The 458683-nt window shown below is 71.3% G+C and carries 412 protein-coding genes, 10 tRNA genes and 15 pseudogenes (2 of these 437 only partly in view); 183 read left to right on the plus strand and 254 right to left on the minus strand.

What is annotated here, in order from left to right; genetic code table 11:
- The 3 genes and pseudogenes from ACLGIH_RS15235 to ACLGIH_RS15245 form a co-directional block, all read right to left on the minus strand.
- Positions 1-305 (minus strand): annotated as a pseudogene (locus ACLGIH_RS15235) (alpha/beta fold hydrolase) (it extends 713 nt beyond the left edge of the window).
- A 910-nt stretch (positions 306-1215) separates the two neighbouring features.
- Positions 1216-1683: a RidA family protein gene (locus ACLGIH_RS15240; protein WP_416525789.1), complete on the minus strand. Its 468-nt coding sequence runs from the start codon at positions 1681-1683 to the stop codon at positions 1216-1218.
- Positions 1680-1841: a Sp36 family protein gene (locus tag ACLGIH_RS15245; RefSeq protein WP_003975360.1), complete on the minus strand. Its 162-nt coding sequence runs from the start codon at positions 1839-1841 to the stop codon at positions 1680-1682. Before ACLGIH_RS15245 ends, ACLGIH_RS15240 begins: the two co-directional genes overlap by 4 nt.
- A 72-nt stretch (positions 1842-1913) precedes the next feature.
- Here ACLGIH_RS15245 and bagA point away from each other — a divergent pair, with 72 nt between their 5' ends.
- A complete protein-coding gene (gene bagA, locus ACLGIH_RS15250) occupies positions 1914-2891 on the plus strand; it encodes an ATPase BagA (protein WP_416525790.1) in 978 nt (325 codons plus the stop codon).
- Positions 2888-4336, plus strand: coding sequence for an ATPase BagB (bagB, locus tag ACLGIH_RS15255; protein ID WP_416525791.1), 1449 nt, complete (start codon positions 2888-2890; stop codon positions 4334-4336). Before bagA ends, bagB begins: the two co-directional genes overlap by 4 nt.
- 297 nt (positions 4337-4633) lie before the next feature.
- Here bagB and wblA read toward each other — a convergent pair whose 3' ends face one another.
- A complete protein-coding gene (wblA, locus tag ACLGIH_RS15260; protein WP_189289392.1) occupies positions 4634-4972 on the minus strand; it encodes a transcriptional regulator WblA in 339 nt (112 codons plus the stop codon).
- A 459-nt stretch (positions 4973-5431) separates the two neighbouring features.
- Here wblA and ACLGIH_RS15265 point away from each other — a divergent pair, with 459 nt between their 5' ends.
- Entirely contained in the window at positions 5432-7756 is a 2325-nt protein-coding gene (locus ACLGIH_RS15265) for a transglycosylase domain-containing protein (protein ID WP_416525792.1), read from the plus strand.
- Between the two features lie 205 nt (positions 7757-7961).
- Here the strand turns inward: ACLGIH_RS15265 and ACLGIH_RS15270 are convergent, their stop codons facing one another.
- Positions 7962-8426 carry a GatB/YqeY domain-containing protein gene (locus tag ACLGIH_RS15270; RefSeq protein WP_416525793.1) on the minus strand — a complete coding sequence of 155 codons (465 nt, stop codon included), beginning with the start codon at positions 8424-8426 and terminating at the stop codon, positions 7962-7964.
- Positions 8427-8626: 200 nt separating this feature from the next.
- Between ACLGIH_RS15270 and ACLGIH_RS15275 the strand changes: the two genes are divergently transcribed.
- The 3 genes and pseudogenes from ACLGIH_RS15275 (at position 8627) to ACLGIH_RS15285 (ending at position 10617) form a co-directional block, all read left to right on the plus strand.
- Positions 8627-9553 (plus strand): metallophosphoesterase, encoded by a 927-nt coding sequence (locus tag ACLGIH_RS15275; RefSeq protein WP_416525794.1) that lies wholly within the window; start codon positions 8627-8629, stop codon positions 9551-9553.
- Between the two features lie 170 nt (positions 9554-9723).
- Positions 9724-10510 (plus strand): annotated as a pseudogene (locus ACLGIH_RS15280) (Pr6Pr family membrane protein).
- Positions 10511-10543: 33 nt separating this feature from the next.
- Positions 10544-10617 (plus strand) — tRNA-Pro (locus ACLGIH_RS15285).
- Between the two features lie 195 nt (positions 10618-10812).
- Here ACLGIH_RS15285 and ACLGIH_RS15290 read toward each other — a convergent pair.
- Together ACLGIH_RS15290 and ACLGIH_RS15295 are read right to left on the minus strand one after the other, a co-directional pair.
- Positions 10813-11088 (minus strand): hypothetical protein, encoded by a 276-nt coding sequence (locus ACLGIH_RS15290; protein WP_416529572.1) that lies wholly within the window; start codon positions 11086-11088, stop codon positions 10813-10815.
- 345 nt (positions 11089-11433) lie between these two features.
- Positions 11434-11679 (minus strand): annotated as a pseudogene (locus ACLGIH_RS15295) (helix-turn-helix domain-containing protein); the annotation flags it as partial.
- 1046 nt (positions 11680-12725) lie between these two features.
- Between ACLGIH_RS15295 and ACLGIH_RS15300 the strand changes: the two are divergent.
- From ACLGIH_RS15300 to ACLGIH_RS15310, 3 genes are read left to right on the plus strand one after another with little or no spacing between them, the layout of a single operon-like run.
- Positions 12726-13172 carry a hypothetical protein gene (locus ACLGIH_RS15300; RefSeq protein WP_416525795.1) on the plus strand — a complete coding sequence of 149 codons (447 nt, stop codon included), beginning with the start codon at positions 12726-12728 and terminating at the stop codon, positions 13170-13172.
- A gap of 16 nt (positions 13173-13188) precedes the next feature.
- Positions 13189-15717, plus strand: coding sequence for a hypothetical protein (locus ACLGIH_RS15305; protein ID WP_416525796.1), 2529 nt, complete (start codon positions 13189-13191; stop codon positions 15715-15717).
- A gap of 29 nt (positions 15718-15746) precedes the next feature.
- Complete coding sequence (locus tag ACLGIH_RS15310) at positions 15747-16493, plus strand: hypothetical protein (protein WP_416525797.1); 747 nt, start codon at positions 15747-15749, stop codon at positions 16491-16493.
- A 186-nt stretch (positions 16494-16679) separates the two neighbouring features.
- Here the strand turns inward: ACLGIH_RS15310 and ACLGIH_RS15315 are convergent, their stop codons facing one another.
- Entirely contained in the window at positions 16680-18194 is a 1515-nt protein-coding gene (locus ACLGIH_RS15315) for a LacI family DNA-binding transcriptional regulator (RefSeq protein WP_416525798.1), read from the minus strand.
- A 42-nt stretch (positions 18195-18236) separates the two neighbouring features.
- Complete coding sequence (locus ACLGIH_RS15320; protein ID WP_416525799.1) at positions 18237-18611, minus strand: helix-turn-helix domain-containing protein; 375 nt, start codon at positions 18609-18611, stop codon at positions 18237-18239.
- 839 nt (positions 18612-19450) lie between these two features.
- Here ACLGIH_RS15320 and ACLGIH_RS15325 point away from each other — a divergent pair.
- The 6 genes from ACLGIH_RS15325 to ACLGIH_RS15350 all read left to right on the plus strand — a co-directional run bounded on the left by ACLGIH_RS15325 (position 19451) and on the right by ACLGIH_RS15350 (position 25401).
- On the plus strand, positions 19451-20380 hold the full coding sequence (locus ACLGIH_RS15325; protein ID WP_416525800.1) for a hypothetical protein: 930 nt from the start codon (positions 19451-19453) through the stop codon (positions 20378-20380).
- Positions 20377-21075: an ATP-binding protein gene (locus ACLGIH_RS15330; protein ID WP_416529391.1), complete on the plus strand. Its 699-nt coding sequence runs from the start codon at positions 20377-20379 to the stop codon at positions 21073-21075. Before ACLGIH_RS15325 ends, ACLGIH_RS15330 begins: the two co-directional genes overlap by 4 nt.
- Positions 21076-21390: 315 nt before the next feature.
- Complete coding sequence (locus ACLGIH_RS15335) at positions 21391-22509, plus strand: hypothetical protein (protein WP_416525801.1); 1119 nt, start codon at positions 21391-21393, stop codon at positions 22507-22509.
- Positions 22510-22895: 386 nt separating this feature from the next.
- The gene (locus ACLGIH_RS15340) at positions 22896-23183 is read left to right on the plus strand and encodes a mobilization protein (protein ID WP_416525802.1); all 288 of its coding nucleotides are present in this window, start codon (positions 22896-22898) and stop codon (positions 23181-23183) included.
- Complete coding sequence (locus tag ACLGIH_RS15345) at positions 23180-24916, plus strand: relaxase/mobilization nuclease domain-containing protein (protein WP_416525803.1); 1737 nt, start codon at positions 23180-23182, stop codon at positions 24914-24916. Before ACLGIH_RS15340 ends, ACLGIH_RS15345 begins: the two co-directional genes overlap by 4 nt.
- Before the next feature lie 104 nt (positions 24917-25020).
- Entirely contained in the window at positions 25021-25401 is a 381-nt protein-coding gene (locus ACLGIH_RS15350) for a hypothetical protein (RefSeq protein ID WP_416525804.1), read from the plus strand.
- A gap of 221 nt (positions 25402-25622) precedes the next feature.
- Here ACLGIH_RS15350 and ACLGIH_RS15355 read toward each other — a convergent pair whose 3' ends face one another.
- From ACLGIH_RS15355 to ACLGIH_RS15370, 4 genes are all read right to left on the minus strand, one after another.
- A complete protein-coding gene (locus tag ACLGIH_RS15355) occupies positions 25623-26906 on the minus strand; it encodes an IS701 family transposase (protein WP_473246754.1) in 1284 nt (427 codons plus the stop codon).
- Positions 26907-27189: 283 nt separating this feature from the next.
- Entirely contained in the window at positions 27190-27705 is a 516-nt protein-coding gene (locus ACLGIH_RS15360) for a hypothetical protein (RefSeq protein WP_416525805.1), read from the minus strand.
- Between the two features lie 76 nt (positions 27706-27781).
- Positions 27782-28606, minus strand: coding sequence for an SPDY domain-containing protein (locus ACLGIH_RS15365; protein WP_416525806.1), 825 nt, complete (start codon positions 28604-28606; stop codon positions 27782-27784).
- 168 nt (positions 28607-28774) lie between these two features.
- Positions 28775-29128, minus strand: coding sequence for an SPDY domain-containing protein (locus ACLGIH_RS15370; protein ID WP_416525807.1), 354 nt, complete (start codon positions 29126-29128; stop codon positions 28775-28777).
- A 190-nt stretch (positions 29129-29318) separates the two neighbouring features.
- On the opposite strand from ACLGIH_RS15370, the pseudogene ACLGIH_RS15375 reads away from it, so the two are divergent.
- Positions 29319-30017: pseudogene (locus ACLGIH_RS15375) on the plus strand (nucleotidyltransferase domain-containing protein); the annotation flags it as partial.
- 229 nt (positions 30018-30246) lie between these two features.
- On the opposite strand, the pseudogene ACLGIH_RS15380 reads toward ACLGIH_RS15375, so the two are convergent.
- Positions 30247-30648, minus strand: a pseudogene (locus ACLGIH_RS15380) (NUDIX hydrolase); the annotation flags it as partial.
- A 125-nt stretch (positions 30649-30773) separates the two neighbouring features.
- On the minus strand, positions 30774-31211 hold the full coding sequence (locus ACLGIH_RS15385) for an ATP-binding protein (protein WP_416525808.1): 438 nt from the start codon (positions 31209-31211) through the stop codon (positions 30774-30776).
- A gap of 324 nt (positions 31212-31535) precedes the next feature.
- On the opposite strand from ACLGIH_RS15385, the gene ACLGIH_RS15390 reads away from it, so the two are divergent.
- Entirely contained in the window at positions 31536-32159 is a 624-nt protein-coding gene (locus ACLGIH_RS15390; protein ID WP_416525809.1) for a nucleotidyltransferase domain-containing protein, read from the plus strand.
- On the opposite strand, the gene ACLGIH_RS15395 is transcribed toward ACLGIH_RS15390, so the two are convergent.
- From ACLGIH_RS15395 to ACLGIH_RS15405, 3 genes are read right to left on the minus strand one after another with little or no spacing between them, the layout of a single operon-like run.
- Entirely contained in the window at positions 32146-32604 is a 459-nt protein-coding gene (locus ACLGIH_RS15395) for a PPC domain-containing DNA-binding protein (protein ID WP_416525810.1), read from the minus strand. The genes ACLGIH_RS15390 and ACLGIH_RS15395 overlap by 14 nt on opposite strands.
- Positions 32605-32631: 27 nt before the next feature.
- Positions 32632-33633 carry an asparaginase gene (locus ACLGIH_RS15400; protein WP_416525811.1) on the minus strand — a complete coding sequence of 334 codons (1002 nt, stop codon included), beginning with the start codon at positions 33631-33633 and terminating at the stop codon, positions 32632-32634.
- A gap of 58 nt (positions 33634-33691) precedes the next feature.
- On the minus strand, positions 33692-35104 hold the full coding sequence (locus ACLGIH_RS15405; protein ID WP_416525812.1) for a helix-turn-helix domain-containing protein: 1413 nt from the start codon (positions 35102-35104) through the stop codon (positions 33692-33694).
- A gap of 306 nt (positions 35105-35410) precedes the next feature.
- On the opposite strand from ACLGIH_RS15405, the gene ACLGIH_RS15410 reads away from it, so the two are divergent.
- From ACLGIH_RS15410 to ACLGIH_RS15465, 12 genes are all read left to right on the plus strand, one after another.
- Positions 35411-36172, plus strand: a complete 762-nt coding sequence (locus tag ACLGIH_RS15410) for a hypothetical protein (RefSeq protein ID WP_416525813.1) — start codon at positions 35411-35413, stop codon at positions 36170-36172.
- Complete coding sequence (locus ACLGIH_RS15415) at positions 36169-36855, plus strand: dTMP kinase (protein ID WP_416525814.1); 687 nt, start codon at positions 36169-36171, stop codon at positions 36853-36855. The genes ACLGIH_RS15410 and ACLGIH_RS15415 overlap by 4 nt, the downstream gene beginning before the upstream one ends.
- Positions 36848-37717 (plus strand): isocitrate lyase/phosphoenolpyruvate mutase family protein, encoded by an 870-nt coding sequence (locus ACLGIH_RS15420; RefSeq protein WP_416525815.1) that lies wholly within the window; start codon positions 36848-36850, stop codon positions 37715-37717. The genes ACLGIH_RS15415 and ACLGIH_RS15420 overlap by 8 nt, the downstream gene beginning before the upstream one ends.
- Positions 37708-38178 carry an NUDIX domain-containing protein gene (locus ACLGIH_RS15425; RefSeq protein ID WP_416525816.1) on the plus strand — a complete coding sequence of 157 codons (471 nt, stop codon included), beginning with the start codon at positions 37708-37710 and terminating at the stop codon, positions 38176-38178. Before ACLGIH_RS15420 ends, ACLGIH_RS15425 begins: the two co-directional genes overlap by 10 nt.
- Before the next feature lie 5 nt (positions 38179-38183).
- A complete protein-coding gene (locus ACLGIH_RS15430; protein ID WP_416525817.1) occupies positions 38184-38849 on the plus strand; it encodes a TylF/MycF/NovP-related O-methyltransferase in 666 nt (221 codons plus the stop codon).
- Entirely contained in the window at positions 38846-39769 is a 924-nt protein-coding gene (locus ACLGIH_RS15435) for an NAD(P)-dependent oxidoreductase (RefSeq protein ID WP_416525818.1), read from the plus strand. Before ACLGIH_RS15430 ends, ACLGIH_RS15435 begins: the two co-directional genes overlap by 4 nt.
- Positions 39766-40632, plus strand: coding sequence for a hypothetical protein (locus ACLGIH_RS15440; RefSeq protein WP_416525819.1), 867 nt, complete (start codon positions 39766-39768; stop codon positions 40630-40632). Before ACLGIH_RS15435 ends, ACLGIH_RS15440 begins: the two co-directional genes overlap by 4 nt.
- 30 nt (positions 40633-40662) lie before the next feature.
- Positions 40663-42522, plus strand: a complete 1860-nt coding sequence (locus ACLGIH_RS15445; protein WP_416525820.1) for a radical SAM protein — start codon at positions 40663-40665, stop codon at positions 42520-42522.
- The gene (locus tag ACLGIH_RS15450) at positions 42519-43238 is read left to right on the plus strand and encodes a 2OG-Fe(II) oxygenase (RefSeq protein ID WP_416525821.1); all 720 of its coding nucleotides are present in this window, start codon (positions 42519-42521) and stop codon (positions 43236-43238) included. The genes ACLGIH_RS15445 and ACLGIH_RS15450 overlap by 4 nt, the downstream gene beginning before the upstream one ends.
- Before the next feature lie 90 nt (positions 43239-43328).
- Positions 43329-43490 (plus strand): hypothetical protein, encoded by a 162-nt coding sequence (locus tag ACLGIH_RS15455; RefSeq protein WP_159054018.1) that lies wholly within the window; start codon positions 43329-43331, stop codon positions 43488-43490.
- 56 nt (positions 43491-43546) lie between these two features.
- A complete protein-coding gene (locus ACLGIH_RS15460; RefSeq protein WP_416525822.1) occupies positions 43547-44449 on the plus strand; it encodes an aKG-HExxH-type peptide beta-hydroxylase in 903 nt (300 codons plus the stop codon).
- Positions 44450-44606: 157 nt separating this feature from the next.
- Positions 44607-46286 (plus strand): PE-PGRS family protein, encoded by a 1680-nt coding sequence (locus tag ACLGIH_RS15465; RefSeq protein WP_416525823.1) that lies wholly within the window; start codon positions 44607-44609, stop codon positions 46284-46286.
- Here ACLGIH_RS15465 and ACLGIH_RS15470 read toward each other — a convergent pair.
- Positions 46216-47058 (minus strand): PE-PGRS family protein, encoded by an 843-nt coding sequence (locus ACLGIH_RS15470; protein ID WP_416525824.1) that lies wholly within the window; start codon positions 47056-47058, stop codon positions 46216-46218. The two genes, ACLGIH_RS15465 and ACLGIH_RS15470, sit on opposite strands and share 71 nt — an antisense overlap.
- A gap of 555 nt (positions 47059-47613) precedes the next feature.
- Between ACLGIH_RS15470 and ACLGIH_RS15475 the strand changes: the two genes are divergently transcribed.
- Positions 47614-48888, plus strand: coding sequence for a DNA cytosine methyltransferase (locus ACLGIH_RS15475; protein ID WP_416525825.1), 1275 nt, complete (start codon positions 47614-47616; stop codon positions 48886-48888).
- A gap of 20 nt (positions 48889-48908) precedes the next feature.
- Here the strand turns inward: ACLGIH_RS15475 and ACLGIH_RS15480 are convergent, their stop codons facing one another.
- The gene (locus ACLGIH_RS15480) at positions 48909-49412 is read right to left on the minus strand and encodes a very short patch repair endonuclease (RefSeq protein ID WP_416525826.1); all 504 of its coding nucleotides are present in this window, start codon (positions 49410-49412) and stop codon (positions 48909-48911) included.
- The gene (locus ACLGIH_RS15485) at positions 49409-50362 is read right to left on the minus strand and encodes a NaeI family type II restriction endonuclease (protein WP_416525827.1); all 954 of its coding nucleotides are present in this window, start codon (positions 50360-50362) and stop codon (positions 49409-49411) included. Before ACLGIH_RS15485 ends, ACLGIH_RS15480 begins: the two co-directional genes overlap by 4 nt.
- A 70-nt stretch (positions 50363-50432) precedes the next feature.
- On the opposite strand from ACLGIH_RS15485, the gene ACLGIH_RS15490 reads away from it, so the two are divergent.
- Positions 50433-50621: a hypothetical protein gene (locus tag ACLGIH_RS15490; protein ID WP_123188664.1), complete on the plus strand. Its 189-nt coding sequence runs from the start codon at positions 50433-50435 to the stop codon at positions 50619-50621.
- Positions 50622-50639: 18 nt separating this feature from the next.
- Here ACLGIH_RS15490 and ACLGIH_RS15495 read toward each other — a convergent pair whose 3' ends face one another.
- From ACLGIH_RS15495 to ACLGIH_RS15505, 3 genes are read right to left on the minus strand one after another with little or no spacing between them, the layout of a single operon-like run.
- Positions 50640-52460, minus strand: a complete 1821-nt coding sequence (locus ACLGIH_RS15495) for a DEAD/DEAH box helicase (RefSeq protein WP_416525828.1) — start codon at positions 52458-52460, stop codon at positions 50640-50642.
- On the minus strand, positions 52461-53876 hold the full coding sequence (locus tag ACLGIH_RS15500) for a transcriptional regulator (protein ID WP_333932185.1): 1416 nt from the start codon (positions 53874-53876) through the stop codon (positions 52461-52463).
- 58 nt (positions 53877-53934) lie between these two features.
- Positions 53935-54612: a hypothetical protein gene (locus ACLGIH_RS15505; protein WP_416525829.1), complete on the minus strand. Its 678-nt coding sequence runs from the start codon at positions 54610-54612 to the stop codon at positions 53935-53937.
- Positions 54613-54935: 323 nt separating this feature from the next.
- On the opposite strand from ACLGIH_RS15505, the gene ACLGIH_RS15510 reads away from it, so the two are divergent.
- From ACLGIH_RS15510 to ACLGIH_RS15525, 4 genes are all read left to right on the plus strand, one after another.
- Entirely contained in the window at positions 54936-55595 is a 660-nt protein-coding gene (locus ACLGIH_RS15510; protein WP_416525830.1) for a helix-turn-helix domain-containing protein, read from the plus strand.
- 208 nt (positions 55596-55803) lie between these two features.
- Positions 55804-56034 (plus strand): hypothetical protein, encoded by a 231-nt coding sequence (locus ACLGIH_RS15515; protein WP_416525831.1) that lies wholly within the window; start codon positions 55804-55806, stop codon positions 56032-56034.
- A 649-nt stretch (positions 56035-56683) separates the two neighbouring features.
- Positions 56684-56902, plus strand: coding sequence for a hypothetical protein (locus ACLGIH_RS15520; RefSeq protein ID WP_416525832.1), 219 nt, complete (start codon positions 56684-56686; stop codon positions 56900-56902).
- 111 nt (positions 56903-57013) lie between these two features.
- A complete protein-coding gene (locus tag ACLGIH_RS15525; protein ID WP_416525833.1) occupies positions 57014-57583 on the plus strand; it encodes a DinB family protein in 570 nt (189 codons plus the stop codon).
- A gap of 258 nt (positions 57584-57841) precedes the next feature.
- Here ACLGIH_RS15525 and ACLGIH_RS15530 read toward each other — a convergent pair whose 3' ends face one another.
- From ACLGIH_RS15530 to ACLGIH_RS15545, 4 genes and pseudogenes are all read right to left on the minus strand, one after another.
- Complete coding sequence (locus tag ACLGIH_RS15530) at positions 57842-59356, minus strand: SPFH domain-containing protein (protein WP_416525834.1); 1515 nt, start codon at positions 59354-59356, stop codon at positions 57842-57844.
- A 48-nt stretch (positions 59357-59404) separates the two neighbouring features.
- Entirely contained in the window at positions 59405-59914 is a 510-nt protein-coding gene (locus tag ACLGIH_RS15535) for a hypothetical protein (RefSeq protein ID WP_416525835.1), read from the minus strand.
- 128 nt (positions 59915-60042) lie between these two features.
- The gene (locus tag ACLGIH_RS15540) at positions 60043-60786 is read right to left on the minus strand and encodes a TIGR03943 family putative permease subunit (protein WP_416525836.1); all 744 of its coding nucleotides are present in this window, start codon (positions 60784-60786) and stop codon (positions 60043-60045) included.
- A pseudogene (locus tag ACLGIH_RS15545) lies at positions 60783-61766 on the minus strand (permease). Before ACLGIH_RS15545 ends, ACLGIH_RS15540 begins: the two are co-directional and overlap by 4 nt.
- A 181-nt stretch (positions 61767-61947) precedes the next feature.
- Here ACLGIH_RS15545 and ACLGIH_RS15550 point away from each other — a divergent pair.
- Positions 61948-63903 carry an NAD-binding protein gene (locus tag ACLGIH_RS15550; protein WP_416525837.1) on the plus strand — a complete coding sequence of 652 codons (1956 nt, stop codon included), beginning with the start codon at positions 61948-61950 and terminating at the stop codon, positions 63901-63903.
- A gap of 756 nt (positions 63904-64659) precedes the next feature.
- Here the strand turns inward: ACLGIH_RS15550 and ACLGIH_RS15555 are convergent.
- Complete coding sequence (locus ACLGIH_RS15555; RefSeq protein ID WP_416525838.1) at positions 64660-66435, minus strand: S9 family peptidase; 1776 nt, start codon at positions 66433-66435, stop codon at positions 64660-64662.
- Positions 66436-66881: 446 nt separating this feature from the next.
- On the opposite strand from ACLGIH_RS15555, the gene ACLGIH_RS15560 reads away from it, so the two are divergent.
- On the plus strand, positions 66882-67718 hold the full coding sequence (locus ACLGIH_RS15560; RefSeq protein WP_416529392.1) for an SURF1 family protein: 837 nt from the start codon (positions 66882-66884) through the stop codon (positions 67716-67718).
- Between the two features lie 54 nt (positions 67719-67772).
- Here the strand turns inward: ACLGIH_RS15560 and ACLGIH_RS15565 are convergent, their stop codons facing one another.
- From ACLGIH_RS15565 to ACLGIH_RS15600, 8 genes are all read right to left on the minus strand, one after another.
- Positions 67773-69002 carry a hypothetical protein gene (locus ACLGIH_RS15565; RefSeq protein WP_416525839.1) on the minus strand — a complete coding sequence of 410 codons (1230 nt, stop codon included), beginning with the start codon at positions 69000-69002 and terminating at the stop codon, positions 67773-67775.
- Positions 68999-69592, minus strand: coding sequence for a SigE family RNA polymerase sigma factor (locus ACLGIH_RS15570; protein ID WP_416525840.1), 594 nt, complete (start codon positions 69590-69592; stop codon positions 68999-69001). Before ACLGIH_RS15570 ends, ACLGIH_RS15565 begins: the two co-directional genes overlap by 4 nt.
- A gap of 595 nt (positions 69593-70187) precedes the next feature.
- On the minus strand, positions 70188-71276 hold the full coding sequence (locus ACLGIH_RS15575) for an aspartate-semialdehyde dehydrogenase (RefSeq protein WP_416525841.1): 1089 nt from the start codon (positions 71274-71276) through the stop codon (positions 70188-70190).
- A complete protein-coding gene (locus tag ACLGIH_RS15580) occupies positions 71276-72553 on the minus strand; it encodes an aspartate kinase (protein WP_416525842.1) in 1278 nt (425 codons plus the stop codon). Before ACLGIH_RS15580 ends, ACLGIH_RS15575 begins: the two co-directional genes overlap by 1 nt.
- A gap of 199 nt (positions 72554-72752) precedes the next feature.
- Positions 72753-73199, minus strand: a complete 447-nt coding sequence (locus ACLGIH_RS15585) for a hypothetical protein (protein WP_416525843.1) — start codon at positions 73197-73199, stop codon at positions 72753-72755.
- 398 nt (positions 73200-73597) lie between these two features.
- Entirely contained in the window at positions 73598-74257 is a 660-nt protein-coding gene (locus tag ACLGIH_RS15590; RefSeq protein ID WP_416525844.1) for a DUF5063 domain-containing protein, read from the minus strand.
- Positions 74250-74849, minus strand: a complete 600-nt coding sequence (gene recR / locus ACLGIH_RS15595) for a recombination mediator RecR (protein WP_416525845.1) — start codon at positions 74847-74849, stop codon at positions 74250-74252. The genes ACLGIH_RS15590 and recR overlap by 8 nt, the downstream gene beginning before the upstream one ends.
- A gap of 59 nt (positions 74850-74908) precedes the next feature.
- On the minus strand, positions 74909-75253 hold the full coding sequence (locus tag ACLGIH_RS15600) for a YbaB/EbfC family nucleoid-associated protein (protein WP_416525846.1): 345 nt from the start codon (positions 75251-75253) through the stop codon (positions 74909-74911).
- Between the two features lie 333 nt (positions 75254-75586).
- Here ACLGIH_RS15600 and ACLGIH_RS15605 point away from each other — a divergent pair, with 333 nt between their 5' ends.
- Positions 75587-76381 (plus strand): SLATT domain-containing protein, encoded by a 795-nt coding sequence (locus ACLGIH_RS15605; RefSeq protein WP_416525847.1) that lies wholly within the window; start codon positions 75587-75589, stop codon positions 76379-76381.
- Positions 76382-76548: 167 nt separating this feature from the next.
- Here the strand turns inward: ACLGIH_RS15605 and ACLGIH_RS15610 are convergent, their stop codons facing one another.
- From ACLGIH_RS15610 to ACLGIH_RS15630, 5 genes are all read right to left on the minus strand, one after another.
- Positions 76549-78090 carry a substrate-binding domain-containing protein gene (locus ACLGIH_RS15610; RefSeq protein ID WP_416525848.1) on the minus strand — a complete coding sequence of 514 codons (1542 nt, stop codon included), beginning with the start codon at positions 78088-78090 and terminating at the stop codon, positions 76549-76551.
- Between the two features lie 173 nt (positions 78091-78263).
- Positions 78264-80306, minus strand: a complete 2043-nt coding sequence (locus ACLGIH_RS15615; RefSeq protein WP_416525849.1) for a protein kinase domain-containing protein — start codon at positions 80304-80306, stop codon at positions 78264-78266.
- Positions 80307-80402: 96 nt separating this feature from the next.
- Positions 80403-80981, minus strand: a complete 579-nt coding sequence (locus ACLGIH_RS15620; protein ID WP_416525850.1) for a TetR/AcrR family transcriptional regulator — start codon at positions 80979-80981, stop codon at positions 80403-80405.
- Between the two features lie 70 nt (positions 80982-81051).
- Positions 81052-81534 carry a MarR family winged helix-turn-helix transcriptional regulator gene (locus ACLGIH_RS15625; protein WP_416525851.1) on the minus strand — a complete coding sequence of 161 codons (483 nt, stop codon included), beginning with the start codon at positions 81532-81534 and terminating at the stop codon, positions 81052-81054.
- On the minus strand, positions 81531-82163 hold the full coding sequence (locus tag ACLGIH_RS15630; protein ID WP_416525852.1) for a type 1 glutamine amidotransferase family protein: 633 nt from the start codon (positions 82161-82163) through the stop codon (positions 81531-81533). The genes ACLGIH_RS15625 and ACLGIH_RS15630 overlap by 4 nt, the downstream gene beginning before the upstream one ends.
- Positions 82164-82352: 189 nt before the next feature.
- Between ACLGIH_RS15630 and ACLGIH_RS15635 the strand changes: the two genes are divergently transcribed.
- The 3 genes from ACLGIH_RS15635 (at position 82353) to ACLGIH_RS15645 (ending at position 85338) form a co-directional block, all read left to right on the plus strand.
- Positions 82353-83717 (plus strand): aspartate aminotransferase family protein, encoded by a 1365-nt coding sequence (locus ACLGIH_RS15635; RefSeq protein ID WP_416525853.1) that lies wholly within the window; start codon positions 82353-82355, stop codon positions 83715-83717.
- 144 nt (positions 83718-83861) lie between these two features.
- Positions 83862-84554, plus strand: coding sequence for a GntR family transcriptional regulator (locus tag ACLGIH_RS15640; protein WP_416525854.1), 693 nt, complete (start codon positions 83862-83864; stop codon positions 84552-84554).
- Positions 84555-84687: 133 nt separating this feature from the next.
- The gene (locus ACLGIH_RS15645; protein WP_416525855.1) at positions 84688-85338 is read left to right on the plus strand and encodes a hypothetical protein; all 651 of its coding nucleotides are present in this window, start codon (positions 84688-84690) and stop codon (positions 85336-85338) included.
- Between the two features lie 73 nt (positions 85339-85411).
- Here the strand turns inward: ACLGIH_RS15645 and ACLGIH_RS15650 are convergent.
- From ACLGIH_RS15650 to ACLGIH_RS15665, 4 genes and pseudogenes are all read right to left on the minus strand, one after another.
- A pseudogene (locus tag ACLGIH_RS15650) lies at positions 85412-85615 on the minus strand (hypothetical protein); the annotation flags it as partial.
- A gap of 368 nt (positions 85616-85983) precedes the next feature.
- A complete protein-coding gene (locus ACLGIH_RS15655) occupies positions 85984-86184 on the minus strand; it encodes a hypothetical protein (protein WP_416525856.1) in 201 nt (66 codons plus the stop codon).
- A gap of 147 nt (positions 86185-86331) precedes the next feature.
- Positions 86332-86826, minus strand: coding sequence for a DUF3515 family protein (locus ACLGIH_RS15660; RefSeq protein ID WP_416525857.1), 495 nt, complete (start codon positions 86824-86826; stop codon positions 86332-86334).
- A 51-nt stretch (positions 86827-86877) separates the two neighbouring features.
- Positions 86878-88161 carry an adenylosuccinate synthase gene (locus ACLGIH_RS15665; protein ID WP_416525858.1) on the minus strand — a complete coding sequence of 428 codons (1284 nt, stop codon included), beginning with the start codon at positions 88159-88161 and terminating at the stop codon, positions 86878-86880.
- Between the two features lie 185 nt (positions 88162-88346).
- Here ACLGIH_RS15665 and ACLGIH_RS15670 point away from each other — a divergent pair, with 185 nt between their 5' ends.
- Positions 88347-89450, plus strand: a complete 1104-nt coding sequence (locus ACLGIH_RS15670) for a diacylglycerol kinase (RefSeq protein ID WP_416525859.1) — start codon at positions 88347-88349, stop codon at positions 89448-89450.
- A gap of 64 nt (positions 89451-89514) precedes the next feature.
- Here the strand turns inward: ACLGIH_RS15670 and ACLGIH_RS15675 are convergent, their stop codons facing one another.
- Together ACLGIH_RS15675 and ACLGIH_RS15680 are read right to left on the minus strand one after the other, a co-directional pair.
- Positions 89515-89694: a hypothetical protein gene (locus ACLGIH_RS15675; protein ID WP_416525860.1), complete on the minus strand. Its 180-nt coding sequence runs from the start codon at positions 89692-89694 to the stop codon at positions 89515-89517.
- Between the two features lie 23 nt (positions 89695-89717).
- Positions 89718-90215, minus strand: a complete 498-nt coding sequence (locus tag ACLGIH_RS15680; protein WP_416525861.1) for a GbsR/MarR family transcriptional regulator — start codon at positions 90213-90215, stop codon at positions 89718-89720.
- Positions 90216-90319: 104 nt separating this feature from the next.
- Between ACLGIH_RS15680 and ACLGIH_RS15685 the strand changes: the two genes are divergently transcribed.
- Together ACLGIH_RS15685 and ACLGIH_RS15690 are read left to right on the plus strand one after the other, a co-directional pair.
- Complete coding sequence (locus tag ACLGIH_RS15685) at positions 90320-91264, plus strand: ABC transporter ATP-binding protein (protein WP_416525862.1); 945 nt, start codon at positions 90320-90322, stop codon at positions 91262-91264.
- Positions 91261-92919, plus strand: a complete 1659-nt coding sequence (locus tag ACLGIH_RS15690; protein ID WP_416525863.1) for an ABC transporter permease — start codon at positions 91261-91263, stop codon at positions 92917-92919. Before ACLGIH_RS15685 ends, ACLGIH_RS15690 begins: the two co-directional genes overlap by 4 nt.
- A gap of 7 nt (positions 92920-92926) precedes the next feature.
- Here the strand turns inward: ACLGIH_RS15690 and ACLGIH_RS15695 are convergent, their stop codons facing one another.
- From ACLGIH_RS15695 to ACLGIH_RS15710, 4 genes are read right to left on the minus strand one after another with little or no spacing between them, the layout of a single operon-like run.
- On the minus strand, positions 92927-94132 hold the full coding sequence (locus ACLGIH_RS15695) for a cytochrome P450 (protein ID WP_416525864.1): 1206 nt from the start codon (positions 94130-94132) through the stop codon (positions 92927-92929).
- Positions 94133-94141: 9 nt separating this feature from the next.
- The gene (locus tag ACLGIH_RS15700) at positions 94142-94354 is read right to left on the minus strand and encodes a DUF397 domain-containing protein (protein ID WP_416525865.1); all 213 of its coding nucleotides are present in this window, start codon (positions 94352-94354) and stop codon (positions 94142-94144) included.
- 12 nt (positions 94355-94366) lie between these two features.
- Complete coding sequence (locus ACLGIH_RS15705; protein ID WP_416525866.1) at positions 94367-94582, minus strand: DUF397 domain-containing protein; 216 nt, start codon at positions 94580-94582, stop codon at positions 94367-94369.
- Positions 94582-95400 carry a helix-turn-helix domain-containing protein gene (locus ACLGIH_RS15710; RefSeq protein WP_416525867.1) on the minus strand — a complete coding sequence of 273 codons (819 nt, stop codon included), beginning with the start codon at positions 95398-95400 and terminating at the stop codon, positions 94582-94584. Before ACLGIH_RS15710 ends, ACLGIH_RS15705 begins: the two co-directional genes overlap by 1 nt.
- A gap of 258 nt (positions 95401-95658) precedes the next feature.
- Here ACLGIH_RS15710 and ACLGIH_RS15715 point away from each other — a divergent pair, with 258 nt between their 5' ends.
- Positions 95659-96090, plus strand: coding sequence for an ATP-binding protein (locus ACLGIH_RS15715; RefSeq protein WP_416525868.1), 432 nt, complete (start codon positions 95659-95661; stop codon positions 96088-96090).
- Here the strand turns inward: ACLGIH_RS15715 and ACLGIH_RS15720 are convergent.
- From ACLGIH_RS15720 to ACLGIH_RS15810, 19 genes are all read right to left on the minus strand, one after another.
- Positions 96060-96725, minus strand: a complete 666-nt coding sequence (locus ACLGIH_RS15720) for a response regulator (RefSeq protein WP_416525869.1) — start codon at positions 96723-96725, stop codon at positions 96060-96062. The genes ACLGIH_RS15715 and ACLGIH_RS15720 overlap by 31 nt on opposite strands.
- Entirely contained in the window at positions 96722-98074 is a 1353-nt protein-coding gene (locus ACLGIH_RS15725; protein WP_416525870.1) for a sensor histidine kinase, read from the minus strand. Before ACLGIH_RS15725 ends, ACLGIH_RS15720 begins: the two co-directional genes overlap by 4 nt.
- 121 nt (positions 98075-98195) lie before the next feature.
- Positions 98196-98879 carry a response regulator gene (locus tag ACLGIH_RS15730; RefSeq protein ID WP_416525871.1) on the minus strand — a complete coding sequence of 228 codons (684 nt, stop codon included), beginning with the start codon at positions 98877-98879 and terminating at the stop codon, positions 98196-98198.
- Positions 98876-100231, minus strand: coding sequence for a sensor histidine kinase (locus ACLGIH_RS15735; protein ID WP_416525872.1), 1356 nt, complete (start codon positions 100229-100231; stop codon positions 98876-98878). Before ACLGIH_RS15735 ends, ACLGIH_RS15730 begins: the two co-directional genes overlap by 4 nt.
- Positions 100228-101394, minus strand: a complete 1167-nt coding sequence (locus tag ACLGIH_RS15740) for an acyltransferase family protein (RefSeq protein WP_416525873.1) — start codon at positions 101392-101394, stop codon at positions 100228-100230. Before ACLGIH_RS15740 ends, ACLGIH_RS15735 begins: the two co-directional genes overlap by 4 nt.
- A gap of 46 nt (positions 101395-101440) precedes the next feature.
- The gene (locus ACLGIH_RS15745; RefSeq protein WP_416525874.1) at positions 101441-102430 is read right to left on the minus strand and encodes an alpha/beta hydrolase; all 990 of its coding nucleotides are present in this window, start codon (positions 102428-102430) and stop codon (positions 101441-101443) included.
- Positions 102431-102665: 235 nt separating this feature from the next.
- Entirely contained in the window at positions 102666-103571 is a 906-nt protein-coding gene (locus ACLGIH_RS15750; protein WP_416525875.1) for an alpha/beta hydrolase, read from the minus strand.
- Between the two features lie 382 nt (positions 103572-103953).
- Positions 103954-105174: a kynureninase gene (gene kynU / locus ACLGIH_RS15755; RefSeq protein ID WP_416525876.1), complete on the minus strand. Its 1221-nt coding sequence runs from the start codon at positions 105172-105174 to the stop codon at positions 103954-103956.
- Positions 105167-106054 carry a tryptophan 2,3-dioxygenase gene (locus tag ACLGIH_RS15760; protein WP_416525877.1) on the minus strand — a complete coding sequence of 296 codons (888 nt, stop codon included), beginning with the start codon at positions 106052-106054 and terminating at the stop codon, positions 105167-105169. Before ACLGIH_RS15760 ends, kynU begins: the two co-directional genes overlap by 8 nt.
- Positions 106055-106125: 71 nt before the next feature.
- Complete coding sequence (locus ACLGIH_RS15765) at positions 106126-106539, minus strand: DUF3151 domain-containing protein (protein ID WP_416525878.1); 414 nt, start codon at positions 106537-106539, stop codon at positions 106126-106128.
- A 170-nt stretch (positions 106540-106709) separates the two neighbouring features.
- Positions 106710-107741: a class II fructose-bisphosphate aldolase gene (gene fbaA, locus ACLGIH_RS15770; RefSeq protein ID WP_416525879.1), complete on the minus strand. Its 1032-nt coding sequence runs from the start codon at positions 107739-107741 to the stop codon at positions 106710-106712.
- Positions 107742-107887: 146 nt separating this feature from the next.
- A complete protein-coding gene (gene pyrE, locus ACLGIH_RS15775) occupies positions 107888-108436 on the minus strand; it encodes an orotate phosphoribosyltransferase (RefSeq protein ID WP_416525880.1) in 549 nt (182 codons plus the stop codon).
- A 10-nt stretch (positions 108437-108446) separates the two neighbouring features.
- The gene (locus ACLGIH_RS15780) at positions 108447-109235 is read right to left on the minus strand and encodes an aldose epimerase family protein (RefSeq protein WP_416525881.1); all 789 of its coding nucleotides are present in this window, start codon (positions 109233-109235) and stop codon (positions 108447-108449) included.
- Between the two features lie 58 nt (positions 109236-109293).
- Complete coding sequence (locus ACLGIH_RS15785; RefSeq protein ID WP_416525882.1) at positions 109294-110295, minus strand: SRPBCC domain-containing protein; 1002 nt, start codon at positions 110293-110295, stop codon at positions 109294-109296.
- A gap of 176 nt (positions 110296-110471) precedes the next feature.
- Positions 110472-111227, minus strand: a complete 756-nt coding sequence (locus tag ACLGIH_RS15790; RefSeq protein ID WP_416525883.1) for a response regulator — start codon at positions 111225-111227, stop codon at positions 110472-110474.
- A complete protein-coding gene (locus tag ACLGIH_RS15795; protein WP_416525884.1) occupies positions 111224-112387 on the minus strand; it encodes a sensor histidine kinase in 1164 nt (387 codons plus the stop codon). The genes ACLGIH_RS15790 and ACLGIH_RS15795 overlap by 4 nt, the downstream gene beginning before the upstream one ends.
- Positions 112388-112713: 326 nt before the next feature.
- Entirely contained in the window at positions 112714-114312 is a 1599-nt protein-coding gene (locus ACLGIH_RS15800) for a polyamine aminopropyltransferase (protein WP_416529393.1), read from the minus strand.
- 823 nt (positions 114313-115135) lie between these two features.
- Positions 115136-115684: a DUF2617 family protein gene (locus ACLGIH_RS15805; protein WP_416525885.1), complete on the minus strand. Its 549-nt coding sequence runs from the start codon at positions 115682-115684 to the stop codon at positions 115136-115138.
- 411 nt (positions 115685-116095) lie between these two features.
- Positions 116096-116422: a hypothetical protein gene (locus tag ACLGIH_RS15810; RefSeq protein ID WP_416525886.1), complete on the minus strand. Its 327-nt coding sequence runs from the start codon at positions 116420-116422 to the stop codon at positions 116096-116098.
- 136 nt (positions 116423-116558) lie between these two features.
- Here ACLGIH_RS15810 and ACLGIH_RS15815 point away from each other — a divergent pair, with 136 nt between their 5' ends.
- A complete protein-coding gene (locus ACLGIH_RS15815) occupies positions 116559-117764 on the plus strand; it encodes a pyridoxal phosphate-dependent aminotransferase (RefSeq protein ID WP_416525887.1) in 1206 nt (401 codons plus the stop codon).
- Between the two features lie 77 nt (positions 117765-117841).
- On the opposite strand, the gene ACLGIH_RS15820 is transcribed toward ACLGIH_RS15815, so the two are convergent.
- The 3 genes from ACLGIH_RS15820 to ACLGIH_RS15830 form a co-directional block, all read right to left on the minus strand.
- Positions 117842-119023 (minus strand): methyltransferase domain-containing protein, encoded by a 1182-nt coding sequence (locus ACLGIH_RS15820; RefSeq protein WP_416525888.1) that lies wholly within the window; start codon positions 119021-119023, stop codon positions 117842-117844.
- 2 nt (positions 119024-119025) lie between these two features.
- Complete coding sequence (locus ACLGIH_RS15825) at positions 119026-119163, minus strand: hypothetical protein (RefSeq protein WP_189985180.1); 138 nt, start codon at positions 119161-119163, stop codon at positions 119026-119028.
- A 224-nt stretch (positions 119164-119387) separates the two neighbouring features.
- On the minus strand, positions 119388-119594 hold the full coding sequence (locus ACLGIH_RS15830; RefSeq protein ID WP_416525889.1) for a hypothetical protein: 207 nt from the start codon (positions 119592-119594) through the stop codon (positions 119388-119390).
- A gap of 280 nt (positions 119595-119874) precedes the next feature.
- Here ACLGIH_RS15830 and ACLGIH_RS15835 point away from each other — a divergent pair, with 280 nt between their 5' ends.
- Positions 119875-121086: a helix-turn-helix transcriptional regulator gene (locus tag ACLGIH_RS15835; RefSeq protein ID WP_416525890.1), complete on the plus strand. Its 1212-nt coding sequence runs from the start codon at positions 119875-119877 to the stop codon at positions 121084-121086.
- A 781-nt stretch (positions 121087-121867) separates the two neighbouring features.
- Here the strand turns inward: ACLGIH_RS15835 and ACLGIH_RS15840 are convergent.
- The 4 genes from ACLGIH_RS15840 to ACLGIH_RS15855 form a co-directional block, all read right to left on the minus strand.
- A complete protein-coding gene (locus ACLGIH_RS15840) occupies positions 121868-122119 on the minus strand; it encodes a hypothetical protein (RefSeq protein WP_416525891.1) in 252 nt (83 codons plus the stop codon).
- Positions 122120-122530: 411 nt separating this feature from the next.
- Positions 122531-123064: a YbjN domain-containing protein gene (locus ACLGIH_RS15845; protein ID WP_416525892.1), complete on the minus strand. Its 534-nt coding sequence runs from the start codon at positions 123062-123064 to the stop codon at positions 122531-122533.
- A 453-nt stretch (positions 123065-123517) separates the two neighbouring features.
- Positions 123518-126130 (minus strand): ATP-dependent chaperone ClpB, encoded by a 2613-nt coding sequence (clpB, locus tag ACLGIH_RS15850; protein ID WP_416525893.1) that lies wholly within the window; start codon positions 126128-126130, stop codon positions 123518-123520.
- A gap of 262 nt (positions 126131-126392) precedes the next feature.
- Positions 126393-126728, minus strand: coding sequence for a hypothetical protein (locus tag ACLGIH_RS15855; RefSeq protein WP_416525894.1), 336 nt, complete (start codon positions 126726-126728; stop codon positions 126393-126395).
- A gap of 325 nt (positions 126729-127053) precedes the next feature.
- On the opposite strand from ACLGIH_RS15855, the gene ACLGIH_RS15860 reads away from it, so the two are divergent.
- Both ACLGIH_RS15860 and ACLGIH_RS15865 read left to right on the plus strand, forming a co-directional pair.
- Complete coding sequence (locus tag ACLGIH_RS15860; protein ID WP_416525895.1) at positions 127054-128064, plus strand: helix-turn-helix transcriptional regulator; 1011 nt, start codon at positions 127054-127056, stop codon at positions 128062-128064.
- Positions 128061-129038, plus strand: a complete 978-nt coding sequence (locus ACLGIH_RS15865) for a helix-turn-helix transcriptional regulator (RefSeq protein WP_416525896.1) — start codon at positions 128061-128063, stop codon at positions 129036-129038. The genes ACLGIH_RS15860 and ACLGIH_RS15865 overlap by 4 nt, the downstream gene beginning before the upstream one ends.
- Here ACLGIH_RS15865 and ACLGIH_RS15870 read toward each other — a convergent pair.
- The 8 genes and pseudogenes from ACLGIH_RS15870 to ACLGIH_RS15905 all read right to left on the minus strand — a co-directional run bounded on the left by ACLGIH_RS15870 (position 129001) and on the right by ACLGIH_RS15905 (position 137888).
- Entirely contained in the window at positions 129001-130041 is a 1041-nt protein-coding gene (locus ACLGIH_RS15870) for a helix-turn-helix transcriptional regulator (protein ID WP_416525897.1), read from the minus strand. The genes ACLGIH_RS15865 and ACLGIH_RS15870 overlap by 38 nt on opposite strands.
- Before the next feature lie 141 nt (positions 130042-130182).
- Entirely contained in the window at positions 130183-131292 is a 1110-nt protein-coding gene (locus ACLGIH_RS15875) for a sugar ABC transporter substrate-binding protein (RefSeq protein ID WP_416525898.1), read from the minus strand.
- Positions 131293-131485: 193 nt separating this feature from the next.
- A pseudogene (gene lxmJ, locus ACLGIH_RS15880) lies at positions 131486-131932 on the minus strand (F420-dependent peptide dehydroalanine reductase LxmJ); the annotation flags it as partial.
- 296 nt (positions 131933-132228) lie between these two features.
- The gene (locus ACLGIH_RS15885; protein ID WP_416525899.1) at positions 132229-132678 is read right to left on the minus strand and encodes a heat shock protein transcriptional repressor HspR; all 450 of its coding nucleotides are present in this window, start codon (positions 132676-132678) and stop codon (positions 132229-132231) included.
- Between the two features lie 5 nt (positions 132679-132683).
- Positions 132684-133874: a molecular chaperone DnaJ gene (gene dnaJ, locus ACLGIH_RS15890; protein WP_416525900.1), complete on the minus strand. Its 1191-nt coding sequence runs from the start codon at positions 133872-133874 to the stop codon at positions 132684-132686.
- Between the two features lie 33 nt (positions 133875-133907).
- Positions 133908-134582, minus strand: a complete 675-nt coding sequence (gene grpE, locus ACLGIH_RS15895) for a nucleotide exchange factor GrpE (protein ID WP_416525901.1) — start codon at positions 134580-134582, stop codon at positions 133908-133910.
- Entirely contained in the window at positions 134579-136429 is a 1851-nt protein-coding gene (gene dnaK, locus ACLGIH_RS15900) for a molecular chaperone DnaK (RefSeq protein WP_416525902.1), read from the minus strand. Before dnaK ends, grpE begins: the two co-directional genes overlap by 4 nt.
- 94 nt (positions 136430-136523) lie before the next feature.
- Entirely contained in the window at positions 136524-137888 is a 1365-nt protein-coding gene (locus ACLGIH_RS15905; RefSeq protein ID WP_416525903.1) for an MraY family glycosyltransferase, read from the minus strand.
- 243 nt (positions 137889-138131) lie between these two features.
- Between ACLGIH_RS15905 and ACLGIH_RS15910 the strand changes: the two genes are divergently transcribed.
- A complete protein-coding gene (locus ACLGIH_RS15910) occupies positions 138132-140414 on the plus strand; it encodes a (Fe-S)-binding protein (RefSeq protein WP_416525904.1) in 2283 nt (760 codons plus the stop codon).
- Between the two features lie 132 nt (positions 140415-140546).
- Here ACLGIH_RS15910 and ACLGIH_RS15915 read toward each other — a convergent pair whose 3' ends face one another.
- Positions 140547-140900 (minus strand): DUF4333 domain-containing protein, encoded by a 354-nt coding sequence (locus ACLGIH_RS15915; protein ID WP_416525905.1) that lies wholly within the window; start codon positions 140898-140900, stop codon positions 140547-140549.
- Between the two features lie 109 nt (positions 140901-141009).
- The gene (locus ACLGIH_RS15920; RefSeq protein ID WP_416529573.1) at positions 141010-141165 is read right to left on the minus strand and encodes a hypothetical protein; all 156 of its coding nucleotides are present in this window, start codon (positions 141163-141165) and stop codon (positions 141010-141012) included.
- Positions 141166-141374: 209 nt separating this feature from the next.
- On the opposite strand from ACLGIH_RS15920, the pseudogene ACLGIH_RS15925 reads away from it, so the two are divergent.
- Both ACLGIH_RS15925 and ACLGIH_RS15930 read left to right on the plus strand, forming a co-directional pair.
- Positions 141375-142575: pseudogene (locus tag ACLGIH_RS15925) on the plus strand (IS110 family RNA-guided transposase).
- Positions 142576-143438: 863 nt separating this feature from the next.
- Positions 143439-144455 (plus strand): Yip1 family protein, encoded by a 1017-nt coding sequence (locus ACLGIH_RS15930; protein ID WP_416525906.1) that lies wholly within the window; start codon positions 143439-143441, stop codon positions 144453-144455.
- 85 nt (positions 144456-144540) lie between these two features.
- Here ACLGIH_RS15930 and ACLGIH_RS15935 read toward each other — a convergent pair whose 3' ends face one another.
- Both ACLGIH_RS15935 and dcd read right to left on the minus strand, forming a co-directional pair.
- Positions 144541-145038, minus strand: coding sequence for a phosphoribosyltransferase (locus ACLGIH_RS15935; protein WP_416525907.1), 498 nt, complete (start codon positions 145036-145038; stop codon positions 144541-144543).
- Between the two features lie 14 nt (positions 145039-145052).
- Positions 145053-145628: a dCTP deaminase gene (gene dcd / locus ACLGIH_RS15940; protein WP_416525908.1), complete on the minus strand. Its 576-nt coding sequence runs from the start codon at positions 145626-145628 to the stop codon at positions 145053-145055.
- A 516-nt stretch (positions 145629-146144) separates the two neighbouring features.
- Here dcd and ACLGIH_RS15945 point away from each other — a divergent pair.
- Positions 146145-146218 (plus strand) — tRNA-Gly (locus ACLGIH_RS15945).
- A gap of 94 nt (positions 146219-146312) precedes the next feature.
- Here ACLGIH_RS15945 and ACLGIH_RS15950 read toward each other — a convergent pair.
- From ACLGIH_RS15950 to ACLGIH_RS15960, 3 genes and pseudogenes are all read right to left on the minus strand, one after another.
- Positions 146313-146750: pseudogene (locus tag ACLGIH_RS15950) on the minus strand (tyrosine-type recombinase/integrase); the annotation flags it as partial.
- Positions 146747-146857: pseudogene (locus ACLGIH_RS15955) on the minus strand (GntR family transcriptional regulator); the annotation flags it as partial. The pseudogenes ACLGIH_RS15955 and ACLGIH_RS15950, both read right to left, overlap by 4 nt.
- 86 nt (positions 146858-146943) lie before the next feature.
- Positions 146944-147384 (minus strand): ATP-binding protein, encoded by a 441-nt coding sequence (locus ACLGIH_RS15960; RefSeq protein WP_384153213.1) that lies wholly within the window; start codon positions 147382-147384, stop codon positions 146944-146946.
- A gap of 237 nt (positions 147385-147621) precedes the next feature.
- Here ACLGIH_RS15960 and ACLGIH_RS35060 point away from each other — a divergent pair.
- A protein-coding gene (locus ACLGIH_RS35060; protein WP_473246757.1) for an IS630 family transposase occupies positions 147622-148706 on the plus strand; the annotation gives its coding sequence in 2 pieces (ribosomal slippage) (positions 147622-148147 and positions 148147-148706; 1086 coding nt in all).
- Positions 148707-148809: 103 nt separating this feature from the next.
- Here ACLGIH_RS35060 and ACLGIH_RS15975 read toward each other — a convergent pair.
- On the minus strand, positions 148810-149550 hold the full coding sequence (locus ACLGIH_RS15975) for a GntR family transcriptional regulator (RefSeq protein WP_221757132.1): 741 nt from the start codon (positions 149548-149550) through the stop codon (positions 148810-148812).
- 143 nt (positions 149551-149693) lie between these two features.
- Here ACLGIH_RS15975 and ACLGIH_RS15980 point away from each other — a divergent pair, with 143 nt between their 5' ends.
- From ACLGIH_RS15980 to ACLGIH_RS15990, 3 genes are all read left to right on the plus strand, one after another.
- Positions 149694-150791 carry a DUF1152 domain-containing protein gene (locus tag ACLGIH_RS15980; protein ID WP_416525910.1) on the plus strand — a complete coding sequence of 366 codons (1098 nt, stop codon included), beginning with the start codon at positions 149694-149696 and terminating at the stop codon, positions 150789-150791.
- Positions 150792-150965: 174 nt separating this feature from the next.
- The gene (locus tag ACLGIH_RS15985) at positions 150966-151382 is read left to right on the plus strand and encodes an SANT/Myb-like DNA-binding domain-containing protein (protein ID WP_416525911.1); all 417 of its coding nucleotides are present in this window, start codon (positions 150966-150968) and stop codon (positions 151380-151382) included.
- A 612-nt stretch (positions 151383-151994) separates the two neighbouring features.
- Entirely contained in the window at positions 151995-153644 is a 1650-nt protein-coding gene (locus ACLGIH_RS15990; protein WP_416525912.1) for a hypothetical protein, read from the plus strand.
- Positions 153645-154017: 373 nt separating this feature from the next.
- Here ACLGIH_RS15990 and ACLGIH_RS15995 read toward each other — a convergent pair whose 3' ends face one another.
- Entirely contained in the window at positions 154018-155145 is a 1128-nt protein-coding gene (locus tag ACLGIH_RS15995; protein ID WP_416525913.1) for an endonuclease NucS domain-containing protein, read from the minus strand.
- 495 nt (positions 155146-155640) lie between these two features.
- The gene (locus tag ACLGIH_RS16000; RefSeq protein ID WP_416525914.1) at positions 155641-155985 is read right to left on the minus strand and encodes a hypothetical protein; all 345 of its coding nucleotides are present in this window, start codon (positions 155983-155985) and stop codon (positions 155641-155643) included.
- 209 nt (positions 155986-156194) lie between these two features.
- Here ACLGIH_RS16000 and ACLGIH_RS16005 point away from each other — a divergent pair, with 209 nt between their 5' ends.
- Positions 156195-156479 (plus strand): hypothetical protein, encoded by a 285-nt coding sequence (locus ACLGIH_RS16005; RefSeq protein ID WP_416525915.1) that lies wholly within the window; start codon positions 156195-156197, stop codon positions 156477-156479.
- Positions 156480-156628: 149 nt separating this feature from the next.
- On the opposite strand, the gene ACLGIH_RS16010 is transcribed toward ACLGIH_RS16005, so the two are convergent.
- The 10 genes from ACLGIH_RS16010 to ACLGIH_RS16055 all read right to left on the minus strand — a co-directional run bounded on the left by ACLGIH_RS16010 (position 156629) and on the right by ACLGIH_RS16055 (position 166952).
- Positions 156629-157246 carry a histidine phosphatase family protein gene (locus ACLGIH_RS16010; protein WP_416525916.1) on the minus strand — a complete coding sequence of 206 codons (618 nt, stop codon included), beginning with the start codon at positions 157244-157246 and terminating at the stop codon, positions 156629-156631.
- Between the two features lie 5 nt (positions 157247-157251).
- Complete coding sequence (locus tag ACLGIH_RS16015; protein ID WP_416525917.1) at positions 157252-157731, minus strand: SRPBCC family protein; 480 nt, start codon at positions 157729-157731, stop codon at positions 157252-157254.
- Between the two features lie 167 nt (positions 157732-157898).
- Positions 157899-159713, minus strand: a complete 1815-nt coding sequence (locus ACLGIH_RS16020; protein ID WP_416525918.1) for a carbamoyltransferase family protein — start codon at positions 159711-159713, stop codon at positions 157899-157901.
- Positions 159714-159735: 22 nt separating this feature from the next.
- The gene (locus tag ACLGIH_RS16025) at positions 159736-160782 is read right to left on the minus strand and encodes an NAD(P)/FAD-dependent oxidoreductase (RefSeq protein WP_416525919.1); all 1047 of its coding nucleotides are present in this window, start codon (positions 160780-160782) and stop codon (positions 159736-159738) included.
- Positions 160783-160871: 89 nt separating this feature from the next.
- Positions 160872-161831, minus strand: coding sequence for a cucumopine synthase-related protein (locus tag ACLGIH_RS16030; protein ID WP_416525920.1), 960 nt, complete (start codon positions 161829-161831; stop codon positions 160872-160874).
- Between the two features lie 447 nt (positions 161832-162278).
- Positions 162279-162653, minus strand: a complete 375-nt coding sequence (locus ACLGIH_RS16035) for a hypothetical protein (RefSeq protein WP_416525921.1) — start codon at positions 162651-162653, stop codon at positions 162279-162281.
- 1115 nt (positions 162654-163768) lie between these two features.
- Complete coding sequence (locus ACLGIH_RS16040; protein WP_416525922.1) at positions 163769-164458, minus strand: potassium channel family protein; 690 nt, start codon at positions 164456-164458, stop codon at positions 163769-163771.
- Complete coding sequence (locus ACLGIH_RS16045) at positions 164451-165752, minus strand: TrkH family potassium uptake protein (RefSeq protein WP_416529395.1); 1302 nt, start codon at positions 165750-165752, stop codon at positions 164451-164453. Before ACLGIH_RS16045 ends, ACLGIH_RS16040 begins: the two co-directional genes overlap by 8 nt.
- Positions 165753-165946: 194 nt before the next feature.
- Positions 165947-166276: a hypothetical protein gene (locus ACLGIH_RS16050; protein WP_416525923.1), complete on the minus strand. Its 330-nt coding sequence runs from the start codon at positions 166274-166276 to the stop codon at positions 165947-165949.
- Positions 166254-166952, minus strand: a complete 699-nt coding sequence (locus ACLGIH_RS16055; protein WP_416525924.1) for a hypothetical protein — start codon at positions 166950-166952, stop codon at positions 166254-166256. Before ACLGIH_RS16055 ends, ACLGIH_RS16050 begins: the two co-directional genes overlap by 23 nt.
- A gap of 219 nt (positions 166953-167171) precedes the next feature.
- On the opposite strand from ACLGIH_RS16055, the gene ACLGIH_RS16060 reads away from it, so the two are divergent.
- From ACLGIH_RS16060 to ACLGIH_RS16095, 8 genes are all read left to right on the plus strand, one after another.
- Positions 167172-168917 (plus strand): SpoIIE family protein phosphatase, encoded by a 1746-nt coding sequence (locus ACLGIH_RS16060; RefSeq protein WP_416525925.1) that lies wholly within the window; start codon positions 167172-167174, stop codon positions 168915-168917.
- A 141-nt stretch (positions 168918-169058) separates the two neighbouring features.
- Complete coding sequence (locus ACLGIH_RS16065) at positions 169059-169256, plus strand: hypothetical protein (protein ID WP_416525926.1); 198 nt, start codon at positions 169059-169061, stop codon at positions 169254-169256.
- Positions 169257-169401: 145 nt separating this feature from the next.
- Complete coding sequence (locus tag ACLGIH_RS16070; RefSeq protein ID WP_416525927.1) at positions 169402-169800, plus strand: DUF5994 family protein; 399 nt, start codon at positions 169402-169404, stop codon at positions 169798-169800.
- A gap of 333 nt (positions 169801-170133) precedes the next feature.
- Positions 170134-170337 (plus strand): cold-shock protein, encoded by a 204-nt coding sequence (locus ACLGIH_RS16075; RefSeq protein ID WP_391680009.1) that lies wholly within the window; start codon positions 170134-170136, stop codon positions 170335-170337.
- Positions 170338-170588: 251 nt separating this feature from the next.
- A complete protein-coding gene (locus ACLGIH_RS16080) occupies positions 170589-172049 on the plus strand; it encodes a DEAD/DEAH box helicase (protein WP_416525928.1) in 1461 nt (486 codons plus the stop codon).
- A gap of 140 nt (positions 172050-172189) precedes the next feature.
- A complete protein-coding gene (locus ACLGIH_RS16085; RefSeq protein WP_416525929.1) occupies positions 172190-172678 on the plus strand; it encodes an Asp23/Gls24 family envelope stress response protein in 489 nt (162 codons plus the stop codon).
- Between the two features lie 551 nt (positions 172679-173229).
- Positions 173230-173505: a DUF4352 domain-containing protein gene (locus tag ACLGIH_RS16090; protein WP_416525930.1), complete on the plus strand. Its 276-nt coding sequence runs from the start codon at positions 173230-173232 to the stop codon at positions 173503-173505.
- Positions 173502-173642 carry a hypothetical protein gene (locus ACLGIH_RS16095; RefSeq protein WP_416525931.1) on the plus strand — a complete coding sequence of 47 codons (141 nt, stop codon included), beginning with the start codon at positions 173502-173504 and terminating at the stop codon, positions 173640-173642. The genes ACLGIH_RS16090 and ACLGIH_RS16095 overlap by 4 nt, the downstream gene beginning before the upstream one ends.
- A gap of 49 nt (positions 173643-173691) precedes the next feature.
- On the opposite strand, the gene ACLGIH_RS16100 is transcribed toward ACLGIH_RS16095, so the two are convergent.
- The gene (locus ACLGIH_RS16100) at positions 173692-174714 is read right to left on the minus strand and encodes a hemolysin family protein (protein ID WP_416525932.1); all 1023 of its coding nucleotides are present in this window, start codon (positions 174712-174714) and stop codon (positions 173692-173694) included.
- Positions 174711-176051 (minus strand): hemolysin family protein, encoded by a 1341-nt coding sequence (locus tag ACLGIH_RS16105; protein ID WP_416525933.1) that lies wholly within the window; start codon positions 176049-176051, stop codon positions 174711-174713. Before ACLGIH_RS16105 ends, ACLGIH_RS16100 begins: the two co-directional genes overlap by 4 nt.
- 283 nt (positions 176052-176334) lie before the next feature.
- Here ACLGIH_RS16105 and ACLGIH_RS16110 point away from each other — a divergent pair, with 283 nt between their 5' ends.
- Positions 176335-176544, plus strand: a complete 210-nt coding sequence (locus tag ACLGIH_RS16110; RefSeq protein WP_416525934.1) for a twin-arginine translocase TatA/TatE family subunit — start codon at positions 176335-176337, stop codon at positions 176542-176544.
- Between the two features lie 19 nt (positions 176545-176563).
- Here the strand turns inward: ACLGIH_RS16110 and ACLGIH_RS16115 are convergent, their stop codons facing one another.
- Together ACLGIH_RS16115 and ACLGIH_RS16120 are read right to left on the minus strand one after the other, a co-directional pair.
- Positions 176564-178204, minus strand: a complete 1641-nt coding sequence (locus ACLGIH_RS16115) for a penicillin-binding transpeptidase domain-containing protein (protein ID WP_416525935.1) — start codon at positions 178202-178204, stop codon at positions 176564-176566.
- Positions 178205-178243: 39 nt separating this feature from the next.
- Positions 178244-179251, minus strand: a complete 1008-nt coding sequence (locus tag ACLGIH_RS16120) for a CE1 family esterase (RefSeq protein WP_416525936.1) — start codon at positions 179249-179251, stop codon at positions 178244-178246.
- 115 nt (positions 179252-179366) lie between these two features.
- Here ACLGIH_RS16120 and ACLGIH_RS16125 point away from each other — a divergent pair, with 115 nt between their 5' ends.
- Both ACLGIH_RS16125 and ACLGIH_RS16130 read left to right on the plus strand, forming a co-directional pair.
- Entirely contained in the window at positions 179367-180305 is a 939-nt protein-coding gene (locus ACLGIH_RS16125; RefSeq protein WP_416525937.1) for a LysR family transcriptional regulator, read from the plus strand.
- Positions 180302-181177: a serine hydrolase gene (locus ACLGIH_RS16130; protein ID WP_416525938.1), complete on the plus strand. Its 876-nt coding sequence runs from the start codon at positions 180302-180304 to the stop codon at positions 181175-181177. The genes ACLGIH_RS16125 and ACLGIH_RS16130 overlap by 4 nt, the downstream gene beginning before the upstream one ends.
- Before the next feature lie 23 nt (positions 181178-181200).
- Here ACLGIH_RS16130 and ACLGIH_RS16135 read toward each other — a convergent pair whose 3' ends face one another.
- Positions 181201-182814: a right-handed parallel beta-helix repeat-containing protein gene (locus ACLGIH_RS16135; RefSeq protein ID WP_416525939.1), complete on the minus strand. Its 1614-nt coding sequence runs from the start codon at positions 182812-182814 to the stop codon at positions 181201-181203.
- A 173-nt stretch (positions 182815-182987) separates the two neighbouring features.
- Between ACLGIH_RS16135 and ACLGIH_RS16140 the strand changes: the two genes are divergently transcribed.
- The 3 genes and pseudogenes from ACLGIH_RS16140 (at position 182988) to ACLGIH_RS16150 (ending at position 184508) form a co-directional block, all read left to right on the plus strand.
- Positions 182988-183362 (plus strand): DUF6479 family protein, encoded by a 375-nt coding sequence (locus tag ACLGIH_RS16140; protein ID WP_416525940.1) that lies wholly within the window; start codon positions 182988-182990, stop codon positions 183360-183362.
- Positions 183363-183408: 46 nt separating this feature from the next.
- A pseudogene (locus tag ACLGIH_RS16145) lies at positions 183409-183963 on the plus strand (HAD domain-containing protein).
- A gap of 38 nt (positions 183964-184001) precedes the next feature.
- The gene (locus tag ACLGIH_RS16150; RefSeq protein ID WP_416525941.1) at positions 184002-184508 is read left to right on the plus strand and encodes an FxLYD domain-containing protein; all 507 of its coding nucleotides are present in this window, start codon (positions 184002-184004) and stop codon (positions 184506-184508) included.
- Positions 184509-184533: 25 nt separating this feature from the next.
- Here the strand turns inward: ACLGIH_RS16150 and ACLGIH_RS16155 are convergent, their stop codons facing one another.
- From ACLGIH_RS16155 to thrS, 3 genes are all read right to left on the minus strand, one after another.
- The gene (locus ACLGIH_RS16155) at positions 184534-186204 is read right to left on the minus strand and encodes a glycoside hydrolase family 13 protein (RefSeq protein WP_416525942.1); all 1671 of its coding nucleotides are present in this window, start codon (positions 186202-186204) and stop codon (positions 184534-184536) included.
- Between the two features lie 73 nt (positions 186205-186277).
- Positions 186278-187246: a nucleoside hydrolase gene (locus ACLGIH_RS16160; protein ID WP_416525943.1), complete on the minus strand. Its 969-nt coding sequence runs from the start codon at positions 187244-187246 to the stop codon at positions 186278-186280.
- 43 nt (positions 187247-187289) lie between these two features.
- Positions 187290-188510: a threonine--tRNA ligase gene (gene thrS, locus ACLGIH_RS16165; RefSeq protein WP_416525944.1), complete on the minus strand. Its 1221-nt coding sequence runs from the start codon at positions 188508-188510 to the stop codon at positions 187290-187292.
- A gap of 454 nt (positions 188511-188964) precedes the next feature.
- On the opposite strand from thrS, the gene ACLGIH_RS16170 reads away from it, so the two are divergent.
- The gene (locus ACLGIH_RS16170; RefSeq protein ID WP_416525945.1) at positions 188965-189753 is read left to right on the plus strand and encodes a hypothetical protein; all 789 of its coding nucleotides are present in this window, start codon (positions 188965-188967) and stop codon (positions 189751-189753) included.
- A 109-nt stretch (positions 189754-189862) separates the two neighbouring features.
- Here the strand turns inward: ACLGIH_RS16170 and ACLGIH_RS16175 are convergent, their stop codons facing one another.
- Positions 189863-190843 carry a GAF and ANTAR domain-containing protein gene (locus tag ACLGIH_RS16175; protein ID WP_416525946.1) on the minus strand — a complete coding sequence of 327 codons (981 nt, stop codon included), beginning with the start codon at positions 190841-190843 and terminating at the stop codon, positions 189863-189865.
- A gap of 229 nt (positions 190844-191072) precedes the next feature.
- On the minus strand, positions 191073-192422 hold the full coding sequence (locus ACLGIH_RS16180) for a tetratricopeptide repeat protein (RefSeq protein ID WP_416525947.1): 1350 nt from the start codon (positions 192420-192422) through the stop codon (positions 191073-191075).
- 97 nt (positions 192423-192519) lie between these two features.
- Between ACLGIH_RS16180 and ACLGIH_RS16185 the strand changes: the two genes are divergently transcribed.
- The gene (locus tag ACLGIH_RS16185; RefSeq protein ID WP_416525948.1) at positions 192520-192714 is read left to right on the plus strand and encodes a hypothetical protein; all 195 of its coding nucleotides are present in this window, start codon (positions 192520-192522) and stop codon (positions 192712-192714) included.
- Between the two features lie 15 nt (positions 192715-192729).
- On the opposite strand, the gene ACLGIH_RS16190 is transcribed toward ACLGIH_RS16185, so the two are convergent.
- The 5 genes from ACLGIH_RS16190 to ACLGIH_RS16210 all read right to left on the minus strand — a co-directional run bounded on the left by ACLGIH_RS16190 (position 192730) and on the right by ACLGIH_RS16210 (position 199785).
- Positions 192730-194142, minus strand: coding sequence for an extracellular solute-binding protein (locus ACLGIH_RS16190; RefSeq protein WP_416525949.1), 1413 nt, complete (start codon positions 194140-194142; stop codon positions 192730-192732).
- Positions 194142-196793 carry a caspase family protein gene (locus ACLGIH_RS16195; RefSeq protein WP_416525950.1) on the minus strand — a complete coding sequence of 884 codons (2652 nt, stop codon included), beginning with the start codon at positions 196791-196793 and terminating at the stop codon, positions 194142-194144. The genes ACLGIH_RS16190 and ACLGIH_RS16195 overlap by 1 nt, the downstream gene beginning before the upstream one ends.
- Positions 196794-196798: 5 nt before the next feature.
- On the minus strand, positions 196799-197164 hold the full coding sequence (locus ACLGIH_RS16200; RefSeq protein WP_416525951.1) for a hypothetical protein: 366 nt from the start codon (positions 197162-197164) through the stop codon (positions 196799-196801).
- Positions 197165-197252: 88 nt separating this feature from the next.
- Positions 197253-198347: a hypothetical protein gene (locus ACLGIH_RS16205; protein WP_416525952.1), complete on the minus strand. Its 1095-nt coding sequence runs from the start codon at positions 198345-198347 to the stop codon at positions 197253-197255.
- Positions 198348-198627: 280 nt separating this feature from the next.
- Entirely contained in the window at positions 198628-199785 is a 1158-nt protein-coding gene (locus ACLGIH_RS16210; RefSeq protein WP_416525953.1) for a PP2C family protein-serine/threonine phosphatase, read from the minus strand.
- 172 nt (positions 199786-199957) lie between these two features.
- Between ACLGIH_RS16210 and ACLGIH_RS16215 the strand changes: the two genes are divergently transcribed.
- The gene (locus tag ACLGIH_RS16215) at positions 199958-200419 is read left to right on the plus strand and encodes a hypothetical protein (RefSeq protein ID WP_416525954.1); all 462 of its coding nucleotides are present in this window, start codon (positions 199958-199960) and stop codon (positions 200417-200419) included.
- Positions 200420-200557: 138 nt separating this feature from the next.
- On the opposite strand, the gene ACLGIH_RS16220 is transcribed toward ACLGIH_RS16215, so the two are convergent.
- Positions 200558-200956 (minus strand): SH3 domain-containing protein, encoded by a 399-nt coding sequence (locus ACLGIH_RS16220; RefSeq protein ID WP_416525955.1) that lies wholly within the window; start codon positions 200954-200956, stop codon positions 200558-200560.
- Between the two features lie 341 nt (positions 200957-201297).
- Between ACLGIH_RS16220 and ACLGIH_RS16225 the strand changes: the two genes are divergently transcribed.
- Together ACLGIH_RS16225 and ACLGIH_RS16230 are read left to right on the plus strand one after the other, a co-directional pair.
- Entirely contained in the window at positions 201298-202206 is a 909-nt protein-coding gene (locus ACLGIH_RS16225) for a hypothetical protein (protein ID WP_416525956.1), read from the plus strand.
- A 133-nt stretch (positions 202207-202339) separates the two neighbouring features.
- The gene (locus ACLGIH_RS16230) at positions 202340-203350 is read left to right on the plus strand and encodes an endonuclease/exonuclease/phosphatase family protein (protein WP_416525957.1); all 1011 of its coding nucleotides are present in this window, start codon (positions 202340-202342) and stop codon (positions 203348-203350) included.
- Between the two features lie 34 nt (positions 203351-203384).
- Here the strand turns inward: ACLGIH_RS16230 and ACLGIH_RS16235 are convergent, their stop codons facing one another.
- Positions 203385-205469: a PhoX family protein gene (locus ACLGIH_RS16235; RefSeq protein ID WP_416525958.1), complete on the minus strand. Its 2085-nt coding sequence runs from the start codon at positions 205467-205469 to the stop codon at positions 203385-203387.
- Positions 205470-205747: 278 nt separating this feature from the next.
- Between ACLGIH_RS16235 and ACLGIH_RS16240 the strand changes: the two genes are divergently transcribed.
- The 4 genes from ACLGIH_RS16240 (at position 205748) to ACLGIH_RS16255 (ending at position 210964) form a co-directional block, all read left to right on the plus strand.
- Positions 205748-207325: a VWA domain-containing protein gene (locus ACLGIH_RS16240; RefSeq protein ID WP_416525959.1), complete on the plus strand. Its 1578-nt coding sequence runs from the start codon at positions 205748-205750 to the stop codon at positions 207323-207325.
- A gap of 89 nt (positions 207326-207414) precedes the next feature.
- A complete protein-coding gene (metG, locus tag ACLGIH_RS16245) occupies positions 207415-209031 on the plus strand; it encodes a methionine--tRNA ligase (RefSeq protein ID WP_416525960.1) in 1617 nt (538 codons plus the stop codon).
- Between the two features lie 116 nt (positions 209032-209147).
- Positions 209148-209513: a PH domain-containing protein gene (locus ACLGIH_RS16250; protein WP_053134196.1), complete on the plus strand. Its 366-nt coding sequence runs from the start codon at positions 209148-209150 to the stop codon at positions 209511-209513.
- A gap of 29 nt (positions 209514-209542) precedes the next feature.
- Positions 209543-210964 carry an FG-GAP repeat protein gene (locus ACLGIH_RS16255; RefSeq protein ID WP_416525961.1) on the plus strand — a complete coding sequence of 474 codons (1422 nt, stop codon included), beginning with the start codon at positions 209543-209545 and terminating at the stop codon, positions 210962-210964.
- Positions 210965-211030: 66 nt separating this feature from the next.
- On the opposite strand, the gene aspS is transcribed toward ACLGIH_RS16255, so the two are convergent.
- Positions 211031-212794, minus strand: a complete 1764-nt coding sequence (gene aspS / locus ACLGIH_RS16260) for an aspartate--tRNA ligase (RefSeq protein WP_416525962.1) — start codon at positions 212792-212794, stop codon at positions 211031-211033.
- Positions 212795-212997: 203 nt separating this feature from the next.
- Here aspS and ACLGIH_RS16265 point away from each other — a divergent pair, with 203 nt between their 5' ends.
- Entirely contained in the window at positions 212998-215142 is a 2145-nt protein-coding gene (locus tag ACLGIH_RS16265; protein ID WP_416525963.1) for a SpoIIE family protein phosphatase, read from the plus strand.
- On the opposite strand, the gene ACLGIH_RS16270 is transcribed toward ACLGIH_RS16265, so the two are convergent.
- The 3 genes from ACLGIH_RS16270 to ACLGIH_RS16280 form a co-directional block, all read right to left on the minus strand.
- Positions 215097-216158, minus strand: a complete 1062-nt coding sequence (locus tag ACLGIH_RS16270; RefSeq protein WP_416525964.1) for an AI-2E family transporter — start codon at positions 216156-216158, stop codon at positions 215097-215099. The two genes, ACLGIH_RS16265 and ACLGIH_RS16270, sit on opposite strands and share 46 nt — an antisense overlap.
- A 190-nt stretch (positions 216159-216348) precedes the next feature.
- Positions 216349-217326, minus strand: coding sequence for a pirin family protein (locus tag ACLGIH_RS16275; protein ID WP_416525965.1), 978 nt, complete (start codon positions 217324-217326; stop codon positions 216349-216351).
- A gap of 113 nt (positions 217327-217439) precedes the next feature.
- Positions 217440-217910, minus strand: coding sequence for an SseB family protein (locus ACLGIH_RS16280; RefSeq protein ID WP_416525966.1), 471 nt, complete (start codon positions 217908-217910; stop codon positions 217440-217442).
- Between the two features lie 154 nt (positions 217911-218064).
- Here ACLGIH_RS16280 and ACLGIH_RS16285 point away from each other — a divergent pair, with 154 nt between their 5' ends.
- The 6 genes from ACLGIH_RS16285 (at position 218065) to ACLGIH_RS16310 (ending at position 225725) form a co-directional block, all read left to right on the plus strand.
- Entirely contained in the window at positions 218065-219891 is a 1827-nt protein-coding gene (locus tag ACLGIH_RS16285; RefSeq protein WP_416525967.1) for an acyl-CoA dehydrogenase, read from the plus strand.
- A 395-nt stretch (positions 219892-220286) separates the two neighbouring features.
- The gene (locus tag ACLGIH_RS16290; protein ID WP_416525968.1) at positions 220287-221960 is read left to right on the plus strand and encodes a LuxR C-terminal-related transcriptional regulator; all 1674 of its coding nucleotides are present in this window, start codon (positions 220287-220289) and stop codon (positions 221958-221960) included.
- A gap of 104 nt (positions 221961-222064) precedes the next feature.
- A complete protein-coding gene (locus ACLGIH_RS16295; protein ID WP_416525969.1) occupies positions 222065-222625 on the plus strand; it encodes a pyridoxamine 5'-phosphate oxidase family protein in 561 nt (186 codons plus the stop codon).
- Complete coding sequence (locus tag ACLGIH_RS16300) at positions 222622-224007, plus strand: FAD-binding oxidoreductase (RefSeq protein ID WP_416525970.1); 1386 nt, start codon at positions 222622-222624, stop codon at positions 224005-224007. The genes ACLGIH_RS16295 and ACLGIH_RS16300 overlap by 4 nt, the downstream gene beginning before the upstream one ends.
- Positions 224008-224056: 49 nt before the next feature.
- The gene (locus tag ACLGIH_RS16305) at positions 224057-225355 is read left to right on the plus strand and encodes a M18 family aminopeptidase (protein WP_416525971.1); all 1299 of its coding nucleotides are present in this window, start codon (positions 224057-224059) and stop codon (positions 225353-225355) included.
- 112 nt (positions 225356-225467) lie between these two features.
- Entirely contained in the window at positions 225468-225725 is a 258-nt protein-coding gene (locus ACLGIH_RS16310; protein WP_416525972.1) for a DUF6458 family protein, read from the plus strand.
- A gap of 83 nt (positions 225726-225808) precedes the next feature.
- Here ACLGIH_RS16310 and ACLGIH_RS16315 read toward each other — a convergent pair whose 3' ends face one another.
- Positions 225809-226201 (minus strand): cupin domain-containing protein, encoded by a 393-nt coding sequence (locus ACLGIH_RS16315; protein WP_416525973.1) that lies wholly within the window; start codon positions 226199-226201, stop codon positions 225809-225811.
- 52 nt (positions 226202-226253) lie between these two features.
- On the opposite strand from ACLGIH_RS16315, the gene ACLGIH_RS16320 reads away from it, so the two are divergent.
- Together ACLGIH_RS16320 and ACLGIH_RS16325 are read left to right on the plus strand one after the other, a co-directional pair.
- A complete protein-coding gene (locus ACLGIH_RS16320; protein WP_416525974.1) occupies positions 226254-227267 on the plus strand; it encodes a GlxA family transcriptional regulator in 1014 nt (337 codons plus the stop codon).
- Positions 227264-227761, plus strand: coding sequence for an LURP-one-related/scramblase family protein (locus ACLGIH_RS16325; RefSeq protein ID WP_416525975.1), 498 nt, complete (start codon positions 227264-227266; stop codon positions 227759-227761). The genes ACLGIH_RS16320 and ACLGIH_RS16325 overlap by 4 nt, the downstream gene beginning before the upstream one ends.
- A gap of 7 nt (positions 227762-227768) precedes the next feature.
- Here the strand turns inward: ACLGIH_RS16325 and ACLGIH_RS16330 are convergent, their stop codons facing one another.
- Positions 227769-228242 (minus strand): DUF2867 domain-containing protein, encoded by a 474-nt coding sequence (locus ACLGIH_RS16330; protein WP_416525976.1) that lies wholly within the window; start codon positions 228240-228242, stop codon positions 227769-227771.
- Between the two features lie 90 nt (positions 228243-228332).
- Positions 228333-229148 (minus strand): carbon-nitrogen family hydrolase, encoded by an 816-nt coding sequence (locus tag ACLGIH_RS16335; RefSeq protein ID WP_416525977.1) that lies wholly within the window; start codon positions 229146-229148, stop codon positions 228333-228335.
- 196 nt (positions 229149-229344) lie between these two features.
- Between ACLGIH_RS16335 and ACLGIH_RS16340 the strand changes: the two genes are divergently transcribed.
- Positions 229345-230169 (plus strand): maleylpyruvate isomerase family mycothiol-dependent enzyme, encoded by an 825-nt coding sequence (locus ACLGIH_RS16340; RefSeq protein WP_416525978.1) that lies wholly within the window; start codon positions 229345-229347, stop codon positions 230167-230169.
- 166 nt (positions 230170-230335) lie between these two features.
- On the opposite strand, the gene ACLGIH_RS16345 is transcribed toward ACLGIH_RS16340, so the two are convergent.
- Both ACLGIH_RS16345 and ACLGIH_RS16350 read right to left on the minus strand, forming a co-directional pair.
- Positions 230336-231634: an MFS transporter gene (locus ACLGIH_RS16345; protein ID WP_416525979.1), complete on the minus strand. Its 1299-nt coding sequence runs from the start codon at positions 231632-231634 to the stop codon at positions 230336-230338.
- Complete coding sequence (locus ACLGIH_RS16350; protein WP_416525980.1) at positions 231631-232281, minus strand: GntR family transcriptional regulator; 651 nt, start codon at positions 232279-232281, stop codon at positions 231631-231633. Before ACLGIH_RS16350 ends, ACLGIH_RS16345 begins: the two co-directional genes overlap by 4 nt.
- A 185-nt stretch (positions 232282-232466) precedes the next feature.
- On the opposite strand from ACLGIH_RS16350, the gene ACLGIH_RS16355 reads away from it, so the two are divergent.
- Positions 232467-233420 (plus strand): D-alanyl-D-alanine carboxypeptidase family protein, encoded by a 954-nt coding sequence (locus ACLGIH_RS16355; protein ID WP_416525981.1) that lies wholly within the window; start codon positions 232467-232469, stop codon positions 233418-233420.
- 90 nt (positions 233421-233510) lie between these two features.
- Here the strand turns inward: ACLGIH_RS16355 and ACLGIH_RS16360 are convergent, their stop codons facing one another.
- The 3 genes from ACLGIH_RS16360 to pdhA (ACLGIH_RS16370) are packed head-to-tail and all read right to left on the minus strand — an operon-like array spanning position 233511 to position 237185.
- Complete coding sequence (locus ACLGIH_RS16360) at positions 233511-234998, minus strand: dihydrolipoamide acetyltransferase family protein (RefSeq protein WP_416525982.1); 1488 nt, start codon at positions 234996-234998, stop codon at positions 233511-233513.
- A gap of 10 nt (positions 234999-235008) precedes the next feature.
- The gene (locus tag ACLGIH_RS16365; protein ID WP_416525983.1) at positions 235009-235989 is read right to left on the minus strand and encodes an alpha-ketoacid dehydrogenase subunit beta; all 981 of its coding nucleotides are present in this window, start codon (positions 235987-235989) and stop codon (positions 235009-235011) included.
- A 2-nt stretch (positions 235990-235991) separates the two neighbouring features.
- A complete protein-coding gene (gene pdhA / locus ACLGIH_RS16370; RefSeq protein ID WP_416525984.1) occupies positions 235992-237185 on the minus strand; it encodes a pyruvate dehydrogenase (acetyl-transferring) E1 component subunit alpha in 1194 nt (397 codons plus the stop codon).
- 356 nt (positions 237186-237541) lie between these two features.
- On the opposite strand from pdhA (ACLGIH_RS16370), the gene ACLGIH_RS16375 reads away from it, so the two are divergent.
- Together ACLGIH_RS16375 and ACLGIH_RS16380 are read left to right on the plus strand one after the other, a co-directional pair.
- Entirely contained in the window at positions 237542-238201 is a 660-nt protein-coding gene (locus ACLGIH_RS16375; protein ID WP_416525985.1) for a response regulator, read from the plus strand.
- 104 nt (positions 238202-238305) lie between these two features.
- Entirely contained in the window at positions 238306-238752 is a 447-nt protein-coding gene (locus tag ACLGIH_RS16380) for a pyridoxamine 5'-phosphate oxidase family protein (RefSeq protein WP_416525986.1), read from the plus strand.
- An 81-nt stretch (positions 238753-238833) separates the two neighbouring features.
- Here ACLGIH_RS16380 and ACLGIH_RS16385 read toward each other — a convergent pair whose 3' ends face one another.
- Positions 238834-240462 carry a protein kinase domain-containing protein gene (locus ACLGIH_RS16385; protein ID WP_416525987.1) on the minus strand — a complete coding sequence of 543 codons (1629 nt, stop codon included), beginning with the start codon at positions 240460-240462 and terminating at the stop codon, positions 238834-238836.
- A 358-nt stretch (positions 240463-240820) separates the two neighbouring features.
- Here ACLGIH_RS16385 and ACLGIH_RS16390 point away from each other — a divergent pair, with 358 nt between their 5' ends.
- A complete protein-coding gene (locus tag ACLGIH_RS16390; protein ID WP_416525988.1) occupies positions 240821-242461 on the plus strand; it encodes a Stk1 family PASTA domain-containing Ser/Thr kinase in 1641 nt (546 codons plus the stop codon).
- A gap of 88 nt (positions 242462-242549) precedes the next feature.
- On the opposite strand, the gene ACLGIH_RS16395 is transcribed toward ACLGIH_RS16390, so the two are convergent.
- On the minus strand, positions 242550-243092 hold the full coding sequence (locus ACLGIH_RS16395) for a bacterial proteasome activator family protein (protein WP_416525989.1): 543 nt from the start codon (positions 243090-243092) through the stop codon (positions 242550-242552).
- 670 nt (positions 243093-243762) lie between these two features.
- On the opposite strand from ACLGIH_RS16395, the gene ACLGIH_RS16400 reads away from it, so the two are divergent.
- Positions 243763-244251 (plus strand): hypothetical protein, encoded by a 489-nt coding sequence (locus ACLGIH_RS16400; RefSeq protein ID WP_416525990.1) that lies wholly within the window; start codon positions 243763-243765, stop codon positions 244249-244251.
- A gap of 55 nt (positions 244252-244306) precedes the next feature.
- On the opposite strand, the gene ACLGIH_RS16405 is transcribed toward ACLGIH_RS16400, so the two are convergent.
- Complete coding sequence (locus ACLGIH_RS16405; RefSeq protein WP_416525991.1) at positions 244307-245287, minus strand: NAD(P)H-quinone oxidoreductase; 981 nt, start codon at positions 245285-245287, stop codon at positions 244307-244309.
- A 317-nt stretch (positions 245288-245604) separates the two neighbouring features.
- On the opposite strand from ACLGIH_RS16405, the gene ACLGIH_RS16410 reads away from it, so the two are divergent.
- Positions 245605-246615, plus strand: coding sequence for an ATP-binding cassette domain-containing protein (locus ACLGIH_RS16410; protein WP_416525992.1), 1011 nt, complete (start codon positions 245605-245607; stop codon positions 246613-246615).
- Entirely contained in the window at positions 246612-247460 is an 849-nt protein-coding gene (locus tag ACLGIH_RS16415; protein WP_416525993.1) for an ABC transporter permease, read from the plus strand. Before ACLGIH_RS16410 ends, ACLGIH_RS16415 begins: the two co-directional genes overlap by 4 nt.
- A gap of 71 nt (positions 247461-247531) precedes the next feature.
- Here the strand turns inward: ACLGIH_RS16415 and ACLGIH_RS16420 are convergent, their stop codons facing one another.
- From ACLGIH_RS16420 to pdhA (ACLGIH_RS16445), 6 genes are read right to left on the minus strand one after another with little or no spacing between them, the layout of a single operon-like run.
- Positions 247532-248629, minus strand: a complete 1098-nt coding sequence (locus ACLGIH_RS16420) for a potassium channel family protein (protein WP_416525994.1) — start codon at positions 248627-248629, stop codon at positions 247532-247534.
- Complete coding sequence (locus ACLGIH_RS16425) at positions 248626-250032, minus strand: molybdopterin molybdotransferase MoeA (protein ID WP_416525995.1); 1407 nt, start codon at positions 250030-250032, stop codon at positions 248626-248628. The genes ACLGIH_RS16420 and ACLGIH_RS16425 overlap by 4 nt, the downstream gene beginning before the upstream one ends.
- Complete coding sequence (locus tag ACLGIH_RS16430) at positions 250029-251045, minus strand: NTP transferase domain-containing protein (protein ID WP_416525996.1); 1017 nt, start codon at positions 251043-251045, stop codon at positions 250029-250031. The genes ACLGIH_RS16425 and ACLGIH_RS16430 overlap by 4 nt, the downstream gene beginning before the upstream one ends.
- A gap of 54 nt (positions 251046-251099) precedes the next feature.
- Positions 251100-252662, minus strand: a complete 1563-nt coding sequence (locus ACLGIH_RS16435) for a dihydrolipoamide acetyltransferase family protein (protein ID WP_416525997.1) — start codon at positions 252660-252662, stop codon at positions 251100-251102.
- Positions 252662-253666: an alpha-ketoacid dehydrogenase subunit beta gene (locus ACLGIH_RS16440; protein ID WP_416525998.1), complete on the minus strand. Its 1005-nt coding sequence runs from the start codon at positions 253664-253666 to the stop codon at positions 252662-252664. Before ACLGIH_RS16440 ends, ACLGIH_RS16435 begins: the two co-directional genes overlap by 1 nt.
- Complete coding sequence (gene pdhA, locus ACLGIH_RS16445; protein ID WP_416525999.1) at positions 253663-254805, minus strand: pyruvate dehydrogenase (acetyl-transferring) E1 component subunit alpha; 1143 nt, start codon at positions 254803-254805, stop codon at positions 253663-253665. The genes ACLGIH_RS16440 and pdhA (ACLGIH_RS16445) overlap by 4 nt, the downstream gene beginning before the upstream one ends.
- Positions 254806-254982: 177 nt before the next feature.
- Here pdhA (ACLGIH_RS16445) and ACLGIH_RS16450 point away from each other — a divergent pair, with 177 nt between their 5' ends.
- Positions 254983-255495 (plus strand): Lrp/AsnC family transcriptional regulator, encoded by a 513-nt coding sequence (locus tag ACLGIH_RS16450; RefSeq protein ID WP_416526000.1) that lies wholly within the window; start codon positions 254983-254985, stop codon positions 255493-255495.
- Positions 255496-255550: 55 nt separating this feature from the next.
- Here ACLGIH_RS16450 and ACLGIH_RS16455 read toward each other — a convergent pair whose 3' ends face one another.
- The gene (locus tag ACLGIH_RS16455) at positions 255551-256141 is read right to left on the minus strand and encodes a TetR/AcrR family transcriptional regulator (RefSeq protein ID WP_416526001.1); all 591 of its coding nucleotides are present in this window, start codon (positions 256139-256141) and stop codon (positions 255551-255553) included.
- Positions 256138-257664 carry a 3-hydroxyacyl-CoA dehydrogenase gene (locus ACLGIH_RS16460; protein WP_416526002.1) on the minus strand — a complete coding sequence of 509 codons (1527 nt, stop codon included), beginning with the start codon at positions 257662-257664 and terminating at the stop codon, positions 256138-256140. The genes ACLGIH_RS16455 and ACLGIH_RS16460 overlap by 4 nt, the downstream gene beginning before the upstream one ends.
- A 173-nt stretch (positions 257665-257837) precedes the next feature.
- On the opposite strand from ACLGIH_RS16460, the gene paaN reads away from it, so the two are divergent.
- Positions 257838-259529 carry a phenylacetic acid degradation protein PaaN gene (gene paaN, locus ACLGIH_RS16465; RefSeq protein WP_416526003.1) on the plus strand — a complete coding sequence of 564 codons (1692 nt, stop codon included), beginning with the start codon at positions 257838-257840 and terminating at the stop codon, positions 259527-259529.
- Positions 259530-259563: 34 nt separating this feature from the next.
- Here paaN and ACLGIH_RS16470 read toward each other — a convergent pair whose 3' ends face one another.
- Genes ACLGIH_RS16470 through ACLGIH_RS16480 form a run of 3 tightly spaced genes read right to left on the minus strand, consistent with a single transcriptional unit; the run spans position 259564 to position 262276 of the window.
- Entirely contained in the window at positions 259564-260319 is a 756-nt protein-coding gene (locus ACLGIH_RS16470) for a TrmH family RNA methyltransferase (RefSeq protein ID WP_416526004.1), read from the minus strand.
- A complete protein-coding gene (locus ACLGIH_RS16475; RefSeq protein WP_416526005.1) occupies positions 260316-261536 on the minus strand; it encodes an HTTM domain-containing protein in 1221 nt (406 codons plus the stop codon). Before ACLGIH_RS16475 ends, ACLGIH_RS16470 begins: the two co-directional genes overlap by 4 nt.
- A complete protein-coding gene (locus ACLGIH_RS16480) occupies positions 261533-262276 on the minus strand; it encodes a DUF5819 family protein (RefSeq protein WP_416526006.1) in 744 nt (247 codons plus the stop codon). The genes ACLGIH_RS16475 and ACLGIH_RS16480 overlap by 4 nt, the downstream gene beginning before the upstream one ends.
- Before the next feature lie 322 nt (positions 262277-262598).
- Here ACLGIH_RS16480 and paaA point away from each other — a divergent pair, with 322 nt between their 5' ends.
- Genes paaA through ACLGIH_RS16505 form a run of 5 tightly spaced genes read left to right on the plus strand, consistent with a single transcriptional unit; the run spans position 262599 to position 266335 of the window.
- Positions 262599-263663: a 1,2-phenylacetyl-CoA epoxidase subunit PaaA gene (gene paaA / locus ACLGIH_RS16485; protein WP_416526007.1), complete on the plus strand. Its 1065-nt coding sequence runs from the start codon at positions 262599-262601 to the stop codon at positions 263661-263663.
- Positions 263660-263947, plus strand: a complete 288-nt coding sequence (gene paaB, locus ACLGIH_RS16490) for a 1,2-phenylacetyl-CoA epoxidase subunit PaaB (protein WP_416526008.1) — start codon at positions 263660-263662, stop codon at positions 263945-263947. Before paaA ends, paaB begins: the two co-directional genes overlap by 4 nt.
- The gene (paaC, locus tag ACLGIH_RS16495) at positions 263944-264678 is read left to right on the plus strand and encodes a 1,2-phenylacetyl-CoA epoxidase subunit PaaC (RefSeq protein WP_416526009.1); all 735 of its coding nucleotides are present in this window, start codon (positions 263944-263946) and stop codon (positions 264676-264678) included. The genes paaB and paaC overlap by 4 nt, the downstream gene beginning before the upstream one ends.
- Positions 264672-265277: a 1,2-phenylacetyl-CoA epoxidase subunit PaaD gene (gene paaD / locus ACLGIH_RS16500; protein ID WP_416526010.1), complete on the plus strand. Its 606-nt coding sequence runs from the start codon at positions 264672-264674 to the stop codon at positions 265275-265277. The genes paaC and paaD overlap by 7 nt, the downstream gene beginning before the upstream one ends.
- Positions 265277-266335, plus strand: coding sequence for a 2Fe-2S iron-sulfur cluster-binding protein (locus ACLGIH_RS16505; protein ID WP_416526011.1), 1059 nt, complete (start codon positions 265277-265279; stop codon positions 266333-266335). The genes paaD and ACLGIH_RS16505 overlap by 1 nt, the downstream gene beginning before the upstream one ends.
- Before the next feature lie 447 nt (positions 266336-266782).
- On the opposite strand, the gene ACLGIH_RS16510 is transcribed toward ACLGIH_RS16505, so the two are convergent.
- From ACLGIH_RS16510 to ACLGIH_RS16520, 3 genes are all read right to left on the minus strand, one after another.
- The gene (locus tag ACLGIH_RS16510) at positions 266783-267112 is read right to left on the minus strand and encodes a rhodanese-like domain-containing protein (protein WP_416529396.1); all 330 of its coding nucleotides are present in this window, start codon (positions 267110-267112) and stop codon (positions 266783-266785) included.
- A 185-nt stretch (positions 267113-267297) separates the two neighbouring features.
- On the minus strand, positions 267298-268137 hold the full coding sequence (locus ACLGIH_RS16515; RefSeq protein ID WP_416526012.1) for a hypothetical protein: 840 nt from the start codon (positions 268135-268137) through the stop codon (positions 267298-267300).
- Positions 268138-268298: 161 nt separating this feature from the next.
- Entirely contained in the window at positions 268299-269762 is a 1464-nt protein-coding gene (locus tag ACLGIH_RS16520) for a DUF2252 domain-containing protein (RefSeq protein WP_416526013.1), read from the minus strand.
- Positions 269763-270064: 302 nt separating this feature from the next.
- On the opposite strand from ACLGIH_RS16520, the gene ACLGIH_RS16525 reads away from it, so the two are divergent.
- On the plus strand, positions 270065-270985 hold the full coding sequence (locus tag ACLGIH_RS16525; RefSeq protein WP_416526014.1) for a dioxygenase family protein: 921 nt from the start codon (positions 270065-270067) through the stop codon (positions 270983-270985).
- 123 nt (positions 270986-271108) lie between these two features.
- Here the strand turns inward: ACLGIH_RS16525 and ACLGIH_RS16530 are convergent.
- Positions 271109-271195, minus strand: a tRNA-Leu gene (locus tag ACLGIH_RS16530).
- Between the two features lie 675 nt (positions 271196-271870).
- Here ACLGIH_RS16530 and ACLGIH_RS16535 point away from each other — a divergent pair.
- The 6 genes from ACLGIH_RS16535 (at position 271871) to pknB (ending at position 280089) form a co-directional block, all read left to right on the plus strand.
- On the plus strand, positions 271871-272740 hold the full coding sequence (locus ACLGIH_RS16535) for an FhaA domain-containing protein (protein ID WP_416526015.1): 870 nt from the start codon (positions 271871-271873) through the stop codon (positions 272738-272740).
- Between the two features lie 10 nt (positions 272741-272750).
- Entirely contained in the window at positions 272751-273263 is a 513-nt protein-coding gene (locus tag ACLGIH_RS16540) for an FHA domain-containing protein FhaB/FipA (RefSeq protein ID WP_416526016.1), read from the plus strand.
- Between the two features lie 145 nt (positions 273264-273408).
- Positions 273409-274956: a Stp1/IreP family PP2C-type Ser/Thr phosphatase gene (locus tag ACLGIH_RS16545; protein ID WP_416529397.1), complete on the plus strand. Its 1548-nt coding sequence runs from the start codon at positions 273409-273411 to the stop codon at positions 274954-274956.
- Between the two features lie 27 nt (positions 274957-274983).
- Positions 274984-276420, plus strand: a complete 1437-nt coding sequence (locus ACLGIH_RS16550; RefSeq protein WP_416526017.1) for an FtsW/RodA/SpoVE family cell cycle protein — start codon at positions 274984-274986, stop codon at positions 276418-276420.
- Positions 276417-277889, plus strand: coding sequence for a peptidoglycan D,D-transpeptidase FtsI family protein (locus ACLGIH_RS16555; RefSeq protein WP_416526018.1), 1473 nt, complete (start codon positions 276417-276419; stop codon positions 277887-277889). Before ACLGIH_RS16550 ends, ACLGIH_RS16555 begins: the two co-directional genes overlap by 4 nt.
- A 190-nt stretch (positions 277890-278079) precedes the next feature.
- A complete protein-coding gene (gene pknB / locus ACLGIH_RS16560) occupies positions 278080-280089 on the plus strand; it encodes a Stk1 family PASTA domain-containing Ser/Thr kinase (protein ID WP_416526019.1) in 2010 nt (669 codons plus the stop codon).
- 57 nt (positions 280090-280146) lie between these two features.
- Here the strand turns inward: pknB and ACLGIH_RS16565 are convergent, their stop codons facing one another.
- The 7 genes from ACLGIH_RS16565 to ACLGIH_RS16595 all read right to left on the minus strand — a co-directional run bounded on the left by ACLGIH_RS16565 (position 280147) and on the right by ACLGIH_RS16595 (position 284539).
- Entirely contained in the window at positions 280147-280449 is a 303-nt protein-coding gene (locus ACLGIH_RS16565) for a hypothetical protein (protein WP_416526020.1), read from the minus strand.
- A gap of 21 nt (positions 280450-280470) precedes the next feature.
- The gene (locus ACLGIH_RS16570; protein WP_416526021.1) at positions 280471-280626 is read right to left on the minus strand and encodes a hypothetical protein; all 156 of its coding nucleotides are present in this window, start codon (positions 280624-280626) and stop codon (positions 280471-280473) included.
- 50 nt (positions 280627-280676) lie between these two features.
- Complete coding sequence (locus tag ACLGIH_RS16575; RefSeq protein ID WP_416526022.1) at positions 280677-281453, minus strand: class E sortase; 777 nt, start codon at positions 281451-281453, stop codon at positions 280677-280679.
- A gap of 13 nt (positions 281454-281466) precedes the next feature.
- The gene (locus ACLGIH_RS16580; RefSeq protein WP_416526023.1) at positions 281467-282654 is read right to left on the minus strand and encodes a class E sortase; all 1188 of its coding nucleotides are present in this window, start codon (positions 282652-282654) and stop codon (positions 281467-281469) included.
- Complete coding sequence (locus ACLGIH_RS16585) at positions 282651-283289, minus strand: aminodeoxychorismate/anthranilate synthase component II (protein WP_416526024.1); 639 nt, start codon at positions 283287-283289, stop codon at positions 282651-282653. The genes ACLGIH_RS16580 and ACLGIH_RS16585 overlap by 4 nt, the downstream gene beginning before the upstream one ends.
- Positions 283286-283447, minus strand: a complete 162-nt coding sequence (locus tag ACLGIH_RS16590; protein ID WP_416526025.1) for a hypothetical protein — start codon at positions 283445-283447, stop codon at positions 283286-283288. Before ACLGIH_RS16590 ends, ACLGIH_RS16585 begins: the two co-directional genes overlap by 4 nt.
- Before the next feature lie 312 nt (positions 283448-283759).
- Positions 283760-284539 (minus strand): DUF881 domain-containing protein, encoded by a 780-nt coding sequence (locus ACLGIH_RS16595; protein WP_416526026.1) that lies wholly within the window; start codon positions 284537-284539, stop codon positions 283760-283762.
- 140 nt (positions 284540-284679) lie between these two features.
- Here ACLGIH_RS16595 and crgA point away from each other — a divergent pair, with 140 nt between their 5' ends.
- On the plus strand, positions 284680-284934 hold the full coding sequence (crgA, locus tag ACLGIH_RS16600; RefSeq protein ID WP_416526027.1) for a cell division protein CrgA: 255 nt from the start codon (positions 284680-284682) through the stop codon (positions 284932-284934).
- Between the two features lie 245 nt (positions 284935-285179).
- On the opposite strand, the gene ACLGIH_RS16605 is transcribed toward crgA, so the two are convergent.
- The gene (locus ACLGIH_RS16605; RefSeq protein ID WP_416526028.1) at positions 285180-286067 is read right to left on the minus strand and encodes a rhomboid family intramembrane serine protease; all 888 of its coding nucleotides are present in this window, start codon (positions 286065-286067) and stop codon (positions 285180-285182) included.
- Between the two features lie 120 nt (positions 286068-286187).
- On the minus strand, positions 286188-286721 hold the full coding sequence (locus ACLGIH_RS16610) for a peptidylprolyl isomerase (protein WP_416526029.1): 534 nt from the start codon (positions 286719-286721) through the stop codon (positions 286188-286190).
- Positions 286722-287061: 340 nt separating this feature from the next.
- Here ACLGIH_RS16610 and ACLGIH_RS16615 point away from each other — a divergent pair, with 340 nt between their 5' ends.
- The gene (locus ACLGIH_RS16615) at positions 287062-287763 is read left to right on the plus strand and encodes a DUF5324 family protein (protein ID WP_416526030.1); all 702 of its coding nucleotides are present in this window, start codon (positions 287062-287064) and stop codon (positions 287761-287763) included.
- A 141-nt stretch (positions 287764-287904) separates the two neighbouring features.
- Here ACLGIH_RS16615 and ACLGIH_RS16620 read toward each other — a convergent pair whose 3' ends face one another.
- Entirely contained in the window at positions 287905-288681 is a 777-nt protein-coding gene (locus ACLGIH_RS16620; protein WP_416526031.1) for an isoprenyl transferase, read from the minus strand.
- Between the two features lie 375 nt (positions 288682-289056).
- A tRNA-Ala gene (locus ACLGIH_RS16625) sits at positions 289057-289129 on the minus strand.
- Between the two features lie 193 nt (positions 289130-289322).
- Here ACLGIH_RS16625 and ACLGIH_RS16630 point away from each other — a divergent pair.
- Both ACLGIH_RS16630 and ACLGIH_RS16635 read left to right on the plus strand, forming a co-directional pair.
- Positions 289323-289871, plus strand: coding sequence for a helix-turn-helix domain-containing protein (locus ACLGIH_RS16630; RefSeq protein WP_416526032.1), 549 nt, complete (start codon positions 289323-289325; stop codon positions 289869-289871).
- Positions 289872-290012: 141 nt separating this feature from the next.
- Positions 290013-291380, plus strand: a complete 1368-nt coding sequence (locus ACLGIH_RS16635; protein ID WP_416526033.1) for a serine/threonine-protein kinase — start codon at positions 290013-290015, stop codon at positions 291378-291380.
- Here ACLGIH_RS16635 and ACLGIH_RS16640 read toward each other — a convergent pair.
- Positions 291344-292648, minus strand: coding sequence for a hypothetical protein (locus ACLGIH_RS16640; RefSeq protein WP_416526034.1), 1305 nt, complete (start codon positions 292646-292648; stop codon positions 291344-291346). The two genes, ACLGIH_RS16635 and ACLGIH_RS16640, sit on opposite strands and share 37 nt — an antisense overlap.
- A gap of 129 nt (positions 292649-292777) precedes the next feature.
- Entirely contained in the window at positions 292778-292906 is a 129-nt protein-coding gene (locus ACLGIH_RS16645) for a DLW-39 family protein (RefSeq protein ID WP_003999697.1), read from the minus strand.
- Positions 292907-293232: 326 nt separating this feature from the next.
- Here ACLGIH_RS16645 and ACLGIH_RS16650 point away from each other — a divergent pair, with 326 nt between their 5' ends.
- Positions 293233-293622, plus strand: a complete 390-nt coding sequence (locus ACLGIH_RS16650; RefSeq protein WP_416526035.1) for a DUF6344 domain-containing protein — start codon at positions 293233-293235, stop codon at positions 293620-293622.
- 350 nt (positions 293623-293972) lie between these two features.
- Here ACLGIH_RS16650 and ACLGIH_RS16655 read toward each other — a convergent pair.
- The 9 genes from ACLGIH_RS16655 to dnaA all read right to left on the minus strand — a co-directional run bounded on the left by ACLGIH_RS16655 (position 293973) and on the right by dnaA (position 306752).
- Positions 293973-294049, minus strand: a tRNA-Ile gene (locus ACLGIH_RS16655).
- An 85-nt stretch (positions 294050-294134) separates the two neighbouring features.
- Complete coding sequence (locus ACLGIH_RS16660) at positions 294135-294899, minus strand: DUF3566 domain-containing protein (protein WP_416526036.1); 765 nt, start codon at positions 294897-294899, stop codon at positions 294135-294137.
- A gap of 18 nt (positions 294900-294917) precedes the next feature.
- The gene (gene gyrA / locus ACLGIH_RS16665; protein ID WP_416526037.1) at positions 294918-297515 is read right to left on the minus strand and encodes a DNA gyrase subunit A; all 2598 of its coding nucleotides are present in this window, start codon (positions 297513-297515) and stop codon (positions 294918-294920) included.
- A gap of 42 nt (positions 297516-297557) precedes the next feature.
- On the minus strand, positions 297558-299615 hold the full coding sequence (gene gyrB / locus ACLGIH_RS16670) for a DNA topoisomerase (ATP-hydrolyzing) subunit B (protein WP_416526038.1): 2058 nt from the start codon (positions 299613-299615) through the stop codon (positions 297558-297560).
- A 400-nt stretch (positions 299616-300015) separates the two neighbouring features.
- Positions 300016-300543, minus strand: coding sequence for a DciA family protein (locus ACLGIH_RS16675; protein ID WP_416526039.1), 528 nt, complete (start codon positions 300541-300543; stop codon positions 300016-300018).
- Complete coding sequence (recF, locus tag ACLGIH_RS16680; protein ID WP_416526040.1) at positions 300540-301661, minus strand: DNA replication/repair protein RecF; 1122 nt, start codon at positions 301659-301661, stop codon at positions 300540-300542. The genes ACLGIH_RS16675 and recF overlap by 4 nt, the downstream gene beginning before the upstream one ends.
- A gap of 35 nt (positions 301662-301696) precedes the next feature.
- Positions 301697-302572, minus strand: coding sequence for a phosphogluconate dehydrogenase (NAD(+)-dependent, decarboxylating) (gene gnd / locus ACLGIH_RS16685; RefSeq protein ID WP_416526041.1), 876 nt, complete (start codon positions 302570-302572; stop codon positions 301697-301699).
- A 208-nt stretch (positions 302573-302780) separates the two neighbouring features.
- Entirely contained in the window at positions 302781-303911 is a 1131-nt protein-coding gene (gene dnaN, locus ACLGIH_RS16690) for a DNA polymerase III subunit beta (RefSeq protein ID WP_416526042.1), read from the minus strand.
- 870 nt (positions 303912-304781) lie between these two features.
- Positions 304782-306752 carry a chromosomal replication initiator protein DnaA gene (gene dnaA, locus ACLGIH_RS16695; RefSeq protein WP_416526043.1) on the minus strand — a complete coding sequence of 657 codons (1971 nt, stop codon included), beginning with the start codon at positions 306750-306752 and terminating at the stop codon, positions 304782-304784.
- Between the two features lie 378 nt (positions 306753-307130).
- Between dnaA and rpmH the strand changes: the two genes are divergently transcribed.
- The 9 genes from rpmH to ACLGIH_RS16740 all read left to right on the plus strand — a co-directional run bounded on the left by rpmH (position 307131) and on the right by ACLGIH_RS16740 (position 314161).
- Positions 307131-307268, plus strand: coding sequence for a 50S ribosomal protein L34 (rpmH, locus tag ACLGIH_RS16700; RefSeq protein WP_003956500.1), 138 nt, complete (start codon positions 307131-307133; stop codon positions 307266-307268).
- A 21-nt stretch (positions 307269-307289) separates the two neighbouring features.
- Positions 307290-307661: a ribonuclease P protein component gene (gene rnpA, locus ACLGIH_RS16705; protein WP_416526044.1), complete on the plus strand. Its 372-nt coding sequence runs from the start codon at positions 307290-307292 to the stop codon at positions 307659-307661.
- On the plus strand, positions 307658-308032 hold the full coding sequence (yidD, locus tag ACLGIH_RS16710; protein WP_416526045.1) for a membrane protein insertion efficiency factor YidD: 375 nt from the start codon (positions 307658-307660) through the stop codon (positions 308030-308032). Before rnpA ends, yidD begins: the two co-directional genes overlap by 4 nt.
- 3 nt (positions 308033-308035) lie before the next feature.
- Positions 308036-309349: a membrane protein insertase YidC gene (yidC, locus tag ACLGIH_RS16715; RefSeq protein ID WP_416526046.1), complete on the plus strand. Its 1314-nt coding sequence runs from the start codon at positions 308036-308038 to the stop codon at positions 309347-309349.
- 15 nt (positions 309350-309364) lie between these two features.
- On the plus strand, positions 309365-309877 hold the full coding sequence (locus tag ACLGIH_RS16720) for a Jag family protein (protein ID WP_416526047.1): 513 nt from the start codon (positions 309365-309367) through the stop codon (positions 309875-309877).
- A gap of 127 nt (positions 309878-310004) precedes the next feature.
- Entirely contained in the window at positions 310005-310724 is a 720-nt protein-coding gene (gene rsmG, locus ACLGIH_RS16725) for a 16S rRNA (guanine(527)-N(7))-methyltransferase RsmG (protein ID WP_416526048.1), read from the plus strand.
- Positions 310725-311070: 346 nt separating this feature from the next.
- The gene (locus tag ACLGIH_RS16730; RefSeq protein WP_416529398.1) at positions 311071-312144 is read left to right on the plus strand and encodes a ParA family protein; all 1074 of its coding nucleotides are present in this window, start codon (positions 311071-311073) and stop codon (positions 312142-312144) included.
- Complete coding sequence (locus tag ACLGIH_RS16735; RefSeq protein WP_416526049.1) at positions 312141-313241, plus strand: ParB/RepB/Spo0J family partition protein; 1101 nt, start codon at positions 312141-312143, stop codon at positions 313239-313241. The genes ACLGIH_RS16730 and ACLGIH_RS16735 overlap by 4 nt, the downstream gene beginning before the upstream one ends.
- A gap of 302 nt (positions 313242-313543) precedes the next feature.
- Entirely contained in the window at positions 313544-314161 is a 618-nt protein-coding gene (locus tag ACLGIH_RS16740; protein WP_416526050.1) for a GNAT family N-acetyltransferase, read from the plus strand.
- Positions 314162-314252: 91 nt separating this feature from the next.
- On the opposite strand, the gene trxA is transcribed toward ACLGIH_RS16740, so the two are convergent.
- From trxA to ACLGIH_RS16775, 7 genes are all read right to left on the minus strand, one after another.
- The gene (gene trxA, locus ACLGIH_RS16745; RefSeq protein ID WP_416526051.1) at positions 314253-314585 is read right to left on the minus strand and encodes a thioredoxin; all 333 of its coding nucleotides are present in this window, start codon (positions 314583-314585) and stop codon (positions 314253-314255) included.
- A gap of 41 nt (positions 314586-314626) precedes the next feature.
- Entirely contained in the window at positions 314627-315595 is a 969-nt protein-coding gene (trxB, locus tag ACLGIH_RS16750) for a thioredoxin-disulfide reductase (protein ID WP_416526052.1), read from the minus strand.
- 129 nt (positions 315596-315724) lie between these two features.
- On the minus strand, positions 315725-316684 hold the full coding sequence (locus ACLGIH_RS16755; RefSeq protein ID WP_416529399.1) for an anti-sigma factor family protein: 960 nt from the start codon (positions 316682-316684) through the stop codon (positions 315725-315727).
- Positions 316685-316701: 17 nt separating this feature from the next.
- Complete coding sequence (gene sigM / locus ACLGIH_RS16760) at positions 316702-317454, minus strand: RNA polymerase sigma factor SigM (protein WP_416526053.1); 753 nt, start codon at positions 317452-317454, stop codon at positions 316702-316704.
- 31 nt (positions 317455-317485) lie between these two features.
- Positions 317486-319204: a protein kinase family protein gene (locus ACLGIH_RS16765; protein WP_416526054.1), complete on the minus strand. Its 1719-nt coding sequence runs from the start codon at positions 319202-319204 to the stop codon at positions 317486-317488.
- 137 nt (positions 319205-319341) lie between these two features.
- Positions 319342-321696 carry a murein biosynthesis integral membrane protein MurJ gene (gene murJ / locus ACLGIH_RS16770; protein WP_416526055.1) on the minus strand — a complete coding sequence of 785 codons (2355 nt, stop codon included), beginning with the start codon at positions 321694-321696 and terminating at the stop codon, positions 319342-319344.
- Between the two features lie 44 nt (positions 321697-321740).
- Positions 321741-324128, minus strand: coding sequence for a DUF6049 family protein (locus ACLGIH_RS16775; RefSeq protein ID WP_416526056.1), 2388 nt, complete (start codon positions 324126-324128; stop codon positions 321741-321743).
- Between the two features lie 226 nt (positions 324129-324354).
- On the opposite strand from ACLGIH_RS16775, the gene ACLGIH_RS16780 reads away from it, so the two are divergent.
- The gene (locus tag ACLGIH_RS16780) at positions 324355-325800 is read left to right on the plus strand and encodes a CCA tRNA nucleotidyltransferase (RefSeq protein WP_416526057.1); all 1446 of its coding nucleotides are present in this window, start codon (positions 324355-324357) and stop codon (positions 325798-325800) included.
- A gap of 111 nt (positions 325801-325911) precedes the next feature.
- Here the strand turns inward: ACLGIH_RS16780 and ACLGIH_RS16785 are convergent, their stop codons facing one another.
- From ACLGIH_RS16785 to ACLGIH_RS16800, 4 genes are all read right to left on the minus strand, one after another.
- Positions 325912-326430: an LppU/SCO3897 family protein gene (locus ACLGIH_RS16785; protein WP_416526058.1), complete on the minus strand. Its 519-nt coding sequence runs from the start codon at positions 326428-326430 to the stop codon at positions 325912-325914.
- A 126-nt stretch (positions 326431-326556) separates the two neighbouring features.
- The gene (locus ACLGIH_RS16790; protein WP_416526059.1) at positions 326557-327819 is read right to left on the minus strand and encodes an MFS transporter; all 1263 of its coding nucleotides are present in this window, start codon (positions 327817-327819) and stop codon (positions 326557-326559) included.
- Between the two features lie 78 nt (positions 327820-327897).
- The gene (locus ACLGIH_RS16795) at positions 327898-328980 is read right to left on the minus strand and encodes an inositol-3-phosphate synthase (RefSeq protein ID WP_416526060.1); all 1083 of its coding nucleotides are present in this window, start codon (positions 328978-328980) and stop codon (positions 327898-327900) included.
- 44 nt (positions 328981-329024) lie between these two features.
- Positions 329025-329702 (minus strand): PadR family transcriptional regulator, encoded by a 678-nt coding sequence (locus ACLGIH_RS16800; RefSeq protein ID WP_416526061.1) that lies wholly within the window; start codon positions 329700-329702, stop codon positions 329025-329027.
- Positions 329703-330407: 705 nt separating this feature from the next.
- Between ACLGIH_RS16800 and ACLGIH_RS16805 the strand changes: the two genes are divergently transcribed.
- Both ACLGIH_RS16805 and ACLGIH_RS16810 read left to right on the plus strand, forming a co-directional pair.
- Positions 330408-332795 carry a transglycosylase domain-containing protein gene (locus ACLGIH_RS16805; protein ID WP_416526062.1) on the plus strand — a complete coding sequence of 796 codons (2388 nt, stop codon included), beginning with the start codon at positions 330408-330410 and terminating at the stop codon, positions 332793-332795.
- 121 nt (positions 332796-332916) lie between these two features.
- Positions 332917-334425, plus strand: coding sequence for a glycosyltransferase family 87 protein (locus ACLGIH_RS16810; protein ID WP_416526063.1), 1509 nt, complete (start codon positions 332917-332919; stop codon positions 334423-334425).
- Between the two features lie 36 nt (positions 334426-334461).
- Here the strand turns inward: ACLGIH_RS16810 and ACLGIH_RS16815 are convergent, their stop codons facing one another.
- From ACLGIH_RS16815 to ACLGIH_RS16825, 3 genes are all read right to left on the minus strand, one after another.
- A complete protein-coding gene (locus tag ACLGIH_RS16815; protein ID WP_416526064.1) occupies positions 334462-335493 on the minus strand; it encodes an alanine racemase in 1032 nt (343 codons plus the stop codon).
- Positions 335494-335570: 77 nt separating this feature from the next.
- Positions 335571-336692, minus strand: coding sequence for a peptidoglycan bridge formation glycyltransferase FemX (femX, locus tag ACLGIH_RS16820; protein ID WP_416526065.1), 1122 nt, complete (start codon positions 336690-336692; stop codon positions 335571-335573).
- Positions 336693-336873: 181 nt separating this feature from the next.
- The gene (locus tag ACLGIH_RS16825) at positions 336874-337188 is read right to left on the minus strand and encodes a hypothetical protein (protein ID WP_416526066.1); all 315 of its coding nucleotides are present in this window, start codon (positions 337186-337188) and stop codon (positions 336874-336876) included.
- A gap of 313 nt (positions 337189-337501) precedes the next feature.
- Here ACLGIH_RS16825 and rpsF point away from each other — a divergent pair, with 313 nt between their 5' ends.
- The 4 genes from rpsF to rplI all read left to right on the plus strand — a co-directional run bounded on the left by rpsF (position 337502) and on the right by rplI (position 339194).
- Positions 337502-337792 (plus strand): 30S ribosomal protein S6, encoded by a 291-nt coding sequence (gene rpsF / locus ACLGIH_RS16830; RefSeq protein WP_416526067.1) that lies wholly within the window; start codon positions 337502-337504, stop codon positions 337790-337792.
- Positions 337793-337869: 77 nt separating this feature from the next.
- On the plus strand, positions 337870-338448 hold the full coding sequence (locus ACLGIH_RS16835; RefSeq protein WP_416526068.1) for a single-stranded DNA-binding protein: 579 nt from the start codon (positions 337870-337872) through the stop codon (positions 338446-338448).
- 44 nt (positions 338449-338492) lie between these two features.
- Complete coding sequence (gene rpsR, locus ACLGIH_RS16840; protein WP_003949403.1) at positions 338493-338729, plus strand: 30S ribosomal protein S18; 237 nt, start codon at positions 338493-338495, stop codon at positions 338727-338729.
- Between the two features lie 18 nt (positions 338730-338747).
- Positions 338748-339194, plus strand: a complete 447-nt coding sequence (gene rplI / locus ACLGIH_RS16845; protein ID WP_416526069.1) for a 50S ribosomal protein L9 — start codon at positions 338748-338750, stop codon at positions 339192-339194.
- Between the two features lie 115 nt (positions 339195-339309).
- Here rplI and ACLGIH_RS16850 read toward each other — a convergent pair whose 3' ends face one another.
- Complete coding sequence (locus tag ACLGIH_RS16850; protein ID WP_416526070.1) at positions 339310-340647, minus strand: MATE family efflux transporter; 1338 nt, start codon at positions 340645-340647, stop codon at positions 339310-339312.
- Between the two features lie 459 nt (positions 340648-341106).
- Between ACLGIH_RS16850 and dnaB the strand changes: the two genes are divergently transcribed.
- The 4 genes and pseudogenes from dnaB (at position 341107) to ACLGIH_RS16870 (ending at position 345233) form a co-directional block, all read left to right on the plus strand.
- The gene (gene dnaB / locus ACLGIH_RS16855; RefSeq protein ID WP_416526071.1) at positions 341107-342585 is read left to right on the plus strand and encodes a replicative DNA helicase; all 1479 of its coding nucleotides are present in this window, start codon (positions 341107-341109) and stop codon (positions 342583-342585) included.
- A gap of 324 nt (positions 342586-342909) precedes the next feature.
- Positions 342910-343101 (plus strand): annotated as a pseudogene (locus ACLGIH_RS16860) (alpha/beta hydrolase); the annotation flags it as partial.
- Between the two features lie 211 nt (positions 343102-343312).
- A complete protein-coding gene (locus ACLGIH_RS16865) occupies positions 343313-343747 on the plus strand; it encodes a VOC family protein (protein ID WP_416526072.1) in 435 nt (144 codons plus the stop codon).
- 100 nt (positions 343748-343847) lie between these two features.
- Positions 343848-345233 (plus strand): serine hydrolase domain-containing protein, encoded by a 1386-nt coding sequence (locus tag ACLGIH_RS16870; protein ID WP_416526073.1) that lies wholly within the window; start codon positions 343848-343850, stop codon positions 345231-345233.
- A 53-nt stretch (positions 345234-345286) separates the two neighbouring features.
- Here ACLGIH_RS16870 and ACLGIH_RS16875 read toward each other — a convergent pair whose 3' ends face one another.
- Complete coding sequence (locus ACLGIH_RS16875; protein WP_416526074.1) at positions 345287-345739, minus strand: GNAT family N-acetyltransferase; 453 nt, start codon at positions 345737-345739, stop codon at positions 345287-345289.
- A gap of 60 nt (positions 345740-345799) precedes the next feature.
- Positions 345800-346264, minus strand: coding sequence for a MarR family winged helix-turn-helix transcriptional regulator (locus ACLGIH_RS16880; protein ID WP_416526075.1), 465 nt, complete (start codon positions 346262-346264; stop codon positions 345800-345802).
- A gap of 138 nt (positions 346265-346402) precedes the next feature.
- Here ACLGIH_RS16880 and ACLGIH_RS16885 point away from each other — a divergent pair, with 138 nt between their 5' ends.
- Positions 346403-347611: an MFS transporter gene (locus ACLGIH_RS16885; RefSeq protein WP_416526076.1), complete on the plus strand. Its 1209-nt coding sequence runs from the start codon at positions 346403-346405 to the stop codon at positions 347609-347611.
- 96 nt (positions 347612-347707) lie between these two features.
- On the opposite strand, the gene ACLGIH_RS16890 is transcribed toward ACLGIH_RS16885, so the two are convergent.
- The 6 genes from ACLGIH_RS16890 to ACLGIH_RS16915 form a co-directional block, all read right to left on the minus strand.
- Positions 347708-348574 carry a GNAT family N-acetyltransferase gene (locus tag ACLGIH_RS16890; RefSeq protein ID WP_416526077.1) on the minus strand — a complete coding sequence of 289 codons (867 nt, stop codon included), beginning with the start codon at positions 348572-348574 and terminating at the stop codon, positions 347708-347710.
- A gap of 169 nt (positions 348575-348743) precedes the next feature.
- Complete coding sequence (locus tag ACLGIH_RS16895; protein ID WP_416526078.1) at positions 348744-349226, minus strand: NUDIX domain-containing protein; 483 nt, start codon at positions 349224-349226, stop codon at positions 348744-348746.
- A 41-nt stretch (positions 349227-349267) separates the two neighbouring features.
- A complete protein-coding gene (locus tag ACLGIH_RS16900) occupies positions 349268-350173 on the minus strand; it encodes a LysR family transcriptional regulator (RefSeq protein WP_416526079.1) in 906 nt (301 codons plus the stop codon).
- 205 nt (positions 350174-350378) lie between these two features.
- The gene (locus ACLGIH_RS16905) at positions 350379-351572 is read right to left on the minus strand and encodes a cystathionine gamma-lyase (RefSeq protein ID WP_416526080.1); all 1194 of its coding nucleotides are present in this window, start codon (positions 351570-351572) and stop codon (positions 350379-350381) included.
- Positions 351569-352063 (minus strand): low molecular weight protein-tyrosine-phosphatase, encoded by a 495-nt coding sequence (locus tag ACLGIH_RS16910; RefSeq protein ID WP_416526081.1) that lies wholly within the window; start codon positions 352061-352063, stop codon positions 351569-351571. Before ACLGIH_RS16910 ends, ACLGIH_RS16905 begins: the two co-directional genes overlap by 4 nt.
- Positions 352064-352069: 6 nt before the next feature.
- Positions 352070-352447, minus strand: a complete 378-nt coding sequence (locus ACLGIH_RS16915) for a phage holin family protein (protein ID WP_416526082.1) — start codon at positions 352445-352447, stop codon at positions 352070-352072.
- Between the two features lie 59 nt (positions 352448-352506).
- On the opposite strand from ACLGIH_RS16915, the gene ACLGIH_RS16920 reads away from it, so the two are divergent.
- The 4 genes from ACLGIH_RS16920 to ACLGIH_RS16935 all read left to right on the plus strand — a co-directional run bounded on the left by ACLGIH_RS16920 (position 352507) and on the right by ACLGIH_RS16935 (position 354896).
- Positions 352507-352824 carry a cupin domain-containing protein gene (locus ACLGIH_RS16920; RefSeq protein WP_416526083.1) on the plus strand — a complete coding sequence of 106 codons (318 nt, stop codon included), beginning with the start codon at positions 352507-352509 and terminating at the stop codon, positions 352822-352824.
- Positions 352825-353029: 205 nt separating this feature from the next.
- Positions 353030-353242, plus strand: coding sequence for a DUF5326 family protein (locus ACLGIH_RS16925; protein ID WP_351057251.1), 213 nt, complete (start codon positions 353030-353032; stop codon positions 353240-353242).
- 345 nt (positions 353243-353587) lie between these two features.
- Positions 353588-354331, plus strand: a complete 744-nt coding sequence (locus tag ACLGIH_RS16930) for an IclR family transcriptional regulator (protein WP_416526084.1) — start codon at positions 353588-353590, stop codon at positions 354329-354331.
- A 127-nt stretch (positions 354332-354458) separates the two neighbouring features.
- A complete protein-coding gene (locus ACLGIH_RS16935; protein ID WP_416526085.1) occupies positions 354459-354896 on the plus strand; it encodes an SsgA family sporulation/cell division regulator in 438 nt (145 codons plus the stop codon).
- A 76-nt stretch (positions 354897-354972) separates the two neighbouring features.
- Here ACLGIH_RS16935 and ACLGIH_RS16940 read toward each other — a convergent pair whose 3' ends face one another.
- Positions 354973-356391, minus strand: a complete 1419-nt coding sequence (locus tag ACLGIH_RS16940; RefSeq protein ID WP_416526086.1) for a YibE/F family protein — start codon at positions 356389-356391, stop codon at positions 354973-354975.
- Between the two features lie 254 nt (positions 356392-356645).
- Here ACLGIH_RS16940 and thiC point away from each other — a divergent pair, with 254 nt between their 5' ends.
- Positions 356646-358439: a phosphomethylpyrimidine synthase ThiC gene (gene thiC / locus ACLGIH_RS16945; protein ID WP_416526087.1), complete on the plus strand. Its 1794-nt coding sequence runs from the start codon at positions 356646-356648 to the stop codon at positions 358437-358439.
- A 198-nt stretch (positions 358440-358637) separates the two neighbouring features.
- Here the strand turns inward: thiC and ACLGIH_RS16950 are convergent, their stop codons facing one another.
- The 3 genes from ACLGIH_RS16950 to ACLGIH_RS16960 all read right to left on the minus strand — a co-directional run bounded on the left by ACLGIH_RS16950 (position 358638) and on the right by ACLGIH_RS16960 (position 362217).
- Positions 358638-359510 (minus strand): hypothetical protein, encoded by an 873-nt coding sequence (locus tag ACLGIH_RS16950; RefSeq protein WP_416526088.1) that lies wholly within the window; start codon positions 359508-359510, stop codon positions 358638-358640.
- A gap of 181 nt (positions 359511-359691) precedes the next feature.
- Positions 359692-360783: a metallophosphoesterase family protein gene (locus tag ACLGIH_RS16955; protein ID WP_416526089.1), complete on the minus strand. Its 1092-nt coding sequence runs from the start codon at positions 360781-360783 to the stop codon at positions 359692-359694.
- 321 nt (positions 360784-361104) lie between these two features.
- Complete coding sequence (locus tag ACLGIH_RS16960; RefSeq protein ID WP_416526090.1) at positions 361105-362217, minus strand: LacI family DNA-binding transcriptional regulator; 1113 nt, start codon at positions 362215-362217, stop codon at positions 361105-361107.
- A 442-nt stretch (positions 362218-362659) separates the two neighbouring features.
- Here ACLGIH_RS16960 and hisC point away from each other — a divergent pair, with 442 nt between their 5' ends.
- Positions 362660-363739: a histidinol-phosphate transaminase gene (gene hisC, locus ACLGIH_RS16965; RefSeq protein WP_416526091.1), complete on the plus strand. Its 1080-nt coding sequence runs from the start codon at positions 362660-362662 to the stop codon at positions 363737-363739.
- Positions 363740-363818: 79 nt separating this feature from the next.
- Here hisC and ACLGIH_RS16970 read toward each other — a convergent pair whose 3' ends face one another.
- Positions 363819-364214 (minus strand): cyclophilin-like fold protein, encoded by a 396-nt coding sequence (locus ACLGIH_RS16970; protein ID WP_416526092.1) that lies wholly within the window; start codon positions 364212-364214, stop codon positions 363819-363821.
- Positions 364215-364438: 224 nt separating this feature from the next.
- Between ACLGIH_RS16970 and ACLGIH_RS16975 the strand changes: the two genes are divergently transcribed.
- From ACLGIH_RS16975 to ACLGIH_RS16995, 5 genes are all read left to right on the plus strand, one after another.
- Positions 364439-365944 (plus strand): cytochrome ubiquinol oxidase subunit I, encoded by a 1506-nt coding sequence (locus ACLGIH_RS16975; protein WP_416526093.1) that lies wholly within the window; start codon positions 364439-364441, stop codon positions 365942-365944.
- 20 nt (positions 365945-365964) lie between these two features.
- The gene (cydB, locus tag ACLGIH_RS16980; protein ID WP_416526094.1) at positions 365965-366969 is read left to right on the plus strand and encodes a cytochrome d ubiquinol oxidase subunit II; all 1005 of its coding nucleotides are present in this window, start codon (positions 365965-365967) and stop codon (positions 366967-366969) included.
- A gap of 98 nt (positions 366970-367067) precedes the next feature.
- Positions 367068-370574, plus strand: coding sequence for a thiol reductant ABC exporter subunit CydD (gene cydD, locus ACLGIH_RS16985; RefSeq protein WP_416529400.1), 3507 nt, complete (start codon positions 367068-367070; stop codon positions 370572-370574).
- A gap of 168 nt (positions 370575-370742) precedes the next feature.
- Entirely contained in the window at positions 370743-372428 is a 1686-nt protein-coding gene (locus tag ACLGIH_RS16990; protein WP_416526095.1) for a GAF domain-containing sensor histidine kinase, read from the plus strand.
- A gap of 145 nt (positions 372429-372573) precedes the next feature.
- Positions 372574-373623: a M23 family metallopeptidase gene (locus ACLGIH_RS16995; protein WP_416526096.1), complete on the plus strand. Its 1050-nt coding sequence runs from the start codon at positions 372574-372576 to the stop codon at positions 373621-373623.
- A 21-nt stretch (positions 373624-373644) separates the two neighbouring features.
- On the opposite strand, the gene ACLGIH_RS17000 is transcribed toward ACLGIH_RS16995, so the two are convergent.
- From ACLGIH_RS17000 to ACLGIH_RS17025, 6 genes are all read right to left on the minus strand, one after another.
- A complete protein-coding gene (locus ACLGIH_RS17000; protein ID WP_416526097.1) occupies positions 373645-374532 on the minus strand; it encodes an HAD-IIB family hydrolase in 888 nt (295 codons plus the stop codon).
- An 82-nt stretch (positions 374533-374614) separates the two neighbouring features.
- Complete coding sequence (locus ACLGIH_RS17005) at positions 374615-375517, minus strand: LLM class flavin-dependent oxidoreductase (protein ID WP_416526098.1); 903 nt, start codon at positions 375515-375517, stop codon at positions 374615-374617.
- A gap of 53 nt (positions 375518-375570) precedes the next feature.
- Positions 375571-376029 carry a hypothetical protein gene (locus tag ACLGIH_RS17010; RefSeq protein ID WP_416526099.1) on the minus strand — a complete coding sequence of 153 codons (459 nt, stop codon included), beginning with the start codon at positions 376027-376029 and terminating at the stop codon, positions 375571-375573.
- Between the two features lie 6 nt (positions 376030-376035).
- On the minus strand, positions 376036-376584 hold the full coding sequence (locus tag ACLGIH_RS17015; protein WP_416526100.1) for an RNA 2'-phosphotransferase: 549 nt from the start codon (positions 376582-376584) through the stop codon (positions 376036-376038).
- Positions 376585-376737: 153 nt separating this feature from the next.
- Positions 376738-378486, minus strand: a complete 1749-nt coding sequence (locus ACLGIH_RS17020; RefSeq protein ID WP_416526101.1) for an SDR family oxidoreductase — start codon at positions 378484-378486, stop codon at positions 376738-376740.
- Positions 378487-378491: 5 nt separating this feature from the next.
- A complete protein-coding gene (locus ACLGIH_RS17025) occupies positions 378492-379334 on the minus strand; it encodes a M24 family metallopeptidase (protein ID WP_416526102.1) in 843 nt (280 codons plus the stop codon).
- Between the two features lie 268 nt (positions 379335-379602).
- Between ACLGIH_RS17025 and ACLGIH_RS17030 the strand changes: the two genes are divergently transcribed.
- From ACLGIH_RS17030 to ACLGIH_RS17050, 5 genes are all read left to right on the plus strand, one after another.
- Positions 379603-380565, plus strand: a complete 963-nt coding sequence (locus ACLGIH_RS17030) for an ABC transporter ATP-binding protein (RefSeq protein WP_416529401.1) — start codon at positions 379603-379605, stop codon at positions 380563-380565.
- Positions 380555-381463 (plus strand): ABC transporter permease, encoded by a 909-nt coding sequence (locus tag ACLGIH_RS17035; RefSeq protein WP_416526103.1) that lies wholly within the window; start codon positions 380555-380557, stop codon positions 381461-381463. The genes ACLGIH_RS17030 and ACLGIH_RS17035 overlap by 11 nt, the downstream gene beginning before the upstream one ends.
- Positions 381460-382371: an ABC transporter ATP-binding protein gene (locus ACLGIH_RS17040; RefSeq protein WP_416526104.1), complete on the plus strand. Its 912-nt coding sequence runs from the start codon at positions 381460-381462 to the stop codon at positions 382369-382371. The genes ACLGIH_RS17035 and ACLGIH_RS17040 overlap by 4 nt, the downstream gene beginning before the upstream one ends.
- A 10-nt stretch (positions 382372-382381) precedes the next feature.
- Positions 382382-383101 (plus strand): ABC transporter permease subunit, encoded by a 720-nt coding sequence (locus ACLGIH_RS17045; RefSeq protein ID WP_416526105.1) that lies wholly within the window; start codon positions 382382-382384, stop codon positions 383099-383101.
- A 293-nt stretch (positions 383102-383394) separates the two neighbouring features.
- A tRNA-OTHER gene (locus ACLGIH_RS17050) sits at positions 383395-383501 on the plus strand.
- Between the two features lie 153 nt (positions 383502-383654).
- Here ACLGIH_RS17050 and ACLGIH_RS17055 read toward each other — a convergent pair.
- The 9 genes from ACLGIH_RS17055 to ACLGIH_RS17095 all read right to left on the minus strand — a co-directional run bounded on the left by ACLGIH_RS17055 (position 383655) and on the right by ACLGIH_RS17095 (position 393794).
- Complete coding sequence (locus ACLGIH_RS17055) at positions 383655-384473, minus strand: HAD family hydrolase (protein ID WP_416526106.1); 819 nt, start codon at positions 384471-384473, stop codon at positions 383655-383657.
- Positions 384470-385747: a serine--tRNA ligase gene (gene serS, locus ACLGIH_RS17060; protein WP_416526107.1), complete on the minus strand. Its 1278-nt coding sequence runs from the start codon at positions 385745-385747 to the stop codon at positions 384470-384472. Before serS ends, ACLGIH_RS17055 begins: the two co-directional genes overlap by 4 nt.
- A 567-nt stretch (positions 385748-386314) precedes the next feature.
- A complete protein-coding gene (gene pheA, locus ACLGIH_RS17065; RefSeq protein ID WP_416526108.1) occupies positions 386315-387247 on the minus strand; it encodes a prephenate dehydratase in 933 nt (310 codons plus the stop codon).
- A 90-nt stretch (positions 387248-387337) separates the two neighbouring features.
- Positions 387338-388636, minus strand: coding sequence for an iron uptake transporter deferrochelatase/peroxidase subunit (efeB, locus tag ACLGIH_RS17070; RefSeq protein ID WP_416526109.1), 1299 nt, complete (start codon positions 388634-388636; stop codon positions 387338-387340).
- Positions 388637-388644: 8 nt separating this feature from the next.
- Positions 388645-390681 (minus strand): copper resistance CopC/CopD family protein, encoded by a 2037-nt coding sequence (locus ACLGIH_RS17075; RefSeq protein WP_416526110.1) that lies wholly within the window; start codon positions 390679-390681, stop codon positions 388645-388647.
- Between the two features lie 49 nt (positions 390682-390730).
- On the minus strand, positions 390731-391243 hold the full coding sequence (locus ACLGIH_RS17080) for a copper chaperone PCu(A)C (protein ID WP_416526111.1): 513 nt from the start codon (positions 391241-391243) through the stop codon (positions 390731-390733).
- The gene (locus tag ACLGIH_RS17085; RefSeq protein ID WP_416526112.1) at positions 391240-391890 is read right to left on the minus strand and encodes an SCO family protein; all 651 of its coding nucleotides are present in this window, start codon (positions 391888-391890) and stop codon (positions 391240-391242) included. The genes ACLGIH_RS17080 and ACLGIH_RS17085 overlap by 4 nt, the downstream gene beginning before the upstream one ends.
- Positions 391891-391982: 92 nt before the next feature.
- Positions 391983-392789: a YcnI family copper-binding membrane protein gene (locus ACLGIH_RS17090; RefSeq protein ID WP_416526113.1), complete on the minus strand. Its 807-nt coding sequence runs from the start codon at positions 392787-392789 to the stop codon at positions 391983-391985.
- A 180-nt stretch (positions 392790-392969) separates the two neighbouring features.
- Positions 392970-393794, minus strand: a complete 825-nt coding sequence (locus tag ACLGIH_RS17095) for a hypothetical protein (protein ID WP_416526114.1) — start codon at positions 393792-393794, stop codon at positions 392970-392972.
- Positions 393795-394035: 241 nt separating this feature from the next.
- On the opposite strand from ACLGIH_RS17095, the gene ACLGIH_RS17100 reads away from it, so the two are divergent.
- A complete protein-coding gene (locus ACLGIH_RS17100; RefSeq protein ID WP_416526115.1) occupies positions 394036-394491 on the plus strand; it encodes an ATP-binding protein in 456 nt (151 codons plus the stop codon).
- Between the two features lie 85 nt (positions 394492-394576).
- Here the strand turns inward: ACLGIH_RS17100 and ACLGIH_RS17105 are convergent, their stop codons facing one another.
- Together ACLGIH_RS17105 and ACLGIH_RS17110 are read right to left on the minus strand one after the other, a co-directional pair.
- A complete protein-coding gene (locus ACLGIH_RS17105) occupies positions 394577-396040 on the minus strand; it encodes an aminopeptidase P family protein (RefSeq protein ID WP_416526116.1) in 1464 nt (487 codons plus the stop codon).
- Between the two features lie 142 nt (positions 396041-396182).
- Positions 396183-397580: a PP2C family protein-serine/threonine phosphatase gene (locus ACLGIH_RS17110; RefSeq protein WP_416526117.1), complete on the minus strand. Its 1398-nt coding sequence runs from the start codon at positions 397578-397580 to the stop codon at positions 396183-396185.
- Between the two features lie 674 nt (positions 397581-398254).
- Here ACLGIH_RS17110 and ACLGIH_RS17115 point away from each other — a divergent pair.
- Together ACLGIH_RS17115 and ACLGIH_RS17120 are read left to right on the plus strand one after the other, a co-directional pair.
- The gene (locus ACLGIH_RS17115; RefSeq protein WP_416526118.1) at positions 398255-398920 is read left to right on the plus strand and encodes a bifunctional DNA primase/polymerase; all 666 of its coding nucleotides are present in this window, start codon (positions 398255-398257) and stop codon (positions 398918-398920) included.
- Positions 398921-399257: 337 nt separating this feature from the next.
- On the plus strand, positions 399258-399917 hold the full coding sequence (locus ACLGIH_RS17120; RefSeq protein WP_416526119.1) for a hypothetical protein: 660 nt from the start codon (positions 399258-399260) through the stop codon (positions 399915-399917).
- Between the two features lie 257 nt (positions 399918-400174).
- Here the strand turns inward: ACLGIH_RS17120 and ACLGIH_RS17125 are convergent, their stop codons facing one another.
- The 3 genes from ACLGIH_RS17125 to ACLGIH_RS17135 all read right to left on the minus strand — a co-directional run bounded on the left by ACLGIH_RS17125 (position 400175) and on the right by ACLGIH_RS17135 (position 402896).
- Positions 400175-401137, minus strand: coding sequence for a DUF5926 family protein (locus ACLGIH_RS17125; protein WP_416526120.1), 963 nt, complete (start codon positions 401135-401137; stop codon positions 400175-400177).
- A 153-nt stretch (positions 401138-401290) separates the two neighbouring features.
- Positions 401291-401929, minus strand: a complete 639-nt coding sequence (locus ACLGIH_RS17130; protein WP_416526121.1) for an ATP-binding protein — start codon at positions 401927-401929, stop codon at positions 401291-401293.
- A gap of 139 nt (positions 401930-402068) precedes the next feature.
- A complete protein-coding gene (locus tag ACLGIH_RS17135; RefSeq protein ID WP_416526122.1) occupies positions 402069-402896 on the minus strand; it encodes a glycerophosphodiester phosphodiesterase in 828 nt (275 codons plus the stop codon).
- A 303-nt stretch (positions 402897-403199) separates the two neighbouring features.
- Between ACLGIH_RS17135 and ACLGIH_RS17140 the strand changes: the two genes are divergently transcribed.
- Positions 403200-404798, plus strand: a complete 1599-nt coding sequence (locus ACLGIH_RS17140) for a S1C family serine protease (protein WP_416526123.1) — start codon at positions 403200-403202, stop codon at positions 404796-404798.
- 131 nt (positions 404799-404929) lie between these two features.
- Here ACLGIH_RS17140 and ACLGIH_RS17145 read toward each other — a convergent pair whose 3' ends face one another.
- Positions 404930-405295 carry a hypothetical protein gene (locus ACLGIH_RS17145; RefSeq protein ID WP_416526124.1) on the minus strand — a complete coding sequence of 122 codons (366 nt, stop codon included), beginning with the start codon at positions 405293-405295 and terminating at the stop codon, positions 404930-404932.
- 264 nt (positions 405296-405559) lie between these two features.
- Between ACLGIH_RS17145 and ACLGIH_RS17150 the strand changes: the two genes are divergently transcribed.
- The 3 genes from ACLGIH_RS17150 to ACLGIH_RS17160 all read left to right on the plus strand — a co-directional run bounded on the left by ACLGIH_RS17150 (position 405560) and on the right by ACLGIH_RS17160 (position 406916).
- Positions 405560-405841 (plus strand): hypothetical protein, encoded by a 282-nt coding sequence (locus tag ACLGIH_RS17150; protein ID WP_416526125.1) that lies wholly within the window; start codon positions 405560-405562, stop codon positions 405839-405841.
- Positions 405842-406132: 291 nt separating this feature from the next.
- Positions 406133-406693, plus strand: coding sequence for a hypothetical protein (locus ACLGIH_RS17155; RefSeq protein WP_416526126.1), 561 nt, complete (start codon positions 406133-406135; stop codon positions 406691-406693).
- 138 nt (positions 406694-406831) lie between these two features.
- A tRNA-Ser gene (locus ACLGIH_RS17160) sits at positions 406832-406916 on the plus strand.
- Positions 406917-407011: 95 nt separating this feature from the next.
- Here ACLGIH_RS17160 and ACLGIH_RS17165 read toward each other — a convergent pair.
- Together ACLGIH_RS17165 and ACLGIH_RS17170 are read right to left on the minus strand one after the other, a co-directional pair.
- The gene (locus tag ACLGIH_RS17165; protein WP_416526127.1) at positions 407012-407680 is read right to left on the minus strand and encodes a hypothetical protein; all 669 of its coding nucleotides are present in this window, start codon (positions 407678-407680) and stop codon (positions 407012-407014) included.
- Between the two features lie 611 nt (positions 407681-408291).
- Positions 408292-409161, minus strand: coding sequence for a bifunctional DNA primase/polymerase (locus ACLGIH_RS17170; RefSeq protein WP_416526128.1), 870 nt, complete (start codon positions 409159-409161; stop codon positions 408292-408294).
- Between the two features lie 364 nt (positions 409162-409525).
- Here ACLGIH_RS17170 and ACLGIH_RS17175 point away from each other — a divergent pair, with 364 nt between their 5' ends.
- The 3 genes from ACLGIH_RS17175 (at position 409526) to ACLGIH_RS17185 (ending at position 412578) form a co-directional block, all read left to right on the plus strand.
- Positions 409526-409852 (plus strand): hypothetical protein, encoded by a 327-nt coding sequence (locus ACLGIH_RS17175; protein ID WP_416526129.1) that lies wholly within the window; start codon positions 409526-409528, stop codon positions 409850-409852.
- Positions 409853-410234: 382 nt separating this feature from the next.
- A complete protein-coding gene (locus ACLGIH_RS17180) occupies positions 410235-410798 on the plus strand; it encodes a SigE family RNA polymerase sigma factor (RefSeq protein WP_416526130.1) in 564 nt (187 codons plus the stop codon).
- Between the two features lie 124 nt (positions 410799-410922).
- Positions 410923-412578: a long-chain fatty acid--CoA ligase gene (locus tag ACLGIH_RS17185; protein ID WP_416526131.1), complete on the plus strand. Its 1656-nt coding sequence runs from the start codon at positions 410923-410925 to the stop codon at positions 412576-412578.
- 146 nt (positions 412579-412724) lie between these two features.
- Here ACLGIH_RS17185 and ACLGIH_RS17190 read toward each other — a convergent pair whose 3' ends face one another.
- Both ACLGIH_RS17190 and ACLGIH_RS17195 read right to left on the minus strand, forming a co-directional pair.
- Positions 412725-417440 (minus strand): PAS domain-containing protein, encoded by a 4716-nt coding sequence (locus ACLGIH_RS17190; protein ID WP_416526132.1) that lies wholly within the window; start codon positions 417438-417440, stop codon positions 412725-412727.
- 228 nt (positions 417441-417668) lie between these two features.
- A complete protein-coding gene (locus ACLGIH_RS17195) occupies positions 417669-418181 on the minus strand; it encodes an SSI family serine proteinase inhibitor (protein ID WP_416526133.1) in 513 nt (170 codons plus the stop codon).
- 173 nt (positions 418182-418354) lie between these two features.
- Here ACLGIH_RS17195 and ACLGIH_RS17200 point away from each other — a divergent pair.
- Together ACLGIH_RS17200 and ACLGIH_RS17205 are read left to right on the plus strand one after the other, a co-directional pair.
- A tRNA-Ser gene (locus ACLGIH_RS17200) sits at positions 418355-418445 on the plus strand.
- Positions 418446-418645: 200 nt separating this feature from the next.
- Positions 418646-418718: transfer RNA gene (locus tag ACLGIH_RS17205), tRNA-Arg, on the plus strand.
- A 90-nt stretch (positions 418719-418808) separates the two neighbouring features.
- Here ACLGIH_RS17205 and ACLGIH_RS17210 read toward each other — a convergent pair.
- The 4 genes from ACLGIH_RS17210 to ACLGIH_RS17225 form a co-directional block, all read right to left on the minus strand.
- On the minus strand, positions 418809-419906 hold the full coding sequence (locus ACLGIH_RS17210) for a tyrosine-type recombinase/integrase (RefSeq protein WP_416526134.1): 1098 nt from the start codon (positions 419904-419906) through the stop codon (positions 418809-418811).
- A 633-nt stretch (positions 419907-420539) separates the two neighbouring features.
- On the minus strand, positions 420540-421376 hold the full coding sequence (locus ACLGIH_RS17215) for a protein kinase family protein (RefSeq protein ID WP_416529402.1): 837 nt from the start codon (positions 421374-421376) through the stop codon (positions 420540-420542).
- A 69-nt stretch (positions 421377-421445) separates the two neighbouring features.
- The gene (locus tag ACLGIH_RS17220) at positions 421446-421889 is read right to left on the minus strand and encodes a glycine-rich domain-containing protein (protein WP_416526135.1); all 444 of its coding nucleotides are present in this window, start codon (positions 421887-421889) and stop codon (positions 421446-421448) included.
- Between the two features lie 248 nt (positions 421890-422137).
- The gene (locus tag ACLGIH_RS17225; protein WP_416526136.1) at positions 422138-422380 is read right to left on the minus strand and encodes a hypothetical protein; all 243 of its coding nucleotides are present in this window, start codon (positions 422378-422380) and stop codon (positions 422138-422140) included.
- Between the two features lie 112 nt (positions 422381-422492).
- On the opposite strand from ACLGIH_RS17225, the gene ACLGIH_RS17230 reads away from it, so the two are divergent.
- The gene (locus ACLGIH_RS17230) at positions 422493-423284 is read left to right on the plus strand and encodes an NsdA family TPR-like regulatory protein (protein WP_416526137.1); all 792 of its coding nucleotides are present in this window, start codon (positions 422493-422495) and stop codon (positions 423282-423284) included.
- Here ACLGIH_RS17230 and ACLGIH_RS17235 read toward each other — a convergent pair.
- Entirely contained in the window at positions 423262-423795 is a 534-nt protein-coding gene (locus tag ACLGIH_RS17235) for an NUDIX hydrolase (RefSeq protein WP_416526138.1), read from the minus strand. The genes ACLGIH_RS17230 and ACLGIH_RS17235 overlap by 23 nt on opposite strands.
- Before the next feature lie 290 nt (positions 423796-424085).
- The gene (locus ACLGIH_RS17240) at positions 424086-426410 is read right to left on the minus strand and encodes an nSTAND3 domain-containing NTPase (protein ID WP_416526139.1); all 2325 of its coding nucleotides are present in this window, start codon (positions 426408-426410) and stop codon (positions 424086-424088) included.
- A 523-nt stretch (positions 426411-426933) separates the two neighbouring features.
- Here ACLGIH_RS17240 and ACLGIH_RS17245 point away from each other — a divergent pair.
- From ACLGIH_RS17245 to ACLGIH_RS17290, 10 genes and pseudogenes are all read left to right on the plus strand, one after another.
- Positions 426934-427179 (plus strand): hypothetical protein, encoded by a 246-nt coding sequence (locus ACLGIH_RS17245; RefSeq protein ID WP_416526140.1) that lies wholly within the window; start codon positions 426934-426936, stop codon positions 427177-427179.
- Between the two features lie 70 nt (positions 427180-427249).
- On the plus strand, positions 427250-427702 hold the full coding sequence (locus tag ACLGIH_RS17250; protein WP_416526141.1) for a BRO-N domain-containing protein: 453 nt from the start codon (positions 427250-427252) through the stop codon (positions 427700-427702).
- Positions 427703-427916: 214 nt separating this feature from the next.
- A pseudogene (locus tag ACLGIH_RS17255) lies at positions 427917-428818 on the plus strand (DUF2797 domain-containing protein).
- A gap of 114 nt (positions 428819-428932) precedes the next feature.
- Complete coding sequence (locus tag ACLGIH_RS17260) at positions 428933-429856, plus strand: amidohydrolase family protein (protein WP_416529403.1); 924 nt, start codon at positions 428933-428935, stop codon at positions 429854-429856.
- A gap of 215 nt (positions 429857-430071) precedes the next feature.
- Positions 430072-430812, plus strand: coding sequence for a response regulator transcription factor (locus ACLGIH_RS17265; protein ID WP_416526142.1), 741 nt, complete (start codon positions 430072-430074; stop codon positions 430810-430812).
- A complete protein-coding gene (locus ACLGIH_RS17270; protein WP_416526143.1) occupies positions 430809-432401 on the plus strand; it encodes an ATP-binding protein in 1593 nt (530 codons plus the stop codon). Before ACLGIH_RS17265 ends, ACLGIH_RS17270 begins: the two co-directional genes overlap by 4 nt.
- A gap of 14 nt (positions 432402-432415) precedes the next feature.
- Positions 432416-433678 carry a bifunctional glycosyltransferase family 2/GtrA family protein gene (locus tag ACLGIH_RS17275; RefSeq protein ID WP_416526144.1) on the plus strand — a complete coding sequence of 421 codons (1263 nt, stop codon included), beginning with the start codon at positions 432416-432418 and terminating at the stop codon, positions 433676-433678.
- Positions 433675-435834 (plus strand): glycosyltransferase family 39 protein, encoded by a 2160-nt coding sequence (locus ACLGIH_RS17280; RefSeq protein WP_416526145.1) that lies wholly within the window; start codon positions 433675-433677, stop codon positions 435832-435834. Before ACLGIH_RS17275 ends, ACLGIH_RS17280 begins: the two co-directional genes overlap by 4 nt.
- Positions 435835-435910: 76 nt before the next feature.
- On the plus strand, positions 435911-437425 hold the full coding sequence (locus ACLGIH_RS17285) for an MFS transporter (protein WP_416526146.1): 1515 nt from the start codon (positions 435911-435913) through the stop codon (positions 437423-437425).
- A 116-nt stretch (positions 437426-437541) separates the two neighbouring features.
- Positions 437542-438306, plus strand: a complete 765-nt coding sequence (locus ACLGIH_RS17290; RefSeq protein WP_416526147.1) for a TetR/AcrR family transcriptional regulator — start codon at positions 437542-437544, stop codon at positions 438304-438306.
- Between the two features lie 3 nt (positions 438307-438309).
- Here the strand turns inward: ACLGIH_RS17290 and ACLGIH_RS17295 are convergent.
- A pseudogene (locus ACLGIH_RS17295) lies at positions 438310-438775 on the minus strand (PPOX class F420-dependent oxidoreductase).
- A gap of 27 nt (positions 438776-438802) precedes the next feature.
- On the minus strand, positions 438803-439159 hold the full coding sequence (locus ACLGIH_RS17300; RefSeq protein WP_416526148.1) for an STAS domain-containing protein: 357 nt from the start codon (positions 439157-439159) through the stop codon (positions 438803-438805).
- A gap of 226 nt (positions 439160-439385) precedes the next feature.
- Here ACLGIH_RS17300 and ACLGIH_RS17305 point away from each other — a divergent pair, with 226 nt between their 5' ends.
- Both ACLGIH_RS17305 and ACLGIH_RS17310 read left to right on the plus strand, forming a co-directional pair.
- Positions 439386-440114: a GAF and ANTAR domain-containing protein gene (locus ACLGIH_RS17305; protein ID WP_416526149.1), complete on the plus strand. Its 729-nt coding sequence runs from the start codon at positions 439386-439388 to the stop codon at positions 440112-440114.
- Between the two features lie 36 nt (positions 440115-440150).
- Complete coding sequence (locus ACLGIH_RS17310; RefSeq protein ID WP_416526150.1) at positions 440151-440852, plus strand: GAF and ANTAR domain-containing protein; 702 nt, start codon at positions 440151-440153, stop codon at positions 440850-440852.
- On the opposite strand, the gene ACLGIH_RS17315 is transcribed toward ACLGIH_RS17310, so the two are convergent.
- The 3 genes from ACLGIH_RS17315 to ACLGIH_RS17325 form a co-directional block, all read right to left on the minus strand.
- Positions 440835-441656: a YceI family protein gene (locus ACLGIH_RS17315; protein ID WP_416526151.1), complete on the minus strand. Its 822-nt coding sequence runs from the start codon at positions 441654-441656 to the stop codon at positions 440835-440837. The genes ACLGIH_RS17310 and ACLGIH_RS17315 overlap by 18 nt on opposite strands.
- 123 nt (positions 441657-441779) lie before the next feature.
- Positions 441780-444248, minus strand: coding sequence for an MFS transporter (locus ACLGIH_RS17320; protein WP_473246758.1), 2469 nt, complete (start codon positions 444246-444248; stop codon positions 441780-441782).
- 85 nt (positions 444249-444333) lie between these two features.
- Positions 444334-444834, minus strand: a complete 501-nt coding sequence (locus tag ACLGIH_RS17325; protein ID WP_416526153.1) for a MarR family winged helix-turn-helix transcriptional regulator — start codon at positions 444832-444834, stop codon at positions 444334-444336.
- Positions 444835-445108: 274 nt separating this feature from the next.
- Here ACLGIH_RS17325 and ACLGIH_RS17330 point away from each other — a divergent pair, with 274 nt between their 5' ends.
- Complete coding sequence (locus tag ACLGIH_RS17330) at positions 445109-445306, plus strand: hypothetical protein (protein ID WP_416526154.1); 198 nt, start codon at positions 445109-445111, stop codon at positions 445304-445306.
- A gap of 168 nt (positions 445307-445474) precedes the next feature.
- Here the strand turns inward: ACLGIH_RS17330 and ACLGIH_RS17335 are convergent, their stop codons facing one another.
- The 8 genes from ACLGIH_RS17335 to ACLGIH_RS17370 all read right to left on the minus strand — a co-directional run bounded on the left by ACLGIH_RS17335 (position 445475) and on the right by ACLGIH_RS17370 (position 450113).
- Entirely contained in the window at positions 445475-446425 is a 951-nt protein-coding gene (locus ACLGIH_RS17335; protein WP_416526155.1) for an RNA polymerase sigma factor SigF, read from the minus strand.
- Positions 446426-446694: 269 nt separating this feature from the next.
- The gene (locus ACLGIH_RS17340) at positions 446695-447543 is read right to left on the minus strand and encodes an RNA polymerase sigma factor SigF (RefSeq protein ID WP_416526156.1); all 849 of its coding nucleotides are present in this window, start codon (positions 447541-447543) and stop codon (positions 446695-446697) included.
- Between the two features lie 176 nt (positions 447544-447719).
- On the minus strand, positions 447720-448013 hold the full coding sequence (locus ACLGIH_RS17345; RefSeq protein ID WP_416526157.1) for a Dabb family protein: 294 nt from the start codon (positions 448011-448013) through the stop codon (positions 447720-447722).
- Positions 448010-448189, minus strand: coding sequence for a hypothetical protein (locus tag ACLGIH_RS17350; RefSeq protein ID WP_416526158.1), 180 nt, complete (start codon positions 448187-448189; stop codon positions 448010-448012). The genes ACLGIH_RS17345 and ACLGIH_RS17350 overlap by 4 nt, the downstream gene beginning before the upstream one ends.
- Positions 448190-448283: 94 nt before the next feature.
- Positions 448284-448368, minus strand: a tRNA-Ser gene (locus ACLGIH_RS17355).
- 167 nt (positions 448369-448535) lie between these two features.
- Complete coding sequence (tadA, locus tag ACLGIH_RS17360) at positions 448536-448967, minus strand: tRNA adenosine(34) deaminase TadA (protein WP_416526159.1); 432 nt, start codon at positions 448965-448967, stop codon at positions 448536-448538.
- Positions 448968-449038: 71 nt separating this feature from the next.
- On the minus strand, positions 449039-449581 hold the full coding sequence (locus tag ACLGIH_RS17365) for a tRNA adenosine deaminase-associated protein (RefSeq protein ID WP_416529404.1): 543 nt from the start codon (positions 449579-449581) through the stop codon (positions 449039-449041).
- 367 nt (positions 449582-449948) lie between these two features.
- Positions 449949-450113: a hypothetical protein gene (locus ACLGIH_RS17370; RefSeq protein WP_416526160.1), complete on the minus strand. Its 165-nt coding sequence runs from the start codon at positions 450111-450113 to the stop codon at positions 449949-449951.
- A 205-nt stretch (positions 450114-450318) separates the two neighbouring features.
- Here ACLGIH_RS17370 and upp point away from each other — a divergent pair, with 205 nt between their 5' ends.
- On the plus strand, positions 450319-450954 hold the full coding sequence (gene upp / locus ACLGIH_RS17375; protein ID WP_416526161.1) for a uracil phosphoribosyltransferase: 636 nt from the start codon (positions 450319-450321) through the stop codon (positions 450952-450954).
- 103 nt (positions 450955-451057) lie between these two features.
- Here upp and ACLGIH_RS17380 read toward each other — a convergent pair whose 3' ends face one another.
- The 7 genes from ACLGIH_RS17380 to ACLGIH_RS17410 all read right to left on the minus strand — a co-directional run bounded on the left by ACLGIH_RS17380 (position 451058) and on the right by ACLGIH_RS17410 (position 455956).
- Positions 451058-451681: a LytR C-terminal domain-containing protein gene (locus tag ACLGIH_RS17380; protein WP_416529405.1), complete on the minus strand. Its 624-nt coding sequence runs from the start codon at positions 451679-451681 to the stop codon at positions 451058-451060.
- Positions 451682-451843: 162 nt separating this feature from the next.
- A complete protein-coding gene (locus ACLGIH_RS17385) occupies positions 451844-452140 on the minus strand; it encodes a type II toxin-antitoxin system VapB family antitoxin (protein ID WP_004943146.1) in 297 nt (98 codons plus the stop codon).
- Between the two features lie 259 nt (positions 452141-452399).
- Positions 452400-452537: a hypothetical protein gene (locus tag ACLGIH_RS17390; RefSeq protein ID WP_416526162.1), complete on the minus strand. Its 138-nt coding sequence runs from the start codon at positions 452535-452537 to the stop codon at positions 452400-452402.
- Positions 452538-452624: 87 nt separating this feature from the next.
- Entirely contained in the window at positions 452625-452978 is a 354-nt protein-coding gene (locus ACLGIH_RS17395; RefSeq protein ID WP_416526163.1) for a hypothetical protein, read from the minus strand.
- A gap of 92 nt (positions 452979-453070) precedes the next feature.
- On the minus strand, positions 453071-453748 hold the full coding sequence (locus ACLGIH_RS17400; RefSeq protein ID WP_416526164.1) for an HdeD family acid-resistance protein: 678 nt from the start codon (positions 453746-453748) through the stop codon (positions 453071-453073).
- Positions 453749-454594: 846 nt separating this feature from the next.
- Positions 454595-455206, minus strand: coding sequence for an HhH-GPD-type base excision DNA repair protein (locus ACLGIH_RS17405; RefSeq protein WP_416526165.1), 612 nt, complete (start codon positions 455204-455206; stop codon positions 454595-454597).
- A 24-nt stretch (positions 455207-455230) separates the two neighbouring features.
- Positions 455231-455956 (minus strand): siderophore-interacting protein, encoded by a 726-nt coding sequence (locus ACLGIH_RS17410; RefSeq protein WP_416526166.1) that lies wholly within the window; start codon positions 455954-455956, stop codon positions 455231-455233.
- An 80-nt stretch (positions 455957-456036) separates the two neighbouring features.
- On the opposite strand from ACLGIH_RS17410, the gene ACLGIH_RS17415 reads away from it, so the two are divergent.
- Positions 456037-458109, plus strand: a complete 2073-nt coding sequence (locus ACLGIH_RS17415; protein ID WP_416526167.1) for a penicillin acylase family protein — start codon at positions 456037-456039, stop codon at positions 458107-458109.
- Positions 458102-458683 carry the 5' portion of a GNAT family N-acetyltransferase gene (locus ACLGIH_RS17420; RefSeq protein WP_416526168.1) on the plus strand. It continues 27 nt past the right edge of the window, so only the first 582 of its 609 coding nucleotides appear in the window; it begins with the start codon at positions 458102-458104; its stop codon lies beyond the right edge, outside the window. The genes ACLGIH_RS17415 and ACLGIH_RS17420 overlap by 8 nt, the downstream gene beginning before the upstream one ends.

Below are 458683 nucleotides of genomic sequence, written 5' to 3' on the forward strand. Positions count from 1 at the left end.
GAGCGTTCGCCGAGGGCCTCCACGACGGCGACGTTGTCCGCGACCAGGTCCAGCATCCGGTACGCCGCCACCGCCTCCGGCCGGGAGGAGCGCCCGTAGCCGCGCACGTCGATCGCGACGGCGCGGAAGCCCGCTGCGGCCAGGGCGGGCAACTGGTGGCGCCAGGAGTACCAGGACTCGGGGAAGCCGTGGACGAGCAGAACCAGGGGGCCGGTGCCCTGCTCGACCAGATGGATCCGGCCGGCGGGTGCCGGGACGAGCCGGTGGACGGGGTCGGTCGGGGGCAGGGGCGTCTGCTGCGGCATGGTTCCTCCCGGTCGTCTGGGTCGGCGGATATCCGGACGGGCCGCGGCCGCCTGCTGCCGGGCGTGGTCCGTCCGGGTCACCGGCAGCGATCCTGCGGCGTAGCGGGCCGCTCGGGCGAGGGTTGTTGCCGGTTCGGCAAATCGGGCTCGGGCGAGAGCGCGAGAACGCAGGACGTGAGGACGCGAGGACGCCGGGGGCTGCAAGAGCAGGGGCTGCAAGAAGCGTGCCGACGCGCCGCGTGGGCCCCGGCGTCCGTGGTGAGCGCGTCCCACCGTGACCGGCAGCGAGCCAGGCCCTCGCGCGTGGGGTCCAGGCCGCGTGCCCCGGGGCCCGGGAACCCGGGTGGGCCCGGACATGTGCGAGGGCCGCTGCATCTGGACCGGGTAGGCATCGCTGCGACGAACGTGCCCCGCGCGCGTGCAGCCCGGAGGACGTGCCTCAGGCTGTGTCGCCCGTCGCCCGTCGCCACGTGCCCCACGCGCGCGTGCTGCCCGGATCCGGCCCACGCGGGGCAGGGCCCTCGGACCCATCTGCCCGGGGCGCGGCATTCGGATCCGCACTGCCCGGGGCCGCGGGGCAAGGCCCTCGGGCCGATCTGCCCGGGGCGCGGCATTCGGATCCGCACTGCCCGGGGCACGGCATCGGGACCCGCGCTGCCCGGGGGAACGGGCTCAGGAGTGCGCTGCCCAGGGGCGCGAAGGTCTGGCCTCCAGACCCGCGCCGCCCCGGGGCGCGGGGCACGGAGGCCCAGGGCGCGGAGGCCCGGGGCACGGCATCGGGGCCCGCGCTGCCCGGGGGCACGGGCTCAGGAGCGCGCTGCCCAGGGCGCGGAGGTCCGGCCTCCAGACCCGCGCCGCCCCGGGGCGCGGGGCACGGGGGCACGAGGGCCCGGGGCGGGGGCGCGCGGGCTCAGCCCTGGGTCAGCTCGACCTGGATCTCGACCTCGACCGGCGCGTCCAGCGGGAGCACCGCGACGCCGACCGCGCTGCGGGCGTGCACGCCCTTGTCGCCGAGCACCTCGCCGAGCAGCTCGCTGGCACCGTTCAGCACGCCCGGCTGCCCGGTGAAGTCGGAGGCGGAGGCGACGAAGCCGACGACCTTCACCACACGCGCGATGCGGTCCAGGTCACCGGCGACGGACTTCACCGCGGCCAGGGCGTTCAGCGCGCAGGTACGGGCCAGCCGCTTGGCCTCCTCCGCCGTGACCTCGCCGCCGACCTTGCCGGTGACCTCCAGCTTGCCGTTCACCATGGGCAGCTGGCCGGCGGTGTAGACGTACGGCCCGGACTGCACGGCCGGCTGGTACGCGGCCAGCGGCGGAACGACCTCCGGAAGGGTCAGACCGAGTTCGGCCAGCCTGGCCTCGACGGCGCTCACGCCTGCTTCTCCCGCTTCAGGTAGGCCACCAGCTGCTCGGGGTTGTTCGGCCCGGGCACGACCTGGACGAGCTCCCAGCCGTCCTCGCCCCAGGTGTCCAGAATCTGCTTCGTGGCGTGGACGAGCAGCGGCACGGTTGCGTATTCCCACTTGGTCATGCGGCCGACTGTATCCGCTGTTGTCCACAGCCTCCCGCGTAGGCCGGGCCACGACTGGTTACGCTCGAAGACGTGAGCAGGCTCCAGGTCGTCAGCGGCAAGGGCGGAACCGGCAAGACGACGGTGGCCGCCGCCCTCGCGCTGGCCCTGGCCACCGAGGGGAAGCGGACGCTTCTCGTCGAGGTCGAGGGCCGGCAGGGCATCGCGCAGCTCTTCGAAACCGAGGCGCTGCCTTATGAGGAGCGGAAGATCGCCGTCGCTCCCGGTGGAGGGGAGGTGTACGCCCTCGCCATCGACGCCGAACGCGCCCTTCTGGACTACCTCCAGATGTTCTACAAGCTCGGCAGCGCCGGCCGGGCCCTGAAGAAGCTCGGCGCCATCGACTTCGCGACCACCATCGCGCCGGGGGTCAGGGACGTCCTGCTGACCGGCAAGGCGTGCGAGGCGGTGCGCAGAAAGCGGACGGACGGGCGGTTCGCGTACGACTACGTCGTCATGGACGCGCCCCCGACCGGGCGCATCACCCGCTTCCTCAACGTCAACGACGAGGTGGCCGGGCTCGCCAAGATCGGCCCGATACACAATCAGGCGCAGGCGGTGATGCGGGTGCTCAAGTCCCGCGAGACGGCCGTGCACCTGGTGACGCTGCTGGAGGAGATGCCCGTCCAGGAGACGGTGGACGGCATCGCCGAGCTGCGGTCCGCGCGGCTGCCGGTGGGACGGGTCATCGTGAACATGGTCCGGCCCCAGGTGTTGGACACCGCCGAGCTGGAACTCGTACGGACGCTCCCGCGTTCCTCTCTCGCCCGGTCGCTGTCGGCCGCGGGGCTCGGCGGAGCCCGCCGCGGCGGGCATGCCGAGCGGCTGGTGGACCCGCTGCTGGCGCAGGCCGAGGAGTATGCGGAGCGGTACGCGCTGGAGAGGGAGCAGCGGTCGGTCCTCGGCGAGCTGGGCCTGCCGCTGCACGAACTGCCGCTGCTCGCCGAGGGCATGGACCTGGCGGGCCTGTACGAACTGGCCACCGAGCTGCGGAAGCAGGGGATCGCATGAGTCCGGACCCGGCCCACGCGCAGGAGAGCGCGCGGCACCTGTCCCCCACGCGCGCGCTCGACGTCGACCCACTGATCGAGGACCCCGGGACGCGCATCGTCGTGTGCTGCGGCGCGGGCGGGGTCGGCAAGACGACCACCGCGGCGGCCCTGGGCCTGCGCGCGGCCGAGCGGGGCCGCAAGGTGGTCGTCCTCACCATCGACCCGGCCCGGCGGCTCGCCCAGTCCATGGGCATCGACTCGCTCGACAACACCCCGCGCCGGGTGAAGGGCATCGACGACTCCGCGGGCGGCGAGCTGCACGCGATGATGCTCGACATGAAGCGCACCTTCGACGAGATCGTCGAGGCGCACGCGGACCCCGAGCGGGCGGCCGCCATCCTGGGCAACCCCTTCTACCAGTCGCTCTCGGCGGGTTTCGCGGGCACGCAGGAGTACATGGCGATGGAGAAGCTGGGCCAGCTGCGGTCCCGGGACGAGTGGGACCTCATCGTCGTCGACACACCGCCGTCCCGTTCGGCGCTGGACTTCCTGGACGCCCCCCAGCGCCTCGGTTCCTTCCTGGACGGCAAGCTGATCCGTGTCCTGCTGGCCCCGGCGAAGGTGGGCGGCCGGGCGGGCATGAAGTTCCTGAACGTCGGGATGTCGATGATGACGGGCGTCCTGGGAAAGGTGCTCGGCGGGCAGTTCCTCAAGGACGTGCAGACGTTCGTGGCCGCGATGGACTCGATGTTCGGCGGGTTCCGCACCCGCGCGGACGCCACGTACAAGCTGCTCCAGGCGCCCGGGACGGCGTTCCTGGTGGTCGCGGCCCCGGAGCGGGACGCGCTGCGCGAGGCCGCGTACTTCGTGGAGCGCCTGGCGGCGGAGGAGATGCCGCTCGCCGGGCTGGTGCTGAACCGGGTCCACGGCAGCGCCGCCGACCGGCTGTCGGCCGAGCGGGCGCTCGCCGCCGCGGAGGGACTCGCCGGGGAAAATCTTGAGGACGCCCGCATTGTGGATCAGCGCGACGGGAAAGCTGGTCTTCGTAACTCCCCCGAGCCGTACGGCAGTTCAGGCTCTCCCGACAGTGCAGACCCTCCCGATTCCGACCCCCCGGCCGGCGCGGCCGCACCGCCCGGCGCGGCTTCCGGTCCGTCCTCCGCGGACACTCCCGTGACTCCCGGCACCGACGAGGCATCCGGCGCCGCCGATGCCGCCGCCGACGGCGGTGCGGACCGGTCCGTCGACCGGCTGACCGCGGGCCTGCTGCGGTTGCACGCGGACCGGATGCACCTGCTCTCTCGCGAGCAGCGCACGCGGGACCGCTTCACCGCGCTTCACCCCGAGGTGGCAGTAGCCGAAGTGGCCGCACTGCCCGGCGACGTGCACGACCTCGCAGGGCTGCGGGACATCGGAAACCGTCTCGCGACGGGCCGGCCGGAGCTGCCCGACACGCGCGCGTGATGCGTGCGAGGCCGTGGACGCGACACGTGCTCGGAGCACCGGGCGCAGGCGTTTCGCAAGGTCCCGGGCGGGGCCGCGACTGTGCAGCGGCGCGCCGGGCCCGCGTCTGGCGCCGAGCCTCCGAACCCCGGCGGTGACACGGCGGACTCCAGCAGGTGACACGGCGGACTCCAGCACCGGCCCCAGAGCCGTACGCGCTCTGTACGACCCTCATACGCGCTCCGAATGCGCTCCGCGCCCGGGCCGCCGACCTGACGCGTCCCTGACCAAGAGGGGACGAGACCCGCAGGCCGCGGCTCAGCTCACGGCCGCGTAGTTCTCGTACACCTCGTCGTCGTTGAGGGGCACGACACCCGTCCCTCGCTCGTACTCCGTACGCGCCGTCTCCAGCAGCCGGCGCCAGGAGGTCACGGTGGGCCGCCTGCGCAGCAGTGCGCGGCGCTCCCGCTCCGTCATGCCTCCCCACACGCCGAACTCGACGCGGTTGTCCAGCGCGTCGGCCAGGCATTCGGTCCGCACCGGGCATCCGGTGCACACCGCCTTGGCTCTGTTCTGCGCTGCTCCCTGAACGAACAGTTCGTCCGGATCGGTAGTGCGGCAGGCGGCCTGCGCACTCCAGTCGGTTACCCAGCCCATACCGGCGCCGTCCTCTCCCGAATCGAGGCTCCCCCACGGCGGCAGCGGCATATTCACCGCCGCCAGTTGAGGACGTTACGGAAGGTGGGCACAGCGCAACACCCCCTTCGGGCCCAATCTTGGATGGCCCGAACGGACTATGGGTAAGCGGCAGATCACCCGGGGGAGTGAGCTGACGACATGCGCGACGAACCCGACATTCAGGTCGTTTTTATTGCGTCACAACGGACACCGGATGACACACGAGGCGGATTCGGACGCGCATCACACTCACTCCGACACGCGCCCACGCACTCCAACACGCCCCGTCCGCAACCGGTACGAAAAAAACTGAGCAGATCCGGAACGATTCGGCGCCACCGGACGTATTGATACGTGGCCTCACCGCTGTGACAGTTGAGAGCAGCTTAGGCCAAGGCATATACGCGTGTCCGGCGAATGAGAACGTAGGCTGCCCTCATGCCAAACAAGCGCTCGGGCGGTGGTCTGTCACCCACGCAGCAGGCCGCCAAGTTCCTCGGTGTCAGTGTGCTCGCGGGAGCCGTCCTGGCCGGCATCGCGCTGCCCGCGGTGGGCGCGCTGGGGCTGGCCGCGAAGGGCTCGGTGGAGAGCTTCGACGAGCTCCCGGCCAACCTGAAGACGCCGCCGCTCAGCCAGCGCACCACGATCCTCGACGCCGAGGGCGACCTGATCGCCACGGTCTACTCGCGCGACCGCACGGTGGTCTCCCTCAAGGAGATCTCGCCGTACATGCAGAAGGCGATCGTCGCGATCGAGGACTCGCGCTTCTACCAGCACGGCGCGGTCGACCTGAAGGGCGTGCTGCGCGCCCTGAACAAGAACGCGCGCAGCGGCGAGGTCTCCGAGGGCGCGTCCACGCTCACGCAGCAGTACGTCAAGAACGTCTTCGTCGAGGAGGCCGGTGACGACCCGACCAAGGTCGCCCAGGCCACCCAGCAGACCATCGGCCGCAAGATCCGCGAACTGAAGTACGCGATCCAGGTCGAGGAGGAGCTGGGCAAGAAGAAGATCCTCGAGAACTACCTGAACATCACGTTCTTCGGCCAGCAGGCCTACGGCGTCGAGGCCGCCTCGCAGCGCTACTTCTCCAAGCACGCCAAGGACCTCGAACTCCAGGAGGCCGCCCTCCTGGCCGGCATCGTCCAGTCGCCGAGCCGGTACGACCCGGTCAACGACGAGGCGGAGGCCAAGAAGCGGCGCAACGTCGTGCTCCAGCGCATGGCCGAGGTCGGCGACATCTCCCAGGCGGAGGCCGACAAGGCCAAGAAGTCCCCGCTGGGCCTGGAGGTCAGCCGCCCCAAGAACGGCTGCATCACGGCGGTCAAGGGGGCCAGCTTCTTCTGCAAGTACGTGGAGAAGGTCTTCCTCAGCGACCCGGTCTTCGGCAAGAACCGCAAGGAGCGGGCGAAGATCTGGAACCAGGGCGGACTGACCATCCGTACGACGCTCGACCCGCAGGCGCAGGAGTCGGTGCAGCAGTCGCTCAAGGACCACGTCAACAAGTCGGACTCGGTCGCCGCGGCCTCCACCCTGGTGGAGCCCGGCACCGGCAAGATCGTCGCGATGGGCCAGTCGAAGCCGTTCGGCTACGGCAAGAACGAGACCGAGTACAACTACTCGGTCGACGCGGCCTACGGCGGCTCCAACTTCGGCTTCCCGACCGGTTCGACGTTCAAGCCGTTCGTCGCGGCGGCGGCGCTGGAAAAGGGCGTACCCGCGACGAAGGAGTACTCGTCGCCGTACGACATGGAGTACCCGAGCCCGGTCCAGACGTGCGACGGGAAGCCGTGGGTCAACACGCGCGGTGAGACCGTGGAGAACGAGAACGAGTCGGAGGTCGGGCCGTACCGCATGAAGGAGGCGATGGCCAAGTCGGTCAACACCTACTTCGTGCAGATGATCTCCGAGATCGGCCTCTGCCCCGTCGTCGACGTCATGGACAAGCTGCACATCCGGCAGGGCAACGGCGACAAGCTGCCGGAGACCCCCGCCATCTCGCTGGGCTCGGTCGGCCTGTCCCCGCTGACGATGGCGAGCGCGTACGCCGCTTTCGCCTCCCGCGGTATGTACTGCACGCCGATCGCCATCGAGTCGATCACCCAGAAGGTCGGCAACCAGCGCAAGTCGCTGGAGGTGCCCAAGTCGACCTGCTCGCGGGCCGTGTCCGAGCAGACCGCGGACAGCATCAACACGCTGCTGCGCGGCGTGGTCGACTCCGGCACGGGGCGGCAGGCCGGTCTCACCGACCGCGAGAGCGCGGGCAAGACGGGTACGACCGACGAGCGCAAGAACGCGTGGTTCGTCGGCTACACGCCGAACATGTCGGGTGCGGTCTGGGTCGGCAGCGCCACCCAGAAGGTCCAGATGAAGAACATCACGATCGGCGGCCGGTACCACGACCTGGTCTTCGGCGGTGCGGTCCCCGGCCCGATCTGGAAGGACGCCATGTCCGGCGCCCTGGCCGGCAAGGACGCCCCCTCCTTCAACCTCATCGACATCCCCGACGGGGACCGCGACAAGGGTGACGGCGACCGCGACGACGGCAACAACGGCGACGACGGAGACGACGGCGGCGGCAGGGGCAACGGCGACGACGGTTTCCTCGGGGGCCTGTTCACCGGCGGCAACGGCAACGGCGGCAACGGCAACGGCAACGGCGGTAACGGCAACGGCAACGGCGGCGCCGAGCCGGACCCGTCCTACTCCATCCCGGAGGGCTTCGTCCAGGGCCAGGGAGACGGCGGCACGGGCGGCTGGCGCTGAGCGAAGCCGAGCGGCCGCGCTCCGGGCACGGGCACCGTCCGGGCACGGGCATCAGGCACCGGCACCGGGCGGCAGGCATACGGCCATATGGCGGACGGCCCCTTTCTCCTCACGGAGTGAAGGGGCCGTTCGCTGTTCTCGGGTCGGCGGTTCGGCGGGCCGGCGGGCCGGCAGCCGGGGAGGGCCGGCCCGGGCGGCCGCCTGGTCAGCCGGCGAGCAGCCTCTTGACCGTGGCGGCGACACGGCCGCCCTCGGCCTGCCCGGCCACCTTGGGGTTGACGATCTTCATCACGGCGCCCATGGCACGCGGCCCCTCGGCACCGGCCGCCTTGGCCTCCTCGACGGCCTGGGCGACGATCGCGTTCAGCTCCTCGTCGGACAGCTGCTTGGGGAGGTAGGCCGCGAGCACCTCACCCTCCGCCTTCTCCCGCTCGGCCTGCTCGGCGCGACCGCCCTGGGCGAAGGCATCGGCGGCCTCACGGCGCTTCTTCGCCTCACGCGTGATCACCTTGAGGACCTCGTCGTCGGAGAGCTCACGCTTCTCCTTCCCCGAGACCTCTTCCTTGGTGATCGCCGTGAGCGTCAGCCGGAGCGTCGAGGAGCGGAGCTCGTCGCGCTCCTTGATCGCGGCGTTGAGGTCATCCTGCAGCTTCGACTTGAGCGTGGTCATGCGCCCGATTGTCGCAGGTGCGCGGGGCGGGGCGCCTGCTGATTTCAACTGCGGGACGCCCGTCGCCCGGGGAAAGGACACTCGCCCGCCCGCACGGCGGGACACCCGGTGCCGACCTGCCGTTCGAAGAGGCGGGGCGGGCAGGCGTTTTCGACCCGCCGCCGGACACGTTGCACACCATCGTCTGACACGATGGACGTATGCGTGCGCGATACGGAGTGCCCCTGTCCCTCGCGGCGGCCGGCGCCGTCGGCCTGGTCTACGCGGCGGGCTTCGAGGCCCGGTCCTTCCGCCTCCGACGGGTGACGGTCCCCGCCCTCCCCTCGGGCATGCGTCCCCTGCGCGTCCTTCAGGTCTCCGACATCCACATGGTCGGCGGGCAGCGCAAGAAGCAGCGCTGGCTGCGCTCCCTGGCGGGCCTGCGCCCGGACTTCGTGATCAACACCGGCGACAACCTCTCCGACCCGGAAGGCGTCCCGGAGGTCCTGGACGCCCTCGGCCCGCTCATGGAATTCCCCGGCGCCTACGTCTTCGGCTCCAACGACTACTACGGTCCCCGGCTCCGCAACCCCGCCCGGTACCTGATCGAGAAGGCCCAGGGCCGCCACGGCCTGAACGGCAACGCGCCCGCCGTGGGCGTCGTCCACAACCCGTGGGAGGAACTGCGCGACGGCTTCGACGCCGCGGGCTGGCTCGACCTGACCAACACGCGCGGCGTGCTCAAGACCGAGGGCCTGTCGATCGAGCTGACCGGCCTGGACGACCCGCACATCAAGCGGGACCGGTACGCGGAGGTGGCCGGCGGCCCGTCCTCCTCGGCCGACTTCTCGATGGGCGTGGTCCACGCACCGTACCTGCGCGTACTCGACGCGTACACGGCGGACGGCTACCCGCTGATCCTGGCCGGCCACACCCACGGCGGCCAGCTCTGCATCCCCTTCTACGGCGCGCTGGTCACCAACTGCGACCTGGACACGGACCGCGTGAAAGGCCTGTCCACACACACGTCCGACGGCCGTACGGCGTACCTCCACGTCTCGGCGGGCTGCGGCACGAACCGCTACACGCCGGTACGTTTCGCCTGCCCACCGGAGGCGACGCTGCTGACCCTGGTGGGACGGGAGTAGAGGAATGCCGGCGGGGCGGGATCCGGTGACCGCCGGCGCGGGGAAGTAGGCGAACGCCGGTGGGGCGGGGCCGGACGCAGACCGCCGGCGTGCGGGGCCGAAAGGCCCGGAGGTCCCCCACTCGGCCCACCCGTATCGCCCCATTCACCCCATCTCCCTAGCTTGGGGGCATGACCGCCCCGATACCCAGGGACATCCCGGACCTCCCCGCGGTCCCGGGTCCCCCCAAGCTGCTGCCCTCCCCGGTCCCGGCCACGGCCGTGGTACCGCCGGTACGCCGCCCTCTCGCGGCCGTGTTCCGCCTGCTGGTGGCCGCACTCGCCCTGGCCGGCGTCGCCCTGGCGCTCCTCCTCGGGCCCCCGACCCGGGTCATGAGCTACTTCACGATCCAGGCAAGCGCCCTGCTGGCCCTGGTCCTCCTCGCCTCGGCGCGCCGAGCCTGGACCGCCCGCCGCCCCCTGCCGGGCGCCCTGACGGGTGCGGCACTGCTGTACGTGGTCGTCGCCGGCCTGGTGCACCACCTGCTCCTGGCCGACGCGACGACCGCTCTCTCCGTGACCGGCCAGGCCGGCGCCACGGGCGGCTGGCACACGGTCGCCAACCACATCCTGCACACCGCGGTCCCGATCGCCGCCGCACTGGACTGGCTGCTGCTGACCCCACCGGCCCGCCTGCACCTGCGCCAGGCGGCGGTATGGCTGCTGTACCCCCTGGCTTACCTGGCCTTCTCCCTCACTCGCGGCGAACTGCTCCTTCCCAACAGCACGGCCCGCTATCTCTACCCCTTCCTCGACGTCGACCAGCACGGCTACCGGGGCGTCCTCGGCAACGCCCTCCTCCTGGGCCTGTCCGTCTACGCCCTGGCGGTCCTCCTGGTCGCCCTGGACCACGCCCGCCCGAACCCGCTGCGCCGCCGCTGGTAAAACCGGATTTCGTCTCCGGGCACCGGTGGGCTAAAGTAAACGACGTCGCCGCGACAGCGACGACACTCGGGGTGTGGCGCAGCTTGGCAGCGCGCTTCGTTCGGGACGAAGAGGTCGTGGGTTCAAATCCCGCCACCCCGACAGCTGAAACACCAGGTCAGGGGCCTGATCCGCATTGCGGGTCGGGCCCCTGAGTGGTTTCCTGGATCACCTTGGGAGCCGTTTGGGAGCCGAGTCCAGAAATCTGCCCCCCACGCCTCCGTGGCCGCTCTGCTCGCCGCTCCCAGTCACCGCTTGTTGGCGGCCTTCGGCATGCCATCCAGCCTGTAGGGGCAGTCATCCACTCTGCTCAAACTGATCCAGCTCGTCCTCGTCCAGGTAGTCCCACCAGCGCCGATAGAAAACCTTGGCAGCTCGCACCTCCAGCCATGCGTCGTAGTCCTCGTCCTGGCGGAGTTGCCCGGCCTTCCGCTTGATCCTTTCGTCGCGACCACGACGTTCAAGAAACGCGATAACGGCGGGGTCACCGTCTGGACACACACACCCACCGGGCCAGATCGGCGCAGGGTTCCTGCTCGTCGCGATCCGGCTCAGTGCGATACGCCAGCCCATGGAGGCAGCTTCGGTGACAGCGAAGGCGTACAGGAGGACTGTCAACTGCTCCGAGGTGGGCAGGACGCACCCAGCCAAGATCAGCCGGCAGGTCGATCGCGGCACGCGGTGTCCACGAGCAGCGGTCTCTCGTTCGATCTCGCGCAGAGACGGCTGGCCTGCCCGCGCGCGGAGCCTCGCTAGGCCCTGGCCGAGAGCCTCCGGCGTACGGATCTGTCGGAGCCGACGCCCACGGTCTGCCTGAAGTGGACGAGTCTCCTCAATGGCCGCAGCCTTCCACAGTTGACGGGCTCGCCCCACGCGACGCTGACGCGCCTGGTGGTCGGCGCGATCACCAACTGCGCGAGCATAGGCTTCCACGGCCTGGAGCCGAGGAAGCCGAGACCCAGTGACTGCTTGGCTGAGCGTCGAAGCACCGCAGTAATAAGGCTTGGGCCCTGTACGCCTCGCCATCTCGCGGTAAGTGACGCGGCTCGTAGCCTTAAGCTCACGCAGGTATTCCACCAGTTCGCGCAGTCGAGGCCCCGCACCGACGTCGATGCTCTTGGCGCACCGACCCACTGCTACGACCCCTGTTCTGCCCTGGCGCATGCAGTGCGATTACCGACCAGCAGCTCGACCAGGGCTCCGGCCAGTACTGCGGCCGTACCCGAAACCGCGCGGTCAGGGCCAGCGTGAACAGCTAGCACTGATACGAGTACGACGATCACGACCAGCACTGGCGGCGTAGCCCACCGCCCCTCGGGGGACCCCGTAGAACAGAAGGTGTACTCGGCGAGTGCGCCATCGCGCGAAGGAAAACTGGACATGATGCCTCTCCAGGAGTGAGTCGGAGGGTCGACGTCTCAACCGCACCGCATGTGCAGGGACTTGGGGCTACAAACGCCCCCGTCGATGCCCCGATCGTCTCAGGCTCGCAGGCCCTGGGGCCACTCCCCAGGGTGTGGCCAGACTGTGGACGTCTGCACCCGAATCAAAAGACAGACTCGCCCCCCTCCTGGTCAGCGTCCTTTCCAAGGAATTTTGATCCGCTCTTGTCCAAGCCCACCCTTACTGCTGGCGGGGTCTGATGGCCGGGCTCCCCACAGCGTCGATCCAGCCTGGCTTCCGCCACGGGCGCAGCACACCGGACTGCCTTGAGGGTCCCGCTGACTCCTGAGTAGGCACCCCGGCCGTGGGTCCGATGCCCCCGCAGGCTTCATGCGGCCGCCTCACTCCATGAACACCGTCGGCCGCCGGCAGCATGGGCACCCGGCATCCTGAATCGGACACCGCCCCAGCGCGAACACAGATCGAACATCGCGTGGTTCCAGCCAAGGACGAGAGCTGCTGGGACAAACGCTTGAAGCCACCGACTCATCACTCAGGCGACATGACGCCGCTACCGACTGTCAACACTTGCTCTTCGGCCACCTCACCAAGAGACCGATTTCCCGTCTGTCCTTCCCCTTGATCACCCTCGTACGGTGAAGCCCGTTTTTGCCCGCGTACATGCCGGTCGCACCTACCGATGGGAATGCGGCTGTCGTACGGGCTCCGGGGGAGGAAGCACGCACATGGACCCGTTGGCATTTCCCGTCCTTGCCGGAACGCTGCTGACCGAGGCGGTCAGGTTTCTCTTCGACCGAGCGAGTGCGGTGTTGGACCGGCGCGCAGGTCGAGTACCGGTGGAAGAGCCGGAGCACGTGCCGGAGCAAACGCAGCCCCTCGTGGTCAGGGCCCCTGAACTCACTGACGAGCGCGTCGGACGCATCACCGGGGCCCACGGCGCGCTCCGCGTCTACCTGTCACGGCCCGAGTTCCTCCAGGGCGATGACACGGAATTGCGGGAGCTTCTGGGACGCCTGCGTCGGGACTTGGAGGAGGTTTACGGGTGCCGCCTGCCCTTCGGTGACGAGAAGGAGGCAGACCGGCCCGGGGTGGAGGTCTCGCAGCGAGCCGACTTCCTTCGCGGCAAGCAGGTCGGCATGCGCGTCGGCGGCGACATCACGGAACGCGGACGAGCACGCGTCGATCAGGAGGCCGGGACCATCGAGGAGAGGGGCGAACAGGTCGGCATCGAGGTAGACGGCACGATCGGCTGAGGCAGGCGGCAACAGCATGAGCTTCGATGACAGCCCTACTGGAGAGCGCCCGCCGCAGGCCCTGCCCCCGTCCACGGAAAGCGACGGGCGAGAGGGCGAGCAGCCGGCACCCTGGGCGCCACCCGCGTCGGCACAGCAGAATCCAGCTACCGAACCGAGCAGCCTGCCCGAGCTGCCACCTTTCCCTCCCGACCCGCCCAGCAACGCTGCGTCGACCGTGCCGGCAATCAAGACGTCGGCAGAGACCGCGGATGCCAAGCGCCCCTCCGACGACAACTTCCCGCGGCGGCCTAAAGTGTGGACACCGATGCGCGACGCGGTGGAGGCGGTCGGGCAGGCCGCCGTGCTGCAACGGGCCTTCATCAACAATGGCGAACAAGTCGGCACGAAGTACGTGTACGAGCAGACCCTCGATTCGCACGCCCCGATCTCGCCCGAGTACCTGGGCGTAGTCCACGAGGTGTACGCCGAGCCCCGTCATGAGGACCGACTGGCGCCCAGCTCCTTCAAGCAAGCTCTTGAAGCCCTGCGTGCGGCAGGCTCCGTCCTGGTCATCAGCCGCCCGCCGAACAGCAGCCGGACCTTCACCGCCTACGCATTGTTCGCTCATCTCCTGGACGACGGCGTCATCGCCGAAGTGCGGCCGCTGCCCTTCGGCGGCTCCAAGCACTTCCCGACCAGGCGCCTTCCACACGACCGCCGTTGCGGGTACCTGCTGGAACTTCCGCCCGATGAGGATGATTTCGCGGTCGAGGACTCCTTCGGGGCCAACCTCAACAAGCTTGTCGAGCGCCTCCAGCGGCGTGACTGCCGACTGATCGTCCTCACTCGCCCCGAGCAGTGGAGGCGCATCGCCCATGGGGCGCCGGACGGCGTCGCCCCGGAGTTGGGCACGGTGGATCCGCGCGACATCGCCGAGCGGTGGCTTCTCGGGCAGGAGCCCGACTTTCCAGCAGATCAGTGGCTTGATCACCCGAACATCAAGCCACTTCTTACCGGCCAAGCCCCAACCGATGTGCTCAACCTCGTGTACCTCATGTTGGAGGAGCACCGGCAGCCCAATCCGCAGCCGCAGATGCATCCGACCCAGGCCAGGCGCTCAAGCATCAGCGGGACGGTTCCCCCCTGCCTGACGTTCGAGGAGCAAGTAGCCAACGTTGCGGCCGCCCACAGCAACTGGGAAGAAGCGCTTTACATGTGGCACGAGCCCGAGGGGCGATCCCGTACCAGCTTCGAGCGCAACTTCCTGCTGGCTGCAGCTGTTCTGCGTGGCGATCCGGTCGGACATGTCTACGCCAGCGCGGCGAAGCTGACCGAACAGCTCGACAGCGCAAAGGTCGAGGTGGACGGACAGCGGGAACCCGGAGTCATCGCCATGACGAGGGCCATCGGAGCAGAGCGCGAGCATGACGGCACCCTCACCTTCACCCGCCCGCACTGGGACGACGCCGTCATCGAGTACTTCTGGAACGATCGCCCTCTGGCTCGCACCACGTTCTTGAAGTGGCTCGCGCAGGCACCTGTCCTCGACACCAGCACGAGCAGGGAAGCCTTGGAGATCATCAGCAGGGATGGCCGGCTTGCCCTGGCAGAGCGCGTGGGCCAGTTCGCTCTGCAATGGGCCGTTCGCCATCGGCGGCAGACCCCGCTGGAGCGGATAGTCGAGGAGTGGTACAAGCACGGAACCACCAAGGAGCTGTGGCCGCTGGCCGTTGCACTTCTGGACTCCGCAGCCATCCATGCCGCCAGCGCTCCCTACATCCATTCCATGCTGCTCGCCTGGTCGAACCGAAGCCAGCCCCACCTGCAGAGAGCCGTTGTAGAGGTGTGTACAGGCGCGTTCGGCCGCCGGCATACCGCCAAGGCGTTACGTCGGCTCAGGAATGTGGCAGCGCAAGGTCGTCCCGACGTGCTCGACGTGTTGCGCGAGGCGGTACGCGTCCTTTGGGAGGACGCCACCGTACGGCAGATGTTGTTCGGGTACGTCGTCGACTGGTGCAAGTCGGACACGACCAGCCAGACCGTCGGGCACCGCACGTTCACCGCGCTGGCCCTGAACTCCCCGCCCGAGGCAACCGGCCTTCCGCCACTCCTCCAAGCGATGTTCGAGGAGAGCCTCGACGAGGCGGACTCCTTCCGCCCCACTGTGCAAGGACTTGTTACGGGCTGGCGCACTCTGCTGCGCCAGGCCGCGGGGCCGACAGGGGAACGCGACCTCGACAAAGCCGTCTTCACCTGGCTTGATGCGGCACTGGAACGGCATGAATTCAGGTCGGTCGTCTTCGACACGATGCGCCGGGCCGTGAACGTTCCAGGTACCGAAGGGCCAATCCTTCGCGAAACTCTGCGAACTTCCGCCCAGTGGTGGGTGCAGGGACAGGACCGTCCTTACACCGAGGAGAAGGAAGACCTCAAACGCGAACTGTCCGCCCTGCTCGACCAGGACCTCATCGCCCGGCGTAATCAGCCGGTCGTGTCTCAGTCCGCCTCGCCGAGCGCTCCCGGTGATGAGCCTCAGGGCGATGCGGAGGTCGACGCCGCATGAGACGCCGGACGGCCAATGCGCCTGCGCAGATGACAGAAGATGACGCCAGCTGGACGTCCGTCTTCACGGACCGTCTCAGGAGTACGGACCCCTTGCTGTTCTTCACCAGCGAGATCCGGGTTACCTGGCGCCGCGCCGACGCCATCCGGCCGGCGAATCGGCATACAGCTCCGCGCCTTGCAAGGAGAGCGATCGAAAAGGCGGCCGAGCGCTGTGACGTCCTCCGTCCCGAAGCCGCCGAGCAGGACATCACCATCGCCGTCCGGGCAAAGCTGCCCCTCGCGGCCGACGGCGTGGTGGTCACCGATGTGCACGTACGCATCAGCGTGGACGACACCACGCGGAGGGCCGCTCTCCACTCGGAACGCGTGCAGCAGGAGTACCGGCGGCAGGAGGAACGCATCCGGCACGACCACGAGCTGGACGAGCTGGCACGACGGCAGGTCCGAGCCCGCGAGGCGTTCCTCCGGGAGGAGATCCTCGCCAACCCGGCCGCGGCCCGCCTCTATGGGCTTCTGGAGGGGGCGTCGAAGCACTGGTCCCGGCTCGGCGGCCCGCCGACGGGCACCGACCTCGACGACCTGGTGCGTGAGGTGCAGCAGTGGCAGCCAGGACAGCAGTGGGTAACGGTGGCACAGCTGCTCCACGACTTCGTTGCCGGCCTGACGGAGGAAGGCCGCAGAGAACTGCTCACCCTCCTTGTCGACGCTGTCCGCGCGTTCGGCGACGAGCACACCGCCCACCACCTCGCACTCCTCTCGGGTGAGGTGCGGTGAAGACTGCCGCGCTGCGCTGGGTGCTTGACCCTGTCACCAGTGTGTTGGCTCTGCGGCTGCGTGTACGGGAGCGTGGTCGCTTGTCCTATGACGCCGCCTGGCGCCTTGCACGGGTCATGCGGCATCCAGACGAGATGGGCTACCGCCTGCACGGCCACCGCAGCGACGATGCGTAGTGGGAATCAATCAGCGCATGGCGAGACGTGCGCGCAGGAGGTCGTTGAGGACGCGCACCGGTGACGTGGGGCACATCGCCAGGCGGGCGTCGAGGGCCACCTCCCACTGTTCGGTCAGGCCGGCCATGAGGCGGCGGCGCATGCCGGAGGTGACGTGGGCGTAGCGGGCCGAGACGGAGCCGTCGATGTGGCCCATGCGCTCGTCCATGAGGACCTTCTCGGTGCCGAGGTCCTCCATGATCGTCCGATGGGTGTGGCGGAGGCCATGGGGCGTGAGGCCCCTGGCTATGGGGACCCAGCAGGCGTCGGCGCGGTCGGTTGCATTGCGGCCTCGGGCCGGGACGCCGGGCCAGGGCTCACCCAGGAGTGGCACGGGACGGGCCTCCTGGGGTGCCTTCTTCGGATACCAGCCGGAGACCGCGGGGGTGAACAGCCAGGTGGCGAAGCCGTTGCGGCGCCAGTGGGGCGCGTGCTCGGACACCGTGCCGCCGCGTACGAAACCAAGGTCCGCGATGGCCTGCTCCACCTTGGCGCGTGTGGCTTCGGCGACGCGGTCGGGGTGGTTGAGGACGTTGGACACCGTGCCCGTGGAGACGCCGGCACGGTGGGCGACGTCAACGAGCTTGGCGCCCTGGTGGCCGCCGGAGCGGGCCGCGCCGAGTCCGCGGTAGACGTAGGTCTTGCCGTGGCAGGGGCAGGGGCGCGGCTTCGTGCGGGCGATGTGGTTAGCGACGAGGGCAGAGAGCCAGTCCATCGAGTCGATGGTGCGGTAGCTGTCGTCCTTGGGCGGGACGCGCACCAGCTGGCCGGTGTCCAGCTCGTACAGCTGCCACTCGACGCGGAAGGAGCCGGGCCGGGCGAACTCTGTCTCCAGGCCAACCATTTCGGCCCAGCGCATGCCGGTGTAGCCCTTGTGCACCACGGCGACGAACTCGTCGTCGCGGCCGGAGAGCAGGGACGCCCGCTCAGCGGCCAGCAGGATGCCGAGCGCGTCGGTGATGACCTTCTCCGGGCCCCGGTCGCGTGAGCGGCCGGCGCGCTTGCCGCGCCCGCGCCGCCTGGCGGCGGGGTTGGAGGTGATCAGCCCCTCGTCGATCGCGTCTTCGAGGATCAGGTGGAGCATCGAGCGCCAGGTCTTGACGCTGGAGGCCGCGTACACGGCCCGCTCCTTCTTCTCCCACAGCTCGACGTCCGAGCGCAGGATGCCGACTAGCGCCTTGTCCTCGAAGTCGGGGAGTAGGTGCTCCTCGATGTGGCGCTTGTAGTTCTGCATCGTCGACGCGGCCAGGTCCTGCGCCTCGTACCAGCGGCTCGCGTACTCGCCGAAGGTCTCCTGGCCAAGAGCCGGGTCGCGCCAGTCGCCGCGCCGGTACTTGTTCTCGGCCTCACTCGCGGCCCGCTGGGCCTCGCCCTTGGTGGCGAACCTGATCGCCTTGCCGCTTTCGTCGACGACCGTGAGGTGCTTGCCGGGCTCGATCTTGTATCGGCCGCGCCAGTAGTTTCCGCGCTTCTCCGCGAAGCCCACGTCTTGCCGTCCTCCCCTTGTTCTGTTTCGGTTGGTGCCGCGCTACGCGACCGCGTCATGCTGCATCCGACGCGGCGGCCGGGCACGCAGGCGCGACGTCGGAGTGCCGAGCGCCCGACGGGGTTGCGTGGTCGCCTGAGCGGTGGGCGCCGAGACGAGAGCAGCCACCGCCGCAACACCTTGCGCAGCACGCGTCGGCCGCTCCTCGTAGAGGCGGACGATCTCGGCGAGGTGGCCGGCGGTGAAGCGGTAGGCGCGACCGACTCGCGTGTGTGGGATCAGGCGGCGGCGGGCTCGGTCCATGACCCACCAGGCCGAGCAACCGAGGATCTCGGCGATCTCCTCGGGCCGGTAGAGGCGAGGCAGGGCAGCTCCGCCCTCAGTGCCGGGAACGGAAGGTGTGGGGGTGAAGGGCATTGTGGGGTGACGATGCAAGGGGCGTAGGTCCTATCTCGGTGGTGGGTGTGCTCGGTCAGCGGTGCGGGACGATCCTCATCGCAGGTCGCTCGGCTCCTGGAGCAGCACGAGGGGCGAGACGTGGAGGGTTTCGGCGATCACGAGGAGTCGTCGACGGCACAACGGCGCTGGAGGCGTTCGATGCGGGACAGCATCGTGCTGGACATGGGATGGGTGAGGGCGGCCCCCCGTGCGGTCAACTTGCACTGAGTGATGCCGTGTTCGGTGCGGAGGATTTCGATGATTCGGGCGCCCGCATTCCGGCCCTTCCGATTTCGAGTGATCGTGCTGCCATGGCTCCAGTTGTAGCGCGCATTCGCCGGTTTGGTTAACCGGCGATCGTGGTCTATGTTGCGCCGCGCGCGTTTTGGGCGCGGCGGATTCACCCGCCCTTTTGGTCTGGTTCCGAGCTGTCAATCGAAACCAGAAGACCCTCTGACATCGGATGTTGTGTTGTAACTTCCCGTCGAGAGCCCGTCAACGGCTTGGCGATGTGATGCTTCTGGCTCGGCATTCCGGGCAACTATTTGGTCAACCGCCGATCGTGCCCTACCGTTTTCACACCGCCCTCTTCACCCGATTCTCGGCAGCCTTTCTGCCGTCAGAGATTCGGCCGCATTGGGCTGGACTTGTGCGACCTGGGTGTGGCTATGTTGACGACATCCCCAGGAAACGCGAACGGTTCTCCGCGCGCCCGCGCGAACAACCGGTCTCCGCCCTGCCCTTACGCCCACTCCGCCCCGACCGACGGTGAGCCGCGGCTGCAAGCCCGCCGGCAACCGAGTGAGGACCGCACCCTCTTGGCACGAATCCGCACCATCAAGCCCGAAGCCTTCGTCTCCGAGTCCCTGGCCGTCGTCACCCTGACCGCCGAGCGCACCTTCTTCGGCCTGCTCACCCAGGCCGACGACCAGGGCCGCCACCGTGACCACGCCGCGATCATCGCCGGACAGCTCTGGGTCCTACGTCCGGACCACACCCCCGCCGATGTCGAGGATGACCTCGCCCAGCTCGCCGACGCTGGCCTGATCTGCCGCTACCAGGGGCCGGACCACAAGCGCTACCTGCACATCGTCACCTGGCGAGAGCACCAGAAGATCAACCGGCCGAGCAAGAGCCGTCTCCCCGGCTGCCCGCACCACGACACCCCGACCGGCGCGATGCCGATCGTCGCCGAGCGCGCCGTGGGAGGCAGCTTCACGGTGCCTGCACCGTCGTCTCACGGAACCCTCCGTGAAGCCTCCGGCGAAGTGCCGGAGCACACGGTGAACCTGGGCACTGACGACGAACCCGCAGGTCAGAGGGATTTCACGGAGTACTCCGTGAAGGATGCCGGAGGGCTCGCTGCGGGGACAGTGACGCCTCACCGTCCGGATCTAGGACCTAGGATCATGGATCTAGGAACTACCCCTTCGGGGGGCGCGAGCGCCCACGCGCCCGACACCGTCTCGACCGATCATCTGATCGGCGAGTACGTCGCCGCATGTGCCCACCGCCCGCCAGCGGGCGTCCTGGGCCACCTCGGCCGGGAGGTGCGCAAGCTGCTCGACGAGGGCATCGCCCCCGCCCACATCCGGGCCGGACTCGAGCGCCACCGAGCCAAGGGTCTGCACCCGAGCACCCTGGCGAGCCTCGTCCACGAGGCCATGAACGCCACGCCCGCACCAGTCGCCCACAGGGCATGGACGAATCCCAGCGACGTCGACGCCGCCTATGGAGGTGAACTCTGACCGCCACCCTCACCCGAGAGCCCCGCCGCGTCGGCCCGCTCGCCGACCGGCTCAACACGATCCTGGCCAGCCGGGGCATCGAACCCGGTGCCGCGACCGAGGAACCGCCAGCCGAGCCGGTCACGGCACTGGAGCTCGCCGACGCCCGTATCCCCGCCCGCTACCGCCGAGCCCTGGCCGACCACCCGCAGATCATCGCCTGGGCCGACCAGGTGGCCGGTGCCGGGCGCCCCGGACCCGGCGGACCCGGCATCGCCGAGGGCCCGTCGCTGCTGATCGTCGGCCCCACCGGAACGGGCAAGACCCACCAGGCGTACGGCGCCCTCCGCGCGCTCCTCACCCGAGGCGTCCGCCTGCGCTGGGAAGCCACCACCTCCGCCGACCTCCACGCGCGACTCCGCCCTCGTGCCGGCCACGATGCCGAACGGGACCTCCAGACGCTGGCCCGCAGCCCGCTGCTCCTCCTGGACGATCTCGGCGCGGCCAAAACCAGCGAGTGGACCGAGGAGCTGACCTACCGGCTCATCAACCACCGGTACGAGCGCATGCTCCCCACCCTCATCACCACCAACCTGCCGACCCCCGAGCTGCGCACCGCGCTCGGTGACCGCGTCGCCTCCCGCCTCGCTGAGATGACCGAACGCGTCATCCTCACCGGTCCCGACCGACGCCGCCGGAGCGCGCCCACCGCCTGATCGGCCCGTGCGCGTGCCCCTCCCCCGCCCTGCCTCGCATCACCACACCCTGCCCTTGGCGGTGCAGACCCCCGGAGACCGAGCCAAGCGGCCACTCCCGCCCTTCATTTCCCCCAACCTTTGGAGCCCCACTCGCCCTCCCCCGCCCTCACGCGCCTGGCTGCCCAGAGCGCCAGCATCCCGCTCCTCCCGGACTGGGTCACCTCCCCCGTAACGACAGCGGTGCTGCTCGCCTTGCTCGTGCTCGCCGGATGGATGCTCCGCCAGCAGCGCCGTCAGCCGCCCGGCGCAAACCGCTGGCGCGGGACCGTCGCAATGCCGGTCGCCGCCATGGCCGCGCTCGGCTGCACCGCCTACAGCGCGGACACCAGCTGGCGGTTCGCCGCCGACTACCTGGACATGGGCAGCACCGTCGAGCGCGCCTTCATGTTCGCCACCGCTGAGCTAGCCCTGTTCGCCACCGCGCTGATGGCACGCCAGAACCTCAACGGGCCCGCACGCGCGCCGGGCGTGCCAGGCGTCCTCGTGTGGGTGCTCACCGGAGTGCAGATCATCCCCGCCTACGCCGAGTTCGGGCTCGTCGGCGGCACCGTGCGCGCTTTCGTAGGCCCGGTCATGGCCGCGATGCTGTGGCACCTGGCCATGGGCATCGAGCTGCGCCACCGCACACCGAAGGCCGCCTCGCGCGGTCTGGCCGCTGTCCTCGTACGTCAGGCACGCGAGCGCCTGCTGGCCAGGTTGGGCATCGCCGACCAGGACGCGGACGCCGCCCGGTTCATCCGCGAGCGTGCGCTGAGCGACGCCGTCACCCTGATCCTCCGCGCCGAATCGATGACCGACAAGCAGCGCGGCACACTGCGGGGCCGACGCCTGTCCGATCGTCTGCACGAGGCGCTGGAGCGGGCCGACGTCGACGGAGACCCACTCCAGGACGAGTTGCTGCTGCGCAAGCTCGCCACCCGCAAGCAGGCTCTCGGCCTCGCTACCGTCGCACTGCCGCCGCGCTGGCACACCCCGACCTCGTACACCGCCCACTACTCCGGGCAGAGCAGCCAACCGCCCTCCGCCCGCCCGGAACCAGCTCCGCGGGCAGAGGAGACTGCCCGCCCGACGCCAACACTGCCCACACAACGGGCAGAACCCGAAGACGGCCCACCGCATACGGGCAGTGACGCCTCCGACGGCGCCCCGGGCAGGCGCAAGCGAAAACCGGATGCCCGGCAGAAACGGGAGGACCGCAAACCGCGCGCCTCCGACGAGGTCATCCGGAAGTTCGCCCGCCGCGTGTACGAGGAGACCGGCCGCATCGGCCGCGACCGGGTAGAGGACGCCCTCCGCGACGCCGGCTACACCGTCTCCAGCGACGACGCCGGACGCGTCGTCCGCGAATTCAAAAACCAACTCAAGGCCGCGCCCAGCGACCCTGCTCCCTGATCCCCACAGCCAACCGCTCCCGCAGCCGCCCCTGAGACGGAGGCTCGATGCACGACCCACACCGTGAAGACCCCACCACCAGCGACAATGCCCTACCAACCACCCCGTCCCCAGCGCGAGCAAGTTGGAGGTTCGGACACTCCCCCGCAGGGGGAGCGTCCGAACCCGACCCCGCCCCGGGGGTGGCGGGGCCCGTCCTGCACCAGGGGGCGCCGGACGGGAGGGCTGCGACCGAGGGCGGACCGCAGCCAGGCAAGGCCAGCCGCAAGGGCAAGGCCAGGAAGGGGAAGTCGCGTCCGCGTGACAAGAGGCAGCGCCCTGCCCACAGCGTTCGCCTCAACGACCAAGAACTCGCCATCATCCGATCCGGCGCCGAGCACGTCGATATGAGCGTGGCCGGGTTCCTGGCCCACTCGGCCCTGGCTGCCGCCCGCGACCAGTCCCGCACCGCAGCGGCCATCGCTACCGAGCGGGACATCCTGACGGCCCTGTTCGGCGTGCGCCGTCAGCTCGGCTGGGCGGGCAGCAATGTCAACCAGGCCGTCAAGGCACTCAACTCCGGTGCCGAAGCCCCGCACTTCACTGCCGCACTCGCCGACCTGCAGCGCGCCGCACAGGCCGTCCAGCGGGCGGCCGACAGGATCACCAACCGACAGGAGGGCCAAGCGGCTTGATTCCCCGGATCCACCAGCAGGGCAGCAACACCCTCGGGCTCTTGCACTACCTGTACGGCAAGGGCACCCACGAGGAGCACATCGACCCGCACCTGGTCGCTTCGTTCGACGGCATGGCCCCCGACCCCGGCCGCGAACCTTCGGTGACGAAGAAGGACCTCCAGCACCTCCTCGACCAGCCCCTGTCCCTGATTGCTGCAGACCAGCGTCCCGACCAGCACGTCTGGCACTGTTCGGTGCGTGCCGCCCCCGACGACCCGATCTTGTCCGACGAGCAGTGGGGCGACATCGCCCGCCGCATGGTCGCCGCCACCGGCATCGATCCTGGCGATGGCGCAGGCTGCCGCTGGGCCGCCGTCCGCCATGCCGACGACCACATCCACATCATCGCCACCCTCGTACGGGAGGACGGCCGCCGCCCGGACCACCACCGCTCCGGCAAACGGGCCCAGGCCGAGTGCCGCCTGCTCGAAAAGGAACTCGGCCTGCACCAGGTCGCGCCTGGGGACGGCACCGCCGCCAAGCGGGCTACCAGTGCGGAGCGGCACAAGGCCGAACGCGAGGGTCGAGAGCGCCCGGCACGCGAGGAGCTGCGGGAGACCGTACGGCGTGCGGCGGCCGGCGCAACGAGCAAGGAGGAGTTCTTCGACCGGCTAGCCGCCGCCGGTCTTCTGATCCGCAAGCGCATTGCGCCCTCCGGCGACCTGCTCGGCTACAAGGTCGCCCTCCCCGACGACCGCAACAAGGACGATGAGCCGGTCTTCTACGCCGGTTCCACACTCGCACCCGACCTGTCCTTGCCCCGCATCCGCGAACGCTGGACCCTTCCGGCGGAGGCTGCCACCTCGGCGGACGGCTCCGGGCCGGAGCAGCCCACCCTGCCGCCCGTGACAGGTCCGGCGTTCGCGCGGCGCCGGGCCACCGCCGCCACGTGGCAGGCCCTACTGATCATCGACCACGGCGACGACGGCACAGCAGCAGCGCAGATCGCCGCGGCAGGGGAGATCCTGGACGCGCTCGCCAAGACCTCCGCCGCCCACACCCGCGCTGAACTCCGCGAGGCAGCCGTCGCGTTCGAGCGGGCCAGCCGCTCCCACGTGAAGGCCGTACGCGGGCACGACCGCGCCCTGCGTCAGGCCGCCCGCGATCTCGTCCACAGCGGGCCCGCCCTCGGCCGCGGCGAGGACGGCGCCACCACCGCCATGCTCATCGACATGGCCTTCTTCCTCGCCATCACCGCGGCGAACTGGCACGCCAAGAAGCACCACAGCCAGCAGGCAGCCGCCGCCCGGCAAGCCGCCGAACACCTCCGCGCCGCCTACCAGGCCGCCGCAGGTGAGCCCATGGCCATCCTCGGCCAGCGAGGCCATCGTCTAGCCCCGCGCGTTCGGCAACGGCAAGCTGACCTTCTCCACCAGGTGCTGCCGGAGCTGGCCGAACGGATCCAGGCCGAACCCAGGTGGCCCGCCCTCGCCGCCACCCTCGACGACGTCCAGAAAGTCGGCCACGACCCGGCCGCCCTGCTTACCGAAGCCACCCGACGACGCGAACTCGACACCGCCACGTCCGTCAGCGACGTCCTCGTTTGGCGCCTGCGACGCAGCGCCCACCTGCCAGCCCTACCCGAAAGCCCCCACGGCACCCCGACCCAGGGCATTCGGCGCCCAGGATCCCCGGCGCCCACCAAGCTGTCGGTGCAGGGCGCCGTGAGCGATTTCAGCCGCCGACGCTGACCGGAAAGCGACGCAACATAGCCGACGATCGCCGGTTGGGCAAAACGGCGGTTCTCCGGACCATTGATGCCTCCACCCACCCCACTCCTGTGAGGAGCATCCGTATGCCCAAGACCCAAGCTCGACCGGAGATCGTCGTCCTGCTCTGCGACGCGAACTTCAAGCGCTGGCGTGACACCAAGACGTGGAGCCACCGCGACGGGCGCCCGTTCAGCAAGGAGGAGCAGGCCCTCGCCTTCAGGGCCACCCGCGTCGAGCTCGAAGAGATACAGGAACAGTTCGCGCGGTACCGGGAGTACCGGCGCACCATGGACGAAGCGCCTGAAGCGCTGCAGCGCTTCCTCGCCCCGTTCATGGAGCAGCTCACCGAGAAGAAGCTCGGCAGCGCCGTCCAGCTCATGAACGAGGACGAACGAGCTGAGTTCGATCGCCTCCTGGGCCTCATTGTCGTACCAGTCCGTTCCTTCGCCCCGTACGCCTTCTGACCGGGGCACGCGCCGGCGCGTGAACGACGTGGTGGTGACTGGCTAACACGACAGTTCTGGCGTCTGGAACCGAGGCGTACGGCGTCCCGGTAGCCGATAGCCGCCAGCCGTGGCGCACGGGCTTCGCCAGGACAGAACACGCATCGAAGCCGGGCTTCCCGTCGGGAGGCCCGGCTTCGATGCGTTGAATGACCCTTAGTACTCCAGTGCGGTTTCGTGATCTATCCAGTCGGTTCGTCGCCGGAGCGTCGTCGGTAGTGGCTGCGGCGGGCTGTCGCCTGGTGTTGTCGCCGCCAGTCGGACCAGTGCAGCAGCTTGGCCGCTGACACGGTTGGTGGGGTGAAGACGGCGGCAAGTAGGTGGCGGATCTCCGGGACGGTCAGCCTGATCGGCGGGTGGCCGCGGGTGGGACGGGTTGACTGGGCGGGGCGCTGGGGCGCCGAGCTTGCGGCGACGGCGGTCAGGAAGGCCAGGGCGAGCATGGCGAGGGTGATGTGCCGGTGCCACGAGGTCCAGTTACGGACCTGGTAGTGGTCGAGTCCGACCTGGCCCTTGGCGGCCTGGAAGCACTCCTCGACGCTCCAGCGGACACCGGCGACACGGACCAGTTCCGCGAGGGTGACCGTGGCGGGTGACCAGCACAGATAGAAGGCGAGTTCGCCGGTGGTGCGGTTGCGGCGGATCAACAGGTGGCGGTGGCTGCTGGTGCCGATGTGGACCCAGGCCCAGTCGTAGTATCGAGGGCCTTTCGCACCGGCTCCGGCGCTGTGCCGCTGCCAGGCGGTGGCGGGCAGGCGGCCGGCGACGGTGTCCGCGCGGACGGTGGTGCGGCCGTGGTTGATCCGTACTCGTGTCGAGCAGGCGACGGCCATAACGTAGCCGGTGCCGCGGGCTTCCAGGGCGGCGCGAAGCTGTGGGTCCTGCCCGTAGGCTTCGTCGCCGGTCACCCACCGTGCCTTCACCCCGGCCTTCAGAGCGGCGGCGATCATCTCCCAGGCCAGGCGGGGTTTGGTCTGGAACTGCACTTCGTCGGGTATCCCGGCGGCGTGGCGGCGCTCGACGTCAGCGCACCAGGAGTGTTCGGGCAGGTAGAGCCTGCGGTCGATCAGCGTCCGCCCCCGGTTGGTGGCGTAGGCGAGGAAGACCCCGACCTGGGAGTTCTCGATGCGTCCCGCGGTGCCGGTGTACTGGCGTTGCACTCCCGCCGAGGCATGGCCCTTCTTCACGAAACCGGTCTCGTCCACGATGAGGACACCACCGTCGGTGCCGAGGTGTTCGACGGCGTAGGCGCGGATGTCGTCGCGGACGGCATCGACGTCCCAGCGGGCGTAGCGCAGCAGCCGCTGCATCGGCCCCGGCCGCGCGTGACCAGCCTGTTCGGCCAGCCGCCAGCAGTTCTTCCGCTCGACGCAAGACAGTAGTCCGAGCAGATAGGAGCGGGCGCTCGCCCTCGGCTCAACTCGGCCGAACCGGCCCGCGATCCGGGCCATGGCCTGGTCGAACATTGCCCGCCAGCGGGCGGGGTCTACGCTATGGCCAGCGGCCACCGCACGATCTTCGTTTGTCCACACACCAACCGATGATCACGCGGTGGCCGTACCCGTTCCCCGCCGGGTACGGCCACAAGATCGCAAAGTCAGACTGGAGTATTAGGCGTGCCCGATGAGTCGCGGATCTGTGTGGCGCCAACGAGGCAGTGCGGCGATGGAGTACCGGTGGTTTTCGAAGCTCCATCGCCTGCGCCGCGCTTCATCCTTGTCTGTTGGCACCGGTGCGCTGAACGGCGGGTCAGCTCGCCGCGAGGCGGGTTCTCTTCTCGGCACGCGGTTCCGCCTTCCAGTCAGGCAGGAACGCCGAGAGCAATGGGTCGCTTTCGATTTCCTGCTGAGTGAGCCGCATGCCTTCGTCGATGACCGCGTCCCACTTCTCTGTGGCGAGCTCGATGCGGCAGGGCAAGTCCTTGATGATCCTCTCGTCCACGGTCAGATAGTTGGAGGCCCGACTCCTAGCCCCGCGGCCCGTAGGCACGTAGGCGTCGGCGCCGGCCTGGTCTGGAAGTAGGGAGATGAGGACCGCGTCCCCGTCCTCGGCGATCCTTCTGGCCGCCGTGTGAGCTGCTGAGACCTCCGTCTTGGAGGGGTCTCGTTGCAGCATCTCGATCAGGGTGCTGCGGATGCTGACCGTGTCCCGACCGGCCAGCGCATTTCGCAGGGCCTCGTGGAAGGTCTCCGTCATCGATGTCATGACCGCGATTTTCACGACTGGCTGGCCCGGGGCTATGCGCTTGAGGTCGGCACCCGGCATGTGTTCCCCCGTTCGGCAGTAACGTGCTGGGCTTCGTCGCCGACGGTCCCGCCAGTCACCGACCCATCGGACAGGGCTAGCTGGCTGGAGCGCGCAGGAGCCGGTCGCGTGTGCTCTCCGGCAGCACCCGGCGCAGGACCGGTGCGCTGGAACTGAGGGAGTCGGCGAAGGCGGCGACGAGGTCGTGCGGCACGCTGGGGCCGAAGGAAGCCGCCCACAGGTATCCCGCGCCGAGCGCCGGCTCGGCCCACGCCTGCCACCCAGCCAGGACCGCCTCGTCCGCCTGAGCTACCAGCGTCCGAGGGTGGTCGGCGTCCTGGATGAGGGGCGGCGCCTCGCCGAGGCGGAGGTGGGAGGCGAAGGTCGGATCGATTGCTCCCGTGCCGGGCTGGTCGACGTCACGCAGCCCCCCGTGCGCCGTAACGGTGTCGAGGACCAGCTCGGGGCCACCGAGTGAAAGAGCGGGCTGATCGCGGGCGTCGAGAGCGGCGAGGAAGGCGGCGAGGACCTCTCCGGGGACTTCGGGGGTGAAGTAGGCCGACCACTGGGCGAGCGGACTGCTCAGGTCCGTGCGAGCGGAGACCTGCCAGGCGATCGGCAGGTTCCCTAGGTGGAACGGCTCGTCCGGCAGAACCCACTGCGCCCACCGCAGGGAGTCGGGACTGATGTGCAGGACGGTGCTGCGCAGGACCTGACGGTCCTCCGGCGCCTCGTCCGGCTCCTGGCGACCACGGACGATCGTCAGGCTCGTCCAGCCCAGGCCGGCGAGGGTGTCGGCGACGACGTCGTACAGGCGTCCGTCGTCCCCGGCCAGGTGCCGGGGACCGACCCAGTACGCGGACGGGACGCTCGTCGGGCTAGGTGGGCCGAACGGGAAGTCGGGATGCAGGTGCGCCTCCAAAGGCTTGGGGGTCTTCGTGCCGCCAGCAACGCGCGGGGATAGAGGGGAGTGCCAGGCCGGGTTTGCGGCGGTCTCGGGTGGCAGGTGGCCGAGCTGCGTGTCCCCGCGCCTCCCCTGCGTCAGGGAGACGAAGAGCCGCCCGAGGAGTTCCGAACCGTGCCTCTGCTGTCACAGATGCTGGGAGGTCTCCAGCACGCGAGCGACTGCGGCGGCGACGATATCGGCCGGCGTCTCGGTGTCGAAGGACATCTGGTAGCCGCGTACCTTGGCCGTCCCGGTAACGGCGATCTTCCATCCCTCGCTGTCGGTCCCAGGACGGCCGGACGGGAACCATCCGAGATAGAAGGAGCCGTCCTTGGAGTTGACGTGTACGTCCGCGCGGTCGTCGACGACCAGGTTGAAGTCGTCGGCGCAGAACTGATCCATTACGAGCGTGGGCTGGCCCGGGCCGAGCTGCCACTTACGCAACCGCAGGGCCTCGATGGTGGTGGAGAATCCGGGACTCGGGAGTTCCGGAGCCACAGGCGATCACCTCTTTGACCTGGTGGTTTGCAAGAAGGTCGTCCACGTTGACATGCCATTGCAGCGTTGGCCAGTCGTTCACGGATCTTTGCTGTCTGCCCCGGGCGAACTGCGACGAGGCGTGAGACAGCACTGTCGTATGCCGGAGAAACGGCGTGCGCGTGGTGGGCAGAATGCTGATAGTTGCCGCATGGATGCGATCGAGGCCGCACATGCCGTTGTAGATGAACACCACCCCGACGCCCGGGCTGCCTTCTTGGGAGGCAGCGTCGTGACGGGCTGCCGGACGGCAATGTCGGACCTCGACATCGTGGTCCTGCTCCACGGAGCCCCGGCCCCGTACCGGGCAAGCCTCCGGAGTGACGACTGGCCGGTGGAGATGTTCGTGCACACCGAAACGACGTGGTACGCGTACGTTGAGCGGGAAGTACGCAAGCGCCGGTCGCCGCTGCTCTGGATGTGCGCCGACGGTGAGCTGCTCTTCGATACTGACGGAGTCGGAGCGCGCATCGCAGCTGAGGCCCGAAAGCTGACCGCCGCAGGGCCACCCATGGTGTCGGCCGACGAAATCGATGATCGCCGCTACGCGATCACCGACCTTCTCGACGACCTCGCAGGGAGCAGCGACCAGAGCGAGCGACTGTTCATTGCCACCGAACTGGTTCGCCGGACGGGCGAGTTGGCACTAGCCATCGAAGGCTCGTGGGGCGGGGGTGGAAAGTGGCTCGCACGCCGTCTGGAGACGACGTCACCGGGGCTCAGCTTGCGACTGCACCGTGGCCTGCGGGAAGTATTGGAGGGGTGGGTAGAGCCCCTCGTAGCCGCTGTCGACGAGGTGATCGAGCAGGCCGGTGGTCGGTTGTGGGTCGGCTACAAGCGAGGTGGAACTTCACGAACCTCCCCGGGGCGAGGCCAGCCCCTCCCACCGCCTTGGCCGACAATCGCGCCGCTTGCTTCCCTCGACCGGTGTGAGGAGCAGAAATTCTTGCGCGCTGCGAGCTGGACGCCTGCACGCACGTCCGGAGAACAGCCAGGACCCCCTCGTCATGCCCCACGGCCGACGGTCGGAATTTGCTCCTGGTCGCCGGCCATAGGTGCGTCAGGGCTGTGAAGGATGGGAGCGCCCCGTCGAGGTACTCCTGCACGGGCGTGAAGAGCCCGTACGGCACGTACTGGGAGATTTCGCCGCGGGTCACCCAAGCAAGCTCCGCCAGCTCCTCGGGAGCCGCAATATGGGCTGTGCCACTCACTACCTCGCACGCGACATACGACATCAGCCGGCCCGTAGTCGGGTGGATCCGTTCGCCGAGCAGCTTCACAGCCGCGACGGTCAGACCGGTCTCCTCCTGCGTCTCGCGCACGGCGGCGTCTTCGCGGGTCTCGCCTTGTTCGACCTTGCCGGCCGGGAACTGCCAGGAGAGCGAACCTTCGCTGACACGGCGACGCACGAGCAGCACACGCCCGTCCTGAACGACAACGGCGGCAGCAACCGCTGTCTCGGCCTCGATCGTCACGGAGATCCCTTCCTGAACGCCAACTGCACCGCATTACGCGCGCAGCCGTTCGGCCAAACACCAATCTTCATGCTGCCGCATCGGCACGTCCGTCAGGTCGGGCCGCCTCGGGGTGCCATCGCAGCCGAACCCTAGGCCAGCACCACCCAAGCAGCCTTGTTTCCGCAGTCCGTGACCTGGAATCCCCACTGTCCCTGAGTCAGCTCGTGCACGATGTGCAGGCCCCGGCCGCGCTCAGTGAGTAGCCCGCTCACTGCCTCCGACGCGGTGACTTCCGGCAAGGGTGCGGCAGCCAGGTAGAGGTCCGTAGGAAGCAGAGGATTCCCGTCGTGGATCTCGCAGATGTATCTCCCGGCAACAGAGCGAAGGTGTACCTCGTACGGGCCGCACGCGTGCTCGTGCGCGTTGGCCACGAGCTCCGAGACTGCCAAGACTCCGTCACTGATGACGTCGTCGGACAGGCCCAGATCTTTGAGAACACGTCGCAGAACCGAGCGGGCTTCGCCCGTCGGGTTGATGGTGCGGTCGGTCCAGCGGTACACGAGGGCGGTAGACGGCACACTGATCATCGGGCGGCGGACCTCCTGCGGGTGACGTCGGTGGCCTCCTCCCAGGGCTCCGGAGCGGCGGCAGTGCGTACGCCACCGAAAGACGTAGAGGCCGCATAAAGCACCATGTCATCGAGCGTGTCCGGCCCTTGGGATGGTCGTGGCTCAAGCCCCCGGCCACGAGGCCGGTCGCGAGTCACTCGCTCAAGGGTGGCTGCCGGTGGCCTTGATGCTCATGGGCGTTTATGAGCACAGGGTGCGAGCGGACCACAGGCGCTCCAGGGAGTCCGCCGACCCACCGTCGGCCTTCGCCTCCGCCCGTCTGGTCACTGAGAGTATGAGCGAGTGAGTGCTGACGTGCTGGGACGCTGGGTGCCGGATCGTCCCGAGAATGTGGCCGCGGTCTTCGCCGAGGCGGACTTCCCGTGGTGGATCGCCGGTGGCTACGCGATCGAACTCGCGGTCGGCCGCGAGCTGCGCGCACACGGTGATCTCGACGTTCTCGTCCTTCGGCGCGACCAAGTCCGAGTACGTGAACTGCTGGTCGACTGGGACCTGCACGTGGCAGATCCGCCCGGCCAGGGGGAGCTTCGACCGTGGCGACCGGGAGAGGTCCTTCAGCCGCCGCTCCACGACATCTGGTGCCGCCGTACGCCCAAGGCGCCCTGGTCCGTGCAGCTCATGCTGGACGAGGCCGAGGGCACTCAGTGGGTCTCGCGGCGCACCCCGGAGATCCGGCTCCCGATCGACCGAATCGGGCGGACGAGCGAGACGGGCATCCCGTATCTCGCGCCCGAGGTGCAGCTCTTCTACAAGGCGAAGGCGACCCGAGACAAGGACGAGACCGACTTCGAAGCGGTACTGCCGCTGCTCGACGCTCCGGCCCGCGCCTGGCTGGCAGACGCGATCAAGGTGATCGCGCCCACCCATCACTGGCTCCGCCGGCTCCTGCCGGTCAGCCGAACGTGAGCAGCGGAACGTCGTAGAGGTCGGGGTTCCGGGGCCGGGTCATCGTGGGCGACGTGACCTCCACGATTAGCAGCTCGCTGAGGAACTGGACCTTGGCGCTGAGGAGGTGGCTCGTCCTGCCGTCGGCCGACTGGGCCTTCAGGCCGGCGGAGACGTGGATGTGCGGGAGTACCCCGCCGGTGGCGGGGTCATGGGCGAGGGTGCCGGCGCCGAACGCCTCGACGTTGGTGACGTACGTCTTCGCCCAGACCGGTGCGTCCGGGTCCGCGAGCTTCTCGCAGGCACCCACGATCTCGGCCTCCGCGAAGGCTCCGATGAACGAGGGGATGTAGCCCTGCCGTACGCCGTTGTCCCGGCAGAAGGTGGACAGCGCCTCGAAGAAGTCCTCTCCGTGGTCGAAGGTGACGCCGAAAGTACGGCCTACGGTCAGCTCGTGAGCGCGCATGTGCGGGTGTCTCCTGAAGAGGTGGGATCAGCGGGCGGAGGCGGTGGTGAAGGTCTCGCGGACCGCCGCCCCGTCGGCGCCCTGGGCGAGCAGCGCCTGCAGCAGGAGCCGCGCCTGGTAAGGGCCGAGGTCCCCAGCTCCGATGAGTCCTCGTCCGAGGAGGTCCTTCTCGGAGCCGGAAAAGCCGTACGTGTCGGACAGGACGGGGCCGTTGCCGATGCGGGAGGCGAGGACCACGGGGATGCGGGACGCGAGCTTCGTGAGCCCTTCGACGAGACGCTCCGGGACGTGGCCCACGCCGAAGGCCGCGACCACGAGCCCGTCACAGTTGCCGTCCCACACGTTGAGCAGGGCGCCGTCGTCGCCGAGGGTGACGGTGTAGAGCCCGACGCGTGCCTCACGGTCGGGGGCGCCGACCAGTGGTCCACGACGCGGCAACCCGCCCGCCATCCGCACCCGGTTCTCCGCGATCCGCGCGATCGGGCCGCACGCCGGTGAGGTGAAGGCGGCGGGGCTGGTGGTGTGGGACTTGCGGACGGTCCGGGCCGAGTGGACCTCGTCGCCGAGTACGACGAGGCAGGCGGCGCCGCTGAGTCCGGGGTCGGCTGCGGCCAGGACGGCGGCGTGGAGGTTGGCCGGGCCGTCGGCGCCGGGCAGGGTGGGGTTGCGCATGGCGCCGGTGACGACGAGAGGCTGCTCGTGGCCGTGGTAGAGGTCGAGGAGGAAGGCGGTCTCCTCGATGGTGTCGGTGCCCTGGGTGATGACGACGCCGTCGACCTCTCCGGTCTCCAGCTCCGCCGCGATCGCGGCCGACAGTGCAGTGAGGTCCTCGAAGGTCAGGGAGGCGCCGGGCAGACGACGGAAGTCCCGCACCTTGAGGCCGATGCCGCTCGTGGCCAGCGCGGGTACCGCGGCGAGGAGTTCGTGGGCCGAAAGCGCCGGTACGACGCCTCCGGTGGTGGGGTCGGTGGTCATGGCGATCGTGCCGCCGAGGGAGAAGACCGCCACGTTCCTGACCGACTCCGTCATTCCCCTGCTCCCCTGTCCGGACGCCGCCGAGCGCGACCTCACGAGTGGTTCACGCAGGCTATCGGGTCGGCGCCGTCCGGGTACGCGGAATGATCACCATCTGCTCGGCCACGAACCGGCAGGCGGCCTCCAGCCCTTCGAGACCGAGCAACCGGCTGCGCGGCCGGGCAAGCCGCTCCATGCCGACGGCCGACATCTGTGCGCACCGGCGACCGAGCCAGGAGGCGTCGAGGCCGAGGTACTCCGCCGTTGCCGCAAGCCGCTGTCCCACCTGTTCGGCCGCCGTGGCCGAGTGGTGGCTGACGTGGCCCGTTACATCGGCGAACGTCCGCAGGGCCCCCGGCCGCGCGGTGACCGCGAGGTGGGACGCCCCCTCGGTCCGTACCCATGTGGCGATGACGGCGCGGCGCCCGTGGGAGAGCGCGAAGCCGTCGGTGTGGGCGAAGCCTCCGTCGTCCGTCACCCAGGTGCGGATGCCGAAGGACTCCATGAGCGCGATAGCGAGGAAGAGCAGAACGCGCTCGTACGCCGGCGAGGAGGCGACCGCAGCCTCGGGGACGCAGAACCCCCGGCCGCTGGTACCGCCCGGACGCCTGGGCGCCATTCGTTCCAGGTACTGGTACTTGTGCCGGAAGAACAGCCAGGTGGCGGCCTCCTCACCGCGCTGTTCCCTGGTCCAGAAGACGGGTGCGTCGCCCAGGTGGTCACGGTGGCCCAGGATGTACCGGGCTGCAGTCTCCGAGCCGATGAGCATCCGGGAGACTTCGGTCAGTCCCTGGTCGGCGGCGATTGGTGCGCCTGGGGAAACGGTGAGCGACGTTAGCGAGGTGTGCAGGGGCTGGTCGTCGCCGAGCAGTGCCGCCTCGAATCCCGACACGGCCCACAGGATGCCGTAAGTCAGGTCGTCCAGTTCGTACGCGGCGGGGATGTCGACCGGGTCGGAGGCGGTGGCGCGTACGCCGCTCGGTCGGACGTCGGTGACGAACTGCCGGACCGCCCCGTCCACCGTGCGGTTGGCGACGACGAGCGCGCGCATCGGCATGGTGCGCCACGCCTCCAGCTCCGGGCGAGAGTCGAGTCTCAGGCTGTCCCCAAGGAAGGAGGCCGCGGGAAGGGTCAGCACAGGAAGCGCCGTCGTCGAGACGGCCCGGCCGGCGGGTAACAGAAGCTGGCCCGGCCCTTCGGGCAGCGCAGCGTACCCACGGGCTCCGGTGTCCACCGCCCCCGGTCGACCCGCGGAGTCCGCGATGTGCGGATCGACCGTGGGCAGGAGCCCGAGCAGCTCCCCCGGGACTCCCAACGCATCAGTCCACTGGACGAACTGTCGTCGGTCGCGGATCCGTTTGAGCCCGCGTTCCAGTCTGCTTACCTCGGCTTGGTCGATGCTGACCATCCGCGCCACGCCGGCCTGGGAGAGGCCCGTGTGCTTCCTGAACAGCTTGACGACGGTGCCGAGTTCCCAGGCGGCCACGGCTCGCCGGACCGTCGGATCACGCCAGAAGGCCGGGTCGGCCCGTCGGGCGGCCGGCCCGTCCTGGCAGGAGGCGCATCGTGTACCGGCGTTGAAGCGACTGAGGAGGGCACCGCAGCGCGTACACCGTCGCTGTCCGCTGTCGACCATGGTCGGCATTCTGCCTCGCTCTGCGACCACCCGGACACGGTGCGCTCGTGGGGCTCATAAACGCTCATAAGCGTGGGCCTTCGTGGCGGCCATCGTGGTGGAGCACCACCGACCGGAGCCGCGTGCCGCGACTCCCCGGACGTGAGGATCCGACCTGTGACCTCGTTGACCCTGCCACCCCGGCCCCCCGGTTCGCCGCCGCTGGCCCATGCTTGGCAGACGCTGGCGGACGGGCTGCTGACCCAGCGGCTCCATCTCCATCTCGACGAATGGCGGGCTGCCGTCGCCGAGGAGAAGGCGCTGCCGGACGTGCCGGGCGCCGATGTCTCCGTGCTGGCCCAGCGCCCGTCTCCACTGTCGGCAGGGGACGAGTCCGCGAAGGCGCTGCTGGAGGACGCCGGGCTCGGCTTCTGGTGGGAGCTGCCCCAGCGGCACGGAGCGGAGTCGCGGAACCGGCGCGGGGCACTCCACCACGCCGCTGACAGCGCTGCCCAGAATCTCCTCGCGGAGCAGTCCGGGGCGGCCTGGTCCGACGCCGTGACCGCCGTCAGCGGCGCCGCCGCGTGGTGGGTGGGCTTCTTCGCGATCATCCGCCACCGCGGGGTGCACCACATCACGCTGGAGCCGCACCCGAGCCCGCTCCATGAGCAGGCCCTGGGCACCGCGGTGAGCGTCGTTGCCCACGGCATGGCCACGCGGGTGCTGGAGGCAGCGCTGCGTAACTCCGACGATGACCCGCCCCTCCGCGCCGCGTACTGCCGGGCCGTCGCGACCGGCATCTGCGCCGAGCCCGAGCTGCCCCGACTGCTCGACGAGTTGGCGGAGCTGCGCCTCGTGGACCTGGTGTCCACCACGGCCCGCTGGCGGGGTCGCTTCACCAAGTACGCCGGCGGCACGGGGGCGGGGCAGGTCGAATGAACCACCGCTATCCGTTCATTGTCATCGAGGGGCTCGACGGCACTGGCAAGACGACGCTGCGCAAGGGCCTGTTCCGGCTCTGGGAGGGGCTCTACGGCGTCACCCCGCTGTGCGTGCTCACCACCAACTTCCTCGCCCCCGACCAGGCCGCCGCCATCGTCACCGGCAAGTACCAGCCGAACGCCGGGAACCGCGACGCCTACCTGTCCGCGATCGCGGCGGACAAGCGGGCCACGCTGGATCGCCTCGTGCTCCCCCAGCGAGCGGCCCGGCCCGTGATCGCGGATCGCTGGCTCCTCAGCGAGCTGGCCTTCTTCGCCGTGAAGCACGGCATGAGGGCATCGGAGACGTACGAGGCGCTGGCCGCGCAGCTCACCGTCGCCCCGGACATCACGCTCGTCCTGGACCTGGAGACCGACGCCTCGATGAGCCGGGCGCAGGCCCGACAGGGTGACGCCGTGCGGGCCGACTGGGACGTGCGCGACGTCCAGATCCGGGTTCGCGATACCTACGAGGCCGTGGTCACGAAGCCCGACGAGTTCCCGCTGCTGGGCGACGTGGTCCGCCTGGACGCCCGCCGGCCCCGGTCCGAGGTGCTGCTCGCCGCCTGGGACGTACTGCGCGAACGACAGCTGGTACCGCCCATCGCCGCCCACACGGAAGGAGGAGAGATCCATGGTTGACGGCACGAAGGCGAGGCGTCTGCGCGAGGCCCTCGACGACAGCGAGCGGAAGCACCCTCTCCTGGCGATCGGTGCGGTGAACGCGCTCGCCGCGCACGTCGCAGCGGAGGCGGGCTTCGACGCCCTGTGGGTGAGCGGTCTGGAGGTGTCCGCGGCCTCCGGGCTACCGGACGCCAACGTCCTGGGCCCCCGGGACCTGTCCGACGTGGTCGCCTCGCTCGGCCGTGTCACCGAACTGCCCGCCATCGTGGACATCGACAACGCGGGCGGCTCGGGGCGCACGGCGGAGCGGTTCGCGTACGACCTGATGCGCGCCGGAGCCGCGGCAGTGTGTGTCGAGGACAGCGCGTACCCGAAGTGCAACAGCTTCGCGGCCCACCGTGCCCAGACCCTCGCAGACCGGGATCTGCTGTGCGAGCAGGTGGGGCGCATACGGAAGGTCGCCGGTGATGGCCTCGTGGTCGTGGCCCGCACCGAGGCCCTGATCGCCGGTGAGGACATGGCCACGGCGATCGCCCGCGCCGAGGCGTACGCCGAGGCCGGAGCGGATGCGGTACTCATCCACTCCAAGGACGCGACCGGTGATCAGGCGCGGGCCATCGGACGTGCGTGGAACCACGGCGTGCCGCTGGTCAGCGTGCCCACGGCGTTCCCCGACCTGAGCGCCGCCGAACTCGGCGAGGCCGGCTTCCACCTCTGCATCTACGCGAACCAGCTCAGCCGTGCCGCCCTCGCGGGTATGCGCGCCGCCGCTCGTCAGTTCCGGCGGGGAGGCAGTTTCCGCTCCACCGTCGCGGGGTCCCTCGCGGAGGTGGGCGACCTGATGCGCGTCGGCGAACCGGAGGCGCTGTCGTGCCTCTGACGCCCGAGCCGCCTCGGATCAGTGTCTCCGTGAAGGCGGCGATCGTGCGCGACGGCACCGTCCTGCTGCTGTCGTACGACGACGAGGCCGGGTTCCACTACAACCTCCCCGGCGGCAAAGCGCAGGTCGGCGAGGACCTGCGCCAGGCCGTGAACCGCAAGGTCGCGCAGGAGACCGGCCTCCAGGTCGTGGCCCGGCGTCTGCTGTGCGTCGTCGAGTACGTGCCCGAGTCGTGGCAGGGCGAGTTCGGGGACGTACAGAAGGTTCAGTTCAACTTCCTCGCCGAGCAGGTGGACGACGCCGAGCCGCGCATGCCGGAACCGCCGGACCCCATCCAGGTGGGCTTCGAGTGGGTTCCGCTGGAACGTCTGGGCGACGTGTACCTGTTGCCCCGGATCAACCGACCGCTGTCGGCGGCGTTGAACGGGCAGCTCGCCGACCCATTCGTGGACAGGTGGTGACCTTCATGGATCCGACGCTGAACGATCTGCGGGAGTGGCTGCTACGGGAGCACTCCGGGACGGTCTGTGCCGACCGGCTCCGCGTGATCGCCGACGAGCTCGCCGACATGACCGCCCGCGGTCTGTCGGGAGCCGTGGTGGAACTCGGCTGCTACAAGGGCGCGATGGGCCTCTGGATCCGTAGCGTGCTCGACTCGCTGGGCGACCGCGATCGCGAGATCCACGTCTACGACTCCTTCCAGGGCATGCCCGCGCCCGGCGCCGAGGACTCGGACCATCTGGCGGCGGGCGAGCTCCGGTCGTCACCGGACGACGTGCACGCCACGCACGCGGCCTGGGCCAGGCCGGCGCCGGTCATCCATCCGGGATGGTTCGACGAGACCCTTGCCAAGGAGCTGCCCGACGAGATCGCGTTCGCCTACCTGGACGGCGACTTCTACGACTCGACCCTCACGGGACTCACGCACTGCGTCACCCGCCTGGTGCCGACGGGTGTATTGCTCGTCGATGACTACGCGGACACGGCGGTCAATCCGCGGGCCTGGGACGGGCTCCCGGGGGTGAAGCGCGCCTGCGACGTGTACTTCGGCGCGCCTTCGCCCGTGACCGTCGTCGTCGGTGAGGACGATCTCGCCTTCGGCCGGTACGAGAAGCCGGAGTTCCTCGGATGAGCGCTGTCCTGGTGCTACGCGGTGCGGCGGACGCGAGCGCGATCCGCCGCGCCCTGCCCGATGTCCTCGTACACGAGTTGCGGGACCTGGACTCGCCTCTGCCCGCCGACACGGCCGTGCTCGTCCTGCGTTCCGGCGTCCGTCTCGGCGAGCGGGAGCTCAACGCGCTCCCCCGCCTGCGGCACGTCGTACGGACCGGCTCCGGCATCGACCACATCGACGTGAGCGCCCTCCGGCACCGTGGCATCACGCTGCACCGCAACGCCGAGGCCGGCGCGGGCGCCGTGGGCGAGTGGGTGCTCGCCGCTGCCCTGGCCCTGGCCCGGCGGATCCCCTTGGGGCAGCACGCGCTGCTGCTCGGCCAGCACGAGAAGCAGGCGTGCATGGGGGCGTCACTCGGCACCCTGGACGCAGGCATCTGGGGCGCGGGTCCGGTCGGGCTGGCCGCCGAATGGGCCCTCGCCCCCTACGTGGGCCGCACGGCCTTCGCCGCGTGGCCGTCGAACTCTCCCGGTCTGCGAGAGCTATCGCCGACAGCCCTCATGGAGCAGTCGCAGGTACACGTGATCGCTCTGCCGCTGCGCCCCACGACCGAACAGCTGATCGGCGAGGACTTCCTCACACGCGTCGCTCCGCAGCGGCCTCTGCTCATCTGCGCAGGACGGCTGGAGACCCTCGACGTCGCGGCCTGCCTGCGGGCACTGGCGGACGGGAGGCTCTCGGGCCTCGCACTCGACCCGGTCGAGCGGGAGCACCTGCCGCTCCTCACCGGCTCCACGACGCCGCTCAACCTCCTGGCCTCGCCCCACATTGGCGCCCAGCGCTCCGACGTGCGCGGCGCACTCGACCGATGGGCCATCGACCTCCTCAAGGAGATCAACGCCGCCGACAAGATCCTGATCGAAGGAGGGCACAGGTGAACCCATCGGCACGACTGCGCCGGGAGATCGCCGACAGAGTCGCCCAGGCTCTGCTCGCGTCCGGCGAGGCTCGTGAGGTCTGGCTGGAGGGAGCCCTCGCCTGCGGCTTCGCCCACGCGGCGAGCGACATCGACCTGCGTGGCATCGTGGACGGCACCCTTCCGGCGTGGGAGTCCCGCATCGTGGACGGCGTCCGTGTCGACCTCCAGGCGACGGCGCCGCAGCGGGCGGAGGAACTCCGTCACCTGCTCCGCTCCTTCGACGTCCGCCGCGACGACCTCGGCTCGTTCCGCCGGGTACGCGCTTCGATGCACGACCTCATGTGTCTGCGTACCGCTCTCTCCTACGGCTCCGGACGCTGGAGTCCGGTGCTCGCTCCCGGGGAGCGCCAGGGCTACCGACGGTGGGCGGTTGCCGACCAGGCCGAGGTGGCGGCGAGTCTCGCCGAGGACCTGACCGGACTCGTCGAGGACGGCCTGGCCGAATCGGTCGTCGTCGTATGCCGGAAGCTGGAGACCTGTCTCGCTGCGCTCGACTGCGCGGCGGCCGGCCATCCCGTCCTGGGCGACAAGTGGCTGCCGCTGCTCGCCGGCGCGCCGCCCCGCCCGTCGATCAACCCGGCTCGCGCGGAGACGTGGGAGTGGTTCCGTCCGGTTCAGCGACGCGTGGCCAGAGCGCTCCTGGGCTGCTGGCCCGTCGACGACCCGCTGCAGAAGCCTCCCAGTCTGGGCGCCCCAGACGCCGGCTGGCTGCCCCAGCGGTACGCCGACGGGTGGTTCCTTCGCCGTGGCGACGTCCACATCCCCATCACCGGCGGACAGCTTCTCGGGTGGCTGTCCGCGGTCTCCACCGATGTCGCGTAGACCGCGCCTTTCCCCCTCGGGAGGCTTCTGATGCCCGTCACCCGCACCGCCCCCACGGACCTTGAGAGTCTCTACGCCCCGTTGTCGAGCACCGGGCCGGACACGGCGGTCTCCGTCATCCTCAAGCTCCGGGGAGAGACCTGCGACATCGACTGCCTGTACTGCTTCGAGAAGCGCAAGGAGTCACCGGGCGGCGCCCGGATCAACGCGGCACAGGTCCACCGCCTCGGTTCGATCTTCTCCGGGCGCCCGCTCAGCATCGAACTCCACGGCGGGGAGCCCCTGACCGCCGGCCCGGAACGGATCGCGGAGATCCTGGACGCGCTCGCCGCACAGCCGAACGTCATCCGCGTGAGCCTCCAGACCAACGGCCTCCAGCTCGACGACGCGTGGCTGGACCTGTTCGAGCGGCACTGCCCGGAGCTGGAGATCGGCATCTCCCTCGACGGGGACGCGCTTGGGAACTCGTGGCGCGTCGGGTACGACGGCCGCCCCACGTACTCCCGGGTGGTCGAAGCCCTGGAACTCCTCGGCCGTCGGGAACGCCGCGTCGGCGTCATCTGTGCCGTCACTCCGTATGTCCTCGGCCGGGCCTCCGAGGTCATGGAGCACCTCGCCTCCTTTCCCGCCGTGACGACGGTCAGCCTGGTGCCGTGCTTCGACGCGTCGGTCACCCGGTCGACCACTGTGGCTGGATCCCGTGCGCCGACCAGTCGGGCACTCCAGCGGCGGGCCATCGGCCCCACCGGCCCGGCCTGGGCCGTCACGCCTCGTCAGTACGCCGACTTCGTGTTGGAGGCCGCCCACCACTGGGTCGCCGACGGCCTGTTCCGCCGCGTCAAGCTGGAGCCCGTCGTCTCCGTCATCCGCCGTCTGAAGGGTCTGCAGACTCGTTCCTGCCACTTCTCCGACTTGAAGTGCGACCACGTCCTCACCCTTTATCCCGACGACCGCCTGGGAAGCTGTGATGAGCTGCCCTGGCCGCAGGCCGGCCTCGCCGCACTCGGCGATGTACACGCCGAGGCGGACATAGCCGGCGCCCAGGGCGGCTCTCCCTTGCTTCAGCAGGCACGCTCCCTGGTCACGAAGTGCACGGCCTGCGACTACCGCGACACCTGCGGCGCGGGCTGCCCGGCGGTCCGCCTCCGCTTCGCCGCCGCGGGCGACGAAGACGCGTACTGCGACCACCGCATGCGCCTGATCGACGGCGTCGCCGCCCTCCTCGTCCAGCCGAGTCTCCCGCCCGGCGCCTCATGTTCCCGGCTTCGCTGGCGTCCCGTCCGCCCCAACGACATGCACCACGTCGCGGCGTTCCTGGCCCGGTGGGACGACCCGGCGGCGCCCCGCCCGCCCGCGCGCCTTCAGGTGAGCGCCCACGGCAACATCAACACGGTCGGCCTCCCCGGCATTCACGAGGCAGACGATCTCGACCCGCAACACCCCCAGTGGTACGAGGGCATCGAGCCCGGCGTCCGCCCGGTCGTCGACGCGCTCACCGCGGGCTGGAACGCAGTCACCTATGACAGCTGCCAGGGCCACACCTACGCCAGCCTCCCCGAAACCGAGCCCCGCTTCCTCTCGGTCGGCATCCTGCCGCGCGACCGCGACGAGCACGCGCGTACGGCAGCGCGCCTGTGCCGGGCCGCTGGCCGAGCCGAGCCCTCTCTGCCCGGAGCGTGTTCGCTGGTCCTCGGCCGCAACGAGCTCACGTGCCGCACCACCGGCCGCGTGTACCCGACGCTCGACCTCCATCTCGTACCCGCTGCCGGCACAACGCCTGCCGAGTACTTCGAGGACCTCGCCCAGGCCGTGCACGTCCTCACGGAGGCCCTGGCCGAGGCCGCCTCCGCCCCGCCCTCCACCCCCTGTGCCTGCGGAGGCGAGCAGTGATCCACATCGCCGAGACGCTGTCCATCCGTACCGTGGAGGGCTTCCTCAAGCCGGACGAGATCGAGCGACTCGGCATCGTCATGGACGACACGCTCGGCTCCCTCGGGCGCGACCGGTACGGCACGGCCCGCCGCACCACCATCCACGAGATCCCCGGTCACTCCCCCGCCGAGGCGCAGGACGTCTACGAGCCGGCCGGCCGGATCGAGGTAACCGAAATCCCGTACGAGGCGACCGCCCTCCTCGATCAGGCCCTGAAGCTGCGCATGGCCGCCATCACGCGCACCCTGCCGTCGGTCACTGGCCACCGGCCGTGGATCTACCTGGAATACGGCTCCGGCCAATACATCACCCCGCATGCCGACGGCATCGCCCCCGATCCCCGCACCCGTCCCCGCCAGATCGCTGCCGCGACGGTCACGCTCACAGGCATCCACGAGACCGGCGGCGCGTTCTACGTGGAGACCACGGGCAGCGACGCCGTCTGGACCGCCGACGAAGCGCCGACCGGGTCGGATTACGCCCACGGGATGCGCTTCGCACACGACGGGACGGACGTGTCCTCCCCCTGGTTCCGCACCATGCCCCGCACCCGATGGAGCGTCACACCTGCTCCCGGCACGCTCGTGGTCTTCGGCAGCCAGCTCATTCACGGCACGGAACCTGTCCGCGCCGGCCGCGTTCGCAAGTTCCTCACGCTCTTCGTCTCCGAGTAGGAAGCCTCGCCGCCATGACCAGCCCCCGTGGCCCGCCGCACAGCCACCCCTCCCCCAACCCACGGCCCCGACCAGAGGAGAGAGCGAGCAGTGGCAGAAGACAAGACGTTCGACGAGTTCCTGGAGGCAGTCGCGTCCCTGCGCGACAGCGACCCTGTGCGCACCACCGCGCACACCTCCAACGCGGCCACCGAGACCTGGCTGGCCACCACGGTGCAGCCCGACGCCGCTGAGCCCACCACCGAGTCCTGACCCGCCACGGGGCCGGGCCCGTCCCGGTCCGGCCCCGTTCCACCCCGGAGCCCCAGATGAGCGCTCTCTTCCCGGAAGCCTTGGTCACCCTCGACGGCATCGCTGGCCACCAGCACCTCCGGACCAGCCGTATCGCCTCCGTACTCGGCAACCGCCTCGGCTCGTCCGCCCTCGACTACGCCGCCGCCCACCACTTGCTCGAAGGCGCCGAACACGCCGCAAGCGCCCGGGACGCGGACCGCCTTGCCTGGTACCGCAATACGACGGTGCGAGATCTGACCCACCTGTCGGTCGACCCGCACATCGTGCTCAGCCCACGCCCTGCGGACATGCTGCGCTCGGAGATCTCCGAAACCGCGTACTACCTCGTCGGCCCCGACACCGCCTCTGCCACGCCCGAGGCCCAGGCGATCGTGCATGCCGCCCTCGCCTCCGCCACCGAGCATGGCTTCGGCACGCTGCTCACCCAGCACGCCCCCGTCATCTGCTTGCTCAACCGCCGCCGGCTCGACGAGACCCTCCACAGCTGGGCCCTCACCCGCCTCCCCGGCACCGTCTTTACCGACTACACCGTCCACCCCGAGGTCCTGGCCCGCGACCTGATCCACGAGGCCGCCCACAACTGGCTCAACGACGCCCTGGCCGCGCACAACGTGCGCCTCCCTGCCGACGTCACCTTCTTCTCCCCCTGGCGAGGCACGCGGCGTTCCGTCTTCGGCTTCCTCCACGCGTGCTGGGCCTTCTCTCTCACCGTGCTGTACGTACGGGAGGCGCGGCGCAGCGCCACGGGCGCCGTCGTACCCTTCCTCGACACCCACCTGCGCCAGCAGGCGGTCAAGTTCGCTGCCGTTACCGAATGCTTGGAGCAGGCCCTCTCGTACGTGCCCGCAAACGAAATCCCTGAACGCATCGGCCGTGCAGTCGGCAAGGTGGGCACTTCGATGTGCTCTGCCGACTGAGCTGATCGGGGAGGCGCAGGGCACGCCCCTCAAACATGGTGGCGAGCAAGGGGAGCGGCGACCTTCCTGTCCGGCCGTGAGGACGCTCGGGCAGCAGAATGCGGGAACATCACCATTCTGGTTGTAGGCACTTGGTGGGACCGGTACGACGGTCACCATGTACCGATGGTCGCCGCTCAACGATCGACAGCTGGCCTTGCTCACTCGCATCAGAGAGGGAACGGATCCCGTCACCTCTGCCAGCCCGGAACTCGCCATCACCGCTCGCGCCCTCAAGAGCCGGGGCCTCATCACCATGCCCAAGCACGGTGGGAAGTGGCAGGCGGAGATCACCGATGACGGTCGCTTCTACCTGAAACACGGCCACCACCCGGACCGGCCTGAACCGACCTCGCGAAAGCAGCGACCGGTAACTGCCGAACCAAAGCCGGAGGCTGCGGCACCTCCCCGCCAGCGGGCGACGCCCCCGCTCGAGGCCAAGCCTGCGCCAGCGCGCCCTGCGAAGCCGCCACGGCAGTCGCCGGCGGAAATCGGCGCGGCCTTGATCGCGGAGGTGCAGAAGGCCGACCGATTCCTTCGGATCCCGGACCCGAGCGACGAGGAGCGGGCCCGCTATCGCCGGGCGTTTGACGCCGCGAGGCAGTGTGCTCCGGATGGCTTCCATCTGAAGTACAGCGGGCGGGCGAAGGGAGACTTCTTCCTCGGCCTGCTCCGGGTGACAGGCGAGGATGACACCGAGTGGAACCGGATCCGCCTGGCCCGCAGCCGAGTGATCACCGACATCGAGGACGTGATCGCGGCGGTCACCGCAGACCACAGCGCCTTCGAGATCTCAGACGAAGTACTCCCACGAGTGCTCTCCCTCGTTCGGCTCCTCGCCGAGCAGGCCCGGGCACTGCACGGCGACATCGCGGTGTCGAAGAAGCGCAGGCAGCCGAGGCCGCTGCTCAAGGTCCACGGCAGGACATACGAGATCAGCTTCAAGGAACGGCAGAAGCAGGTCCGGTACGTGCCCACGCAGCCGGGCCGGCGGACGTACGACTGGCAGCGGGTCACCCCTGCACACCGGTTCGAGCCATCCGGCGAGCTGGAACTGCACGTGAGCCAAGGCTCGGGGTACGGCTGGAAGAAGGAATGGGCCGACAGCGCAAAGAAGCCGTTGGAGGACCAGATCGACGCCGTCCTCCGAGCCCTGAAGGCCCACGCGGAGCAAGTGGAGCAGGCCCGGCTGGCGTGGGAGGCGGAACAGCGGCGTCAGCGGGAGGGGCGGGAACGGCAGGAGGAGGAACGCCGCCTCCGAGAGGCCCAGGAAGAAGAGGAGCACCGCCGGCGGGAGGCTGAGAAAAAGGAGCGTACGCGGCGGGAGTGGGAAGCTGCGGTCAGCGTCGCGACGATCAAGGCGGTGGACGCCGTACGGGTTGACCGGTTCGGCACCGCCTTGGCGCAGTGGCGGGCCGCAGGGGAGATGCGGGCTTTCTGCGCCGCGCTCGATGAGGCCGCCTCCGCCTCGGACAACTCCCACGAAGCCGGACGACTGCGCGAGTGGTCAGCGTGGGGAAAGGCGGAGGCTGACCGGCTCGATCCGACCGTGGCCGGCAGGAGCCTGACCGGCCACAGCCTCCACGCGGAACCCACGGACGGCCAGCTAAGGCCCTTCCTCGACGGATGGCATCCGCAGCGGCCGGAGAAGGAGAAGCCACAGAAGAAGGAAGAACCTAAGGGGGAAGCCGAACCGCCCAAGCGGGAGCCGGAGCGGTGGCGCGGCTTCACCGACGAACGTCTGGACCAAGGCTGGAGATATGGACCCCAAGGTCGCGCTCAATGGTGGAGGCGATGACACCGTGCCCGCGGTCACGTAGGGCCTTCACCGACCTCTCCACGAGCTTCCCGAGCCGGACAACCTCCTCGCGCAGAGCGACCAGCTCGTCGTACCGCTCGGCCTTGTCCTGGCCACACCACTCCCGGACAGTCCGCAGGACGGCCGCTTCCGCGTCCAGCTTGCGGTCGTCCCGGCGGCTGTAGGAGTACCAGGAGGACTGCGTGCGCTCCTGATCGATGGCCTGCTGCCTGCGGTCCACCTCCGGAAGGATGTCCTCGGCAAGACGGCCGGCCACGAGGCGTGCGATGCGCTCGGTGACCGGCCACCCTGCCAGACACCTGCCGTGGCGGTTCTCGTAGACCATCGGATCGTCTCGCAGCTCCGCGGGATCCATGCCGACAAGGGGAGCGCCGTCGTCGAGACTGCCCATCTCCAGGATCCCTGCGTCCGCGACGCTGCGCCGCAGCCGCAGCTTGCTCTTCGGGCGGACGAACCCGAGGATCAACCGTGCGGCCTCGAAGTCGGCACTCCCCCGTACATGCCGCGACGCCTCGGCCAGAGCGAGCTCGCTCGCGTCGTCCGCACGGAACGCCTCGACGTCCTCCCAGCGCGCCACCAGGGAAGTCGTGTCGACCCACTCCTGCAGTCCGGCGTCGTCACTGTCGAGGAACCGCACGTGGAGCCAATCAGCCCGGCCACGACCGCCTACCCGTACGACCTCGACCCGACGAACCGGGCCGCCCAACTCCTTCGGCCTCGCTCGGTAGGCCCAGTGCTCACCCATCTCCATGGGTCCATTGAGCCAGTTCTGTTAATCCCGTCGCGCGGCGATTGCCGAAACCAGCGGATAGAACTGAGCGCCAGAGGTTCTTGCAGGGACGACGGCCAGCCATCTGGCGACTTGGCCACCTGCAGGTCAGGGCGGGTACGACTCACCCGGACCTCCAGACGAACAACATTTGCCAATGAGGTAGACAGCATGATCGAGATGCGTCAGGCCCAGCGACTCCGCGTCCACCTCGTGGGACAGAGATCTGTCGGCTGCCGCTCGACGGTGAGGGCCGCTGAGGTCGGGCGCGGGGTCGTCGGCATCGGATGTGAGATGGTCCTCTATTTCTTTCGTGTGAGGCGGCAGTAAGGCAAGGGTCCGCAGGGTTCCAGCCACCTAGACTGGGCATTCTCACTGGCCCCGTTCGCGGTCAGCTGTACACGCCCGTCTCGGTGGACTTGCTGGCTTGTTCCTGGGATGTTCGTACGCAGAGACGGACTCGCTAGCACGTTCGAGTCCGGCCTGCCGCGAGTGCAGCCAAGCGCTCGGCGGGCGGTGCGCACGTATGGAGGATGAATGACGGATTTGCAGGCTGTCGAGATTTGCGCAGGGGCGGGCGGCCAGGCCCTCGGGTTGGAGCGCGCCGGATTCGGGCACGCCCTGGCCGTTGAGCTCGACACGCACGCCGTCGCCACACTGCGCAGGAATCGGCCAGACTGGGATGTCCGGCAAGGCGATGTGGCTGATCCGGAGGTCTGGAAGCCCGAGAAGTTCAGCGGGATGGATCTGATCGCCGGCGGAGTGCCTTGCCCGCCCTTCACCATCGCCGGTAAGCAGTTGGGGGCGACCGACGAGCGCGATCTTTTCGCCTGGGCCGTGCGCCTGGCTGAGAGGGCCAAGCCCAAGGCGCTCCTGCTGGAGAACGTCCGGGGGCTCAGTGCCAATCGCTTCGCGGCCTATCGGCAGAACGTCCTCGACACCCTGCAAAGCGCTGGCTACGTCGCTCAGTGGAAGCTCCTCCACGCAGCCGACTTCGGAGTGCCGCAGCTGCGGCCCCGTTTCGTGCTCGTAGCGCTACGTCCTGAATACGCTGAGTACTTCACATGGCCTGAACCGCTGGCGGCCAAGCGGCCCACAGTGGGCGAAGCCCTTTGCGACCTGATGGCCGCTAGGGGCTGGGAGGGCGCTAAAAGCTGGGCTGAGAAGGCCAACGACATCGCCCCCACCATCGTCGGAGGGTCGAAGAAGCACGGTGGGGCCGACCTAGGACCTACGCGCGCCAAAGCTGCTTGGGCGAAGCTAGGGGTGGACGCTCACGGTGTCAGCGATCAGGCCCCAGAGCCTGGCTGGAAGCCGGCTGAAGGGAAGCCAGGACCGAAACTGACCGTGGAGATGGTGGCCCGGATCCAGGGCTGGAAGCCCGAGGACGAGTGGGTGTTCCAGGGCCGGAAGACCAGTACGTACCGGCAGGTAGGCAACGCCTTCCCGCCGCCTGTCGCGGAGGCGGTGGGCCGGTCCATCGCACGGGCGCTGCGGCAGGAAGGGCCACGCACCGAGCTGGTAGAGACAACAGAGGTAGTCCACGACCCCGTCTACAAGCTGCTTCGGGGGATGGAGCGTCCCATTGGGATCGACCAGATCATCAGCCGGTTGGAGAAGACCGGGAAGCACATGTCAGAGCCGGAAGTCGAACGGCACATTGCCCACCTCGAGCACGACTTCGTGATCCACAGGGTGAAGCGCTCCAGCGGCGCCCTCAGCTACAGGCTCGGCGAGTTCAAGGCTTTCGTCGGCCAAGAGGGCCATCAGAGGCATGAACTCTTCTCCTTGAACCAGGCGAAGATCAGCTGACGGCCGCCGCGGGCGGGCGGTCAGGGGGCCTTCCGGTCACGCTTCGTGGCTGCGGCCTCCTGCCGCCGGGCGGTCACTGCCTCGATGACGGTCCTGGCACACGCCTCTGGCTCGAGGTGCTCCCAGAAGCGGAGAACCAGCCACCCCTCCTCCGCGAGCCGGTTGTCCGTGTCCCTGTCGCGCTTGATATTCCGGCCGATCTTGTCCTCCCAGTACGGCCGGTTCGTCTTCGGCATCACGAAGTGATCTGGGCAGCCGTGCCAGAAGCAGCCGTCGATGAAGACGGCCACCTTCACTGGGCGGAAGACCATGTCAGCCGTGCGGCGCATTTTCGGAAGCGGCTTGGCCGCCACCCGGTAGCGCAGTCCAGCGGCGTGGACGAGCGAGCGGAGGAGCAGCTCGGGTGCGGTGTCGCGGTTCCGGTTGCCGAGCATGCTCCGCCGGTTCGCGGCCGAGGAGGCCCAGGAACCTTCGGGCCGTGTCCACTGCCCGGCCTGTTGCTCTGGTTGCGCTTGCTCGCTCATATCTCCGGCAGTTTGGGGACGGCTTCCTCTGGGTCATCCGGCCTCGCGACAACCCATTCCTGCCCGCCCAGTTCTACTCTCGGTGCGTCCCCGTGGTGGGGACCGGCAGCCGCAAGCCGGGCGCTCACCGACTCACCGGGACCAGGTACGGGCAGGCCGAGCGCTTCGGCAATCCGGCCGTGGCTGGAGTAATGGCCCAGGATAACGATGCCGCGGGATTGGAGCCTTGATCGCGATCCGCCGTTGTAGCGGACGCGTTTCATGTAGTCCTCCTGCATCGCCACTGTAGCGACGACAGTGCGGCTGATCCGGCGGCCCTGAGCTCTCACGAAGAGATCGTCCACCCTGCGTTGGCCGCTCCTGTGGGAGAAGATCGCCTTGATATCGGCCTCGGAGAGCCGCAGCAGCATGTTCTCCTGAAGAGGAGCCCGGTGGAACAGCCACCGCACTGCGGCCCGCCCTGCGGCGTTCAGTGTCTTCTTGGCGTCCCGGTTGCCGCCGTTGTTCAGCCTCTCAGGCAGGGCGCGCACGAGGCCGGCGGACCATCTGGATTCTTCATCGCTGGCCCAGACGACAAGCAGCAGGTGGCCGAGGGCCTCTGGCGGGACCATCCACCCGCCGAGCGTCTGCGAGTACTTGCAGTCGACGTCGGTGCCGGCGATCGAGTAGTCCATGCTGAGGCCGTCGGCGAAGCCGAACTCGCGCTGCATGTTGATCTCGATCAGCGTGCCCAAGTGGGCCTTCTCGGTCTTGTACAGCTGGTCCCACCGGAAGCGACCGGTGTGCTGCCCATCCAGCAGCATGTCGATGCTCCGCCGGATCGCCCCTGCGGTCCTCCTGCCGTGCGGGTCGGCAGCGAGAATCTGCTGCGCAACGGCATCCAGTTCCGGATCGCCTGGTTCGTCAACAGGCCACAGGGCTGCCTGCGTGCTCATCGCTTCGCCGTCCACGGCAGGACTCTATCCGGGCTCCGGACGGCAGGGCAGCCCGGTCCGACGAGGAGACTGGCAGACTTCAGCTGTGATACGCGAACCAGCTGAACTGCAGATCGATGACGAGGGCCGTGTGTCCCTGCCGCTGGGGCTCCTGGCGGAGGCGGGCCTGGATACGGGCGGCCGCATCCTCGCCTTCAGCGACGGGGACGGGCGCATTGTGCTGCAGCGGGAGGCGGACGCCGTCGAGGCGCTGCTGCGAGACGGAACTCTGTGAGTCGCAGTTCTGCTGGCGCTAGACGGCTCCCGCCCCGAGATGCTGCAGGAGTGCTCGCACGTCCGCGGCGTCCATTCCTGCGGCCAGCGGGACTTCCTCTTCCGGATCGCCCAGCTGCTGCACCTCCGGGTCGTCGAGGATCCGCCCCATGAAGTCCAGTTTCTGCGCCAACCGAAGGGCTACCACCTCGTCGACCGTACCTTCGGCCGTAAGGACCGTGACCCGCGTCTCCGTGTCCAGCGCGAGGCCGAGGCGGTGAATGCGGTCGAGGCTCTGCAGGAACCGGCCGGCCTGGAAATCACGGTCCACATAGACCGCGTCATGGCACACCTGGTGGAGGCTGATGCCCTCGCCGAGGGTCGCCGGATTGGAGATGAGGACGCTGCAGTCCGGATCCTTCCGGAAGCGGCGCAACTCAGCTTCCCGGTCGGGGGTCCCCCCGTGCACAGCCGCTGGCTGGAACGGCGCCAGCAGTGCTTGGAGCGAAGTGATACTGCGGACGAAGCTCGTCCAGATCAGAGTCTTGCGTCCGGCCGCAGCATTGGCGGACACGATGGAGAGGGTTTCCTGGTACTTGGGCGGCAGCTCGTAGTCGGGGAGTCGGCGGAGGAGCATGGAGAGCGGATGCCCCTCGGCCACCTCCAGCGGTGGGACGCGGAAGTGCAGCGGCTCGTAACGCGTTGAGCCCGCCACGAGCAGAGCCGGGCTGGTGGCGGCCATCAGCAGGCGCAGCGCTGTCTTGCCGAGCGATTCGAAGTCGGTGCGGTCGGCCGCCGCCCTGGCTGAGAGCTTCCCCACCAGAGCGTCGTAGATCTCGCGGTGAAGCGGCGGCATCGGGATTCGGCGCACCCGCGTCTCCACGGGAGGCAGTCCGAGCTCCTCTTTGGTCGTCCGCGTATACAGGGGGCGCAGTACTCGGCTGGCATGGGCGAGGTCGCCGCCGTCGACAGCTTGAGTGACCACGCGCCGCCCGTGCCCCGGCCAGACGAAGGAGAGAAGGTTCTCCAGGTCCTTGGCGCCATTGGGTGCAGGAGTGCCGCTGAGGATCATCCGGACGCGGCTGAGGGGGCCTAGTGCCATGCAGGCGGCACCGTAAACCCCGGCCCCGCCGAGCTTCATTCGGTGGGCCTCATCGAGGACGAGCATCGCTGGGGCCGCCTCCAGCCACTGGGACAGCCCAGCGAGGGCCCGGTCCAGACGCTCGTAATTGACGAGGAGGATGTCTGCTGAGGCCGGGACCGACTTGCCGAGCACCTGCACGTCGAGCCCGGTGGAGAAGCACTGCTCCGGCTCCCATTGCCATGCTTCGTAGGCGGACTTCGGGCTCACCACAAGCATGCGGGTTACGGCTCCGCGCTGGCGGAGTGCAGAGAAGACGGCGAGGGAGACACGGGTCTTGCCGGCGCCGGGCACACTGAAGTTGGCTCCGTGGCCGACCGAGAGAAGGCGGGCTATGTCGCGGAGCTGGAAAGGGGTAAGAGGGCCGATCCAGTCGTCGCTCAGCAGGGACGGGACCGACTCCGGCTCGACGGTGTCCTCGTCGGGCGAGCCGCTGAGGAGCCTCTCCGCCGTGTCCGCCGTGTCGAGCATCTCGGTGACAAGGAGACGGAAGTCCTCCTCCCAGACAACGCTGTCCGGTCGTGCCCAGGCCCCGAGCGCGCTGATACTGGCGAGGAAGCTATCGATGGGGACAGCTGCCGAGAGCCTGTCGGTCATCCGGCCGCTGGGGAAGCTGGCGATCAACTGCCCCAGCGCACCACGGCACTCGGGCACAGTCCGCAGCGCTGCCTGCGTGCGAGTGATGTCGAAGCCGATCGTCAGACTGGGTCCGTCGGCCACTTAGCGCGCCTTCCCGAACGTCTCGAGGAGCCAGGTCACGCCGTCTCCTGGGTGCTGCACAGTGCGCTTGGTCTCGATAGCGAGCTTCTCCAGTTTCTGCCGCAGATCAGTGACGGCGTCGTCGAACGACTCCTCATCCAGGCTTCGCTGCGCGCGGGACATGACCAGGTCCGTAACGCATTGCTCGATGTCGCGGCCGGCGTCGGCAAGGCGGGCAGGTGCTGCCTGCTTGCGCTTCTTGATACGCGCGTCGCGGCCGGCATCGCTGATGGCCTGATCCATCGCTGCGCGCAGCCGCACGACCTCCTTTTGTGCCTCAGCCGCAGCCTCCGGCGGAGCCGCGCTGCCTGGCCGGCTGACAGCTCGCGCGTGCAGGACGGCGTCTGTCAATGCCTTGGCTGCACCAAGGGAGGCAGACGGACCCTTCACAGCCCGACCCAAACCGGGGATGGCCACCCCCGCCGAAGCTTCAGCTGGGGCTTCGCTGTCCGGCAGCGTCTTGGAGAGGTAGCGGTCGCGGAAGTCGTGGTCGATGAACCGGACATCAGTCTTGGCGAAGCCCAGGAGCATGGCCGCCAGCCGGTTCTCCAGCAGGAGCTCCGCCTTCTCCGGGTTGACCGCGTACTGCTTGGCGTATGCGCGGTGCAGTTCGCGGAACTTCTCAGCCTGGTCCTCGAAAGCGACCAAGGACAGCTGCTCGCCGGCCGTCTTGCTTCGCTCGATGAGCGACTCGATGCGGGCGAGCACCCACTGGTCCTGCCGGCAGCGCTCCGCGGTCGTGCGGAAGGTAGCGGCGATGACAGCGAGGGGCGTGCCTTGATCCACTAGCTCCTGAACCGCGAGCAGCCGGTTGATGTAGGAGTAGTCCCGCCGGTGCTCCTTGCGCAGCTGGAGCGACAGTTCGATCGCAGCGATGTCCTGCCAGTCGCAGGAAGGCGGCAGTACGGCTACACGCATGGCGTGGTTGGGACCGAAGAGCTGCATCAGAGCAGCGCGCCGGGTATTGCCGTTGACGAGGATGCCTTCGTGAGTGATCAGCCCGGGATCGGTCTGGCCGTACTCCTTGAGGCTCGCCATCAGTTCGTCGAACTCAGGATCAGTCCGGGCGGGGTCTGCTGGGAGCACCTGCAGAAGGCGGTCCAAGTATGCCTGGCTGTCACTGCTCCAGGGGTCGTCCGCGAGGGCTTCCGCCTGCTTCGGGTCGTGACCGGCCTGTGCGCGGATGCGGTGGGTTGCCGGGTTGTAGTAGAGGCTGCCCACTGGCATCTGGATGACTTCCAGATGCTCCGGCCCGCCCCGCCACTCGACAGTGAAGGTCTCGCGGGGGCCGCCGCCGGCCGCGATCTCCTCCAACCGGGACCGCACAAGGGCGCGGTTCTCCTCGGCACCCGGCGGCAGACCGTAGCCCTTGGCCATGTACTTGCTCCTGCTTCCGTTCGCGTTCCTACGAGGTTGTTCTATGCAATAGGGCTGCTCAGCCGAGTCCCAGCTCCGCCCGGAGCTGCGCCCGCGACTCCTCAGGCAGAGAGCGGTAGTCGCTCCAGATCTGCTCCAGGCGGCTGAACTCCCGCCGGTCCGCCGCCACCCAGTCGGACAGTACGCTGCGCTCGGCCGGGTCGAGGACGGCGGCTGCCTTGAGCACCTTGCCCAGATCCACTGCAAGCGCCCTGCCTCCCACCCGGCACCGCTTGCACTCGGTGACCAATTCGGTGGCCTTGGTGCCGTCCGGCTTCACCACTTCCCTACGGGCGATGTCGAGCTGGGCTGCCTCATAGGTGCCGGCGTAGATCTCGCCGGGGGTGATGCCGCAGGAGCGGCACATGTTCCCGTCCCTAGCCAGCACCTCGCGTCGGCGCGCCGCACCGATCGCGATCGTTCCTGACTTGCGAGTCGCGCGACCTGGCTCCCAGACAGGGTCGCCGGGCTTCACGAAGCGCTGCTCGTGGGGGTCCAGCTCCTCGTCTTCCCTGTTGGTATCGATACGCCAACCGAAATCCCGGAGGTCCCGCATGCGGCGATCGACCTGGGACACCCCAGGGAAGGCTGCACGCAGGTCCTCCTTGGTGAAGGTATTGCCTTCGCCGACCACGGAGACCAACCACAGGGCCACGCGCTTCATCGTTCCGAGGCCGGCATCCTGCCAGGACGGCATGACATCTCCATTCGCGGGGGCCTCCCGGCGGGATGGCCCGGGGCGGCACTGGTGGGCAGCGGGCTGCGGACATTCATTAGTAGCACGGCCCCACACCCTCATTCCAGCGATTAGCGATCTTTACACAGGCGAGGAAAGAGAAGGCGTCCGTAATGATCCGTTTTAGCGTTATTTGTCGGCATTGAAGCTAGCAAATACCCCCCGCGAAAAGTAGTCAGGGAAAGGCGCGGAACTGTGCACCACCGAGCCGGTGAGTGGCTAGGCTTCCATTGATCACCGGTTCCCCCTAGGCAATCTCGAGCGAGCGGAAGGGTTCGTTTGGCATGCCGTCACTTGGATCGATTAACACCACCTGTGCACCCGGGGCCACGGAAGAGGTTCAGGCGTTCGCCCAGGCCCTCAAGCTGCTCATCCACCACGTCCGCCCCGGCGACACGATGGCGCAGAAGGCGAAGGCGCTGCACGTCTCACCGCCGCTTCTCTCCCACTGGCTCAACGGACGGCGGCTTCCACGTACGGCAGTTATCGAGGAGATGTCCGGGTTGGCGGCCAAGGGGGTGGCAGACGGTGGGGATGTCGCGGTGCTGACCCGCGAGTTCGCAGCACTCAAGCCGCTCCTCCAGGCCGCGCGGAAGTCGGCCTGCCGTCGATGCGCGGGCAGGTGCACCTGCGACGAGGCGGGGGTTGAGAGGGACCGGCGCAACAGTTCCTGCAACACCGACGCCGACAAGGGGGACCGGCGCAACAGCACGGCGCCGACGAAACTGAGTTTACCGGCACACCTGGCGGCGATGGCCGAGGCCGACCGCGTGGCTCATCTGCTGGACCTGGGGGCGGCATTGAACGAAGGGGATATCGGCGTATATGCCGACATCCTTGCGCGTGCAGGAATGAAGACCGAAATGGAGGTTCTGATCCGTTCTGCGGAATCAGCCGGGAGGGACTCGACGGAAATCGCAATCGCCCTCGGCGGACTCCGCTAGCATTTTGGATGGTCGACTCTCACTCGAATCAGGAACAGGAAACACATGTGTTCAGCGACAGGCACGAGGGGCTCCCCGCCCCTTAATGGCTACTGCCGCGCACCCCCGGCAGTGCAGGGAAGGCTCGGCCTGAAGGGTCGGCAAACCGCGACCGAGACCTCCCCTGCCGAAACACCCGTTAGATCGATGACCAACTAGGAGTTCCATCTTGAATAGTAAGGCCCTTCCGGCCCGACTGGCCAGGAAGATCAAGGCTGTCTGCCTGCGGCTCCGCGCTGCCGTCGGCGGTCCGGAACGCGTCCGCCCCCTGTGGGAGAAGACGCGTCGCCGACTCCGCTTCCTCCGCTGGACGATGGTGGTCCAGATCCTCAAGGGGGCCGCCTTCGCCGGCGGCGGCATCCTCATCCAGATCGCGGTCACCCGGTACCTCAACCACTGAGGTACTCGCCGCTCACGGCCCGTCCCTGCCCCGGGGGAGTCGGCGCTGACCGACCGGCGGCGCTAACGGCGGCAAGCTGAACGATCAAGCAGTGTGCGGCACCGGCGCATGTCGGCGGGTGCCGCACACTGCTGGCTGCTGGCCTGCTCCATGAAGACGGCCGGCACGTCCGCACCAGCCGACCTCGCAGTGCACAGTTCAGCGCCCTGGCGCCGGCTGGGCAATCTGGGGAGCCATCTGGGAGCCGACCAGCTCTCCGAGCCCCCGCAGGACCACACGACACTCACTCACTCCAACGCCGTGACTTGCACAAACGCCATACGTGCTGGCGACGATCCCGCCCGGACCTCATTCGGGACGAAGAGGTCGTGGGTTCAAATCCCGCCACCCCGACAGCTGAGTAGCAGGTCAGAGGGCCCTTACCGATTCGGTGAGGGCCCTCTGGCTTTGCTGTGTGTCCATCTGCGTGACCACCGCTCCGGGTCCCGCTTGGAGATCCCGTCCAGGACGACGGCGCCGGTCTGGATCAGGGGACGGATCTGCTTCCGGTGGAGCTGTCGTACGGCTGGCAGACTGGCCGCCTACCGTGGGAACTTCGGGCAGGGGCATGATGCGCAGACGCACGAAAGGGTGGCTGATCGGCGGTTGGGTGGTGCTGGTCGTCGGCAGCTGGTCATTCACGGAGTCGATCAACGATGGGGTCGAGCCGACGTCGGGCCCCCGGCCGGTGCCGTCGTCGAGTTCTCCTTCGGGATGTTCGGTGTCGACGCCGACACCGTCGGCGGACGCCGAGCGCGACATCATGGCCCACGCCGACGTGGAGCCCGGTTCCGTTGCCACAGCGATCGTCTGCAAGACGTCGGACTGACGCCTGGGCTCCGACGAGACGTACACAGGACCGGCCGGAGACACACCGTTCCTCGCCACGTGCGTACGACGGTTGTAAGTCAGTAGCGGAGCCGGGTCCCGGCGGGCCACCATGCGGGGCATGAATGACCAACCCGCGCGATGGACCCAGGCGACCGTCCACCCCGACATGTGGGCCGACCCGGACGATGACCCCCGCAACACGGAAGGGGCCAGTCCGGAGGGCGAACTCGCCACGCTGCAGGACTTCCTGGCGGGCTACCGCATGACCCTGCGGATGAAGTGCGAGGGCCTGGACGCGGAGCAGCTGGCGCGGCGGTCGGTCCCGCCCTCGACGATGTCGTTGCTCGGGCTGATCCGGCATCTTGCCGAGGTGGAAAGGGACTGGCGCAACTGGATCGGTGACGGTGATCCGCTGCCGAAGCTGTACGGCGAGCCCGACGGGGACTTCGACGGGGCCGTCGGTGAGCAGGCCGTGGTCGACGCCGCCTACGCCGATCTGGAGCGTGAGCAGGCCGCGACGGACGCCGCGCTGGCCGAGCACCCGGACCTGGGTGAGCGTCTGGGGGAGGACGGGACCTCGGTCCGGGAGTTGCTGGTGCACCGGATCGAGGAGTACGCCCGTCACTGCGGGCATGCCGATCTGCTGCGGGAGTGTGTCGACGGGCGGGTCGGGCAGTGAGCGGGGGCTGAGCCGGGGGTACGCCCAGGGGCACGGCCGGCGGGCATGGCCAGAGGCATGGACAGGGGCACGGCCGGCGGGCATGGACAGGGGCACGGCCGGGTGCCGTCGTCGTGGTAGCCGTCGTCGGCTTCGTTGGTGTCGTCGGCGTCGCTGGCGCCGTCGCCGTCGTCGCCGTAGGGCGTGCCGTCGTCGTACGGCGACGGCCTCCGCGGTGGGTGGGGCGCGGAGGCCGTGGTCCGGGGTTCCGGCCGGCTGTCAGTCCGTGATCTCGACCTTGCCGTTGGGCTGCGGCTCCTCCGCCTTGGCCCGCCGGGTGACGTTCTTCAGCAGTTCGGCCAGGTCCATGCCGGTCGTGGAGTTGAGCAGTTCCATGCCCTGGGCGACGTTGTCCGCGACCGCTCGCGGGAGGCGGCCGGCGCCGTCCGTGGAGATGACCGTCATCTTGTCCACGGACGCGAGCGGCTCGGACGCCTTTGCCACGACCTGCGGCAGTACCTCGACCAGCATCTGGAGCACCGCGGCCTCGCCGTACCGGTCGAAGGCGTCGGCCTTCTTCTCCATCGCCTCGGCCTCGGCCGCGCCCTTGGCGCCGATCGCCGCGGCCTCCGCCTCGCCCTCCAGCCGTACCGCCTCGGCGATCGCCGCCCGCCGGGAGCGCTCGGCCTCGCCCTGCTTGAGGCCCTCGATGGCCTGGGCCTCGGCCAGCGCGCTGCGCCGCTGCTTCTCGCCCTCACCGGTGAGGCGGGAGCGCTCGGCCTCGGCCTGGGCGGCGGCGATGCCGGCCGACCGCTCGGCCTCCGCCTGCTTCACCCGCGCCACCCGGCGGGCCTCCGCCTCCTGCTCCGCCGCGTAGCGCTGGGCGTCGGCGGGCTTGCGGACCTCGGTGTCGAGCTGGCGGTCCTTCAGGGCGGCCTGGCGCTCGGCGACCTTCTCCTGCTCGGCGAGGATCTCCTGCTGCCGGGCGGCCTCGGCGAGCGGGCCGGCCGCGTTGGCGCGGGCCGCGGCCTGGTCGGTCTCGGCCTTGATCTCGGCCTGCTTGAGATTCAGGGTCCGCTGCGCGACCGCGATCTCCTCCTCGGCCTTCAGCCGCGCCTGCTCGGCGGCCCGCCGCGCCACGGCCTCGGCGATGTCGGCCTCCTGCTTGGCCCGCGCCGCCTCCGGGCGGCCGAGGTCCTCCAGGTAGGAGCCCTCGGTGGTGATGTCCTGGATCTGGAAGGCGTCCAGCACCAGGCCCTGCCCGGACAGGCTGGCCTCCGCCTCCTCGGCGACCTGCCCGGCGAAGGCGGCCCGGTCGCGGATCACGTCCTCCACGGACATCCGGCCGACGATCGCCCGCAGCGCGCCCGACAGCACCTCCTGCGTGAAGCCGACGATGCCGTCCTGCTGCATGAGGAAACGCTGGGCGGCGGCCCTGATCGCGTCCTCCGTGCCGCCGACCTTGACGATGGCGACGCCCTCCAGGTTCGCCTTCACACCGCGCAGGGTGACCGCGCCGCGCACGGCCACCGGGATGTGGCGCGAGGACAGGTCGAGGGTGAACCGCTGCTGCACGAACGGCACGACGAACACGCCGCCGCCGACCACGACCTTCTGGCCGCTGTTGTCGGTGATCACCTGACCGGTCTCCGGGTCGGTGGACTTCTTGCCGCGCCGGCCCGTGACGATGAACGCCTCGCTCGGCCCGGCCACCTTGTACCGGCTGATGACCACCAGCGCGATCAGCACCAGGAGTACGACGACCCCGATGACGGCGATGACGACAGGACTCATGTACGTGCCCCCGAATCAGGAACGGAAATGTCAGAAACGCGGACCGGCTCAGGGGTCCACCGGGCGCACCACGACCGACGTCGCCGTCGGGGCCGCCTCCACCCACACCTCGGTCCCCCGCGCGACCGGCTGCGCGCTGCGCGCCGCGCACTTCAGCGGCTGTCCGGCGAGCCGGAGCAGCACCTCCCCGAAGCCGTCCGCGGGAATGGCGGTCACGACCTTGCCGGACGTGCCCAGCAGGTGGGCCGCGGTGGGGGTGGCGCTGGTCTGGTCCCGCATCAGCGCACGGCTGAGGCGGTACGTCAGCCAGGCCGCCCCCACCCCGGTCAGCGCGCCTGCGCCGGCCGCCCCCGCAGGCCCGGCCCAGCCGCTTCCCAGGACGATGGCGCCGCCGAACCCGGTCATCGACACGAAACCGGCGATGACGGGCAGCGACAGCCATCCGTCGAGGACGCCGTCCAGCGCGCCGTCGAACACGCCGTCCAGCAGTCCGCCGAAGATCAGCGACAGGGCGAGCAGCACGACCCCCGTGAAACCCAGCCCGAGAAACCAGGCCATGCGTGCCGCCCCCCTCTCGCCCGTCGCCGAGCTCCGTTGTCCATGATCCTGACACTCGTGGGCGAAGTGCGTCATTGCCGGACTCCGGCAATCTTTACGCGTCTTTGATGCCGCCCTCGATCGAGCCGTCAGCCGCTGCCGCCCTCGTCGTACGGGTCGCGCGGGGCCGGGACCGGCCTGGCCCCGGTCACGTCCAGGAAGGGAATCGGGCCGTCGTTGACCGGGTCCCGGGTCCGCCGCGGGGTGTAGGTGCCGGTGACGGCGAGCCAGGTGTCCGGGCGCAGCACCGGCGGGACGCGGCCGGTCAGCCCGACCTTGACCGGCTGGGCATCGGCCGCGCAGCAGTTGAGGGTCATGCGGACCAGGTAGGGCGTGCCCGCCCGGTCCACGGCGAGGAAGCCGGTGAGCGTGACGCGTCGGCCGTCGAGGGTGCGGCCGTCGCCGTACGCCGCCCGCTCCGCGTAGTCGGCCAGGGCGAGGCGGAGCGGGCCCCGGCCGTCTTCCGGCAACGGCGGGTATCCCAGCGGGCGTTGCAGGGCTGTGCCCGCGTGCATCGCGCTGTAGGAGCCGAGGGCCGGCGGGGCCACGAGGATCAGGGCGAGGATCGGCAGGAGCAGGAGCCAGCAGACGCGCGGTTCGTGGTGGGCCGCGGGCGACGGGCGCCGGGTGGTCCCCGCGGCACGGGTCCGGCGACGCTCGTACCACTCGTACCAGCCCGTCGCCAGCGCCGTCGCGATCAGTACGGCGCCGGCGGCCACGACCAGCGGTCGCAGCCCCGACTTCACGTACCGCAGGGACAGGTCCGTGACGCCCGCGTGCAGCAGGGCCGCGCCGAGGAGGAACAGGACCGCCGCCTGTGCCTGCCGGTTCACAGCAGCACCGCCCCCGTCAGTACCGACACCGTGACGGCCACGGCGAAGGTGGCCGGGGCGAAGCGCAGCGCGAAGGCCCGGCCGAAGGTGCCCGCCTGCATCGCGCACAGCTTCAGGTCCACCACCGGCCCCACCACCAGGAACGTCAGCCGTGCCGTCGGGGAGAACTGCGACAGCGACGCCGCCACGAAACGCGTCCGCCTCCGAACAGATCGACAGCAGCACCGCCAGCACGGCCAGGGCCGGCACGGACAGCACCGGGTGGTCGGCCGCGGCACGCAGCCAGTGCGCGGGGACGACCCCCTTGAGGGTGCCGCGGCCATCGCGCCGACGACCAGGAAGCCGCCCGCGTGCATCACGTCGTGCCGCACCGAACCCCAGAACGCCGCGCCCCTGCCCCGGCCGTCGTACGAGGCGCGGGCCGGCGGGCGCAGCCGGCCGGTGCGGCCCAGCCGCTGCCACAGCCAGCCCATCGCGCACGCCACCAGCAGACCCGCCACGAACCGGGCCAGCACCATCGCGGGCTCGCCGGGGAAGGCGACGGCGGTCGCCGTCAGCACGATCGGGTTGATCGCCGGGGCGGAGAGCAGGAAGGCCAGCGCCGCGGCGGGGGCGACGCCCCGCCGGACCAGTGCCCCGGCCACCGGCACGGACGCGCACTCGCAGCCCGGCAGCACCGCGCCCGCCGCGCCCGCCACCGGCACGGCCAGACCGGGCCGCCCCGGCAGCACACGGGCGAAGAAGGACGGCGGCACGAACACCGCGATGGCCGCCGACAGCAGCACACCGAGCACCAGGAACGGCAGCGCCTGCACGACGACCGCGACGAACACCGTCGTCCAGCTCTGCATCACCGGCGCGGACAGCGCACCCCGCAGCGGGTCCTGGAGCAGCACGGCCGGCACCAGCAACAGGGTGACCAGCAGCGGGGAGTCGATGCGGGCCCGCTCCGGTTCCCGAGCCGCTTTGCCGACGGCCACCTGCGACCCGCCTTTCCGGTGGTGGTCCCTGTCCTGCCCTGCCTACGCGTCCACCGCCTCCATACGGGCACTGGCGCGCCGCCGTTCACCGCACGCTGGAACCAGCCGCCCTGGTGGGGCAGTCTTGTGCCACGTGGGGAGCGTTCCGAGTCGAGGGCAACTGCGGGATTCCGGCGGCCACATGGTGGTGTGCGGGGACGACGGGCTCGCGCACCGGCTGGCCGCCGAGCTGCGCGGCGTGTACGGCGAACAGGTCACGCTCGTCGTGCCGCCCTCCGGGCGCCGGGTCCGCCAGCCGGTGGTCGGCCGGGCCCGGGCCGCCTCGGCCGCGCTGCTGGACCTGGTGAACGCGGCCGTCAGCCGGTCGTCGGCCACGGCCGAACCGGGCGGTGTTGCACGGGAGGTGGAGGCCGCCGAGCCGACCGAGGACGTGCTCGCCGGGGCAGGCGTGGACCGGGCCGCCGCACTGGCCCTGGTGTACGACGACGACGAGACCAACATCCGTGCCGCGCTCACCGCACGCCGGCTCAACCCGCATCTGCGCCTGGTGCTGCGGCTGTACAACCGCCGTCTGGGCCAGCACATCGAGGAACTGCTCGACCAGGCCGCCACACTGGCCACCGGCGAGGCCCGGACCCCGGGCTTCGACGCCTCCACCACCGTGCTCTCCGACGCCGACACGGCCGCGCCCGCGCTGGTGGCGACGGCACTCGTCGGCACCAGCAAGGTCGTCGAGACCGACGGGCTGCTGCTGCGGGCGGTGGAGCGGCGGCCGCCGCGTCCCGGGGAGGTCGCCGATCCGGGGCTGTGCACGCTCGCGCTGCTGTCGGCGACGAGCAACGACCCGGCCGGCTCGGAGGGTTCGGAGGGCAGCGGTGAGCAGGGGCCGCAGCTGCTGCCCGACGCGGCGGCGGTGGCCGCAGCGACCGGGCGCGGCACCGTCGCTCTGGAGCAGCTGTCGTACTCCGGGCCGCCGTTGCCCCTGGGGCGCGGTGGCGGTGTGCCGCCCTTCGGGTCGCTGTTCTCGCGCCGGCTGCGGTGGTCGTTGGCGGGGCTGGTGGCGTGCGTCGCCGGGCTCGCCGTCGCGATGACCGTGGTGAGCGGCGACCATCCGCTGCACGCGACGTACGTCACGCTGCTCAACCTGTTCGCGATCAACGAGCCGGCGCTCGGTGAGCCGACCGGGGAGCAGGTCCTCCAGTTGCTGTCCGGGCTGATGGGCCTGCTGTTGTTGCCGGTGCTGCTGGCGGCGGGGCTGGAGGCCCTCGGTACGTTCCGCAGCGCCTCGGCGCTGCGCAAGCCGCCGCGTGGGCTGAGCGGGCATGTGGTGCTGCTGGGGCTGGGCAAGATCGGCACGCGGGTGCTGACCCGGCTGCGGGAGCTGCACATCCCCGTGGTGTGCGTGGAGGCCGATCCCGACGCGCGGGGCATGGCGACCGCGCGGCGGCTGCGGGTGCCGGTGGTGATGGGGGACGCCACGGAGGAGGGGGTCCTGGAAGCGGCCAAGATCCATCGGGCGCACTCTCTGCTCGCCCTCACCAGTGTCGACACGACGAATCTGGAGGCCGTGCTGTATGCGCGGGCCTTGCGGTCGGATCTGCGGGTGGTGTTGCGGCTGTACGACGACGACTTCGCGACCGCCGTGTACCGGACGCTGCGTGCCGCCCATCCCGGGGCGTTGACGCGCAGCCGGAGTGTGAGCCATCTGGCGGCGCCCGCGTTCGCCGGGGCGATGATGGGGCGCCAGATTCTGGGAGCCATTCCGGTCGAGCGGCGGGTGCTGCTGTTCGCGGCGGTCGAGGTGGCGGGGCATCCGCAGTTGGAGGGCAGGACGGTGGGCGAGGCGTTTCGGGCGGGGGCGTGGCGGGTGCTGGCGTTGGACACGGGGGCCTCCGGCGGTGGGGCGGGGGGCGATGACGGGGGTGTGGGCGGTGTGGGGGATGACGGTGACGCCGGGGATGAGGGTGTGGTGAGGGAGGGGGTGTGTGCGGGGCCGCCGTTGCCTTCGGGGCTGGTGTGGGACTTGCCCGATACGTATGTGTTGCGGGGGGAGGATCGGGTGGTGCTGGCGGCTACGCGGCGGGGGTTGGCGGAGTTGCTGGGGCGGCGGGGGGCGCGGCAGCGGGCGGATGTGTAGGGGCGCTGCCCCTACGACCCCGCCAGGGGGCTCCGCCCCCTGGACCCCCGGGCCTATGCCCACCCACCACCCGACTCGGTCGGCCAAGAAGTGCCCGTCACCTCCCGGCTCGGTCAGCCGAGAAATGCCCGTCACCTCCCGGCTCGGTCGGCCAAGAAGTGCCCGCCGCCTCCCGGCTCGGTCGGTCGAGAAGTCGACGCCACCAGCCGACTCGAGGGGCCGGGAAGCCAACGCGGCCAGCCGACTCGGGAGCCCGGGAAGGCAACGCCATCAGCCCACTCGGGCAGCCAAGGAGCCGATACCACCAGTTCCCAACGCGGTTGGCCGGGCAGGGGGCGCTGCCCGGGCTCGGGTGGTCGAGAGACCAACGACGCCTCCCGGCCCGGGCGGTGGACAAACCAACGCTTCCCCTCCCCCCTCCCTCCCGCCCGGGCGATGGACCAGTCCCCGCCCCCGCCCGGGCCATGGACCCGCCGACGATCCTCAGCCTGGACAAGAGACCCGCCGACGATCCTCAGCCCGGACAAGCCACCAGCCGCGCCCCCCTCAGCTCGGGCATAGACCTGTCGGCTTCCCTCGGCGCGGGTGAGAGGCCGGTCGACGTATCGCCCCCGGGTGACGGACGAGTCAGTCCTCGCCCGGGCGGTAGGCGTGTCGTGGGCCGTTCGGGTCTTGGGTGGGTCGGGGGCGTTGTCGGCTGGGGGCGGTGGCGGTGTTCCGGGTGGGGCGGTGTCTGGGATGGCGGGTGGTGGGAAGTCAGGGTTGCGGCAGGTGCCTTGCTGCGAAGTCCAGTTCCAGGGTCACCTGCTTGATGCGTTCGTCCACGACCAGCGAGCCGTGGCCCGCGTCGTAGCGGTACACCTCGTGGACGGCGCCCCTGGCCTCCAGGCGTTTGACGTAGTTCTCGATCTGGCGGATCGGGCAGCGTGGGTCGTTGACGCCCGCCGAGATGTAGACAGGGGCCTTCACCCGGTCGACGTAGGTCAGCGGGGAGGACGCCTCGAAACGGTCCGGGACCTCCTCGGGTGTGCCGCCGAGGAGGGTGCGGTCCAGGGCCTTCAGGCCCTCCATCTCGTCGTGGTACGCCGTGACGTAGTCGGCGACGGGGACCGCGGCGATGCCGAGCGTCCAGGCGTCCGGCTGGGTGCCGAGGCCGAGGAGGGTGAGGTATCCGCCCCAGGAGCCGCCGGTGAGGATCAGGCGCCCGGGGTCGGCGAGACCGGATGTGACCGCCCATTCGCGGACCGCCGCGATGTCCTCCAGCTCGATGAGGCCCACCCGGTGCTTCAGGGCGTCGGTCCAGGCACGGCCGTAGCCGGTGGAGCCGCGGTAGTTGACGCGGACCACCGCGTACCCGTGGTCGACCCAGGCCGCCGGGCCGGCGGCGAAGGCGTCGCTGTCGTGCCACGTCGGGCCGCCGTGGATGTCGAAGACCGTCGGCAGGGGGCCGGTCGCGCCCGCCGGTTTCTGGACCAGGGCGTGGATGCGGCCGCCGGGGCCTTCCACCCAGACGTCCTCCACCGGGACCGAGCCGGGTGACTTCATGCCGGGCGGGTCGAGGACGGTCCGGCCGGTCGTGGAGCGGACCGCCGGCGGTTCGGCCGCGGAGGACCACAGGTATTCGACGCTGCCGTCCGGGCGGGGCGTGGCGCCGGAGACCGTGCCGGCCGGAGTGGGGACCTCCACCAGTTCGCGGGCCGCCAGGTCATAGCGGAACAGCTCGCTGCGGGCCTCGAAGCCGTGCACGATCAGCAGGCCGGTGCCGTCCGGGTACCACTCGGCGCTCACGTCGCCGGGCAGCTCCAGGGCGAGGTCCGTCTCCTCCCCCGTCGCCACGTCCCACACCAGCGGCTCCCAGCGGCCCCGGCGCTGGTGGCCGATGAGCAGCCGGGTGTCGCCGTCGACCGGCGCGAAGCCGAGCACCTCCAGGCCCAGCTCCTCGGTGCCGCCCTTGGTGTCGTCCAGCTCGGCGACCGTCGTGCCGTCGGGGCGCAGGACGCGCAGCGCCGAGTGCATCGCGTCGCCGTGCTCCGTGTGCTCGATGGCGATCAGCGAGCCGTCGTGGGAGAGGTCGCCGACGCCCGCCGACTCGCGGTGCCGGTAGATCTCCGTCGGGGCCTCGCCGAGGCGCGCGAAGTGGACCGTCGTGCCGTCCTCGTCCGTGGAGCGGCCCACGACCGCGGTGCGGCCGTCCCGGCCGAGGGCGAGGCCCGCCGGGTAGGACGGGTCGAGGCCCGGCACGGCCAGCTCGTCCTCACCGCCCGTGAACGGCTGGCGGCGCCAGACGCCGAACTCGTCGCCGTCCTTGTCGTCGAACCACCAGATCCACTCGCCGTCCGGTGCCAGCACGCCGTCCGTCGTGCCGTTGGGCCGGTCGGTGACCTGGCGCTGTTCGCCGGTCGACCGGTCCCACGCGTACAGCTCGTACGTCCCCGTCGCGTTCGACACGAACAGGGAGCGGTCCGGTGCGTCCTGCGCCCAGTCGGGCAGCGACACCCTCGGTGCCCGGAACCGCTTCTCCCAGTCCGGCATCGTCTCCGCACCTCGCGGGGTGTCCTGTCCGTGCTGATCCGGACGCCGATGATCCGGACCCTGGTGATCCGGTCCGTGCTGGTCCTGTCCGTGCTGTTCCTGTCCCTGGTCCCGTGCTTGCCGATCCTGCGAGTCGGACCCGTTGCGCTCAGTCATGGCCCCATACTGCCCCGCTGCACCGACATTCCGCCGCCCCCGCCCCCAGCCTGTGGAAAACTCCGCGTCCGCGCAGGTCAACACGGATTGTCAGCGGCCGGGTGCACACTTCCCGCATGACCGGCACGACCCAGCTGCGCAAGAGCGTCGAGAGGTACCGGGCCGTCGCCGAGGGCCCGGGACCGGAGGGCGTCCGCGGATACGCCGGCCGAGATCGCAGACGGCGCCCAGGGGGTGGCGAGCCGACCCTGGCGCCGGGCCGTCCGCCCGGTCCGCGTACCTTGGAAGCCGTGTACCGGTTTCTGCTGACGCCCCGTTGGTGGGGGATCAACGTCTTCGTCCTGCTCTCGATCCCCTTCTGCATCTTCATGGGCTCGTGGCAGCTGGGCCGGTTCGAGGACCGGGTGGAGAGCCACCGGAGCGCCGAGACGCAGGCCGCGGAGTCACGGCACCAGGGTGCCCGCCCGCTCGCGGAGCTGCTGCCGGTCGACAAGGCGACGGTCGGCAAGCAGGCCACCGCGACCGGCCGGTACGCCGAGCAGCTGCTCGTGCCGGACCGGGAGCTGGACGGCCGGCGCGGGTACTACGTCCTGACCCTGCTGCGCACCGACTCCGGCCAGGCGCTGCCCGTCGTCCGGGGCTGGCTGCCCGGTGAGCCGGACCCGGCGAAGGTCCCGGCCCCGCCGTCCGGCGAGGTCACGGTCACTGGGGCGCTGCACGCGTCGGAGAGCCCGGGCGGCGCGGCAGGCACCGCCGCCCGCGGCGGGCTGCCGGCCGGCCAGACGGCCGCGGTCAGCACGGCGACGCTGGTGAACCTGGTGCCGTACGACGTGTACGACGCGTGGATCACCCTCAACAAGGGCGACGCCGGGATGAAGGCCGCTCCCGTGAGCGCGCCGCAGAACACCGGCCTGGATCTGAAGGCGTTCCAGAACCTCGGTTACACCGCCGAGTGGTTCGCCTTCGTCGGCTTCGTGATCTTCATGTGGTTCCGGCTGCTGCGCCGGGAACTGGAACTGGCCCGGGACGCCGAGCTGGGTCTGCTGCCCGAGGAACCCGAGGAACCCGATGAGACGGACGCACCGGGGCGGCAGGAGGAGCCTCGCCCCAGCCCCACCGGGGTCTGAGAGACCGAGCAGGCGGTGGGCCGCCCGGTCCACCGCCTGCTCGGCCACGCGCGCCTACTGCTGCGCCGCCAGCACGCCCGTCCAGTACACGGTTCCCGCGCAGGCTTTGGACACCGTGGCCGTCGCCGAGCCCGTGCCGCCCTCCGGGGTGTAGGTCACGGCCACGCTGCCGTCGGCCGGGCCGTCCGCCGTGGCCAGCTGGGGCGCGGTGCCGGTCTCGCCGCCGGTGGCGGTGCCGCCGGCCGCGGTCGTGTCCTGCGTGGGCGACGGGTCGGGCGAGGGCTCGCCCGTGCTGCCGCCCGTGGTGCCGCCAGGGGTTCCGCCGGTGGTGGGGCAGGTCTCCGAGGGCACCCAGGCGAACTGCACCTCGTAGGCGGCACCCGGCTCCACCAGCAGCTCGGGCATCTCCAGCGAGGGGTCGGGCAGTCCGACCGCGGGGTCCCCGGCCACATGCCGGGCGGTGCCGATCTTGGTGGCGTCCGCCGCGCCCTGCGGGGTGGCGGTCACGGTGCCGGGACCGGCGACGGTACAGCCGTCGGAGGAGACATTGGTGACCCGGAAGGAGCCGTAGACGACGCCCGTGGAGTCGGGGGCGGCGCTGGCGGCGACGGCGGGGCCGAGCTGGCCCGCGGCGCACACCGCCACACCGGTCTCGGCGCTGGCGGAGGGGTCGGCACCGGCGCTCGCCCCGGCGCCGGGGCCGCCGGTCTCCTTCTCCTTGCCCTCGTCCTTCGGGTCGGCCTTGCCCTTGTCCTCGGCCTTGCCGGTGGAGCCGACGCTGTCGCTCTTGCCGCCGGCCGGGTCCTTGCCCTGGCTCGCTCCGCCCTGCGTCTGGGAGGCGTGTCCGGCCACGGACGGGTTGGCACCGGGGCCGCCGGAGTTGGAGACGTGGACGAGGGCCGGGATCGCGGTGCCGACGAAGAGGACGGCGGCGGCCACGCCGACGACGGCCTGGCGCTTGCGCGCCCGCCGGGCGGGCACCGCCCGGCGCAGGTACTCCAGGGTGCCGTCGCGCGGCTCCACGTCCTGGACCGCGCCGTGCAGCAGCCGGCGCAGGGCCAGCTCGTCCGGGTCGAGACCGGAGGGGCCATGGGTCCCATCGGTCCCGGGGAACCCGTCGGGTCCGGGGAACCCGTCGGGTCCGGGGAATCCGTCGGGGCCCTGGGGGTCGGGGCCGTGGTTCACAGTTGCGTTCCCAGTGTGCGAGTCGTCGTTCTCGGGGGCCTCGTATCGCTCGTCGTCGGCGGCGTCGCCGTACCGCATCGCGTCGTTGCCGTCGCTCATGCCGGCGCCTCCATGGCGATCCTGAGCGCCGCGATGCCACGGGAGCCGTACGCCTTGACCGAGCCGAGGGATATGCCGAGCGTCTCGGCGACCTGCGCCTCGGTCATGTCGGCGAAGTACCGCAGCACCAGCACCTCGCGCTGGCGGCGCTGAAGTCCCTTCATCGCCTTGATCAGGGAGTCGCGCTCCAGCTGGTCGTACGCGCCCTCCTCGGCGCTCGCCATGTCGGGCATGGGCTTCGACAGCAGCTTGAGGCCGAGTATGCGGCGGCGCAGGGCCGAACGCGACAGGTTGACGACGGTCTGCCGCAGGTACGCCAGCGTCTTCTCCGGGTCACGGACGCGTTTGCGCGCCGAGTGGACGCGGATGAAGGCCTCCTGGACGACGTCCTCGCAGGAGGCGGTGTCGTCGAGCAGGAGGGCGGCGAGACCCAGCAGCGACCGGTAGTGGGTGCGGTACGTCTCGGTGAGGTGGTCGACGGTCGTTCCCGCCGCGGCCTCCTCGGCGCCGTCACGCTGGTTCGGTATGCGGGCGGGCTGCGCTGCGGGCATGGGCGCGATCACCGGCATGCCACCGGCCGCGCCGGCCATGCGAGGACGGACGGCCCGGCGGGGCGGCCGAAGGGCGGCCGTGCCGTGTGCCGTCGCGGTGAATTCGAGTACCTGTGCCACGCCAGTTGGACACGCGTACCCCGGTCAGGGTTGTACGTGCCGGGCATCACGTTCGCCCTCGTGTCAGGCAGCACAACCGACAGCGTGCCAAATGGCCTCATGCGTCCCGCTCTTCCCCTAAATCCACGTTGGCCGGGCGTCCCCACGCCCTGCCCTCGGCGTCCCCACGCCCCGGATGGGTGACGGCAAAGACGCTCCCCGCGCTCCGCGTGGTTGCGGAAGGCGGGGAGGAAATCCTCTGATGCCGCAAGGGGCCTGATCAAGTGGTCCGGACCATCTTTCGGATCACAACACTTACACGGATCCTACAAACCTCAACCACGGTGGGCTCCGGGTTTTCCGCGGCCGGCCGGCCGGGCGGGCGGCAGACGGCGGGCGACGGGCCGGGCGGACCGGGCGGACCACGCGACGGGCCAGCCGGATCGGGCGGACCAGACGAGGCGCCACGCGGACCAGGCGGACCAGACGCGGGGCCAGGCGGATCAGGCGACGGCCAGATGGGTCAGGCGGCCGGTCAGGCGTACTCCGCCGCCACCAGCTCCGCGATCTGCGCCGTGTTCAGCGCGGCGCCCTTGCGGAGGTTGTCCCCGCACACGAACAGTTCGAGGGCGGTCGGATCGTCCAGCGCCCGCCGCACCCGGCCGACCCAGGTCGGATCGGTGCCGACGGCGTCCGCGGGCGTCGGGAACTCCCCGGCGGCCGGTTCGTCGACGAGTACGACGCCGGGCGCCGTGGCCAGGATCTCCCGTGCCCTGTCGACGGTGACCTCGCCCTCGAAGCGGGCGTGCACGGTCAGGGAGTGCGTGGTGACCACCGGCACCCGCACACAGGTCACGGCCACCGGCAGCTGCGGCAGCCCGAGGATCTTGCGGGACTCGTCCCGGACCTTCATCTCCTCCGACGACCAGCCGTCCTCGCGCAGCGAACCGGCCCACGGTACGACGTTCAGCGCGACCGGCTCCGGGAACGGCCCGGTGTCGTCGCCGACGGCCCGCCGCAGGTCACCGGGGCTGGTCCCCAGCTCCGTGCCGGCCACCAGGGACAGCTGGCGGCGCAGCGCGTCCACGCCCGCGCGCCCCGCCCCGCTCACCGCCTGGTACGAGGAGACGACCAGCTCGCGCAGCCCGAACTCGGCGTGCAGCGCGCCCAGCGCGACGATCATGGACAGCGTCGTGCAGTTGGGGTTGGCGACGATCCCGCGCGGGCGCATCCGCACCGCGTGCGGATTGACCTCGGGCACGACCAGCGGCACGTCCGGGTCGAGCCGGAACGCGCCGGAGTTGTCGACCACGACCACGCCCTTGGCGGCGGCGACGGGCGCCCACTGGGCGGCCACCTCGTCGGGCACGTCGAACATGGCGATGTCGACGCCGTCGAAGGCCTCCTCGGCGAGCGCCACCACCTCGACCTCCTCGCCGCGCACGGCCAGCTTGCGGCCGGCCGAGCGCGGCGAGGCGATCAGACGGATCTCACCCCAGATGTCCGCGTGCTGGGACAGGATCTGGAGCATGACGGAGCCGACGACTCCGGTCGCTCCGACGACCGCGAGCACCGGTCGTCCGGTCCTCCGCGGTCCTGCCGGGGGCCGTTCGGTTTCGGCCATCAGCGGCCGGTGCCTCCGTAGACGACGGCCTCGTCGCTGTCGGAGTCCAGACCGAAGGCGGTGTGCACGGCGCGCACGGCCTCGTTGACGTCGTCCTTGCGGGTGACGACCGAGATGCGGATCTCGGAGGTCGAGATCAGCTCGATGTTCACCCCGGCGTCGGACAGCGCGGTGAAGAAGTCCGCGGTGACGCCCGGGTTGGTCTTCATACCCGCGCCGACCAGCGAGATCTTGCCGATCTGGTCGTCGTAGCGCAGGGAGTCGAAGCCGATGCCGGCCCGGTTCTTCTCCAGCGCGTCGATGGCCTTGCGGCCCTCGGTCTTCGGCAGCGTGAAGGAGATGTCCGTCAGGCCGGTGGAGGCGGCGGACACGTTCTGCACGACCATGTCGATGTTGATCTCGGCGTCGGCGATGGCGCGAAAGATCGCCGCCGCCTCGCCCGGCTTGTCCGGCACACCGACGACCGTGACCTTGGCCTCGGAGGTGTCGTGCGCGACACCGGAGATGAGCGCCTGCTCCACCTGCTTGTCCCCTTGGTTGATCGGCTCGCTGCTGACCCACGTGCCCTGAAGCCCGCTGAAGCTGGACCGGACGTGGATCGGGATGTTGTACCGGCGGGCGTACTCCACACAGCGGTGGAGCAGCACCTTGGAGCCGGAGGCGGCCAGTTCGAGCATGTCCTCGAACGAGATCCAGTCGATCTTCTTGGCCTTCTTCACCACGCGCGGGTCGGCGGTGAACACGCCGTCGACGTCGGTGTAGATCTCACAGACGTCCGCGTCCAGCGCGGCGGCGAGCGCCACGGCCGTGGTGTCGGAGCCACCGCGCCCCAGCGTGGTGATGTCCTTGCTGTCCTGGCTCACGCCCTGGAAGCCGGCCACGATGGCGATGTTGCCCTCGTCCACCGAGGTGCGGATGCGGCCCGGCGTGACGTCGATGATCCGGGCTTTGTTGTGGACCGAGTCGGTGATGACACCTGCCTGGCTGCCGGTGAAGGACTGGGCCTCGTGGCCCAGGTTTTTGATCGCCATCGCCAGCAGGGCCATGGAGATCCGCTCTCCGGCGGTCAGCAGCATGTCGAGCTCACGGCCGGCAGGCATCGGGGAAACCTGCTCGGCGAGATCGATCAGCTCGTCCGTCGTGTCGCCCATCGCGGAAACAACGGCAACCACCTGGTTGCCCTTCTGCTTCGCTTCCACGATTCGCTTGGCGACGCGCTTGATGCCTTCGGCATCGGCTACGGAGGAGCCTCCGTACTTCTGCACGACAAGGCCCACGTGCGCTCCTCGCTCATTCCGTCTCTTTCCGCACGTACGTAGATGTACTGCGGTCGGCTCAGTCTATCGAGCGTCCGAAATTCCCCCCTGCGATATCGCATGGTGAGACCCGGCGCCCGTCCGAGCAGGCTCATGCCCAGACAGACGCGGTCCACTCGGAAAAGTGCCCCGCATCACATCTTCACAAACGGAGTCTCCCCTACGGGGCGGCCACGGTGAGCGGCAGGGAGGCGCGGCGGGGGACGGCCTGCTCGTACGACGCCCCCCGCGGGGCCGCCGTGTCGACCAGGCGGATGAGGAGCGAGGTGGAACCGGCCGGGCCCGCCGCCGTCGCACGCAGGCGGTAGCGCTCGACGCGGGAGGCGTCGCGGGCCAGCGGGGTGCCGTCGGGGTGGAGGTGGTGCGGACGGACGTCGTTGGCCACGCGGAGATCGGCGCGGCGCCAGGCGCCGGTGGCCGGATCCCGGCGCTCCAGGACGAGTCCGTTGGAGGGTGCGGACCCTTCGCCGATCATGATCTCCGTCTGCAGCGCCACGCGCAGCTGCGCGTAGGCGCGGGTGTTGCCGTTGCGTACGGAGACGGTGAACTCCTGGGCCGGGCCGCCACGGGTGAGGGTGATCCGGCCGCCCTCCGTGGCGGCGTACATGGCGATGGCGGTGGGGGCCGGAGCGGCGGGGCGGGTCGGCCGCGCGGGCGTGGGCGTGGGACTGGGCTTCGGCGGCGGAACCGACCGGGTGGGCGTCGGGGCGGCAGACGGGGTCGAGGACGCGGACCCGGCCGGGGTCGATGCCGGGGCCGGGCTCGACGGCGGGGGCGGCACCGCCGCCGTCACCGTCCCCGTCGGGCGGTCAGCCGCGTCGGCCGCGGTGCCCTCGGGATCCCCGGGGCCGCAGCCGGTGAGGAGTATGCCCAGGGTTGCGGCCACCGCCGCCGTCGTCGTTCTCGCGGCTCGACCGCTTCCGTAGTCCATGGCCGGTCACGGTACGGGGGCGGCGAGCGCGAGACGGCAACGTCAAGGTGTCACTCGGGACACGAACCCGCTGATCACTTGACCGGGCGCAGGCCCAGCGGACCCGCGATCTCCTCCACCATCACCCGGCCGGCCTCCGCCTCCAGGGTCTCGTCGCCGAGGTCCTGGTCGGTGTCGAGGCCGTCGAGTTCGGCCAGGGGCTGGTTCAGGCGGACGTGGGCGACGACCGACTGGAGTGCGCGCAGGGTCGCGGACGCCGTCGAACCCCAGTTGGAGAAGTACGAGAACTGCCACCACCACAGGGCCTCCGTGGTGCGGCCGGCGCGGTAGTGGACCATGCCGTGGCGGAGGTCGGTGATGACGTCGGTGAGGTCGTCCGAGATACGGGCCGCGACCGGCGCCTTGCGGGGCTCGTACGGGTCGAAGACCTCGGAGTAGACGTCGATGGGGTCGAGCAGGCGGGCGAGGTTCTCGCGGAGTTCGTCCACGTCCTGCTCCGGGCCCGGGTCGGGCTCGTAGCGCTCGTCCGGGACGATGTCCTCGTGGGCTCCGAGGCGTCCGCCGGCCAGGAGCAGCTGGGAGACCTCCAGGAGGAGGAAGGGGACCGCCGAGTCCGGCTCGTCGCCCTTCGCGACCTCCGTGACGGCTACCAGGAAGCTCTCGATCTGGTCGGCGATCTGGACCGCGAAGTCGTCCGGGTTCTGATGGGTCGCGTGCAGCGTGGCGTCAGACATCTAGGAGTCGTCTCCCCTCGAAGGCGCGGCCGAGGGTCACCTCGTCCGCGTATTCCAGGTCGCCACCCACCGGGAGGCCGCTGGCCAGGCGGGTGACCTTGAGGCCCATGGGCTTGATCATGCGGGCGAGGTACGTGGCCGTGGCCTCGCCCTCCAGATTCGGGTCCGTGGCCAGGATCAGCTCCGTGACCGTGCCGTCGGCCAGGCGGGCGAGCAGTTCACGGATGCGGAGGTCGTCCGGTCCGACGCCGTCGATGGGGCTGATCGCGCCGCCGAGCACGTGGTACCGGCCGCGGAACTCACGGGTGCGCTCAATGGCCACGACGTCCTTCGGTTCCTCCACCACGCAGATGACGGCCGGGTCGCGGCGGGTGTCGCGGCAGACGGCGCACTGCTCCTCCTGCGCGACGTTGCCGCAGGTCGCGCAGAAGCGGACCTTCGCCTTCACTTCCATGAGGGCGTGCGCCAGGCGCCGTACGTCGGTCGGTTCCGCCTGGAGGATGTGGAAGGCGATCCGCTGCGCGCTCTTGGGACCGACGCCGGGGAGCCGCCCCAGTTCGTCGATGAGGTCCTGGACCACGCCTTCGTACAACGGACTGCCGTCCTTCCTGGGATTCCTTCACTACGTACGGTAGATGCCCGGTGCCCGTCTTAGAAGGGCAGGCCGGGGATACCGCTGCCGCCGCCCAGGCCCTGGGCGAGCGGGCCCAGCTTCTGCTGCTGGAGCGCCTGGGCGTTCTCGTTGGCCGCCTGGACGGCGGCGACGATCAGATCGGCGAGGGTCTCGGTGTCCTCCGGGTCCACCGCCTTCGGGTCGATCTTCAGGCCGCGCAGCTCTCCGGAACCGGTGACGGTGGCCTTCACCAGGCCGCCGCCCGCCTGTCCGTCGACCTCCGTCTGCGCCAGTTCCTCCTGGGCCTTCGCCAGGTCCTGCTGCATCTTCTGGGCCTGCTGGAGCAGCTGCTGCATGTTGGGCTGGCCACCACCGGGGATCACGTCAGGCTCCTATCACTGCGGTCTCTGTCTGGGTCTCGGTCTGCGGTCTCTGTCTGCGGTCCGCGACCCTGCGGCTGCGGGTTTTTACCGTTCGGCACGAGCCTACGTGGTCCGGGCGGCCCTCGCCCCAGCACTCTTTCGAGTGAGGGAGTGGTGCGCCTTATACCTGATCAACACCCACTTCCGGGCGGAAAAGCGACGAAAGCCGGGCCTTCGCCACCCATTGGGAGGTAGGAATGGTCCGGCGCGTCAGCCTCTGGTGTTACACGAGCAGCGCCGTGAGGTCACAGAGTCGTCACGTACCGTGATCAACTGATCGGTAGGGAGTGCCGGGTGGGTCAGCCGGAGATGCAGCCCGAAGGGCCGTCTCAGGACGGGCGGGGCGGCGAAGGGGCGGGGCGGTTCGGGGTGCCACCGGGCGGGCCGGGTGAGCCGGGCGAACCGGGTGATCTGACCGGGCGGCCCTTTCCGCACGGGGACTGGGGGCTGCCCGCGGAGCGACTGGACGAGCTGTACCGGTGGGTGGAGCGCGGGGCACTGGACACGGCGGCCTGGTACCTCACCGACCGGGTGTGGAAGCGGCGGGGGGCGCGGCTGCTGCGGGGCGGGGCGGCGGCGGGGGCGGTCGTCGGGGCGGCGCTGCCGCTGCTGGACATGACGGGGACGGTGGGCGGGGTCGCGCCCTGGGGCTACCTGGCGCTGCTGCTGGGGGTGGCGTGCGTGGCCGGGGACCGGTACTTCGGGGTCACCTCCGGGTGGATGAGGGACGTGGCCACGGCGCAGGCGGTCCAGCGGCGGTTGCAGGCGTTGCAGTTCGACTGGGCGTCGGAGAGCGTGCGGGAGGTGCTGGGGCCGGCGGAGGGGACGGCCGGGGAGGCGGCGGAGCGGTGCCTGCTGGTGCTGCGGCGGTTCTCGGAGGACGTGACGGAGCTGGTGCGGGCGGAGACGGCGGACTGGATGGTGGAGTTCCGGACCGGGTCGGCGCCGCTGGGAATCCAGTCGGCGGGTGCCGGCGGGGGGCGGGGCGCGGAGGGCGGTGCGGTGGTGCAGGGGCGGTTCGGAGTGCCGCCGGGGGTGGGGGGCGCGCGGCCGAACATGCCGCGGCAGCGTCCGCCGGAGCCCAGGTGAGGGCCGGGGAGTCGGCTCACCCGCCCTCGTGGCACGACCCCCTGTGCGCGGCCCCGGACGGCCCCGGCAGCCGGGCCCGGCGCGAGCGCCCGGAACTCGGCATGGCCGGGGGCACCCGCCCCTGCCCTTCCGGCTGAACGGACGGACGACGACGGCCGCCCGGCGCGTCACCGGGCGCAGAGTTCCAGGCCCGCCGGTGTCCAGCACGGCACGTGGCCGTGGGTGCGGATGACGTCCTGGCCGTTGCCCCGGGTCAGGTAGGTCAGGAAGCTGGAGGCGAGGGAGTCGGCCGGGGGGCGGCCGTAGGTGTAGGCGTACTCGATCTCGCGGTACGGGTACGCGCTCGTGCCGCGTTCCAGGGCGTCGACGGACGCGGGGTCGCCGTCGAGGGACAGGGGCCGCACGCCCTGTGCGCGGACGGCCAGGTTCAGCTCGCTGTAGCCGATCGCGCCGGGAGTCTGCGCGACCGTCGTCAGGACCTGCTGGGTGGAGTCCAGCTCGCAGCGGACGACGGGGGCCGTGCGGTCGTCCTTGTGGACGCAGTCGAACGAGGAGTTGGCGATCTCGCCGCGGCCCAGTACCCGGCGCTGGAAGACCTGTCTCGTCCCGGAGTCGGCGTCCCGGCTGATCAGCCGCACCGGCAGGTCGGGGCCGCCGAGCTGCCGCCAGTTGGTGATCTCGCCGCGGTGCAGTCGGCGTACCTCCGCGGTGGACAGGTCGTCGCGGGGCAGCCGGACGCCGTCGTTGACGACGAGGGCGAAGACCGACACCGCCACCCGGTTCTCGCGCAGGTCCGCCAGGCCGCCCGGTTTGGTGCCGTCGGAGAAGGCGATCACCGGGGGCGAGCCCTGCTTCGTCCGGGCGCCGGCCGCCGCCAGCTCGCGGATGCCCGACGTCGATCCGTGGGTGTCCACCACGATCCGGGCCTCCTCCTCCGCGCAGTCGGTCTCGTACTTGCGCGCCACCTCCCGCAGTACCGGTGCGAACGCCGTCGAGCCGGTCAGGGTCAGCGTGCCGCCCGCGCAGCCGATCGGCGGCAGGGTGTCGTCCCGGGCGACGACGATCGCCGCCAGCGTGATCACGCACGCCGTGAGCAGCACGGTGATCGTCCGCGCCGCACGGCTGAACAGCGGCGGTGTGTCGTCGGGGGTCGCGCTGCGGTTGGGGTGGACCTCGCCGTCCCGGATGCCGCCGATCAGCCGGATCTCGCTGCCCACGTCGCCGCCGGACAGCAGGACCAGGAGCTTGAAGTAGTCGCCGCGGTTCAGCGGGACCCGCGGGATGCGCAGGGTGTTGCCGTCGTAGCCGAAGCCCCGGCCGGCCGTGAAGTGGTCCATGAGGTGGTCCGTGTCCGACGGCTGGGTGACCGAGACGGCGCGGATGGTGCGGTCGGCGAACACCGCGGTCAGGCCGTGGAGTTCCGGCCCGGTGTAGTCGTCGCGGTCGATGCCCTGGGAGCCGTCGTTCTCTACGCGCAGGAGCACCAGGGTCGCGTCCGTCATCCCCGGGGTCTCCTCGAACAGGCCGAGGCGGCGGTTGGCGCGGCCGGAGCGGACGTCGTCCCCGATGGGGTTGTCCATCTGGACGCGGTAACCGATCCGTTTGCGCCGCGGCACCCGGCGCTCGTACCAGAGCATGACGCCCGAGGCCGCGACACCTAGCATCGCGGTGGCCACGGCCACCAGGTTCTCCGCGCTCAACCACTCCACCGTGGACGCCCCCGCCGACCCTCGACCCGGCCCGATTGCGGCCTCGACCCCGACCTTGCCTCGACCTTCGGTTCGGTCGTCCGGTCACCGTACGGCTGTACGAGGGGGCAGACCGGGTTCGTCCGGTGAAGTTCGCCGTACGTTCAACAACCCCGAGAGTCCCGGGGACCGGCTCACTGCCGGGTGTACGTCAGGCTCTCCCCGTTGCTGTCGTTCACGCGCCGCAGGCTGCCGTTCGGCAGCAGGGTGACCGTGGTGGGCTCGCCCGGTGAGCAGGAGGTGCGCGGCCGGCCGACCGTCACCCGGGAAGGGCCGATCCGCAGCGGGCCGTCGGCGCCGGGGTCGGTGGACAGGTCGGCCTCGAACACGCAGTGGTACCTGCCGCTGCCGGCCGGGCCGTCGGCGACGAGGGAGAGGACGGTGTCGCCGACCTCGCCCTGCTGGATGGTCAGCCGCCGGGGGTGGACGCCCGAGGCGTTGTCGATGGTCGTGGTCCAGGTCCCCAGGTACGCGGACGGGATCGTGCCCTCCGCCGCCTCCGGGGTGGTCGGCTGCCCGGCCGAGGGCGCCGGGGCCGGGGCGGTGCCGTCGGCTCCGGGGCCGTTCGGCGGCGCCTGGTCGGTGGTGGCGGTCGCCGTCGGGGTGACCGAGGGGTCGCCGCCCGCCCGGTTGCCGTCACCGCCGCCGCTCATCAGCGCGTAGACCGAACCGCCGGCGGTGAGCGCGACGACCAGGGCGACCACGACCAGCAGCGCGGTGGAACGGCCCCGGCCGGACGGCTGCGGCGGGGGGCCGTAGGGCGGGGTGTGGCCGGCGGGCGGGCCGTAGGGCGGGGTGGCGCCCAGGGCGCCGTACGGGGAGTAGGGCGGGGTGCCCGCGAGGCCGCCGCCCGGGTGCTGCGGGTAGCCGTAGGCGGCGGGCGGCTGCGGATGGCCGTACGCCGGGGAGGGGTGCGCGGCCGGAGGGGTGGGCGGGCCCTGGCCCGCGACCAGGGTCGGGAGGTGGTTCAGCGGGGCTGACTCGCCGGGGCGGCCCGGCGGGGGCGGGCCGCCGGTGCCCGCCGGGTCCGCGGGAGCGCCGGAGGGGGCCGGTGCGCCGGCCGGGGCGCCGGCCCCGTCCGGGCCGGGGTCGGCGGCGCGGGCGTGCTCGGGCGGGGCGGCGTCGGAGGCGGCGTCGGCTGCGTGGGCGGCGGCACCGGGTGCGGCGGAGGCGGCAGCCCCGGGCGCGGCGGAAGCCCCGGGTGCGGCGGGCGCCGCGGCGGCGGGACCGCCGCCGGTCTGCGGTGCCTCCGGTGCCTCCGGGTCCTCCGAGTCCAGCAGCCGTACGGCGTGCCGGCCGAGCTGGGCCACCAGCGCGCTCGGCAGCCACGGGTCGCGGGAGCGGCCGTCGGCGACGGTGTCCTGTGCGCCGGTGCGCCGGAGGATCGCGTCGAGCGTCGGCCGGGCGGCCGGATCCTTCCTCAGGCAGTCGCGGACCAGGTCGGCCATGCCCTCGGGCATCCGCTCGAGGTCGGGCTCCTCCTGGGCGATCCGGAACATCAGGGCGTGCACCCCGCTGTTGGCGGTGCCGAAGGGCGGGTTGCCGGTGGCGGCGTAGGCGAGGACGGAGCCGAGGCAGAAGACGTCGCAGGCGGGCGTGGTGCGGTCGCCGCGCACCTGCTCGGGGGCCATGAAGCCGGGCGACCCGACGAGTGCGCCGGTCCGGGTGAGCCCGCCGTCGGTCATGGTCTGCAGGGCGCGGGCGATGCCGAAGTCGATGACGCGCGGCCCGTCGATGGTGACCAGGACGTTGGACGGCTTGAGGTCGCGGTGGACCATCCCGGCGGCGTGGATGTCCTTCAGCGCGTACGCCAGCCCGGCCGCGAGGATCCGGACCGAGCGCTCGGGCAGCGCCCCGTGGTCGTGGCCGACGACCTGCTGGAGGCTGGGGCCGGCGACATAGCCGGTGGCGACCCAGGGCACGGCGGCCTCGGTGTCCGCGTCCAGCACCGGCGCGGTCCAGTCGCCGCCGACCTGCCGCGCGGCCTGCACCTCCTGCCGGAAGCGCGCCCGGAACTCCTCGTGCGCGGCCAGTTCCTCGCGCACCAGCTTCACGGCGACGGTACGTCCCCGGTCCGAGCGGGCCAGGTAGACGTGGCCCATGCCGCCCGCCCCCAGCCGCGCCAGCAGCCGGTAGGCCCCGATCCGCTGCGGATCTCCCGCCCCGAGCTTCTGCATCGTTGCGCCTTCCCCCCGCATGTGTGCAACAGACCGTGAGTCTAACGACCGGTCCAGGACGCCCGGGAGACGTTCGGGCCGCTGCCTCCGGGGTCGTTACCCGTCGGTGACGATGCGCTCGACCGCCGCCGCCACCAGCCGGTCCCGCTCCGCCTCCGAGAAGACGTCCGGCAGGGTGAGCTGCTCGACGATCAGCCAGTTCAGCGTCAGGATCAGCAACTTGACGGCCATGGCGTCGCCCGGGAGACCGGAGGCCTCGTGGTAGGCGACGTTGGCGTCGACGTCGGCGCGGACGCGCTCGGTGAGGACCTTGCGCAGCGCGGGGCGGCGGGTGGCCTCCAGGCGGAGTTCGAGCAGGGCGAGGTAGCCGGTGCGGAAGGAGGCGACGTGGCCGACGAGTTCGCGCATCAGCTCGACATAGGTCTCCCGGTCACGGCCGGCCGCGCGCTGGCGGGCGATCGTGGCCTCGTCGGGCTGCAGCCGCTCGTAGACCCGGGCGCCGGCCTGGGTGAGCAGGTCGTCGCGGTTGGCGAAGTAGTTGGACGCCGTGCCGGTGGGGACGGCGGCCTCCGCGTCCACCGCCCGGAAGGTCAGGCCGCGGGCGCCCTCCCTGGCCAGCACCTCGATCGCCGCGTCGACGAGGGCCGCGCGCCGCTGGTCGTTCCGCCTCACCATGACATCACTCCGTATGCAGTACTACACTGAAACCACTTCAGTCACAGTACTACGTGCCACCGGCCGCCCGTCACGGCCGGTCACGCGGCTCCCCGTGGTCCGCCGGAACGCCGCCGATCCGCGCCAGCGCCTCCGACAGCCGCTCCAGCGCCCGCACCGCCTCCGCCAGTTCCGCCTCCGAGCCGTACGCCTCGGTCAGGCGGTCGGCGAAGGCGGCGTGGCCCGGGTCGATGCGGGACACGGCCGCGCGGCCGGCCTCGGTGGGGGCCAGGAGCTTGGCGCGGCGGTGCGCCGGGTTGGGCCGGTACTCGGCGAGGCCCTGGTCCACCAGCAGGTCGGCGACGCGCTGCACGCTCTGCCGGGTGATGCCCATGGCGCGGGCGACGCCGGCCACGGGCAGCGGCTCGCCCAGCACCGCGCCGAGCACCTGCCACCGCGCGGCGGTGAGCCCGGCGGGCCGGGCCAGTTCCTCGGCGACCGAGAGGAACTGGCCGTTGAGCCGGAAGACGCCGAGCGCGCTCCGGCTGAGCAGGTCCTGGCGCTCCCGGCTCACGCCGCTCCCGCCTTCTGGAGCACCTCGTAGGCCGACGCGTCGGAGTCGTGGAACAGCCGGTACCACGCGTCGAGGACCTCGCCCTCGTACACCCCGAGCAGCCCAAGGATCTCGCGGGCGAAGGCGACGGGCTCGGTGGGACCGGCCGTGATCAGGCCGCCGTCGGTGACCGCGTCGGCCTCCCGGTAGTGGCCGCCGCCCGCGTAACCGGTCGCCGCGAGGTGGAAGGAGACCGCGCCGGTGTGGGCGCGGTCGTCGAGCAGGCCCTCCCTGGCCAGCCCCGCGGTGGCACCGCAGATCGCGGCGACGGGCACACCGGCGTCCAGGAAGGCGCGGGCCGTGCGGGCGAACGGGGCGAGGTCGTCCGAGGTGTCCCAGAGGTCGGCGCCCGGGAGGATCAGCAGGGAGCTGTCCTCCGGCCGTACGTCGGCCAGCGCCAGGTCGGGCCGGATGCGCAGGCCGCCGATGCTCGTCACCGGCGCGGTGGTCGGCCCGGCGGTCCGGACCGGATATCCGGCGCGGGCGAGGTGCGCGGTGGCGTGGCCCGTCTCCCAGTCGGCGAGCGTGTCGTAGACGGCGAGGTGGACGGGCTTGCGGTCGCGGCCGGGGATGCTGGTGGTGCCGTTCATGGTTCCTCCTCGGACCCGAAGGGCTTATGACAGCAGGCTGTCACTTCGACAGTCTGCTGTCAATATTGGGTCACTGTCGCGTCGATGGAGGAGCGGGTGGCAGCCGTCGACAACCTGTCGCGGAAAGCCCCTGTCCACAGACAGGACGCCGATTCCGCTTCCGCATCGCGGACATCTACGCTCGGCCGCATGACCGCTCAGCTCCCTCAGCCCGACCCCCAGGCCGGCGCCGCCGTCAAGGCCGCCGACCGCGCGCACGTCTTCCACTCCTGGTCCGCGCAGGAGCTCATCGACCCGCTCGCCGTCGCCGGCGCCGAGGGGTCGTACTTCTGGGACTACGACGGCAACCGCTACCTAGACCTCACCAGCGGCCTCGTCTACACGAACATCGGCTACCAGCACCCCGAGGTCGTCGCCGCCGTCCAGGAGCAGGCGGCGCGGATGACGACGTTCGCGCCCGCGTTCGCCGTCGAGGCCCGCTCCGAGGCGGCCCGGCTGATCGCCGAGCGCACACCCGGTGACCTCGACAAGATCTTCTTCACCAACGGCGGCGCGGACGCCGTGGAGCACGCCGTGCGCATGGCCCGGCTGCACACCGGGCGCCCGAAGGTGCTGTCGGCGTACCGCTCCTACCACGGCGGCACCCAGCAGGCGATCAACGTCACCGGGGACCCGCGCCGCTGGGGCTCGGACACCGGCTCGGCCGGGGTCGTGCGCTTCTGGGCGCCCTTCCTCTACCGCTCCCGCTTCTACGCCGAGACCGAGGAGCAGGAGTGCGCGCGGGCGCTGGAGCACCTGGAGACGACCATCGTCTTCGAGGGGCCGCAGACCATCGCCGCGCTCGTCCTGGAGACCGTCCCCGGCACGGCGGGGATCATGGTGCCGCCGCCCGGTTACCTGGCCGGGGTGCGCGAGCTGTGCGACAAGTACGGGATCGTGTTCGTCCTGGACGAGGTCATGGCCGGGTTCGGGCGGACCGGCGAGTGGTTCGCGGCCGACCTGTTCGACGTCGTGCCGGACCTGATGACCTTCGCCAAGGGGGTGAACTCCGGCTATGTGCCGCTGGGCGGTGTCGCCATCTCCTCGGAGATCGCCGAGACGTTCGCGAAGCGGCCCTACCCGGGCGGTCTGACCTACTCGGGGCACCCGCTGGCCTGCGCCGCGGCCGTCGCGACGATCGGGGTCATGGCCGAGGAGGGCATCGTGACGAACGCCGCCCGGCTGGGCCGGGACGTCGTCGGGCCGGCGCTGCGCGAGCTGGCGGAGCGGCACCGCAGCGTGGGCGAGGTACGCGGCGTCGGCATGTTCTGGGCGCTGGAACTGGTCAGGAACCGCGAGACGCGGGAGCCGCTGGTGCCGTACAACGCGACCGGTGAGGCGAACGCCCCGATGGCCGCGTTCGCCGCCGCCGCGAAGGCCCACGGCGTGTGGCCGTTCGTGAACATGAACCGCACGCACGTGGTGCCGCCCTGCAACGTCACCGAGGCGGAGCTGAAGGAGGGCCTGGCCGCCCTGGACGCGGCACTGTCCGTGGCGGACGAGTACACGGAGTAAGGGCACGGCCGGCGGGGCCGGCGGCCGGGCGGGAACGCGTAAGGTGCGTGCTCGTACCCACGTACGAGCACGCGCGGGCAGTACCGGACGCGCCGGCGCGTGCGCGGACCCGCCACCCCGACGCGACGAGGAGACCGCCCGACCATGCCCGGCCCCAGCGGCACCGGTGCCGTGACGCGCAGCACCCTGCGGCAGCAGATCGCCGAAGCGCTCCGCGACGAGGTACTGGCCGGGCGGCTTCGGCCGGGGCAGGAGTTCACCGTCAAGGAGATCGCCGAGCAGTACGGCGTGTCCGCGACGCCCGTGCGCGAGGCCCTCGTCGACCTGTCCGCGCAGGGGCTCCTCGACGCCGACCAGCACCGGGGTTTCCGGGTGCACGCGTACTCGGTCGACGACTTCCGCGGCATGGTCCGGGCCCGCGGACTCGTCACCGACGGGATGTTCCAGGCCCTCGCCGCCGGCCACGGCCAGGGCGACGATCCCCGCCTCCGCGCCGCCCTCACCGGGGTCCGGCGGCGCGGCGAGGAGGCGCAGCGGGCCGCCGCGGCCGGGGACCTGACCATCCTCATCGGTTACGACCTGCGCTTCTGGCGCGAGCTGGCCGCGCTGTTCGGCAACCCCTACCTCTCCGACTTCCTGCACCGGCTGCGCGTCCAGAGCTGGGTGTGCACGGTCCAGCACCTGCGTCGGCTGAGCGATCTGCGGGGACTGCTGTGGTCGGACCACACGGAGCTGGTCGACGCGCTGGCCCGGCGGGACGCCGGGACCGCCCGCGCGATCGTCGAGGCGTACAACACCCACTCCCTGCGCCTCATCGAACGGCTCGCGGCCGGATGAACGGGCCGACCGGGCGCCGCGCGCGCGGGTCAGGGGGCGTCACCTGGGTATGGGACTTGCACGCACCGGATCGGACCGGACCCGCCGTACCGACTACCCTCGCCCTGACCACCGTGTTGTGAGGAGCGCTCTTTTGGCCTGTGACCTGTGGCTGGTACCGCTCGTCGACGTGTTGTGCCACACGCCGGACAACCCGTTCGCCGAGGAACTCGCGCAATACGACAAGGTGCTGGCCGAGGCCGGGCTGCCACCGGTGCCGGTGTACCAGTACATGCCGGGGCTGTCCGGCGAGGTCGCCCCGGTGGCCGGCTTCGACTACGACGCACTGCACTTCCTGCGCCGCGCCTATCTGCTCCAGGTGTGCGGTCTCGCGGTGGCACCGGTGGACGAACTGGGCGGTGACTACGAGCAGTTGCTGGAGATGTTCGAGGCGACGGCCCAGCAGTCCCATCTGGTCTGGCACTACGACCACGCGGGCTCGTACGTCCCCGTCGACTTCGCGCACCCCCTTTCCAACGACGAACTCCTCGCGGGCGGCGGTCCGTTGGGGTCCTCGCACGCACTGCTGCGCGAGCTGGAGTTCGTGGCACCGACCATCGGCATCGACCCGGCCAACCCCCCGGCCGCACCGCAGCCCCCGGCGGCTCCGACGGAGCTGGAGGAGCCCGCGGTGGCGGCTCCGTACGATCCGAGCCCCTTCTCCCGCGAACGCCATGTGTGGCTGGGGCTGCACGCGGCGGCGACGCGGAGTCTGGCACAGGGGTCGATGATCGTCTTCAGCTGATCTTCGCCCTCGGCCTTCGTTCTCGGCGGTCCTTCGTTCTCGGGGGACCTTCGTTCTCGGCCGAGCGTCGTCCTCAGCCGACCTTCATCCGGGAGAGCCCCTTCTCCAGGTCCTCGGCGTTCATGATCGGGCACACCTCGACCTCGGCGTTCGCCTCCATGAAGAACGTCTCACCGGCGGGCGGCAGTTAGGAGCTGTCCTTCATGTCGAAGACCAGCAGGGCGGTCCGCCGGCCACCGATGACTCCGAAGTAGGCCGCCTCCGGATTGAGCTGGTCCGTGACCCCTTACCGCCACGCCCAGGGCCACCGCCGCGTCGGCGCGCAGCACGACGTCCGGGTGGAGCAGGCTCACCAGCGCACGTACGGCGTCCTTCCGGGGCGGGGAGGCGGACGGCGGGGGCCGAGCCGGTGCCCGGTGGCCAGGGCCCAGAGGGGCGTTGGCCGGTGGCCAGGGCCCAGAGGGGCGTTGGCCGGTGGCCAGGGCCCAGAGGGGCGTTGGCCGGTGCCAGGGCCCGGCCGCCCGCGGCTCACAAGTCGGGACTCGGAGGCCCGGGACCCGGGATCCGCAGGGCGGGACCCGGAGGACCGCAGACCGGACCAGGCCCGCAGACCCGGACGCCCGCGGGCCGGAGGGCCTCGGTGGCTCACCGGATCAGCGTAATCCCCGGTGGCCACAGGACGCCGCTCGCCAGCAGCAGCGACGGGCCCAGATGTACGGGGCACACCCGCAGCGGCGGGCGACGGTACCGGGCGACCTCGAAGCGGACGGGGTCACCGCAGTCCCCGAGGGCGCCCTCGGCGCCGTACGGGCCCCGGCAGGAAGCGGCACGGTCACGCTCGTCCATGGCCCCATCCCATACCGTCGCCCGGGCCCGCGCCCGGTGGAGGGGTCCGAACGGCATCGGCACCGCGTGCCCGGCGACGTCCGGCACGCGCCCCGTCCCGGGGCCCTCACTCGGGGCCGCCTCACGGCGAGGCCCGTCACGCGGGCCCTACAGCGCGTCCCCGGCGCCGATGCACCTGCGGTCCTGCGGGAGCCACTCGACGGCGTGGTTCAGCGCCGCCAGGATGCCGCCGACCTCCTCGCGCGGACCGCCGTAGACGAACTCCACGGCGGGGGACCGGCCGTACGTCCGCAGGACGCTGACCCCGTCCCGGTTCAGCCGCTCCTCGTTCAGCACCCAGTCGACGCCGTCGACCGTGACGCACAGGTTGATGTTCGGCGGCAGCTCATCGGCCCCGCAGCGCAGGACCGCCTTCCGACCGCCCCAGCTGGCGACCCCGTCTCCCAGCGCCCAGTCGCGCGAGGCACCGGGTACGTCGTCCGGGAGACGGGAGATCACCTGCTCGCACTTCGGGTCGTCCGCGTGCGGAGCGGCGGCCACCCGGTGGCTGTCGACGAAGAGGAACCCGCCGACGGAGGCGGCGGCGAGCACGAGCGCCAGACACGCCCACACCCACCGTCTGCCGGGAACACCGGTCCGCATGATCCGATCCGCTCCGCTCGCTCCGTGCCGCTGTACGTCGTCCGGGCCGGCCTACAGGAACGAGTTGATCTCGATCGTCTCGTCCCGGCCCGGGCCCACGCCGATCGCGGAGATCGGGGCGCCGGACATCTCCTCCAGTGCCTTGACGTACGCCTGCGCGTTCTTCGGCAGGTCGGCGAAGGTCTTCGCCTTGCTGATGTCCTCCGACCAGCCCGGGAGCATCTCGTAGACCGGCTTCGCGTGGTGGAAGTCGGTCTGCGAGTACGGCAGCTCCTCGACGCGCTTGCCGTCGATCTCGTAGGCGACGCAGACGGGGATCTGCTCCCAGCCGGTGAGGACGTCGAGCTTGGTCAGGAAGAAGTCCGTCAGGCCGTTCACCCGGGTCGCGTACCGGGCGATCACCGCGTCGAACCAGCCGCAGCGCCGGTCGCGGCCGGTCGTCACGCCCCGCTCGCCGCCGATCCGGCGCAGCGCCTCGCCGTCCTCGTCGAACAGCTCGGTCGGGAACGGGCCGGCGCCGACACGGGTCGTGTACGCCTTCAGGATGCCGATCACGCGGCTGATCCGGGTCGGGCCGACACCGGCGCCGGTGCAGGCACCGCCTGCGGTCGGGTTGGAGGAGGTGACGAAGGGGTACGTGCCGTGGTCGATGTCCAGCAGCGTGCCCTGGCCGCCCTCGAAGAGGACGACCTTGTCGTCGTCCAGGGCCTGGTTCAGGACCAGGACGGTGTCGGCGACGTACGGGCGGATCTGCTCCGAGTAGCCCAGCAGCTCCTCGACCACCTGGCCGACGGCGATGGCGCGCCGGTTGTAGAGCTTGGTGAGCACCTGGTTCTTGATGTCGAGCGCCGCCTCGACCTTCTGGGTCAGGATCGACTCGTCGTAGAGGTCCTGCACCCGGATGCCCACGCGGTTGATCTTGTCGGCGTAGGTCGGGCCGATGCCGCGCCCGGTGGTGCCGATCTTGCGCTTGCCGAGGAAGCGTTCCGTCACCTTGTCGACGGTGACGTTGTACGGCGTGATGATGTGGGCGTTGCCGCTGATCAGGAGCTTGGACGTGTCGACGCCGCGCTCGTTGAGCCCGCTCAGCTCGGAGAGCAGGACGGAGGGGTCGACGACGACGCCGTTGCCGATGACCGGCGTGCAGCCGGGGGACAGGATTCCGGAAGGGAGCAGATGGAGTGCGTACTTCTGGTCGCCGACGACCACCGTGTGGCCGGCGTTGTTGCCACCCTGGTAACGCACCACGTAATCGACGGAGCCGCCGAGCAGGTCCGTCGCCTTTCCCTTGCCTTCGTCACCCCACTGAGCACCGAGCAGCACAAGTGCGGGCACGCGCGTACACCCCTTCCGGGCGGGGCATGTCCATGGTCGAGGGCGCACGCGGAGGGATGCCGCCGCGTGCACCGCGACCGTCGTTGGCCGCCAACCGTCGGACCGGATGCCCCGGAATAGACGAAGCCCCTGGCGCAATAGCGCAAGGGGCTCTTGCACAAAGATGCTACCCGAGGAAGCGAGGCATGGCCGAGGTGGCGACTTCCGCGAGATCCTCCGCGACGTCCGATCAGCTGCTGGTGGTCATCGACCCGGTCGCCCGCCGGGCGGACGGCGAGTCCGTCCGGATCGCGAAAGACGTGCTCAGCGCGGGTGCGGCGAGTACGAAGGTGTGTCTGCCGGACGGTCCGGAGGAGTTCGCCCGGGCGCTGCGGCGGCGGGGGTCGCGGCGCCCCGTGGTGATCGGCGACGACCGGGCACTGCTCCGGGCCGTCTCCCTGCTGCACCGGCACCGGGAGCTGGCGGGATGTGCGCTGTCGGTGGTGCCGGTGGGCCCGGTGCTCGGGCTCGCCCGGTCGCTGGGGCTGCCGACGGGGGCGGTGGCGGCGGCCCGCTCGGTACTGGACGGGGCGGAGCGGCGGCTCGACCTGCTCGTCGACGACAGTGACGGGGTGGTGCTGGGGGCGGTGGGGATTCCGCCGGTCGGCGTGCGGGGCGGGGGTTTCGGGAGCGGACGGGACGAGCCCCTCGGGGAGGGGCGGGGCGGGGGCCTCGGGTCCGGGCCGGGCAGTGGCTTGGGAGACGGGCGGGGCAGCGGCTTCGGGAGCGGACGGGGCAGCGGCTTCGGGGGCGGGCGTGGAGGTGGCTCCGGGGATCCGCGGGACGGGGGCTTCTGGGACGGGCCGGACGACGGCTTCCGGAACGGGTCGGGTTGGAACAGGCCGGGCTGGAACGGGGCGGACGCGGGCGCGACGGTGCACCCGTGGCTGCGGACCTGCCGGTCGCTGGTGCGGACGCTGGCCGCCGCCCGCCCGGTCAGGGCCGCGTCGGCCTCCGGGGGCGGGCCCTCCCGGCTGCGGGTGGAGGTCGACGGGGTCACGCTGGTGGACCTGGACCAGCCGGTCGAGGGCGTGTCGCTGACGCCGGGCGCCGGCGGGGTGGCCGAGGTGGAGGTGCGGCCGTCGTCGGTGGACGCGGAGGCGCCGCCGCTGACGGCGACGGGGCGGACGGTGACCGTCTCGGGGGCGCACTTCCGGTACCGGGCGGACACGGTCGAGTCGGGTCCGGTGCGGACGCGGACGTGGGTGGTGCGGGAGGGGGCGTGGTCGCTGACGCTGCCGGCGGGGTGACCGGCGAGGTGACCGGCGGGGTGACCGGCGAGGTGACCGGCAGGGCGTCGCGCCGGCGGGGACGTCACGCCGGCGAGGGCAGCCGGGCCACCCCGGTCAACCCCGTCGCCCCCGTCACCCCGGCCACCCCGGTCAACCCCGTCGCCCCCGTCACCCCGGCCACCCCGGCCACCCCGGCCACCCCGGTCAGCCCGGTCAGCCCGGTCACCCCGGCCACCCCGGCCACCCCGGCCACCCCGGCCACCCCGGCCACCCCGGCCAGCCCGGTCAGCCCGGGCCGAACCGCTCCGCTCGGCGCGCCCGCCAGCGCTCCATCATCCCGGCGACCTCCTCCTCGACGAACTCGAAGAAGGCCAGCGTCTCGGCGAGCCTGCGGCCCGCCGGGGTCTCCGCACCGAGGCTGCGGACGCCGTCGCGCAGGGCGTCCTCCCAGCGCTTGATCACCGCCTCGCGGTTGGTGAGGGCCTCGTACCACTGGTCGGCGTGCACCCGGTAGCGCTCGCGGCGCGAACCGGGCTCCCGTTCGCGGGAGAGCATGTGGACCTGGGCCAGGTAGCGCACCGCGCCCGACACCGCGGCCGGGGAGATCTTCAGCCGTTCGCCCAGCTCGGCCGAGGTCAGGGCGCCGGCGTCGGAGGACAGCAGGGCCGCGAAGACCCGGGCGGGCATCCGGGGCAGTCCGGCCTCCACCAGCTGGGCCGCGAAGTGCTCCACGAACCGGGAGACGGACTCCGGGTCCCGCCCCGTCGCCTTCGGTTCCGCCATGCCCGGATCATCTCCCCTGCTCGTCGACGGGTTCCGAGTCTACCCGGAGGTTTATACGCTTCCTTAACTTCACAAATTTGTGAAGGACGCGTACGTTCGGAACCATGACCAAGGCCATCACCGTCTCCGGACTGTACAAGTCCTTCGGACGGACACACGCGCTGGACGGCCTCGACCTGGACGTCGAGTCCGGCGAGGTCCACGGCTTCCTCGGGCCGAACGGCGCCGGGAAGTCGACCACCATCCGCGTCCTGCTGGGGCTGCTGCGCGCCGACTCCGGCGCCGCCCAGGTCCTCGGCCGGGACCCCTGGACGGACGCGGTCGAACTGCACCGCCGCCTCGCCTACGTCCCCGGCGACGTCGAACTGTGGCCCAACCTCACCGGCGGTGAGGCCATCGACCTGCTGGCGCGGCTGCGCGGGGGCCTGAACAAGCGGCGGCGGGCCGAGCTGGTCGAGCGGTTCGGCCTGGACCCGACGAAGAAGGGCCGGGCGTACTCCAAGGGCAACCGGCAGAAGGTCGCCATCGTCGCCGCGCTCGCCTCCGACGCCGAACTGCTGCTCCTCGACGAGCCCACCGCGGGCCTGGACCCGCTCATGGAGGTCGTCTTCCAGGACGTCATCACCGAGGCCAGGGCCGCGGGCCGGACCGTCCTGCTCTCCAGCCACATCCTGGCCCAGGTGGAGAAGCTCGCCGACCGGGTGAGCATCATCCGGCTCGGCCGGACCGTCCAGTCCGGCACCCTCGGCGAGCTGCGGCACCTGACCCGCACCACCATCGAGGCGGAGACCGAGCGCCCCGCCACCGGCCTCGACACGCTGCCCGGCGTCCACGACCTGCGGACCACCGACGGCCGGGTCCGCTTCGCGGTGGACGGCGCCGAGGTCGACGGCGCGGTCCGCAAGCTCACCGAGTTCGGCATCCGCAGCCTCGTCAGCCACCCGCCGACCCTGGAGGAGCTGATGCTCCGCCACTACGACGACGCACTGCCGGCGGCCGCCGCCACCACCGCCACCACCGGGAACGGCGCGGACGGAGCCGTACGATGACCACCGCGACGGCCCCGGGCACCCGCACCCCGGCACCTCCGGCCCCCGGCTCGGCCACCCTGGCCGGCACCGGCACGCTGATCCGCTTCGCCCTGCGCCGCGACCGCGTCCGGCTCCCGGTGTGGATCCTGGCCCTGCTGCTGGGCACCCTGTCGACCGCCAACAGCTACCAGGAGCTGTACGGCGATCCCCAGGACCGGGCCAACGCCGTCGAGACCATGGGCAGCCCGGCCGGCCTCGCCATGTCGGGCCCGCGCCACTACCTCGACGACTACACCTTCGGCGCCATGCTCGGCCACCAGATGCTCGGCTTCACGGCCGTCCTCGTCGGCCTGATGAGCGTCCTGGTCATCACCCGGCACACCCGTGCCGAGGAGGAGACCGGCCGCGCCGAGCTGGTGCGCTCGACGGTCGTCGGCCGGCACGCCCACCTCGCCGCCGCCCTGTCGGTCGCCGCCCTGGCCAACCTGGCCCTCGCCGCGCTGCTGGCCCTCGGGCTGGCCGGCCTGGGCATCGACGGCATCGGCACCGCCGGGTCGCTGCTGTACGGCGCCGCCCACGCCGCCGCCGGCCTCGTCTTCGCCGCCGTCGCCGCCATCACCGTCCAGCTCACCGCACACGCCCGCGGCGCCACCGGCACGGCCCTCGCCGTCATCGGCGTCGCCTACGTGCTGCGCGCCGCCGGGGACAGCGGCGGGAGCGGCGCCCTGTCCTGGCTCTCCCCCATCGGCTGGGCGCAGCGCACCTACGTCTACGTCGACGACGACTGGTGGCCGCTGCTGCTCTGCCTCGCCCTGGCCGCGGCCTGCGCGGCGACGGGGTTCGTGCTCTCCACCCGGCGTGACGTGGGCGCGGGCCTCAGGCCGGAGAAGCTCGGCAGCCCGCACGCCTCCGCCGCCCTCGGCACCCCGCTCGGCTTCGCCCTGCGGCTGCACCGGGGCATGCTCGCCGGCTTCGGCGCGGGCCTGTTCCTGATGGGCGCGATGTACGGGTCGATCCTCGGGCAGGCCGAGGACATGCTGAAGGACATCGACCAGCTCCAGGAGGCCCTCGAGCGCATCGGCGGCTCCAGCATGGCCGAGTCCTTCGCCTCCATGGTGATGGTGGTCATCACGGTGCTCGCCGCGGTGTACGTGGTGATGGCGGCGCTGCGACCGCGCGCCGAGGAGACCGCGGGCCGCGCCGAGCCGCTGCTCGCCACCGGGCTGTCCCGTGACCGCTGGGCCGGCAGCCACCTGGCCGTGGCCATGGTCGGCGGCACGCTCGTCCTGCTGCTGGCCGGGCTCGGCTTCGGCATCTCGGGTGCCGCCTCGACCGGCGACGGGGTGCTGGTGGCCAAGCTGGTGGGCGCGGCCGTCGCCTACGCACCGGCCCTGTGGGTCACGGTCGGAGTGGCGGCGGTGCTGTTCGGCTGGTTCCCACGGGCGAGCGGGGCGGCCTGGATCGTGCCGGTGTACGCCTTCGTCGTCGGCTACCTGGGCCAGATCCTCCAGTTCCCCGGCTGGATGAACAGCCTCTCCCCCTTCGGCCACGTCCCCCGGCTCCCGGCCGCGGACATGAACTGGACCCCGCTGCTGGTGCTGACGCTGGTGGCCGCCGCGCTGCTGTGGCTCGGCCTCGCGGGATTCCGGCGCCGGGACCTGGAGACGAAGTAGCCGGCTGTCACACCTGCACGGCCAGGCCTTCCAGTCCCCGGATGACGAAGTCGGGCTTGCGCTCCGGCTCGGCGGCGAGCCGGAGCGCGGGCGCCCGCTCCAGCAGGGCCCTGAGGGACGCGGCCAGCTCGATACGGGCCAGGGGTGCGCCGATGCAGTAGTGGATGCCGGCGCTGAAGGAGATGTGGGGGTTGTCGGCGCGGGCCAGGTCGAGCCGCTCCGGGTCGGTGAAGACGGCCGGGTCGTGGTTGGCGGAGCCGAAGAGCAGCGCCACCTCCGCGCCCCTCGGGATCGTCGTCCCGTCGACCTCGATCTCGTCCAGCACCCACCGCTCGAACAGCTGGAGCGGGGTGTCGTAGCGCATCAGCTCCTCCACGGCGGAGGGGACCAGGGAGTGGTCGGCGCGCAGGGCGGCCAGCTGGTCCGGGTTACGGAACAGCGCCCACCAGCCGTTGACCGTGGCGTTCACCGTCGCCTCGTGACCGGCGTTCAGCAGCAGCACACAGGTCGAGATCATCTCCTGCTCGGTGAGGCGGTCGTCGTCCTCCTCGTGCGCCGCGATCAGACCGGAGACCAGGTCGTCGCCGGGCTCCTTGCGGCGCTCGGCGATCAGCCCGCGCAGGTAGCCGGAGAACTCGACCGACGCCCGCACCGCCCTCGCCGCCGTCTCCTCGGACGGGTTCAGCTCGTACATCCCGCAGATGTCCGCCGACCACGGACGCAACGGGGCCCGGTCGGACTCCGGGATGCCCAGCATCTCGGCGATCACCGCGACCGGGAGCGGCTCGGCGACATCGGTCAGCAGATCGCCACCGCCTTCCGCGACCAGCCGGCCCACCAGCTCGTCGGCCAGGGCCTGCACATACGGCCTCAGCCGCTCCACCGTCCGCGGCGTGAACGCCTTCGACACCAGGCGCCGGATGCGGGTGTGGTCCGGCGGCTCCAGGTCGAGCATGCCGTGGTCGTTGAGCGTGTGGAACGGCTCGTGCTCCGGCGGGGGCGGGGTGCGGCCGAACTCCTCGTGCGTGAACCGGTGCAGGTAGGTGCGGCCCAGCCGGCGGTCCCGCAGCAGCGCCGACACGTCCGCGTGGTGCGGCACCAGCCACTGGTCGGTCGCCTCGAAGTAGTGCACCCTCCCCCGGGCGCGCAGCTCGGCGTAGGCCGGGTACGGGTCGGCGACGAACGCGGGCTCCCAGGGGGCGAAGGCTGCCATGGACGGACGCTAGCGCGGCGCCGCCGGGCCGGACCAGTGGTCGTGGACGAGGGCCTCCACGAAGGCAGCGAAGGAGGACGCCGGGACGGAGAGCACGGCGCGGTCCGGCACCTTGGAATCGCGGATGGCTATGCGGGCGGGGAGCTCGGCGATCTCGACGCAGGTGTTGCCGTTGCCGCCGTCCGAATAGGTCGACTTCCGCCAGTGCAGAGCCTCGGTCATGGCTCGCTCGCCTCACACTTCCTTGGTCAAGCGCGACGTCGCCGCACCGGACCAGTGGTCGTGGACCAAAGCCTCCACGAAGGCGGCGAAGGAGGACGCCGGGACGGAGAGCACGGCGCGGTCCGGCACCTTGGAATCGCGGATGGCTATGCGGGCGGGGAGCTCGGCGATCTCGACGCAGGCATCGCCGTCGCCGCCGCCGGAGTAGCTGGACTTCCGCCAGTGCATTACAGCTCCTTCATGAGTCGGTGAATGAGGTCGCGTGACGCGACGGCATCCAGGGACGCCGCCTGCACCCTCCGGAAGAGCGTCTGAAGCTGTTCAAGCTGAGGCTGGCCATCGATGTACGCAGCGCCCGTGGGCGCGTCCCGAAGCGCGGTGTCCAGCTGGGGCACCGTGCCTCCCAAGTACAGCATGGAGGCCCCGGCGCCAGCGAACCCTTCACGCTCGACCGGGATGACGCGCACGGTGGCCTGGCCCGCCTCGATCTTGTCGAGAATGAAGCGGAGTTGAGTCAGTGACGCCCGGCGGTCGGCCACATGCACCCGCAGGGCGAACTCATGCACGATCGTCTCGTACGGAGTGGGAGTCTCCCGCTCGATCACAGCCCGGCGCTTCATCCGGTGTTCCACGCGCAGCCCCACTTCCTCTTCGGTCAGTTCGGGACGCGTGTAGGTGAACACCGAGCGAGCGTATGCGGCGGTCTGCAGCAGGCCTGGAACGTAGTGGATGACGACCTCGCGCAAGAACGCCGCATGGTGCTCGGCCTCGGCACCGTCCAGGAACACCGAGGGAAGCACGCCCCGGTAGTCCTCCCACCAACCACGCGTACGGTCGGTCGCCATCGCGACGAGCGCCTCGGTAAAGGCCTCGTCCGTGCAGCCATACATGGCTGCGAGCCGACGCACTCGCTTGGCGCTCACGCCTACGGTGCCGGACTCGATCTGGCTCATCTGGACGGCGTCAGCCTCCAGCAGTTCTGCGGCCTCCCGAGCCGTCATGCCCGTCGCCTCGCGCAGTTTGCGCAGTTCAGCGCCCAGCCTCACCCTCCGAGCGGTGAGGTTCCTCTTCGGCGGCAACCGGTGCCTCCCTGCTTCAACTCACCATCGAGTGTCCCCCGTTCGAGCGCCAGAATACGGCAACGGATTGAATTTCCTAAGCATAGGAAATACCGTCGGTGACGCGACGCGCACTCTGCGGAACCCCGGGGCACCGGAAGCGCACCGCACCGTCCTGCCATGACGGCTGCGGCAATGACACCGGCCGGAGGCCGCAACTCCCCCCTCACCGAACGGAGTTGACGCATGCCCGAAGACGAGTCGTGGGAGTACTCCCTGTACATCCCCAACGACCACCGCGCCGTCACCGTCAGTCGCCGCACTCTCCGTCTGATCCTCACCGTCCACGGACTGATCCGCCTGGTCGACCTCGCCGAGCTGCTCGCGACGGAGCTGGTCACCAACGCCGTACTGCACACCAAGGGTCCCGCCGCGCTGCGCGTGCGCTGGTCCGGCGGGGTGCTGCGGATCGGCGCGTGGGACGCGGACCCGGAACCGCCCGGTGCTCCCGCCGGGGTGAAAGAGCTGACCGACGAGGAGGGCGGGCGGGGGCTGGCCCTCGTCAGCGCCTGTTCCGACGTGTGGGGCTGGCAGCCGCTCTCCCGGTTCGGCAACCGGGGCAAGTTCGTGTGGTGCGAACTCGGCGGTCAGCGCGGTGTCACCAGGCGGGCCTCGTAGGCGAAGACCGCCGCCTGGGTGCGGTCCCGCAGGCCCAGCTTCACGAGGACCCTGCTCACATGGGTCTTGATGGTCGACTCGGCGACCACCAGACGCTCGGCGATCTCCGCGTTCGACAGGCCCTGCGCGATCAGCACCAGCACCTCCGTCTCCCGCTCCGTCAGGTCACCGTACGCCGCGTGGGCGGTGGGCGTCAGCCGGTGCGGTTCGGACAGCTTCGAGAACTCGGTGATCAGACGCCGGGTGACCGAGGGGGCCAGCAGGGCCTCGCCGGAGGCCACCACCCTCACCCCGTCGGCGAGTTGCCGGGCCGAGGCGTCCTTGAGGAGGAAGCCGGACGCGCCCGCGCGCAGCGCCTGGTACACGTACTCGTCGAGGTCGAAGGTGGTGAGCACCAGCACCTTGGCCGCGCCGTCCACCGCGACGATCTCCCGCGTCGCCTCTATGCCGTTCAGCTCCGGCATGCGGATGTCCATGAGGACCACGTCCGGGGACAGCTCGCGGACCTTCGCCACCGCCTCCCGGCCGTTGACCGCCTCGCCGGCCACCTCGATGTCCGGCATCGCGTTCAGCAGGACGGAGAAGCCCTCGCGGACCATCATCTGGTCGTCGACGACCAGTACCCGGATGGTCATGCGTCACCCTCGCCGGAAACCGTCGCGACCGGCAGGAACACCGTCACCTCGTAGCCTCCCTCGTCCGCCGGGCCCGCCGTCATCTCGCCGTTCAGCATCGTCACCCGCTCGCGCATGCCCGTGATGCCGTGGCCGGCGCCGGGGGAGGGCTTGACCAGGGACCGTTCGGGCATCGGGCCGTTGACCACGCGCAGGCCCAGGCCGCCGAGGACGTAGGAGACCTCGACCCGGGCGGTCGCGCCGGGCGCGTGCCGCAGGGTGTTGCTCAGCGCCTCCTGCACGATGCGGTACGCCGACAGCTCCACGCCCTGCGGCAGCTCGCACACCGCGCCGGTCACCGCCTTGTCGACGGTCAGGCCCGCCTCGCGCACATTGGCCAGCAGGGCGTCCAGGTCGGCGAGGGTGGGCTGCGGGGCGTCCGGGGCCTCGTAGTCCTCGGCGCGGACCACGCCGAGGACACGGCGCAGCTCGGTCAGGGCCGCCACCGCGTTCTCCCGGATGGTGGCGAAGGCCCGCTCCAGCTCCTCCGGCGGGTTCTGCACCCGGTACGGCGCGGCCTCGGCCTGGATGGCGACCACCGACATGTGGTGCGCGACCACGTCGTGCAGCTCACGGGCGATGGTCGTGCGCTCCTCCAGCAGCGTGCGCCGGGACCGCTCGTGCGCGGTGACCGTCTGCTGCGCGGTGACCTCCTGCCGGGCGTCGCGCCGGATGTGCCAGACGGCGACCACCAGCAGGGCCAGGGCGGAGAGGACCAGCATGGGTGCCGAGTTCGTGTAGTGGTGACCGCTGCTGAACCCGGTCTCCGCCAGGAAGCCGTAGAGGGCGGTCAGGGCCCACATCCACGCCGCCGTGCGGGGCCGGGTGCGTATCGCCACGATCACCAGCACCGACAGGTGGCAGATGAACGTGCCGGGCAGCCACGGCCAGTCGCCCCAGCTGCTGCCGAGCACCGCCAGCACCGGCGTCGCGACCATGGACATCCAGAACGCCCCGACCGGCCGGACCAGCGTGGCCAGCACCGGCACCGCGCACACCAGCCCGGTCAGCAGGGCCAGCGGCCCGTCGGCGGAACCGGTCGCCACGGAACCGGCCCACAGGGCGAGCAGCGCCGCCGCGGCCACCATCGCGTGCGGGGCACGCGCCGCGTACGACCGTGACCGGCCGCGCAGCCGGCGGGTCAGCGCACCGTCCGTCGCCATGGGCGGCAGCGGGCGGTAGGCGAAGGCGTCGTGGAACAGGTCCTGGCGCAGCCCCTGCAGGGCGTCCAGGGCCAGCCGGTACTCGGGGCTGCGCGCACTGCGCCCGTCGCCGGAGGGCGTGGGCCGCATCTGGGTCGTCTCGGTCACGTTCGCAACGGTAGGCGGAGGCGGGCTGCGCGGTCGTCACCAGTGAGAGGGGTCCTTGCCCGTCCGTCTCAAGTACTACCGGGGGGTGGATGCAGCTCGACGGTCGGTACACGGACGGGGCTCAGTGCCCCGACGGCCGCACCAGCCCTGACTCGTAGGCGAACACCGCCGCCTGGGTCCGGTCCCGCAGGCCCAGCTTCACCAGGATGCGGCCCACATGTGTCTTCACCGTCTGCTCGGCGACGACGAGCCGCTCGGCGATCTCCGCGTTCGACAGGCCCTGCGCGATCAGGGCGAGCACCTCCGTCTCCCGCTCGGTCAGGTCGCCGACGCGCTCCTTCAGCGGGGCGCGCGGTCTCTCGCGCAGCCGGGAGAACTCGGTGATCAGGCGCCGGGTGATGCCCGGCGCGAGCAGGGCGTCGCCGGCCGCCACCACGCGGACCGCCTCGGCCAGCTGGTCGGCGGAGGCGTCCTTGAGCAGGAACCCGGAGGCGCCCGCGACCAGCGCCTCGTACACGTACTCGTCGAGGTCGAAGGTGGTGAGCACCAGCACTCTGATGCCGGGGTCCGCGTCAACGATGCGGCGGGTGGCCTCGATGCCGCCCAGCTCCGGCATGCGGATGTCCATGAGGACCACGTCCGGGGCCAGCTCGGCGACCCTGGCGACGGCGTCCAGGCCGTCCACCGCCTGCCCGACCACCTCGATGTCGGGCTGGGTGTTGAGGAGCACGGTGAAGCCCTGCCGGACCATCTGCTGGTCGTCGGCGATCACCACACGGATCAGGCCTGAGCCTCCGCTCGTCATGCGCTGCCGTCCTCGGGGTAGTAGCGGACGTTCGGGTCGTCGGGGGGTGGCCGGTCGGTGCCGTCGGCCGGCAGGAACGCGGAGACCTGGTAGCCGCCGTCCGGCAGCGAGTGCGCCGTCAGGGTGCCGCCGAGCATCGCCACCCGCTCCCGCATGCCGAGCAGTCCGTGCCCCGCCCCCTGGGACGGCGACGGGGTTCGCACGGGCGGCGAGTTGACGACCTCCACGCGCACTCCGGTCGGCAGGTGGGTGAGGTGGACCCAGACGCGGGCGCCGGGCGCGTGCCGCAGCACGTTGCTCAGCGCCTCCTGCACGATCCGGTACGCCGACAGCTCCACGCCGGGCGGCAGCGGACGCCGCGCACCGCTGATCTCGGTGGTCACGGACAGGCCCGCCGCCCGGGTGTTCTCCACCAGGGCGTCCAGCCGGTCGAGGGTGGGTTGCGGGGCGTGCGGGGCGGTGTCCGTGCCGGGCGCGCCCGACCCGTCGAGCGGCTCGCCCGTCTCCGCGTGCTCGGAGCGCAGCACGCCCAGCACCCGGCGCAGCTCGGTCAGCGCCTCCAGCGCGTTCTGCCGGATGCCCGCCAGGTTCTCCTTCAGCTCGTCGGGCGGGTCCTGGACGAGGTGGGGGGCGACCTGGGCCTGGATGGAGATGACGGACATGTGGTGGGCGACCACGTCGTGCAGTTCGCGGGCGATGCGGCTGCGCTCCTCCAGCAGCGTCCGGCGGGCGCGCTCCTCGGCGGTGAGCGAGGTCTGCTGCACCAGTTCGGCCCGGGCCTCCCGGCGTCCGCGCAGGGCGGTGCCGAGCAGGACGACGACGGCGAACAGGGGGACGGCCAGCTGGCCGGTGGGCTGGTAGTGCTGCCCGCCGATCAGCCCTTGGAGGACGTAGGTGACCAGCGCGCTCAGGGCCAGGGCCTCCGCCGCCACCCGGGTGCGGACCCGCAGGGCGAGCAGCAGGAGGACGATCAGGTGGGCGATCAGCCCGGCCGAGGTCCAGGGCCAGGTGAACTCGTCGTCCCCCGGTTCCATCAGGGAGCGCACCGCCAGGGCTCCGACCACCGTGGCCGCCAGCGACACCCACCAGGCCGGGACCGGCCGCCACAGCGCGAGCACCATCGCACCGGCCTGCCCGATCCCGATGAGGACGGCGAACTCGGGCTCCAGCCTGCCGTGGTCGCCGAGCTGGGCGGAATCGCCCAGCAGCACCCCGAGCGCCGCGAGGCACACGAACCCGTGCGGCAGCCAGCGCAGCCACGTCGACGGCGGTAGCGGGTCGGCCCGCGCGGTCCACAGGTCGTCGCGCAGCACCCCCAGCCGGCGCCGGACCCCGCTCCCCCTGCTAATCACGCCCCCACCCTAGGCTCTGACGTGCGGGTCGTCCCGGTGCGGTGCGTGCGCACCACCCGGGTCCGTCGCCGCGCGCCGCGCCGTTCGATGGTGTGGAAGGCCGCCCAGCAGCCGGCCAGGGCCAGCGTGAAGACCGGGAGCCAGGCCAGCCGGGCCGCGACCCAGTCCAGGCCGTCGGGGAGCGTGTGCAGCCCGGGCAGCGGGCCGGCCGGCAGGCCGGTGGCCGTGGTCGCCATCAGGGCCGTCTGGTGCCAGAGGAAGATCGTCATCGCGGAGAGGTTGGCCAGGGCCACCGCCGCCCAGGCCACCGGTCTGCGCATCGCGCGGCGCAGCGGCTCGCGCAGCAGCAGGGCGAGGCCGCACTGGGCCAGTCCGAAGGTGACGGCGGCCAGCGTCGGCGGATTGAGGTTCGACACCGCGGCGCCGGGGACGCCGACCATCGACGCCGGGTAGCCCGCCCATGCGACGAGCCCCGCCGTCGCCGCCGTGCCGCCGATCAGCAGGAGCCACCCGGCGCGGTGGCCCTCCAGCTCGCCGCGGGTCCAGGCGGCGCCGAGGGTGTAGGGCACCAGCCAGCCGGCGGCCAGATTGATCCAGCCGAGCCAGGAGGGGCCGCCGAAGCCGAAGCGCAGCAGGTCGACGTGGAGGACGACGACCAGCGGCCAGAGCGGGTGCAGCCGCGCGAACAGGGGGGTCGCCGCCGTCAGGGCCGCGAAGACCAGCAGGAACCACAGGGGGGACAGCGCCAGCTTGACCAGCGTGCGAACGGTCATCGGATCCGCGCCCGTCAGCAGCAGCGCCACCGCCGCCACCGCCCAGAGGGCGAGGACGGCCGCGACGGGGCGGAACAGCCGGGACAGCCGGGCGGCCAGCCAGCTTCCGTACGACGTGCCGCGGGCCCGGGCGGAGACGTACCCGCGGGTGGCGACGTGTCCGCCGACCAGGAAGAACACGGCGAGGGTCTGGAAGGCCCAGGAGACCGGGGCCAGCCAGGGCAGGTGGCGCAAGGGGCTGGCGATGTGCAGCGTGCGGCCGTCCGCGACCAGGGCCGTCACCAGCCAGTGGCCGAGGACGACGCCGAGGATGGCGGCGGCGCGCAGGGCGTCGACGGAGCGGTCGCGGTGCGCGGGGGTCGCGGCGTCGAGGCGGGCAGCGGCACGCACGGCCCTCAGACTCAGGCCGTGCCCCGCACGGCGTGGGGTACGGGCGTCAGTCACGGGTCACCTCCGTGGTCCGCCCCAGGACGATCCGCGCGAGGTTCGTCAGGGACGGGGAGCCGGGGTCGAAGTAATCGCTGTGTCCGCCGTCGCCGGCGTCGAAGACCCGGGCGCCGAACGCCGGGGAGACCGGGTCGGTGCCGAAGCCGACGGTGGTGCCGAACAGGTCGGCGCTGACGTGCGGCACGTGCTCCACCCAGTCGTCGGCGCCGCGGGCCGCCCACACGCGGGCCCCGGTGCCCAGTTCGGCGGCCGTGTCCGCGCCGGTGCCGGGGCTGCCGACCAGGGCGATGTCGGCGACGGTCAGGCCGGCGGCGGCCCGGGCGCAGACGACGGAGCCGTAGGAGTGGCAGAGGAGGGAGATGTGCGCGTCGGGGCCGGTGACGGTGTGCAGGGCGGCGACGAGTGCGCGCAGTCGCGGGGCGGCGCGCTCGGCGCGGTCCGTCCTGGCGACCGTGGTGCTGACCGTGCCCGGCGTCTCGTACCCCAGCCAGGCCACGACCGCCGTGCGCGTGCCCTCGGGCGCCTGTGCGGCGAGCCGGTGGTGGAGGGCCAGGGCGGTGGCGCGGAACCGGCCGTAGGTGTCCAGGCCGGTGTCGGAGCCGGGCACCAGGACGGCGACGCGGTCGGCGCGGGAGAGGTCGCCCAGGACCTCCGTCGCGCGGCCGGGGCCTCGGCCGTCGAAGGCGAGGAGATGCCGGGCCGGATCGGCCAGCGCCCGGTCCGCGGCGGCCCGGTGACGGTCGCCGTGGGCGGCGGCCATGCGGGACGCCTCGGCGGCGTTGGCCCGGTTGGCCGCGTAGGTCGCCTCCAGCGTCGCCGCCGTCAGCGGAGCGAGGGCGGCGGGCGGTGGGGCGGGGACGGCGGGGCGTGCGGCGGCGGAGAGGGGAAGCACCACCGCGCCCGTGATGGCGGCGGCGAGCGCGGCGCGGAACCATCGGCCGGTGCGATGCCGCCAACGTGCCGCCGTTCCCCGCGCCATGACCACTTCCTCCCCGGGCGCCCGCCCATCGGGCGCCCGCAGGAAGGAAGTTACGGAGCGTCACCCGTAGACGGCGTCCCGCCGGGGAGCTCACCTGCGAAGTAGCTCTCAGGTATTACGGGTACGACGGGGAGGGCACCGCCCGGTCACACCGGGCTCCTCACCGGGCCGACTGCCCGGGCCCCTCAACGGGCCGACTGCCCGATCCCCTCACCAGGCCGGCTGCCCGATCTCCTCACCAGGCCAGCTGCCCGATCTCCTCCGCCACCACCGCGCACGCGTCCGCCGCCGGGTCGATCAGCGGGAAGTGCCCGACGTCCTCCAGCAGCGTCACGCCCACCACCTCCCCGGCCCCGGCCGCCGCGTCCGCGTACGCCTCGGCGACGGCCTGCGGCACGTCCACGTCGGTGCGGCCCTGGACCAGCGTGGTCGCGATGCCGGTCGGAAGCAGCAGCGCCGGGTCCGCGTACGGGCGCCGCTCCTCGAACCGCTCCGCCCCGCCCAGCAGTTGGCGTACGGCTCCGTCGCACACGGCCAGCTCGGCCGCGACGGTGAAGTCGGCGATCGGGGCGAGCGCGACCACACCGCGCAGCGGAGCGGGGCGGTCGACGCGCCAGGGGGCGTCGGCGGGCAGGAGGTGCCGGGCCGCCGCCCACAGCGCCAGGTGACCGCCCGCCGAGTGGCCGGTGACGACCGTGCGGCGCGGGTCGGCCTGCGGCAGGTGCCGCCGTACGAGCGCGGGCAGCGCGTCGAGTGCGGCGGCCACGTCGTCGAAGGTCTCGGGCCAGCGCCCGGCGACCGGATCGCCCGCGCCGTCGCCCGCCTCCGCGCCCCGGCGGTACTCCACGCTCGCCACCGCGAACCCCCGGCGGGCCAGGAACCCGGCGAACGGGCTGATGTGCCGCCGGTCGTACGGCGCACGCCAGGCGCCGCCGTGCAGGACCGCGACCACGGGTGCGGGCCCGCCCGGCCCGCCCCGCCCGGACGAGGCGTGCGGAGCGTAGAAGTCGATCACTTGGTCGGGGTGGTCGCCGTACGCGGAGGTGACATCGGGGGCGACCGCGGGGTGCGAGAAGAGCGACTTCTCCTCCGCGGCGTTCCGCGCGGCGGCGTGCCGTGTCTCGGCGGCGGCGTCCGGCATGCTCCAACCTCTCGGCGTCGGAACGGTGTTGGCTGGCCGGGAGAAGGGAATCGGCCGATGGCGGGACGGTATCAGGACGGTGACGTGCGCGGACCCGGGAAAGTCACGCTGGGTGAGTCCGGAAAGGGGCCATCCGGTGCACTCCGGCCGCTCGTGCGGCTCCCGCCGACCGCGACCGGTCACCCCACCCACCCGGCGCCACCCGGCGCCGCCGCGGCCGCGCGGCGACGGCGCCCCGGCAGGGTGGCCGGGGGGCGACGCCCCGGCCACCGACGGCCCGCCCCCGGCCACCGACGGCCCGGCCACCGTCGGCCGACGGCCGGCCTCCGCCACCCCGCCACCGGCCTCCGGCGCCCCGCCCCGGGCCGATGTCGCGTGACGCCTACTCCAGGACCTCCCCGAGCACCCGTGCCGCCCGCTCCACGTCCGCGAAGCCGACGTACAGCGGAGTGAAGCCGAAACGCAGGACGTCCGGGTGCCGGAAGTCGCCGACGACCCCGCCCGCGATCAGCCGCTTCATCACCTCGCCCGCGTCGTCGCAGCGCAGCGCCACCTGGCTGCCGCGTTCGGCATGCGCCGCCGGTGTCAGGGACTCCACCCGCCCCTCGGGCACGTACCGGGCCACGCACCGCAGGAAGAAGTCCGTCAGCGCCAGCGACTTGGCCCGCACCGCCTCGATCGACACCCCGTCCCACACCTGGAGGGCCGCCTCCAGGGCGAGCATGGAGAGAATGTCCGGAGTGCCGACACGACCGCGCAGGGCACCCGGGCCCGGGGCGTACGCGGGTGCCATCCCGAACGGCTCGGCGTGCGAGTTCCAGCCGGGCAGCGGGGAGTCGAAACGGTCCTGGAGATCCCGGCGCACGTACAGGAAGGCGGGCGAACCGGGCCCGCCGTTGAGGTACTTGTACGTGCAGCCGACCGCCAGGTCCACGCCGTGCTCGTCCAGCCCGACCGGCAGCGCGCCCGCGCTGTGGCACAGGTCCCACACGGCGTACGCCCCCGCCGCGTGCACGGCGGCCGTGAGGCCGGGCAGGTCGTGCAGCCGGCCGGTGCGGTAGTCGGCGTGGTTGAGCAGGACGGCGGCGGTGCGCTCCCCGAGCGCCGAGGGCACCTCGGCCGGCGTCACCGGCCGCAGCGCGCACCCCGTCATCCGGGCCGCCGACCCGGCGATGTACCCGTCCGTGGGGAAGGTGGTGGCGTCGACCAGGATCTCGTCCCGGGCCGCGCCGTCCTCCCGCGCCATCCGCACGGCCGCCACGACCGCCTTGAAGACGTTGACGCTGGTGGAGTCGCCCACGACGATCTGCCCGGGCGCCGCGCCGACCAGCGGGGCGATCCGGTCGCCGATCCGCTCGGGCGCGGTCCACCAGCCGCTCTCCTCCCAGGACCGGATGCGCAGCTCGCCCCACTGCCGCCGTACGACGTCCTCGACGGCGCCGGGGACGGCGGCGGGCAGCGCGCCCAGCGAGTTGCCGTCCAGGTACACCCCCGGGGCGTCACCCGCACGGTCGGACGCCGTGTCCAGGACGAACCGGTCACGCAGCCCGCGCAACGCGTCGGCGGCGTCCAGTTCCTCCGCCTCACGGATCAGTTCAGACATAGGACCGCGCCGTCCACAGCTCGGGGAAGACGTTCTTGCGGGCCCGCTTCTCCAGCCAGGCCACTCCGGCCGAGCCGCCGGTGCCGGTCTTGGCGCCCATCGCGCGCCGGGTGGCGACCAGGTGGTCGTTGCGCCAGCGCCACACCAGCTCGGCGACGTCGGTCAGGGCCTCGCCGAGCCGCGCCAGCCCGTCGTTCTGGTCGCCCTGGTACACGGCCGTCCAGGCTGCCTCCACCTCCGGTGCCGCCTCGTACGGCTGGGACACGTCGCGGTGCAGGACGGCGTCCGGGATGTCGTACCCGCGCCGCGCCAGCAGCCGGACCACCTCGTCGTACAGGCTCGGCTCGTGCAGCGCCTTCTCCAGCTCCGCGTGGACGCGCGGCGAACCGCGGTGCGGTACGAGCATGGACGCGGACTTCTCGCCGAGCAGGAACTCCATGCGGCGGTACATGGCCGACTGGAAGCCGGAGCCCTCGCCGAGGGCACCCCGGTAGGAGTTGAACTGGGCCGGGGTGAGCTGCCCCAGCGGGGTCCAGGAGGCGTTCAGCGCCTCCAGCTCGCGCACCGAGCGCTTCAGCGCGTCGGTCGCCGTCCCGGTGTCGTCACCGCGCAGCGCACGCGCGGCCGTCTCCCACTCGTGGACGATGACGGTGAACCACAGCTCCATCACCTGGGTCGTGACCAGGAAGACCATCTCTCCGGGATCGTCGGAGAGGGTGTGCTGGAGATGGGTGAGCACGTCCGCCTTGACGTAGTCCTCGTACGGCGTGCTGCCCTCGAAGTCGAGATTCGGGGCGTCGTGGGACATCGCTGTCTCCTGATGGCACTCCGGGTAGCGGTCCGCCCCTGCCGTTACCGGCACGGGGGCCCCGGTCCCCATACGGCATCCTCCGCAATCGTGCCGGAAAACCGCAAGGCCCGCCCGTCCACGGGCGGGCCCGTCGGGCACCGCTAGCCGAGCACGTCGGCCGCCGTCGGCGAGGAGTCCCGCAGGAACTGGCTGCAGCGCTCGTACTCCTCCTTCTCGCCGATCGCCTGCGCGGCGCGGGCGAGGGCGTGCAGGGCGCGCAGGAAGCCGCGGTTCGGCTCGTGCTCCCAGGGCACCGGGCCGTGCCCCTTCCAGCCGTTGCGGCGCAGGGCGTCCAGGCCCCGGTGGTAGCCCGTGCGGGCGTAGGCGTACGACTCCACGACGCCGCCCCGCTCGAAGGCCTCGTCGGCGAGCTGCGCCCAGGCCAGCGAGGAGGTGGGGTACTGGGCGGCGACGTCGGCGGGCGAGGTGCCGCCCGCGAGCAGCTCGCGCGGCCCGGGGTCGTCGGGGAGGTGGGTCGGGGGCGGTCCCCCGAGGAGGTTCTCGTGAATGGCCATGGGACCAGTCTGCGGCATCCCGTGAGGGCATATGCGAAGGGCCCGGCGCCCCGAGGACGCCGGGCCTTCCACGGGCCGTGCGCAGGCCGTGCGCGAGCCGTGCGCAGGCCGTGCGCGAGCCGTGCGCCGGCCGTGCACGGGCCGTGCGCGAGCCGTACGGCCGCCGCCGGTTACTTGATCCGGGTGCCCGTCGAGCGCAGGTGGCGGCAGGCCTCGACGACGCGGGCGGCCATGGACGCCTCGGCCAGCTTGCCCCAGGTGCGGGGGTCGTAGGTCTTCTTGTTGCCGACCTCGCCGTCGACCTTCAGGACGCCGTCGTAGTTGCGGAACATGTGGTCGGCGACCGGCCGCGTGAAGGCGTACTGGGTGTCGGTGTCGATGTTCATCTTGATCACGCCGTTCTCCAGCGCGGTCAGGATCTCTTCCTCGCTGGAGCCGGAGCCGCCGTGGAAGACGAAGTCGAACGGCTTGCTGCCGGCCGGCCGGCCGTACTTCTCGGCGACGCCCTCGTTCAGCTCCTTCAGCAGCTCGGGGCGCAGGACCACGTTGCCCGGCTTGTACACGCCGTGGACGTTGCCGAAGGATGCGGCGAGCAGGTAGCGGCCCTTCTCGCCCAGGCCCAGGGACTCGGCGGTGCGCAGCGCGTCGTCGACGGTGGTGTAGAGGGAGTCGTTGATCTCGTGGGAGACGCCGTCCTCCTCGCCGCCGGTCGGGGTGATCTCGACCTCGAGGACGATCCTGGCGGCCTTGGCGCGCTCCAGCAGCTCCTGGGCGATGGACAGGTTGTCGGCCAGGGTCTCGGCGGAGCCGTCCCACATGTGGGACTGGAAGAGCGGGTTGCGGCCGGCCTTGACGCGCTCCTCGGAGATCGCCAGCAGCGGGCGGACGTACCCGTCGAGCTTGTCCTTCGGGCAGTGGTCCGTGTGCAGCGCGATGTTCACGTCGTACTTCTCGGCGACGATGTGCGCGAACTCGGCCAGCGCGACGGCGCCGGTCACCATGTCCTTGCTGTGCTGGCCGCCCAGGAACTCGGCACCACCGGTGGAGATCTGAACGATGCCGTCGCTCTCCGCCTCCGCGAAGCCGCGCAGCGCCGCGTGCAGGGTCTGGGAGGAGGTCACGTTGATGGCCGGGTAGGCGAACTTGCCTGCCTTCGCCCGGTCCAGCATCTCGTTGTAGACCTCGGGAGTTGCGATGGGCATTGTCCGCTCCTTGTATGTGCGGGTGGGCTGTGTCGTGCGTGCTTACGGCCCTGACCTAGACCATGGGGCACCTTGGGGGCGACGTCATCGTCGGCCCCATCTTTCCAGACGAAGCGGAATCGGCCGAGTGGACCTCGGCCCCGGCCTCAGTCCAGGCCCAGCTCATCCTTGGCGTACGCGTACAGGTACGGCACCCCCGCGCCCTCCTGGATCTTCTCGGCGGCGCCGGTCGCCCGGTCGACGATCGTCGCGACGGCGACCACCTCGGCGCCGGCCTCGCGCACGGCCTCGACCGCGGTGAGCGGGGAGCCGCCGGTGGTCGAGGTGTCCTCGACGACCAGGACGCGGCGGCCGGCGATGTCCGGGCCCTCGACGCGGCGCTGGAGGCCGTGCGCCTTCGCGGCCTTGCGGACGACGAAGGCGTCCAGCTTCCGGCCCCGCGCGGCGGCGGCGTGCAGCATGCTCGCGGCGACCGGGTCGGCGCCCATGGTCAGCCCGCCCACCGCGTCGAAGTCCAGGTCGGCGGTGAGGTCCAGCAGCACCTGCCCGACCAGCGGCGCGGCCTCGCCGTCCAGGGTGATGCGGCGCAGGTCGACGTAGTAGTCGGCCTCCAGACCCGAGGAGAGGGTCACCTTGCCGTGCACCACGGCCTTGTCCTTGATCTGCTGCAGCAGCGCGCCGCGTACCTCGCTCATGGTGGCCAGCTTAAAGCCGGCGCCAGCTCCAGGTCGTCGTGGCCTCCAGCGGCTCCAGAGGCGTGACCAGGCGCGGGTGGGTGTTCAGGCCGTTGGGCGGGCCGGTCTGCGGCTCCACGCACACGGCGGCCTCCTGCTCGTCGTAGACGACCACCCACTCCTCGGGGCTGGTCACCTTCAGCTCCAGCAGCCCGGGCCAGGTGAGGGTGACGTCGACGCCACCGGGCATGCCGAAGCAGTCGTCCCACGGGCCCGGCTTCGGGTCGGTGCGGTCGCCGGTGGGCAGGTGGTCGTCGCCGCGCTCCTCCTGCCAGGCGGGGTCGAAGGCGAGGGCGACGTCCGACCCGTCGATGCTCCGGTTGAACCACGGGTGCCAGCCGAGCTGCGCCGGGAACGACGACTCGTACGTCTCGACGGACATCGTCAGCGTCAGGGCGTCCTCGGCGAGCGCGATCTGCTGGGTGACGCGGCCGGAGTAGGGCCAGGGGTCGGCGAGGTCGTACGTGAGGACGGCCTCGTTCCGGGTGGTGCGGGCGGTGCGCCAGGTGGCGTCGCGGCCGGTGCCGTGGATGGCGTGGGGCGGGCTGTTGAGCGGCAGCCGGTGGACGGTCGCTCCGTCGCGGAAGCGGCCCTCACGGACCCGGCCGCACCAGGGGACCATCGGGAAACAGCCGTAGCGGTCGCCCTGACGGAGCAGTTCGACGCCGCCGACCCGGAGCCCGGCGACCCGGCCGCCGTCGCCCGGCCGGACGGTCGCCTCCGCGTCGCCCGCGGTCAGAGTGATCTCTTCGTTACTCACGGGACGACCCTACTGGGGCGATCAAGAGGGCGCCCGCGCCGTGCTGCTCCGGCCGCGCTCACCTGCGCCGGCGCAGCGCGCGGCCCACCACGATCGCCGACGCCACGACCAGTGCCGCGGCGGGGGCCGCCCAGCGCAGGGGGGTGCCGGGGGTGGTCGACTGCGGCGCCGGGACGGGGGCGTACCGGCCGCGCGGCGGGGCGTGGTCCACCTCCTCGGCGCTGCGCCCGATCATCGTCCGGCGCGCGTGCGCCGCCTCGGCGGGCGGCTCGGCGATCGGCCCGTCGGAGGACTCGGCGGGCGGTTCGGCGGAGGACTCGGCGGGCGGTTCGGCGGAGGACTCGTTCGACGGCGCCTCGTCGGCGGTGGCGTCGAGGGAGGACGGGGGGACGTCGGCGTCGAAGACGGGGGAGGCGGGGGACGCGGGCGGGGCCGGGGAGGACTCGGCGGGTTCGGACGGCCCGGCGGGTTCGGACGGCTCGGCAGGGGATGCGGGTGGTGCCGGGGCGTCGTCCGCGTCCGGGGCCGCGTCGAGGTCGCCGGTGGCCGTGGGCTCGAAGTCCTCGGTGGCCTGCGACTCGACCGAAGCGGCGTCCGGCGTTGCCCGCCCTGACTGCTCCGCCTGCTCCGCCTGCGCTGCCTGCGCTGCCGCCAGGTTCTCCGCGAACCGGGTCAGCAGCCGGTGCACGGCCGAGGCGACCGCGTCCTGCGGCAGCTCCGTGACCCGGCCGTCGGCCGTGGCCGTCCCGTCGAACGCGAGGGCGGCGCCGCCCTCGGCGTCCCGGAGGCGGACCGTCAGCTCGAACGTGGCCTTGCCGCTGCCGCGCGCCTCGGCGCCCTCGCCCTCGACGGTGTACGCCCCGTCCTGGCGGGCGGACAGCCGGGCCGAGCCGCGGTAGGTGATGGAGTGACCGCCGACGCGCATCTTCAGCCGCCCGGCGACCGGTTCGGCGCCCGCGTCCTGTTGGAGCCCGGGCACCGCACCGGCGACCCGTGCGGGGTCGGCCAGCACCTCCCTGAGCCGCTCGGCCGGAACCGGAACGAACACCTCATGCTCCATGTCGACGCAGCCTACCCACGAGTCGCCGCGTCCACCCCTTGTCGGCGCGAAGTCACGCGGCGAGGACGGCGGGCGCCACGCGGCCACGGGCGGTGCGCGTCACGCGGCCAGCGGCGCGTGTCAGACGGCCGGCGGCGCGTGCCAGACGGCCCGCGGCGCGCGTCGGACGGCCGGCGTCATGGCGCCGCGCCGGCACCGGCCCGACCCGTACCGCCGCCCGGCCGTACCAGTCCCGTCTCGTACGCCAGCACCACCGCCTGCGCCCGGCTGGCCAGACCCAGCTTGGTCATCGTGCGGTTGAGGTGGGTCTTGACCGTGGCCTCGCTGATGAAGAGACGGTCGGCGGCCTCGGCGTTGGTCAGGCCGCGGGCGACCAGTTCCAGTACCTCGACCTCCCGGCCGGTCAGCGCCGTCAGACCGGGCGGCGGACCGGAGTCCGGCGCCGCGCTGTCGGCCAGCTGTGTGAACGCCTCCACCAGGCGCCGGGTGACCGCGGGGGCGAACAGCGCGTCGCCGCCGTGGACCGCGGTCACCGCGGCCAGCAGCCGCTCCGGGCCGGCGTCCTTGAGCAGGAAACCGGACGCACCGGCGCGCAGGGCGCCGTACACGTACTCGTCGAGGTCGAACGTGGTCAGGACGAGCACGCGGGGCGCCGGGTCCACCGCATCGGCGAGGATGCGGGCGGTGGCCTCGATGCCGGTCATTCCGGGCATGCGGATGTCCATCAGGACGACGTCCGGCCGGGTCCGGGCGGCCAGCTCCACCGCCTGGGCGCCGTCGGTGGCCTCGCCGACGACCTCCATGCCGGGGGCGGCGCGCAACAGGGCGGCCAGTCCGCTGCGTACGAGGAACTGGTCGTCGACGACGAGCACGCTGATCGGGTCGGGGCCGGGGCCGGGGCCGGGGTGGTGCCCGGAGGGTTGGTCGGTCATTCCGTGACGGCGCCTTTCCGGCGCGCTGCCGGTGCCGGCGTCGGCAGGGTCAGGTGCACGCCGAATCCCCCCTCGCTGCGCCGCCCGGCATCGATCGTCCCGCCGTAGAGCTTGGCCCGCTCCCGCATGCCGATCAAGCCCTGGCCGCCGTGCTCGCGCAAGGTGTCCGGTTCCACCCCCTCTCCGGTGCCTCCGTCATCGGTCACCGACACCGTCACCTCGCCCGCCCGGTAGGCGAGTTCGACGGTGGCGTGCGCGCCGGGCGCGTGTTTGAGGACGTTGGTCAGGGCCTCCTGGACGATGCGGTACGCGCACAGCTGCACGCCGGGCGGCAGCGGGCGGGGCTCGCCGGTGACGCTCAGCTCCACGCCGACGCCGCCCGCGCGCACTCGGGCGATCATCTCCGCGAGCTGGTCCAGGCCGGGCGCGGGGGTGCTCTCCGCGCCCTGTACGCCGTCGGCGCGCAGCAGGCCGAGCATGCGGCGCAGTTCGGCGAGGGCCTCGCCGCTGGCGCCCTCGATGGTGTCGAGGGACTCGCGGGCGGTGCGGGCGTCGGAGGTGAAGACGAAGCGGGCCAGGCCCGCCTGGACGTTGATGACGGCGATGTGGTGGGCGACCACGTCGTGCAGCTCGCGGGCGATGCGCACCCGTTCCTCGGCGACCTCGCGCCGGGCCCGTTCGGCCTGCTCGGCGCGGAGCTGCCGGGTCAGCTCCCCGGTTCGGCGGACGATGTACCCGAACCGCCAGAGCACCAGCGGGAAGCCGACTGCCTGGCCGGCCACGGACGCCATGGCGGCGGAGTCGGTGACCAGTCCGGCGTAGATCCACACTCCGGCCAGCAGGGCGGCGCAGGCCGCGGCGGCCCTGGTGGGGCGCAGGGAGGCGACCGTGTAGAGGGCGAGCATCGGGCCGAAGGAGTTGACCACCGGCCAGTGGCCGAGGGTGATGTAGACCGCCCAGCAGGCGTGGACGGCGAGGCAGACGGTGACCGGGGCCCGGGTGCGCAGCGCCAGGGGCAGGTTGACGCCGACGACGAGGATCCAGGCGAGCGGGTCGAGCGCGGGCCACCCCTGGGCGACGGCCTCGGTGCCGAGCAGGGCGGCCACGGTCGTCAGCGCCGCGGCGATCAGGCCGTCGGCCACCAGGGGGTGCGGACGCATTGCCGCAGGGTAAGTCCGGCGGGAGGGCGGAGGCGTCCTCTCCGTGCCGTACCGCGGAAGTTGCAGACGGCGCCCGGCGGCTACCGCACAGGTTGGGGGGAGATCCACCTCGCGCGGGATTCGGGCTCCGGCGTGACGGCCGTATCTTCTCGATGCGAACGGTCCACCGGGGGGTCACGGGGGATCACGGCGGTCCGCCCCTGTTCCGGGGGAGGGCGGACCGCCGTGCGCGACCCCGGCCGTTCGGCGACCTCGGCCGGTCGGCGACCTCGGCCGGTCGAGGGCGGCTGCCGGTCGGTGGCGGGGGTGCGGCGGGGGGCTTCCGGTCAGTAGCGGGGGTGGGTCAGCGTCGACGGCGGCAGGTCCGGCACCTGGCTGCGGGCCGCCGCCCGGGCGCCGGCGGCGAGCGCCGCCTCCGTGAGCGTGCGCGGCCGGGGGCCGTCGGCATCGAGGCGGAGCGCGGGGGGCGTGCGGGGGGCGGCCAGGACGAACCCCCAGTCGGCGGCGGTGCGTCCGGAGCCCGCCGGAGTGCCGGTGACGCGGCCGGTGACGCGGTAGGAGGCGGTGCGGAATCCGGCCGCCCGGAGCGTCGACTCCACCGTCCAGAACGCCTCGGGCCGCGAGGCGACCGGACCGGCGTGCACCACCAGCCGCCCGCCGGGCGCCAGCACCCGCCGGGCCAGGCCGTAGAACTCCTGCGAGTACAGCTTCGTACTGGCCGTGAAGGCCGGGTCGGGCAGGTCCGAGATCACCACGTCGTACGTCGCCGGGGGCGCCCCGCGCAGCCGGCGGAAGGCGTCGCCCGTCGCCACGTGCACCCGGGGGTCGCTGTAGGCGTGCCCGTTCAGCGCCGACAGGGCGGGGTCGTGGCGGGCCAGCCGGGCCAGGCCGGGGTCGAGTTCGACGACGTCGACCCGGTGCACGTCCGGGTGGCGCAGCACCTCCCGGGCGGCGAGACCGTCGCCGCCGCCGAGGATCAGCACGCGCGCGTGCGGGCCGGCCAGGGCGGGGTGGACCAGCGCCTCGTGGTAGCGGCTCGCGTCCCCGCCGCCGGTCCGCAGCCGGCCGTCCAGATAGAGGCCGAGGGACCGGCCGTCGGTGCCGCCGGTGAGGATCACCTCCTGCACGCCGGTCTGGAGGGCGACGCGGACGTCCGGGCCGTAGACCGCGTGCCGGGCGGCGCGTTCGAAGTCGTCGACCAGGACGGTGGCGGCGGCCAGGGTCACGAGGACCGCGGCGTTGGCGGCCAGCAGCAGCCGGCGGTCGCGGCGGGTCAGGTCGCGCCGGAACAGGACGAGGACCAGGGCGGCGCCGACGGCCGCGTTGACGGTACCGGTGAGCAGGGCGCCGGTCAGCTGGCCGAAGACCGGCAGCAGGAGGAAGGGGAAGGCCAGGCCGCCGATCAGGGCGCCGACGTAGTCCGCGGCGAACAGGTCGGCGACGGCACCGCCCGCGTCCTGGCGGCGGATGCGCTGGATCAGCTCCATCAGCAGCGGGACCTCGGCGCCGATCAGCAGGCCGATGGCGAGCGAGAAGACGACCAGGAGGAACCGGGGGCCGTGCACCCACAGCCCGCCCCAGTCACCGGTCCAGGCGAAGAGGGCGTACAGCACCATGGCGCTGCCGCCGCCGACGAGGGCAAGGACGGCCTCGACCGCGCCGAAGGCGACCGCGGCCCGGCGGCGCAGCCGCTTGGCGGCGAGCGAGCCGACGCCCATCGCGAACACCATGACGGACAGGACGACGGAGGCCTGGGTGACCGAGTCGCCCATCAGGTGCGAGGCGAGGGCGACCAGGACCAGTTCGTACACGAGTCCGCAGGCCGCGCAGACGAAGACGCCCGCGAGGACCAGGGAGCGCCCGGTACCCGGCCGGACGGGCAGCCACGCGGCGGCAGGACCGGGGACGTCGGCGCCGCCGGACACGGAGGTGTCACGGCGCCCATCGGGGCCCACGAGCACGTCGGTGCCGCCGGACACGCAGGTGTCACGGCGCCCATCGGGGCCCACGAGCACGTCGGTGCCGCGGGGACGGCCACCGGTGCCGCCCGAAGGCGGGGCGCCACCGGGCCCGCCCGGGTGACCGGCCCCATGGGGTCTGCCCGGGCCGCCACCGCCTACGGAGCCGGCAGGCCCGTCCGGGCCACCGCACCCGTTCGGGCCGCGCCCGTCCGAATCGCCGACGCCTTGCGAACCGCCGTCGCCCTCCGGGGCACCGTGGCCTTCCGGGGCACCGTGGCCCTCCGGGGCACCGTGGCCCTCCGGGTCACCGGGTCCGTACAGGTCACCGGAGCCTTCCCCGCCACCGGCCTCTCCCGGGCCCCGGTAGCCGCCGAGCCCGCCCGGGCCACCGGCGCCGTCGAGTCCTTCCGGACCGCCGGAACCGCCGCCACGACCGCCGGAACGACCGCCGGAACCACCACAGGAACCACCGGCGCCGCCGCGTCCGCCCGGGTCACCGGCATCACCCGGCCCGCCCGAGCCAAGCGAGCCACCGGAGCCGCCCGAGCCACCCGAGCCGCCCGGCCCACCCGAGCCGCCCGGCCCACCCGAGCCGCCCGGCCCACCCGAGCCGCCCGGCCCACCCGGGCCGCCCGAGCTGCCAGGGGCGGCCCAAGGGGCGGGCGTGCCGGGCGGTGCGGGGGCGTGCTGCTCGATCACGGTGTGACGTTACGTCACTCCTGCGGTGCGCTTCGTCACCCACACGTGTGGATCTGTCGTTCAGATGCGCGCCGCAGGTTTAACCCGCTCACATCCCCGACGGGCTGAGCTGCGGCGCGGCATCCGACGTCGCGGTCCGCACCCCCACGCGGGTACGGGTCGCCACCAGCTGCCCGTCCTGCGGGTACGCGTGCCACGTCCGCCACTGCACCTGCCCCTCGTGGCGCTGGGCCAGCAGGGCCGTGAAGGCGTGCGGGCTGCCGGGGAAGACACCGGCCAGACCGTGCGGATGGTCGGAGACCAGGGCCAGCAGCTCCTGGGCGCGGCCCGCGAAGGAACCCGGCGAGAGCAGTTCCACCCGGGCCGCGAACTCGTACTCCCAGTCGTCGACCCGCTTGGCCACGCCCAGCGGCAGGGGCGTGCTGCTCCCGGGGATGCAGGCCACCGTCTCCGAGCACACGCCCCGCTCCTCCTCCACAAGCACCTGGTGGGAGGCACCGAGGAGTCTCAACTGCATCTTGGCGCCGGTCAGTTCGAGGTCGAGGGTGGCCAGCGCGGGCAGTGGTTCGCGCCCCAGCGCCCAGGCGAGGTCGGCGGCGCGCGTGTCGGTGTAGGAGGTGTTCAGAGTCGTGAGCATGGATCGGCTCCGCAAGCACACAAGGGGAGGAAGGGGCGGGTCCAGCGCACGCCGGTCGCGCCGGGCGTGCGGCCCGGTCGACCCGGCCGGCCGGTCGGGTGGGGTCCGCAGGACGGCCGGGGGGCTGCGTCGGTGTGGGAGAGGCAATCATGAACTGAGGCGCCGCCACAGCGTTTTTACCCAACATCGTGGCGTTTCCATCCCTCAGAGGGCCCCCCAGCGCAACTGTGCAACCACAGCGCGCGCCCCCGCCCGTGAGCGTGCGCCAGTGTGTGCGAATACCCGCCGGGGACCGTTCGCGGAGACACCCGCCGGGGCCCGCTCCCGAAAACGCGGAACGGGGCCCGCTCCCAGGCGCGGGCCCCGTGGCACGGATGCGGTTTCCCCCGTACGAAGCTCAGCTGCCCCGTGTCAGCTGCCTCCACCGCATCCGCCGCCGCCCCCTCCCCCGCAGGACGAGCCGCCCCCGGAGGACGAGCCGCCGCCGGAGGACGAGCCGCCGCCGCAGGAGTGGCCCCCCGAGGAACCGCCGTCGGAGGACCCGGACCAGCCGGCGTCACCCACCGCCACGCCGCCGGCCCACCAGCTGTGGGTGCCGGAGCCGCCGTGCGACCGGTGGCGGTATCCCGCCGGCCGGGCCGTCCGCCGCGCCCCGCTGCGGGCGGCCGCGACGATCCCCATGGCGAAGGCCGCCACCGCGACCACCACGATCACTGCCAGGACGATGCCGAGGACCATGGCGTCATCCCCCTTTCGATGCCCGATGCCATCGAAGCAACCCCCCGTGGGCGCCTCGCTCGTTGCGTGACCTGGACATGCCCTCGGCCACAGCGCCCCAAAGCAGAGTTGAGGAACTCCAGAGCTTCGGCGCAGGATGACCGGCATGACCTCCACCGCGCGCCCCTTCCTCAACCGCCGGCTCGCCGAGTTCGGGACGACGATCTTCGCCGAGATGTCCGCGCTGGCGGTGCGGACCGGGGCGATCAACCTGGGCCAGGGCTTCCCGGACACGGACGGCCCCGAGGAGGTCAGGGAGGCCGCCGTACGGGCGTTGCGCGACGGACGCGGCAACCAGTACCCGCCCGGCCCGGGCGTCCCCGAGCTGCGCACCGCGATCGCCGACCACCAGCGCCGCCACCACGGTCTGGCCTGTGACCCGGACACCGAGGTCCTGGTCACCGCGGGCGCCACCGAGGCCATCGCCGCCGCGCTGCTGGCCCTGCTGGAACCGGGTGACGAGGTGATCGCCCTGGAGCCGTACTACGACTCGTACGCGGCCTGCGTCGCCATGGCGGGCGGCACCCGCGTCCCGGTCACGCTCCGCCCGTCCGCCGAGGGCCACGGCCCCTTCCGGCTGGACCTGGACGAGCTGCGCGACGCCGTCACCGACCGCACCCGCCTGCTGCTGATCAACACCCCGCACAACCCCACCGGCACCGTGCTGACCCGCCGGGAGCTGGCGGCGATCGCCGAGCTGGCCGTGGAGCGGGACCTGCTGGTGGTGACGGACGAGGTGTACGAGCACCTGGTGTTCGACGACGCCGAGCACGTGCCGCTCGCGTCCTTCCCGGGCATGCGCGAGCGGACGGTCACCATCTCGTCGGCCGGCAAGACCTTCTCGTACACCGGCTGGAAGGTCGGCTGGATCACGGCCGCCCCGGCCCTGGTCACGGCGGTGCGGTCGGCCAAGCAGTACCTGACGTACGTCTCCGCGGGCCCCTTCCAGTACGCCGTCGCCGAGGCGCTCGCGCTGCCCGACTCCTACTTCACCGGGCTGAGGGATGATCTGCGGGCCAAGCGGGACCTGCTGGCGGCGGGGCTCGCGGAGGCGGGCTTCGGCGTCCACCGGCCCGCCGGCACCTACTTCATCACCACCGACATCCGCCCCCTCGGCCAGGCCGACGGCTTCGCCTTCTGCCGGGCCCTGCCGGAACGGGCCGGTGTCGTCGCCATCCCCAACGCGGTCTTCTACGACCACCGGGAGGCCGGCGCCCCCTTCGTCCGCTTCGCGTTCTGCAAGCGGACCGTTAAGTTGCGCGAAGCAATCGACAGGCTGTCTGACCTGCGGAAACGCAACTAACGGCACGAGTTGGCCCCGCCCATGCGCCACGGGGGATGCGCACAGACGGGGCCGTTCACGGGACCGCCGAGGGGTTGTCAGGACCCCCCGACGACGGGCACCGGGTTGTCTGGCCGGTCGAGCCAAACCCGCTCCCCCTCGCTGTCCACGGTGAGCCCGAACCGCTCGAACCCCGGCCGCCCCTGTTCCTCCCACCAGAGGTAGGCGGCCACCACCTCATTCCACAGATCACGGGGGCCGGATTGGTAGACCTCGAATTCCTCGCGGTCCGGCACGTAATCGACCGTCGCCCACGACGTGACGGCCGTATCCCGCAGCCACAGCGTGTAAGAGCCGTCGTCGTAGTTCTCGGCCCACGGGAAAGCCTCGGGAACCTGCCCGCCGATTGCGAACATGACGGGCCAGTCCCCCACCGATTCCGGGGAAATGCTGGTCATGCTGCGCCGCCCGTCCGCTGGCCACTTCCGGCCGCCGAGGTATTCGCGGACGTGCTTCCGCTCGGTGCGCTGATCACGTAGCCGCATGAATGCTGAGGACCCGACGAACCACCCGGTAGCCGTTTCGTCGTCGGCCACAGCGAGACGAACGACCCCTTCCCCGCCGTATGTCGGTCCCCATGGTGCGACGATGATTCCGCCCGGTTTCGTCTGCGTCACCCACTGCTGCGGAACTCGGCCGATTGATGCCGTGGCGATCACCCGGTCATACGGGGCCCCCTCGGCGTATCCCTCGGCCCCGTCCCCGATGATCGAGGCGGGATCGAATCCGGCGTCATTCAGGCGCTTACGCGCATCCCTCGCGCTGGCCCCGTCCACTTCCACGGTGAACACGTTCTCAGCGCCGACCCGGTGAGAGAGCAGCGCGGCATTCCATCCGGTACCGGTGCCGATCTCCAACACCTTGTGACCCTCTTCGACGCTCAGCGCGTCCAGCATCGAAAAGACCATGGTTGGCATGGAATTCGAGCTTGACGGGATCTTGCCTTTGCCGGGCCCGGTGTATGCGCCGTCATCCCATTGGGTCGCGATCGGCGCGTCACGGTAAACGGCCTGCCACCACGCCTCGGGTTCCTCACTGCGGATTACTCGGTCATCCTGCCGATTCATTCCAGCGCGGCCGGGCCAGATCACATCCGGAATGAACAGATGACGGGGCACCGCGTTGCACGCGGGCAACCAATCGCTTTTGAGTGCGCCCTTTTCCATGAGCGCGGAGGCGAGCCCCTGCGGACCCGCCTCCTTTTCGCTGTTCGTGCTCACGTTCAGCGGCCGTCCGCCGGGCCCTGGCCGTCGTTCGTGTTGCCGCCCTCGTCCGAGCCGCCCCCGCCGTGCTTGTTGCCGCTGTCGCTGTCGTCCTGGGGGTTGCCGCCGTCGGCCATCGTGAGCCACCAAGCACGCATTTCCGTACCTCCTGTTTCAGCGAACCGATACGCAATTACGCATCGGCGGTAGTTCCCGCCCTCTGCCGGAAATCGAATGAAAGACAGGGGAGCCTTCAACTCTCATGCGGCGGCAAGGGGCGGAGTCTATAGGCGTCCGGTCGCAGCCATCACGGGTATCGCGGTACTCAGCGCGGCCACGATGAATACGAACACGGACCAACCGAATCGGCGGACGTAGCGCATTAGAGCCGCACCACTTGACTGGGCGGGACCAGCCATTCACGACCGCCGTTCTCGGGCCAGATGAAAGCCGTGTTCCGTTTTCGGCGTTCGTTCGGCGGGTCGGCCGGGTCCTCGTAATCCTTGATCACGTCGCGCAGGATTCCGACTCGTCCAGCGCTGTCCTTGACCCGCTTTCCCACGTCGCTACTCGTGATCATCTCGGGCACCTCCCGGAAGCGTGCCGGTAGACCACAGCGGGCGGACCACCGACCCGTGCCAGCATTCCGCGCCGCACCGGCTCAAGGCTCCGGATCGGCTTGTTGCAGTCCGGGCACGTCTCGCCGCTCGGGGCGTAGGTCATGTACTCCGACTTGCTCGCATCCGTGCCCGGCTCGGTCTGGCCCGCCATGGTCGCCGTCCCCTCGTCTCGGTCGGGAAGATCGTCACTCCGGGCCAACGTCCGCACTAGCGGCCACCTGTATGCCAACTGTCGGCCAGACTGGACGCATGGGGAGCAGCGTTGGGGCCAACATCAGACGAGAGCGTGAACGCCTCGGGTGGAGTCAGGCACGGCTAGCGCGGGAGGTCTGCCGGGCCGCTGGTGTCCAGGGTGAGCCGGTCGGCCGCCAAGAGGTGAGCCGGTGGGAGAGGGGGAAGCGCACGCCGCGCGAATGGTTGCCGTTCCTGGCCGCTGCGCTGGCCGTCCCCGTGGAAGCCCTCGGAGAGCCACAGACGCCCGCAACGCCGCCTTTGCCGACGCTGGCCGACTTCCTCCCCGCCGAGGACCCGCTAGAGCCTCTGAGCGGCCGTACAGGCGGCCGTCTCGGCATGAGGCAGGTGGACGACCTGCAACAGCGCGTGCACGGCCTACGGCTTGCCGATGACTTCCTAGCCGGTGGGGATCTCATGCGGCCCGCACTGCGAGAGCTTCGAAAAGCTGTTCGAATGTATCGAGAGCATAGTTACGCCGATCTGACGGGTCGTCAGCTTCTCGTCCAGATCGGTGAGTTGGCGCAGATTGCCGGATGGATTGCCAGCGATGCCGGACAGCACGAGGAAGCCGAGAGGATTTACCGGCTCGGTCTCAGCGCGGCGACGCAAGCCGAGGACCGGACGCTAGCCGGGAACCTTGCCGGATCGCTGGCCTACCAACTCACCAACACTGGCAGGGAAGTTGAAGGGCTCACGCTTGCCCGCGCAGCTCTCGACGGGGCCGGGCCAGACGCTTCCCCGAAAGCCCGTGCGCTGTACCTCGACCGGGTTGCATGGGCCCACACGAAAGCGGGCGGCGCCGAGAACGCACAGCAGGCAATGAGAGCCCTCGGGGAAGCCAGCGAGGCTATAGCCGAGGACAGCGAGGAAACCGAGTCACCGGCTTACTTGTATTGGGTGGACGCCGGGGAGTTGCGCGTCATGGAATCCCGCGTCTACACCGAACTACGCCGACCGCTCCGAGCCGTCCCCTTGCTGCGGGAAGTCCTCGGGAAATACGACGCTACGCACACGCGCGAAATGGCCCTCTACCTCTCGTGGCTCGCTGTGGCCTACGCAGACGCCAACGAACCCGAGGAAGCGGCGGCGACTGCGGAACGGGTCATCTCGCTGTCGGCCGACGTGTCCAGCGAGCGGACAGCGGAACGGGTGCGGGTGGTGCTGGCTCGGCTCGCGGAGTACGCCGACGTACCCGAGGTGAGGGCCGTTCTCGACGCAGCGGCGTAACGCAAAGTAGCCGCGAAAACGGCCGGCTGCGAGCACGAGAATCCGGACATTGGTACGCACTCGCGGCGTGCTTGCCGACTGCCCATCATGCACTGTGTCGAGAACGCAAAAGACCCCCGACGGTCCGAACCCACAGCGGGGCCGGTCCCTCGGGGTCGAGCGCCCCGTAACGTCACGGGGTGGTGCGTGCATGGTGCCGGTATCACGCGCTGTGAGCGCGGGGAGTTCGACGACTCCAAAACCCGTAGCCATGTCGGCCTGCTATACGCTTGCGGTTGGAATAGGCCCCAATTCGGGGTCATCCCCCACCCTCTTGGTGACTTTCGGTAACCTTGAGCGCAGTCACCTAGTGTGAAATCCGAGCCGCATTCGCAGTGAAGCGCAGCGCGTCAAGGTCACCAAGGATCAGGCATCGGCTCATCACGGGTTCCGGTGGGGTTCGGCTTTCGAATGGCCACCCTCTTGTTTGCTCGCGCTGCTGCTGCCTCTCGCTGTGTCTACTGCGTGTGATGCCAGCGGCACAGCAATTGCAGATTCTCTAGGGCGCGGTTATCGCCGGGGGTGATGTGGTCAACGTCCGCGCCCTTTGCCTCGCACCGCAGACCCGTATCCCGTAGAACCCCCTCACAGCGACCCCCCGCCCGTCGAATCACTCGGGCCCGTATGCGCTCCCAATTGGCTGGTAGCCGCTCGCGCCGGTTGCTTGTCTCCCATGCCATAAGGCGTGTCCTCTCGACAGCGAGCGGGGCCGGTAGTCCGATCACCGACCCCGCAAAAGCGTTCAGACCATCCGCGAACTGACAATGCCGTCCCGCGAGTAGTGGTTCTGACGAGTCTTGTCGATATTGGCCTTTACTCGCTCGTCCGTCTGAATCGCCGTGGCGTTGATGTCCTCCATCGGGGCCGTCAGGAATTCCCCGGACAGGAACGGGTCGGTCTCGCCAACCTGCCGAGTAATCGTGCTGATGGCCGTGGATAGATCAGCCTGCAACCAAAACGGCACGGTCATCGGCCGGAACGTCGGAACGCTCACGGAACCCCCTTGCATCCGGGTGAAGACCCGGCCTGCGGGGCGGGATGCCCCTACAGGGAGCGTGGCGCTTGTGGGTCTGCCCTTCACCAAGTGAGTGCGTTAAGCGCCGTGCTCATGTCTTCACCGGCTGCAAGCGGACCGGTGTGCTGGAGGAGGCGGTGAGCCGCCTCAAGGGGCTCACGGGCTGAGCGCCCACCGGCCGAGCCGGCGGAGCCGACGGGGCCCGGGGTTTTCCACAGGCTGTGGACGAGCGCGGCGCTTCCCCCGCCGGCCGGCACGGCGAGAGCCCGGCCCCGGCACGCCACCTCGGTGGTCCGCGCCCCGGCCGGGCCCTCCTTCACGTACGGCGCGTACCCGGTCGTACTCGCCGGCACGCCGCTCTGTCAGGCGGACTACGTCTCGCCGGGCGGTCTACTCCTCGCCGTCCTGAGGCTTCTCCGCGTCGTTGACCTCCTGCTCCAGGCCGAGCTGCTCCACGAGCCACCGGTCGAACTCGATGGCGGCGCGGACCCAGCTGACCGTCGAGGACACGAAGTGCTCCAGGCTCACGCCCATGCCGATCAGCATCTGCGCCTCGCCGATCAGGCGGACGGTGCCGTCGTCGTGGGTGTGGGTGTAGAGCTTGGGCCACAGCGTGCGGCGGTTCCAGTCGTCGATGGACTCGAGCAGCTGCGGCTTCTCGTCGATCTTGTGGGGCCGGTCGTAGAACGTCCGCACCGAGAAGACCTGCTGGTCACCCTCGCCACGGAACATGAAGTACGTACGGAACTGCTCCCACGGCGCCGCGAGGTCGCCCTCGTCGTCGACGACGTACTTGAGCTCCATCTGGTCGAGGAGCTGCTTCACGAGGTCCTGATCCGGGACGACGGGGCCCGCCGGTCCTTGGGGCTGCGGCTCGGGCTGCTGGCCCCCGAAGTTCGGAATCGAGGACGGGTCGATGCTCACCGTGATTTTCCCTTCGTACGGATCCCGCCATCCTCCCCCATGCGGGGAGGGGCGTGGCAAGCCTGCCGGTGCGCTGTCAGCCCTGAGCTGACATGATCCGGCCGGTCGGGTGGACGCCCGCGGAACCGAGGAGGGGGCACGGCGAGAGCACGGAACGGCGCGGCGCAGCCGCCGGGGAGGACGCCGGGGCGTACCGGGCGGTGGCTGGTGGCGGCCGTCGTGACGGTGCCTTCGCTGGTCCTGTCGCCCTTCCTCGTCGCCTTCGTGGGCATCGTCCTGTCCGACTCCGACTACCCGCCGGACGGGGGCCGGAACCGGTCACCTGTCCGGACGTGCTCGTTCCGCGCACCGAGACCTGCCCGGTCCCCGTCGGTCTCTGTCCGGAAGCGGGCCGGCACGGCGGGCCGCCCGGCCATGCCGCGGCCCGCTCCGTGAAGGTGAGCGCTCCCGGGCTCACAGCGTCTTCTCCGGTGCCGCGGGCCCCACGATCAGCTCGTCGCCGAAGCGGTCGACGCGGACCGTGTCGCCGTCCTTGATCTCGCCGGAGAGGATCTCCTTGGCGAGGCGGTCGCCGATGGCGGTCTGGACGAGGCGGCGCAGCGGGCGGGCGCCGTAGGCCGGGTCGTTGCCCTCGTGGGCCAGCCAGGCCAGCGCCTCGTCGGTGACCTCCAGGGTCAGCCGGCGCTCGGACAGGCGGCGGGCCAGGCGGTCGATCTGGAGCCGGGCGATCCGGCTCAGCTCGTCCTTGGTCAGGGCGGAGAAGACCACCAGGTCGTCCAGCCGGTTGAGGAACTCCGGCTTGAAGGAGGCCCGGACCACCTCCAGGACCTGCTCCTTCTTCTCCTGCTCACTGGTGACCGGGTCGACCAGGTACTGGCTGCCCAGGTTGGAGGTGAGCACCAGGATGGTGTTGCGGAAGTCGACCGTCCGGCCCTGTCCGTCGGTGAGCCGCCCGTCGTCCAGCACCTGGAGCAGGATGTCGAAGACCTCGGGGTGCGCCTTCTCGACCTCGTCGAGCAGCACGACGCTGTACGGCCGCCTGCGCACCGCCTCCGTCAGCTGGCCGCCCTCCTCGTACCCGACGTAGCCGGGCGGGGCGCCGACCAGCCGGGCGACGCTGTGCTTCTCGCTGTACTCCGACATGTCGATGCGGACCATCGCCCGCTCGTCGTCGAACAGGAAGTCGGCGAGCGCCTTGGCCAGCTCGGTCTTGCCGACGCCGGTGGGCCCGAGGAAGAGGAAGGATCCGGTGGGGCGGTCGGGGTCGGCGACCCCGGCGCGGCTGCGGCGCACGGCGTCGGACACGGCCCGCACCGCCTCCGTCTGCCCGATCAGCCGCCTGCCCAGCTCGTCCTCCATGCGCAGCAGCTTCTGCGTCTCCCCCTCCAGCAGCCGGCCGGCCGGGATGCCGGTCCAGGAGGCGACGACGTCCGCGATGTCGTCGGAGCCGACCTCCTCCTTGACCATGGTGTCCCCGGCGACCTCCTCCTCGGCCTCGGAGGCGGCCTCCAGGTCCCGCTCGACGGCCGGGATCTCGCCGTAGAGCAGCTTGGAGGCGGTGTCGAAGTCGCCGTCGCGCTGGGCGCGTTCGGCCTGCCCGCGCAGTTCGTCGAGCTTCTCCTTCAGCTCACCGACGCGGTTGAGGGACTGCTTCTCCTTCTCCCAGCGGGCGGTGAGGCCCCGCAGCTCCTCCTCCTTGTCGGCGAGGTCGCGGCGCAGCTTCTCCAGCCGTTCCAGGGAGGCCTGGTCGGTCTCCTTGCCGATGGCCAGCTCCTCCATCTTCAGCCGGTCGACGGCGCGCTGCAGCTCGTCGATCTCGACGGGCGAGGAGTCGATCTCCATGCGCAGCCGGGAGGCGGCCTCGTCGACCAGGTCGATGGCCTTGTCGGGCAGGAAGCGGGAGGTGATGTAGCGGTCGGACAGGGTCGCGGCGGCCACCAGCGCGCTGTCGGCGATCTGCACCTTGTGGTGGGCCTCGTACCGTCCCTTGAGCCCGCGCAGGATGGCGATGGAGTCCTCGACGGTCGGCTCGGCGACCAGCACCTGCTGGAACCGCCGCTCCAGCGCCGGGTCCTTCTCGATCCGCTCCCGGTACTCGTCGAGGGTCGTGGCGCCGACCATGCGCAGCTCACCGCGGGCGAGCATGGGCTTGAGCATGTTCCCGGCGTCCATGGCGGAGTCGCCGCCGGCTCCGGCGCCGACGACGGTGTGCAGCTCGTCGATGAAGGTGATGATCCGGCCGTCGGAGTCCTTGATCTCGGCGAGGACGGTCTTCAGCCGCTCCTCGAACTCGCCGCGGTACTTGGCGCCGGCCACCATGGCCCCGAGGTCGAGCGCGACGAGGCGCTTGTCGCGGAGGGACTCGGGCACGTCCCCCTTCACGATCCGCTGGGCGAGCCCCTCGACGACGGCGGTCTTGCCGACGCCGGGCTCGCCGATCAGGACGGGGTTGTTCTTGGTCCGGCGGCTGAGCACCTGCACGACCCGCCGGATCTCCTGGTCCCGCCCGATGACCGGGTCGAGCTTGCCCTCCCGGGCGGCGGCGGTGAGGTCGGTGCCGAACTTCTCCAGGGCCTTGTACTGCCCCTCGGGGTCGGCCGTGGTCACCCGGCGCCCGCCGCGGGCCTTCTGGAAGGCGGCCTGCAGCTTCCCGGCGTCGGCGCCCTGGCCCTGGAGGACCTCACCGGCGGCTCCGCCCTTGGCGGCGATGCCGATGAGGAGGTGCTCGGTGGAGAGGTACTCGTCGCCCAGCTCCTTGGCCCGGGCCTGGGCGTCGGCGACGACGGCCAGCATCTCGCGGTTGGGCTGCGGGGGCGCGACGGTGGACCCGGTCACGCTGGGCAGCCCGGCGAGGATGCGCTCGGCGCCGGAGCGCACGGCGGCGAGGTCGGCCTCGACGGCGGCCAGCAGGTCGGTGATGTTCTCGTTATCTTGCTGTCGGCCTTGTCCCTGGAGCAGAGCCAGAAGCAGGTGGGCGGGGGTGAGGTCGGGGTGCCCCTCGGTCACGGCCCGGTTGCTGGCCGCGTTGATCGCGTCCCGGCTCCGGTTGGTCAGCTCGGCGTCCACGTTCGGCTTCTCCTCCTAGCGTCCAGTGCTGACTCAGACAACGTACACAAAGTTGAGTCTATTCCACTCAAGGACAAAACGGGATGCCCGTGCGGACGCACTGGACTCGGGACGGAGGATCGGTTGGTTCCGGCCAGGCCCGGAGCCGGTCGATGCCAGGAAATGTCCCCCGAAAAACTGCAGCGGCGTCACCGTGTTCAGGTCACGGTGACGCCGCTGCGGGGGAAGCACCTGAGCGATCTGTTACGACGGGGGAATCGCGTCAGGCACTGCGGGGGGTGGCTGAGATGGTCCTCGGTGCGGGAGCGTCCGGCTGCGCGAGCCGGTGGTCCCGCTGGTCCAGGTTCACAAAGATCATTCCGTACCGGATGGCACACCGCACGGGCTGCGGAGCACCCCGGGGCCGGCGCAGGCACCGGTACGCCCGTACGTCTCCGTCGTCGTCCCGCGTGACGACGACCGGCTCGCCGAACACGGTCACCATCAGCGAGTCACCGCTGTGGGGGATGGCGGTGACCAGGTCGATGAAGTGCCAGCCGGAGCGGTAGGCGGTGGCCATTTCGCGGCGGAAGGAGCGGTCGTCGGGTGGAGTCGTCATGTCAGGACCACGCACTGTCGTTCGTGCTGACCACTCCGCCCACGTCGGCAGGGCCGGCGGAGACCACCGTCACTGACGATCCGCTGTTCGCTCGAGCGTCACCCTTCTCGACGGAGAGGCCACTCAGTGTTCCGAAGGCCACAACGGCGGAGAAGGCGGCGACAAGCACCGAGCGAAGCATTCTCTTAGGCATAGTCGGCTTCGTCCTCACTTGAAGGTCCCCTCGATCCCCCGTCGGATAAGACGATGGCTCATTCAGGCACGTGGTGGCCACAGAATCGGTGCATCATGTTCCTGCACGTTCAGGACCCTGGGGGGTGGAGATTTGACAACAAATCGGGCTAAGACGATACATCCCCACGCCATCACTGAACTGTGCGAGGAGGGCGGGCGCCTCTACGCGAACGCGCTGCGCACTGGACGTATCGCCCGCGCCGACGCGGAGCCCGCCCCGTGCCTGATGGAGTTCGCGCTCCTTCACCCCGACCCCGACGACGCGAACTGGCTGCGTCCGGTGCCCCCTTCGGTCGCCCTCGCGCGGCGGCTGAATCCGATCGAGCGCGAGATCTCCGAACGCAGACGCACCTCGATCGAACTGACCGAGGCGTTCGAACCGTTCATGGCCCTCAGCGCACAGGGCGCCGCCCAGCCCCACTCGATCACCGTGCTGGAGGGGCTCGATCGCATCAACGCGGCCCTCGACCTGGCCACGGACCAGTGCCTTGCCGAGATGCTCACCGTCCAGCCGAGCGCGCGCCACCCCGAGCGCAGGCTCGTCGAGGCGCTGGAGCGCGACAGGACCCTGATCGAGCGGGGCGTGCGCATCCGGACCCTCTACCAGCACACGGCCCGCTACAGCCCCGAACGTCTCGCCTATGTGGACCAGTTCCCCAACGGCAAGGCCGAGTACCGCACCATCGACGAACTGGTCGAACGCCTCATCATCTGCGACGAGACCGTCGCCTTCATTCCGATCCGGGAGGACCGACAGGTCGCCCTGGAGATCCGGCATCCAGGTCTCGTCCGCTACCTGGTCAAGGTCTTCGAGTTCATCTGGAGCCGCGCGGTACCGCTCACCGCCGGCGCCCCCTACGAGACCGCCCCCGACGGCATCACCGACATCCAGCACTCCATCGCCAAGCTCCTGGTGGAGGGTCACGTCGACGAGGCCATCGCCCGGCGCCTGGGCATGAACGTGCGCACGTGTCGCGCCCACATAGCCAAGCTGGCGCAGGCTCTCGGCAGCGGTAGCCGGGCCCAGCTCGGCTACCTCATCGCGCAGTCGGGGATTCTCGAGCAGGGGCGCCGCGGCAGTGGAGGAGACGGTCACCCGTGACCGGGAAGGTGCACGGCCACGGAGCCGAGGAACTGTGCGAAGCGGGCCTCAGCCTCTACGCCCGCGCCCTGCGCGAAGGACGAGTGCACGCTTCATCGGCCGAGTCGGTGCCCTGCCTGGAGGCGTTCGGGTTCCTGCGGCCCGTCCTGGATGACACGAACGGGCTCGAGCCCGTCGCCCCGGCCGTCGTTCTGCACCGGCTGCTCCGTACCTCCGAGGACCGCATCGCAGCCGAACGCAGACGCACCGAGCAACTGGCCGAGAGCTTCGAGCCCCTGATGCGGGTGAGCGGGCACGACGCCTCGCAACTGACGCCTTTGATCACCGTCCACAGCCACAAGGAACGCATCGGACAGGTCATCGACGACGCCATGGCCGAGGCCAGTGAGGTACTCGCCATCCAGCCGCACAACAGCTACGCGCCCACCACGACCCACTTCTACGAGGCCGCGCTGAGGCGAGACCAGGCCCTGCTGGACCGAGGCGGCCGGATCCGGGCCCTGTACCAGCACACACTGCGCCACGCGCTGCCGATCGCCGCCCGCTACGAACAACTCCGGGGCGACGTCGAGGCGCGCACCCTCGACGAGGTCACCGAGCGGCTCATCGTCATCGATCGCACCGTCGCCTTCATCCCCGCCAACACCGACCGGTCCCTCGCCCTGGAGGTCCGTCACCCGGCCCTCGTGGAGTTCTTCGCCACCACCTTCGACCGCCTCTGGCGCCTGGCCACCCCCATGCACCCGCACGCCGTCCAGCAGCCCACCCTCAACGGCGTCACACCGCGCCAACGCGCCATCGCCGCGCTGCTGATCGAGGGGCACACCGACGCCGTCATCGCCGACCGCCTCGGCATGAACGTCCGTACCGCGCGGGTGCACATCGCCAAGCTCGCCGCCACCCTCGGCAGTGAGAGCCGGGCTCAGCTCGGGTATCTCATCGGGCGGTCGGGGATCCTTGACCGGGAACCCTGACGGACGCGGACGTGGGGGTCGGGCCGTCCAGACCGGCCTGGGCGATGCGGACGCCCAGCTGGGTGCGGCTGGCCGCGCCCAAAGTGTCCGACAGGCGGGCGATGTGCGCCCGGGCCGTGCGTACGCTGATGCCGAGCCGCTCCGCGATCACCGCGTCCTGGTGGCCCTCCGCCAGCAGCGCCGCGATGGACCGCTCGCGGTGCGAGATGCCCTCGATACCGGTGTCGGGCAGCGGTGCGGTCAGGGGGATCGCGAGGCGCCACAGGCGTTCGAAGACCGTGGCCAGGTACGCGATCAGCGCGGGGTGGCGCAGTTCGAGCGCCATCGTGCGGTCGGAGTTGGCGGGGATGAAGGCGACGGTGCGGTCGAAGAGGATGAGGCGGTCGATCACCTCGTCCAGCGTGCGCGCCTCCACCGCGTCGCCCATCAGCTCCAGGTAGTTGAGCAGCCCCTGGCCGTGCCGCGCCACGTGCGTGTACAGGTCCCGCATCCGCACCCCGCGCCCGCGCAGTGCCAGCGCCCGGTGCAGTCCCTCCGACAGCTCGTGCTCGCGGCGGATGCCGCCGGGCTGCACGGTGAGCACCTCCGTCGTGCACGCCTGGGTCGCCTCGTCCATCGCGGCCTGGATCCGGGCCAGTCCGTCCAGGACGCGGATCGCCGCGCCGCCCTCGGCCGCTGCCGGGGACGGCCGCACCTGACGGCCCAGCCCGGCGTACCACTCGAAGGCGGCCACGGCCGAGCCCACCCGCCGCTGGCTGGCGCTGACCTCGTCGTACACCCCGCGCAGCAGCCGGGTCATCACCTCCTGCGGGGAGGTGGGCACCAGCCAGTCCATGTCGTCCGGGTCGGGGTGCAGCAGGGCCAGCTCCAGCAGGCACGGCACCGGCTCGGCGTCCCGGCGCGGCACGCGCCCCCGCCGGACGGCCCGGGAATACACCCGGTCCCCGGCCTCGCACAGTCGGTCAGCGCCGTGTGGATGCTCGTCCGTCCCGGGCCCGGCCATCGCCCATCTCACCCCCGGTTTCCGCCTCGTTCCGCAGCGCAACTATGCGCGGCCGGGACCGGGTCCGCAACACGGCTCTCGGGGCGGTGGCCGCCGGAAAACACCGGATGACACCGGTATGCCCGGGCGGAAACGGCTGCTTCAGCCCTTCAGCCCGATCTCCGCGCACGCCGCGGCGTACTCGGCCGTACAGATGTCGGAAACCTTGTGGATGCCGTCCGCGACGACGGTGTCCTCGATGTTGTCCTGCGTCAGGGCGACGACGGGGACCAGCTGCGCGGGAATGCCCTTGTGGGTGGGGCTGTCGACCTTGTCGCGGGCGAGCGCGTCGAACTGGATGTCCTTGCCCTGGACCCGGGCCACTGCCAGCTCCGCGGCGTTCTCGGCCTCCTGCGGGTAGGACTTGTACACGCTCATGTACTGCGCGCCGCTGACGATCCGCTGCACGCCCGCCAGTTCCGCGTCCTGGCCGGTGATGGGCGGCAGGTCGGTGACGCCCGCCGCCTTCAGCGCCTTGATGACACCGCCGGCCATGCCGTCGTTGGCCGCGTAGACGGCGGCGACGTTGTCCTTGCCGATCGACGCGATCGCCTTGGTCATGTTCGCCTGGGCGTTCTCCGGCTTCCAGTCCTTGGTGTCGTAGGACGCGGCGATGGTCACCTTGCCCTGAAGCTGCGACAGCGCGCCCGCCTTGAACTGCTTGGCGTTCGGGTCGGTGGGCGAGCCGTTCATCATCACGATCTTGTCGGAGCTGTCCAGTTCCTCGCCGAGCGCCTCCAGCAGGGAGCGGCCCTGGACCTCGCCGATCAGTTCGTTGTCGAAGGAGATGTAGGCGTCGATCGGCCCCTCGGCCAGCCGGTCGTAGGCGATGACGGGGATGCCCGCGTCCTTGGCCTTCCGCACGCTGTCCGCGATGGCGTGCGAGTCGACCGCGTCCAGCACGATCACGTCGACCTGGTCGTCGATCATCTGCTGCATCTGGTCGGACTGCCGCTGCGCGCTCGCCTCGGCGTTGGCGTACTCGACCTTGCCCCGGTCGTCGGTGAGGTCGGCGACCTTCTCCTTGAAGATGGGGTAGTCGAACTGCTCGTAGCGCGTGTTGGCCTTCTCCGGGAGGAGCAGTCCTACGGTGATGTCGTTGCCCTTCGTCGGGCTCGCGTCGTCACTGCTGCCCGTCGCGTTGAGCGCGCCGCAGCCGGCGAGCATGACGGACACGGAGGTGGCGGCCACGGATATGGCGATACGACGCATGCAGGGCTCACTTCAGGTGCGTTTCGGACGTGGGCACAGCAGTGCGGCCCATGTGACTGAAAAGCCAACGCGTCACCCGCCACCGGCGTCAAGGGGAACCACTTAACGAGATGGGAACAGTACGTTCCGCTGAACTCACGAGAAATCTGCGAACGGCCCGCGGGGATCTGCCGGATGCGTGCGCACACGCCGCTCACACATCGCGTGCGCGAGCGGCTCCCAGGGCCGCGGTGATCTCCTCCAGGTCGTCGACCGCCGCGTGGACGCCCTCGGTGAGGAGGGTGGCGGTGGGGTTGAGGAGGAGTTCGTCGACGCCCGCGGCCCGGTAGCCGGCGAGGGCGCCGGCGATCTCCTCCGGGGTGCCGGTGACGACGACGTCGGCGCGCAGGAGTGCCGCGGCCGGGTCGGGGCCGTCGAGGTCCACGCCGGCGCGGCGCAGCATGGCCGCGTAGTGCGGGGCGCGCAGGTGGGCGCCCGCGGCGGCCTCGGCCAGGCGGCGCGGGTCGCGGCCGGGGCGGCGGACGGCCACGTGGACGGCGGTCGCGATGCGCGGGCGGGCGGCGCGGCCCGCCTCGGCGGCACCGGCGGTCAACCGGGGCACGAGGGTGTCGCGGAGGTAGGACGGCGGGGTCATCCCCGACACACGCACCGACGGCCCGCCCGGGGCGGTCACCACCGTGCTCACCGGCAGCGCGACCAGCAGGGACAGCGCGAGCGCCGGATAGCCCCTCCTGACGACGGTGCCGATGCGCGATTTCTGCGTGTTCCCCCTGTTTCCATGCCACGACTCTGCCAGCGACGGGGCGCCACCTGAAGACGGAACGCTGTCAGGATCCTGCACCGCGGCACGGCACTTGCTGTCAGCCCGGTGCGGACGCGCACGCGAAGGGGCCCGGAGGCTCCTGCGAACCTCCGGGCCCCTTCACCGAGCCGGCGTCAGTCCGACTGCTGCCGCTTCGGGCGCCACACCACCAGCGCGCTGGTCTGCTGGACCTCCTGGTACGGCACCAGGTCACGGCGGTACGACGCGTGCACCGCCGCCTCCCGCTGGCGCATCGCCGTGGCCGCGCCGTCGAGCGCGTCCTGCAGCTCGGCGATGCGGGACTGGAGCGCGGCGACCTGGTTCTCCAGTTCGATGATGCGCTTGATGCCGGCCAGGTTGATGCCCTCGTCCTGCGACAACTGCTGCACCTGGCGGAGCAGTTCGATGTCGCGGGCCGAGTAGCGGCGGCCCCGGCCGGCGGTGCGGTCCGGCGACACCAGGCCCAGACGGTCGTACTGGCGCAGGGTCTGCGGGTGCAGGCCGGAGAGCTGGGCCGCCACCGAGATGACGTAGACCGGGGTGTCCTCGGTCAGTTCATACGGATTGCGTCGACGGCCGTCCATCTCCATCAAGCTCCCTTCGCGGCCTGGAACAGCTCCGCCCGCGGATCCTCGCCCGCGGTCGCCTCGCGATACGCCTCGAGCGCGTCACGAGCCTTCCCCGTCAGGTCCTTCGGAACACTCACCTCGACGGTGACCAGCAGATCGCCGCGGGTGCCGTCCTTGCGGACCGCACCCTTGCCCCGGGCCCGCATGGTCCGCCCGTTGGGCGTGCCCGCGGGCAGCTTCAGCGTGACCGGCGGCCCGCCCAGGGTCGGGACCCGGACCTCGCCGCCGAGCGCCGCCTCGGGATAGGTGACCGGGACGGTGACGGTGAGGTTGTCGCCCTTGCGGCCGAAGACGGGGTGGTCCTTGACGTGCACCACCACGTACAGGTCGCCCGCCGGACCGCCCCGCTCGCCGGGCGCGCCCTTGCCGCGCAGCCGGATGCGCTGGCCGTCCGACACCCCGGCCGGGATGCGGACCTGCATCGTCCGCGAGGACTTGGCGCGTCCGGAACCCTTGCAGACCTCGCAGGGGTGCTCCGCCATCAGGCCGCGGCCCTTGCAGTCCGGGCAGGGGTCGGTCAGCGAGAAGCCACCGCCGGAGCCCCGCGCCACCTGGCCGGTGCCGACGCAGGTCGGGCACACCCGGGGCGTGCCGTTCTTGTCGCCGGTGCCGGAACAGGCCTTGCAGGGCTGCTGGGAGGACATCCTCAGCGGCACCGTGGCGCCCTCGATGGCCTCCGTGAAGCTCAGGGTGACCTCGGACTCGATGTCCTGGCCGCGCCGGGGCTGGGTCCGGGTGCCCGCACCCGCACCCGCACCGCCGCGGTTGAACAGTCCCCCGAAGACGTCACCGAGTCCGCCGCCGAAGCCGCCGGCACCCTGGCCGCCGCCCTGGGCGCCGCCTCCGAAGAGGTCGCTCAGGTCGAAGTTGAAGGAGCCGCCGCCCGCCCCGGGCCCGGGGCGGAAGCCGCCGTTGCCGAAGAGGGCGCGGGCTTCGTCGTACTCCTTGCGCTTCTTGGGGTCGCCGAGGACGTCGTTCGCCTCGGAGATCTCCTTGAAGCGCTCCTCGGCCCTGGCGTTGCCCTTGTTGGCGTCCGGGTGGTACTCGCGGGCGAGCTTCCGGTACGCCTTCTTGATCTCGGCCTCGGTGGCGTCCTTGGGGACGCCGAGGACCTTGTAGTAGTCCTTCTCGATGAAGTCCTTGGTGCTCATCCCCGACGTCCCTCCTCTCTCATCGATTCAAGCTCAGCCCTCGTCCGGGCCACCGCTCTCCTTGTTCTCCGCGGACTCCGCCTCTGTCTCGCCGCCCTCCTCGGCCGGCTTGACCGTCTGCGCACCCGGCTGCGGCTCGGCCACGGCCACCCGCGCGGGGCGGATGGTGCGCTCGCCGATCCGGTACCCGGGCTGCAGAATCGCCACGCACGTCGTCTCGGTGACGTCCGGGGCGTAGGAGTGCATCAGGGCCTCGTGGATCGTCGGGTCGAAGGGCTCGCCCTCCTTGCCGAACTGCTGGAGCCCCATCTTGGCCGCGACCGTCTCCAGCGACTCGGCGACGGACTTGAACCCGCCGACCAGCTCGCCGTGTTCCCGTGCGCGGCCGATGTCGTCGAGCACCGGGAGCAGCTCGGTCAGGAGGTTCGCGACGGCGACCTCCTTGACCGCGGCCCGGTCCCGCTCGACCCGGCGGCGGTAGTTCTGGTACTCGGCCTGGAGCCGCTGGAGGTCCGCGGTGCGCTCGCTCAGCGCGGTGCGCACCTGGTCCAGCTGGGCCACCAGGCCCGCGTCCTGGCTCGCGTCCCCGGCCGGGGCCGCCCCCGCCTCCGAGGAGGGGGCGGCGGCCTTCGGCTCGGCGTCGTCGGGGTGGTCGGCGCCGGAGGGGACGTCGGGCTTCTCGTCAAAACCCGGGGTCTCCTCCGTCACGCGGCACCGTCCTTGCGCTCGTCGTCCACGATCTCGGCGTCCACCACGTCGTCGTCGGCGGCCTTGGCGCCACCGGCGGTGGCACCCTCGGGCCCGCCGGCGGCCTGCGCGGACTGGGCGTCGGCGTACATCGCCTGGCCCAGCTTCTGCGAGACGGCCGCGACCTTCTCCGTGGCGGTGCGGATCTCGGCCGTGTCCTCGCCCTTGAGCTTCTCCTTCAGCTCGCTGACGGCTTCCTCGACCTCGGTCTTGACCTCGCCCGGGACCTTGTCCTCGTTGTCCTTGAGGAACTTCTCGGTCTGGTAGACGAGCTGCTCGCCCTGGTTGCGGGTCTCGGCGGCCTCGCGGCGGGCGTGGTCCTCCTCCGCGTACTTCTCGGCCTCCTGGCGCATCCGGTCGACCTCGTCCTTCGGCAGCGAGGAGCCGCCGGTGACGGTCATCTTCTGCTCCTTGCCGGTGCCGAGGTCCTTCGCCGTGACGTGCATGATGCCGTTGGCGTCGATGTCGAAGGAGACCTCGATCTGCGGGACGCCGCGCGGCGCCGGGGGCAGACCGGTCAGCTCGAACATGCCGAGCTTCTTGTTGTAGGCCGCGATCTCGCGCTCGCCCTGGTAGACCTGGATCTGCACCGACGGCTGGTTGTCCTCGGCCGTGGTGAAGATCTCCGAGCGCTTGGTCGGGATCGTGGTGTTGCGCTCGATCAGCTTGGTCATGATGCCGCCCTTGGTCTCGATGCCGAGGGACAGCGGGGTGACGTCGAGCAGCAGGACGTCCTTGACCTCGCCCTTGAGGACACCGGCCTGGAGCGAGGCGCCGACGGCGACGACCTCGTCCGGGTTGACGCCCTTGTTGGCCTCCTTGCCGCCGGTCAGCTCCTTGACCAGCTCGGCGACGGCCGGCATACGGGTCGAGCCGCCGACGAGGACGACGTGGTCGATCTCGCTCAGCTGGATGCCGGCGTCCTTGATCACGTTGTGGAACGGGATCTTGCAGCGCTCGAGCAGGTCGCTGGTGAGCTGCTGGAACTGGGCGCGGGTGAGCTTCTCGTCCAGGTGCAGCGGGCCCTCGGCGGACGCGGTGATGTAGGGCAAGTTGATCGAGGTCTCGGTGGACGAGGACAGCTCGATCTTGGCCTTCTCGGCGGCCTCGCGGAGGCGCTGGAGGGCCATCTTGTCCTTGGACAGGTCCACGCCGTGGCCGGACTGGAACTGCTTGACCAGGTAGTCGACGACGCGCTGGTCCCAGTCGTCACCACCGAGGTGGTTGTCACCGTTGGTGGCCTTCACCTCGACCACGCCGTCGCCGATCTCCAGCAGCGAGACGTCGAACGTACCGCCACCGAGGTCGAAGACCAGGATGGTCTGGTCCTCCTTCTCCAGGCCGTACGCCAGCGCGGCCGCGGTGGGCTCGTTGACGATGCGGAGCACGTTCAGGCCCGCGATCTCGCCGGCCTCCTTGGTGGCCTGGCGCTCGGCGTCGTTGAAGTACGCCGGGACGGTGATGACCGCGTCGGTGACCTTCTCGCCCAGGTAGGCCTCGGCGTCCCGCTTCAGCTTCTGCAGGATGAACGCCGAGATCTGCTGCGGGTTGAAGTCCTTGCCGTCGAGGTTGATCTTCCAGTCGGTGCCCATGTGGCGCTTGACCGACCGGATGGTGCGGTCCACGTTGGTGACCGCCTGGCGCTTGGCCACCTCACCCACGAGGACTTCGCCGTTCTTGGCGAAGGCGACGACGGACGGCGTGGTCCTGGCGCCCTCGGCGTTGGTGATGACGGTGGGCTCGCCGCCCTCCAGAACGCTGACGACGGAGTTAGTCGTGCCCAGGTCGATGCCGACCGCACGTGCCATGGTTGATTCCTCCAGCTGACTTGAGTGGAACAGGCTCAAGTGTGCACGACGGCCTCGATCGGGTCAACAGAGCTGAGTCGGGCTGGCTCAACTCTTATCCGTTCCTTACACGCAATGGCGCTCTGACCTGCGAATTCACGGATCCACGGGCCTGACGAACCGGAAAATTCGCCGCCGTAGGAGGGTGACGCGGGGTGCGTTCGGGAGGCCGCCGGGCGGCACTCGGCCCGGCCTCCAGGCGCCTTCGAGACTCGCCCGCGAGCCGCCCGCCCGGCTCGACGCCTCTCCGCCCGCCCGGCTCGGCACCTCCCGGCCCGCCCGGCTCGCCCGGCTCGGCGCCTCTCCGCCCGCCCGGCTCGGCGCCTCCCGGCCCGCCCGGCTCGCCCGGCTCGGCGCCTCTCCGCCCGCCCGGCTCGGCACCTCCCGGCCCGCCCGGCTCGGCGCACCTTCGTCCGCCCGTCCCCGGGCCCAGGCGTCCGCGGGGCTCCGTTTCGCCGGCCCGGGTCCGCAGCAGCACCAGCACGGTCACCGCCGATCCGCCGGCCACCCACAGTACGGCCGACGCTCCCGCCCAGCCGGTGTGCACCAGTACCCCGACGAGCACCCCGGCGAACGTCCCGGTGCCCAGCAGCACCACCGCGCCCCGCGCGGTGAAACCGAGCCCCCGCAGCCGGTGGGCCAGGTGATCGACCCCGCTCCGCAGCAGGGGCCGCCCGGCCGAGCGGCGGGACAGGACGACGAGGGCGACGTCGGCGACGGCGAGGGCGGTGAGCGCGAACAGCACACCGGCGCCGGCCCCCGGATCGCGCCCCGCGCGGGTGAACACGGCCGCCGCGGCCAGCACGAACCCCGTGAACAGCGACCCGCACGCCCCGAGCCCGATCCGCGCGGGGTGCCAGTTGTGCAGCAGGAACCCGGTCAGCGCGGCGGCGAGCACGCTGAGCAGCACGGCAAGCCCGTCCATCACCTCCGCCGCCGCGCAGGCGCCGGCCCCGAACGCGGTGACGACGCCCACCGTGCCGGCCAGCCCGTCGGCGTGATCGAGCCCGCGGAAGGCGACGGCGACGCCCGCGATCCAGCCCGCCGCCAGCACCCCGGTGACGACGCCCGTCTCCTCGTACGGCACGACGCACACCGCCGCGACGGCCGTACCGGCGACGAGCCAGCGCCGCCGCACCCGCCACAGGTCGGCGGCCAGCCCGAGCGCCCCGACGGCGCCCCCGGCGACGGCCAGCTCGGCCACCCCCGAGCCGAGCGGCACGACGCCGGTGCCGTGCACGACCCCGACGACCAGCCCGGTCACGAGCACGACGGCCAGCCCGCCCAGCAGCGGCACGGGCCGCTGTCGCGTCCGGCGTCGGTCGACGACCCCCAGGCGCAGGGCCGGCGTCCGCAGCAGCGCGGTGAGCAGGGTGGCGAGGAGAAGCGAGGCGGTGGCGGCGACGATCCCGTAGAGCACTGCCCTAAAATAGGGCGAATATCACGATTTGCTATGAACGGCACGCCCGAACCCCGCACCTGATCCAGGCCCGCCACCCGGCCCGCGCCACCGGCCTCGCTCGACACCCCCGCGGTCAGGGTTGCCTCAGCGACGCAGATCACCGCGGCCCTGGCTACAGTGCGGCAGAAGATGCGGGTAGTCTCGAACGGACTGCATAAGTTACCGCTTAGTAATCAGATCTCGCAGGCCCGAGGAGCCCCCATGCAACTCGCCGCGATCATCGTGTCGCTGGTGCTGACCGTGGTCGGCGTGGCGCTGCTCGCGCGCGCCATCGGTCAGTTCGTCCGGTACTTCAAACTGGGCCAGCCCGTACCCGCCGGCACCCGTACCGACAACCCCTACCAGCGCAGCGTGACCCTGGTACGGGAGTTCCTCGGCCACACCCGCATGAACCGGTGGGGCATCGTCGGCATCGCCCACTGGTTCGTGGCGATCGGCTTCCTGACGCTGCCGCCGACGATCATCACGGCGTACGGCCAGCTGTTCCAGGCCGACTGGGTGCTGCCGGTGCTGGGCGGCTTCCTGCCGTACGAGATGTACATCGAGTTCATCAGCGCGATGACGACGCTCGGCATCCTGGCGCTGATCGTCATCCGGCTGCTGAGCCTGCCGACGCGTCCGGGCCGCAAGTCCCGCTTCACCGGCTCGAAGATGGGCCAGGCGTACTTCGTCGAGTACGTCATCCTCACCATCGGCCTGGCGATCTACGTGCTGCGCGGCCTGGAGGGCGCGCTGCACCACGTGGAGGGCTACGAGGCCGCGTACTTCGCCTCGTACCCGCTGGTGCTGGCGTTCGAGGGCCTGTCGGTCGGGACGCTGCAGAACCTCGTCTACTTCTTCGCGATGATCAAGCTGGGCACGACCATGGTCTGGATGATCACGGTCAGCCTCAACACCAACATGGGTGTGGCCTGGCACCGCTTCCTCGCCTTCCCGAACATCTGGTTCAAGCGCAAGGCCGACGGCGAGACGGCGCTCGGCGCGCTGCTGCCGATGACGAGCGGCGGCAAGCCGATCGACTTCACCGACCCCGGCGAGGACGACGTCTTCGGTGTCTCCCAGGTCGAGCAGTTCTCCTGGAAGGGCCTGCTGGACTTCTCCACCTGCACCGAGTGCGGCCGCTGCCAGTCGCAGTGCCCGGCCTGGAACACGGGCAAGCCGCTCTCCCCGAAGCTGCTGATCATGTCGCTGCGCGACCACGCGCACGCCAAGGCGCCGTACCTGCTGGCCGGCGGCGGCAAGACGATGGAGGGCGAGGAGAAGGCGTCCGAGGAGCAGCTCGCGGGCGTGCCCGCGTCGGCGCTCGCCGAGGCCGAGCGCCCGCTGGTCGGCACGCTGGAGGACAACGGCGTCATCGACCCGGACGTCCTGTGGTCCTGCACCACCTGCGGCGCCTGTGTCGAGCAGTGCCCGGTGGACATCGAGCACGTCGACCACATCGTCGACATGCGCCGCTACCAGGTGATGATCGAGTCCTCGTTCCCGTCCGAGGCGGGCACGATGCTCAAGAACCTGGAGAAGAAGGGCAACCCCTGGGGCCTGGCGAAGAAGCAGCGCCTGGAGTGGACCAAGGAGGTCGACTTCGAGGTCCCGGTCGTCGGCAAGGACATCGAGGACCTGTCCGAGGTCGAGTACCTGTACTGGGTCGGCTGCGCCGGCGCCCTCGAGGACCGCGCCAAGAAGACCACCAAGGCCTTCGCCGAACTCCTCCACATGGCGGGCGTCAAGTTCGCGATCATGGGCGGCGACGAGAAGTGCACCGGCGACTCCGCCCGCCGCCTGGGCAACGAGCCGCTGTTCCAGGAACTGGGCATGGAGAACGTCATGTCCCTCAACGCCGCCTTCGGCGAGGAGATGGACGACGACGGCAAGGTCACCGAGGAGTCCCGCAGGCCCAAGTCGGCGAAGAAGATCGTCGCCACCTGCCCGCACTGCCTCAACACCCTCGGCAACGAGTACCCGCAGCTCGGCGGCGACTACGAGGTCATCCACCACACCCAGCTGCTCCAGCACCTGGTCGACGAGGGCAAGCTGACCCCGGTCACCCCGGTCGAGGGCATCATCACCTACCACGACCCCTGCTACCTGGGCCGCCACAACAAGATCTACACGCCCCCGCGCGAGATCATCGCCAGCGTCCCCGGCATCCGCAACGAGGAGATGCACCGCCACAAGGAACGCGGCTTCTGCTGCGGCGCGGGCGGCGCCCGGATGTGGATGGAGGAGCGGATCGGCAAGCGCATCAACAACGAGCGCGTCGACGAGGCCCTCTCCCTCAACCCGGACATCGTCTCGACCGCCTGCCCGTTCTGCCTGGTCATGCTCACGGACTCGGTCAACGGCAAGAAGAACGACGGCAAGGCCAAGGAGTCCATCCAGGTCGTCGACGTCGCCCAGCTCCTGCTGGACTCCGTCAAGACCCCGGCCGACCCGACGGGCGACCCGGAATCGGAGAACGAGCCGGAACCCGAGCCGGTGAAGTAGCCATGGCCATGGTCGAGTAGCCCATCAGGCCGTATCGGCGTACCGACGCCCTCATGCCCGTACGCGGGCGTGAGGGCGTCGGCGTATCCGCCGCTCGGTCCGGGCGGTTGATGGCCGGTGACCCGGCGAGCGTCAGGGCGCGGCCGGTGACGCCGTCTCGTCGGCCTTGATGTCGAATTCGATCCGGTCGCCCTCGACCGAGGAGACGGTGACCGTCACACCCAGGGTGCTGCCGTCGTCCGCGGTGAGCGTGCAACGGGTGGTGGTCCCGACCTTTCCGGCGAGGTCCTCGGGACAGGTGATGTCCGGCTCAGGCCGGCCGGTGGTGTCCGCGAGCTTCTGGGCAACCGTGTCGGCGAGCTTCTCGGAGGACAGTTTCGGCTCCGAACCGCCCACCGTGGCCGAGGCCGAGCAGCCTGCGAGCAGCGCGCCGACGGCCAGGGTCGCGAGGCTCCGGGCTGCCGCTGGCCGACGGGTGGCGGACATGGCCGGCTCCCTTCGGATGATCAGGGCGGAGAGACGCCGGCAGCATAGTCGGCACGGGAAGCCTGCCGGCGCCGGCCGAGGCCGCGCCCACGTTCCCCCCACCGCCTGCTCACAGCTTGCCGAAGACCACTCCGCGCCAGGCCCAGCCGGACTCCAGGACGGCGTTCCGCAGCGGGTCGCGCAGCTCCGCGCCGTCGAAGCGGAACGTCTCCGTCGCTTCGAGTCGGCCGCTGTCCCCCCCATTACCGTTTTGGTGGCCCCGCAATGGGGTGCCCGGCCTTCGGAGTTGGCATGACTTTCTCCCCCTGTCGAACGCATGGCCCGGGGGGTGGTGTCACCGGCTCCGGAGGCATCGACAGACCGCTGATTAGGGGCATGACCACCGGCTTCTTCGCAGGTCGGGAGGCTCTTCGTAATGTGGATGTGGCGATCGGTGCCGTGGGACGGCTGGGCGGGAACGACCGAAGGACGCACGTGATCGACGTCAGCGACATCGGCGCCTTCCTCGGACTGGACGTCGGCAAGGGCGAACACCGCCACCGCCGTCACCACGACCGGGAAGAAGGCCTTCGACAAGCGGTTACCCAACAGCGAACCCAAGCTCCGGGAGGTCTTCGGCAAGCTGCAGGCCAAGCACGGGACCGTGCTCGTCGTGGTCGACCAGCCGGCCTCCATCGGCGCTCTGCCGCTGGCAGTCGCGAGGGACATGGGCTGCCCGGTCGCCTATCTGCCCGGCCTGACGATGCGGCGGATCGCCGATCTCTATCCGGGCGAGGCCAAGACTGATGCCCGCGACGCCTTCGTCATCGCGGACGCGGCCCGGGTCATGCCGCACACGCTCCGCTCGGTCGAACTGGAAGACGAGACCATCGCCGAACTGGAGATGATCGTCGGCTTCGATGACGACCTGGCCGGAGAAGCCACCCGGATCAGCAACCGGCTCCGCGGCCTGCTCACGCAGATCCACCCGCACGTGGAACGAGTCCTCGGCCCGCGCATCCAGCACGCCGCCGTGCTCACGCTGCTGGAACGGCTCGGGTCTCCGGCCCAGATCCGCAAGGCCGGACGCCGCAAGCTCGTGACCCTCCTGCGGCCGAAGGCGCCGCGGATGGCCGAGCGGCTGGTCGAAGAGATCTTCACCGCGCTGGACGAGCAGACCGTGGTCGTCCCGGGCACGGATGCGGCCGCGCTGATCGTTCCGAGCCTGGCCAGCTCGCTGACCGCTGTCCTTGACCAGCGGAAACTGCTGGCCGGACGGATCGAGGACCTGCTGGAGGCCCACCCTCTTTCCAAGGTCCTGACCTCGATGCCGGGCATCGGCGTCAGGACCGGAGCCAGGATCTTGATCGACGTGGGCGATGGCAGTTCGTTCCCCTCCGCCGCCCACCTCGCCGCCTATGCCGGCCTCGCCCCGGCAACCCGCAGCTCGGGTTCGTCGATCCGTGGCGAGCAACCGTCCCGGAGAGGAAACAAGCAGCTCAAACGGGCCTTCTTCCTCTCCGCGTTCGCTGCCCTGGCCGACCCGGCATCCCGCACCTACTACGACAAGAAGATCAGCCAGGGCAAGCACCACACCCAAGCCCTCCTCTGCCTCGCCAGACGACGAACCGACGTCCTCTTCGCGATGCTCCGCGACGGCACCTTCTACGAACCCCAAACCGCCCCATCAGCTTGACCAAACCCATAGGGGCACCCCCCCGTTCGATCGTCCAGTGACGGGAGACCGTGCGGTCCGGCCCGCGCGAGTACTCCGAGGAGATCTGCAGCCGCGGCGGGTCGCCGACGCGTGTGACCTCCCACTGCTCCTCGACGGCACGCGCCTCGTGGTCCTCCTGGACCAGCCGGATCCGGAACCGCACGGCACGCGTCAGCCGGGACTCGATGAAGAGGGTCTGCCAGGCGGGCTCCGCCATCCGCCACTCCGCGACCAGGTCGGCGTCTTCCGCGGCACCGTCGCGTGGACAGACCGGTCGCCATGATCTCGTGATACGTCGGCATCGGGTTTCCCGTGATGCGGTGGTGACGGCCTGCCGGGCGCAGGGGACGTCAGACCCAGCAAGAGGTTTTCGGCGCGGTCAGTGGCCGTCGGCCATCGATACGGATCCGTTCGTCTCGGGTCTCGCGGGTCTTCTTCGAAGCTCTCCACGTGAGTTGTCCGTCATGGAATGCCTTGACGGCATCGTCCGTCTCCGTGTCCGCGAAGTCGCCGGCCCTGCGGGTGCCGGGCTCGATGGCCTCCGCCTCGGCCCGTTCTCGGCCGGCAGCCGGCTCGGGCGCATCCCGACGGACTGTTCCGTCACGTACTCTCCGACTGTTTTGATCATGTACCTGGTGGCGGCTCCGCCTTCCCGGTTCGGTGCCGTACGGGCCCGCAGCCGCCGCCCCCTCCGACGACCGTCCGTACAGTAGCGCGCTCGCCCGTCACTGATCGCCGAGTCGCTGCCGTTGTAGGCGACGCGGCGCACGCGGACCGGCGAGGAGTGCCCTGAGGAACGCGGCCCGGCACCCGTAAGGGGCGTCTGCGCACACCCGTAAGGGATGTCACAGCTCGGCCGCAAAGCCGGGCCCGGGAGCCCGGGTCCGGCACGTCACTCTGCGGGACCAGGTACGTTCGAAGACGTGGCTGGATTCAGGATCGGACGCGGCCGGGACAACGGCGCTCCTCACGCGCGACCGCAACACCCCCCGCACGGACAGCAGACGCCGCAGGGACCGTCGTACGGCTATCCCCCGGCGCCGCAGCCGTACCCGCAGCAGCAGCCGTACGGAGGCGGCGGCGCGGGCGGCGGCCAGTGGCCGCAGACGGGCGGCGGCTACGGCGGCCCCGGCGAGCCGGAGTACTTCGGTGACGGCGGCCACCCCCAGGGCGGCCCGCACGGCGGTCCACAGGGCCCGCACGATCCGTACGCGGCCAACAACCCGGGTCACACCCAGGCCTTCACGGTCGGTGAGGACCCGTACGGCCAGGGCGAGACCTACCGCGCCGGCTCCGCCCCGCCGCCCGGCCCGATCGGCCCCCGCCTGCACTGGAAGGCCCTGCTGAGGGGAATCGTCCTCTCCCCCAACCGCACCTTCCTCCAGATGCGCGACTACGCGATGTGGGGCCCGGCCCTGGTCGTCACCTTCTTCTACGGCCTGCTGGCGGTCTTCGGCTTCGACGGCGCCCGCGAGGAGGCGATCAACGCCACGCTGTCCAACGCGATCCCGATCGTGCTGATGACGTCCGTGGCCATGGTGCTGAGCGCCCTCGTCCTCGGCGTGGTCACCCACACCCTGGCCCGCCAGCTCGGCGGCGACGGAGCCTGGCAGCCGACGGTCGGCCTCTCCATGCTGGTCATGTCCCTCACGGACGCGCCGCGCCTGGTCTTCGCGATGTTCCTCGGCGGCGACGCGCCCTTCGTCCAGGTCCTGGGCTGGGCCACCTGGGTCGCGGCCGGCGCGCTGCTGACGCTGATGGTCACCCGCTCCCACGACCTGCCGTGGCCGAAGGCACTGGGCGCGTCGGCGATCCAGCTGATCGCCCTGCTGTCGATCGTGAAGCTGGGCACGTTCTGAGGCGCAGCGCCGCACAGAAAGCGATACAGAAGGAGAGGGGCTCCTGCCGGAGCCCCTCTCCTTCTGTCTGTTCGTGACGCGTCCGTCAGGCGTCGAGCACCTGCCCGCTCCGCCGGACGACGGGCGGCTGGACGGACCACGGGAAGTTGATCCAGTCATCGGTCCGCTTCCACACGTACTCGCACTTCACGAGCGAGTGGGACTTCTCATAGACCACGGCGCTGCGCACCTCGGCGACGGTGTCCAGGCAGAAGTCCCGCACCAGCTTGAGCGTCTTGCCGGTGTCGGCGACGTCGTCGGCGATGAGGACCTTCTTGGCGGAGAAGTCGATGGCGTTCGGCACGGGCGCGAGCATGACCGGCATCTCGAGCGTGGTCCCGACCCCGGTGTAGAACTCGACGTTCACGAGGTGGATGTTCTTGCAGTCGAGGGCGTACGCCAGCCCGCCGGCCACGAAGACCCCGCCGCGGGCGATGGAGAGCACTATGTCGGGTTCGTACCCGTCGTCGGCGACCGCCTGGGCGAGCTCGCGGACGGCGACGCCGAACTGCTCGTAGCTGAGATTCTCCCGTACGTCACTCATACCTGCGTCCTGGCTCATACCTGGGTGCGATGGAAATTGATGAAGGACCGGGAGGCGGTCGGCCCCCGCTGGCCCTGGTACCGCGACCCGTACCGCTCGCTCCCGTACGGGTACTCGGCCGGTGAGCTGAGCCGGAACATGCACAGCTGACCGATCTTCATGCCGGGCCACAGCTTGATCGGCAGCGTCGCGAGATTGCTGAGCTCGAGCGTCACGTGCCCGGAGAAGCCGGGGTCGATGAACCCGGCGGTGGAGTGCGTCACGAGACCGAGCCGCCCGAGCGAGCTCTTGCCCTCCAGCCGCGAGGCGAGATCATCGGGCAGCGTGATCACTTCGTACGTGCTGGCCAGCACGAACTCCCCGGGGTGCAGGATGAAGGGCTCATCCCCCTCGGGCTCCACGAGCCGGGTCAGATCCGCCTGCTCGACGGACGGATCGATGTGCGGGTACCGGTGATTCTCGAACACCCGGAAGTAGCGGTCGAGGCGCACGTCGATGCTCGACGGCTGCACCATGGAGTCGTCGTAGGGAGCGATCCGCACCCGTCCGGCATCGATCTCGGCCCGGATGTCCTTGTCTGAGAGAAGCACGCCCCGAGGATACGCAAGGCGCGCGGAGCGCCCACAACCGGACGGCTCCGCGCGCCTGACCAGGTCCCCGGCCGGGCGGCCCGCCTAATGCTTCTGCGCACCCACCGGTACGGCGCTGCGCAGCCGCGCGCACCGCGGACAGCGGAGGAGCCGCCCGGGGCCGAGTCGCTCGGCCTGCTGCATCGGGAACGACGAGGTGCTGAACACGTGCCCATCGGCACAGCGGACGACGGTGCGCTCCATCAAGTCCTTCAAGTCCCTTCCCCAAGAGCCGCGTCTGGCTTACTGCCCTGACGACAAAAGCCACACTACGGGATCAAAGGAACGAGTCTCCAGGCGGCGCTCCGCCCCGCGTGCAGCCTTCCCCGGGTGCCCAACCGTACGCTCCAACTCCCGCCCGCCGCAGCCGCATCCCATCCGTGGAACACAGCGAGGCCCCACGGCGCGAGCACCGGGGGCCAGTGATGAGGTAAAGTGTCGAAGCGTCCGGACACCGACTCCGAGTCGGCGTCTTACGCGGGTGTAGTTTAATGGTAGAACATCAGCTTCCCAAGCTGAGAGCGCGAGTTCGATTCTCGTCACCCGCTCCACGAAGAAGGCCCAGGTCAGAGACCTGGGCCGTTTTGTTGTGCGGGATGATCACCGGCCACGTGCCAGATCCGTGCCAGAAGGCTTCTCGGCAGCCTACCGAGCAGCCTCCTCCCGAGCCTTCCGGACCGTGGCGTCGAGGCCGGCTGCAACCTCCTCCTGGCGCTCCTCGTCGGAGTGCTGATAGATCAGCGCGGCCTTCTCGGAGGACTGTCCGGCGCGCACCATCGTGTCCTTCAGGGTGGCACCGGACCGGGTGGAGAGCGTGTGCCCGGTGTGCCGCAGGTCGTAGAACCGGAAGCCCTCCGGCATGCCGACGACCTCCCGGGCCTTCCGCCACTTCCGCCCGAAGGTGCTCCGCCGGAAGGGAGCGCCCTTCTCACCGACGAAGAGCAGCCCGTCCGGGCCCGGCTCGGCGTACGACTCCAGATGCCAGCGGAGCTCCCGGCGGAGGAAGGCGGGAAGAATCACAGTCCGGGTACCGGCCTCGGACTTGGTGTCGCCCTGGACACGGCGCCCGTTCATCCGCTCCGGTTCTCGCTGGGCACCCGCGTGCCGGGCGGGTACGTGCCATCCTCGATGCGGCGCTGGATCGTCTGCGCGAGGCGCACGTACTTCGGTGGCTCCACTTCATACGCCATGAACGCCGCCTGTCAGGATTGGCCAAGTCAACTGGTCAACCAGATCAGCGAATCTTCGATTGTCAAAGTAGAAGCGGAGCGAACTCTTACCTTCCGGGCCAGGCATCGGCCACCACGAAGGAGACAACGGTTCCGCCGAAGCGACTCGGTGCGGCGTGCCACGACTCGGCCAGCGAATCGACCAGGAGCAGTCCGCGCCCGTGGGAGTCGTTTGCGTCGGGATGCCTCAGCCGCACGTTCGCCGGAAAGCCGGGGTTGTGCACGTCGACCCGAAGCGAGGTCCCCTCACGGAACCACTCAACCCGTACGAGCCAGGGTTCGTCCGACCGGCCGTAAGCGATGGCGTTGGTGACCAGCTCCGAGATCATCAGCGCGCAGTCGTCGACGGAGCAGGCTGGGTTGTACGGGGCGATGAACTTGCGGAACCAGCGCCGAGCCCGCGGCACAGACTCAGCGACAGGGTGCAAGGTCATCGCGCCGAGACGCGGTGATTCCTCAGACGGGTAGCGGTCGATCATGTAGGCCATCAGGTGCTCACTTCCTGCCGCTACCGTCACAGTCGAGGCAGCGCCGCTTCGATGTGGCGCGGGTGCGGTCGGCAGCGGTGGCAAGCGCCAGGGTCGTCCGCGAGCCGACGCGCTTCCAACCGCGCTCCCGGCAACCCCGGCAAGGTAAGTGCGTGCCCTGATCCGGCCGCTACTGAGCTTGTTGGCGTGGTGTCGTTGGGGGCTGACGGCGTGTGATCGTCGCGGTATGCCGTTTGTATGAGGTATCCGCAGGGTGGTGGGCTGACGCCTGAACGGCAGGCGTTTCGTGAGCGGATCCGGATGGAGGCCGCCGAACGGTTCGGCGCCGGCGCCTCCAACACCGAGGTCGCCAAAGGCTTACGGGTGAGCGTGCGCTCCGTTCAGCGGTGGCGCCTGGCCTGGCAGAAAACAGGCCCGGACGGTCTTCGCTCAGTGGGTCCGGTGTCGCTGCCCAAACTGAGCGAGCAGCTGTTCGCGGTACTGGAGCAGGAGCTGGCCAGGGGCCCCGTCGCACACGGCTGGCCGGACCAGACCTGGACGCTGACGCGGATCAAGACGCTGATCGGGCGCCGGTTCCACAAGAGCATGTCGCTCTCGGCCATCGCGAAGATGCTGCGCCGGCACGGCTTCAGCCACCAGGTCCCCGCCCGCCGCGCTCTGGAGCGCAACGAAGAAGCGGTCACCGGCTGGGTGAAGGAGACATGGCCCCACGTGGAAACACCGCGGCGGCGCTCGGGGCCTGGCTGTGCTTCGAAGACGAAGCCGGCTTCTCGATGACGCCGCCCACCACCCGCAGCTGGGCCCGACGCGGACACACACCCCTCATCCGGGTGCGGGGACGCTCCCAGCGCCGCTTCTCCATCGCGGCCCTGGCCTGCTACAAGCCGGGCGAACGCTCACGCCTGATCTACCGGCTCAAGCGGCACGTCGATCACAAGCGGGGCGGCAGACGCAGTTTCACCTGGACCGATTACCGCGACCTGCTCGTCGCCGCCCATCAGCAGCTCGGTGCACCCATTGTGCTCGTCTGGGACAACCTGAACGTCCACAAGGACGCCCGGCTGAGAGCGTTCATCGATGCACACGACTGGATCACCTGCTACTTCCTGCCGGCATACGCACCCAACCTCAACCCCGTCGAAGGCCTCTGGTCACTGCTACGACGCAGCAGCCAGGCCAACACCGCCTTCACCGACCCAGACCACCTGATGCGCACCCTCCGGCATGGCCTCCGCCAGATCCAATACCGCAGCAACCTCATCGACGGATGCCTCACCGAAACCAGCCTCACCTTGACGACATCACGGCAACAAGCTCAGTAACTCGTCACACCGCGCCTCCTCCCAGTGAGGTGGCCTTAGCCACTTTCTGGATAGTGGCATTGGCCACTTGGAAGATGCAAGCGATTCGCCGCAACTGACCCCCTCAGGTGAGGGGGTAGCCCTGCTCGAACGCCCAGCGATGCGGCGGGTAGGTAGCCTCAGCGAACTCCAACGGCCGGTCCTGGAGGTCGAAGACGACATGGTGCACGATCAGCACGGCCGAGCCGGCGGCGAGTTGAAGGTCCTCGGCCTCTTCCTCCGTCGCCGCACGCGCGCACATGCGATCTTCCGCGTAACTCCCCTGCCGGCCGGTCATGTTCTCGACGTACAGCAGCGTCCCCTCTTGGATCCGCTCCGGCTCCAGCAGCTTCGGCGCGCGCTGACCGACATCCGGGGCGAACCACGAGGTGGAGAGCGTGATCGGCCCGTCCTGGTTGTTGGTCACCCGCCGCCGGTGCACCGCACGGCGATCCTTGACCAGGCCCAGCGCCTCAGCCACGTGATCCGGTGCCTCCAGCCAACCTGCAGAGGTGATCACGGCGTACTCGCCAGGCGTATAGATCTTCCCGGTCTGCCGAGCGCGCCCGTACAACTCACGAGCCCGCCGGTTGACCTCCAGGCTCCGCACGTACGTGCCCGACCCCTGACGCTTCTCGACGAGCCCTTGATGGCTCAGCGCCTCCAACGACCGTGCGGCCGTGGGCCGGGACACCTTCCAGTCCGCGGCCAACTGGCGTTCGGACGGCACCTCGTCCCCCGGTCGCAGGTCACCCCGAAGAATCTGATCACGGATGTAGTGCGCGATCTGGAGATACTTCGGCTGAGCCTCCTCGATCTGCGGCATCAGTCCTCCTCACCCAAGGCGAGCCCCAGGCGAGTAGTCGGGCACCCCGCTACCGAGCTGAGGCCTGCTTCTCGATACAAGTGGCTATGGCCTCCAGCCACTATAGGGTGAGTGGTCAACCCCCACCCCGTAGGCTGAGACGCATGACGCGGTTGATCGTCGCAGCAGGAGGAGGGGGCGACGCAGTCGCCGCCGCAATGATTCACGCCGCCCTCTACGGCGACGAGGACCAGGCGGTGATCCTCACGTACGCGTGGGACCGCCTCTTGATCGACCCGATTCCCGGTCCCCGAGGACCGGACAACTTCACCGGCCTCCAGCCCCTCACTCGGGCAGTCTGGGCAGTGCCAACCGAAGCTCGCCCGATCGCTCCGGCGGGTTCGACGCTCCCCCGACTCGCAGCAGAGCTCCGGCACACGTTCGCGCTGATCGATCCGCGCCATGGAGTCGAAGGCGTCACTCGCCAACTCGAAGAGCTGGTAGACCACTTGTCACCAGAGTCGATCGACCTCCTGGACGTGGGCGGCGACATCCTCGCCCGCGGCGATGAACCGACGCTGAAGAGCCCGCTTGCCGACGCCCTCACCCTCGCCGCGTGCTGTCAGGTGAATGCACCCGTCCGCCTCCTGGTGGCGGGCCCCGGCCTCGATGGCGAACTCCCTCTCGACGGACTGCGCGGCATGCTCGGCCCACTCATCCACACCCTCACAGCGATAGACGTCGAGCCGATCCGCTCGGTCCTGGAATGGCACCCCTCCGAAGCGACCGGGATGCTCGCTGCGACAGCCCGAGGCGTACGCGGCACTTGCGAAATGAGAGACGCCGGCCTCCCGGTCCCCCTCACCGACGAGGGACCGACGGTCCATGAGATCGACTTGGACGAGGCGCTCACCCGCAACCAGTTGGCCCGCGCCATCCTGACAACCGCCACCCTGGACGAGGTCGAGGCACACAGCCGCGAAATCTGCGGCTACTCGGAGATCGACTACGAGCGGAACAAGGCCGCTTGGCTCAAGGACCAGCCACCGGTACAGCTCGACCCAGAAGCCGTACTGTCTCAGCTCGACCAGTTCGCAGTTGAGGCCCACAGCCGCGGAGTTACCCACACGACGTTCCGCCGCATCACCGAGGCCCTGAACCTCAACGGCTCCTTGCGCGAAGACCTGCGCCAGCTGCTCATCGACAGCCGCCCGAAGCAGTACGACGCGCCCTTGTGGCGCATCACAGCCACTACTGAGTAACAACCTTCTTCACGGGTTCAAGCCCGCGCACGGCGCGGGAGCGCGCCGCCTGTACGGCGGGGCCGCCGCCCTGTCTTCGCCAGCGGCGGCCCCGCCCGGCGGCGCGCTGCGTGCAGGGGACAAGGACGAGAAACGATCTACCGCGTGCCCAACCGGAACGCCAAGGATGGCCCCATGGGGGATTCCACCGTGCGCACAGCGTTCCGTCTGACGTTCAACGACTATCACCAGGACCCGAACGACAGCGACGTCCTACGGCGAGCAGTAACCATCCATGCCGACCGGATCACGTTCGACGAAGGCCACCTGAACCTCTGGCTCGCAGGCATCCACGTCGGAGAGTTCCCCCTCAACATCATTGAGTCCGTCTGCCCTCACGGCGACGCCGGCAAGAAGCGTGAGACGCCGGAAGAGCTACAAGCTCGCTTCCCACGGATGGGCCACCCGTGGTCGCCCGAGGACGACGCCCGCCTCCTTTCCCTCTACCAGCAAGGGGAACGGAACTTTGACGCCCTCGGCGAGCAGTTCGGCCGGAAGCCCAGCGCCATCCGGTCGCGACTGGCCAAGCTCGGCCTCGACAGCCTCGCCTGACAGTGCTGAGGCTCAGACGTCGGTGGCTGGGGCGGTCGGCTCCACGGCTTTAGGCAGCCCCTTTGGGGCGAGCCTCTAAGGTCATGTCCCCAACGTCGTGCTTTAACGGGCAGGTCTACAGACTGCCCGACGCGCCGGAAGCTTACGGGGCCATGATCACTCGCCCCAAAGCAGCTCCAGCCCAAAGCCGCTCCACCGACCGCGTGCTTCAGCTAAGGTCACTTGGAGCTGTGCTGAGCTCGGCGCTGCCGAGTCTCGCACTGTCCCTCTTCGCGGTAGCCGTCATCTGCAAGGTCCTGGCATCGAAGTTGAGCACCAACCAGGACACGAAGACGAACGAGCGTGAGGAGAACCGCATGGCTGATGAATCGAAGTCGAGCAGGATGAAGCAGTGGGCTAGCGCTACTTGCGACGTACTGGGAGACCTTGTAGTCGGCTTCGCGGGTGGGGCAGTGTCGAGCTGAGCGCAGCTCCATTGCCGTACAGCACGGAAGTACAGCAACTACAGCAACCGACCATGGCTCACAGTGCCCACCCACGCGGCCTGTATAACTCACGATGACCGATCTCTGTAGAGCTTCTCCTTAGGAGTCGAAACTCGGCAGTACGGGTGTGAAGACCTTGCGGCTGGAGCGCATCGAGGTCGATCATTTGCGACATTTTCAGATATTGAAATTCGGGGGAATTCCAGTGACGCCGGAACAAGAGCTACGTGGTCTGATCTCGGACTGGCGCAAACAAGTCGACCAACTGCCAATTTGGTCAGCAGGTGAGGAGCGGCTGCATGCGCTCATGTCGCAAGCCCTCAGCGTGAAAGCAAGCTTCGCACGGAACAGGGTGGATTTTCCAGAGTTTTCGTGGGAAATGTTGCTGGATTTTCTGATCTCATGGCACTTTAAGCATCCGATTGGTAGCGAACCTTGCTATGAAGACGATGTATCAAATGCCGTGAAGGCTGCCGTGGAGGCGACACGCCTCGAATCGCTTGACGCCGCCCTTCGTGCGCAAGCCTATAAGGTTAGAAAGACTGGCGGCACAAAATTTAGGGTCTCATATAAGTGGGATATGGGTCTTGAAGTTGCCGACTTGTATCTTGAGCGACAGGCTGTGCCTGGGAATCGTGAAGAGCCCACGCAGAAAGAAGTGGAATGGGCGTCGAAGCAATCTCGTGAAAGGCTTAATGCTTTTCTCCCTCCGGATGACGTCATCAGTTCTGCGATGGAGCGGACTCGTCGAGCAGTTCAAGCATGGCGCGCAGTTCACCAAGACCCTCCTTTGTCGGATGACACTGACCTTGGCGACGGCCTAAACGTCGGAATAATGGCTGAAGTCCTAGCTGCGCTCATGGCAATGGCGGAGCTAGGCGAGATGGCGCACTCATCAGCGCGCGTGCGTGGCACGACTCTCCAACACAGCACCGAAGAGGCGATCGTCGAGTGGCTCGCACGCCTGTGTGGGAGCGTGCCGCGAGAGCTCGCCATACAGGCCATATATCGACTCATGGCCGGCCCGGGTAAGTCGATGAGAACGGCAATTCTAATCCCCAATAGTGGACTTATTACAGTCCTTCCGCTCGTAATGTTCCCTCGCGCCATTGATGCAATCGTTCTGCGAACTGCGGCATCAGATCCGGCCCGATACGGCCCTATTGGCAAGCGTCAAGGCGAGCGAGCCAAAGTGTGGGGCCGTTGGCTGAGGGAAATCCCCGGCGTTAAAGTCACCGAGGGCACGAAAGTGCGGAATTTGAAGGGGCAGGCTGTAGGTGACCTTGACGTGGTGGCGTTCGATCCAGTGTCGCGTAAGGGTCTTATCCTGGAAATCAAATGGCCTATCGATGCCCTTACGCTTGCTGAAACCTCCAAGACTGATCAAACTATTGTGCTTGCGAGCGCGCAGCTAGGGAAGGTCAGGAGTTCGCTCATAGCTGGCGACGTGCAAGCGAAGCTGCCGCCTGACTGGCCAGCCTTTGATGAGATCGACTGGGCGTGGGGAGTCGGCATGCCGCAGCAGCTGACGCCTCGACCTATGTCGGAGCCGGACATGTTTGCTACGTCTTTTCGGTATGTTTCAAATCTCTCCCCCGTCAACTCGCTGACTGAATTAATCACTGTGCTCAAAAATCCTATAGTGCCTGAACTGAATAGACACTACCAAATTCGGACTGTCACGATTCCCCTCCAGGGGCGATACTCCGTTCGCGTTGAGCGACTGGAATGCCAAGAAATTGACTGGAGTCCAGTGGTGGACGCAAAAAGCGGCTGAATTCGACCAACCCTTCCGATCAGTGGTAGAGCGTGCGGACGCTCCTTGGGACAACCCTCGTCGTCGTCACCATGTACCGCCGCACATGAGCCGTGGGTTTCTTGGGCCTCTAGCGTCTCGGACCAGGCCCCGAGGCCTCAGCGACCCTCCCGCCCGTAGTTCGCATCGAGGAGGGCCAGGCAGTCCCGTCCCGTGGACCATTTGTGGACGGGCCAGCGCTAGTCGATCAACCGAGGGCCGGTGACCTGCGCACACAGCTGGGACCGAAGGGCCCTCCGGAGCCGTGTGCGCGGCGCGTTCCGCGTCCAGTCGGTACCGCCGCAGCCTTCTAAGCTGCTGAGCCGACGGCTGGTGGGGTTATGGCTGCCTTGTGTCAGGCGCCAGTGAAGCCTTGATCGATGCCGAAGTGCCGGGTGACCTCTTCGATGGTGAAGCGGGCGCGGAGCTTGCAGGCGGAGTTCTGGTTAGCGAAGAAGCCTGTGCGCCACAATGCCTCTTCGCGTGGCACAGCTCGCTCCCAAGTCACCGGGACGATCCACTCACGACGATCGTCCGCATCGCTCTCTGCCCTGTCGTCGGCACGTCGGTAGGTGCCCGCTAGGGAGAGGTCGGACATGCGCCGGCTTTCACCCTCGTTGCTGAGGACGGCGTCCTCGAACGGTTGGGGTTCGCCGGAGACCGTGCCGACGCCCACGTATCCCACCTTGGGGATATGCGTGAACACCCTCGCCCCGAGCGGCAGGGACCGGAGCGTCCGGGAGAACCACTCCCCGCCGCCGGCAGACACGAATCCGTAGCGAAGGGCGTCGTCCCAATTCCGGCCCCCGGCCTCATCGCCGAACGACACGTACCAGTCCGACCCGTTCCACGGCTCCTGCTTGCCACGCCCCTTCGCTCCGGACGACGGCACCACAGCCTCGGCCTCGTCCATCAACCAGGTACGGGCCAGATAGGAGCGCCCCTCGTCCTCGAAGTAGCGAAAGAAGAGCACGTTGACCGGGACCTGGAAGCCAGACGCCAGGTAGGTGACGATCCGCTCCGTCGCCGCATCGATCTCACTCGCGACGATGGTGAGAGCGTGGGTCGAATTGAGCGCTTCCGGCGGAGTTCCACCGAATCGCACCGCGAACGCCTCGTCCAACTCCTCCGCCAGTCCTCTGCCGCGGGCGTAGGAGGTGTAAATGTCACGGATCTGCTCGTTGGTGAGCTCCTGGACCCAGGAACCGTAGTCGAGGACCTGAGCCACCACTTCCCGAGGCGTACGGTCTCGCTTGAGCTCCAGAACGTGCAGGCCCCCCTCGGCATCCATGCCCAGCAGGTCAACAACCTTCCCGTACTGAGTGAGCACCTGCCGGCCGATCAGCAGCAACGGATGCCCCAGGATGCCGGGATCAGCTTCTATGAGCTCCTCAAGCCGGGACTCCGCAGGCATCGGCCGCGTAGCGACTCGCACGGGCTTGTCGTCCACACGCCACAGCCCGAACTCCAGCGGCATCGCCATCCCCCTCCGTTCCCACCATCGGGCCCAGCTGACCAGGCATGGCAAACGACAGTATGACGACGAACTCTCGTCTGCCAGTAGGCATAGCTCGTGGTCCGGCTCCACGTGATTGCCTTTGCGGTACAGCAGCGAAGTACAGCAACCAGCACGACCGCAACTGACCGCCAACGCCCCTCGGCGGCCGTCTGACCAGCCCACCAGACCGCAATGACCCCGCAGCCGAGAGTTCGGGACGAAGAGGTCGTGCCAGACGCGTGCCAGATCGTACGGGGAACCGCGGGGAACACCGGGGAACCAGCGGACTCGTCTATCGAGCAGCAGCAGCCTCCGCCGCAGGTCAGGTCAACCACCTGCCCTAAATCACCTCAGCTTCCCAAGCTGAGAGCGCGAGTTCGATTTTCGTCACCCGCTCCATCGAGAAGGCCCAGGTCAGCGACTTGGGCCTCAGTCGTTTCCGGGCCGGGCCGTGTCATGCCAGGCCGCTCAGCAGGCGCCCTACGCCCGTCCCGTTCGGCCCCGGTGTCTGAAGCCGACCGACAGGTCGAGATGGAAGGGGGATCCTGGGGCCGTCGGGGTCCAGCCCTCGCGCAGGGCGCGTTCGATGGCTTGGGCAACCTCGGCTGGCAATACCGGTTTGGCCTCGTACCCGATCCAGTTGCCCAGGTGCGGCTGGTCGGTGGTGACCACGAGCGTTGACTGCGGGGTGTCCGCATGCTCGACCGCGAACGTGCATAGCGACCAGGCCAGGCCCTGGGAGTAGGTCGGCCTGCGTCGCAGCCGCCAGCGGTAGGCCGTGCCGTCGACGACGATGCGCCGTGCGCCCTTACGCCCCAGTGCCATGACTCCCCCTTGATACGGGCGATGCCAGCGACTCCGGCTCTGCCGTCCGTAGGAAGCAGACGTGCCGGACTCGTGCCAGATCGTGCGGGGCAGGCACCACGGGGAACACCGGGTATCGACCCGAGAAACGGTCAGGCGCCCGCAGTGCTCCTGTCCAGGTCCGCCAGGCAACCCTCCGTAGATCACCAAGCCGGCGTGGCATCGATGCGGTGATCGTAGTGTTCCCGGCGGCCTACGCTGCCACCCCGGTCCTGCTGGATCTCGTCGAGCACGGCCGGCGGCCGCGCATCGAGGACGCGGCCCTCGGGCTCCTGTCGAACGCCCTGGATTGCTTCCCGACCGCCGGCCACAACCGGGTGGACACTCCCTACGGCAGCGGCGTCCCGCTCTGTTGTGCCATGGCTCGGCGTGTCCGCAGTGGTCGCGGTGCTCTCCTCGCCCATGGGGTCCACGGCAAGCGGCACCTGGCGGAGGAGAGCTTCACTGGCGGCTGACCGTCGAGGAGGCGGAGCTCCAGGCCGACGGCAGCGTGACCGCCGACGCGGCCCTCGAAGCGCACCGTTCGCGACGCCACTCGGCCGAGTGCGGCCGCCGTGAGCGCTGACTCGCTGCCCTGTGCCGACGACCGCATCACAACCACCGTTCAGTTCAAGTGGTGGGTGTCGTTGAGGGCGTGGACCGTGGCGGTGCCGTGCTCGTCGTACGTCAGCGTCGACAGGGAGGCCGCCGCGACTTCCATGCGGAACAAGGTGTGTGGTGGGGCCTGGAGGGCGAGGCGGATCAGGGTTCTGAGTGGTCCGACGTGGGAGACGACCACAACCGTGGCGCCGGCGTACCGGGCCATGAGGCCGTCTCGTACGGCGGCGACCCGGCGCGCGACCTGTTGCATGGTCTCGCCGGCGCCCGAGGGGGGACTCTCGGGCGAGGCGAACCATGCGCTCAGGTCGTCCGGGTAGCGTTCGCGGACCTCGGTGAAGGTCAGGCCCTCCCAGGCGCCGAAGTCCGCTTCCCGCAGGTCCCGGTCGACCTGGAGGCTCAGGCCGAGGCGCGCGGCCACGGGGTGAGCGGTCTCCCGGCAGCGCCGCATCGGTGACGTGACGACCGCCTCGATGTCGCCGCGGCGGGCGAGGGCGTCTGCTGCCGCCTGGGCCTGGCGGCGTCCGGCCGGGGAGAGCCCCGGGTTGGACCCTCCGCTGCCGGAGAGCCGGCGTTGCGGGGTGAGCAGGGTCTCGCCGTGCCGCAGCAGTACGAGCGTCGTCACGTCACTCACTTCGCGGTCTTCGCGAAGTGGTCCCGTACGGCGTCGGTCTGCTTCTCCATGACGTCGATGATGGCCTCGACCACGTTCAGGTCGGCGTCCTCGGCGATCTCCAGGACCCGGTCCCACTCGAAGAAGCTGCGGGCCGGGTCGTTGGTGATGGGGCGCACGCGGATGGTGGCCTGGTAGCTCTGGACCCCGCTGGTGGGGGCGACGGCCCGGTAGGACTGGGTCTTGTTGATCTCGTCCCGGGCCGCGATCTCCTGCTGGACGAGGCCGCCGTTGAGCGTGAGCCTGAAGTCGTAGCGGGCCGGGACCGTGTCGACCGAGCCGCCTTCCACCCAGGAGACGTCGGTGTGGATGTCCAGGTCGCCCGGGGAGACGATCTCCAGGATCTGCATGGCGTCGCGGACGGTCGCCCACACGGTGTCCGGGTCGGCCTCGAGGATGGTGGAGTGGTACATGGTGTGCTTGCGCTGGATCGGCATGGAGTGCTCCTTGTTCCAGTGATTGGAGGGTGCGGGGGCTGGGGAGGGCGGACTGTTCCGCCTGCGGCGGGCGTACTGCCGGTCGTCGCGCGCCCGCCCGGTTGTCGTCGCGCGCCCGCCCGGTTGTCGTCGCGCGCCCGCCCGGTTGTCGTCGTGCGCCCGCCCGGTCAGCGCGTGGGCTCCGGGGACGCCTTCTTGGCGACGAGGTGGTTTCCGAGGATCAGGTAGTCGATCTCGGTGCCCATGAAGCAGTTGAGGGCGTCGGTCGGGGTGCAGACGATGGGTTCGCCGGCGACGTTGAACGAGGTGTTGATCAGGCAGGGGATGTCGGTGAGTTCGATGAACTTCCGCAGCAGTGCCGTGAGCCGTGGTGTTCCCTCGTCCGTCAGGGTCTGGATGCGGGAGGTGCCGTCCACGTGTACGGCGCCGGGGATGCGGTCCCGGTATTCGTCGCGGACGGGGAAGACGAACGTCATGTACGGGGAGCTGGTCTTCCGCCCCATGTCGAAGATCTTCGGCGCCTGCTCCTCGAGGACGAGGGGAGCGAACGGGCGGAAGGGCTCGCGGTGCTTGACCCGGGTGTTGATGATGTCCTTGATGTCGCCGAAGCCGGGGTTGGCGAGGATGCTGCGGTGCCCCAGCGCACGTGGCCCGTGCTCGACGCGGCCTTCGAACCAGCCGATGACGACCTTCTCCGTCAGCAGCTTCGCCACATGGTCGACGACCTCGTCGTCGTCCAGGCGCGAGACGACGACTCGGCCGGTGAAACCCTCCAGGGCCTCCTCGATCGCGGCGTCGTCGTAGGCCGGGCCCAGGTAGGGGGTGACGGGTGCGGAGGCGGCGAGGATGTTCGCGGGTTCGGTGCCGGGGTCGTTGAGCCAGGCGTGGGCCGCGGCCCCGATGGTGATGCCGGTGTCGGAGGCGCCGAAGCTGACCTCCATGTCCCCGAAGCGGGAGCCCTCGAACAACGGGGTGTTGTTCAGGCAGTTCAGGGCGACGCCGCCTTCGAACAACAGCCGGTCGAGGTCCGTCCTCCTCTCCAGGTGGCGGACCTGGTGGGCGGTGGCGACGTTCAGCAGCTGCTGCGCGGCGGCGGCGACGCGGGCCTTGTATTCGAGGGTGTCCTCGAACGGGCCGAAGTACTCCTCGAACAGGGCGTCGTGACTGTGGACGTTGTCGGTCTGCAGCGGCTTGGTGAAGGTGTAGCGGCCGTCGTCGTGCAGCCTCAGAAGGTGGTCGATGAACGGGTTCGGCGTCGGCGGGGCGGTGTATCCGGCCAGGCCCATCACCTTGTACTCGTCGTTGTTCGGGACGAATCCGAGGAAGCGGGTGATGGCGGAGAACAGGGTGCCGATGGAGTACTGGGCACCGGTGACGGTGTCGTCGAAGACGGTGATCCGGCCGTTGCGGATCTCGCCCGTCAAGGTCGAGAAGCGTTCGGCGCGGCCGTCGCTGACGAGGAACGCGGAGTCCTTCATGCCGGCGAGGTAGTAGCCGGTCGTGGCGTGGGCCAGGTGGTGCGGAACGAAGCGGACCTTGGCCGGGTCGGGGCGGTGTCCGGTACGGGCCTCGAAGTCCGCGAGGATCGCCTCGTGGCTGACGACCTGGTCGAACAGGTCGGTCATGTCGCCCATGAGGCTGGTCTTCGCTGCCTGCGGCATCGGCGAGGTGCGGATGCCGTCCAGGATCTCCTCCAGAACCTGGGTGGTCCAGTTCCAGGGGAAGGCGAACAGGTCGACGTCGTCGAACGTGATCCCGGCTTCCTCGAGGCACCAGTCGATCGCGTTCGCGGGGAAGTCGGTGGTCTTCTTCTCCCGGTTGAGGCGCTCTTCCTCCACCGCGGCGACCAGACGGCCGTCCATCAGGAGTGCGGCGGCGGCATCGTGGCCCAAGAGGTAATGCTTGTTGATGCCGGTCGCACCGAGGCGTTCGGAGAAGAACTCCGACACCCGGCTGAAACCATTACATCCGAGAACAATCACGGCATTCTTTCCTGTTATGGGGCTACTTGGCGATCAGCAGGTCGCGGAGCTTCTCCCCGGCCGCGGGTGCCTGGCACAGTCCCGCGCCGGTGAATCCGGCCGCGTACAGGAAGCGGCGGGTGGGGTGTTCGCCGATGAAGGCGGTGTTGTCGGGGCTGGCGTCGAAGTCGCCGGTCCACGCGCGGTGCAGGCCGATGCCGTCCAGGGCGGGGAACAGGGTGCCGAGATGGCCGGCGATGCGGCCGAGCCAGGCCTCGCGTGTCTCGCCGTCCTTGGGCGCGCCCATGGCGAGGAGGACGCGGTCCTTCCATGAGCGGATGCGCAGGCCGGACGCGGCGTGCATCGTCATGGGCAGCTCGCGGTGCGGGGTGGGCGGCACGTCGGTGAACAGCATCTCGATCGCAGTGGGTGTCAGCGGCAGGTCGACCGATGCCATGGACGCCACCTCGCCGGACCAGGGCCCGGCCGTGCACACGATGCCGTCGGCCTTGATGCTGCCCTGCGGGGTGTGGACGGTGTTGTCGTCGTCGATGCGTGTGACGGGTGTGTGGGTGAACAGGCGGGCACCGTGATTGCGGGCTGCGGCGGCGTAGCCGCGGACGATGTCGAGGCCGTCCACGTGGTACGCCTCGGGAGACCAGGCGGCGGCCAGCACGGCGCGCTCGTTGATCAGCGGGTTGAGTCCGGCCGCCTCGCGGGCGCTGATCAGGCCTACCTGGACGCCGGCGGCCTGCTGGTCCTGATGGCCGGCTTCGAATGCGGCGATCTGCTCTTCGTCGGTGAACAGCACCATGAACCCGAGCCGCTTCAGGGCGAGTGGGGCCGCGGTGCGGCGGGCGAAGTCGTGGTAGGCGTTCAGGCTGCGCACGGCCATGTGCCCGGTGCGGGGGTTGCCGGGGAAGTAGGTGCGGACCATGCCCGCCGTGTGCGCGGATGCCCCGCCGCCGAGGCTCCCGCGTTCCAGCAGCACGGTGTCCACGCCGGCTTCGGCGAGGTGGTAGGCGGCGGAGGTTCCGATCACTCCACCGCCGATGACGACGGCGTCGGCGCGGGCAGGCAGGGCGCTCAAGGTCTTCCTTCTCCTGTGGTGTGGGGTTCAGACGGCGGGGATGAGCGCCGGTGTCGTCATCTCCTCGGCGGACTCCGCTCCGGGCACGGCTACGCGGCTTCCTTGGCGCCCTGCTGGCGCAGGTGGTCTCCGGTCTCCCACGGGTACAGCTGGAGGTTCCAGCCGCCGAGGCAGTTGATGTAGAGGGCCATCTGGCTGGTGACGGCGTAGAAGTCGTCACGGTCGAGGCGGTCGAGGACGTCCAGGAAGCGCTGGGTGAACGCCCACAGCTTCTCCAGGCCGCAGTAGCCCAGGAACTCGGCGGGCACGCCGACCAGGAGGCGGGTCATGTGGACGAGGGAGTCCATGGGCATGCCCTGGACGGCGGCGCGGACGAGCCCGCCGTAGGCGGCGTAACCCAGGGGTCGCGTCTCACCGTTGACGAACAGCAGAGTGGGCAGGACGGTGCCGAAGTTGCCCGCCTGGGAGGGGATGATGCCCCGGTGCAGGTCATCCAGCTCGGCCGGGGGCGCGAGCCAGATCCTCTCGGTCTCGGCGGCGATGTCGGCGATCAGGCGGCCGGCGGTCGTGTCGGTGGCGTGGAGCACCGGGATGCGGTGGCCGCCCGGCTCGCCCGCGCGGCGCACCTCGGCGAGGACCTGCTTCTTCGTGGAGTAGACGGCGTCCCAGATCGCGGCCCCGGCTTCCAGCAGGGCGGGCATGTCCGCCTCACGGATCCGGCCGACGGGGGTGGCGGGCATCGGCTCGGTCAGGGTGCCGTACTTGATGCCCAGGTGCTGCAGGCCGGAGCAGAACACGGTGCCGTCGGGGGCCTCGCGCCGGTCCGGGATGCGGGTGGTGTGGGGGGTGTGCAGCAGAGTGGGTATCGGCGCTACGTGGTAGAGGTGTTCGCCCGCGATGAGGGCGTGTCCCTGAAGACTCTGGTACGGCAGGGAGTCCCACAGGGCGTCGGCGAGTGCCGGGTTGCGGTCGTCGAGGTCGGCGGTGACCGTGATGCCGAGGTCGGGCCAGGAGATCTCGATCTGACGGCCGGGCTGCTTCTCGGACAAGACTTTTCCAGTTCGTCGATTCGGCATGTCCGAGGAGTACATCGTCAACTGTCCTGTTTCAGACAGGCGTTGAAGGCATGAAGCTTGAGCGGCCTGAAAGCCGTAGTTTGTGTGTTCCTACGAAAACCGCAGCTTGGCGAGTTGGTGCGTGCCGCGGCTCCGAGGCCCCGGGTCGGCCGCATCGCGGGGGGCATGGTGTTGTGCGCCAGGTCTGGCGACGGCGACCTCGCGCTGACGTTCGTCGCCGGGCTGCCGGCGGATCACCCCTCGCGCGCCGGGCGGACGGTCGTGACAGGCGAAGTCGCCCGGGGCGTGGTGCGCCTCGGGTTCGCCTGCCGCGACCGTTCCGGGGCCGCGCCCGTCCCGGGGCCGCGCCCGTGGACGTAAGAGGACGGGTGGAGACCGCCTCGGGAACTGCACCGCGGAGAAGCGGAGCGGGGCAGCGACTCAGCGGTCGATGTAGCTGAAATCGCCCACGGTCCAGGCGCTGACGTCCTTGATCGCGACTCGGTACATGCCCCCCGTCTCGGGGATCCCGAGGCTGCCCTGCAGGATCCGGGCCAGGTGGAAGTGCAGGTGCGTGGGTGCCTCGCCGCGGCCCGGCCGGCTCTCGCGTGGGCCGCGGGCGAAGACGTCGGCGAACGGGCCGAGCCGGTCGGAGTCCTTCAGGACCTCCGCCACCCGCTCCCGCCACACGGCCTCGGGAGCCAGTCGGCCGGTGATGACGGCGCCGCCGACGACCACGGTCAGGGACATCTGATTGCTCCGCTCGGACTCCACCGCGGCGGAAATGGCGACGAGCAGCTCATCAGGGTTCGACATGGGAGCACATCTTATTCAGCTGCCCGTCCCGGAGCCCCAGCGGGCGTGAAGCGGCTGCGCCGGAGGCGGGAGGCGGGTCCTGGTGAGCGGGGGCGCATGTCCGGCGCCTGCGCGCGGCCGGGGCGGCACGGCGACCGGGGCGGCACGGCGGCCGGGGCGGCACGGCGGCCGGGGCGGCACGGCGGCCGGGGCGGCACGGCGGCCGGGGCGGATGCCGTTTCGGTCGCGGCCTCGGCGCCGGGGCCGGGGGGCAGGTCGGGGTCGTGGCCGGCGACGGCATCCGGCGGACGGCCGCCGTGGCCGTCCGTCCCGGGCCGGGGTCTGGTTGCGGCGGCAACCGGTGATCGGCAACCTCGTGATGTCCGGCAAGTGATGTCCGGGGAAGAGCTGACGGCACTGCCGGCGACTGCCAGGGCCGCGCGGGTGTCGGGGGAGGGACCAGTGGGCAAGCGGCATGCGCGGCAGATGGCGAGCGGAGAGCCCGTCGAGGCGAGCCCCGCCATGCCGACCATGAAGACCCTCGCCCGTCTCGCCGCCATCGCCCAGCAGTTCGGGTACGAGTACGCAGACATATGGCAGGGCGGCGGGGCTCAGGGCCACGGTTACGTGATGCTGCTCGTGCCCGACCCCGGCCCACAGGCCCGCGCGCGGGCGGCGCAGAACCGGGCGCGGTACCGGACGCGGGCGACGGGGGCGCGCTGCCGCCCCTGGTGCCCGAAGCGGTCGAGCTCCTCAAGGCCCGCATCACGTTCGACATCACCGCCATGTACACCACCAAGCAGCTGGTCCTGCTCTCGGGTATCGACGCCGTTCCGCCGGCCGTGCCCATCGGTTTCGCGCTCGGCTCGGACGCCACCGCAGGCAGCTTCCTCGCCGTCGTCGCCTGGGCCGCGCTGATGGCCCTCCTGCCCGTCGGCTTCGCCGTCGACCGGCACTGCAGAACCAAGTACGCCGCGCTCCTGCGGGCCGCCGGGTTCACACCGGTGACCGACCAGGACGGCCGGCCACGGGTTCACACCGGTGACCGACCAGGACGGCCTGCCGCGGTGTGTGCCGCCGGGCGGCCGGTCAGTGGGCGGCCGGGACTCGGGGTCCTGGCCGCCGCGCGCGGGGCGTCACTGGAGTTCGCTGAAGCGTTCGGTCGCCCGGGTGCGTCCGGCGACGATGATGGTGTCGTCCGCTTCCACGACGGTGTCGGCGGTGGCGTAGGTGAAGCCCTCGCCGGGGCGCTTGATGGCGACGACGGTGATGCCGTGGCGGGAGCGGACGGCGCTGTTGGACAGCGGGAGGCCGATGATGTCGGCGGGCGGGCTGGTCTTGACCATGGCGAAGTCGTCTTCGAATTCGATGTAGTCGAGCATGCGGCCCCGCACGAGGTGGGCGACGCGCCGGCCCATGTCGTGCTCGGGGTAGACGACGTGCTGGACGCCGAGCTGGGTGAGGATGCGGCCGTGGGCCTCGCTGGTGGCCTTGGCCCAGACGTTCTCGATGCCGAAGGAGATCAGCAGCGAGGCGGTGAGGATGCTGGCCTCGAGGTTGGTGCCGATGGCGACGACGACACGGTCGAACTCGTGGACGCCGAGCTGACGCAGGGCGTCCTCCTTGGTGGAGTCGGCCCGGACGGCGTGGGTGAGAAGTCCGGAGAGGGCCTGGACGACCTCGGCGTTCTCGTCGATGCCGAGGACCTCGGTGTCCTCGTCGACGAGTTCCAGGGCCAGCGAGCGGCCGAAGCGGCCCAGGCCGATGACGGCGACGGAGCTGTGCGGCCCCGTGCGCCGCTTCTTGGGGGCGGTTCTCCTAGCCAATGACGGGTCGCTCCTCGGGAAGGTCGTACAGGCGGACACGGCTGCGCAGGGCGAGCGCGGAGGCGACGGTGACGGGACCGAGCCGGCCGATGAACATCAGGCCGACCAGCAGCAGCTGCAGGCCGGCGGGCAGGTCCGCGGTGATGCCGGTGGACAGCCCGACCGTGGCGAAGGCGGAGGTCACCTCGAACAGCGACTGGTCCAGGCTGTAGGCGGTGAACACCACGAAGGCCAGGGTGGAGACGGCGACCGCGGCCACGGACAGCAGCACCACGGTCAGCGCCTGGCGCTGAAGGTCACCGTGCAGGCGGCGGTGGAAGATGTTGACCGCGCCCTCGCCCCGGATCTCGGCGTACATGACGAAGAACAGCACGGCGAAGGTGGTGACCTTGATGCCGCCGGCGGTGCCCGCGCTGGCGCCGCCGACGAACATCAGCACGTCCGTGCCCAGCCAGCTCGCCGGGTTCATCTGGGAGGTGTCGACGCTGTTGAACCCGGCGGTGCGCGGCATGACGCCCTGGAAGAACCCGGCCAGCAGTTTCCCGGACGTGTCCAGGGGGCCCAGGGTGGCCGGGTTGGACCATTCGATCGCGGTGATGAAGGCGCTGCCGCCGACCAGGAAGACACCGGAGGCCCACAGCACGATCTTGGTGTGCAGGGTCCAGCCGCGCGGCCTGCGGAACCGGCGGTGCACCTCGAACAGCACGGGGAAGCCCAGCCCGCCGGCGATGACGGCCAGCGCGACGGGCAGGCAGATCCACGGGTCGGTGACGAAGCCCATCAGGCTGTCGGAGTACAGGGCGAACCCGGCGTTGTTGAACGCCGAGACGGAGTGGAAGACGCCCAGCCACACCGCCCGCGGCCAGGACTCGCCATAGGCGGTGGCGAACCGCAGGGTCAGCACCAGCGCGGTGACCGCCTCCAGCAGCAGGCTGACCTTGACCACACCGGTCACGACCGCGCGGACGTCACCCAGTCCCAGGGTCTTGGTCTCCGCGGCGGCCGTCATCCGCGCCTTCAGGCCGATGCGGTGGGAGACCAGCAGAACCAGCAGCGAGGCGAAGGTCATGATGCCGAAGCCACCCACCTGGATGAGCCCCAGGATCACGGCCTGCCCGAATCCGCTCCAGTAGCCGGGCGTGTCCACGACGACCAGGCCGGTCACGCACACCGCGGAGGTCGAGGTGAACAGCGCGTCCACCACACCGGCGCCGCCCGGCCCCGCCCTGGCCACCGGCAGCATCAGCAGACCGGTCCCGACCGCGACGGCCGTGGCGAAACCGGCCACGACCACCTGCGCCGGGTGCCGGAAACGCGGCCACCGGGGCGTCACCACGACAAGCCGCCCGCCCCGCGGACGGACATCACGATTGATCGCACTGAAAGACGATAAACAACGCGCCCACCGTACTCGTCACCGGAGGTGGTGCGGCGTTGCGGCGGCACCGCCGCCCCTGCGCCCCGGCGCCTCACCGCCCCGGCGCCTCGCTATCTCCACCAGAAGCTGTAGGCCCTGCCGAGTGCGTCGATGGCGGTCTCGTCGAGTTCGGGGTGGCGGGCGCGGGCGTCGGCCTGGTAGGCGAGGGTGACGGTCTGGAGGTTCCGGCCGGCCCAGTCGGCCTGGAACTCGTTCATCTCGGCGACCACGGCCTCGGCGTACCCGAGGAGGCGTTCGGCCTCGGCCGGCTCGAACGCCTCCCGTACGGACTCGGGGCTGAGCTTCGGATACGGCCTTCCCGCGCCGAGCAGGTACAGGGTCACCGCCCGGCTGCGGCGGCCGTCCGTCAGCCGGGAATCACCGGCGTGGCTGCTGTCCACGGGTCCAGAGCGTAGCCTCCCCGCCCGTCTGCGGGTCCACCGAAATCACCTTGGTGACCTTCGTGTTCCGCTTGAGGTGGTCGAACTCCGTGTACCAGATCGCGTCGGGCCGCACGTGCGGGCCGAGGATCACGTGCACGACGCCGCTCGCCTGCCGCGCGTACTCCTCCGACACCGCCGACCAGGCCACCTCGACCTTCTGCGAGCCGTCCCAGGCGGGCATCGCGATGTCCCGCCGCTCCAGCAGCATGCCCAGGACGACACCGCCCCGTTCGGTGGCGATCCGCTCCGCGAGGTCCTCGCCACCCGCGCCGAGCCCCGACCAGAAGTAGGCGGTACCGCGCCTGGTGGAGAAGTCTCCGACGACGACTTCGGCACCGACCGCGCGCAGCGCCGAAGCGACCTCGGGAACGGCCGGCCCGGGCGGATGGAAGGTGGTGTGCCGCCACTGGTCGTCCCGCTCCTGATCGCGGTGGACCGCGATGACGGCGGTCCTGCCGCCCGCGGCCTTCTCGGCGATCTCGGCGGACCCGGCGTTCCCGGCGGCCTCCTGCGGGGCCACGACGGCCGGCCCGCTCGCCGGGCCCGCGGCGGTCGCACCGGCCGACTGCCCGCCGAGCACCAGGAAGACGGCCGCTGCGACGGCCAGGACTCTCAGCAGCCACGCTCTCAACACGACGTCACGCTCCCTCGGCCGTGCACGCACAGCCATCAGATGATCACTCTTCGCACTCGGGAGGCTACGCAGGATGTCCGGCGGAGGAGTCGACGACACACGCGTGCCGTGCGGTGACCTGGGCGGGTTGCTGTGGGCGAGCACCGAACCACTGGTACGGTCCGCCGGTGCGCCCGCGGCATGCGGTGAAGGTGAGGGCTTCCACGACTGGAGGGCGGCTTGACGGAGGGTCCGGTGCTCGGTGCCGGAGACGAGGGGCGGCGGTCGCCGGCGACCGGCCCGGGTCTCTGGCCGCACGTCGTGGAGCACCTGGGCGCGGCCCTGGTCGTCGTGGACCCGGGCGGGCGGATCCTCGCGGTCAACCCGGCCGCCGAGCGGCTGCTGGGCCGCCGTGCGGCGGCGATGCTCGGGCAGGACGCCCATGACCTGCTGCACCGCGACGCGGACGGCGGCAGGATCCCGCGCGATCAGTGCCCCCTGCTCCACGCGCTGGCCGAGCGGACCGCGGCGCGCGGGGAGGGCGACAGCCATCTGCGGGGCGACGGCCGCCTGATCGCGGTCTCCTGGTCCGCCTCTCCCCTGCCGGACGACGGGCCGGCCCCGGGCACGGCCGTACTGCTCATGGACGCGACCGGGGACCGCAGCGCGCGCCGGGAACGCGCGGCCCGTACGCGCGCCCTGGAGAGTCTCACCGAACGGCTGACGCTGGTCGCGCAGATCACGGACGTCCTCGGCCAGACGCTGGAGACGGACGAGGCCCTCGCCCGTCTGGGCCATCTGCTGGTTCCCCGCCTGGCCGACTGGGTGGCGGTGGATCTCCGGCTCGGCTCCGATGAGGTCCACCGGGTGGCGGTGACCGGGCCCGCGGGCCGCAACGCCCGGCACGAGAACTGGCGGGAGCCCCTTCCCGACGCCCGGGAGGCGGCGCGCTCACCTCTGGTCCAGGTGCTCCACGGCGGGGAGCCGGTCCTCCATGGCCCCGCGGAGACGGCGGCACCGCCCCGCGCCCGCACCGCCCTGACCACCGCCCACGGCGACTTTCTGCGGGCGGTGGGCGCGACGTCCGCCATCACGGTGGCGCTCGGCGCCGAGCAGCAGGTCACCGGCGCCCTGACGGTGGTGCGCACGGACCCGGCGCACCCCTTCGACGCCGGTGACCTGGCCGTGGTGAGCGACATCGGCCGGCGAGTCGGGCTGGTCATCGGCAACGCCCGCCGGTTCGGCCGGCAGCGGGCCGTCGCCGAGGCCATGCAGCGCAACCTGCTCGCCCCGCTGCCCCAGCCCGGCCGCATGCGGCTGGCCGCCCGCTACCAGCCCGCGCCGGCCGGTTCGCAGGTCGGCGGCGACTGGTACGACGCGTTCGAGCTGCGGGACGGCACGCTCGCGCTGGTCATCGGTGACGTCGTGGGCCACGACCTGACCGCGGCGGCCGGCATGGCGCAACTGCACGGCATCCTGCGCTCACTGGCCTGGGACCACACCGGGCCGCCGGGCGCCGTCGTCGACCGTCTCGACGACGCCATGCCGGTCATCACCACCGTCCCCATGGCCACCCTCGTGCTCGCCCGGGTCACGGGCGACCCGCACACCGGCCCCTGGACGCTTCAGTGGTCCAGCGCCGGACATCCGCCGCCGCTGCTGCTCACCCCGGACGGAGAGGCCCGGTACCTGGAAGCCGGCCAGGGACTTCTCCTCGGCGCCGGTCCGGCCACCGGCGCGAGCCGGCCGAACGCCACCCAGCTTTTGGCGCCGGGCTCCACACTGCTGCTGTACACCGACGGACTGATCGAGACCCCGGGCATCGACCTCGACACCGGTCTGGACCGGCTGCGCCGGCAGGTCCTCGCGCTCGCCGACGAGCCCCTGGACGCGCTGTGCGACCAAGTGCTGGCCCATGTGCCGCCCGGCAGCGCCGACGATGTCGCCCTCCTCGCCCTGCGCGTTCCCGCCGCGTCACCGGGGTGACGCCCGCAGCGGGCGGCACGGGAGTACGGTGGTCGTACCGAGGGCACGTCGCACACCGGCTCCCGCGCCGGTCTCGTTCTCGGCGAGAACACCCCACCGGAAGGCCGCGCACGCGCGGGCCCTCCGAGACAGGTCGGCACCATGTCCTCGACCTCCGACGGGCTCCCCGCCGCCGCGCAGCTCTCCGTGGCGCCCGGCGCCGCCCGGCACCTCCCGGCCGCCGGTGCGGGACCGGAGCCCGACTCGTGCCGTGCCGTACTGCTGTTCTTCACCACCGGCAGGACGGGCCCGTGGGACGGCGGGGCCGCCTCCCGCGGGCGGCCGGCCGACGGCAGGTGACCGCCGTGGAGGCCCGCCCCGCACGAGGACGGGCCGCCGTGAGGCGCTGAGCCGCACCGCACCCCCGCACCGCGGCCACCCGCCGTACCCGGTCCGCGGCCACCGCCCGCCGCGTCAGCCGTCGAGGGAACGTCGAGGGAACATCATGATCACCACAGCACCGCCGCCGCCGCCGTCCGTACCGGCCGTCCGCCTGCGCCTGGCACCCCACAGCGCCCTGCCGCGCCGCCTCGACGGCGCGTGGTGGCCCCGCTCCCACGACCTCCTGGCGGAGCTTCCGCGGTTGCTGGCCGAACTCCCCCCGTCCTGGGGGCAGATCACCAGCGTCACGGTGAACGGCGCGGCCTGGTCCGCGGCGCCGGACCGGATGCTCGTCCGCGACCAGGTCGTACGGCTGCACGAGGCCACCGCGCTGCACGCGCCGAACACGGTCGTACTGCTCGCCCCCGGCCAAGGCCGCCGGGACCTGCTGGTCGTACCGCCCGAGACCACCGAGGAGGCCGCCGAGCCACTCATGACCGCCGCGCTCGGCGCCCCCGCCTGAGCGGGTGGATGTGGCCTTCGTCGCATCACGGGGTCCGGGCGAGGCCGCCGGTGTCCTCGCCGGCGATCACGGCCGCGGCACACCGGCTCGTCGAGGGAGGTCAGGGCACTGGGCCGGGCGGGTCAAGAAGTCAGGAATTTTCGCGCCGATCGAGGAATATTCCTGGGCGCAGGTGGGAAGCGGATAATTTTTTCGCGCCCCGGCGATGGCGGCATGGTAGTGTCGACGCCAGTTGCAGTTGTGGTTGCCAGGACGTTTTCCGACGGGGTGATCATCACGGCGACCGAAGTACGCACACGGCGAACTTCGAACACCGTCCCGAAGGAGAAAAAAATGGCTACTGGCACCGTGAAGTGGTTCAACGCGGAAAAGGGCTTCGGCTTCATCGAGCAGGACGGCGGCGGCGCCGACGTCTTCGCCCACTACTCGAACATCGCCACCCAGGGCTTCCGCGAGCTTCAGGAGGGCCAGAAGGTGACGTTCGACATCGGTCAGGGCCAGAAGGGCCCGACGGCCGAGAACATCGTTCCCGCCTGACCACGGCACTGACGCATACGTCGTAGCTGGGGCCCGCACCTTGGGGTGCGGGCCCCAGCTCGCTGATTTCCGGGGCTTCTCAGGGGGGATTTTCACCGCACGGTCGACCGCACGGTGATGCGTTCCCCGCCGAATCGCTCCCGCTCGCCCGCCACCGTCTTCGGCTCGTTCTCGCGATTCTCTGTGCCGGCAAAATTGCTGCGCGATTTCCTTGACACGTGCCGCATCAAGGAAAGTCTGAAGGTTCCTGTATGAACCGAGCACGCAATAAGCGCACCTACGACCGTTTCGGCGGTTCCGCCGCCGGCCGCTCCGGCGCCCCGCGCCGTTCCAAGGGGAACGGACGCCGGCCGAGCGCGCCGCAGGGCGAATTCGCGCTTCCGGTGACGACCACGCCCGCGTTGCCCGCCGTCGAGTCGTTCGCCGACCTCGGCCTGCCCGCCCCGATGCTGGCCGCGCTGGGCCAGGAGGGCGTGACCGTGCCGTTCCCGATCCAGGCGGCGACCCTGCCCAACTCCCTGACCGGGCGGGACGTCCTGGGCCGCGGCCGCACCGGCTCCGGCAAGACCCTGGCCTTCGGCCTGGCCATGCTGGCCCGTACGGCGGGCCGGCGCGCCGAGCCGCGGCAGCCCCTCGCCCTGGTCCTCGTGCCCACCCGCGAGCTCGCCCAGCAGGTCACCGACGCGCTCGCCCCGTACGCCCGCGCCGTCGGGCTGCGGTCGGCCACCGTGGTCGGTGGGATGTCGATCGGCAGGCAGGCCGGTGCGCTGCGGGCCGGCACGGAGGTCGTCGTCGCGACGCCGGGCCGGCTGAAGGACCTCATCGACCGGGGCGACTGCCGGCTCGACGACGTCGCCATCACCGTCCTCGACGAGGCCGACCAGATGACGGACATGGGCTTCATGCCCCAGGTCACCGCGCTGCTCGACCAGGTGCGCCCCCAGGGGCAGCGGATGCTGTTCTCCGCGACCCTGGACCGCAACGTCGACCTGCTGGTCCGCCGCTACCTGACCGACCCGGTGGTCCACTCCGTCGACCCGTCCGCGGGGGCGGTCACCACGATGGAGCACCACGTGCTCCATGTGCACGAGGCAGACAAGCGGCAGACGACCACCGAGATCGCGGCGCGGGACGGCCGAGTGATCATGTTCCTGGACACCAAGCACGCGGTGGACCGGCTGACCAAGCACCTGCTGAGCAGCGGCGTACGCGCCGCGGCCCTGCACGGCGGGAAGTCCCAGCCGCAGCGCACGCGGACGCTCGACCACTTCAAGAACGGCCATGTGACCGTTCTGGTGGCGACCAATGTCGCCGCGCGCGGCATCCACGTCGACAACCTCGACCTGGTCGTCAACGTCGACCCGCCCAGCGACCCCAAGGACTACCTGCACCGCGGCGGACGCACGGCCCGCGCCGGCGAGTCCGGCAGGGTCGTCACCCTGGTGACCCCCGACCAGCGCCGCGACATGAGCCGGCTGATGGCGTCGGCCGGCGTCACCCCGCGGATCACGCCGGTGCAGCCCGGCGAGGCGGAGCTGAGCCGCATCACCGGAGCCCAGGCGCCCTCCGGCGTCCCGGTGGTCATCACCGTGCCCGCCCCGGCACGCCCCCGCCGCGCCGCGTCCTCGTCCTCTGCGCCGTCCTCTGCCTCCCGCAGCCGTCGCGGCCGCCGGCCCCGTCGGCAGCAGTCCGCGCTCGGCCGGGCGGCCTAGGGCCACGGAACCTCCGGATCGTCCTTCGCTGACCGCCCACGCCATGTGGCATGCATCACCTGGCGTGGGCGAGGAACTCAGCCGAGGAGTGTGTCCCGTTCCTTCGAGGGGCACCGCGCCGAAACCCTCGGGAGGCGATCATGTCGGACACTGCCAGCCGTCCCTCCACGGACGAGACCCGGTCCGGTACCGGGCAGACGACGTTGCAGGGCCGCAGCGGCCCGGACTCCCCGGCCGAGACCCGCGGGCGCACCACCATCGCCGACGGCGTGGTGGCGAAGATCGCGGGAATGGCCGCGCGGGAGGTGGACGGCGTGCACAGCCTCGGTACCGGGATGGCCCGGACCGTCGGCGCCGTCCGTGACCGGGTCCCCGGCGGCCGCCCCAGCGTGACCCGGGGCGTCAAGGTCGAGGTGGGCGAGCGGCAGACCGCCGTGGACCTCGATCTGGTCATCGAGTACGGCCTCTCCGTCGTGGACGTCGCCGGCGATGTCCGCACCAACGTCATCGAGGCCCTGGAGCGCATGACCGGGCTGGAGGTCGTCGAGGTGAACATCACCGTCCACGACGTCCACCTGCCCGACGAGGAGAGCGAGGAGGAAGAGGAGAGCCAGGGCCGCGTGAGGTGAGGCGGCAAAGGCGCGCGGGCCGGCGGAGATTCGGGCGTGGGCGTGTGACGTGACGGCCGGGCGGGCCGTCCCCGTACCGCCCGCGCGGGTGGCTGGGTACCGCCGTGGACCGGCTCCGTGACCGGCCCGGTGCCCGTGCACGTCACTCGCCTCGTCGAGCCCCGCATCCGCGGCACCGCGCCCACGCCCGGGCCCGGGTGCGAGGCGGCGGGGCGGCGGGGCGGCTTCCACCGGCCGGCCGGACCTCCGCCGTCCCGGCGGGCCGGGGGCGGTCCTCGCCCGGATGCGGGCGGGCCCGGGTGGGAGGAAGCTGAGTCATGTCCTACCGGGTCCGTGACTTCCCGGGGAGGAGCGATGCGGCGCATCCTCGGTTTCCTGCCGGCCGGGTTCGTCGCGGCGGCCGTCGCCTGCACCGGCGAGGAGACCGTCACCACCGATCCGGCGACGGCCCGTGCCACGGCGACGACCGGCGCTCCGGGCGAGCGGACGGCGTCCCCGTCCCCCGAGACACCCGTGGGTCGCCCTCTCCCCCCCGCCCGGCCGAGGCGGCCGTGGGTGACCCCCTCGGCCTCACCGGCACGCAGGAGGGCGAGGCCCTCGCCGTCACCGTGGTGAAGGTCGTCGACCCGGCCGGTGCCGAGAACGAGTTCTCCACTCCGGAGGCGGGTGAGCGGTTCGTGGCCGTGCAGTTCCGGCTGCAGAACACCGGTACGGCGGTCTGCAGCGACTCCCCGTCCAACGGCGCCAGGCTGGTCGACGCACAGGGCCGGCAGTTCGGCTCGTCGTTCACGACACCGCCGCCGGCCCCGGCTTCCCTGGGAGCGTGACGATCGCTCCCGGGGACAGCGCGCTGGGGTTCATCACCTTCGAGGTCCCGGCGAGCTCCGAGACCGACATGGTGCAGTCCGCGATGAACAGCGGCTTCTCGGGCAACACCGGCCAGTGGACCGTGTCCGCCGGCTGACGGCCCCGCGGCGGCCGCCGACCGTGCTCGGGACCTGCCTCGTCCCGGATCAGGCCGTCGTCGGCGCCGGGCCGACCAGTTCGGTCAGGACGTCCTCCATCGTCACGAAGCCGAGGACCGTGCCGGTCTCGCCCGTGACCGCGGCCAGGTGGCTGCCGTCGGCGCGCAGGGCGGTGAGGGTGTCGTCGAGCGGGGTGTCGATGCGGACCCGGGTGACCGTGTGCAGGGCCGTGCGCGGGAACGGCCGGTCGCGGTCGGTCAGGCCCAGGGTGTCCTTGATGTGGAGGTAGCCGAGCAGGGCGTTGTCCGGGCCGGTGACCGGGAAGCGGGAGTAGCCCGCCTCGGCGGCCAGCCGCTCCAGTTCGGCCGGGGTGACGGTGTGGGCCACCGTACGCATCTGCGCGGCCGGGACCAGGATCTCGCCGACCGGGCGGGTGCCCAGTTCCAGGGCGTCGCGCAGGCGTTCGCCGTCGGCCGGGGTGAGCAGGCCGGCCTCGCTGGCGTCCACGACCATGCGGGCGAGCTGGTCGTCGGTGAAGACCGCCTCGACCTCGTTCTTCGGTTCGACCCGCAACAGCTTCAGCAGGCCGTTGGCGAAGGCGTTGATGCCGAAGATCACCGGACGCAGCGCCCGCGTGAGGGCGACCAGCGGCGGGCCGAGGAGCAGCGCGGTGGCGGCCGGGGCGGCCAGCGCGATGTTCTTCGGGATCATCTCGCCGACCAGCATGTGCAGGTACGTCGCCAGGGCCAGGGCGATCGCGAAGGCGATCGGGTGGACCAGCGCGTGCGGGATGTGGACCGCCTCGAACGCGGGCTCCAGCAGGTGTGCGATGGCCGGTTCGGCGACCGCGCCCAGCACCAGCGAGGAAACGGTGATGCCCAGCTGGGCCGTGGCCATCATCGCCGAGAGGTGTTCCAGGCCCCACAGGGTCATGCGGGCGCGCTTGTCGCCCTCCTTCGCGCGCGGCTCGATCTGGCTGCGGCGCACCGAGATCAGCGCGAACTCGGCGCCCACGAAGAAGGCGTTGGTCAGCAGCGTCAGGCCGCCGATGAGGAGCTGGAGCGCGGTCACCGGACCACCTCCGGCTGCTGCCCGGCCTTCTGGGCCGGGACGGGCGCCGTGATGCGGACCCGGTCGGCGCGGTGGTGGTCGACGTCGAGGACGTCCACCCGCCAGCCGTCGAGGTCGACGGCGTCGCCCTTGGCCGGGATGCGCGCCAGGTGGGTGGCGACGAGGCCGGCCACGGTCTCGTACGGCCCCTCGGGCGCGGCCAGGCCGATCGCCGCGAGCCGGTCGATGCGGACCGACCCGTCCGCCTCCCAGGCCTCGCGGCCCTCGGCGTCGGCGGGGGCCGGCAGCAGGTCCGGCACCTCGACCGGGTCGTGCTCGTCGCGGACCTCGCCGACCACCTCCTCGACGATGTCCTCCACCGTCGCCACGCCCGCCGTACCGCCGTACTCGTCGATGACGACGGCCATGGTGCGGGAGGCGCGCATGCGCTCCAGGAGCCGGTCGGCGGGCAGGCTGTCGGGGACCAGGAGCGGCGCGGTGGCCAGCTCGGTGACCGGGGTGACCGCCCGCCGCTGCGGCTCCAGGGCCAGCACGTCGCGGATGTGCACCGTGCCGACGACCTCGTCCAGGCTCTCGCGGTACACCGGGAAGCGGGACAGGCCGGTGGCGTGGGTGAGGTTGGCCGCGTCGGCGGCCGTGGCGTGCGCCTCCAGCGCCTTGACGTCGACGCGGGGCGTCATCACGTTCTCGGCGGTCAGCTCGCTCAGGTGCAGAGTGCGGACGAACAGTTCCGCCGAGTCCGCCTCCAGGGCGCCCTCCGCGGCCGAGTGCTGGGCCAGGGCGACCAGTTCCTCGGGGGTGCGGGCGGACGCCAGCTCCTCGGCCGGCTCCAGGCCGAAGCGGCGGACGCAGCGGTTGGCGGTGTTGTTCAGGTGGGTGATGAACGGGCCGAACGCGGCCGTGAAGCCACGCTGCGGGCCCGCCACCACCTTGGCGACGGCCAGCGGCCGGGAGATCGCCCAGTTCTTGGGGACCAGCTCGCCGACGACCATCAGCACGACGGTGGAGACCGCCACGCCGAGCAGGGTCGCCACCGTCGGGGCCGCGCCGCCCAGGCCGATCGCCCGCAGCGGTCCGCGCAGCAGCGCGGCGAGAGACGGCTCGGCGAGCATGCCGATGACCAGCGAGGTGACGGTGATGCCGAGCTGGGCGCCGGAGAGCTGGACGGTCAGGCGGCGTACGGCCTTCAGGGCGCCCTCGGCGCCGCGCTCGCCGGACTCGGCGGCACGCTCCAGGTCGCCGCGCTCGACGGTGGTCAGCGAGAACTCGGCCGCGACGAAGACAGCGCAGGCCAGGGTGAGGAGGAGGGCCAGCAGGAGCAGCAGGACCTCGGTCACCGTGCCACCCCCGCTCCCTCGGGGGCCGCGGCGAGGTCACCGCGGGCTATGACACAGCCGGTACTGGGAGGCTCCATTACGGAACGGGGCTCCTTGACGAGTCGAGAAACGTGTCCGCACCCATGGTAAAGGGCGGGCAAAGCGTTTCGGTCAACCTTTTGCTCGCCCCAGTTTATTCCTCTACATAGGTGTAGACATAGCCATGGGTTCGATCTCTGACCGACACTGGTGCGGTCGCCGACCGATCCGACGCCGACCGACACCCGACCGACAGGGGGCACGCATGTTCGGGCTGAGTGAACTCGCCATCATCCTCATCGTCGTCATCGCCGTACTGGCCGTGAAGAAGCTGCCGGAGCTGACCCGCTCGGCGGGCAAGTCGGCCCGCATCCTCAAGGCCGAGCGCCGGGCGATGCGGGAGACCGGGACGCCCGGAGCGGCCGGGGAGCCGCCCCGGGTGATCCAGGGCGAGGCGGTCCGCCGGGAGGACTGACCGGCGCCCGCCCCGCCGCTCACGCGGGGTCGCCCGGCACCGCCGACAGCAGGCTGTGGACGACCGGGCCGGCCGAACCGCCGCCGGTGACGCCCTCCTCGACGACGACGGCCACGGCGACGTTGCCCCGGTGGGCGACCAGCCAGCCGTTGTTCTCCTGGTCCTCGGAGACCTCGGCGGTACCGGTCTTGGCGCCGACCTCGCCGGGCAGGTCGGCGAGGACGCTCGCGGTGCCCTCGGTGACGGTGGCCCGCATCAGCGCGCGCAGCTGCGTGACGACCTCGTCCGGGAGCGGCTCGGTGCGGGTCTCGTCCTCGGTGCCGGCGGTGAGCGACGGCTGGTGGAAGCGTCCGGACACCGCCGTGGCCGTCACCGACGCCATGATCAGCGGATTGGCCTGCACCCGGCCCTGCCCGATCATCGACGCCGCCTTCTCCGTCGCGTCCTTGGGCACCGGGACCGAACCGTCGTACGACGGCACCCCGATGTGCCACTCCTGGCCGACGCCGAAGTACGTGCGGGCCACCTCGCCCAGCTCCCCCTCGGCGAGCCTGTCGCGCAGGCTGATGAACGCGGTGTTGCAGGACTCGGTGAAGTCCTTGGCGAAGGTCGCGCCCGGGAACTCGGACAGCTCCACGTTCTGGAACCGCTTGCCGACCGTCAGGTACTTCGGGCAGTCCACCACGTCGTCCGGCGCCACCGCGCCCTTCATCAGCAGTGCGCTGCTGGTGACGAGCTTCCAGGTGGAGCCGGGCGCGTAGGTGCCGGAGACGGCGCGGTTGAAGCCGGACGCCGGGGAGTTGGCGACGGCCAGGATCTCGCCGTCGTCGATGCGCAGGGCGACGAGTGCGGCGTTCTTGCCGCCGGCCGCGGCGAGCGCCTTCTCCGCCGCGGCCTGCCAGGTCGCGTCGAGGGTGGTGCGGACGGGCCCGTCGTCCGCCGAGGCCTTCGGCGGCTCGCCGAACTCGGCCTCCGTGCGCTCGACCTCGCCGGTGACCCGGTCCACCAGCTCCACCGACCCGCGCGGCCCGCCGCCCGCCCCGCCGCCGAGCCGGTTCAGGACGGGCGTCAGCGACGGGTACTCGGCGCCGGTGAGCTTCTCGCCGTCGCGGTCGACGACCTCCGGTGGCTCGGTCTCCTCCCGCTCCAGCCGGAACTTCTCCGTCTCGCTCAGCCGCGGGTGGACCAGCGACAGCCGCCAGTCCACCTTCCAGGAACCGTCGCCCTGCTCGCGCAGCGGCAGCTCGGCGCGGTACGTCCACGTCCCCAGGCCCTCGACGGGCATCCGGGCGGTGTAGGGCACGGTGACCGTGCCGTCCTCGGCCTCCTCGGTGTCCTCGCCGGGCGCCGCGGTCAGCTTGGGCCCGGTGATGTCGAGCCCCGCGGTGAAGCTCTGCAGCACCTCCTGCGCCCGGTCGGGTCTGGTGGTGCGTTCGGCCGCGCTCGGCAGCCGCCCCGCCGCCCAGTCGGCGAGGAAGCCGCGGGCCTGCTCCATGGTGGCGGGGTCGGGGCCGTCGTCGCCGCGCGCGAAGGGGCCGATCCCGGCGGCGTACGAGCCGCCGGCGGCGACCGCGAGGACGGCGGCCACCGCGATGCCGGCCCGCACGGCGGTGCGGGGCCCGCGGCGGGGGGCGGGCGGGAGGTGTGCGTGGTGCGACATCCGAGGATTTCCTTGTCCGTGAGTGGCCCGGGGGCCGGTTCAGTGACCGTGCGTGAAGAAGCCGAGGATCTCGGCGGTGGCGTTCAGGGCCTCGCTGGTGGGGCCGAAGCCCTTCGGCGGGGTGAGGGACGACCCCGGCCAGGTGTGGCCCGCGTCGTGCACGACGAGCAGCCGTACCTCGCCCGCGCTCTTCGCCAGCCGCCACACGGTCCGGTCGTATCCGCGCTCCCGGCCGGTGACCGGCTCGCCCGCGCCGCCCGCCACCGCGAACGCCTCGGCGCTGGCCCGCGCCGACCGGGTCGGCGTGATCGGCTCCCGGGGGTCGGGCGGCGGGGAGGGCCATCCGGCCGGCGGGCGCACGGGGTCGTCCTCGCCGTAGACGACCATGACCGGCACCGGCCCGGCCGGCTCCACGGCGGCGGACCCGGAGGGCAGCTGACCGGAGACCGAGGCCGCGCCCGCCACCAGCCCGGGGCGCTCGGCGGCCATGCGCAGCGCCATCGAACCGCCGTTGGAGAAGCCGACGACGTGGACCCGTGCGGGGTCGGCCCCCTCGGTGCGCACGAGGTGCCCGACGAGCGCCTCGGTGAAGCGCACGTCGAGGTCCGGATCGGGCCGCTGGGCGGTCGCCCGCGTACCGGCGCCCCACGCCTCGCGCAGCCCCTCGGGGAAGGCGATCAGCATGCCGCGCGCCCGGGCGTCGGCCGTGAGCCCGCTCTGCTCGCGCAGTTCGGCCGGGGAGGAGCCGCGGCCGTGGAAGGCGATGATCAGCGCCTTGCGACGACCTGTGCCCGACCGGTCGTCACCCGGCGCCCCGTCCGCCGTCGGGCGGTGCAGCAGGTAGTGGCGGGTACGGCCGTCCACGCGCAGTTGCTCACGGGTGCCCGGCGTGCTCGTGACGGAGCCGGACGGCGTGGCGGCGGGCGACGGTGCGGCGGCCGGCCGCGCCGGCTCGGCGGACGAGCCGCACCCGGCGAGCAGCAGGGCGAGGGCGGCGGCAAGGGGGGCGAAGGCGCCCGACGCACGGGAGCGCTGGGGGAGGGGCATGCACCGAGGAGAGCAACGCCGCCGCTCTCATGTCCAAGAGTGCTATCGCCCTGGAATCGATCAATCCCCGATATGATTACTGGTCGTGGACCTGGTGCGGCACCTGGAGTGCTTTGTGGCTGTTGCAGAAGAGTCACACTTCGGACGTGCCGCCGCCCGGCTGGGCATGGCCCAGCCCCCGCTGTCGCAGCGCATCCAGCGGCTGGAGAGGGAGCTGGGCGTCCGCCTCTTCGAGCGCACCAGCCGGCAGGTGACCATCACCGAGGCGGGCACCCTGCTGCTGGCCGAGGCCCGGGAAGTGCTCGCCCGCTCCGAGTCCCTCCTGGCCACCGCGCGCCGCATCCGCAACGGCGAGACCGGCCTGCTGCGCGCAGCCCTCTCCCCCGACCTCTCCGGTGAGACCGTCGCCGCGCTGCTGGCGGGCTTCCGGGACCGCCACGCCGGCCTGGAGCTGGAGCTGCACGAACTGTCCACCACCGAGCAGCTCACCGCGTTCGCCGCGCACGACCTGGACGTCGGGCTGATCCACCACCCCTGCGACGTCACCGGCCTGGAACTCGGCCCGGTCCTCCGCCGCGAACTGGGCGTCCTGCTGCCGCGCTCGGCCACCGCGGCCGGGCCGGCCGAGGTCCCGCTCGCGTCCCTGACCGGCTACGACCTGATCCTGTTCCCGCGCACCAACGCGCCCGCGGTCTACGACGACCTGCTCACCACCTGCGCCCGGCACGGCTACACCCCGGCCGCCGTACGGCACGCGCAGGGCGACAGCTTCGTCCGCGGCCTGGTGCTGTCCGCGGCGGCGGTGGCCCTCGCTCCGCACGACGCCCACCTCGTGGCCGGCGGCGAGAGGGACCCCGACCTGGTCTGGCGCCCGCTCGCCGGGGCCCCGCTGGCCTGGCGGCACTCCGTGGCCTGGCCGAAGGGGCGCGGTGACGCCGCCGTCGGCGCCTTCGCGGACGCGGCCACGCACGCGCTGCGCACGACGGCCGGTGCGACCGCGGAGCCGTCCGCGCGACCGCTGCACCTGCGCCCGGCATCGGAGTTCTGGCTGTGACCGACACCCTCGGCCGTATCGACGCGGCCTTCGCCGAAGCCGGGGTCACCGGTCGGCTGCACGCCCTCGACATCGACTCCGGCGCGCAGGTCGACGCCGGGGGCGAGCAGCCGGTGTGCACGGCCAGCGTCCACAAGCTGTGCGTGCTGGTCACGCTGCACGAGCGGGCGGCGGCGGGCGAGCTGGACCTCACCGAGCAGGTCGAAGGCCCGCCGCCGGAGGAACGCACGCCCGGACCGACCGGCCTGGCCGCCATGCTCGACCCGGTCCGTCTCTCGCTGCGCGACGCCGCGTTCCTGATGATGTCCGTCAGCGACAACACCGCCGCCGACCTGCTGCTGCGCCGGGTCGGCCTGGACGCCGTCAACCGCACCACGGCCCGCCTCGGCCTGACCCGCACCCGCGCGGTGCACGGCTTCGCCGAGATGCTGGCCACCATGCGGGAGGACGCCGGCCCCCGGGGCGCGAGGGCCCTGACCGACCCGCACGTCATCGCCCGGCTGCGGGCGCTGGACCCGGCCCGCACCAACCGCAGCACCCCGCGGGACATGACCCGGCTGCTCGCCGCCGTCTGGCGGGACGAGGCCTGCCCGGCACCGTACGGCGCGGCCATGCGCCGCATCCTGGGCCTCCAGGTCTGGCCGCACCGGCTGGCCTCCGGCTTCCCCTTCGACGACGTCCACGTGGCCGGCAAGACCGGCAGCCTGCCCACCCTGCGCAACGAGGTCGGCGTCGTCGAGTACCCCGACGGCGGGCGCTACGCCGTGGCGGTCTTCACCCGTACCGCCAACCCCGCGGCCACGCTGCCGGCGGCCGACGCGGTGATCGGCACGGCGGCGCGGATCGCGGTGGACGCGCTGCGGCGGCCGTGACGGCCCGCCGGGCCCGGGATCGATCACCCGTCGTTGTCCCGCCACCGTCCGCCGCCCGGGGCGGAGTCGAAGCGGGTGGCGGCACAGGCGTTGCCGCCGAAGTCGTTGCCGGAGACCCGCCCGCCGGTCCAGGTGGCACCGGCCGTGACCCACAGGGCGTGGGACTGGGTGCGGGGCTGCCCGTCGTCCCACACGCGGTTGCCGTGCACGTAGGGGTGGGTGAGCGCGGAGTCCGCGGTGAGGCCGGCACGGCGGCCGGGGGCGCCGGGGAGCCGGTAGGCGGAGCCGGGCGGCGGGGTGCCGCCGGTCCAGGCGGTGCGGGCGCCGGGGCGCTCCGGGGCCAGGCGCAGCTCGGTCGCCGTGTTGCCCACGACGAGGGCGGTCTGCGTCCCCACGGTCAGCTCCTTGCCGTGGTGCGCGTCCGGGGCCCAGTCGGCGCTGTCGTCGGTCATCGTCAGGGGTGTGAACCGCACGCCCTCGCCGCCTCCCCGGGCGGCCGGTGCGGTGCGGCGGCCGTTGCCGTGGACGCGGTTGCCGATGAACGCCGGCTCGCTCAGGGGGGCGTCGAGGCGGATGCCGTCCAGGGCGTTGTGCCGGATGTCGTTGCTCTCCAGGACGATGTCGGTGGCCGCTTCCTCGTCGCCGCCGGCGAGGTTGTGCTGCCAGTAGCCGTAGCGGCCGTTGTTGCTGATGCGGTTGCCCCGGAAGGCGTACGGGCCCGGGGTGTTGCCCAGCCCCACCCCGTCGCGCACGTTGCCGTCGATGACGCAGCCGGTGACGATGCCGCCGCGCCCGCCGATGTGCGTGGTGCCCTGGGCGGACACGTCGAACCCGGCCTCGTGGTTGCCGAGCATGGTGCAGGAGGCCACCAGCAGGCCGTCGGCGCCCCAGTCGGAGATGCCGAAGAGGTTGTCCTCGGCGTGACAGGCGGTGATCCGGATGCCGCGCGGCGGTTCCCAGTCCGCCTGCTGGAGTTCCAGGAAGATCCCGTTGGTGCCGTTGCCGAGGGCGGTGCAGGCGGTCACGGTCAGCCGCTCGGCGGGGCCCCACCCGCCGACGCCGATCCCGATCCCGGCGCCGCCCATGTCCGCCCCGTGGTCCTGCCGCCCGCACCGCTCGGCCAGCACGCCCTCGACGACGGTGTCCTGCAGGAAGTCGCACCCGAAGCCGGTGGCGGCGGTGTCGTGGATGTACAGGTCGGTGAACCGCCCGCGCAGCACGTACTGCAGCCCGAGGCCCTTGGCCAGCGGGTCGTACTCCTCCGTCTCCACCTGCGACCCGTCGATCTCGAAGTGGGCGAAGGTGACGTCGGCGATGTGGTGGTCCCGGCCGGCGCCGTGCTGGGCGCTGGTGAACCAGGCCAGCGGGACGGGCTGGGCGGGCGCGCCCGGGTTGGCGAGCACGAAGCAGGTGGCCCCGCGTCCGGCCCCGATCAGCGAGACGCCGCTGCGCCAGAGCACGGGCTGGTCCCGCACCACGTACCGCCCGGCGGGCACCTGCACGATCCGGGGCCGGCCGTCGGCGGCGACCTCGTCCCCCAGCGCGTCCACCAGCTTCTGCAACGCCGGCTGGTCGTTGGTGAAACCGTCTCCGACCAGGCCGTGGTCGCGAGCGTCGACCGTCGACGGGAGAGTCATGGGGGCTCCTTCCGGGGACCGCCGGGGGCCGGGCCGGTCAGGGAGGTCCGGGTTGCCGGGGGCCGGGTACCAGCGGGCGGCCGCGTCAATCCCACGGGGCGTCCCATCAGGCGCCCATCAGGCATTTCGCCCTATTTATCGCATTTCAGTGACGGCAGGGCGATACTCGGAACATGAGTACGGCAACGTATGTACCGCTGGCCGTCTCGGCGGACCACGCGCTCTACATGACCCTGGCCTTCATCGGCGGGCTGGTGATCGCCGGCGCGCTGGTCTGGGCCGTCCGCGTCGGCATGCGCGTCATGGACCGGGAGTCGCCCCGCCCCAACGCCGACGAACAGCCGCATCTCCCCGCCACCGGCCCCGTCCGCGAGGAAAGCGAGGTGCGGGAGCCGGACGACATGCCCCTGTCCGCGGACGGTCGCGCACGGCTGATGCCGTACGAACTCCACCACGCGTCCACCCGCCGCGGAAAGGACCAGAACCGCCGCCGCTGGCTGCCGGGGTCGAGCGGTTCGTTCGGGGGCGGGGGGCCGGGCCACTTCTGAGCGACCGCGAGCCGGCTGTCGCGCCCGGCCGACCATCGTTCCCCGTGTGACCGGCTCACCGAAGCGGCCGATCCTCTTTCCTCGACGTCGACGGGCCGCTCATCCCCTTCGGAGTCCCCCGGAGGCGGCCTCCGGGCCCCTCCGCGGCGTCCACCGGCAATCCGCTGCTGGAGCGGCTCGACCCCGCCCTCGGCCCCCGCCTGTCGGCGCTGGCGTGCGGCCGGTGTGGGCGACCACCTGGGGTGACGAGGCCAACAGGATCGTCGCGCCCCGGATCGGACTGCCGCCGCTGCCGGTGGTGACGTGGACGGGCACCGGACCGGACGGCGCCGGGCCGCGGGGCCTGCACTGGAAGACGCCGTACCTCGTCGCGTACGCCGGCTGGCGGCCGTTCGTGTGGGTCGACGACGAGATCGGGGCCGTAGACCGGCTCTGGGCCGAGGCGCAGCATCCGGGGCCGGCGCTGCTGCACCGGGTCGATGCCGGTTCCGGGCTCTCCGACGCCGACTTCGCGGTGCTGGAGGCGTGGGTGGCCGCATTGCCCCGTCCGGGGGATGCCGGAGTGCGCGCCCGTGGCCGCCGCTCTTCACTGGGGCGGTAGGAGAGACCGAACCCGGTCCCCAGGTCCTTGGAGGCGACATGGCCGCTCACCGGGCGCGCCGGGCGGCGGGTGCCGTCATCGTGCTGGCCACCGTGCTGGCCGGCTGCTCCGACGGCGACGACGGCGGGCCGCCGCCCTCGCCCGCCGAGAGTGCCGCGAGCGCCGCGAGCCGGGCCGCGTCGGCCGCCTCCTCTCTGGCCTCCGAGGGGGCGGACGTACTGGCCTCGGCGACCGCGGAGGCCGGGCGGTGGCCGGCGGAGATCACCGAGGGCGCCGACGTCCGTGACGACGTCACGCTCGGCGACACCGGGCACGGCGGCGACGGGCGGGCCACCGTCGAGGTCACCGCCCGCAACACCGCCGGCTCGGCCGGGTCCTTCGCGGTGCAGGTCGACTTCACCGACCGGCACGGCAACCTGCTCGACACGACCGTCGTCACCGTCGAGGACGTCCCGCCCGGCCAGTCCGGGAGCGCCACCGCCCGCAGCACGCGCGACCTGTCGGGCGACGTGCGCGCGGTCGTCGCACGGGCGGTGCGCTACTGACGTCCCGGCACCCGCGGGCCGCCGCCTACAGCGCCAGCCAGGCCGTCGTGTCCGGGCCCAGCCGCCCGTCCGCCAGCGGGGCACTGGTCAGCAGCACCTCGCCGGCCGGGAGGTCGACGACCGTGTCCGAGAGGTTGGTGACACAGCGCCAGGTGTCCGAGCGGTTGAACTGCAGCACGCCCGGCGGGGTCCCGTCCGCCCAGGTCAGCGTCTCGTCGGTGACGAGTTTCCGGCGCAGCCGGAGCGCCTTGCGGTACAGCTCCAGGGTGGAGCCGTCCACGCCGTCCTGGGCCGCCACGGCGTAGCGGGCGAAGGCGGGCGGCTGGGGGAGCCAGGCCGCCCCCGGGCCGAAGCCGTACGACGGGCCCGTCGTCGTCCACGGCAGCGGGACCCGGCAGCCGTCGCGGCCCTTGCGGACGTGGCCCGTCTGTTCCCAGATCGGGTCCTGGAGGACCTCGGTGGGCAGGTCGGCGACCTCGGGCAGGCCCAGCTCCTCGCCCTGGTAGAGGTAGGCCGAGCCCGGCAGCGCCAGCATCAGCAGCGTCGCGGCGCGGGCGCGGCGCAGACCGGCCGCCTCGTCGACCGCCGGTGCCCGGCCGCCGGACATCAGCCAGGCGTCGGTGTCGGTGCCCGGCGGGAGCACCAGACGGGTGGCGTGGCGGACCACGTCGTGGTTGGACAGCACCCAGGTGGCGGAGGCGCCGACCGCGGCGGCGTCCGCCAGCGACCCCTCGATCACCTCGCGCAGCTCACCGGCGTCCCAGGCCGTCTGGAGGTACTCGAAGTTGAACGCCTGGCCCAGTTCGTCCGGGCGGGCGTACAGGGCGCGGCGGGCGCCCGGCACCCAGGCCTCGGCCACCGCCGTCCGGGGCGGGGAGTAGGCGTCGAGGATCTTGCGCCAGTCGCGGTAGATCTCGTGGACCTCGTCGCGGTCGTAGAAGGGGTGGGTGCCGGGGGCGAAGTCCACCAGCGCCGCCTCGCTGCTCAGTTCGGGGGCGCCGAGGTCGCGCAGCGGCTCGGTCAGGTCCTTGGCGAGGGCGTGGGCGACGTCGACGCGGAAGCCGTCGACACCGCGGTCCGACCAGAACCTCAGCGTCGCGCGGAAGTCCGTCCGCACCTGCTCGTTCTCCCAGTTCAGGTCCGGCTGCTCGGGAGTGAAGAGGTGCAGGTACCACTGGCCGTCCGGCACCCGCTGCCATGCGCTGCCGCCGAAGACCGACTGCCAGTCGGTGGGCGGCAGTTCACCGTGCGCGCCGCGTCCGTCACGGAAGACGTACCGGTCGCGGGCTGGCGAGCCGGGGCCGGCGTGCAGGGCTTCCTGGAACCACACGTGGCGGTGCGAGGTGTGGTTGGGGACGAGGTCGACGATGACCTTCAGGCCGAGGCGGTGGGCCTCGGCGGCCATGGCGTCGAAGTCCTCCAGCGTGCCCAGGCGTGGGTCGACGTCGCGGTGGTCGTCGACGTCGTAGCCGCCGTCGGCGAGTTCGGAGGGGTAGAACGGGCTGAGCCACAGGGCGTCCACGCCGAGGGCCGCCAGATGGGTGAGGCGCTGGGTCACGCCGCGGAGGTCGCCGAGCCCGTCGCCGTCGGCATCGGCGAAGCTGCGGGGGTAGACCTGGTAGATGACGGCCTGCCGCCACCAGTTGGGGTCCTTGGACGACAGGTCGGGCGTGCTGGCGGTGGTGCGTACGGTCACGCGGTCTCCTCTGCGATGTGTGCGGGGGACATGAGTAGGTCTGTCCACATCGCCGGGAAAGTGAACACCGCCGCTAGCGTTCGACCGCCTCCAGGTACAGCCGCACGTACCGCGCCACGTCGACGTCCAGGGCCACGTCCACCAGCGGCTGTTCCCGGGTGCCCTCGTGGAGTTCGGACTCGCCGGGGCGGACGCGGCGGTCGACGACGGTCTGCCCGCGGGCCGGACCGGGGGCCAGGCAGACCTCGACGGGCAGGCGGTGGGTGGTCAGGCCGTCCGGGTCGGCGACCGCGCAGACCGCGCCCGCGTCGCCGAGGCCGCCGCCGGGGTCGGACTCGTCGGTGGCGGGGCCGCGGTGGGCGAGCAGTTCTCCGGCCAGACGGGTGCCGGGCTCGGTGCTCGCCCGCAGCCGGCGCACGTCGGGGCCCGGGACGATCACCCGCTGGAACACGTCCAGGCCGTACATCGTGATCGGCACCCCGGCCGTGAGGAGGATCGCCGCCGCCTCCGGATCGTGCCAGACGTTGAACTCGGCGACCGGGGTGGCGTTGCCGGTGGCCACCGCGCCGCCCATGAAGACGATCCGCGCGATGTTCCCGACCACCTCCGGGTGGGTGCGCAGGAGCAGGGCGATGTTGGTCAGGGGCGCGGTGGGGATCAGGGTGACCGGGCGGGGCGAGGCGAGGATCTCGCGGCGCAGCAGGGTGACCGCGTCGACGTCGGCCGGGCGCCGGGCCGGCGCGGGCAGGCCCAGGTCGCCCATGCCGTCGTGGCCGTGCACGTGCCGGGCGGTGCGCACGGCCTCGATCAGCGGGCGCCCGGCGCCCCGGGCGACGGGCACGTCCGGGGCGCCGGCCTGTTCCAGGACGGTGAGGGTGTTGCGGACGACGCCGTCCACGTCCGTGTTCCCGGCGACGCAGCTGACCGCGCGCAGGTCGAGCGCCGGGTGGCGGACCGCGAGCAGCAGGGCGAGGGCGTCGTCGATGCCGGTGTCGCAGTCGATGATCACCGGGAGGGGGCGGTCGGTCCGGTCGGTCGTCACGGCGAGCACTCCTTACGTTCCGCAGGGTCCTGCGGCGGTGACCCTACGCGTCTTTCCACAGCGCGGTGCCCCGCGCCGCGGCCCGGTCCGCGATCCGGTCGAGGAGGTCCGCGGCGGGCAGCGGGGCGACCCGGCGGCCGTCGCGCAGGCGTACGGCCACCGGGTCGCCGTCGGCCGCGGCCTCCCGGGCGCCGATCACCGCCTGGTACGGCACCAGCCGCGCCGCCCGGATCCGGGCGCCCAGGGTGCCGCGGTCCGGCCCGGCGACCTCGGCGCGCAGCCCGCGCCCGGTGGCCCGGCGCAGCAGGTCGTACGCCCGTTCCTCCTGGTCGGTGCCGACCGGGAGCACCACCAGCTGCACCGGCGCCAGCCACACCGGGAACCCGCCGCCGTGTGCCTCGACCAGCTGGGCGACCGCCCGCTCGACGCTGCCGACGATGCTGCGGTGCACCATGACCGGGCGGTGCCGGGCTCCGTCGGGGCCGGTGTAGCGCAGGCCGAAGCGCTCGGGCTGGTGGAAGTCGATCTGGACGGTGGACAGGGTGCTCTCCCGGCCGGCGGCGTCGGCGATCTGTACGTCGATCTTGGGTCCGTAGAAGGCGGCCTCGCCCTCGACCGCCTCGTACGGCAGACCGTCCAGGGCCTCCTCCAGCAGGGCGGTGGCCCGGCGCCACAGCTCCGGGTCGGCGACGTACCTGCCGCCGGGGGCGGGCAGGGAGAGGCGGTACCGGGAGGCGGTGATGCCCAGGTCGGCGTAGGCGCGGCGGATGAGCGCGAGCGCGGAGCGGGCCTCGTCGGCGGCCTGGCCGGGGGTGCAGAAGATGTGCGCGTCGTTGAGGTGGATGGCCCGGACCCGGGTCAGGCCGCCGAGGACGCCGGACAGCTCCGCGCGGTACATGGCGCCCAGCTCGGCCATACGCAGCGGCAGTTCACGGTGGCTGCGGGCGCGGGAGCGGTAGATCAGGGCGTGGTGGGGGCAGAGGCTGGGGCGCAGCACGACCTGCTCGCCGCCCAGGTCCATCGGCGGGAACATGTCGTCGCGGTAGTGGGCCCAGTGGCCCGAGATCTCGTACAGCTCGCGTTTGCCGAGGACGGGCGAGCTGACGTGCCGGTAGCCGGCCCGGCGTTCGGCCTCGCGGACGTACTCCTCCAGGGCATGCCGGACGGTGGCGCCGTCGGGCAGCCAGTACGGCAGCCCGGCGCCCATCAGCGGGTCGGTGTCGAACAGGCCGAGGTCACGGCCGAGGCGTCGGTGGTCGGGCACGGCGGGCTCCTCTCCCAGGAGGGCGAGCACCGCGCGACGAAGCCCCGGGGACTCGCCCCGGGGCTTCGGACTTTCGGTCAGCTGTCAGCGCGCCGGGACACTCTCCGGCGTCGTCGTCGGACGGAGACGGGCGCGCTGCATGGCAGGACCGTAGCAAAGGGGCCGATGGCACGCCGAAGCGTTTTCCACCCCCGGGCCCCCGCTCCTCAAACGCCGGAGGGGCTGACCTACCAGCCCGTCCGGGGGCACCCCCTCTGCGGGAGCTTGAGGACGAGGCCGTCCATGCCGAACAAGGGGGGTCTGGGGGCGCAGCCCCCAGGGGCGGGCAGGACGGCGGGGGCGAGGAGTCACCCGGACGGCCCCGCGCGCTGGTGGGGCGCCGGGGCCGGTGGTGCCGTGGAGGGGCGTGACCGCACGGCCGCCCCGGCCGGCCCGGCCCCAGGAGGCACCCCCGATGCACCGTCCCCCGGCCGTCCGCCCCGCCCGCGCCCCCGTCCTCGTCGCGGCGGTCCTGCTGCCGGCCGTGACCGCCTGCTCGGGGATCGCGCCGGGACCGGCCGCGTCGCCCGCCCCCACCCCGCCGCCGAGCGCGCAGTCGCCGGCCACGCTCCCGACGCCCGCCACCGCGCCCACCCTCACCGCGGCGCAGGCCCGGGCGGCGCTGATCACGGAGGCCGACCTCGGCGAGCCGTGGCAGCCGACGCGGGGAGCGGCGACCTGGCGGGACCAGCGGCTGAAGGCCACCACCGAGGGCCGCGACTGCCGGCGGCTGCTGGACGTCCTCTACACCGAGGACCTCTTCGGCGCCGCCCCCGCTCCCCGCGCCACGGTCGGCCTCGACGACACCACCGAGGAGACCCAGCTGCACTACCGGGTCACCGCCCACCGCGCGGCCGACGTGGACCGCGCGCTGGCCTGGCTGCGGGCGCTGCCGGACCGGTGCGGGCGGTTCCCGGCCCGGACCGCGGAGGGCGACGCGCAGGACGTCCGGGTCACCGGCCTGGACCTGCCGGAGGCCGGTGACGCCCGGGCGGCCCTGCGGGTGACGCTGCGCGGCCCGGCGGCGGGCGTGGAGTCCGCCGTGCTCACCGTGGTCCTCGCCGCCGCACGGGTCGGCGACGACGCGATCAGCCTGACGTACGGCGGTCTCGGCGAGGTGTGGGACGACGTCGCGTGGACGGCGGTGGAGGTCGGTGCGCGGCGGCTGGCGGAGGTCAGGAGGCAGGGCCGGGCGCTGGTGTGAGCCGGTGCCCACCGGCCCCGGGCGAGCCCGTCGCCGGTCGCCGCGCGCCGGCCGTCCCCACCCGGGCGCTGCGCCGGCCGGCCCCGCGCGGGCCTCGTGCGCGCCGGCGCTACCGGTCGCGCTCGATGTGCTCCCGGTGGGCCACCACGTCGCGGGCCACGTCGTGTGCCGTGCGCCCGCGGACGAAGGCGCGGGCGCGCAGCCGGGCCAGCGCCTCGTCGGCGTCGACCCCCAGCTGGGCCATGATCATGCCGACGGCCTGGTGCACCTCGTCGTGGTCGCCGCCCAGCCCGCCGAGCCGGCCCCGCGGCCAGTCCCGGGCGGCGTCGGTGGCGGCGGCCGGTCCCGCCTCGCCGGTGCCTGCGTCTCCGTGGTCCTCGTAGCTCCCGTAGTCCTCGTAGCTCCCGGAGTCCTGGGAGTCCCCGAAGTCCTGAGGGTCCCGGTAGTCCTGGGGGTCCGGGTAGGCCTGGGGGTCTCGGTAGTGCCGGGGGTCCCCGTAGTTCTGGGGGTCCCCGTAGTCCTGGGGGTCCTCGTAACCCAGCGCACGCGGCAGTGCCATCAGGGCCGTCGTCATGGCCTCCGCCACGAGCCGTGCCGTGCTCAGCTCGGGGCCGGTGAGCCCGCCGGGGGTGTCGCGGTACAGGTCGAGGGTGCCGACACAGGCCCACGCGTCGCCCAGCGGGAGCGCGTACACCGCCCGGACGCCGGCGGCCGTCACCTGCTGGGCGTAGACGGGCCAGCGGCCGGCCTCGGCGTCGGTACCGGCGGTCAGGTCGCGGGCGAGCACGGGGGCACCGGTCGCGCCGGCCTGTACGCACGGGCCGTCGCCCAGGGTGGCCTGTATCTGCGACAGGTGCGCGGCCCGCTCGCTGCTGGCGCACAGCTGCACGGGCAGCCCGTCGCTGCGCAGCGACACGCTCGCGCCGGTCACCGGCAGCAGCCGCACGGCCACCTCGCACAGCCGCTCGGGCACCTCGCCGGGCGGAGCGCCCCTCACCTGCTCGGCTATCAGGTCGGAGGCGCTGACGGGCGAGGGCCGTGGGTCGTCGTCACCCGGCTCGCCACCGTGATGTCCGTCGCTGGGCCGCACCTGCACCGCCTCCTTCGCTCCACGCGGCCGGCAACGTCGTCGACGGGCCGGGACGCGGCGCGCCGCCCGATGACCGCCGACCCGGAGACCAGCCACGACTACCCTTCGCGGCCCGCGCGAAACCGCCCGCGGCCCGGCGACGCCCCCGGCGGGCGGCCGCTGCCACGGCGGCCGCTGCCACGGCGGCCGCTGCCACGGCGGCCGGGCGAGCGCCGGTGCGCAGAGGCCGTCACAGCGGCGGCTGCGCCGGTGCCGGGCCGAGGGTCGTCGTCCCCGGGGCCGTGCGGTGGCCGAGCCCCGTCCGGTAGGCGTCCATGGCCGCCTCCACCCGGCCAGTGCGGCGCAGCAGGTCGCCCAGCAGCCGGCACAGGTCGGCCAGGTCGCCGGCCGCGCCCGCGCGCTCCAGCAGGCTCAGCGCGCGGACGTAGTGCTCCTCGGCGGCCTCGACGTCGCGGGCGTCCTCGGCGATGGTCCCGAGCAGCCGGTGGGCACCGGCGGCGTGCACGGCGCCGCGCTCGGAGGACAGGTCGTCCAGCACCTCGCGCAGCAGTGCGGCGGCCTCCGCCGACCTGCCGCGCCGGTGCAGCACGTCGGCCAGCTCGACCGCGGCCTGGCTGCGGTAGAGGGCGGCGCGACTGGCCGACAGCATGGTGAGCGCCTCGCGCAGCTCACCCTCGGCCCGCTCCAGTTCGCCGTTCTGCGCGTGGACGTACCCGCGCATCCAGTGGCAGTTGGCCAGCTCGGTGCTCAGCTGGAGGGTGCGGTACAGCTCGGCCGCCTTGGCGAGCGAGGCGTCGGCCTCGGCGAGACGGCCCTCGGCGAGCAGGGTCCGGGCCACGGAACGGTGCATGCGGGCCACCAGCGCCGGGTCGCCCGCGCGGGGAGCGAGCGCGAGGGCGAGTTCGGCGGCCTGGGCGGCGCGGGCGTGGGCCCCCATGTCCATGTACGGGCCGATGGCGCTGGCGTACAGCAGGAGCAGGGCGTCCGGGTCGTGCAGGCCGCCGCGGTTCAGCTCGTCGAGCGTGGACTCCAGCAGGTAGACGGCGTAGCGCAGCTCACCGGCGAGGTAGTGGGCGACCGCCCGGCCGCGCAGGGCGGGGACCCGGGCGGGCAGCGGCGCGTCGGCGGCGGCCAGGCACTCCTCCGCCCGCTCGAAGCGGCGCCGCCCCTCCTCCAGCTCCCCGCTCTGCAGCGCGCACTCCCCGAGCCCGAGCAGCGCCTCGGCCGTCAGCTCGGTGAGCCCGTGGGCCTCGGCCTCGGTGAGCAGCGCGCCGTACTGCTCGGCCGCCGGCCCGGCGCCGCCGGTGGCGAGCGTGCGCCGCGCCTCGGTCAGCCGCAGGCGAAGGTCGGTGGCGAGCCGGGCGGGGCGCCCGGTGAGCAGCTCCTCGTACGCCACCCCGAGCCGCTCGGCGATGTGCCGCAGCGCCTCCTCGGAGGGGCGCACCCGGCCGGCCTCCAGCGTGGAGACGTAGGCGGGGGTGTACGCGGGCTCCGCCAACTGCCGCTGGGTCAGCCCGCGGTCGACGCGCAGCCGTTGCACCCTGCGTCCGAGCACCACCGGATCGTCACGGTCTTCCACGGTCGGCTCCCCCTGCGGCACTTGCCGTTCCCGGTTGGCGCCCCTAGGTTAAACGGCGCATTAAACGTGCTTAACACATCGCTGTTGCGAGGTCGCCGTGCAGATACGCACACGCACCGCGGAGCGCTACGCCAGGGGCTGCGCCGCCGCCGTCGTCGCCGTGGCCACCCTGGTCCTGGCCGCCAACGCGGGCCCGGCGCGAGCGATCCCGGCCCCGGTCCCGGCGGCCGTCCAGCACACCGCCCAGTCCCCGGAGACCGGCGAGCAGGCGGGCGGCCGGACGGCGCGGTGAGCCATCGGGCGGCGGTCAGCCGGGCAGGACGCGGCGCAGCGCCGCGTCCAGGCGCCGGGCCAGCGTCGCGTCGTCCGGCGGTTCCTCGGTGAACAGGGCGCCCAGCTGGGCGGTGAACGTCTGGGTGAAGGCCCCGTACAGCGGGGTGCGCGGGCGGTGCACCGCCCGCTGGAGGGCGGGCAGCAGGACCGGGCGGGCGTGGGCCGGGCGGCCGGCACGGTCGCGGGGCATGCGGTCGGGGCGTTCACCGGTGGGTGACGGCGAGGGCGTCGCGCCGGTGACCCGGCACCGCAGTCCGTCGTCGGTGTAGGCCGAGGTGCGCGTCGCCGCGAAGCCCGCGTCCAGCAGACAGCGCTCGCTCTCCCGGCCGGTGAGGTACCTGATCAGGTCGACCGCCTTGGCCGAGCGCGGGGAGGAGGCGGTGACGGCCAGGTTCTGGCCGCCGAGCACCGCCCGGCCGGGCAGTGCGGTCACGCCGAGCTGCCCGGTGGTGAAGGACTGGTGCAGTGTGCCGTACACGTACGGCCAGTGCCGCAGGAAGGTGGTCCGGCCGTCGGCGAAGTCCCCGAGGGAGGCCGCCTCGTCGGAGTGCACGGCGTCCTGGAGGGTGTACGACACCTCGGTGCGGCGGCGCAGCTCGGCGATGCCCCGGGCCAGCTCCTCGGCGTCGGCGGTGTAGCGGCCGTCCTCGTCGGTGAGCGCGAAGTCCTCCGCGGTCGACGCGAACGCCTCGACGGCGTTGACCGTGCGGCCCTCGTAGGCGGCGAGCTGGGTTGTCCAGCCCTTCTCGTGGCCCGGGGGCCTCGGGAGGTGCTCGTCGACGGTGTTGATCAGGGTCCGCAGCCCCTGCCAGTCCAGCCCGCCCCCGTCCAGGTCGGGCCGCTGCACGCCCGCCCGGCGCAGGTGGTCGCGCCGGTAGTAGAGCAGGCCCACGTCGCTGTTGAACGGCGCCGCGTACACCTCGCCGGCCCACCGGGCCGTGCGGGCCACGGGCCTGATGACGTCCTTGTCGACCAGCGACTTCGGCAGCGGCCGGATCAGGCCGGCGGCGGCGAACTCCGGCACCCAGGTCACGTCCAGGTTGACCACGTCGTAGGCGGAGCTGCCGGACTGCAGGGCCCCGAGCAGCTGGCTGCGCTGTTCGTCGGCGTTGCCGGGCAGCTCCACCAGCCGGGCGCGGTAACCGGTGCCGGTCCTCTCCTGCTCCTCGTTCCAGGCGTCGATGAGCCGCTGGCGGATGCCGTTCCGGCCGGTGACGTCGCGCCCGCTGGCGACGACGATGTCGCCGGGCACGGCACCCGCGTCACCGGAGGGCGGCGGCGTGGCGGTGCCGTCCGCCCCGCCGCCGGTGCAGGCGGCCGCCAGGGACAGGGCGAGCGCGCAGAGCAGGGCCGCCGGACGGCGGAACCGGGACCGGGACGCCGGCATCAGTCCTCCCCCGTCCCGGTGCGGGCCACCTCGTCGTGCAGCGCGGCGCCGAGGTCGTCGTCGGTGTCCAGGCACCGGCCCCCGCTCACCTCCGAGATGCGGGCGTCCGGCTCGCCCGCGTCGCAGCCGCCGCCGGTCAGCGACACCATCGTGACCGGCACCCGGGCCGCGCGGGCGCGGTCGAGGACGTCGTCGAGCCCGGCGCCGGCCAGCCGGTTCGCGTCCTCGTCGTCGGTGATGAACACGATCAGGTCGGGGCGCTGCTCGGCGGTGGCGCGCTGCTCCATGAAGTCGAAGGCGGCGAGCAGCGCACCGCGCGGATCGGCCTCGGCGTCCCGCACCCCGCCCCTGCGGTCGACGGTCCGCTCGGCGTCGGCGCGGCTGTGGCGGCCGAGGGAGAGCAGGGTGTCGTACGTGTCCTCGCCGGTGCCGTGCACCGCCCACACGCCGTACTCGTCCCGGCCGCCGAGCCCGCCCAGCGACTGCTTGAGCAGGCCGGGCCCGCCGCTGGGGCCCTCCCACAGGCCGCCGCCCATCGAGCCGGAGCTGTCCAGCAGGAACAGCACCCGGCCGGGCCCGTTGGCACCCTGGTAGCCGGTGAGTGCCGCCTCCATCGCGTCCCGCCCCGCGGGCTCGGTGAGCGGCGACGGGGCCCGCAGCACCCCCTCGGCGACCTCGTCGGTGTCCAGCAGGGCCCGGCTGCCGGTGGCCGCGCGGAATCCGTCCCGCGCGAACACCGCCCGGCCGCCCTCACCGGCCAGCCACGCCCGGAACCGCTCGGCGGCGTCGTCCCGGGCGGCCGCGTCGCGGTCGGCGCCCTGCCAGCGGACCCGGACGAAGACCGGCTCCAGGCCGGGCACGTCGCCGGGGTACTGGGCCATGCGCGGGGTGCGCCGGGTGCTGTCGCAGCCGACGCCGCTCTTCAGCAGGAACTCCGGGACCAGGGCGGCCGTGCGGTCGTCGACGGCGTCGTCGCCGGGCAGCGCGCACAGCAGGTCGGCGGCGGTCGGGGAGGGCGGCCCGGTCTGGTCGACGCGCCGTTCGGCACGCGCGGGGTCGGCGGCGGCGCCGTCCTCGGCGTCCGGGTCGCTCGCGTACAGGCCCACCGTCGCGAGCAGCCCGGTGACGGTGAACTCCGGGTCGGGACGGCGTACCTCCGCGTCCTCGTGGCGGGCGCGCAGCGCGTCGACCATCCGGTTGAGCGAGGGGCCGACGCGGTCGTCCAGCAGCTCGGCGGCCAGGTCCTGGGGGACGGCGAGCACGACCGGCGAGTAGGCGAGGGGCTGCTCGGCGGGGTCCAGCCCGGCGGCGGCGTCGGTGTCCTGGCCGGCGACGACACGGGCCACGTCCGCGCGCGAGCCCGGGATCCAGACGTCGGGCTGCGGGCCCACGTCGCGCTGCGGGTTGGCGCCCTCCTCGGGGGGCTCCTGCCAGGGGACGGTCTGCCGGCGGAGCGCGGTGACCGCGTCGGCGGCGCCCGCGCTGTAGACGGTGATGCCGCTGCGGCGGCAGCCGTCGCCGGTGGTGTTCTCCGCGGACGTGAGATAGGCGTCGGCGGCGCTCCGCACGGTCGGCTCCAGGTCGGGGTCGGTGAGCACGCGCAGTTCCAGGGACGGGGCACAGGAGGCCGGCCCGTCGATCAGGTCGGGGACGATGCGGTACGCGCCGACGACGAGCGCGGCGACGGCGAGCAGCGCGGCGAAACCGGTCGGCAGCCGGCCCCGCCCCGGCCGGGCGGTGCCTGACCGGACCCGGCGGAACAGGCCCGTCACGGCCCCGGCCAGGGCCCCCGCCACGGCGGCGGACGCGGTGCGCAGCAGGGCGAGCAGGGCGAGCAGCGCGGCCCAGGGTGCCGGCCGGCCGGGCGGCGGCGGAGGCGGCGGGGGCGGCCCGGCCAACCGGCCCGGCGCCGCCAGCAGCACGTCCTCCTCCGGTACGTTGTGGCTCTGCGGTTCCCACGGCGCGCCGCGCAGGGTCCGGTGGCCCCGGGCGGCCATCCGCCGCCGCAGCTCGTCCGCGAGCTGGAGGAAGGTGACCTCCTGCCGCTGCTCGGTCCGTTCCTCCAGCAGCCGGACCAGTTCGGCGGTGAAGGGGGTCGGCGTGTGCGGATCGCCCGCGTCGATGCGGTGGTTGGCCTGGACGCTCATGAGCAGCAGCACGCGCCGCTTGTCCGGGAACCTGTCCCAGATCCAGGCCGCGTTGCCCGCGAAGCAGCAGTCGAGAACGACCACGATCCGCTTGGCCGGGCTGCTGGCCAGCACCGTCAGCACGGTCTTGAACATCTCGGCGCCGGGGAAGACCGCCTCCCCGCCCGCCACCACGCTCGCGTTGCGCAACTGCAGGAACAACTCGTCGCCGGCGCTGGGAATCGCCCCGTGACCGGAGAAGTACAGCAGCAGGACGCCTCGGGCCTGTCCCGCGGCCGCGCTCAGCGCCCGGCCGAAGGCGACCTGGTCCGGCGACCGGGACACGATGATCTCCCGCTCGTCGAACACACCGGCGTCGAGCAGGGCCTCGTGCAGCCGGTTGAGGTTGTGCTTCACCGCGGGCAGGTCTCCGGGCACGCCGCCCGGCGGCTCCGTGACGTCGTACTCGGACACCCCGACCAGCAGGGCCCGGTTCACCTTCCCCTGGGGATCGAAAACGGACACGCCGGTCACCTGTCGTCGGCGTTCACCGGCTCGACCCTGTCTCCGGGCGGTTCGCCGTTCTCCACCTCGCGGCGGTTGGCCCGCCAGGCCGCCACGGCCCCTTTCACCTGCTCCAGCAGCTCCTGGAAGACGACGGCCGTGGCGCCGCCGACCACCGCCACGACGATCTCCATGCCGAGACCCATCGGGGTCCCGGTGCCGCCGCCCGTCACCTGCCGTTCCCGGATCTGCACCTGACCGTCGCGAATCAGCTCGTAGAGCGGTTTCTCCCGCTCCAGCCACATGCGCAGGGCGCGTAAGTCCCTCTCGGTCGCGGTGTCGTCCAGCTGCACGCGGACACCCCGCGTGGCCACTCCGTCCCCCTCAGCCATAACTCACCATCATGGCACCGAGGTTGCGCGTAGGGGAGGGTCCGTACGCCACCGTCACGGCGCACACGCGGGCGCGTCCCGGGAAGGATCACGCCGGTGCGTCGGCCCGGAGGCGGTCCAGTTGCCGCCGTACGTGGTCCAGCGCGCCCTCGCGCCGGCCGGGCACCCGGCTGCGCACCTCCGCGAGCAGCGCCCCCAGTTCCCGGGCGGGGGCCGGGGCGCCGATGCGGCCCCACTGGTGGTGGGCCCGGTCCACGGCGGCCTCGACGGCGGGCGCGTCCGGCGCCTGACCGGCGTTCAGCCGGGCGTGGGCCACCGTGAGCCAGGTACGGCAGCTGCGCACCGGGTCCCCGGCGAACATCGCCAGGTCGGCCCGGACCTCCGTCCAGTGCAGGGCCTCCTCGGAGGCCGGCCCGAACGCCCGCCCGGCCTCCTGCTCGTGGCGCGCGGCGAGCGCGTCGGCGTCGGCGTGCCGGCCGGCCTTGACGGCGGCGGTGAGGGCGGCGTGCGGATCGCCGGGCACCGGTCCGGGCACGGCCAGCACCAGCTCGGCGCCGCCCGGGCCCGGGCCGGCCCCGGGGCCCGCCGCCTCGCTCGCCGCGCGGGCCAGTGCCTGGAGGTGCAGCTGGTCCGGCGGCGGGCGGTGCCCGCTGCGCAGGATCGTCGCGACGCTCCGCATGTACCACGGCACCGCCACGGCCCGCCGTGCGGGCGGCGGCGCGATGCGACCGTAAACGGCGTTGTTGCGGCCCGAGTCCAGGGGATGCGCCCGCAGCCACTCCCAGGTCTCCTGGTCCGCGTGCAGGTCCAGCAGCAGGGTCGTCGCCCCGGCCGGCCGCAGCCGCAGCTCCTCCCGGATCCAGTGCCAGGGCAGCGCGGTGTAGCGGACGGTCGCCGGGGTGGTGCGGGCCAGCGCCAGGTGCGGCAGGCGCTGGCGGCGGTCCAGCTGGAGCTGCCCGGTGACGTACACGGTCAGCGGTCCGGGGGCCGCCGCGGCGGCCCGCAGCCGGGTGAGCACCGCCTGCGGCTCCAGCGGGTCGGCCAGCTCGACGACGTTCGCGGTGTCCGTGCCGGACAGCACCGCGGGCGGTACGGCGGCGAGCACGGGGAGCACCGAGGCCGCGTCCACGAGGCGCCCCTTGCCCACCGGCGAGGCCGCGAGCAGCAGCACGGTTCCGGACATGTCCCCTCCCCCTGGCGGTGACCCCTGTCGGTCCCTGACGATGCGTGTCGATCACGTACGGCAGCACCGTAACCGCTGCGGCTGCAAAGCGGGGCGCCCTACGGCGGACTCGACGCCCGCCGGCCATCGACCCGGCCCCGCTCGGCCACAGACCCGGCCACCTACCCCACCCCGCTCGGCCACGGACCCGGCCACCTGCCCCGCCCCGGTCGGCCACGGACCCGGCCGTCGACCCGGGCACCCGGCCGGTCCCGTGTGCGGCCGCCGCCCCGGCCGCCGCTCAGTCCCGCAGCCGCCGTACCGCGAACACCGTCGTGTCGTCCGCCAGCCGCGCCGCGCAGTGCCGCAGCGTGCCGTCCCGGACGAGGGCGACCAGGCGCCGCGGTTCCGTCCCACCCGGGCCGGCGGTGACCGCGCCGCGCACCTCGTCGGTGTACGGGTAGAAACAGCCGGCGCGGTCGCGGGCCTCGGTCACCCCGTCGGTGACCAGCAGCAGCGTCTCGTCGGCGGCGAGGGGCAGCCGGCACACCGGGGGCGTGCCGGAGCCGAGTTCGGCGAAGCCCAGCGGCAGACCGCCGACGGCCGGGAGCTGCCGTACGCCGTCCGGGCCGACCACCAGCGGCGGTTCGTGGCCGAAGACGACGGCGTCCACGGCGTCGGGCGCGTCGTCGGGGAAGCCGATCAGCACCGCGGTCGCGAACCGGTCCCCGTCGGCCCGGCCCAGGGCCTCGTTGTAGCCGCGGTGCCGCACCATCCGGGTCTCCAGCCGCTCGGCGACCGTCGCGAGGTCGGCCTCGTGGTAGCCGGCCTCGCGGAACGTGCCGAGCAGTGCCGCCGCCGTCTCCACCGCGCCCAGCCCCTTGCCCTGCACGTCGCCGAGGAGGATGCGGGTGCCGTGCGGGCCGGGCTGGATGTCGTAGAAGTCGCCTCCGACGCGGGCCTCGGTGTCGGCGGTGAGGTAGGCCGCCGCGTGCTCCAGACCGGCCCAGCGCGGCGGCAACGGGCGCAGCACGGCCCGGCGGGTGGCGTCGGCCACGTCCCGCATGTGCAGCATGCGGCGCTCGCCGCGCATCCGGACCGCGCAGGCCAGCGTGGCCAGCAGGCCGCCCGCGGCGACGAGGATGAAGTCGGGCAGACCGGTCTGGTACTGGTGCGGCCAGGCGCTGTCCACGAGGACGTACGTCAGCAGTGCGAGCGCGGCGAGGACGGCCGTGCCCCACAGCCCGCAGATGGCCGCGGAGATGCCGGGGACCAGCACGATCCAGGAGATCGTCCGGAACTCGCCACCGGTGTTGCTGTCGACCAGCACGATCCCGGCGAGGAGCAGCAGCGGCGGCAGCCAGGCGACGCTCCGGCCGCGGACCCGCAGCAGCTGGTGCCGGTGCACGGCCTCCGGCCGGCCGGCGTCCTCCGCGGGCGGCCCCGGCCGGCCGCTCACCGGCCTCAGGACGCGACCCCTCACCACCCCAGCGAAACACGGGCCGGCACGTCCCGCACCCTGACTTGCCGGGCGGCACGGGCCGGTGTGCGCTGGTAGTCGGGGGCGAGGAGAGAGGAGTGCTCTCATGGCTCAGGCGGCACCCGCGTCCGGCGGATCGACCAGAGGGTCCATGACGTCCGGGACGAGCAGGTCGGCCAGAACGACCGGGACGACCGGGGCGACCGGGCCGGGCTCCAGGACGCCCGACGTCTTCGGCCCGGGCGTCCACAAGGCCGTGAAGTACGGGCTGCCCGTGGTGATCGGTCTGGTCTACGGCTTCTGGGCGGCGGCCAACCGGCGGCACGGCGGCCCCGTCACCGGCGGGAACCTGCTGTTCGGCTTCATGACCGCGCTCGGGTACATCGTGGTCAACTACGCGGTCGGCATCGTGGCCGAGCGGTCGATGCGCGAAGTGCACGCCGTGCTGTGGGCCGCGTTCGCCGGCAGCGCGGTCGGCTTCCTGTACGCGCAGAGCGGCGTGGCCGTGTTCACGTGCGTCGTGGTGTCGCTGGGCGTCGCGGCGGGTGTGTTCGCCGTGCTGTTCTACCGCTACTACACGCGCGAGGACGCGCAGGGCAGGCGCATCGGCTGACGCTCACCGCCGCGTCGGCGACACCACGGGGCCCGGCCGATCGGCCGGGCCCCGTGCGCTGTGCCGTCAGGCGCCGCCAGGAGCCCTTCAGGAACCCGTCGGGAGCCCGCCAGGAGCCCTTCAGGAGTCAGTCAGGAGTCAGCCCTTCCACTCGGGGCACGGGTCCGCGCACTGCGGCACCCACCGGCCGCCGGAGTCGACGAAGGCCGCGCTCGCCCAGCCCTGGGCGCCGACGAGCCAGTACCAGTACGGGTTTCCGTTGACGCTCTGGCCGCGGACCACGCAGCGGATGCGGTCCTCGGTGCCCGGCGCGAGGCGGTCGACCGCGGGGGCGTGGCTGGTGGGCGCCTCGCGCACGGCGAGCGCGGTGGGCGAGGTGACGGTGCCCCGGACCGGGCCGCTGTCACGGCCACCGGGGACGTCCGGGTACGTCGGTGCGGGCGCCGCCGCTGCCGTGGTGCCCGCCGCCGCGGCGACGAGCGTGCCGCCGGTGAGCAGGGCGGCGGCCAGGCCGCGCAGGGCCGGAGTGGTGCGCATGATCGGCTCCAATCTCCCCCGAACCAGGTAACACCCGTTCGGGTGAACGCTCCACCGGAGAAGGCAAACGCCCAGCTCGGAGCGGCGTTGGTCGACGGGTCGACCCGCTTCGGAGCACCCGTTCGGAGCACCCGTCCGGCGGCACGGAGGCGGCTGGATCGCCGGACCGGCACGGACGCGGCCGGACCGCCCGGACCGCCCGGACCGTCGCCGGGACATCGCCCGGGCATCGCACGGCGTCGCACGAGGGTCGCACGGGGGTCGCTCAGTCATTGCCCGGGCATCGCCCGGATGCAGTCCCCGCGCTCGCGGGAGCGGCCCGCGAGGCATTGCCTGGAAGCGTGCCCAACCGTCTCCGCAACGCCCTGTCGGCCACCCTGCTCGTCCTCGCCTGCCTGCTCGCGCCGTGCGGCACGCTGGCGGCCTGGGCGGTGCACGGGGTGGGCGACACCGGCCGGTACGTCGCCGCCATGGCGCCGCTCGCGGCCGACCCGGACGTGCGGAACGCCTTCGCGCAAGCGGTGGGCGACGGTGTCGTGGACGAGGTCGCCGCCGGTCCGATGCGGGGCACCGTCCGGCTCTTCGTGCACGACGCGGCCCGGTCGTTCACCGGGACCGAGGCCTTCCGCGCGGGCTGGGACGCGGCCCACCGGACCGTGCACGGCGCGGTGCTGAGCGCCCTGCGGGACGACGGGGCGTACGGCCGCCCGGTGACCGTCGACCTGTCCCCGGTGACCGCCCGGGTCAAGCACCAACTGGCACAGGACCGGGTGCCGTTCGCCCATCGCATCCCGGTCCGGCCCACGGCGGTCACCGTGCTGCCGGCCGCCGAGGCGGACCGGCTGAGGAAGGGGTACCGCGTGCTGGACGTCGCCGCGCTCTGGTTGCCGCTGGCGGCCGTCGTCTTCGCCGTCGCCGGGATCGCCCTGGCCACCCGTCGCCGCCGTGCGGTCACCGCCGCCGGCCTCGGCACGGCCCTGGGCGGCGCGCTGCTCGGGCTGGCCGTGGTGATCGGCCGCCGGCTCACCCTGTCCGAGCTGCCCGGCGCGGTGCACGGCCCGGCCGCGGGCGCCGTCTACGACGCCCTCACGGCCACCCTGCGCACGACCGCGTGGCTGCTGGTCGGCCTCGGCCTGACCGTCGCCCTGGCCTCCTGGCTCACGGGACGCTACGGCCCCGCCCGGCGCCGCCGGACGGCCGCGGAGCAGACGCCCGGACCGGTGCCGCCGCCGACGCGGGCCCGGCTGTGAGGAACGCCGCGCCGCGCAGGCGGGGCCGGGGGCAACCTTCCGGGTGGGTGACCCGTCTCTTAATGAGGCTTCGGGCCCGCGTCTCGCCCGTCGCCCCTCTCATCCCGACCCTCACCGAGCGGAAGGCCGCGACTTGGACACGGACACCGCGGCGGCCGCGTGGACGGTACCGGACGACACACCCGTGCGGCGGCGCACCGGGCGGCGGTTCAGGGCCTGGTGCGCAGGGCTGCTGTTCGCCGGGGTGAGCGTGGTCGTCGGCTGCCGGGCCGCCGACAGCGACGGCATCACACCGGTGCCGCAGCTGCTCGCCTTCCTGCCGTGGCTGCTGGTGCCCACCGGCGCCGGGCTGCTGCTGACGCTGCTCGCCCGCTGGTGGACGGGCGCGGTGTGGGGAGTGGTCCTGCTCGGGATGCTGGCGTGGTTCATCGAGCCGTACGGCAGGACCGGCGACCCCGTCGGCCTCCCCGTGGCCGAGCTGCGGGTGCTGACCTCGAACGTCGAGTTCGGCCAGGGCACCGGCGCGCTGATCGCCGCCGTCCGGCGCGAGAAACCCGACCTGATCTTCGTACAGGAGTGCGAGTACACGTGCGGTGCGGCACTGCGCCGCGACCTCGCCGCGGACTACCCCCACCGGTGGGCGGTCGAGGGCGGCGGCTCCGAGGGCTCCGTCATCCTCAGCCGCTTCCCGCTCCGGCCCGCCGCCGGTGTCCCCGGCACCATGGGCATGCCCGGCGCCGTGGCCGACATCGAGGGCACCGCGGTGCGGCTCCAGCTCGCGCACCCCATGCCCCCGCTGCCCGACCAGGTCGGGGTGTGGCGCGCGGAGCTGGGCGCGCTGCGCGAGGCCGCCGCCGGTGCCGTCGAGGGTCCCGCGGTCTTCGCCGGCGACTTCAACGCCTCCCAGGACCACGCCGCCTTCCGCCGCATCCTGGACACCGGGGGACTGCGCGACGCGGCCCGGCTGGCCGGCGCCGACCGGACGCCCACCTGGCCGTCCGGGACGACACCGGCGTTCGGCACACAGATCGACCACGTGCTGGTGTCGGAGGACTTCACCGCGCGTGGCGTCCGCTTCCTCGACCTCGCCGACACCGACCACCGGGCCGTGCTCGTCGACCTCACGCTGCACGGGCGCGGCTGAGCGCCGCGCCCCTGGCCGGCGGCGCGGGGGCGGCTCAGACGCCGATGTCGCGGCCGTCCGCGCGCCACACCGCCACGACCGCCGGGCGCACGATCTTCCCCGGCCCGTCGGGCCAGGAGCTGGCCGGCTTCTCCACCGAGGCGCCGTCGACCTCGCCGGGGTGCTGGACGGCGACCAGCACTCGCCGGTCCTGGATGACCGGCCCGCAGGTCTCGGCGCCGGTCGGCACGGTCAGGAACTGCTTCAGCTCACCGCGCCGGTCACCGCTGGTGGCCACGCCGAAGAGCCCGTCGTGGCTGCCGAGCGCGTTGCCGTCGGTGGAGATCCACAGGTTGCCGTGGTCGTCGAAGGCCACGTTGTCCGGGCAGGAGATCGGGCTGACGGACTCCTTCGGGAAGCCGGCGAAGTAGGTGGCCGGGTCCTCGGGGTCGCCCGCGACGAGGAACAGCGACCACGCGAACCTCGTGCTGTCCGCCCGGTTCCAGCGCTCGGTCAGCTCCAGGATGTGCCCGTGCTTGTTGCTGCTGCGCGGGTTGGCCTCGTCGGGACCGGCGTAACCGGCCTTGCCGCGGTTGGAGTTGTTGGTGAGGGCGACGTACACCTTGCCGGTCTTCGGCGAGGGCTCGATGTCCTCGGGACGGTCCATCTTGGTCGCGCCGACCTTGTCACCGGCGAGCCGCGTGAAGACGCACACCTCCTCGGCGGTCATGCCCTCGACGTGCGAGACGGCGCCGTCCCCGGTCGCGGTGACCAGCGGGATCCACTCGCCGCTGCCGTCGAACTCGCCGTCGCGCGGCAGCTTGCCCGTGCCGTCGATCTCGATGGAGGGGGAGTCGCCGGTGAGCCTGGCGACGTAGAGGGTGCCCTCGTCGAGCAGCGACAGGTTGTGCTCGCGGGCCCAGCGGGAGTTCCCGTGCCGCATCCGCTTGCTGCCGACGAACTTGTAGAAGTAGTCGAACCGCTCGTCGTCGCCGGAGTAGACGACCGGGCGCCCGTCCCAGGTCAGCCGCACGGTCGCGGCCTCATGCTTGAAGCGGCCGAGCAGGGTGTGCTTGCGGGGCGTGGAGTCCGGGTCGTACGGGTCGAACTCGACGACGTACCCGAAGCGGTGCACCTCGTTCGGCTCCTGGGCGACGTCGAACCGCTTGTCGAACCGCTCCCACTTGCGCTCGGTGGCGCCGGAACGGATGCCGTACCGCTTGTCGGTGGCGCTGGAGCCGTTGGCGAAGTACTGGTTGAAGTTCTCCTCGCCGTGCAGGGTGGTGCCCCACGGGGTGGTGCCGCCGGCGCAGTTGTTGAGGGTGCCGAACACCTTGCGGCCGGCCGGGTCGGCGGAGGTCTTCACCAGGTCGGACCCGGCGGCGGGCCCGGTGAGCCGGAACTCGGTGGTGGCCGTGACCCGCCGGTTGAGGTGGTGCCGCGGCACCGGGGTCAGCTTCCCGCTGCGCCGGTCCTCCTCGACCACGACCGCGGACAGGCCGTGCGCGGCCCAGGCGATCTCGACCTGCTCCCGGGTCGGGTTCTCGGAGTCGTAGCCGCGGAACATCAGCGTCTCGTCGGTGTACTCGTGGTTGGCGACGAGGATCTGGCGGCCGCGCTCACCGCGCAGCGGCAGCAGCGAGAGGAAGTCGTTGTTGTAGCCGAACTGACCGGCCTGCGCCTCGGCGGTCTGGTTCTCGGGGTCGAACGCGGGCGCACCGCGCAGGATGGGCTCGCCCCAGCGGATCACCACACCCTGGTGGTAGCCCTCCGGTACGACCACGGCGTCCTCGGTGTTGGGCGCCACGGGCGTGAACCGCAGTCCGCGGGCGCCCTGCGGTTTGCGGTGGTTGCCGTGCCCGTGGCCCTTTCCGGTCACCGGGGCGGCCTGCGCCTCGGGAGCGCCCGCGACGCCGGCCGCACCGGCGCCGGCCGCGGCGACGGTCACCACGGCGGCGGCCCGCATCATCGAGCGGCGGCTGAGCGCATCGGCGATGACGTCACCGACGTACTCGTTGTCGCTGGTGTTGGGCACCTCGTGGAAGCAGGCGTCCCCACACCGGAAGCGGCAGGTCATGGCGGACCGGCCGCCAGGATGTGAGCCGGACGGCGTTCCGATCAACGGCAGCAGCTTGCGCACTGTTTTCTCCCCTTGGGTGCCCTTGGTGACAGCGCGACCGTAGGGGCACATACGTGCGGCAGACGGGCGCCGGAGTGAACAGCGAGTGAACCCCGGAGAACCACAAACCGGTTGCTCGCCGACCCGGCGTGTCCGGGCGGGGGGCCGGATGCGACCCTTGACGCCGGCGGTGCTCCTGTGCCAGACCCTGCCCTGGATCACCCGCCGGGGCCGCTAACCTTACGTGTCCGTCCTGGCCAGGGATTGACGGGCTACAACTCACGCGAAGGGTTGCGCACATGGGCATTCTCACTCTCCTGCGGAACGCGTTCGGCCGGTCACGCAAAGCACGGGCCGCCCAGGCCGAGGAGGCCACGCAGGAGACGGCACCCTCGCGGGAACGGGCGACGGACCAGGAGCCGACGGCACCGGCCCCGGCGCCGTCCACCACCACGTCCCCGAGGGTCCCGTCCCAGCCCACCGACCCGGATCCGGCCCCCACGGCCCACGTCCCGGAGCCGCGCCCGGCCAAGGGGCACCACGACCTGGTCGCGGCGGCCTTCGACAACGTGACGGTCCCGAAGCCGGCCCGGACACCGGACGAGGCCGACGACACGAAGCGACAGGAACAGCAGCCCGATCCGGAGCCGTCCAAGCCCGAGCCGACGCCGACCACCGAGCCGACACCCGCCCCCCGTGCCCCGGAGCCGAGGGCCGAGACCTCAAAGCCGCAGCCGAAGCCCGAGGCCCCGGCCCCGAAGCCGGAGGAGTCCCCGAAGCCGGAGGCCCAGCCGGACCCATCGGCGAAGCCGGAGGCAGCGGCGGAGCCGGAGGCCCAGCCGGAGACGACGGCGAAGCCGGAAACCACGCCGCAGCCGGAGACGACGGCACAGCCGGAAGCCACGCCGGAACCGGAGCAGGCGCCGGAACCGGAGCAGGCGCCGGAACCGGAGCAGACGGCAGAGCGGGAGACCACACCGCAGCCGGAGACCACACCGCAGCCGGAGACCACGGCACAGCCGGAGACGGCACCGCAGCCGGAGCAGACGCCGGAGCCCGCGTCGACGGCGAAGCCGGAGCCCGCACCCGCCCCCCGCCCCGCAGCCGCCGACGGCGAGGACGCCCCGCAGGGGTCACCCGCACCCGACGACGAAACCCGCACGGGTGGTGCCGGTGGGAACACAGGGGCCGAAGGCGAAGCCGAGGCCACGAAACCCGCCACCCCCACCACCCGCATCCGCTCCCGCGCCCCCGGCCTCCTCACCGCCCACAAGGCCGCTGGCACGGCCCTCAAGAAGCTCGGCCTCACCGGCACCCGCGCCAAGGTCTACCTCGTCCTCGACCGCTCCGCGTCCATGCGCCCGTACTACAAGGACGGCTCCGCCCAGGCCCTCGCCGAGCAGACCCTCGCCCTGGCCGCCCACGTCGACCCGGACCCCACCGTGCACGTCGTCTTCTTCTCCACGGAGGCGGACGGCACCGGCGAGCTGACCCTCACCGACCACGAGAACAAGATCGACACCCTGCACGCCGGCCTCGGCCGCATGGGCCGCACCAGCTACCACGCCGCCGTGGCCGAGGTGATCGCCCTGCACGAGAAGTCCCCCGACCCCACCGCCCCCGCCCTGGTGGTCTTCCAGACGGACGGCGCCCCCGACGCCAAGACCCCCGCCACCCAGTCCCTCGCGGACGCGGCGGAGAAGCACCCGTCCCTCTTCTTCTCCTTCGTCGCCTTCGGCGACCCCGAGAACAAGGCCTTCGACTACCTCCGCAAGCTCAAGACGGGCAACACCGCCCACTTCCTCGCCGGCCAGACCCCGCGGGAGCTGACGGACAAGGAGCTGTACGAGGGCATCCTGGCCTCCTGGCGCCCGTGACCCACCGGGGGGATGGACGAGGCACGGCCCCCGTCCATCCCCCGAAACGCGTGTGAGTCGATCTTCACGGGACCAGTAGGATTTCGACCATGGCGGCCACTGGATCCGAGAAGCAGGGTGACAAGGCGTTCTACGTCAGCACCCCCATTTACTACGTCAACGACGCTCCTCACCTGGGCCACGCCTATACGACCGTCGCAGGCGACGTGCTCACGCGCTGGCACCGTCAGCGCGGCGAGAAGGTGTGGTACCTCACCGGCACGGACGAGCACGGTCAGAAGATCATGCGCACCGCGGAGGCGAACGGCGTCAGCCCGCAGGAGTGGGCCGACAAGCTCGTCACCGAGGCGTGGAAGCCTCTCTGGGAGCACCTGGAGATCGCGAACGACGACTTCATCCGCACCACGCAGAAGCGGCACTCCGACCGCGTCCAGGAGTTCGTGCAGGACCTGTACGACAAGGGCGAGATCTACAAGGGCGGCTACGAGGGCCCGTACTGCGTCGGCTGCGAGGAGTACAAGCTCCCCGGCGAGCTGCTCGACGGCGAGGGCGAGTACGCGGGCGAGAAGCTGTGCCCGGTCCACAAGAAGCCGGTGGAGATCCTCAGCGAGGAGAACTACTTCTTCAAGCTGAGCGAGTACGGCGACAAGCTGCTCGCCCACTACGAGGCCAACCCGGGCTTCATCCAGCCCGAGTCCGCGCGCAACGAGGTCATGAACTTCGTCCGGCAGGGCCTCCAGGACCTCTCCATCTCACGCTCGACGTTCGACTGGGGCATCCCGATCCCGTGGGACGACAAGCACGTCATCTACGTGTGGGTCGACGCCCTGCTGAACTACGCCACGGCGGTCGGCTACAACGAGAACCCGGAGAAGTTCGAGGCCACCTTCCCCGCCGACGTCCACCTGGTCGGCAAGGACATCCTCCGCTTCCACGCGGTCATCTGGCCGGCCATGCTGATGGCGCAGGGCCTGCCCCTGCCCGGCAAGGTCGCGGCCAACGGCTGGCTGATGGTCGGCGGCGAGAAGATGAGCAAGTCCAACCTGACCGGCATCAAGCCGCAGGACCTGACGTCGCACTTCGGCGTGGACGCGTACCGCTGGTACTTCCTGCGGGCGATCGCCTTCGGGCAGGACGGCTCCTTCTCCTGGGAGGACTTCTCCGCCCGGTACACCTCCGAGCTGGCCAACGACTACGGCAACCTCGCCTCCCGCGTGGCCGCCATGGTCGGCAAGTACTTCGGCGGCACACTGCCGGAGGCCACGGCCGACGGCGAGGCCGAGCGGGCGATCCACGACGGTCTGGCCAAGGCCGTCGCGGAGGCCGACCGGAAGATCGGTGACGAGCTGGACTTCCAGGGCGGCATCCTGGCCGTCTTCGACTTCGTCAAGCAGGTCAACGGCTACATCACCGAGCAGGAGCCCTGGAAGGTCGCGAAGGACACCTCCGAGGAGGGCAAGGCCCGCCTGGCCACGATCCTCTACACGGCGGCGGAGTCGCTCCGCGCGGTCGCGGTGCTGCTCAACCCGGTGATGCCGGACACCTCCGCCAAGCTCTGGGACTCCCTGGGCGCCGAGGCCTCCCTCGGCGCGCTGGCGGAGCAGAAGGTCCAGGAGGCGGCGGCCTGGGGCCGGCTGCCGGCCGGCTCGACGGTCACCAAGGGCGCGGTCCTCTTCCCGCGTCTCGAGGAGAAGCCGACCGCGTAACGCACCGGCTACAGCAGGGGGCCCGGGAGAAGGAGATCTTCTCCCGGGCCCCCTGCTCTGCGAGGATCGGGCCCGTGCGGCCGCTCCGGCCGCCGCCGGTCACGTGGGGGGACTCCATGGCACTGTTCGGCAACGCGCACAGCATCGACCCGGCCCAGGCACAGCAGGAGTACGCCCGCCTGCTCGGCCACGGCGAGCAGGTGCACGCCGCCTATCTGCTGATCCGCGACACCATCCTGTTCACCGACCGCCGCCTGATCCTGGTCGACAAGCAGGGCATCACCGGCAAGAAGACGGAGTACCACTCCATCCCGTACCGCAGCATCACCCACTTCGCCGTGGAGACGGCCGGCACCTTCGACCTCGACGCCGAACTGAAGATCTGGCTCTCCGGCTCCCAGGCCCCCATCCAGAAGACCTTCACCAAGGGCGTCGACATCTACGAGGTCCAGGCGATCCTGACCCAGTTCGTCGCGCGATAGGGCGCGGCTCCAAGGAGGGGGACTCAGTCGTGAAGCACGTCTCGACCACGGGCCGGTGGAGAATCGCCACCGTCCTGCTCGCCGGGCTGCTCGGCAGCGGTGCGCTGGGGCCGCCGGCCCACGCCGCCGGGGACACCGTGCCCGCCGACTTCAACGGCGACGGCTACCGGGACGCCGTGCTGCGCGTGCCGGCCGCCACGGTCGCCGGCCGGGAGACGGCCGGGGCGGTCATCGTCCTGTACGGATCGGCCACCGGGCTCTCCGCGAAGTCCCGGGCCGTCATCACCCAGAACTCACCCGGCGTCCCCGGTGGCGCCGAGCGGGGCGACTTCTTCGGCGCGTCCACCGCGTCCGCCGACCTCGATCGCGACGGCTACGCCGACCTGGTGGTCGGCGCGCCCTACGAGGATCTTCCCCAGGGTGTGGACAAGGGAATGGTCACGGTCCTGTGGGGCAGCCGCTCCGGCCTGGTGTCGGGGCGGACGCTGCCGGCACCGGCCGACATGGACCGGTTCGGCCGTGACGTGGCCGCGGCCGGGAGGGAGTCCTCGTCGGCCAGTCTGGTGACAGTCGGGGGCTGGAACTTCAGCCAGACCTTCCGGGGGCCTTTCTCCCGGAGCGCGGACCCGGCCTCGTTCCAGGGGATGGGCATGTGGTTCGGTTCCATGACCGCCGGTGACATCGACGGGAACGGCCTGGCCGACCACGTCGCGTTCTCCGGCCGTGCGGGCGGCCATTCCGGCGGCCTGGTCTTCGTCAACCCCGAACACCAGGTGGGCCCGCACCTCACCGAGGGTGACGCCCTCGTCGCCACCGTCGGCGACGTCAACGGTGACGGATACGGCGACATCGTCGCCGGCGACCCGGACGAACCCGACCAGCGGGGAGCCGACGGCGAGCTGGGGGGCCGGATACTCATCTGGTACGGCAGCCCCCAGGGCGTGCGGACCTCTGCCGAACCGACCGTGGTCTCCCAGGACAGCCGCGGCATCCCCGGTGCCGGGGAGAAGTACGACCGCTTCGGCTCGTCCGTCGTGGTCGCGGACTTCAACCGCGACGGTGTCGGCGACATCGCGGTGGGCTCACCGGGCGAGACGCTGGGCACCGTGGGGGAGGCCGGGATGGTCACCGTCATCCCCGGCACCCGCACCGGCGTCCCGGGCGCCGGCTCCGTCGCCTACCACCAGGAGACGGCGAACGTTCCGGGCGGCAGCGAGCCCGCCGACCGCTTCGGCACCACGGTGTCCGCGGGCGACGTCAATCGGGACGGACGTCCCGAACTGATCGTCTCCGCCAACGGGGAGAACAACTTCGCGGGCGCGGCCTGGGTGCTGCCCGGCGGCACCGGCCTGCCGACCGGTTCCGGCAGCCGGATGTTCACCACGTCGCAGTTCGGGCTTCCGGCCGACACCTACCAACTGCTCGGCGGTGACGAGCTGCCGCTCCTCTGATCCCCGGCCGCACGGGAAGCGGCCCGGTCTCCCTCCCAGGGAAACCGGGCCGCACCCATGTCCGTGCTACTTCGGCTGCGGCTTGCGCACCGTCAGGTGCAGCTCCTTCAGCCGGGCCTCGTCCAGCTCCGTCGGGGCACCCATCATCAGATCCTGGGCGTTGCCGTTGAGCGGGAAGGCGATCGTCTCGCGGATGTTGGGCTCGTCGGCCAGCAGCATCACGATGCGGTCGACGCCGGGGGCGATGCCGCCGTGCGGCGGGGCACCGAAGCGGAAGGCGCGCAGCATGCCCGCGAACTCGCGCTCCGTGGTCTCCCGGTCGTAACCCGCGATCTCGAAGGCCTTGAGCATGATGTCCGGCTCGTGGTTCCGGATCGCTCCGGAGGACAGCTCGACACCGTTGCAGACGATGTCGTACTGCCAGGCCAGGATGTCCAGCGGGTCCTGGGTCTCCAGCGCCTCCATGCCGCCCTGCGGCATCGAGAAGGGGTTGTGGGAGAAGTCGATCCGGCCGGTCTCCTCGTCCTTCTCGTACATCGGGAAGTCGACGATCCAGCAGAAGCGGAAGACGTTCTCCTCGAAGTGCCCGGCGCGCTTGGCGGCCTCGACCCGCACCGCGCCCATGATCTTGGAGACCTCGTCGAACTCGCCCGCGCCGAAGAACACCGCGTGACCGGCGGCCAGGGAGAGCCGCTTGGTCAGCTCCGCGACGTTGTCCTCGGTGAGGAACTTCGCGATCGGGCCGCTCAGCGAGCCGTCCTCGCCGACCCGCACCCAGGCCAGGCCCTTGGCGCCCTGGGAGACGGCGTAGTCGCCGAGCTGGTCGAAGAACTTGCGGGGCTGGGCGGAGACATCCGGCACCGGCAGGGCGCGCACGTGCTTGCCGGCGAAGGCCTTGAACTCCGAGCCCTCGAAGATGTCGGTGATGTCCACCAGCTCCAGCTGGGCGCGCAGGTCCGGCTTGTCGGAGCCGTACTTCAGCATCGCCTCGCGGAACGGGATGCGCGGGAACGGGGAGGTCACGTGGCGGCCGTTGCCGAACTCCTCGAACAGCTCCGTCATCAGCTGCTCGATCGGGCGGAAGACGTCCTCCTGCTCGACGAAGCTCATCTCGACGTCGAGCTGGTAGAACTCGCCCGGCGAGCGGTCGGCGCGGGCGTCCTCGTCGCGGAAGCAGGGCGCGATCTGGAAGTACCGGTCGAAGCCGGAGATCATCAGCAGCTGCTTGAACTGCTGCGGCGCCTGCGGGAGGGCGTAGAACCTGCCCGGGTGGATCCGGGACGGGACCACGAAGTCACGGGCGCCCTCGGGGGAGGTGGCGGTGAGGATCGGCGTCGCCATCTCATTGAAGCCCAGCGCCGCCATCTTGTGACGGATCGCCGAGATCACCGACGTGCGCAGCATGATGTTGCGGTGCATGCGCTCGCGGCGCAGGTCCAGGAAGCGGTACTCCAGACGCCGCTCCTCGTTCACCCCGTCCTCGGCGTTGATGGTGAACGGCAGCGGCTGGGCGGCGCCGAGCAGCTCGACCTCGCCGACCTCGACCTCGATCTCGCCCGTGGGCAGCTCGGGGTTGATGTTCTCGGTGCCGCGGGAGACGACCTTGCCGTCGACGCGGACCGTGGACTCCTTGGACAGCCTGTCCAGCGCCTCGTACGCCTCCGTGCCCGGGCGGGCGACGAGCTGCGTGATGCCGTAGTGGTCGCGCAGATCGATGAAGAGGATGCCGCCCAGGTCGCGCCGATTGTGCAGCCAGCCACTCAGCCGGACGTCGGTGCCGACGTCAGAGGAGCGGAGCTCGCCGCAGGTGTGGGACCTGTACCGATGCATCGTCGTTCATCCAGTCTTCGCGGATCGGGGGCTGTGTCTCACCGTGTCGCGGTCCGTCGTTCACGGTCCGTGTTTCACGTGAAACAACCCCAGCGTACCGGGCACCCACAGCTCGGTTCCTCACCATTGTGGCCAGCAGGGGCACCGCCCGGCGCGACGGCGAGCGGTGGCAGCCCCCGATCACCTCTTCTTACAGTGGGTCAATGCGCACTGGTGAGCCCCTGCCCGCCGTGGAGGACGTCCTCGCCGCCCTCGCGACCGGGCTGTGGCACTGGGACACGTCCAAGGGACTGGTCACGGTCGACGCGGAGGCGGCCCGGCTGCTCGGACTGCCCGCCCGGCCGGTGGGCCTCACCGAGGCAGAGGTCCGCGCCCGGCTGCACCCGGTCGACTGGAACGAGATCACCGGCGTCGTCCAACTCGCCGCGGCCGAGGGCACGCTCGCCGAGGTGCGCATCCGGATCATGGACGACCGAGGTCATGTGATCCGCGTCGTACGCAGCCGCTCCAAGCCCTCCTTCGACCGCGCGCGCAGGACGTACGAGCTGACCGGCACCCTCCAGGAGGTCACCGAGCCGACACCGGGCACCCCCGCCGGGCGGAGCGCGGTCACCGGTGACTGGCGCCGGTCCCGGGAGGCGTTCCTGCTGGACGCGGGCCGGGCGCTGGCCGAGGCCCGGTCGACCGAGGAGGTGCTGAGGGTCGCGGCGGGTCTGTCCATGCCGGGGTTCTCCCCCGACGGACTCGCGGTGTTCGGTGTGGAGGGGGACCGGCTGACCATCATCGGCCACCACGGGCAGGAGCCCGGGGCCGAGAGCCCGTTCTCGCACATGTCGCTGGACACCGACTATCCCGCCGCCGAGGTGGTGCGCACCGGCCGCGCCGTCTATCTGTCCACCCCCGAGCAGTACCGGTCCCGCTACCCGCTCACCTGGCCGCTCGCCGAGCGTTTCCACCGGCGTTCCTGGGCCTTCCTGCCGCTGACCGTGGCGGGCCGGCCGATGGGCGCCTGGATGGCCGCCTTCGCCTATCCGGTCGCGTTCACCCCCGACGAGCGGTCGGTCCTGACCACCGTGGCCCGGATGCTGGCGCAGGCCCTGTCCCGGGCGGGCGCCGCCGAGACCCAGCGGGAGCTGAGCGAAGGACTCCAGCGCTCCATGCTGCCCGTGCTGGGCCCGGACATCCCCGGCATGAGCATCGCCGCCCGGTACGTCCCCACCGGCGGCGGCCTCCAGGTCGGCGGCGACTGGTACGACATGATCCCACTGCCCCGGGGCCGGTTCGCCCTGGTCATCGGCGACGTGCAGGGGCATGACGTGCGGGCCGCCGGGCTGATGGGCCAGCTGCGCATCGCCCTGCGCGCCTACGCTTCCGAGGGCCACCGCCCCGACGCGGTGCTCTCCCGTGCCTCCCGCTTCTTCCACGACATCACCACCCATTCCGGCGAGGAACCCGGCGACCTGCGCTTCGCCACCTGCTACTACGCCGAGGTCGACCCCGTGACCGGGACGCTGGAGAGCGCGCGGGCCGGGCATCTGGACCCGGTGGTGCGCATGGCGGACGGGACGGCGCTGATCCGGGCCACGCCGGGCGGGCTGCCCCTCGGTATCGACCCGGACTGCGACTACCCGACCACCCGGCTCGCCCTGGAACCCGGCGACACCCTGATGCTGTGCACGGACGGTCTGGTGGAGACGGGCGGCCACGACCTGCACACCGGCTGGCAGCGGCTGCGCACCGTCCTGGAGGAGCACGACGGCGGCCTGGAGGAACTGGCCGACGCACTGGTCCGGACCGTGCACGGACCGTCGTCGTACCACACCACCGGCCCGCTCGCCGACCGGCGGGAGGACGACATCGCCGTGCTGCTGCTGTGCCGGGACGCCGAGGGCTGCGGCTGCGGCGACAGCCCCGTCGCGCAGACTCCCGTGCGCCGCACGATGCTGTCGGTGGCGCAGGCGGAACCGGAGCGGATCGCCACCGCCCGGCAGCACCTGCGCGACCTGCTGCACGACTGGCCCAGCGAGGAGCAGTGCGACGCGGCGGTGCTGCTGCTGTCCGAGATGCTGACCAATGTCCTCGTGCACACCGACGCCGACGCGCTGCTGGTCGCGGAGGTGACGGGGTCGGCGGGCGAGCGGCGGATCCGGGTCGAGGTCACCGACAGCGGCGACGACCTGCCGCACCGGCGCCGGCCGGGGGAGATGGCGTCGTCCGGGCGCGGCCTGATGCTGATCGAGCTGCTGGCCGACACCTGGGGGGTGTCCCCGCGCGGCGAGGGCAAGAGCATCTGGTTCGAGCTCTACGAGTCCGGCGAGGGCGGCTCGGGGGAGGTCGAGGCCGCATAACGGCCCTGCACCTCGTGGACGACCCCGAAGGCGGCGGCGGTCAGCGGGACGGCGAGGAGCATCCCGAGGATGCCCGCCACCGACGCCCCCGCGGTGAGCGCGAGCAGCACCACCGCCGGGTGCATCTGCACGGTCCGGCTCTGGATCATCGGCTGGAGCACATGCCCTTCCAGGACCTGGACGGCGAGCACGACCCCGAGGGCCCACAGGGCGATGACGAACCCGCGGTCGGCGAGCGCGACCAGCACCGCGACCGCCCCGGAGATGAAGGCGCCGAGGTAGGGGATGTAGGCGCCGACGAAGACCAGCGCGCCCAGCCCGAGGGCGCCGGGCACCCGGAGCACCAGCAGCCCCACCGTGATGCAGACGGCGTCGATGAGGGCGATGAACGTGGTGCCCCGCATGAAGCCCTCGACGGCCCCGAAGGCCCGCCGGGCCACGGCCTCGGTCATGTCGGCGCCCTTCCGCGGGGCCAGCGCGCGCACGGTGCCGACGGCCCGGTCGGAGTCGCGCAGGAAGAAGAAGACCAGCAGCAGGGCGAGCACGGCCATGGCGAGGGTCTCGCCGACCACACTGACCCCGCTGATCACGCCGGAGGCGGCCGTCCCGCCGAACCGGCTCAGCAGCTCCCGCGCATTGGCGGCCATGTCGTCCAGCGAGGTCCCGGCCGCCCCGAAGTGCCGGGCAAGGTCCTGTGCCGCGGTGCGCAGGGAGGCGATGATCTGATCGCCGGTCTCGATCAGCGCGGCGACCACGATGTAGACCGCTCCGCCCACCACGGCGACCACGGCGACGCAGGTGATCCCCGCCGCCAGGGACCGCTGCACATGGGCCGCCACCAGCCGCCGGTGCAGCGGGCGGAGCAGCGCGGTGCCGAGCAGCGCGAGCAGCGCGGGCGTCACGGCGGTGCGCAGCTCGACACAGAGCCGGATCCCGAGGTAGACGACCCCGCCGGCGAGCAGGATGACGGCACACCAGGCGGCGAATCGGCGTACCGGGACGGGAAGCAGCTGCACACGTCCAGCCGATCACGCGCGCGGCGGGCCGTCCCGCGGGAACGGCCCGCCCGGGTGAGGCGACGTGAGCGGTGCGGCCCGCCCGGCCGGGGTGGCGTCAGCGGTGCGGCCCGGCCCGCCGGGGCGGCGTCAGCCGTACCGCCCGGTCGAGGCGTGGGCCGACGGTACGGCCGTCAGGTCCGCGCGGTCCTCACGCCCCCGGCCCCTGCGCCGACATGCCGTGCACCGCCGGAACGGTGCCCAGCCGGCCCTTCTGGAAGTCCTCGAAGGCCTGCATCAGCTCGTCCTTGGTGTTCATCACGAACGGGCCGTAGTGGGCCATGGGCTCGCGGATCGGCTGCCCGCCCAGGAGCACGACCTCCAGGTCCGGCGTGCGGGAGTCCTGCCTCTCGTCCGCGCGGACGGTCAGCGAGGACCCGGCGCCGAAGACCGCGGTCTGGCCCAGGTGGACCGGACGGCGCTCGGCACCGACCGAGCCCTTGCCCGCCAGGACGTACGCCAGCCCGTTGAAGTCCTCCCGCCACGGCAGCGTGACCTCCGCACCGGGCGCCACCGTCGCATGGATCATCGTGATCGGGGTGTGCGTGATGCCGGGACCGGCGTGCCCGTCCAGCTCACCGGCGATGACGCGGAGCAGGCCGCCGCCGTCGGGCGTGGTCAGCAGCTGGACGCTGCCGCCGCGGATGTCCTGGTAGCGCGGAGGCATCATCTTGTCCTTGGCCGGCAGGTTCACCCACAGCTGGAGACCGTGGAAGAGACCACCCGACATGACCAGGTGCTCCGGCGGGGCCTCGATGTGCAGCAGGCCCGCGCCCGCCGTCATCCACTGCGTGTCGCCGTTGGTGATGGTGCCGCCACCGCCGTTGGAGTCCTGGTGGTCGAAGATCCCGTCGATGATGTACGTGACGGTCTCGAAGCCGCGGTGCGGGTGCCACGGGGTGCCTTTCGGCTCCCCGGGCTGGTACTCCACCTCCCCCATCTGGTCCATCATGATGAACGGGTCGAGATGGCGGTAGTTGATCCCGGCGAACGCGCGGCGCACCGGGAAGCCCTCGCCCTCGAAACCACCGGGCGCGGTCGTGACGGCGAGCACGGGACGTGCCACGGCGTCGGCGGGTGCGGTCACACGGGGCAGCGTCAACGGGTTCTCGACGGTCACTGCGGGCATGTCGGTACCTCCTCGGGTACGCCCATTTTAGTTGAGCATTGAACTTCTTGCCACCAGGAACACACGAAAGCCCGGAGGGCATTCCCTCCGGGCTCACAGCCATGGGGCACGGGTCAGCCGTACATCCGCCGCATCGCGAAGTCGACCATCTCCTCGACGGCCTTCGCGTCGAACACCATCCGGTGCTCACCCTCCATGTCGAGCACGAAGCCGTACCCGGTCGGCAGGAGGTCGATCACCTCGGCGCCGGTGATCACGAAGTACTTCGACTCCTTGCCCGCGTAGCGGCGCAGCTCCTTCAGCGAGGTGAACATCGGGATCACCGGCTGCTGGGTGTTGTGCAGGGCGAGGAAGCCGGGGTTGTCGCCGCGCGGGCAGTAGACCTTCGAGGTCGCGAAGATCTGCTGGAAGTCCTCCGCGGCCAGCTGCCCGGTGGTGAAGGCCCGCACCGCGTCCGCGAGCGAGGGCGGGGACGGCTCCGGGTAGGCCGGCGACTGCTGCGCGTAGCCACCGGACATCGGCTGCTGCGGCGGGGCGTACTGCTGCTGAGCGCCGGGGCCCGCGGTCTGGTCGTAGCCGTACATGCCGCAAAGAGTAACGAGTCACAGATGACCGGATCGGGGTTGCTTCTTATTACCGACGGGTAGCATCATCGTAGCTACTTGCTGGTACGTGAGGAAGGTGCGAGGAGTACGTGCCTCGCCGATCTTTCGCCGATCTCTCTACGGAGCCGTCGCCATGGGGCACTACAAGTCGAATCTCCGCGACATCGAGTTCAACCTCTTCGAGGTGCTCGGCCGCGACAAGCTGTACGGCAGCGGCCCGTTCGCGGAGATGGACGTCGACACCGCCAAGAGCATCCTCGAGGAGCTGACCCGGCTCTCCGAGAACGAGCTGGCGGAGTCCTTCACCGATGCCGACCGCAACCCGCCGGTCTTCGACCCGGAGACCAACACCGCGCCGGTCCCGGAGTCCTTCAAGAAGAGCTACCAGGCCTTCATGGACTCCGAGTACTGGCGTCTCGGCCTACCCGAGGCCATCGGCGGCACCACCGCTCCGCCGTCGCTGATCTGGTCGTACGCGGAGCTGATCCTCGGCGCCAACCCGGCCGTGTGGATGTACTCCTCCGGCCCGGCCTTCGCCGGGATCCTCCACGAGGAGGGCAACGAGACCCAGAAGAAGATCGCCCAGATCGCGGTCGAGAAGCAGTGGGGCTCCACCATGGTCCTCACCGAGCCGGACGCCGGCTCGGACGTGGGCGCCGGCCGTACCAAGGCCGTGCAGCAGGAGGACGGCTCCTGGCACATCGAGGGCGTGAAGCGCTTCATCACCTCCGGTGAGCACGACATGTCGGAGAACATCCTCCACTACGTGCTGGCCCGCCCCGAGGGTGCCGGCCCCGGCACCAAGGGCCTGTCCCTGTTCCTCGTCCCGAAGTACCTCTTCGACTTCGAGACCGGCGAGCTGGGCGAGCGCAACGGCGTCTACGCCACCAACGTCGAGCACAAGATGGGCCTGAAGGCCTCCAACACCTGCGAGATGACCTTCGGCGACCGGCACCCCGCCAAGGGCTGGCTGATCGGCGACAAGCACGACGGCATCCGCCAGATGTTCCGCATCATCGAGTTCGCCCGGATGATGGTCGGCACGAAGGCGATCTCGACGCTGTCCACCGGCTACCTGAACGCGCTGGAGTACGCCAAGGAGCGCGTCCAGGGTCCGGATCTGGCCAACTTCATGGACAAGACCGCGCCCAAGGTCACCATCACCCACCACCCCGACGTGCGCCGCTCGCTGATGACGCAGAAGGCGTACGCGGAGGGCATGCGCGCCCTCGTCCTCTACACCGCCTCGATCCAGGACGCGATCGCGGTCAAGGAGGCGAACGGCGAGGACGCCAAGGCCGAGCACGCGCTCAACGACCTGCTCCTGCCGATCGTCAAGGGCTACGGCTCCGAGAAGGGCTACGAGCAGCTCGCCCAGTCGCTGCAGACCTTCGGCGGTTCCGGCTTCCTGCAGGAGTACCCGATCGAGCAGTACATCCGGGACTCCAAGATCGACACCCTGTACGAGGGCACCACGGCGATCCAGGGCCAGGACTACTTCTTCCGGAAGATCGTCCGCAACCAGGGCGCCGCGCTGAACTCGCTCGCCGAGGACATCAAGAAGTTCCTGGCCCTCGGCACCGGCGGCGAGGAGCTGTCCGGCGCCCGCGAGCAGCTGGCCAAGGCCGCCGTCGAGCTGGAGGCCATCGTCGGCCTGATGCTCACCGACCTCGCGGCCACCGAGCAGGACGTCAAGAACATCTACAAGGTCGGGCTCAACACCACCCGCCTGCTGATGGCCTCCGGTGACGTGATCGTCGGCTACCTGCTGCTCAAGGGCGCCGCGGTCGCCGCCGAGAAGCTGCCGACGGCCTCCGCCAAGGACAAGGCCTTCTACACCGGCAAGATCGCCGCGGCCAAGTTCTTCGCGGCCACCGTCCTGCCCGGCGTCACGCTGGCCCGCAAGGTGGCCCAGGGCGTCGAGCTGGACCTGATGGAGCTGGACGAGGCGGCGTTCTGAGCCCGTCCCGCACCCTGGCACCGTAAGAGCGGGCCGCTCCCGGATCTTCCTCCGGGAGCGGCCCGCTCCGCATTTCCGACCGGGCCTTCCCGCACGGCGTTCCCGTCCGGGACATCCCGCTCCGCGCTTCTCCCGGCCCGGCCCGCACCGCATTTCCCTCCCGGCCCGGCCCGCACCGCATTTCCCTCCCGGCCCGGCCCGCACCGCATTTCCCTCCGGGGGCGGCCCGCACCGCATTTCCCTCCGGGGGCGGCCCGCCCCGGGCGTTCCTATGCTGGACAGCGGAGGGACCGCCCATGGGCGCCGTGCAGAGGGCATCCGAGAGCCCGGGCAGTACGCGCAGTGCACGCGGTACGCGCAGTGCACGCGGTACCAGCGCAACGCCCGGCGCCGGTGTGCCGCGCGCCCGGGAGGCCGCCGCCCGCCAGGCCTGGTCCGCCGCCTACGACGTCCTCAGTGCCCTCCCGCCCGACGGGCTCACCCCCGACGACCTCTATCTCCTCGCCGACGCCGCCTGGTGGACCGGGCACGGCGACGAGGCGATCGCCGCCCGCGTCAGGGCGTACTCCGGATACGCCGCCACCGGCGCCGACCGGCCCGCCGGACGTGCCGCGTGGATGCTGTTCTACGACTACCGGGACACCGGCCGCCCCGGCACCGCGAGCGGCTGGCTGCACCGGGCCCGGCAGCATCTGGACGGCCTGCCCGAGTGCCCGGAGCAGTGCTACACCGCCTGGTCCGATGCCGAGGAAGCCGCGGAGCGCGGCGACCCGGACGCCGCCCTGGCCGCCGCCCGGCGGATGACGGCGATCGCCCGGGCCCACGGCGACCGCGACCTGCTCGCCATGAGCCACCAGGTGCAGGCCGGCATCCTGCTCGACCACGGCCGTACCGCCGAAGGGCTGGCCCGCCTCGACGACGCGATGTGCGCCGTCACGGCGGGTGAGCTGGGCGCGCTGTTCACCGGCTGGATCTACTGCCTCGCCCTCACCCGGTGCATGGCCGCCGCCGAACTCGGCCGGGCCGTGGAGTGGACCGAGGCCGCGCTGCGCTGGTGCGCCGACCACTCCGCGGACAACCCGTTCCGGGGCCTGTGCCGGGTCCACCGGGTGCAGGTGCTCGACCTGCGCGGGGACTGGCCGGGCGCCACGGCCGAGGCGGGCCGGGTGTGCGCGGAGGCGAGGCCCTACGACACCACGATCGCCGGTGAGGCGCACTACCTCGCCGGCGACATCCACCGGCGGCGCGGCGACCCGGCGGCGGCCGAGACGGAGTACGCCCGCGCCCACGCCCTGGGCCGCGGCCCGCAGCCCGGTCTGGCCCTGCTGCGGCTCGCCGAGGGCCGCCCCGGGCAGGCCGCGACCGCCCTGCGCCTCGCCCTCGCCGACGCGCCCCACGCGCCCGAGGGCCCCATGGGCCCGGCGGGACCCTTCGGCCGGGCCCAGTTGCTGGCCGCGCTCGTCGAGGTGGAACTGGCGGCCGGCAACGCCCCGGCGGCCCGCGCGGCGGCGGACGAACTGGAGCTGCTCGCCCCCGCTGCCGGCGCCGGGCAGCCGCTGCTGCGCGCACTAGCCGACACCGCCCACGGCGCCGTCGCCCTCGCCGGCACCGCCCCGGACGGCCACCACCCGCCGGGAGAGGCCCGCCGGCCGCTGTGCCGGGCCCTCACGGCCTGGCTGGAGCTGGGGGTGCCGTACGAGGCGGCGCGGACCCGGATGCTGCTGGCCGCCGCCGACCGGGCCGCCGGTGACCACGAGGGCATGGTGCTGGAGCTGCGGGCGGCACACGCGGCGTTCACCGCGCTGGGCTCGGTGCCGGAGGCCCGCCGTGCCGCCGCGCTCCTGTCCCGGGCAGCCACGCCCGGCCGCACCCTGCCCGCCGGTCTCTCGCCCCGCGAGGCGCAGGTGCTCCGCCTGGTCGCGGCCGGCCGCACCAACCGCGAGATCGCGGCCGACCTGTGCATCAGCGAGCACACCGTGGCCCGCCACCTGAACAACATCTTCGCCAAGCTCCAGGTCTCCTCCCGGGCCGCCGCGACCGCCTTCGCCTGCGCCCACGGCCTCGCCTGACGGACGGCGCCGCCCCGATGGGCCGTATCGCCCATCGGGGCAGCGGGCGCGAATGGGCGATCCGGTCGATGTGCGGCCCGGGTGCCGCCGCCTACAACGGGGACATGGACACCACCACCGACCCCACCGGACCCCGTTCCGCACGCCGCATGGTGTACCGCGCCACCGAGCGGCGGCTCACGGGGCCGATGCGCGACTTCCTCGACGAGCACACGTTCGCGGTGCTCGCCACGCACGCCGCCGACGGCCGGATGCACGTCGTACCGGTCACCTACCTCTTCGACGGCGGCGACAACGGCCGCGCCGGCGCCCTGATCCACATCGCCACCTCCTCGGCCAGCCTCAAGGCCCGCAACATCGCGGCCCGGCCGGACGTCACCGTGACGGTCGATGACCGGTCGACCCAGTCGTGGGTCTCCGCCACCGGCACGGCCCGGATCGTCACCGGCCCGGCCTCCCGCGACCTCAACGAGCGCCTCTACCTGCGCACCTGGGGCGCCGACGCCCTCGCCGTCCTGGGCCCGTTCCTGCACCGGACCGAGGACGTCACGATCACGATCACGCCGACGTCGTGGCGTGCCTGGGACCTCCGGTCCACCCTCGTACCCGCCCTGGCGGACGCGGGCGTCGCGCCCGCCGCGCTGGAAAGGCTCTTCGGGCCATGACCGACCTCATCCCCACACCGTCCACCCCCGCACTCGAACCGCTGCACGCCACCGTCCGCGGTGACGTCATCGGCCCCGCCGACCCCCGCTACGACCGGGCCCGCCGGGTCTACAACGCGCTGCACGACCGCCGTCCGGCCGTCGTGGTGCGGCCCGTCGACGCGGACGACTGCGCCACCGCCGTCAACTTCGCCCGTGAGCGGGAACTGCCGCTCGCGGTGCGCGGCGGCGGCCACTCCGTCGCCGGGCACGGCACCTGCGACGACGGCCTGGTGCTCGACCTGTCCCGGATGCGCGCCGTGCGCGTCGACCCCGAGCGGCGCCTCGCGCACGCCCAGGGCGGCTGCACCTGGCGGGACTTCAACCGGGCGACGTACGAGCACGGCCTGGCGACCACCGGCGGCGTCGTCTCCTCCACCGGCATCGCCGGTCTCACCCTCGGCGGCGGCATGGGGCACCTGTCCCGCCGCTGCGGACTGAGCTGCGACAACCTGGCCGGCGCCGAGGTCGTCACCGCCGACGGCACCCTGGTGCGCTGCGACGCCGAGCACGACGCCGAGTTGTTCTGGGCACTGCGCGGCGGCGGCGGCAACTTCGGTGCCGTGGTCTCCTTCAGCTTCCGGCTGCACCCCGTCGCGGACATCCTCGGCGGTCCCACCTTCTACCCCCTGGACGGCGACGTCGTACGGCACTGGCGGGAGCTGGTCGCGGACTCGCCGGAGGAGTTCAACACCATCCTCGCGGTGGTGCTCGGCCCGCCGGTGCCGTTCCTGCCGGAGCGCTGGCACGGACGGCCGGTGTGCGGGGTGCTCACCTGCTTCAGCGGCGCCGAGGAGGCGGACGACCGCGTCCGCTCCCGGCTCACCGGGCTCGGCCCGGTCCTCGGCCAGGCCGTGCAGCGGATGCCGTACCCGGTGATCAACACCCTGTTCGACGAGCAGCTGCCCGCCGGGCTGTACCACTACTGGAAGGGCGCGTTCAGCCGCGGGCTCCCGGACGCCGCCATCGACGTCCACATGACCTACGGACGCACCCTGCCGTCGATGGAGAGCGACACGATCGTCTTCCCCATCGACGGCGCCTGCCACCGCGTCGGCCCCGAGGACACCGCGTTCGCCTACCGCGACGCGGCCTTCTCCACCGGGTACGGACCGAGCGTCGCCGACCCCTCCCACCTCGCCGAGGACATCGCCTGGTGCCGGGAGTACGACGCCGCCCTGCGCCCGCACACCCTCGACGCGGGCTACGTCAACTTCCTGAGCGGCGACGACCAGGACCGGGTCCGCACCAGCTACCGCCAGAACTACGACCGGCTGACGGCGGCCAAGCGCCGCTACGACCCCGGCAACCTCTTCCGCCTCAACCACAACGTCGCGCCCTGAGCGGCCACGGAGCCGGAAGGCGGCGCCCGTCCGTCGTTAAGGTGAACCCATGAGCGAACCTCCCCGCTTCGACCGCGGCCACACCGACGACCTGATGTCCTTCCTGGCGGCCGGCCCCACGCCGTACCACGCCGTGGCGGCCGCCGCCGAACGGCTGGAGAAGGCCGGCTTCCGGCAGGTCGCCGAGACGGACGCCTGGGACGGGACGGCCGGCGGCAAGTACGTGCTGCGCGGCGGCGCGATCGTGGCGTGGTACGTCCCCGAGGGCGCCGAGCCGCACACCCCCTTCCGGATCGTCGGCGCGCACACCGACTCCCCCAACCTGCGCGTCAAGCCGCGGCCCGACAGCGGCGCGCACGGCTGGCGCCAGGTCGCCGTGGAGGTCTACGGCGGACCGCTGATGAACTCCTGGCTCGACCGCGACCTCGGCCTGGCCGGACGGCTGACGCTGCGCGACGGCTCGACCCGCCTGGTCAACGTCGACCGGCCGCTGCTCCGCGTCCCCCAGCTCGCCATCCACCTGGACCGCACGGTCTCCGCGGAGGGCCTCAAGCTGGACAAGCAGCGCCACCTCCAGCCCGTCTGGGGCCTGGGCGGCGACGTCCGCGACGGCGACCTGATCGCCTTCCTGGAGGAGACGGCGGGCATCCCGGCGGGCGAGGTGACCGGCTGGGACCTGATGGTGCACTCCGTCGAGCCGCCCGCCTACCTGGGCCGCGACAAGGAGCTGCTGGCCGGCCCGCGCATGGACAACCTGCTCTCCGTCCACGCGGGCACCGCGGCGCTGGCCACGCTGACGACGGCCGACCGGGACCTGTCGTACATCCCCGTGCTGGCCGCCTTCGACCACGAGGAGAACGGCTCCCAGTCGGACACGGGCGCGGACGGGCCGCTGCTCGGCACGGTGCTGGAGCGCTCGGTGTTCGCCCGCGGCGGGTCGTACGAGGACCGGGCCCGCGCCTTCGCCGGCACCGTCTGCCTGTCCTCGGACACCGGCCACGCCGTGCACCCCAACTACGCGGAGCGGCACGACCCCACGCACCACCCGCGCGTCAACGGCGGCCCGATCCTGAAGGTCAACGTCAACAACCGCTACGCCACCGACGGTTCGGGCCGCGCGGTGTGGGCCGCCGCCTGCGAGAAGGCGAACGTCCCCTTCCAGTCCTTCGTCTCCAACAACTCCATGCCCTGCGGCACGACGATCGGCCCGATCACCGCCGCCCGGCACGGAATCCGGACCGTCGACATCGGCGTGGCCATCCTGTCGATGCACAGCGCCCGGGAGTTGTGCGGCGTCGACGACCCGCACCTGCTGGCGAACGCGCTGGTGGCGTTCCTGGAGGGATAGCCGGACCGGGGAACGGCCCGCCGCGGCATGGTGGTTGACGCCGGGGGTACCCGACGGGGACCGGATCGGCCGGAAAGCCCGGCCCGATCGGACCGACAGGGAGGCGACAGTCATGGGCCTCGGCGGGTGCATCATCCTCATCGCCGTGGGAGCCATCCTCACGTTCGCGACCGACTGGGACATGCAGGGGGTCAACCTCGACCTGGTCGGCGTCATCCTCATGATCGTCGGCCTGATCGGCGTCGCGACCTTCAGCAGCATCGCCCGGCGCCGGCGCGTGGTGGTGCCGCCGACGAACCCGGTCGTCGAGGATCCGGCCACCCACCACACGCACCGTCGCGACGGGTACAGCGACGGCTACGGCATCTGACACCGGGCGGCGCCACCTCGGTCGCCGTCCGCCACCGGCCGCCCGCCACCGGCCGCCCGCCACCGGCCACCGGCCACCGGCCATCACGTCAGCGCGTGCCCCGTCGTCGCGTCCACATGGTCCGGGACCTCGTCGTGGCGGTCGCCGACGGTGAGTGTGCCGGTGGGTTCCAGCAGGAGGATCGCCGTGGGGAGGGGGGCGTACGGCTTGTGCTCCGTGCCGCGCGGCACCGTGAAGACCGAGCCCTTCGGCAGCACGACCGTGCGTTCGCCGGCCGGCTCGCGCAGGGCGATGTGCAGTTCGCCGTCCAGGACGAGGAAGAACTCGTCGGTGTGGTCGTGCACGTGCCAGAGGTGCTCGCCCTCGACCTTGGCGATGCGGACGTCGTAGTCGTTGACGGCGGTGACGATGCGCGGGCTCCACCGCTCGGAGAAGGAGGCGAGGGCGGAGGCGAGTGAGATCGGTTCGTGGGTCATGCGGTCATCCTCGGGGTACCGCGCGCACCCCCGCGAGTGCTAGGAATCGCACATGCCGCAAGGATCCTCTCAGCCCGCGCCGGGCGTGCGTCCGCACCGGGTGGCCGTGATCGTCGACGAGGGCACGAACCCGTTCGAGGTCGGCTGCGCCACCGAGCTGTTCGGGCTGCCGCGGCCCGAGCTGGGGTCTGCCGGGCCGCTGTACGAGGTGACGCTGTGCGCGCCGACGCCCCGTGTCGCGATGAACCACGGGTTCTTCACGCTCACCGACGTGCCGGGGCTGGAGGCGGTGGACGACGCCGACACCCTGGTCGTACCGGGCCGCCCGGACAACGTCGTCCCGCGCGGGCCGGCCGTGCTGGCCGCGATCCGCCGCACGCACGCGCGTGGCGCCCGCGTGGTGAGCTTCTGCACCGGCACCTTCGCGCTCGCCGAGGCCGGGCTGCTGGACGGGCGCCGGGCCACGACCCACTGGATGTGGGAGGAGTCCTTCCGCGCGCTGCACCCGGAGGTCGTGCTGGAGCCGGACGTGCTGTTCGTGGACGAGGGCGGCGTCCTCACCGCCGCGGGCAGCTCCGCCGCGCTGGACCTCGGGCTGCACCTGTGGCGCCAGGACCACGGGGCCGAGGTCGCCAACGCGGTGTCCCGGCGGCTGGTGTTCGCCGCCCACCGGGACGGCGGTCAGCGGCAGTTCGTGGAGCGGCCGGTGCCCACGGTGCCGGACGCCTCGCTCGCGCCGCTGCTGGCGTGGGCGCAGGAGCGGCTGGACGCGCCGCTGACGGTCGCCGATCTGGCGGCACGCGCGGCGGTCTCCCCGGCCACCCTGCACCGTCGCTTCCGGGCCCAGCTGGGGACCACACCGCTCGGCTGGCTGTCCGCCGAGCGCGTGACCCTCGCCCGCCGGCTGATCGAGCGCGGGGAGGAGCGGCTGGACGTGGTGGCGGCCCGCTGCGGGCTGGGCACGGCCGCCAACCTGCGGGCGCGGCTGCGACGCGAGACCGGGCTCAGCCCGTCGGCCTACCGACGGCGTTTCGGACCGGGCGCGGGGGAAGCGATCACCGCATGAGATTCCTCGTGTACGACCGGCTCCTCGGCTTCGGCGACGACTACTGGATCGAGAACGACACCGGCGACAAGGCCTTCCTGGTCGACGGCAAGGCGATGCGGCTGCGCGACACCTGGGAGCTGAAGGACGCCCAGGGGCGGGTCCTGATCGACATCCACCAGAAGATGTTCGCGCTGCGGGACACCATGGTGATCCAGCGCGGCGGCGAGCCGCTGGCGACCATCCGGCGCAAGCGGCTGTCCCTGCTGCGCAACCACTACCGGGTGTCCCTGGCCGACGGCAACGAACTGGACGTCAGCGGCAAGATCCTCGACCGGGAGTTCGCCATCGAGTACGACGGTGAGCTGCTGGCCGTGGTCTCCCGGCGCTGGCTGACGCTGCGGGACACCTACGGCGTGGACGTCGTGCGGGACGACGCCGACCCCGCGCTGCTGATCGCGCTGACGGTGTGCGTGATCCACCTGGCGGAGAAGGAGCGGGAGGCGGACGGCTGACGCCCGCTCACCCGTTCCCGGGCCGCCGCGTGCGGCGGACGGCCCGGCCGAGGAGCAGCGGGACGACCTGGTGGTGCACCGGCGCGGCCACGGCCCACCGCGCCCGGCCGTCACGGCGCTCGTAGCGCACGTACGTGGCCCAGAGCAGCCGGGAGTCGTCGAGGGTGACGACGTTGCGCGCGGTCAGTGCCGGGGAGCGGGCCTCCAGGGCGATCCGGCCGGGCCCCGACTCGACCACGGGCCAGCCCAGCAGATGGCGCGCCGAGATTCTCGGCCCGAGCCGCAGACCGAGCACGCCCGTCCAGCCGGCCCGCAGCAGCCGCTGGAGCGCGGCCGGGGTGTCCTCGAAGGTCCTGCGGGCCCAGTCCTCCGGCGGCAGGGACGGCAGGCCGGAGGTCGGCAGGGCGAACGCCGAGGCGAAGTGGGCGCCGTCGGGGTGTACGGCGACCCGCCGGGCACGAGGGACGACGGTGGTGGCCATGCGTCGAGTCTAGGCAGCGGCGGACGGCCGCAGGCCGCACAGAGCGCTTCCGTCGGCCTGGCGTCCAGATCGCGCGCGGCGCCCGGGGTCCTAACGGCGTGGTGGTTCCAGACCCAGCACGCGGTCCTTCAGGGCCGGGAACTGCTCCCGGGTCTGCGCCACCTTCGCCGGGTCGAACTCCACCGTGAGGACCTCCTCGTCCGGGCCGGCCTGCGCCAGCACCTCGCCCCACGGGTCGACCACGATCGAGCGACCCGCCTGCGGAACTCCGGCGTGCGTCCCGGCCGTTCCACACGCGAGGACGAACGCCTGGTTCTCCACCGCCCGGGCCTGGGCCAGCAGCGTCCAGTGGGACCGGCGGCGCTCCGGCCAGCCCGCCGGGACGACGAGGGTCTCGGCGCCGGCGGTGACCAGGCCACGGAAGAGTTCGGGGAAACGGAGGTCGTAACAGGTCGCCACACCGAGGGTCGTCCGCGGCAGACGCACGGTCACCAGCTCCCGCCCCGCGCCCATCAGCACGGCCTCGCCCTTGTCGAAGCCGAACCGGTGGATCTTGCGGTAGGCGGCGGCCAGCTCGCCGGAGGGCGAGAAGATGAGAGAGGTGTTGTAGAGGGTGCCGCCACCCGTGCCGGAGCCGCCGGACGGCGCGCGCTCGGGGATCGAGCCGGCGTGCAGCCACACGCCCGCCTCGCTCGCCGCCTTCGCCATCGCCTCGTACGTCGGACCCTGAAGCGGCTCGGCCTCGGCGCCGAACCCGTCGTAGGCGAACGCACCCGTGGTCCACAGCTCCGGCAGCACGACGAGATCGGCGCCCGCCTGGTCCCGGACGAGTTCTGCGACGCGACCTCGGCGCGTTTCGACCGATTCGCCCTCGTTCACGTCGATCTGGATCAGAGAGGCGCGCACACTACCACCGTCCTGGCATTCGAGCCGTCGACACCGGACTTCCCCGCGGGCCTACGATCGTCACACGAAAGCACTGCCGGGGTGCCGCACAGCAGCGTAACTTAGCGTCTCAAGACGCCCGCCGACTGCAGCCGCCTCCCACTGGCAACCGCCGCGACAACCTGCCCGTGTACCGACCGCCGAGGGGTCCCGTTCCGTGAGTCTGCATCCCACCCTCCAGCCCTACGCCGACGCCTGGACTCACTCCATCGAGGCGATATCCGAGCTGGTCCAGCCGCTTGCGGAGGCAGAGTGGAACCGCCGGACACCGTGCCCGGGCTGGTCGGTGCGCGATGTCGTCTCCCACGTCATCGGCCTGGACTGCGAGATGCTCGGCGACCCGCGTCCGATCCACACGCTCCCGCGCGATCTGTTCCACGTCACCAACGACCACCAGCGGTACATGGAGATGCAGGTCGACGTCCGCCGCCACCACACGGCGCCCGAGATGACGTCCGAGCTGGAGTACACGATCATCCGCCGCAACCGCCAGCTGCGGAACGAGTCGCGCGACCCCGGCACGAAGGTGCGCGGACCGTTCGGCGCCGAGCTGACGCTGGAGGAGTCCATGCGCCGGCACGCCTTCGACGTGTGGGCGCACGAACAGGATCTGCGCACCGCCCTCGGCCGCCCCGGCAACCTCGACTCCCCCGGCGCCCAGGTCGCCCGTGACGTGCTGCTCGCCGAACTCCCGCACATCGTCGCCGAGCGGGCGAACGCGCCCCGCAGCTCGGCCGTCGTCGTCGACGTGCACGGCCCGATCGAGTTCCTGCGCACCGTCCGCGTCGACATCCAGGGCCGCGGCACCCTCGAAACGGCTCCCGCGCTCGGCCCCGCCGCCACCCTCACCCTCGACTGGGAGACCTACGTCCGCCTGGCCTGCGGGCGCGTGACTCCGGAGGCGGTCGCCGACCGGGTGAAGACGGAGGGCGACCAGGACCTGGCGTCGGCGATCCTGCGCGGCTTCACGGTCACGCAGTGACGCCGGTGAGCGGTCCCGGCCCGTCCGGCGACCGAGGACGAGCCGTTCGGGCCGGCACCGGGCAGGCCTGGGCGCGGCGGCCCCCGGCGGGGCCCGCACGGTCGCCGGGCGACGGAACAGGGTCGTGCAGATCGGCGCCGATACGGGAACGCCCGCCGTCTCGCGCCTAGACGGGAACGTGCACCGTCTCCACCCGGCTCGCCACCAGCCGCTCCCGCTCGGCCCGGGCCGCCCGCCTCCGCAGCCGCAGAATCTGCGACACGCCCAGCGCCTGGAGCACGAACACGGACGAGAACGCGACGGTGTAGTCGTCACCCGTGGCGTCCAGCAGCAGCCCGACCGCGAACAGGGTGGTCATCGACGCGACGAAACCGCCCATGTTCGTGATCCCGGACGCCGTTCCCTGCCGCTCCGGCGGATTGGCCGGCCGTGCGAAGTCGAAGCCGATCATCGACGCCGGTCCGCAGGCACCGAGCACCGCGCACAGCACGACCAGCAGCCACAGCGGCGCCCGCTCGCCGGGGTGGGCGAGCGTCGCGGCCCAGAGCACGGCCGTCGTGCCCACCGTGCCCAGGGCCAGCGGCAGCCGCGCGCCGTGGTGCCGGGCGACGATCTGACCGTAGACCAGGCCGATCGCCATGTTGGACAGCACGACGAGAGTGAGCAGTTCACCGGCGACCGCCCGGGACAGCCCCTGCGCCTCCACCAGGAACGGCATCCCCCACAGCAGCAGGAACACCATCGCCGGGAACTGCGTGGTGAAGTGCACCCACAGGCCGAGCCGGGTCCCCGGCTCCCGCCACGATGCGGCGATCTGCCGCCGCACGTACGCGACGCCCTGGTGGGGCACCGGCTCCGGCTCGTGGCCCTCGGGGTGGTCCTTGAGGAAGAGCAGCAGCAGGACCAGGATCACGACACCGGCGAGCGAGCTGCCCGCGAACGCCGCCGTCCAGCCGACGCCGTGCAGCAGCCGGGCCAGGACGAGGGTGGAGACCAGGTTGCCCGCCATGCCGACGAGCCCGGCCAGCTGCGCGACCAGCGGCCCGCGCCGGGCCGGGAACCAGCGGCTGCCGAGCCGCAGCACGCTGATGAACGTCATCGCGTCGCCGCAGCCGAGCAGCGCCCGCGAGGCGAGCGCCATGCCGTACGAGGGGGAGAGCGCGAAGCCGAGCTGCCCCGCCGTGAACAGCACCACGCCGATGGTCAGCACCTTCTTGGTGCCGAGCCGGTCGACCAGCAGGCCGACGGGTATCTGCATGCCCGCGTACACGAGCAGCTGAAGGATGGAGAAGGTGGACAGCGCCGAGGCGCCCACCTGGAAGCGGTCGGCGGCGTCGAGGCCGGCCACGCCCAGCGACGTACGGAAGATGACGGCGACGAAGTAGACGGCGACGCCGATGCCCCAGACGGCGATCGCCCGCCGGCCGCCCGGAGGGTCGCCGGGCAGGCTGCCGGAACCGCTCATCGGACCTCCCCCCGCGCCAGCAGGGAGAACCAGCCGACATGGCGGTGGACGACGCTCACGGCCCGCTCCGCGTCCCCGGAGCGCAGGGCGTCGAGGATCTCGGCGTGCTCGGTGAGGGTCTTGGCGATCCGGTCGGGGTGGGAGTGCATCACGGCGACGCCCATGCGCAGCTGGCGGTCGCGGAGCTGGTCGTAGAGGCGGGAGAGGATCTCGTTGCCGCCGCTGCGCACGATCTCGGCGTGGAAGCAGCGGTCGGTGACGGCGGCGGCGGCCAGGTCGCCCGCGGCGGCCTGCTGGCGCTGCCGGGCGAGCAGCTCCTCCAGCCGCTCGATGAGCCCCGGCGGCGCGGGTACGGCCTTGCGCGCGGCGTGCTCCTCGACCAGCAGCCGCGTCTCCACGACATCGGCGATCTCCTGCGCGGAGACGGGCAGCACCAGGGCGCCCTTCTTGGGGTAGAGCCGGATCAGGCCCTCGACCTCCAGTCGCAGCAGCGCCTCGCGCACCGGCGTGCGCGACACTCCCACGGCCTCGGCCAGCTCGCCCTCGGTGAGCAGGGTGCCGCCCTCGTAACGGCGCTCCAGCACGCCCTGCTTGACGTGGGTGTAGACGCGGTCGGCGGCGGGGGCTTGCTTCACGGCCGTAGTCATGCCGACAGGATAGATACAACAGGTACGCAAGCGGGCCCCGGTCCAGAATGCGGACGCGCCCCGTGCCGGTCCCGCCGCGGTACAACCATCCGCACCTCTCGGGAGTCCCAGATGTGCGCCCCCATGCGCCCAGACCTCAACTCGGGTGCCAAGCAGGGGCATTCACGACAATCGGGGTATCTCACGTGAAGAACGGCATTCTGGGTATCCGTGTCCGCCGAGCCACCGCCGTCGCCATGACCACCGGCGCGGTGCTCGCCGCCGGAGCCCTCACCGCGGTGCCCGCACAGGCCGCGGGCACCGCGCCCTCAGCGCCCACCGCACCCGTGGCGCCCGCCGCGCCCGCGCCGCCCGCGATCGCCGCCAAGGGCGGCTACGCGATGAACGACACGGGCGGCAAGACCCTCTACGCCAAGGCGGCCGACACCCGCCGCTCCACCGGCTCCACCACCAAGATCATGACCGCCCTGGTGGTGCTCCAGCAGCCGAAGCTCGACCTGAACAGCAAGGTCACGATCCAGAAGGCGTACAGCGACTACATCGTCGACAACAACTGGGCCTCCAACGCCAGACTGATCGTCGGCGACAAGGTCACCGTCCGTCAGCTGCTGTACGGGCTGATGCTGCCCTCCGGCTGCGACGCGGCGTACGCGCTCGCCGACAGGTTCGGCACCGGCAAGACACGGGCTGCCCGGGTGAAGTCGTTCATCGGCAAGATGAACTCCACCGCGCAGAAGCTGGGCCTGAAGAACACCCACTTCGACTCGTTCGACGGCATCGGCAAGGGCGCCAACTACTCCACCCCGCGCGACCTCACCAAGCTGGCGAGCGCCGCGCTGAAGAACTCCACGTTCCGCACGGTCGTCAAGACGCAGAAGTACACGGCGAAGACGGTCACGAAGACCGGCGGCACCCGCACGATGGCGCCGTGGGTCAACACCAACCCGCTGCTCGGCAGCTACAACGGCACCATCGGCGTCAAGACGGGCTCCGGCCCCGAGGCCAAGTACTGCCTGGTCTTCGCCGCGACCCGGAACGGCAGGACGGTGGTCGGCACGGTCCTCGCCTCCACGTCGGCCGCCCAGCGCGCCACGGACGCGAAGAAGATGCTGGACCACGGCTTCAAGAAGCTCGGCTGAGGCCCTGCCGGAACCTGCCGGGCCCGGGAAACACGACGGAGCCGCGCCCCCCTGGTGGGAGGCGCGGCTCCGTCTTTCCCGCTCTCGGTCCTACGCCCAGGTGATCAGCCGCTTGGGCTGCTCCAGGATCGCCGCCACGTCGGCCAGCACCTTCGAGCCCAGCTCACCGTCGACCAGGCGGTGGTCGAAGCTCAGGGCCAGGGTGGTGACCTGACGCGGCTTCACCTTGCCCTTGTGGACCCAGGGCTGCGCCTTGATCGCGCCGACGGCGAGGATCGCGGACTCGCCCGGGTTCAGGATCGGGGTGCCGGTGTCGACGCCGAAGACGCCGACGTTGGTGATGGTCACCGTGCCGCCCTGCATCGCCGCCGGGGAGGTCTTGCCCTCCCGCGCGGTGGAGACCAGCTCGCCCAGGGACTCGGCCAGCTGCGGCAGGGTCTGGGCGTGGGCGTCCTTGATGTTCGGGACGATCAGGCCGCGGGGGGTCGCCGCCGCGATGCCCAGGTTGACGTAGTGCTTGACCACGATCTCCTGGGCCGCCTCGTCCCAGGAGGCGTTGATGCCGGGGTTGCGCCTGATCGCCACCAGCAGTGCCTTGGCGATCAGCAGGAGGGGGTTCACCCGCAGACCGGCGAACTCCTTGTCCTGCTTCAGCTCCTCGACCAGCTTCATGGTGCGGGTCACGTCGACCGTCACGAACTCCGTGACGTGCGGCGCCGTGAACGCCGAGCCGACCATCGCCGCCGCCGTCGCCTTGCGGACGCCCTTGACCGGGATGCGGGTCTCGCGCACCGCGTCGTACGACACCGGTGCGGCCGGGGCCGTGGGCGCGGCGGCCTGCGGGGCCGCCTCCGGCTCCGGGGCCTGCGGGGCCTGCTGCGGCGCGACCGCCGCGTGCACGTCCTCGCGGGTGATGATGCCGTCCGGGCCGGTCGGGGTGACCGTCGCCAGGTCGACGCCCAGATCCTTGGCGAGCTTGCGCACCGGGGGCTTGGCCAGCGGGCGCCCGCCCTCGGCCGTCGGGACCGCGGGAGCGGCCGGGGCCTGGGGAGCGGCCGGGGCCGGGGCAGCCGCCGGGGCCTGGGGGGCCGCCGGCGCCGCACCGTGGCCGTTCAGCTCGGTCTGGATCGCGGCCGACGCCTCCCGGGCCGGGATCTCCGGGCCCTTCCGGGGGCGGCGGCGGGTCGAGGAGGTGGCGACGCCGTACCCGACCAGGACCGGCTGGCGGCCTTCCGGCTTGGGCTCCTCCTCCGTCGCCGCGGGCTCCTGCGCCGCCGGCTCGTCCGCCACCGGCTCCTGGGCCGGGGCCCCGGCGCCGCCCGCCACGTCCACGGCGATGATCGCCGTGCCCACATCCACGGTGGTGCCCTCGGGGAAGCGCAGCTCGCGGACCACGCCGTCGTACGGGATGGGCAGCTCGACGGCCGCCTTCGCGGTCTCGACCTCGCACACGACCTGGCCGTCGGTGACCGTGTCACCCGGCTGGACGTACCACTTGAGGATCTCGGCCTCGGTGAGCCCCTCGCCCACGTCCGGCATCTTGAACTCGCGTACGGACCCTTGAGTCATCGTCGTCACGACCCTCTCCTCAGTACGCCAGCGAGCGGTCGACGGCATCCAGCACCCGGTCCAGATCGGGCAGGTACTCCTCCTCCAGGCGGGCCGGCGGGTACGGGGCGTGGTAGCCGCCGACCCTGAGCACCGGGGCCTCCAGGTGGTAGAAGCTGCGCTCCGTGATGCGCGCGGCGATCTCGGCGCCGGAGCCGAAGAAGACCGGCGCCTCGTGGACCACGACCAGGCGGCGGGTCTTCTCCACCGAGGCCTGGACCGAGTCGAAGTCGATCGGCGAGATCGAGCGCAGGTCCAGCACCTCCAGGGACTTGCCCTCCTCGGCGGCGGCCGCGGCGGCCTCCTGGCAGAGCTTCACCATCGGGCCGTAGGCGGCCAGGGTGAGGTCCGTGCCCTCCCGGACCACCCGCGCGGTGTGCAGCGGGCCGGGGATCGCCTCGGTGTTGACCTCGCCCTTGTCCCAGTAGCGGCGCTTGGGCTCGAAGAAGATCACCGGGTCGTCGCTCTGGATGGCCTGCTGCATCATCCAGTACGCGTCGGAGGCGTTGGCGGGGCTGACCACCTTCAGGCCCGCGACGTGCGCGAAGAGCGCCTCGGGAGACTCCGAGTGGTGCTCGACGGCGCCGATTCCGCCGCCGTAGGGGATGCGGATGACGACCGGCATCTTGACCTTGCCCAGCGCGCGGGCGTGCATCTTCGCGAGCTGCGTGACGATCTGGTCGTACGCCGGGAAGACGAAGCCGTCGAACTGGATCTCCACCACCGGGCGGTAGCCGCGCAGGGCGAGGCCGATCGCCGTGCCGACGATGCCGGACTCGGCGAGCGGGGTGTCGATGACGCGGCTCTCGCCGAAGTCCTTCTGGAGGCCGTCCGTCACCCGGAAGACACCGCCGAGCTTGCCGACGTCCTCGCCCATGACCAGGACCTTCGGGTCGGCCTCCAGGGCGTGGCGCAGCGACTCGTTGATCGCCTTGGCCAGGGCCATTTTCTCCACGGCCATGATCAGACCCCCTCTGCGTCCGTGAACGACGCCTGGTAGGCGGCGAACTGCGCCCGCTCCTCGTCGACGAGCGCGTGCCCGTCCGCGTACACGTTCTCGAAGATGGCGAACCGGTCCGGGTCGGGCATGGCGCGGACCGCTTCGCGCACTCGTTTGCCCAACGCCTCGCTCTCGGCCTCCAGTTCCCCGAAGAATCCCTCGTCCGCGTGGTTTGCGGCCTCCAGGTGGCGGCGAAGGCGCAGGATCGGGTCCTTCGCCTCCCAGGCGACACGCTCGTCGTCGTGCCGGTAGCGGGACGGGTCGTCGGAGGTGGTGTGGGCGCCCATGCGGTACGTGTACGCCTCGATCAGCGCGGGGCCCTCGCCGCGCCGGGCCCGCTCCAGGGCCCAGCGGGTGACCGCGAGGGACGCGATCACGTCGTTGCCGTCCACCCGGACGCCGGGGAAGCCGAAGCCCTGGGCGCGCTGGTAGAGCGGCACGCGGGTCTGCTTCTCGTTGGACTCCGAGATCGCCCACTGGTTGTTCTGGCAGAAGAACACCACGGGGGCGTTGTAGACGGCCGCGAAGTTGAACGCCTCGCTGACGTCGCCCTGGCTGGAGGCGCCGTCGCCGAAGTAGGCGATCACGGCGGAGTCCGCGCCGTCCTTGGCCACGCCCATGGCGTAGCCGGTGGCGTGCAGGGCCTGCGATCCGATGACGATCGTGTACAGGTGGAAGTTGTTGCCGTTCGGGTCCCAGCCGCCGTTGTTCACGCCGCGGAACATGCCGAGCAGGTTGGTCGGGTCCACTCCGCGGCACCAGGCGACGCCGTGCTCGCGGTAGGTCGGGAAGACGTAGTCGTCCTCGCGGGTGGCACGCCCGGAGCCGATCTGGGCCGCTTCCTGGCCGAGCAGCGAGGCCCACAGGCCCAGCTCGCCCTGGCGCTGCAGGGAGGTGGCCTCGGCGTCGAAGCGCCGGGTGAGCACCATGTCGCGGTACAGGCCGCGGAGCTCGTCGGGGGTGATGGCGTCGACGTACGGGTCGTACTCGGCGTTCTCGACGCGCTCGCCCTCGGGCGTCAGCAGCTGGACCAGCTCGAGGTCGCTGCCCGGTGCCTTCTTGGCGCTCGCGCGGGTGGTGCGTTTGGCGCCGGTGGTGCCGGCCTTGCTTCCGGCGCTGCGTCGCGTCTTGCGCGCGGCAGTGCTCTCCACGGTCACGTGTGCTCCTCCGTCGGTCCGGCTCCCGGGTTCGCCGGGTGCTGGGGGTCCCCCCAGCGCCGTTCAGGCGTCTGGGGGAGCGGCTCACCTGTTTTCCCGGCGGACACACGGGGTGGGTGCGGCTCGGTCGGGAACAGGCGTGACAGGTGCCCCGGCGAGCGCCCTGCAAAAAGCACGTTACCCAGTGCTCCACATTTCTGTGAAACCCTTCCTGACCTGCGTTTTTGCTTGGATTTCCAAGTAAATCGGCAAAGTCGGGAACAGTTACTGGTCACAGCCTCGCAGGGGGCCGGAACAACGGCACGTTATCCCGGCCACCCCGGGCACGGGAAGAGTTCGTGTGTGAGACTGAGTCCGTGCATGAAAATGGACAAATCCGGGTATTCCTCCTCGATGACCACGAGGTCGTCCGGCGCGGCGTCCACGAACTGCTGTCCGGGGAGGGCGACATCCAGGTGGTCGGCGAGGCCGGCACGGCGGCCGACGCCCTGGCCCGCGTCCCGGCCACCCGGCCGGACGTGGCGGTGCTGGACGTACGGCTCCCGGACGGCAGCGGCGTCGAGGTCTGCCGCGAGATCCGCTCCCGGGACGACGCCGTCCGCTGCCTGATGCTGACCTCCTTCGCGGACGACGAGGCACTCTTCGACGCGATCATGGCGGGCGCCGCCGGTTACGTCCTCAAGGACATCCGGGGCGGCGAGCTGCTGACGGCCGTCCGGGACGTCGCCGCGGGCAGGTCCCTGCTCGATCCGGTGGCCACCGCGCGCGTGCTGGAACGACTGCGGGACGGCGGCGGCGCCCGCACCGACGACCGGCTCGCCCGCCTCACCGAGCAGGAGCGCCGCATCCTGGACCTGATCGGCGAGGGACTGACCAATCGCGCGATCGGCGAGCGGCTGCATCTCGCGGAAAAAACGATCAAGAATTACGTGTCGAGTCTGCTCTCCAAACTCGGAATGCAGCGGCGTTCCCAGGCGGCGGCGTACGTGGCCCGGATGCAGGCCGAGAACCACTGACAAAACACCGACGGTGCGGTGACCCGCTCGTTCGGGACTTACGGCCCCTCGTACCGGGGCCGGCGACCCTGTCCGTGCCCTTTCCGCTCGCGCAGAGTGAGTACATGGCCTCCCGCGCGCCCTTCCGCCCGTCCTCCGACGAACAGCTCGCCCTCGGGCTGCTCGCCCGCACCGCCTACGGCCGGGCGGCCACCAGCCGGCACGCCCTGCCGTTCCTCGCCTTCGCCCGGCACATCGTGGCGGACGGCCGGGTCCTGCTGCGCATGCCGCGCAGCTGCGGCTACCACCAGGCGTGCGCCGGCAGCGTCGTCGCGTACGGCACCGACAACCTCGGCTCCGCCCGGCCGGGCGAGAGCCTGTGGAACGTGCAGGTGGTGGGCCACTGCGAGGCCCACCAGCCGACGGCCGCCGAGATCGAGCGGTTCGGCCCGGCGCCGGCGAGCGTGGACGGGGTGCCGTTCGAGCCGGTGTATCTGCGGATCGAGCCGGAGTTCGGGACGGTGCATTCGGCGGACGGGAGGCTGGAACGCCGGTTCCCGGACGCGCCGTGAACGCACACGCGCGTGGAGCCCGGCCCGGGTCCCACGCGCGTGTGCGGCGTGTATCTCGTGACTGCGGGGGTCGCGCCTCGGTCAGCCGCCGGTGACGCCGCTCACCGTACCGCCGGCGTCGGCGCCGGTGTCGCCGCCGGTGCCACCGCCGTCACTGCCGCCGTCGCCGCCGCCGGTGGGCGGTGTCACGGGGTCGGAGGCGGGCGGCGAGGGCTCGCCCGAGGGCTCCGTCGGCGTCTCTCCGCCCGTCGGCTCCCCACCCGTGGGCTCCCCGCCCGTCGGCTCCCCGGACGGCGTCTGGGACGGCGTGTACGACGGCTCGTACGACGGCGTCCAGTCGCCGCCCGTGCCGCCGACCGTGCCCCGGCCGGTGTCCGTGTCGGTCGGCTCGTCCGACGGCTCGTCGCTCGGCGACGGGCTCGCCTTCTCGTCCTCGGTGGTCTGCGAGACGCTCGGCGACTTGTCGGTGTCCGTACCGCCTCCGCCGCCCTTCTCGGTCCCGTTGAGCGCCAGGGCCACGCCCGCCGCGACGGCGATCACCGCGAGGACCGCGAGGATCCACAGCTTGCCCCGGCCGCCGCCCCGGTTGCCGTGGCCCTCGAACCCGCCGTCGTCGCCACCGCCGTACCCGGCGGGCAGGATCGGCTGCGGGATCTGCGCGGTGCCCGCGCCGTGGTCGGGGTGCGGCAGCACGGACGTGCCCGCGAGCCCGGCCGCGGGGGTGTGCCGGCCGTCGTGCATGGCGACCGGGCCGGTGTTCCAGGTGCCGGTGTGGCCGCCCTGGTCGTAGAGCATCTGGAGCCCGTACTGGACCAGCCCGCGCATCTCCTCGGCGGTCTGGAAGCGGTCGTCGGGCTCCTTGGCCAGCGAACGCATCACCAGGCCGTCCAGCTCCGGCGGAGAGGCGTCGGAGACCTCGGACGGCGGCGTCGGGATGTCCTGGACGTGCTGGTAGACCACCGACAGCGGGGTCTCGCCGGTGAACGGCGGGCGCAGCGCGAGCAGTTCGTACAGCAGGCAGCCGGTGGCGTACAGGTCGGAGCGGTGGTCGACGGCCTTGCCGAGGGCCTGCTCCGGGGAGAGGTACTGCGGGGTGCCCATGACCATGCCGGTCTGCGTCATCGTTGTCGACGCGCCGTGCAGCGCGCGGGCGATGCCGAAGTCCATCACCTTCACGGCGCCGTTGTTGGTGATGATGACGTTGGCCGGCTTGATGTCGCGGTGCACGATGCCGTGCTGGTGCGAGTAGGCCAGCGCCTCCAGGACACCCGAGACGATGATCAGGGCCTGTTCGGGGCCGGGCGCCTCGGCGTTCAGCAGCAGGTCGCGGATGGTGCGGCCCTCGACCAGCTCCATCACGATGTACGGCACGGACTGACCGCCGACGAAGTCCTCGCCGGAGTCGTACACGGCGACGATCGCGTGGTGGTTGAGACCGGCGACGGACTGTGCCTCGCGCGTGAAGCGGGCCTTGGAGACCGGGTCCTCGGCGAGGTCGGCGCGCAGCAGCTTGACCGCCACCGTGCGGCCGAGGCGCACGTCCTCGGCGGCGAACACCTCGGCCATGCCGCCCCGCCCGAGCCTCCGGGTCAGCCGGTACCGGCCGTCGCCGACCAGCCCGCCGTTGCCCCAGGACTCCGGCGCCTCCGACATACCGCCGCCAGTCGCCTCGGGGTCGGACGGGCCCTGAGCGCGCTGCTGCTGTGCCATCAGTCCTCGCCGTCGTTTCTGCCCGCGGTGCGCGCGGTGTTGTTACGGTCTCCGTCGGCCACGCTACAGCCTCCGCGCAAGCCTTCGGACCGAGATGGGTGCCGGGACCGGCACGAGACGGACCGGACATGAAACCCCGGCTGCGTACTGCCGTGCAAATTCCGTGTGCCGGCCTGCCGTCCGCTGTAACGCTTCCGCGACGCTTCTTTCGCGTACGGTCACGGAACGGGCACCGCGCTTGACGTGTCAGTGCCCTCGGGCAGACTTGGCCGGGAATGGCACGTTCGATCAAGACATTCGATCAAGACAACAGTCAGCACAGGCGTCGGCGCCGGAAGGCCGCGGGGGAGCAGGGATCATGAGCCAGGACGGCGCGCAGGGCCGGTATGCGGGGCGGGCGCTGGCCGGCGGCCGTTATCAGCTGCGCGACTTGCTCGGCGAGGGCGGCATGGCCTCCGTGCACCTCGCGTACGACTCCGTGCTCGACCGTCAGGTCGCCATCAAGACGCTCCACACCGAGCTGGGCCGGGAGCAGGCCTTCCGCGAGCGGTTCCGCCGCGAGGCCCAGGCCGTGGCGAAGCTCACGCACACCAACATCGTCTCGGTCTTCGACACCGGCGAGGACGACCTCGACGGCATGACCACGCCGTACATCGTCATGGAGTACATCGAGGGCCGCCCGCTCGGCTCGGTGCTCGACGAGGACGTACGGCAGCAGGGCGCGATGCCCGCCGACAAGGCGCTGAAGATCACCGCGGACGTGCTGGCGGCCCTGGAGATCAGCCACGAGATGGGGCTGGTCCACCGGGACATCAAGCCGGGCAACGTGATGATGACCAAGCGCGGCGTGGTCAAGGTCATGGACTTCGGCATCGCGCGCGCCATGCAGTCCGGGGTCACCTCGATGACGCAGACCGGCATGGTCGTCGGCACCCCGCAGTACCTCTCGCCGGAGCAGGCGCTGGGCCGGGGCGTGGACGCGCGCAGCGACCTCTACTCCGTCGGCATCATGCTGTTCCAGCTGGTCACCGGGCGGCTGCCGTTCGACGCGGACTCGCCGCTGGCCATCGCGTACGCGCATGTGCAGGAGGAGCCGGTGGCTCCTTCGTCGGTCAACCGCGCGCTGCCCCCGGCGGTGGACGCGCTGGTCGCCCGCGCCCTGAAGAAGAACCCGAACGAGCGCTTCCCGAGCGCCGAGGCCATGCGGGACGAGTGCCTGCGGGTGGCGCAGTCCTTCCACGCCGCCCCGCCGAGCATCGTCCCCGGCGCCCACACCCCGAGCGGCGCGGGCGTCGGCTCCGCGGTGTTCCCGCCGGTCGACCAGTCCGGCCAGACGCCCGCGGGCCAGGTCCAGACGCCGTACCAGCCGGCCCCGGCCCCGAACCCGTACGGCACTCCGCCGCCGTCCGCGGCGTACGGCTATCCGCAGCAGGGCGGCTACCCGACGCCGGCCACGGCCGCGTACCAGCAGGGCGCGTCGACGCCGCCGCCGTACAACATCACCCCCCAGTCCCCCTCCGCGGTGCCGGGCTCCTCGGGCGGGGGCAAGAGCAACAAGCCGGTGCTCATCGGCTCGGCCCTGGTCGCCGTCCTGGCGGTGGGCGCCGTGGTCGCGGCGCTGCTGATGAACGGCGGCAGCGAGGAACCGCAGGGCCGCGGCGGCGGCAGCAGCGCGAGCGCCTCGGCGTCCAAGAAGCCGGGCTACCGCGGGCCGGACACGGCCAAGACGATCGACAAGGAGGAGTGCACGGAGCCGGAGGAGTCGTACAACGACCCCGACAAGATCAAGGTTCCGAACTTCACCTTCAAGTACATCAAGTCGGTCAAGGAGTGCTTCAAGGCCGCCGGCTGGCGGATGGAGGTCGTGCCCGTCGACGAGAACACGTACGGCGAAGGCTCGGTCCGGGACCAGTTCCCCACGGCCGGCACGGACGTCGACCCCGACGACATGCCCGAGATCACGCTCAAGGTCTCGACCGGCAACCCCCCGTCCGCCTGAGGCAGGACGGCGCACCGTACGACGGGAAGGGCCCGGCAGCCGTGCTGCCGGGCCCTTTCGTGGCCTGGGTGACCAGTGGCATGGGTGACTACAGGTACGGCCCGCCGGTGCGGCCGCCGGGGTGACCCTCCTCGCCCTCGTGGGCGACGCCCGGCGGCAGGGCCCGGCGCATCTGCTCCAGCTGGGCCCGCGCGGCCATCTGCTGGGCGAACAGCGTGGTCTGGATGCCGTGGAACAGGCCCTCCAGCCAGCCCACCAACTGGGCCTGCGCGATCCGCAGCTCGGCGTCGCTCGGGGTCGTCTCGTCCGTGAAGGGCAGGGAGAGCCGCTCCAGCTCCTCGACCAGCTCCGGGGCCAGGCCGTCCTCCAGCTCCTTCACCGAGCTGGCGTGGATCTCCTTGAGCCGGGCCCGGCTCGCCTCGTCGAGAGGAGCGGCCCGCACCTCCTCCAGAAGCTGCTTGATCATGCTGCCGATCCGCATGACCTTGGCAGGCTGCTCCACCTGCTCCGTCACCGGAATCTCGCGGGACTCCTCGTCTCCGTTGCCGCCCCCGCTCAGCGCCATGCCGTCCTGGCCGACGACCAGGATCTGGGGGTTCTCCGACGACCTGTCGTTCCTCGGCATCTCCATGCCGCCATTCTCTCGCACGCCCCCGCGTCACCCGTGTGGCGCCCCCGGGGGACCGGCGGTTCACCGCGTACGGAGGCGCCCGGAATGCCGGAATGGGTGAGGGGTGTGAGGCTTGTTCCGTCGATTTCCGTCGATCTTGACGACCTAGACGACTCGTGACCGGGAGGGGGTCACCGACGTGACTCCATGGCTGCGCGCACTGCGTACGACGGGACTGGTGGGGGTCCTGGGGGCGGGCGTGGTGGTGTCTCCGTACGGGAGTGAGGCGGCGGCTTACGGCGCCGCCCTGTCTTCTCCGCCGAGCCGGACGTCTGCGCCGGGTGCTGTGTCGCCGCCGGGTTCTCTGTCTCCGCCGGGTTCGCTGCCGCTGCCGGGTTCGCTGCCGCCGCCGGGTGTTGCGTCCTCGCCGGGTGTCGTGTCCTCGCCGGGTTCTGTGTCTCTCCCGGGTTCTGGGGCTTCGCCGCGGTCTCTGTATCCCCGGGGTCCGGTGTCGTCGCCGGGTCTCGCGTCGCCGGCCTTCGTCTCCGGGTCGCTCGCGGGTCCGCCGGGCTTCGTGGCCCCGTCGGCTTGGCGAGCGCCCGGGCCGCCTTCGGAGTCGCCCGGCCGGGCCCCGGGGAAGGCTTCGCATTCCCCCGGCCCCGGTGCCGGCCGGGCGTCGGGCTCCGCTGCCGTGACGCCGCGCCCCGGCTCCTCCGCCTCCGGCCAGGAACCGGTCGCCGGTGCGCCGCGCGCCCCCGCGTCCGCCTCCGGCACGCCCTCCGCCTCCCGCTCCCCCTCCGCCTCCGCCACGGCGACCGGGTCCCGCTCCGCGTCCCCGGAGCCGTCCCGGGCCGGGAACCGGGCGGGCGAGGGCCGGCAGCGGCCGGGGCGGCAGGAGCTGCGGGAGCCGGAGGAGGAGCGGGCGGGCCCGGACGCCGGTCACCGGCACCGGGAGGGCGGCGACGGCGGTGTTCCCGTCGCTCCGGAAGCCTCCCGCGGGCCCGGCGAGGCCGGCCTCGTGCCCTCCCCGCCCGGGGCCCGGCCCGACCCGCAGGCCGTCTCCGGCGCACAGGACACCACCGAGCCCTGGCCGCGGATCCTGCCCCTGGGCAGCGGGCTGGTCCTCATCGGCCTCGGCCTGGCCCTCGCCTTCGTCGGCCTGCGGCTGCGCCGCTCGTGAGCGACGGGTGAGCCGTGGCCGCCGGGTGCCCGGCACCCGGCGGAACACCCGGTGCCTACCGGGTGACCAGCAGGACCTTCCCCACGTGACCGCTCTCCTCCACGACCCGGTGGGCGGCCGGCGCGTCGCTCATCGGCAGTTCGCGGTCGACGACGGGGCGGACATGGCCGCCGGCGACCAGCGGCCAGACATGCTCGCGCACGGCCGCCACGATGGTCGCCTTCTCGTCCAGCGGGCGGGCCCGCAGCGAGGTCGCGCTGACGGCGGCACGCTTGCGCAGCAGGGCGCCGATGTTCAGCTCGCCCTTGACCCCGCCCTGCATCCCGATGATCGCCAGCCGGCCGTTCACGGCGAGGGTGCGCACATTGCGGTCCAGGTACTTGGCGCCCATGTTGTCGAGGATGACGTCGGCGCCCGCGCCGTCCGTGGCCCGCGCGACCTCCTCGACGAAGTCCTGCTCGCGGTAGTTGATCAGGATGTCGGCGCCCAGTTCGGCGCAGCGCTCGAGCTTCTCCTCGGTGCCCGCCGTCACGGCGACCTTGGCGCCGACGGCCTTGGCGAGCTGGATCGCCATGGTGCCGATGCCGCTGGAGCCGCCGTGCACCAGCAGGGTCTCGCCCGGACGGAGGTGGGCGACCATGAAGACGTTCGACCACACCGTGCAGACCACCTCGGGCAGCGCCGCGGCCCGCACCAGGCCGACGCCCTGGGGGACGGGCAGCAGCTGCCCGGCCGGAACGGCGACCTTCTCGGCGTAGCCGCCGCCCCCGAGCAGCGCGCACACCTCGTCGCCGACGGTCCAGCCGGACACTCCGGTGCCGATCGCGGCGACACGTCCGGAGCACTCCAGGCCGGGGTAGGGGGAGGTGCCGGGCGGGGGGTCGTAGAAGCCCTGCCGTTGCAGGATGTCGGCCCGGTTGACGGCGCTGGCCGCCACCTCGACCAGGACCTCGCCCTCGCCGGGCACGGGGTCGGGGACCTCGTCCCAGACCAGTGCCTCGGGGCCTCCGGGTTCGGGAATCGTGATCGCATGCATGAGGGGGACGCTACCCCTGCGGTCCGGGCCGGGTGCGGCGGCCCGGCAGCGACGCGTACGAAGCCGTGGATGTGGGGTTCGTCGACCGGGCCCGCACGGGTCCATCGGCGGAACCGCACCGGCCTCCGGCGGAACCGCATCAGCCCTTCGACCGGTCCGGCATCGGTCCTTCGACCGGTCCGGCATCGGTCCTTCGACCGGTCCGGCATCGGTCCTTCGTTCGAACCGTGCCGAAGACCTTGTGCGGGAGCGATGAGTTTGCGCGACCGTAAAAGTCTCCCCATGCGTAGCCCAAGCAGGCGGAAGGACCCCTCAGCATGAGTACGCAGACGTCCGGTCTCGCGATCGAGACCGCGGGCCTGGTGAAGACGTTCGGCGAGACCAGGGCCGTGGACGGCGTGGACCTGAAGGTCCCGGCCGGCACGGTCTACGGGGTCCTCGGCCCCAACGGCGCCGGCAAGACCACCACAGTGAAGATGCTCGCCACTCTCCTCAGACCGGACGGCGGCGAGGCACGTGTCTTCGGCCACGACGTCGTGCGCGAGGCCGACGAGGTCCGCAGCCGCGTGAGCCTCACCGGGCAGTACGCGTCCGTCGACGAAGACCTCACCGGCACGGAGAACCTGGTCCTGCTGGGCCGGCTCCTCGGGCACGGCAAGGCCGCCGCGCGCACCCGCGCCGGCCGGCTGCTGGAGGCCTTCGGGCTCACGGAGGCGGCGGCGAAGCAGGTCAAGCACTACTCCGGCGGCATGCGCCGGCGCATCGACATCGCCGCCTCCATCCTCAACACGCCCGATCTGCTCTTCCTCGACGAGCCGACCACCGGCCTGGACCCGCGCAGCCGGAACCAGGTGTGGGACATCGTGCGCGCGGTCGTCGCCCAGGGCACGACCGTGCTGCTGACCACGCAGTACCTGGACGAGGCCGACCAGCTGGCGTCCCGGATCGCCGTCATCGACAAGGGCCGGGTGATCGCCGAGGGCACCAAGGGCGAGCTGAAGGCCTCGGTCGGCGCCGGCTCCGTCCATCTGCGGCTGCGGGAGGCCGACCAGCGGCCGGACGCCGAGCGGGTGCTGCGGGACCTGCTGACCGCCGAGGTACAGCTGGAACCCGACCCGGTGGCGCTGACGGCCCGGCTGGGTGCGGCGGCGAGCGACACGGCCGCCGACCAGGCCGCCCGCGCGCTCACCGAACTGACCCGGGCGGGCATCACCGTCGACAACTTCTCCCTGGGACAGCCCAGCCTCGACGAGGTGTTCCTGGCGCTGACCGGGCACGACACCGGCCAGGACGACGGCCGCGACACGAAGGACGAGGTGGCGGCATGAGCACGGCCACGAGCACCGAGAGCAAGGAACTCGCACCGGTCAGGACCGAGTCCCTGGCCGCCCTGCTGATCGCCAAGGACCGGCCGCCGCGGCCCAGCTCCCTGTCGACCTCGCTGACCTTCGGCTGGCGCGCGATCCTCAAGATCAAGCACGTCCCGGAGCAGCTCTTCGACGTCACCGCGTTCCCGATCATGAACCTGTTGATGTTCACGTACCTCTTCGGCGGCGCGCTGGCCGGTTCACCGAGCGACTACATCCAGTTCGTACTGCCCGGCATCCTGGTGATGTCGGTCGTGATGATCACGATGTACACCGGTATCTCCGTCAACGTCGACATCGAGAAGGGCGTCTTCGACCGCTTCCGCTCGCTGCCGATCTGGCGGCCGTCGGCGATGGTCGGCTATCTGCTCGGCGACGCCCTGCGCTACACGATCGCGTCCGCCGTGATGCTCGTCGTGGGCCTCGCCCTCGGTTACCGGCCGGACGGCGGTCTGGGCGGGGTGCTCGCCGGGATCGCGCTGCTGTTGGTGTTCTCGTTCGCCTTCTCGTGGATCTGGACGATGTTCGGGCTGATGCTGCGCACCGAGAAGTCGGTGATGAGCGTCAGCATGATGGTGATCTTCCCGCTCACCTTCCTGTCCAACGTCTTCGTCGACCCGTCGACCATGCCGGGCTGGCTGCAGGGCTTCGTCAACAACAGCCCGATCACCCATCTCGCCTCCGCCGTGCGCGGGCTGATGGCGGGCGACTGGCCGGCCGGCGAGATCGCCTGGACGCTCGGCTGGGCGGCGCTGTTCCTGGTGGTCTTCGGCCCGGTGACGATGCGCCTGTACAACCGCAAGTAGCGGCGCGTACGACCACGAGCGGCCGTCGGCAACGGCACGTGGCCGTACGGCTTCCCGGGGCGCCGGGCGTCTCAGTCGCGGGGCAGCGGCCGGGCGTCCGGCGCCACCTGCTGGCGGGGCGACGCCCGGACGATCGTGATCAGCCGGTCCGTCAGCTCCAGGCCGCCCACGGCCGGGTCGTCGTAGCCGAGCACCCGATGCCCGCGCAGGACGCTCACCACGAGATCGTCCGTCTCCCGCGGGCTCTTGCCCACCTCGGACTTTATGACCGGCCGTTCGATGAGGTCGAGCCCGCTGCCCTGCTGGATGAGGTCCTCCATGACCATGCCGGCGGCGGGGCTGAGCACGGAGAGCCCGAGCAGGCGGCCCGCGGCGCTGGCGCTGGTGATGACGGCGTCGGCGCCGGACTGTTTCAGCAGCGGCGCGTTCTCCTCCTCCCGCACCGCGGCCACGATCTTCGCGCCGCGGTTGAGCTGCCGGGCCGTCAGCGTCACCAGGACGGCCGTGTCATCGCGCTGCGTGGCGATGATGATCTGCCGTGCCTTGTGCACCTCGGCCCGCCTGAGCACATCGCTGCGTGTCGCGTCGCCGACCACGCCCGCGAAGCCGTCGGCCGTCGCGGCATCGATCACCTTGCCACTGGGGTCGACCACGACGACCTGTTCCTTCCGCAGCCCCGTGGCACAGACGGTCTGCAACGCCGACCGTCCCTTGGTGCCGAAGCCGATGACGACGGTGTGGTCGCGCAAGGTGGACCTCCAGCGGGTCAGGCGCCATTCCTCACGGGTGCGCTCGGTGAGGGCTTCCAGCGTGGTACCGACCAGGATGATCAGGAACAGCACGCGCAGCGGCGTGACGACGAGGATGTTCGTCAGCCGAGCCGCGTCGCTCACCGGCGCGATGTCGCCGTAGCCGGTGGTCGAGAGGGTGACGGTCGCGTAGTAGAAGGCGTCGAGGAGGTCGACGGTGCCGTCGGTGCCGTCGGTGTAGCCGTCGCGGTCGAAGTAGGCGATGAGCGCGGTCACCAGGAGGACGGTCAGGGCCATGGCCAGCCGCTTGCCGACCTGGCGGATCGGGTGCTCCATCATCTTTCTCGGGAGTTTCACCCGATGGGTCACGAGATGCTCGTCCGCCTGACGGGCGATCACATCCTGGCCCGGAAGTTTCACGTGAAACACACTCCGATTCCGCCGGTGGCCCAGGGAAGGTCGAGCAGTTCGGCCTCCTGACCCGCGCGCGCCCCACCGGGGGGCACGACGGCCAGGGCGTCGGCCGCCGCGATGCCGCGCAGCATGGCCGGCCCGTTGTAGTGCAGCGGCAGAGCCTCGTCGCCGCGCAGTACGACGGGAACGAGCCGGGTGTCGTACGGATGCCCGTGCACCGCGTCCCGCAGCGGCAGCGTGTACGGCTCCGGGGCCGGGCGGGCCGCCAGGGTGCGCAGCAGCGGCTCGGCGAGCGTGAGCAGCCCGGAGACGGCGGCGAGGGGGTTGCCGGGCAGGCCGACCAGGTGCTGGTACTCCTTGGTGCGGGCCAGCAGCATGGGGTGGCCGGGGCGCACCTGGACGCCGTCCACGAGCAGTTCGGCGCCGATGCGGCGCAGGGTGGGGTGGACGTGGTCGACGGGGCCCGCGGCGGTGCCGCCGGTGGTGATCACGATCTCGGCCTCGGAATCGGTGACCGCCCGCTCCAGCGCCTCGGCGTCGTCACCGATCCGCCGGACGGCCGTGACCTCGGCGCCCAGCGCCCGCAGCCAGGGCGGCAGCATGGGGCCGAGCGCATCCCGGATGAGGCCGTCGTGCGGCAGGCCCTCGGCGAGCAGCTCGTCGCCGAGGACCAGGACCTCGGCGCGGGGGCGCGGTACGGCGGTGAGCGCGTCGTACCCGGCGGCGGCCGCGAGCCCGAGGACGGCCGGGGTCACCTGGGTGCCGACCGGCAGAAGCTGGTCGCCGCTGCGGCACTCCTGGCCGCGCGGGCGGATGTCCTGGCCGGGGACGAGGTCACGGGTGGTATGCAGGCGGCCCTTGTCGTCGGTACGCCCGTGCTCGCTGCGCAGGACGGCCGTGGTGTCGGCCGGGACACGGGCGCCGGTCGCGATACGGACGGCCTCGCCGTCGGTGAGGGGCTGGTGCTCGGCGTGCCCGGCCAGGACGCCGTCGCCGCGCACCTCCCAGGGGCCGGGGCCGGCCAGCGCCCAGCCGTCCATCGCGGAGGTGTCGAAGGAGGGCAGGTCGGTCAGGGCGGTGAGGGGTTCGGCCAGTGTGAGGCCGAGGGCCGCGTCGAGGGGGACGCAGGCCGGGGGGCGGCGGGTGGCGCGGGCCGTTGCGCGGGCGGCGCGGGCGGCGGTCTCGCGGGCATCCGGCCAGGGGGTGGCGCGGTGGTGGGCGTGCCCGGCGCCGTGCGCTCCGGTGGAGGGGCGAGGCTGCGGCCCGTCGCCGGGGGTGCGGTGATCGCCGTGCGCCGGTGTGGCGTGCGGGGGGCCGGGGTCTTCCTTCACGAGGGCGAGCGCCTCCTCGACGCCGAGGTCGTCGACCTCCTCGGCGGCCACGCCGGTCCGGGTGCCGCGGGGGGTCATCCGGCGTCCGGGCGGGTGCCGGGCGTGGCGTCGGGGGCCACGTCGGGTCGGCCGGGGGCGGGCTCGGTGGGCGCGGTGGCCCCGGTGGGCTGCCCGGGGGCCCCGGTGGTTCCGGTGTCGGCGGCGGCCTCGTCCGCCCACCGCTGGGCGAGGGCGGCGGCCTTGCGGGCGGCCTGGGCGACGGCCTCCGGGCCTCCGCCGGCTCGCGCCGCCGCGTAGCCGACGAGGAACGTGGTCAGCGGCGCCGCGGGCCGGGCCACACCGTGGGCGGCGTCACGGGCCAGATCGAGCAGGACACCGGTGTCGACGTCGAGGTCGATGCCCAGCTCGTCCTTGGCTGCGGAAATCCATTCATCCAACACGTGCCCATGCTCCCTGATGCGTGCCCTGGCGGTGGCGATGTCGTCCCAGGTGTCGCAGTCGAAGGACCCTACGGGATCGGGGACGCGCACAAGGCGGAGCGCGTCGGTGACCCGGCGTAGCGGAAGGCCGGCGAGGCCCGCGTGCCGGGCTGCGAGCGCGGCCAGTCCACGGCGGAGCGCGACGGCGCGGTAGGCGGCCACGAGGGGCTGGTCGCGGCCGTCGGCATCGGTGAGCAGAACGCCCTCGGCGTCGCCCGCCGCGAGGGTCGCGAGCAGCCGTCGGACGGTGGGCTCCCCGAGGAACGGCAGGTCCGCGGAGAGGACCACGACCCGCTCCGCCGTGGTGTGCCGCAGTCCGGCGTCCAGCGCGGCGAGCGGGCCGGCACCGGGCGGGTCCTCGCGGGTCCAGGTCACCGGCCGCGCGGTGGGCCGGGGAGCGGCCACGACGACGGTGGCCGCGGCGCCGGAGCAGGAGTCGAGCACGCGGTCGAGCAGGGTGCGCCCGCCCACGCGGACGCCCGGCTTGTCCGCACCGCCGAGCCGCCTGGCGGCGCCGCCGGCGAGTACGACGGCGTCATACGCGGCAGCGGTCGCCCCCGGGCCGGGCTCGGTGCCGGCGCCGGGGTCACCGGGTGGCTCGTAGGCGGTCACCCCTTGAGTATGCGGCCCCGGGCGATCACGGGGAACGCGGGGGCGGCCCCGCCGTCACAGTGTGCGCAGCAGTACCGCCGGTTGCTCCACGCAGTCCGCCACGTATCGCAGGAAACCGCCCGCCGTACCGCCGTCGCACACCCGGTGGTCGAAGGTGAGCGACAGCTGGACCACCTGCCGGACCGCCAGCTCCCCTTCGTGCACCCAGGGCTTGGGCACGATGCGGCCGACGCCGAGCATGGCGGCCTCGGGGTGGTTGATGATCGGGGTGGAGCCGTCGACGCCGAACACGCCGTAGTTGTTCAACGTGAAGGTGCCACCGGTGAGTTGGGCCGGGGAGAGGGTCCCCGTCCGGGCCGCCTCGGTCAGCCGGGCGAACTCCGCGGTCAGCGACTCGGCGTCCCGCGCGTGTGCGTCCCGGACGACGGGGACGACGAGACCCCGGTCGGTCTGTGCGGCGAACCCGAGGTGGACGGCGTCGAGTTGGACGACCTCCCGGGCCTCGGTGTCGACCGTGGAGTTCAGTTCGGGGTGGCGGGCCAGCGCGGCGGTGCAGATCCGGGCCAGCAGGGCGAGGAGGGAGATCTTCGGCCCGCCGGCCGCGTTCATCGCCGTCCGCGCGCGCATCAGCTCCGTCGCGTCGGCGTCCACCCAGCAGGTCGCGTCCGGTATCTCGCGGCGGCTGCGGGAGAGCTTGTCGGCGACGGCGCCCCGGACGCCCTTGAGGGGCGTGCGGATGCCGCCGCCCGCAGCGGCAGCGGGACCATGCGGGCGCGCGGTGGCGGCGGAGGCCGCGGTGTGCGCTGTGGAAGCCGCGGCAGCGGGCGTGAGGGCGACCGAGGCTGCCGGGGCCGGCGCCGGGGGCGCGGAGGCCGCAGTGGGCGTGTGCGGCATGCGCGTGTGCGGCTCGGGCTGCGGCCGGCCCGGGCGGCCCTGCGCCGCGGCGGCCCGCAGCGCGTACTCCACATCGGCCCGCAGGATCAGCCCGTCGGGCCCGGATCCGGTCAGTTCGCGCAGGTCCAGGCCGTTCTCCCGGGCAAGCCGCCGGACCAGCGGCGAGATGACCGGGACGGGACCGTCGGCGCGCTCGGCGGTCCCGGCGGACCGGTCCCGGCCGTTCGCCCGTCCGGACGCCTCGGCGGCGGGCGCCGGCCGGTCCGGCCGCACCCGGCGCCGCCGCGCGGGTGCCTGCCCGGTGCCGTAGCCCACCAGGACGTTGCCGGAGCCCTCGGCGTCGCCGCCGGCCTCCGTGGCCCCGGCCTGCCCGGCGCTCTGCGCCGCCCCGGCGCCGGCCCGCTCGGCGTCCGAACCGGTGGCCGCGGGGTCGGTACCGGTGGCCGCGGCGTCCTGTGCCGGCCGGTCCGGCGCGGGTGCGCCGACCGCCACGGTCAGCAGCGGCGCCCCGACAGGCAGTTCCGCGCCCTCCTCGCCGAAGCGGGCGGTGACCACGCCGCCGTAGGGGCAGGGCACCTCGACCATCGCCTTGGCCGTCTCGACCTCGACGACCGGCTGGTCGACCGCGACGACGTCGCCGACCTCGACCAGCCAGCGCACGATCTCCGCCTCGGTGAGCCCCTCACCGAGGTCGGGGAGCTTGAACTCCAGCACCTGTGCCATCAGCTTTCGGCCTCCCATTGCAGACGCGCCACGGCGTCCAGGATCCGGTCCACACCGGGCAGGTGGTGGCGCTCCAGCATCGGCGGCGGATACGGCACGTCGAACCCGGCGACCCGCAGCACCGGCGCCTCCAGGTGGTGGAAGCAGCGCTCCGTGACCCGGGCCGCGATCTCCCCGCCCGGGCCCCCGAAGGAGCCCGACTCGTGGACGACCACCGCGCGTCCCGTCCGCCGCACCGAGGCGCACACCGTCTCGTCGTCGAACGGCACCAGCGAGCGCAGATCGACCACTTCGAGGTCCCAGCCCTCGGCCCGGGCCGCCTCGGCCGCCTCCATGCAGACGGGCAGGGACGGCCCGTACGTGATGAGCGTGGCGCTCCGCCCCGAGCGCCGCACCACCGCGCGGCCTATCGGTTCAACGGGCGTCGGCTCCTCGGGGTTCCAGGAGTCCTTCGACCAGTACAGGCGCTTGGGCTCCAGGAAGACGACGGGGTCGTCGGAGGCGATGGCGGCGCGCAGCAGGCCGTAGGCGTCGGCGACGGTCGCGGGCGTGACGACATGGAGTCCCGGAGTCGCCATGTAGTACGCCTCGGAGGAGTCGCTGTGGTGCTCGACGCCGCCGATGCCGCCGCCGTAGGGGATGCGGACGGTCAGGGGCAGCGGCATGGCCCCGCGGGTGCGGTTGCGCATCTTGGCGACGTGTGAGACCAGCTGTTCGAAGGCCGGGTAGGCGAACGCGTCGAACTGCATCTCCACGACCGGGCGGAGCCCGTACATCGCCATGCCGACGGCCGTGCCGAGGATGCCGGCCTCGGCCAGCGGAGTGTCCGTGCAGCGGTCCTCGCCGAACTCCTTCGCGAGCCCGTCCGTGACCCGGAAGACGCCGCCGAGGGTGCCCACGTCCTCGCCCATGACGTGGACGCTGCTGTCGGCGGCCATGGCGTCGCGCAGCGCGCGCGTGAGGGCCTGCGCCATGGTGGCCGGCTTGACGGCGACGGTGGTCATCGGTGCGTCCCTTCCGACTCGGCCTCGGCCTCCATCTCCGCACACAGCTGGGCGCGTTGCTCGCGCAGCTGCGGGGTGGGGTCGGCGTACACATGGGCGAACAGGTCCATGGGATCGAGCGCCGGGTCCTGGTTCATACGGGCGCGCAGGTCTGCGGCCATGGCCTCGGCGTCCTCGCGAGCGGCGCGCACGGCGTCCTCGTCGAGCAGCCCGCGTTCGGTCAGCTCCCGCTCCAGCAGCTCGATCGGGTCGTGTCCGCGCCAGGTCTCGACCTCGGCATCGCCGCGGTAGCGGGTGGCGTCGTCGGCGTTGGTGTGGGCGTCGACCCGGTAGGTGATCGCCTCGACCAGCGTGGGGCCGCCGCCCTCGCGCGCGTGGCGCACGGCGTCGGTGAGGACCTCGTGCACGGCGGCGGCGTCGTTGCCGTCGACCAGGCGGCCGGGCATGCCGTAGCCGACGGCCTTGTGGGCCAGCGACGGGGCCGCGGTCTGCTTGGCGAGCGGGACGGAGATCGCGAAGCCGTTGTTCTGCACCAGGAAGACGACCGGGGCCTGCCAGACGGCGGCGAAGTTCAGCGCCTCGTGGAAGTCGCCCTCGCTGGTGCCGCCGTCGCCGACCATGGCCAGCGCCACCACGTCGTCGCCCTTGAGACGGGCGGCGTGGGCCAGGCCGACGGCGTGCGGCAGCTGGGTGGCGAGCGGCGTGGACAGCGGGGCGACCCGGTGCTCGTAGGGGTCGTAGCCGGTGTGCCAGTCGCCGCGCAGCAGGGTGAGGGCCTGGACGGGGTCGACCCCCCGGGCGACGACGGCGAGCGTGTCGCGGTAGCTGGGGAAGAGCCAGTCACGGTCCTGAAGGACCAGCGCGGCGGCGATCTCGCAGGCCTCCTGGCCGGTGCTGGACGGGTACACGGCGAGCCGGCCCTGCTTGGTCAGGGCGGTGGCCTGCGCGTTGTACCGACGGCCGGAGACCAGCCGGGCGTACAGGGTGCGCAGCAGCTCGGGGTCGGCCCCGTCGGCTGCCTTGGTGCCGAGGACGCGGTACGGCTCCGCGTCGGGCAGCAGCGGCGCGGGGTCGGTTCGGGGCTGCCAGGCGGGCGGCGGTGTGGGCCGGTACGCGCCCCGCTGCTCCATGACCGTCATGACGGCACCTCCTCGTGGGAGCGGCTTGTCGGCACGCCACGAGTGTGTGACGGGCCTCACCTACCGATTGTTCGGTCGCCGGTGCATTTTGGCTACAGGCGGCCCCAGGCTGTGGACAAACGGTTCTCCACAGCCTGAGATGGACGCAGTACGTCCATGGTAGGGAGGCGGGGGGAGATGGCATCTGAACAAATGGCCGAGCGCGCGGGGGAAACCGGCCAGGACAGTGTCCCCCTGCCGCGCCCCCGCCCCCTGGACGCCGTCGACCAGGACATCCTGCGGATGCTCCAGGCGGACGGCCGCGCCTCGATACGGTCGGTGGCCGAGCGGGTCCACGTCTCCCGGGCGAACGCCTACGCGCGCATCAACCGCCTCGTCGAGGACGGCGTCATCCGTGGTTTCGGCGCCCGTGTCGACCACGAACGGGCCGGGCAAGGGACCTCGGCGTACATCACGCTGAGGATCGTCCAGAACTCCTGGCGCAGGGTGCGCGAGCAGCTCAAGGAGCTTCCCGGTGCCTCGCACATCGCCCTGGTCGGGGGTGACTTCGACGTCCTGCTGCTGGTGCACACGCCCGACAACCGAGCGCTGCGCGAGCTGGTGCTGACCCGCATTCAGGCGATACCCGAGGTGCTCGGCACGCGCACCCTGCTGGTGTTCGAGGAGGAGGACCTGGAGCCGCGGGACTGAGCGGGGAACCGGGCCGCGGAGCCGGGTCACGCGCCCCCGCCCCCGCCCCCGCCCGTCACGCTCCCTTCCGGAGCCCTCCGAAGACCAGCAGCACCACCGCGTCGCCGACCTCCCGGGCGCCCGCACCCCGCCCGTCCGGCCGGTACCACTCGACGATCGAGTTGATCATTCCGAAGACCAACCGCGTCGCGAGCCGCCCCTCGACGTCGTCGCGCACGTCCCCCTCGGCCGCCGCCGCCCGCAGCAGCTCGGCCACCCGGTGGTCGAACTCGCGCCGCCGCTCCAGCGCCCACCGCTCGGTGTCCGTATTGCCCCGCACCCGCAGCAGCAGCGTCACATAGGGAAGTTCGGCTATGAGCACCTCGACCATGCGCCGGACGACGTACTCCAGCCGTTCGGCGGCGCGCCCCACGCGCGCGTGCTCCTCGCCGAGGATCCCGAAGAGTCCGTCCAGGGCACGGCTCACGGCCCTGCGCAGCAACTCCTCCTTGCCGGTGACGTGGTGGTAGATCGACGACTTGGAGATGCCGGCCGCCTTGGAGAGGTGCTCCATGGAGGTGCCGTCGTAGCCGCGCTCGTTGAAGACCTGCACGGCGACGGAGAGCAGCGTCTCCGGGGTGTACGTGTCGCGCTTGGCCGTGGTCATGAGGTGCTGCCCTCCCGCTTGTCGGAGGCGTGAGCGTGGCGGTGGAGGGCCAGGGACGGCGCGTACCGGCCCGAGGGCACGCACGCGTGCAGGTTGCCCAGGAGCGCACGGGCCCAGTCGCCGCCGAGCCTGCGGCTCCACTCCAGCGGCCCCAGGGGGTAGTTGACGCCCAGGCGCATCGCGGTGTCGATGTCCTCCCGGCCGGCCACGCCCTTGGCGGCCGCCTCGTGCGCCAGGTCGATGATCCGGGCCACCGTGCGGGCCACGATCATGCCGGGGACGTCGCCGATGACGCTGACCTTCCTGCCGAGCGCCTGGAACAGGCCGGTGGCCTCGGCGAGCGTCCGCGGCGAGGTCGCCTCGGAGGCGGCGAGGGCGATGCGGGTGGCGGTGCGGTAGTCCAGCGCCAGGTCGAAGTGGACGACGTCCCCCGACTCCACGCAGGTCCGGCCGTCCGTGAGCATCAGCCGTCCGCCGCCGGGCAGGACCAGCCCCGTGCCACCGGCCCGGCCCTTCTCACGGACCTCGACGCCCGCCTCGCGGATCAGCGCGAGCAGCTCGGCGGCCGGGCCCAGCCCGCCCGGCCCGCCCTCGGCGACGACGTACGCGGGCGGGTCGGCCGGTGCGGCGGTGTGCGGCTCGGGACGGGTCGCGCCGTCGCGGTAGTCGTACCAGCCCTGCCCGCTCTTGCGGCCGAGCCGGCCGGACTCGACCAGGCGGCGCTGGGCGAGCGACGGGGTGAAGCGCACGTCCTGGAAGAAGGACTCCCACACCGAGTGGGTGACGGACTCGTTGACGTCCTGCCCGATCAGGTCGGTCAGCTCGAAGGCGCCCATCCGGAAGCCGCCCGACTCGCGCAGCACGGCGTCGATGGTGGCCGGGTCCGCGGCCCGGTCCTCGTAGGCCGCGAGGGCCTCGGCGTAGAAGGGCCGGGCGATGCGGTTGACGATGAAGCCGGGGGTGTCGGCGCAGGCGACCGGCGTCTTGCCCCAGGAGCGGGCCGTCTCGTACGCGCGCGTGGCCGCCGCGGGGTCGGTGGCGAACCCGGAGACCACCTCCACCAGTGGCAGCAGCGGAGCCGGGTTGAAGAAGTGCAGTCCGACGAAGCGGCCCGGCACGCGCAGGGCGCCGCCGATGGCGGTGACGGAGAGGGAGGAGGTGTTGGTCGCGAGCAGGCAGTCGTCGGCGACGACGTCCTCCAGCTCGCGGAACAGCTCCTGCTTGACCTCCAGCCGCTCCAGGACCGCCTCGGCCACCAGCGCGCAGCCGGCGAGGCCGGCGAGCGAGCCGGCGGGTTCCAGCCGGGCGCGTGCGGCGTCCCGGTCGGCGGCGGAGAGCCGCTCCTTCTCGACGAGCCGGTCGAGCCGGGCACCGATCGCGTCGGCCGCCTCGCGTGCCCGTCCCGGCACCGCGTCGTAGAGGCGTACGGGGTGGCCCGCGACCAGCGCCACCTGGGCGATGCCCTGGCCCATCGTGCCGGTTCCGACGACTGCCACGGGGCTGCTGAGGTCCAGTGCTGTCATGTGCGCGATCCTCCCGCACGGGGTTTTCCACAGATGCGGCGGACCCCCTTGTCCCGACCGATCGTTCGGTTACTCTAACTCTGTCCGAGTGTTCCCGCCCAGGTTTCCGCCAGGTCTCTTTGCCCAGGTCATGAGCTCGACGAAGAGTTCTTGAGACGAGGAGTTGGTCCCGCATGGCCGCCGAACTCACCGCGCACGCACTGATCGCCAAGCACCGGCCCACCCTCGACCAGGCGCTGGAAGCGATCCGCACGCGCGCGTACTGGTCCCCGCACCCCGAGCACCCCAAGGCCTACGGGGAGAACGGCAGCCTGGACATGGTGGCGGGCAAGGCCGCCTTCGACGCGCTGCTCGGCACCCGCCTCGACCTCGACCAGCCCGGCACGGACGACTGGGTCGGCGGCGAGACCTCCCCGTACGGCATCGAGCTGGGCGTGACCTACCCGCACGCGGACCTCGACGTGCTGCTCCCGGCCATGCGGACCGGGATGCGGGCGTGGCGGGACGCCGGCGCCGAGCTGCGCGCCATGGTCTGCCTGGAGATCCTCAGCCGCATCAGCGCCCGGACGCACGAGTTCGCGCACGCGGTCATGCACACCTCCGGCCAGGCGTTCATGATGGCGTTCCAGGCGGGCGGCCCGCACGCCCAGGACCGCGGCATGGAAGCGGTGGCGTACGCGTACGCGGAGCAGGTCCGCACCCCCGAGGCGGCGGAGTGGACCAAGCCGCAGGGCAAGCGCGACCCGCTGGCACTGACCAAGCGGTTCACGCCGGTCCCGCGCGGCATCGGCCTGGTGATCGGCTGCAACACCTTCCCGACGTGGAACGGCTACCCGGGCCTGTTCGCCTCCCTCGCCACCGGCAACGCGGTCCTGGTCAAGCCCCACCCCCGCGCGGTGCTCCCGCTCGCCCTCACCGTCCAGGTGGCCCGCGAGGCGCTCGCCGAGGCGGGCTTCGACCCGAACCTGGTCGCGCTGGCCGCCGAGCGGCCCGGCGAGGGCATCGCCAAGACGCTGGCCACCCGCCCGGAGATCCGGATCATCGACTACACCGGCTCCACGGAGTTCGGCGACTGGCTGGAGGCCAACGCCCGCCAGGCCCAGGTCTTCACCGAGAAGGCCGGGGTCAACACGGTGGTCGTGGAGTCCACCGACGACTACCAGGGCATGCTCGCCAACCTGGCGTTCTCCCTGTCGCTGTACAGCGGCCAGATGTGCACCACCCCGCAGAACCTGCTGATCCCCCGCGACGGCATCCGCACCGACCGGGGCCCCAAGACCTTCGACGAGGTGACCGCCGACCTGGCGCGCTCGGTCGACGGCCTGCTCGGCGACGACGCGCGGGCGAACGCCCTGCTCGGCGCGATCGTCAACCCGGACGTCAAGGCCCGCCTCGAGGCCGCCGCCGGCCTCGGCGAGCTCGCCCTGGCCTCGCGTGAGGTCCCGAACCCGGACTTCCCGGACGCGGTCGTGCGCACACCGGTGATCGTGAAGCTGGACGGTGCCAAGCCGGACGACGAGGCCGCGTACATGAGCGAGTGCTTCGGCCCGGTCTCCTTCGCCGTCGCGGTCGACTCGGCGGTGGACGCACTGGAGCTGCTGCGCCGCAGCATCCGCGAGAAGGGCGCGATGACGGTCGGCGCGTACACCACCGACGCCGAGGTCGAGCAGGCCGTGCAGGAGGTCTGCCTGGAGGAGGCCGCCCAGCTCTCGCTCAACCTCACCGGCGGGGTGTACGTCAACCAGACGGCCGCGTTCTCCGACTTCCACGGCTCGGGCGGCAACCCGGCGGCCAACGCGGCCCTCACCGACGGCGCCTTCGTCGCCAACCGCTTCCGGGTGGTGGAGGTGCGCCGGGAGGCGTAGGACGTGCCCCAGGGTCCAGGACGTGGGGCGCGCCCTAGGGGCCAGGCCGTGCGCCCCCGGTGGCGCTCCAGTGGTACAGCGTCATGGCCACGCTGGTCGCGAGGTTGTAGCTGGAGACCTGGGGGCGCATCGGCAGCGCCACCAGGTGGTCGGCACGCGCGCGCAGCTCGCTCGAGAGCCCGCTGCGCTCCGAGCCGAAGGCGAGCAGCGCGTCGTCCGGCAGCTTCAGCCGGCGAATGTCCTCGCCCTCCGGGTCCAGGGCGAACAGCGGCCCCCGCGGCAGTTCCTCGGCGTCCAGCCGCTCCACGGCGGTCGCGAAGTGCAGCCCCGCCCCGCCGCGCACCACCGTCGGGTGCCAGGGATCGAGGGTGCCGGTGGTGACCACGCCGGTCGCCCCGAAGCCGGCGGCCAGCCGGATCACGGCGCCCGCGTTGCCGAGGTTGCGCGGGTTGTCGAGGACCACGACGGGCGCGGTGCGGGGTGCGTGCGCCAGCTGCCCCAGGTTGGCCGCACGGGACGGGCGTACGGCCAGGGCCGCCACGGCGGTGGGGTGCGGACGCGGCACCAGGGAGGCGTACGTCGGCTCCGGGACCTCGGTCAGCAGGGTGTCCAGCCGGTCCCGGACGTCCGGCGCCAGCTCCTCGGCGAGGGCGAGTGCGGCCCCGCGGTCGGTGGTGACGGCCACCGGGACCTCGGCGCCGAAGCGCAGCGCGTGCTTGAGGGCGTGGAAGCCGTCGAGCAGGACACAGGTGGCGGTGAGCCGGTGCCAGCCGGTCACGGGGTCGGTCATGCCGGGAAGCCTACGTGCCTGCCCTCGGCGTCCTCGGCGGCCTTCGCCTCTCGCTGCCCGGGCACCGCGCCACGGTCCCGGCGCCGCGGCAGCCGCCCGCGCGCGCGGGCCGCCAGGCCGCCCAGCCGGCGCAGGAAGGACGTCGGCAGGAAGACGGCGTCCGCCGCGATCATCGCCAGCGAGAAGAACGGCAGCCCGAGAACGACCGCGATCACGGCGTGCTCGGTCATCATCACGGCCAGCAGCACGTTCTTGACCCGCCGGTTGAACAGCGTGAACGGGAAGGCGACCTGCACGATCACCGTGCCGTAGGTGATGATCATCACCAGTGTGCCGCTGGCGGCCAGCAGATCGGCGAGGGCGGGCCAGGGGGAGAAGTAGTCCAGGTGCAGCGGGTAGTAGACCGCGGTGCCGTCCTGCCAGCGCGAGCCCTGGACCTTGTACCAGCCGGCGGTCGCGTAGATCAGACAGGCCTCGGCCATGATGACCAGCAGGGCGCCGTTGTGCACCACGTTGCTGATCACGTCGAGCAGGATCCGCGGCTCGCGCGTCCGCTCGATGCGCTGCACGGCCCACCACAGCGCCTGTGCGGCCCACACCGTCCACAGCAGCACCGGCACCAGCCACTCGCCGCCGAACCGGCCCGCGAGCGTCACCGTGAGCAGCACGAACCCGAGCACGCCCCACAGGGCGGGCCCGATCCGGTCCGCCACGCGCGCGCCACGCGCGCGTGCCTCCTCGGCGCGCCGCGCCCGGCGCGCGTCCAGGGACCACACCTGGGCGCAGCGGGTGAAGACCAGGTAGATGCTCATCAGGTGCAGGACGTTGTCGCCGCCGTCGCCCATGAAGACGCTGCGGTTCTGCAGCGAGAGCACGCCGAGCATGAAGAGCACCGCCGTGGTGCGGGTGCGCCAGCCGATCAGCAGCAGCACGCTGCTCAGGACGGACAGCGCGTAGACGGCCTCGAACCAGAACCGGCCGTCCCACCACATCAGCGCCGTGAAGGCGCCGTTGTCCGCGATCAGCTGCTGGGCGAGGGTCCAGCTCCAGGGGCCGTCGGGGCCGTACAGCTCGTGGCGGTGGGGCAGCTCGCGCAGCAGGAAGAGCAGCCAGGTGGCGCTGAAGCCGATGCGTATCACGGCCGTCTGGTAGCGGCCGAGGGGAGCCTCGGTGACGCGGGCGATGCCTCGCGAGACCGACAGGGCGACGCGGTTCATCCGGCGACTCCTTCCGCCTCGCGGGCCGGGACCGGCCACCAGGGCAGCACCCGGTACTGCGGGCGGTCCGAGACCTTCTCACGGCTCCAGTCCGGTGGCGGCACGTTCACGGTGCGGGAGCGGAACTGGACCCGTTCGACCGCACCGCCCGGCCCGCCCGCCCCGTTCCGGTCCAGGCGCAGCACCGCGATGCGGCGCAGGTACGTCTCGGAGAGCGCCCCGCGCAGGCCCACCGGGCGGTTGTCGGAGTCGTGCGTGGCGATGAAGAAGTCCCAGGCGCGGCGCAGCTCGTTCTGCTGGGTGTGGCTGGGCACGGGGTTGCCGTCGATGGCCCGGCCGTCCTCGGCGGACAGGTCGTACCAGCCGGTGGTGCGTATGGCGCCGTCCGCGGTGCGCACCTCCGCGCGGACCTGGACGGTGGTGTTCTGCTGCAACGGGTTCGGCGCGAAGAGCTTCCAGTTCTGCTCGAACTCCGGGTAGACCCAGGCGTCGACGACCTCGCCGTGCCGCTTGGTCATCGTGTTGGCGGGGGCGACGTGCAGGAACGTCATGCCGAGGTGGACGCAGACGGTGACGGCCACGACCGCCAGCGCGAGCGCGGCGCCGACCTGGTAGCGCAGGGAGAGTGCGGCGACGCCGGTGCGGGCCTCGGGGGCGGTGTCGTCCGCGGGGGGCTGTGGGGGGCCGAACGGCTGCTCCGGCAGTCGCCGGGCGTTCGGCCCCGTGTCGTACGCGTCCATTCCGCCCCGTTCCCCGATTCCAGTCGTCCGGTCCGTCGCTGCGCCCGCCTGCCGCCGGGGCGCCATGGCGCCGGCCCGGGCGCCCCGCTGCGCGGTGTTCGAACGCGAACGGTACTCAGGACCGTCCGCGCCCACAGCCCCCGGCGGTCCGCTCGCACCGTGGCCGTCGCCACACCCGCCGCGGGCCGTTGTCCACAGGCGGCCACGGCAGGTTATCCACAGCGGTTGACACCTTACGGCGCCCGTCTCACCATGGAATCGCACGAACCGAACGATCGGTCGGGAGCGTGCTCCGAGCAGAGCTCAGGTCGAGGGGGACCTCATGGCGACAGCAGCCGCGGACCACACGGCCCGCACCCAGGCGCACGACACGGCCGACGCCTCCGGCACAGGCGCCAGCAAGGGCGCCGGCACCGGCGTGGACACCGTCGACGACATCTCCGCGTACGAGCGCGCCTTCGACGCCGCCGTGGCCGCCGACGACCGCATCGAGCCACGTGACTGGATGCCTGACGCCTACCGCGCGACGCTGGTCCGGCAGATCGCCCAGCACGCGCACTCCGAGATCATCGGCATGCAGCCGGAGGCGAACTGGATCACGCGCGCGCCATCGCTGCGCCGCAAGGCCATCCTGATGGCCAAGGTCCAGGACGAGGCCGGCCACGGCCTGTACCTGTACAGCGCCGCGGAGACCCTGGGCGTGAGCCGCGAGGAGCTGCTCGACAAGCTCCACTCCGGCCGCCAGAAGTACTCCTCGATCTTCAACTACCCCACGCTGACCTGGGCGGATGTCGGCGCGATCGGCTGGCTGGTGGACGGTGCCGCGATCACCAACCAGGTGCCCCTGTGCCGCTGCTCCTACGGCCCGTACGCCCGCGCGATGGTCCGCATCTGCAAGGAGGAGTCCTTCCACCAGCGCCAGGGTTACGAGGCGCTGCTCGCCCTCAGCCGGGGCACCCCCGAGCAGCACGCGATGGCGCAGGACGCGGTGGACCGCTGGTGGTGGCCGTCGCTGATGATGTTCGGCCCGCCCGACGACGCCTCCCAGCACTCGGCCCAGTCGATGGCCTGGAAGATCAAGCGCCACTCGAACGACGAGCTGCGCCAGCGCTTCGTCGACATCTGCGTCCCGCAGGCCGAGTCCCTCGGCCTCACCCTCCCCGACCCGGAGCTGCGCTGGAACGAGGAGCGGGGCCACTACGACTTCGGCCCGATCGACTGGACCGAGTTCTGGGACGTCCTGAAGGGCAACGGCCCGTGCAACGACCAGCGGATCACCCAGCGCAGGCGGGCGCACGACGAGGGCGCGTGGGTACGGGAGGCCGCCGCGGCGTACGCGGCCAAGCAGGCCAAGCACACCGGTGAGCGCGAGGAGGCGCACGCATGAGCACGACCGACTGGCCCCTGTGGGAGGTCTTCGTCCGTTCCCGGCGCGGCCTCGCACACACCCACGCCGGCAGCCTGCACGCCCCGGACGCCCAGCTCGCCCTGCGCAACGCCCGGGACCTCTACACCCGCCGCGGCGAGGGCGTCTCCCTGTGGGTCGTCCCGTCGTCCGCCATCACCGCCTCCTCGCCCGACGAGAAGGACCCGTTCTTCGAGCCGGCCGCCGACAAGCCGTACCGGCACCCGACGTTCTACGAGATCCCGGAGGGGGTGCAGCACCTGTGACGACGCCCGTGGTCCATGACGCCCTGCCCACCACGGCCGCCCTCGCCCTCGGCGACGACGCCCTGGTGCTCTCCCACCGCCTGGGTGAGTGGGCCGGTCACGCCCCCGTGCTGGAGGAGGAGGTCGCCCTCGCCAACATCGCCCTGGACCTGCTCGGCCAGGCCCGCGTCCTGCTGTCGGCGGCCGGTGACGAGGACGAGCTGGCGTTCCTGCGCGAGGAGCGCGCCTTCCGCAATCTCCAGCTGGTGGAGCAGCCGAACGGCGACTTCGCCCACACCATCGCCCGCCAGCTGTACTTCTCCGTGTACCAGCACCTGCTCTACGCCGAGCTGGCCGCCGCCGACGGCCCGTTCGCGCCGCTGGCCGCCAAGGCGGTCAAGGAGGTCGCCTACCACCGCGACCACGCCGAGCAGTGGACCCTGCGCCTCGGCGACGGCACGGAGCTCAGCCACGAGCGGATGCAGCGGGCCTGCGACGCGCTGTGGCGGTTCACCGGCGAGATGTTCCAGCCGGTCGAGGGACTCGACGTCGACCGGGCCGCGCTGGAGGCTGCCTGGCTGGCGGCCGTCGGGGACGTGCTGCGCCGGGCGACCCTGACCGTGCCCGACGGGCCGCGGACGGGAGCCTGGGCGGCCGGCGCGGGGCGTCAGGGCCTGCACACCGAGCCGTTCGGCCGGATGCTCGCCGAGATGCAGCACCTGCACCGCAGCCACCCGGGGGCGTCATGGTGACGCTCACCCCGCTGGAGGCGGAGCTCCTCGACATCGCCGGCGCGGTCCCCGACCCCGAGCTGCCCGTGCTCACCCTGCGGGAGCTGGGCGTCCTGCGCGCGGTGCACGTCCAGGGCCCGGACACGGTCGAGGTCGAGCTGACCCCGACCTACACCGGCTGCCCCGCGATCGAGGCGATGTCCCTGGACATAGAGCGTGCGCTGCACGAGCACGGCGTGCGGGACGTGACCGTGCGCACGGTGCTCTCGCCCGCCTGGTCGACGGACGACATCACCGACGAGGGGCGTGACAAACTCCGGCGGTTCGGCATCGCCCCGCCCCGCGTGCGCCACCAGGACGGCCCCGTCCCCGTGTCCCTGGGCCCCACCCGGGCCCGCCCGTCCGCACCGGCGGACGCCACGGAGGCACCGACCGCCACGGAGGCACCCACCGCCCAGGCGGCGACGGGCGCCCCCGACCCGGCCACCACTCCGATCCACTGCCCGCACTGCGGGTCCGCCGACACCGAGCTGCTCAGCCGCTTCTCCTCCACCGCCTGCAAGGCGCTGCGGCGCTGTCTGGCCTGCCGCGAACCCTTCGACCACTTCAAGGAGTTGTGATGGCCCGCTTCCACCGGCTCCCAGTGGCCGCGGTCGACCGGCTCACCGACGACTCCGTCGCCCTCACCCTCACCGTGCCCCCGCGGCTGCGCGAGGAGTTCCGGCACGCCCCCGGCCAGCACCTCGCCCTGCGCCGGACGGCGGACGGCCAGGAGATCCGCCGCACCTACTCGATCTGCTCCCCGGCACCGGACGGCGAGGGCCCGGAGCAGCTGCGGGTGGGCGTGCGGCTGGTGGAGGGCGGGACCTTCTCGACCTACGCGATGAAGGAGATCAACGTCGGGGACGAGCTGGAGGTCATGACCCCGGCCGGCCGTTTCACGCTCGACCCGGCGCCCGGGCTGTACGCCGCCGTCGTCGGCGGCAGCGGCATCACCCCTGTGCTGTCGATCGTCTCGACGCTGCTGGCACGCGAGCCCCGGGCCCGGTTCTGTCTGATACGCAGCGACCGGACGTCCGCCTCGACGATGTTCCTGGAGGAGGTCGCCGACCTGAAGGACCGGTACCCCGACCGGTTCCAGCTGGTGACGGTGCTCTCCCGGGAGGAGCAGCAGGCGGGGCTGCCGTCCGGCCGCCTCGACGAGGACCGGCTGACCGGTCTGCTGCCGGCGCTGCTGCCGATGGAGCGGGTGGACGGATGGTTCCTGTGCGGGCCGTTCGGGCTGGTGCAGGGCGCCGAGCGGGCCCTGCGCGGGCTCGGCGTGCCACGCGGCCGCATCCACGAGGAGATCTTCCACGTGGACGCCGGTGCGACACCGACCGCCTCGTCCCCCGCCCCCGCGCACAGCACCGTCACCGCCCGGCTCGACGGCCGCGGTGGCACCTGGCCCGTCCAGGAGGGCGAATCGCTTCTGGAGACGGTGCTGCGCAACCGGCCCGACGCGCCCTACGCCTGCAAGGGAGGGGTGTGCGGGACGTGCCGGGCGTTCCTGGTCTCCGGCGAGGTGCGGATGGACCGCAATTACGCGCTGGAGGCGGAGGAGACGCAGGCCGGGTATGTGCTGGCCTGCCAGTCGCATCCGGTGACGGAGCAGGTGGAGCTGGACTTCGACCGCTGAAGCCGGCGGCGGGCCTTACTGCGACGCGTTCCGTCCCGACGGCCCCGCGGCCGCCACGTCGGGTGACGTCCCAGCCGGCCCCTCGGAAAGCGGAGCCGCCGGGAGGGCAGGCCTCGTGGGCCTTACCTGCGCGGAGGAGCAGCAGGCGGCGGCCGCGAGGCGGCGAGCTGCGGGAGTCGGCCGCGGTAGCCGACCAGGGGCGCTGGCCCCAGGCGCCGGCCAGGGTGCCGCTGCTGGAGAGCAACGCGGCAGCGGCGGCCGTACAGACGCACGGCGCCCCGGAGCCCAGGGCCGGCATCGGCCGCTGGGAGACGCTGGGCGATCCCCGGGGAGGCGCTGGGGCGATCCCCGGGGAGGCGCTGGGGCGATGCCCGGGGAGGCGCTGGGCGACCTGTCGGCGCCCACCCGGTGGGCCGGCGTCCGATGCCGGGCCTGGGCTCCGGGGCGCTAGAGCACGCGCCCCGGCCGGCCCTCGTCGGTCACGACGGGGCGGCCCGCGGCGGCCCACACCTGCATGCCGCCGTCGACGTTCACGGCGTCGATACCCTGCTGGACCAGATACATGGTGACCTGCGCCGAGCGCCCGCCGGACCGGCAGATCACGTTCACCCGCCCGTCCTGCGGCACGGCCTCGGTCAGCTCCCCGTACCGGGCCACGAACTCGCTGATGGGGATGTGCAGCGCCCCCTCGGCGTGGCCGGCCTGCCACTCGTCGTCCTCCCGGACGTCCAGCAGGAAGGCGTCGTCACCGAGGTCGGAAACCTCGACCGTGGGCACACCAGCTCCGAAACTCATGGTCCCGACGCTACCCGACGCCCTCCCGGCGCCGTCCGACACGGCACCGTCCGACACGGCACGGTCCCAGACGGCGCCGGCCGACACAGGCCCGGCGGACACGGCCGACACGGGCCCGGCCGACACGGAGCCCGTCACCCCGCACCCCGGCCCGGTCACCACGGCAGCTACCCCTGTCCCAGGAGCCCCGCCAGCTCCGCCTCCCGCTCGGCCACCTGGACCCGCAGTTGCCCGGCGATCTCGTCGAGCAGCCGGTCGGGGTCGTCCGGGGCCAGCCGGAGCATGCCGCCGATCGCGCTGTCCTCCAGTTCCTTGGCGACCTGGGTGAGCAGGTCCTTGCGCCGGGCCAGCCACTCCAGGCGGGCGTACAGCTCCTCGGCGGGACTCGGGCCCCGTTCGGGCTGCGGACCGGCGGCCCACTCCTCGGACAGCTCGCGCAGCTCCTTCTCGTCACCGCGGGCGTAGGCGGCGTTGACCCGGGTGATGAACTCCTCACGCCGCTTGCGGTCACCCTCCTCCTGCGCCAGGTCGGGGTGCGCCTTGCGGGCCAGCGCGCGGTAGAGCCGGCGGGCCTCCTCGCTGGGCCGCACCCGCTGCGGCGGCCGTACCGCCTGCTCCGTGAGCATCGCCGCGGCCTCCGGGAACAGCCCCTCCCCGTCCATCCAGCCGTGCATCAGCTCCTCGACGCCCGGCAGCGGCGCCAGCCGGGCCCGGGCGTCGTCCGCCAGGCGCCGGTCCTCGGGGTCGCCGCTGCGGTCGGCCTTGGCGGCGAGGATCTGCGCATCCAGTTCCTCCAGGCGCGCGTACACCGGTCCGAGCCGCTGGTGGTGCAGCCGGGAGAAGTTCTCGACCTCCACCCGGAAGGTCTCCACCGCGATCTCGTACTCGATGAGTGCCTGCTCGGCGGCGCGTACGGCCTGCTCCAGCCGCTCCTCGGGCCGGGCCGCACCGCCCTCCGGTGTCCTCGGCCGCTCGTCGCCGCCCTGCTCAGCTTCCGGGGTCGTCACCCGACCAGCGTAGGCCACGCCCCGAGCCCCCACCGCGACGCGCACGTGCCCTCCTGACCATCACGAGCCCCACCGTCCCGGCCGCAGCGCTCACCCCCCTGCCCCGCCGCTCATCACCCCCTGCCCCCGCCGCCGTCCTCGTCCCGGCCTGCACCGCCCGCTCACACCCCCAGCTCCGCCGCCACCTTCCCCGCCCGCACCGCCGTCACCAACTCCGCGTGGTCCGCCTCCGTGCGGTCCGCGTAGGCGACGGCGAACGCGGCGATCGCCTCGTCCAGTTCCTCGTTCTTGCCGCAGTACCCGGCGATCAGCCGCGGGTCGACGCTGTGCGAGTGGGCGCGGGCCAGCAGGGCGCCGGTCATCCGGGCGTAGTCGTCGATCTGGTCGGCGGCCAGCGCGGCCGGGTCGACGCTGCCCTTGCGGTTGCGGAACTGCCGCACCTGGAACGGCCGCCCCTCGACCGACGTCCAGCCCAGCAGAATGTCGCTGACCACCTGCATGCGCTTCTGGCCCAGGACCACCCGGCGGCCCTCGTGCGCCACCTCGGGCGCCTCGAAACCGGCCGTCGCCAGGTGCGGCACCAGCGCCGACGTCCGCGCCTCCTTGACCTGGAGGACCAGCGGCTCGCCCCGGTGGTCCAGGAGCAGCACGACGTACGACCGGGTGCCGACGCTCCCGGTGCCGACGATCCGGAACGCCACGTCGTGGACCGCGTACCGGGCCAGCAGCGGCAGCCGGTCCTCGGGCAGCGTGGTCAGGTACGACTCCAAGGACGCCGCCACCGCCGCCGCCACCTCGTCCGAGGCCCGCCGCAGCACCGGCGGGGCGTCCACGAAACGCCGCCCGCCGTCCTCGGTGGGCTCGGTCGACTTGGCCGCGAACCGTCCGCTGGTGTTGGCCCGCGCCTTCGCCGAGACCCGCTCCAGCGTGCCGAGCAGATCGTGGGCGTCGGTGTGGGAGACCAGTTCCTCGTCGGCGATGGCGTTCCAGGCGTCCAGCACCGGGAGCTTGGCCAGCAGCCGCATGGTGCGCCGGTAGGCGCCGACCGTGTCGTGGGCGGCCTCGCGGCACGTGTCCTCGTCCGCGCCCGCCTCCCGGCCCGCGAGCACGAGCGACGCGGCGAGCCGCTTCAGGTCCCACTCCCAGGGGCCGTGCACGGTCTCGTCGAAGTCGTTCAGGTCGATGACCAGGCCGCCGCGCGCGTCACCGTACAGACCGAAGTTCGCCGCGTGGGCGTCGCCGCAGATCTGCGCCCGGATCCGGGTCATGGGCGTGCGGGCCAGGTCGTACGCCATCAGCCCGGCCGACCCGCGCAGGAAGGCGAACGGCGTGGCCGCCATCCGCCCGACCCGTATCGGGGTCAGCTCGGGTATCCGTCCCCTGCCGGACTCCTCCACCGCGCCCACCGCGTCCGGGCGCGCGGCGTCCAGGTCGAGGGCCGCGTGCGCGGACCGCGGGACCCGTCCCCGCAGCGCCTTGCCCTCCGCCTTCGGCGAGCCGCCGGCAGGCCACGCCGCGAACCCCGGTACGTCAGGCACCCGCGCCCCGGCCGTCCGCCCGGTCGCTGCCCCGGCCGTCCCACCGGCCCTCGCCCCGGTCTCCGCCCCGGTCACCGCCTCGTTCATCCCGTCGCCCTCCCCATAGCCGTACGTCCCCGTACACCGACGTCAACGCGCCAGACGGTACATCCGCGCCCACTGCGCGTACACGTGCCCGACGCCCCCGCCTCCCCCGCATAACGCCGTGCAGGGGGCGTGACGGAAGCTCCCCGGCCCTCACCGGCGCGACTACGTTGGTCGACGCACAGCACGGGAGCGCGCCCACGGCAACAGCAGCCTGCCCCGCGCCCCGGCGCGCTCCCGCGCCCCCGCGCTCCCCTCAGGCACCCCCCGGACCTGCTTCCCCCAAGGAGACCGAGGACCGCGCCATGACCCCACGCCACGAGCCCCCTGAAACCCCCGACACCCTCGACACCCCGGCAGCCGCCCCCACCGCCCCCGGTATCAGCCGCAAAACCCTCCTCAAGGCGGCCGTAGCCGCAGGCGCCGCCGCCCCACTGCTCGCCACAGCCACCGGCATGGCCATCGCGACCGGCACCGGCACCGGCCCAACCCCCGCGGCACTCGCCCGCGACGCCCGCCCCCCGGCCGGCCGGCCCCTCACGCCGACGCCCTACTGCGACGACGGCGACGACGACGACCCCACGCCCGACCAGATGGAAGGCCCCTACTTCAAGCCGAACTCCCCGCTGCGCACCGACATCGTCCCGCCGGGCACGGGCGGCACCCCCCTCACGGTCAGCGGTTACGTCTTCGGCCGGAACTGCGTCCCGCTCCCCGGCGTACTGCTCGACTTCTGGCAGGCGGACACCGCCGGCGCCTACGACATGGCCGGTTACCGCTTCCGGGGGCACCAGTTCACCGACGCCACCGGTGCCTTCACCCTGCGCACGATCGTGCCCGGCCTCTACCCGGGCCGCACCCGCCACCTCCACGTCAAGGCCCAGGCACCCGGCGAACCGGTGCTCACCACGCAGCTGTACTTCCCCGGCGAGCCCCGCAACGCCACCGACGCCCTCTTCGACCCGGCGCTGCTGATGACCGTCCGCGACTCCGGCGGACGCCGCCAGGCCGCCTTCGGCTTCGTGCTCGACGTGGACGGCGATCCCACCGACCCACCCACCGACCCACCGACCGACCCGCCCGGCGGAACCTGGGCGCCCGGCCGCCCGTACACCGCCGGCGACCGGGTCACCTACGGCGGGGACGCCTACCGCTGCCGGCAGAGCCACACCTCCATGACCGGCTGGGAGCCACCGAACGTCCCAGCCCTGTGGCACCGCGAATGAGCCAGAGGCCCTGAGAGCTTCCTCACAACCGCGACTCTCACCGCCACCCACCGCAGAACGCACAGCGTGAGAAACCCGACAACGCGGAAGCCCCGTAGGTCCGAGACCTACGGGGCTTCCGTCTGGTGCGCGAGGGGGGAGTTGAACCCCCACGCCCTTGCGGGCACTGGAACCTGAATCCAGCGCGTCTGCCTATTCCGCCACCCGCGCATTGGGTGTGTCCTCCGGCTCCGTCCCCTTCGGTCCGGCGCCTTCCGACACCCAGAACATTAGCACGCCGTACGGGGTGGATTCACATCCCTTGTTCCCGGGGCCCCTGCGGGCGGAATCGCAGGGCGCCGCACGCCCCGGCCGCGTATCGACGGGCGTCGAGACAGAGACCGAGGCAGAGACCGAGGCAGAGACCGAGGCAGAGATCGGGGCAGAGATCGGGGCAGAGACGGAGGCAGGGCCGGGACAGGGCACAGGGTCCGGGACAGGTATCGACACGTGTCCGTTCACGTATCAACCTCGTACCGGTCCGGCCCGTCTTCCCAGGAGGCGGACCGGGTCCGCAGCCGGGTGCGGGACACTGGTCCACAGCCCCCTCTACGATCCTGGGCATGAGACGCCCAGAAGCGCGCCCGGAGGAGCCGGCGGAGTTCGAAGGAAGGCTCCGGCGGGAACTCCAACAGGCGTCGCCAGGCGCCACCGGGCGTCGACACCCGTCGACGGGGCCGACAGGGGGAACCAGCCGATCGACCGGCGCGTGGATACGATCAGTAAGCAGTACCAGGTAAGCAGTGCGCGGGTAGGCAGTACGCGGGTAAGCAGTACGCGGCCCGCACGGCGCGGGCAGCAGTACGCAGGGCAGTGGACAGGACGGCAGGACGGAGGAGGTGCCCCATGGGAGTCCTGAAGAAGTTCGAGCAGCGTCTCGAAGGTCTGGTCAACGGCACCTTCGCCAAGGTGTTCAAGTCCGAGGTGCAGCCCGTGGAGATCGCGGGAGCGCTCCAGCGGGAGTGCGACAACAACGCGACCATCTGGAACCGCGACCGCACCGTCGTCCCCAATGACTTCATCGTGGAGCTGAGCGCACCGGACTTCGAGCGGCTCAGCCCCTACTCCGGCCAGCTCGGCGACGAGCTGGCCGGCATGGTGCGCGACTACGCCAAGCAGCAGCGCTACACCTTCATGGGACCGATCAAGGTCCACCTGGAGAAGGCGGACGACCTCGACACCGGTCTGTACCGGGTGCGCAGCCGTACGCTCGCCTCCTCCAGCAGCCAGCAGGGCGGCCCCGCGCCGGCGGCCCCCGCCGCCCCGTCGGGCGGCCCCGGCGGTGGCTACGGCTACCCGCCCGCCGCCTCCGCGTCCCCCCCGCCGATGCCGGCCGCGCCGCCGCCCGGGGCGCCGGGCGGTGGCCCCGGCGGCTACGGCTACCCGCAGCCGGCGAGCGGCCGGCGGCCGCCGGCCGCACCCGCGTCCGCCGGACGCACCCGCTACTGGATCGAGATCAACGGCACTCGCCATCAGATCTCCCGCCCGACGCTGGTGCTGGGCCGCAGCACCGACGCCGACGTGCGGATCGACGACCCCGGCGTGAGCCGCCGGCACTGCGAGATCCGGACCGGAACGCCCTCGACGATCCAGGATCTCGGGTCCACCAACGGCATCGTGGTGGACGGGCAGCACACCACCCGCGCTACGCTCCGCGACGGCTCGCGGATCGTCGTGGGCAGCACCACCGTTATCTATAGGCAAGCCGAAGGGTGATCCGGGGGCAATGTCAGAGCTGACCCTCACGGTCATGCGGCTGGGTTTCCTGGCCGTACTGTGGCTGTTCGTGATCGTGGCCGTGCAGGTCATCCGCAGCGACCTGTTCGGTACGCGGGTCACCCAGCGCTCCGCGCGCCGGGAGGCCGGCCGGGACCGGCAGCAGGCCGCGCGCCAGGCGCCGCCGCCGCAGCGCCAGCAGCCGAGCGGTGGCCGGGGCCGCCGCAACGCTCCCACCAAGCTGGTCGTGACCGAGGGCACCCTCACCGGTACCACCGTCGCCCTCCAGGGCCAGACGATCACCCTGGGCCGGGCGCACGACTCGACGATCGTGCTGGACGACGACTACGCCTCCAGCCGCCATGCCAGGATCTACCCGGACCAGAACGGGCAGTGGATCGTCGAGGACCTGGGCTCCACCAACGGCACGTACCTGGACCGGTCCCGGCTGACGACTCCCACACCGGTTCCGCTGGGTGCGCCGATCCGCATCGGCAAGACCGTCATCGAGCTGCGGAAGTAGTGCTACACCAAATGAACGAGCGCGAGCGGAGCGAGCACGCAGTGGCGGCCGGCACCCCGGGCCGCGGCGCGCTCCCGACCGGAGGGTGGGCAGTGTGGCTCGACACGACCGGCTGTACCCGGAGCAGCCGACGGGCGAGGTGCGCATGAGTCTGTCACTGCGCTTCGCCGCCGGTTCGCACAAGGGCATGATCCGGGAGGGCAACGAGGACTCCGGTTACGCCGGCCCGCGCCTGCTCGCCATCGCCGACGGCATGGGCGGCCAGGCGGCCGGCGAGGTCGCCTCCTCCGAAGTGATCTCCACCATCGTCGCTCTCGACGACGACGTGCCGGGCTCCGACATCCTCACCTCGCTCGGCACGGCCGTGCAGCGCGCCAACGACCAGCTGCGGCAGATGGTCGAGGAGGACCCCAGCCTGGAGGGCATGGGCACCACCCTGACCGCGCTGCTGTGGACCGGGCAGCGGCTCGGCCTGGTGCACGTCGGCGACTCCCGCGCCTATCTGCTGCGGGACGGGGTGCTGACGCAGATCACGCAGGACCACACCTGGGTGCAGCGCCTCGTCGACGAGGGGCGGATCACCGAGGAGGAGGCCGGCACCCACCCGCAGCGCTCCCTGCTGATGCGCGCCCTCGGCAGCGGCGACCACGTCGAGCCCGACCTGTCCATCCGCGAGGTCCGGGCCGGCGACCGCTACCTGATCTGCTCCGACGGTCTCTCCGGCGTCGTCTCCCACCAGACGATGGAGGACACCCTCGCCAGCTACCAGGGCCCGCAGGAGACCGTGCAGGAGCTGATCCAGCTCGCGCTGCGCGGCGGCGGCCCGGACAACATCACCGTCATCGTCGCCGACGTCCTCGACCTGGACACCGGCGACACCCTGGCCGGGCAGCTGTCCGACACCCCGGTCGTGGTCGGCGCCGTCGCCGAGAACCAGCACCAGATCGGCGACAACGGCATCATGCAGACCCCGGCCGGCCGCGCCTCCGGCCTCGGCCGCCAGGGCGGCAGGCAGGGCGGCGGAGGCGGCGAGTTCGGCCCGCCCGGCAGCGGCGACACCACCGGCTACATCCCGGCCGACGGCTTCGGCGACTGGGGCGACGGCGACTTCGTCAAGCCCCGCAAACGGCGCAAGTGGCTCAAGGTCTCCCTCTACACCGTGCTGATCCTCGCCGTCATCGGCGCCGGACTGTACGGCGGCTGGCGCTGGACCCAGACGCAGTACTACGTCGGCACCCGCGGCGACCACGTCGCGCTCTACCGCGGCATCAGCCAGGACCTGGCCTGGGTGTCGCTGTCGGAGGTCGAGAAGGACCACCCCGAGATCGAACTCAAGTACCTGCCGCCGTACCAGCAGAAACTGGTCGAGGCCTCGATCGCCGAGGGCGACCTGAACGACGCCCGGTCGAAGATCGACGAGCTGGCCGTGCAGGCCTCGGCCTGCAGGAAGCAGGCCGAGCGGCGCACCGCACAGAACGAGCAGAACGCGAAGACGGGCGAGGGCGAGGCCGGAGGCACCACGGGAACCACACCCGCCTCCTTCACGTCCAAGGCCTCGCCGACCCCGAACCCCTCGGGTTCGCCGAAGGCCCCGCAGTCCCCGTCCCCGTCCACGACCGCACCCACTCCCGGCCCCGGCCCCACTCTCTCGGAGGAAGAGCAGAAGGTCGTCTCGCTGTGCGGTAAGCAGTAGGCAAGCCGTGAGAGGCCCCGTCACACGATGAGCAGTACTTCCAACTCGCCGACGCACCACACGTCCACGATCGGTGCCATCGGCGCACCGAGCCGCCGCAACACCGAGCTGGCCCTGCTGGCGTTCGCCGTCGTCATCCCGGTCTTCGCCTACGCCAACGTGGGCCTTGCCCTCAACGACGAGGTGCCCGCCGGACTGCTGAGCTACGGCCTCGGTCTCGGCCTGCTGGCCGGCGTCGGCCACCTGGTGGTCCGCAAGTTCGCGCCGTACGCGGACCCGCTGCTGCTGCCGCTGGCCACGCTGCTGAACGGGCTCGGACTCGTCGCCATCTGGCGCCTGGACCAGTCCGAGCTGCTCCAGGACATCGGCCAGGCCGGCGGCGCAGCGCCCCGGCAGCTGATGTACACCGCGATGGGCATCGCGCTGTTCGTCGCCGTGATGATCTTCCTCAAGGACCACCGCGTCCTGCAGCGCTACACCTACATCTCCATGGTCGGCGCGCTGCTGCTGCTCCTGCTGCCGCTGGTGCCGGGCCTCGGCCGGAACATCTACGGCGCCAAGATCTGGATCCAGGTCGGTTCCTTCTCCATCCAGCCCGGTGAGTTCGCCAAGATCGTTCTGGCGATCTTCTTCGCCGGCTACCTGATGGTGAAGCGGGACGCGCTCGCGCTCGCCAGCCGCCGCTTCATGGGCCTGTACCTGCCGCGCGGACGCGACCTCGGGCCGATCCTGGTCGTCTGGGCGATGTCCATCCTGATCCTGGTCTTCGAGACCGACCTGGGCACCTCGCTGCTGTTCTTCGGCATGTTCGTGATCATGCTGTACGTCGCCACCGAGCGGACCAGCTGGATCGTCTTCGGTCTGCTGATGTCCGCGGTCGGCGCCGTCGGCGTGGCCAGCTTCGAGCCGCACATCCAGCAGCGCGTCGACGCCTGGCTGGACCCGATGCGCGAGTACACGCTCTCGCGCGCGGGTGAATGGGGCCACTCCGAGCAGGCCATGCAGGCCCTGTGGGCGTTCGGCTCCGGCGGCACCCTCGGCACCGGCTGGGGCCAGGGCCACTCCGACCTGATCCGGTTCGCCGCCAACTCCGACTTCATCCTCGCCACCTTCGGCGAGGAACTGGGCCTGGCCGGCGTCATGGCGCTGCTGCTGCTGTACGCCCTGATCGTGGAGCGCGGCGTGCGCACCGCCCTCGCCGCCCGCGACCCGTTCGGCAAGCTGCTCGCCATCGGCCTGTCCGGCGCCTTCGCGCTCCAGGTCTTCGTCGTGGCCGGCGGTGTGATGGGCCTGATCCCGCTGACCGGTATGACGATGCCCTTCCTGGCGTACGGAGGCTCCTCCGTCATCGCCAACTGGGCTCTGATCGGCGTGCTGCTGCGGATCAGCGACACCGCGCGCCGCCCGGCCCCCGCCCCCGCCGCCAACCCCGACGCCGAGATGACCCAGGTGGTCCGACCGTGAACAAGCCGCTGCGCCGAATCGCGATCTTCTGCGGTCTCCTGATCCTCACGCTGCTCGTCCGCGACAACTGGCTCCAGTACGTCAAGGCCGACGACCTCAAGGACGACGAGCACAACCGCCGGGTGGCCATCGAGCGGTACGCCACCCCGCGCGGCGACATCATCGTCGACGGCAAGGCGATCACCGGGCACACCACCACCGAGGGCGACTTCAAGTACAAGCGCACCTACAAGAACGGTGCGATGTGGGCGCCGGTGACCGGCTTCGTCTCCCAGGCCTACGGCGCCAACCAGCTGGAGTCGATCGAGGACGGCATCCTCACCGGCAACGACGACCGGCTCTTCTTCCGCAACACGCTCGACATGATCACGGGCAAGAAGAAGGAGGGCGGCAACGTCGTCACCACCCTCAACGCCGCCGCGCAGAAGGCCGCGTACGAGGGCCTGAAGAAGCAGGGCGGCAAGGGCGCGGTCGCCGCCATCGAGCCGTCCACCGGCAAGATCCTGGCGCTGGCCTCCTACCCGTCGTACGACCCCTCGACGATCGCCGGTGACGGCAAGTCGGACGCCCAGGCCTGGAACAGGCTCCAGAAGAAGAACAACCCCGACGACCCGATGCTCAACCGCGCGCTGCGCGAGGTCTACCCGCCCGGCTCGACCTTCAAGGTGGTCACCGCGGCGGCGGCGCTGGAGCACGAAAAGTACACGGACCCGGACGAGAAGACCGACTCCCCGCAGCCGTGGACGATGCCCGGCACCACCACCGAGCTGCCCAACGAGGGCAACATCCAGTGTGAGAACGTCTCGCTCCGCGAGGCGCTGCGGATCTCCTGCAACACCGTCTTCGGCAAGATCGGCTCCGATCTGGGCAACGACAAGATGCTGGAGACGGCGGAGAAGTTCGGCTTCAACGCCGAGCAGTTCACCCCGGTCCGCTCCAGTGCCTCGGTGTTCTCCGAGGACATGAACGAGTCGCAGGTCGCGCTCTCCTCCATCGGCCAGTTCAACACCGCCGCGACGCCGCTGCAGATGGCCATGGTCCCCGCGGCCGTCGCCAACAACGGCACGCTGATGAAGCCGTACATGGTCGACGAACTCCAGGCCCCGAACGTCGACACCATCGAGAAGACGGACCCGGAGGAGCTGAGCCGGCCGCTGTCGCCGGAGAACGCGCAGATCCTGCAGTCGATGATGGAGACCGTCGTCGACAAGGGCACCGGCTCCAACGCCAAGATCCCTGGCGTCACCGTCGGCGGCAAGACCGGTACCGCCCAGCACGGTGTCGAGAACAGCGAGAACCCCTACGCCTGGTTCATCTCCTACGCCAAGGCCGAGGACGGCAGCTCGCCGGTGGCCGTGGCCGTGGTGGTCGAGGACGAGGACGCGGTCCGCGACGACATCTCCGGCGGCGGCCTGGCCGCCCCGATCGCGAAGAGCGTGATGCAGGCGGTCCTCGACAGCAAGAAGTGAGACGCAGCTGAACGGGAAGTGACTCCGCTCACGTCTGCTTCACATCGGTGCACGTTGCGATACCGGTCCTGTATCGGGTGACGGGCTTGGCCAAGTCACACAAACGGAGCCGGGTACGGTAGGCCGGACGGCAGCCTCCGACCGAACAAACATGCCGGTCGGGACCGACGGAGAGGGCTGGTAGGTAGCTATGGAAGAGCCGCGTCGCCTCGGCGGCCGGTACGAGCTGGGCCCGGTGCTCGGCCGTGGTGGCATGGCGGAGGTTTACCACGCGCATGACACCCGGCTCGGACGCCAGGTGGCGGTGAAGACGCTGCGCGCGGACCTTGCGCGCGACCCGTCCTTCCAGGCCCGGTTCCGCCGGGAGGCCCAGTCGGCCGCCTCGCTCAACCATCCCGCGATCGTGGCGGTCTACGACACGGGCGAGGACTACATCGACGGGGTCTCCATCCCGTACATCGTCATGGAGTACGTCGACGGCTCCACGCTCCGAGAGCTGCTGCACAGCGGCCGCAAGCTGCTGCCCGAGCGGGCCATGGAAATGACCATCGGCATCCTCCAGGGCCTGGAGTACGCCCACCGCAACGGCATCGTCCACCGCGACATCAAGCCGGCCAACGTCATGCTGACGCGCAACGGCCAGGTCAAGGTGATGGACTTCGGCATCGCCCGGGCCATGGGCGACTCCGGCATGACGATGACGCAGACGGCGGCCGTCATCGGCACCGCCCAGTACCTCTCCCCCGAGCAGGCCAAGGGCGAGCAGGTCGACGCCCGCTCCGACCTGTACTCCACCGGCTGCCTGCTCTACGAGCTGCTGACCGTCCGCCCGCCCTTCGTCGGCGACTCCCCGGTCGCGGTCGCCTACCAGCACGTCCGCGAGGAACCGCAGCAGCCGAGCGTCTTCGACCCCGAGATCACGCCCGAGATGGACGCGATCGTGATGCGGGCGCTGGTCAAGGACCCCGACTACCGGTACCAGTCGGCCGACGAGATGCGAGCCGACATCGAGGCCTGCCTCGACGGCCAGCCGGTCGCCGCCACCGCCGCCATGGGCTCCGTCGGCTACGGCGGCTACGGTGACGAGCAGCCGACGACGGCCCTGCGCTCGGACTCCGGCGCCGGGGGCGCCACGAGCGTGCTGCCGCCCATGAACCCGGACGACGGGGGCTACGACGACCGCCGGGACCGGCGGCGCCAGCAGAAGAAGAACAACACCTCCACGATCCTGCTGGTCGTGGCGGGCATCCTCGTCCTCGTCGGCGCGATCCTCATCGGCCGGTGGGCGTTCAGCGGCGACGGCGGCCCGGGCAACGACAGGGTGCCCGTGCCCAACCTCGTCGGCCAGACCCAGGACGACGCCGGCAAGCTCCTCACCAACTCCGATCTGAGGCTGGGCGAGGTCACGCGCAAGCCCTGCGAGGAGCAGCCGGAGGGCAAGGTCTGCGAGACGACCCCCGCCGCGGGCACCGACGTCGACAAGGAGTCCGCCGTCGACCTGGTGGTCTCGACCGGTGCTCCCAAGGTGACGGTGCCGAGCGTGATCGGCCTGGACCTGGACAAGGCCCAGTCGAAGCTGGAGGGCGACGACTACCAGTTCGAGGTGAAGACCGAGCAACGCGAGTCCTCGGACGAGCCGGGCACCGTCCTCGACCAGGACCCGATCAAGGGCGAGGAGGTCGAGAAGGGGTCGACGATCACGCTGATCGTGGCCAAGGAGGAGGAGCAGTCCACGGTGCCGGACGTGCTCAACCAGTCCTGTGAGGCGGCGAAGCAGCAGATGCAGGCCAACAACCTGGTCGGCAACTGCACCGAGCAGCCGGTCGACGACCCGAACCAGGCCGGCAAGGTGATCTCCACCACGCCGCAGGCGGGCCAGTCGGTCGACAAGAACTCGCAGGTCCAGATCGTCGTGGGCAAGGCCAAGGAGAAGGTGAAGGTGCCCGAGGTCCGCGCCCGGCCCCTGTCCCAGGCACAGCAGGAGCTGCAGCAGGCGGGCTTCACCAACATCCAGGTCGCGGGCTCCACGGACGGCAACGCCCTGGTGGTCCAGCAGGACCCGGCGGCGGGCACCGAGGTCGACGACCCGGCCGCCACGCCGATCACGCTGACGACGGGCGGCGGCGGCAACAACGGAGGCAACGGCAACGGCGGTAACGGCGGCTTCATCGGCGGCCTCCCGGGCGGGCGCGACGACTGACGTCCCACCGACCGGCGTGAGAGCCCCGGCCCCCTTCCGAGGGGACCGGGGCTCTTGTCATCGGTCCGTCCGCGCTCGCAGGGCCGTCACCGCCGCGGCGACCAGGCACAGCACGCCGGCCGCCGCCAGGAGGGAGAAGAGCACGATGGCCGGGTTGACCCAGGCCGGCACCAGGTCGTAGCTCGCGTCGCACTTGCTGTGCAGCGGGAACCACCGGCCGGACTCCTCCACGTGCGCGGCCCGGTAGGCGTCGTCGTAGCGGACGCCGTGCCCGTACTCACAGGTCTCCTCGACGTCCAGGCCCGTGGAGAAGATCCCCGTCACGTAGGCGACCGCGAGTCCGCCGACGCCGGTCGACACGCCGGCCACAGCCAGTGCCAGTCAGGTCCGGGGCCGCCCCCACTGGCCCGCGCGGACGGTTCGGATGCCCGCGCGGCCGCCGGCGACCATGCCGACGCACAGGGCCCCGGCCACGGCGCCGATGACCATGCCGACGGTGCCGACGGTGCCGAGGAGGAACAGGAACGCGGTCCCCATGGCCGCCGGCCCGCCCAGGTACGCGAGCCGCTCGGGACGGGCGGGAGCGTTCAGCGCAGTTCCTTCGGCGGCGTGCGCTCGCTGTTGACCTTCTCCGTGCGAACCAGCTCACCCCACACGACGTAGCGGTACCGGCTCGTGTACACGGGCGTGCAGGTCGTCAGGGTGATGTAGTGGCCGGCCTTCTCCTTGCCCGACTCCTTCGGGACCGGGGCGAGGACCTTGACGTTGAACTTCGAGGTCTCGGGGAGGATGCCGTAGACCTTGTAGACGTACCACTTGTCCTTCGTCTCGAAGACGATCGGGTCGCCCTTCTCCAGCTTGTGGATGTTGTGGAACTTCGCACCGTGCCCGTCCCGGTGGGCGGCGAGCGAGAAGTTGCCCTTCTTGCCCGACATGGGCAGGGCCGACTTCACGGGGTCGGTGTAGTAGCCGGCGACGCCGTCGTTGAGGACCTTCATCGAGGTGCCCTCCTCGACGAGGATCTCGTCCTTGGACATCGCGGGCACGTGCAGGAAGCCGATGCCGGCCTTGGTGTCCAGCGCGCCGGGGCCGCCCGCGCCCTCCGCCTGCTGCGCCCAGGTGTCGCGGACCTTCTCGGCCTGCTCGTCGGCCGCCCGGTCGGCGAGGACGTTCGTCCACCACAGCGAGTAGGCGACGAACAGGCCGAGGACCACTCCCGCGGTGATCAGCAGCTCACCGAAGACGCTCACGGCCAGCGCGATCGGCCCCGGTTTGGGGCGCCGCCTGCGCGGCGGGGGCGCACCGGGCGCGTCGGTGCGCTCCGCGTGGTCGTGCTCGTGATCCCTGTCGGTGGTCGCTGCCACTGGTCATCTGCCCTTAATTGACGAGCGCATCCGGCTTTCCCTTGCTGCGCGGCCGTTCCTCGACCATCTTGCCCCAGACGATCATCCGGTACTTGCTGGTGAACTCCGGGGTGCACGTGGTCAGCGTGATGTAGCGGCCGGGCTCGGTGAAGCCCGACTGTTTCGGGACGGGCGCGAGGACGCTCGTGTTGCTCGGCGGCGTCACCGGCAGGATGTTCGCCATCTTGTACACGAAGTACCTGTCCTGCGTCTCGACGACGATCGGGTCGCCCGGGTCCAGTTTGTTGATGTACCGGAAGGGCTCGCCGTGGCTGTTGCGGTGGCCGGCGAGCCCGAAGTTGCCGGTCTTGTCCTCGGGCATCGCCGTCTTCAGCGCGCCCTCGGCGTAGTGGCCGACCATGCCGCGGTCCAGCACCCGCTTGCTGTCGATGCCCTCGGCGATGGGGACGACGACGTCCAGCTTCGGGATGTGCAGGATGGCGAAGCCCTGGCCGGGCTCGAAGGCGCCGGGGTTGCGCTGGCCGCTCGCCCAGGCGTCCTGGAGGTTGCTCGTCTCCTTGTTCGCCTCCGCCTGCGCCCGCACGTTCGTCCACCACAGCTGGTAGGTGACGAACAGCAGCATCAGCACGCCGGTCGTGATGAAGACCTCACCGATGACCCGGCTGGCGACGACGGCGGGGCTCGGCTTGCTCGCGCGGGCCCGGCGGCGGGCCTCCACGCGCGTCAGGGGCCTTCCGGGCTCGTCTGCGGCCGCTCCGGTGCTCTGCCCGGTCCTCTGGCGGGCGGTGCCCCCGTGGCGCCCGTGGCGCCGTCTGGCGGCCTTCCTGCGCGCCGCTCGCCCTTCCCCGGGCGGCGGTATGGAGGAGACGGACCGCTCGGGCGGCGGCTCCGACATGCGGAGCGCGACCGTCTCCTCGTCCGCCACGAAGGCCGTTCCCTCGTCCGCCACGGGGGCCGGGGCGGCCTCGTAGGGCGGTTCCTGGCCCGGGTAGGGCTGCTGAGCCCGGTAGGGCGGTTCCTGACCCGGGTAGGGGTGTTCCTGCCCCGGATACGGCTGTTCCTGCCCCGGGTGGGACTGCTGCCGGCCCGGGTGGGGCTGGAACGCTTCCCCGCCGTACCACTCCCCGAGCGCGTCCTGGCCCTCGTACGGCTGCTGCCCGTACGAGGTGCCGGACTCGCGCTCGGGGCGCAGCGCGGTCACGCCGTGGCCCTGCCCACCACCGGGGCGAGCCCCGTCGACCTCGCCACGGCACCCTCGTCGCCGCACTCCGCCAGCCAGTTGGCCAGCATCCGGTGGCCGTGCTCGGTCAGCACCGACTCCGGATGGAACTGCACGCCCTCGACGGGAAGTTCGCGGTGGCGCAGGCCCATCACGATCCCGTCGTGCGTACGGGCCGTGACCTCCAGCTCGGCGGGCACGGTGCCCGGCTCGGCGGCCAGGGAGTGGTAGCGGGTCGCCGTGAACGGCGAGGGCAGTCCGGCGAAGACGCCCTTTCCTTCGTGCTCGACCGGCGAGGTCTTGCCGTGCAGCAGCTCCGGCGCGCGGTCCACGACCCCGCCGTACGCCACCTGCATCGACTGCATGCCCAGACAGACGCCGAAGACCGGCACCCCGGTCGAGGCGCAGTGCCGCACCATGTCGACACACACCCCGGCCTGCTCCGGTGTGCCCGGGCCCGGCGACAGCAGCACACCGTCGAAACCGTCCTGGGCGTGCGCCGTGGCCACCTCGTCGTTGCGCAGCACCTCGCACTCGGCGCCCAGCTGGTACAGGTACTGGACCAGGTTGAAGACGAAGCTGTCGTAGTTGTCGACGACGAGAATGCGTGCGCTCACTGGTTGTCCACCGTCACATCGTTGAAGGGCAGCAGCGGCTCGGCCCAGGGGAAGACGTACTGGAACAGGACGTAGACCACGGCCACCACGAGCACCAGTGAGGTCATCGCCTTCACCCACGCATTGCCCGGCAGATGCCGCCAGATCCAGCCGTACATGCCGTCCCTTCCGTCGTACCACGGCACCGGACTCACGCCGTTCCGCACCAGACTAACGGCGCAGCGCCTCCGGTTTCCCGGCCTCCGCAGGCTGTGTGACGCGGATATCCGGATCTACGTGGCTCCGGGCCGATCGCCTCGATCTCCGGCGGCACGGCCGAGGCCCTTGTCAGGGTGGCGCCGTCGGTGCTCCCGGGACCGGTTTGTTCCACGTGAAACCAGGCCGCGGGATGCGCATGATCGCGAAGCGCTCGTACGAGGGCGTGCGGCGCCGGCCGTCCGGTCCGGAGCAACCGGTCCGGAACAAGGGACTCAGTCCACGGGCTCGGCGTAGTGCAGGTCCACCGTGCCCGAGTAGCCGGGCAGCGTCACGGTGCCTTCGTCGTCGACCTGCCAGCCGAGGCCGTAGACGTTGACGTACACCATGTAGTTCTGGATCGCCGGGGACGCGGCCAGCGCCCGCTTCAGCTTCTTCGGGTCACCGACCGCCGTGATCTTGTACGGCGGGGAGTAGACGCGGCCCTGGAGGATCAGGGTGTTGCCCACGCAGCGCACGGCGCTGGTGGAGATCAGCCGCTGGTCCATGACCTTGATGCCCTTGGCACCGCCCTCCCACAGGGCGTTCACCACGGCTTGGAGGTCCTGCTGGTGGATGACCAGGTAGTCGGGCTGCGGCTCGGGGTAGCCGGGCAGCTTGGCGGTGGCGTCCGGCGGGGCGTCGTTGAGCGTGACGCTGATCGCCTCCCCCTTGAGCTTCTGCGTGCCCGCCTTCTTCTCCAGTTCGGCGAGCTTGTCGGCCTCGGCCCGGGTGCTGCCGTTGTCGCGCTCGGCCAGGGACTCGACGTCGTCCCGCAGGGCCGCGTTGGACTCCTCCAGTTCCCCGTTCTCGCGGCTGCGCTCGTGGATCAGGTCGGACAGCTTCAGCAGGGAGGTGTCCGTGCGGATATTGGTGCCTTTGGCAGTGTTGAAGCTGGTGACGAAGATGAGGCCGGCGAGAGCGAAGACAACTGCCGTGAGCGCCCGCACCGGCCGGAAACGGCGCTTGCGGTCAGGGCTGGATCCCGTCCCGGGGGAGTCGGCAGAATTGCTCAACGTACCCTTATCTCCTTCGGCGCCACGGAAGCACTACGCTAACGGACGCCCGGGAGCGCTCTTACGTCCCCTTGTACGTTGCCCCGAGCCCGACCCAGATCCCTGCGCGGCCACGCAGCGCATCGACAGGAGAGACCCTCGTGCCGAAGTCACGTATCCGCAAGAAGGCCGACTACACGCCGCCGCCGGCGAAGCAGTCGGCCAGCATCAAGCTGACCAACCGGTCCTGGGTCGCGCCCGTCATGCTCGCCATGTTCCTCATCGGCCTGGCCTGGATCGTCGTCTTCTACGTCACCGACGGTTCACTGCCCGTCGACGCGCTGGGCAACTGGAACATCGTGGTGGGCTTCGGCTTCATCGCCGCCGGATTCGCCGTCTCCACGCAGTGGAAGTAGGCCCCGGCACAGCTCTGCCCAGGGCTATCCACTGAGTTATCCACAGCCGTTTTCCACATGGGGAAAAGAAACGACGATCTGTGGATAACTCACTGGACGTTGACGCCGGTGTGACGGAACGACTGACGCCCGAAAGCCTGTTCGCCCCCTGTCTGACCTGCGGAAACACAGGTCGGTGACAGGGGGCACAGTTGTTCCCGCACGGTATGCACAAGATCCGCCACCCGCTGTGGACAACAGCGCGCTCAGGTGAGCTGGGCGGTTCTCAACAGGGTCAACCCGATGACCACCGCGAGGACCAGCGCACAGGTCCCGTACTGGACGAGCGAGCGCCGCTCACGCGGGGCGTGGACCATGGCGTAGCCGACCACGAGACCGGCGACGAGGCCGCCGATGTGGGCCTGCCAGGAGATGTTGGCCCAGGTGAAGGTGAAGACCAGGTTGATCGCCAGCAGGATGACGACCGGCCGCAGGTCGTAGTTGAGCCGGCGCATCAGCACGGCGGTCGCGCCGAACAGACCGAAGATCGCGCCGGAGGCGCCGAGCGTGGCCGTGGTCGGTGAGCCCAGCAGATAGGCGAGAGCGCTGCCCGCGAGGCCCGAGGTGAAGTAGAGGGCGAGATAGCGGACGCGGCCGAGGGCCGCTTCCAGGGGACCGCCGAGCCACCAGAGACCGAGCATGTTGAAGGCGATGTGCCAGATCTCCTGGTGCGCGAACATCGAGGTCACCAGCCGGTACCACTCGCCGTCCGCGACGCCCTCCATGGGCAGGAACGGCGCGGGCGGCCAGCGGCCGATCAGCACCAGGTGGTTCAGCAGCGACTCCTGCGCGTGGACGGCGATGAACACCGCCGCGTTGATCCCGATGAGGATCTTGGTGAGCAGACGGGGGTCGGCCGCGATGGTGCCGCCGGCCAGGGTGCGCGGGCGGGAGGCGTCCGGGGCGTGCCCGGTGCCGGAGCCGCTGCGGACGCAGTCCGGGCACTGGAAGCCGACGGAGGCGCTGATCATGCACTCGGGGCAGATCGGACGCTCGCAGCGGGTGCAGCTGATGCCCGTCTCGCGGTCGGGGTGGCGGTAGCAGACCGGCAGGCGCTGGGCGTCCTGCGGGGTGCCACCTGCTGCCTGGTCCATGAGGTCCCCTCGGTCGTCCTGTGCCGTGTCGCGGGCAACGCGCCGCCCCGCCCATCCTTACGGATGAGCGGGGCGTTTAGTTCCCATCAAGGGTGCGCGGCACCGGAGAACCGATGCCGGTCAGCCGTTGCGCGTCTCGACGACGACCGACTCGATCACGACGTCGTTGACCGGACGGTCGGTGCGCGGGTTGGTCTGGGTGGCGGCGATGGCGTCCACCACCTTCTGGCTGGCCGCGTCCGTGACCTCGCCGAAAATGGTGTGCTTGCGGTTCAGCCACGTCGTCGGGGAGACGGTGATGAAGAACTGCGAGCCGTTGGTGCCCGGGCCGGCGTTGGCCATGGCCAGCAGGTAGGGCTTGTCGAAGGACAGGTCCGGGTGGAACTCGTCCTCGAACTGGTAGCCGGGGCCGCCGGTGCCGTTGCCCAGCGGGTCACCGCCCTGGATCATGAAACCGCTGATCACCCGGTGGAAGACCGTGCCGTCGTAGAGCTTGTCCGTGGACTTCTGGCCCGTGGCGGGGTTGGTCCACTCACGCTCGCCCTTGGCGAGCTCGACGAAGTTCTTGACCGTCTTGGGGGCGTGGTTCGGCAGGAGCCGGACGTCGATGTCGCCGTGATTGGTCTTCAGGGTGGCGTAGAGCTGCTCAGCCACGATCTGCCTTCCGTTGTCTTCCTGTAACTCCCCGATCCTCGCACGGTCCGCGCCCCACGTCGCCCGGCGGTCGCATTCGGCCCCCCGGAGAGGTCCCCTCCGGGCGCGCGTCACTCGCGGAATTCCGCCCGAGTGCCCCGGGCCGGGCGCGCGGAGCACCGATCCGTGGCATTGTCGACGACAAGCTCCCGTTGCTCCGGATTCACCCGTTATCAAGGCTCCCGATCACTGCTTCATGACCCGGATGCCCGCCCTCGCATGCCTGGCGGTGCTCCGGAAGGCATGATCCGTAAAAGGGTGGAAAGTCGAATTACCGTACGCCACCGAGGAGGAGGAACCCGTGACCCGCATCGACAGCGTGCGCGCCGCGACCGGTTCGGCGAAGGACAGCGTGCTGCACGCCGCGGAAGTGGTGGCGCCCTACGCCGACACGGCCAAGGACAGGGCCGCGCACTACGCACAGGAGGCGCGCGTACGGCTGGCGCCCAAGGTCTCCCAGGCCGCCGACCAGGCTCGCCTCCACTACGGCGTTCATGTCGCGCCACGCCTGGAACAGGCTCGTTCGCACGTGCCATCAAAGGTGGACGTGGCTGCGCACGAGGCCGCCGTCCGCACGCGCCTGGCCGCCCGGCAGGCGGCCGACTACTCCCGGCCGAGGATCGAGCAGGCGGTGGCCGTGGCCGGGCCCGTCCGGGACGAGGCGGCGCTGCGCAGCGCCGCCGTCCTGGCCGCCCTGCGCGGGAATGTCTCGGCCAAGGACATCGAGAAGCTAGCTCGCCGCCGACGGCGGCAGGCGAAGACCGGCCGGGTCGTCAGGGTGCTGGCGGTCCTGGGCGTCGTGGCCGGTGGTGCCTTCGCCGCCTGGAAGTGGTGGGACAAGCAGGCCAACCCGGACTGGCTGGTGGAACCGCCCGAGGCGACGGAGGTCCCCGAGGCCGGCCGGCTGACGTCGGTGGACGGCACCGCACCGTCCGATCTGGACCCCGAGGTCCAGGCCAAGCAGGCCGAGGACGAAGCCGCCGACCGCGACGACCAGCGCTGACTCCGGTCGGCACGACCGAACGACGCCGCGGGACGGGGGACTTGACGGTCCCCCGCCCCGCGGCGATGTCATGGGCGATGTTTCACGTGGAACAGCGGAACAGCGGAGCGTCCGGTGCGCTCAGGGTGGTGCTCAGGGCGCTCAGCGGCCGTAGCGGCGCTCCCGCATGGAGTAGGAGCGCAGGGCACGCAGGAAGTCGATCTCCCGGAAGTCCGGCCAGTAGCACTCGCAGAAGTACACCTCGGCGTACGCGGACTGCCAGAGCAGGAAGCCCGAGAGCCGCTGCTCACCGGACGTACGGATGATCAGGTCGGACTCGGACCGCGCCTTGGAGTACAGGTGCTTGGAAATGTGCTCCATGGTGAAGGTCTCGATGAACTCGTCGATGTCCCCGCCCTTGGCGCTGTGCTCCGTCAGGGCCGAGCGCACGGCGTCGACGATCTCCCGGCGGCCTCCGTATCCCACGGCGACGTCGACCTTGGTCCCGCCCTGGCGGCCCTGGGTGGCGGCGGTGGCGGCCTTGAGGCGGCTCGCGGAGTCGGCGGGCAGCAGATCCAGGGCACCGACCACCTCGACGGGCCAGGGGTTGCCGGGAGCGGCCAGCTGCTCCACCACCGTGGCGATGATGTCGATCAGCGGGTTGAGCTGCTCCTCGGGCCGGTGCAGGTTGTCGTCGGAGAGCATGAACAGGGTGACGTGCTCGACCTGGGCCGAGTCGCACCACCGGAGGAAGTCCAGGACCTTCGCCCCACCGGCCTTGTAGCCCTCGCGCGGGTCGTCGTGCCCCGCCGTCTTCGCCCAGCGCCGGTTGCCGTCCAGCATGATGCCGATGTGCTGGGGGCGTGGGCGTCCTTCCAACTCCCGGACCAGCCGCTTCATATAGAGCGCATCGAGAGCGGCCCGTACCTTCGCCCGCATGGTCTACCCCTTCCACCTCGTCGCAGCGACCGAACGGCTCCGACGGCGATGAGCCACTTGGCACCGCCCCGCAGGGGCGGGGGTGCCGGTGCTCTCTGGAGTGACGATATCAAGAGCAGACATCCCCTCCTCCGCACCGAGCACCGGCCCCCCGCGACCGGTCCCCAATATCTCCAACGCCGCTTGCCGACAAGTCAGTTGGCGATGTACCGCGCCACCGTGCACGACGTTTTCGGCAGACGGCGGGTTTGACGTACAGCGGATCGATGCGATAGAGGGCCTCTGACCTGCCGAGGCGAGGCCGCCCGGCCCACGAAGCACGGACACGAAGAGACCCCTCCGCCTGCGGTGACGCAGGCGGAGGGGTCTTCAGCGTGGAGCCTAGGGGAGTCGAACCCCTGACATCTGCCATGCAAAGACAGCGCTCTACCAACTGAGCTAAGGCCCCGGAAGAGGAGCGTCCGGCCGGTGGGACGTCGGAAGGACATCGTCCCGACGGGCGCCGCAGACAAGAGTACCGGGTCGCACCCCGTATCTCCCAACAAGATTGGGGGTCCCGGTGAACGACCACGCTCCGTAAGATGCTCGGCGTGGTTCGCTGGAGCGAACTGCGGTTTCAGGGGAAGCGATGGGGAGACGCAATGGACGCCGCACAGCAGGAAGCCACCGCAAGAGCGCGGGAACTGCAGCGGAACTGGTACGGGGAGCCACTGGGGGCGCTCTTCCGCAGGCTCATCGACGATCTTGGTCTTAACCAGGCTCGTCTGGCGGGGGTGCTGGGACTGTCCGCACCGATGCTGTCCCAGCTGATGAGTGGCCAGCGGGCGAAGATCGGCAATCCGGCGGTGGTCCAGCGGGTACAGCTGCTGCAGGACCTGGCGGGGCAGGTGGCGGACGGCAGTGTGAGCGCGGCCGAGGCGACCGAGCGCATGGAGGAGATCAAGAAGTCGCAGGGGGGCTCGGTGCTGAGCAACACGACGCAGACGACGAGCAGTTCGGGTGCGCCCACGGTCAAGCGGGTGGTCCGCGAGATCCAGTCGCTGCTGCGCTCGGTGGCCGCCGCGGGCGACATCATCGAGGCGGCGGACGCCCTCGCTCCCACCCACCCGGAGCTGGCGGAGTTCCTCCGCGTGTACGGCGCCGGCCGCACCTCCGACGCGGTCGCGCACTACCAGTCCCACCAGAACTGACCCGGGGACGCGACAGGGGCGAGGAAGCCGCCGTCAGGGGGCGGGCAAGCCACCCGGCAGGGACGCGGGGCACGGACACGGGGCACGGACACGGGGCACGGACACGGGGCACGGCCGCAGGGGGAGGAGCGACGCACAGCCATGGGTGAGGTGTTCGCCGGCCGTTACGAACTGGTCGATCCGATCGGGCGCGGCGGGGTCGGTGCCGTCTGGCGCGCCTGGGACCACCGCCGGCGACGCTACGTGGCCGCGAAGGTGCTCCAGCAGCGCGACGCGCACTCCCTGCTCCGTTTCGTCCGGGAGCAAGGCCTGCGCATCGACCACCCCCACGTCCTCGCCCCCGCCAGCTGGGCCGCCGACGACGACAAAGTCCTGTTCACCATGGATCTGGTCGCGGGCGGCTCTCTCGTCCACCTGGTCGGGGACTACGGCCCCCTGCCGCCGGCCTTCGTCTGCACCCTGCTCGACCAGCTGCTGTCCGGACTGGCGGCGGTGCACGCGGATGACGTCGTGCACCGCGACATCAAGCCCGCCAACGTGCTGCTCGAAGCCACCGGCAGGGGCCGGCCACGGCTGCGGCTGTCCGATTTCGGCATCGCGATGCGGCTGGGCGAGCCTCGTCTGACGGAGACCGATCTGGTGGTGGGGACGCCCGGCTACCTGGCGCCCGAGCAGATGATGGGTTCCGAACCGGCCTTCACCGCGGACCTGTTCGCCGTAGGGCTGGTGGCGCTGTATCTGCTGGAGGGTGCCAAGCCCGACACCAAGGCCCTCGTGCAGTACTTCGCCGAGCACGGGACGCCGGGCGCGCCCAAGGGCATCCCCGAGCCGTTGTGGCAGGTCGTGGCCACCCTGCTGCAACCGGACCCGGTGGCGCGGTTCCGTACTGCCACGGGGGCGCGCAAGGCGCTGGCCGCGGCGGCGGAGCTGCTGCCGGAGCTCGGTCCGGACGACGAACTGATCGAGATCTTCGACCAGATCGGCCCGCTGCCACCGGGCTTCGGGCCCGACGGACCGGTCGGGCCCGCGCCGGAACCGCCGACGCGTCCGCCCGCCCTCTCGGACACCGGCAGCTTCCATCTGCCGCCGCCCGCCCGCGAGAGCCGACCGCCGACCCCGACACCCCAGACGCCACAGACGCCGCAGGCACCACCGGCACCTGCACCGACACCCGCGCAGGCGCCACCACCGGCCCAGGCACCCGCACCGTCGCCGACACGGTCACCGTCTCCCTGGCAGCCGGAGCCCTACGCGAGTCCTCAGCCTCAGCGTCAACCCCAGTCCCAGCGCCATCCGACGCACGTTCCGCCCCCGCCCCCGCCCCCGCGCCACCTCGCCCCCGCCACGGCCACGTACACCGCCCAGCCACCCCAACAGCCCCAACAGCCCCCGCAGCACCGTGCCGTCCGGCCCCGCCGTCCCGGTCCCCCGCCCGCTGTGGCGGTTCCGCTCCTGCTGCTGGCCCTGGTCTGCTACGCGGTGGGCTTCTGGGCCCTGGCCCGGATCTGAGCCACGGCCGTCCACACCCCGAGCCCCACCAGCAACAGGCTCCCGGTGCCGATCCCGCCCGCGGCGAGGGCCTTCATCGCGAGGTCGTCGTCCGCGGCGGCACCCGGAGCCGCCCGCTCCCGGTCCCGCTCGGTGACCTCGAAGACGCCGTTCGGTACCGGCTCCCCCGCATAGCCGGGCCCGGTCCCGGCCGCGCCGCCGATCCGGACCCGCAGGGTCAGCGCGAGCGGCCCCGTGCCGAAGCCGTCGGCCACCTGCGCCGCGAGATGCACCACGAGGTAGTGGGCGCCGGCGAAGCGCATCGCGCTCACCCGCTGGGCGACGGCCCGGCGGTTGCCGTACTCGACCGGCGGCACGGGATCGAGGGCGACCGTCGTCCGCCTGCCGGTGTAGCCGGCGCCCGCGTCGTCGACCCGGCCGCGCACCGGGTTGTGGAGCGCCAGGTCGAGGGCGGCGGGCGCGTATCCCCTGCCCTCCCCGGAACCGCTCAGTTCGGCGGTGGCGTGCACCTGCTGACCCCAGTCGACCGGGACCCGGTAGTACAGCGTCTGCCCGGGCCGGATGTCGTCGCGCCAGACACCGTGCCCGAGAGGCGCGGCATCGGCGAAGCCCCGGCCCCCGGGCCGCCGCTCGGGCTCCCCTGCGACGGGTTCGGGTGAGGCGGAGTTCCAGGTCCCGGGGGCGGTGGGGGCGCCGTCGCCGCGCAGCCGCGGCTCGATGGCGGCGACGATCTCCAGGTCCCAGTCGCCCGGCGGGGAGTCCTGCGGCCGGACGCGTTCGACGGCCACGTAGTAGCTGCCGGCGTCCTGGCACCGGGTTTCGTCGGGGGATGTCTCCCGCATGCCCCAGGCGGTGAGGGGGCGGGGACTGCGGGCGGCGCCGAAGGTCGCGCTGTCCAGCGAGCAGGGCCTGCCGTCGGCGTCCCGCACCGACACGCGGACGCCGTCGGCTGCCGAGACCTCACCGCCGGTGCCGGGGACGGCGGTGACGGAGACGTACGTGTTCGAGGCGGCGTCGAGGTCGAGGCGGAAGTACACGGTGCCGCCGCGCGGCAGGGTGCTGGTGTACGGCGTCCCGGGCTCCAGGCGTGCGGCGTCCGCGGTGCCGGCCGCCGCCTCGGCCGGCCGGGCGTCCGCGGCGAAGGCGTACCCGTCCTCCGTGCCGGCCGCGAGGGCCGCGCCGCCCGGCAGCAGAGCGGCGGTCGCGCCGAGCACGGCGATCAGTGAACGGAAGGAAAAGGAAACCGACGCCGTACGCCGCCCCGTCATCGCCCGCCCTCTTCCGTCCACCTTCGGTCCACGCCGCCCCGCCCATACTGCCCCGCCGCCGGACGGGCAACACAAAACCCCGACCGCGAGGACGGCCGGGGTCTGTTCAGAACCGTATGTCGGTCGGACTCACGAACCCGTGGGCACGGAGTCAGTCGCCTCCGTCCACAGATCCTGCTCGGCGCGATCCGCCTGGATCTGGCGGTACACGAGGAGCCCGCCGATGGCGGCCAGTGCGACCAGGAGAAGCTTCTTCACCGCGCGACCTCGTCTTTCCTTGACGTAGGGGACCTCTGGCGCCCGACTATACACACCGACCGATATCGATCGGTGACCTGTGTGGAGTGCCAACTCCCGTTCCCCTCGGCGGAATAGACCGCTGCGATCAGAGGGTGATCGGACTCGCACGGACGGTCATTTTGCTCCCACTTCTCCCCTCTGGGCACCTTATGCCCCGTCTTGCGCCCATCCGAGTGGTGTTCATCTGAACATCGACGCGCCACGGGCGTCGGTCCACCACTTCCCGGCCCACATACACATCATGAGGAAAGTACGCAAATCGCCCGACCCGAAAGTGAGGGGCCATGGCCCGGAACAAGGTCATGAAGCTGTGGACCGCCATCGTCACCGCCTTCCTCGCGCTGTTCACGGCGCTCGGACTCATCACGACGACGGCCTCCGCGGCCGTACCGCAGACCGAGACGACTCGCAACAGCGACCACGACCGCGACAGCGACAGCGATCCGCGGTCGACGGTGCAGACGGCGTCCTCCTGGTCCTGGTCCCGAGCCGGCGCCCTGCCCCCCACGATGAAACAGCGCATCCGCGCCGAGGCCCACGGCAAGTCCCCCAGCTGCCGCCACCGCCCGCCGACGGACGCGACCGCCGCCGACCCGGCCGCCGCACACCCGGCCGCCGCCTCCGCCCTCTGCGACCCCGACGAGGCCCCGGCGGACACCCCCCTCCAACGCTGACGGTCTCCACGTCCGACCTCATCCCCAGACCCGGCGATCTCGCGTAGCACCACTGCGATCCGTAAGGCCCGGCCGCTCACCAGAGCCGCCGGGCCTTCCGCCGTAGCCCCGCCCCACCCGCTCCCCACGACCGACGACCGACCCGGCGGAGCAAGCGGTACGACCGGCCGGAGCCTCACCCACCCCGCACCCACCCCACTGCCGCCCCCGCACCCACCCCGCGGCCGATGTCACAGCTGATGCCAGCCGCCGATGTCAGCCATCGATGGCGCTGCGGACCGCAGACACCAGGCCTCCCGGTCGTGAACGCAAAGAACCCCCGGTCCTGCTGGACCGGGGGTTCTTTGCTTTGGTGGGGCTAACAGGATTTGAACCTGTGGCCTCATCCTTATCAGGGATGCGCTCTAACCAACTGAGCTATAGCCCCGCCGCGCTCTGCGGTGTGTGCCGCGCGCTGACTCCTGAAGATTAGCGCACGAGGGGGGCAGTCCCAAAATCGGTTCCCGGCGTCCTCACTCGTCCTCGGCGAGCGTCAGCTCCACGCCGCCCACGAAGCCGGCGGAGAGGTTGTAGATGAACGCGCCGAGCGTCGCCAGCGCCGTCGCGAGGACGACGTCGATGACCGCGATGATCGTCGTGAACAGCAGGACGTTGGGCAGCGACAGGAACGACTGGAGGTCGAAGCCGTTCGACTCGTTCGAGCCGGTCGCCTCGGAGATCGTGCCGCCGACCGTCGAGAAGACGCCCATGGCGTCCATCACCATCCACAGCACGGCGGACGCGACGATCGTGCAGATGCCGAGCGCGATGGAGAGCAGGAAGCTCACCTTCATGACCGACCACGGGTCGGCCTTCGCCACCCGCAGGCGGGCCTTGCGGACGCGCGGCACGGTGCGCGCACCGGTGCGCGGGCGGCGTACACCGCCGGACTGGGCGCCCGGGCCACCGGACGCGGCGCCCGCCTGGGCACCGCCGCCCTGCGCCTGGTACGCCTGCGGCGGGTGATAAGGCCCGCCGGGCTGCTGCGGCTGCCGTTCGCCCGGCAGCGGCGAGGCCGGCTGCTGGGTCTGCGGGCCTCGGGTTTCCGTCACAGTTCCCCCCTGGGATCCATGAGTCTCGTACGAGGATGAGGACGCGTGTGCGTGCGGGTCCGTTCCGCTCGAGGCCCCCTGAACCGCTTCGTGCCCAGCTCCGGACGCGGCGGAGCCACGGCCGCCGCCGTCCGCTTCCGTACCCGTCGAGGTACCGGCCGATCCGGCGCCCGTGGCTCCGCTCACGATGACTCTCTCCTCGTGCTACTCGTCCGAGGGCGCCTCACCCTCGTCCGTGCCGGTGGTCGTGGCACCCTCGGCGGTCTCGTCGACGGCCACGTCGCCGTCGACCTCCTCCGCCTCGCGCCCCGCTTCGGCGTTGCGTGCGATGCCGACCACGGCATCGCGCTTGCCAAGATTGATCAGTTGGACGCCCATGGTGTCACGGCCCGTTTCCCTGATCCCGTTGACTCGCGTGCGAATCACACCGCCGGAGAGGGTGATGGCGAGGATCTCGTCCGTGTCCTCGACCACCAGCGCTCCGACGAGTTCCCCGCGGTCCTCCACGATCTTGGCGGCCTTGATGCCGAGGCCGCCGCGGCCCTGGACGCGGTACTCGTCGACGTTGGTCCGCTTCGCGTACCCGCCGTCGGTGGCAGTGAACACGAACGTACCGGGTCGGACAACATTCATCGAGAGCAGCTCGTCCCCGTCGCGGAAACTCATGCCCTTGACACCCGAGGTAGCACGGCCCATGGGCCGCAGGGTGTCGTCCGACGCGGTGAACCTGATCGACTGCGCCTTCTTGCTGATCAGCAGCAGATCGTCGTCGGCCGAGACCAGCTCGGCCCCGATCAGTTCATCGTCGGTCCCGTCCTCCCGCTCGCGCAGGTTGATCGCGATGACGCCGCCCGAGCGCGGGGAGTCGTAGTCCTTCAGCGGGGTCTTCTTGACCAGGCCGCCCTTGGTGGCCAGGACCAGGTAGGGCGCCGCCTCGTAGTCGCGGATCGCGAAGATCTCGGCGATCGACTCGTCCGGCTGGAAGGCCAGCAGGTTGGCCACGTGCTGTCCGCGCGCGTCCCGGCCGGCGTCGGGCAGCTCGTAGCCCTTGACGCGGTAGACGCGGCCCTTGTTGGTGAAGAACAGCAGCCAGTGGTGGGTGGTCGAGACGAAGAAGTGGTCGACGATGTCGTCTTCCTTGAGCTTCGTCCCGCGCACGCCCTTGCCGCCGCGCTTCTGCGCCCGGTAGTCGTCGGTCTTGGTGCGCTTGATGTAGCCGCCGCGCGTGACGGTGACGACGATGTCCTCTTCGGCGATCAGGTCCTCGATGGACATGTCGCCCTCGTAGGGGATCAGCTTCGTCTTGCGGTCGTCGCCGTACTTCTCCACCAGCGCCGCCAGCTCCGCGCTGACGATGCCGCGCTGGCGGACCGGGGAGGCGAGGATCTCGTTGTACTCGGCGATCTTGGCCTGCAGCTCGTCGTGCTCCTGGACGATCTTCTGCCGCTCCAGGGCCGCGAGGCGGCGGAGCTGCATCTCCAGGATCGCGTTGGCCTGGATCTCGTCGATCTCCAGGAGCTCCATCAGGCCGCCGCGCGCGATCTCGACCGTGTCGCTGCGCCGGATCAGCGCGATGACCTCGTCGATGGCGTCGAGGGCCTTGAGCAGGCCGCGCAGGATGTGTGCCCGCTCCTCGGCCTTGCGCAGCCGGAAGCGGGTCCGCCGGACGATGACCTCGATCTGGTGGGTCACCCAGTGGCGGATGAACGCGTCCAGGGAGAGGGTGCGGGGCACGCCGTCCACCAGCGCCAGCATGTTGGCGCCGAAGTTGGTCTGGAGATCGGTGTGCTTGTAGAGGTTGTTGAGGACGACCTTGGCGACCGCGTCCCGCTTGAGGACGATGACCAGGCGCTGACCGGTGCGGGAGCTGGTCTCGTCGCGGACGTCGGCGATGCCGCCGATCTTGCCGTCCTTCACCAGGTCGGCGATCTTCTGCGCGAGGTTGTCCGGGTTGACCTGGTAGGGCAGCTCCGTGACCACCAGGCACTGGCGGTTCTGGATCTCCTCGACCTCGACGACCGCACGCATGGTGATCGAGCCGCGGCCGGTGCGGTACGCCTCCTCGATGCCGTTGCGGCCGACGACCAGCGCGCCGGTCGGGAAGTCCGGGCCCTTGATGCGCTCGATCAGCGCGTCCAGCAGCTCCTCGTGGGAGGCCTCGGGGTTCTCCAGGTACCACTGGGCACCGGAGGCGACCTCGCGCAGGTTGTGCGGCGGGATGTTGGTCGCCATGCCGACCGCGATGCCGGCCGAGCCGTTGATCAGCAGGTTCGGGAACCGGGCGGGCAGGACGGTCGGCTCCTGGGAGCGGCCGTCGTAGTTGTCCGTGAAGTCGACGGTCTCCTCGTCGATGTCACGGACCATCTCCATCGACAGCGGCGCCATCTTGCACTCGGTGTACCGCATGGCCGCCGCCGGGTCGTTGCCCGGCGAGCCGAAGTTGCCGTTGGAGTCCACCAGCGGCATCCGCATGGCCCACGGCTGCGCGAGGCGGACCAGGGCGTCGTAGATGGAGGAGTCGCCGTGCGGGTGGTAGTTGCCCATGACGTCGCCGACGACGCGGGCGCACTTGTAGAAGCCGCGCTCGGGGCGGTAGCCGCCGTCGTACATCGCGTACAGCACACGACGGTGGACGGGCTTGAGTCCGTCCCGCACGTCCGGCAGCGCACGCGAGACGATGACGGACATCGCGTAGTCGAGGTACGAGCGCTGCATCTCCGTCTCGAGCCCGACGGGTTCGACGCGCATACCGGCGGCGTCGGGGTCCTCTACAGGCGTGACGGGAGTGTTCTCGTCGGTCATTGCTGGTGAAAGTCCTTCCTGGTGCGGTCAGCTGAGACCGACTCAGATGTCGAGGAAGCGGACGTCCTTGGCGTTGCGCTGGATGAACGCGCGGCGGGCCTCGACGTCCTCGCCCATCAGGACCGAGAACAGGTCGTCGGCCTGGGCGGCGTCGTCGAGCGTGACCTGGCCGAGGACGCGGTGCTCCTGGTCCATGGTCGTGATGCGCAGCTCCTCGGCGTTCATCTCGCCGAGACCCTTGAAGCGCTGCACCGAGTCGTCCCGGATGCGCTTGCCGGCCTGACGGCCCATCTCGATCAGCGCATCGCGCTCGCGGTCGGAGTACGCGTACTCGAAGTCGTCCTTGCCCCACTTGATCTTGTAGAGCGGGGGACGGGACAGGAATACGTGCCCGGCCTCGACCAGCGGCCGCATGAAGCGGAACAGGAAGGTCAGCAGCAGAGTGTTGATGTGCTGGCCGTCGACGTCGGCGTCCGCCATCAGGATGATCTTGTGATAGCGGAGCTTCTCGATGTCGAAGTCCTCGTGCACGCCCGTGCCGAACGCGGAGATCATCGCCTGGATCTCCTGGTTCTGCAGGATCCGGTCGATGCGCGCCTTCTCGACGTTGAGGATCTTGCCGCGGATCGGGAGGATCGCCTGGTACTCCGGGTTCCGGCCGGACTTGGCCGAGCCGCCGGCGGAGTCACCCTCGACGATGAAGATCTCGCACTTGACCGGGTCGTTGGACTGGCAGTCCGACAGCTTGCCCGGCAGGGAGGCCGTCTCCAGCAGGCCCTTGCGGCGGGTCAGGTCGCGCGCCTTGCGGGCCGCCACGCGCGCGGTGGCCGCCTGGATGCCCTTGCGGACGATGTCCGCGGCCTCGTTCGGGTTGCGGTCGAGCCAGTCGGCCAGGTGCTCGTAGACCACGCGCTGCACGAAGGTCTTGACCTCCGTGTTGCCCAGCTTCGTCTTGGTCTGGCCCTCGAACTGCGGCTCGCCCAGCTTCACCGAGATGATCGCCGTCAGGCCCTCGCGGATGTCGTCGCCCGTGAGGTTGTCGTCCTTCTCGCGCAGCAGCTTCTTGTCGCGCGCGTACTTGTTGACGAGCGAGGTCAGCGCCGCACGGAAGCCCTCCTCGTGCGTACCGCCCTCGTGGGTGTGGATGATGTTGGCGAAGGAGTAGACACCCTCGGTGTAGCCGCCGTTCCACTGCATGGCGACCTCGAGGGACAGGTTCTTGTCCTTGTCCTCGGCTTCCAGGTCGATCACGGTGGGGTGCACCAGGTCTCCCTTGCGGGAGTTCAGGTACTTCACGAAGTCGACGATGCCGCCCTCGTAGTGGTACGAGACGCTCTTGACCTCGTGCTTCTCGTCCTCGCCCGCCTCGTCCGCGCCGGCGGTGGCCTTCGCCGACTCGCGCTCGTCGGTGAGGTTGATCTTCAGGCCCTTGTTGAGGAAGGCCATCTCCTGGAAGCGCCGGGAGAGCGTTTCGAAGGAGTAGTCGGTGGTCTCGAAGATATCGCCGTCGGCCCAGAAGGTGACCGACGTGCCGGTCTCCTCGGTGGCCTCGTGCCGGGCGAGCGGTGCCGTGGGGATACCCAGCTTGTAGTCCTGCGTCCAGCGGTAGCCGTCGGTCTTGACCTCCACGGCGACCTTCGTGGAGAGGGCGTTGACGACCGAGACACCCACGCCGTGCAGACCACCGGAGACCGCGTAACCGCCGCCGCCGAACTTGCCGCCCGCGTGCAGCACGGTCAGCACGACCTCGACGGCGGGCTTGCCCTCGGACGGGACGATGCCCACCGGGATGCCGCGGCCGTTGTCGACGACGCGGACGCCGCCGTCGGCGAGGATCGTGACGTCGATCGTGTCCGCGTGGCCGGCCAGCGCCTCGTCGACGGAGTTGTCGACGACCTCCTGCACGAGGTGGTGCAGTCCTCGCTCACCGGTCGAACCGATGTACATACCGGGTCGCTTGCGGACCGCGTCCAGACCCTCGAGGACGGTGATGGCACTGGCGTCGTACGACGCTGCGTCGCCGTTCGGGTCGCTCACCGCGTCGTTCACGCCGGTGTCGGTGGACGGAATGTTCTCGTTGGGGTTGCCGGAATCGGCCACGAAGCGCCCTTTCTGGCACAGCACGAGCCGGGCTCGTCGGCGGGTTGCCGGAGCGGCTGCGGCATGTTGCGTTGGTAAGCCTTGATCAGCGTTGCTCAGCTTTTCCCGGACGGTCCCCACGTTCGGGGCGGGATTGTCTTCCAGTCTACCGGTAGCACTGACATCGATGGGGGTTTGCCGGTACCTGAGTCCGCATGTGCCGCCCTGAACCGTCGCTGTCCGACTCCCGATATACGGATGGGGGCCCCAAGAGGCTCACGGAGGCACTCAGCGCTTCGGACCGTCAACCCATGGCTACTTCGGAGTCAGGTCGCGATTCGCAACCGTGTGCGGACGCGCGACAGGACCGCCGGACCGCGGACAAAACCGGACCAGCCACCCAGGAAGCACGTGACGCAAGTCACCTGTAGGTGTCGCCCGGCCTGCTGCTGCCGGGGGCCCGCAGAGGGCCGTAACGCCGGGCCGGACCGCCGGGACCGAGGACCTTGATCTGCCGCACCGTGCCGTGGCCCAGGTCCTCGTTGAGACGGGCGACCAGGCTGGGGGCGAGCCGGCGCACCTCCGTGGCCCAGACCGGGGACTCGCACTGCACGATCAGGACGCGCTCGTCCTCGTCGTACCTCTGGGGTGTGCAGTGGTCGGCGAGCTTGTCGCCGACGATCTGCGGCCAGCGCCCCATCACCCCGCCCACCGCGGCCGGCGCCTCCCAGCCGCGCTCGGTGATCAGCCGGTTGATCGCCGACCCGAGCGCCATGGGGTCGCGGCCGTCGGCGCGCGCGCCGGAGCGCAGCCCGCCGCGCCGCGCCTGCTTCTTCTGCCGTGCCGCGTCGCCACGCGCGCGTGCCGCCTCCTTCGCCGCGCGGAGCGCCACGCGCGCGAGGTCGACGCCGGAGGGCTCGGGGGCGTCCCCCGACGGGCTCTGGCTCATACCCGCTCCACCATCCCCTCGGCCACGGTGAACCGCGCCCCCGACAGCACCTGCGGCACGTCGTCGTCGACGGCCGCGGTCACCAGCACCTGCTCGCCGGGCGCCACCAGCTCGGCCAGCCGTTCACGGCGGCGGGCGTCCAGCTCGGCGAAGACGTCGTCGAGGACGAGCACCGGCTCGTTGCCTTCCGCCCTGAGCAGGTCGTACGACGCCAGGCGCAGCGCCAGCGCGTAGGACCAGGACTCGCCGTGGGAGGCGTACCCCTTGGCGGGCAGCTGACCGAGTTTGAGATTCAGATCGTCCCGGTGCGGGCCGACAAGGGTCACGCCGCGCTCGATCTCCTGCTTGCGCGCGTCGGCGAGCGCGGCCATCAGCTGCTCGAACAGGTCCTCGCGCGTGTGCGCCTCGCCGGGCGCCGACGGCTTGTACTCCAGGGCGACCGGGCCGCCGCCGGGGGCCAGCTGCTCATAGGCCTTGTCGGCCAGCGGCTGGAGCGCGGCGATCAGGTTCAGGCGCTGGCCGAGCAGCTCGGCGCCCGCGCGCGCGAGGTGCTGGTCCCAGACGTCGAGAGTGGACAGATCCAGCGTGCGGCCGCCGTGCCGGCGGGCGAGCGCGGCCGACTTCAGCAGAGTGTTGCGCTGCTTGAGGACCCGGTCGTAGTCGGAGCGCACCCCGGCCATCCGCGGTGAACGGGCGGTGACCAGCTCGTCGAGGAAGCGGCGCCGCTCCCCGGGGTCGCCCTTGACCAGGGCGAGGTCCTCGGGTGCGAAGAGGACCGTGCGGACGATGCCGAGGACGTCACGGGGCCTGACCTGCGCCGACCGGTTGATGCGGGCGCGGTTGGCCCTGCCCGGGTTCAGCTCCAGCTCGACCAGCTGCTGCCGCTCGCCCTGGCGGACCTGGGCCCGGATCACCGCGCGCTCGGCGCCCATGCGGACCAGGGGGGCGTCGGAGGAGACGCGGTGGCTGCCGAGGGTGGCGAGGTAGCCGACGGCCTCGACCAGGTTGGTCTTGCCCTGGCCGTTGGGGCCGACGAAGGCGGTGACGCCCGGGTCCAGCGGGACCTCGACCCGGGCGTACGAGCGGAAGTCGGCCAGCGACAGATGCGTGACGTGCATGGTCGTTCGCCGACCTCCCAACCCTCGGGTCCTGCTTACTTCTTCTCGACCGCGTGGCCGCCGAACTGGTTGCGCAGCGCGGCGATCATCTTCATCTGCGGCGAGTCCTCCTGGCGCGAGGAGAACCGCGCGAACAGCGACGCGGTGATCGCCGGCAGCGGCACCGCGTTGTCGATCGCGGCCTCCACGGTCCAGCGTCCCTCACCGGAGTCCTGTGCATAACCCCGGAGCCCGCCCAGGTGCTCGTCCTCGTCCAGGGCGTTGACCGCGAGGTCCAGCAGCCAGGAGCGGATGACCGTGCCCTCCTGCCAGGAGCGGAAGACCTCCCGGACGTTGTCCACGGAGTCGACCTTCTCCAGCAGCTCCCAGCCCTCGGCGTAGGCCTGCATCATCGCGTACTCGATGCCGTTGTGGACCATCTTCGCGAAGTGGCTGGCGCCCACCTTGCCCGCGTGCACCGAGCCGAAGTCGCCCTCCGGCTTCAGGGCGTCGAAGATCGGCTGCACCTTGGCGACGTGCTCGGCATCGCCGCCGTACATCAGCGCGTAGCCGTTCTCCAGGCCCCAGACTCCGCCGGAGACGCCGCAGTCGACGAAGCCTATGCCCTTGGCGGCCAGCTCCCCGGCGTGCTTCTCGTCGTCGGTCCAGCGGGAGTTCCCGCCGTCCACGACCACGTCGCCGGGCTCCAGGAGTTCGGCGAGTGCGTCGATGGTCGACTGGGTGGCGTCACCGGCCGGCACCATCACCCAGACCACGCGCGGCCCGCTGAGCTTGCCCACAAGCTCTTGAAGGCTGTGGACATCGGCGAGGTCCGGGTTGCGGTCGTATCCGACGACGGTGTGGCCCGCGCGGCGGATCCGCTCGCGCATGTTGCCGCCCATCTTGCCGAGGCCGACGAGACCGAGCTCCATCAGTTGCGTTCCTTAGGTCGCTGTGGCGTGTGAGGCACCTTCGTACCGACGTCCGAGCCTAAACCCGGACGGCCACGCACAGCTGTGGGCATACGCGCTCATCCGTACGTCCCCACCTGCGGGTTCGCCTGTGGACAACCGGCGGCGACGCTGCGGTCGCGGCGACGGCGGCCGGTCCGGCCGGCCGCCGTCCCGGCGGCTCAGCCGCTCAGCCGCTCAGCCGCACCGGCATGATCAGGTACTTGTACGCCTCGTCCGCCTCGGCGTCCAGCGCCGGCTTGCCGCTGAGCAGGGCGGGCTTGGTGGACGTCGTGAAGGACAGCTGGGCCACCGGGGAGTCGATCGCGCTCAGGCCGTCCAGCAGGAAGGTCGGGTTGAAGGCGATCGAGATGTCGTCGCCCTCCAGCTGGGCGTCGACCCTTTCCACAGCCTGTGCGTCGTCGCTGGAGCCCGCCTCCAGGATCAGCACGCCCTGCTCGAAGCTGAGCCGCACCGGGGTGTTCCGCTCGGCGACCAGGGCGACGCGCTTGACGGCCTCCACGAAGGGGGCGGTCTCGATGACGGCGACGCTGTTGAACTCCGTCGGGAACAGCGTGCGGTACTTCGGGAGGTCGCCCTCCAGCAGGCGGGTGGTCGTCCGGCGGCCGGCGCCCTCGAAACCGATCAGGCCCTCGCCCGCGCCCGCGCCGGCCAGCGCCAGGATCACCTGGTCACCGCTGGTCAGCGCCTTGGCGGTGTCCAGCAGCGTCTTGGCGGGCACCAGGGCGACCGCCGAGGCCTCCGGGTTCTCCGGCTTCCACAGGAACTCGCGGACCGCGAAGCGGTAGCGGTCGGTGGACGCCAGCGTCACCGTGTCGCCCTCGATCTCGATGCGCACACCGGTGAGAACGGGCAGCGTGTCGTCGCGGCCCGCGGCGATGGCGACCTGCTGCACGGCCGCCGAGAAGACCTCGCCGGGGACGGTGCCCGTGGCGTTCGGCATCTGCGGCAGGGCCGGGTACTCCTCCACCGGCAGAGTGTGGAGGGTGAACCGCGAGGAGCCGCACACCACCGTCGCCCGTACACCGTCTGTGGAAATCTCCACCGGCCGGTTCGGCAGGGCGCGGGAGATGTCGGCCAGCAGGCGGCCGGAGACCAGGACCGTGCCCTCCTCCTCGACCTCGGCCTCGACCGACACCCGCGCCGAGACCTCGTAGTCGAAGCTGGACAGGCTCAGCTGCCCGTCCTCGGCCTTCAGCAGCAGGCCGGCGAGGACAGGCGCCGGCGGACGGGCCGGGAGGCTGCGTGCCGCCCAGGCCACTGCCTCCGCGAGTACGTCGCGTTCCACCCGGATCTTCACCGTTGCCGCCTCCTGCTGTTGCCGGCGCTCTTCGCCCTGCTTCGCCTTCGTCGTCTGACTCGGTGTCGCCGGCCCCTGTGAAGGGAAGGACACCGGGGACCAGTCTGACGCACCGCACTGACAGTAGGTGCCCTTCGGGGTCAAGTCGTGCCGAGGGGCGGTCGGGCCCGAGAGGGCGAGTTGTGCACAGGTCCCGCTTCGAAACGAATTCCTCGCTCTCTCTAGTCGGGGGTAGTAGTAGGGCCTGTGGATACCGTGGATAACTACGTTTGCCCAGCTCAGGGCGGAGATTTTGTCCACGGGCCCTGTGGGCGGCGGCCGTGGACAACCAGGGGCCGCTGTGGAGAAAAGAAAGTTCTGCACACCCCGTGCACAGGGAAGGGCGACTTCTCCCCAGGCTCGTCCCCAGCTTTGCCCGGCTTTCCCACAGCCCCGCCCGGCAGCTTCGTGTGACGGCTTTCACTCGACGCGGTGATCGGGCGCGCCGGGTTGCCGAACAGTGGACAGTCATGTGGAGAACCTGGGGATCGCTGGGGACAACCGGCCTCAGCCTGTGGGTTGCCCGTGGACAACTCCGTGCACAGCTTGTGGAGCACTTCGTTGTCCACAGTCTGTGGAGATCGTTCGTCCACCAATCCACAGGTGGCTGACCTGGCCTGACGGGTTCTCGGCAGCCGCTGCTGTGGACAGGATCGGGACAACTTCGCGGTCCCCAAGGTGTGGACGGAAAAAAGTCACCGAATCTGTGGAGAGTGGCCGTGACCTGGCCAGAAATCGAACAGCGGCGGGCGGGAGGAACAACGAAGGGCGCCGCCCGGATCTCCTCCGGAGGGCGCCCAGCGCGTCGTACGAGAGCCGTGGGAGCGGCCGTCAGCCGTTCTTGATGCGGTTGGTGAGCTCCGTGACCTGGTTGTAGATGGAGCGCCGCTCGGCCATCAGATTGCGGATTTTGCGGTCGGCGTGCATCACGGTCGTGTGGTCCCGGCCGCCGAACAGCGCGCCGATCTTCGGCAGCGACAGGTCCGTCAGCTCGCGGCAGAGGTACATGGCGATCTGGCGTGCCGTCACCAGTTGCCGGCCGCGGGAGCTGCCGCACAGGTCCTCGACCGTGAGGCCGAAGTAGTCGGCGGTCTCGCTCATGATGGCCGTCGAGGTGATCTCCGGCGTCGAGTCCTCGCCGCCCGGGATCAGGTCCTTCAGGACGATCTCGGTCAGGCCCAGGTCCACCGGCTGCCGGTTGAGCGACGCGAACGCCGTCACCCGGATCAGCGCGCCCTCCAGCTCGCGGATGTTGCGCGAGATCCGGGAGGCGATGAACTCCAGCACCTCCGGCGGGGCGTTGAGCTGCTCCTGCACCGCCTTCTTGCGCAGGATCGCGATGCGCGTCTCCAGCTCGGGCGGCTGCACGTCGGTGGTCAGACCCCACTCGAAGCGGTTTCGCAGCCGGTCCTCCAGCGTCACCAGCTGCCTGGGCGGCCGGTCGGAGGACAGCACGATCTGCTTGTTGGCGTTGTGCAGGGTGTTGAAGGTGTGGAAGAACTCCTCCTGCGTCGACTCCTTGTCCGCCAGGAACTGGATGTCGTCGACCAGCAGGATGTCCATCTCGCGGTAGCGCTTGCGGAAGCTGTCGCCCTTGCCGTCGCGGATGGAGTTGATGAACTCGTTGGTGAACTCCTCGGAGCTCACGTACCGCACGCGCGTGCCCGGGTAGAGGCTGCGCGCGTAGTGCCCGATGGCGTGCAGCAGGTGGGTCTTGCCGAGCCCTGACTCGCCGTAGATGAACAACGGGTTGTACGCCTTCGCCGGCGCCTCGGCGACGGCCACCGCCGCCGCGTGCGCGAAGCGGTTCGAGGCGCCGATCACGAAGGTGTCGAACAGGTACTTGGGGTTCAGGCGTGCCGTGGGTTCGCCGGGCCCCGTGGCCGGCGCGGGCTGCGCGGCCAGCGGGCCGGGCGCGCCGGTGGTGGGCAGGCGGGGGCCGACGGGGCCGCCGCGGTGCACATGACCGGAGCCGGACGGCGGATCGGGCAGCTCGCGGCGGGCGTCCCGCTGGTCGTAGTCGCCGCGGGACTGCTCGTAGTCGGCGCGCTGGCCGTCGTAGGGCGGGCGCTCGGGCGACTGCGCACGGTAGCTCTGCGGGTACGCGTCCGGGGAATAGGAGTCCTTCGGGTACTCCGGCGGGTAGGACTCCTGGGAGTACGCCTCCTGCGAGGGCGGCGGGTAGGAGTCCTGCTGCGGCGAGGACGGCGAGCCGTACGACTCCTGCTGCGGCGGCGACGCGTACGGGTCCCGCTCCGGGAAGCCGAGGCGCTGCTGCTGCCAGCCGTAGTCGTCGTGCTGGGCCGGGCGCGGCCAGGAGCCGGGCTCGGGGCGCTGGTACTCCGACGGGTAGGCCGGGCGGGCCGAGGGGAGCTGGTCGCCTCGGTGGCGGCCGTAGCCCTCGTAGCCCTCGCGGCCCTCGTAGTCCTCGCGGCCCTGCTGCCCGGCGGACGGGAGCTCGGGCTCCTCGTAGCGCTGCTGGTGGCGGGCGGGCGGTGCCGGCGGGGCGGGGGCCGAGGGCTCGCCCGCGGAGTCGTCCACAGTGATCGCGATGCGGATCGGCCGGCCGCACTCGCGGCTGAGCGTCTCGCTCACGACCGGTGCGAGCCGGCCCTCCAGTACGCCCTTCGCAAACTCGTTCGGTACGGCGAGCAGTGCGGTGTCGGCGACCAGCGCCAGCGGCTGACAGCGCCGGATCCAGTGCTCGTCCTTGGTCTCGACGCCTTGGCCGCGTCCCTCCCCGAGGAGCTGCTCCAGTACGCGTGGCCACACTGCGGCAAGATCGGCAGGTACGTCAGCCACAGGGCACGCTCTCTCACGGGGGTCCCTCGAAGGTGTGATCCGGGGACCGGTCGGGATGACAATCGGGTCGGGCGGGGATAACGGAACGAATCGGAGTCCAGTCACGGTAGTCAGGGCGGCCCGTGCGGTTCAAGTTGTTGTCCCCAGCCTGTGGACAAGTGTCTCCCGGCGGCCACTGGTTTGACCGGATGGCTCAGCCGCGCGTACCGTAACCAGGTCGAGTTGTCGATGGCTGCTGCCGCCTGCCTCCGATGGGCACAGATCGCGTCAGGTGATCGGGAAAGCGGTGCACACGGGCGTAACGCGAGCTACTCGTGGGCGCACGGTGACAGCCAGGACGGCACCCCGCCACCACCGATTTCTTTCTGGAGCCCCCGAGTGAGCAAGCGCACCTTCCAGCCGAACAACCGTCGTCGCGCGAAGACCCACGGCTTCCGGCTGCGTATGCGCACCCGTGCCGGCCGCGCGATTCTCGCGTCCCGCCGCAGCAAGGGTCGCGCCCGCCTGTCCGCCTGATCCCGATCAGGTCATGACGTCGTGCTGCCCACCGAGAACCGGCTGAGGCGGCGCGAGGACTTCGCGACCGCGGTACGACGAGGTCGCCGGGCAGGCCGCCCGTCCCTCGTCGTCCACTTTCGTAGCGGTGCCACGGACCCGCACGCGCCTGGGGAGAGCGCTCCTCCGCCGCGTGCGGGTTTCGTCGTGAGCAAAGCTGTGGGAGGTGCGGTCGTGCGCAACAAGGTGAAGCGCAGGCTTCGCCATCTGATGCGCGACCGGGTCGACCTGTTGCCCCCCGGTAGCCTGGTAGTCGTACGAGCGCTGCCCGGTGCGGGTGACGCCGACCATGCACAGCTGGCCCGAGACCTGGACGCCGCCCTTCAGCGGCTGCTGGGAGGGGGCGCGCGATGAAGTACCCGCTGCTGGCTCTGATCAAGATCTATCAGTGGACGATCAGTCCGCTGCTGGGGCCGGTGTGCAAGTACTACCCGTCGTGCTCCCACTACGGCTACACGGCCATCGACCGGCACGGTGCCGTCAAGGGCACGGTACTCACCGCTTGGCGCATCCTGCGGTGCAACCCGTGGTCGCTGGGCGGAGTGGACCATGTCCCGCCGCGCAAGCGTCCGCGGTGGCACGAAATGCTGCGGGACGCCTGGCGGGCACGCAAGGGCGGGCCCTCCGCCGCCGAACCGGCCCCCGAGGGACAGACTTCTCGCACGAGTCCGTCGGCTCCTTCGGGCCCGGCCGCAGAGACCTCGTCCCATGCCCAAGGAGCATGATTAGTGGACACGATTGCCAGCCTCTTCAGCTTCATCACGACACCTGTCTCCTGGGTCATCGTCCAGTTCCACTCGGTGTACGGCGCCATCTTCGGCCCTGACACCGGCTGGGCCTGGGGCCTGTCCATCGTGTCCCTGGTGATCCTCATCCGTATCTGCCTGATCCCGCTCTTCGTGAAGCAGATCAAGGCGACGCGGGCGATGCAGACGCTCCAGCCGGAGATGAAGAAGATCCAGGAGCGCTACAAGAACGACCGGCAGCGCCAGTCCGAAGAGATGATGAAGCTGTACAAGGAGACGGGCACCAACCCGCTCTCCTCGTGCCTTCCCATCCTGGCGCAGTCGCCGTTCTTCTTCGCCCTGTACCACGTGCTCAACAGCATCGCGTCGAACGACACCGTCGGCGTGATCAACGAGCGGCTGCTGCAGAGCGCACAGCAGGCGCACATCTTCGGCGCTCCGCTCGCGGCGAAGTTCACCGACAGCGCGTCCAAGGTCGCGGCCCTCGACTCCTCCATCACCGATGTGCGGGTCGTCACCGCCATCATGATCGTCCTGATGTCGGCGTCGCAGTTCTACACGCAGCGCCAGCTGATGACGAAGAACGTCGACACCACGGTGAAGACGCCGTTCATGCAGCAACAGAAGATGCTGATGTACGTCTTCCCGATCATGTTCGCCGTCTTCGGCATCAACTTCCCGGTCGGTGTTCTCGTCTACTGGCTGACCACCAACGTGTGGACCATGGGCCAGCAGATGTACATCATTCACAACAACCCGACGCCGGGTTCCAAGGCCCAGGCCGCCTACCTGGAGCGCCTCACCAAGCACGTCACCGGCCGCGGCAAGACCCGCAACCGTCGCGAGCGCGCCATCGTCAAGGCGATCGTGGACAAGGGCCGTGACCGCAACGAGTACGAGCGCAAGTTCATCAACGCGCTCAACAAGTCCGGCCTGGCCGCGCAGAGTGACGGCACGGTGGTGAAGAGCGAGACCGCGGTCGCCGCCCAGGCCGACGGCGCCACGGCGGTCACCGCCACCGCTCCCAGGCGTCAGCAGCCGAAGCGCCAGTCCAAGTCCCGGCGCCAGTCCGGCACGGCCAAGGCCGGCGGTGACAGCGTGGCCGAGGCTCCGACCTCGCTCAGCAAGTCCGACCAGCCCGAGGACAGCACGCCCGCTGGTTCCGCCGGCTCTGGCGGGTCCGCCGGGTCCGCCGGTTCCAAGAAGGCGCAGAAGTCCGGCTCCGGTACCCGTAGCAAGGCCCAGTCCGGTCAGCGCAAGGGCCCGCAGCGGCCCAAGTCCCCGTCGAAGAAGTAAGAAGGAGTCCATCCCGTGACGGAAGGCACCACCTCCGCCGCTGCCGAGGGCGCAGACACCCTGACCCGCCTTGAGCAGGAGGGTGACATCGCGGCGGACTACCTGGAGGGTCTGCTCGACATCGCCGACCTCGACGGCGACATCGACATGGACGTCGAGGCCGACCGTGCCTCCGTCTCGATCATCAGCGACACGGGCAGCCGCGATCTGCAGAAGCTGGTCGGCCGGGACGGCGAGGTGCTGGAGGCTCTGCAGGAGCTCACCCGCCTGGCTGTGCACCGGGAGACCGGGGACCGCAGCCGGCTGATGCTCGACATCGCGGGCTACCGCGCCAAGAAGCGCACCGAGCTCTCGGAGCTGGGCGCCGAGGCCGCCGCGGAGGTCAGGAGCAGCGGTGAGCCGGTGCGGATGAAGCCGATGACGCCGTTCGAGCGCAAGGTCGTGCACGACGCGGTCAAGGCCGCGGGCCTGCGCAGCGAGTCCGAGGGCGAGGAGCCGCAGCGCTTCGTCGTCGTGCTTCCCGCCTGAGCGGTCCCCACGTTCCTCCGGCCCCGTCTGTTGCGCAGGCGGGGCCGAACTTTGTCAGCCTGATAGTTCTGGTGGTTCTGGTGTCGGCGCCGAACGTGCCGATGCGCTACGGAAGGACGGTTCCCCCGTGACGGAGGCAGCGGAGCTTCCCCCTGCGCCCGAGCAGGCCCGAGAGGTGTTCGGTGATCGCTTTGCGGATGCGGTCCGCTACGCAGAGCTGCTGGCCGAGGCGGGTGTGCAGCGCGGTCTGATCGGCCCGCGTGAGGTGCCCCGGCTGTGGGAGCGGCATCTGCTGAACTGCGCGGTGCTCTCGGAGGTCGTGCCCGCGGGCGTGACGGTCTGCGACGTCGGCTCGGGGGCCGGCCTGCCTGGGATCCCGCTGGCGCTGGTCCGTGAGGATCTCAAGATCACCCTGCTGGAACCGCTGCTGCGGCGGACCACCTTCCTGACCGAGGTGGTGGAGCTGCTGGGCCTGGACCATGTCACCGTCGAGCGGGGGCGAGCCGAGGAGGTCATGGGCAAGCTGCCACCGGTCCACGTGGTGACCGCTCGGGCCGTCGCACCGCTGGACCGCCTGGCCACCTGGGGTATTCCGCTGCTGCGTCCGTACGGGGAGATGCTCGCCCTCAAGGGGGACACGGCGGAGGAGGAGCTGAAGAGCGCGGCCACGGCCCTGACCAAGCTGGGTGCCGTGGAGACATCGATCCTGCATGTCGGCGAAGGGATCGTCGACCCCCTGTCCACGGTCGTGCGGGTCGAGGTCGGGGAGAGCCCCGGCGGTGTGCGGTTTGCGGCCAAACGGGCGAAGGCGGCCCGGACGGGGCGGACACGTCGTCGTCGCGGATAGCCGTGTCGGCGGGTCTCCTGAGTGAGTGAGCGCCGCTGATCCGTCCTGACGACGAGACGTACTCCACACAAGCCTCCAAAACTACGCATGCCGGAGTGTCGCGACAGTTCGGCCTCGGCTGCTGTGCATCGTGTTTCACGTGAAACGTCGCTCACTGCTGCACGGCATCATCAGTCGCGGCCGCGCTGCGGCCGAACCGCGCGACCGAAAGCCTCTCGGGTCTCTCAGAGAGGAAACCGAGGCTGCCTCCGAGGCCACTGGGCTCCCCGCACGGGGGGCGGGGTTGTCCACAGAGGTGGATTTCTCCACAGAAGACCAGGCCTCACTGGTTCACGACCCCGAAGACATGGGAGGCTCTGTTCATTGCGAGCCTGAAGTCGAGGAGAGTGAATCCTTGCGGTCCGACGCCAACATCGCGGGACCGATGACCGATCCGGTCCCTGGTCCCCGTACCGAGTCGATCGGAGCGGATGTTTCACGTGAAACACCGCCTCCGATGGACGACACTCCGATCGGTCGTGCTGCCCAACTGGCGGTGGAGGCTCTGGGCCGCGCCGGCGAGGGCCTGCCACGGCCCCAGCAGACCCGCGTCATCGTGGTCGCCAACCAGAAGGGCGGCGTCGGAAAGACAACGACGACCGTCAACCTTGCTGCATCCCTGGCCCTGCATGGCGCCCGGGTCCTGGTGGTCGACCTCGACCCCCAGGGGAATGCGTCCACCGCACTGGGTATCGACCACCACGCCGAAGTTCCGTCCATCTACGACGTGTTGGTCGAAAGCAAGCCTCTCTCGGAGGTCGTCCAGCCCGTCCCTGATGTGGAGGGCCTCTTCTGCGCCCCCGCCACCATCGATCTCGCCGGTGCGGAGATCGAGCTGGTGTCCCTGGTGGCGCGGGAGAGCCGACTGCAGCGGGCCATCCAGGCCTACGAGCAGCCGCTGGACTACATCCTCATCGACTGCCCGCCCTCGCTCGGTCTGCTGACGGTGAACGCACTCGTCGCGGGCCAGGAAGTGCTGATCCCGATCCAGTGCGAGTACTACGCGCTGGAGGGGCTCGGTCAGCTGCTGCGCAACGTCGATCTGGTGCGGGGGCACCTCAACCCCGCGCTGCATGTGTCGACCATCCTGCTCACCATGTACGACGGCCGGACGCGGCTCGCGTCCCAGGTCGCGGACGAGGTGCGCAACCACTTCGGCGACGAGGTGCTGCGGACGAGCATTCCCCGCTCCGTCCGTATCTCCGAGGCGCCGAGCTATGGGCAGACGGTGCTGACCTACGATCCAGGATCGAGTGGTGCCCTCTCCTATCTTGAGGCGGCACGAGAAATCGCGCTGAAGGGTGTCGGCGTCAGTTACGACGGCACGCACGCCCATATCGGTGCCCAGAACGACCCGAACATGGTGGAGGGGATCCAGTGAGCGAGCGACGGAGGGGGTTGGGCCGTGGGCTCGGCGCGTTGATCCCCCCTGCCCCGACGGAGAAGACGGTGGCTTCGGCTGCGCTGGGGAGCATCGGTTCAGCGTCCCCCACTGCCGTGCCAGGACTCTCTACCGACCGTGGTGTGGCCGCCGCCAAGGTGGCGACACTGCAGGCTGTTTCACGTGAAACAGAGGAGCCGACGGAAGATCCCACCGCGGAGACGCCCGCGCCTCCGATGGGCGCTCACTTCGCCGAGATTCCGCTGGACGCCATCACGCCGAACCCGCGGCAGCCCCGTGAGGTCTTCGACGACGACGCGCTCGCGGAGCTGGTCACCTCCATCAAGGAGGTGGGACTGCTCCAGCCGATTGTCGTCCGGCAGATCGGCCCGGAGCGCTACGAGCTCATCATGGGCGAGCGGCGCTGGCGGGCCTGCCGCGAGGCGGGACTCGAGGCCATCCCTGCGATCGTGCGGGCCACGGAAGACGAGAAGCTTCTCCTGGACGCCCTCCTGGAGAACCTGCACCGTGCTCAGCTGAACCCGATCGAAGAGGCCGCGGCTTACGACCAGCTGCTGAGGGACTTCAACTGCACGCACGACCAGCTGGCGGACCGCATCGGCCGTTCCCGCCCCCAGGTCTCCAACACTCTGCGTCTGCTGAAGCTGTCCTCGGCGGTGCAGAAGCGGGTCGCGGCCGGGGTGCTCTCCGCCGGTCACGCCCGGGCGCTGCTCTCCGTGGAGGACACGGAGGAGCAGGACCGGCTGGCCCATCGGATCGTGGCCGAGGGCCTCTCGGTGCGGTCGGTCGAGGAGATCGTGACCCTGATGGGCTCCCGGCCTCAGAAGGCACCGCGTGCCAAGGGGCCGCGGGCCGGCGCCCGGGTCACCCCGGCGCTCTCCGAACTCGCGACGCGCCTCTCGGACCGCTTCGAGACCCGGGTCAAGGTCGATCTGGGCCAGAAGAAGGGCAAGATCACCGTCGAGTTCGCTTCCGTGGAGGACCTTGAGCGGATCCTCGGAACCCTCGCTCCGGGTGAGGGCCCGGTGCTGCAGAAGAGCCTGCTGGAAGGGGACGCCGAAGAGGCGGACTCCTGAGCCTGGGACAGGCGGCCGAGCGGGCCGTGTCCGGTGTGTACCGGACACGGCCCGCTCTTTGTTTTTCGCCGGTATCGGCGGAATCACATCGTGGATACGATGCGTTCAGGTATGGCGGATTCACTTGACAGTCCCTCTGAGAGCGAGGCAGGGGCCATGCGAACGATGAGCCGCACCGGGCTGGTGAGCGCAGGTCTGGGACTGGGCGCGATCGGTGGGTTCATCGGCAGCCTGCTCAGGGAACGGAGTGCCTTGACGGCCGCCCGCGATGCGGCGGGCGAAGGAAGCGAGGAACAGCCTTCATGGGGCGTCGGCTCGTACCGCTCACGCTGGACAACCTTCAGGATCTTCCCCAGCGCTGTCGCTCGTGTGTCTTCTGGGAGCTGGATCCCGTCAGTGGCGAAGCCGCGGTAAAGGCGGGTACGCCTGCTCTGGAGAAGGAGGCCTGGATCTCCGCCGTCCTGCTGGACTGGGGCTCCTGCGGCAGGGTCGCCTATGTCGATGACGTCCCGGTCGGCTTCGTGCTCTACGCCCCGCCCGCTTATGTGCCGCGCTCGACGGCATTCCCCACCAGCCCCGTCTCGCCGGATGCGGTGCAACTGATGACCGGGTTCATCATCCCGGCCTATCAGGGTCAGGGGCTGGGACGGGTGCTGGTCCAGACGGTCGCCAAGGATCTGCTGCGCCGTGGGTTCAAGGCGATCGAGGCTTTCGGGGACGCCCGCTGGAAGGAGCCCGCCTGTCTGCTGCCGGCCGATCATCTGTTGGCGGTCGGCTTCAAAACCGTGCGACCCCATCCGAGCCACCCCAGGCTTCGTCTGGAGCTGCGGTCCACGCTGTCCTGGAAGGAAGACGTGGAGATGGCCATCGACCGGCTGCTCGGGGCCGTGCAGAAGGAACCCGCCCTCAGGCCTCTTTGAGGGGCAGACGATGGGTAAACGAATGGGCCGGCCCTTCCGGGCCGGCCCATTCGTGTTTCACGTGAAACATGCGTCCCCGACGCGCGGTCGCCTATTCGGCGATGAACTCCTCCAGGTCGCGAACGATCGCGGCCTTCGGCTTGGCGCCGACGATCGTCTTGGCGACCTCGCCATCCTGGTAGACGTTGAGGGTCGGGATGGACATGACGCCGTACTTGGCGGCCGTACCCGGGTTCTCGTCGATGTTCAGCTTGACGACCTCGATCTTGTCGCCGTACTCCGAGGCGATGGCCTCCAGGGACGGCGCGATCTGACGGCAGGGACCGCACCAGGCGGCCCAGAAGTCCACCAGAACGGGCTTGTCGTTCTTGAGGACGTCCTGCTCGAAGGAGTCGTCGGTCACGTTCTTCAGGGTGCCGGCCACGGCGGGCTCCTTAACTGGTTGGTGCGTGGGGCGGATGGGGGTCAGACAGCGGTCTTCTCGGGCTCGGCCTGGTCCTCGTCGGAGAGAGCGGCGAGGAACCGCTCGGCGTCGAGAGCAGCGGAGCAGCCGGTACCGGCGGCGGTGATCGCCTGGCGGTAGGTGTGGTCAACCACGTCGCCGGCGGCGAAGACACCGGTGAGGTTGGTGCGGGTCGAGGGTGCGTCGACCTTCAGGTACCCGTCGGCGTCCAGGTCGAGCTGGCCCTTGAACAGCTCGGTGCGCGGGTCGTGGCCGATCGCGATGAACAGGCCGGTCACCGGCAGGTCCGAGAGTTCGCCGGTCTTGACGTTGCGCAGCTTCAGACCGGACAGCTTCTGGTCGCCCTGGATCTCGGCGACCTCGCTGTCCCAGACGAACGTGATCTTCGGGTCGGCGAAGGCACGCTCCTGCATCGCCTTGGACGCGCGCAGGGTGTCCCGGCGGTGGACGATCGTCACCGACTTCGCGAAGCGGGAGAGGAACGTGGCCTCCTCCATCGCCGTGTCACCGCCGCCGATCACGGCGATGTCCTGGTCCTTGAAGAAGAACCCGTCGCAGGTGGCGCACCACGAGACGCCGCGCCCGGAGAGCGCGTCCTCATTGGGCAGTCCGAGCTTGCGGTGCTGCGAGCCCGTGGCGACGATGACCGCCCTTGCCTGGTGGACCGTCCCCGCGGTGTCCGTGACGGTCTTGATCTCACCGCTCAGGTCTACGGACACGATGTCGTCCGGAACCAGCTCGGCACCGAAGCGCTCGGCCTGGCCGCGCATGTTGTCCATGAGCTCGGGGCCCATGATGCCGTCCTGGAAGCCGGGGAAGTTCTCCACTTCGGTGGTGTTCATCAGCGCGCCACCGGCGGTGACGGCGCCCTCGAACACCAGCGGCTTCAGCGACGCGCGCGCGGTGTAGAGCGCCGCCGTGTAGCCGGCGGGCCCGGAGCCGATGATGATCACGTTACGGACGTCGCTCACGGCTGGATTCCTCGTCTCTGGACTGCGTCTTCAGGACCGGTGGTCGCCCTTCTCAGAGCTCTCACCCCACCCAACGGATCCTAAAGGGCTCGCATTCCCACGGAGACCAAGCGGTGGTGTCGCCGGTGCCTAGGGCCGCGCGTAGGAGTGCTTGAGCAGCACGTCGGCCGTGGAAACCGAGGTCTGGTCCACACAGGTCGCCTCGACGATATAGGCGGTGACCCGGCTGGCGTCGGAGGTATCGGGCACCACCACGAGCAGCGCCTCCTTGCCCTGGTAGACACCTTCCTCGGTGGCGAGGGGCGCGTCGTTGCGGCCGATCCCCTTCTGGATGCACGCGGGAACGGTCGGCTGAGTGAAGATCCGGTTCTCAGGTCCGGTCTGGGATTCGGTGCCGAAGTCGTCCGATGTCCGCGGGCCTCGCTGGGCGCCGTCGCTCTTGGAGAGCAGAGTGGTGACCTGTTCCTTGAGCCGGTCCTCGGAGAAGGTGTCGGCGGGAGACGAGTGGCTCTGCGCCTCATCGGCCGGATTGCCGTCGTCGACGGAAGCCACGATCACCGAGCCGAGCCCCAGTGCCGCCGCGGCGAAGACGGCCCCCAGGGTGGCGAGCCTGCGGCGGCCACCGCGCCGGCGGTCCTTGCGACCCGGGCCGGTGGTGGAAGCGCGGGCGCGCCCGGCAGGGCGGTCCGCCGGCACCGATGTTTCACGTGAAACATCGGCACGGCTGTCATCGGCGGACAGGGAGAGGGGCCCGCTCCGGGCAGTGGGTGCATTCGCCGACAGCGGTTCCGGCGTCTCGCTCTCGCGGACCTCGCTCTCGCGGACATCGGTCTCGGGCGTCTCGACTTCCGCGGCACTCAGCAGGGCCTCGGCAGCGAGCGCGGCGTCGATGCGGCCGGCCACGTCGTCCGGCATGCGTGTGGGGCCCGGCAGCGTGCCGAGCAGCCCCTGGATCTCCTCCAGCGAGGCATAGACATCCGCACACGGCTCGCAGGCGTCCAGGTGCCGGCGTACGTCCGTGGAGCGCGAAGGCGGCAGGAGGCCCTCGGCGAGGTCGGAGATCTCCGTGACGTCCGGGTGCCCGGTCATGTCTGTCGTCGACGACGTCACGCTCGTCCACCTCCGCCCTTCACTGCGGCTGAATCGCTTGGCCCGGTGCCTCGCGGACCCGTCTGACGCGGTCCCGCTGCGGGTGGGACGGATGCCCCCTGCGTCCGGTTCCGTTCCGCGCCCGAATCCTTGGCGCCCGGCTTGTCGCGGTCGCCGTCGGCGTTGCCGCTCCGGTCCGGGCGCAGGTGGGTGAGGAGCGGCAGGAGTCTGGCTCTGCCGCGGGCACAGCGGCTCTTGACCGTGCCGGTCGGCACGTCGAGGATGCGGGCGGCCTCGGCCACCGGGTAGCCCTGCATGTCGACGAGGACGAGTGCGGCTCGCTGGTCGGCGGGAAGGGTCGCGAGGGCTTGGACGAGCTGCCGGTGCAGATCGTTGCGCTCGGCCGGGGCGGACGCCGACTCGTGCGGCTCCAGCAGCTGCTCCAGACGCTCCGTGTCGTCGACCGGTGCGGTCTTCCGGGAGGCCGCCTTGCGCACGCGGTCCAGACAGGCGTTGACCGTGATGCGGTGCAGCCAGGTCGTGACGGCCGACTGGCCCCGGAAGGTATGGGCGGCCCGATAGGCGGAGACCAAGGCGTCCTGTACGGCGTCAGCGGCCTCCTCGCGGTCCCCGAGCGTCCGCAGGGCCACGGCCCAGAGGCGGTCGCGGTGGCGACGGACGATCTCTCCGAAGGCGTCGGGGTCGCCCGCCACGTGGCGGGCGAGGAGGTCCTGATCGCTGCTGTCGCCGTATCCGGTGCCATCGGCCATCGGGCCCCCTCCCCTGGTGTTCTCCGGGCCGTCAGCCCTTGAAGGTGACGTCGGTGAGTGCTTGCTTGTAGCCCGCGCTGCTGTAGCCGTCGGCGGGCGCGTTCGGCACGGCCGTGATCCACAGCAGCACGTACCGGGTCTTCACCGGCTTGGAAGCCTTCACGGTGAGAGAGGTGCCGCTGGTGGTGGCGGTTCCGATCTCCTGCATCCCGTCGATCCCCGTCGAGGGGGTCAGGGCGTCCGTGGCGTAGAGGTGCACGGTGGTGTGGGCACCCGCGTACCGGACGTCTATCGACGCCGCCGACATCTCCTTGGCCGAGCCGAGGTCGTAGACGATGCCGACACCGGGCTTGTACGGCGCGAGCGTCGGGCCCTCGTTGTACCGCTTCGTGCGCCAGTACGTGGAACTGTCGCCGTCGTAGGTCTTGGCCACGTCACCCGGCGCCTGTGCCTCGCCCTTGGCGACGTACTCCTGAGCATCCTGGATGCTGAGGGGCTTGATCTTCTCGGGCTTCTGCCCGCCCTTGTCGTTGCCGTCCGTCGTCTGCGTCTGATTGGGGTCGTCGGCCGTGCCGCCCCGCTCCATGAGCGCGTCGGCGAGCTGCCAGCTGCCCAGGCCGAGCGCGGCGATCAGCAGACCCGACACTGCCCACTTCAGCGCCTTGCCGGTACGGCTCTGCAGCGGCGGCGGCGGAGTCGGCACCGGCTGTGGGACGCCGGGGTGCGGGGCCGGGCGACCGTAGTTGCCCTGCTGGTACGTCGTGCGCTGGTAGTCGGGCGGTGTGGTGAACGCCGGCTCCGGCGGGCGGATGCGTGGCATCTCGCCGATCGCCTTCACCAGTTCCTCCGGCGTGGTGCACGGGGTCTCGTGGCGCGAGGCGGTGGCGCCGTCGTTGACCAGTGCCCGCATGGCCAGCTCGGACAGACCGCGGTGGACGCCGGCGCGCACCTGGTCGGGCGGGATCAGACCGATGTCCTTGGGCAGGCCGGACAGCCCGTAGGCGTCGCTCTCGTACGGCCAGCGCTGGGTGAGCGAGGCGTACAGCAGGGCTCCGATGGCCTCGGTGTCGGTCCGCTGCGGGGTGTCGGAACTGATGCCGCGCAGCGCGGCGTTCACGGCGAGTCCGCGGATGCGCCACTGCCCGGTGGACGTGCGCAGCACCGCGTTCGGGTTCAGGCGCAGATGGGCGAGGCCCTCACGGTGGGCGGCGGCCATCGCGGAGGCGATCTGACTGACCATTTGATAGGCGTCGTACACCTCCAGGGGGCCGGAGGCGAGAAGCGTGGTCAGCTCGGTGGCGTCGGGGAGCCATTCGTGGACGACGTAGACGAGGTCGTTGTCCTCCACGGCGTCCAGCACCTGGACGAAACGAGGATCGCCCAGCAGGGCGGAGGACCGGGCCGCGGCCAGCACGGAGCGGGCGCGGGAGTGGTCGGCGGGCAGCACATGGACGCCGACGGCGCGGCGGAGCTTCTCGTCCACGGCCCGCCAACTGCTGAATCCGTCCAGACGGGTGACGCATTCCTCGAGGCGGTAGCGTCTGGCGAGCTTGTGACCACTGTGCAGCTCGGGAGGCGAGGCCTTGCCCGCGCTCTCGGTTCCGGCGCTCCCCTGTACCTCGTCGCTGTCCGTGTCCCGCTCCCGGTTGTTGGCCACCCCGTCGGCCGTGGACTGGTCCGCCTGCGCGGTCAGCGACTCCTCGCCGCTGTTGTCTGCCACGTCGACGGCAGCCGTGCTCCGTTCCGCCACCGTCGTTCCTGCCTCCCCATTCATCGCGCGCCGAACAACTGTTGCGCGCCGTCCGACGCCGAAACCAATTGTGCCCACAGTCCGGCGCTATGCACGACACACGGCGGCGAACGATGGTTGTGCGCCTACCCCCCGTCTCAGCGTCCCAGGCGTCCGCGGACCATTCCGACCAACGAGTTGAGTTCCTCGATGTGCATGCGGCGCGCGGCGACGTAGAAGATGCCGAGCAGGACCACCCCGCCGGCCATGAGCGCGGCGAGCGAACCCAGGACGCCCAGGCCGAGCGTGTGTCCGACCCCGTAGCAGGCCGCACCGCTCAGCAGGGCGGCCGGCACCGAGGCGATGGCCAGCCGCGCGTACGTCCGCAGCACCCGTGCGCCGTCCAGGTCCCCGCCGAGGCGCTTGCGCAGCCGGCGCCAGGCGATGCCGACACCGATGGCGTAGGCGAGGCCGTAGGAGGCGGCCATGCCGACGACGGCCCAACGGGACGGGATGAGGAGGTAACACAGCCCCGAGGCGCTCGCGTTGACCAGGGCCACGATGACGGTGTTGTAGAAGGGGGTCCGGGTGTCCTCGTAGGCGTAGAAGGCACGCAGGACGACGTACTGCACGGAGTACGGGATGAGGCCGAGGCCGAAGGCCATCAGGATGTAGCCCATGTTGGCGGCTTCAGAGGTTCCCGAGGAGCCGAACATGAGCGTGCACATCGGGATGCCGAGGGAGACGAAGCCGAATGCGATGGGCACGATGGCGACGGCCGTCGTGCGCAGCCCCTGGGAGATGTCGTCGCGGACGGCACCGCTGTCGTTCTCGGCCGCGGAGCGGGAGATGCGGGGAAGCAGGGCGGCCATCAGGGAGACGGTGATGATGGCCTGCGGCAGGCCCCAGATCAGCTGGGCGTTGGCGTAGGCGGCGAAGCCGGTGCCGTCGACCGGTGAGGCCTTGCCCGCAGCAGTGGACAGCTGGATGACGATCATGGCGCCCGCCTGGTTGGCGAGGACGAAGAGGACCGTCCACTTGGCGAGCGTCATCGCTTTGCCGAGGCCATGGCCCTTCCAGTCGAAGCGCAGCCGCAGCCTGAACCCGGTCTCCCGCAGATACGGGATCATTGCCACGGCCTGGACCACGAGGCCGAGGAGGATCCCGACGCCGAGCAGGCGCTGACCCTCCGGCGGGATGTTCGTGACGTTCATCCGGGAGTCGCCAGCCGTGCCGTAGACCCAGATGAACATGCCCAGCGTCACGATGATGACGATGTTGTTCAGGACTGGCGTCCACATCATCGCGCCGAACCGGCCGCGCGCGTTGAGGATCTGGCCCATCACCACGTGAAGGCCCATGAAGAAGATCGAGGGCAGGAAGTAGCGGGTGAAGGTGACGGCGACGTCGTTGGCCTGGGGGTTGCTGGCGACCGGGTTCGACAGCATCCGGACCAGGAGGGGCGCGGCGAACATCGCGACTGCTGTGAGCGCGGCCAGGGCCACCATGACAAGGGTCAGCAGCCGGTTGGCGTAGGCCTCGCCGCCGTCCTCGTCCTCCTTCATGGCACGCACCAGCTGGGGCACGAAGACGGAGTTGAGGCCGCCGCCGACAGTAAGGATATAGATCATCGTGGGCAGCTGGTAAGCGACCTGGAAGGTGTCGCCCAGCAGGGCGAGCCCGAGCGCCGAGACGATCATTACCGACCGGATGAAGCCCGTGAGCCGGGACACCATCGTGCCCGCCGCCATCACCGCGCTGGACTTCAGCAGTCCCGAGGCACGTCCGCCCTTCTTGGACGCGGCGGCCGGCGGTGCGGTCGGCGGGGTGGCCTGCGGCGCCTGGGCGGGGGTCTCCGCGGCCGGCGGCGGCGCGGTCGTGTACGGAGCCTGGCCGGGTGCCGCGTACTGCTCCTGGGCCGACGGCGGGGCGGCGTCCGGGGCGGATGCCGGGGTCTCACCGTACGGACCCGGCGTCGCGCCGTACTCGCCGGGCGCCGGGGCCGGGCCGGGCACCGACGGGTGGTCGTAGGACGGGTGCCCGCCGGCCTGCTGCTGGTCCCGGAACAGGTGCGCGAAGGCGTCCGGCTCGTGGCGCTGCTCGCCCGCCTGGCCGACCAGGTCGTCCACACCGACGAACTGGGTCGTCCGGGGGTCGTCGCCGTACGGGAGGTACTGGGTGGGACCCTCCGGCTCCGGCGCCGGGGTCTGCGCCCACACCCTCGGATCCGGGGCGTACGGCGGCTGGGGCGGCCGGCCGTACAGCGGCTGCTGCGGCGGGTACGTGCCCGGGGGAGGCGGCGGGTGCGCGGCGCGGTCGTAGAGCGCCTCGTCCACCGGGTCCTGAGCGGAGAGGTCCTGCCCGCGGTAGGGGTCCTGCTCGTAGGCGTCCTGAAGATACGCGTCCGCGGGCTGCTCCGGCGGCGGCGCCTGGCCGTGCTCGGACGGCGGGTCGTCGGGGTAGCCCGAGCTGCCCGCGGCCTGGCCCCGGTCACCGTCGTACGGCGCGTTCATGCCTACCCCACCTCATCGTCCCGGGCCGACCGGCCACGACATCCTCAACGGTCCACTCTCTCACCCGTGCCGGACGGGTCGGCGTTTTCCGGTGCGGTGTCCGGTGTCGGGTCACTCGGCTGCTCCGGGTCGCCTGCCCGGGGGCGTGCCTCGGACTGTTCCTCGAGACGGTCCTCGGCGCCTTCCGGGTTCTGCGGGGTGTCGAGGGCCGGCTCGGTCGTCTCGGTACCGCCCGTCCCGGTCTCTCGTGCGGCGGCGCGTTTGCGCTGTGTGTACATCCGGAAGCCGGCGAGGACGAGCAGCAGCACACCGCCGCCGATGACCAGCATCACGGTGGCCGTGATCTCGGTGACCTTGACGTCGAAGGTGACGGGGGCGCCGTATGTCCGTCCATCCGGTGTGTACAACTGGGCGACGACCGTCGCCCGGCCGTTGGCGTTGGCCGATGTGGTGAACTTCACCGACCGGCTGTGACCGCCGGAGACCGTGACGGGCTGCTCCTGATACGCCTCTCCGCCGATCTTGAGGCGGGTCGGGTTGGTGGAGGTGAGCCGCAGTACCAGGTGGTCGACTCCCTGCACCAGGTTGTTCTGCACGGTCACGGGAATCGTGGCGCTGCGGCCGGAGAGCTTCGTCTCCGACTTGTCGATCAGTCTCACCTGCCGGGCCAGGCCGTCGAGGTAGTCCTTCACACCGGTGCGGAAGGCCTCCGCCTGCTCTGCCCGGCCGCGCCAGGACGTGGACATCTCGCGGTTCATGGCGAGCCCGAAGGGGGTCACGACCCGGTCCCGCTCCGACAGGATGACCTTGAACTTGTCGAGCTTGACCTGCGTCTGCGCCATGTCCTGGAAGGCCTCGCGCGGCAGCTCCTGCTTGCGGAGGCCGCCGGGATACGAGGAGGCTCCCGGCACCCGGGTGGTGGCGGCCGGGTCGGGCTCGGCCGCGGCGGCCTCCGTCAGGTCCTGCGACTGGGACCAGGTGCTGCGCTGCAGGGTCCGCAGTGCCTCGGCCATCGCCCGGGCCTCGCTGCCGGACGGCATGCGCTGCGGAGCGACGACGATGCTGCGGTCCTTACCGGTCTGCAGGTCGACCGTCAGGCTCTGGGCAAGGAACCGCTGCACGGCGAGCGTGGAAGTGGAGGCCTGCGTCAGGTCGCCCTCGAACGCCGTCGACAGCCGGGCGTCGGCCACGACCGCCGTCGTGCCGCCGCCGATGGGCCGGGCCGCGGACGGTGTGTACGTCAGTCCGGTGTCTTCCAGTCTGTCGCTGCGGGCGATCACCTTGTCGGCGCCCGCCGAGGTGGCGACCTTGACGATCGACGGGTCGACGGCGCCCTCCACCGGCCAGGCGAAGTCGGTGGTCGGCTTCACATGGAGGATGCTCTCGACCGTGAGCGCGGCGACGTCCGTGGCGTCCTTGAGCTGGCTCAGCGACCCGGTGACGGCGGTGCCGTTGTGGGCGAGGGAAGCCAGGTCCGGGTCGGCGTAGGGCAGCGCGACCACCTCGTCCCCGGACACGGAGTCCTGAAGGTCGGCGAGCCACTGCTTGGCGACGGCCTGGTGCTTGCCGGGGGTTGTCTCACCGTCCTCGCCCCGGATCGCGTAGTTCTCCGTCATGGCGTCGACGGAAGCCAGCAGATCCGGGTCGATCACCCACGTGATGTCGAGGTCCTTGCCGAGTGCCACCATCTGGTTCAGGCGGCCGCCGGGGGAGATCTCCTTGGCCAGGTCGTCATTGAGGAAGACCGGGGTCTGCTGTTCGTTCGAGCCCGTCTCCGCGGTCGTGTGGGCGGTCGAGATCAGCGGCCACAGGAACGTCGTCTTCGTCTTGGTGTCCGCGTCGTCGGGCCGCCACGGCAGGAAGGTCCGCTCGACGCCGAGAACCTGCTCCCACGGCCGTGCGGAGGTCTGGCCGGAGAGCGCGACGGTGAACTGATAGACGCCGTCCCGCCCGAGGTCCAGCTCGTCGACGGGGACGGAGATGTTGAAGTGCTCGGCGACACCGGGATTGAGCTTGGAGAACTTCTCGCCGTACTTGTCGTCGACCTCGGTACCGAGGTAGCCGCGGAGGTCGTCGCTGTTCCGGGCGACCCGGTCGACGGCCGAGCGGGTGTTGAGAGAGGGGCCCAGGTGCAGGCCCACATGAGCGTCGGTGACCGCCTGCTTGCCCGTGTTCGTCACCGTGCCCGACACGGTCACCGTGTCGCCGTCCGTGGGTGCGGCGGGGGTGAGCGAGTCGACGGCCACGGCAACCGTGCCCGAATCGGAGTCGGCCTGGAGCGCGGTCGGTGTTTCGGCGTGGACCGAACCGGCGGAGGGCAGCTGCATGAGCCCGGCCAGCAGGGGCGCGCCGGCGAACAGCGCCGCGGTACGCCGTACCCGGCGGCGGGCAGGTGAGGGACTCGTCCCCTGGAAGTCTGCCGCGTCGGCCACGCGCTCGCCCGTCCCTCGTCGTCGTCAGTGGTCGTCGGAATGTGCGTCCACGCATGGTAACGACGCGCGCTGAGAGGAAGTGCCGCGGAGTGCGCCACAAGATCCGGAACGGTGGGGCGGGCGTCCCGAATGTGCGCCTATATATAGGGAGCCGGGTCTGTGTGTGGTTTCGGCCTCAGAAAAGGGACGCGCTGGGGACTGTCCGGGCCACGTACCCTTTTCTGTTGTGCCGAACGCCAACGAAGTCAATCCCAGTGCCCTGAGTCAGGTGCAGCAGCGCGCGGTGAGCGAACTGCTGCGGGTCGCCCCTGTCGCCGACGACCTAGCCCGCCGTTTCCAGGAGGCCGGGTTCTCTCTCGCCCTGGTCGGCGGTTCGGTGCGGGACGCGCTGCTCGGCAGGCTCGGCAACGACCTGGACTTCACGACCGACGCGCGCCCGCAGGACGTCCTCAGGATCGTGCGGCCCTGGGCGGACGCCGTGTGGGAGGTCGGGATCGCCTTCGGTACCGTCGGGGCCCAGAAGGAGGGCTACCAGATCGAGGTGACCACCTACCGGTCGGAGGCCTACGACCGGACCTCGCGCAAGCCTGAGGTGGCGTACGGGGACTCCATCGAGGAAGACCTCGTCCGGCGCGACTTCACCGTGAACGCGATGGCCGTGGCGCTCCCGGAGAAGGAGTTCATCGATCCGCACGGTGGGCTCGACGATCTCGCGGCCCGGGTGCTGCGCACCCCGGGCACACCGGAGGAGTCCTTCTCGGACGATCCGCTGCGGATGATGCGGGCCGCGCGCTTCGCCGCGCAACTCGACTTCGAGGTGGCTCCCGAGGTGGTCGCCGCGATGACGGAGATGGCGGGGCGGATCGAGATCGTCTCCGCCGAGCGGGTCCGGGACGAGCTGAACAAGCTGATCCTGTCCGCGCAGCCGCGCACGGGACTGACCCTGCTGGTGGACACCGGCCTTGCCGCGCATGTTCTGCCCGAGCTGCCCGCTCTGCGTCTGGAGAGCGACGAGCACCACCGGCACAAGGACGTCTACGAGCACACGCTGATCGTCCTGGAGCAGGCGATGGCGCTGGAGGAGGACGGGCCCGATCTGACCCTCCGGCTGGCCGCGCTGCTGCACGACATCGGCAAGCCGCGCACGCGCCGGTTCGAGAAGGACGGCAGGGTCTCGTTCCACCACCACGAGGTGGTCGGGGCCAAGATGACGAAGAAGCGCATGACCGCGCTGAAGTACTCCAATGAACTGGTCAAGGACGTCTCGCGCCTGGTCGAGCTGCACCTGCGCTTCCACGGCTACGGCACCGGTGAGTGGACGGACTCCGCGGTACGCCGCTACGTCCGGGACGCCGGCCCGCTGCTCGACCGGCTCCACAAGCTGACCCGCTCTGATTGCACGACCCGCAACAAGCGCAAGGCCGCCGCGCTGTCGCGTGCCTACGACGGTCTGGAGGAGCGCATCGCCAAGCTCCAGGAGCAGGAGGAGCTGGACGCGATCCGCCCCGACCTCGACGGGAACCAGATCATGGAGATTCTCGGTGTCGGACCGGGCCCTGTGGTCGGTCAGGCGTACAAGCACATGCTGGAGCTGCGGCTGGAGCACGGGCCGATGGAGCACGATGCGGCCGTGGCGGCACTCAAGGAGTGGTGGGCGGCGCAGCAAGGCTAAGACCGGGCGGCGGGCGTGTTTCACGTGAAACATGCCCGCGCCGAGGGAATCGGCCGGACAGGCGGAGGGGCGGTGTTTCACGTGAAACACCGCCCCTTCCGGCATTGCCCTCTACTTCTGGTAGTCCTTCAGGCAGAGCAGGAAGTCACTGCCGTCACCGCTCTGGACATAGGAGTACTGGAAGTCCTTGGCCTCTGCCCTGCACTTGCTCTCAGCGGTGAGCGAGGAGAAGGAGCCGTCGACCTTGGCCAGCACGACGAACTGGGCCTCCGAGGAGCTGCATTCGACGACCTCGAGGTCCGGGTTGTTGTCGTTGGTGCTGCCGCGGTGCATGCAGTCGCCGACGGCCGCTGTGTTGGCGTCGTCTCGGCTGGCGAGGTAGCCGCCGATCGCCACGCTCACGACGATCACCGCGATGGCGATGTTCTTGATCGTCTTGAAGCTGAGCTTGCGGCGGGCCGGCTCCGGCGGGACCGGGGCGTACGGACCACCCTGCTGAGGGAAGCCGGGCTGACCGGGCTGCTGCGGGAAGCCCTGCTGGCCCTGGGCGTACGGGTTGCCCTGGGGCGGCTGCGGAGCCGGCGGCTGGCCCTGGGCGAACGGGTTGCCCTGGGGCGGCGGAGTGGTCACGTGGGAGTCCCCCTCTGGACACGTCGGTGCATGACGCGAACATGTCGCGCCTAAGACGCACGTAAGCTATCGGTCCGCACTGACATCCCTGTAATCCGATGGGGCTCTGTGGCACTGATGTGACACTTACTGTCGGGCAAACCGACCCATAGCCACTGCAACCGCTGCGTAGACAGCGGCGACCGTGACGACCAGCGGCACCGATCGGCCGTCCGGCGGCAGCATCAGGGCGGCAACACCGGCGGCGCCGACGAAGGCGACGTTGAAGAGGACGTCGTAGACCGAGAAGATCCGGCCACGGTAGGAGTCCTCGACCGAGGACTGCACGATGGTGTCGGTCGCGATCTTCGAGCCCTGGGTGGTCAGCCCGAGGAGAAACGCCGCGGCGAGCATCGGGACGGTGGCGAAGGGCAGACCGAGCGCGGGTTCCAGTACCGCGGCGCCCGCGGCGCACACGGCCATCCAGCGCCTGGGCCCGAGCCGCCCCGCCGCCCACGGTGTGACCACGGCCGCCGCGAAGAAGCCGGCGCCCGAGAACCCCAGGGCGAGCCCCAGCAGGGCGAGCCCCTCGTCGGTGTCCGAGGTCAGGGCGTACCGGCACAGCATCAGCACCATGACCAGCAGGGCGCCGTAGCAGAACCGCAGCAGTGACATCCCGAGGAGTGCCCACGCCGCCTCCCGGCGGTCCGGCGCCGCCAGGTGACGCAGGCCCGCCACCAGGTCGCGGGCGTTGCCGGCGACCGCCGAGACCAGCCGAGGCCGCACCAGCGCCCGGTCCGGGCCGAGCAACGCCACTGCCATCCGCAGCGAGGCGAGCGCTCCGCACAGGTAAAGGACGGCTCCCAGCAGTACCACGGCGGCGTCCGAGTCGGCCACCACCAGGCGTACGACGAAGGCCAGGCCGCCGCCCGCGGTCGCGGCCAGGGTCCCGGCCGTCGGGGAGAGCGAGTTGGCCATCACCAGGCGATCGGGGTCGACCACGCGTGGCAGGGCGGCGGACAGACCGGCGAGGACGAAGCGGTTGACGGCCGTGACGCACAGGGCGGAGACGTAGAAGAGCCAGTCCGGGACGGAGGCGATCATCAGGACGGCCGTCACCGAGGCCATCAGGGCGCGCAGCAGATTGCCGTAGAGGAAGACCTGGCGGCGGCGCCAACGGTCGAGCAGCACACCGGCGAAGGGGCCGACGAGGGAGTACGGGAGGAGCAGCACCGCCATGGCGGAGGCGATCGCGGCGGGTGAGGTCTGCTCCTGGGGCGAGAAGACCACGTACGTGGCGAGCCCGACCTGGTAGACGCCGTCGGCGCCCTGGGAGAGCAGGCGTACGGCGAGCAGGCGGCGGAAGCCCTGCAGGCGCAGCAGCACGCGCAGATCACGGACGACGGCCATGGGCACAGCCTCACACACGATCAAGGTCCCCCGGGCGCAACGCCCGGGGGACCACGATCGCTGGTGCGGAAGGGCGCGTCAGCGCTCGACCTCGCCCGCGATGAACTTCTCGACGTTGGCGCGGGCCACGTCGTCGAAGTACTGGACCGGCGGGGACTTCATGAAGTAGCTCGACGCGGAGAGCACGGGGCCGCCGATGCCGCGGTCCTTGGCGATCTTCGCGGCGCGCAGGGCGTCGATGATGACACCCGCGGAGTTCGGGGAGTCCCAGACCTCGAGCTTGTACTCCAGGTTCAGCGGGACGTCACCGAAGGCGCGGCCTTCCAGGCGGACGTAGGCCCACTTGCGGTCGTCGAGCCAGGCGACGTAGTCGGAGGGGCCGATGTGGACGTTCTTCTCGCCCATGTCCCGGTCGGGGATCTGGGAGGTGACGGCCTGCGTCTTGGAGATCTTCTTGGACTCGAGGCGGTCCCGCTCGAGCATGTTCTTGAAGTCCATGTTGCCGCCGACGTTCAGCTGCATCGTGCGGTCCAGGACGACGCCCCGGTCCTCGAACAGCTTCGCCATCACGCGGTGCGTGATGGTGGCGCCGACCTGCGACTTGATGTCGTCACCGACGATCGGAACGCCCGCCTCGGTGAACTTGTCCGCCCACTCCTTGGTACCGGCGATGAAGACCGGGAGGGCGTTGACGAAGGCGACCTTGGCGTCGATGGCGCACTGGGCGTAGTACTTCGCGGCGTCCTCGGAGCCGACCGGCAGGTAGCAGACCAGGACGTCGACCTGCTTGTCCTTGAGGACCTGGACGATGTCGACCGGCTCCTCGGCGGACTCCTCGATGGTCTCCCGGTAGTACTTGCCCAGGCCGTCGAGGGTGTGGCCGCGCTGCACCTGAACACCGGTGCGGGGCACGTCGCAGATCTTGATGGTGTTGTTCTCGGAGGCGCCGATGGCGTCCGCGAGGTCCAGGCCGACCTTCTTGGCGTCCACGTCGAAGGCGGCGACGAACTCGACGTCGCGGACGTGGTAGTCGCCGAACTGGACGTGCATCAGGCCCGGGACCTTCGACGCCGGGTCGGCGTCCTTGTAGTACTCGACGCCCTGCACCAACGATGCGGCGCAGTTGCCCACGCCGACGATGGCTACGCGAACCGAACCCATTCCGGTTGCTCCCTGTGTGTACGAGTGAGGCCCTGGCCGGGCGCTCACGTGGCGGTGTCGTCGGGCGTATCCGGCCGGGGGTCGCCCCCGGACCGGGGCAGGCCGCCCGTCGCTCCATGTGTCCTGTCCTGGTGAGCGGTCCCCTCGGAGGCGGATCCCCGCAGGTCCCGCCCCGCCCGCTCGCTCTCGATGAGCTCGTTCAGCCAGCGCACTTCGCGCTCCACGGACTCCATGCCGTGGCGCTGGAGCTCAAGCGTGTAGTCGTCGAGTCGCTCCCGGGTGCGGGCCAGCGAGGCCCGCATCTTCTCCAGACGCTCCTCCAGCCGGCTGCGGCGGCCTTCGAGCACGCGCATGCGTACGTCCCGCGAGGTCTGTCCGAAGAACGCGAAGCGGGCGGCGAACGTCTCGTCCTCGTACGCGTCGGGCCCCGTCTGCGAGAGCAGCTGCTCGAAATGCTCCTTACCTTCCGCCGTCAACCGGTAGACGATCTTGGCGCGGCGCCCCGCGAGCGGAGCGGCGGCCTCGGCGGTGTTCCCCGGCTCCTCGATCAACCAGCCGTTGGCGACCAGCGTCTTGAGGCAGGGGTAGAGCGTGCCGTAGCTGAACGCCCGGAACACACCCAGTGACGTGTTGAGTCGTTTGCGCAGCTCATAGCCGTGCATCGGGGATTCGCGGAGCAGGCCGAGGACAGCGAACTCGAGGATCCCGGAACGCCGGCTCATCGTCGCCTCCTTCCTGCCGCGACCCGTGGCGGCGGGTGCCGTGACGGGCTGTCCTGAGTCTTTATGCCGAGCTGATGTATCGACTCGATACATCAAGACGATAGAACGGCCTTCCGCCTGCGACAAGAGGGGGGTCGGTGAACGGGATCACATCACCGATTCACAGGAGGCAAGTTGCCTGATTTGAGGTGAACTTCGGAGCTCGGGTGTTTTGGGGGTGCGTAGTCTGTGCGCCATGCAGACCACCGGGAACCGAGTGATGCCTGGGGGCGTCCCTGTCCCCGGTGCAGTACGGGGTGAATGCGGCGGGGGCCGCATCCGTACTTCGGGGGGACCGGAAACCAGCCGCCGTTTCCAGGCGCGCAAGGGTGCGCCTGCCCGAGGAGAAGTCGTTCGATGAGCGAGCACCGTCGCAAACCGCCGCAGCCGCAGGGAGGCGGACGTGCCGCGGCCCGACGCGGCCAGTCCGGCTCGTCTTCCGGCCGCCGCGCGGCACCGCGAGGCGCCACCGGGTCTTTCTCCGGCTCCCATGGGTCGGGCTCGTACGATGCGGGAGAGGCGGAGCGGCCGTACGGTGGCCGCGCCGAGGCCCGTCGTGCACAGCGCGGCGGAGGCAGCCGCCGCAGAGCCGCCGAACCGGCCCGTGGTGGCCGCCGGGCGGCGCCCGCCGGACGAGGGCGGGCCGCGGCGCCCGGCCGGAAGCGGATGATCGACTATCCGCGCTACGACAGAGACGGATGGCGCCGCTGGGTGCCGTCCTGGCGCCTCGTTTCCGGCCTCTGCGTCGGGTTCTTCGGTGTCATGGTGGCCGCCGCGGGCCTTGCCTACGCGATGGTCGGCGTGCCCGACGTCGACAAGACGGCGAAGGCGCAGAACAACGTCTACTACTGGGCCGACGGCAGCCAGATGGTCGCCACGGGCGGTGAGCGGAACCGCCAGATCATCGACCTGGCGCAGATCCCCAAGGAGATGCAGAACGCCGTCATCGCCCAGGAGAACAAGACCTTCCGCACCGACAGCGGCATCGACCCCAAGGGCATCGCGCGGGCGGTGTTCAACATGGCCAAGGGCGGGGAGACGCAGGGCGGCTCCACCATCACCCAGCAGTACGTCAAGAACGCCATGCTGAACGACCAGTCGCAGACGGTCTCCCGGAAGGTCAAGGAGCTCTTCGTCTCGATCAAGGTCGGCGCCACGGTCGACAAGAACGAGATCCTGGCGGGCTACCTGAACACCGCGTACTTCGGCCGTGGGTCCTACGGCATTCAGGCGGCAGCCCGGGCGTACTTCAACAAGGACGCCGTCGACCTCAACGCCGGCGAGTGCGCCTTCCTGGCGGCGATGGTCAAGGGCGCCACGTACTACGACCCGGCGGGCGCGACCTCGATCGACAAGGCCGCCACCCCCGAGGCCAACAAGAAGCGGGCCCTGGGGCAGATGCAGGACACTCTCGACAAGATGGTCGAGTACGGCTACCTGAGCCAGGAAGAGCGCGACAAGCACGCCACGCTGCCCACGACGCAGAACCCGCGGTCGAACACCGCGCTCAGTGGCCAGATCGGCTACCTCGTCGACCTCGCCAAGGCGTCGGTGGTCAAGAACGACATCGCCACCACGGACGAGCTGGAGAAGGGCGGCTACTCGATCCACACGACCTTCGACAAGAAGAAGGTCGAAGAGCTCGAGAAGTCGGTCAAGAAGGTCTACAAGGAGAAGATCGACCCGGAGAAGCGTCCGGAAACGGACACGCACGTCCAGTTCGGCGGTGCCTCCGTGGACCCGGAGACCGGTGCCATCAGGGCCATCTACGGCGGCACGGACGCCACCAAGCACTTCACCAACAACGCCGATGTGACCGGTGCCCAGGTCGGTTCGACGTTCAAGCCCTTCGTACTCGCGGCGGCGATGAAGTGGGGTGTGCGCGACCCGGACGGGCCCCAGGTCCAGGCCCAGGACGAGCGCACCGTCGTCTCCCCGAAGAGCCTGTACACCGGCAAGAACAAGTACAAGATCAAGAACTACGACGGGACGGTCTGGCACAACGAGAAGGGCGAGGAGTGGCTCCAGGTCAATGACGGCGACGTCTCCTACGGTGAGCCGCCCGAGTACAAGGTCGACCTGCGCGAGGCCATGCGCGAGTCGGTGAACTCCTCGTTCGTCCAGCTCGGCATGGACGTCGGTCTGGACAAGGTGAAGGAAGCCGCGGTCGACGCGGGCCTCCTGGAGGACAGCCTGGCCGGCACCACCTACCCGTCGTTCTCCATCGGTATCTCCGACCCCAGCGCCATCCGCATGGCGGCCGCCTACGCCACCTTCGCGGAGAGCGGCAAGCAGCGTGAGCCGTACTCCGTCACGAAGGTCACGAACAAGAACGGCACGCTCTTCACGCACACGGTCAAGACCAAGCGTGCCTTCGAGCGGAAGGTCGCGGACAACGTCACGGACGTCCTGAAGACGGTCGTGGAGGACGGAACGGGTACCAACGCCCAGTTGCCCGGCCGCGAGGTGGCGGGCAAGACCGGTACCACGGACGGCAACAGGTCCGCCTGGTTCGTCGGCTACACCCCGCAGCTCTCGACCGCGATCAGCATGTTCCGGTACGACGACGACGAGACCAACAAGAACCGCACGTTCCTGGAGATGTTCGGTACGGGCGGCGAGAAGAAGATCCACGGAGCCTCTTTCCCGGCCCAGATCTGGCAGGACTACATGGCAGACGCCATGAAGGGCCTGCCGAAGGAGAAGTTCCCGGAGCCGCCCCCCATCGGCGAGATCATCAACGACACCCCCTCGCCGACCCCGACCCCGTCGCCCACCGAGACGGAGGAGACCACGCCGTCGCCGAGCCCGACGCCGAGCCAGTCCGAGACCAGCCCCTCGCCGTCGCCGAGTGAGACCTGTGGCGTCTTCGACTGGAGGTGCGAGGAGGAAGAGGAGAGCGGCGGCAACGTCAACGGTGGCAACACCAACGGTGGTGGCACCGGTGGCGGGGAGGACGACGGCACAACGCCCGCACCGTCGACCAGCGAGTCGGAAGGGGAGGCCACAAAAGGCAACCAGCACGGCGGTCTCTTCGGAGGCCCGAACGGCTAGCCGCAGATTGCCCGGCATGGGTGTTTCACGTGAAACACCCGCATGTTTCACGTGAAACAGGGGCCGTCGCACCCACGCCGGTGCGGCGGCCCTCGCCGTTCCCCCGGACACGTACGGCAGGATGTGCCCCATGCCCAGTGCAGAATCGACGCAAGCGAGCGCGCACGAGCCGGACCCGGTGAAGCCGACCAAAGAGGACGAGGTCGCCGCGACCGGCAGCGAGCTGATCGGCGGGCCCATCGGGCGGCACGCCCTGCTCGGGACGTCCTGGTGGACGCCCGTGCGAGTGATCGCGCTCGTGGCGATCGGCATGTTCGCCCTCGGCCTGGTCCAGAAGGCGCCCTGCTACAACGGCGCCTGGTTCTTCGGCGCCAGCTCGCAGTACACGCACGCCTGCTACTCGGACATCCCGCACCTGTATCAAGGGCGCGGGTTCGCCGACGGCCTGGTGCCGTACTTCGACCGGCTCCCCGGCGACATGCAGTACCTCGAATACCCGGTGCTGACCGGCGTGTTCATGGAAGTGGCCGCCTGGCTCACACCGGGCAGCGGCAGCATCCAGTACCAGGAGCAGTGGTACTGGATGGTCAACGCCGGGATGCTGATGGTGTGTGCGGCCGTCATCGCGGTCTGTGTGACCCGCACCCATGCCCGGCGTCCGTGGGACGGTCTGCTGGTCGCGCTGGCGCCCGCCTTCGCCCTCACCGCGACCATCAACTGGGACCTGCTGGCGGTCGCGCTGACGGCCGCCGCGATGCTCATGTGGTCGCGGGGCCGCTCCCTGGCCTTCGGTGTGCTGCTGGGGCTCGCCACGGCCGCCAAGCTCTATCCCTTCCTGCTGCTCGGCCCGCTGCTCGTGCTGTGCTGGCGGGCCGGTAAGTGGCGGGAGTACGGCATCGGTCTGGTGGGCGCGGCCGGCGCATGGCTCGTGGTGAACGTGCCGGTGATGCTCTTCGCCTTCGAAGGATGGTCGAAGTTCTACACCTTCAGCCAGGAGCGGGGCGTCGACTTCGGGTCCTTCTGGCTGATCATGGCCCAGAACTCGGACAACCCGCTCAGCACCGAGACCGTCAACACGCTCGCCACGCTTCTGATGCTGCTGTCCTGCGGTGGCGTCGCGGCGCTCACCCTGACCGCCCCTCGCCGGCCGCGCTTCGCCCAGCTGGCCTTCCTGATCGTGGCGGCGTTCATCCTCACCAACAAGGTCTACTCACCGCAGTACGTCCTGTGGCTCGTGCCACTGGCCGCGCTCGCCCGGCCGAGGTGGCGGGACTTCCTGATCTGGCAGGCGTGCGAGGTGGCGTACTTCCTGGGCATCTGGATGTACCTGGCCTACACGACCAGCGGCGACGCCCACAAGGGGCTGCCGACCGACGGCTACCACTGGGCGATCGGCGCGCATCTGCTGGGGACGCTGTTCCTCTGCGTCATGGTCGTGCGCGACATCCTCATGCCGGAACGGGATCCGGCGCGACGGTCCGGCGACGACGATCCCTCGGGCGGGGTGCTCGATGGTGCCAAGGATGTCTTCGTGTTCGGTCCCGCGGCCCGTCCCCCGCGACATGTGGCGCACAGCGACGAGCCGTCGGTGGAGTGGGGTACCGGGCGGGCGCCCGGCGGTTCGCTCTGAGCGAACCGCCGGGGCTTCACCTCCGGGCCCCTCGGTTCAGCGGTCGACCAGGCGGTCGAACTGTGTCGTGGTGTGCCGCAGGTGGGCCACCAGTTCGTCCCCGACAGTGGGTTCCGGCGCCTCCGTGGGGACGAACAGGATCGAGACCTGCATGTGCGGCGGCTCCGCGAACCAGCGCTGCTTGCCGCCCCAGACGAATGGAGACAGGTTCCGGTTGACCGTGGCGAGGCCGGCCCGGGCCACGCCCTTGGCGCGCGGCATGACGCCGTGCAGCGCCTTCGGGGCCTCCAGGCCCACCCCGTGCGACGTGCCGCCCGCCACGACCACCAGGAAGCCGTCGGAGGCGGCCTTCTGCTGCCGGTAGCCGAAGCGCTCGCCCTTGGCCACCCGGGTGACGTCCAGGACCGCACCGCGGTACTCGGTGGCCTCGTGGTCCCCCAGCCACAGCCGGGTGCCGATCCGGGCGCGGAACCGGGTCTGCGGGAACTGCTGCTGGAGCCGGGCGAGCTCCTCGGCCTTGAGGTGGCTGACGAACATGGTGTGGAGCGGCAGACGGGCCGCGCGCAGCCGGTCCATCCAGCCGATGACCTCCTCGACGGCGTCCGAGCCGTCGGTGCGGTCGAGCGGCAGGTGGATCGCGAAGCCCTCCAGGCGGACGTTCTCTATGGCGGCGTGCAGCTGCGGCAGGTCCTGCTCGCTGATGCCGTGCCGCTTCATCGAGGACATCACCTCGATGACGACGCGGGCGCCGACGAGGCCGTACACGCCGTCGACGGACGACACCGAGCGCACCACCCGGTCGGGCAGCGGCACGGGTTCCTCGCCGCGCCGGTAGGGCGTCAGCACCAGCAGATCCCCGCTGAAGAAGTCCTTGATGCGGGCGGCCTCGTACGTCGTTCCGACGGCGAGGATGTCCGAGCCCAGCCGTGTGGCCTCCTCCGCCAGGCGCTCGTGCCCGAAGCCGTAGCCGTTGCCCTTGCAGACCGGGACCAGCCCGGGGAACTGCTCCTGCACGTGCTTGTGGTGCGCCCGCCAGCGCGCGGTGTCGACGTAGAGCGTGAGCGCCATGGCCGGACCTGGAACCTTTCTCGTGGCTGTGGTGTGTCAAAGGATGCGAAAGGGGGCTGTGGTTCAGCGGCTGTGGATCAGCGGCGCGACATGTACATGTCGAGCGCCTTGTGGAGCAGCTTGTTGAGCGGGAAGTCCCACTCGCCGAGGTACTCGGCCGCCTGCCCGCCGGTGCCGACCTTGAACTGGATCAGGCCGAAGAGGTGGTCGGTCTCGTCCAGCGAGTCGGAGATGCCGCGCAGGTCGTAGACGCTGGCACCGAGCGCGTAGGCGTCGCGGAGCATGGTCCACTGCATCGCGTTCGACGGCCGGACCTCGCGGCCGATGTTGTCGGAGGCGCCGTAGGAGTACCAGACGTGGCCACCGACGATCAGCATGGTCGCCGCCGACAGGTTCACGCCGTTGTGGCGGGCGAAGTACAGCCGCATGCGGTTGGGGTCCTCGGTGTTCAGCGCGGACCACATGCGCTGGAAGTACGACAGCGGGCGCGGCCGGAAGTGGTCGCGCACGGCCGTGATCTCGTACAGCCGCTGCCACTCCTCCAGATCGTGGTAGCCGCCCTGCACGACCTCGACGCCGGCCTTCTCGGCCTTCTTGATGTTGCGGCGCCACAGCTGGTTGAAGTTCTTGTGCACCTCTTCCAGGGAACGGCCCGCCAGCGGAACCTGGAAGACGTACCGGGGCTGCACGTCGCCGAAGCCGGCGCCGCCGTCCTCACCCTGCTGCCAGCCCATCCGGCGGAGCTTGTCGGCGACCTCGAAGGCGCGCGGCTCGATGTGGTCGGCCTCGATGTCGCGCAGGCGCTTGACGTCCGGGTCCTGGATGCCCTTCTTGATGGACGCCGCGTCCCAGCGCCGGATGATCACCGGCGGGCCCATCTTGACCGAAAAGGCACCCTGCTGCTTCAGGTGCGCCAGCATCGGCTCCATCCAGTCCTGGAGGTTCGGCGCGAACCAGTTGATGACCGGTCCCTCGGGCAGGTAGGCCAGGTAGCGCTTGATCTTGGGCAGCTGCCGGTAGAGGACCAGACCGGCACCGACCAGTTCGCCGGTCCGGTCGTCGAACCAGCCGAGGTTCTCCGAGCGCCATTCCGCCTTGACGTCAGCCCAGGCCGGGACCTGCATGTGGCTCGCCGAGGGCAGGGTCTGGATGTACGCCAGATGCTGCTCGCGACTGATGGTCCTCAGGGTCAGGCTCATTCGGGGCGCTCCTCGGGCTGGTGTGTCCCCATGGGTACAGGGGCTCCGGCTCTCGCGCGAAGCCTACTGCGCCCGCGGGGCGCCCCGGCTGGGCGCACGGCACCTTTGCACCCGGCCGGCGGGCGGCCGGGTGCTGCGCGGTGTTCGGAATGTGGTGGCTCTCCCGGGGGCGTCCCTGGCGTCAGTCGAAGACCCCGCCGAAGAGGCCGCCGTGCGCCATGCCCAGGAAGAAGCCGATGGCCGCTGCGCCCAGGCCCAGGATCAGGCCGAAGCGTTCACGGGTCGTCTCCGAGATCCACTGCCCGTACGCGCCGGTGAGGATCCCCAGCAGGCCGGTCCAGGAGCTGAGCAGGTGCAGATGGTGGAACATCGCCGTGATGAACGACGTGATGCCCAGGACCAGGGTCACCGCGAGCAGGGCGTCCTGGAGTGGGTGGGGCTTGCCGTCCGTGGCGAAGAGGCCTCCGCCGGTGTTGGGTCGCAATGCCTGTGCCATAGGGCACCTCCTGCGAAAATGCGGCGCATCGTAGCGCCATACACACCCGATGTGTACAGATTGACCGGCTCCGCGGCCGGATTTCAACCGGAAGCCGGTGTGCGGGTACTGTGTACCGTCTGCACCGGTGTCTGCCCAGTAACTGCCCTGGTACCCCCGTCCCGGGGGCCTGCCGCGGTCCTGCCGCGGTCCTGATCGGCACCCCCGATTGTCAGTGGCCGCTGTTTTACTGACAGACACCGAGGCGTACGCATCACAACCCTCCTGCCACGGAACGACCGTGGCCGCTGAGTCCGAAGGAGGTGGGTTCCACATGCGTCACTACGAGGTGATGGTCATCCTCGACCCCGACGTCGAGGAGCGCGCTGTCTCTCCGCTGATCGAGAACTTCCTTTCCGTCATCCGTGACGGTGGCGGAAAGGTCGAGAAGGTCGACACCTGGGGCCGTCGTCGTCTCGCGTACGAGATCAAGAAGAAGCCCGAGGGCATCTACTCGGTCATCGACCTGCAGGCCGAGCCTGCGGTCGTCAAGGAGCTCGACCGCCAGATGAACCTGAACGAGTCGGTCCTCCGGACCAAGGTCCTCCGTCCCGAGACCCACTGAGCCCTTCCGCTCAGCTGATCCCGGGCTCCGAGTAGCAGCACAAGCAGCCAGCAGCAAACCCGCCGAGAGGTTCCCCCATGGCAGGCGAGACCGTCATCACGGTCGTCGGCAATCTTGTCGACGACCCCGAGCTGCGCTTCACCCCGTCCGGTGCGGCCGTCGCGAAGTTCCGTGTCGCGTCGACCCCCCGCACCTTCGACCGCCAGACCAACGAGTGGAAGGACGGCGAAAGCCTCTTCCTGACCTGCTCGGTCTGGCGCCAGGCGGCGGAGAACGTCGCCGAGTCGCTCCAGCGAGGCATGCGCGTGATCGTGCAGGGCCGGCTGAAGCAGCGGTCCTACGAGGACCGTGAGGGCGTCAAGCGCACGGTCTACGAGCTGGACGTCGACGAGGTCGGCGCCAGCCTGCGCAATGCCACGGCCAAGGTCACCAAGACCACGGGCCGCGGTGGCCAGGGTGGTTACGGCGGCGGTGGCGGCCAGCAGGGCGGCGGCTGGGGCGGAGGCCCCGGCGGCGCTCCGCAGGGCGGCGGCGCTCCCGCCGACGACCCGTGGGCGACCGGCGCTCCCGCCGGTGGCCAGCAGGGTGGCGGCGGCTGGGGCGGTGCCCCCGGCGGCGGCCAGGGCGGCGGCTACTCGGACGAGCCTCCCTTCTAAGGGCGGTTCGTACCCCAACTTCTTGATCACACAGGAGAATCACCATGGCGAAGCCGCCTGTGCGCAAGCCGAAGAAGAAGGTCTGCGCATTCTGCAAGGACAAGGTCACGTACGTGGACTACAAGGACACGAACATGCTGCGGAAGTTCATTTCCGACCGCGGCAAGATCCGTGCCCGCCGCGTGACCGGCAACTGCACCCAGCACCAGCGTGACGTCGCCACGGCTGTGAAGAACAGCCGTGAGATGGCGCTGCTGCCCTACACCTCCACTGCGCGTTAAGGGAAGGGTGACCGACTCATGAAGATCATCCTCACCCACGAGGTCTCCGGCCTCGGCGCTGCGGGCGATGTCGTCGACGTCAAGGACGGTTACGCCCGTAACTACCTGATCCCGCGGAAGTTCGCGATCCGCTGGACCAAGGGCGGCGAGAAGGACGTCGAGCAGATTCGTCGTGCTCGCAAGATCCACGAGATCCACACCATCGAGCAGGCCAACCAGGTGAAGGCCCAGCTCGAGGGCGTCAAGGTCCGCCTGGCCGTCCGTGCCGGCGACGCCGGCCGTCTCTTCGGCTCCGTCACCCAGGCCGACATCGCCTCGGCGATCAAGGCTGCCGGTGGCCCCGAGGTCGACAAGCGCCGCATCGAGGTCGCCTCGGCGATCAAGACGCTGGGCGCCCACGAGACGTCCGTGCGTCTGCACCCCGAGGTTGCCGCCACGGTCAACATCGAGGTCGTCGCGGCCTGAGCGCCGCGCTCGCTGTAGCAGTGAGCGACGGGGCCGCTCCCTTCGGGGGGCGGCCCCGTCGTCGTGCGAAGGCACTCGGTGATGCACGTGAAACGCGATGTTTCACGTGAAACCGTCAGCGCGTCGCGCCTGTCACGATCCAGCGGCCCGACCGAGTACGGAGCCAGAGGGTCAGCATGCGCACGGTCATCATCAGCGTCATGGCCGCCCAGAGTGCGGTGAGTCCGCCACCGAGCACCGGGACGAGCAGCGCGACAGGAGTGAAGACCGCCAGGGTGAGCAGCATCGCCCAGGCGAGATACGGACCGTCGCCCGCGCCCATCAGGACGCCGTCCAGGACGAACACGACGCCGCAGATGGGTTGGGAGAGCGCCACGATCACCAGCGCGGGCAGGGCGGTGTCCTTGACCGCGGAGTCGCTGGTGAACAGAGGGAGGAACACCGGGCGGCTGATCACCACCAGCAGGCCGAGGGCGATCCCGACCGCTATGCCCCAGGCCACCATCCGGCGGCAGACGTCTCGGGCGCCCTGGGCATCGCCGGCTCCCAGGTACCGCCCGATGATGGCTTGCCCGGCGATGGCGATCGCGTCGAGGGCGAAGGCGAGCAGGCTCCACAACGACAGGATGATCTGATGGGCGGCGATGTCGGCGTCACCGAGCCGGGCGGCCACCGCCGTGGTGATCAGCAGGATCGCCCGGAGCGAGAGGGTGCGGACCAGCAGTGGCACCCCCGCCTGCGCGGACGCCCTGATACCGGCGGCGTCCGGACGCAGGGAGGCGCCATGACGGCGTGCCCCGCGGACGACCACCACCAGATAGACCGTGGCCATGCCGCACTGGGCGATGACGGTGCCCCAGGCGGAGCCCGCGATGCCGAGACCGACGCCGTAGACGAGAACGACGTTCAGTACGGCATTGGTGACAAAGCCCGCGACGGCCACGTAGAGCGGCGTCCTGGTGTCCTGCAAACCGCGCAGGACGCCGGTGGCGGCGAGGACGACGAGCATGGCGGGGATGCCGAGCGTGGAGATCCGCAGATAGGTGGTCGCGTAGGGGCCCGCGGTGTCGGAGGCGCCGAAGAGTTCCACGAGGGACGGTGCCGTGGGCAGCACGACCGCGATGACGGCCGTGCCGAGCAGCAGGGCGAGCCAGATGCCGTCCATGCCCTGCCGGATGGCGGCCTGGGGGTCACCGGCGCCGACCCGCCGGGCGACGGCTGCCGTGGTGGCGTAGGCGAGGAAGACGAAGACGCTGACGGCGGTGGTGAGGAGGGCCGACGCGACGCCGAGACCAGCGAGTTGTGCGGTGCCGAGGTGGCCGACGATCGCACTGTCGGCCATGACGAAAAGGGGCTCGGCGACGAGCGCGCCGAAGGCCGGAACGGCCAGCGCGATGATCTCTCGGTCATGCCGACGCCGGACCGGCTGGGTGCGCTCGGGAGCCTGTGTCATGAGCACCAATCTAATCGTCCACAGGTAAGTGATGCAAAGCTTTTGTGACCCTTACCTCGTGACTGGGGATGCGCATGTCTGTGCGTGGTCCTCGATGATCTTGAGCCGACCGGGGAAGTTTTTCTTCTGCACAGCCAGTGGATGGCAAAACGGCAGGTCACAGCCGTATCTGCGAGGGTGACGAGGGCTTGTTCACAGGGCTGTCCACCGGCTCGTGCACAGGTTTAGCGGAGTTCTCCACAGCATCTGGGTCGTCGTCCACATGGCCTGTGGATAACCAGATTGGCTGACGGTGCCCGCGGGCCTACCGTGGTGCGGCGCCCGCTCCGACCGTCGCCCCGTCAAACGTCGCAAATCCGACGCGCCACAACCGGAGTTGGGTCTCTTGTTTGTCAGTGCCGTGCCGTAGAAATGAGTGGCACGGCGAGGTCCGCGCCGCGGACGGGAGGAGGTGGCTCGGTGAGTATTTCCGAGCCCTTGGACGAGCCGTGGGCCGACAGCGGGCCCAGTGATCGTCTGCCCGCCTCCCGCCGGCGTGGCGATCAGGTCCGGGGCCGCGACGAGCAGCACGAACGCGGCCGGGACGCCGGGGTGTGGGACGAGTCCGCACCGTCGTTCGAGCGGGTGCCGCCCCAGGACCTGGAGGCCGAGCAGTCGGTGCTCGGCGGCATGCTGCTGTCCAAGGACGCCATCGCCGACGTCGTGGAGATCCTCAAGGGCCACGACTTCTACAAGCCGGCCCACGAGACCATCTACCTGGCGATCCTCGACGTCTACGCCAAGGGGGAGCCGGCCGACCCGATCACGATCGCCGCCGAGCTGACCAAGCGCGGCGAGATCAACAAGGTCGGCGGGGCGTCGTATCTGCACACGCTGGTCCAGACCGTACCGACGGCGGCGAACGCGGCGTACTACGCGGAGATCGTCCATGAGCGCGCCGTACTGCGCCGCCTGGTCGAGGCGGGAACGCGGATCACGCAGATGGGATACGCGGCCGACGACGACGTCGATGAGATCGTCAACCGCGCCCAGGCCGAGATCTACGCGGTCACCGAGCAGCGCACCAGCGAGGACTACCTGCCGCTCGGCGACATCATGGAGGGCGCTCTCGACGAGATCGAGGCGATCGGCTCGCGCAGCGGCGAGATGACCGGTGTGCCCACGGGGTTCACGGACTTCGACTCGCTGACCAACGGTCTGCACCCGGGACAGATGATCGTCATCGCCGCGCGTCCCGCGATGGGCAAGTCGACGCTCGCGCTGGACTTCGCGCGGGCTGCCTCGATCAAGAACAATTTGCCCAGTGTCATCTTCTCCCTCGAGATGGGGCGCAACGAGATCGCGATGCGTCTGCTGTCCGCCGAGGCCCGCGTCGCCCTCCACCACATGCGGTCCGGGACGATGACGGACGACGACTGGACGCGTCTGGCCCGTCGGATGCCCGATGTGTCGGCCGCTCCGCTCTACATCGACGACTCGCCGAACCTGTCGATGATGGAGATCCGCGCGAAGTGCCGCCGCCTCAAGCAGCGCAACGACCTGAAGCTGGTGGTCATCGACTACCTCCAGCTGATGCAGTCCGGCGGCTCCAAGCGCGCCGAGAGCCGCCAGCAGGAGGTCTCGGACATGTCCCGGAACCTCAAGCTGCTGGCCAAGGAACTGGAGCTCCCGGTCATCGCGCTCTCCCAGCTGAACCGCGGCCCCGAACAGCGCACCGACAAGAAGCCGATGGTCTCCGACCTGCGTGAGTCCGGCTCCATCGAGCAGGACGCCGACATGGTCATCCTGCTGCACCGCGAGGACGCCTACGAGAAGGAGTCGCCGCGCGCGGGCGAGGCCGACCTGATCGTGGCCAAGCACCGAAACGGCCCGACGGCGACCATCACCGTCGCCTTCCAGGGGCACTACTCCCGCTTCGTGGACATGGCGCAGACCTGATCGTCCCCTTTGTGTGTTCTCTGGCTCAGCAGGGTCGAATCGTGGCGGTCGGGCCGGTCGAGCATGTGGCGGTGAGTCACCGTCGCGCCGACGGAGTTGTCGAGGAGAACCGTCCATGGGGAGCGGTGGGTATCTCCGCGCTGTGTCGCTGGCGGTGCCGTGGCGTAGCCGCGGCAGCCACTGCTCCGGAGGCTGCGGACTCGGTCTTTCCCGGACTCGTAGGCTCCCACCTGCCCGCCCCGGGCCCCGTGCTGGTGGTGCAGAGTCGGTTGATGGACGTCATCGACGCGGACGTCGCCGCCTTCGGCGCCTATGCGACCAGCCCGGCTGGTGCTCGCCGGCGGCCAGGACTCGCGGGGTGAGCTGCCCTACCGCGCGGCCGCCTACCTGGCCGAGCGTCTCGGCACGGAGCTCCAGCACTTTCCCGGCGGGCACACTGGCCTGACCACGCACCCTGCCGAGTTCGACGAGCTCCTGCGTAAGGCACTCCGAGCCTCGATCCAGGAAATGACATGATCCTGAGGCTCCACCCGTCGTCACCGTCTGAGACGCCGGAAGACAATGGGTTACAAAGTCGCCATATGGCAGCGGACCGGAGATTCTGCCATTTCCCCTTGCAGTTCTCCGATCCGCGTCCTGCGCAGTGTCCCCTGTCTCAGGCGATCGTCCCGCCCGGCGATGACACTTCAGTATTTCGCCGGACGGCACACGCCTCTAGGGTGGACCGATGGAGTCGATCAAGCAGTTCCAAGTCACCTTCGACTGCGCGGAACCTGAGCGCGTCGCTCGCTTCTGGTGCGAGGTGTTGGGATACGTCGTACCGCCGCCGCCGGCGGGATTTGCCACTTGGGACGAGTTCGATCGCTCGCTGCCGCCGGACCGTCAGGGGGCGGCGTTCGCATGCGTTGATCCTTCGGGTGTGGGCCCGCGACTGTTCTTTCAGCGCGTTCCCGAAGGCAAGGTCGTCAAGAATCGGCTGCACCTCGATGTGCGGGTCGGCACCGGGCTCGTGGGCGAGGAGCGCCTGGCCGCGCTTGAGGCCGAGTGCGCACGACTGGTGGCGCTCGGCGCGGTACGCGTGCGACTGCTGCTCGCCGATGGGGTGAACGAATCGTGCCTCGTGATGCAGGACATCGAGGGCAACGAGTTCTGTCTCGACTGAGGGCGGCGAAGGTGTCCTCGTTCTGTCCCTATGGACCAAGACGCGGCCAGTCCCCGGAAATGGACTCGACTCAGGGGGTCCTGGCCGGTGGACTGGAGGGATGACGACACATCAGGAAGAGCTGCTTCCCGGTACCCGGCGTGCGCTGCTGCACCGGATCGCCGTCGCCCAGGCCGAGGGACGGGCGCCGTCGTTGGTCGCGGCGGTGGTACGGGGTGGACGTGCCGTCTGGCATGGTGCGCGGACCTCGATGGATGGGCACGGCCCGGACGAGAATGTCCAGTACCGGATCGGCTCGATCACCAAGACCTTCACTGCCGTCCTGGTGCTCCGGCTGCGTGACGAAGGCCTGCTCGACCTCGGGGACCCGCTGGAGAAGCACCTGCCGGGCACCGGGGCGGGCGAGGCCACGATCGCGCAGCTCCTTGCGCACACAGGGGGACTGGCCGCCGAGTCGCCCGCGCCGTGGTGGGAGCGGACCCCCGGCTCTCTGCGTCCGGACCTCGCCGACGTACTGGGACGGCAGCCCTTCCGGCACCCGGTGGGTCGTAGGCACCACTACTCGAACCCCGGTTACACCCTGCTGGGCGCCCTCGTCGAGAAGCTGCGCGACGCCTCCTGGGAGGACGTGCTGCGGCAGGAGGTGCTCAAGCCCCTGGGCCTGGGCCGTACGACCGGACGACCGCAGGCGCCTCACGCCGGCGGCTGGGCGGTGCACCCATGGGCCGATGTGCTGCTGGCCGAGCCCGCCGAGGACCTCGGCCGGATGGCCCCGGCGGGCCAGCTCTGGTCCACCACTGGGGACTTGGCGCGGTTCGCCGCCTTCCTGACGCACGGGGACGAGAAGGTGCTGAGTCCGGAAACCGTCCGGGAGATGCGGGCGCCCGCGGCACCGGCCGAGGCGGCGGAGGTGGCGGACGGTGTGGCGTACGGGCTCGGGCTGCAGATCCAGCACCGGAACGGGCGGCTGCTGGTGGGTCACTCCGGCTCCCTGCCGGGCTTTCTGGCGAACCTCACCCTCAGCGCCGAGGACGACGTGGCGGCGGTCGTACTGGCCAACTGCACCTCCGGCCCGCTGCTGTCCATGGTGGGCGCCGATCTGGTCGGTATCGTCGCCGAGGCCGAGCCCCGGATCCCCGAGCCGTGGCGCCCGCTGTCGGACGTCGACGACTCCGTGCTGGAGCTGGCCGGGCCGTGGTACTGGGGCACGCAGGGTTTTGCCCTGCGGCTCACCACGGACGGGGGCGTCTCATTGGAGCCGTTGTCGGGCGCCGGCCGCCGCTCGCGCTTCCGGGCGAACGGGGACGGCACCTGGACCGGGCTGGAGGGCTATTACGCGGGAGAGGTGCTGCGGGCCGTGCGGTGCCCGGACGGGACCGTGAGCCATCTGGACCTCGGGTCCTTCGTGTTCACCCGTAGGCCCTATGACGAGGAGGCTCCCGTGCCGGGCGGGGTGGACCCGGAGGGCTGGCGGGGGATCGAGTAGCTCCCCACCGGCCGAAGGGTGCCCTGTTTCACGTGAAACAGGGCACGCGTCCGTCAGAGCGGGAGCTTGAAGCCCACGTGCGAGGGCGTGAAGCCCAACCGCTCATAGAAACGGTGAGCATCGATACGGCTGGCGTCGGAGGTCAGCTGCACCAACTGGCAGCCCAGCCGACGAGATTCGTCGATCGCCCACTCGATGAGCCGTGTGCCCAGGCCACTGCCGCGTTCGTCTGCGTGGACGCGGACGGCTTCGATGATCGACCGTGTCGCGCCGCGCCGGGACAGCCCGGGAATGATTGTCAGCTGGAGGGTGCCGACGACCCGGCCTTCGCGTACGGCGACCACCTGATGCTGGTTGGGATCGGTGCTGAGCCGCTCGAAAGCGGCCAGATAGGGGCCCAGCTCGTCAGGTGACTCACGCTGGGCGCCCAGGGGGTCGTCGGCGAGCAGCGCGACGATCGCGGGCACGTCGTCCTTGGCGGCGAGCCGTATCTCAAGATCTCCCATGGCCGCACCCTACGTATGACCGCGCCCTACGCGCACGGCCTGGTAGGGGCAGGGCAGGACCTATGCCGGGACCGGTGCCTTGAGGGTCTCCACGGCCCGGACCAGTGGCGCCAGCTCGGGGTTCTTCGCGGCCTCGTCGAGTGCCTCGCGCAGTGCGGCGTCGTTGGTGGGCCGGGCCTCTTCCAGAAGCTTCAGGCCGGCCTCGGTGACGTCGGTGTAGATACCCCGGCGGTCGGTGGGACACAGATAGCGCTCGAGCAGGCCTCTGTCCTCGAGCCGGGTGACCAGGCGTGTGGTGGCGCTCTGGCTGAGGACCACGGCATCGGCGACCTGCTTCATCTGCAGATGTCCTCCGTCGCCGTCGTGCTGCCTGCTGAGCACGTCGAGCAGGGAGTACTCGCGTGCGCTCAACCCGTGTCCCGCCTGCAGGGCGCGTTCGATCTGCGCCTCGATCCTTCCGTGCAACAGGGAGAGCGCACACCAACCCTGGGCGAGGGCGGTGAGTGCGGGGTCTGTCGCTGTCATGGGCGTTTCCTCCGTCCCGGGCGGCTGAGACCAGGATAGACCAGCACTGCAATAGACCGCTTTTGCCTACATCCAGCGTCTGCAACTAATGTGTACGCGCGTAAAGCGCTCCTGCAATGACTTGGGAAGGTGTACCCCATGCCTCTCGCGCTTCTGGCCCTGGCGATCGGGGCCTTCGGGATCGGGACGACCGAGTTCGTGATCATGGGTTTGCTGCCCGAGGTCGCGAGCGACTACGGGGTCTCCATCCCCACTGCCGGGTTCCTGGTGACCGGCTACGCGCTCGGCGTGGTGCTGGGCGCCCCGCTGATGACGGTGCTCGGCACCAAGGTGTCCCGCAAGCGGATGCTGATGCTGCTGATGGGCCTGTTCACCGTCGGCAACCTGCTCTCCGCCCTCGCGCCCGCCTTCTCGGTCATGCTGATCGGCCGGGTGGTGGCCTCGCTCGCCCATGGCGCCTTCTTCGGCATCGGTTCGGTCGTGGCGGCCGACCTGGTCGCCCCGCACAAGAAGGCCGGAGCGATCGCGATGATGTTCACCGGGCTGACCGTCGCCAACGTCGTCGGCGTCCCGCTGGGCACGTTCGTCGGCCAGTCCGTCGGCTGGCGCGTCACCTTCGGCATCGTCGCCGCTCTCGGCCTCGTCGGGCTGGCCGGCATCGCGCGGCTGGTCCCCGACATGCCCAAGCCACAGGGCGTACGGCTGGGTCATGAGCTGGCCGCCTTCAAGAACGTCCAGGTCCTGCTCGCCATGGCGATGACCGTCCTCGGCTTCGGTGGCGTCTTCGCGGCCATCACCTACATCGCGCCGATGATGACCCATGTCGCCGGGTACGCCGACGGCTCGGTCACCTGGCTGCTGGTCCTCTTCGGACTCGGCATGGTCGGCGGCAACCTCGTCGGCGGCCGGTTCGCCGACCGGGCCCTGATGCCCATGCTGTACGTCTCCCTCGGCGCCCTGGCCGTCGTGCTGGCCCTGTTCACGCTCACCGCGCACAACGAGCCGGCGGCGGCCGTGACCATCGTTCTGATCGGCGCCCTGGGCTTCGCCACCGTCCCGCCGCTGCAGAAGCGCGTCCTGGACCAGGCGCACGGGGCCCCGACCCTGGCTTCGGCCGTGAACATCGGCGCCTTCAACCTCGGCAATGCGCTGTCCGCCTGGCTCGGCGGCCTCGTCATCGCCGCCGGCCTCGGCTACACCGCCCCCAACTGGGTCGGCGCCGGCATGGCCGCGGCGGCCCTGCTCCTCGCCGTGCTCTCGGCGGCCCTCGAGCGGCGCGACAGCGCCCCCAGCACCGTGGTCACGTCTTCCGCGCCCACCGGACCGCAGACCGCCGTCCACCACTGAGCCCTCCACCATCGCCCAGCTCGACCACCCGGGACGCCGATGCCCTCGCCTGAGCCGACGCACCACCCAGCGGGCCGACCAGGTGGAGCGGAAGGGTCACCCGGCTGCCACCGTCAGCGGGGCGAACCGCCGGCTCCAGTCACCGGGCAGTTGCGTGATGCCGTGCGTCATGACGACGTTGAAGGCGATGGACGCCAGGCCGTGGGCCTTCGCCCAGCTGATCAGCTCGTCGTGGCGCACATCGATGTCGGTGCGCAGCGGGCGGTCGGTGTGGGCGGCGAGGGAAGCGATCAGGGCCTTGGCGGTGTCCGTGTCACGGGCGATCAGCGGTCCCACGACCTGGGTGTCCATGTTGGGCCAAGCCGCCGCGTATCCGATGAGCCGGCCGTTCTCCTCCGCCACCCGCAGCTGGTCGGCGAAGGCGGGCAGCCGGGTGACGATATGCGTGCGGTCGACGCCGAACACCTCCTCGTCGAGCCGCAGGATGGTGGTGATGTCCTCCGCGGTGGCCGCCCGGGTGGTGACCTCCGGCACGGAGTCGCCCGGCGTGAAGTGGCCGCGCACCATTTCGGCCCGCCCGGTGACCTTGAATCCGATCTCCTCGTAGAGCGGTTGACCGCTCGGGGTCGCGTGCAGTGTGAGGGGGGTGGGGCCCATCGTCGCGGTCACGTGGCGCATCAGCCGACGCCCGACGCCTTGCCGGGCATGCCGTTCGGCGACCAGCACCATGCCGATGGCTGCCAGGGCGGGGCGGTCGTGCGGCCCGTACTCGGTGACGGCGCAGGCACTCACGAGTCCGCCGTCGGGGTCGTCGATGCCGTAGCCCTTGCCGGCCGTGAGCAGGAAACTCCATTTGTGCTCTTCGCGTGGCCACCCCCGGTCCTCGGACAAGTCGGCGCACGCGGTGAGATCGCGAAGCGTCAGGCGGCGGATCGGCAGAGCGGCAAGGGAAGGAGTCGGCACGCAGGTCAGGCTGGCTGACGAGGGGCCCTGGCGTCCACCTGTTTCGGCTGAGAGACGCGAGCTTTTGGCCATGCCGTGTCCGACTGCACAGCGGACGGTCATCCGCACGACGTTTCACGTGAAACAGCGAGGGCGGCGAGTGGGCGCAGGGAACCGACCTGGACCGGTGTCATCCGAGGTCGGGGGCATGCATGGCGCGCACCCCTTCGATATTGCCGTCAAGGTAGTGCCGCAGGGACAGCGGGACCAGATGGACGGATGCGATGCCGACCCGGGTGAACGGCACCCGCACGATCTCGTACTCGCCGGTGGGCTCCTCGACCTCGGGGCCGTGCCGCAGGGAGGGGTCCATGGATTCCAGACGGCAGACGAAGAAGTGCTGCACCTTCACACCGGTCGCGCCGCCGTCTTCCCCGATGTGCTCCACGGTGTCGACGAAGCACGGCACCACGTCGGTGATCTTGGCACCGAGTTCCTCGTACACCTCACGGTGCAGGGCGTGGACGACGGTGGTGTCTCCCGGCTCGACCCCACCGCCCGGAGTGACCCAGTAGGGATCCACGCCGGGCTTGGTGCGCTTGATCAGGATCAGATCGTCGCCGTCCAGAAGAACGGCACGAGCGGTGCGCTTGACCACGGGTCGGACGGTCATGCAGGAAATGTGGCCCGGCTGGTTCCACGTGAAACCTCGTCTCAGTTCCAGTCGGCCGCCGACCGGAGCAGCCACTCGTGGGCCCTGGCGATGTGCGGCATCGCGAGGGTGCCGGTGCGCACGGCGAGGAAGTACGTCCGCAGTGGCGGCACGGTCGGCTCGTGCAGGGCGACGACGTCGCCGCGCCGGAGAGCCTCCGTGCACAGATAGCGTGGCAGCACCGCAAGACCGGCGCCCGCGACGGCACAGGCGAGCACCGCACGCAGGTCGGGAACGATGACCGTGCCCGTGGCGGCGGGGCAGGAGTCGAAGACGGACGCCCAGTAGCGGGTGACCAGGGGCAGCGACTCGTGCACCTCGACGACCGGGACCTGCTCAAGGGCCGGCGCGCCGTCGCGGCCGGGGGCGCCGGTGGCCGCCTGCTTGGCCCAGCGCGGCGCGGCGATGAGGACGTGCTCCTCGTCGCAGAGCGGAGTCGCCGTGAGCAGGGTGCCGCGCGGACGGACGGTGCCGATAGCCAGATCGTGATGGCCGGCGGCCAGTCCCTCCAGGGATTCTTCGGCGTTCCCGAAGGAGACGCGCAACGCGAAGCCCTGACCGTCCTCGCCGGTCAGCTCCGTGAGGGCGGGCAGTGCTCGCTCGGCGGTGAACTCCGGGGGCCCGGCGAGATGCAGTGTGCGCAAGGAGGAGGTGTCGTCCAGCCCGGACTCGGCTATCTCCACCAGGGCGTCGAGATGCGGCGCGGCCTTGTGCGCGAGTTCGTCACCGATGCTCGTCGGCGTCACACCGCGTGCCTGCCGGAGGAACAAAGGCCGGCCGAGCTGCCGTTCCAGTGTGCGGATCTGCGAGGTGACGGCCGGTTGGGAAAGGCCGAGCAGGGCGGCCGCACGCGTGAAGGAACCGGCCCGGTGCACGGTCACGAAGGTGCGCAGTAAGGCCAGATCCACGGAAAACGTCCCCTCCCCTGCCCTTCTCCCGGCCCCCCGGCCACGCACCACTATAAATATGTCGATAGGTCTCTGTCGCTACTGTGATTGGACACTGACACTGAGTCAACTAGCCTTGTTTGCGCGGTTCTTCGCGCGCGGAACCGAGGACGGTCCGAGCCACGAGGGGGGAGGCTCGGACCGTCCGTCGTTCGCATGGCCGGATTCAGTCCGCCGAGACGTCCAGTGCCCGCAGTACGTCCGCGACCAGGTCGTCGGGATCCTCCGCTCCGACCGAGAACCGGATGAAGCCCTCCGGCACCGCGTCGCCGCCCCAGCGTCCGCGCCGCTCGGCAGTGGACCGCACCCCGCCGAAGCTCGTCGCGTCGTCCACAAGGCGCAGCGCGTCGAGAAAGCGATCGGCACGCGCGCGAGTGGGCAGCGTGAAGGAAACGACGCACCCATAGCGTCGCATCTGCTGGGAGGCGACCTTGTGCGACGGGTCGTCGGGCAGCCCCGGGTAGCGCAGTCCGGTCACCTCCGGCCGCTCCCGCAGGGCCTCGGCCAGCCGCAGCGCGGTGGCGTTCTGCCGGTCGACGCGCAGCTGGAGCGTGGCGATGGACCGGTGGGCGAGCCAGGCCTCCATCGGCCCGGGAATCGCTCCGACGATCTTTCGCCAGCGCCGTACGGCGGTCATGGCCGCGCCGCCGCGTCCGGCGACGTACCCGAGGAGGATGTCACCGTGGCCGGTGAGCTGCTTGGTCCCGCTGGCCACGGAGAAGTCGGCGCCCAGCTCCAGCGGCCGCTGGCCCAGCGGGGTGGCGAGGGTGTTGTCGACGGCGACAAGAGCGCCACGCGCGTGTGCCGCCTCGACGAGCCGCCGGACGTCGCACACGTCGAGCCCCGGGTTCGACGGCGTCTCGATCCACAGCAGCCGGGCGCCGTCCAGCACGTCGAGCTGGGCGTCGCCGCCGGTCGGCGCCGTGCGCACCTCTATGCCGTACGCCTCCAGCTGCTCACGCACCAGGGGAAGCACCTGGTAACCGTCGCTGGGCAGGACGACGACGTCCCCGGCGCGCAGCTGGGAGAAGATCACCGACGAGATGGCGGCCATGCCGGAGGCGAACGCCAACGTCTCGACGTCGTCCCGTCCCGGCGCTTCCAGAGCGCCGATGGCCTGCTCCAGCAGCGTCCAGGTGGGGTTCTCGTCGCGCCCGTAGGTATACGGGCCGGTGGGGTCGCCCGGGAGATGGAAGTGGGCGGCGAACACGGGGCCGGGCAAGGCCGGTTCATGCTTCACCGGCTCCGGGAGCCCCGCCCGCACCGCGCGCGTGCCGTCACCGGCGCCCGGAGGCAGTGCTTCCGTGCTCGTGCCGGCCCTGTTGTGCCCGTCCCCGTCGTGCGTGGCGGAATCGCTCATGCCGCCCGTCCTTCCACATGGTCACGTACCGCGGCGAGCAGCCCGGTGCTCGCCGCCTCCACCATCTCAAGGCACTCCTCGAAGCCGTCCGCGCCCCCGTAGTACGGGTCGGGAACGTCGAGACCGGCACCCCGGGCGGCGGGGTCGTAGGACCGCAGGAGCCGTACCTTCGCCGCGTCCTGCTCGGTCGGAGCCAGTCGGCGCAGCGCCCGCAGGTGGCCCGCGTCGAGGGCGACGACGAGGTCCAGACGGGAGAACCAGGACACGTGGAACTGCCGGGCCGTGTGGTCCAGGTCGTAGCCGTTGCGCTCCAGGACGGCCATGGTGCGCGGGTCGGCGCCCTCGCCCTCGTGCCAGCCGCCCGTGCCGGCGCTGTCCACCTCGACCAGGCCCTCCAGACCGGCCTCCGCCACACGCGCGCGGAAGACCGACTCGGCCATCGGGGAGCGGCAGATGTTGCCGGTGCACACGAAACAGACGTGGTAGGTCATCGGGACTCAGTCCTTGTCGGGCAGGAAGGCGTTGAGGGCCCAGGAGACGACCGAGACGATCAGGCCGCCCAGGACCGCGGTCCAGAATCCCTCCACGTGGAAACTCAGGTCGAGCTGATCGGCCAGCCAGGAGGTGAGCAACAGCATGAGCGCGTTCACCACCAGGGTGAACAGGCCGAGGGTCAGGATGAACAGCGGCAGGGTCAGCAGCTGCACGACCGGCTTGACCAGCAGGTTCACCAGGCCGAAGACCAGCGCGACGAGGATCAGCGTGCCGACCTTCTCGCCCGTGCTGCCCCCGGCCAGGGTGATCTTGTCCAGCAGCCACACGGCGACGGCCAGGGCTCCCGCGTTGGCGATCGTCTTGACTAGGAAATTCTTCATGTGTCTGATCGTGGCAGACACGCTCGGAAATGACTGGCGAGGCAGGGGCGGACAGGGCGATGAAGGCATTCCGGCTGGACGAACTGGAGGCGGAGCGCGCCGCCAACGACGGGGCGTACCTCCAGTTCCTGCGGGAGCGGAACATGTCGGTCGGACTGTACGCGCTCGACGCGGGGACGGCCGACCCGCAGCAGCCGCATGCCCAGGACGAGGTGTACTTCGTCGTGAGCGGCCGCGCTTCGATCACCGTCGGCATGGAGACCACGCAGGTCGCCCGCGGCAGCGTGGTGTACGTGCCGGCCGGTGTCGCCCACAAGTTCCACCACATCAGCGAGGACCTGCGAGTTCTGGTGGTGTTCTCTCCGCCCGAGAGCTGAGCCGCCGGCCCGGGATTCCCTAGGGGACCGGTCAGGGGAGGACAAGGGATGCCGGGCGCCCGCCCGGACCGTTCGCGCCCCTAGCATCGAGTGCAGGACAGAGGGAGATTCCCTCGATGGGACTCCCGGACAGGTTCCCGGACCCCGCAGGACCCGGCCAGTCGGACGGGTGACGGGGACGGACGAAGAGGTGAGGACGAGGGCGATGCGAGAGATCTTCGCGGGACTGCCGTGGTGGGTGAAGTGGGTCGCGGTGCCGGTCATCGCCCTGGTGGTGTTCGGCGGGCTGATCGCCAGTGTGGTCGGCTTCGTGATCGGACTTCTGTTCAAGGTGCTGGTCTTCGTCGCCCTGGTCGGCGGACTGATCTACGTCGTACGGAAGTTCACGGCGAGTTCATCCTCCCGAAGCGACTGGTGAGGGCAGTGGGGCACCGGTGGCGGTAACAGGAATCACCGGTTCCCTCGCCCGAGGGAAGTTTCCCGCACCGAACGTATGCAAGCGGTAACAGCCGGTTAGAGTCCGAAACTCCACGCGGGGACGATCCCCCGCGAGCGGCGTACACCCCCGCCCCGTGTTCCCCGCACGGGCTGCCCCCTCGCGCTTCGGGAGTGACCCTTGGCCACGGCTCAAACCGCATCCGCTCCGCTGCACGCACTGCCTGTGCAGCCTCACTCGACGCCTCCCTCCGCGGAGGCGCCCTCCGAGGGCAGAGACCCCGCCGAGGCGCGGGCCGCGGACCCACCGGGTGCGGACTCGCCGTCCATGACGCTCATCGGTTCCGTGCAGCGCGCGATGCGCCTGCTGGAGTGCGTCGCCGAGCACCCGTACGGAGCTCCGGCCAAGCAGCTGGCCCGCGAGACCGGCCTGGCCCTCCCCACGGCCTATCATCTCCTGCGCACCCTCGTGCACGAGGGCTATCTCCGGCGCGACAAGGGGCTGTTCTTCCTGGGAGACGCGGCCGAGCGCCTGGCCGGCAGGGGGGCGCGGCAGAAACGTCGCAGCACGGTCGTCGACGCGCTCGCCCGCTGGCGCGACGCGATCGGCGTACCCGTGTACTACGCCATGTACTGCGACGGCGAGATCGAGGTCGTCTGCGTCTCCGACACCCCCGGCAACCCGGCGGTCGAGGAGTGGGCCGACTTCCGGGAGACCGGGCACGCCCACGCCATCGGGCAGTGCCTGCTGTCGCAGCTGGACGAGGCCGCCCGCCGCGACCACCTCGACCGCTACCCCGTGCAGTCGATCACGCCGTACACGGTGCGTGACGACCGGCAGCTGCTGCGTCGGCTGGCCGACGCGCGACGGATGGACCCGGTCGTCGAACACCAGGAGTACGCCCTGGGGACGGTATGCGCGGCGATTCCCATCACCGTCGGCACCACGGCCGCGACGATGGCGATCTCGCTGCCCGTCCACCAGGCCGACCGCCTGCTGCCCGCGGCGCTGCGGCTGCAGGACGAAGTGGGGCGGCTTCTGGGCTCGCTCGCGCTCTCTATCAGTATCTGAAAACTCACTCCTTGTGATCTGGTGTGTACGTTCAGCAAGATGCCACCAGTATCAGAGGTTTGACCCAGCGATTTCATCCAGCGGTTTTGATTTCCCGGCCAGTCGACGGCGAATGACGGGGTAGGCGATGCGCGAGTCCGTTCAGGCAGAGGTCATGATGAGCTTTCTCGTGTCCGAGGAGCTCTCGTTCCGCATCCCGGTGGAGCTGCGCTACGAGACCTGTGATCCCTATGCCGTACGGCTGACCTTCCATCTGCCCGGCGACGCTCCGGTGACCTGGGCCTTCGGCCGCGAACTGCTGATCGACGGGGTGGGGCGGCCGTGCGGCGACGGGGACGTGCGGATCCAGCCCGTGGATCCCGAACCGCTGGCCGAGGTGCTGATCCGTCTTCAGGTCGGCTGTGACCAGGCGTTGTTCCGCTCCTCGGCGGCTCCGCTGGTGGCCTTCCTCGACCGCACGGACAAGCTGGTGCCGCTGGGCCAGGAGGGGGCGCTCGCCGACTTCGACGCCCATCTCGACGAGGCCCTGGACCGCATCCTGGCAGAGGAACAGAGCGCGGGCTGACGCGTCACGGCAGCCGTACGTCGGTGGCGTAACGCTTCGCCGCGGGCGAGCGGGCGAGCGGGCGAGCGGGCGAGCGTCAGCGTTTGCGACGGCGGCCTCGGCCCCCGCGTGCCGGAGCCGCGCCGCCGCCGGCCGGCGCCGCCCCGGGACCGGAGCGGTCGGCCGAGACGACCAGAGCCGCGAGCGCCGTGGTGACCGGCACCGACGCCACCAGGCCGATGGAGCCGACCAGCGTGCGCACGATCTCCTCGGCGACCAGCTCGCTGTTGGCGACCGTTCCCACGCTGCTCTGCGCGATCGAGAACAGCAGCAGCAGCGGCAGGGCGGCACCCGCATAGGCGAGGACCAGCGTGTTGACGACGGACGCGATGTGGTCGCGGCCGATGCGGATGCCCGCGCGGTACAAACCCCGCCGGCCCAGTGTCGGGTTGGCGTCGTGCAGCTCCCAGACCGCCGACGTCTGGGTGACCGTCACGTCGTCCAGGACGCCGAGGGAGCCGATGATGACGCCGGCGAGCAGCAGACCGCTCATGTCGATCGACGGGTACAGGCCGTGGATGAGACCGGTGTTGTCGTCCGTGTTGCCGGTCAGCGCCGCCCAGCCGATGAACATCGACCCCAAGACACCGATCAGCAGCAGCGAGATCAGGGTGCCGAGCACCGCCACCGAGGTCCTGGCCGACGGCCCGTGGCACAGATACAGCGCCATGAGCATGATGGCGCTCGCCCCGACCACCGCCACGATCAGAGGGTTCGATCCTTGCAGGATCGCGGGGAGGATGAAGAAGTTCAGCACCAGGAAGCTGATGGCCAGCGAGATCAGTGCCATGAGGCCCCGCAGGCGTCCGACGACCACGACGGCGACCGCGAAGATTCCGGCGAGCAGCGCCATCGGCAGCCGGCGGTTGATGTCCGCCACCGAGTACTGCAGGTCTTCGGGGGCGGAGGGCTCGTAGGCGACCACGACCTCCTGGCCCTCGCGCAGCTGCCGCGACTGGTCGGGCTGCACGATCTCGGTGAACGTGCGGCCCTTGTCCTTGCCGGTGTCGACGCGGATCGTCGCCCTGCCGCAGGTGCCGTTCTGCCGCTGCACCGCCGAGGAGCCCTCCGCGGTCGAGGTGTCGCCGGTCGGGGGGACGCCCGAGGCGTTGACGTCCTGGCAGTCGACCTCGACCACCTCGGTGACCGTGGCCTGCTGTGTCTGCCGGTCGAAACCCACGCCGGTGCGCTCGTGCGGCGGCGCACCGCCCGGCCACAGCACCGCGAGACCCACGACCACCGCCGCGGCGAACGGGATGAGGACCGCTGCGATGACCTTGCGCAGATGCTGGGAGACCGGCGTCGCGGGTCCGTGGCTGTGCGTGTGCCCGTGCCCGGGTCCTTGCCCGTGTCCGTGTCCGTGCCCGTGTCCCTCCCCGCCGCCACCGGGACCGGAACCGCCCTGTCCATGGCGCGGATCGGGCGGAGGGAAAGGGGGCTGCTGCGATGTGGTCACCGACCGATCATCGCAAGAACCGAGCGGGCCCCCTGTTCAGCACGCCCGAATTGACGCTAGCGTGGGGGGCACGTTTGTACACGCGGGAGCTCGGAGCACCGGGCTGAGAGGGCGCTGACCTCCGTCCCAGCGATGTTTCACATGAAACGTCACCGAAGACGAGTGATGTTTCACACGAAACGTCGGCGGACGGGTACCGCTGCGTCGACCGCCGAACCTGTTACCGGGTAATGCCGGCGTAGGGAGTAGGTCTCATGACCATCAAGGACGCAAGCACGCCTGCCTCCACGCAGAACTCCACCAACGGAGAGGCCGCGGAGGCCGGAAAGTCCATCGGCTGGCACAAGGGGTACATCGAGGGCTCGCGCCCCGACCTGCGGGTGCCGGTCCGTCAGGTGCATCTCACCAACGGGCAGTCGGTCACGCTGTACGACACATCGGGCCCTTACACCGATCCACTGGTCGATACCGATGTCCGCAGGGGCCTGCCGCCGCTGCGGGAGAACTGGATCATCGCCCGCGGCGACACCGAGGAGTATGCGGGCCGTCCCGTGCGCCCCGAGGACGACGGGATCAAGCACACCTCGCCGCGCGGTGGCCTGCGCAACCTCGACGCGGTCTTCCCCGGGCGGCCGCGCCAGCCCCGGCGCGGCCGGGACGGACAGGCGGTCACACAGCTCGCGTACGCCCGCCGGGGCGAGGTCACGCCCGAGATGGAGTACGTGGCCATCCGGGAGAACGTTTCGCCGGAGGTCGTGCGCGAGGAGATCGCGGCGGGGCGGGCCGTACTGCCGGCCAACGTCAACCACCCCGAGATCGAGCCGATGATCATCGGCAAGCGGTTCCTGGTGAAGGTCAACGCCAACATCGGAAACTCGGCGGTCACCTCCTCCATCGAGGAGGAGGTCGAGAAGATGACCTGGGCGACCCGCTGGGGCGCCGACACGGTCATGGACCTCTCCACCGGGCGGAACATCCACACGACCCGTGAGTGGGTGCTGCGCAACTCCCCCGTGCCGATCGGTACCGTGCCGCTCTACCAGGCGCTGGAGAAGGTCGACGGCAAGGCCGAGGAACTGACCTGGGAGATCTACAAGGACACGGTCATCGAGCAGGCCGAGCAGGGCGTGGACTACATGACCGTCCACGCGGGCGTGCGCCTGCCGTACGTGCCGCTGACCGCGAACCGCAAGACGGGCATCGTCTCGCGGGGCGGTTCGATCATGGCGGCGTGGTGCCTGGCGCACCACAAGGAGTCGTTCCTCTACGAGAACTTCGAGGAGCTCTGCGAGATCCTCGCCGCCTACGACGTCACGTACTCGCTCGGCGACGGCCTCCGTCCGGGGTCGATCGCCGACGCCAACGACCGGGCGCAGTTCGCCGAGTTGGAGACGCTCGGGGAACTCAACCGCATCGCGAAGCGTTTCCATGTTCAGACCATGATCGAGGGCCCGGGCCATGTCCCGATGCACAAGATCAAGGAGAACATCGACCTTCAGCAGGAGATCTGCGATGAAGCTCCGTTCTATACGCTCGGCCCGCTGACGACGGACGTCGCGCCGGCGTACGACCACATCACCTCCGGCATCGGTGCCGCGATGATCGCCTGGTGGGGCACGGCCATGCTCTGCTACGTCACGCCCAAGGAACACCTGGGCCTGCCCAACCGCGACGACGTCAAGACCGGCGTCATCACCTACAAGATCGCCGCACATGCAGCCGACCTCGCCAAGGGACACCCTGATGCGCAGGCATGGGACGACGCGCTGTCCGACGCCCGCTTCGAGTTCCGGTGGGAGGACCAGTTCAACCTGGCTCTCGACCCGGACACGGCACGGGAGTTCCACGACGAGACCCTGCCGGCCGAGCCCGCCAAGACGGCCCACTTCTGCTCGATGTGCGGGCCGAAGTTCTGCTCGATGAAGATCTCGCAGGACATCCGCCGCGAGCACGGCGGCAGCCAGGCCGAGATCGAGGAGGGCATGGCCCAGAAGTCGCAGGAGTTCGCGGCCGCCGGGAACCGGGTGTACCTCCCGTTGGCGGACTGAGCCCCTGCTCCGGCCGCCCGCTGAGCTTTCCCCTCCCGGCCGAGGGGGCTCGGCGGAGCCGGGGGCCGGGACCGGCCGTCCTGCGCCTGCGACCGGGCGGGACCTTCCTGACCTGGCGGGCCGCGGTACTGCACCGGCGTGCGACCGGCGGGCGCTCCCCCGCGCGGACCCTTCCGCGCGGGGAGCGCGGGCCGGTGCTCACTCCGGTCGGTGCTCCGGCCCGCCGAAGTCGGGGCTGGTGTAGTCCGGGCTGGAGTAGCGCGGACGGTGCCCGGCGGCGGAGCCGTCGTCGGGGCTGCTGAACCCCGGGCGGTCGTAGCCGAGCTGCGGCATGCGGCCGGCCGGCGCGTGCGGTGCCGCACGGTGCAGGATGTTCACCGTGCTCGGGTCGGCCAGCGCCTCCCGCAGGAACGGCAGGATGCCGCGTTCCAGCAGCGCCTCGCGCCAGGCGTCCCTGGCCCGGGCCAGCTCCCCGTCGAGTTCACCGTACGTCCCGGCCTCGGCGGAGGGCCGGTTGCGCAGTGCCGTGAGCAGCAGTCCCACGGCGGCGACGAAAATCGCGACGGCGGTCACGGCGCCGAAGACCCATCCGGTGGTGAGCATGGTCCGGGCGAACGCCTGTCCGGGGTCGAGCATCTTCAGGACGTACCCGACCAGCAGGAAGATCGCCGCGGCGGTCCCGGCGAGGACCGGTGCCAGCACGGCGACGATGGCGACGGCGCCCGCGCCCGCCGCCTCGGCGACCTCGCCCATGGTGACGGCCAGCCCCGCCGCGCCCCTGCCCGGCTCGTCGGAACCGGACTCGCGTACGGACGACGGCGCGGTGGACGGCACCGGGTGGCGCAGTTCTTCGCGGACCTTGACGTAGTGCCGGTACTCGGTGGCCGCCGCGGCGGTGATGAGTGCGGTGGCGCCCAGCGCCATGGTGCGCAGTTGTTCGGGGTTGAGCCGCTGTCCGACAGCGGCCAGTTCCGGGCGGTGTGGTGCGGTGCGCAGCGCTTCGTTGAGGATCCGCTCGTACTCTTGACGGTCCTCGCTCAACAATTGCTGCGGAACGCTGTTCATGTGCATCCCCCGATGCTCCGTAGGGCTTGGGCTCGCATGCCAACGAGCCGTCGGGCAGAAACGGAGGGGAGCCTGCTACGGATAGACCGATGGTAGAGCGGTGACGGCAGGCGGTGACAGGGGGTTTCCAGAAATTGGGTGCCTGCCTGCGCGCACGGGGACGGCCCGACGCCCGTTCGGCGAACGCTCAGCCGCCCAGCGGCAGTTGCTGGACCAGCAGCTTTCCGGCCATGGTCACACCGCCGTCCATCGCGATGGCGAGTCCGTCGGCGTAGACGTGCGGGCCCTCGACCGCGGGGCGCTCCTCCTCCTCGCCGTCCTCGGAGCCGACCTCGCCCAGCAGGTACGGGATGGGGCTGTGGCCGTGAACGATGCGGGTGCCGCCGTACGTGTCCAGCAGCGAGCGAACGGCGTCGGCACCGCCCTCGTCCCGGAAGGAGAAGCGCTTGGTGAACTTGCGGAACAGGTCCCACACCTCGTCGGCGTCGTTGCGCGTGAGCGTCTCGCGGACGGTGTCGTTGACCTCTTCGATGGAACGGCCGTAGTCGAGGTAGGCGGTCGTGTCGGAGTGGACGAGGAGGTGGCCGTCGACCTCTTCGAGGGCGTCGAGCCGGGCCATCCACTGCAGGTGATGGTCCTGGAGGCGGTCCATGTCGGTCTTCTGCCCGCCGTTGAGCAGCCAGGCCGCCTGGAAGGTGGCGGTGCCCGCGCCGGAGTTGACGGGCGTGTCGCCGAACCGCTTGGCGCCGAGCAGCAGCAGTTCGTGGTTGCCCATCAGCGCCTTGCAGTAGCCGCCGGCCGCGGCGGCCTCGGCGGACAGGCGCATCACGAGGTCGATGACGCCGATGCCGTCCGGGCCGCGGTCGGTGAAGTCGCCGAGGAACCACAGCCGGGTGGTGCCCGCGCTCCAGTGCCCGGCGGCGTCGATCAGGCCTTTCTCCTGGAGGGCGGCCATCAGCTCGTCGAGATAGCCGTGTACGTCGCCGACCACGTACAGCGGGCCCTGGCCCGTGGTGGGCTGTGCGGCGGGCGTCGTCACGGGCTCGACGGTCACCTGCACCGTGTCGCCCCGGTTGATGACGGGCAGGTCGCGCTCGGTGGGCGTGTACCCCTCCGGGTGGGCCTCCTGGTGCGGTGGAGCGACGTCACCGGGGTGCGTGCTGTGGCCGTACGGACCGGTCTCATGGACGTACGCGGGCACCCGGAAGTCGCGCAGCGTCGCCGTCCGCTCCACCTCGGGTCCCTGACCGGCCCCCTGAGTCATCGACCCCTCCACCATCGCGCCGCATCTGCACCGCTTCGGACTGCCTGGTCGCAGCGGCCCGCGGTGTCGTGGGCCCATCATAGGAATGCGGATCGCGCTGTGTGATGACCCAGGGGTGGTGAATCGGAACAAGGCGCTTCTTCACCGTGGCTTTCGCCCCGATTGGGCCCGGCTTCGTCCCACTCCAGGGGCCGTCTGCGCGACCGGCCGCCGAGCCCGGCGGCCGTTTCCGCCGTCCGCCGCTCGGCGCGTCCCCGCCACACGCCGGCGGCCGACGCGGCCGGCACACCCGCTGCGTCGCGGCCCTCGCTCACCGGCCACGGCGGCGGCCCGCCCCTAGGTGCCCTCCGGCGACCGCGGTGGACTGACCGTCGTGCGCGGCGGGCGGCGCTGCGAGGAGGTGCGCACGATCAGCTCGGTCGGTATGACCTGCTCGACCGGCTGGTCGGAGTCGAGCCCCTCGATGGCGTCGATGAGCAGCTGGATCACCGCCGTGCCGATGCGGCGCGGCTTCAGCGACAGCGTCGTGATGGGCGGCTCGGTGCTGGCGTAGACCGTCGACTCGCTGCAGCACACCAGCAGCAGGTCGTCGGGGACGCGCAGCCCGTAGCGCCGGGCGGCGGCGAGCAGATCGGTGCCGTTGGGGTCGAACAGCCCGTAGACGGCGTCGGGGCGGTCGGGGCGGGCGAGCAGTCGGTCGGCGGCCACGGCGCCCGCGCACGGATCGTGCGCCGGGTAGGCCTCGTACACCGGGTCCTGGCCGACCCGGTCGCACCAGCGCAGGTACGCGGTGGTCGACAGATGGGTGTACGTGTCGGTCGAGGTTCCGGTGAGCAGGCCGATGCGGCGGGCACCGGCGTCGGCGAGGTGGTCGAGGATGCCGAGTACGGCGGCCTCGTGGTCGTTGTCAACCCAGGCGGTGACCGGGAGCGCTCCCGCCGGACGGCCGTCGGAGACGACCGGTAAACCCTGGCGGACCAGCTCGCTGACGACCGGATCCTGGTCGGAGGGGTCGATGACGACCGTGCCGTCCAGGGCGACGTTGGACCACACGTCGTGGCGGGAGGTCGCCGGCAGGATGACGAGGGCGTATCCGCGGGCGAGCGCGGCGGAGGTGGCGGCGCGCGCCATCTCGGCGAAGTAGGCGAACTCCGTGAAGGTGAAAGGTTCATCCCCGTACGTCGTGACGGTCAGGCCGATGAGGCCAGACTTGCCGGTGCGGAGCGTACGGGCGGCGGCCGAGGGCCGGTAGCCCAGCCGGTCGGCGACCTCGCGGACATGGCGGCGGGTGGCGTCCGGGAGCCGGCCCTTGCCGTTGAGGGCGTCGGAGACGGTCGTGATGGAGACTCCGGCGGCGGCGGCCACGTCCCTGATGCCCGCCCGACCCGGCCTGCTGCCTCGACGTGAGGTTTCCGCGCGGCTCACCTGGTGCTTCCCTGCTGCTGTCATGGCGAGCCGATAGTAGGGCTCATGCAGTGGGGTAGTGCGGACGCATATGCACGCGTTGACAGGCACGTTTCTGCATGGTCTTTTGCGGCCAACGCCCTTGGAAAGTAAGCCAGTTGACCCTCCGTACCCCAGTACGTGACGTCTTGGCGTCCGCGTGCCTGGCGAGGCCCCGAGGTTGCGAAGAGGTCTCAACTCACCTTCACGGGGGATGCGCGCCACGGCGTGAGCCACCGGCGCGTAGATATATGTGCAGCGCGCCCCCGAATCGTACGCCTTCATGCACTGATGCCGTTGATGCCAGTGTGGCTGACGAGGTGCCACGTCTCCGCCGGGTCCGGGCCTCGGTGGCCGGCCGGCTCGGTCCGCACCTATACGCAGCGGCGCCGAATCCTCATAAGGTGAGGAGTATTCGATGCCGGTGGTGGTCACGAGGAGGACTGCGGTGAGCGAGACGAGCCCCAAGCTGCGTGCCGAGCTGGAGGGTATCCCCACCTACAAGCCGGGCAAGCCCGCCGCTGCCGACGGGCCGGTGGCGTACAAGCTGTCCTCCAACGAGAACCCCTATCCGCCGCTGCCGAGCGTGATGGAGACGGTGACGGCGGCGGCCGGTTCCTTCAACCGGTACCCGGACATGGCGTGCACGGGCCTGATGAACGAGCTGTCGGAACGGTTCGGCGTGCCCGTCTCCCACATCTCCACCGGTACCGGGTCCGTCGGTGTGGCCCAGCAGTTGCTCCAGGCGACCTCCGGACCCGGTGACGAGGTGATCTACGCCTGGCGGTCCTTCGAGGCGTACCCGATCATCACGCAGATCAGCGGCGCCACCTCGGTGCGGGTTCCGCTGACGCCGGGAGACGTGCACGACCTGGACGCGATGGCGGCCGCCATCACCGACCGGACCCGGCTGATCTTCGTCTGCAACCCCAACAACCCGACCGGCACGGTGGTGCGCCGAGCCGAGCTGGAGCGGTTCCTGGACCGGGTGCCCGGTGATGTCCTGGTCGTGCTCGACGAGGCCTACCGGGAGTTCATCCGTGACCCCGAGGTGCCGGACGGCTGTGAGCTGTACCGCGAGCGGCCCAACGTCTGCGTGCTGAGGACCTTCTCCAAGGCCTACGGCCTGGCGGGGCTGCGAGTCGGCTTCGCCATCGCCCACGAGCCGGTGGCGGCGGCGCTGCGCAAGACGGCGGTGCCGTTCGGTGTGAGCCAGCTCGCGCAGGAGGCCGCGATCGCTTCGCTGCGGGCCGAGGACGAGTTGCTCGGCCGGGTCGGCTCCCTGGTGTGTGAGCGCACGCGCGTGGTCGACGGGCTGCGCGACCAGGGCTGGACGGTGCCGGAGACCCAGGCCAACTTCGTGTGGCTGAGGTTGGGGGAGCGGACGGCCGCCTTCGCGGAGGCCTGTGAGCGGGCCGGCGTGGTCGTCCGACCGTTCCCGGGCGAGGGTGTGCGGGTGACGGTCGGCGAGAGCGAGGCGAACGACATCTTCCTGAAGGTGGCGGAAGCGTTCCGCAAGGAGCTGTAGGGCCGTAGGGCACCGAGCGCTCCGGGCGGGCTGTGATGTCCGGAGCGATCGGGCTGCCGGGGGCCGCACCAGGCAGACTCTAGGCGTCCACGATCTCCACGCGCACCGGGTCTCCGCTGCGGACCGTCGCCAGGAGGCGCGGGTCCCCGTCCAGGCGGCCCATCACGTTGCACGGGCTCGCGAGGCGGCACTCGTCGCCTCGCGAGATCGGCGTCGGTCCGTAGGGGAGGGCCAGGGCGTCGCCGTCGGTCCAGAAGGCGACCGTGCCCGGCTCGACGACCTGCCGGGCGTCCGTTTCACGTGAAACCGACACACCTGTGTCGAAGTACACCTCCTCACCCCAGGTGTTGGCGCTTGCCGTCAGCGGCAGGGTCTTGAGAAGCGCCTGCGTGGTGGCGGTGTTGTCGAGGGTCGCGGTGAGGTGTCCCGCCGGCCAGGAAATCCGGATCTGGGTCTGCTGTCCCTGTGTGTCCATGCGGCGGATTCAACAATATGTTGAAGTTCTTGCCAAGGGGTTGACGTCACAGGGGACCCCCCTTCCGGGGCTGAAAAGCAGTAGGTCATAATTGCTTGTGAATGTGAACGCGTTCACAAGCGTGTCGGGTTGCTCCCAAGTTAGGTGCGACATACACGCATAAAGGCGCCGCTGAACCACGGCGATGTGGCGATGTGACGTGGCGATGTAAGGAGAACGACGACGTGGACATGGCTCTGGCGCCGGAGACGCTGGCGCGCTGGCAGTTCGGCATCACCACCGTCTACCACTTCCTGTTCGTCCCTCTGACGATCTCGCTGGCGGCCCTCACGGCCGGTCTGGAGACCGCCTGGGTGCGCACCGGGAAGGAGAAGTACCTCCGGGCGACCAAGTTCTGGGGCAAGCTCTTCCTGATCAACATCGCCATGGGCGTGGTCACCGGCATCGTGCAGGAGTTCCAGTTCGGGATGAACTGGTCGGACTACTCCCGGTTCGTCGGTGATGTCTTTGGAGCACCGCTCGCCTTCGAGGCTCTGATCGCCTTCTTCTTCGAGTCGACCTTCATCGGCCTGTGGATCTTCGGCTGGGACAAGCTGCCCAAGAAGATCCACCTGGCCTGCATCTGGATGGTCTCGCTCGGCACGCTGCTGTCGGCGTACTTCATCCTCGCGGCGAACTCCTGGATGCAGCACCCGGTCGGCTATCGGATCAACGAGGAGAAGGGCCGCGCCGAGCTGACCGACTTCTGGGCGGTCCTCACCCAGAACACCACACTGAACCAGGTCTTCCACAGCTTCTCGGCAGCCTTCCTCACCGGTGGCGCCTTCATGGTGGGCATCGCCGCCTTCCACCTGATGCGCAAGAAGCACATCCCGGTGATGCGGACCTCGCTCCGGCTCGGCCTGGTCACCATGGCGGTCGGCGGTCTGCTCACCGCGGTGAGCGGCGACACCCTCGGCAAGGTCATGTACGAGCAGCAGCCGATGAAGATGGCCGCCGCCGAGGCCCTGTGGGACGGCGAGGAGCCGGCACCCTTCTCCGTCTTCGCCTACGGGGACGTCGACAAGGGACACAACAAGGTCGCCCTGGAGATCCCCGGACTGCTGTCCTTCCTCGCCCACAGCGACTTCGAGTCGTACGTGCCGGGCATCAACGACACCAATGAGGCCCTGCAGGAGAAGTTCGGACCCGGTGACTACAAGCCCATCGTCCCCGTCGCCTACTGGGGCTTCCGCTGGATGATCGGCTTCGGCATGGCGTCCTTCTCCCTCGGTCTGCTCGGGCTGTGGCTGACCCGGAAGAAGTTCCTGCTGCCGGCCGCCCACCGGACCGGTGAGGACGAGGTACCGCGCCTGGTGCTGCTGAAGAAGCCGCTCGGCTCCAAGCTCACCCGGCTGTACTGGCTGCTGGCCCTGTGGACGATGGGCTTCCCGCTGATCGCCAACTCCTGGGGCTGGATCTTCACCGAGATGGGCCGCCAGCCGTGGGTCGTCTACGGACTGTTCCAGACCCGCGACGCGGTCTCCCCCGGTGTGTCCCAGGCCGAGGTCCTCATCTCGATGATCGCCTTCACCACCCTCTACGCGATCCTCGCCGTCATCGAGGTCAAGCTGCTGGCCAAGTACGTCAAGGCCGGGCCGCCCGAGCTGACCGACGCCGACCTCAACCCGCCCACGAAGATCGGCGGCGACGCCCGTGACGCCGACAAGCCGATGGCCTTCTCGTACTAGGCCGAGGGAGTTGCACAGTCATGGAACTGCACGACGTCTGGTTCGTCCTGATCGCCGTCCTGTGGATCGGCTACTTCTTCCTGGAGGGCTTCGACTTCGGGGTCGGCGTCCTGACCAAACTGCTGGCCCGCAACCGCCCCGAGAAGCGGGTGCTGATCAACACCATCGGCCCCGTCTGGGACGGCAACGAGGTCTGGCTGCTCACGGCCGGCGGCGCCACCTTCGCCGCCTTCCCCGAGTGGTACGCCACGCTGTTCTCCGGCTTCTACCTGCCCCTGCTGGTCATCCTGCTGTGCCTGATCGTCCGGGGCGTGGCTTTCGAGTACCGGGTGAAGCGGCCCGAGGAGAGCTGGCAGCGGAACTGGGAGACCGCGATCTTCTGGACCTCGTTGATCCCGGCGTTCCTGTGGGGCGTGGCCTTCGGCAACATCGTCCGAGGCGTGAAGATCGACCGGGATCTGGAGTACGTCGGTACCGTCTGGGACTTGCTCAACCCCTATGCGCTGCTCGGCGGCCTGGTGACGCTGACGCTGTTCACCTTCCACGGGGCGGTGTTCACGGCGCTGAAGACGGTCGGGGAGATCCGGGAGCGGGCGCGGAGGCTCGCGTCGCGCGTCGGTCTTCTCACGGCCGCGCTGGCCTCCGTCTTCCTGGTGTGGACCCAGCTCGACAACGGTGACGGCAAGAGCCTGGTGGCCCTGGCGGTGGCCGTCGCTGCCCTGGTCGCCGCGCTGATGGCCAACCAGGCCGGGCGCGAGGGATGGTCCTTCACGTTGTCCGGCGTCACCATCGTGGCCGCCGTGGCGATGCTCTTCCTGGCGCTCTTCCCGAACGTCATGCCGTCGACGTTGAACGAGGACTGGAGCCTCACCGTCACCAACGCCTCGTCCAGCGCGTACACCCTGAAGATCATGACCTGGCTGGCGGGGATCGCCGCACCGGTCGTGCTGCTCTACCAGGGGTGGACGTACTGGGTGTTCCGCAAGCGCATCGGCACCCACCACATCGCGGACGCCGCGCACTGAGCCCGGCCAGGGTGTGTTTCATATGGTGTCTTTCGACCGACTCGCTCGATCGATGTTTCACGTGAAACACACCCTCGGGACGAGAGGGCATGTTTCACGTGAAACCCATCGATCCACGTCTTCTGCGGTACGCCCGCACCACCCGGCTCTTCCTGATCGCGGTCGTCGGCCTGGGCGCCATCGGCGCCGGACTGGTCATCGCGCAGGCGATGCTCATCGCCGAGGTGGTGGTGGGGGCCTTCCAGGACGGCCGGACCGTCGCCGAACTCCGCACGTCCCTGCTGCTGTTGGTGGCCGTCGCCTGTGGCCGGGCGCTGGTCGGCTGGCTCACCGAGCTGGCCGCGCACCGGGCGAGCGCGGCCGTGAAGTCGGAGTTGCGGGGAAGGCTGCTGGAGCGGGCCACCGCGCTCGGGCCCGGCTGGCTGAGCGGGCAGCGGACGGGGTCGCTGGTCGCTCTGGCCACTCGGGGAGTCGACGCCCTGGACGACTACTTCTCGCGCTATCTGCCGCAGCTGGGGCTCGCGGTGGTGGTGCCGGTGGCGGTGCTGGTGCGGATCGTCACCGAGGACTGGGTGTCGGCGGCCATCATCGTCGGCACCCTGCCGCTCATCCCGCTCTTCATGGTGCTGATCGGCTGGGCCACGCAGTCCCGGATGGACCGTCAGTGGCGGCTGATGTCCCGGCTGTCCGGCCACTTCCTGGACGTGGTCGCCGGGCTGCCCACCCTGAAGGTGTTCGGCCGGGCCAAGGCGCAGGCCGAGTCGATCAAGCGGATCACCGGTGAGTACCGGCAGGCGACCATGCGGACGCTGCGGATCGCCTTCCTGTCCTCCTTCGCCCTGGAACTGCTCGCCACCCTCTCGGTGGCGCTCGTCGCCGTGACCATCGGCATGCGCCTCGTCCACGGCGACATGGCGCTGTACGACGGGCTGGTCGTGCTCATCCTCGCGCCCGAGGCGTATCTGCCGCTGCGGCAGGTCGGCGCCCAGTACCACGCGGCGGCCGAGGGGCTCGGGGCGGCGGAGGAGATCTTCGCGGTCCTGGAGGCGCCCATGCCGGAGCGCGGGACCGGACCGGTGCCGGCGGGCGGTGCCCTGTCCTTCGAAGGCGTGGCGGTCCGCTACCCGGGACGGTCGGGGGATGCCGTGTCGAACGTGAGCTTCACCGTCGAGCCCGGGGAGACGGTGGCGCTGGTCGGACCGAGCGGGACGGGCAAGTCGACGCTCCTCGACGTCCTGCTGGGCTTCGTCCGGCCCTCAGCCGGCCGGGTCCGCGTCGGGGGCGCCGATCTCGCCGGGCTCGACCCGGCTCAGTGGCACGCCCAGGTCGCCTGGGTACCGCAGCGGCCGCAGCTGTACGCCGGGACCATCGCCGAGAACGTCCGGCTGGCCCGTCCCGACGCCGACGATGCCGCCGTACGCCGGGCGCTGAGGGCGGCCGGGGCGATCGGCTTCGTGGACGCGCTGCCCGAGGGCACCGACACGGTGCTCGGCGAGGACGGAGCGGGACTGTCGGCCGGTCAGCGGCAGCGGCTGGCGCTGGCCCGGGCGTTCCTCGCGGACCGGCCGGTGCTGCTGCTCGACGAGCCGACGGCAGCCCTGGACGGGGCGACGGAGGCCGAGGTCGTGGCCGCGGTGCGGCGGCTCGCGGCGGGCCGGACGGTCCTGCTGGTGGTGCACCGTCCGGCGCTGCTGGAGGTGGCCGACCGGGTGGTGCGGCTGCAGGAGCCGGTGGTCACCGCCCTGTCGCGCCCGGCTGCTCCGGGCGTCATCGAGTCCCGCCCGGTCGACGAGGTGGCCGGGACGTATGACACGGACCGGCCGGCCAACGCCCCCGGGACCCGGTCGGAAGCGCGTGGCGGCGTACTCACCCGGGTCCGGGCGATGTCCGCAGCCCGCCGGGGGCGGCTCGGGCTCGCGCTGCTGCTCGGCAGCCTCGCCCTCGGCAGTGCCGTCGGGCTGATGGCCACCTCGGGGTGGTTGATCTCGCGGGCCTCGCAGCAGCCGCCGGTGCTGTATCTGATGCTGGCCGTGACGGCGACGCGGGCCTTCGGGATCGGGCGCGCGGTGTTCCGGTACGCCGAGCGGCTCGTGTCGCACGACGCCGTGCTGCGCATGCTGGCCGATGCCCGGGTCGCCGTCTACCGGCGCCTGGAGCGGCGGGCGCCCGCCGGGCTCCGCCGCAGCCGCCGGGGCGATCTGCTGGCGAGGCTCGTCGCCGACGTGGACGCGTTGCAGGACTACTGGCTGCGCTGGCTGCTGCCGGCCGGGGCGGCGGTGGTCGTGTCCGCGGCGTCCGTCGGCTTCGTGGCCTGGCTGCTGCCGGAGGCCGCTGCCGTACTCGCGGTCGGTCTGCTGGCCGCGGGCGCGGGCGTCCCGGTGATCACCGCGGCCGCGGCCCGGAGGGCCGAGCGCAGGCTGGCCCTCGCACGCGGTGTGCTCGCCACGCGCGTGACCGACCTGCTCACCGGCACCGCCGAGCTGACCGTCGCCGGCGCTCTGCCGGCGCGGGCGGCCGAGGCCCGGCGGGCCGACGGCACGCTCACCGCGATCGCCTCGCGCGGGGCCACCGCCACCGCGCTCGGCGACGGGCTGGCCGCGCTGATCTCGGGGCTGACCGTCGCCGCGGCCGCGCTGGTCGCCGTCCAGGCGGTGGCCGACGGCAGGCTCGACGGGCTGCTGACCGCGGTCGTGATCCTCACGTCGCTGGCCGCCTTCGAGGCCGTCCTCGGCCTGCCGCTCGCGGTGCAGTACCGGCAGCGGGTGCGCAGGAGCGCCGAGCGCGTGTACGAGGTCCTCGACGCCCCGGAGCCCGTACGGGAGCCGGAGGAGCCCCGCTCGGCGCCCTCCTCACCGTTCCCGGTCGTCCTCGAGGGGCTCAGGGCCCGTCACGCCGGGCAGTCGTGCCAGGCGCTCACCGGGCTGGACCTGACCTTGGCCGAGGGGTGCCGCGTCGCCGTGGTGGGGACGTCCGGCTCGGGCAAGACCACGCTGGCGCAGGTGCTGCTGCGGTTCCTGGACGCGGAGGCCGGTTCGTACACGCTGGCAGGTGTCGACGCCTGCGCCCTGGACGGCGACGACGTACGGCGGCTCGTCGGGCTGTGCGCCCAGGACGCGCACCTCTTCGACAGCTCGGTGCGCGAGAACCTGCTGCTGGCCAGGCGGGACGCCACGGACGAGGAGCTGTGCTCCGCCCTCGCCCGGGCCCGGCTGCTGGAGTGGGCCGACGGTCTGCCCGACGGCCTCGACACACTGGTCGGGGAGCACGGGGCGCGGCTGTCCGGCGGCCAGCGCCAGCGACTCGCCCTGGCCCGGGCGCTGCTGGCCGACTTCCCGGTGCTGGTGCTCGACGAGCCCGCCGAGCACCTCGACCTGCCGACCGCCGATGCGCTCACCGCCGATCTGCTGGCCGCCACCGAAGGCCGTACCACCTTGTTGATCACGCACCGCCTGGCCGGGCTGGAGGCCGTGGACGAGGTGATCGTCCTGGACGAGGGCCGCGTGGTGCAGCGGGGCACGTTCGCGGAGCTGGCCGCCGTGGTGGGGCCGCTGCGGGAGATGATCGAGCGGGAGGCGGCGTCGGAGCTGCTGGTGGCCACGCGGTAGAAGGCGTGTACCGGGCCGTCGTCGGCTCGCGTGCTCCCTGGGCGGGTGCCTCGGTGGTGCTCCTGGGGCGCGTGCCCGGTGGGGACTGTCCGGAGCCCTCTTCGGCGGGCAGTGAGCAAAACGGAAATCCGACTTTCCTGAATAAAACGGTCTCATTAGGCTCAGGCCATGCCCGCAGTTCCCTCACACGGACCCCGGCCGCCCCGGCACGGGGCCTCGGCCGAGCTGGGGCTGCGGGTGTCCAAGCTGCTGGAGGCGATGCGGTCCGTCGGCAGCGGCCTGGAACTGCACGCCACGCTGAACCGGATCTGTGAGACGGCGGCCGCCCTGGCGGACGCCCGGTACGCGGCCATCGGCGTCGTCGCGGAGGACGGTGACGGCCTTGCCGACTTCGTCCACCACGGGATCGACGAGGCGACCGCCGGCCGGATCGGGCGCCTGCCCGACGGTCGCAAGGGCCTGCTCGGTGCCCTCATCCGCGAGCCCGCACCGATGCGGCTGGCGGACCTGACCGGTGATCCGCGCTCCTGCGGCTTTCCGCCGCACCACCCGCCGATGCGCGGTTTCCTCGGCGTGCCCATCCGGGTGCACGGCGAGGTCTTCGGAAACCTGTACCTCGCCGACAAGCACGGCGGCGAGCCGTTCGACGACTACGACCTGGCCATGGTCCGGGTGCTGGCCACGGAGGCCGGCATCGCCATCGGCAACGCCCGGCTGTACGAGGCGGCCCAGCAGCGGGAGCGCTGGATCGACGGATCGGTCGCGGTCACCACCGCCCTGCTGTCCGGCGGCGACACCGACGACGCCCTCCAGGTCGTCGCCGAGCAGGCCCGCAGGCTCTCGGGTTCGGCCGCCGGGATCGTGCTGCTGCCACGCGACGGAGGCGGGCTGGAGATCGCGGCCGTCGCTTCGGCGCCGCCGACGGAGGCACTGGGCGCGGTGATCCCCCCGGAGAACGGGATCGTCGCCCAGCTCCTCGGTGGCCGCGTCGTCCACGTGGACGACGCGGCCACCGATCCCCGTACGCGCCGTGGGCTCGCGCGCGCCTACGGACCCACCATGCTGCTGCCGCTGTGCATCGACGGGCGGGTGCTCGGCGGTCTCGTGATGCCGCGGGCCCGGGGGGAGCGTCCGTTCACCCGGGCCGAACGGGCTCTGGCCGACCGGTTCGCCGCGCAGGCCGCGCTGGCGCTGATGATGGCCGAGGCACAGCGCGACCGGGAGCGGCTCGCGGTGTACGAGGACCGCGACCGCATCGCGCGGGACCTGCACGACCTGGTCATCCAGCGGCTGTTCGCGACCGGGATGATGCTGGAGAACGCCCACCGCAGGACGGTCGTGCCCGAAGTGCGTGAGGGAGTTGGCAAGGCCGTGGACGAACTGGACGTCACGATCCAGGAGATCCGTTCGGCGATCTTCGCGCTCCGGGAGCCCGCCGAGGATCTCTCGGGACTGCGCAGGCGGGTGCTGCACGAGATCAGCACGGCCGCCGTGGCGCTCGGCTTCACTCCCTCCCACCGCTGTGTCGGCCCGGTCGACAGCGCGGTCGGAGAGCAGACCGGCAAGAACCTCGTCGCCGCCCTGCGCGAGGCCCTGTCCAACACCGCCCGGCACGCCCGTGCCACCCGCATCGAGGTGGTCGTCGACGCGACCGTGACCCTGCCCGACGGGCGGCCCGGCGTCCGGCTGACCGTCGCGGACGACGGCGTCGGCATCCCCGAGGGCGGCGGTCGGCGCAGCGGACTGCACAACCTCGAACGCCGCGCGGAGTCCCTCGGCGGCGCCAGCCGCACCGAGCCGGGGATCGGACCCGACGGGGGCGGTACGACGGTGGTGTGGGAAGCCCCGTACTGACGGCGGCAGGCTCGGCACCACTGTCCCCCCAGCCCTCCGCACGCGTCGCGCGTCACGGCTCGCGTGACCCGTGTGCAGCAACCGGTGACCCGAGCGTACGAGTTGGACATGACCCGGGTCCGGCCCCCGGGTCAGGATCGCTGACATGCGCTCACGTCGCCGTCACCCTCTGCTCGTTCCGGCGCTGCTGTGTGCGCTCGCCGTGCTCGCGGCTCGGCCCACCGACGCCACGGGCCCGGACCACGGCTCCGGCACAGAACTCAGCGCGGAGGTGGCGCGCCTGTACGAGGACGCGGCCGAGGCGGCGCAGCAGTACGAGAAGGGGAGGCGCGCGGCCGAGGCACAGCGCACGAAGGCGCAGCGGTACGAGAAGCTCCTCGACCGGCAGCGGCAGGAGATCGCCGTCATGAACGAGGACCTGGGCCGGATCGCCCGCGCCCAGTACCGCACCGGGGGCGGTCTTCCGCTCACCGCGCAGATGATCCTCGCGGACGATCCGGAGAAACTGATGCGAGGTCAGCGGATTCTGGGCAAGGCGAACCTCGAGGTCAACAACGCCATCGACAAGAGCCGCCGGGCCGAGGCCCGGCTGGCCGCCGACGAGGCGAAGGCGGCGGCCGCCTGGCAGGCCCTGGAGAAGCGCAACGCCGAACTCGCCGAGCTGAAACGGAGCATCGAACGCAAGCTGGAGGCGGCCAAGGCGCGACTGCAGGGGCAGGCGGACGCCTCGGCCGCCGCCGGCTCGTGTCCCGGCGCCGTCCGTCTCGACCAGTCGGATGAGCACTTCGCGCGTGGGTGGGTCGCGCCGCTGGACTCCTATGAGCTGTCCGCGTCCTTCGGCAGCGGCGGTACGCGGTGGGCCGGCCGGCACACCGGACAGGACTTCGCGGTGCCGGTCGGCACACCGGTGCGGGCGGTCGGCGCGGGCCGGGTGGCGAAGGTGTCGTGCGGCGGCGCCTTCGGCATGGAGGTCGTCCTGGAGCACGCGGGCGGCTACTACACCCAGTACGCCCACCTCGCCGCCGTCGCCGTCGACCAGGGCGACCGGGTGGAGACCGGCGAGTGGATCGGTCAGTCGGGCAACACCGGCAACTCCACCGGACCGCACCTGCACTTCGAGGTGCGGGTCACGCCCTCGGTGGGCTCGGCGGTCGACCCGGTGTCGTGGCTGAGCCGGCGCGGAGTGTCCCTCTGAGCGGACCGGCGGGCGGTTCGGCTACGACGCCCGCGCCAGCAGCCGTTCGATCACGACCGCGACGCCGTCGTCGTTGTTGGCGACCGTCCGGCCCGACGCGGCGGCCACCACGTCCGGGTGCGCGTTGCCCATGGCGTACGACTGCCCGGCCCAGGTGAGCATCTCGACGTCGTTGGGCATGTCGCCGAACGCGACGACCTCCTCGTGCGAGATGCCGCGCTCGGCGCAGCACAGGGCCAGTGTGCTGGCCTTGGAGACACTGGGACCGCTGATCTCCAGCAGGGCGCTCGGGCTGGAGCGGGTGACGTTGGCACGGCCGCCGATCGCGAGGCGGGCCAGCGTGAGGAAGGCGTCGGGGTCCATCTCGGGGTGGAAGGCCAGGATCTTCAGCACCGGCTCGGTGGCGGCGGGGCCGTCAGGTCCCAGCAACTCCTCGGCGGACCTCAGGACGTCCGGCACCTCCATGTGGAGCTTCGGATAGTCGGGCTCCTGGTTGAAGCTGTACGTCTGCTCCACGGCGTACACCGTGCCCGGCGCCGCTTCCCGCAGCAGCCGTACGGCGTCCAGCGCGTTGTCCCGGGCCAGCTCGCGCACCTTCACGAAGCGGTGGGTGCCGGGCCCGCCGTGCAGGTCGACCACGGCGGCGCCGTTGCCGCAGATGGCGAGGCCGTGACCGTGGACGTGGTCACTGACGACGTCCATCCAGCGGGCCGGGCGGCCGGTGACGAAGAAGACCTCGATGCCGGCCTTCTCGGCGGCGGCCAGGGCGGCGACCGTGCGGGGGGACACCGACTTGTCGTCGCGCAGCAGGGTGCCGTCGAGGTCGGTGGCGATCAGTCGCGGACGGGCGGTGGCCGCCGGGGTGCGGGGCTGTCGGGTCGCTGAGGTCACCTGGCCATTGTTCCGCATATGCCTGCACGGGCGTGCGGGAGTGCGCACATCTGTGAGCCACGGCTCTCTTCCGTGTCCCCCCGGCGGGAGGCTCCGGCTCTCAGCCGAGCTGCGCCGGAGCCTCCATGGCGATCCGCTCGAAGATCTTTTCGTCGGCCGCGAAGTCCGAGCCGGGAATCGGCCAGTGGACGACGAGCTCGGTGAAGCCCAGCTCCCGGTGGCGTCCGGCGAAGTCCACGAACGCGTCCAGGGACTCCAGCGGCCGGTTCCGGTCCGGGGTGAACCCGGTGAGCAGCACCTTGTCGAGTTCCGCCGTGTCGCGGCCGATCGCGGCACAGGCGTCGGCGAGCCTGTCGGCCTGACCGCGCAGCGCCCGGTCCGACTGCTCCGGCGTGCCGTTCTCGTACAGCCTGGGATCGCCGGTGGTCACCCACGCCTGGCCGTACCGCGCGGCGAGCCGCACGCCGCGGGGACCGGTCGCGGCGACCGCGAACGGCAGCCGGGGCTGCTGCGCACAGCCCGGGATGTTGCGCGCCTCGTGCGCCGAGTAGTAGTCGCCCTCGTAGGAGACCGCGTCCTGGGTCAGCAGCCGGTCGAGCAGCGCGAGGAACTCCGCGAACCGGTCGGCCCGCTCGCGCGGCGTCCATGGCTCCTGGCCCAGGGCAGTGGCGTCGAAGCCGGTACCGCCCGCCCCTATGCCCAGGGTGATCCGGCCGGCGGAGATGTCGTCCAGCGAGATCAGCTCCTTGGCCAGGGTCACCGGGTGCCGGAAGTTCGGCGAGGTGACGAGGGTGCCCAGGCGCAGCCGCTCGGTGACGCCCGCTGCCGCGGTGAGCGTCGGCACGGCGCCGAACCAGGGGCCGTCCCGGAAGCTGCGCCAGGAGAGGTGGTCGTAGGTGTATGCGGTGTGGAAACCGAGCTGCTCGGCACGTTCCCAGGCCGAACGGCCGCCCTCGTGCCAGCGGCGGTACGGAAGGATCACGGTGCTCAGACGCAGACTCATGCGACAGAGCCTAGGCGCCCGGCCGCTGTTTCACGTGAAACAGCCACCGAGCGTCATCGCACGCGGCTGCTGAGCCACGGAGAGAGGTTGATCATCGGCATGTACTCCTTGTGGACGCGGTCGCCGGGCAGCGGCACCATCAGGAAGCAGCCGGGTGGAAAGCGACGAGCCCTGACGTACGCCAGACCGCCGAAGACGGAGCGGAGGAAGGCGGGCACGTCGTCGCGGGCGATGTCGGGGCACTCGACGCCCTCGACGACGATCAGCGCGTCGTCCTCGGGGTAGAGCCGGACGCTCACCCGGGGCAGGCCGTCGAACTCGACGTATGCCTCGTGCGGCAGGGAGCCGTCCGGATCGGTGGTAATACCTATGCCGGCGGCGCTGCGGCGGGAGGTCTGGTCGGCACCGATGTCGTGTGTGACGTCGAACTCGCGCGCGTACTCCGCGGCGATCGCCCGGAGGGCGGCGACGGCGGCTTCGGTGGTGGGCAGATGCTGCATACCGTCGATCATGAAGGATCAGTGTGCACCGGGGTAGCGCAGGTACCGCGCTGGCACGGTCTTCGTCAGCCATACCCCGTTCGCGCTGACGTGGAAGACATGGCCGTCGCGGTGCATGGCGCCGGCGTCCACCGCCAGCACGACCGGCCGGCCGCGTCGGGCACCGACCCGGGTCGCCGTCTCGCGGTCGGGCGAGAGGTGCACGTCGTGCCGGTTCATCGGGCGGAGCCCCTCGACGCGGATCGCCTCCAGGGTGCGGGCCACGGTCCCGTGGTAGAGGTACGGCGGCGGGGCTGCCGGGGTCAGGCCGAGATCCACCTCGATGCTGTGGCCCTGGCTGGCCCGGATCCGGGTGCCCTGGACGGCGAAGCGCTGTTTGTCGTTCGTGGCGACCACGTGCTCCAGCTCTGCACGGCTGAGGCGGAAGCCGTGGGCGGCCGCCGCGGCGATCAGCGTGTCGATCTCCACCCAGCCGCCCTCGTCGAGGGTGAGCCCGATCCTCTCGGGCTGGTGACGCAGATGCTTGGAGAGGTACTTGGACGCCTTCACGGTGCGTCTGTCGTCCATGTGTTTCTGGTTCGACCGATGGTTCATACCTTCAGCGTGCCGAACGAGACGCGCATCACGCGATCGGTTTTGCCGGTGAGGTTTGATCCACAGCAAGTGCTGTTATCCACAGGGGAATTGGGGATTGCTGTGGAGAACCGCCCCGGGGCGCTCTCACACCGGCGGCTCCACCCGTGCCAGCGCCCGCAGCGCCCGCGGCAGGAACCGGGACATCAGGTGGGCGCCGCGCGCCTCGGGCGTGACCGGAACGACGGCCCGGTTCCGTACGACCGCCGCCAGGATCGCGTCGGCGACCTTCTCCGGCGGATAGTTGCGCAACCCGTACAGCCGGGCGGTGCGCTGCTGCCGCCGCCTCTCCTCGTCGGAGTCGGCCCCGGCGAAGCGCGCGGTCGAGGTGATGTTGGTGTTGACCAGGCCGGGGCATACCGCCGTCACGCCGATCCCCTGTCCGGCCAGCTCCGCGCGCAGGCACTCGCTCAGCATCAGCACCGCCGCCTTGGAGGTGCTGTAGGCGGGCAGCACCTTCGAGGGCTGGTACGCCGCCGCCGAGGCCGTGTTGACGATGTGGCCGCCCTGCCCCCGCTCGGCCATCTGCCTGCCGAAGAGCCGGCAACCGTGGATGACGCCCCACAGGTTGACGTCGAGGACCTTCTTCCAGTCCTCCGGCGTGGTGTCGAAGAAGGACCCCGACAGGCCGATGCCGGCGTTGTTGACCAGTACGTCCACCACGCCGTACGCGGTGGCGACCTTGTCGGCGAGCTTCTCCATGGCCTGTTCGTCGGAGACGTCGACGGTCTCCGCCCAGGCGTCGGCGGCCCCGATCAGCCGGGACAGTTCCGCCGTACGCGCCGCGGCATCGCCGTCCCGGTCGACGGCGACCACACGGGCGCCCGCCTCGGCGAACGCGAACGCCGTCGCCCGCCCGATGCCGCTGCCCGCTCCGGTGACCAGCACCAGCTGCCCGCCGAACCGGTCGGCGTACTTCCCGCTCCCCGCCACCCGCCTCCGGCCGCCCTCGACCGCCGTGACGAACTCCGTGATCCAGCCGGACAGCAGGTCGGGCCGGGTGCGCGGGATCCAGTGCTTCGCCGGGAGCGTGCGCCGGGTCAGCTGCGGCACCCACAGCTCCAGGTCGTCGTAGAGCCGCTCGGAGAGGAACACGTCCTGCACGGGCGTGACGAGCTGCACGGGCGCGTGGGCGTAGGCGTCCGGGCGCGGGCGGCGCAGCCGGGGCCGGACGTTGTCCCGGTACAGCCACGTCCCGTGCGCCGCGTCCGTCGGCAGCACCGGCGTCGGATAGTCACCGGCGGGGACCTTCTCGACGCGCCGCAGGATGCCCGGCCAGCGTTTGCCGAGCGGGCCGCGCCAGGCCAGCTCGGGCAGCACGGGCGTGTGCAGCAGGTAGACGTACCAGGACTTGGCGCCCTGGCCGAGGAGCTGGCCGACCCGGCGCGGGGTGGGACGCTTGACGCGCTTGTTGATCCAGTGGCCGAAATGGTCCAGAGAGGGACCGGACATCGAGGTGAAGGAGGCGATCCGTCCCTCGGTGCGTTTGACCGTGGCGAACTCCCAGCCCTGTACCGACCCCCAGTCGTGGCCGACCAGGTGCACCGGCCGGTCCGGGCTGACCGCGTCCGCGACCGCCAGGAAGTCGTCCGTCAGCTTCTCCAGCGTGAATCCGCCGCGCAACGGCTTCGGGGCCGTCGACCGGCCGTGGCCCCGGACGTCGTACAGCACCACGTGGAACCGGTCGGCGAGTCGGACGGCCACCTCCGTCCAGACCTCCTTGCTGTCCGGGTAGCCGTGCACCAGGACGACCGTCGGCTGCTGCGGATCGCCCAGTTCGGCCACGCACAGCTCGATTCCGCCCGTGCGCACCCGTCGCTCGCGCGCTCCCTCCATCACCGTCACTTCTCCTTCGCCCAGCGCCGCACGTGCGGCAGGTCGTCGTCCAGCCAGAAGGCGCTCTCCTCCGGGTCCCGGGAGTCGGTGACGACCAGGATCTCCTCGAACTTCGCGCCCGTCCCCCGGAAGCCCAGATGGGGCTCGACCGCCCACAGCCCCGGCCGCGGCGGGTGGTCGGAGAAGCGGTACGGCGACCAGAGCGGGGACCAGCCCTCGCGGTGGCCGTGCAGCGCGTCCGAGGCCAGCCCTTTGAGGGACTGGGTGCCGAAGCCGAACAGACGTGGGGACAGCCGTCGTTCGCGTACCCGGTCCACCTTGTGCGCGATCACTCCGAAGGGGTACGCGCGGTGCCGGTTGGCGTAACCCTGGCGGGCCATCAGCCGGTCCACGTCCTGGTAGATCTCGCGCAGCGACCGGCGTTCGCGCACCTCCCGCAGGATCAACTCGCGGTGTGCCTCCAGGTCGGCCATCAGCCGCTGCTGCACCGGGTTGGGGCCGAGCGAGCCGGAGTAGCCGATGTCCGCCGTGTGGCCCCGGTACACCGGCGCCATGTCCAGGATGAAGGGCATCCCCGGCTCCAGCCGGCGGTCGGTCGGGAAGAACTGCAACGGGACCCGGAAGCCCGTGAACGCGGTGCGGTCGCCGAACCAGGCGAAGGGCAGGTGGAACCAGTCCCGCACGCCCCGCCCGCGCAGCCACTCGCGCTGCATCCGTGCCGCCTCGCGCTCGGTCACGCCCGGCCGGAGCCGGGCCGCCACCGCCTCCGCGCACTCGTAGGCGAGCCGCTGCACCTCCCGGAACCCCCGCAGATCCGTGCGGCGTTCCCCTGTCGCTGCTGTCGTCATGGCCTCCGCCGCCGTCATGCCACCCGCCCCACCCAGTCCACGCCGACTGCGCTACGCACTCGTAACTTGACGCCGCCGAATGTTCCACTTGTTAGACGCTTCGTCAATAGGTTGCGGAGAGGCCGGTCGGACGAGGCCGTGCACACCGTCGCCGTAGCTCTCAGGCACGGGGTCCCCTAAGGTCCCGTACGACTCGAGTACGACCCCAAGACGGCTCTGCGGTCTGACGACCGGCGTGGTGCGCGTCACTACTGTCGAAGACGTGACTGTGATCGCGACCGAAAGCCTGAGCAAGCGGTTCCCCCGGGTGACCGCCCTCGACCGGCTCTCCGTGGACGTCGGGCCCGGTGTGACCGGACTCGTCGGAGCCAACGGAGCCGGCAAGTCCACGCTCATCAAGATCCTGCTGGGTCTGTCCCCCGCCACCGAGGGCCGTGCCGAGGTGCTCGGCCTCGACGTCGCCACCAAGGGCGCCGACATCCGCGAGCGGGTCGGCTACATGCCGGAACACGACTGCCTGCCGCCCGACGTCTCGGCCACCGAGTTCGTCGTCCACATGGCGCGCATGTCCGGCCTGCCGCCCACCGCCGCGCGCGAGCGCACCGCGGACACCCTGCGCCACGTCGGGCTCTACGAGGAGCGCTACCGCCCCATGGGCGGCTACTCGACCGGCATGAAGCAGCGCGTGAAGCTCGCGCAGGCCCTCGTGCACGACCCGCAGCTGGTCTTCCTCGACGAGCCGACCAACGGCCTCGACCCGGTCGGCCGCGACGAGATGCTCGGCCTGATCCGCCGCGTCCACACCGACTTCGGCATCTCGGTCCTGGTCACCTCGCACCTGCTGGGCGAACTGGAGCGCACCTGCGACCACGTCGTCGTCGTCGACGGCGGCAAGCTGCTGCGCTCCAGCTCCACCACGGACTTCACCCAGACCACCACCACCCTCGCCATCGAGGTCACCGACACCGACGAGCACCCGGACGGCACCCGCGCGGTGCGCGACGCGCTCCACGCGCGCGGGGTGTCCGTCGAGGACGGCCGCGGCCTGCCCGGCGCGGGCCACGTGCTGCTCCTCACCACGCAGGGCGAGGAGACCTACGACCTGATCCGCGACGTCATCGCGGAACTCGGCCTCGGCCTGGTGCGCATGGAGCAGCGCCGGCACCACATCTCGGAGGTCTTCAAGGACAGCGACGCAGCACGGAAGGAGGCGGTCGGCCATGGCGACTGAGCAGCCCACAGCACGCGCGGCGGGAGACCAGACCCGCATCCACAACATCGGCTACCGCAGCTACGACGGCCCCCGCCTCGGCCGCGCCTACGCCCGCCGTTCCCTCTACTCGCAGTCCCTGCGCGGTGCCTACGGCCTCGGCCGCTCGGCCAAGTCGAAGGTGCTGCCGATGCTGCTGTTCGTCGTGATGTGCGTGCCCGCGGCCATCATGGTCGCCGTCGCCGTCGCCACGAAGGCCAACGACCTGCCCGTCGAGTACACCCGCTACGCGATCATCATGCAGGCCGTCATCAGCCTGTACGTCGCCTCGCAGGCACCCCAGTCGGTCTCGCGCGACCTGCGCTTCAAGACCGTGCCGCTGTACTTCTCGCGGCCCATCGAGACCGCCGACTACGTCCGCGCCAAGTACGCGGCGCTGGCCTCGGCGCTGTTCATCCTCACCGCCGCCCCGGTGCTGGTGCTCTATGTGGGCGCACTGCTCGCCGAACTCGACTTCGCGGACCAGACCAAGGGGTTCGCACAGGGACTCGTCTCCGTGGCACTGCTCTCACTGCTCTTCGCCGGCCTCGGCCTGGTCATCGCCTCCGTCACCCCGCGGCGCGGCTTCGGCATCGCCGCCGTCATCGCCGTGCTGACCATCACCTACGGCGCGGTCTCCACGCTCCAGGCCATCGCCGAGGTGCAGAACAGCTCCGGCGCCATCGCCTGGATCGGGCTGTTCTCGCCGGTCACGCTCATCGACGGCGTGCAGTCCGCCTTCCTGGGCGCCACCTCGACCTTCCCCGGCGGGGCCGGCCCGACCAACGGCGAGGGTGCGGTCTACGTCCTCGTCACCCTGGGGCTGATCGCCGGCGCCTACGGCCTGCTGACGCGCCGCTACAAGAAGGTGGGACTGTGAGCACTCTGCACATCGACCACGTCTCCCGCTGGTTCGGCAACGTGGTCGCCGTCAACGACATCACCATGACGATCGGCCCCGGTGTCACCGGCCTGCTCGGCCCCAACGGCGCCGGAAAGTCCACTCTCATCAACATGATGGGAGGCTTCCTGGCGCCCTCCACCGGCACCGTCACCCTCGACGGGCAGCCGGTCTGGCGCAACGAGGCCATCTACCAGCACATCGGCGTCGTCCCCGAGCGGGAGGCGATGTACGACTTCCTCACCGGCCGCGAGTTCGTCCTCGCCAACGCCGAGCTGCACGGCCTGGGAGCCACGGCGGCCCAGAGGGCGCTCGCCACGGTCGAGATGCAGTACGCCCAGGACCGGAAGATCGCCACGTATTCCAAGGGCATGCGGCAGCGCGTGAAGATGGCGAGCGCCCTCGTGCACGACCCGTCGCTGCTCCTGCTGGACGAGCCGTTCAACGGCATGGACCCGCGCCAGCGCATGCAGCTGATGGAGCTGCTGCGGCGCATGGGCGACGAGGGCCGCACGGTGCTGTTCTCGTCGCACATCCTCGAAGAGGTCGAGCAGCTCGCCTGGCACATCGAGGTCGTGGTCGCCGGACGGCACGCGGCCAGCGGCGACTTCCGCAAGATCCGTCGTCTGATGACCGACCGGCCGCACCGCTACCTGGTCCGCTCCAGCGACGACCGGGCGCTCGCGGCGGCGCTGATCGCCGACCCGTCGACGTCCGGCATCGAGGTCGACCTCGCCGAGGGCGCGCTGCGCATCCAGGCGGTGGACTTCGGCCGGTTCACGGCCCTGCTGCCGAGGGTCGCCAAGGAGCACGGCATCCGCCTGCTCACGGTCTCGCCGTCCGACGAGTCCCTCGAGTCCGTCTTCTCGTATCTCGTCGCGGCGTAGGAGGCCGAACATGTACGACCCCACAGTCGCCCGGCTCACCTACCGGGCCCTGCTCGGCCGCCGCCGGGCCCTCATCCTGGGCGCGCTGCCCCTGCTGCTGCTCGTCATCGCCGTCGCGGTGCGCGGCCTGTCCGGCGCCGACGACCAGACGGCCGCCGATGTGCTGGGCGGGTTCGCGCTGGCCACCATGGTGCCGATCATCGGCGTCATCGCCGGTACCGGAGCCATCGGCCCGGAGATCGACGACGGCTCGGTGGTGTATCTGCTGTCCAAGCCGATCAAACGGCCGACGATCATCTTCACCAAGCTGATCGTCGCGATCGCCGTGACGATGGTCTTCTCCGCGGTGCCCACACTGATCGCCGGCCTGATCCTCAACGGCAACGGACAGCAGGTCGCCGTGGCCTACACGATCGCCGCGCTGGTCGCGTCCATCGCCTACGCCGCGCTGTTCCTGCTGCTCGGCACGGTCTCGCGGCACGCCGTGGTGTTCGGGCTGGTCTACGCCCTCGTCTGGGAGGCCCTGTTCGGCTCGCTGGTGCCCGGCGCGCGCACCCTCAGCGTCCAGCAGTGGTCGCTGGCGGTCGCACAGAAGGTCGCCGACGGGAACCTGGTCACCTCGGACGTCGGCCTGCCCACCGCGACGGTGCTGCTGGTGGCGGTCACGGTGCTGGCGACCTGGTACGCCGGCCAGAAGCTGCGGTCGCTGACGCTGGCCGGGGAGGAGTGAGGCGGAGGCCCGGCGGCTCGCCGATATTCGGTGGCGCCGGATTCCGGCGCCCCGCACACTGATTGTCGTCCGCCGCCGCCGGGTCGTACCGCCGGGATCGTAGCGGCGTCACGTTCTGGGAGAGGAGCAGGGCGATGTCCATGCACGACAGTACGTCCAGCTCCCGTCAGGGCAGCCCGCGGCGGGTTCCGGAGTAGTCGCCACCGCTCCGTCGAGCCCGCCCCGCACGGGGAGCTGCCCGGGGCGGCCGCTTCGAGCACGCGGTGCACTGCGCTCGCGTGGGCCGCCCACCCGGAGGATTGGCCGAGTGGTAAGGCACCGGCTTGCGAGGTGTTCCAGCACCAGCGAGTCGTGGTCGGGCCTGGAAAAGCCCGCGCACGTTCGACCCGTGCATCCTCCGCCGACCGCACGACGCCCGCCGACCGCACGACGGCCGGGGACTGTGCGACCCGTCCATGGCGTCCGCGGACCGCATGACCCGCGCGGATCGTACGGCGTCCGCGGACCGTACGGCGCCCCCAGACCGCAAGGCGGCCGTCGACAGCCCGGCCGCTCAGCCGAGGAACCGCTCCAGCACCACAGCGATGCCGTCCTCGTCGTTCGAGGACGTCACCTCGTCCGCCACCGCCCGCAGTTCCGCATGGGCGTTGGCCATGGCCACGCCGTGGGACGCCCAGCCGAACATGGGGATGTCGTTGGGCATGTCGCCGAAGGCGATCGTGTCCGCGGCCTTCATACCGAGGCGACGGGCCGCCAGCGACAGTCCCGTCGCCTTGGACAGCCCCAACGGCAGAAGCTCGACGATGCCGGCACCGGCCATGGTGACCGTGACGAAACCGCCCGCGGTCCGGCGGGCCACTTCCGCCAGCTCGTCGTCCGACAGGGTCGGATGCTGGATGTAGATCTTGTTCAGCGGCGCGGACCACAGGTCCGAGGCGTCCGTGAACGGAGTCGCCGGGAGCGCGCCCCCGACCTCGTAACCGGGACCGACCAGGACCTCGCCGTCCAGGCCGTCGCGGCTGGCCGCCACGTACAGCGGGCCGGTCTCCGCCTCGATCTTGGCCAGCGCCACCCCGGCCAGCTGGCGGTCCAGGGTGACCGAGGTGAGCAGCCGGTGCTCCCCGGCGTGGTAGACCTGCGCGCCCTGGCCGCAGACGGCCAGTCCGTCGTAGCCCAGGTCGTCCAGAACGTGCCGGGTCCACGGGACCGAGCGGCCGGTGACGACGATGTGGGCGGCGCCCGCCGCGGTGGCCGCGGCGAGCGCGTCACGGGTGCGCCGCGAGACCGTGTCGTCGGTGCGCAGCAGCGTCCCGTCGAGGTCGGTCGCGATCAGGCGGTACGGAAGACCCTCGCCGGGGGACTCGTCGCTCACTTGGCCACCGGCTCCAGGACCTCCCGGCCGCCCAGGTACGGGCGCAGCACCTCGGGCACCCGCACGGAGCCGTCGGCCTGCTGGTGGTTCTCCAGGATGGCGACGATGGTGCGCGGCACGGCGCACAGGGTGCCGTTGAGCGTGGCCAGCGGGCGCACCTTCTTGTCCTCGCGCAGGCGGATCGACAGCCGGCGGGACTGGAACTCGGTGCAGTCCGAGGTCGAGGTCAGCTCGCGGTACTTGCCCTGGGTCGGGATCCAGGCCTCGCAGTCGTACTTGCGCGAGGCCGAGGAGCCCAGGTCACCGGTGGCGACGTCGATCACGCGGAACGGCAGCTCCAGCGAGGTCAGCCACTGCTTCTCCCACTCCAGCAGGCGCTGGTGCTCGGCCTGGGAGTCGTCCGGGTGGACGTAGGAGAACATCTCGACCTTGTCGAACTGGTGGACGCGGAAGATGCCCCGGGTGTCCCTGCCGTGCGAGCCGGCCTCGCGGCGGAAGCACGGCGAGAAGCCGGCGTAGCGCAGCGGCAGGCGCTCGGCGTCGATGATCTCGTCCATGTGGTACGCGGCGAGCGGTACCTCGGACGTGCCGACCAGGTAGAGGTCGTCGTCGGCGAGGTGGTAGACGTCCTGCGCGGCCTGGCCGAGGAAGCCGGTGCCGGCCATCGACTGCGGGCGGACCAGCGCCGGGGTGAGCATCGGCGTGAAACCGGCCGCGGTGGCCTGGGCCATCGCCGCGTTCACCAGTGCCAGTTCCAGCAGGGCGCCGACGCCGGTGAGGAAGTAGAAGCGGGAGCCGGAGACCTTGGCGCCGCGCTCGACGTCGATGGCGCCGAGCAGCTGGCCGAGCTCCAGGTGGTCCTTGGGCTCGAAGCCCTCGGCGGCGAAGTCGCGGGGCGCGCCGTGCGTCTCCAGCGTGACGAAGTCCTCCTCGCCGCCCACGGGGACGTTGGGGTGGACGAGGTTGCCGAGCTTCAGCAGCAGTTCCTGGGTCTCGGCGTCGGCGGCGTCGCGTTCGGCGTCGGCCGCCTTCACGTCGGCGGCGAGCTGGCCCGCCCGCTTCAGCAGCTCGGCCTTCTCGTCCCCGGTGGCCTTGCCGATCAGCTTGCCGAGGCCCTTCTGCTCGGCGCGCAGTTCATCGAAGCGGACGCCGGACGACCTGCGCCGCTCGTCGGCAGACAGGAGGGCGTCGACGAGCGCGACATCCTCTCCACGGGCGCGCTGGGACGCGCGCACACGGTCGGGGTCCTCACGAAGCAGGCGAAGGTCAATCACGCGGTCAAGGCTACCGGTGCACGGTGACGCCTCTCGACTCACTATTGCGAGCGGCGGTCCGGCGATGATCCTTATGTTCCGCTTACATCCCGTGATGCGTGCTTTGCGGCTTCTGCTCGCGCCGGTCAATAAACAGCGTCTCATTCCCTGGAACGAGGCAGTGCGGAGGTGGAGAGTTGACCGGATTCCCTTGTGGAGAACGGGACTTGGGGGCGGGGCTGTCCACAGGAATCCACAGCTCCCGAAAGTTATCCACAGCCTGTGCGAAAGATCTGTGGACTCCGGGATTGATCATTCCCGATCGGTTGTCCGGGGCGGGCAATTCCCGGCCCAAACCCCTCGCACGTCCACGTTCGAGTGGAAACGGGTCACTCCGGAGGATGGTGGGCAAGAAACAGGTGGACGAAGGGTGACCTGCGGCCCTGGGGGCGGAGATGGTGCCTGCCGGGCGATTTGTCGACTGAATCACGCTTCGTTGTCGACTTGTCCCCAGGTCGAGAAGCGGACCTGTGGATAACTTCTGTGGACAACGACAATCAGCCGATACGACGGCCGGCGCAGGACAGCTCAGAACCGGCCGTCCTGGCAGCGCGCCACCCAGTCCGCCGCCGCCACGAACTCCTCGTCCGAGGTGCCCGGATGCAGCGCACCCACCTCGGCCGGCGTCAGGCCCGCGCGGGGGTACGACCCGAGGAACCGCACCTGGAGGCAGATCCGCTTCAGCCCCATCAGGGCCTCGGCCACCCGCCGGTCGGAGATGTGCCCCTCGGCATCGATGCAGAAGCAGTAGTTGCCGATGCCGGCACCGGTGGGCCTGGACTGGAGCAGCATCAGGTTGATGCCCCGGGTGGCGAACTCACCCAGCAGGTCGCGCAGCGCGCCAGGGTGGTCGTCGCGCTGCCACAGCACGACGGAGGTCTTGTCGGCACCGGTCGGCGCGGCCGGCCGGGCGGGGCGGCCCACCAGCACGAACCGCGTCTGGGCGTTCTCGGCGTCGTGGATCCCCGTCTCCAGCGCCTCCAGTCCGTACCGGGAGGCGGCGAACTCGCCGGCGAAGGCGGCGTCGTACCGGCCCTCCTGGACGAGGCGGGCGCCGTCCGCGTTGGAGGCGGCCGACTCCCAGGCCACGTCCGGGAGGTGCGCCTTGAGCCAGTTGCGCACCTGCGGCTGCGCTGCCGGGTGGGCGGTGACCGTCTTGATGTCCGACAGCTTGGTGCCGGGGCGGACCAGCAGCGCGAAGGTGATCGACAGCAGCACCTCGCGGTAGATCATCAGCGGCTGGCCGGCGACCAGCTCGTCGAGGGTGGTGGTGATGCCGCCCTCGACGGAGTTCTCGATCGGCACGAAGGCGGCCTCGGCCTCGCCGGCCCGGACCGCGTCGAGCGCGGACTGGACCGACACGTACGGGACCAGCTCCCGGGTCGCCGCCTCGGGAAGGGTGCGCAGAGCGACTTCGGTGAAGGTGCCTTCGGGGCCGAGATACGCGTAACTGGCTGGCATGACCTCACCCTAATGGGCCCACGGAATCGCGGCCCTCGTGTCTCACCGGAGCCCCTCCCCTGGGTGACCCGTCCGCCCGGGGCGGAGCCGTCAGCCTTCGAGCAGCCGCTGCCCCACGTACTCACCCTCCGCCGCCCCGCCGGGCACCGCGAACAGGCCGCTGGCCTCGTGCCGGATGAACGCCGACAGCGCGTCCCCCCGGTCCAGCTTGCGCTGCACCGGCACGAAGCCGCGCAGCGGATCGGCCTGCCAGCAGATGAACAGCAGGCCCGCGTCGGGCACGCCGTCCGTGTCGAAGCCGTCGTGGTACGAGAAGGGGCGCCGGAGCATCGCCGCGCCCCCGTTCTGGTCGGGGCGGGTGATCCGGGCGTGCGCGTTGATCGGGACGACCAGGTTCCCGGCCTCGTCGGTCTTCTCCAGGTCCATCTCGGTGGTCTCGCCGCCTCCGGACAGCGGCGCCCCGTCGGACTTGCGACGCCCGATGACGCCCTCCTGCTCCCTGGCCGACAGCTTCTCCCAGTCGTCCAGCAGCATGCGGATGCGGCGTACGACGGCGTAGGAGCCGTTCGCCATCCACGCCGGGTCCTCGCCGCCCGACGCAGACACGAAGATCCGCTCGTCGAAGTCGGCCTCGCTCGGCTTCGGATTGCGGGTGCCGTCGACCTGGCCCATGAGGTTGCGGGTGGTCATGGGGTGGGCGGTGGCGCCCGGCGAGCGGTTGAAGCCGTTCATCTGCCACCGGACCCGGGCCGCCGATCCGGCGTCCTTCTGGATCGCCCGCAGGGCGTGGAAGGCGACCAGGGCGTCGTTGGCACCGATCTGCACCCACAGGTCGCCGTTGCTGCGCGCCTTGTCGAGGTGGTCGGAGGAGAAGTCGGGCAGCGGGTCCAGGGAGGCCGGCCGCTGCTTCTCCAGCCCGGTCCGGCCGAAGAAGCTGTGACCGAGGCCGAAGGTGACGGTGAGGGAGGAGGGCCCCGCATCCCGGGCGACGGCAGTGTCGTCGGAGCCCGACGGCTCGCCCGCCATCAGCCGCCGCGCGGTCTCGGACCAGCGGCGCAGCAGTGCCGCGGCCTCCTTGCGGCCGGCGCCCGCCGCCAGGTCGAAGGCGACGAGGTGGCCGCAGGCCTGCATCGGGGTGGTGATGCCGGGCTGATGTTTCCCGTGAAACATCACCTGATCCGCGCCGAGCGAGGTCAGCGGCGTCGCCCTGGAGGGCGCGGCGGCGTATCCGGTGGCCGCGCCCGCCGCGCCGAGCACCAGGCCGGTGGCACCGGCGGTGCCGAGCAGCCGGCGACGCGAGATGCCGCCCGGTGACGGGATCTGGCCGGCGCCGGGGTCACCGGCCGCCGCCTCGGGGGTGCGGGCCTGTGGAATGGACTGGTCAGCCATGGTGCGGTTCAGCCGATCTGCGCGTTCTTCTTGACGGTCACCTGGTCGATGTCGGAGGTCCGCACGGTCACGGCGACCTCCCAGTCGCCGGCCATGGGAATCTGCACTCCGCCGGCCGACCAGTGTCCGGTGGTGATGTGGTCGGGGACGACGGGCAGGGGCCCGATGTCCTGGGACTCCAGGGTGAAGGCGATCTTCACCTCGGGAATGTCGACGGGGCGTCCGTCCGGCCGGGTGGCGTAGACATGGACCTCGTTGGCGCCCACGCGCGCCGGGTCGAGGTCGATCCGTACGACGCCCTTGCCGTCCTTGCCGCCGGTGTCGTACGGCATGTCCAGGGTCAGTGCCCCGGACGGGGCGGCGGACGACGACGATGACGAGGAGGACGACGACGTGGCCGCCTTGGCCTCCTCCACCGTCCGTCCGGGTTCGGTCTGGGTCAGGGCGGTGGTGACGGCGAGCAGGACGACGGCGACGCCGGCCTCGGCGAGTACGGAGCGGCGCAGTCCGAAGCGGTGGGGGTCGGCGTCTCGCAGCCGCTTCAGGCGTGCGGCATCCACCGCGGCCCGCTGCCGGGCGAGCTGCGCGGCCCGCTTGGCGTCGGTGGGCTCGGCAGCGGTGTGCCGGTCATCGGTGGGCTCGGCAGCCATGGGCCGGTCATCGGTGCGCTCGGCATCGTTGCTCTCGGCTTCCGCTTCCGCTTCCGCTTCCGCTTCCGCTTCCGCCTCCGCCTCGGCCCCGGCGGACGCGGGCACGGCGGCGGCACGAGCCCCCACCTGTTCCTTCTCCTCCGCGTGCACCTTCACCACACCCGGCACCGCGTCCGCCAGCCGAGCGGTCCACCGCCGGGACGTGAACGCGATGCCGACCAGCACGACCACGAGCCCGAGCTTGACCAGCAGCAGCTGTCCGTACCGGGTGTCGGTGAACGCCGTCCAGGAGCCCAGCTGGCGCCAGGACTGGTACACGCCGGTCGCCACCAGGGCGACCACGCTGCCGAAGGCGAGCCGCGAGAACCGGCGTACGGCGGACGACTCGACCGGCGTGTCCGCGGGCGCCCGGTACAGCGCGACGAGCAGTGCGGTGAGCCCGCCGAGCCAGGCGGCGACACACAGCAGGTGGACGATGTCGACGGGCATGGCGATGCCCGCCTGGAGCCCGACCGAGGCGTGCTCGGACATCGCCCAGCTGGCCGCGAGCCCGGCCGCGACGACCGTCCCGCCGATCGCGAGCCCGAAGGCCAGACCCCGTTTCTCGGCGTCCTCCCGCTTGTCGTACGCCCCGAAGAGCACGGCGACGAACAGCGCCGCCGCGGCGAGCAGCAGCAGCCGGGACACGAGGGCGGCGCCCGTCTTGGTCTGCAGCACCTGCCCGAGCAGTTCCAGGTCGAAGACGTCTCCGACCTTCCCGGAGCCGGTGTAGGAGCCGCGGAGCAGCAGCAGGACCAGCGTGGAGGCGGTGAGCGCCAGCCAGCCGGAGACCACGAGCCGCTGCACGGCCCGCACCCCCGACCCGCGCGGCCAGCAGGCGAGCACGAAGGCGGCGCCGCCCACCAGCACGGTGAACCCGGCGTACGACACGTACCGCCCGAGGCCGTACAGCAGTCCGACGACCCCACCGCCGGCCTGCTGGCCGGAGACCGAGACGGAGGTCTCGGACGGGGCGCCGACGGAGAAGGTGAAGGCACCGGCGACGGGGTGGCTGTCGGCGGACACGACCTGGTAGGCCACCGTGTACGTGCCGTCGGGCAGTCCCGCGCGCAGCTTCACGGCGTACGTCGTGCCGTCGGTGCCGGACGGCTCGCCGTCGTCGACGCGCTTGCCCTTGGGGTCGAGGACGCGCAGCGAGTCGGAGTCCAGTGACACCGTCTCGGAGAAGGTCAGCGACACCTGGGCCGGGGCCTTGTCGACCACCGCCCCCTGCCGGGGGTCGCTCCCGGTCAGCGCGGCGTGCGCGGATGCCGGGCCGGCGGCGGCCAGCAGCGCGCAGGCCGCGGCCAGGAGCAGCACCAGGGTTCTCACCCGCGGGGCGATGGTCTGCGTCAAGGTGGTCCCTCCCTCGGTGACCGGAGCGGCCCGGAGCGTCCGGGGCGGTTCAGTGCCCCGAATGTCCGGAGTCGGGCCGGTACGTGGCCGGCTTCACCGGCAGTTCGACCGTGACGGGGTCGGAGTGGGCGAAGTGGAGTTCGATGGAGACGGTCTGACCCTGCTTCGGCTTGCGCTTCAGCTTCTCGAACATCAGGTGGTTCCCGCCGCTCCCCAGCACGAGCCGGCCGTGCGCGGGGATGGGGAGGCTGTCGACCTCCTGCATCGTTCCGTCGGCCGTCTCGTGCACGGTGACCTCGCCGATGTCGCTGGTGACCGAGGTCAGCCGATCCTCGGCGCCGCCGTCGTTGGCGATGGTCAGGAAGCCGGCGGCCAGGTCGGAGACCGGCTGCGGCATGTAGGCGGCGCTGACGGCGAGGTCCGCGCCCTCGTCCGGCCCCGGGCCGTCCGACCCGGAGCCGTCCGAGCCGCAGCCCGCGAGTATCAGGGCGCCGGCCACGGCCGCGGCGGGCACGGCGGCGGCCCGGCGGAAGCCGGCGGACCGGCCGAACCGGTACCTCACGGCTTCTCCCCCTTCATGATCTTGGGGAGGCCCTTGCTGTAGTCGCCGACCTGGGCGTCCTCGTCGTAGAGCACGTACCCGGCGTCGGTCTTCGGGGAGAAGGCGACGACCCGGGTGCCGTGCATCGAGACGACCTTGCCGTTCTTGTCCTTGGTGGGCGCGTCGATGGAGATGCCGATGGAGCGGGCACCGGCCTGGATGGTGTCGAAGTCGCCGGTCAGGCCGATGAAGTCGGGGTCGATGCCCTTGAGCCACTCGCCGAGCGCGTCGGGGGTGTCCCGCTCGGGGTCGGTGGTGACGAACACGACCCGCAGCCGGTCCTGCTCCGCCTTGGGCAGTTCCTTCTTGGCCACGGCGATGTTGCTCATCGTCAGCGGGCAGACGTCGGGGCAGTGGGTGTAGCCGAAGTAGATCAGGGTCGGCTTGCCCGCGGTCCGCTCTCGAAGGTCGTACTGCTTGCCGTGGGTGTCGGTGAGGACCAGGTCCGGCTTGTCGAACGGCTTGTCGAGGACGGTGGCCGCCTTCTGGGTGGTGTCCTCGGACACCATGGTGACCGGCTTGTCACTGTCGTTGCCGCTGCCGCAGGCGGACAGGGTCAGAGAGGCGGCGGCGAGCAGCGCTGCCGCCGCGAAGGTCTTCTTGCGCATAGAGAAATGTCCCAGATGTGAGGTGCTCCGGTGCGCACCGGGGTGCCCGGACCGTAGCCCGGACCCCGGTGCGCACCGGACGAGCAGGTGGGTCAGGCGGTGCCGCGCCGACGCCCGGCGAGCACGCCGTAGGCCACGCCCGCCGCGCCGACGACGATGCCGACGACGCCCAGGACACGGGCGGTGGTGTCGGTGCCGTCGCCGGAGCCGGCGTCGGCGGCGGCGGTGTTCCGGGCGGCCGGCTCGGCGTCGCCACCGGCCTCCTCGCCCGAGGCACCCGAGCTGCCCGAGCCGCCGTGGGCGTCGTCCTCCGCGGCGGACAGTGCGAGCACGGGGGCCGGGTGCTCGGGCTCCTCCTGGCCCTCCTGCGGCACCTCGATCCAGCGCACGACCTCCTTGTTGGAGTACGTCTGGATCGCCTTGAACACCAGCTCGTCGGTGTCCTCGGGCAGCGCGCCGACGGACACCGGGAACTTCTGGAAGAAGCCGGGCCGGATGCCGTCCCCGTCGGCGGTCCAGGTCACCTTGGTCACGGCCTCGGTGATCTTGTTGCCGTGCGACTCGATCGGCTTGTCCAGCTTCCCCTTGGTCACCTTGGCCTTCCAGCCGGGTACCGGCGCCGGCATCACCGACGACAGCGGGTGGTCGGCGGGGAAGGTGACCTCCAGCTTGGTGGTGGAGGCGTTGTCCCGCTCGTTGGGGACCTTGAAGTTGACCGTCGCGTAGCCGCCCTTGGCGGCCGTGCCCTCCGGCTGCACACTGACGTGCGCGAAGGCGGGGGAGGACAGGACGAGGACGGCGGCGCCGGCGAGGGCGCCGACGGCGGCGAGGCGAGTGGCCTTCGAAGCCGCCGGAGACGAAACGTTCAGGGACGAAACGTTCAGGGACGAAACCTTCATGGACGGAGCACTCCGCTTCCGTGAGGCCCGGTGCAGTGCACCGGTGCGGGAACAGGACGGTGAGCGAGGCGCGGGCACGGCCGAAACGCATGCACGCGCGCGTGCCGCATGACGGCGGCCCGTCCGTCCCCGGCATGTCTCCGGACATGCCGGATGTGGCGGAGCGGTGGTCGCGTCGTGTCAGGCGGCGAGGGCGAGGGCGACGGCGGGCGGGCCGCGCCGGATCACCGTGTGCTGGAGTGCGGTGGTACGGGGGGCGGGCGGCGCGAGCACGGCGGTACGCGGCAGGCGCGCGTCCCCCTCGGGGGCGTCCGGCAGCCCGGCGCACAGCGCGCGAACCAGCGCGAGCGCTCCGCGCAGGGAGCGTACGAGGGTTTCCTCGGCGACCGCGTGCGCCGACTGCGCCGACAGGTCGACCAGGCGTGCCAGGGCCAGGTCTCCCCGGCGCAGCAGCCAGCCCGCGGCCGCCGCGGCGAGCACGTGGCCGAGCAGCATCGGCAGCGACGGCAGCAGCGAGGCCGAGGGGTCGACGGTGGCGGACAGGGCGTCCGTGTGCTGGTGCGCCCCGGCGCCCTCGACGGCCCGCGCGTCGGCCAGGATGCGCTCCGCCTGGGCGGGGCTGATCGCCGCCGCGCCGGCTCCGCACACCAGCCGTGCGGCCTGCTGTACCAGGGAGGCGTCGGACAGGGATCCCGCCGACTGCGCCGTCGCGGTGACCGCCGTACTCCCGTGCTGCCCCAGCCCGAACAGCGAGTGCAGCACCAGCTGTCCGGCCGCGAGCAGTGCGGCGATGCCCGGCAGCGAGCGCTCGCGCCCGGCGAGCGGTGCCGCCACGACGGCCACCCCGAGGAACCCCGCGCCCAGCGACCACAGCGGAACCGCCGCGCAGGAGGCGAGCGTGTGCCCCGCCGCGGCCAGCACGACGCAGACCGCGGCGAACACCGCGGCCCGCAGAATCCGGAGATCGTGTCCGGAGCGTGCCGAAGGCGGGTGGGGGGCAGTCATGGCGGGCTCATCATCGCACTGGCTCCGCCGGCACCGTACGGCAGGTCCACAAGATGCCCTGTGTGCGGTACGACCGGAAGATCACGATCCGTCCGGAGTGGCCGTCGTGCGTCCGCGCATACACCGGCCGCCGCGGGGACGCATCCGCCGTACGGGCGGTGTTGCGCCGCGACGGTGCTTACGCCCGGGCGCGCGGGGCAATACGTAACGGTATGTCGAGCCGCGGCCGGGAGGCTGGAGCATGAGCATCTGGTGGTCACTCCATTTGCGGCGCGAGGCTGCGAGCGTGCCCCTGGCCCGCCGCCTGCTGCTCGGCACGATGGAGACCGCGGGCGTCGACCCCGACATCTCCTACGACCTCTCCGTCGCCCTCAGCGAGGCCTGCGCCAACGCCGTGGAGCACGGCGGGGACAGCGGCCCGGAGGGCTGCGAGGAGGCGTACCGCGTCACCGCCTATCTGGACGGTGAGCGGTGCCGCATCGAGGTCGCCGACACCGGCCCCGGGTTCTCCGCGGCCCCCGCGGCCGCACCGGTGCGCTGTGCGGGCGGCGACGCCGAGAGCGGACGCGGTCTGTGCCTGATCAGAGAGCTGGCCGACCACGTGCACATCGGCAGCACCCCGGGGCGTGGCGGGGCCGTGGTCAGCTTCGACAAGATCCTCAAATGGCGGGAGGACGCCCCGCTGGTGGCGGTGTGACCGCACCACCCGCGAGACGCACCACCCGCGAGACGCACCACCCGCGAGACGCCCACCCGACACCTGAATCGTCAGGGCCCCGGCGTCAGCCCTTCAGGGCGGCCATCCAGGCCTCGACCTCGTCCGACCGCCGGGGCAGCGCGGCCGACAGGTTCCGGTTGCCGTCCTCGGTGACGAGGATGTCGTCCTCGATCCGCACACCGATGCCGCGGTACTCCTCCGGCACGGTCAGGTCGTCGGTCTGGAAGTACAGTCCCGGCTCGACGGTCAGCACCATGCCGGGCTCCAGGACGCCGGCCACGTACGTCTCGGTCCGCGCGGCGGCGCAGTCGTGGACGTCCATGCCGAGCATGTGCCCGGTGCCGTGCAGCGTCCAGCGGCGCTGCAGGCCCAGCTCCAGCACCCGCTCGACCGGGCCCTCGACCAGGCCCCACTCGACCAGCTTCCCGGCCAGTACGCGCTGCGCGGCGTCGTGGAAGTCCCGGTACTTGGCGCCCGGCTGCACGGCCGCGATGCCGGCCTCCTGGGCCTCGTACACCGCGTCGTAGATCTTCTTCTGCAGCTCGGTGTAGCGGCCGTTGACCGGGAGCGTGCGGGTGACGTCGGCGGTGTAGTACGTGTGCGTCTCCACGCCCGCGTCGAGCAGCAGCAGGTCGCCGGAGCGGACCGGGCCGTCGTTGCGCACCCAGTGCAGCGTGCAGGCGTGCGGACCGGCGGCGCAGATGGAGCCGTAGCCGACGTCGTTGCCCTCCACGCGCGCGCGGAGGAAGAACGTGCCCTCGATGTAACGCTCGCTCGTCGCCTCGGCCTTGTCGAGGACCTTCACGACGTCCTCGAAGCCGCGCACGGTGGAGTCGACGGCCTTCTGCAGTTCGCCGATCTCGAACTGGTCCTTGACCAGCCGCATCTCGGAGAGGAAGACGCGCAGTTCCTCGTCGCGCTCGGCGGTGACCTTGTCGGTCAGCGCAGCCTCGATGCCGGCGTCGTGGCCGCGCACGACGCGCACCGGGCCAGTGGCCTCGCGCAGCGCGTCCGGCAGCTCGCGCACGTCGGAGACCGGGATTCCGTACAGCTTCTCCGCCTCGGTGAGGGAGTGGCGGCGGCCGACCCACAGCTCGCCCTGGCCGTCCAGCCAGAACTCGCCGTTCTCGCGGTCGGAGCGGGGCAGGAGGTAGAGCGTGGCGTGGTGGCCCTCGGCGGCCGGCTCCATGACGAGCACGCCGTCCTCGGTCTGGTTTCCGGTGAGGTAGGCGTACTCGACCGAGGCGCGGAAGGGATACTCCGTGTCGTTCGAGCGCGTCTTCAGGTTGCCCGCGGGGATGACCAGGCGCTCGCCGGGGAAGCGCGCGGAGAGCGTGTCGCGCCGGGCGGCGGTCTCGGCGGCCTGGGCGATCGGCTCCAGGTCGTGCAGCTCGGTGTCGGCCCAGCCGGACTTCATGTTCTCGGCCAGTTCGTCGGACACGCCCGGGTACAGGCCGTTCTTGCGCTGCTTGATCGGCTCTTCCTCAGTGGTTTCCGGGGTCTCCGGGAACTCCTCGGCCACGGTCATCCTCCTTGATACGGCACTGGACCACCCCCCATCGTACGGTCGGGCGGAAGGGGGCCCAGGGCCGAAGGACCTGTTACACCGTGGGCCGCAGGACGGGACCGCCGTCCGCTGTCCGGACAGCCGTCCCAGGGTGCGCCGTCCGTTATTCGAACCGCACGGCCAGCAGTACGACGTCCTCCTCGCCGTCGCTCGCGTCCAGTCCGTCCGGCAGCACCGTGCGCAGGACGTGTTCGGCGACGGCGTCCGGGTCCTGCCGCGCCGCCCGCGGTACGCCGGCCGCCGCCGCGTGCAGCCGGGCGAAGGCGCGGTCGGAGGCGTCGCCGGTGCGGTGCAGCAGCCCGTCGGTGTACAGCAGAACCGTCTCTCCGCGTTCCGCCTGCACCTCCACGCTCGGCGCCTCCCAGCACGCCAGCATGCCCAGCGGCGCGGACACGGACGTCTCGACGAACTCCGTGCGCCGCTCGCCGACCAGCAGCGGCGGGGTGTGCCCGGCACCGGCCAGCGTGATCCGGCGCAGCGCGGGCTCGCAGTAGCCGAACAGGGCGGTGGCCGAGCGGGCCGGCTCGGTCAGCCGCAGCAGCAGCTCCAGGTCGGACAGGACGGCCACCGGGTCCTCGCCCTCCATCACGGCGTACGCCCGCAGGGACGCGCGCAGTCGGCCCATCGCCGCCACCGCGCTGGGTCCGGAACCGGTGACGGAGCCGACGGCCAGCCCGAGCGCGGCGTCGGGCAGCGGCAGCGCGTCGTACCAGTCGCCGCCGCCGCGCGGGCCGGTGCGGTGCCGGGCGGCGAGCTGCACGCCGGCGACCCGGGGCAGGCGCGAGGGCAGCAGTTCCTCGGACATGGTCGTCATGCACGCGCGCGTGCGCTCGACCTCCAGCAACCGGGCGAGGTGCTCGGCGGCGTAGCGCGCGTAGAGCCCGACGAGGTGCCGCTGCCGCTGGAGCGGCTCGGCCGGCTCGTCGTAGAGCCATACGGCGGCCCCGAGGCGGCCGGCGTGGTCGGTGCGCAGGGGGAGCGTGTAGCCGGCGGCGTAGCCGAGCCGGACGGCGACCTCGCGGTGCCGGGGGTCGAGTTCCTGCTCGGCGAACAGGTCGGGTTGCGCGATGCCCTCCTCGCCTCCGGCCAGGCCTTCCAGGACGCGTCCGTACGCCACGGCGGCGCGCGGCACCGTCTCCAGGTGGCCGAGATCGGCGCGGGTCAGGCCCAGGCCGACGGTGGTGTCCGGGCCGAGTCCGTCGCCCGGTTCCAGTACGACGAAACCGCGCCGGGCGCCCACCAGGGCGGCTCCGGCGCGCAGCAGCTCCTGGAGCGCTTCGGCGAGGGTGTGGGTGCGGGCCAGGCGTTCGGTCAGCTCATGCAGGGTCGTGAGGTCCGAGACCCAGCCGGCGAGGCGGTCCTGGAGCAGGGCGCCCGGGGCGCCGGGGGAGGTGGGCGGGGGCAGCGGGGAGGCACCCGTGGCCGCGGACGCGACAGTGTGTGCGGGGGCGGGAACCACAGAATCGATTCCGGCCACTTTCGGAGGGTGCGGGGCGTTCATGGCAGCCGGCTTTCCGACCGGCGCTTACTGCTCAAAAGCATCGCAAACCCCCATGTCATTCTGCGTCGCTAGCAGTGTCTCCACATGTACACGCACTCGTGAGGAGATGTCCAGCATTGTCCTGCTGGGATTCCTGGTGTCCGTGGGGTTCAAGGGACCTCCTTCGCACCCCCTTGCGAAAATGTAAACTTGGCTTGAAACTGCCCTAGAGGACGGCTTGTTGCGGTCGACTGGGGGTGCTCCACGGAGCGTCACAACGGTCGTGATGGGTACGTACTCGGTGAAGGCCAGGGGTGGTTGGGAACCGCCCGGAACCTGGCGCGGCACCCGGGCGTCCTATCCACCGACGACCGAGCCCCATCCTCCCGTGGCGGAGGCGGCAAGAAATACGCGGGACGGCAAAACGCCAGACTTCGCCACCCCCGCGCCACGCCCATGCTTTTGCCAGACGCAGTATGGACGTAACGGCCGGAACAGCCGTAACGGTCGCAGTACCGGGACGGCCCGACGGCCGCGGACGCAGTCAATGCTCGGCCCCTCTGGGGTTTATTGGGGTTCCCCCTGTCTCCGGCGGGGGTGTGATGCGCCAACAGCTACGCACAGCGAAGTGATCGAGTCATGGTGTGATGCGGCCCACGGTGTTGCCAGCGTGCAACGGAAAGGAACGAGCGCTCATGCGCGAGATCCTCGGAAGGCGACGCAGGCCCCTGTCCAAGCGCGGTGACGGGGGGCCTGACCTGATCAGCGCGGCCCTGACCTACGCGACGGAATGGCAGTGGCCCGTCCTCCCGGGCGTGGCGGCGGATCCGGAGCGGCAGGGCCGCTGCGGTTGCCCCGACCCCGAGTGCACGGTGCCCGGCGCCCATCCCTTCGACCCGGGCCTCCTCGCGGCCACCACCGACGCGCGCATGGTCCGCTGGTGGTGGGCCAACCGGCCCGCGGCGCCCATCGTCCTGGCCACCGGCGGCAAGGCCCCGTGCGCGGTCTCGCTGCCCGCCCTGCCGGCCGCCCGCGCCCTGGCCGCGCTGGACCGCAGGGGCATGCGGCTCGGCCCGGTCGTCGCCTCCTCCGCCCGCTGGTCGTTCCTGGTCAAGCCGTACTCCATGGAGCAGCTGGGCGAGCTGCTCTACGCCAAGGACTTCGTCCCCGGCTCCCTCCGCTTCCACGGCGAGGGCGGCTATCTGGCGCTGCCCCCGTCCGAGACCGGCCGGGGAGCCGTCCGCTGGGAGCGCGCGCCGCTGCCCGGTTCCGCCTCGCCCTGGGTGCCGGACGTGGAGGCCGTGGTGGACGCGGTGGTCGACGCCCTCACTCGTACGGGTGTGAGCGCACCCGAGTTGTAGGGGTGTCGGGCGCGGGCGGGCCCGGCGCCCGCCCGCGGTCGTTATCGTCCGCTCCATGCCGCTTGATCCCGCGGAGCACCGCGTCCGTCCCGAGGGGCACCGGGCCCGACCCGAGGCGTACGGCGTTCATCCCGGTGCGTACGGCGATCGTCCCGCGGCCTACGGCGCTCACCCCGCGGCCTACGGCGCTCACCCCGCGGCCTACGGCGCTCACCCCGCGGCCTACGGCCTTCGTCCTGAGGCGTACCGCTTCCGCCCCGGTGGCCACCGGGCCGCGTCGCCGCGAGACCGCGTCGGGCGGGGCGGGCGTGCCGGGGGTGCCGGGCCGGACGACCGCATGCTCCGTCTGCTCGCCCTGGTGGGCGTCGTGGCGTGCGCGGTGGTGCTGCCCTACGCCGTGGCGACCGCGGGGTCCGGGGAGACCGGTGGGTCCGGTCGGCCGGGTTGGTCCGGTCGGCCCGGGGAAGCCGCGGGAGATGACACGCCGGCGCGTGACCGAGTCGACGGCAAGGCGGCCGCGCCCGGCTCCGATGACGGCCGGCCGGGCGGTCCCGGCGACGGCCGGCCGCGCGGCCCCGTGGGCGGACCGGCTTTCGCCGCCGGGTCCGCGCCAGGCCTCCGTACTCCGACGGCGCTCGACCCCGGCCCGGCCACCGCCGTGCGCTGCGGCCCCGAGCTGGCCTCCCCCGGCGGCATCGAGGCGCAGACCTGCGTACTGAACCAGGGCGAGGAGACCTGGGCGCGCATCTACTACCGCAACGCGACGGGCGACGCCCTGGACGCCGTACTCAGCCTCATGGGGCCCGGCGACCGCACCCTGCGGACGCGCTGCGCCGTGGGGGCCGAGGACGAGCCGGGGACCTGCGAGACGCCCCGGCAGCGCACCCGCGGCGAACCGTCGGCGTACACCGCCGTGGCGGAGTTCGCGGACCGCGCCGGGTACGGGCCGCTCCTGTTGCGCTCCGGGAGCAACCCACCCGGGGAAGCGGGCAGTTGACGCGCGGGTCGCGGTCGGTGAGGCGCCGGGCGCATGAAAAGGCCCGGTTGCTGGCGACGGGGGATGCACCAGCAACCGGGCTACTGAAACGGTAACAAGAGATCGGCGGTTAGCAAATTCGATCACCGCGTTTCTGGTCACCGACTGGCTTGTCTCGACCGGGAGTTGTGCATCCCTGTGACCGGAGTCACCCGTCCCTCGAGCCGGGCTCCAGCTGATCGGTCGGTCAGTGGGAGCCCGGCCCGCGCGGCCGTGCGTCAGCTGAGCGTGACCTGGCGGTTGGTGAGGCCGCCGCGCGCCCGGCGCTCGTCCGCCGTGAGCGGCGCGTCCGTGGCCAGAGCCTCGGCGAGGCGCTCGGCGAACTCGGCCGCCGGCTTCTCCACGTCCTGCGCCGTGACCTCGCTCGGCAGGTCCCAGACCGGGACGGTCAGTCCGTGGGCGCGGAAGGAACCGACGAGCCGCGTGCCCTCGCCGAGACTGGAGCGGCCCGCCGCGTGCAGCCGGGCGAGAGCGTCCAGAAGCTGCTCCTCCGGGTGCGGCATGACCCAGCGCAGGTGGTTCTTCTCCGGCGTCCGGCACCAGTAGGCGGCGTCCACGCCCTGCAGCCGGACGGTCGGGATGGCGGCGGCGTTGGCCCGCTCCAGCGAAGCGGCCACCTCGGGCGTGGCGTTCTCCGCGTCCGGGACCCAGAACTCGAAGCCCTCGTGCACCACCGGCTCGAAGGCGCCCTCGGGGTCGAGCAGGTCCTGCAGCCGGGGGGCGTCGGCCGGAGCGCGGCGGGACTGCACCGGGGAGCCCGGGTCGGCGGTCAGGGCGCGCTGCAGGGTGTCGGCGAGGTCGCGGCTGATGTCGCCGGACGCCGTGTCGTTCTGCAGGCCGATCAGGACCGAGCCGTCGTCGCGGCGCAGGGCCGGCCAGGCCATGGGCAGGACGGTGGCCAGCGTGACGGACGGGACGCCCTCGGGGAGGCCGTCCTTGAGCGTCAGCCCGACCGTGGCCGCCGGCACCAGCTCGCGCAGCGCCACCCAGTCGCACTCGCCGGGCAGGCCCTCGAACGGGCGCTGCACCAGCTCGGTCACGGCCTGTGCGGCGGCCCGGCCGTGGCAGGCCTTGTAGCGGCGGCCGCTGCCGCAGGGGCAGGGCTCGCGGGCGCCGACGACCGGGATCTCTCCCTCGATCTGCGGGCGCTTGGCCTTCGTCTGGGCTCGCTTCTTGGCCATCGTGGGTGTCTCCCGGTTACGGCTCTTCTCGTACGGGCGCGAGCCTAGCCGTTCACACCGCGGCCGACGGGCCCCTGTGGACAACGAGGCGGCCGGCGGCACCGGTGGGCAACCGGGGAGGGCGTGCCGGAAGCCGGAAGCGAGGGTCTCGGGTCAGCCCAGCTCGTCGAACACGTCCGCGAACTCCAGGCCCGGTATCTCGGACACCGCCGGGGCCGCGACCCGCGTGGCGAAGTCGTCGCGGCGGTGCCCGGCGTCCGGGTCGTGCACGTCGCCGTGGACGACGACCCAGACCGTGACCTCGCCGCGGGCATCGTCCCGTACGCCCCAGTCGTCGGCCAGCGCGGTGATGATGTTCAGCCCGCGTCCGCCGTGCGCCGTGACCGACGGGGTCGCCGGGGCCGGACGGGTCGGGCCGCCGCCGTCCGTCACCTCGACGACGAGCCGGCCGCCGGCGTCCACCCGCCACGCGGCGCGGACGTCGCCGTCCCCGGCCAGGGCATCGCCCAGTGGCCGGCCGTGTTTGCAGGCGTTGCTGAGGAGTTCGGAAAGGATCAGTACGGCGTCGTCGATGACCGATTCCGCTACGCCGCTCCCGCGCAACTGCTCACGCATGCGGTGCCTTGCTCTCCCCACGCCCGCAGGGCCATGGGGAACGGCCATGCTCGACGACGTGGGCACCTCCTGTGCCACCACCAACGCCACCCCCGAGACCTCCTTCGCCCCACGCCACGGTGTGAATGCCCCATTGGCCTGAACCGGAAACCGGCCGATCCCCGTACGGTGACGCATTCGACACGACCGAACACGTTCCGAACGCGCCTGAGCACTCCCCGTAATCGCGCCGTCATTCTGTGGCTTGATTTCATCGGTGTGGCCGAGACCGGAGAATGGGGCAGACCGGGGTGCCGGGTCAAGGCCTCGGGACGGTTCAGCGGCCGAGGTGGTCCAGTACGGCGCGTGGCCGGTTGGTGATGATGGCGTCCACGCCCAGGCCGGCGCAGAGATCCACGTCGGCGGGCTCGTTCACGGTCCACACGTGCACCTGGTGGCCGGCCTGCTTCCACCGGTCGACATACGTGGGGTGGTTGCGCACGATCCGGATCGACGGGCCCGCGATCCGGACACCCGGGGGCAGCCGCCCGTCCCGCAGCCGGGGTGAGACGAACTGCATCAGATGGACGGTCGGCAGGGTGGGGGCCGCGGCGCGCACCCGGTGCAGCGAGCGCGCCGAGAAGCTCATCACGCGCACCTGCGACTCCTCGGGGCGGGCCGGGGCGTCCAGTCCGAACCGCTTCAGCAATATCAGCAGCCGCTCCTCCACCTGGCCGGCCCAGCGCGTGGGGTGCTTGGTCTCGATGGCCAGCTCCACCCGCCGGCCCGCGTCGGCCACCAGCGTCAGAAGCCGTTCCAGGGTGAGGACGGAGGTCACCTCCCGGTCCTCGGGCCGGTGTTCCCATTCGAGTTCCTCGCCGCGGGCGGCGATGGCCTTGCGCATCTTCCAGGAGCCGAAGTCCAGGGCGGCCAGATCGGCCAGCTCCAGCGCCGAGACCGCCCCGCGCCCGTTGGACGTACGATTCACCCGGCGGTCGTGGACGCAGACCAGATGGCCGTCCGCGGTCAGCCGGACATCGCACTCGAGGGCGTCCGCCCCGTCCTCGATCGCCTTCCGGTACGCGGCCAGCGTGTGCTCGGGGGCGTCCTCCGAGGCTCCGCGGTGGGCGACGACTTGAATCCGGTGCTGCCGTGCGTGGGTCACCGCGTCATGGTGCCACCGCGCGGGGGTAGGCGTGTCGGCGGAGGGGTCGTTGTGGCGCCCGATTGATCCTGGATGTCCTATATAAGAAACGACTGCGGACCCACAGCAACCGCTTATGGTGCTCTGACGGCCCGTGGGAAAAGCTGACGACATACAAAGACGTACGACAAGAGCCTGCCCAGCTGCATCGCGTGCATCGCGCCGGACCAGCGCGCACGCGCGTGGCCGAACGGCACGCACGCGCGTGGGGCCGAGGGCGGCCCAGTGTGACCGAACAACAGCCGTGGATCGAGGAGAGAAGCTGTGAGCACCGAGAACGAGGGCACCGCGGTACCCCCGGCCCCGTCCGCACCCCCCGTGCCGGTGGACTCTCCCGCAGCCTCCCCGCAGCCGCCCGCTCCCTCGGCGGACGCCCCCGCCACCCAGAGCTCGCCCCCGGACGCCTCGTGGCCGCCGCCCCAGCCGCCGACCGCCCCGTCGGCGCACGGCACGGGACCCGGCGGCGGTGAGACCCACGAGCACGAGCACGGCCACGAGCACGGCCAGGGCCAGGGACCCGGTCCCGGCCATGGCGCCGGACCCGGCGGACCGGGGCCGGGCGGACCGGGCGCGGGCGGACCCGGGGCGGGTGGTTACGGCCCCGGCGGCTATGGCTATGGCTCGGGCGCGGGCGGCTACGACCCGAGCGGCTACGGCCCCGGCGCGGGTGGTCACGGCCCGGGAGGCCACGGACACGGCCCCGGCGGCTGGGGCTCCTCGTACCAGCCCCCCGCCCCCAAGCCCGGCCGGGGGCGCGGCGGGCTGGTCGCCGGGTTCCTGATCGCCGCGCTGGTCGCGGGCGGCCTGGGCGGCGGCCTCGGCTACACCCTGGCCAAGAACAACGACGGCACCGGCTCCACCACGGTCTCCGCACCCGACACCGGCGGCTCCCTCAAGCGCGACGACGGCACGGTCGCGGCCGTGGCCGCCAAGGCGCTGCCCAGTACGGTCACCATCCAGGCGGAGAGCAACAGCGGCGAGGGCGGCACCGGCACCGGCTTCGTCTTCGACAAGCAGGGCCACATCGTCACCAACAACCACGTGGTGGCCGGCGCGGTGGACGGCGGCAAGCTCACCGCGACGTTCGCCGGCGGCAAGAAGTACGACGCCGAGGTGGTCGGCCACGCCCAGGGTTACGACGTCGCGGTCATCAAGCTGAAGAACGCCCCCTCGGATCTCGACCCGCTCCCTCTGGGCAACTCCGACAAGGTCGCCGTGGGCGACTCGACGATCGCCATCGGAGCCCCCTTCGGCCTGTCCAACACGGTGACGACGGGCATCATCAGCGCGAAGAACCGCCCTGTGGCCTCCAGCGACGGCAGCGCCGGCAGCAAGGCGTCCTACATGAGCGCCCTGCAGACCGACGCCTCGATCAACCCGGGGAACTCCGGTGGGCCGCTGCTGGACGCCAAGGGCAGCGTGATCGGCATCAACTCCGCGATCCAGAGCGCGAGCAACGGCCTGGGCGGCACCGGCCAGGCCGGTTCGATCGGCCTGGGCTTCGCCATCCCGATCAACCAGGCCAAGTACGTCGCCCAGCAGCTGATCAAGACTGGCAAGCCGGTGTACGCGAAGATCGGCGCGTCCGTCTCCCTGGAGGAGACCACGGACGGCGCGCAGATCACCGAGCAGGGCGTCGGCGGCTCCGAGGCCGTGGAGCCGGGCGGGCCCGCGGACGACGCCGGTCTCAAGCCCGGCGACGTCATCACCAAGCTCGACGACCGGGTGATCGACAGCGGCCCGACCCTGATCGGCGAGATCTGGACCCACAAGCCCGGCGACAAGGTCACGGTCACCTACGAACGGGGCGGCAAGGAGCGCACGGTGGAACTCACCCTGGGCTCCCGCATCGGTGACGACTGACCCCCACGCGCGCGTGCGGCCCGGCCCCCGCACCGCCGGTCATGGACGGTGCGGGGCGCGGTGTGCGGGGCGGGCTGCCCGAGCAGCCCGAGGGAACGGTCCTGAAAACCGTAGGGACGTGAAGCCGTGGATCAGCGTCCGGCGGCTTTGCCGAGATGCTTGATCTTCTCGAACGGGTAGGCACCCACGATCACCACGGCCAGGCCATGGAGCGCGAAGACCACGAGCCCCCAGGTGGAGACCGACTTACCGCCGTCGCTCAGGATGACGCTGCCGATCGGCACCAGCGGGGCGAAGCCGAGTACTGCGGCCCCGGTGCACCAAAACGCCACCAGGCCGTTCGCCCGCCGGCGCAGCACGGGGTCGGCCTTCACTTCTGCGGGGACCTCGTAGCCGTCGGACCTGTCGCAGACCTTGCCCCGGTACCCGACGCGGGCTGCCAGCGAACCGGCCACGCCCAGCAGGAGGAAGCAGCCGAAAAGGAACATGTAGGCCATGGCTCCCCCATGAACTCGTCGTGCCGGGCGGGTCCTGTGGGATGTACTCGATGACGAAGGCGATCACCGTGTTGACGGCCGGACCAGCGACAATGTGGGCACCCCCGGACCGGGCTGTGCTCGCGTCCCGGCCTGACCTGAGCGGAGCGGAGCAGTGCCATGGCATGGATAGTAGGCGCGGGCGTGTTCTTGGGTCTGCCGGCGATCGGATCGGGTCTCGTGACCCTGCGGACGGGGTGGCTCCTGCCTACCGCACGCCGCCACGTGACCAGGCCACGACTCCATGGTCTCGGCACCCTGCTCATAGGTGCCTCACCCCTGCTCCTGGGCCTCTTCTGCTTCGGGCTCCTGCCGAGTGCTTCCTGGGAGGCCCGCTTCTTCGGCGGAAACGCTCTCCTGTTCGCCGGGCTCCTCCTCATCGCCCTCAGCCAGACGCTGCGCTCCGCAGGACCCGGCGACGGTGACGGTGCCGTGGAAGACGCGGGCCCGGACGTATCCGGACCCGTGGTGCACCACCACGCCCGAAGCACGGGCGACGGCCGGTAGGCGGTATCCGCTCCGCCCCAGGTGGGCCGGGGCGAGGGTGGGTTGCCCGAGCGGCCTGAAAGAACGGTCGTGAAAGACGGCCCCTCCTGGCATGGACGGCAGCGGTCAGGATGGGACAGGCGGTGGGCGGGACGCCTGCGAATTGCCGGGCTGGTACCCCGCCCCCGGGACTGGGGTGGGGGGAACTGCTGGCCTTGGTGTTTGTGTTCGTTGCCCGTCCCGGGAAGAGTTCCGTCCCGGGGACGCCGTTCGCGGCGATGGCGTGGGGGCAGGGGCAGCGAGATGTGTGTGATGGACGCGGCGGTCAAAGAGGCTGCCGTCGCTCGGTTCGTCCGCGAACATCCGCAGGTGGAGCGAGCTGCGTGCGACCACCCCGCGCTGCTGGGCTGCGCCGATGTCGACTGGTCACGGATCCCCGGGTGCCCTGCCGGGATCCCGGTCCTGCTCCGCGGTCTCCTGGATGAGGAAGTCGGCCCCAAGGCCCTGCCTGTGCTGGGCAATGTCTTGATGAACAGCGTCTTCCACGTGAGCGCCGCGATGCCGGCTGCCCTGCCCTTCCTGATCCGCCTGGCAGCCCTCCCTGACATCGCGGTGCGGCCCGGACTGGTCGACCTCCTGGTCGTTGCCGCAGCGCTGTCTCCGCCCGTTGACGCCGACGATGAACGCCAGGTGCTGCTGTACGGGAAGGACTGCGATCACCCGGAACGCGAGGGGTGCAGGGACGTCTTCGCCGCACACGCTTCTGCCCTGCGCGCGTTGCTGGAGGACGTAACTCTTCCGGACGGACTGATCAGCGCAGACGACCGGGAGTGCCTGCTCAAGGCTGCGGAGCAGCAGCGCTGCCCCTCCTGACGACCCGCAGGCCGGCACTGCCGCCCGTGGAAGGACCTCGTGGTGCGGAGCCAGTGGGCCCCGCGTGGGCCAGGGACCCCGCCCGAGGCCGGAGGCCGGTAGGCTGTACCCGCTCCGCCCCAGGTGGGCCGGGGCGAGGGTGGGTTGCCCGAGCGGCCTAAGGGAACGGTCTTGAAAACCGTCGTGGCGCAAGCCACCGTGGGTTCAAATCCCACACCCACCGCAGTGATGGACGGCCCCCGACCAGGCGTTACGGTCGGGGGCCGCCGTCATGCACACCGCCCGGCGGGCACCGCAGTTCCACGCGATGGCGGGGGCTCAGGATGCGCTGCGCGGAGTGCGCACCAACAGGCCAATGCCAGAGGTCGAGGTTTCCGCGGTCAGGGCGAGCGGACTGATACTGAGTTCGGTGGCGATGTCCGGTGCCATGTGCATGGTCTCCATTGCCCACTCCTCTTCGTCCGCCTCCGTCTCGGTCGCCGCATCCCAACTTGTGGCAAGCCCCAGGGCCTCTCGTCGGGAGCGCTCGATCGGCAGCGGTTCGCCCAGTGTCAGGCAGTGGTCCTCTCCCTCGCCGGTCTCGCAGTAGCGCCGCACGACCGCTCCGTGCTCCGTGACCAGCCAGGCCGACCCGGTGCCCTGAGCGCCGTAGCAGTAAGCCTGTGCCTGGCCGTAGCGGGCGCTCAGTTCCTGGCACATGCGCAGCACATCGTCAGAGCGCTCGCTGCCGCAGGGGTCGCACCATCGCCCGATGACCAGGGTCCACCCGTCGAGCTCCGGGCTCACGTACACCCGGCCAAGCCTCTCGGTCCCGGAATGGCTGTCTTCGGCGACGGCCTCTTCGGCGCAACTGAAAGAGACGGGTACCGGGTCCGTCAGCCCCAGTACGGACATGACTCCGGGCTGATCCGCGGTCGGTACCGCCATCCAATGGAGCCAGCACGTCAGAAACGGCCTGGGCAGCAGATCAGAGGTGGGTGTGGTCACGGCGGCAGGCTTGCACACGCTTCCGATGAGCTGAAGCGTCATCGCTGACGGGCCCTGTCCCGTCAGCGATGCGCGTCTGTTCATGATCCCCGGCGGCAAGTCCTGGTGCGTGACCAGTGGTGCGAGGCGTACGTCGGCCCCGCCGTAACGGCTGCCGGGCCGACCGGCGTCGACTCGCACGGACGAGGCGTGGGGCTGCGGAAATGTGCTGTCGGAATGGTGTGCCTGGCTAGGCTGTTCCCGCCCCGGGTGCTGACAAGTTCGGGGACATGGGCCGGTGATTTCGGTGTCCACCCCTGCCATTGGCGGGGCCGCCGCAGTGCGGGGGATCACCGGTTCCCACACGTCCACCTCGCCTCCCTGGGGCACGTGGCGGCACGACGGCGAGGGCGGCGGCTCCTCCGGGGCGCTCGCGCCGCCTGGCCTGCGCCGCGGCGTCTCACGTCGGTGGTGGCAGCCTCCATCGCCGCCTCCATCGCCGGCCACCGTGGTGGCTCAGTGGGTGTCGGGCGGAGTTCGTGCCGGCACGCCGGTGCCAGGTGCCGGTGGCGTCGCGCGCCCTGGGCGCACGGACCCTGGGCTCACGGGTCATGGGCTCACGGACCCTGGGCTCACGGGCCGTGGCCCGTCATGCGGGCCGCCGATGCGATGGTCGCGCGGGCCTCGCGTTCGGACAGGCCGGTGTGGAGGGCCGCGTCGACCAGGGAGTCCGCCAGGGCCGGGCCGATGCCGTCCTCGTAGGCGCGGCAGGCCGCCCAGAACAGGCGGGTGTTGCGCTGGCCCTCGTGGGCGGCGAGGACGAACTGGACGAGCCCCTGGCCGTGGCCGCCGGCAGACGGGGGCGTGGGGTGGTGCGTGCGGGGCGGCGGCGGGAGGAGCAGCCGCAGCAGGGCGCGTGGGCAGCGGGCGGGGGCCAGGTGGGCGGTGCCCGGCGCGGTCGTGTACGTCCCGTGCCGGGTGCGGGAGCCGGGGCCGACGAGGTAGCCGCCGGCGCCGCGGACGTCGATGCCGGGGGCGAGCCGGCCGGCCGAGTTGGGGACGACGACGTCGGGCGGGCCGGACAGCCACAGGTGGCGGCCGCCGCTGGGGGTGATGACGACCACGGTGGGCGGGATCGTGAACAGGTGGCGCAGGGCCAGTTCGCGCAGGGCGGCCGAGGAGTCGGTCTCCGTCTTGGTGTCGAGGTCGACGCCGATCAGGTGGTGCGGGGGGAGCCCGCAGGCGATGCCGTAGCCGGTGGCCCAGGGCGCCGCGGCGAACAGTTCCCGGATGCGGGCGGGGTCGGACGAGGCGTCGTAGATGCCGTGGCCGAACCGGCCGCACTCGCCGTGGCAGTGCGCGGGGCCGGGGTCGTCGCGGTGGGGTGAGGGCAGGGCCGGGAGCTTCGTCCGGGACAGAGGGATGACGGCCAGCCCGTGTTCGGCGGCTGACAGGGCGTGTGCGAGGGCCAGCGTCGTGGCCTGCCGGTCGGTGGTGGCCATGCCTTCATGTTCGTACGTACGTTCGAAAAAGGGAAGGGGTTCGCGCGCGACACGCCGGGGGGCGGTGAAGGGGCGGACGTTCTGCCGGAACGCTTCACCTCTTGTGACGCTTGGGGTGTAGGTGTCCTGCCTGCCCACAGCTGGGAGGCAAGGGAGCCAAAGGGGTTTATCGACTTGTCCTCACGCTTGAGGGCGAATCAGGGCTTCCGGGGTGGTTCGCCGGGGATTCGTTGGGCAACTCTGATCACGCGACGTCGTGCACAACACCGAGGCGGACGGCCAACTGCCCTGGTGACAGGCCTGGTTCAGGTATTTCTCGCGCTGTCGGCAGCAAGCCGGGTGCGCACCTTTCTGGAGGAACAACATGGCAAGCATCCGTACCGCCCGCGTCATCGCCGCCGTCTCCGCCCTCCCGCTCGCCGCCGCCCTGTTCACCGGAGTGGCCACCGCGGACAACGGTGCCTTCGCGGACAACGGATCGAGCGCGACCGCCTCCGAGGCGTCCGCCGGCATCATCGGCAGTGGCGTCGGCGGCGACAACAACGGCAACTCGTCCACCACGCAGCAGCAGGCGGTCGGCTCGGGCGCCTCGAACCAGAGCAACACCGCGCAGGTCGACGGTTCCGCCTTCACGGCCATCAACCAGGGCAACGAGAACGTCGCCGTCAACTTCACCCCGCTGTGGTGGTGAGCTGAGGGGCCGGTGACGGTAAGGGGTTGCCGGTACCGGTCCCTCAACTCCTGTGGGTGTGCTTCATGGGGTCGTACGACGTCTGTGCGGCGGTGCTGCTTCGGCGGCGCCGCCGCACAGGCGTTTCACCGCCCGGGTGCGGAGCCCGGGTGCGGCCCGGGTGCGGCCTGGGTACGGCCCGGGTACGGCCGGGGAACGGCCCGGGTACGGCCGGGGAACGGCCCGGGAACAGCCGGGGACCTCAGGGTCGAACCCCCACTCGCCCTCCACCCCGGTCCACCTACAGGAGGTGCAGCCGGCCCCACCCCTACAACCTGAGGCGGACTCCGCTTCGGGACCTGCGGCCGATCCGGCACCGCCCTCTCGCTTCTAGCGTTGAGCCATGACCACACCCGTCTGCACCAGCGCTTCGGACGCCGCCACACCGGTGGCGACGCAGACCGTCCCGTATCCGTCCTTCGCCTCGTACGTACGGGCCCGCCAGCCGGTGCTGCTGCGTACCGCCCGGTCGCTGACCGCGAACCCGAGCGACGCGGAGGACCTTCTGCAGACCGCACTCACCAAGACGTACGTCGCCTGGGAGCGCATCGAGGACCACCGCGCGCTCGACGGCTATGTGCGCCGGGCGCTGCTGAACACGCGGACGTCGCAGTGGCGCAAGCGCAAGGTCGACGAGTTCGCCTGCGAGGAGCTGCCCGAGCCGGAACCCGTGCCGGGCGCCGGCGACCCCGCGGAGCGGCAGGCGCTGCGGGACGCCATGTGGCGGGCGATCATGCGGCTGCCCGCCCGGCAACGGGCGATGGTGGTCCTCCGGTACTACGAGGATCTCAGCGAGGTGCAGACGGCCGACGTGCTCGGAGTGTCGGTGGGCACGGTGAAGTCGGCCGTCTCCAGAGCCCTCGGCAAGCTGCGCGAGGACCCTGAGCTGGGGTTTGTTCGATCCTGAGCTCTCATGTCGCCCCCTGTCGGCTGATCGATCATCGGCCCTCCTAGTGACATACCGAGCGGTATGTGCGCAGAATCGGCGCAACCCTTACCGCCGCGTAGGCAATGTCGCCCAGGAGGACGCCGTGCTGAGCACCATGCAGGACGTACCGCTGCTGATCTCCAGGATCCTGACCCACGGGTCGACGATCCACGGCACCTCCCAGGTGACCACCTGGACCGGGGAGGGCGAGCCGCACCGCCGCTCCTACGCCGAGATCGGCGCCCGCGCGGCCCAGCTCGCGCACGCCCTGCGCGAGGATCTCGGCGTTGCCGGCGACGACCGGGTGGCCACGCTCGCCTGGAACAACGCGGAACACGTCGAGGCGTACTTCGCGATCCCCTCCATGGGCGCGGTCCTGCACACCCTCAACCTCCGCCTCCCGCCCGAGCAGCTGGCGTGGATCGTCAACCACGCGGCCGACCGGGTCGTGGTCGTCAACGGTTCGCTGCTCCCCCTGCTCGCCCCGCTGCTGCCGCACCTGAAGCCGGTCGAGCACGTCGTCGTCACCGGCCCCGGCGACCGCTCCCTGCTGGACGGCGCCACCGTCCGGGTGCACGAGTACGAGGACCTGATCGCCGGGAAGCCGACCACGTACGACTGGCCGGAGCTGGACGAGCGCCGGGCCGCCGCCATGTGCTACACCTCCGGCACCACCGGCGACCCCAAGGGCGTCGTCTACAGCCACCGCTCGATCTACCTGCACTCCATGCAGGTCAACATGGCCCAGTCGATGGGTCTGACCGACGAGGACACCTCCCTGGTCGTGGTCCCGCAGTTCCACGTCAACGCCTGGGGCCTGCCGCACGCCACCTTCATGACCGGCGTGAACATGCTGATGCCGGACCGCTTCCTCCAGCCCGGCCCGCTCGCCGAGATGATCGAGAGCGAGAAGCCGAGCCACGCCGCCGCCGTCCCCACCATCTGGCAGGGCCTGCTCGCCGAGCTGACCGCCAGGCCCCGCGACGTCTCCGCCCTCACCCAGGTCACCATCGGCGGCTCCGCCTGCCCGCCGTCGCTGATGGAGGCGTTCGACAAGCTGGGGATGCGGGTCTGCCACGCCTGGGGCATGACGGAGACCTCGCCGCTGGGCACGATCGCCCGCCCGCCGGCCCACGCCGTCGGCACCGAGGAGGAGTTCGGCTACCGGCTCACCCAGGGCCGCTTCCCGGCCGGTGTCGAGGCCCGGCTCACCGGCCCCGGCGGCGAGCGCCTGCCCTGGGACGGCGAGTCCGCCGGCGAGCTGGAGGTCCGCGGCCCGTGGATCGCCGGCGCCTACTACAACGGCCCCGACGCCGAGCCGCTGCGCCCCGCCGACAAGTTCAGCGAGGACGGCTGGCTGAAGACCGGCGACGTCGGCACCATCTCCCCCGACGGCTTCCTCACCCTCACCGACCGTGCCAAGGACGTCATCAAGTCCGGCGGCGAGTGGATCTCCTCGGTGGAGCTGGAGAACGCGCTGATGTCCCACCCGGACGTCGCCGAGGCCGCCGTCGTCGCCGTCCCCGACGACAAGTGGGGAGAGCGCCCGCTGGCCACCGTGGTCCTGCGCGAGGGCGCCACCGCCGGCTTCGAGTCGCTGCGCTCCTTCCTCGCCGACGAGGGCAAGATCGCCAAGTGGCAGCTCCCCGAGCGCTGGACGATCATCGAGGCGGTGCCGAAGACCAGCGTCGGCAAGTTCGACAAGAAGGTGCTGCGCAGGCAGTACGCGGCGGGCGAGCTGGACGTGACCCAGCTCTGACCCGGGCTTCGTCCCTCGCCCTCAGGGCCTGCCCCCGCCGGGGCGGGCCCTGAACGCTTGGCTCCGGTCATGGCCCAGCATGGCTCAGCACACAGCTCCGTACGGCTCAGTACAGCTTCGTACGGCCCAGTACAGCTTCGTACGGCCTAGTTGGTCCCGATCCGGGCGAGCAGATCGACGATCCGGGCCTGGACCTCGGCGCTCGTGGACCGCTCCGCCAGGAACAGCACGGTCTCGCCCGAGGCCAGCCGCGGCAGGTCGGCCTGGTCGACCGCGGCGGTGTACACGACGAGCGGGGTGCGGTTGAGCTGCCCGTTCGCGCGCAGCCAGTCGAGGATCCCGGCGCCCCCGGCCTGCCGCCGGTGCACCTGCATCAGGTCCATCACGACCAGGTTCGGCCGGAACTGCCCCGCCAGAGCCACCGCGTCCGCGTCGCTCGCGGCCCGCGCCACCTGCATCCCGCGCCGCTCCAGCGTCCCGGTCAGCGCCAGCGCGATCTCCGCGTGCTCCTCGATCAGCAGCACGCGCGGCGGGTGCTGCTCACTGTCGCGCGGCGCCAGGGCCTTCAGCAGGACGGCGGGATCGGCGCCGTACGCCGCGTCCCGCGAGGCCTGCCCGAGGCCGGCCGTCACCAGCACCGGCACCTCGGCCGCCACCGCCGCCTGACGCAGCGACTGCAGCGCCGTACGCGTGATGGGCCCGGTCAGCGGGTCCACGAACAGCGCGGCCGGGAACGCGGCGATCTGCGCGTCGACCTCTTCGCGCGAGTGCACGATGACGGGCCGGTAGCCGCGGTCGCTCAGCGCCTGCTGCGTGGACACGTCCGGGGCGGGCCAGACCAGCAGCCGGCGCGGGTTGTCCAGCGGCTCCGGCGGCAGCTCGTCGTCCATCGGCTGCGAACGCGGGGTGTCCGCCACCTCCACGGCGCCGCCCGGACCGTCCAGCGGCTCGGGGCCCTCGGCGGCGTTCTCGTCCGGTGCGCCTATGGCGTACGACCGTCCGGCGCCCTGCGTGGCGGGCGCCAGCCGGGACTGGCCGGGCGGGGTCGGCGCGGAGTGCGGCTGCGGCTGGGCCGGGGGCGGAGTGTGCGGCTGCGACTGTGCCGGAGGCGGCGTCTGCGGCTGCTCGGTCGGCGACTGCGCAGGGGCCGCCTGCTCCGGGCGCCCGGCCGCCGGGTCCGGCGGGGTGCCCAGCTTGCGGCGGCGACCGGAGCCGCCCGGGTGCTGCGGGGCGGGCGTGGCCGACGGCTGCTGCACCTGCGTCGCCTGCCGGGTGAACGGCACGCCCTGCCCCAGCGTCCGCACGCTGATCGACCGGCCCTGCGTCGAGTTGGGGTCCACCGGCGCGGCCCCGGCCTCCGCGGGCAACGGCTGCGCGGCCCTGGGGGCGTTCTCCGGCGGCAGCGGGGTGCCGCGGCCCGGGGTCTCCGGGCCGGGCGGGGGCACGGGGGCGGCGGTGCCGTTCGGCGGGGTCTGGGGGGGAGCGCCGTCCGGCCGGGTCTGCCCGGCGGGCGTCCGGCCGGTCGCGGCACCCTCGGGCGGTACGGGCGTACCGGCGCCCGGTGTGTCACTGCCGGCCGCCGTCGGCCACTGCTGCGGGGCGGGCACCTGCTCCGCCGCGCCCTGCGGGGGCTGGGCGGTCTGCGGCTGCGGCGGGGCGGCTTGCGCCTGTGCCTGCGGGTGGGGAGCAGTGGTGGCTGCCTGCGGCTGCGGAGCCGTGGTCTGCGGGTGCGGAGCCGTGGGTCGCGCGTGCGGCGGCGCGGCCTGCGGGTGCGGGTGGGCGGCCTGTGCCTGCTGCTGTGCGGTCTGCGGTTGCGGGTGGGCGGCCTGTGCCTGCTGTTGTGCGGTCTGCGGTTGCGGGTGGGACAGCGGCTGTGCCTCGGCGGCGTTCGGCGCGGGGGCCGGGGCGTTCGGCGAGGGTGCGGTGGCGTTCGGCGCGGGGGCCGGGGCCCCGGGTGCGGGAGCGGCTGCGGTCTGCGGCGGTACGGCACCCGCCGGGACGTGCACCGCCTGCTCGGCGTCGGCCGCGCGGGCCGGGTCCGGCGCCTGGGGCGGTCGGGGCTGAGCCGGTCCGGGCTGAGCCGACATGCCTTGAGCCGGTGCGGATCGACCCGGTGCCGGTTGAGCCGGGGTTGCCTGGGCCGGGGTTGCTTGTGCCGGGGTTGCTTGTGCCTGCGTCGCCTGCGCGGGGATGCCCTGGCCGGTGGTCGCCGTAACGTGGTGGGCCACCTGAGCCGCTTGAGCTGACTGGGCCGAGTGAGCCGGGTGAGCCGGGTGAGCCGCCTGGGCCGTCCGGGCCGCGGGGTCGGTCTGCGCCGGCGGGGCGGCGGCACGGCGCCGGCGGCCCGTCGGCGCACTCACGGGGTGCGGCTGCGGCGGGGTGTGGTCACCGGACTGGTCGTGCGGTACGGCGTCGTGCCGGCCGCCGTCCTCGATCAGCGCGTCACCCGAGGCAGCGGGGCCGGGCACCGGCACCTGCCCCTGAGGCGCGTCCGGGTGCGCCTGCGCCTCGTCCGACGGCCGGTCGGCGTCGGCGGGCGGCAGGGCGAAGACCTGACGGGGGGCCGCCTCCTGCGCGGCCGCACGCTCGTTGGCGGAGGCCAGGGCACGGCGTCGGCGTCCGGTCGGCTGGGGCGCCTCGTCCGCCGCCCCGCCGGCCTGCGCGGGCAGCGCCGGCGGCAGCGCGTGCTGTTCCCCGGCGGCACGCCGGGCACGCCGCCCGGTGGGCTGGGGCACGCCCTGCGCGGACGCCGGTACGCCCTGCGGGGGAACGGTCCCGCCCAGCCCGGTGCCGGAGGCCGCGGCACCGGCCGCGTGCTCGGCGGCGGTCACGACGGCACCCTCCGCCACACCGGCGCCCTCGGCCGCACCGGCGGCCGCGACCTCGGCCGGCTGTCCGCGCCGGCGCCCGGTACCGCCGGACGCCTCACCCGGCGGCTGTGCCTGGGCCGGTACCGGAACCGGTGCCTGGGCCGCACGGCGCCTGCGCCGCCCGGTCGGCGCGGCCGGGGCCTGCGCCTCGGCATCGCCGGACCCGCCCGCGACCTCGCTCTCCAGGAACGCGTCGACCGACGCCCGCCGGGCCCGGCGCCGTCCGCCGCCGCCCGAGCCCTGCTCGGCGGACCCGGCCTCGGCGCCGCCGTCCGGCGCGTCCTCGTTCGCCGCCCCCTCGGCGTCGGGCGCGACGGCGGCGACGGCGCCCGCACCGCCACCGAGCGGGACCTCGAGGACGTACGCGTTCCCGCTCATCCCCGGGACGTCGTGGGTCTGCAGCACACCACCGTGCGCCCGGACGATCCCGCGCACGATCGGCTCGTGCACCGGGTCCCCTCCGGCGTACGGCCCGCGCACCTCGATCCGGACGACCTCACCGCGCTGCGCCGCCGCCACCACGACCGTGTTGTCCATGTAACCGCCCGCCGAGACGGGCGCGTTGCCGGTCGCGTCGACACCCGCCACATCGGCGACGAGGTGCGCGAGCGCGGTCGCCAGCAGCCGCGGGTCGACCTCGGCCTCGATGGGCGGTGCGTGCACGGCGAACTGCACCCGCCCCGGCCCGACCAGCTCGACGGCCCCGTCGACCCCGGAGGCGACGACGGCGTCGAGCATCACCTTCGTACGGGTGATGCCCCCGCCCTCGGCGTCGAGCCGCTGGTACCCGAGGACGTTGTCGATGAGCGTGGTGATCCGCGAGTAACCGGCCGACAGATGGTGGAGCACCTGGTTGGCCTCGGGCCACAGCTGCCCGGCGTCGTCGGCGGCGAGCGCGCTCAGCTCGCGGCGCAGCTCCTCCAGCGGCCCGCGCAGCGAGGCGCCGAGGAGGGTGAGCAGCTGCTCGTGCCGGCCGGCGAGCGCCTCGAAACGGTCCTTCTCACGCTCCCCGAGGGCGGCGTAGCGCTCCTCGTTCGCGGCCAGCTCCTCCGCGTGCTTCTCGCGCAGCTCTTCCAGCTCGGTGACGTGCTGCTGGCGCAGCGCGGTGAGTGCGGAGGCGTGTTCCTCGGCGAGCCGCTCCAGCTCCTCGGCGTGCCGCTGCGCCGCGTCCTCCTTCTCCTTCACGACCGCGTCGTAGGGCCGCCGGTCGGTGAAGGTCAGCACGGCGCCGACGAGCTGGTCGCCGTCGCGGACGGGCGCGGTGGTCAGATCGACCGGCACCTTCTCGCCGCTCTTGGCGTACAGCACCTGCCCGCGCACCCGGTGCTTGCGCCCGGAGCGCAGGGTGTCGGCGAGCGGGGACTCGTCGTACGGGAAGGGGGAGCCGTCGGCCCGGGAGTGCAGTACGAGGGTGTGCAGCTCGCGCCCGCCGAGTTCGCCGGCCCGGTAGCCCAGTATCTGGGCGGCGGCCGGGTTGACGAGGACGATCCGCCCGTCGGTGTCGGTGCCCACCACGCCCTCGGCGGCGGCGCGCAGGATCATCTCGGTCTGGCGCTGCGAACGGGCCAGCTCGGCCTCGGTGTCCACGGTGCCGGACAGGTCGCGGACGACGAGCATCAGCAGCTCGTCGGCGGTGTAGCCGTAGTTGTCGTAGGCCTGCTGGCCGGTCTCCAGGTTGGCGCTGGTGACCTCGACGGGGAACTCGGAGCCGTCCGTGCGCCGCGCGACCATCCGGGTCGGCTTGGTGCGGGCCCGCGGGTCGATGTGGTCCGGCCGCCGCATGGACCCGGGGATGAGCCGGGAGTCGAACTCCGGCAGCAGGTCCAGCAGCCCGCGCCCGACGAGCGCGGTGCCCGGGGCCTCGAAGGCCTCGAGCGCGATGGTGTTCGCGTTGACGACGGTGCCGTTGGCGTTGACCAGGACCAACGCGTCGGGCAGGGCGTCCAGTATGGCTGCGAGGCGAGCAGCGCCTCGGGATGGCCTGCTGCTCACGAGACGCCTTCCTCCCTGTTACCGCACCTTGCCGACCGCCTGGGCCATCTTGCCAACCGGCCCGCGGCGTGTCACGCGAGGGAGTCTAAGCGCTGGGGCACGGCCCGGGGTGCCGGATGGGGCGGAGGTCGCACGGGGAGGTGGCGTAGAACGCGTGCCCGAGTCCACTTCCGCCCCGGGACCTTCGCCGAACCTTCACGACGCCCGCCCTGCCCCGGTTTCCGTCCGTCACACGGCTCCGGACGCGGACCGCGGGTCGGGCAGCAGCGGTACGAGGCGGTCCCAGCGGGCGATCTCGCAGCCGTCACGGCGGTCGTACGTCGCGTCGACGGGGCGCCCGGCCCAGGTGCCGGTGACGCGGGCGGTGGCCGGACCGCCGTACTGCATGGTGCAGACGGTGCCCACCGGGACGGGCGCGAAGACGTCCTGTCCGGCCCGCGTGCTCCGGTCGACCGCGGCGCATGCGCCGTCCGGGTCGGGGTGGCTGCCGCCGCTGGGCCGGCAGCGCAGCTCGTACGTGCCGTCCACGCCCTGCCCGGCACCCTCGACGGTGACGGTCAGGCGGTCGTCGTCGCGGGCCGGGGGCGGCATGAGGGTCCCGATGGCGTCGCCGGCGGCGTGACCGGCGGCGGGGACGTGGGCGGAGGAGGGGGTGGCCACGGCCGGGGGTGCCGCGGCCAGCGAGGCGAGGGCGGCGGTGGAGACGGCGGTGGCGCCGAGGATGCGGGTGACCTGCAACATGCCCTGACTAACGCGGCAGCCCACCGGACGTTGCGGCATGCGAGCGGGCCGTAAGGCCTTTGCTCTGCGGCCTGCCTGCCTAGTACCGTGGGGGGCGATTGGTGACAGCACGCTCGACTGTGTCATCATCGGCACGCAACGCTCGCGCTCGCCCGCGAGAGGTTGTGTCGTCTGGAGGCGTCGCCTAGTCCGGTCTATGGCGCCGCACTGCTAATGCGGTTTGGGTCTTAAAGCCCATCGAGGGTTCAAATCCCTCCGCCTCCGCACAAGATCAGCGAAGCCCCGGCCCACTCGGCCGGGGCTTCGCTGTTCTGCGCTCACCGGCCCGGCCTACAGGGTGTTTGTGCAGGTCACAAGGGGTGTGGCTAACGGATTTCACATGACGGCGGCAGTCATGTAATGTTCTTCCTGTCGCCGCGAGCGGGCCGGAAGGGCCGGGAGCGGCGGAAAACTGAAGAAGACAAGCACTCGTAGCTTAACGGATAGAGCATCTGACTACGGATCAGAAGGTTGCAGGTTCGAATCCTGCCGAGTGCACAGCACGTCAGAGGCCCTGTGGAGTGATCCACAGGGCCTCTGGCTTTTGCCTTGACGGCAGTGTCTGACGGCAACCGTATCGCGAGCCGATCAGAGGGCTACGGGGACACTGGCGGCGCCGTCGTCATCGTCCGGCTCGTTGCCGTCACCCCTCAGTGCGTCCCCGACGCGGTCGAAGGCGGAGCGCTGCGAGTCGAGGCGTACGAAGGTGTAGATGTCCATGGTCACGCGGATGGAGCTGTGGCCCAGGACTTCCATGATCATCCGAGCGTCGGCGCCCTGTTCGTGGAGCAGGGACGCGCAGGTGTGGCGCAGGTCGTGGAACCGGACCTTGCGGACCCCGGCACGGGCGCACAGTGCTTCGAAGGAGCGGTTCAGGTTGCGCGGCTCGATCGGGGTTCCGTTCTTCGTGGTGAAGACGAGGCCGTGGCCCGTCCCCTTCCAGTTCGCGCCCGCGGCTTTCCGGTCGCCGGTCTGCTGAGCCCGCTGAGCACGCAACGCGGTCACGCACTCGCTCGGCAGGGCCACGCGGCGGGCCGAGCGCTGAGTCTTCGGCGTGACGATCAGCAGTTCGCCGCCGACTCGCTGTAGGGCCTGCCGGACGGTGAGGACACCGTCGTGAAGAGCCACGTCCGACCATCGCAGCCCCAGCAGCTCACCTCGCCGGAGGCCGACGCGGACGGCCAGCTCGTAGAGGGCCCACAGCCGGTTGTCACGGGCCGCCGCCAGGAGCTGACGCCCTTCCTTGGCGGTGAGCGGTTCGATCTCGCGCTTCGTTCCCATGCTCAGCTCCACGTTCCGGGCCACGTTTCGGGGCAACTCGTCCTCACGTACGGCGTGCTGGAGGGCGGCCCGCAGGATCACGAGCAGGAAGCGGACGGTCCGATCAGAGGGGAGCTTCTTGCAGCATTTGCCGAGGGCGCAGCAGCGCTGCTTGTGCTCGGGTCGCTTCTTGTCCTTGCCCTGTGCGCAGCACTGGCAGGTGGCCGCCGTCTTGGCCAGGAAGGCACGGATGTCGCGGGCGGTGAGCCGGACCAGCTTCTTCCTGCCGAACTCGGGTGTCACGTAGTTGCGGACGAGCGATTCGTAGTTGACGTACGTCGTCCTGCGCACCTTGCCCTTGGCGACGTTCACCAGCCAGTACGTCAGGTACTCGCCGATGGTCATCTTGCTGGTGGCGACCGGCACGCAATTGTGGGAGTCGGCCTTGAGCTGGCCCGCCTATGGCGGGCCGCGCGCGCTGGCGGCCATGGGCCGCCGCCGCTCCTGTCTCCGCCCCGCTCCGGCGGCCCCCACCCGCTCAGCGCGCAGCAACGCCAAGGCGGACGGCCAGACCAGGAAGCAACCCGACCAGTCCGAGCACCAGGATCAGGCCGACACCGACCACGTGAGGCCCTGCCGCCCGAACAGTCCGTGCTTCGCAGCCTCTGGGCTTCACAGCCGCAGGCGCGCCCATGTGCCAGGCACTCACGTCGACAACGCCCAGGCCGGGACTGGGGCGAGGGCCATGACGAATGGAAGAAGCGTGGCTGAGGCCGGCGGGTGGTTGCTGGAGACACACGTGACGGGGCTCGTTCGGCGAGCCCGCCGCCGTGGCTGACTTTCGGTGGTGCAGGGCAGAACTGGGATGCGGCGGACCGAGCTGGAACAGGGACCCTCCCTAACTTCGCATTGGGGTACGGGAGTTGCAGCCGCACCCGCATTTGGGCACGCCGACCACCCCGGTACCATCGGCACCGGGGTCCTGATCAGGGCTTCCGCGACCGGACCACCCGGCATGCTGTCCAGGCTGAGGGGTGGTCCGGTCTTCGCTATTGGGAGTCAGCTCAGGGCTTTGCCCACCTCGTAGATGGTCGGCCGGTCTTCCGGCGCATGGCTGAGCATGGCGTCGATCAACTCACCGAGTGGTCCGGGCGCCTTCACGGACCGGCGCTTGCCGCTTGCCACGGCGTCTCTCTGGATGAATCGAGGAGCGTCGTCCGGGTATTCAACCGCTCGCCAGCCAGTGGCGGAGATGAGCAGGGAAGCGCCAAGCGCGTAGATGTCGGCTTCCTGCGTCGGCTCAGCTTCTCCTGTCGCGAGGACGCTACGCGCGATCTCCGGTGCCTCGTAGTGAACGAGGCAGCCGCGGAACGGGAAGTCGTACCCCTCAGGCACATGCCCGCCGCGAGCCAGGGCGAGATCGATCAGATGGGTCCGATCGGGCCCGATGATGAAATGTGCGGGTTGCACGTCACCGTGGGCCCAGCCCTTGGCGTGGAGTTCTGCCAGAGCTTCGACGCAACCGAGCGCGACGCTTGTGTGCGGTTCGAAGGGCGAGTCTCGTCGGCGACAGGGCTCCCACAGCCGGTACAGGTCCGGCCCTTCGTGCCACGGCTGGAAGTTCCACGTCCCGTGCTCCCACTCGCCGTACGCGAAGTCATCGAGACCCAAGCGATGTAGCACAGTTCCCTCACGGGCGGGCGCCAGCGCGGTCCAGTGCTGGGCGGGCCAGTCGGCCGTGGCCTCGATCGGGTAGCCGAGTTTCACGGCGTAGTGACCCCGGCGGCTTTCGACCTCCCACACCATGGAACCCCGGCGATCCGCCACCAAGCGCTGAGCCGTTGGCATCAACGCGTCGAGCACCACGATCGGAAGCTCAGGGGATGACCCGGACAACGTCACGTCTCCTTCCGGCGAGCGCGGCCGACCACGAGTCGAGGCCGGCCGCGCCGCTGCTGTCGTGTGCTACGCCTGCCCGTACGGTCGGCCACAGTCCGCATCGCACTGGGCGAGATTCTCGCCGTCCACGGTCCACAGGTCATCGAAGACCAAGAACCCGGCAGCCTTCATGGCTCGCGCCGAGGCGGCGACCTTCTCCGGGTCACGAGCTCCACCGCCCGGCGCCGGGTTGTGGTGCAGGAAGCGGCCCGCGTACTGATCGCACAGGGCCGCGTACTCCTTCGTGTGCAGGATGAGCGCGTGCAGGCCGAGGTCCACGTCGTCCGACGGGACCATGGGCACGGTGGCCGTGGAAGCCGTGACCACGAAGGCCACCGCCTGGTCCGCGATCCGCTTGGCCCGCTCCCGCGACTGCCCGTTGTGGACGACCACGAAGTGCGTGAGGCCTTCGAACAGCTCCTCACCAGCCACCGCGCGCCCGGTCCTCTGATCGTTCGCTGTTGCCGTCATGCGACTACTCCTTGTGTGTGGCGGTGCATGGCACTTGCCGCCCGCATCGGTCGCCGATATCGACGTTGACGACCAGAAGACGGGCTTGGAGGCCGCCCCGGACGGCGTTGGGGGAGCCTGGGGAACAGGCATCCGTCCGGGGCGACCGGTCTAGTGGCCGATGGCGAGGGCCATCCCGATCACCAGGCCGCACGACCCACTGATCGCGATGATGAACAGGACTCCCGCGTACCGGCCGATGGCGCGCATCACAGCCGGTCCCGGCTGTTGCCGTTCCTGATGGCTAGGAGCGCGCTCAGCTCTTCCCGCGCACTCGGCTGCACGACGTTGCCCGGCATGGCGTCCCACTCCCTGCCGCCGTTGATCGGCCTTATCTGGACACGGCCGCCAACCTCACCCATGACGACGCCGATGCGTCCCCTGGCGGTGTCTTTCGCCAGTTCACCGATGCCTGGTCTGGTCTGCTGGTTGCTCGCCATGCACAGGAGCATCGCGATCGGGGGACCGCTGCCAAAAGGTCAGGCTGATTACCCAACTTGGGTAACATCGCGGGAAGTAGAGACCCAGCGACGTTGTGTAGCCACTCGCAGTGGGAGCCACTCGATGCCTGACGCCGACCGGCCGCAGGAACTGCCTGCCAGGCTGCTCACCGATCCCGAGATGATCGATGCGTGCCGGATGCGGGACTTCGCCAGAGTCTTCCGCCTGGTGAAGATCAGGGCCGGTATCTATCCGTCGATGATTGCCCGACGGTGCGACCTGACTCCTAGCCGCGTCGGTGAGGTGATCGCAGGGCGACGCCAGTTGCAGCACATGGACGTCATCGAGCGGATCTCGGACGGCTTGCGCATCCCCGGACACATGCTCGGGCTTGCCCGCAGGCCGTGGGAGACACCGCAGGCTCTCACCGTCGCCGAGCGAGAGGCGCCGACACTGCCGGAGCCCGAGCAGCAGTTGCCCGCATCCCTCCCGGGCCCCGATGTCGACAGCATCCTGGCGCTGGCCACGGGGACGAAGCTCAGCGCGGCGACGCTTGAAGCGTTCCGCTCCTCCATCGAGGACTACTGGCGACGGGACGACCAGCACGGTGGCGAAGCCGAACCCTTGATCGCCGACGCGCTGCGGCGGGAGCACCACACGAATCAGCGAGGCCGCGCGTTCCACTCGTTCTGGCTGGCCCGTACGCAGCTGGACCAGGGCAAGCTTGACCAGGCGTGCCACACCGCCACGCAAGCCCTGGAGCCCGCGTCGGCGGTGGCCTCCGAGCGTGTGTCAGGGCACCTCAGGGAGTTCTACGACCAGTTGGCCCCACATAGGCAGGAGCCCGTAGCCCTTGCCTTCGAAGCGCGGCTACGGGAACTCCTCCCGCCGGTCAGCGGATCGCTTCATCCATGAGCAGGTAGAGCAGACCCACGAGTGAGCCGCTACTCACGATCTCGCGGCGGTCTATCATCCCGCGCACCTCTGAGAGGGGGATCCACTCGATGCGGTCGGACTCGTTCTTCTCCGTGGGAGGGCCGGCGTAGATGGCGCCGTCGACGCGGAAGACGTGGTGCTGCGAGTCGGTGATCCCGTTGGCCGGCTCGGCATAGATCAGAGGTTTGATGGGGCCGGGACGCCAGCCGGTCTCTTCCAGGACTTCACGGGCGGCAGCTTCCTCCGGGGTCTCGCCGTCCTCGACCAAGCCCATGGGCAGTTCCCAGGCCCAGGAGTCCGTGATGAAGCGGTGTCGCCACATCATCAGGACCTCTTGGCGGTCGTTGACCACGGCGGCAACGGCCAGATGCCGGAGGCGGACGACGTGGTACTCCCACCTGCGTCCGTCAGGTTGCTGGACGTCGACCAAACACAGATTCACCCAAGGGTTGCTGTAGACCTGTCGCTCACCGTGGGTCTTCCACTCCATACCTGCGGCCCCTCTCACGCGGTTCACCCAGCATCGCAGACCATGATGGGACTAAGTGCAAGATTCGCGTCAAGGTGACGAAATGCATGGTCAGGCTGCGTTGCGCGGGAGCCTCGCCTGTGGCCAGTCTGCACCGAGGAGCGAGTCGAGCTTTTGGGCGTACTACCGGCAGACTGCTTTGGATGTCGCCCTCGCGAGAGGCCAGTAACCGATGTACCCAGTGTGCGCCGGAGCACAGGCGGGTCGAACGAGTGACCGATGGGAACGTGCCGTGGCCACAGTGCCATGGTTCAGATGTCACCAGTGGGGTGCTGTTCTCTGACATCCGCCCTATCGCCAAGTGTCTGCATCATGGTTGCCACCTCATCGGCAACTTTCCATTCGGCCCGCCGAGCGTGCTCTGGATAGTCATCAAACAAGGAAGGCGCTGGGTCAGGAGGCTGCTCCCAATCATATTCATCGAGGCGGGCAAGTGCTTTTTCGTATCCGCCAGGCGGCGTGTTGCTGGACGAATAGAAGGCGACTATGTCTCTAATTTCAGATTCGGAGTAGATTGATTCTGGTCCGTTTTCTCCCCAGTCTTCGAGCGCATCTTCAGCGTATTCACGCCGTGTCAATGAAAGTCTTCCTCGGGCATCCTGAATCTCAAGACCAGGGTATGCAGCTTCCAGCATTTCTATCAGCTCACCAGCGTGGTCAATGTCGATCCAGTTGTGCAATCCATCGAATAGGCGCTCTAGCTCGAATTCGACGACTTTGGCGAGGGCCCGTTGAGCTTCCGGCGTCTCGTCATCGCTCAAAAATTGCAGCAGGATCGAGAGGTCATCTCGATGGGGCGATACGGTTCCAGTAAGGTGCTTTTCGATCTCGCCAAACGCAAGGTTGCGCATGATGTCGGAATCGAGCAGTTCTGCCATCTCGAGAAGAAAGAAGGCACGTCGAGCTGGGCCACTTACTCTGGTGACACTCTCATTGCGCGGCATCGGTGCAGCCTGGGTGGCTACGGTGGCTGCCTCCTCTAGCTGACTCAAGAGCTCTCGATACTGGGAAAGCAGGGGTCCTCCGCCGCGCACCGGAAGGCCAATCCAAAGCGTCTCTAGCTGCTCGAAATAACGCACGAGCTCAAAGAGGGATTCTAGCTCATCAACATTGGATGAAAAATAATTCATCAGATAGTCCCGGACGGATGGATTGTGAAACTCTATGTGTATATTACCTTCCCTGTCGAACAAAGTTTCCATCTTCTCGAAGCTGCGCAGCATCGTGCCGTCGAGGACGGCGAGAGATTTGCGAAGGTCGCGCACCCGGTGGCCGTAATCGCGCCACAACCCTTCGAAAGTGTTGAGTGGGGTACTCCCTAGGTACAGAAATACGACCTTCAGAGCCAGCATGTCGAGATCGTTTAGCTGGTTGTTGACGATGTGACCCCACAACCTGCTGGGATCTTCCAAGTTCGCCAGAATCTCGCTTGCAGCTGCCCCTGGCTCGTCTGACAAGTAGTGCGCTTCTGCCAGCGTAGAGGCAATGATGCGTGGAGTGAAATTCCTGTGCCTCAGAATCCGGCGATACGTGACGGGGTTGGCGAAATCCGCCTTCACGCTATCGGGCAGCTGCGACGCATAAACGTGGTTGTAAAGAATCTCTGCTCGCGATTTCCAGGAATAGTCGCCGAGGTCTATGATGCAAGTCTGCATACTGAACGGGTGTTGGTCGAGCCGCTCGTACCGTTGCCTTGCTCGGACTAGGATGTACTCTCGTGTGGTGAGGATAAACCTCTTATTGGGGGAATTGGCTGTCCTCTGCATTAGTGAGAGTAGGCGGCCATCCTCGTTTTTCCCTAGCTTCTCGTCCAGCGAGGTTCGCCCCAGGAAGTCATCATAGTAGAAGACTTGGCGCTTGGCGTCGTCCCACAGCTCATTCGCTTCATCGACGTCTTCCGAGATTTCAATCAACTCGTAGTCGCGAGCTAGATAATGTGCACAAAGGACGTGGCTGAGAGTAGTCTTTCCGATCCCTGGAATTCCGGCAATGATGCACACCTTGCGCTGTTCCAGAATAGCTAATGCGCGCGAGCAGCTAGGGTTGACTGAGTACTTGCGCAGAGTGTCATCAATTTCTCGCGCCAATGCTTGGGATCGAGTCACGAGACGCTTTGACAGGAGGGCGCTAAGGACGGTTGCGCTGGTTAGCCATAGCCTCAAATGTCTGCGAACGACATGCTCATGCTTGCGTAGCAGAGCGTCTAGCTCGTGTCTACCGTAGATGTCTCCAGGTGTTCTGGCGTACGGTTTCAGAGCTTGAAAAAGCTTGTCCTTCGCGTCCCTAGTGAGATCGACCGAGGTGGCCAACATGTATCGGCGCGGCTGCAGGCGCTGCACCTTCTGCGCTTCTGACTTCCGTACGTAATCAATGAGCTTGGCTCTAGGGGATCTATGCCAGTGCTTGCACTGGATGACCACTTCATTTTCGCGACTGCCGAAGTGTCGAAGGTCGACTCCTCCATCTGGCCCTGCTGAGAATATCTCTAGAGATACGCCCAACTCCTCTTCGAATAGGTCTTTGCAGACCGCTTCAAAATCGAAGTCAGTCAGCCTGCTTAGGTCGAAAGTCTCCAAGGAACCCCTCCTGTCGTCTGTACCACTACCCCTGTGCTTGTCTGCTGACTCTCTCGCTTGAACGGTGGAGAGGAGCCGAAGGAAGCGAGCAGGACGAGGCTCACAGGGCTACAGCCGACGGCGTCAAACCCAGCATGGCGTCGATGCAGTGGCCAGCGTAGGGGAGTGAGGGCGACGCGTACGCTCCTGATGCTGGGGGAGGCCGACGGCCAGCGGGAGCGGGCTGACGGCAACCGTGACGGCAACGACGGCACACGGAGGCCGTTGGTCACGACTATCAGCGATCAGCCGGGAGGAAGGCGAAGCCTCCGCCCTGCGACCTGCCCGATCCTACGGATCAGAAGGTTGCAGGTTCGAATCCTGCCGAGTGCACATGGATGAGAGGCCCCGGGGTGATCCGGGGCCTCTCGCGTTTGTGCGGTTCCTGTCGGGCCGTGCGGCCGTCGTCGCGGCGGGCACTGTACGCCACCGTATGGAAGGCTGCGCTGACTCCATACGCCACCGTATGGATGGGGGCACGGTGATGAGGCTGCCCGTGACCGCGCACACCGGAAGGCCCTGGCGGGTGCACGAGGTCGCCGGGGATTTCCGGGTCGAGGACGTGTGGGCGCTGCCCACGCCGGGTGGGCCCGACGATCTGGCGAACGGACTGCTCGGTGCCGTGTACATGGCCGCCATCAAGCCGTTCCGGTACCTGGGTGTGTATCCCGCGCTGCTGCGGGCGATGGGGCGCGAGTGGCGTGTGGGCGGCGCGGGGCGGGGGCACTGAGCGGCGCGCGTTGTGCGGAACGGCCGCCTTCCTCGGGCTCGACAGGAACGATCCTTCTGTCGCCTTTCGAGTGAACCTGCTTGCGCTGAACGGGTGTTGCCTTCACCGGTGCCTGAGGCTGCCCGATGGGGAGCACTGGTTTCCGGCGGCGGATCTCGCCGGGGAACTCGGCTACGCGAACACCCGGCAAGCACTCCTGTGGCATGTTGCAGAAAGCTGCCAGCAGTCCCTGGAGGATCTTGCACGAAGCGTCTATGGAGTAGACGCTTCGCGCAAAGTCGCAGGCCATGGGCTCAAGAAGTCGAAGCGCATGGTGAAACTGCGCGGTCTTGTAGCGCTCGTCAACGGCTGCACCAAGCCGGAGTGCGAGCCCTTCAAGGACTGGGTCACGGAGGTGGTCGTCACCGTCCAGCAGGAGGGCTCCTACTCCCTCGACCCCGCCCCCGTGCAACCCGCGCAGAGCGGCGGTACCGCGTATCTCATGCCCGAGCAGGTCGCCGACGCTGTGTGCGGATGCTGCTGAAGCGGGGCTGTATGCGGCAGGCCGGGGTCACCGAGGGCGGGGTGCCGGTGTACGTGCTGCAGTCGTGAGAGGCGTCACTTGTCAGGCGTCAGGCGTCAGGCGTCAGGAGGGCCCGAAGTCGCCATACGAGCTTGCGGCTTCGGGCCCTTGCGTACCGTACCGGCACTCTGCGCGTCCGGGGCGTTGTCAGTGGCTGGGCCTACTCTCGGCAGCGATGGCACAGGCGTGGAAGTGCGTGGGGCTGCGGTGGTCGGCCGGCGGTCCCGTGCTGGTCTGGGACGGCGGGCGGCGCAGTGCGCAGGCCTGGGGGAAGCGGGTGGCCTTCGGGGTCGTGGAGGGGGGTGCACGGACGTGTGTGGGGGCGCGCGGACATGCGTGTCCGCTCCGGGCGGTCGTGCCGGGGCGGAGTACGCGGGCGCGGTGCGAGGAGTGCGCGCGGCTGGACCGGGCGCACTCCGTGGCCGCCGACACGATCGCCGGCGATCCGCGGCCGTACCGCGTCTATCTGGCGTGGTTCGGGCCGGGGCTCGTCAAGGTCGGGATCACCGCACTGGAGCGGGGGCCGGACCGGCTGCTGGAGCAGGGGGCGATCTGCTTCAGCTGCTGGGCAGCGGGCCGCTGATGGCCACCCGGCGCACCGAGGAGCTGCTGCGGGCCGCGCTCGGTGTGCCGGACCGGATTCCCTACGCAGAGAAGCGGGCGGTGCGGTTCGCGCTGCCGGTGACGGAGGCGGAGCGGGCGGCCGAGATCGCGGAGCTGCACGCGCGGGCGAGGTCGCTGGGGGGATGGCCCGAGTCGCTCGCGCCGGAGCCGTTCCAGCCCGTGGACCACGTCCGGGTCTTCGGGCTCGACCGGCTCGGAGAGGGATCCGGGAGTGTTGTCACCGAGGTGGTGGAGCTGGTCGCCGGTGGGGTGGTCGGCGGTGAGCTGGTGGCGGCTGCCGGGCCCGATCTGCATCTGGCGACGGGACAGGGTGTCGTCGTACTCGACACGCGGCTCATGACCGGGTGGGAGCTGGTGCCCGCGACGGGCGGGCCGCTCTCCGTGCCGGTCCGGGAGTTGCGCGCGGCGCCCGGGGCGGGGGCGGGGACGGGGGTGCAGGACGGTCTGTTCTGACCAGGGCGCGGACGGTCGCTGGACAAGCCGCGGACAGGTCGTGGACATGTCCCGGACGGGGCGTGGACGGGGGCCGGGCTCGGGGCTCATCGTGGGGACATGTGCGATCACCGTATGGGTCCTGGCCGGTCAGCGGGCGTTCCGGGTGCCGATGCCGACGGCGGAGAAGTCGCCGCAGTGCGGGGGTTCGTGGCGCGGCTGGGGCTCCCCGGGCTGGTCGACGTGCACACGCACTTCATGCCCGAGCGCGTGCTGCGGAAGGTCTGGGCGTACTTCGACGCGCTCGGGCCGCTGACCGGCGGCGTCGAGTGGCCGATCACCTACCGGCGGGAGGAGGACGAACGGGTCGCGCTGCTGCGTGACTTCGGGGTGCGGGCGTTCACGGCGATGCTCTACCCGCACAAGCCCGGCATGGCCCGGTGGCTGAACGGCTGGGCGGTCGAGTTCGCCCGGCGGACGCCCGACTGCCTGCACACGTCCACCCTCTTCCCGGAGCCGGGCGTCGACGCGTACGTGCGCGAGGCGGTCGAGGAAGGGGCGCGGGTCTTCAAGGCGCATGTGCAGGTGGGGGCGTACGACCCCGCCGACGCGCTGCTGGACCCGGCCTGGGGGCTGCTGGCCGAGGCGGGGGTCCCAGTGGTGATCCACTGCGGTTCCGGGCCGGCGCCCGGCAAGCACACCGGGCCCGAGCCGATCGCCCGCGTGCTGGCCCGCCACCCCCGGCTGCGGCTGGTGATCGCGCACCTCGGCATGCCCGAGTACGAGGACTTCCTGGACCTCGCCGAGCGGTACGGGGAAGTGCGGCTGGACACGACCATGGCGTTCACCGACTTCAGCGAGCGGCTCGCCCCGTTCCCCCGGCGGGCGCTGCGCCGGCTGGCCGGCCTCGGAGACCGTGTCCTGCTCGGCACCGATTTCCCCAACATCCCGTATCCCTATCTCCACCAGCTCCGGGCACTGGAGCGGCTGGAGCTGGGGGACGACTGGCTGCGCGCGGTGTGTCACGACAACGGGCAACGGCTGTTCGGGCTCCGCTGACGTCCGGGTGCCGCTGGCGTTCGGGCTCCGATGGCGTTCGGGTGCCGCTGGCGTTCGGGTGCCGCTGACGTCCGGGCTCCATCGAGCCCCGTCGAGACCGTCGAGCCCCGTCGCGTCCCATCGAGCCGTGCCGAGCCCCGCGCCGAACCCGTTTCTCAGGGAAATCACAGGTTGACGAAAGAGTGCTCTCAGAGCGCCTCGCCATCGTGGCCGGCATGACCACGACCTCGCCCCAGGGGCGCACCGAACTGCTGAGGCCGGACGGGAACCCCGTCCGGGTGCTCGTGGTGGACGACGAGCAGTCGATCACCGAGCTGCTGTCCATGGCCCTGCGCTACGAAGGCTGGCAGATCCGCAGTGCCGGGGACGGGCAGGGAGCCGTCCGGACGGCGCGCGCGTTCCGGCCCGACGCCGTCGTGCTCGACATGATGCTGCCCGACATGGACGGGCTGAGCGTGCTCGGCCGGCTGCGCCGCGAGCTGCCCGACGTGCCCGTGCTGTTCCTGACCGCCAAGGACGCCGTGGAGGACCGGATCGCCGGGCTCACGGCCGGCGGGGACGACTACGTCACCAAGCCGTTCAGCCTCGAGGAGGTCGTCGCCCGGCTGCGCGGCCTGATCCGCCGGTCCGGTGCCGCCGACCGCCGCTCCGAGTCGATGCTGGTCGTCGGCGACCTCACGCTCGACGAGGACAGCCACGAGGTCACCCGGGGCGGCGACAGCATCCACCTCACCGCCACCGAGTTCGAACTGCTGCGCTTCCTCATGCGCAACCCGCGCCGCGTGCTCAGCAAGGCGCAGATCCTGGACCGGGTCTGGTCCTACGACTTCGGCGGCCAGGCCAACGTCGTCGAGCTGTACATCTCCTACCTGCGGCGGAAGATCGATGCCGGGCGCGAGCCGATGATCCACACCCGGCGCGGCGCGGGTTACCTGATCAAGCCCGCCGCCTCGTGACCGGACGGCGCCGGCCGCGCCCCCGGACCCCCCGGACCCCGCGAACCCCCCGGGCCCCCCGGGCCCCCCGGACCCTGCGGACGCGGCTCGTCGTCGCGTCCGTGGCGCTGATCGCGGTGGTGTGCGCGGTGATCGGCACCGTGACGACGCTGGCGCTGCGCGCGCACCTGTACGAGCAACTGGACGGTCAGGTACGGGCGGTGGCCATGCGGGCCACGGGCGGCCCGGGCGACCGGCACCCGCCCGGTCCCGGGCCCCGCGCCGGGCAGGACGACCCGCTGGACTTCGTCACCATGGGCCCGCCGGGCATCGGCACCATCGGAGCGACCGTCGAGGACGGCGAGGTCACCGAGGGCGTCCTCAGCCAGGAGAGCCAGGCCGCCGGGACACCGCCGGAGGCCGCCGGCCTCGACGACGAGCAGCTCGCGGCGCTCGCCTCCGTCCCCCGGGACGGCACGGCGCACACCGTCGGCGTCCCGGGCGCGGGCGAGTACCGCGCCGCGTACGCGACCGGCGTCAACGGCGCCTTCTACGTCGCCCTGCCCACCACGACGGTGGCCGCCACCCTCAGCACCCTCGTCCTGGTGGAGGTGTGCGTCACCGCCGCCGGCCTCGTCGCCGCCTCCCTCGCCGGCACCGTCATCGTCGGCATCGCCACCCGCCCCCTGCGCAGAGTGGCCGCCACCGCCACCCGGGTCTCCGAACTCCCCCTGCACACCGGCGAGGTGAACCTCAGCGAGCGCGTCCCCGAGGCCGAGTGCGATCCGCACACCGAGGTCGGGCGGGTCGGTGCCGCGCTGAACCGGATGCTGGACCACGTGCACGGCGCCCTGCACGCGCGCCAGCGGAGCGAGACGCGGGTACGGCAGTTCGTCGCGGACGCCGGCCACGAGCTGCGCACACCGCTCGCCTCCATCCGCGGGTACGCCGAGCTGACCCGCAGAGGAGGGGAACAGGCCGGGTCCGACACCCGGCACGCGCTGCGCCGGATCGAGTCCGAGGCCCGGCGCATGACCCTGCTCGTGGAGGACCTGCTGCTGCTCGCCCGGCTGGACGCCGGGCGGCCGCTGCGCTTCGAGCCCACCGATCTCGTACCGCTCGTCGTGGACGCCGTCGGCGACGCCCGCGCGGCCGGGCCGGAACACATCTGGCGGCTCGACCTGCCCGACGGGCCGGCCCTGGTGCCGGCCGACCCGGCCCGGCTCCAGCAGGTGCTGGTCAACCTGCTCGCCAACGCCCGCACCCACACCCCGCCCGGCACCACGGTCACCGCACGGGTGCGGCGCGGCGGCGCGGCCGGGCTGTGCGTGGACGTCGAGGACGACGGGCCGGGCGTCCCGCCGGAGCTGCTCCCGCACGTCTTCGAACGGTTCGCGCGGGGCGACTCCGGCCGCTCCCGCGCCACCGGGTCGACCGGCCTCGGCCTCGCCATCGCGCAGGCCGTGGTGAGCGCGCACGGCGGAGCCGTCACCGTCGACAGCGTGCCCGGACGGACGGTGTTCACCGTGCGCCTGCCCGCGCCGCCGCCCCGGCCCGACCGCTCACAGGCACCGCACAGCCTCACCACACCGGTGCGACAGGGGAGTTGAGAACAGTCGGTCGCATGCGAACCGACTCTTCTCCCGGCACCCTGCCGGCGCGCGAGCACCTCCCGGCCGCGGGAGCCGGCACCCCCGTCCTGGACGTCGTGGTCCCCGTCCACAACGAGGAGAAGGACCTCGGGCGGTGCGTGCGCCGGCTGCACGAGCACCTCACGCGGACGTTCCCCTACGCCTTCCGCATCACGGTCGCGGACAACGCCTCCACCGACACCACACCGCTCGTCGCCGCCCGGCTGGCCGCGGAACTGGCCGAGGTCCACTGCGTGCGGCTGGAGCTCAAGGGCCGGGGGCGGGCGCTGAGGACCGTCTGGTCGGCCTCGGACGCCCCGGTCCTCGCCTACATGGACGTCGACCTGTCCACCGACCTCAACGCGCTGCTGCCGCTGGTCGCCCCGCTGATCTCCGGCCACTCCGACCTCGCGATCGGCTCCCGGCTCGCCCGCAGCTCCCGCGTGGTGCGCGGCGCCAAGCGGGAGTTCGTCTCCCGCACCTACAACCTCATCCTGCGCGGCTCGCTCCAGGCCCGTTTCTCCGACGCCCAGTGCGGGTTCAAGGCGGTACGCCGTGACGTGGCCGGCGTGCTGCTGCCGCTGGTGGAGGACAGCGGCTGGTTCTTCGACACCGAGATGCTGGTGCTGGCCGAGCGCGCGGGCCTGCGGATCCATGAGGTGCCCGTCGACTGGGTCGACGACCCCGACTCCTCCGTCCACCTCGTGCGGACGGCGGCCGACGACCTCAAAGGGGTGTGGCGGGTCGGCAAGGCGCTCGCCTCCGGTTCGCTGCCGCTGGACCGGCTGGCCCGGCCGTTCGGCGACGACCCGCGCGACCGTGAGCTGGCCGGCGTGCCGCGTGGCCTGGCCCGGCAGCTCGTCGGGTTCTGTGCCGTCGGCGTGCTCTCCACCCTCTTCTACCTGCTGCTCTACAGCGGCTTCCGGGCCGTCGCCGGAGCGCAGCCCGCCAACGCGCTCGCGCTGCTGGTGTCCGCGGTCGGCAACACCGCCGCCAACCGGCGGCTGACCTTCGGGGTGCGCGGGCGCGGCGGCGCCGTGCGGCACCAGGCGCAGGGCCTGGTCGTGTTCGGCATCGGGCTCGCGCTCACCAGCGGCTCGCTCGCCGCCCTGGACGCGGCGACGGCCGACCCCGCCCACTCCACCGAACTGGCGGTGCTGGTCGCCGCCAACCTCGCGGCCACCGTGCTGCGCTTCCTGCTGCTCCGGGCGTGGGTGTTCCCCACCGGCGCCACCGATTCCAGGGACGAACGATGACTCTTCAGGACGACCGGTCCCGCGTGGGGAGTACCGCGCCGCCGACGGCCCCGCCCGCGGACGACGGTCCCGCCGGCCCCCGCTGGGCCCGCCCGGCCATGATCGGCCTGCTCCTCGGCACCGGCCTGCTCTACCTCTACGGCCTGAGCGCCTCCGGTTACGCCAACTCCTTCTACTCCGCGGCCGCCCAGGCCGGCAGCCAGTCCTGGAAGGCCTTCTTCTTCGGCTCGCTGGACGCCGCGAACGCCATCACCGTCGACAAACCCCCGGCCGCGCTGTGGCCGATGGCGCTGTCGGTGAAGGTCTTCGGCCTGTCCTCGTGGGCGATCCTCGTGCCCGAGGTGCTGATGGGCGTGGCCACGGTCGCCGTCGTGTACGCCACCGTGCGCCGCCGGTCCGGCCCCGGGGCGGGGCTGCTCGCCGGGGCGGTGCTGGCGCTCACGCCCGTCGCGGCGCTGATGTTCCGGTTCAACAACCCGGACGCGCTGCTGGCGCTGCTGCTGTCCGTCGCCTGCCACCTGGTCGTACGGGCGCTGGAGGACGGCCGGACCAAGTGGCTGATGTGGGCCGGGGCCGCGATCGGCTTCGCGTTCCTGACCAAGACCCTCCAGGCCTTTCTGGTCCTGCCGGCCCTCGCCCTCGCCTACGGTGTCCGCGCGCCGGTGCGGCTGCGCAAGCGGCTGGCGCAGCTGGCGCTGGCGGCCGTCGCGATCGTCGTCTCCGGCGGCTGGTGGGTGGCGGTCGTCGAGCTGTGGCCGGCGTCCTCGCGTCCGTACATCGGCGGCTCGCAGAACAACAGCTTCCTGGAGCTGACCTTCGGCTACAACGGCCTCGGGCGGCTGAACGGCGAGGAGACCGGCAGCGTCGGCGGCGGTGGCCCCGGTGGGCAGGGCGGCGGGCAGTGGGGGGAGACCGGCTGGGACCGGATGTTCAACGCGGAGACCGGCGGCCAGATCTCCTGGCTGCTGCCCGCCGCCCTGATCCTGCTCGTCGCCGGGCTGGTGCTGACCCGGGGGGCCGGGCGGACCGATCCGGCCCGGGGCGCCTTCCTCGTCTGGGGCGGCTCCCTGGTGACGACCGCGCTGGTCTTCAGCTACATGGCGGGGATCTTCCACCAGTACTACACGGTCGCCCTCGCGCCGTACCTGGCGGCCGTCGTGGGCATGGGGGCGGCGGGCCTGTGGCGCAGGCGCCGCGAGGCGTGGGCCGCGCTCGCCCTCGCCGTCGCCACGGCGGCGACCGCGGCCTGGGCGTACGTGCTGCTCGGCCGCACGCCCGGCTATCTGCCCCCGCTGAAGTGGGTGGTCCTCGTCGGCGGCCTGGTGGCCGCGCTGGGGCTCGTCTTCGCCGGGCGGCCGGGTCGGCCGGGTCGGCCGGGTCGGCGGTTCGGGGCCGCGGTGGCCGGGCTCGGGCTGGCGGCGGCGCTGGCGGGTCCGGCGGCGTACACCCTCAGCACGGTCCGGGAGGGCCACAGCGGATCCATCGTCACGGCGGGCCCGGCGGGAGCGAGCACGCGGGGCGGCGGTGGCGGACCGGGCGGACAGGGCGCGCCGGGCGAAGGGGGCGCGCCGGGCGGCGGTGGTCCCGGCGGGGGCGGCCTTCCGGGCGGGGGCATGCGCGGCGGACCGGCCGGCCAGGGCGGCCAGGCGGCCGGTCAGGGCTCCCAGGGCACTCCGCCCGGCCGCACCGGTCAGGGCACCCAGGGCACCCCGCCCGGCCGCACCGGTCAGGGCACCGAGGGCACCCCGCCCGGCCGCACCGGCGAAGGCGGCGGTGCCGGCGGCATGGGCGGCCTGCTCGGCGGCGCCGACGTCGGCCCGGAGGCCCGGGAACTGCTGGAGACCGATGCCGGCCGGTACACCTGGGTCGCGGCGGCGGTCGGTGCCCAGAACGCCGCGAGCCACCAGCTCGCCACCGGCGAACCGGTCATGGCGATCGGCGGCTTCAACGGCACCGACCCGTCGCCGACGCTCGCCGAGTTCCAGGCGTACGTGGCGGACGGAAAGATCCACTACTTCGTCGCCGGCGGAGGCACGGGCGGTGGCATGGGCGGTGGCGACGGCACCGCCGCGCAGATCACCTCCTGGGTCGAGGCCACCTTCGAGAAGGTCACGGCCGGCTCGGCCACCTTCTACGACCTGACGAGCCGGAGCTGACCGGCCGGTCCCACGGCCCGGCCTGACGGGAAAACGCCGCTGTACACCGTATAGCGACCGCTATACGGTGTACGGCATGTCGACGTCCTCCCAGGAGAAGGCCCCGGGCCGGCCCGAGGCGGCCCCGCAGGGGCACCCGCAGCGCTGGCTGATCCTCGGTGTCATCTGCCTCGCCCAGCTGACCGTTCTGCTGGACAACACCGTCCTCAACGTGGCCATCCCCTCGCTCACCGGCGAACTGGGGGCGTCCACCTCCGACATCCAGTGGATGATCAACGCGTACTCGCTGGTGCAGTCCGGCCTGCTGCTCACCGCGGGCAGCGCCGCCGACCGCTACGGCCGCAAGAAGATGCTGATCACGGGTCTGGCGCTGTTCGGCGTCGGCTCGCTGACGGCCGGATTCGCGGACTCCACCGGCCAGCTCATCGCCGCCCGGGCGGGGATGGGCGTCGGCGGTGCGCTGCTGCTGACGACCACCCTGGCCGTGGCGATGCAGATCTTCGCGCCCGAGGAGCACCCGAAGGCGATCGGCATCTGGAGCGCGGTCAACGCGCTCGGCTTCGCCTGTGGCCCGCTGCTCGGCGGCTTCATGCTCGACCACTTCTGGTGGGGGGCGATCTTCCTCATCAACCTGCCGGTCGCGGCCCTCGGCCTGTTCGCGGTCGTCGCCCTGGTCCCCGAGTCGAAGAACCCGCAGGGCGACCGTCCCGACCTGCTCGGCGCCGTGCTCTCCACCATCGGCATGGCCTCCCTGGTCTTCGCGATCATCTCGGGCCCCGAGCACGGCTGGACGTCGGGCCGGGTGCTGGCCACGGCCGCGGTCGCGGTGGCCGTCCTCGCGCTGTTCGCGTACTGGGAGAGCCGCATCCCGTACCCGATGCTCGACCTGCACTTCTTCCGCAACCGCCGGTTCACGGGCGCGGTCGCCGGTGCGGTACTGATCACGTTCGGCATGGGCGGCGCCCTCTTCCTGCTGACCCAGCATCTGCAGTTCGTGCTCGGGTACGGCCCCCTGGAGGCGGGCCTGCGCACCGCGCCGCTGGCGCTCACCGTCGTCGTCCTGAACTTCTCCGGGCTGTCGGCGAAGTGGATGGCCAGGCTCGGTACGCCCGTGTCGGTCCTGCTGGGCATGGTGCTGATGTCGGCGGGACTGGTCGCGATCGCCACGCTGACCGGCCAGGGCTACGCCGGCACGCTGCTGGGGCTGCTGCTGATCGGTGCCGGGTGCGCGGTCGCCAACCCCGCCATGGCGCACGCGATCATGAGCGCCATCCCGCCGGCCAAGGCCGGGGTCGGTGCCGGGATCAACGGCACGCTGGCCGAGTTCGGCAACGGGCTGGGCGTGGCGGTGCTGGGTGCGGTGCTGAACTCGCGGTTCGCGGCGCTGGTTCCGGTGGCGGCGAGTTCGCTGCCCGCGGCCCTGTCCGCGGCGGACGGCGCGGCGGAGCGGGAACGGATCGTGGAGGCGTTCTCCTCCGGGCTGGAGAGCAGCCAGTTGGTGGGGGCGCTGGCCGTGCTGTCGGGCGGACTGGTCGCGGCGGCGTTGCTGCGGCGGGCGGAGAGGGAGGAATCCGGGAAGGTGGTTGCCTGACAGCCCGGGTGGCACTCCGGGAGTGGGGCCGCGGGTGTGCGTGGCCGATCGCGCGGTCCCCGCGCCCTTCCCGGGCGCTCCGGCCGACCGGCGTGGGAAAGAGAGAGTGGGTACGCATGGTGAAGGCAGGGTCGGGCGGTCCGCGGACCAGTGTCTGGCTGGAGGGCAGGCCGCGGCGCGGCGGGCGCGGCGGGGGGCAGCCGTCGGGGCTGGACCGGGGGCACATCACCGACGTGACGGTCCGCCTGCTGGACGCGGAGGGGCTGGCCAAGTTCTCCATGCGGCGGCTGGCCGCCGAGCTGAACGTCACGGCCATGTCCGTCTACTGGTACGTCGACACCAAGGACGACCTCCTGGAACTCGCCCTGGACCGGGCCTTCGGCGAGCTGGAACTGCCCGACCCGGAGGCCGGCGAGGACTGGCGCGAGCAGCTGGGGGCGCTGGCCCGGCAGTACCGCGCCCTGCTGGTGCGTCACGCCTGGCTGTCGCCGCTGGCCGGCACCTTCCTCAACATCGGTCCCAACTCCCTGGAGTTCTCCCGGGTCGTCCAGCGCGTCGTGCGCAAGTCGGGCCTGCCCGCGCACCGGGTGACCAGCGCGATCGCGGCCGTCTTCCAGTTCGTCTACGGCTACGGCACGATCGAGGGGCACTTCTTCGCCCGGGTGGCCGAGTCCGGGATGAGCGCGGACGAGTACTTCCGGCGGTCCATGCACGACGCGACCCGGGCGCCGGCACCGCAGGCCGCGGAGGTCCTCGCGGAGTCCCGGCGGATCATGGCGGCCCGGGGCGGGGACAACGTGTCGGAGATGCTGGAGCGGGACTTCGACTTCGCCCTGGAGCTGCTCGTCGCGGGCATCGAGGCGATGGTCGAGCGGGCCTGAAGGTCAGTCGGCCACCAGCCGCGCCGGGAAGCCGCCCGTCGCCACCGGACCCCACCTCTCCGGCGTGACCCGGATGATCGACTTGCCCTGCCTGAGCATGGCGGCCCGGTACTCGTCCCGGTCGGGGTGCTCCCCGGCGATGTTCCGGTAGTACTCCACGAGCGGCTCCACGGAGTCCGGCGCGTCGACGACCTCCGCCGTGCCGTCGACCTGGACCCACGGGCCGTTCCAGTCGTCGCTGAGCACGATCAGGCCGACCCGGGGGTCACGCCGCGCGTTGCGGGTCTTGGCCCGCTCCGGGTCGTCGAGACCACGATGCGGCCGGAGTCGTCGACACCGCAGGTCAGCGGCGACCCCTGGGGGCCGCCGTCGGCCCGCCGGGTGAGCAGGAGCGCGCGGTGCCGGGGGCGCACGAAGTCCAGCAACTCCTCGCGGGAGACCGGGTGTCGGTCGCGATGTTCGGTGCCATGGCCGCAAGCCCAGGAGCTGTCCGACGTCAGACCGGCCCCAGCGCCTCCGTCAGGTTGTCGTACACCGGCACGTCGCGGCGCAGTCCGGTCAGTTCCAGGACGCGGCTCGGCACGCCCTGCGGCGCCGCCACCACCCGTACCCGGGCCCGGTCGCGCAGGTGGTCGCACACGTCACCGACCAGGCGGGCGCCCTGGGTGTCCATGAAGTCGGTGCCGGTCAGATCCAGGACCAGGACCCGCAGCCGGTCGGCGTGGGCATCGGCCACGGCCAGCACGCGCGGCAGCAGGTCGGCGGCATTACAGAAGTCGATCTCCGCGGGCAGCGGGAGCAGAGCGTAGCCGGGCGGTGTCAGCGGCTCGCAGGGATTCGGGCGGGAGGTCACGGCACTCACCTGGCAGATGTGGTCGTCCGGATTCCGGCAAGGCCGCTTCCTGACCCATGACCCATTCCATCATGCCGGGTCCCGGCACGGAAGGCGCCCGGGCGGCCCGTCGGCCTTCAGGCGGGCGTCACCGAACCGCAATCAAGCAGCTAGAGTGCTGTCCGTACTGTGCTCGCAGTCGGGAATGTGCTGCGGAGCTCTCCGACGCGCGGCCGCTTGACCGCGCATGCCGAAGAGGTTCGTGGTGACTGCGTCCGAATTTACTGATTTGCCGCATTTTCAGGTGGGTTTCGAGCTGGCCGAAGCTCTCACCGAGGCGGCTCAGCAGCTGCACGCAGGCTCCACCCCGAACGGCACCATGCGCACCGCCGCCGAGCTGGCCGTGCGGTTGCTGCCCGGCGCCGAGCACGCCGGCGTCTCGGTGATCGAGCGCGGCGACCAGCGCCGCATCCTGGCCTGGACCGACGAGGTCGTGCGCTCCGCCGAGGCCCGGCACGGTGCCCGGCAGCCGCACCCGCTCTGGGAGCGCCTGCGGACCACGCCGGTGGTGCGGATAGAGGACAGCGAGGCCGATGACAGCGGCAACGCCCTCGCCGCTCTCGGGCTGCGTTCGGCGCTGTCCCTGCGGCTGCGCGCCGACCGGCGCCGGCTGACCGTGCTGACGGCGTACTCCCGCAAGCCCCGGGCCTTCGACGACGAGGTCACCCGCCTCGGCCGGCTGTTCACCGCGCACGTCAGCATCGCCCTGGACTCGGCGGCCGAGCGCGAGCAGCTCACCGAGGCGATGCGCACCCGGGACCTGATCGGGCAGGCCACCGGCATCCTCATGGAGCGCATGGGCGTCGACGCGGCCGGCGCCTTCGACAGTCTGGTGAAGGCCTCGCAGCGGGAGAACGTGAAGCTGCGCGACCTCGCCCGCCGCATCGTCGACGCGCACAACGCTCCCGGGGGCTGAGGCGTCAACGGGCGATGACGGGATATCCGTACGGGCATGAGACCCGACAGCTCCGACACGCTCGAGCAGGCCATGGCCCGCAGCCAAGGGCTCGACACCCTGCTGCGCGATCTGACCGACCGCGCGGTCAGGGAGGTGCCCGGCGCCGCGGCGTGCAGCGTCACGGTACGCCGCGGCGACCGGCTGCTGACGCTGGCCGGCAGTACCGGGCTGCCGCGGGGCCTGGATCTGCGCCAGTACGAGAACGGCTCCGGCCCCTGTGTGGACGCCGCCGAGACGGAGAGCGCCCGGTACGCCCCCGACCTGGCCTCGGAGACCCGCTGGCCCGCGTACACCCGGTACGCGCTGGCCACCGGCGTCCGCTGCGTGCTGGCGCTGCCGCTGCGCGTCGAGGGTGAGGCGGGCGCCGCGCTCAACCTCTACGGACTCGAACCCGGCGCGCTGGGCCACGGCCGGGAGACGGCCCGGGACTTCGCCGAGCGGGCCGCCCACGCCGTCAACGAGGCGCTGCGCATCGAGCGGCAGGGCGCCTCCACCGCCGACGTGCGCACCGCACTGCTCTCCCGCAGCGTCATCGACCAGGCGATCGGCATCCTCATGGCCCGCGAGCGGATCGACGCCCGCGTCGCCCTGGAACGGCTGCGCCGCATCTCGCAGCACCGCAACGTCAAGCTCCGGGACCTGTGCGGCGACCTGGTGGCCCGGACCGCGGACGGGGCCTCACGCAGCCGGCAGTGACGCGCCCTGGACCGCCTGGATGTCCAGCTCGACCCTGAGCGTGGTGCCGATGGCGGCGATGCCCGCCTGGAGGACCTGGTTGTAGTTCATGGCGAAGTCCTCGCGGCGCAGCTCCGTCGTCGCCCGGAACGCCGCCCGGGTGCCGCCCCACGGGTCGGCGCCGGTGCCGAGGTAGGCCAGGTCCAGGTCGACCGGGCGGACCACGCCGTGCAGGCCCAGCTCGCCGTGGACGGTCCAGCGGTCGCCGCCGGCCCCGGTCACGCCGGTGGAGCGGTAGGTGATCTCCGGGAAGCGCTCCACGTCCAGGAAGTCCGCGGAACGCAGGTGGGCGTCGCGCATGCCGTTGCCGGTGTCGACGGAGGCCGCCCTGATCACCGCCTCCACCCGGGACCCGGTGACGTCGTCCGGGGCGATCTCGACGGTCCCGGCGAACTCCGTGAACCGGCCGTGCACGCTGGAGATCCCCAGGTGCTGGGCGACCGCGGCCACGCTGGAGTGCGCCGGGTCGATGGTCCACGGGCCGGGAGGCGGCAGCTCGGTCCCGCCCTGCCGGGCCAGCGTCACCGTGCCGACCTCGGCCCGGCCGCTCGCGGTGACGATCGCGCTGGACGCGGCGGGCGCGTAACCGACCGCCGTGACGATCACGGTGTACGCCCCCGGCGACAGCGGCGTGGCGTCCCGTACGGCCCCCTCGGCGTCCGCCTCGGCGCGCAGCACCTGCGTGCCGGTCATGTCGGTCACCGTGACGACCGCGTGCGACACGGCCCATCCGTCCCTGGTACGGATCCTCGCGGTCAGTCCCATCCCGTTTTCTCCCGGAGAAGCTCAGAAAGTCTGAGGAAGCATCAGAAGCCGGTCGTGAACCGGCCCGCGGCGGCGGGCGCGCTTCCGCTCGGAGCACGCCCGCCACCACGGGCCGGGGTATCGCTACTCGCCGGGGTGGGCGAGTTCGATGTCGTGGCCGTCGGCGCCCTGGCCGGCGACCGTGAGGGCCGTGGCCACCGGCGGGTAGCCGGTCGCGATGACGGTGTACTCGCCGGCGTCCAGGTCGGTGAAGGCGTACGCCCCGTCCGACCCGGTCGTCGCCGTGCCGGCCACGTTGCCCGCCGCGTCGACCAGCGTCACGCGGGCGTCGGCCAGTGGGCCGTGCGGCGCCCGGACGACGCCCTGGACGCGGGCCCCCGTCTCCAGGTCGACCTCGACCCGGGTGACGCCGGTGCCGCCCACCTCGACGGGCAGGGCGCGGGGCCGGAACCCGGCGGCGTTGACCGCCACGGTCACCGTGCCCGGCACCAGTTCGGCGAGGGAGAACTCGCCCTGCTCACCGGTGGTGGCGGTGGCCAGCAGATCGCCGCGCACATCGGTCACGACGACCATGGCGTCCTGCACCGGCAGCCCGCTCCCGGCCGCCCGCACCAGGCCGGTCAGCCCGCTGGTGCCGCTGAGCAGCACGTCGTAGGCGACCGGCTCGCCGCCCACGACGATGGTGGACGCCTGCGGCTGGTAGCCGTCGGCGGAGGCGATCAGGACGTACGACCCCGCGCCCGGCGCGTCCAGCGCGTAGGAGCCGTCGGCCTGCGCCACGGACCGGCCCAGCTGCCGGCCCGCCAGCGAGATCAGGGTGACGGCGGCCTGCGGGACGGGCGCGCTGCCGTCGCCGCGGACCTGGCCCCGGACCGGCACGCCGCCCGGTGCGCCGCCCGGAGCGGGCTGTTCGCCGGCCACCGTGGCGACGGCGGCGAGCCGCTGCGTGGCGCCCTGCGTGGTGCCCTGGGGGGCGGTCGCCGAGGTGGCAGAGGCGGCGGGCACCGGCTCGGCGACCCTGGTGGCCTCGGCCGGGGCCGGGGCGGTCGGCGGGGCCGACTCGGAGGTGGCCTCGGCGGCCTGCGCCAGGGCGCCGGAGGTGCGCAGCGGGACCTCCTTGATGAACAGGGTCACCAGGAAGGCGAGCAGCGCGACCGGAGCGACGTACAGGAAGATGTCGGCGATGCCGTGCCCGTAGGCGCTCTCCAGCCACTCGCGGATGCCCGGGGGCAGCAGGTCCATGTCGGGGATGGAGCCGCCGCCGGACGTCTTGGCGGCCATGGCCCGCTCCTGCGGGCTGAGCTGCCCGATGGTGTCCTGCGCGTAGTGGCTGATCCGGGTCGACATCACGGAGCCGAGCACCGAGACGCCCACCGCACCGCCGAGGGACCGGAAGAAGGTCACCACGGAGGACGCGGCGCCCAGGTCGCTCGGGGCCACCTGGTTCTGCGTGCACAGCACCAGGTTCTGCATCATCATGCCGACGCCGAGGCCCATCAGCGCCATGAAGATCGCGATGTGCCAGTACGGGGTGTCGTAGCGCATGGTGCCCAGCAGGCCCAGGCCCGCCGTCAGCAGCGCGCCGCCCACCAGCAGCCAGGCCTTCCACCTGCCGGTCCGGGTGATGACCTGACCGGAGACCGTGGACGACACGAACAGGCCGCCGATCATCGGGATCGTCATCACGCCCGACATGGTCGGGGACTTGTCCCGGGCCAGCTGGAAGTACTGGCTGAAGTAGACGGTGCCCGCGAACATCGCGATACCGACGAACAGGGAGGCGAGCGAGGCCAGCGTGATGGTGCGGTTGCGGAACAGGCGCAGCGGGATGATCGGCTCGTCGGCCCTGGTCTCCACGAAGAGGAAGACCAGCGCGAGCACGATCGAGCCGCCGACCATCACGCCCGTCTGCCAGGACAGCCAGTCGTACTTGTCGTCGGCGAAGGTCACCCAGACCAGCAGCAGGCAGACGGCCGCGGTGATGAAGAAGGCACCGGCCCAGTCGACCTTGACCCTGCGCTTGACGACGGGCAGGTGCAGCGTCTTCTGGAGCACGATCAGCGCGATCACCGCGAAGGGCACACCGACGTAGAGGCACCAGCGCCAGCCGAGCCAGCTGGTGTCGGTGATGACACCGCCGAGCAGCGGGCCGCCGACGGTGGCCACGGCGAAGGTCGCGCCCAGGTAGCCGGAGTAACGCCCGCGCTCACGCGGGGAGATCATCGCAGCCATGATGATCTGCGCCAGGGCGGACAGACCACCGGCGCCCAGGCCCTGGATGGCCCGCGCGCTGATCAGCATCGCCGGGTTCTGCGCCAGACCGGCCACCACCGAACCGACGACATAGACGAGCAGGGCTATCTGGACCAGCGCCTTCTTGCTGACCAGGTCGGCGAGCTTGCCCCACAGGGGAGTGGAGGCGGTCATCGCCAGCAGTGAGGAGGTGACGACCCAGGTGTAGGCGCTCTGGCCGCCGCCGAGGTCGGAGACGATCTCGGGCAGGGCGTTGGTGACGATGGTCGAGGACAGGATGGCGGCGAACATGCCGAGCAGCAGCCCGGAGAGCGCCTCCATGATCTGCCGGTGCGTCATCGGAGCGCCTTCGGAGGAGCCTCCCCCGTGCTTGGCATGAGCCCGCACACCGGCTGGTGTGGTCGTTGCCATGGACTTCCTTTGCTTACGTGGTGATCGCGGGTGTACGGGTGGACTGTTCGGGCACGGGCGGTGCGCCGGGCCGGGCGGGTGCGGAGCGGCAGTCGTCGAAGCTCGCCCGCAGGCGGGTCATCAGCCGGGTGAGCTGGCCGACCTCCTCGTCGCTCCAGTCGCTCAGGCGGTGGGCGAGCAGCTGGGTGGTCCGCTCGGACAGCTCGCCGAGCTGGGCGTTGCCCGCGGGCGTCAGGCGCAGGATGCGCGAGCGCTTGTCCGCGGGGTCGGGGGACCGCTCGATCCAGCCCCGGTCGGCGAGGTGCGCGACATGGCGGCTGGTCACCGACATGTCCACGGCGAGCAGCTCCGCGAGCCTGCTCATGCGCATGTCCCCGTGGCGGCCGAGCAACGTCAGTACGGCGGCGGAGCCGCTGGGGCACTCGGCCGGCAGGATCCGGCCCAGCTCCCGCTTCACGGCGCCGAAGGCGCTGAACTGGCGGATCAGCTCCTCGTACTGTGCCTTGCCGGCCATGCGCACCTCCCGTGTTCGTTGCTTAGAGCAACCATAAGACCTGTTAGTTGCCACAGGCAAATAAAAGGGAGGAGTGCGCGCTAAAAAGTTGGCAAAAGCAAGTATTGCGAAAGTAAACGTGCAGGTGACGCGGGCTGTGGGCAAGGGGCCGGGGAGCGTCCGGTGAGCGGTCGGTGAGCCGTCGGTGGGTGCCCGGTGGGCGCCTGGTGCGCGGTCGGTGGGTGCCCGGACCCGCGCTTGGGCCGCACCCGCGGATTCGCTAGGGTCTCGGGCCATGGCTAACAACCAGGGCCCCCAGGGCAATTACGACCCCGCTGGCAGCACTCAGATGTTCCGCGCGTTCGTCGACGAGGGCGCCCCCCAGTCCCGCCAGGCGGCCCCCGCCCCGGCCGGTCCCCGTATCGGCCTGATCATCGGCATCGTGGCCGCCGTGGCCGTCATCGCGGCGGTGGCCTGGCTGGCGCTGAAGTAGCCGCCGGGCGCGTTCGCCCACGGCCTGCTCAGCGCCGTTCCCACGTGCCGCCGTGCCGCCGTACCGCCGTGCCGTCCGGGCCGGACGCGCGGCGGCCGCCGCATGCGTCCGGTGAGGGCGCTGCGGCGGCCGGTGGGCGGGACCGGTGCCCGTCCGTCGCGCGGGTGCTCAGTCGGAGATCAGGCCCTCGCGCAGCTGGGCCAGCGTGCGGGTGAGAAGGCGGGAGACGTGCATCTGGGAGATGCCGACCTCCTCGCCGATCTGCGACTGCGTCATGTTGGCGAAGAAGCGCAGCATGATGATCCGCCGCTCCCGGGGCGGGAGTTTGGCCAGCAGCGGTTTGAGGGACTCGCGGTACTCCACGCCCTCCAGGGCCGTGTCCTCGTATCCCAGCCGGTCCGCGAGCGAGCCCTCGCCGCCGTCGTCCTCCGGGGCCGGGGAGTCCAGTGAGGAGGCCGTGTAGGCGTTGCCGACCGCCAGACCGTCGACGACGTCCTCCTCCGACACCCCCAGTACGGCGGCCAGTTCGCCGACCGTCGGTGAGCGGTCGAGCTTCTGGGACAGCTCGTCGGTGGCCTTGGTGAGGGCCAGGCGCAGCTCCTGGAGCCTGCGCGGCACCCGCACCGACCAGGAGGTGTCGCGGAAGAACCGCTTGATCTCGCCGACCACCGTCGGCATCGCGAACGTCGGGAACTCCACGCCCCGTTCGCAGTCGAAGCGGTCGATCGCCTTGATCAGGCCGATGGTGCCGACCTGGACGATGTCCTCCATCGGCTCGTTGCGCGAGCGGAAGCGGGCCGCCGCGTAGCGCACCAGCGGGAGGTTGAGCTCGATCAGCGTGTCCCGGACGTAGGCGCGCTCCGGGCTGTCCTCGTCGAGTGCGGCCAGCCGCAGGAACAGGGAGCGGGACAGGGTGCGGGTGTCGATGTTCGCCGAGGTCGGCACGGCCGGGAAGTCGGCGGCCGGCACGGCCGGGAGCTCAGCTGCCGGGAGAGCCGGGGCCGGCGCGGCTTCGAGGGCCGAGACGTCATCGATGGGGCCGAGCGCGTCGAGCGCGTCGGGCGCGGTCTCGCTCTCCGCGAGCGCGAGCACCTTCGAGCTGCCCTGATCTGCGGACATGCCACCCCCTTTGGGTCGCGGGACGGTCGGGGCGCACGCTCCCCACTTCGGGAACGCAGCCTTCACCTGAATACCGGAGCCGAAGCCCCGGCAAACGCGCTTCCCGCAGAATGTCACATGTCGGCAACGCGCTGTAGTGACATGTCGACATCCGAGACACGAATCGCCCCTGGAAGCAGGGGGTCTGACGGTCTATCGGGGCGGAAATGTCGGCAACCGCCCTGCTGGGCGATTCGCTCGCGGCGGTTATCCCTCGCTCACGCTTGCGGTTACGCGTCGATGCGGTTCGCCGACCTCAACCGCTGGAAGCTCCGGGCGAGCAGCCGGGAGACGTGCATCTGGGAGACGCCGAGTTCGGCGCTGATCTGCGACTGGGTGAGGTTGCTGTAGTAACGCAGCAGCAGGATCCGCTGCTCCCGCTCCGGGAGCTGGACGAGGAGGTGCCGGACCAGGTCGCGGTGCTCGACCCCGTCCAGCGCCGGGTCCTCGTAGCCGAGCCGGTCGAGCAGCCCGGGCAGCCCGTCGCCCTCCTGCGCGGCCTCCAGCGACGTGGCGTGGTACGACCGCCCGGCCTCGATGCACGACAGCACCTCGTCCTCGCCGATGCGCAGCCGCTCGGCGATCTCGGCGGTCGTCGGGGTGCGCCCGAAGGCGGTGGTGAGATCCTCGGTCGCGCTGTTGACCTGCACCCACAGCTCGTGCAGCCGGCGCGGCACGTGCACGGTGCGGACGTTGTCCCGGAAGTACCGCTTGATCTCGCCGACCACCGTCGGCATCGCGAACGTCGGGAACTGCACGCCCCGGTCCGGGTCGAACCGGTCGATGGCGTTGATCAGCCCGATGGTGCCGACCTGGACCACGTCCTCCATCGGCTCGTTGCGGGAGCGGAAGCGGGCGGCGGCGTAGCGCACCAGGGGCAGGTTGGCCTCGATGAGCGCCCCGCGCACCCGGTCGTGCTCCGGCGTGCCCGGCTGGAGTTCCTTGAGTTCGGCGAAGAGCACCTGGGTCAGGGCCCTGGTGTCGGCCCCCCGGCTACTGCGCTGCGGCGCGGCTTCCTGGGGCGGTGCCTCCTGGGGCGGCGCTTGAGGCGCAGTACTGGCCGGCACGGTCAACTCCACCTCGTATCCATCAACTCATCCGTCAAAAGCGGTCATAGCATCACAAGACATGTGCACTGTGTGCAAGCACCTCATAACGCCGTGTTGTGTGCAGGGTGGAGCAAAACCGGGCATAAACCACGAATGGCCCCTCGCCTGGAGCGGCGAGGGGCCAGGTGCCGGGCGGGTGCCCGGTCTCAGAACTCGTAGTCGGCGATCACCCAGGTGGCGAACTCCCGCCACAGGGCCACGCCCGCCTGGTGCGCGGGGTGCTCCAGGTAGCGCTTGAGGGTGTCCGCGTCGTCCACGGCGGAGTTGATGGCGAAGTCGTAGGCGATGGGCCGGTCGCTGATGTTCCAGGCGCACTCCCAGAAGCGCAGCTCGGGGATCTGGCCGCCGAGCGCCCGGAAGGCCTCGACACCCTTCACCACACGCGGGTCGTCGCGCTCGACGCCCTCGTTGAGCTTGAACAGGACCAGGTGCCGGATCATGACTTTCCTCCGTTGACGACCCAGGTCATGAAGTCGCCGATGGCCTTGGCGGCGTTGGATATGCCCTCGAACACTATCCGGACGTAGTCCGTGGCCTTGTCCGGGTCCGTGATGATCAGGTACAGCGCGAAGACCACGAGTACGTAGACGGCGATCTTCTTTGCGTTCACCGCCACCGCGGCCTCCCCTGTCACTCCTGTCGCTGACGTGCCACGAGCGCTGCTCATGATCGCACGAAGGGCCCCGTCTTCCGACGGGGCCCTTCTGAAGCGGTAGCGGAGGGATTTGAACCCTCGGTGACTTGCGCCACACTCGCTTTCGAGGCGAGCTCCTTCGGCCGCTCGGACACGCTACCGAGGGAGACCTTACAGCAAGCCGCGGCATGGTTGAAATCGGTATCCGGCGGCCCGCCCGGAGACGGTGCGGAGACGGCCCGGAGCACGCCCGGGGCCGGCGCGGAGTCCGCCCGGAGCCGGTCCGGAGCCGGTCCGGTGCCTGCCCGGAGCCGGTCCGGTAGGTCCGTCACCGGTCCCGGAAGAAGTCCGTGAGCAGCCGGGCGCAGTCGGCGGCGAGCACTCCCTCGATCACCTCGGGCCGGTGGTTGAGCCGCCGGTCGCGTACGACGTCCCACAGCGAGCCGGTCGCGCCCGCCTTCTCGTCCCGGGCGCCGTAGACCACCCGGTCCACGCGGGCCTGCACCAGCGCGCCCGCGCACATGGTGCACGGCTCCAGGGTGACGACGAGCGTGCAGCCCGTCAGCCGCCACTCCCCGAGCCGCTCGGCCGCCCGCCGGATCGCCAGGACCTCGGCGTGCGCGGTCGGGTCGCCGGTGGCCTCGCGCTCGTTGTGCCCGGCCGCGAGCACCGTCCGGCCGTCCGGGGACAGCACGACGGCGCCGACCGGGACGTCCCCGCCCCGGCCGGCCTGCCGTGCCTCGTCGAGGGCATGCCGCATCGCGGGCCGCCAGGGATCGCGCACCGGGTCCGGCGGCCCGTCTCCTTGGCCCTGCGCGGTAGGCGGTGCGGTCAGCGGACGGTCTCCAGTACCTCCGAGGCGCCCAGGGAGTCGGCGATCTCGCTGAGCGCGTCATGGGCCATCGAGCGCAGCTCCTTCTCGCTCACGCCCAGGTCGTCCAGGATCTCGGCGTCGCCCACCGGGCCGTGCGGCACGGTCGACTCGGCGGCTCCGGCGGTCGCGGCGCCGTCACCGGCGTCGTCGTCCTCCGGTTCGCCGTCCTCCGTGCCGTCGAGGTCGAGGGCGTCCAGGTCGGTGCCGTCGTCGCCGGGCTCCCGGCCGAGCAGCTCGTCGGTGAGCAGGATCTCGCCGTAGCTGCTGCGGGCAGCGGCTGCGGCGTCCGAGACGTAGATACGAGGGTCCTCCTCGCCGTCCACCCGGACGACGCCGAACCATCCGTCCTCCTGCTCGATCAGCACCAGCACCGTGTCCTCGTCGGGAGAGGCTTCCCGGGCCAGGTCGGCCAGATCCGACAGGGTCTCCACATCGTCGAGCTCTGTGTCGCTCGCTTCCCACCCGTCTTCGGTGCGCGCGAGCAGTGCGGCGAAGTACACCGTGACTCTCCCACTGGTCATAGGCGTGCCGGTTGGGGGTCCCCCCGGCGGAGGCAGCGGGCGGGGAGAACGGGCTCCGAGCCCCACCCACTCGGAATCGTGGCAGAAACGAGGCCGTCAGGGGATGCCTTCGGCTCCCTGTGTCCGGCTGTTTCGATCGCGAGTCCGACGGCATGCCCGCGAGTCCACCGGTGAAAGCGCCCCCAAGGGGGCTCACCGGCACACTCGTTGCCGCCACCTGCGGATCGTACGCGGGATTCCCAGGGACCCGCGGACGTCCGTTCCGGCAACACCGGCGCGCCGCGGGATCTTCCCCGACCGGCCCTGGGACGGGTCCGGTTCTGCGGCCGGACCGGCTCTGCCGGCTCTACCAGCGGAACGTTCGCATGCGCATGGCGTGCCGGAGCCGGGCCGCCTTGGCGCGCCGCGGCTGCACGCGGTCGCGCAGTGCGCGGGCCTCGGCCAGCTCGCGCAGGAACCGGGCGCGGCGCCGTCGGCGTTCGCCGTCCGGGTCGGTCTCCGGTTCCGTCAACCGCCCCCGCCTCCGCCCCGGCCCCTCGCCCGACGACGGCGTGTCGTGGAATTCCCGGTCAGCCACAGTCTCACCACCCAGCGTCCGTCCCTCCCACCTTCCCCCGGAGGGGTGGTTTGACGCCAGCGAGTGAGTGAAGGGGCAGGCCGGGGCTTGCCCCGGCGCGGGGACGCCGGGCCCTCGGGGCCCGGTTACTGTGGTGGACATGCGTCTCCACGTCGTCGACCACCCCCTGGTCGCCCACAAGCTCACCACGCTGCGCGACCAGCGCACCGACTCCGCGACCTTCCGCCGTCTCGCCGACGAGCTGGTCACCCTGCTCGCCTACGAGGCCACGCGCGACGTGCGCACCGAACAGGTCGACATCCAGACGCCGGTCGAGTGGACCACCGGCGTCAAGCTCTCGCACCCGCGCCCGCTCGTGGTGCCCATCCTGCGGGCCGGCCTCGGCATGCTCGACGGCATGGTCCGGTTGCTGCCGACCGCCGAGGTGGGCTTCCTCGGCATGATCCGCAACGAGGAGACGCTGCAGGCCTCCACCTACGCCACGCGCATGCCGGAGGACCTCTCCGGCCGCCAGGTGTACGTCCTGGACCCGATGCTGGCCACCGGCGGCACGCTGGTCGCCGCCATCCAGGAACTGATCAAGCGCGGCGCCGACGACGTGACCGCGGTGGTGCTGCTCGCCGCGCCCGAGGGCGTCGAGGTGATGGAGCGCGAGCTGGCCGGCACGCCGGTGACGGTCGTGACGGCATCGGTGGACCAGCGGCTCAACGAGCACGGTTACATCGTGCCGGGCCTCGGCGACGCCGGTGACCGGATGTACGGATCGGCCGAGTAGGCGGTCGTCTCTCGGGGCCGGACCGGTCCTTTCCGGGGGGTGTCCCGGGGCCGGCTCCGGTCTTCCGGTGATCGGCTCGGCCGTGCCTCGGGTCTTCCCGGGGTCAGCAGCTCTGCCTGCCGGTGGCCGTGGCCTTCGGGTCCGGCGCGGTCAGCTTGGCCAGGGCCGCGTCGGCGTCCGTCCTGGCCGCCAGCCCCTTGAAGCCCTCGCCGATGATCAGGTCCACCGCGCCACCCTTGCGGGCGGCGTCGGTGCGCAGTTCGGCGGCGGGGAGCTGGGTGCCGAGCACGGGCAGCGAGGTCTTCAGGGCCGCGGCGGGGCCGAGCAGGACTCCGGCCCCCTCGACCTTCTTGTCGTACTCCTTGGGCGCGTTCGCCACATCGCCGACGCGGAAGCCGCGCTTCTTCAGCTCGTCGGCGGTCTGCTGGGCGAGACCGCTGCGGGTCGTGGCGTTGAGCACGTTGACCGTGATCCGGCCCGGCTTCGGCAGGGCCGCGGCGGCCGGCGAGGCGGAGGCCCTGGCCGGGGTGACCGGGCAGTCGGCCCTGGTGCCGGCCGCGACCGCCTCGTCGTCGCCGGTGAAGACGTCGATGAGTTGCAGCGTGCCCCAGCCGAGCAGGCCGAGGGCGGTCACACAGGCCACGACGGCGAATGCGAGCCTGCCGCGCCGCCGGGGAGGCCGCATCCGCGGGTACTTGTCACCCGTGATCCGGTACTGGCCGCCCATGCCGGGGGGAGTCAGCATGCTCATGGGCGCAGCGTAGTGCGCGTGGGCGGCAATGCCTACTAGATGATCATTCGGCGTTCCGCGGGACGGCCCTAATCCAACCCGAAAGGGCCAAGCCGCCGGTCGCCCGGGGTCTCGTCGGCCGAGTCCTCCGGCGCCCGCTCAGTCGAGTTCGAGGACGCGCGCGTGCAGCACCTGGCGCTGCTGGAGCGCCGCGCGGACCGCGCGGTGGAGGCCGTCCTCCAGGTACAGGTCGCCCTGCCACTTCACGACGTGCGCGAAGAGGTCGCCGTAGAAGGTGGAGTCCTCGGCGAGGAGCGTCTCCAGGTCGAGCTGCTGCTTGGTGGTGACGAGCTGATCGAGGCGGACCGGGCGCGGCGCGACATCCGCCCACTGCCGGGTGCTCTCCCGGCCGTGGTCGGGGTACGGCCGGCCGTTTCCGATGCGCTTGAAGATCACACGGAAAGCCTACCGGCCCAGTCGTCCCGGGCGCAGCCTCGGCGCGGGAGTGCGACGCCGAAAAAGACGTCGTAAAGGCGAGCAAAACGGAATGCGGGCCCGAGGCGGGCGGCCGCGAGCCCGTCCCGCCGGACGGCCGGCCGTTCGGCCGCCGCGTGAAGCCCGGCCGCGTCGGGGTGCGGGGTGGGACCCGCCGCCCGGAGTCCCACCCTCTTCGCACGCATGGCGGAAGCGGGCCGCCTCCGCCTGGCCCGGCGGGTCAGTCCCGCCGGCGTTCCCGTTCGGCCGGCCGCCGGGTGCGCGGGTCCGGCTTGGGCTCGGCCGGCTTGGGCGGCGCGCTGCGGGTGGCCTCGGCGCGCAGCAGGGCGCGCATGACGGCGTAGGGGTCCTTGAGCATGACGGTCTCCTTGTCGCGGGTGCCGTGTCCGGTGTCTGCGTGGTCGGTGTTCCGTGCGTCGGGCCGACGGGCCGGTGGCCGGTCCGATCAGCAGCGCAGGACCACCGAACGCAGGCCGCGCAGGGAGTACGGCGGTCCCGGCGGCGGCTCGGCGACGAGGCGCGGGACCGTGCGCGCGGGCGCGGGGGCGGCCGGGACGGGGGCGGGCCGCCGGGGTGCGGAGCGGCGCCGGGGGGCGCGGGCCGGGGCGCGCAGAGCGGTGTCGACGGTCTCGTACTCCAGGACCGGGCCGCCACCGCTCTCCGCGGACACGACCGCGGCCGGCGACGACTGCACCTGGGCGGGCATGCCGGGCACGAGCAGGGCGAGCAGCAGGACCAGCGCCCGCAGCCAGGCGCTCCGGACTCCGGCGCGGGCGGTGGCATGCGGTACGGGGCTCACGCCAGGTCGTCTCCCGCGCGGCGCGCCTCGTCTCCCGCGCCGGGCGCGATAACCGCTCGCTCGGCGTATGGCGGATGGTGAGGCGGTGCCGTTCACAGGGTGCGCGGGACCTGCCGGGCGCGACCGCGGATGCGGAGGGCGGTGACGATCTCGGCGACGCCGACGGCGACGAGCCAGCATCCGGCGAGCACGGTGAGGACGGCGACGGACTCGAACGGCGAGACGATCAGGACGGCGCCGGCGAGGGCGGAGACGACGCCGAGGAAGACCTGCCAGCCGCGGGCGGGCATCGCCGGGTCGTGGGCGGCGGCGACGGTCTGGGTGATGCCGCGGAAGAGCCAGCCGATGCCGATGAACAGGGCGAGCAGCAGGACCGACTGCAGCGGGCCGCGGAAGCAGAACAGGCCCAGCAGGACGGACAGGGCGCCGCTGATGAAGGCCAGGACGCGCAGGGAGGTCGTGCGGTGTGTGCCGAAGGCGGCGGCCAGTTGGAGGACGCCGCTGATCAGGAGGTAGAGCCCGAACAGCACGGCGGCGGCGAGCAGGGAGGCGCCGGGCCAGACCAGGACCAGGACGCCCAGCACCAGGGAGGCGACGCCGGTCAGCAGGACGGTCTGCCAGGCGGCCCGGGACAGCAGGTGCAGCGGCCCCTCGAAGGGCGGTTCGGGTTCGTGCCCGCCCGGCGGCCCGGCGGGCGGCGTGTGCCGGGCGTGGACCCTGCGGTCGTCGTCCCCCGTGCCCCGGGGGGCACCGCTCGGTGGCTCGGTCATGCCCCATGCTTGGCGCGCGGGGGAGGGCTCCGCCACCTGGACTGGTCCGGCCGTGGGAGTCACCCCGACGGGGCGGGCATCCGGAATTCCCGTCGGGGGCCGGGTCCTTCGCCCGGCCGCTCGCGGGGTCGCTCGCCTGCCGGGCTGCCTGCTCGGCGGGTCGCTTGCCCGCCCGCCCGGCTGCCTGTCTCCTGCCTGCCCCCCGTCCGCCCGTCCGCCCGCCCGCCCGTCCGCCTGCCCGGCTGCCTGCCCGGCCGCTCGCGCGCTCACCCGCCTGCCCGCCCGCCCGCCCGGTCGTTCGCTCGCCCGCGCAGCCGCTCGTCCCCGTTGCCCGGGAGGGCGGCTCGGTCCGGGGGTTGCGCTGCGCTGGGTGGGGCGGTGCTGTCCGGGGCGGGGTCCTGCCCGCCTACCCGTTTGCCCGCCCACCCGCCTACCCGCCTACCCGCTTGGCCGCCCGCCTGCCCGCCTGCCCGCTTGGCCGTCCGCCGTCCCGCCTGCCCGCTTGGCCGCCCGCCGTCCCGCCGTCCGCCGTCCCGCCTGCCCGCTTGGCCGTCCGCCGTCCCGCCTGCCCGCCTGCCCGCCGTCCCGCCTGGCCGCTTGGCCGCCCGCCGTCCCGCCTGCCCGCCGTCCCGCCTGGCCGCCCGCCGTCCCGCCTGCCCGCCGTCCCGCCTGGCCACCTGGCTGCCCGGCCGCCCGGCCGCCCGGCCGCCCGGCTGTCCCGGGCGGCGGGTCGGCCGGGAAGGCGGCCTTGTCCCGGGCCACCGGTGCGGGGCCCGGGGTGGTGCGTCTCTCGCATCGAGGCGGGTCTGCGCCCGCCCGGCACGACCGCTTCCGCGGTGTCGGTGTTTACTCGCCGGCCCGGCCCGTCGGGCGGGACGCCTTCTTGGCCTTGGCCGCCGCCTTCATCTCCTGTTTGTGGGCCCGGACCTTCGCCAGGGACTCGGGGCCGGTGATGTCGGCGACCGAGCGGAAGGACTTCGGTTCGCCGTAGTCGCCCGCGGCCTCCCGCCAGCCGTCCGGGCGGACGCCGAGCTGCTTGCCGAGCAGGGCCAGGAAGATCTGGGCCTTCTGCTTGCCGAAGCCCGGCAGGTCCTGGAGCCGCCCGAGCAGCTCCTCGCCGGTGCCGACGCCGCGCCAGACGGCCTCGGCGTCACCGTCGTAGGTCTCGACCAGGTACTGGCAGAGCTGCTGGATGCGGCCCGCCATCGAGCCCGGGTAGCGGTGCACCGCCGGTTTGGCGGAGAGCAGCGCCGCGAACTCCTCGGGGTCGTACCCGGCGATGTCGTGCGCGTCCAGGTCCTCGGCGCCCATCCGCCGGGCGATGGTCGAGGGGCCCTTGAACGCCCATTCCATCGGGACCTGCTGGTCCAGCAGCATGCCGACCAGCGCGGCGAGCGGACTGCGGCCGAGGAGTTCGTCGGCCTCGGGGTCCTGGGCGAGGTGCAGAGTGACGTCCATGCCCCGATGATCGCCCGGACCCGCTCAGGTCGCGCGCCAGTACCCGAGCGCGTTCACCCGTTGCCTGGGCAGGCCCAGCTCCTTGCGGACGTACGCCGCCAGGGTCCGGGTCGTGACCGTGTCGCAGGCGATCCAGACGTACGGGTCGGGGGTCGCCCGGAGCAGGCCGGGCAGCGCCTCCTTCACCCGGTCGACCAGATGGGCGCCCGCGTCGCGGCGCGGAACCGCGCGCACCTCGTGCCGGGCGGGGTCGGTGCGGAACGGCAGCCCGTCGGTCTCCTCGCCCTCGAACCAGACCGTCGCCGGGGCCGTGTCCAGGGCGTCGAGCAGGGAGTTGAGGGCGGGCAGGGACGCCGGGTCGGCGATCGCGAAGACGTGCGAGGGGGCGGGCTCGGGGTCCTGGAAGCCGGTGCCCTGGACGGTCGCCTCGATGGTGTCGCCGGGCTTCGCCGCCCGGGCCCAGTCGCCGGCGCGCCCCTCGTGCAGGGCGAACTCCAGGCTGAAGGTGCCGGCCGCCGGGTCCGGGTCGACCAGTGTGAAGGCGCGCTGGTGGGGCTTGCCCGCGTTCTGGAACCACAGGCGGACCCACATGGTGGGGTGGACGCCGGTGGCGGCCAGCATGCCGCCGTCGGCGAGGTGCACGCGCCGGAACTCCGGCGTGACGTCCTCGGCGCCGGTCACCGTGAACTCGAAGTCCTTGGCACGCATCAGCCTGAGGACCGCGCCCTCCCAACCCCGCCCCTGCCCCATCGTTTCTTCACCTTTCACGTACCATTCGGCGACGCCGCCGACTTAGGCGACCCTAACCTAAAGGAAAGTAGGGGCACAGGGTGAGCGCAGAGATCTACCGCGACGCCTGGGGAATCCCGCACCTGCGCGCGGACGACGTGGGCGAACTGGCCCGTGCCCAGGGCCGGGTCACCGCCCGGGACCGGGCCTGGCAGCTGGAGGTCGAGCGCCACCGTGCCCAGGGCACCTCCGCGTCCTTCCTCGGCCCCTCGGCCCTGCCCTGGGACCGGTTCGCCCGCCGGGCCCGCCTCGCCGACACCGCCCGCCGCTGCTTCACCGCGCTGGAGGAACGGGACCGCGAGACGGCCGACTGGGTGCGGGCGTACGTCGACGGGGTGAACGAGGGCCTGGCCGAAGCCACGGCGCCGGAGTTCGGCCGCACCGGGCTCCTCCCCGGCCGCTGGGAGCCCTGGACCCCGCTCGGCGTCTGGCTCGCCACACACGTGCTGTTCGCGGGCTTCCCGGCCAAGCTCTGGCGCGAGCAGGTCGCCGCGCACCTCGGCCCGGACGCCGTCGCCCTGTTCGCCACCGACGGCCCCGGCACCGCCGGCAGCAACGGCTGGCTGGTCAGCGGCGAGCGGACCGTGACCGGGCACGCGATCATCGCCGGGGACCCGCACCGCTTCATCGAGGACCCCGGTGTCTACCAGCAGATCCACCTGTCCTGCCCGGAGTTCGACGTCGTCGGCCTCGCCGTGCCCGGCGTCCCCGGCATCGCCCACTTCGGCCACGCCGGCCCGGTCGCCTGGGCCATCACCAACGCCATGGCCGACTACCAGGACCTCTACAGCGAGCGGCTGCGGCGCACCGGGGCGGGAGTGGAGGCGCTCGGCCCGGACGGGGTGTGGCATCGCGCGGCCCGGCACACGGAGACCGTCCACGTCGCCGGGGAGCAGGCCGTCGAGGTGGAGGTGATCGAGACCGACCGGGGGCCGGTCATCGCCGGCGGGCCGGAGGGCCTGGACGACGGCAGTCCGGCCGCACTCAGCCTGCGCTGCCCGCCCCGCGTCACGGGCGACCTGGGCTTCGGCGCCCTGCTGCCGCTGCTGCGGGCCCGCCGGGTCGCCGACGTCGACCGCGCCCTGGACGCCTGGGCCGAACCGGTCAACGTGGTGCAGGCCGCCGACACCGACGGCGGGCTGCTGCACCGGGTCGCGGGCCGGGTGCCGGTGCGCGCCGAGGCCAACCGCACCCGGCTGGTGCCCGCCTGGGAGCCCGGCCACGAGTGGCAGGGCTGGCACCGGCCGCCGCGCGCCGGACTCACCGACGGCATCGCGGTGATGGCCAACCAGCGCGGCCCCGCCGCCCCCCTCGGCGTGGAGTTCGCCCCGCCGCACCGCGCCGAGCGCATCACCGCCCTGCTCGCCGGGAAGGAACGCTGGTCGGCCGCCGACATGCCGGCCGTCCACACCGACACCCATCTGGCCTCCGCCGGCCCCCTGCTCGACCGGCTGGCCGCCCTGGGCCCGGACGGCCTGACGCCCGACGCCGCCGCGCTGCGCACCGGGCTCCTCGCCTGGGACCGGCGGATGGACGCGGACAGCACCGACGCGGCGGCGTACGCGGCGGTGCGCGGGGCGGTCGTACGGCGCCTGGCGGCCGAGCCGGCGTTCGCCGCGCTGGCCGTGCCGCCCGCGTACCCGGAGGTGCTCCTGCCGTGGCTGGCGCTGGTGCCGCGCATCGCCTTCGCCCTCGAACACCTGCTGCGCGCACCGGACCTGTACGGCATCGACCGCACGGCCGTGATCCGGGCGGCGCTGGAGGAGGTGGCCGCCGAGCCGCCGGGCGGGGCCTGGGGCGACGGCCACCGGCTCGTCCCCTGGCGGGCGCTGCCCGACGACTCCGCCGAGGAGCCCCGGCTCTCCGGCGACCACGACTGCGTGCTGTGCACCTCCGCCGTGCCCGGCCTCACCGACCGCGCCGCGCGCGGCCCGGCCGCCCGGTACGTCTGGGACCTCGCCCGCCGCGAGGACAGCCTGTGGGTCGTCCCGCTCGGCGCCTCGGGCGTCCCCGGCTCGCCCCACCACCGCGACCAGCAGCCCCTGTGGCTCACCGGCGGACTCGCCCCGGTGGTCACCGACTTCGACCAGCTCACGAAGGATGCCGATGTCTGACACGTACGCCGCCCGCACCGCCGTCCACGAGCAGGCCCTCGACGGCTTCGGCACCGTCCGCGTGCTGCCCCTCGACGCCGCCGCCGACGCCGGGGTGATCCACCGCTGGGTCGGCGAGGAGCGCGCCGTCTTCTGGGGGATGCGAGGTCTGACCAGGGAACAGGTACGGGAGATATACGCCCACATGGCTGCCCTCGACACCCACCACGCCTTCCTGATGGTGAAGGACGGCGAACCGGTCGGGCTGTTCCAGACGTACGAGCCGGGCGCCGACCGGGTGGGCGAGTGCTACGACGTCGAGCCCGGCGACATCGGCGTCCACCTGCTGCTGGCCCCCGCCGGGGACGGCGGCGTCCGGCCGGGCTGGACCTCGGCGCTGACGGACGTCCTCGTGACGTACGCCCTGCGGGGGCTGGACCGGACGCGGATCGTGGTGGACCCGGACGTGCGCAACGAGAAGGCGATCGCGCGCTTCTTGAGGCAGGGCTTCACCGCCGGACCGGCGGTGGTACTGCCGGAGGTCGACCTGCCGGACGTGTATCTGCCGGAGAAGAGGGCCCAGCTTGCCTTTCTC

This window comes from Streptomyces hamibioticus (assembly GCF_047946815.1).
In the GTDB taxonomy this organism is placed as follows: Bacteria; Actinomycetota; Actinomycetes; order Streptomycetales; family Streptomycetaceae; genus Streptomyces.

Coding starts and splice junctions, on each gene's coding strand:
- ACLGIH_RS15670 (WP_416525859.1), top strand. CDS start 88,347: ATGGCCGAGGTGGCGACTTCCGCGAGATCCTCCGCGACGTCCGATCAG.
- murJ (WP_416526055.1), bottom strand. CDS start 321,696: ATGAACGCGCCGTACGACGGTGACCGGGGCCAGGCCGCGGGCAGCTCG.
- ACLGIH_RS15680 (WP_416525861.1), bottom strand. CDS start 90,215: ATGGCGGAACCGAAGGCGACGGGGCGGGACCCGGAGTCCGTCTCCCGG.
- ACLGIH_RS15910 (WP_416525904.1), top strand. CDS start 138,132: ATGCAACTCGCCGCGATCATCGTGTCGCTGGTGCTGACCGTGGTCGGC.
- ACLGIH_RS16110 (WP_416525934.1), top strand. CDS start 176,335: ATGTTCGGGCTGAGTGAACTCGCCATCATCCTCATCGTCGTCATCGCC.
- rplI (WP_416526069.1), top strand. CDS start 338,748: ATGAAGATCATCCTCACCCACGAGGTCTCCGGCCTCGGCGCTGCGGGC.
- ACLGIH_RS15960 (WP_384153213.1), bottom strand. CDS start 147,384: ATGGCCTACATGATCGACCGCTACCCGTCTGAGGAATCACCGCGTCTC.
- ACLGIH_RS16795 (WP_416526060.1), bottom strand. CDS start 328,980: ATGGGTTCGGTTCGCGTAGCCATCGTCGGCGTGGGCAACTGCGCCGCA.
- ACLGIH_RS16875 (WP_416526074.1), bottom strand. CDS start 345,739: ATGGGAGATCTTGAGATACGGCTCGCCGCCAAGGACGACGTGCCCGCG.
- ACLGIH_RS15385 (WP_416525808.1), bottom strand. CDS start 31,211: ATGATCAGTGTGCCGTCTACCGCCCTCGTGTACCGCTGGACCGACCGC.
- ACLGIH_RS15475 (WP_416525825.1), top strand. CDS start 47,614: ATGACGGATTTGCAGGCTGTCGAGATTTGCGCAGGGGCGGGCGGCCAG.
- ACLGIH_RS16895 (WP_416526078.1), bottom strand. CDS start 349,226: ATGACCGTCCGACCCGTGGTCAAGCGCACCGCTCGTGCCGTTCTTCTG.
- ACLGIH_RS16930 (WP_416526084.1), top strand. CDS start 353,588: ATGACGCTCATCGGTTCCGTGCAGCGCGCGATGCGCCTGCTGGAGTGC.
- ACLGIH_RS16480 (WP_416526006.1), bottom strand. CDS start 262,276: ATGGACGCGTACGACACGGGGCCGAACGCCCGGCGACTGCCGGAGCAG.
- ACLGIH_RS16200 (WP_416525951.1), bottom strand. CDS start 197,164: ATGGCTGAGGGGGACGGAGTGGCCACGCGGGGTGTCCGCGTGCAGCTG.
- ACLGIH_RS16545 (WP_416529397.1), top strand. CDS start 273,409: ATGAGTCTGTCACTGCGCTTCGCCGCCGGTTCGCACAAGGGCATGATC.
- ACLGIH_RS16085 (WP_416525929.1), top strand. CDS start 172,190: ATGTCGGACACTGCCAGCCGTCCCTCCACGGACGAGACCCGGTCCGGT.
- ACLGIH_RS15620 (WP_416525850.1), bottom strand. CDS start 80,981: ATGGTGAGGCGGAACGACCAGCGGCGCGCGGCCCTCGTCGACGCGGCG.
- ACLGIH_RS15630 (WP_416525852.1), bottom strand. CDS start 82,163: ATGAACGGCACCACCAGCATCCCCGGCCGCGACCGCAAGCCCGTCCAC.
- ACLGIH_RS15340 (WP_416525802.1), top strand. CDS start 22,896: ATGAGCGTGGCCGGGTTCCTGGCCCACTCGGCCCTGGCTGCCGCCCGC.
- ACLGIH_RS15415 (WP_416525814.1), top strand. CDS start 36,169: ATGAACCACCGCTATCCGTTCATTGTCATCGAGGGGCTCGACGGCACT.
- ACLGIH_RS15720 (WP_416525869.1), bottom strand. CDS start 96,725: ATGACCATCCGGGTACTGGTCGTCGACGACCAGATGATGGTCCGCGAG.
- ACLGIH_RS16460 (WP_416526002.1), bottom strand. CDS start 257,664: ATGACAGCACTGGACCTCAGCAGCCCCGTGGCAGTCGTCGGAACCGGC.
- ACLGIH_RS15805 (WP_416525885.1), bottom strand. CDS start 115,684: ATGCTCACGACTCTGAACACCTCCTACACCGACACGCGCGCCGCCGAC.
- ACLGIH_RS16135 (WP_416525939.1), bottom strand. CDS start 182,814: ATGACTCTCCCGTCGACGGTCGACGCTCGCGACCACGGCCTGGTCGGA.
- ACLGIH_RS17100 (WP_416526115.1), top strand. CDS start 394,036: ATGAGCATCTGGTGGTCACTCCATTTGCGGCGCGAGGCTGCGAGCGTG.
- ACLGIH_RS16275 (WP_416525965.1), bottom strand. CDS start 217,326: ATGCCCGCAGTGACCGTCGAGAACCCGTTGACGCTGCCCCGTGTGACC.
- ACLGIH_RS17045 (WP_416526105.1), top strand. CDS start 382,382: ATGTACGACCCCACAGTCGCCCGGCTCACCTACCGGGCCCTGCTCGGC.
- ACLGIH_RS17095 (WP_416526114.1), bottom strand. CDS start 393,794: ATGACTGCCCCCCACCCGCCTTCGGCACGCTCCGGACACGATCTCCGG.
- ACLGIH_RS16190 (WP_416525949.1), bottom strand. CDS start 194,142: ATGCCGGCGTCCCGGTCCCGGTTCCGCCGTCCGGCGGCCCTGCTCTGC.
- ACLGIH_RS16880 (WP_416526075.1), bottom strand. CDS start 346,264: ATGACAGCGACAGACCCCGCACTCACCGCCCTCGCCCAGGGTTGGTGT.
- ACLGIH_RS17335 (WP_416526155.1), bottom strand. CDS start 446,425: ATGTCCGCAGATCAGGGCAGCTCGAAGGTGCTCGCGCTCGCGGAGAGC.
- pyrE (WP_416525880.1), bottom strand. CDS start 108,436: ATGAGCGAGGTACGCGGCGCGCTGCTGCAGCAGATCAAGGACAAGGCC.
- ACLGIH_RS17155 (WP_416526126.1), top strand. CDS start 406,133: ATGGACGCGGCGGTCAAAGAGGCTGCCGTCGCTCGGTTCGTCCGCGAA.
- ACLGIH_RS16250 (WP_053134196.1), top strand. CDS start 209,148: ATGGCACTGTTCGGCAACGCGCACAGCATCGACCCGGCCCAGGCACAG.
- ACLGIH_RS17175 (WP_416526129.1), top strand. CDS start 409,526: ATGGCAAGCATCCGTACCGCCCGCGTCATCGCCGCCGTCTCCGCCCTC.
- ACLGIH_RS15635 (WP_416525853.1), top strand. CDS start 82,353: ATGACCGCTCAGCTCCCTCAGCCCGACCCCCAGGCCGGCGCCGCCGTC.
- paaB (WP_416526008.1), top strand. CDS start 263,660: ATGAGCACGACCGACTGGCCCCTGTGGGAGGTCTTCGTCCGTTCCCGG.
- ACLGIH_RS17195 (WP_416526133.1), bottom strand. CDS start 418,181: ATGTTGCAGGTCACCCGCATCCTCGGCGCCACCGCCGTCTCCACCGCC.
- ACLGIH_RS15505 (WP_416525829.1), bottom strand. CDS start 54,612: ATGCCGTCCTGGCAGGATGCCGGCCTCGGAACGATGAAGCGCGTGGCC.
- bagB (WP_416525791.1), top strand. CDS start 2,888: ATGAGTCCGGACCCGGCCCACGCGCAGGAGAGCGCGCGGCACCTGTCC.
- ACLGIH_RS16885 (WP_416526076.1), top strand. CDS start 346,403: ATGCCTCTCGCGCTTCTGGCCCTGGCGATCGGGGCCTTCGGGATCGGG.
- ACLGIH_RS15765 (WP_416525878.1), bottom strand. CDS start 106,539: ATGGCCATTCACGAGAACCTCCTCGGGGGACCGCCCCCGACCCACCTC.
- ACLGIH_RS17225 (WP_416526136.1), bottom strand. CDS start 422,380: ATGCTCCTGTGCATGGCGAGCAACCAGCAGACCAGACCAGGCATCGGT.
- ACLGIH_RS15245 (WP_003975360.1), bottom strand. CDS start 1,841: ATGACCAAGTGGGAATACGCAACCGTGCCGCTGCTCGTCCACGCCACG.
- wblA (WP_189289392.1), bottom strand. CDS start 4,972: ATGGGCTGGGTAACCGACTGGAGTGCGCAGGCCGCCTGCCGCACTACC.
- ACLGIH_RS16405 (WP_416525991.1), bottom strand. CDS start 245,287: ATGCATGCGATCACGATTCCCGAACCCGGAGGCCCCGAGGCACTGGTC.
- yidD (WP_416526045.1), top strand. CDS start 307,658: ATGAAGTACCCGCTGCTGGCTCTGATCAAGATCTATCAGTGGACGATC.
- ACLGIH_RS17280 (WP_416526145.1), top strand. CDS start 433,675: ATGACTCTTCAGGACGACCGGTCCCGCGTGGGGAGTACCGCGCCGCCG.
- rpsR (WP_003949403.1), top strand. CDS start 338,493: ATGGCGAAGCCGCCTGTGCGCAAGCCGAAGAAGAAGGTCTGCGCATTC.
- ACLGIH_RS15975 (WP_221757132.1), bottom strand. CDS start 149,550: ATGCCGCAGATCGAGGAGGCTCAGCCGAAGTATCTCCAGATCGCGCAC.
- ACLGIH_RS15750 (WP_416525875.1), bottom strand. CDS start 103,571: ATGCCGGACGCCGCCGCCGAGACACGGCACGCCGCCGCGCGGAACGCC.
- ACLGIH_RS16540 (WP_416526016.1), top strand. CDS start 272,751: ATGTCAGAGCTGACCCTCACGGTCATGCGGCTGGGTTTCCTGGCCGTA.
- ACLGIH_RS16925 (WP_351057251.1), top strand. CDS start 353,030: ATGCGAGAGATCTTCGCGGGACTGCCGTGGTGGGTGAAGTGGGTCGCG.
- ACLGIH_RS16365 (WP_416525983.1), bottom strand. CDS start 235,989: ATGGCCGTGGAGAAAATGGCCCTGGCCAAGGCGATCAACGAGTCGCTG.
- ACLGIH_RS15815 (WP_416525887.1), top strand. CDS start 116,559: ATGACCGGCATGACCTCCACCGCGCGCCCCTTCCTCAACCGCCGGCTC.
- ACLGIH_RS15930 (WP_416525906.1), top strand. CDS start 143,439: ATGTCACAGCTCGGCCGCAAAGCCGGGCCCGGGAGCCCGGGTCCGGCA.
- ACLGIH_RS15935 (WP_416525907.1), bottom strand. CDS start 145,038: ATGAGTGACGTACGGGAGAATCTCAGCTACGAGCAGTTCGGCGTCGCC.
- ACLGIH_RS16435 (WP_416525997.1), bottom strand. CDS start 252,662: ATGGCACAGGTGCTGGAGTTCAAGCTCCCCGACCTCGGTGAGGGGCTC.
- kynU (WP_416525876.1), bottom strand. CDS start 105,174: ATGTCTGAACTGATCCGTGAGGCGGAGGAACTGGACGCCGCCGACGCG.
- ACLGIH_RS15615 (WP_416525849.1), bottom strand. CDS start 80,306: ATGCAGAAGCTCGGGGCGGGAGATCCGCAGCGGATCGGGGCCTACCGG.
- ACLGIH_RS15695 (WP_416525864.1), bottom strand. CDS start 94,132: ATGGCAGCCTTCGCCCCCTGGGAGCCCGCGTTCGTCGCCGACCCGTAC.
- ACLGIH_RS16640 (WP_416526034.1), bottom strand. CDS start 292,648: ATGACGGGGCGGCGTACGGCGTCGGTTTCCTTTTCCTTCCGTTCACTG.
- ACLGIH_RS17015 (WP_416526100.1), bottom strand. CDS start 376,584: ATGGACGACAGACGCACCGTGAAGGCGTCCAAGTACCTCTCCAAGCAT.
- ACLGIH_RS15835 (WP_416525890.1), top strand. CDS start 119,875: ATGGGGAGCAGCGTTGGGGCCAACATCAGACGAGAGCGTGAACGCCTC.
- ACLGIH_RS16835 (WP_416526068.1), top strand. CDS start 337,870: ATGGCAGGCGAGACCGTCATCACGGTCGTCGGCAATCTTGTCGACGAC.
- ACLGIH_RS16800 (WP_416526061.1), bottom strand. CDS start 329,702: ATGAGCCGGCGTTCCGGGATCCTCGAGTTCGCTGTCCTCGGCCTGCTC.
- ACLGIH_RS16310 (WP_416525972.1), top strand. CDS start 225,468: ATGGGCCTCGGCGGGTGCATCATCCTCATCGCCGTGGGAGCCATCCTC.
- ACLGIH_RS16350 (WP_416525980.1), bottom strand. CDS start 232,281: ATGACTACGGCCGTGAAGCAAGCCCCCGCCGCCGACCGCGTCTACACC.
- ACLGIH_RS17275 (WP_416526144.1), top strand. CDS start 432,416: ATGCGAACCGACTCTTCTCCCGGCACCCTGCCGGCGCGCGAGCACCTC.
- ACLGIH_RS16285 (WP_416525967.1), top strand. CDS start 218,065: ATGGGGCACTACAAGTCGAATCTCCGCGACATCGAGTTCAACCTCTTC.
- ACLGIH_RS16315 (WP_416525973.1), bottom strand. CDS start 226,201: ATGACCCACGAACCGATCTCACTCGCCTCCGCCCTCGCCTCCTTCTCC.
- ACLGIH_RS16325 (WP_416525975.1), top strand. CDS start 227,264: ATGAGATTCCTCGTGTACGACCGGCTCCTCGGCTTCGGCGACGACTAC.
- ACLGIH_RS15745 (WP_416525874.1), bottom strand. CDS start 102,430: ATGGCGCGGGGAACGGCGGCACGTTGGCGGCATCGCACCGGCCGATGG.
- gyrA (WP_416526037.1), bottom strand. CDS start 297,515: ATGACCGACGAGAACACTCCCGTCACGCCTGTAGAGGACCCCGACGCC.
- ACLGIH_RS16740 (WP_416526050.1), top strand. CDS start 313,544: ATGGGGCGTCGGCTCGTACCGCTCACGCTGGACAACCTTCAGGATCTT.
- fbaA (WP_416525879.1), bottom strand. CDS start 107,741: ATGCCCATCGCAACTCCCGAGGTCTACAACGAGATGCTGGACCGGGCG.
- ACLGIH_RS16990 (WP_416526095.1), top strand. CDS start 370,743: ATGCCCGCAGTTCCCTCACACGGACCCCGGCCGCCCCGGCACGGGGCC.
- ACLGIH_RS15320 (WP_416525799.1), bottom strand. CDS start 18,611: ATGCCCTTCACCCCCACACCTTCCGTTCCCGGCACTGAGGGCGGAGCT.
- ACLGIH_RS16120 (WP_416525936.1), bottom strand. CDS start 179,251: ATGCCCCTCCCCCAGCGCTCCCGTGCGTCGGGCGCCTTCGCCCCCCTT.
- ACLGIH_RS16870 (WP_416526073.1), top strand. CDS start 343,848: ATGACGACACATCAGGAAGAGCTGCTTCCCGGTACCCGGCGTGCGCTG.
- ACLGIH_RS16825 (WP_416526066.1), bottom strand. CDS start 337,188: ATGGCACAGGCATTGCGACCCAACACCGGCGGAGGCCTCTTCGCCACG.
- ACLGIH_RS15715 (WP_416525868.1), top strand. CDS start 95,659: ATGCCCGAAGACGAGTCGTGGGAGTACTCCCTGTACATCCCCAACGAC.
- ACLGIH_RS15270 (WP_416525793.1), bottom strand. CDS start 8,426: ATGACCACGCTCAAGTCGAAGCTGCAGGATGACCTCAACGCCGCGATC.
- ACLGIH_RS16265 (WP_416525963.1), top strand. CDS start 212,998: ATGCGCACTGGTGAGCCCCTGCCCGCCGTGGAGGACGTCCTCGCCGCC.
- paaA (WP_416526007.1), top strand. CDS start 262,599: ATGGCGACAGCAGCCGCGGACCACACGGCCCGCACCCAGGCGCACGAC.
- ACLGIH_RS16675 (WP_416526039.1), bottom strand. CDS start 300,543: ATGAGCCAGAGCCCGTCGGGGGACGCCCCCGAGCCCTCCGGCGTCGAC.
- ACLGIH_RS17330 (WP_416526154.1), top strand. CDS start 445,109: ATGGCTAACAACCAGGGCCCCCAGGGCAATTACGACCCCGCTGGCAGC.
- paaN (WP_416526003.1), top strand. CDS start 257,838: ATGGCCGCCGAACTCACCGCGCACGCACTGATCGCCAAGCACCGGCCC.
- ACLGIH_RS16955 (WP_416526089.1), bottom strand. CDS start 360,783: ATGGTGGAGGGGTCGATGACTCAGGGGGCCGGTCAGGGACCCGAGGTG.
- ACLGIH_RS17035 (WP_416526103.1), top strand. CDS start 380,555: ATGGCGACTGAGCAGCCCACAGCACGCGCGGCGGGAGACCAGACCCGC.
- ACLGIH_RS16395 (WP_416525989.1), bottom strand. CDS start 243,092: ATGGAGATGCCGAGGAACGACAGGTCGTCGGAGAACCCCCAGATCCTG.
- ACLGIH_RS16810 (WP_416526063.1), top strand. CDS start 332,917: ATGTGCCCCATGCCCAGTGCAGAATCGACGCAAGCGAGCGCGCACGAG.
- ACLGIH_RS16590 (WP_416526025.1), bottom strand. CDS start 283,447: ATGTACGGCTGGATCTGGCGGCATCTGCCGGGCAATGCGTGGGTGAAG.
- ACLGIH_RS15685 (WP_416525862.1), top strand. CDS start 90,320: ATGACCAAGGCCATCACCGTCTCCGGACTGTACAAGTCCTTCGGACGG.
- ACLGIH_RS15980 (WP_416525910.1), top strand. CDS start 149,694: ATGACGCGGTTGATCGTCGCAGCAGGAGGAGGGGGCGACGCAGTCGCC.
- ACLGIH_RS16535 (WP_416526015.1), top strand. CDS start 271,871: ATGGGAGTCCTGAAGAAGTTCGAGCAGCGTCTCGAAGGTCTGGTCAAC.
- ACLGIH_RS15430 (WP_416525817.1), top strand. CDS start 38,184: ATGGATCCGACGCTGAACGATCTGCGGGAGTGGCTGCTACGGGAGCAC.
- ACLGIH_RS16630 (WP_416526032.1), top strand. CDS start 289,323: ATGGACGCCGCACAGCAGGAAGCCACCGCAAGAGCGCGGGAACTGCAG.
- ACLGIH_RS15590 (WP_416525844.1), bottom strand. CDS start 74,257: ATGTCTGACGCCACGCTGCACGCGACCCATCAGAACCCGGACGACTTC.
- ACLGIH_RS15640 (WP_416525854.1), top strand. CDS start 83,862: ATGCCCGGCCCCAGCGGCACCGGTGCCGTGACGCGCAGCACCCTGCGG.
- ACLGIH_RS17315 (WP_416526151.1), bottom strand. CDS start 441,656: ATGGGACTGACCGCGAGGATCCGTACCAGGGACGGATGGGCCGTGTCG.
- ACLGIH_RS15915 (WP_416525905.1), bottom strand. CDS start 140,900: ATGTCCGCCACCCGTCGGCCAGCGGCAGCCCGGAGCCTCGCGACCCTG.
- ACLGIH_RS16080 (WP_416525928.1), top strand. CDS start 170,589: ATGAACCGAGCACGCAATAAGCGCACCTACGACCGTTTCGGCGGTTCC.
- ACLGIH_RS16425 (WP_416525995.1), bottom strand. CDS start 250,032: ATGACCCCCCGCGGCACCCGGACCGGCGTGGCCGCCGAGGAGGTCGAC.
- ACLGIH_RS16415 (WP_416525993.1), top strand. CDS start 246,612: ATGAGCACGGCCACGAGCACCGAGAGCAAGGAACTCGCACCGGTCAGG.
- ACLGIH_RS16305 (WP_416525971.1), top strand. CDS start 224,057: ATGAGCGAACCTCCCCGCTTCGACCGCGGCCACACCGACGACCTGATG.
- ACLGIH_RS16850 (WP_416526070.1), bottom strand. CDS start 340,647: ATGACACAGGCTCCCGAGCGCACCCAGCCGGTCCGGCGTCGGCATGAC.
- dnaK (WP_416525902.1), bottom strand. CDS start 136,429: ATGGCACGTGCGGTCGGCATCGACCTGGGCACGACTAACTCCGTCGTC.
- ACLGIH_RS16220 (WP_416525955.1), bottom strand. CDS start 200,956: ATGCGCACCACTCCGGCCCTGCGCGGCCTGGCCGCCGCCCTGCTCACC.
- ACLGIH_RS16920 (WP_416526083.1), top strand. CDS start 352,507: ATGAAGGCATTCCGGCTGGACGAACTGGAGGCGGAGCGCGCCGCCAAC.
- dnaJ (WP_416525900.1), bottom strand. CDS start 133,874: ATGAGCACCAAGGACTTCATCGAGAAGGACTACTACAAGGTCCTCGGC.
- ACLGIH_RS16410 (WP_416525992.1), top strand. CDS start 245,605: ATGAGTACGCAGACGTCCGGTCTCGCGATCGAGACCGCGGGCCTGGTG.
- upp (WP_416526161.1), top strand. CDS start 450,319: ATGCGTCTCCACGTCGTCGACCACCCCCTGGTCGCCCACAAGCTCACC.
- pknB (WP_416526019.1), top strand. CDS start 278,080: ATGGAAGAGCCGCGTCGCCTCGGCGGCCGGTACGAGCTGGGCCCGGTG.
- paaD (WP_416526010.1), top strand. CDS start 264,672: ATGGTGACGCTCACCCCGCTGGAGGCGGAGCTCCTCGACATCGCCGGC.
- ACLGIH_RS17170 (WP_416526128.1), bottom strand. CDS start 409,161: ATGGCCACCACCGACCGGCAGGCCACGACGCTGGCCCTCGCACACGCC.
- ACLGIH_RS16015 (WP_416525917.1), bottom strand. CDS start 157,731: ATGCCGATCCAGCGCAAGCACACCATGTACCACTCCACCATCCTCGAG.
- ACLGIH_RS15705 (WP_416525866.1), bottom strand. CDS start 94,582: ATGCACTGGCGGAAGTCCAGCTACTCCGGCGGCGGCGACGGCGATGCC.
- ACLGIH_RS17390 (WP_416526162.1), bottom strand. CDS start 452,537: ATGCTCAAGGACCCCTACGCCGTCATGCGCGCCCTGCTGCGCGCCGAG.
- ACLGIH_RS15420 (WP_416525815.1), top strand. CDS start 36,848: ATGGTTGACGGCACGAAGGCGAGGCGTCTGCGCGAGGCCCTCGACGAC.
- ACLGIH_RS16505 (WP_416526011.1), top strand. CDS start 265,277: ATGGCCCGCTTCCACCGGCTCCCAGTGGCCGCGGTCGACCGGCTCACC.
- ACLGIH_RS17410 (WP_416526166.1), bottom strand. CDS start 455,956: ATGGGGCAGGGGCGGGGTTGGGAGGGCGCGGTCCTCAGGCTGATGCGT.
- ACLGIH_RS16065 (WP_416525926.1), top strand. CDS start 169,059: ATGTCCTCGACCTCCGACGGGCTCCCCGCCGCCGCGCAGCTCTCCGTG.
- ACLGIH_RS15655 (WP_416525856.1), bottom strand. CDS start 86,184: ATGGACGAGCGTGACCGTGCCGCTTCCTGCCGGGGCCCGTACGGCGCC.
- ACLGIH_RS16620 (WP_416526031.1), bottom strand. CDS start 288,681: ATGCGGGCGAAGGTACGGGCCGCTCTCGATGCGCTCTATATGAAGCGG.
- ACLGIH_RS15350 (WP_416525804.1), top strand. CDS start 25,021: ATGCCCAAGACCCAAGCTCGACCGGAGATCGTCGTCCTGCTCTGCGAC.
- ACLGIH_RS15565 (WP_416525839.1), bottom strand. CDS start 69,002: ATGAGCGACGGCAACGACGCGATGCGGTACGGCGACGCCGCCGACGAC.
- ACLGIH_RS17090 (WP_416526113.1), bottom strand. CDS start 392,789: ATGAAGGTTTCGTCCCTGAACGTTTCGTCCCTGAACGTTTCGTCTCCG.
- ACLGIH_RS16205 (WP_416525952.1), bottom strand. CDS start 198,347: ATGTCCGGAACCGTGCTGCTGCTCGCGGCCTCGCCGGTGGGCAAGGGG.
- ACLGIH_RS16170 (WP_416525945.1), top strand. CDS start 188,965: ATGCACCGTCCCCCGGCCGTCCGCCCCGCCCGCGCCCCCGTCCTCGTC.
- ACLGIH_RS16000 (WP_416525914.1), bottom strand. CDS start 155,985: ATGGCACTGGGGCGTAAGGGCGCACGGCGCATCGTCGTCGACGGCACG.
- sigM (WP_416526053.1), bottom strand. CDS start 317,454: ATGGCCGATGGCACCGGATACGGCGACAGCAGCGATCAGGACCTCCTC.
- ACLGIH_RS15525 (WP_416525833.1), top strand. CDS start 57,014: ATGCGGGGCATGAATGACCAACCCGCGCGATGGACCCAGGCGACCGTC.
- ACLGIH_RS17220 (WP_416526135.1), bottom strand. CDS start 421,889: ATGACGGCAACAGCGAACGATCAGAGGACCGGGCGCGCGGTGGCTGGT.
- ACLGIH_RS15810 (WP_416525886.1), bottom strand. CDS start 116,422: ATGGTCCTCGGCATCGTCCTGGCAGTGATCGTGGTGGTCGCGGTGGCG.
- ACLGIH_RS17260 (WP_416529403.1), top strand. CDS start 428,933: ATGGGTCCTGGCCGGTCAGCGGGCGTTCCGGGTGCCGATGCCGACGGC.
- ACLGIH_RS15530 (WP_416525834.1), bottom strand. CDS start 59,356: ATGAGTCCTGTCGTCATCGCCGTCATCGGGGTCGTCGTACTCCTGGTG.
- ACLGIH_RS17345 (WP_416526157.1), bottom strand. CDS start 448,013: ATGATCCGGCACCTGGTCCTGTTCAAGCTCAACGAGGGCGTCGAGCGC.
- femX (WP_416526065.1), bottom strand. CDS start 336,692: ATGAGCCTGACCCTGAGGACCATCAGTCGCGAGCAGCATCTGGCGTAC.
- aspS (WP_416525962.1), bottom strand. CDS start 212,794: ATGCATCGGTACAGGTCCCACACCTGCGGCGAGCTCCGCTCCTCTGAC.
- ACLGIH_RS15570 (WP_416525840.1), bottom strand. CDS start 69,592: ATGGCCGGCGCGGCCGGTGGCATGCCGGTGATCGCGCCCATGCCCGCA.
- ACLGIH_RS16815 (WP_416526064.1), bottom strand. CDS start 335,493: ATGGCGCTCACGCTCTACGTCGACACCGCGCGCTGGCGGGCGCACCAC.
- ACLGIH_RS16470 (WP_416526004.1), bottom strand. CDS start 260,319: ATGACCGACCCCGTGACCGGCTGGCACCGGCTCACCGCCACCTGTGTC.
- ACLGIH_RS15510 (WP_416525830.1), top strand. CDS start 54,936: ATGCCGTCACTTGGATCGATTAACACCACCTGTGCACCCGGGGCCACG.
- ACLGIH_RS15480 (WP_416525826.1), bottom strand. CDS start 49,412: ATGAGCGAGCAAGCGCAACCAGAGCAACAGGCCGGGCAGTGGACACGG.
- ACLGIH_RS17245 (WP_416526140.1), top strand. CDS start 426,934: ATGAGGCTGCCCGTGACCGCGCACACCGGAAGGCCCTGGCGGGTGCAC.
- ACLGIH_RS17265 (WP_416526142.1), top strand. CDS start 430,072: ATGACCACGACCTCGCCCCAGGGGCGCACCGAACTGCTGAGGCCGGAC.
- ACLGIH_RS16070 (WP_416525927.1), top strand. CDS start 169,402: ATGATCACCACAGCACCGCCGCCGCCGCCGTCCGTACCGGCCGTCCGC.
- ACLGIH_RS17120 (WP_416526119.1), top strand. CDS start 399,258: ATGCTCCGTCTGCTCGCCCTGGTGGGCGTCGTGGCGTGCGCGGTGGTG.
- ACLGIH_RS15305 (WP_416525796.1), top strand. CDS start 13,189: ATGAGCTTCGATGACAGCCCTACTGGAGAGCGCCCGCCGCAGGCCCTG.
- ACLGIH_RS17380 (WP_416529405.1), bottom strand. CDS start 451,681: ATGGGCGGCCAGTACCGGATCACGGGTGACAAGTACCCGCGGATGCGG.
- ACLGIH_RS15730 (WP_416525871.1), bottom strand. CDS start 98,879: ATGACGAGCGGAGGCTCAGGCCTGATCCGTGTGGTGATCGCCGACGAC.
- ACLGIH_RS15355 (WP_473246754.1), bottom strand. CDS start 26,906: ATGTTCGACCAGGCCATGGCCCGGATCGCGGGCCGGTTCGGCCGAGTT.
- ACLGIH_RS15575 (WP_416525841.1), bottom strand. CDS start 71,276: ATGGCCGAAACCGAACGGCCCCCGGCAGGACCGCGGAGGACCGGACGA.
- ACLGIH_RS15435 (WP_416525818.1), top strand. CDS start 38,846: ATGAGCGCTGTCCTGGTGCTACGCGGTGCGGCGGACGCGAGCGCGATC.
- ACLGIH_RS17400 (WP_416526164.1), bottom strand. CDS start 453,748: ATGACCGAGCCACCGAGCGGTGCCCCCCGGGGCACGGGGGACGACGAC.
- ACLGIH_RS17000 (WP_416526097.1), bottom strand. CDS start 374,532: ATGCGGAACAATGGCCAGGTGACCTCAGCGACCCGACAGCCCCGCACC.
- ACLGIH_RS16915 (WP_416526082.1), bottom strand. CDS start 352,447: ATGAAGAATTTCCTAGTCAAGACGATCGCCAACGCGGGAGCCCTGGCC.
- ACLGIH_RS16150 (WP_416525941.1), top strand. CDS start 184,002: ATGGCCGCTCACCGGGCGCGCCGGGCGGCGGGTGCCGTCATCGTGCTG.
- ACLGIH_RS16385 (WP_416525987.1), bottom strand. CDS start 240,462: ATGGCACAGCAGCAGCGCGCTCAGGGCCCGTCCGACCCCGAGGCGACT.
- ACLGIH_RS16905 (WP_416526080.1), bottom strand. CDS start 351,572: ATGAGCGATTCCGCCACGCACGACGGGGACGGGCACAACAGGGCCGGC.
- ACLGIH_RS15585 (WP_416525843.1), bottom strand. CDS start 73,199: ATGTACGCCGCCACGGAGGGCGGCCGGATCACCCTCACCCGTGGCGGC.
- ACLGIH_RS15790 (WP_416525883.1), bottom strand. CDS start 111,227: ATGACCGACCAACCCTCCGGGCACCACCCCGGCCCCGGCCCCGGCCCC.
- ACLGIH_RS17290 (WP_416526147.1), top strand. CDS start 437,542: ATGGTGAAGGCAGGGTCGGGCGGTCCGCGGACCAGTGTCTGGCTGGAG.
- ACLGIH_RS17180 (WP_416526130.1), top strand. CDS start 410,235: ATGACCACACCCGTCTGCACCAGCGCTTCGGACGCCGCCACACCGGTG.
- ACLGIH_RS17325 (WP_416526153.1), bottom strand. CDS start 444,834: ATGGCCGGCAAGGCACAGTACGAGGAGCTGATCCGCCAGTTCAGCGCC.
- ACLGIH_RS17310 (WP_416526150.1), top strand. CDS start 440,151: ATGAGACCCGACAGCTCCGACACGCTCGAGCAGGCCATGGCCCGCAGC.
- ACLGIH_RS16950 (WP_416526088.1), bottom strand. CDS start 359,510: ATGCACATGAACAGCGTTCCGCAGCAATTGTTGAGCGAGGACCGTCAA.
- ACLGIH_RS15760 (WP_416525877.1), bottom strand. CDS start 106,054: ATGGGGACCGGGGCCCCCGTGCCGGTAACGGCAGGGGCGGACCGCTAC.
- ACLGIH_RS15310 (WP_416525797.1), top strand. CDS start 15,747: ATGACAGAAGATGACGCCAGCTGGACGTCCGTCTTCACGGACCGTCTC.
- ACLGIH_RS16995 (WP_416526096.1), top strand. CDS start 372,574: ATGCGCTCACGTCGCCGTCACCCTCTGCTCGTTCCGGCGCTGCTGTGT.
- ACLGIH_RS15825 (WP_189985180.1), bottom strand. CDS start 119,163: ATGCGTGCTTGGTGGCTCACGATGGCCGACGGCGGCAACCCCCAGGAC.
- metG (WP_416525960.1), top strand. CDS start 207,415: ATGGCGGCCACTGGATCCGAGAAGCAGGGTGACAAGGCGTTCTACGTC.
- ACLGIH_RS15445 (WP_416525820.1), top strand. CDS start 40,663: ATGCCCGTCACCCGCACCGCCCCCACGGACCTTGAGAGTCTCTACGCC.
- ACLGIH_RS16075 (WP_391680009.1), top strand. CDS start 170,134: ATGGCTACTGGCACCGTGAAGTGGTTCAACGCGGAAAAGGGCTTCGGC.
- ACLGIH_RS15395 (WP_416525810.1), bottom strand. CDS start 32,604: ATGCGCGCTCACGAGCTGACCGTAGGCCGTACTTTCGGCGTCACCTTC.
- ACLGIH_RS15265 (WP_416525792.1), top strand. CDS start 5,432: ATGCCAAACAAGCGCTCGGGCGGTGGTCTGTCACCCACGCAGCAGGCC.
- ACLGIH_RS15400 (WP_416525811.1), bottom strand. CDS start 33,633: ATGACGGAGTCGGTCAGGAACGTGGCGGTCTTCTCCCTCGGCGGCACG.
- ACLGIH_RS15275 (WP_416525794.1), top strand. CDS start 8,627: ATGCGTGCGCGATACGGAGTGCCCCTGTCCCTCGCGGCGGCCGGCGCC.
- ACLGIH_RS17285 (WP_416526146.1), top strand. CDS start 435,911: ATGTCGACGTCCTCCCAGGAGAAGGCCCCGGGCCGGCCCGAGGCGGCC.
- ACLGIH_RS16455 (WP_416526001.1), bottom strand. CDS start 256,141: ATGACCACGGCCAAGCGCGACACGTACACCCCGGAGACGCTGCTCTCC.
- ACLGIH_RS16300 (WP_416525970.1), top strand. CDS start 222,622: ATGACCGACCTCATCCCCACACCGTCCACCCCCGCACTCGAACCGCTG.
- ACLGIH_RS16570 (WP_416526021.1), bottom strand. CDS start 280,626: ATGGGGACCGCGTTCCTGTTCCTCCTCGGCACCGTCGGCACCGTCGGC.
- ACLGIH_RS16605 (WP_416526028.1), bottom strand. CDS start 286,067: ATGGACCAGGCAGCAGGTGGCACCCCGCAGGACGCCCAGCGCCTGCCG.
- ACLGIH_RS17110 (WP_416526117.1), bottom strand. CDS start 397,580: ATGAACGCCCCGCACCCTCCGAAAGTGGCCGGAATCGATTCTGTGGTT.
- ACLGIH_RS17105 (WP_416526116.1), bottom strand. CDS start 396,040: ATGACCGTGGCCGAGGAGTTCCCGGAGACCCCGGAAACCACTGAGGAA.
- ACLGIH_RS15535 (WP_416525835.1), bottom strand. CDS start 59,914: ATGGCCTGGTTTCTCGGGCTGGGTTTCACGGGGGTCGTGCTGCTCGCC.
- ACLGIH_RS15690 (WP_416525863.1), top strand. CDS start 91,261: ATGACCACCGCGACGGCCCCGGGCACCCGCACCCCGGCACCTCCGGCC.
- ACLGIH_RS17115 (WP_416526118.1), top strand. CDS start 398,255: ATGCGCGAGATCCTCGGAAGGCGACGCAGGCCCCTGTCCAAGCGCGGT.
- ACLGIH_RS16650 (WP_416526035.1), top strand. CDS start 293,233: ATGGCCCGGAACAAGGTCATGAAGCTGTGGACCGCCATCGTCACCGCC.
- ACLGIH_RS16115 (WP_416525935.1), bottom strand. CDS start 178,204: ATGTCGCACCACGCACACCTCCCGCCCGCCCCCCGCCGCGGGCCCCGC.
- ACLGIH_RS16910 (WP_416526081.1), bottom strand. CDS start 352,063: ATGACCTACCACGTCTGTTTCGTGTGCACCGGCAACATCTGCCGCTCC.
- ACLGIH_RS17320 (WP_473246758.1), bottom strand. CDS start 444,248: ATGACGCACCGGCAGATCATGGAGGCGCTCTCCGGGCTGCTGCTCGGC.
- ACLGIH_RS17005 (WP_416526098.1), bottom strand. CDS start 375,517: ATGAGTCTGCGTCTGAGCACCGTGATCCTTCCGTACCGCCGCTGGCAC.
- ACLGIH_RS16280 (WP_416525966.1), bottom strand. CDS start 217,910: ATGTACGGCTACGACCAGACCGCGGGCCCCGGCGCTCAGCAGCAGTAC.
- ACLGIH_RS15465 (WP_416525823.1), top strand. CDS start 44,607: ATGTACCGATGGTCGCCGCTCAACGATCGACAGCTGGCCTTGCTCACT.
- ACLGIH_RS15885 (WP_416525899.1), bottom strand. CDS start 132,678: ATGGACGGCCGTCGACGCAATCCGTATGAACTGACCGAGGACACCCCG.
- ACLGIH_RS16520 (WP_416526013.1), bottom strand. CDS start 269,762: ATGAACGAGGCGGTGACCGGGGCGGAGACCGGGGCGAGGGCCGGTGGG.
- ACLGIH_RS15500 (WP_333932185.1), bottom strand. CDS start 53,876: ATGGCCAAGGGCTACGGTCTGCCGCCGGGTGCCGAGGAGAACCGCGCC.
- ACLGIH_RS17010 (WP_416526099.1), bottom strand. CDS start 376,029: ATGATCGACGGTATGCAGCATCTGCCCACCACCGAAGCCGCCGTCGCC.
- ACLGIH_RS16320 (WP_416525974.1), top strand. CDS start 226,254: ATGCCGCAAGGATCCTCTCAGCCCGCGCCGGGCGTGCGTCCGCACCGG.
- ACLGIH_RS15335 (WP_416525801.1), top strand. CDS start 21,391: ATGCCGGTCGCCGCCATGGCCGCGCTCGGCTGCACCGCCTACAGCGCG.
- ACLGIH_RS16730 (WP_416529398.1), top strand. CDS start 311,071: ATGGGAGGCTCTGTTCATTGCGAGCCTGAAGTCGAGGAGAGTGAATCC.
- ACLGIH_RS16635 (WP_416526033.1), top strand. CDS start 290,013: ATGGGTGAGGTGTTCGCCGGCCGTTACGAACTGGTCGATCCGATCGGG.
- ACLGIH_RS17405 (WP_416526165.1), bottom strand. CDS start 455,206: ATGGACGTCACTCTGCACCTCGCCCAGGACCCCGAGGCCGACGAACTC.
- gnd (WP_416526041.1), bottom strand. CDS start 302,572: ATGGAGCTCGGTCTCGTCGGCCTCGGCAAGATGGGCGGCAACATGCGC.
- ACLGIH_RS15875 (WP_416525898.1), bottom strand. CDS start 131,292: ATGCGTCGTATCGCCATATCCGTGGCCGCCACCTCCGTGTCCGTCATG.
- ACLGIH_RS16140 (WP_416525940.1), top strand. CDS start 182,988: ATGAGTACGGCAACGTATGTACCGCTGGCCGTCTCGGCGGACCACGCG.
- ACLGIH_RS17125 (WP_416526120.1), bottom strand. CDS start 401,137: ATGGCCAAGAAGCGAGCCCAGACGAAGGCCAAGCGCCCGCAGATCGAG.
- ACLGIH_RS16475 (WP_416526005.1), bottom strand. CDS start 261,536: ATGAACCGCGTCGCCCTGTCGGTCTCGCGAGGCATCGCCCGCGTCACC.
- ACLGIH_RS16330 (WP_416525976.1), bottom strand. CDS start 228,242: ATGGCCACCACCGTCGTCCCTCGTGCCCGGCGGGTCGCCGTACACCCC.
- ACLGIH_RS16790 (WP_416526059.1), bottom strand. CDS start 327,819: ATGGCCGTCGTCCGTGATCTGCGCGTGCTGCTGCGCCTGCAGGGCTTC.
- pdhA (WP_416525999.1), bottom strand. CDS start 254,805: ATGACGGTCATGGAGCAGCGGGGCGCGTACCGGCCCACACCGCCGCCC.
- ACLGIH_RS15785 (WP_416525882.1), bottom strand. CDS start 110,295: ATGGAGCATGAGGTGTTCGTTCCGGTTCCGGCCGAGCGGCTCAGGGAG.
- ACLGIH_RS15360 (WP_416525805.1), bottom strand. CDS start 27,705: ATGCCGGGTGCCGACCTCAAGCGCATAGCCCCGGGCCAGCCAGTCGTG.
- ACLGIH_RS16755 (WP_416529399.1), bottom strand. CDS start 316,684: ATGACCGGGCACCCGGACGTCACGGAGATCTCCGACCTCGCCGAGGGC.
- ACLGIH_RS15700 (WP_416525865.1), bottom strand. CDS start 94,354: ATGACCGAGGCTCTGCACTGGCGGAAGTCGACCTATTCGGACGGCGGC.
- tadA (WP_416526159.1), bottom strand. CDS start 448,967: ATGCGGCATGCCCTCGACGAGGCACGGCAGGCCGGCCGGGGCGGGGAC.
- cydB (WP_416526094.1), top strand. CDS start 365,965: ATGGAACTGCACGACGTCTGGTTCGTCCTGATCGCCGTCCTGTGGATC.
- ACLGIH_RS17305 (WP_416526149.1), top strand. CDS start 439,386: ATGCCGAAGAGGTTCGTGGTGACTGCGTCCGAATTTACTGATTTGCCG.
- ACLGIH_RS17130 (WP_416526121.1), bottom strand. CDS start 401,929: ATGCGTCACCGTACGGGGATCGGCCGGTTTCCGGTTCAGGCCAATGGG.
- ACLGIH_RS16805 (WP_416526062.1), top strand. CDS start 330,408: ATGATCGACTATCCGCGCTACGACAGAGACGGATGGCGCCGCTGGGTG.
- ACLGIH_RS15460 (WP_416525822.1), top strand. CDS start 43,547: ATGAGCGCTCTCTTCCCGGAAGCCTTGGTCACCCTCGACGGCATCGCT.
- ACLGIH_RS16035 (WP_416525921.1), bottom strand. CDS start 162,653: ATGTCGAACCCTGATGAGCTGCTCGTCGCCATTTCCGCCGCGGTGGAG.
- ACLGIH_RS15290 (WP_416529572.1), bottom strand. CDS start 11,088: ATGGGCTGGCGTATCGCACTGAGCCGGATCGCGACGAGCAGGAACCCT.
- rpsF (WP_416526067.1), top strand. CDS start 337,502: ATGCGTCACTACGAGGTGATGGTCATCCTCGACCCCGACGTCGAGGAG.
- pheA (WP_416526108.1), bottom strand. CDS start 387,247: ATGCCAGCCAGTTACGCGTATCTCGGCCCCGAAGGCACCTTCACCGAA.
- ACLGIH_RS16345 (WP_416525979.1), bottom strand. CDS start 231,634: ATGAGCGGTTCCGGCAGCCTGCCCGGCGACCCTCCGGGCGGCCGGCGG.
- ACLGIH_RS17085 (WP_416526112.1), bottom strand. CDS start 391,890: ATGCGCAAGAAGACCTTCGCGGCGGCAGCGCTGCTCGCCGCCGCCTCT.
- ACLGIH_RS16450 (WP_416526000.1), top strand. CDS start 254,983: ATGGCATCTGAACAAATGGCCGAGCGCGCGGGGGAAACCGGCCAGGAC.
- ACLGIH_RS16390 (WP_416525988.1), top strand. CDS start 240,821: ATGAGCCAGGACGGCGCGCAGGGCCGGTATGCGGGGCGGGCGCTGGCC.
- ACLGIH_RS16935 (WP_416526085.1), top strand. CDS start 354,459: ATGCGCGAGTCCGTTCAGGCAGAGGTCATGATGAGCTTTCTCGTGTCC.
- ACLGIH_RS16380 (WP_416525986.1), top strand. CDS start 238,306: ATGGCCTCCCGCGCGCCCTTCCGCCCGTCCTCCGACGAACAGCTCGCC.
- ACLGIH_RS15995 (WP_416525913.1), bottom strand. CDS start 155,145: ATGGCGATGCCGCTGGAGTTCGGGCTGTGGCGTGTGGACGACAAGCCC.
- ACLGIH_RS16960 (WP_416526090.1), bottom strand. CDS start 362,217: ATGACAGCAGCAGGGAAGCACCAGGTGAGCCGCGCGGAAACCTCACGT.
- ACLGIH_RS17145 (WP_416526124.1), bottom strand. CDS start 405,295: ATGGCCTACATGTTCCTTTTCGGCTGCTTCCTCCTGCTGGGCGTGGCC.
- ACLGIH_RS15555 (WP_416525838.1), bottom strand. CDS start 66,435: ATGCCGGACTGGGAGAAGCGGTTCCGGGCACCGAGGGTGTCGCTGCCC.
- ACLGIH_RS15470 (WP_416525824.1), bottom strand. CDS start 47,058: ATGGAGATGGGTGAGCACTGGGCCTACCGAGCGAGGCCGAAGGAGTTG.
- ACLGIH_RS17230 (WP_416526137.1), top strand. CDS start 422,493: ATGCCTGACGCCGACCGGCCGCAGGAACTGCCTGCCAGGCTGCTCACC.
- ACLGIH_RS16440 (WP_416525998.1), bottom strand. CDS start 253,666: ATGACCACCGTCGCCGTCAAGCCGGCCACCATGGCGCAGGCCCTCACG.
- ACLGIH_RS15795 (WP_416525884.1), bottom strand. CDS start 112,387: ATGCGTCCGCACCCCCTGGTGGCCGACGGCCTGATCGCCGCGGCGCTG.
- ACLGIH_RS17020 (WP_416526101.1), bottom strand. CDS start 378,486: ATGGAGGGAGCGCGCGAGCGACGGGTGCGCACGGGCGGAATCGAGCTG.
- ACLGIH_RS15985 (WP_416525911.1), top strand. CDS start 150,966: ATGGGGGATTCCACCGTGCGCACAGCGTTCCGTCTGACGTTCAACGAC.
- thiC (WP_416526087.1), top strand. CDS start 356,646: ATGACCATCAAGGACGCAAGCACGCCTGCCTCCACGCAGAACTCCACC.
- ACLGIH_RS15855 (WP_416525894.1), bottom strand. CDS start 126,728: ATGACGACTCCACCCGACGACCGCTCCTTCCGCCGCGAAATGGCCACC.
- ACLGIH_RS16970 (WP_416526092.1), bottom strand. CDS start 364,214: ATGGACACACAGGGACAGCAGACCCAGATCCGGATTTCCTGGCCGGCG.
- ACLGIH_RS16295 (WP_416525969.1), top strand. CDS start 222,065: ATGGACACCACCACCGACCCCACCGGACCCCGTTCCGCACGCCGCATG.
- ACLGIH_RS15870 (WP_416525897.1), bottom strand. CDS start 130,041: ATGGCCGGGCCCGGGACGGACGAGCATCCACACGGCGCTGACCGACTG.
- ACLGIH_RS17025 (WP_416526102.1), bottom strand. CDS start 379,334: ATGACGACAGCAGCGACAGGGGAACGCCGCACGGATCTGCGGGGGTTC.
- ACLGIH_RS16550 (WP_416526017.1), top strand. CDS start 274,984: ATGAGCAGTACTTCCAACTCGCCGACGCACCACACGTCCACGATCGGT.
- recF (WP_416526040.1), bottom strand. CDS start 301,661: ATGCACGTCACGCATCTGTCGCTGGCCGACTTCCGCTCGTACGCCCGG.
- ACLGIH_RS17235 (WP_416526138.1), bottom strand. CDS start 423,795: ATGGAGTGGAAGACCCACGGTGAGCGACAGGTCTACAGCAACCCTTGG.
- ACLGIH_RS16865 (WP_416526072.1), top strand. CDS start 343,313: ATGGAGTCGATCAAGCAGTTCCAAGTCACCTTCGACTGCGCGGAACCT.
- ACLGIH_RS16215 (WP_416525954.1), top strand. CDS start 199,958: ATGACGTCCGGGACGAGCAGGTCGGCCAGAACGACCGGGACGACCGGG.
- ACLGIH_RS16240 (WP_416525959.1), top strand. CDS start 205,748: ATGGGCATTCTCACTCTCCTGCGGAACGCGTTCGGCCGGTCACGCAAA.
- efeB (WP_416526109.1), bottom strand. CDS start 388,636: ATGGCTGACCAGTCCATTCCACAGGCCCGCACCCCCGAGGCGGCGGCC.
- ACLGIH_RS15660 (WP_416525857.1), bottom strand. CDS start 86,826: ATGCGGACCGGTGTTCCCGGCAGACGGTGGGTGTGGGCGTGTCTGGCG.
- ACLGIH_RS16525 (WP_416526014.1), top strand. CDS start 270,065: ATGACCCCACGCCACGAGCCCCCTGAAACCCCCGACACCCTCGACACC.
- ACLGIH_RS15550 (WP_416525837.1), top strand. CDS start 61,948: ATGGTGGTGTGCGGGGACGACGGGCTCGCGCACCGGCTGGCCGCCGAG.